We start from the raw sequence: 352,271 nt of genomic DNA on the forward strand, positions 1-352,271 counted from the left end.
AATCCTGAGACTCCGATTCGTGCATCTTCAATAACTGTCCCACTTATTGTTACATCTCCAGTATTAGTTACTTTAAAGCTATAGGTGATCGTCTCGCCTACTTGTGCAAAGGTATCCGTGTTCTCATCATTGAATACACCTGTCTTGATAAGACCGATAGCCCCTTCATAAGGAAGTTCTGTTACCGTATCATCATCTTCTAAATTACTGTTGTCATCCGATGTATCCGTTACATCTTCACCCTCTGGATCTTTACCAGTAGCAAGAGCGCTGTTGCTGACAAAACCAGCATCGATATCTTCCTGAGTGATTGTATACTCTGCACTGGCTAATCCACTTGCTCCAGGAGCTAACGGATCTGTATCCAAGGTTAATCCTGAGACTCCGATTCGTGCATCTTCAATAACTGTCCCACTTATTGTTACATCTCCAGTATTGGTTACTTTAAAGCTATAGGTGATCGTCTCGCCTACTTGTGCAAAGGTATCCGTGTTCTCATCATTGAATACACCTGTCTTGATAAGACCGATAGCCCCTTCATAAGGAAGTTCTGTTACCGTATCATCATCTTCTAAATTACTGTTGTCATCCGATGTATCCGTTACATCTTCACCCTCTGGATCTTTACCAGTAGCAAGAGCGCTGTTGCTGACAAAACCAGCATCGATATCTTCCTGAGTGATTGTATACTCTGCACTGGCTAATCCACTTGCTCCAGGAGCTAACGGATCTGTATCCAAGGTTAATCCTGAGACTCCGATTCGTGCATCATCGATCACTGTACCTGTAATCCTTACATTACCCATGTTGGTAACCGTGAACTCATAGATGATCGTTTCGCCTACCTGAGCTAACTTATCTCCATTTTCATCATTGAAAGTTCCTATCTTAATAAGACCAATCCTTCCTCCGCAATTAGAACTATTCTTATCCAATACCGCAGGAGTATTTTCCTGAGGAGATCCCGCTATAGTAGGAACACCATCTGCATCAACACCAGCGGGTGTATTTGCTAAGTTAAAATCCGTCGTTAAATCATTTTCATTAAATGAGCCAGCCGCCTCAATCGCATCGTAACATCCATCATTATCTGAGTCGGTGTCTTTAGAATCCACCATACCATCTCCGTCTGTATCTCTATACGTTTCGGTAAGGACTCCAAAAATAAATCCATGAGGATCACGCCCTTTAAACTCCATTTCAAAACTCGCAGCATCCCTGGAAACATAAAAGAACGTATACCCGTTACTTCTAGTAGAATACGGCGGACTGGTAGAAATAGTATTACCTATTTGATTTTTTTCAGGAGGGTTCTGCCCACTAAAATCACTATATAATCCCGTTGCATAGACATCCACATTACCAATTACTCGTAACGGAACACTTGAAATATCAACTCCAAATTCTCCTCCCTGCGATTGATATTCATACCCTCCAAGACCAGCTATACCAATAATATAAGTATACTCTTCCGTAGGGTCATTAGATAAGTCCTGTGCCGCTACACCATAATCAATTTTTATCTTTCGCTCATAGGCTCCCCGAGGAACCCCTCTGAGATCTAAGTATTTAGTAGCAAACTCAACATCTCCTCCATTTATATTTATAGTACTATTAGAAACTGGTGGCGGCTGATAAATTCTCCATTGTTGCTCATCTCTACTTGAGGTGGTAGGCTTAAAGCCTTCAACCATACTTAAAGTAACTCCTCCACTTGGCAAACTCTTACTTCCATTGGGCTGTAATGGAAAAACACCAACCCCTTTTCTATTTAAATCATCTACAGTTTGTTGACTCGGGTTAGCAAGCACAGCTGTTGATGCATTACCTTCATCCGCATCCAAGATACCATCATTATCGTCATCATCATCACAATTATCTGGAATCCCATCATTATCTGTATCAAGGCCCGAGCAATATTCTTCGCAAGATCGCGGATCAACAGTTACAACAACCGGCAGGTGATTACCTGACAATGAGCAGCTATCACCAACAGAAGTAGAACTTAATGTATTTTTTGTATTTGAATTTAAAACACCACGATAATTAGCCTTGACCTGTATATTAAAGGAAGAACCCGCAAAAGCACAGTCATCTGCTACTTTCAACCTAAAACCGATTGAAAATTTATCACTAGTGTCTTTTACTAAGTTATCAACAACACTAAAAGTAACCGTACGATTACCGCTATTATAGTTTGAAGTCACTCCAGAAGGAAGGTTATCCGCACTTAAATATTGAACGCCAGCAGGCAATTCATACTGTAAATTAAGATCTCGCACATCATCATTACCTGTATTCTTAACCTCAAAAGAAACTCCGAATTCCTGATTGGTAAAAACTGTAGGAGCATCACCCAGACTAGTTGTAAGCAACAGAGGATCGAGCTCAGGCTCATACACCTCAACTGCCAATCCTAGTAAATACAGACTATAGAATTCCTGATTAGAAGTCAATCTAAATACAGCTCTAGTCTGATTATTCTTCAAAATTGAATTCCCTGAATTATTCAAAGTAAAAACACCAGCATCAAAACCCAAAGTATTGGTACTCGCAGGTGTTCTATCTAAAACATCCTGACCGTATCTCGTAATTCTACTATTAAAAAAATTATCAGAAGGTCTAAGAGGTGTACTAATATTTGAATAATTCCCAGAAGCAGTTCGCACCTGCAGGCGATCCCCTGTTAGACCACGATCCCCTTCGAGAGCTCCAAAAATAACATCTGCATTAACAGCTCCACTAGGAACCGTTCTAAATCCATCTATCGCAATATCATAATTATTCTGACCTGAAGAACTCGTAACATTTGCAAATCCGTCAAAAAGAGTGATATTCCTAGCAGGTAAATCCACATCTTCATAAACGACAACAATTTGCCAACCAGCAGAAGACCCAATTCTAGTATTAGAGCCGTGAGCAATTATAGTTCCCTCCTTAGCTTCTACATTTGCCACAGTGTAAGTACCCGAATAATTTGAACCAAGAGCCTGAACCGCAGCAGTAATATCTTTTACACAAGCGTAAGGATCATAAGAAAAATGCTCATCTCGCCCCCTGTACAAAACCTCATCTGCTGTATAGGTAGTATAATTACTTTGTCCAGGAAGCTTAAGCTTTACATTATTATAATTCCAATTAGGTTGGTTATCAGAAGTTCCCCCACGATATTCAATCTCTTTATCTCCTGCGGTCCAATACAAATAAACTTTTTTTACGACAGTACAAGAATTAGAGCTAAGCAAAGCAAGATCTGCACTACTTGAATTAAAAGTAGTTGCATCAGAATCAATATCTACATAAACCTCGTTATCATAATCCTGATTGTCATTCGGCCCGTTATAGGCCCCCTTACTATCACGAGACAACATATTATTCCCTATAGTAGTAAAATTACCGCGCAAAGTCTCTGAAAAACGCACATCAAATTGATTTTTCAACTGCGCATTTGCGGTAAAAATTCCACTAAAAACAAATAACCCTAAAAGGGAGAGAGTAATTTTTAATTTCATAAGATGACTATTTGGAAGTGCTTGCGCCGGGATTAAGTTGTTTTATAACAATGGAAGACACGTTGTCTTTAGATGACGATTCAGCCTTTGCTCGTATTTCAATACAATCCCAAGAACTCTTTGTCATATCTGATTTTATCGTCCTCACTAAAAATTTTATAGTTTGGTTTGCTAAAACTTCAACAGAATTAATAGAATCCCCTTCGAAATTCAAAATTTCAAACTTGACAACATCCTTTTTTAAAGCAGAACCATCACAAGAGATAATTGCACCAGACAATTCATAAACTTGAGAATCTCGTGATCCATTTTTGAGCTCTACAAAATAATCTACCTTTTTAGACGTTATGATATCATCAGAATTTTTATAAAAAGAAAGTTCTGAACCAGTTGAAAGGTCTTGGGTTTTTTGACCGTGCTCAACTTGGCCAAAAACACAGGTCTGAATCAAAAGAAAAGAAAAAAGAAGAAAACTCTTCAAGTAAAAATTTTTCATTGGGGTAATCGTTTTTGAAATTGGTTGACACATTTTCGATATCAAAATTGATTATCGACGTAGTTATACTTATTAAATTACATGCTAAAAATGACAAGAGTCTGCCTACCTAAAGAAGAGCCCATCTTTGATCATAATTAAACACACCTAATTATTCTAAAATAATATTTCAAGATTATTAGGCGTCTGAACGTACTTAAGTTGGGTGGGACAAATATATTAATCGATTAACTCTTAATTTATTGACTTAAAGTTTTTTAGATTAAAAACAAAATAAACCGTAAAAAGGTCTTTTAAAGACATTCTTAAACCATACTCTACAAGTAAAATCCTACAATTAATCGAATTAGTAGTTTCACAAACTTTAAATAAAGCAAAAAAATACTTTTCAAAATGACTCAATAATATCTTTTCAAGTAAAGCTTCGGAAACATTTAAACAACTAGGTTATAAGGCTCTTTACTAAAATATACTCACCCATATTTGTCTAGAAATACGCTAACAAAAAACAAACTACAAATGGTATATTTGCCGTCTTAAATTTTATGTATGAGTATCAAAAAGGAAATTGCGCGTAGACGTACTTTCGGTATCATTTCACACCCGGATGCAGGTAAAACAACCCTTACTGAAAAGCTTTTATTATTTGGTGGCGCTATTCAAGAAGCAGGCGCAGTAAAATCTAATAAGATTAAAAAAGGAGCAACGAGTGATTTTATGGAGATTGAGCGTCAACGCGGAATTTCGGTTGCAACGTCTGTTCTTGCATTTGAATATAACGGCACCAAAATTAATATCCTTGACACTCCGGGACATAAAGATTTTGCTGAAGATACATTCAGAACACTTACTGCAGTAGATAGCGTTATTGTCGTTATCGACGTTGCTAAAGGTGTCGAAGAACAAACCGAAAAACTCGTTAAAGTATGTAGGATGCGTAAAATTCCTATGATAGTTTTCGTCAATAAATTAGATCGGGAAGGAAAAGATGCTTTTGAACTACTTGATGAGATTGAACAAAAACTAGATTTAACAGTTACCCCTTTAAGTTTCCCTATTGGAATGGGATATGATTTCAAAGGAATCTATAATATTTGGGAGAAAAATGTAAACCTTTTTAGTGGTGATAGCCGCAAAAATATCGAAGAAACCATTGAGATTGAAGACCTCAATTCCAGCGATTTAGACCAATTAATAGGAACTAAATCTGCGGAAACCTTAAGGGAAGAACTTGAATTAGTAACAGGGGTTTATCCTGACTTCAACCAAGAAGCCTATTCAAAGGCCGAGCAACAGCCGGTATTTTTTGGCTCTGCATTGAATAATTTTGGAGTACGCGAGTTATTAGATTGCTTTATTAGTATTGCTCCTCCTCCCCGACCTAAAGAAAGCGAGGAACGAATTGTTAAGCCTGATGAAAAGGACTTTAGTGGTTTTGTTTTTAAAATTCACGCCAATATGGACCCTAAACACCGAGATAGACTGGCTTTTGTTAAGATTGTTTCCGGAGTTTTTGAACGTAATACGCCATATTTACACGTTAGAAATGGTAAGAAATTAAAGTTTTCCAGTCCTAATGCATTTTTCGCAGAGCGGAAAGAAATCGTAGATATCTCCTATCCCGGTGATATAGTAGGCTTACACGATACCGGAAACTTTAAAATTGGAGACACCCTTACACAAGGAGAAGAAATACATTATAAAGGAATTCCTGCATTTTCACCCGAACACTTTAGATACATTAATAATGCAGACCCTATGAAATCCAAGCAATTAGAAAAAGGGATTGATCAGTTAATGGACGAAGGTGTTGCTCAGTTATTTACATTAGAACTTAATGGCAGAAAAGTAATTGGCACTGTTGGAGCCTTACAATATGAAGTAATTCAATATCGATTAGAACATGAATACGGGGCAAAATGTACCTACGAACCATTAAGTGTTTATAAAGCTTGTTGGGTAGAACCTAAAGATCCTAAGAGCGAGGAATTCAAAGAATTCCTGAGGGTCAAACAACGTTTTATGGCTAAAGATAAAAGAGGCCAATTAGTATACCTGGCAGATTCCCAATTTACATTACAAATGACGCAACAAAAATATCCTAATGTTAAGCTTCATTTTGTTTCAGAGTTTAAATAACTCAATAAAAAGACTTTTAAAGCCACTATAGCATTAATCCCTTACTACTTGTTTAAAAAACAAAAAAAGCCCTTTAAAACAAAGATAAGAGCATTGAAAAATCAGTTGGTATTTTGATAATCTATAGAAAACCTACAACCCATAATATTTTATGATATAAAAAAACCTTGAAGTCAACTTCAAGGTTTTTTTGTTTAAGCTTGACCTGTTGGTCCAAAATTTAGAGGAATAGGATGTTTCTCATAATCCTTAATTTCTCCGTGTGCTTTTTCAAATCGTTTTACGTTTTCTTGTAAAGCCTTAGCTAAACGTTTAGCGTGCTGTGGTGTTAAAATTATACGCGACTTGACTTTACTCTTAGGTGTACCGGGCATAATATTTATAAAATCAACCACAAATTCTGAAACTGAATGGTTTATTATAGCAAGATTAGAATACTGCCCTTGAGCTGTAGCCTCATCAAGCTCTATATTTAATTGACCATTTTGGTTCTTTTCATCTTCAGCCATATCAGTAAATATTGGGTATAAAAAAACAGCTTCATTTCTGAAGCTGTTTTATATATAATAAATTAATTAAAGTTTACTTCTTCTCGAGCTGCATTGAGTTCTTCAAGTTCTTGCTTGCTACCTACGATGATTTTATCATATCGACGCAGACCAGTACCAGCAGGAATTCTATGTCCTACAATAACATTCTCTTTAAGACCTTCTAAACTATCTACTTTACCGCTTACAGCTGCTTCGTTAAGCACCTTAGTAGTTTCCTGGAAGGAAGCCGCAGAGATAAATGATTTTGTCTGAAGCGAAGCTCTTGTAATACCTTGAAGAACCGGTGTTGCAGTAGCTGCAACTACGTCTCTTGCTGTTGCAAGGTTTTTATCTTCTCTTCTTAGTATAGAGTTCTCATCACGTAAATCACGAGGTGAAATAATCTGACCAGGTTTAAGGGTCGCAGAATCACCAGCATCTTCAATAACTTTCATTCCGAAAATTGCATCATTTTCTGTAATAAAGTCATCTTTGTGAACTAGTTGATTCTCTAAGAAAATAGTATCACCCGGATCCTGAATGCGCACTTTACGCATCATTTGGCGAACAACTACTTCAAAGTGCTTATCGTTAATTTTTACACCTTGTAAACGGTAAACTTCCTGAACTTCGTTTACCAAGTATTGCTGAACAGCGGCAGGTCCTTTAATTGAAAGAATATCCTCCGGAGTAACAGAACCATCAGATAATGGCATACCTGCTCTGACAAAGTCATTCTCCTGAACTAAAATCTGGTTAGACAACTTAACTAAGTACTTCTTAACCTCTCCTAATTTAGACTCAACAATAATCTCGCGGTTACCACGCTTAATTTTACCGAAAGAAACAACACCATCAATCTCACTTACAACAGCAGGATTAGAAGGATTACGTGCTTCAAACAATTCCGTTACTCGTGGAAGACCCCCTGTAATATCACCAGCCTTAGAAGACTTACGTGGTATTTTTACAAGAATCTTACCTATCTTGATTTTTTCCTCATCATCAACCATCAAGTGAGCTCCTACCGGTAAGTTATAAGAACGAATAACTTCATCCTTTTTACCCATTATATGTAATGTAGGAATCATTCGTTTGTTACGAGATTCAGAGATTACTTTTTCCTGGAAACCAGTTTGCTCATCTGTTTCAACCTGATAAGTAACACCTTGTTCTATATTTTCGTATTTGATCTTACCTGCAAATTCAGATATAATCACACCATTAAATGGATCCCAAGAACATACTGTATCACCTTTAGTTACTTTATCGCCATCCTTCATAAACAACTGAGAACCGTAAGGAATGTTATTAGTACTTAATAAAATTCCAGTCTTTGCATCTACGATTTTAGCTTCAGAAGTACGAGAAATAACTATCTCTGAGATAGAACCATCTGGTGCTTCTCCTTGAACAGTTTTAAGATCCTCAATCTCCAGACGACCATCAAATTTAGAAACAACTTTGTTTTCTTCAGAAATGTTACCTGCAATACCCCCTACGTGGAATGTACGCAATGTAAGCTGTGTACCAGGCTCACCAATTGACTGAGCAGCAACAACACCTACAGCTTCACCCATTTGAACCATTTTATTGGTTGCCAGGTTACGACCATAACATTTAGAACATATACCTTTAGGGGCTTCACACGTTAATGGTGAACGAACTTCAACACTTTCAATAGGAGCTTTAGTAATTTCTGCAGCTAATTCTTCAGAAATTTCTTCACCAGCCTTAACAATAATCTCACTGTCTAATGGGTTGATTACATCATTCAATGCAATACGACCTATTATACGTGCTTCTAAAGTTTCAACAATCTCTTCGTTTTTCTTTAACGCAGAAACTTCAACACCTCTTAAGGTATCGCAATCTTCACTGTTTACAATCACATCCTGAGAAACATCAACAAGACGACGTGTTAAGTAACCAGCATCTGCAGTTTTAAGAGCCGTATCCGCAAGACCTTTACGAGCACCGTGCGTAGAGATAAAGTATTCAAGAATTGAAAGACCTTCCTTAAAGTTAGAAAGAATCGGGTTTTCAATAATCGCTCCACCTCCATCATTAGATTTCTTAGGCTTAGCCATCAATCCACGCATACCGGTCAACTGACGAATCTGTTCTTTAGATCCACGAGCACCAGAATCAAGCATCATAAACACGGAGTTAAATCCTTGTTGATCCTCACGAATATTCTTCATAGAAAGCTCCGTAAGTGATGCGTTAGTTGATGTCCAAACATCAATAACTTGGTTATAACGCTCTGAGTTAGTAATAAGACCCATATTATAGCTAGACATAATTCCGTCTACCTGAGTATTTGCCTCATCAATCATATCGTATTTCTCAGCAGGAATAATAATATCCCCTAATGAGAAAGACAATCCACCTCTAAATGCGAATGTATATCCAAGTGTTTTAATACTGTCAAGGAACTCAGCAGTACGAGGAACACTCGTTAATTTTAAAATTCTAGCAATTACATCACGTAAAGACTTTTTAGTCAATACTTCGTTGATATAACCTGCTTCTTCAGGAACACTTTCGTTAAATAAAACACGCCCTACTGTAGTATCAATAATCTGATAAACTAATTCACCAGCTTCATTGAAATCTTTAGTACGTATCTTTATCATTGCGTTAATGTTCACACGCTTCTGGTTGTGAGCAATAACAACTTCTTCTGCACTATAAAAGGTAATTCCTTCACCCTGTATAGGATGTTCTGGAGTACTCTTACGCGCTTTAGTCATATAATAAAGACCCAATACCATATCCTGAGAAGGTACTGTAACTGGAGCACCATTTGCAGGGTTAAGAATATTGTTAGAAGCAAGCATTAACATCTGAGCCTCCAAGATAGCTTCTGGCCCTAATGGCAAATGAACCGCCATCTGGTCACCATCAAAATCGGCGTTAAATGCTGTACATACTAACGGGTGTAACTGTATCGCCTTACCTTCAATAAGTTTTGGCTGGAAAGCCTGAATACCTAATCGGTGAAGCGTAGGAGCACGGTTTAGCAATACTGGGTGTCCTTTAAGAACGTTCTCCAAAATATCCCAAACTACAGGCTCTTTTTTATCTATAATCTTTTTAGCTGACTTTACTGTTTTTACAATTCCACGTTCTATCAATTTTCTGATAACAAATGGCTTGTAAAGCTCTGCAGCCATATCCTTAGGAAGACCACATTCGTAAAGTTTTAATTCTGGTCCAACAACAATTACCGAACGCGCAGAATAATCAACACGCTTACCAAGTAAGTTTTGACGGAAACGACCTTGCTTACCTTTTAATGAATCAGAAAGTGATTTTAAAGGTCTGTTAGAGTCTGTTTTTACTGCTGAAGATTTACGTGTGTTATCAAATAATGAATCAACAGCTTCTTGAAGCATACGTTTTTCATTACGTAAAATAACCTCTGGAGCTTTGATTTCCATCAAACGCTTCAAACGGTTATTACGTATAATAACACGACGGTATAAGTCATTTAAATCTGAAGTCGCAAAACGACCACCATCAAGAGGAACAAGAGGACGTAATTCTGGCGGAATAACCGGAACTACTTTCATTATCATCCACTCTGGTAAATTTTCGCGATTCTTATTAGCATCACGTAAAGATTCTACCACTTGAAGACGCTTTAGTGCTTCAGTTTTACGTTGTTTTGAAGTCTCATTATTTGCTTTATGACGTAAGTCATAAGACAACTCATTAAGATCAATACGTCTTAATAATTCAATAAGACATTCTGCACCCATTTTAGCGATAAACTTGTTAGGATCGCTATCTTCCAGATACATATTTTCTTGTGGAATAGACTCCAGAACATTCAGATATTCTTCCTCAGTAAGAAAGTCCATCTTCTTCAATTCATCTCCTTCTTCGTTCTTAGCTATACCAGGCTGAATAACTACATAGCGCTCATAATAGATAATCATATCTAATTTCTTAGATGGAAGACCTAAAAGATACCCTATTTTATTTGGCAAACTTCTAAAGTACCAGATGTGTGCCACAGGAACAACCAGGTTGATGTGACCCACACGATCTCTACGCACTTTTTTCTCAGTAACTTCTACACCACAACGGTCACAAACAATACCCTTGTAACGTATACGCTTATATTTACCACAAGCACACTCATAATCCTTTACAGGACCAAAGATACGCTCACAGAACAAACCATCACGCTCAGGTTTGTGCGTACGGTAGTTTATAGTTTCTGGTTTTAACACCTCTCCGCGCGATTCAGCCAAAATCGCTTCAGGAGATGCAAGACCAATAGAGATTTTATCAAATCTCTTTACTGCATTCTTATCATTATCTCTTGCCATAATACCTTATGTCGAAAATTATTCTTTTTTAACTTCTGTGATACTGTAAAATAAGGTTACGCTTCCGCAGAAGCGCAACCCATTAGTATCTATTCTTCTAGACGAATGTCTAGTCCAAGTCCTTTAAGCTCGTGCATCAATACGTTGAATGATTCTGGTAAACCTGGCTCTGGCATTGGCTCACCTTTTACGATACTTTCGTATGTTTTAGCTCTACCAATAACATCATCAGACTTCACAGTTAAGATTTCACGAAGAGTAGCTGAAGCTCCATAAGCCTCAAGTGCCCAAACCTCCATCTCACCAAAACGCTGACCACCGAACTGTGCTTTACCTCCTAATGGCTGTTGTGTAATTAATGAGTAAGGCCCTATTGAACGAGCGTGCATCTTATCATCAACCATATGTCCAAGTTTAAGCATATAGATCACACCAACAGTTGCAGGCTGATCAAAACGATCACCAGTACCACCATCGTAAAGATAGGTGTGCCCAAATCGTGGAATACCTGCTTCATCTGTAAGCTCATTAATCTGATCTAAAGTAGCACCATCAAAAATTGGAGTTGCATACTTACGACCTAATTTCTGACCAGCCCATCCAAGAACAGTCTCATAAATCTGACCAATGTTCATACGAGAAGGCACACCAAGTGGATTCAATACAATATCAACAGGAGTTCCGTCTTCTAAGAAAGGCATATCTTCTTGACGAACGATACGCGCAACAATACCTTTGTTACCGTGACGACCCGCCATTTTATCACCTACTTTCAGTTTACGTTTTTTAGCAACATAAACTTTTGCAAGCTTGATGATACCAGCAGGAAGTTCATCCCCTACCGAGATTGTAAACTTCTCACGACGTAAATTACCTTGAAGATCGTTCTCTTTGATTCTGTAATTGTGCAACAGATCTGCGATCATTACATTAGTTGCATCATCAGTCGCCCAAGTGCCTTGGTTTAAATGTGTATAATCTTCAACAGCATTAAGCATTTTTAGCGTAAACTTCTTACCTTTTGGAAGAACTTCTTCACCTAAATCATTCTTAACACCCTGAGCAGTTTTACCATTAACTAATTGAAATAATTTATCAACTAATACTGCTTTAAGATCATCAAATTTTTGATCGTATTCTGCTTCTAATGCAGAGATATCTTCTTTATCTTTTGCGCGTTTGCGCTTATCTTTAATTGCACGAGCAAAAAGTTTCTTCTGAATAACAACTCCTCTTAAAGATGGAGAAGCTTTTAAAGAAGCATCTTTTACATCACCTGCTTTATCACCAAAAATTGCGCGAAGTAATTTTTCTTCCGGAGTAGGATCAGACTCTCCTTTTGGAGTAATCTTACCAATTAATATATCGCCAGGTTTTACTTCTGCACCAATACGGATCATACCGTTTTCATCAAGGTCTTTTGTAGCCTCTTCAGAAACGTTAGGAATATCATTGGTTAATTCTTCATTACCCAATTTAGTATCACGAACATCTAATGAATATTCATCTACGTGAATAGACGTAAAGATATCGTCACGAACAACTTTTTCAGAAATCACGATCGCATCCTCAAAATTATACCCTTTCCAAGGCATAAAGGCTACTTTCATATTTCTACCCAAAGCCAGCTCCCCAGCTTCAGTTGCATAACCCTGACAAAGAACCTGACCTTTCTTAACGCGATCACCTCTTCTTACAATAGGCTTCAGGTTAATAGAAGTACTTTGGTTTGTCTTACGGAATTTAATTAATTGATAGGTTTTGCTATCCCCATCAAAACTCACCATACGTTCTTCATCGGTACGGTCATATTTGATAGTAATTTCGTTAGCATCTACATATTCAACTTCACCATCACCTTCAGCATTAATCAATACACGAGAATCAGAAGCTACTTGACGCTCAAGACCTGTACCTACGATAGGTGCGTCTGCGCGTAAAAGAGGAACTGCCTGACGCATCATGTTAGACCCCATCAATGCACGGTTCGCGTCATCATGTTCTAAGAACGGAATCAAAGAAGCCGAAATAGATGCAATCTGGTTAGGAGAAACATCGGCATAATGAACTGTATTAGGCTCAACAACCGGGAAGTCACCTTCCATACGTGCAATTACACGTTCTTCTTGTATCTGACCAGAATCATCCATAGGGTTGTTTGCCTGAGCAATCAACATACCTTCTTCTTCCTCTGCACTCAAATATCTTGGTTCAGTCTCTAAGTCAATTTTTCCGTCAGTAACTTTGCGGTATGGAGTTTCAATGAAGCCCATATTGTTAACCTTAGCATATACTGCTAAAGAAGATATCAAACCAATGTTTGGACCCTCAGGAGTTTCAATAGGACAAAGACGACCATAATGTGTATAGTGGACATCTCGAACCTCAAAACCTGCACGCTCACGAGAAAGACCACCAGGTCCTAATGCCGAAAGACGACGCTTATGCGTAATCTCTGCAAGAGGATTGGTTTGATCCATAAACTGAGATAACTGGTTTGTACCAAAGAAGGAGTTGATCACAGACGAAAGTGTTTTCGCGTTAATCAAATCGATCGGAGTAAACACTTCGTTATCACGAACGTTCATACGCTCACGAATGGTACGAGCCATACGAGCAAGACCTACACCAAACTGAGTAGATAACTGCTCACCTACTGTACGTACACGACGGTTAGAAAGGTGATCAATATCATCAATCTCAGCTTTAGAGTTTATAAGCTCAATTAGATACTTAACAATAGTGATGATATCTTGTTTGGTAAGTACTTGCTTATCCATACCAATATCAAGACCTAATTTCTTGTTCATTCTATAACGACCAACTTCACCTAAGTTATAGCGTTGATCACTAAAGAATAACTTGTCAATAATACCACGAGCAGTCTCTTCATCTGGCGGCTCTGCATTACGCAATTGACGGTATATATGTTCTACAGCCTCTTTTTCTGAGTTTGTAGGATCTTTTTGAAGTGTATTATGAATGATCGCATAATCACCAAGTTGATTATCTTCTTTATGAAGTAAAATCGTCTTAGCGCCAGCTTCTAAAATTTCTTCTATATGTTCTTTTTCTAAAACGGTATCACGATCTAAAACAATCTCGTTACGTTCTATAGAAACAACCTCCCCAGTATCCTCATCTACGAAATCCTCATGCCAAGTATTTAATACACGAGCGGCTAATTTGCGACCTAAATATTTTTTAAGTCCGGTTTTTGAAACTTTAACCTCTTCTGCAAGGTCAAATATTTCTAATATATCCTTATCACGCTCAAAACCGATTGCACGGAACAGAGTAGTAACAGGTAATTTTTTCTTACGATCGATGTATGCATACATCACACTATTGATATCTGTAGCAAACTCAATCCACGAACCTTTAAAAGGAATTACACGTGCAGAATAAAGCTTGGTACCGTTAGCGTGAAAAGACTGACCAAAGAATACACCAGGAGAACGGTGTAACTGAGAAACAACAACACGTTCTGCACCGTTGATACAAAAAGTACCACTAGGTGTCATATAAGGAATAGTACCAAGATAAACATCTTGAACTATCGTTTCAAAATCTTCGTGCTCATCATCAGTACAGTATAATTTTAAACGGGCTTTTAAGGGTACACTATAAGTTAAGCCTCGCTCGATACACTCTTGAATAGAGTATCTAGGTGGATCTACAAAGTAGTCCAAGAATTCTAGTACAAAGTTGTTACGGGTATCCGTAATAGGGAAATTCTCTAGAAAGGTGTTGTAAAGTCCTTCATTTCCTCTTTCTTCAGACTTAGTCTCTAATTGAAAGAAATCTTGAAAGGATTTAATCTGTATATCCAAAAAGTCAGGATATTCAGGTCTGTTCTTTACCGATGAGAAATTCAGTCTTTCAGCTTGTTTTGCTTGCATCTTCAACGAACGGAATTTAATTAAAATAAATTGAGAACCTGATTTTTCAGGTTCTGAGATCTCTTAACATAAGAAATCTAAGGCAATAATAGTCGTAATAATTAAGAAAACCTTATATACGACAAATGGTTTAGGCCTATTTCGAATAAACGAACAGACCTAAACCCTTGTATTTATAGTAGTTAAGCTTACTTAAGCTCAACTTCAGCTCCAGCTTCTTCTAATTGAGATTTGATAGCCTCTGCTTCATCTTTAGCGATACCTTCTTTAATTGGGCTTGGCGCGTTATCAACAAGCTCCTTTGCATCTTTAAGACCAGCTCCAGTTAATTCTTTTACAAGTTTTACAACTGCAAGTTTAGAACCACCAGCGGCTTTAAGGATTACATCAAATTCAGTCTGCTCTTCAGCAGCGTCATCACCACCTCCAGCAGGACCAGCCACAGCTACAGCTGCTGCTGCAGGCTCGATACCATACTCATCTTTTAAAATAGTAGCTAACTCATTTACTTCTTTTACAGTTAAGTTAACTAGTTGTTCTGCGAAATCTTTTAAATCTGCCATTTTTCTATCGTTTTAAAAAAAAATTCTTTATTATAATTATTAAGTGCGTACTTTATTAACCTTCTCTTTCTTGAAGGGTTTTAACAAGGCCAGCGATTGTTGAACCTCCTGATTTAAGAGCGCTAATAACGTTCTTAGCAGGCGATTGAAGTAGACCAACGATCTCCCCAACAAGTTCTTCTTTCGACTTGATATCTACTAAAGCGTCTAATTGCTCGTCACCTATATAGATAGCCTCTTCAATAAACGCTCCTTTAAGCAAAGGCTTGTCAGATTTCTTACGAAATTCTTTAATCACCTTAGCTGGCGCGTTACCAGTCTCAGAAAGCATAATTGAAGTATTACCTTTTAAAGTAGCAGGTAATTCACCAAAATCTTTATCTGAGCTCTCCATTGCTTTTGCAAGCAATGTATTTTTAACCACGGCTAGTTTTACGTTTGCTTTAAAACATGCTCTTCTCAACCTAGAAGTAGTTTCTGCATTTAAACCAGAAATGTCTGCTAAATATATATGAGCACTATCAGCCAACTGCGCAGTCAAATCTTCTATTACTTGTGATTTTTCTTCTCTTGTCATAATTTAACTTTTACTGCTCAGCAAAACGTTTTGAATCTACTTCAACGCTAGGACTCATAGTACTAGACATAAAGATGCTTTTAATATAAACACCCTTAGATGCAGTAGGCTTCAATTTTACTAATGTGGTTATCAATTCTCTTGCATTAGCCGCAATTTTATCAGCATCAAAAGACGCTTTACCAATCGCTGCGTGTACAATACCTGTCTTATCAACTTTAAAGTCAATCTTACCAGCCTTAACATCAGATACAGCCTTTGCCACATCCATAGTTACAGTACCGGTTTTAGGGTTAGGCATCAAGCCACGAGGACCCAACACACGTCCTAAAGGACCTAACTTACCCATAACGCTTGGCATAGTGATGATCACATCAACATCTGTCCAACCGCCTTTGATTTTCTCTAAATACTCATCAAGACCTACAAAGTCAGCTCCCGCTTCTTTAGCTTCAGCTTCTTTATCTGGAGTTACCAGAGCAAGAACCTTCACATCTTTACCAGTTCCGTGAGGAAGTGTTACCACTCCACGAACCATTTGATTCGCTTTACGCGGATCTACATTAAGACGCACAGCCAAGTCAACAGAAGGATCAAAATTTACTTTGCTTACTTCTTTTATTAAAGCAGAAGCTTCAGCCAATGTATAGGTAGAACTTGTATCTACTTTAGCCCGTGCTTCTTTTTGCTTCTTTGTTACTTTTGCCATTTTAAATTGCTTTTTTGGATGTTAAAAAGGAGCCTGCCCTTTTACAGTTATTCCCATAGACCTTGCAGTTCCCGCAACCATTCTCATCGCACTTTCTACTGTAAACGCGTTAAGATCTGGCATTTTGTCTTCAGAGATAGCTCTAATTTGATCCCAAGTTACACTAGCAACTTTTTTACGGTTAGGCTCACCAGAACCTCCTTTGATCTTAGCTGCTTCCATTAATTGGATGGCAGCTGGTGGTGTTTTTACCACAAAGTCAAAAGACTTATCACCATAAACAGTAATAACTACAGGAAGTACTTTACCGGCTTTATCTTGAGTTCTAGCATTAAACTGCTTACAAAACTCCATAATATTAACTCCGGCAGCACCTAAAGCTGGTCCAACAGGTGGGGAAGGATTTGCTGCACCTCCCTTAACTTGCAACTTAACAACCTTACTTACTTCTTTTGCCATTTTTAAAAATTTAGTTTGATATGTTCTTTAGTGGAAGCAGAAGAACGATATCTAATATATGTGTAACACTTATACTTTCTCAACTTGCATATAACTCAACTCTAATGGAGTCTTTCTTCCAAAGATCTTAACCATCACCTCAAGCTTACGCTTTTCCTCATTGATGTTTTCAACAGTACCGTTAAAACCATTAAAAGGACCATCTATAACTTTCACCGTCTCTCCAAGAACAAAAGGTATCGCTACATTATCTGTTTTAACAGCTAATTCATCAACCTTACCTAACATCCTATTAACCTCTGATGTTCTAAGCGGCACAGGATCTCCTCCTTTTACCTCACCTAAAAAACCAATCACACCGTTTATAGACTTAATCATATGCGTTACTTCACCTCCAAGATTCGCATGAATCATGATATAACCCGGAAAGTAAACACGCTCTTTATTAATTTTTTTACCGTTGCGGATCTGAACAACCTTCTCAGTAGGAACAAGAACCTGCTCAATGTAATCTTCAAGATTAAAACGAGATATCTCTTGCTCGATATACCCCTTAACCTTGTTTTCTTGACCACTTACGGCCCTTACCACGTACCAGTCTTTATCTTTGGTATTGTTTGTTATAGCCATTGTGATTAATTTAAGCTCCTACCAGATTAAAATACGCCTTAATAGCTCTACTAAAAACAGTATCAACTCCCCAAATTGCTAATGAAAAAATGATAGTGAAAACCACTACAACAACAGTAAGACGTTGAGCTTCTGAAAGCGGAGTCCAAGTAACGTGATTTTTCAATTCGTTGTAAGACTCCTGAAGGTAATTAATTAATCCAGCCATATTATTTAACTCTATAAAAAGACACTTTGCCTTTTAAATTAAACCGCTAAGCAGCTTTATTATTGAAATCGAAGAAATTCGATCATTGCACGGGTTGAGAGGCTCGAACTCCCGACACCTGGTTTTGGAGACCAGTGCTCTACCAACTGAGCTAAACCCGTATAACAAGATATTCAAAAAAGAAAACCTTATTCTTTATTATAAAAATCAAGGCATTCGCTTACACGAACGCCTTAATTCTTTAAAACTTATAATTCGTGATTATTCAAGAATTTCAGTTACCTGTCCTGCACCTACTGTTCTACCACCTTCACGGATAGCAAAACGAAGACCTACATTCATTGCAATTGTCTGAATCAACTCAACAGTAATAGTCAAGTTATCTCCCGGCATAACCATTTCTACTCCATCAGGAAGAGATATGTTACCAGTTACGTCAGTTGTACGCACATAGAATTGCGGACGGTAGTTATTGTGGAATGGCGTGTGACGACCACCTTCTTCTTTCTTAAGGATATAAACCTCAGCTTTAAACTTAGAGTGAGGAGTTACAGAACCTGGCTTAGTAATAACCATACCGCGAGTGATCTGTGACTTTTCAATACCTCTCAATAAGATACCTACGTTATCTCCAGCTTCACCTCTATCTAGTATCTTACGGAACATCTCAACTCCAGTAATAGTAGAAGTAAGTTTTTCTGCCCCCATACCTATGATCTCAACAGGATCTCCAGTATTAGCAACACCAGTTTCAATACGACCAGTAGCAACAGTACCACGACCAGTAATAGAGAATACATCTTCAATAGGCATCAAGAAAGGCTTATCAACATCACGAGCAGGCAATTCAATCCAATTATCTACAGCATCCATAAGCTCCATAATCTTATCAACCCATTTTTGCTCACCATTCAATCCACCTAAAGCAGACCCCTGAACAACAGGACCATTGTCACCATCATACTCATAGAAACTAAGAAGATCTCTAACCTCCATCTCAACTAGCTCAAGAAGCTCCTCATCATCAACCATATCCACTTTATTCATGAATACAACAATACGAGGAATACCTACCTGACGACCAAGAAGGATATGCTCACGAGTTTGTGGCATAGGACCATCAGTTGCAGCAACAACAAGAATAGCACCATCCATTTGAGCAGCACCAGTTACCATGTTTTTTACGTAATCCGCGTGACCCGGACAGTCAACGTGCGCATAGTGACGGTTAGCCGTAGCATACTCTACGTGAGAAGTGTTAATAGTAATACCTCTTTCTTTTTCTTCAGGAGCGTTGTCAATAGAGTCAAAACTTCTTAATTCAGAAAGACCTGCGTTAGCAAGTACAGTAGTAATAGCAGCAGTTAAGGTAGTTTTACCGTGGTCAACGTGCCCTATAGTACCAATATTTAAGTGAGGTTTGGAACGATCAAATGTTGCCTTTGCCATGATTTAAATAATTTTAATCTTAGTTATTATTAGTGTTTAATTTTAAACTTACCTGACACGCCAGCTATATGGTTTTACTAAAACGCACAAAAAACTGAGCGCCATAGGCACCCGTTTAAGTAGCAGCGACTGCTATTGAGCCAACGACGGGATTTGAACCCGTGGCCTCTTCCTTACCAAGGAAACGCTCTACCCCTGAGCTACGTCGGCTTATAAATTTCCCATTCAAAACGACCGAAGTCTGAATTGCCCGGGCTGACCTACTCAGCTAAAGGGCTAACAAAAGTCATAAATGACTATAACCAAAGCCTATCAGGTTTGGTTTAAACAAATCGAAAAATCCGATTTTAAATACCCTCAACAAAGGAGGCTATTTAGAGCGGGAGACCGGGTTCGAACCGGCGACATTCAGCTTGGAAGGCTGACGCTCTACCAACTGAGCTACTCCCGCATTGCGGCGCCAAAATTAATAAAAATTTATTAATTAGCACAAATAAAAAAAATAATTGTGGGGAGAGCAGGATTCGAACCTGCGAAGTCTAATGACAACAGAGTTACAGTCTGTCCTCGTTGGCCGCTTGAGTATCTCCCCAATATTGGTATTATCAGTATTTCAAAAAACGCTTCGACTGCGCTCCACGCAAGCTCTAAAAACAATCTTTACTTCGATCTAAAAGAACTTTAAAAAGAGCCGATGGAGGGACTCGAACCCACGACCTGCTGATTACAAATCAGCTGCTCTAGCCAGCTGAGCTACATCGGCCTTTATCACTTTTCTAAGTGTAAAAAACTCCGCTATTTCTAACGGAGTGCAAATGTAGAATAAATTTATAATCCACAAAACTTTTTTTTATTTTTTTTCAGGCTGTAGCCCTAATTTTTTGTTTTCGCTTAACCAATAATCGCTCTAAAGATTGTGCACAGCTATCAGCTCCTTCCTCAAATGATTTTGCTTGTTTTTTCACTATCAATTCGTTACCTGGAACACTTAGCAAAATTTCGACGATTTTGTTCTGCCTAGTGCTTGTGTTTTCAACTTTTAAAAAAACATCTGCATAAATTACGTGATCATAAAATTGTTCAAGCTTATTCATCTTTTTCTGAATAAAATTAATCAGCTTTTGATCTGCTACAAAATGGGGTGTTTGCACATTTACTTTCATAGATCCACATATTAAAGGGTTACTAATTGGTTAAATTCTACTGTTATTTAGAATTTCTGGGGTGCGCTTTTTGGTAGACCCTTCCCAACTCTGCCATACTTGTATGCGTGTAAACCTGGGTAGCAGCTAAACTAGCGTGCCCTAATAATTCTTTAACAGCATTTAAATCTGCCCCATTATTAAGCAAATGAGTCGCAAAGGTATGCCGAAGCACATGCGGACTCGTTTTGATTTTTCGGGACACCTTACTAAAATAACGATTTATCGTTCGGTAAACAAACGTTTCATATAATTTAGCACCCTTATCTGTGAGCAATAAATTCTCTTCATTTTTATCAAAGCCTTTGTTTGAAAGCAATTCTTGATATCGTTTTATTCCATCTTCTAACCAACTGATCATAGGAATAATTCGCTCTTTGTTACGTTTTCCTAGTACTTTTATAGTGTGCGAATTAAAATCAACATCAGAAGTTTTTAAATCAATCAACTCACTTCGTCTTATTCCGGTAGCGTAAAACAACGACACAATCAGGAAATCACGAGATTCAGAAAATTCCTGAGCATTGGCTAAATTATTTATAACCGAATCTATTTCCTTATTAGAGAAAGGAACTTGTATCTCTTTTTTAATTTTTAAAGATTTATGTTTTGCTAACGGATTAACCTCTACACCTCCCGTTCTCTGCAAAAATTTAAAAAAAGCTTTCAGAGAAGCTATTTTTCTATTTATACTTCTATGTGTCAAACCAGAATCAGAAAGCGTGACAATCCAAGACCTCACATAGGTGTATTCTACTTCATTCGCAGATTCTACACCAAACTCAGCTTCAAGAAACTTAAAAAAAACTTCAAGATCATTTGTATATGCCAATAAAGTATGCTTACTGTAATTTTTCTCCAGCTCTAAATAGTCAACAAACGATTTGATCTGCATAATTTAGTTTTAAAGAAAGATACTCATTTCCCAAGTAAAAGCATAATGACACCACACTGAAACCACAGCCCAACCACACTTTACCACAAAATCTGTAGGCGAAAATGGTATGAATATGGGCTGACTTTTGACGCACCTATAAGCACCACTACCTTTTAAATAGCTTATTTACAACCACAGAGAATCACGAATAATTGTTTATAAGACACCTCCAGAATTCAATTTAATGAGTAATAAACCCAGCGCAACAATCACCTCGAAGCCTAATTATAAAACAAAAAAAAATCTGCTAAGATTACTCTTAGCAGATTTAATATTTTGAAAGAGGATTAGTCTCTCTGTTAATAATCCCTGGCAAGAACTAATCTCACCGACGGAATATTAAATATTCTCTTGATCGCGAAGCCCTTGAATATAAGATGCTTTCTGAATTTCTCTTCTACGTGAAACAGAAGGTTTTGTGAAAGCTTGACGATCACGCAGCTTACGCATTGTTCCCGTTCTATCAAATTTTCTTTTGAAACGCTTCAGCGCTCTATCGATATTTTCTCCGTCTTTTACTGGTATAATTAACATAGTGGTACCTCCTTTCTTTAAAATTCTTTTCAGTTTTCAGGCCGCAAAGATAGTTTAAACTTTAAAACTAACAAGCGGTTTTAAATTTAATTATTTCGCCGCAGGCTTATATTCTTTTTTATCTATTACCATCTTAGCAATAATCTCTTTTAAAATCTCAGACGTACCGCCACCTATCGGACCTAACCTACTATCTCTAAACATTCTCGCTAGCGGATAATCTTCCATATAGCCATACCCTCCTAACATCTGCAAGCATTTATAAATCACATCATCTGCGATTTTAGTTGCAAGCAATTTAGACATGCTAGCCTCCTTAACTACATAATCGCCACTATAAAGATTATTAGCAATTGCATAGTTAAATGACTTCACCATCTCCACTTCACTTGCCATCTCTGCCACAGTATGCCTCAATGCCTGAAATTTATCTAAGGTTTTGCCAAAAGCGATACGGTCTGACATATATCCTAATGTATACTCTAAAGCATACTCAGCACGTGCGTGTGCATTTACACCCATTATCAAACGCTCTAAAGCAAAATGCTGCATAATATAAGAGAAGCCTTTATCCTCTTCTCCCATTAGATTTTCAACAGGAATTTTCACATCAGAAAACGCTATCTCTCCCGTATCTGAAGCTCTCCAACCCAGTTTGTCTAATTTTGTAGCACTTATTCCTTCTGTATCTCTATCTATTACAAAAATACTCAGACCTTTATTTCCCTTCTCAGGAGTTGTCTTCGCAGCAACAATTAAATAATCTGAATATACCCCATTTGTAATAAAAGTTTTTGAACCATTTAAAATATAATGATCTCCCTTTAAAACAGCTGTACTACGCATTCCTGCAACATCAGAACCACCAAAGGGTTCTGTGATACATAAACAGCCTATTTTTTCACCAAGAATACTAGGCGTTAAATATTTTTCTTTAATCGCTGGTGAACCTTCAACTTTTAAATGCGTCATCGCTAAATAGGCATGTGCCCACATTGCAGCAGCAAAACCACCACTATTGATGCGTTGTAATTCTTCAAGAAAAATAACAGTGTAGAAAATATCAAGATCGAGCCCACCATATTCTTCAGGAGCGGCTAAACCAAAATAGCCCATCTCTCCCATCTTTGTCCAGATAAAGCGATCTATATTACCCGTCTGCTCCCATTTTTCAATATGTGGAACAACTTCCTTTTGCAAAAATTCTCTCAGACTTTCTCTAAAGAGCTGATGCTCTTCCGAAAAAAAAACATTATTCATCTAGTATACTTTAATTTAATATAAGGCAATCGGAAAGGAAGCTTTACAAGCCAAATATGCGTAATTCTCAGTAATGCCTTCTCCATTTTGGTTGGATGACAAATATAATTTAATTCGCTCTAATTTATAGGAGGTTATTCCGTCTATTTTGAGGAGCTCATCAAGATCATTAATTCCCTTATGCAGCAGACGGTAATCTATAATATCTCTTGCGCTTTCAAAAGTTATAAATGGAACTGTTGAGAGATCTGATGCATTAGCGGCATTCACGTCAATCAACTGTATGTCTGGTTTTGACTGAACCGTAAACTGATCTTTAATGGCGTACACCTGACTTTTTGAAGTACCATAAATGTCATAAAGCTGATTATCCTCAAGAAAACCTCCCAGTTTTTTCCTACAACTCAACAGGCGTTTTACAACAACCTCATCTAAATCTTTAATACCCATTAAAGATTTAAAATCTGCCTTATTTAAATCGCTTTTAGGTTTTTCTTCTGAGTATGAAAAACTAGTTTTTGAAGCTTTAGGTTTGGAATTTGTAACCCATTCCGGAAATTTAAAGTAGGGTGCGATTGTTTGTAATAAAGAATCTGAAACACCAGTTACTTTCTGAAAATCATCAGCAGAATTAATCTACTGATCCTTTTCACGAAAGCGTAATAACTTATCTATTTCAACCATACGCATTCCTAAAGTATAGCCTTTGTAATCAGTTATGAAATTAGGATTGAATGGATAGATTTTCGGCTGGGATTCCGCTAACATTAATTGCTTCAAATATCTGAAGCTCTTCATCTGTTAATGCTTCTGGTTTATAAAAAGCATTTGGAGTTATCCAAAATAGACTCCCAAACAAGCAATTAAAACCAGCACCAAAAGCAAAATCCCACTTCTTTGTCTGTTATCCAGAAAGAAATGGGATTTTAAATTCATAAGAGAATTATTTTGTTAAGAAGCTTCTTTAGTCTTTTTTGAATCTTTATCTATAACAGCATCCATTCGGCCAATTTTAATGGCATTAAGATATGCTTGTAATTCTTTTCTAACTTTAGGAGACAGTAATACCAAACCGATAATGTTAGGAAATACCATCGCAAAGATCATTGCATCTGAGAATGCGATAACTGCTCCTAAACTCGATGAAGCACCTACTATTATAAAGGCTAAAAATAATACTTTGTAAGTAATGTCCTGAACCCTTCCTTTTCCAAATAAATATTTCCATGATTGCAATCCGTAATAAGACCAAGAAATTGCAGTTGAAATTGCAAATAATACAACTGCAATAGTAAGAACAATAGAGAAGTATGGAATAGCCGAGTCAAATGCTACTGAAGTCAAATCCACTCCATTGATAGGTTCGTTAGTTGCATTAAGCATTACGTTACTTGCTGCATCGAGATTACCATATGTAAACAGGTTGTGCTTTGCGTTTGTGATAATAATAACAACGGCAGTCATTGTACAGATGATCACGGTATCTACAAAGGGACCAATTGAAGCCGTAAGGCCTTCACTAGCCGGGTAACGTGTTTTAACAGCAGAATGTGCAATTGCAGCAGAACCTACACCAGCCTCATTAGAAAACGCTGCTCTTTGAAAACCTACAATAAGAACTCCTACCACACCTCCAAAGGCTGCATTAGGGTTCATTGCGCCATCCCATATCTGACCTAAAGCAAAGCCCACCATATCTATATTAATAGCAATGATAATAAAACCTGCAAGAACGTATACAATAGCCATAAATGGCACCACTTTTTCGGTAAAAGAACCAATACGCTTTATACCACCTATAATCACCAACCCAATAATTGCAGCCATTATCAAACCTAGATACAATCCTGCGTTAGGATTATCCCAACCGGTCATTTGTATCAACTGTGACGAAGCCTGATTAGATTGAAACATATTTCCGCCACCAAAAGACCCCCCGATACAGAAAATAGCAAATACTACCGCAGTCACTTTACCAAGGCCTCCTAGCCCTTTTTCTTTTAAACCTTTAGAAAGGTAATACATAGGACCACCGTAGGTTCTACCATTTTCATCTATTTCACGATATTTTACACCTAACGTACACTCCACAAACTTTGAAGCCATACCTAAAAGCCCTGCTACGATCATCCATATCGTAGCTCCCGGACCACCCAGTGCAATTGCAACCGCAACACCAGCGATATTACCAAGACCTACCGTTGCAGAAAGAGATGCTGTTAAAGCCTGAAAATGTGTTACCTCACCTTGAACTTCGCCAGTAAGCTTAACAGTATCTTTTACTTTTCCATCTTCAACAGTGATTTCTTCATCTGCAGGCACATAATGATCTAAATCATCATATTTCCCCCAAGCTGTTTTAATACTATCTTTAAAGTATCTAAGGTTAACACCCTTAAAATAAATTGTAAAAAACAAAGCCCCTAAAAGCAAAATAAGAATTACGATAGGTAATTCTTTTCCGGCTATAACTATAGGATACATTATGGTGTCTACAATGGGCGTCGTATATTTTTCGAAAGCTGCATTTATAGATTCCCCCATGCTCATTTCTTCTTGAGCGAATGTCAGAAAGGGAAAAATTAGACAACAAATTGAAAAAATAATTTTCTTCATAAGAATATTTTTAAAATAAAATTTGGAGTAAAAAACCTTGAGGAAAATCCACAAAGCATTAAATAAAAAACAAATTACTTCAAAGCATCAAAATGCTATCGGGATGCTTTGAAGCCATAATCTCGATTTTTCGAGTAAAGCCAGCAAGATGCTAAAAAAATAGCCTTTTTCAAAGGTAAACCTCGTTAAAAAAGAAGAGAAAGTCTCTATTTACAAAGAATCATTCAACGAATCACTCAGCTTATTACTTAAAATTATTGTTTAGACACTATTGTGTAAGAATGCAAAAAAAGCCCTATTTGATACTAATCAAACAGGGCCTTAAAAATGGTAATTTTTATTAATCGAAATTAATTGATTGCCTCTTTTTTCAATTTAATTGCGGCGAGATATCTGTCTAACTGTTTCTTTACCACAGGAAATAAAAAGAATAATCCTACCATATTGGGAAAGATCATTGCAAAAACCATAGCATCAGAGAATGCCCAGATCGACCCCATATTTGCTGCAGCACCAATTACTACAAATATTAGAAATAAGACCTTATATACAAGATCAGCGGCCTTGCCTCTTCCGAAAAGAAATTTCCAGGACTGCAAACCATAGTACGACCAAGAGATCATGGTAGATACTGCAAATAAAACCACCGCTATTGTTAAAAATACATTTGAAAAAGGAATATACTCGTGAAAAGCTTTTGATGTAATACCAGCTCCTTCATAAGAAAGACCATCAATAATTACAGCTCCTGAGCCATCACCTCCGTATTCAAAGTAACCGCCAAAATTAAAAATAATGATAACTAGCGCAGTCATTGTACAAATCACTACCGTATCAATAAACGGCTCTAATAAAGCAACTAATCCCTCACTCGCAGAGTACTTCGTACGTACTGCTGAGTGTGCGATAGATGCAGAACCAGCTCCCGCTTCATTAGAAAATGCTGCTCTTTTAAAACCTACTAAGAGAACACCTATAAACCCACCTACACCTATTGCTGTAGGTTTGAAAGCCTCTTCCATTATTAGAGTAAAAGCATCATCTATCAATGTATAATTAGATCCCACGATATAAATACAAGCTCCTAAATACATAATTGCCATAAATGGAACTACTTTTTCAGTAACCTGTGCAATACGCTTGATCCCACCAATAACGATAATACCAACTAAAACCGCTATCACAACACCAATCCAGAAACCGGCACCTGCACTTTGCAGATTAAACAATTCTTTCAATACAATAGTTGCTTGATTACTCTGTGCGGCATTACCACCACCAAAAGAATTACCGATACAAAAAACAGCAAAAATCACTGCAGCTATTTTCCCTAAGGTCGCAAAGCCTTTTTCTTTTAATCCTTTAGTCAGGTAATACATTGGCCCACCATATACTGTACCATCTTCACCTATATCACGGTATTGAACTCCCAAGGTACATTCTACAAACTTGGTTGACATCCCCATCAGTCCACAAACAACCATCCAGAATGTTGCTCCAGGGCCTCCTAAAGCAATTGCAAGGGCTACACCCGCAATGTTACCGTTACCTACTGTGCCAGAAACTGCAGTTGCCAAAGCCTGAAAGTGGCTCATTTCTCCTGCAGAAGATTCATCTCTAATGGTATCAACAATATCCCCATCAATAGCTAAATCATCATCAAGCGTTTCTATATGCTGCTCAAGATCTACTTTGTTTAAATCAACCCCGTTTGCAATACCATTTTCACCATATAAAACCTGAGCACCATGATTTTCTATATCTTCATATTTACCACGTACTGTCTGAATTGCACGCCAGAAATATCTGAAGTTTGGAAAACCGAAACGAATAGTAAAGAAAAATGCACTAAAAACAAGAAGAATTAGCACGAAAGGAATTCCAAATACATTAAAGAAAATTATATTTGAAAAGAAATCTGAAATAGGCGCAAAAGCCTGATCAATTTTTTGATCTATTCCAACCTCAACCTCTTGAGCTGCAACCTGGAAAACCGAAAAAAAGATAAAAACGGAAGCGAATAGGTGTTTCATAAAAAAAGCAAAATCGTTAAATTAAAACTAGAATAAAGCGAAAAACGTTACATTATTTTCACCGCTTTCTTCGACAAGCTGTAAACATACTACTAAATCGCAAATTCTTTATGTAATTTTTCGATCTGTTCTGGTCTTCCTATTACAATGAGTATAGAATCTCTTTCGAGCATTAAAGAAGCTTCGGGATTGATGATATAATTTCCGTCAGGTGACTTATAGCCTATGATAGAACAACCCGTACGATTTCTTAGGTCAATATCTCGTATAGTACGACTCTCGTGATCAGGACAAACAGCATCATAATTTATTTGCTGAACATTTACCCGCCCACCGGTCGCTACCTGCAAATGATCTATAAACTCCAGCAAATCAGGCACAACAACCAGTGAAGCCATATGATCACCACCTATTTTATCTGGCATTATCACATTGTTTGCGCCAGCAAATTTTAGTTTTTGATACGTTGTCTCTTCAGAAGCTCTACTTATAATTTTCATTTTAGAATTAATTTGCCGTGCAGAAAGCACCACAAATAAATTATCAGAATCATTAGGCAATGCAGATATTAAAGTTGCAGCGCGCTCCACCCCTGCTTTTATAAGAACCTCATCTTCATTGGCATTACCGGTAACAAAATTTACTTCTTCAGATTGAAATTTATGTACCACCTCTTCATCCAACTCTATGATAACAAAAGGCTTGTGATAGGTCATTAACTTTTGTGCGGCCTGCTTACCATTACGGCCATAACCTACGATGATCACATGATTATTGAGTTTATCTATTTTCTTCTGCACGCTGCGCTGTTTTATAAGTTCAAAATTACTTCGGCTTAAAATATATTCTGTTATAATAGAGATCGCATAACCCAGAACGACCACACTTACCAAAATTAATATTACTGTAAAAATTTTTGCGGTATCGTTGAGGGGCTGCACTTCTCCAAATCCTACGGTGCTAATGGTAATCATAGTCATATAAACCGCATCGGTCCAAGTGTACTCTGCAAAAAATCGAAAACCGAAAACCCCCATTGCCAGCATACTTACAATAAGCAGTAAGGCAATATAAATTCGGTTTTTAAAAATGGTAAGCATAGTTTTTTACAAATCAAATACAGATGTACGTTTTGTATAAACCAAATCTTTAAGCTTAAGCCAGAAGGCTAAAACAAGATAAAAAGCAAATCCCAAACCTGCAGTAGCAAATGAAAGATAAATGAAGAACAAACGCACATTCTTAGCACGTATTCCCATTCGGTCTGCCAGTCGAGACGAAACGTAGAATCCGTTTCTTTCAAAAAAATGACGCAATTTATGCATAACAACTATTCTTATTTACAAAACGTATATCTGCTAAAATAAAGCCTTTGGTTGATTATATCGCTTCATTAAGCAAATAATTACGTATCTGACAATGCAAACATTGATTTTGATCACAATACATTTTTTTTAGCTGAATCAACGCCTGACTATGCAAGGCATCTTTCTTAGTTTCTCTCGATTTTGAAAAGCAATTCATTATGGAATTTTTCTCCTGCGGAAGGTTGAGCATTAATTTAACTAATTCTACTTCTATTAATTGACCCTGAGCTTTTGCGGTTGCAAACTTTATAGGTGTCAGAGTATTAATTATTAAGATATTTATAAATGCCGGAGTATTTATTTAGATCGCTTTTATGAATCTTGCCAAAGTAATACTGTGTTTCCCAATAGAAAGAAGTCTCTATTTTAAATAACTCTTGCACTTGGGCTCTCGTTTTTGCAGCTATAACTAAACTGAACAAATCAGTACGCTGCTCATAAAATTGAGCGAGTTGAGACAATCGAATAGTAGGAAAATTAGGCGGTCGCAATTTGTAGAACTGCACTTTTTGATTAATTCCAGTAACTAGCTGATACTTATGCTTATTGTATTCACATTCTTCCTTCCAGCTTCCAGGCTCTTGTTCTTCTGCTGTTTCCGACAATAATCCTGCAAGTCCTAGCAATACAATCTCCAATTGATCTTTTTGTAAACCTAATTTTCTTATGATTTTAAAATCTAAAACTGAAGCTAAAGCTTCAAAAGCATCGGCATTGATTACTGTACCAAAGTTACGGGCAAGCATTGCAAACAAAACTGCTTCCCAATTACCATTTTTGCTAGCGATCTATTTTTCGACCTGCAAAACCTTTTGCTCTAAGCGCTCAAAAAATCAGGAACTTCTTTAAATCTAGATTCACAATTGATAAAATTGTAGATCTTCGATTCTAGTAAATGTTGGTAATTATTCAGCAATTCATCATTCACCTTATCGGTGAGAATAAGCGTTGGGATTTGTGCGTCAACTTTATCAAAAACAGTACAATCATATTCCCAAACCACGTGCAGGATTACATTTTCGTAAGCAGGATCCTGCTGGTGATTATGTAGATACCAATCCGAACTTTTTATGCGAAATTCAACGTTACCCGCCCATAACTGATCATCAATTCCCACCTGAGCATTAAAAAAATCAGGGCCTGCAAGTTGATTATGCATACCTGTTTTTATGATCTGAAGTTTTTTACCACAAACTGTTTGAAGCTTTGAAGTTGAAGCTGCACCGTCAAATTTTCGGCAGTTCCAAAGATGATGTAAAAAGGCCTCTTTCATTAGCTTAAAGTTAAAGCAATTTTAGCATAACCTTAATAGCTTCAACGCTTAAGCCTCTGTAATTTTAAAAAAAATAAAAAACTATGAAAAATTCAATTCTAACTTTAGCATTTGCAACAACCCTAATTTTCACATCTTGTGTAGATCGAAAAACTTCAGATAATGGGGAGGTAGAGCTCAAATCACAGTCTGAACAAGTTACGCCAGAAGATATGTATCAAACCTCAGGAAAAGAAGATGCTGATAACCCTGAAGATCTTACAGAAATCAACAGCGCTAAAAAAGTAATCAATGATTATTTTGATGCATTAAGTCGCGGAGAAACTGCCGAAGCTTACCAAGAAATGTCTCAGACAAGTGATCGCGGTACATCTTCTGAATTTGCTGAAAAGCATTCAAATATTGAAACAGTAACCTTAAGTTTTACTGAAGATCCAAAAGTAACCTCTGGAGCAGAAGGTACCGATGTAAAAATGCCTCTTAGATATACTATTAAAACCAAACAGGGAAATACTGAAACCTACAACGGCTCTGTAATGGTCGTAAAAAAGAACAAAGAAGATGCTGACTATAAAATACAAGGCATGACTATGACGCGGGAAGACAGTTAATACATTAATCTATAAATCCTTTTTCGCGCATCCAGTTGTCGTTATACATTTTGCCAACATAGCGGCTGCCATGATCGTGAAAAAGGATTACTACAACATCACCTTCTTTAAAATGTTCTTTTAACTGCAGTAAACCTTTAATCGCTGCCCCTGCAGAATTACCTAAGAAAAAACCTTCTTCTTTTGCCAAACGCTGTGTATAGACTGCGGCATCTTTATCAGTTACTTTGGTAAAGCCATCAATGATTTTAAAATCTACATTTTTAGGTAAAATATCTTCTCCTATTCCTTCGGTTATGTATGGGTAAATTTCATTCTCATCAAAAATTCCGGTTTCGTGATATTTTTTAAATACCGAACCGTAAGTGTCTATCCCCCATATTTTGATATCGGGGTTTTTCATTTTTAAATACTTTCCCACACCAGATATTGTTCCTCCAGTGCCTACACCAGCTATAAAATGGGTTATTTTACCAGCTGTTTGTTCCCAAATTTCAGGTCCTGTGGATTCAAAATGTGCCTCAGCATTCGCGGGATTATCGTATTGATTCACATACCAAGAGTTTGGCGTTTCTTGTGCTAAGCGCTTCGAAGTACTATAATACGATTGGGGATCATCTGGCGCTACATCTGTGGGACAAACAACAACTTCGCATCCTACCGCTTTAAGAATGTCTATTTTTTCTTTGCTCTGCTTATCAGAAATTACACAAACCATTTTATAGCCTTTTACGATAGCGACGAGTGCGAGGCCCATACCTGTGTTTCCAGAAGTCCCTTCAATAATTGTTCCGCCAGGTTTTAGATCTCCAGAAGCTTCAGCGGCTTCAACCATTTTTAAAGCCATTCTATCTTTAACAGAATTACCCGGATTGAAGGTCTCATATTTCGCTAAAACCAAACACGGTAATTCTGCGGTAAGCTTATTTAGTTTTACGAGTGGAGTATTGCCTATTGTCTCTAAAATATTTTCGGCATAATGCATAAAAATGGGATTTTTAAGTAGGACTTGTTTTAAGTACTTTTTAACCAAAACGACCTTCTGTTATCTATTTTCAAAAAATAGATATTAAAAACGAAATTTTATACCGATTTAACAACATTTTGATTTTTCAACCTGAAATTCAGTAAAGAGTTTCTTCCCTATTTAGAACCAAGCTTTTGCTTTGATCTTGCACTGCCTCTTCTCACTTTAAGGATGTAATAAATAATAAAAGTATTTCCTATAATAGATGGCAAAATCCAAACCCACAATCCCGGTATTCTCATACCTGCAACTAAAAATGCAGTCACTGATGCGATATAGGCACCTGTAATCTTACCTATATGTTGTGTGAGCCACGCTGTTTTTGTACGAAAAGGATTTTTCAAAAATCGATAATCCTGAAAGCATAATGCTAGAGCCAAAATCCCAAAAAAGATAAAAAGGATTTTATTACCAAAAATCTCCAGCATCCCGCTTACAATCATCAGAACTGCAAGCACTGCCATACTAATGGTTAGGCTCCAGTCAGTTTTAGACACTTTAGCTTTTTTAGATTTAAAACGCAAAGTTCTATTTCCTACCAAAACCATATAAATGGTAAACAAACCGATTAAAAATAAGAAAGAATTATAATGCCCAGGCATACTTGCTACCGGTAAAGAAAGCCCGGAACTCACTAGCATTCCAATTGTAAAAAACTTACCTGATTTTCTGTGAATTTTGCTTCCTTTCTTAGCAACTAAACTCAACGTGCCCGAAAGAAGGCCTATACCGCCAAAGAATGCGTGAATATAAATAACGATGGTGATTGCTGTTTCCATAATTGAGTGGTTTGATTGTTCTCTTCAAAAATGAAAACATTTGAGGAAGCTAAATATTCAAACTAACCCAACTGTAAAATCTCAATACTCAACTGTAAAATGAAAAGGCTTTCTATTTACAGAAGCTCAAAACTTAATCAAACTTAATAGTCTTTACCGGAGAAATACGGGTAATAACATAAGAAGGTACCAATAACATTACCGCACATAAAAGAAAGGTACCCATATTGAGAAGTAAAATATAATACCAATCTATATAGACCGGAGCCTCGCTTACATAATAGGTTTCAGGATTGAGGGTAATGAACCCAAAATACTTTTGAAGAAACAACAACCCAAGACCTATGATATTTCCCCAAAATAAGCCCACGCCAACTAGATAAAGTGCATTGTACATAAATATCTTGCGAATACTCCAATTATTTGCCCCCAGCGCTTTTAGAACACCTACCATAGGTGTACGTTCTAAGATCAATACCAGAAGCGCAACGATCATATTGATACCGGCAACTATTATCATTACAACAATGATCAATGCGATGTTGAAATCAAACAAAGATAACCACTCAAAAATGCTGTAGTATTTCTGTGTAATGGTCATCGTATTTAAAAATGAATCTGTGTTCTGATAGATTTCCCTGCCTATTTCATCGAGGCGATCAAAATCATTTACAAACATCTCAAAAGCGCCCACCTGATCATCTTCCCAGTTATTTAGTTTTTGAATATGACGAATATCTGCAAACAAAAAACTCTCATCAAACTCCTGAAAACCGCTATTATAAATACCAACGATATCAAATCTTCGGTTTAAAAATCCTCCATCTTCTTTCAGAAAAAACACAATGACTTTATCGCCATTCTTAAAACCTAACCGGTTGGCTAGATATTGACTAACGAGTATTTCAGTATTTAATTTATTTTTATAATCCGGGATTCTTCCTTCTACGAGAAAATCTTCCATATAATCCCAGCGGTAATCGTCACCAACCCCTTTTACAATAATGCCCTCAAAATCTGTAGGAGTTCTAATCACACCGGCCTTAGTAGCAGTAACCTGCACGTGTGTAACTTCTGGCACCGCATCAAAATCAGGATAAAAAGGTTGATCTTTAGGAATAGGATTGAGCGTGATATCGCTATTATTTCCATCAAATTGAGAGACGATCACATCTCCATTAAAGGCAGAAACCTTTTCTTTTATCTTTTGCTGGAGCCCCACACCAGTAGCAATGGTAATCATCATCATAACCATCCCCAGAATAATGGCGATAATTGCGATTTTAATTATAGGTGTCGAAGCAGTACTTTTATACTTCTTAGCGCCAATTATGCGTTTAGCTGTAAAATATTCAAAATTCAATCGTCCTATGGCGTTTCGTTTGCTCAAAAGTACCCTTTTTTTAGTTTTTGTAATTGCTATTTCCTGCGGAAACCATTCCGGGAATAAAAATCAAATTCAAAACAAGTCAAGTAAAAACGCTAAACCTGGAGATTCAACTTCGGTTATAGAAAATAAAAGATTGGTCTTGGGAGCCAATCGTACCGAAGCATATTTACCACTTATAGCAGATAAACGCGTAGCGGTTGTAGGAAACCCGAGCTCACTTATCCTAAAAAAAGAATTGCCTAACGGCGAAAAGATATATGTACACTTAGTAGATTCTCTCTTAAGCTTGAATCAAAACCTGGTTAAAGTATTTTCTCCAGAACACGGTTTTAGAGGAAAAGCCGATGCCGGGGAAGCCGTTAAAGACGGTAAAGATCCTAAAACCGGACTACCAGTAATTTCTCTTTATGGAACTAATAAAAAACCAAAAACCGAACAATTAAAAGATGTTGACATTCTTGTTTTTGATATTCAAGATGTGGGTGTGCGTTTTTATACGTATATCGCCACACTACATTATGTGATGCAGGCTGCTGCTGAAGCTAATATACCTGTGGTTGTTTTAGATAGGCCTAACCCTAATGGAAGCTATGTTGATGGACCAGTGATGGAAGCTGCTCACACCAGTTTTCTGGGAATGCACGCCGGTGTTCCGCTTGTTCACGGAATGACACTAGGAGAATATGCACAGATGATGGCAAAAGAACACTGGTTGAAAACCGAAAAAACAGTGGGCCTTACCATTATCCCAATGAAAAACTATGTTCACGAAATGCAGTATTCGTTACCGGTACGCCCTTCTCCTAATTTACCAAATGATCAGGCTGTGATGCTTTATCCCAGTTTAGGACTTTGCGAAGGAACTACTCTAAATGCTGGTCGTGGTACCGAAATGCAATTTCAAATAATAGGCGCTCCTTATCTACCAAAGGAAACTTATAAATTGAATTATACGCCCGCTCCTAATTTTGGTTCTAAGAGCCCTAAGTTTAACGGCGAACTTTGTCACGGACTAGACCTAAGAACTGTAGACCCATTACATGAAGTTGACCTTACCTTTATCATAAATGCGTATCGTGATTATACTGAGAAAGAAGCCTTTTTTAATACAAAGAATTTTACGGCACATGCGGGTACCGCACAATTACAAAAACAAATTGAGGCCGGTGCTTCTATGGAAGAGATAAGAGCTAGCTGGCATTCAGCCACGCAAGACTTTCTAAAAATTCGATCAAAATATTTGCTTTACGACTAGATCGAGCTGTATTACTGCTTTTTTGGCAAATAGGAAACTTGAGCTACACTTTTAATTCACGATCAACCATTGATAACCGTACGACTAGAAAGTACAAAATCTCCGAAAACGTTGTTCTAAATTAAATTACCTCAAATAAGTATAAAATTAACTTTTTAAACGATTCAGTTTATTTAAATTTAACCTCCTACATTATAAACATTTAGCGCACAAAGCTGCCTTATTTTAAAATTCGATATAATGAAATCGTTTATTATACTAATTTTCGCCTTGTTTTTCACAAGTGCTTTTTATGGACAACGTTTATTTGGTACCGTAACAGATGCCAAAACTGATGAACCTATAGCCGGTGTTAATGTATTTATCAAATCAATTAAAAAAGGTGTAACCTCAAAAAATAACGGTATTTTCTATTTTGAACAGGCTCACGGTCTAACAAAACAAGACACTATACTTTTTAATATGGTAGGGTATCAAACACTTAAGCTAACACTTGAGCAATATGAGATGCTTGATAAAAAAGTAAAACTTGTTGAAGAGAACTTCACACGCAATCGTTCTAGTAACGCAACGGGTCGTATTATAACATTAGGTAAATCTAATAACAGCATAAAATAATAGTGTTAACTATAGTACTGAATGCTATTTTAAACATTCCTCAGTAAATTTAAGCCTCGGTCGTACCGAGGCTTTTCATTTAAATACATCTTATGAAAATCCAATTAACTAACGCTTTGCTCTTCTTTTTCTTAATCATTAGCTCATCACTAACTGCTCAGCAAAGTCAGGTATTACCCAAAGTAAATCCAGAAGAAGCAGGTATGAGTTCAAACCGTTTCGCTTATTTAGATAGCATTGCTATCGCAGCAATTAAAGATCAGCAAGTACCGGGTTTAGTAGCCTTAGTCGCGCGCAATGGCAAGATCGTATATCATAAAGCTTTTGGCACAGCCAATGCCAAAGGAGAACTTCTGGATTTCAATTCAATTTTTAGAATTGCTTCCCAAACCAAAGCCATTACTTCAACAGCGGTAATGATGTTATGGGAACGAGGAGAATTTCAGTTAGATGATCCTATTTCAAAATATATTCCTGAATTTGAAAACGAACAGGTTTTAGATTCCCTGCTACCTGACGGAACATACACTACTAAGCCTGCAACACGTCCTATAACGATTAGACACTTACTTACTCATACTTCAGGTTTGGGTTACGGCGAGATAGATGGAGACCCGCGTTTTAAACAAATATATAGCGATGCCGGAGTAACAGACCTCTTTACAACTGATGGAATACAAATTGAGGAAAGTGTAAAAAAAATTGCCAAATTACCATTGCATCATAATCCCGGTGAGAAATTCACCTATAGCGAAGGACTCGATGTTTTAGGATATTTTGTAGAAATCATATCGGGTAAACCGCTTGATAAATTCTTTAAGACAGAGATTTTTGAGCCGCTTAAAATGCAAAACACCTATTTCTATTTGCCAAAAGAAAAACGTGATCAGTTGGTTTCTGTACAAACCAAAAATGAGGGCAATTGGGTAGATTTCCCCACTACTTTTTACGATCCTGATTATCCTAAAAAAGGTAAAATGACTTTCTTTTCTGGTGGTGCTGGTTTATCAAGTACTCCAGTTGATTATGCACAGTTTTTGCAAATGTACCTTAATAAAGGCACACTCAACGGACATCGCTTGTTGAGCAGAACAACGGTAGATTTTATCCTGAGTAATCAGATAGGTGACATCTGGAAAGGTAAGGGATCGTATCACGGTTTAGCCTTTAGCGTAGTCGATGATTTGGGCGCTGCCAAAGGTGGGAAAGGAAGTCCCCGCACATTTGAGTGGGGTGGTTATTTCAACACTCAGTATTTCGCGGATCCTGAAGAAAACCTAATTGGTATTATTATGAAGCAGACTCAAAAAGTAAGCGGAGATGAAACCAGTTGGAAATTCAGAAATATTGTCTTTTCATCAATTGATGATTAATTCTATTTTTTCGCCTCTTTTTTTGATTACATGATAATAATTCAATTTATAAGGGTTAAATCCACGACTTCTTTCGATACGTTTAAATTTGATACCTAATTTTAGGCCATAACTAATAAAAGCACTCAAAAACATTCAAATGAGAAAAACGTTTTACTTTTTAACCCTTTGTGCGGGTTTAAGCACCAGTATTTTTGCTCAGGATCAAAAAGAAACTGTAGAAAAAATAGTTAAAGAAGCCACTGAAAATTCACAGCTAAAAGTATTAGCTCACGAACTTCTTGATGTTGTGGGACCGCGCCTCGTTGGCACACCAGAATTAAAAGAAGCCCACGATTGGGCAGTAGAAACCTATACCGATTGGGGGATTTCTGCAGAAAACCAGCAATGGGGCGTATGGAAAGGTTGGGATCGCGGTATCACGCATATAGACCTTGTAAACCCACGTAGCGTAAGTCTTGAAGGTATGCAACTAGCCTGGAGCCCTTCAACTTCTTCTAAAGGTGTTGAAGCAGAAGTGGTCATTCTGCCGGAAGCTAAAGACTCTTTAAGTTTTCAGAAAATGATCAATCAGGTTAAAGGTAAATTCGTTTTAGTATCTATGCCGCAGCCTACCGGTCGACCTGATGAAAATTGGGAAGAATGGGCAACACCAGAATCTTTTGAAAAGATGAAAAAAGATCGTGATGCACTTAATGATGCTTGGGATGCCCGAATAAAAGCTACGGGTTACTCATCTCGAGAATTACCTAAAATTTTAGAAGAAGCCGGTGCAGTAGGTATAATAACCAGCAACTGGTCTCGTGGTTTTGGCGTGAACAAAGTTTTCTCTGCGTATACCGAAGATATTCCGATGGTTGATATTGCTTTAGAAGATTATGGATTACTTTATCGTCTTGCTGAATATGGTGACAAGCCAAGCATAAAGGTTGTTGCTCAATCTAAAGATCTGGGTGAAGTACCTACATTTAATACCATAGCTCAAATTAAAGGAAGTGAAAAGCCTGACGAATATGTGATTCTTTCTGCTCATTTTGACTCTTGGGATGGTGCACAAGGTGCTACAGACAACGGTACAGGAACTTTAGTTATGATGGAAGCTATGCGCATTCTCAAAGAAGTTTATCCTAACCCAAAACGTACCATTCTAGTAGGTCACTGGAGTAGTGAGGAGCAAGGTCTTAATGGTTCTCGTGCATTTGTAAAAGACCATCCAGAAATTGTTGCAGGCGTTCAAGCTGTATTCAATCAAGATAATGGAACAGGTCGTGTTGCTAACATTTCTGGCAACGGATTCTTAAATGCATATGATTATTTAGGCAGTTGGTTAAATGCAGTACCTGATGAAGTAGCAGATATAGAAACGCATTTCCCGGGAGCTCCTGGTCGTGGGGGGTCTGACTATGCTTCTTTTGTAGCTGCCGGTGCTCCAGCATTTAACTTAAGTTCATTAAGCTGGAATTACTGGAACTATACGTGGCACACCAATCGCGATACTTACGACAAGATAGTTTGGGATGATTTACAAAACAACGCTATTCTAACTGCTGTTCTTGCTTATATGGCTAGTGAAGATGACGAAAAAACGTCTCGTGAACAAATTGTTTTACCGGTAAATAAAAGAACCGGAGAACAAATGACCTGGCCAGAACCTCGTGATGGTAACCGTCGCGGCGGACTGGATAATTAAATCTGAATTCTCAAAATTAATGCTATAAAATGCCCTGATTGAACTCAGGGCATTTGTTTATTTCAACTTAATACGTTCTTTCATTTTTTCTACAATATTATAAGCTGCAGGACAAATAGCAACATTCTTCAACGTAATATTTGTGATCTGCTGAAATTTCTTCCGGTCTGTATGTGGGAATTCTGCACAGGCTTTAGGCCGCACATCATAAATCATGCAGTAATTATCTGCTCCCAGAAAAGTGCATGGTACCTCTTGAAGTACATAATCGTTGTCTTCATCTATACGCAAATAGGTCTCAATAAACTGTGCATCTTTCATCCTAAAATGCTTTGCAATGCGGCTGACATCCCGGTCTGTAAATAAAGGTCCGGTTGTTTTACAACAATTAGCACATTTTAAACAATCTGTTTCTTCAAATTCTTCATCGTGTAATTCCTGCATCTGGTAATCCAGATCTTTAGGCGGTTTACGCTTCAGCTTTTTAAAATAGGCAGCATTCTCTTTATGCTTATCTTTGGCAAGATTAGGCAACTGCTCAATAAATTCATCCATAGCGCAAAAATACGCATTTAAATTCCCTTGATTTTATGACCAAAAGAGATTCTGAAAACCCTGATATTTTTGGTCAGGCATTACTCGATTTCTACACCGGTAATCACACCGAAGCTATTACAGTCATCTCGTCGCTTACCGAAGATGATGAGATACCAGTTCCTTATCTTTTTAGGGGTTTTGATGCTATGCCACTGGTTGAACAAGAAGCGTTAAGACTTGCCCAAGGAAAAACATTAGACATAGGCTCTTGTGCAGGAAGCCATAGTTTGTATTTACAAAATAAAGGTATCGACGTCACTGCTCTTGATGTTTCTAAAGGAGCAATTAACGTCTGCCATAATCGCGGGATATCAAAGACTATTGAATCTGATATTCTAAGCCATACCGAAAAGAATTACGATACTTTACTGCTTATGATGAATGGCAGCGGAATTTTTGAGACCTTAAAAAACACGCAAAACTATTTAAAGCATCTAAACAGTCTTTTAAAAACTGGTGGTCAAATTCTTATTGATTCTTCAGACATTGCGTTTATGTATGAGGAAGAAGATGGCAGTTACTGGCGTGATGCAAGCCGTGATTATTATGGCGAAGTAACGTTTAAAATTCAGTATAAAAATCAAACTTCTGAAGCTTTTGACTGGTTGTATATTGATTTTAAAACCCTAAAAACTGAAGCTGAAAAAGCGGGTTTTAGTTGTAAAAAAATTATTGAAGGGCCACATTACGACTACTTAGCTCAACTCATTAAACTATAATAAAACTAGAGTGCTTTAAAAACCGTATATAGTATTAAACTGCTTATCCTAAAAACATCATAAACTAAATACAACAAGACCCGAAAGGGAAACGTTTAGTTATTTTTGAAAACATTCAAATTATTTTTAATGACACTTAATAGAATTACCCCCTACATTACTCTTTTTTTTTCATTTTTAATACTTTCCTGTTCAAGCGACAGCGATTCTTCGGGAACTAACACTACTGACCCTACCTTAGCCAATAAGCAAGCTTTGGGCGCTTCAGCAAGAGATTTTTTAAGTGCTGAAGAATTCACCTCTATGAATGTTGAGATTGCATACGTAGATGGCTTTAGACCCTCTGATGCGACCTTAAGTAATTTGAGAGCATTTTTCTCTGCCCGTTTAAACAAACCTGACGGTATTACTTTTACCGAAACTGTGGTAGCTGCTTCTAAAGTAGGTTCTTTAAACCGCGATGAGTACACTAAGATAGAAGAAGATAATCGAACCGTTTTTAATGTTGGAGATGAACTTGGAGTTTGGGTTTTCTTTACCAATGAAAACTCAGAAAGCGATGAAGGAAACAGCCGTATTTTAGGTACTGCTTACCGTAATACTTCTTGTATTATTTTTGGCGAAACGCTTAGAGATTTTAGTAGTGGTTTCACAGGGCCAAGTCTTACCCAACTGGAAACTGTTACTACTGAGCACGAGTTTGGTCACCTTTTCGGGTTGGTAAATCTAGGTACTCCAATGGTACGCGATCACGAAGATGAAACCGCTGATGATGACGGAGAAGAAACTCCTAACAAGCATTGTGATCAAGAAAACTGCCTGATGTACTTTCAGACCGTAGCAGATGCAACAAGTACTACTATGAATGGCTTGCCTACTTTTGGAGAATTTTGTTTAGAAGACCTAAGAGCTAATGGTGGAAAATAGACTTAAGCAACCTGCTTAAAAAAACAAAAGCTTCGGGAAATCCCGAAGCTTTTTTAGTTTATAGAAAATCTTATACTAGTCTAAAACCAGATTTGTAGTAGCGATCATTTTACCACCATCAAAAATATTGATCTTATAAAGTCCTTTTGAGAAGTCTTCCCCTTTAGGTGCGATGTTTTCACAAATATCCAAAGCTGTTTTCTCGTAGTAAAATTTTGAAATTGCACTATAAGTAACACTAGTTACGCTGTCAATAGCAATAGTTTTATTTGCTCCTAAAATGTTGTTCTGAGGATCTAATACCTGGACGTATAATTCACGGTCTCCGGCATCGGCAATCCTGTTTTGTGGCACAGTATAACATGCTCTAATACGATCTACACGACGCGCTTTGTCATTTTCTACGAGTTTTCCACTGTTTCTTACAATTACGCCGGTACCTACTAATTTACTAGCAGACAAACTTGCTCCTAAAGCTACTTTTTCAGCCAATTCATCTTTTACCATATTAAGACTATCGCGTTTCATTTTAGAAACCTCTAATTCATAAGTAGTACTATCTACCTGCATAGCCAGCATCTTATTCATTCCTTTTAGGCTGTCGTTCTGAGCAAAAAGATATTCGCGTTCTTTTTTAAGCTTATAGACCTCATCACGATAACGACGTAAAACAGAAATGTTCGCATCCATTTTTTGAACAGAATCAATTAAAACCTGTATACGATCACGAGCCTGATTCAATTCTGTATCTTTAAGATTATTCTCTTCAATTACTGCGTCATATTTGGTGACCATTTGTTTAAGGTCATTAAGAACAAGTTCTTTTTCTTCGGTCAATTCTGCTTTTGTGTTCTTCTCTTGATTGTAAAGTTTAATTGCAAAAGCACCGGCTACAACAAGAAGAACGGCAAGTATTCCCGTAACTATCTTTATACCCGTATTTTTATTCTCATTTTCCATAAATAACTATTGTTTGATTAGCTTAGGCTTGTACCTATATTATATTTTAACGTTAATGCTCATTCAAAAGTGTGTAAAAGTGTAAAAACAGCTACTATAATTTACTGTTTTTTAACGAAAAAAAGGATTTACAACTGCTCTAAAAAAGCACCCAAACATACAAAAAAGACAAACACTGCATCTTTAATTTTTTATTAATAACTCAGCCAGAAAATCACATAACCGTATCTTTGAGGTATGAAAGAAAATCACAAACGTGCAGCTATACTTTTTGGAGTGCTTGCTGTAATTGCTATTCTCATTTTATTCATCAATGCAAGTTTTGGCAAAGGTCTTTTACTAGGGTTACTTCTTGCAGCTATCATTTATATCTTACGCAGCTTTTTACCCAAACGACAATAAGAACGTTCTAGATCATTTTGATCTGCTCTATTTTTATAAGATATCTAGTAATTCTTTAGCATTAGTTAATGCTCTAAACTTAGAATGATTGATTTCATCATCTACTTGCTCATGAGTCCACGTGGTATGAAACGGAATATGAAATGCATAACCACCCATCGCCAGTACCGGTATCACATCAGATTTTAAGGAGTTACCTATCATTAAAAATTCTTGCGGTTCTATATCAAGATGTTTAACCAGTTTTTTATACTGCGTTTCTTTCTTGTCTGAAACTATCTCTACGTGGTGAAAATAATCTATTAGTCCACTTTTGATGAGTTTACGCTCTTGATCAAGCAAGTCCCCTTTTGTAGCCACAACCAACTTATATTTTTTAGAAAGCTCTTCAAGAACTTCTTCAATATGTGGTAAAACCTCAACCGGTTCTGCAAGCATCTGTTTTCCTTTATCTAGAATGAATGCTGTTGTTTCGGCATTCATCTTATCTCCCATTAATCGATGTGCAGTTTCAAGCATAGAAAGCGTAAAGCCTTTTATCCCGTAACCATATGTATCAAGATTACGAATTTCGGTATCCAGAAGCATACGCACAATATCTTCTTCGTCCCCATAATCTAAAAGGTGTTTTGCAAATGCAATTTCTGCATCTCTAAAAAACGTTTCATTTACCCAAAGTGTATCATCGGCGTCAAAAGCGATGACTTTAATTGTATTTAAATCCAAATTCTCAAAATTAGAAGTTGCTTAAAAATACTTAAAAAATAAGACCTCACTGTTTAAACAGTGAGGTCTTATTTTTTAAGTAATACAGAAAGATTATTTCTTTTTTTTCATTTTATTGAGCCAAATCAAAGTTCCGGTTACTGGTAAACTGGTACCTATCAAACACGCCAAGAAGTAAATTAATTTAGAGAAAAAGCCAAAAACTTCTCCTGTATGTATTGGTTTTACTAAAGATGCCACTTGCACATTAAACGGCTTATCACTAAATTTTTCAACAGCAAGCACCTCTCCTGTTTTTGAAATGTAAGCCATATCAGAAGTAGAAGGTGACCACCCGTTAGCATTACGCTTTCTTATACTAAAGAAATCATTTCGTGATCCTGGTAAGCTTATTGAAATAGCTCCCGGATAATCAAAAATTGTGTCTGCAGTATTTAATAATTCAGAAAGAGTAATTGTTGCAGCCTCTGAGTTTTCTGTAATTTGAAATTCCGGAGAAGAACGATTAAATATTTTGGTTCCTATAAGGTTTCCTAAACCTTCTCTATACCCTTCAAAAGACCAACATAAACCGGTGATTCCCATAATAACGATAAAGATCAACGAGTAAAAACCAAGCGTGTTATGCAGATCGTGATTTACACGCTTCCAATTGGCTTTAGTTTTGATCTTAAAACCGCTTTTTACATTTTTCCACTTTACTTTCTTCGGAAACCATAAAACAAGACCAGTGATAGAAAGAATTAAAAAGATGCTTGTAGCTACACCTACAATTGGTCTACCTATTGCTGAATCTAAAAGTAACCAACGATGCATTTTGAAAAAGAAAAAACAAAAAGCATCTGCAGGATTTGCAGCAGGCTTTAAACTTTCACCGGTATATGGATTTACCATAAAACTTGTACCACGACGCTCTTTAGGATTATCTTTTATTGTAAAAACATAAGGCTCGTCTAAAGCTTCGGGGATGGTTATACTGGTTAGTACTCCACCATTCTCTGTTGTGATTTTTCCTTTTAAATCTGCTATACTTATTTTTTCGCCTTTTGGTTCTACAACTAATTCATCTGAAAACACATCTTTAATTTCTTTCTCAAAAGCCAAAATGGTTCCGCTAAGACAAACCAGAAACAAAATAATCCCACTGGCTAGTCCTAGCCAAAGATGCACATCATTAATAAATTTTCTAATGGTGTATTTTTTATTTTTCTTCATTTTTATAGATCAAGGTTTATCTAGATTTTTAATGCACACTCATTCACAAATAGCTGCAAATATAAAACGGAAAATGACTTTATGCTATTTAGACTTAATAAAAATTAAAATAATTTATTTTCGTAAATACGTGATGATCATATAAAGAAAAAGCCTCTTCAATATGAAAAGGCTTTTTATGCATAAATAGACTTAAGCGAAATACCTACCTAACTAGTTTCTTGTATTTAATACGTTTTGGCATCAAGTCACCACCAAGACGTTTCTTTTTATTTTCCTCATAATCAGAGAATCCACCTTCAAAGAAATAGACTTGACTATCGCCTTCAAAGGCTAAAATGTGTGTGCAAATTCTATCTAAGAACCAACGGTCGTGAGAAATAACAACAGCACAACCCGCGAAATTTTCAAGCCCTTCTTCTAGAGCACGCAGCGTGTTTACATCCAAGTCATTGGTTGGCTCATCAAGTAACAAAACGTTTCCTTCTTCTTTAAGCGTCATAGCGAGATGCAGACGGTTACGCTCACCGCCAGAAAGCATATTTACTTTTTTATTTTGCTCGCTTCCACTGAAATTAAAACGACTCAAATATGCTCTACTGTTTACCTGGCGACCACCCATCATAATCAACTCTTGCTTGTCGCTGAAGTTTTCCCAGATGGTTTTCTCAGGGTCAATATTACTATGAGACTGATCTACATATGCGATCTTAGCAGTATCACCTACTGTAAAATCACCTTTATCTGGTTCTATCTCGCCCATGATCATTTTAAAGATCGTGGTTTTACCAGCCCCGTTAGGACCTATAACACCTACAATACCTGCTTGAGGAAGCACAAAATTGAGATCTTCATATAATAACTTATCACCAAAAGCTTTACTTACACCATGAGCATCAATCACATTAGTACCCAAGCGTGGGCCATTAGGAATATAAATCTCTAATTTCTCGTCTGTTTGCTTCTGATCTTGAGATAAGAGTTTGTCGTAATTGCTCAAACGTGCTTTTTGCTTCGCTTGGCGACCTTTTGGAGCCATACGCACCCACTCTAATTCGCGTTCTAATGTTTTTTGACGTTTACTTGCTTGCTTTTGTTCCTGAGCCATACGCTTAGATTTCTGGTCTAACCAAGAAGAGTAATTTCCTTTCCAAGGGATACCTTCTCCTCGATCCAGTTCTAGAATCCAGCCTGCTACATTATCTAGAAAATAACGGTCGTGCGTTACTGCTATAACCGTTCCTTTGTATTGTGCCAGGTGATGCTCTAACCAGTGTACACTTTCTGCATCTAAGTGGTTAGTAGGCTCATCTAATAATAATACATCTGGCTCCTGCAAAAGCAAACGACATAGAGCTACCCTGCGACGCTCTCCTCCAGACAGCACTCCAATTTTCTGATCTGCCGGCGGAGTACGCAACGCATCCATTGCTACTTCTAATTTGTTATCTAATTCCCAAGCACCGCGCGCATCAATCTCATCTTGCAAGACAGCCTGACGGTTCATCAGCTTTTCCATCTTATCAGGGTCGCTGTAAACTTCTTCCAGACCAAATTGATCGTTTATGCTGTTGTACTCATCAAGAATAGCTACTGTATCAGCAGCTCCTTCTTTTACAATTTCCAATACCGTTTTCTCGTCATCTAATTGAGGCTCTTGCTCTAAATACCCAACAGAGAATTCCTTATCAGAAGTAACATCCCCTTGAAAGTTCTTGTCTATCCCTGCTATGATCTTAAGTAAGGTAGATTTACCAGAACCGTTAAGTCCCAAAATACCAATCTTTGCCCCATAGAAAAAACTCAAGTAAATATTCTTTAAAACAGGCGTATTAGCACCGGGATAGGTTTTACTCACCCCGGTCATTGAAAAAATTATCTTTTTATCGTCACTCATAATGTATTCAGTATTAAAAAATTGTTCTATAAAAACACCCAAAAGAACAGGTGAATCGTTTCAAATTAAGTTAAGAGAATTTATTGGCTATATCAAGCCCAGAAGCCTAAGAATAATTGCAAGCTGACCAGCATGATACGCATTATGTTCTATAACCAGCATTAGCTCGCGCAAAACACTTTGTTTGTCACCGTGCTTAACCACCTGTAGTAAGTCTGTTTTTTCATCTTCAATAAAAGCTATAAGAACGTTTCGATCTTCAAAAAAATCAGAAACTAAAGATTTCCATTCCTCTTTAGTTTCAGCCCTATTTTCTGTGGGCCAGTAATCTTTAGGCCAACTCGGTGTTACATAGGATTCGGCTAAGCAAAAATTCAATATATCTTTTTGGGCATAAACCATATGGTAAAAAACTTCATAAAAAGAATAAGGCAAACCCACAGGACGCTCTCCACTTTTCTTATAAGAAATATCTTCAAGAAGATCTTCTACATTTTTAAAAGCCTCCCCACCTTGAAGATGTCTTAAAAGCTGTTCTTTAAGTAATGTTTGTGTCATTAAACACGTCCTTTTAGTGCATTAAAAACCCAGGCGATTGCAAAAAAACCAATCCCTACTGAGGCAAAGCCCCAACCAGCGACTTCATTGTATCTAAATGCACCCAGAAATATAAGACCGAGTCCAACCACAATCATTATAAAAGTAGCCCAACCCAATACAGTATTTTTATTCATCATAGTTTTTATTTTTTTGCGTCTTGTAAAAGTTGTGAAGCTTTTACAACCAGGCTATCCGCTATATCTTTTTATATTCCTTTTCAAAAAAAGCATCAAAAAAGGATGCCGCCGCTATCCCTTACGCATCGAAGCATAGAGCACAAATATCGCATTTTTCATATAAATAGTAGCGTGTATTGATATAACGATTTCGTATTTTCGTTACCACACTATGCTCCGTTTTACTTATTCTGGTCTACTATCTATTTACATAAAGACCAGTTTTTAAGAGCGTTTAAATTTTATAGATGGATATCAAATTCAATAAAAACGAAGACCATAATAAGCTTCTTGTTTCAGACTTAAAAAGAAAATTTGCTCAGGTAAAACTGGGCGGAGGTGAAAAGCGTATCGCAAAACAACACGAAAAAGGCAAGCTTACTGCTAGGGAACGCATCGATTTTTTACTCGACAAACCCGAAAAAGCTATTGAAATTGCTGCGTTTGCCGGCGAAGGCATGTATGAAGAACACGGTGGCTGCCCAAGCGGTGGTGTTGTTGTTAAAATAGGGCACATTAGCGGAAAACAATGTATTGTAGTAGCTAACGATGCCACTGTAAAAGCAGGAGCCTGGTTTCCTATAACCGGAAAGAAAAACCTGCGCGCACAAGAATTGAGTATAGAAAACAAGCTTCCTATAATTTATCTAGTTGACAGTGCAGGTGTATATCTACCGATGCAAGATGAGATTTTCCCAGATAAGGAACATTTTGGCCGAATCTTTAGAAATAATGCGGTGATGAGTAGTATGGGAATCACACAGATCAGTGCAGTAATGGGTAGCTGTGTTGCCGGTGGCGCGTACCTGCCTATTATGAGTGATGAAGCGATGATAGTAGACAAAACCGGTAGTATTTTTCTGGCTGGTAGTTATTTAGTAAAAGCGGCAATTGGAGAAAGCGTTGACAACGAGACTTTAGGTGGTGCAACTACGCATTGTGAGATAAGCGGCGTCACAGATTATAAAGCGACTGATGATCGCGATGCTTTGACGCGAATAAAAAATATAATGGGGAAAATAGGTGATTTTGACAAAGCCGGTTTTAATCGTACTTCACCTGCTAAACCCAAAGAAAACCCTCAGGATATCTATGGAATTCTTCCTGCTAAACGCAGCGATCAATATGATATGACTGAAATCATCAAACGTCTGGTTGATGATTCTGAATTTGAAGAATACAAAAAAGGTTATGGTCAAACACTTATTACGGCTTATGCTCGTATAGATGGCTGGGCTGTGGGTATAATTGCTAATCAGCGAAAGATTGTAAAAACTAAAAAAGGGGAGATGCAGTTTGGCGGAGTGATCTACAGCGACAGTGCTGATAAGGCTACGCGTTTTATAGCCAACTGTAATCAGAAAAAAATTCCGTTAGTGTTTTTACAAGATGTTACCGGCTTTATGGTAGGTAGTAAAAGTGAGCACGGGGGTATTATAAAAGACGGAGCTAAAATGGTTAACGCTGTTAGTAATAGTGTAGTTCCTAAATTTACAATTGTGATAGGCAACTCATACGGTGCGGGCAACTATGCCATGTGTGGTAAAGCTTACGATCCGCGGTTGATTGTTGCCTGGCCATCAGCAGAATTGGCCGTGATGAGTGGTAACAGTGCCGCAAAAGTTTTGCTTCAAATAGAAACGGCTTCTTTAAAAAAGCAAGGAAAAGAAATCACTCCAGAAGTTGAAAAAGAACTTTATGACACTATCAAAGCGCGATACGATAAGCAGGTTTCTCCGTATTATGCTGCTTCTCGTATTTGGACTGATGCTGTTATAGATCCGCTTCAAACCCGTCACTGGATCTCAACAGGAATCGAAGCTGCTAACCATGCTCCTATCGAGAAAAAATTCAACCTTGGAATTATACAGGTTTAGTAGTTATGAAAAAAACTGGCTCAATTGCTGTAGCTATAATTTCATTCTTAATATTTGGAGGAATCAGCTATTACTTGGTATCTAAACTATTTAGACCTGATGTTCAAGAGAATCTAATTGAAGTTGCTCTTGAGCTCAATAAACAAGCTCCCATTCAAGTTGATGAAGAAACACGCCTGGATAGTGCAGCTGTTACCGGAGATAGAATCTTTGATTATTACTATACGCTCATATACCGTTCTGATATGGTGAATGAAGATACTATTGCTAAAAACATCAAACCAGGAATTATAGCTCAACTAAAGTCTAGTCAAGAGATGAGCTACTTTAAAGAAAATGACGTTACCCTAAATTATAATTATTATGGTTATGACGGAAAGCCTGCTGCCTCATTAAAGATTACACCAGATCTTTATAGAAATTAACTTATCTTCATCCCTTAACTACTCCCAACTCATATTATGTTTTCTGAAAAGAAACACTTAGACCAGACGCTCTATAACTTAGATTATTTTTTTGAATTGTCCCCAGATGTTATGTGTATTGCTGGCTACGATGGATATTTTAGAAAAGTAAATCCTGCTCTTGTCAAGACACTAGGCTATAGCGAAGAAGAATTATTTTCAAAACCCATTTCTGAATTCATTCACGAAGACGACAGGTCTCTTACAAGTAAAAAACGTAAGAACTTGCTTAACGTAAATGAATTAACACAATTTGAAAATAGATATGTTCATAAGAATGGTGGCGTTGTATGGTTTCACTGGTCTTCAATTACACTAAAAGATGAACAGATCATTTATGCAGTAGCGAAAGATATCACAATAAAGAAAAATATTGAACTTGAGCGAAACAACCTTCTGAAACAATTGAATGAAAGCAATAAGGATTTAAAGCATTTTAATTATTCAAGCTCACACGATTTGCGCTCGCCACTGAGCAATCTAGTCGCTCTTCATCAACTTATTGATGAATCTAAAATTAATGACCCAGAGGTATTAGAATACATAAAGCTACTCCGCCTTTCTACTGAAAACCTGCAAGAGGTTATATCCTCTTACCTTGATAGCTGGATAAAAAAAGACCGGCTCAATTTGGAATTAAGGCCTTTAAATTTTAAAGAAGTGTTAGCCACTACTCAAAACTCTATCAAGCAGCTTATCGAAAAAAACAATGCGATAGTTCAATATAATTTTGAGGCAGCTCCTACTGTTAGTTTTAATCTAAATTTTCTACAAAGTATTTTTCTCAACTTAATAACAAATAGTATAAAATATGCTAATCCAGGCGTTGATCCGGTAATACGTATATATTCTTCAAGGTCTGAAGGCAGCATAAAACTCATCTTTGAAGACAATGGCTCTGGTATAGATTTAAAGAGCGCGGGTGATAAAATTTTTAAAATTCATCAGCAGTTCCACGGAAATGAAGACAGCAAAGGAATAGGACTGTATCTGGTTTACAATCACATCACTAGCCTCGGAGGCAGCATTAAACTCGAAAGCAAATTAAATGAAGGAGTCAGATTTACCTTAACATTTAAAGATTAGGCATTTAACCCGATCCCTTCTTATTTACCTGTAAGTTCGATTTAAAAATCTGTGTTATATTCCCATTTAATTTAACTAAATCGGTTAAGCCTCTATAAAAGAATGCTAAAGAACTATTCTATCTTTGCATATTAATAGCAATTATAATTGCTATTATGATAAATGAAAACATATTTATATGCTTAAGAAGAGTCTGATTGCGTTAGCTATAGGAGGTTTTGGGATAGGGATGACTGAGTTTGTGATGATGGGGATTTTACCTGATGTTGCAAAAGACCTCAATATCACCATACCTCAAGCAGGTCATTTTATTTCTGCTTATGCTTTGGGTGTTGTCATTGGCGCTCCTATTTTGGTAGGTATTGCTGGGAATTATTCTCCCAAAAAAATCTTACTCTCTTTGATGATAGCATTTACGGTATTCAATTCTTTATCAGTATTTGCTTCTTCTTATGGTTTTATGCTTATATCCAGATTACTATCTGGTCTTCCGCACGGGGCATTCTTTGGGGTTGGTGCTGTAGTTGCCAGCAGATTAGTTCCTAAAGAAAAAGCGGCGAGTGCTGTTGCCATGATGTTTAGTGGTCTTACAATTGCTAATATAATAGGGATTCCACTAGGAACTTATGTGGGGCATAATATTTCTTGGCGCTATACTTTTATGATTGTGGTAGCTGTAGGTTTGATAACCGTTTTAGCTATTAAATTTTGGCTTCCGAAAATTGAAAAATCAGAACCTATACCTTTAAAACAGGCGCTTAAGATATTTAAACGCACTGAACTATGGCTGATCCTCGCAATAACAGCTGTAGGTACCGGTGGGTTTTTCGCGTGGTATAGCTACATAACCCCACTTTTAACAGATGTTAGTGGTTTTGATAGCGACATGGTTATTTTTATCCTGATGCTTGCGGGTCTGGGAATGACCTTTGGTAATATTTTAGGAGGAAAGTTAGCTGATAAATTTTCTCCTATTAAAGCCACTGCACTACTTTTGAGTATGATGAGTATTTGCCTGCTCACCATATTTGTAATCGCCCCTATACAATGGGCAATGTTACTAATGGTTTTTGTAACCGGTGCTTTTGCTTTTTCAACAGCACCCTCTATACAAATGCTAATGATTAAATCTGCGAAAGAATCTGAGATGTTAGCTTCATCAGTAAATCAAGCGGCATTTAATATTGCCAATGCCGTAGGTGCTTTTTTAGGTGGCTTACCTATTGCTGCAGGATATGGTTACACTTCTCCAGAGCTTGTAGGAGCTTCTCTAGCTTTTGGAGGTGTGATCCTCTCTATAAGTGTAATTGCATTACGTAAGAAAAGAGCAAAGCTCATTCTAGAGCAGGCTTAACTTTTTATTTAATCAACTAGAATGAGTTCTTCCTGACGCTTGTTAATGTATTCAAAGCCTTTAGGTCCCCAAAATCCATCTTCTTCAAGCATTATACGTATGTCTTTATTCCACTCAGGGATGTTTACCGTGGTGTTAAGTTCTATAGCATAAGCCGTATTCTCAAAGAGTTTATAATCTCCTGTACCCGGAACGCCTTCTTGAGAATCCCACATCCCAATTGTAGGACCGGCAGAATGCCCGTAAAGCCCTAATGGGTGCGTATAAATAGATGGACGCAAACCTTCTGACCTTGCTTCAGTTAGCGCCTCTTTTAAGATGGTGTTTCCGGTTTTTCCAGTTTCAAAATGAGAAGTAAATATATCTTGTACCTGATTACCTTTCGCGAAAGCATCAACTAAAAATTGTGGAGCTTGGGTTTCACCCTTTTTTAAAACATATGCGTGCTCTTGCACATCAGTATTCAGTCTTAAATATGTGATTCCGAAATCACAATGCAGCAAATCTCCCGGTAAAATTATCTGACCTTCATTATGATTTTTAAAAGCCGTGATATGACTTTCTAAAGGCTCGTCTGACCGCTGAATATCTATAGTAGGATGAAACCAGGTTTCAAGCCCCAGATCAGTCACCTTTTGCCTCATAAACCACACTACATCTTCTGTATTTGTTTTTCCCGGTGTTATTACTTTAGAACTGAAAGCCTCGTTTATGATGTCGTGAGTAACACCCACTAACTCTTCAAAAAGTTGCATCTCAACTGCGCTTCGCGTCTCTATCCAACCTACAGCAAGTGGTTCTGCGGAAACAACTCTAGATTTATAAGAAGCAGGTAAGACATTCATAAAAACATCATAATCAGTTTTAGAAATACCATCGGCAATGCCATAATCATCTGAATAATTCAGCGCTATCTTTTTAGGATTACGAACTTCAATAATCTTTAGCAAAGCCTGCCACTGATCAGGTTCTTCTTCTTTATTCCAAGCTGATGTGATATTGTCTCCAATATTGTAACGTGCCACGGCCAGTTTTTCTACTTTAAACTTATCAGAATCATAATTAAAAACCAGAATAGTACGTCTTCGTGCGTTTAACCATGTTGAAGGCAGCATGGTTTTAACAACAGGGTCTTCATTATATTCTCGGGTAATTAAAATCCACATATCTATACCAGTGCGATCCATAATATCCGGCAAGACGTGATCAAAGCGTTCCGCTAAAATCTTATCGATTAAAGACGCCCGATCGCGTTCGGGTAAAATCTGACTTTGTACAGAATGGATAGTTGTAATTAAGGCTAGAGAAAGTAGGAGAATATAACGCATGAATCAATTTTAAGTACACCCGAAATTACGCATTAACCCCTAATAAAAAAAGGTGCTCAGAGCACCTTTTAATTCAGAATTGATATGAAATCATTTAAGACTTTTATTTAGAGATCAACTTACACTTGATCAAGACCTTGAAAATAGATTCACAGTCAGGTTATTCATTGTCCCGTTTCTTTTTCCGTTTTCTAACTGCACTACTAGAAAAGTCCATTTCCATAAACTTAGTAAGTTCTTCTTCAGTAAGAATAGATCTCAAATCGGTTTTAAACTCTTCCTGCATACGCTCAAAATCTTTACGCAGAGTCTCTTGATCTTTAATCTTATCTTTCTGTAATGCCATCACTTCGTTATAGTAATCTTCAAGATAAGTACGCAGTACTTCAGTCTGAAACGGGTCTAGTTCAAATTCTGCTACATAATCTGGCAAACGCTCCTCTGCAATTTCTGCAGCTGTAGGCGGCTCCTCTGTGGGGCCTTGTGGAGTTTGACTTGCTCCCATTCTACTAGCTCCCATCCCCATACGACTGCGGCCATAACCACCATACCCACGCCCGTAACCATATTGAGCTGATAAAGATTGAATTGATAAAAGTGTAATTGCGATTATAGCTATGTAGCGCATAATTAAAATTTTAGCCAAAGATAATAAGTTTAAATCGAAAAGAAATGTTTATCTTCTTTGAGAATGTTTTAAGCACAAACTATGCCTAAATTTCTTCTTCAGCTGTAAGACTCTTCAAAATAGCACCTCGCTTCATTTTTCCGTTCGCTGTACGTATAAATTTAGGCGTACAATAAATACGTTTTGGAGTTTCATATTTACCCAAAACCTCAAAATTAAGTCTTGAAGCATCAAAACTATCGCACTCAATAACCAGGATTAAACGTTCACCCAATGCATCATCAGGCTCACTGCCTATTATAAAAGGGATATCTATCTGATGAGCTAATTTTTGCTCTATAGTTTCGGGATACAGTTTTATACCACCACTGTTTATCACATTATCTACACGACCAAGCCACAAAAATTTCTTGTAAGAAATCAAATCTACCAAGTCATTGGTAATTATAGGGTCTGTTGCTACCTTTGGAGCTTTTATCACCAGACAACCGCGCTCGTCTTTGCTTACAGTGACTTTGTTGAGTGTTTTAAAAGGTGTATCTGTATCTTTATTCTTTTTTGAATTGATACGTCTCACGGCGATATGGGTAACCGTTTCAGTCATCCCGTAAGTTTCATAAATCTTAGCCGAACTATCTTTTACCAGCTCCTTTAAGGTTTGAGAGAATGGACCACCCCCTATGATCAATTTGCCTAAAAGATGCAAGCGAGCAACACTGTTATCAAGCTGAAACGGGGTCATTGCCGAAAAATCATAACGCTTCAAAACCTGATCTAAAGGATTAGATTTAGGCGGGACCAAATCTAGCTTCCACCCTAATGTAACAGCTCTTACAAACATCATCTTACCAGCGATATAACGTGTAGGCAAGCAATGTAAAGCTGTAGAACCAGCTTCTAATTTGAATCTTCTCCCTGTTGCTTTTGCACTGTTTACCATGTGTCGTTTAAGCAACTTGATACTTTTTGGTGCGCCGGTAGAGCCCGAAGTATTCACCAAAACATAATCTTTATCGTTAAGCCAATCTAATATGAACTCACCCAATTCTTGCTCATAAAGCTCTCCTGTTTTCTGAATTTCAAGAGCAAACTCCTTTAAGCCAGAGACTTTTAGAGGCATTCCATTTAATTGAAATTCTGAGTGTACAGGATATTTAGACATCACTTTATGATTTAATCTGCAACCAAATTATCTTCAAGTTTTGTTGATTCTGGCTCTTTTACAGAACCGAATAATTTTTCTTTCCAGCCGGTCCATTTGTATTTATATGCTAAAATCCCTAAAAAGATAGGATAAATTATGAATACTGGCAACACATCCATTAAACCAGCCTTTGGATCTGAAATATCTGTAAAAATCGAATCTGTTTGAAATGCTGTCCAATCTGCGGTAACCAGTAATGCTGTAATTAAATTATTTGCGGCATGAAAGCCTAATGCTAATTCCATGCCATCATCCATCAAAGTCATTATACCTAACAGTAAACCGGTTCCAAAATAGAAGACCATTACGATATCTCCCATCGCACTTATCTCTGGATTGAAGTAATGCAGACCTCCAAAAATAAATGAAGTCATCACCAAAGGAAACCATCTGTTTTTTGCCAAAATCCCAAACCCTTGCATCAAATAACCCCTAAAAACCAATTCCTCAACACTAGTCTGGATAGGCACAAATAGAACTGCAATTACTACTAAAATTAAAAAGGGCACTAAATTAAAAGATACCAGCATATCTTCTGGAGCTAGAAAATAGCCTAAAAGTGTAGAACCTACAATATATAAGGTGATCATTATAAAGGCAAACCAAACTCGACCCCAATCAAATTTATTCCGAGAAGTAATGATGCCTTTTAATTTTTGTTTGTGAATATATTTCAGTACAAAAAATATTCCTCCTAGGGCAAAGACGAAGGTCAAGAGTACTAGAAATAAATTCAGGTTCTTATCAAGAAGCCCCATCATTGTACTTTGATCTAATCCACTGGTAGCACTAGTAAATGCTTCAGGATCGCCCTCGTTTTCAAACCATAATTTACCTAGCAAAGCAATAGTTAAAGGTATTTGACCAATTACTGAAGCTAGTATTATTACTACCGAACCTACTAAATACCTCCAGAATTCGTGTAATACTTTATAAGCTTGTTCTATAAACATAAATTAAAATTGAAAGCTCCAGTTTTGCTGTGCATTATACCACAACTCGCCGTGCTTAATTACCAGAGGGGAAGATACATTATTTGTGTACAATGCACCAGTACCGAGACCTTGCGGGATTTTTGTACTCTTTGAATGGGTATATTGTGCAATCGCATTGAGCCCAATGTTGCTTTCTAACGCAGAAGTAACCCACCAGCCTATCCCCTGCTCTTCAGCAATTTGTATCCAGGTATCACATCCGCGAAAACCTCCTACCAAACTGGGTTTTAAAATAATATACTGTGGCTTAACTGTTTGCAATAATTTTTTTTGTTTTGCATAACCAAAAACACCTATTAATTCTTCATCTAAAGCAATGGGTAACGGAGTTTGATTACAAAGTCTAGCCATTTCTTCTTCTTGGTGTTGTCTGATAGGCTGCTCTATTGAGTGAAGGTCTAAAGCAGCTAATCTTTTTAATTTCTGCAAAGCTTTATCAGGAGCAAAAGCGCCATTTGCATCAACGCGTAAGGTTATTTTTTCCTTAGGAAACTCTTTTCTAATGCCTTCTAACAACTTGATCTCGGCATCAAAATCTATTGCACCAATTTTCATTTTGATACAATCAAAACCGGTTTCTAACTTTTCATTGATCTGATCTTGCATAAACTGAGCTTCACCCATCCAAATCAAACCATTTATAGCAATCCCCTCATTTCCTTTTGTAAATTCTGAAGGAAAAAGCTCATATGTATTTTCTGCATTAAAAGACTTGAAAGCCATCTCGATCCCAAATTGGATACTAGGAAAACCCTCTAATTTATCATAGAGAACTTGCGCACCTAAATGGATATTTTCACAAACCCAACGAAGCGTTTCTTCGTAATCCGGCCGATCGTCAATACTAAGTCCGCGTAGAATTCCACATTCTCCAAAACCTATTTTACCTAATTCTTCAATTTTAATAAACCAGGTTTCTTTTTGTGTCAAAACGCCCCGCGAAGTTCCGCTGGGGCGTTTGAAGTCTAAAACATATTTTTTATAAGTTGCTTTCAAAAGCTATTATTTAAAGTTCTAATGAACCACCAATTTCCAGAAGGGTAAGTTCTTTTTCAACTGCAGAAAATGCTTTCTTAGCGCCTTCGTGATCGATCTCAATATAGCCAAACGTATCATAATGGCAACCTACAATCTTATTACATTCTATAAAATCACTGGCACGCACTGCATCTTTGATTCCCATTGTAAAATTATCTCCTATCGGTAAAATAGCCAGATCAAGATCAAAGTCTAATGGAATCAGTTTCATATCCATTGTCAATGCGGTGTCCCCAGCCATATAGATCGTTTTTCCATCCATACTGAATATAAAACCTCCGGGTTGCCCGCCATAGCTTCCGTCAGGAAAAGAACTGGTATGAATGGCGTTAACATATTTTACTTTCCCAAAATCAAACTCCCAGCTTCCGCCGTGGTTCATTGGGTGGGTTTCGATGCCTTTGTCAGCATAATGATTTGCGATCTCATAGTTACTTACAATTACAGCATCTGCTTGTTTGGCAATCGTTTCAGCATCTAGCGTATGGTCTTGATGCGCGTGTGTCAAGAATATATAATCTGGATTTAAAGATTTTATATCTATTTTATCTTTTGCAAGATCGTTCCCCGTAATAAATGGATCAGTAAGTATTGTTGCATTTTCAGTCTCAAAACCAAAACAATTCTGACCGTAATAAGTGATTTTCATAATTCTTTCTCTTTTTTTAATTGTCATTAAATTTCGACAAGGAAAGTCTTAAGAGAAAATCTTGCGCTATAAGTTTTCGTTAAAAAACTACTCAAAAAAGAAAGCCTACAGTAAAAAGCAGTGAAAAGAAAAAGGTAGATAATGCTACTTTTTTTAGCTCAGGATCCAACAACGCCGGACTTTCATTCTTAGCCACATAAACCAAGTGCTTGAATAAAGGGATAAAGACTAAAAAAGCAACAGCAGACCATTTATAAGTCTGCGTTATCTGAAAGAAAACCAAACTGGATGTAAATGCCCCTATAATTAAAAAATAATGATAGTATTTTACGTTTTTCGCCCCCAGCGCTACCGCTAAAGTATTCTTATTTGCTCGTGCATCACTTAAGCGATCTCGCATATTATTAAGGTTCAAAACCGCAATACTTAACAAACCTATAGTTATGGCAGGCAGCAAAACCACAGTTTTAAATTCTACAGCATAGAGATAATAGGTGCCCACAACAGAAACCAAACCAAAAAATATAAATACAAAAAAGTCGCCCAAACCTCTATACCCGTAAGCGCCTTTGCCTACGGTATATTTTATAGCTGCTAAAATTGCCAACAATCCCAGTACAAAGAACAAAACTGATTGTAAAAAATGTGTTGAGCCAAAAGCGGTATATATTAGAGCTATACTTATTAAAAGGGTCAGCATAGTTGTAAATGCCATTCCATTTTTTAATTGCTTAGCAGTAAGCAATCCACTCTGCATTGCTCGTGCAGGACCTATACGCTCGTGGTTATCTGTACCTTTAACTCCATCACCATAATCATTTGCAAAATTAGAAAGTATCTGAAAACCCAGAGTAGCTAACAGTGCGAGAATACAAATATCCCATCTAAAAACTCCAGCATTATAAGCCAAAGCACTTCCTACAATTATTCCGGAAATTGATAAAGGCAAGGTCCGTAAACGCGCAGCAGAAACCCACGCTTTAACTCGTGTCATAAGGTATTATTTAGCGTAAAAATAAGCTTATCTCTTCCGATAATAAAATTCTCTATTTGATTTTGCAGGCTGCCAAAAAAGAACGAAAGCGTTGTAGAGATACTGATTTTTACTAATTTCACGATCTGCAATTAGCTGTAAATCTATGAGAAATAACCATTTATACTTTTTAATTATTAGTTTTTTAGTCTTTGGATGTAAAAATGATTCTCAAACCGAAAATAAGATTATTTCAAAAACAACATCTGAAGCGCCATTTATATGGGATGCAGCAAACGTTTACTTCTTACTCACCGATAGATTTAATAATGGAGATCTCAACAATGATTTAAACTTTAAGCGCACAGAGAAAACCGGAACCCTGCGAGGTTTTGAAGGTGGTGATCTAAGCGGGATAACTCAAAAAATTAACGAGGGGTATTTTACAAAATTGGGTATTAATGCTATTTGGTTTACTCCCGTTGTAGAACAGATTCATGCATCTGTAGATGAAGGTACCGGTAATACTTATGCTTATCACGGATACTGGGCAAAAGACTGGACTGCATTAGACCCTAACTTTGGCACGTATAAAGATTTAGAAATCTTGGTGAAAACTGCGCATCAGCATGGCATTCGCCTAATTATGGATGTTGTTCTAAATCACACCGGCCCTGTAACCACACAAGACCCTTTCTGGGGCGAAAACTGGGCGCGACAAGCTCCTCAATGTTCTTATGAAGATTATGAATCTACAGTTCCCTGTACTTTAGTAGCTAACCTTCCAGATATTAAAACCGAAAGTAAAGAGACCGTTGAACTTCCAGATTTTTTAATCAAAAAGTGGAAGTCAGAAAATAGATATGAACAAGAGATCGAAGAACTTAATTTATTTTTCTCAGAAAATAAACTACCCAGAACACCGCAGAACTATATCATAAAATGGCTTACAGATTATATTAGAGACTTAGGTATAGACGCCTTTAGAGTTGATACTGTCAAACATGTAGATGAAACCAGCTGGTCTGTTTTGCGTGCTCAAGCTGATCTAGCATTCTTTAAATGGAAAAAAGAAAACAAGGAATTAGTTCTTGATGACAGTCCGTTTTATATGTTAGGTGAGGTTTATGGTTATGGTATTGCTGCAGGACGCACTTATAGTTTTGGAGATAGAGAAGTAGATTATTTCAGCAATGGTTTTGATAATCTGATCAATTTTCAATTTAAGTATGACGCACAAGGTGATTATGAAACCCTATTTTCTAAATATGATTCCATCATTCACAATACATTACAAGGAAAGAATGTACTCAACTATGTCACATCTCATGATGATGGAGAGCCTTTTGACAAAATGCGAAACAAACCTTTAGAAACCGGCACAAAATTGTTGCTAACGCCAGGACTATCTCAAGTTTATTATGGTGATGAAATCGCCAGAAATCTAAATATTCCTGACGCCAAAGGAGATGCTACTTTACGGGGCTTTATGCCTTGGAAGGATATGAATTCTACTGAAACGAAAACCATTCTCTCCCATTGGCAAAAGTTAGGAAGTTTTCGTAGAGATCACCCGGCAGTTGGTGCTGGAACACATAAAAATCTTCAGGAAAAACCTTATGTTTTTTCGAGGAAATTATCTAAAGGGAACATTGAAGATCTTGTAATCATTGGACTAGAACTTCCTTTAGGAGAAAAAGAAATCATCATAAACGGCCTTTTTCCAGAAGGCACTAAACTCAAAGACCGCTATTCTGATAAAGTAGGAACAGTGCGCAAAGATAAAATTGTATTAAATACGAACCAGACTATTTTATTACTTGAAAAATTATAAACTTATGTATAAATCAGTACTCTTAATGTTTATTCTTTTGGCAACTTACAGTTGTGCCGAATCAAAAAAAGATAATAATACGACAACAGAAACCACAAATATTGACAAAAAATGGTGGAAAGAAGCCATTGTTTACCAGATCTATCCAAGAAGTTTTCAAGATACTGATGGTGATGGTATTGGTGATTTAAAAGGAATCATTAATCGTTTGGATTATATAAAGAGCCTGGGAGTAACAGCTGTCTGGCTTAACCCTATTTACAGTTCACCAAATGATGATAACGGTTATGATGTGAGCGATTACCGGAATATTATGAGTGATTTTGGTACTATGGAAGACTTTGATAAAATGCTTTCAGAAATGCATGCCCGTGATATCAAACTTGTTATGGATATTGTTGTCAATCACAGTAGTGACGAGCACGAATGGTTTAAAGAAAGTCGAAGTTCTAGAGACAATCCCTATCGAGATTATTATCACTGGTGGCCGGCAGAAAAAGGAGAACCTCCGTATCGCTACAGCCTGTTTGATGCAGAAGGAAATGCTTGGAAATATGATGAGCAAACCGATTCATATTATTTGCATTATTTTTCGCAGAAACAACCCGATCTCAATTGGGAGAATCCTAAAGTGCGTCAAGAAGTAAATGATATTCTAAAATTTTGGGCAGAAAAAGGCGTTGATGGCTTTAGACTTGATGCTTTTCAATTTGCTGCAAAAGACACGACGTTCCCTAAATTCCCTGATGGATTTGAAAAGAATTTCATTCAATATTATGCGATGCAAGATGGTTTGCATAAGTATCTTAAAGAAATGAATAGCGAAGTTTTTAGTAACTACGATGTAATGACTGTTGCTGAAGGTGCAGGCAGAACTCTAGAGGAGGCGCACGAACTTGTAGATGCTGACCGAAATGAAATCAATATGGCTTATGCTTTTGACGCTGTAGATATCCCAAAAGCAGATGGGTATGATTTAGCTACTTTTAAAGAAACATTCTCAAAATGGGATAGTGCCTTTGCTAAAAAAGGATGGATTTCTATATTCTTATCAAACCACGATCAGGCGCGCATGGTAAGCAGATATGCAAACGACAGCCTCGCCTACCGTGCTCCTTCGGCAAAAATGTTGAATACTTTTATATTAAGTATGCGTGGAACACCCTATTGTTATTTTGGTGATGAATTGGGAATGACAAACAACCCCAAGCTCAAAAACATAGAAGATTATAAGGATATAGCTGCCATTAATGGCTTTAAGAAAGCAAAGACCAATAATGAAGATCTGGATGAATACATGCGTAATCTAAGATTTGGCTCTCGTGATCACGGCAGAACACCAATGCAATGGGATGCTTCTGAAAATGCTGGTTTTACCATAGGAACTCCCTGGTTACCGCTAAACCCAAATTACAAATCTGTAAATGTAAATGCAGAAGAGCAAAACGAAGAATCTGTACTGAATCACTTTAAGAAAATGACTGCGCTACGCACAAATAACGACGTGTTGGTTTATGGTGACTATAAGTTAATTCAAAAAGAACACAAGCAGATTTATGCATTTACCAGAACACTTGACAAAGATGAAGTGTTGATTTTGTTAAATTTTAGTAAGAATGAAGCTTCATTCGCTTTAGATAACCTGGCAGCGTATTCTGAAATTAAAATAAATAACTACCTTGAATTGGCGCACACGGAGTTAGAAATCACCCTAAAACCCTATCAGGCCGTTATTTTGGGAAAAGATTAAGCTAGCTTTAGTTATTATTTAATACCCCTAAAAATCACCCGCCAAGAAGCTTTTGTATCTTAATTTTTACTAATCAATACCAGCCTAGTGGATACCTCTTACTTCTTTAAAAATAACGACTTGATAATTGAGTCACTTATAGGGACCACTATAATCTTTGTTCTTATAGTGGTCTATACGCGTCTTTTTGGTCTTAAAAGCTTCAGTAAAATGACAGGGTTTGACTTTGTCATAACCGTTGCCATCGGTAGTATTTTAGGTATGACCATTAATTCAGGAAATCCTTCTATTCTATTAGGGGCAGCAATCCTTTTTATTTTATACGCACTCAATTATACAGTTACCTTATTGCGCTACAAATCTGAAAAAGCAGAAAATCTCATTGATAATGAACCTCTTATTCTGATGGAAAATGGTGAAGTGATTTGGGAGAACATGAAAGCCAGTAAAGTCACCGAAGCAGAACTTAAATCAAAACTACGAGAAGCAAACGTTATTAGACTGAAACAGGTCAAAGCCGTCATCCTTGAAACTACAGGAGAAATAAGTGTTTTGCATACCAATGATGAATCTATCGAGATTGAAGATTACATTATGGGTGACGTTATTAGAAAAAAATAAATCTCTTAATAAATGGAAATAGGTATTAAAAAATATCATCTGAGCGACTACTAAAATTGATACCGCTTGTTGTTCTAAATCACTAAACAATTCATTTAAATTAATCTTCAAACAAAAACAGGATCTCCAATAGGAAATCCCGTTATATTAGTCAAGATTAACTGCTGCGACAGACTAAATAATATAATTGGCAACACCCCCATCTACACGTAAAGCCGCACCATTTGTTGCAGCCGACAACGGACTAGCAACGTAAACTACCAAATTTGCTACTTCTTCGGTCTCCGCAAAACGCTGAATGAGCGACGTAGGTCTGCGCTCTTCAAAGAAATCCTCTATAACTGCATCAAGACTCGTGTCCTTTTTCTCTGCTTGCGCTTTTAAATCTTTTTCATTAGCTCTACTCATTGTAGGTCCTGGCAAGACACTGTTCACGGTCACATTGGTACCCTTGCTCAGTCTTGCAAGACCTCTTGAAATTGCAAGTTGGGCAGTTTTACTAAAACCATAATGCACCATTTCTGTGGGTATATTCAGTGCCGATTCGCTAGAAATAAATATGATTCTTCCTTCATTCTTTTGAAGCATCTTAGGAAAATAATGTCTCGCTAGACGCACGCCACTCATCACATTGACTTCGAACATTTCAAACCATTCATCATCTGTGATATCTGCAAAATCTACCTGATTGAAAATCCCTACATTGTTCACAAGAATATCAACATCGGATATTTCTTTCAATAAATGATCTATATGATCTTTCTGTGCAAAGTCTGCAACTATACCAGTGATCGAATCATTACCCGTTTCCTTTTTAAGCTCCTCAACAACTTTAGCGATATCATCTGCTTTTCTTCCATTGATAATAACCGCTGCTCCCTCTTGGGCTAAGCCTTTTGCGATAGCTTTTCCTATTCCTGCTGTAGAACCGGTAACTAGCGCTGATTTTCCTTTCAGTTGTAAATCCATTTCATTTTTTTTAGTTGTAATAATATATATCAAATTTACTAAACTGATTTTCAATAAAAATTTTAACGTCCTGCTAAAAAAACCCATAAATAATCTACAAACACTTTAAAAACAGCATTTTAAAATTATAATTTATGTGAAATTTTAGATTTTAAACTTAACATAGCTTAACAAATCGTGTTTTTTTTTAATAGTTCATAGGCAATTCTACCCTACAAATACGCCTAGTTTAGCAGTAACATTTAAAATCTAAAAAGATGAAACGATTAGTTGTATATACGAGTTCTGTATTATTAACGCTAGCTATTACAGCTTGTAATACCGATGCGAAAAAGCAGGATTTAGCGGAGACTAAAACTGAAGTAAAACTTGAAAAACCTCAACCACCAGAAGAAATTATTCCTGAAGGCTACGAACTGTATAAAAGTTCAAAATTATTAAATGACTGGAAAGTTAGCTTACTACACCCAGACCGAGCATCTGTTGATGCAACAGGAACTCAATTATCTATAAAATATTCAGGTGAAGACAACTCGTTTTACGGTGGCTTAACTGATGGATTTATTATGAGCATGACAATGATGAATAATGAAGATTCTGAAAAACATATAAATAATAATACTCCTGAGAAAATGGGTGATTATGATGTTTATAAATATCAGGCTCCTAACAGTATTGGTTCTGCACAAGTAGATCATTATTTAGTTAAAATAACGCCTGAAAATGATTCAGAAGCAGTCTATGCTGATTTTGCAACAGCGGTAAAAGGTAAATCAACAAGTGAATACGAGACGATGATAAAAGAGATTTTTAAATCTATGAAATGGTATAAAACCAGTGAATAATATTCAAATTGCATAATAAAAAGGCGCCGTAATTGGCGCCTTTTTTATTATACTCCTGTGCGGCTTATAATTCTGGTAGCATGCTATTTTTATATTCTGCTATAATTTCTTCAACAATTGCAGCTGCAGGTTTGATTTCTTTAATGATACCGGCAATCTGCCCTATTTCTAATTCACCTTCTTCCAAATCGCCTTCAAACATGCCTTTTTTTGCCCTCCTCTTTCCTAAAAGATTAACCAATTCGTCTTTAGAAGGATTCTTTCGATACAATTCTTTTACATCCTCATAAAATTTATTCTTGAGCAAACGCACGGGAGCCAATTCTTTCAACGTTAGTTCTGTAGCACCTTCTTGAGCTTCGAGAACTAAATTTTTATAAGCCATATGGCTACTGGCTTCGGGAGTTGCTACAAACCTGCTGCCTATCTGAACGCCATCTGCACCTAAAATCATTGCGGCTAGCATACCTTTTCCTGTTGCAATACCTCCTGCTGCGATTAGAGGGATTTCTAATTTTTCCTTAACCATTGGTATCAAAGTGAACGTAGTCGTCTCTTCTCGTCCATTATGTCCACCCGCTTCAAAACCTTCTGCAACCACTGCGTCTACACCAGCTTCTTGAGCTTTCAACGCAAACTTTACACTACTTACTACGTGAGCTACTTTAATACCGTGACCTTTCAAATGCGAGGTCCAGGTTTTAGGGTTTCCGGCACTGGTAAACACAATTTGCACATCTTCATCAATAATGATCTGCATGAGTTTATCAATATCAGAATACAGCAAAGGCACATTCACCCCAAAAGGTTTGTCTGTTGCTTTTTTACATTTCTGAATATGCTCTAGCAGAACATCAGGATACATAGAACCGGCACCTAAAAGACCTAAACCGCCAGCATTACTTACAGCACTTGCTAATTTCCAACCACTATTCCAGACCATTCCTGCCTGAATTAAGGGATATTTGATATCAAAAAGTGCTGTGATTCTATTCAAACTAAAAAATTATGAAATTACTCCTGAGCCCAGACATTCTGCGCCATCATACCAGGCAACAAACTGCCCTTCACTAATAGCCGATTGGGGTTCATCGAAAGAAACGTAAAGCCCCTCTTCTGTTTTGTGTAACAATGCTTTTTGTAAAGGTTGACGATAACGAATACGCGCTTCTACGTCGCGAACCTCTCCATTTTCTAAAGCCAGATCTTCACGAATATAATGCACCTCATCCTCCTGAACAAAAAGTGCATTTCGCAATAAACCAGGATGATTTTTACCCTGACCGGTATAAATCACATTCTCTTCCACGTCTGTATCAATAACAAAAAGTGGCTCTGGGGTACCACCAACAGCCAGACCTTTACGCTGTCCTTTTGTAAAGTAGTGTGCTCCCTGATGTTTGCCTACAACCTTTCCATCTTTGACACTATATTTTGGTTTTTTAGCAAGTGTAGCAACATCGCTTACAGCTATTGCAATACTATCATCAGTATCAGTCTGTAAAGCTTCTATTTTCTCTTGTGCTTTTTCAGCAGCTATTTCAACAATAACCCCTTCTTTAGGCTTCAGTTTTTGCTGAAGAAAGTCTGGTAATCGTACTTTTCCTATAAAACATAATCCTTGTGAATCTTTTTTTTCTGCAGTTACCAGGTCTTGGGCTTTAGCAATTTTACGAACCTCACTTTTTTGCAAATTCCCGATAGGAAATAAGGTTTTAGACAATTGCTCCTGAGAAAGCTGACATAAAAAATAAGACTGATCTTTATTAGCATCTGCTCCTGCTAGTAATTGGTAGACCGACTTGCCATTAACTTGGGTCTCCCCCTTTTGGCAATAATGACCGGTAGCTACATAGTCAGCCCCTAGCTCTAATGCGATTTTCATAAACACATCAAACTTGATCTCACGGTTACACAACACATCTGGATTAGGCGTACGTCCTTTCTCATATTCCCGAAACATATAATCTACAATACGCTCTTTATACTGCTCACTCAAATCTACAGTCTGAAACGGGATACCTAATTTTTCTGCAACAAGCATCGCATCGTTGCTATCATCAAGCCACGGGCATTCATCAGAAATGGTTACCGAATCATCGTGCCAGTTTTTCATAAACAGCCCAATCACGTTATAACCGGCTTCCTTAAGCAAATATGCAGAAACACTACTATCTACTCCGCCACTAAGACCTACCACTACGGTTTTCATATGCTATAATTTGAGTTTTAAGTCGGAAGACTTGTTGCAAAATTACGAAATTTAAAACCAGACTTCTCGCCAGTACATTTTTCAAAGTATAAGGACCAAAAACAAAAAAAAGCTTCAGCGTTTAGACTGAAGCTTTTTCAATTTTAGTCGGGACAAAAAAGTATTATTTATTCTTTTGTTGCTTTTCTGCTTGCTCCATCATTTCAGAAAATTTCTTAGAGAAACGATTTTGCTTTTTAGGTTTTGCCTTAGCAGTTGCAATTTTAGCATGAATTCTATCTTCATCCAAAATAAAGTTCTTTATCACAAGCATAATCCCTATAGTAATCAAGTTTGAAATGAAATAGTACAAGCTCAAACCACTCGCATAATTGTTGAAGAAAAACAACATCATTACAGGAGATAAGTACATCAGGAACTTCATATTTGGCATTCCCGGTTGTTGGGTTTGCTGCATATTTTGCCCGGTTGTCATCGTCATATAAATGAAGATTGCAATAGAAGCCAAAATAGGAAACAAACTAACGTGATCACCGTAAAACGGAATGTGGAATGGTAAATCAGCAATTTTATCATAACTCGATAAATCGTCTGCCCATAAAAAGCTTTTATGCCTTAGCGCAAATGCAGAAGGAAAAAAGGTAAATAAGGCGTAGAACACGGGTATCTGAAGCAAGCCGGGTAAACAACCACTCAGCGGACTCGCACCTGCCTTGCTGTAGACCTTCATGGTTTCCTGTTGCTTCTTCATTGGGTTATCTGCATACTTCTCGTTGATCTCATTGATTTCAGGTCTTAAAACCTTCATTTTAGCCTGAGACAAGTATTGCTTGTATTGTACTGGAGACAGTAACAATTTCATAGAGATCGTCAATAAAATAATAGCGATTCCGGCAGGGAAATACGTGATCAAGAAATTAAAAAACGGAATAATAACGTATTTGTTAATCACTCCAAATATACCCCAACCTAAAGGCATCGCTTCATCGATGTCTCGATCGTAGTTGTTTAAGATCTGATAATCTGTAGGACCATAATAGAAATCCATAGCATAATTAAGCTCGCCGTTCACAGGTTTTAAAGCCATTTTAGCTCCGTACTGCTTTGTGAATAACGTATCTACTTCCTCATCTTCCACCAGATTGTTAGACGTAAACGTCACTTTTTCAAAAGGCTGATCTGTCAATAATATAGAACTGAAGAAATGCTGTCTGAAGTTGAACCAATTCACATCGGTCTCGATCGCGTCGTCATCACCGTTTTGACTCAGCTTATCGTGATCGCCATCTTCATACTCGTAAGTTAAACGTGTATACCGGTTCTCATAACTGATGCTTTTTGCGTGGCGATACCCTTTAAGCTCCCAATCCAGATTTACAGGCTGAGAAGTGTTCATCACATTCTGAAGTCCGGTTGTTTTGATACCGAAGCCCATCATATAATCATCTGGCTTCAGCGTATAGCGATACTCTAAATATTCTGAATCTGAAACTTTTAATTTCATCGAAAGCACCTGATTCTCGCCTTCTTTAGATAAAGTAGGCTCAAAATACATGTTCTCACTGTTCAGCGTACGGTTATCAGAAGTACTAAAGTTTAAATTAAAACGCGTGTTTCCGTCTTTAATTAAATAAACAGGAACCGAATCATAGCTTTTAAAATTCTTCAAACGTGCTTCGGTAATAAAACCACCTTTGTTGCTCACTTTAAGCGCCAGAACTTCATTTTCAATTTCGGTTACGTCATCTGTAGCAGAAGGCAATGTTGCAGAATATGCAAAACTTCCCAGAGTAGATTTGTAACGTTCTAATGCCAAAGAGTCATCTTGAGGAACAGCAGTCTCTGCTTTTTCTGAAGGTTTTGCGGCAAGAGGCGAAGCCTTTGCAGCTTCAACCTGCTCTTGTTTAGCTTTCTCTGCGGCAAGCTCCTCTTCTGTAGGCTGATTTTGCCAAAGCATAAATAATAATATAGCTCCTATTAAAAGGAACCCTATCATTGACTGTTTGTCAAATTTCTTTTCTTCCATAATTATTGAGGCATCACTGCCTTATTACTGTATTTGTAACTGATTTTTGTGCTGTTTTTTCGCCTAGGCGAAAAAGTTATATGTGGGCTAGAGCAATAACAATCCCATAGATTAGTCATGTGCCACATTGGCGGAACTTTTTGATTGGCTGTATTTTACTGCAGCCTGGACGTAAGCCACAAATAACGGATGTGGATTCGCAACTGTACTTTTATATTCTGGGTGGTATTGCACACCTACAAACCAGGGATGACCTTCCATCTCCACGATTTCTACCAGTCCGGTTTTAGGGTTTGTACCTGTGATTTTAAGTCCGGCTTTTTCTAACTCTGCACGGTACTTGTCATTAAATTCATAACGGTGACGGTGACGCTCAGAAATAGTTTCAGAATCATAAACACCAGCCACTATACTACCGGGTTTGAGATCACAAGCCCAACTTCCTAAACGCATTGTGCCTCCCATATTCTTAAGATCTTTTTGATCTTCCATAAGGCTGATAACAGGAGCAGAAGTATCTGCCTGCATCTCGGTAGAATTTGCATCTTTAAGTCCGGCTACGTTGCGTGCAAATTCTATAACAGCCATTTGCATTCCTAAGCAAATCCCTAAAAACGGAATCTCATGCTCACGGGCGTATTGAACAGCTTTGATCTTTCCTTCAATACCTCGCTCTCCAAAACCGGGAGCAACCAGCAGACCGTCTAATTTTGAAATTTTATTGGTGATGATATCCTGAGAAATAAATTCAGAGTGTATAGGCTCTACACGAACTTTTACTTCATTCTCTGCACCTGCATGAATAAACGCTTCTAGAATAGATTTATAAGAGTCCTGAAGCTCTACATATTTTCCAATAAGGCCTATAGTAACTTCTGCCTTTGGATTTTTATGCCTGCGCAAAAACTCATTCCATCGTGTAAGTACGGGTTCAGTTTCTGCAGATAAATTTAATTTTGAAAGGGTAATGGTGTCCAAACCTTCTTCAAGCATCAGATTAGGGACATCGTAAATAGTAGAAGCATCTATAGATTGTATCACAGCTTCTTTACGAACGTTACAGAATAAAGCCAACTTCTCACGAAGATCATCGCTCAACTCGTGCTCTGTTCTACAAACCAGAATATCAGCTTTGATACCGCTTTCCATCAAGGTTTTTACAGAGTGCTGCGTAGGCTTTGTTTTTAACTCACCTGCAGCAGAAAGATAAGGTACCAAAGTTAAGTGTATAACCAGCGCATTCTCATCGCCTAACTCCCACTTCAATTGCCGTACCGATTCGATATAGGGTAAAGATTCAATATCACCTACGGTACCTCCTATTTCAGTAATAATAATATCATAATCACCGGTTTTACCCAGCTGTTTAATACGTTCTTTGATCTCGTTTGTAATATGTGGAACCACCTGTACGGTTTTTCCCAAAAACTCACCGCGACGTTCTTTTTCTATAACACTTTGGTAGATGCGACCGGTAGTCACGTTATTTGCCTGAGAGGTGTTTACATTTAAAAAACGCTCGTAATGCCCCAGATCCAAATCGGTTTCTGCTCCATCATCGGTAACATAACATTCTCCGTGCTCATAAGGGTTAAGTGTACCCGGGTCTACATTTATGTATGGGTCTAATTTTTGAATGGTTACACGGTATCCGCGTGCTTGTAACAATTTTGCCAGCGAAGCTGCGATTATACCTTTACCTAATGAAGAAGAAACCCCGCCCGTGACGAAGATGTACTTAGTATCTGCCATCTGTATCCTGATTATTTTTTAAGCTCTTTTTAACATGAAGAGCGCGTCTACGGGATGCAAAGGTAGGGATTTATTGGCGAACCTTTTAAGCTGAAAATGGTATTATTTTTAAGACTTTCTTTTGGGTTTAGGAGCCGGGTATTCACGCCTGATCTTAAAGATAAGTTCCTCTAAGCCATTGATTTTTATCTCGTGCATTTGCTCCATCATAAAACCCAGTTTTCCTTCAGGGAAGCCTTTTTGCTTAAACCAACCAAAATAATATTCGGGGATCTCAACCAGATAACGGTCTTTATACTTACCAAAAGGCATTTTATAATGCGCGAGCTCTACAAGACTTTCTGGATTCAAAATCAGACAATTTTTATTTTATACGAGGACAACAACCCTGCAATTCCTTCCTTACTAAAAACCGCACCGGCAATCTTATTTTTATCGGGATTTAAGGTGTAGTTTAATGCCGAAGAAAAATCAGTCTTTTGCAAATTTGTACTCTCAAAAGTCGCACCTGCAAGATCACATTCGCTTAAAAATACAGTACTCAGATTTGCCTCTGTAAAATCTGTTTTCTTAAACTGACATTGATGAAACTGAGACAAAGTCAAATCTAACTTATAAAAACTACTGAAATTAAGAATACAAGACTGGCAATTGATCTGAAACAGAAAATCTGAACATGCTTCAAAAGCAATACCCAGCATTTTACAGTCTATAAACTCACATTCTTGCAAAGCGGTCTGCGTCAATTTTACAGCGCTCAAGTCACAATTTTCAAAGGTGCAATTTGTAAAAGTCAACTTAGATAGATCTGCTTTTGCAAAAAGACAACTCTTAAAGATGCAATCTTCAAAATCTGCAATAATTGGGTTTATAACAAAGTCAACCCCTTCATAAACCTGATCAGTTAGCAACTCGTTCATAATTCTGTTTCTATTGAAGATTCTACAGAATTTTTATGGATCAATTTTCGGCTTAAATAATTAAAACGAATATATAACAACACCGCCGAAGCACTGAGCCCGGCTAACAAACCGTACCAAATTCCCTGACTCCCCATCTGATCTGCCTGACCAAAATACCAAGCTACTGGAAAGCCTACTAACCAATAAGCAATAAAGCAAATTCCCGTCGGGATATTAACATCTTGCAAGCCACGGAGTGCACCTAAAATAACCACTTGCAAACCATCACTAAGCTGAAAAAGGGCGGCAACAATGAGCAATTGAGCTGCCAACGCAATGACCTCAATATTATCTAAGTAGAACGTAGGTAGAATATCTTTGAGCAAAATAAAGCCTATTGCAAATACCGCCTCGATCAGAAAAACCTGTAAAAAGAGTGAAAATGCAATGCGGCGCATATTTTTATAATCAGATTTGCCTTTTTGATTTCCCACGCGAATGGTCGCAGTAACACCCAGCCCTACAGCTATCATAAAAGTCATTGCAGCGAGATTTAATGCAATTTGATTGGCTGCCTGAGCATTAGTCCCTAAAATTCCTGAAAGAAAAATACATGAAGTAAATAACGAAACTTCAAAAAGCATTTGCATAGCGGTAGGAAATCCCAGATCAAAAAGCTTCTTAAAAACAGGAAGTTGAAAAGCTTTGCGACGCGTCCAGATAAAATAAGGCTTGAATTTATTTTTTCGGCTTAGAATATAATAGAGCATCCACAGCATAAAAAACCGTGAAATGAGCGTTCCGTAAGCGGCACCTACTAATTCCAGTCTTGGAAAAATCCAAAAACCATAAATAAGAATAAAGTTGAAAAACACATTCACTACATTAGAAACCAATGTTGCATACATCGCATAGCGCGTGTTTGACAAACCGTCAGCAAACTGTTTGAATGCCTGAAAAACCATCAATGGAATCAACGAAAATGCAACAATATCCATATACGGAATTGCAAGTTCTACAACCTCAACCGGCTGATCGAGGTAATATAAGATAGGCTTAGCAAGAAGTAACAGAACAAAAAGTAAAATTCCGTTTAAAGCACACATCACGATACCGTGGTGAAAATAATTCCTTCCGGTTTGCACATCTCCTTTACCATCTGCTTCTGCGACTAATGGCGTAATTGCAAATGAAAAACCAATCCCTAGAGAAAGTGCAATAAAAATAAGACTGTTACCCAGTGAGACAGCTGCAAGTTGTGCAGGACCCAATCGCCCAACCATCAGGTTATCTGCAAGCGCAACCAGAATATGCCCCAGTTGGCCCAGCATTACCGGATAGGCGATCTTCAAATTTTGACGGAATTCTTTAGTATAATCAGCTAACAAAACAGCATTTTTTTAGGACTGCAAAAGTAATACTAAAGATTAAGACTCTTCTGATTTTAAAGGAAGCATTGCTCGTTAAGAATTTTGAATTTACAATGGCATTAACAGCGAATTTTTAGAGCGATGCCTAACTTTACCTTTCTTATGAAGTACATCGAAAATCTGGAACATAAAGACATCCCTCTAAGCATAGAAAAAGAAGCCAGAATTGCACTTTCGCACTACCCCCAGTTGGCTGATACTAATATCTCTTTAAAGTTCAAAAATGATATTAAGAAATCTACTATGCAGGCTCAGCCTGTTTTTAAATCACTTTTAAGACCTAGAAAAAAGCGTGATTATGTGATCTTTATAAGCAAAAAGGTAAAGATTGAAGATGAAGCATTTAAAATTACCGATATTCCTTCTGACGTACTAATTGGATGGATTGGTCATGAACTGGGTCACATTATGGATTACCGGGATCGCAGCAGCTTAGGCTTGATCTGGTTTGGATTAAAATACCTGTATTTCCCAAAATTTATTCGAGAAGCAGAACGTGCTGCAGATACCTTTGCTGTAGCCCACGGAATGGGAGAATATATTTTAAAGACTAAAGATTTTATTCTGAATCATGCACACATATCAGAAATCTATAAAGCCAGAATAAAAAGGCTTTACCTATCTCCAGAAGAGATTATGATACTTATTAATGAAAATAAAATACCCGAAGAAGAGCTAGAAAATTAAGCCTGCTCTTTTACAAATGCCTCCCACTCGGCAAACTTCTCTTCGTTCATTACTTTTTCCATTTTTACTTGTCCGCCTTTTTTCTTATTGGCGCCACTCCATTCGTAAAAAACATCAGGATTTACGGTGTTTACAAAAACACCTTTAAGCGCTTTACTACGAGCTACCGCATAATTTTTATTGGCATCTTGTAAGCTTTTATCTAAGGCGTCAGCCAGCTCTTCATTAGAAACTGAAGTTTCGGTCCCTAAATACCAATAGTGATAAAACTCATCGTCTTCCGGATTACGCTTTGCAGCAATAGTAAACTCAGGTATTTTGATATCAAACTTTTCTTCCAACTCCTGTACAGCGGCTTCCATTTTATTTACCGAGAGTTGAGAACCCACGGTGTTCAGGAAAAACTTAGTTCTACCCGTAATTTTTATTTCTGCTCTAGCTTTATCTGTAAAGGCAATCGTATCACCTATTAAATACCTCCACGATCCTGAAACCGTTGAAATGATCAAAATATAGTCTTGATCTTCTTCTACGTCAGCCAAACTAACCACCGGCGCATCTTGTACGATTGAGCCATCCTCATTAATATAGTCAGGATTCATCGGTACAAATTCAAAATAGATTCCGTTATCGGTAACCAGTTTCATAGACTGGGTTTCAGGTCTAGCCTGAAATGCAATGAAACCTTCTGAAGCCAGATAGGTATCAATTACAGTAATTGGTTTTCCTAGTAAAGCATTAAAGCTTTTTTCATAAGGCTGAAACGCCACCCCTCCTGAAGTATACACCTGAAGATTAGGCCAAATCTCATGAATATTCTTAAGATCATGGTGCTCAATGACTTTCTCTAGCATCAGCTCGATCCAGCTCGGAATTCCGCTTAAAGCACCAATATCCCATTCTTCAGCTTTCTCAGCAATATGTTGCACGCGTTCATCCCAATCTTCGATCTTCGCGATATCTTCACCCGGCTTGTAATACCCTCTAAACCAAAACGGAATATTACTAGCGCTTATCCCACTTATTTCACCTTCCTCGTGACCATTTCGCTTTGCGAGATCTGTAGAACTCCCCAGCATCATAATTTCTTTTTCAAAGAAATCAGACTCCAGATCAAAATGAGCCAATGCCCCTACTTGTTTAATACCGGCTGTACGAATGGCATCAACCATCTCGTCTGTTACAGGAATACGTTTACTGCTCTTGCCCGTGGTACCGCTACTTAACGCAAAATAATCTGGCGTTCCGGGCCACGTTACATCTACCTCGCCATCGTGTAATTTAGACCACCACTCTTCATTAAGACTGTTGTAATCGAAAAACGGAACTTCCTCTGCAAATGTTTTTGCTACATTCTCAGACTTTAAAATAGCATCAAAACCATAAAACTGACCAAACTGCGTATTCTTAGCTTTTTCAAGCAATTTTTTAAGTACTTCTTCTTGCTCTTCTAAAGGATTAGATTCAGGGATTACTTTATCTGATATATCTATAATACCTTTTATGAGTGCGCCTAAAATTGCCATAGTTTGGTTGTTAGTTCTGATTTCTATCAAAAATAAAAGACCTCGTGATAAAGAGGTCTTTACTTAGTAGAAGTTTAACAGCAAAACTTATTTCTTAAGCGGTTGTCGGTTTGGTATTGCGGGTTTCACTCCATAAGTATCAAATAAGTAAACCAGGCTAGTCATTGTTGCAGCGCCTAATTCTAATTCTCTTTTATTTACCGCATCAAAAGTATCATTACTCGCATGATGATGATCAAAATAACGCTGAGAATCAGGTCGTAATCCTGCAAGAACTGTACCTTCTTCTTTTAATGGACCAACATCTGCACCGCTACCTCCTAATTCAAAAAAGTGGATCAAATAGGGTTTGAATAATGGAATCCAGCTTTGTACCTGAGCAAAGTTTGCCGCGTCTGCATCAAAAGAAAAACCTCTAGGTGTAAAACCACCGGCATCACTTTCTAAAGCAAAAACGTGCTTCTCCCCTTCTTCTTTAGCTACCTTAGCATATTCAGTACCGCCGCGCAGACCGTTCTCTTCATTCATAAAAAGCACCACACGAATACTGTGTTTTGGCTTATAGTTAGCTGCTTTCATCAACCTTAAAACCTCCATACTTTGTACAACACCTGCTCCATCGTCATGGCTTCCGTCTCCCAAATCCCATGAATCTAAATGACCACCTACAACCATAAATTCATTAGGTTTCTCACTGCCCGTGATCTCGCCAATCACATTAAAAGAAGGCACATCTTCTTCATAGTTTTTACAGTTCATTTTTAAATAAAACTGAGTCTTCTCATCTTTTTTAAGCATTTTACTTAAAAGCGCTGCACCATTAGTACTGATAGCAGCTGCCGGGATTCGCTGCTCGTTTGGCAAATCACCATAAGACATCGCACCCGTGTGTGGCAGGTCATCCATTCTTAAATTCATAGATCGCACGATCACGCCTACCGCTCCATATTTTGCTGCTTCTTTAGCTCCAGAATAACGCTGATCCACGCAACCACCATAGGCATTAAACGTCTGAATAAGGTCTGCCTGCATGGGGCGGTTGTAAAAAACAATTTTACCTTTAATTCGATCTTCACCGTATTTAGCCAGATCATCCAGTCCTTGTACTTCGATTACTTCTGCAGTAATGCCAGAAGGTTTAGTTGCAATAGAACCTCCCAATGCGCAAACCGGCACATCTACTTTGGTGTCTACTCCTTCAATAAAAGCTTTTTCAGGAGCACCACGCTCCCATTTGGGAACCATTACAGGCTGCAACCATACTTTATCAAGGCCTATGCCCTCTAATTCTTCTTTAGCCCATTGTACAGCTTTTTCTGCTCCGGTGCTACCGCTTAGGCGTGGTCCAATTTCATTAGACAAAGCATCAAGCCACTCATAACTCTGACCGTCTAAAAGTGATAAATCATAAAAATTACGCAGTTGTACCGAGTCTTTTACAGTCTGTGCAGAAAGGAAGTTCAGACTTAATAAGGCTACGAGGAGTAGATAAATTCTTTTCAAAATTTGTTGTGTTTTTTAGATGAACTTTAAAATTAAGATTCTCTTACGGTATATGGTTTCATTAAACAAAAAAATCGCCTCAATTGAAGCGATTTTATGTTAAAGCTGAACTTATTTATTCCGTTCCCAGTTGCTTGCGGTACGCATCAAGGTTATGCTTTGTTTTCGCATCTAGCTCCGGCTCTATAATATCTTTATATTCCGAAAGTTTTTCGAGTAATATATTAGCTAAAATCAAACGCGCAGTAGGCTTATCATCTGCAGGGATAATATACCACGGGGCGTGAAATTTTGAAGTTTTATTAATGGCATCTTCATAGCATTTCTGATATTCATCCCAGAGTTCGCGTTCTTTTAAATCTGCTGCAGAAAACTTCCAGTTTTTATTGGGTTTATTGAGACGACGTAGTAACCTGTTCTTTTGCTCTTCTTTAGAGAGATGCAAGAAGAATTTAAAGATGATGGTCCCGTTTTCAGCAATGTGCTTTTCAAAATTATTGATCTGCTCAAAACGCTTTTCCCAGAATGCTTCATCAATATCTGAAACACTATCAATTCCCGGAATGTTTTCGTTCAAAACATATTCCGGATGTACCCGTGTCACCAAGACGTTCTCATAATGGGTACGGTTAAAAATACCAAACTTGCCCCGAGCTGGTAATGCAATATAATGACGCCATAAATAATCGTGGCCCAACTCTAAACTTGTAGGAACTTTAAAACTATGAACAACAACACCGCGAGCGTTGAAGTTTTTAAAAACCTCCCGAATCAAACTATCCTTCCCGGCAGTATCCATGCCTTGAATACAGATCAACGCGGCATATTTACCTTGCGCATACATGGCGTTTTGAATTTCTGCAATCTTTTTACTAACCGAATCCAGCTCTTTTTCAAGTTCTTTTTTCTTACCGAAATCCTGATGGGTTTCCTGGTCTTTTAACTGAATAGGTTGTGTAATTTGATAATCTGAAGCTTTCATAGTTGGTTATTTATGCGGTAATCGATATTAAAATTTTCAGAGGTTTTCATCAAACCTATTTACTGGCAAAAAGTTTTACATCTTCTTCAGAGACTTCACTTCCACCCAAAATAATTAAGCGCTCCACAACATTACGCAACTCTCTAATATTACCGGTCCAGTCGTATTCTTGTAATTTACTGATTGCCTTATCAGTGAAGTTTTTAACAGCAGTCCCTTGCTCTGTTGCTACCTTATTAGAAAAATGAGTTACTAGTAACGGAATATCGTCTCTACGATCATTTAATGCAGGAACAGGTATTAAAATCACAGCCAGGCGATGGTATAAATCTTCTCTAAATTTACCCTCTGCTATTTCTTTCTTAAGGTCTTTATTGGTTGCCGCTAAAACACGAACATCTACTTTAATATCTTTATCACTACCCACACGAGAAACTCTACTCTCCTGAAGTGCACGGAGCACTTTGGCTTGCGCCGAAAGACTCATATCGCCTATCTCATCTAGAAATATTGTTCCGCCATTAGCAGCTTCAAATTTACCGGCGCGATCTTTATTTGCCGAAGTAAAAGCGCCTTTCACATGACCAAAAAGCTCACTCTCTATCAATTCTGAAGGTATCGCAGCACAATTCACCTCAATCATAGGGCCTTTAGCGCGATCACTTTTCTCGTGAAGCCAATGCGCTACGAGTTCTTTCCCGGTTCCATTAGGCCCGGTAATGAGTACACGCGCTTCGGTGGGAGCTACTTTTTCTATAATATCTTTGATCTTGATAATGGCTTCGCTCTCACCAATCATCTCATACTGCTTACTGACCTTATTCTTGAGACGGGTATTTTCAACAACCAGATTCTTTCGGTCTAAAGCATTACGAACCGTGTTTAAAAGTCTGTTGAGATCCGGTGGTTTTGAAATATAATCAAAGGCGCCCAAACGCATCGTATTTACAGCGGTATCCAGATCTCCATGCCCTGAAATCATGACCATGGGTATTTCAGGCTTTATCTTTTTTGTAGCTTCCAGTACCTCTACGCCATCCATCTTTGGCATTTTAATATCACAGAGAACAAGATCATAATCATTGTCTTTAATTTTCTCCATCCCTGCCAGACCGTCCTCAGCTTCCTCTACCTGATATTCTTTACTTTCCTCTGTAAGAATTTTAGTTAAAACCCTGCGGATGGCCGCTTCATCTTCTATGATTAATATTTTTGACATCTCTAAAATTTAAATTTGACACCGGTTCTAAAATAAAACGTATTGTCGCTATTTATCGTGTAAATATCGTCCCGGTTATTATTACGCAATCTAAAGTCATTATTTATTGAATGTGTTGCGTATGCATAATATAGCAAATGCTTTGTGAAAAAATGCTCATATCCTAAACCACCCAGAATAATCGTCATCGAAATATTTTCTGCTGTTTGATCATTTATAGTCATGTTGTTCTGAATGTTAGCAAAAAAGTTATCAAGTGTAACAAAAGCTTGTAAAGCATCTTTATGATCATCGTTTAAATAATGCCGAATATTTGTTTTAGGTACACCGAGGGTATACGTCCAGTTGGGATGAAATTCCCGGTAATAATTAACTAACGGAAGCGGAAAGTTACGTCCCGGAGTAGTTGAATAATCAAGCCCAAAAATCCAGCGATATGGCTTTGTGGTAGAAGCATCTTTCATATCGTTTATTGCGTAGACCGAAGCCGTGTAAATCCAGTCATCACTAACCAAACTTCCGGCTAGATTTGAGTTTATACGTGCACCCGCTTTTACACCAAAACGCCAGTTTTCTTTAGCCTTCCACACATAACCCACGTAGCCAGAAATGCGGTGTAATGAACTTACATCTTGAATGTTGAATCCTGCAGGAACCGCATCCTTTATATCAATGTTTACATTTCGGTATTCAAACCCGGCAACGATTATTTTATTCAAGTCTTTATCCAACGGAATAGGCACCTGCAACAAGGCCCTAAAACGTCCAACCGCATTATCAGAATTACTAAAAGGGATATGCATATACTCTACCCGAGCGATATCTGTTGATTGTGCCTGAGCACTTAGTGCAAAAAGCACGGTAATACTAAAAATGAGTTTCTTGATCATATATATTTTAGGAGTCTGAAGAGTTTGTGCGGTAAAAATGTACATCTCGCTGTGGAAACGGAATTGTAATATTGTTTTTCCTGAATTCTTGATCTATTCGAAACCGAATTTCACTTTTAATTCTAGGGTCTGAGAAGCTATCGTTAATAAAGAAATAGACACCAAACATTAAAGCTGAATCACCAAAATCTTCAAAAAGCACCGTAGGTTTAGGAGTTTTGAGAACCCCATTTTGTTGACCTGCGCATTCTAATAAAATTTTACGAACCAAATTCGTATCGCTACCATAGGCTACGCCAACTTTTACCGTTTCTCGCGTTGTGCGATGGTTCTGGGTGTAGTTATAAACGATGTCACTTATGAAATGATGATTAGGCACAATGATTACTTTATCATCACGAGTAAGCGCTCTTGTAGTACGCAGCTTAATTTCAAATATGCGACCTACCTTACCATCAATTTCAACTACATCTCCTACAGACAAAGACTTATCAATCATTATAAAAATTCCGCCGATAATATCAGTAAAAAGATCTTGCAACGCCAGACCAAGACCTACGAACAATGCTGCCGATGCGGTGAGCAAAACAGTCACATCAATACCCGATGCGCTCAAGGTGATAACGACAACGATAACATAAACGATGTAACGTATGAATTTGAAAATACTCTTAAACTTGAGCTCATTCTCAAGATTCATTTTACGAGTAATCAAGCTTCGTATAAGCCTTAAGACCGCTGTTGCAACTATAAATGACAACACAACCAGTAACAAATGGCCTACCGTAAAATCTATAGGCGTATTACCTGTTTTAAAATGAATACCGAGCTCGAGAAAATCCTGTATGGTTCCCCATATATTTTCTTCGAGGACGTCCTTTACCTTTTCGGCACTTTCCTTAACGGTTTCTTTTACTTCGTCTTGAATCATCTTAGTACTTAATCCACTTTAAAATTTCTTTATAAGTAGGTTTTTTACCATACATTAAAATCCCCACCCTATATATTTTTGAACCAAACCAAACGGTAAAAATAAAACTAGCTACCAGTATACTTACCGATAAAGCGAGTTGCCACCACGGTACTCCAAAAGGAATACGCATCAACATAACAATAGGCGAGGTTAGCGGTATCATAGAAAATATTGTTGCTACAGAACCATCAGGATTCTCGATTACTGCAAAAAAGCCTACATAAATCGCCAACATTAACGGCATAATGATAGGAAGCATAAACTGTTGCGTATCGGTCTCACTATCTACTGCCGCACCTATTGCCGCATAAATAGAGCTATACAAGAAGTATCCTCCTATAAAATATATCAGGAAGAACCCGGCTAGTTTGAGCAAGGGTAAATTGAGAATATCAAGAACGATAAGTTCTATTTTATCAAGATCTGTAGTTGCCATATTACCCACAGGTGTATTGGGAGCTGTTGCATCTAAACCCAGATAAAGCGTCAAAAAAGTTAACAAACCTCCACCTATAATCAACCAGATCATAAACTGCGTGATACCAGCCAATGTCGTTCCCATAATTTTACCCATCATGAGTTTAAAAGGCTTCACTGATGAAATGATTACCTCAATAATCCGATTCGTTTTTTCTTCGATTACAGAGCGCATAACCATATTACTATAAATGATGATAAACATCATCAACAAATACCCGGCACCACCCCCAAAACCAGCTTTGATCCAGCTTGATATTTTTGAAGTTCGTTCTCCTTGAAAGTCCTCAATGTTTATTGAAACCAGGGTTTTTGCTTCATCAATTAAATCTAGATCGACTCCGCGATCCAGCAACTTTTCATTGGTGATTTTAGTCTGAATTTGTTCCTCTATACTTTCTAAGGTAGAAATCCCCGGAGCTTCGTTTCCGAAGAAAATTACCCCTGATGTATTTTTCTTTACGTTTTCAGGGATATAAAGTAATCCAAAATAGTTGTTCTTTTCAACCTCTGTTTTAGCCACTTCGAGTCCGGCAGGAGAGAGATCCAGATAGTCTATACTCTCTGTATTCTCAAACTCTTTATAAAACATTGCGCTTTCATCAACTACAACAATGGTTTGTTTCCCGGCTTGATTGAGCTGTGTCAAATAGGTAATAAGCATTATCATCCCCACTACAATCAACGGACTCAAAAAGGTCATGATTATAAATGAGCGATTACTTACCCGTGCTCTATATTCTCTTCTGATTATTAAACCTAAAGCTCCCATTAATTTGCGTTGATGGTTTGAATAAATATATCATTTACTGTAGGCACTACTTCAACAAAATGATTGATAGTCCCTTTTGCTGCTAAAAAGTTCAGCAACTCGTTAGGTTTTAAATCTTCAGGAATTTTAACTTGTATTTTGAGATCATTTTCATTAATAGTTTTAAAATGAGCTTCATGCATTTCCCAATTAGAAGGAATTGAATTTAAAACTTCAGTTTGTAAAAGCTGTAAACCTGATAAACTATCGTTTGCTGTTTCTAAACCTATTTCAAAAGTATTGGTGCGGTATGCCCGTTTGATATCTACCAAACGACCATCTAATATTTTATTGCTTTTATGCATTAGGGCAATGTGATCACACATTTGTTCAACAGATTCCATACGGTGTGTTGAAAAAAGTATGGTAGCTCCTTCTTCTCGTAACTTAAGAATTTCGTCTTTGATCAACGATGCATTAATTGGATCAAAACCACTGAAGGGTTCATCAAAAATTAAAAGCTTAGGCCTATGAAGCACCGTAACAATAAACTGTACTTTTTGCGCTTGACCCTTAGACAATTCCTGTATTTTTTTATTCCACCAACTCATCATACCTAAACGCTCAAACCAGTAGGTACTGCGTTCTTTTGCTTCTGCTTTAGTGAGTCCTTTTAGTCTAGCTAGATAAATCACCTGCTCCCCTACTTTCATAGACTTGTAAAGGCCGCGTTCTTCTGGCATATACCCTATATTGATAATATGCTTTTGATCAAGAGGTTCCCCATCTAAAAAAACCGTACCGGTATCTGGCATGGTAATCTGATTAATAATGCGAATCAATGTAGTTTTACCAGCACCGTTGGGACCTAGTAATCCAAAAATACTTCCTTTTGGGACAGTAATAGAAAGGTCATTGAGTGCGGTATAATTGCCGTATTTTTTATGAATATGGTCAGCGACTAAGAGGTCTGTCATAGAATGTAAATCACCTTGAGCAAGCCCATAAGGTATTATAATGAAACAACTTTTTAATTCGAGGCAAGCCCCGGAATATTTAAATCTCGATTATCGAGTGAAAATAAAAGCTAAAGATATGAAAAGCTTACAGCCTATAAGCCAGTTAAGAATTATTTAGTACCTAAACGAAACGCTAAAGTCCTAAAAAACAAAAACCCACCCTTAATTTGCATCAAGGATGGGAAAAAAATTGCTATGAAAAAGAAAAATATCACTAACTAGTGATTAGTGATATTCAAATATACACTTTTTTCTTAATATCATCTTAAAATCTAAGAAAACATGTCTTTAACCTTCTCGAAAAAAGACTTATCCTCTCGCTGTGGTTGCGGAGAGAAATGCTCATCATCAAGCATATTTTCAAAGAAAGTTTTTTGTTCTTTATTGAGGTTTTTAGGCGTCCACACATTCACGTGTACCAATAAATCTCCTTTACCATACCCGTTAATTGACGGAATACCTTTTCCGCGTAAACGTAATATCTTACCGCTTTGAGCTCCCTCTTCAATTTTGATTCGCACCTTACCGGTAACGGTATCAATCTCTTTACTTGTACCCAGAACTGCTTCAGGAATACTTATATATAAATCGTAATGTAAATTATCTCCTTCACGGCTTAATGTGTCATGCTGCGCTTCTTCAATCACCACGAGCAAGTCACCTGCAATACCATTATTACCTGGTGCTTCGTTACCTTTTCCGGTAACTTTTAACTGCATTCCGTCTACAACACCAGCCGGTATTTTGATGGAAACCGTTTCTTCTTCGGTCTTCATTCCTTGGGAATCTGCGTCTGCAGCTTTAGATTCTATAATCTGACCGCTACCGCCACATGCTGTACAAGGAGAAGCTGTTTGCATTCTACCTAAAATCGTATTCGTAACTCGAGTAACTTGACCACTACCACCACAAGTTGTACAGGTTTTATAAGTTGTACCGCTTGCTTGCTTTTTACGCTTTACTTTGATCTTTTTCTCTGCACCATTGGCAATTTCTTCTAAAGTAAGTTTTACACGTATACGTAAGTTACTTCCTTTGGTTCTTCGCTGACCGCCAAAGCCGCCACCGAAGCCTCCAAAACCGCCTCCGCCGCCACCAAAGGCGCTACCGAAAATATCACCAAACTGGCTAAAGATGTCGTCCATATTCATGCCGCCACCGCCGCCAAAGCCACCGCCTTCAAAGGCTTGATGACCGTATTGATCGTAACGCGCACGTTTATTTTCATCACCTAGTACTTCATATGCTTCTGCAGCTTTCTTAAAGAGTTCTTCAGCTTCAGAATCCCCCGGATTTTTATCTGGGTGATACTTGATCGCCTTCTTCCTATATGCCTTTTTTATCTCTGCAGCCGTTGCATTTTTGCTTAAGCCTAGTATGTCGTAATAATCTTCTTTCATCCCTGTCTCTGCTTCAATTTATTAGTAGTAACTCTTACTTCTTACTGCCCAACTACAACCTTTGGGTAGCGAATGATTTTTTCTCCCAACTGATATCCGTTCTCAACTACATCAACAATTTTACCTTTCAAGCTATCTTTAGGAGCCGGAATCTGTGTGATTGCCTCATGTAAGTCAGCATCAAAAGCGTCACCGGTTTTTACTTCCATTTGCTTTAAACCTTTTGCCTTAAGTGTCTCTCTCAACTTATTACTGATAAGCTCTACACCTTTTTGCAGGTTTTTGTCTTTTGCTTTTTGAATTTCTGTCATCGCTCTGTCAAAATCGTCCAGAACTGGCAGCATAGCCTGCATAACTTCCTGACCTGCGGTCTTAAACATTTCTACACGCTCTTTACTTGTGCGACGTTTATAGTTTTCAAATTCAGCAAAAAGACGTAAAAATTTATCTTTTTCCTTTTCTAAGTCAGCTTTATATTTAGCCAATTCATCTTCGCTATCTTCAATTTCAACAGCATCACTTTGTGACTCTGCATCAGCCTGTTGCACATCTTGCGCTTTATTTTCTTCGTTCTCGTGAAGGATCTCTTCTTTATTTTCTGAACTCATTGTATATCTTATTTGCTTTGCAATTGGCAAAAGTACTGCCATTGTTGTAAAAATGTCAAAATGTCACCAATATATTTTATAGTTTATTTAAGAGCAAATGTTATTGTTTCTTCTATTTTTGGACTCTCAATTAACACTAAAAAAGTATTTAAAATGAAAATTAAATTTTTAACGTTATTTACTATGGCTGCGCTACTTACAGCTGCAGTATCTTGTAAAAATGAAGCTAAGAATGAAACGGAAGCTGCAGATGCTGAAGCTGCTGCTGAAGTAACTGCTGAAGCTTCAAAATTTATGCTTGATAAAGAAGAATCAGAAATTAGCTGGGAGGGTGCAAAACCAACCGGTACTCATACAGGTACTTTAGGTCTTGAATCTGGAGTTGTTCGTCTTGAAGATGGCATGCTTAGTGGTAGTTTCCTAATCGATATGACTTCTATAGCTGTTACAGATCTTGAAGGAGATCAAAAAGCAAGTCTTGAAGATCACCTTAAAGGAACAGTTGAAGGTAAAGAAGGTGACTTTTTTAACGTAAATAAATATCCTACTGCTGCTTTTGAAATTACTGGAGTAACAGAAAAAGATGGTAAGAAAATAATGGCTGGTAACCTTACACTTAAGGAAACTAAGAAAAACATCGAGTTTCCTGTAACTTATGAAGTTGCTGGTAACACGTTAACTTTAAAATCTGAGCCATTTACAATAGACCGTACTAACTGGAATGTAAACTACGGTTCTAAATCTGTATTTGACAACTTAGGTGATAAATTCATCAACGATGAGATTGAATTAGAATTTACAATTGTTGCTAACCAACAAATGTAATCTCATTCAATAGTATTGAATTATAAAACCGGCTCAAGGCCGGTTTTTTTTTATGCATAAACTTTTACGGTTTTAATGACTCTACTAGCCTAAAAGATCTTTTAAAGCATTGTGTAAGTGCTTGTATTTAAAACTATAAATCGTTTCGGTCTTTTCTGAACTCACTTTCTGACTTTCCAAAACTACAGCAGCCATCTCACCTAGCAAAAGCTTTAAAGCAAACTCTGGAACATTGGGTAAGATCAAAGGCTTATCTAACAACGCAGCAACCTCTTTAGTCAACGTCTTATTGGTTACCGGATTTGGAGCTACTGCGTTATAAATCCCGTCGAGATTCTCTTCAATAACCGTTTTAAATATTCCTGCTAAATCTTCTAAATGAACCCACGATTGCCATTGCTTACCATCTCCCAACGGAGCGCCTACATATGTTTTTATTGGCTGTGCTAATTTTTCTAATGCACCACCCTCTTTTGCCAAAACAACACCCACACGCACTTTTGCAACTTTTAGCCCCAGTTCTTGAAACTGATCTGCTGCTTTTTCCCAAGCTTCAACAACAGTTCCTAAAAATCCTTTATTATAGGTCATAAAAGCTTCGGTATAAATAGTGGTTTTTGAAGAAGGATATGCACCTATAGCACTAGCAGAAACAAACTGTTTTACTTCGTTAGGCGTATTCTGTAACGTTTTAAAAAGAAGAGCTGCAGTATTTGTACGACTATCTAAAATGGTTTTCTTGTAGCTATCTGTCCAGCGTTCTGCAATGCTCGCACCTGCCAAGTGAATAACGCTGGTGACACCCTCTAAGCAAGCTGTATCAATCTCTCCGGTTTTGGCATTCCACACAAAACCATGATAGTTTGTTTTAGTCTCTACTTTCTCTGGACTTGTAGTTAAATAATTTACTGCAATCCCGGAGTCTAATAGTTGTTTACACAATTCTTGTCCCACTAGACCTGTGGCACCTGTAATTAAAATTCGCATCGCTTGTTTTTGCACTAAGTTAGCCACTAAGCGCTTAGTGATAGCCTATTTGATAGATGTTTAACAATGCTTTAATCTATAATGCGTTATTGTACTTTAGACTTAAATATGCTTATAGTAACTTGCAGTCTTTATTAGGTTATGTATTTATGAAAAATCTGATTTTAGCACTCACTACCGGACTTTTACTGGCGCTAGCCTGGCCTACTTATGGTTTTCCATTATTACTCTTTTGCTGCTTCGTTCCATTGCTTTGGGTAACACATAAATCCATTTTAAAACCGGTTAAAAAATCGGGACTTAAACTTTTCGGCCTTGCCTATTTAGCCTTTTTTATATTCAATATCATAACCACTTGGTGGCTGTATAATTCCACAGGATTTGGGATGTGGTTTGCTGTTTTGGCGAATTCCCTTTTAATGACATTTGTATGGATGTTCTATAGACGAGCTAGCAAACGTCTTTCTGTAAACTTAAGTCTGGTTTTTCTCATTTCACTATGGATGCTTTTTGAGTTTATGCATCTCAACTGGGAATTTTCCTGGCCCTGGCTCAATCTGGGTAATGGTTTTGCTACGTACACCGGCTGGATTCAATGGTATGAATTCACGGGGACTTTTGGCGGAACACTTTGGGTTTGGGTTGTTAATGCTTTAATTTTTAAAGGAGTTTTGGCTTTCGCCGAAACAAAAAATCAAAGAACGCTGTTTATAAAATTAGCATTTGCTGCCGGAGTAATTCTTATTCCTATTGGTGCTAGTCAACTTATTTATCACAACTATACAGAAACTCAAGATCCTGTTGAAGTTGTTTTGCTTCAGCCGAATATCGACCCCTATACTGAAAAATACAATACTACAAATGAGCGTATTGCAGATTTACTTTTTGAAGAAGCTTCTAAGAGTCTGACCGATTCAACAGATTTTTTAATCGCTCCCGAAACCGTATTGGCTGAAGGTGCCGGTGTAGATATTCGCAATTTTGAATACAGTGCCGAAAAGGAAAAAGCAAAAGATTTTTTAAATACTTATCCTGACTTAAACTATCTGGCGGGAATTCAATTTTACAGGTTGTATACCAACGAGGAAGATATTATATCTACAACAAACTACGTTGGTAAAGACCGGATTGGGAATCCGATTTGGGCAGACTTTTTCAACTCTGCTTTTTTACTAAATCAATCAGACACCTCACAGATTTACCACAAAAGTAAATTGGTCGTTGGAGTTGAAAACTTCCCGTATCAAAGTATTTTAAAACCGCTATTGGGTGATGTAATGATTGATCTGGGCGGTACGGTTTCGATGAAAACGACTCAAAAAAACAGAGTCGCATTTACAGGGACTGATGAAACTAAAGTTGCTCCTATTATTTGTTACGAGTCGGTTTACGGAGATTTTGTGACTGATTATGTTAAAGCTGGGGCAGAATTTTTAGCCATCATAACTAATGATGCGTGGTGGGGAGACACTCAAGGTCACAAACAACACCTCAACTACGCCAGACTGCGGGCTATAGAAAACCGAAGAAGTATCGCGCGTAGCGCAAACACGGGTATTTCGGCAATAATCAATCAGAAAGGAGAAATTGAGAAAGAATTGGGCTATGGCTTACGAGGAACCTTAAAAGGCAATGTAAATAAAAATAAGAAGCTTACCTTTTACAGCAAGCACGGCGATTATCTTGCTAAACTAGCCTTTGTTCCAGCAATTGGCCTTTTAATTTTTTTATTTTTCCGAAGAAAAAAGCCTTAGAAACTTACCTGAAAACTACTGACCGCGATAGTAAATTATCGTACTTATTGTTTTTAGTAAAATATTGAGATCGAGAAACACATTACGGTGCTTGATGTAGAACAAATCGTATTGTAATTTTTCTAAGGTATCATCTACAGATTCGGCATAGCGTCCGCGCACCTGAGCCCAACCTGTTAAACCAGGCTTCACAACGTGTCGTATTTCATAAAATGGGATCTTTTCTGAGAGCTCCTTTACAAAAACAGGACGCTCTGGACGAGGACCTATAAGGCTCATTTCCCCTTTTAAAACATTAATACATTGTGGAATTTCATCAACACGTGTGTTTCGAAGAAACTTACCAAAAGGGGTTATGCGCGTATCCTTTTTCTGAGCCCATTGAGCTCCACCAGATTCTGCATCAATCACCATCGTTCTAAACTTTATAATCTTAAAATGCTTTCCATTTTGACCGACACGTACCTGCGTATAAAACAGAGGCCCTCTATTTGCTATAAGATTTCCTAAAAGGATCAAAGGGAGTACAATAAGTGTCAAAAACAACACGAATGCCGCAAAAATCACATTAAAAAAACTACTGACAAATAAGTAAAACCGATTCTTATTACTGCGGCTAAATGGAAAATATTTATAAAAATCACGTTCTACATGCTGTACGGGGACCCGTTGCGTAATTTCTTCATAAACCTGAGTATATTCTCTAATAGGGAATCCTTGCTCTAAAAGTGTGATCAATTTATTATACAAATCAACTCCTACACCTTGTGATGGGCTCGCAACAACGATTTCTGAAACAGAATAACGCTTTATAGCTTTCAGTAAATTATCAACTTCAATAGCTCTTAATCTTCGATCAAAAGAATCTGGCTTTATATTATCTGTATTTACAAAACCTATCACTCGATAATTAGGATCTGCAACATGAAGGTTTTCTGCAATTAAATTGATATCAAAGCTATTTCCTACAACCAGTATTCGTTTATTGAATCGCGGTGCAGAAATAAGATTGATGTACGTATAGCGCCACAGCAACAACCCTACAACTAAAGAACCAAAGAAAAATAAGATTTGTAAGCGGTTCTGCGGTAACACTGGAGTAAAAAACGGAGTTAGCACAAAAAACAAAACGGTCATAGAAACCGTTAATAAGACATTTTTAAGTGTCGTCTGAAATGAAGCTGCTTTCTGCAGGTCATACATCTCAAAGATTGCGGCAAAAAGTGTGTAATACAGTATGAGAATAAATACCCATTTCCAGCTATTGGGTTTAAATTTCAAATACTCAAAATCAAAACCATTATAGACCAATGCAATCATCAAAAAGATGAATACAAGGTCAAATATACGCAGTAGTATTTTGCGCTCTGAGATTTCGAAGTGAATGTTCGGTATCCAAGACATTTAGGGCTGTTTGGGCATTCAAATATAACGTATTTTAAGTCAAAATGTTAGACCATTGCTCCTTAACAGTATTCCAGTCATAGCGTTTAGTATACTCTTGAGCGTTTTGCACTATATTCTGAGCTTTTTCTTTGTTATCAACTAAAGATATTATTGCTTTTACAAATTCGTCACAATCCCCATCAGCGACCAATAAACCGGTTTCCTCATTCTTGATTATATAGGGGACTCCTCCTACTCTTGTACTAACTACAGGCAGACCTAAAGCCATAGCTTCTAAAACGCTTACTGGTGTATTATCAATATGGGTAGTATTTATAAAAATAGCATAATCTGCAGCAAGATCTAGCCATTCTGTTTTTTCCTGTTTCCCTGTAAAAGTCACAGGTAAACCTTTTTTATGCGCATACATTTTACAAGCTTCTAAACTACCATCTTTATCAGGACCTACCATACACAATTGAGCGTCTGGATAGTTATCACGTAATTTTTCTAAAACTTCAAGAGCTAACATTGGATTGTAAATTGCAGCGAAAGAACGTACCCATAATAATTTAGGTTGAATATCTTTTCGAAATTTAAATCTATAATTATTAAGATCTAACATATTAGGAATTACCTCAATACCTGCGAAACCTTTATTCACAAAGTGATGGGCTAAATATGCTGAAGGAGCAACTAACCTATAGGCATTTTTAAATAAAAAATCTGAAGCTTTTTGACTTCTCTTTAAGCGTTTTGGTAAGTTACCACCATGTAATATGGGGATATAGTTTAACCGAAACGTTTTACATATATGAGCTGCAGCATAAGCAAACCAAAAATTCTGAGTGCTATACGTATCTATAAGCACATAATCTGTTTGCTTTCTATATCGAAGAATAAGCTGAACCATATCTAGTAAACGAATTGACTTCGACCGTTTAGAACTCGCGTAAAAAACAACAAATCCTAAAGCTTCTAATTTAGGTCCTAGTGTATCAATACCCGTTGGAGTAAATCCCTTACTGGCTAATTTGTTTCCGAGGTAGAGTATCTTTTTTTTCATCAACTATATTCAATAAAGCTAAAGCATACAGAAATGCCGGTGCCGCCACACGCATAGACGAGTGGTTAATCGTCAGAAACCAAAAGCCAAAAAAAGAATAAAACAGGTAGTTTCTTCGGTTTCCAATTCTATAAAACAAAGGTGTACAAAATAATATCAATAAAGCGATCAATCCAAAAACCCCATGTTCAGAAAGTAGTCTGCTTATTTCATTGTGTGAGGCAGCTAGGATATCTAATTTTTCTTCTCGGTATTCTTTGGTTTTACCCACTCCAATCCCCATTATGGGGTTATTTACAAAAAAGGTAAGTTCAGAAGTAATAAGTTCTTGTCTTCCGGTTGAAAGGTCTTCTTTAATACGACCTGCTGCATCTTTATTGGCATACCTCAAATCAATAAGTCCCATTGTTCTTACTGATGTAATCAACCATGTTATGGCTATTGCACTTCCTAAAATCACCATATAAAATGAAATAGAGTTTCGTTTTCTAGAGGAAACTCCCTGAAAGTACATCACGATAAAGGCTATAGTGATTAAACCAGCGGTAAAAATTCCTCCTCTGGAAAAGGTTACAATTCCCCGATAGGTTAAAAACATCAGTAGCCCTATATTTATAAAAAATATCAGCTTATTCTTCCCATTGACAAAAATCTGTATAACCAAGGCGAACATTCCGATTCCAAGGGCAGTAGCCACTTGATTGGGTCCATAACCTCCAGATAGTGCAAAATTAGATTGTGTACCGTTAAGCACATCGCGGGTGTCTGGCGTAAAAAAGAAAAGATAAACTCCCATTGCAATCACAGGCATCAATAAACACCAAACTATATTATGAAGTTGCTGGCGCGTTATACGCCGATCAAAACAATATAAAGCAGCTATACCTAAACAAAAAGGACCACTTAAATTAAATATTACTGCTTTACGCACATTAGTATCAAAATTGAGTGTTTCAGCTGCGTAAATCACTCCCGGAATAAGCAAGAGTAAATACAACCAATACGGAGCAGATTTACGGGAGGTTCCGCTGAAAAACAATCCCAACAGAATAAAACAAATAACCGAATACTTACCAGCTTCCCAGGGAATCAAACTTCCGCCCGTCATCCTAAAAAACACTTCTCCTGCAGCCGTGTATGCCGCTGCATATAAGGCCTGATTTTGCTTATTGCCACTTTGAAAAATCCACAACGTAAAGAAAACTATAGAACCTAAAAAATACATTAAGCCGAAAAATCGAAACAAATAAATCACAAAACCGATCGCAAGATGAAGTACGATAAATTGCAAGTATCTTTTATTATGGTTCTTAAATAATTTCAGCATACAAGGTTATTACGTGCTCAATAATTTCAGACTCCTCAAATTCACAAAGAACCTTTTCTCTAAAGCCTGCTGCATTAGCCCTGAATTCACTATCTGCAGAACTCGATTTCAAAATAGCTTCTGCAAGAGCCTCTTTATCTCCAGGAGGAATGATTTTGCCATAATGCCCTAATACTACTTTACACTGCCCCACGTCAGTTGCTACTGCATCAAGACCTGCCTGACCGTACTCCAAAAGGGCCAACGGTAAACCTTCAGAATCTGAAGATAGAACGCCTATATCAAAATGCGGTAAAATGGCGGACATTTTTAAATATGTCCCGTGATAAAAAAGATTTTTGCTGAAAGGTTCGGCTTCTATACGCTCAAAAAGTGAATCGGTATAAAGACTATCTGGTACCTGCCCAAAAAGGTGTAAGGTAAAAGCGGCGTCCTGTTCTAAAACCAGTTTAAAAGCATCTAGCAATAACTGGTGGTTTTTTTGTGGCCGTAAATTGGCAACACAAACAATGCGTTTACCTTTGGCTCCAAAAACTTCAAAATCTGAATCCTTGGGTAAAGCTTCCGCAATAAAATTTTTAATGTAGAAGGCATTCTCAACCTTCAATTTTTCTTTAGACCAATGAGCGAGTTTTTCATTGACTGCAAAAACAGCATCAAATCTTCTTTTAATCAGATTCAAAGCTTTAAAATTTAATCCTCTCGATTGAATACTTGCCCCATAGTGATTATGCCAAATAAGTTTGACTTTGGGCGTTACCAGCTTGACCAAAAAACCTATAAAATAGCTGCTTCCATGCGCCTGAATTACTTCAATCTGATGTTTTTTAATAAATCGCTTCAGTCGCCATACCGCTGCAAGATCCAGTCGACGCTTTCGCTCCAAATACAAATAAGGAATTTCCGGATCGATCAATGCTTTTAAAGCACCTTCTTTTCGCGTGACACAAAGGGCAGAAACAGCTATGCGTTTGTGCAGGGCATTCGCATAATTCACGGCCATACGTTCGGCGCCACCAATTTCTAAACTATCTATAAGTTGCAAGACGCGCACGCTATAAAAGGTTTTCTATTTCAGAATTAAAGCGTTCTAAATTATAGTTTCTGGACCAAATTGACGCTTCTGCAGCCATAGTTTTAAGCTTCGTTTTATCAAGCAAATGCTCCTGAAGTTTTTTAACATCGCTGTCTAAGTCCATTTGTAAAAGCACTCCGCGTTTTCCGGAATCCAGCATCCACGGCACGCATGAAACCGGAGTAGCGATAGGAATCGCACCCCACCACATGGCTTCAGCCACCACTTTTGGCCAGCCTTCACTTTTTGAGGGAAGCATCAAAAAATGACTCTTTTTGTAGGCTTCCATTACTGCTTCCGAAGGCTGATTCCCGTGCAAAAATAACTGGTGCTCCACCTTTAATTCCTTAGCCTTTTTATTTAAATGTTCACGCTCTGGGCCTTCCCCATACACGTGCAATTCTGAAGGAAAGCCTCGTTCAATTAATTCGGCTAGCAATTCTAAAGCATATACGGGTTGCTTACCGGATGAAAGGCTGCCTACAAAAAGAAAACGCAAGGGTAAATCGTACTTGCGCCTGGGGATTTCCGTCTTATCATTTTCACTATATGTGGCCGTAAAAAAAGCCTTGACATTCTTACTCTGCTCAGGCCAGTCGCCATAGACGAGGACCTGCATATTTTTGGTCAAAAAGGTATTGCTTAGTATCCATTTTTGAAAGCGATAGCTTCTGGGCTGTTTCGCTCGGGGTTTCCAGTTGCCGGCAAATTTTGCAGTTTTGGGTTTATGCGGAAAAAAAATCTGAACCAATGCACCCAGCAAGCCCACGTTTCCGGGACAACGCAAATGGATGTGATCAGCCTCTTGCATCGTTTTATAAATAATTTTTAAAACTGAAGGAAGCAGCCTCAGCGTTTTGAAAACAGATTTTAAACTGAGGATATCAAAATCCGGTAACGATTTAAATTGAAGATTCTTCGTGCTATAAGGCAAGTCAATTGCACCCGGTTTTTCTGAACTAAAAGTACCCACCATCAGAACTTCATCTACGTGCTGAAACCAAAGATTCATCTCCCGCACATAAGGCGCATAAGAATAATAATCGCCGTTCTTCTTAAAATGCTTGATATGGGTGATTACTGCAAATTTCACCCGTATTTAGGCTTGTTAAATAGTAAACTCCACCAACCCACGACCCTGCCGGTTGCTTCGTTAAACGCTCCTTTTTTGTCAGAAGCTGTCAGCACATTGCTATACCGGATCAAGGTTAGCACCAATGCTGTTGCATTCCATTTAAAACGGGCTATAAGACTGGGTTTGGGATATTTTACTCGCCATACGTACCAACCATTGCGGATGACCATTTTACCGTATTTGTAGAGATTGGGTCTTCCAGCAGGGTCATGATGATGCTCCAGACGAGCTGCAGTACATAACACGTTTTTCCCATAGTTTAGAGCACGCAGGCAATAGTCTGCGTCTTCATAAAGTCCGTATCCATCAAAATAAAGGCTAAATTTTTCGGCATCAATCACCTTGCGGCGAAAATTCATAGACATCCCAATTAATAAATCAACCTCATAATTTTTCCCAGTTAACGGATAGCCATAGGTTCTGCCATGTGAAAAATCCGGCATAATTCCCGGAAGATCTGGGGATTGTAAACCCAGTTTATTCCGCAGATAAAAACGCTGAGACTCCTTGCGCTCAAAGCCCTCCAACACATAGATTTTGTCCGTAGAAGTTTTGCGCTCGCTGGGTTTCCAGAGATTTTCATTAGTTGCCGCACCTCCTACACCCACAATATTAGGATCAGAATCAAATGCATCAAGAACCGCAGCAAAGTAACCGGGTTCTAAAACCACATCATCATCTAAAAAGCAAACGATCTTAGCTTTAGGATTTAATTTTTCAATACCAAAATTCCGCTGGCGGGTAAGCCCACGGTCTGCATCCTGCACTTGAAAATACCTGAGATTTTTAAGGTTTTGCCGCGAAAGGCTTTCGCGGGTTTTATTGTCCCGTGATCCGTCAATGATCAAAATCTCGTCCGGATAAATATGTTGCGTAGCCACTGAAGCTAAAAGTCTGTTTAATGATTCGGCACGCTGGTAGGTGCAAACTAAAAGTGAAAAAGGCGCGGAGACTAAACTATTCATATCGCTCTCCCCTCTGAATCAGACGCATTGCGTACCACTGAGATAAATTGTATTGCTTGAACTTTTTAAAAATACTAAACGCACGTTTAAGCATCTGCGATCTCTTAGCAAAATATAGCAAAAAGTATTTATATTTATATTCTTTCAGCTGCCTGGATGTAAAGTGTTTCATATTATAGTACATAATTGTAGGACTTGGCACAGGTTTTAGCCCCTTTACTGGCATCCCTAATTCCCAAGGTTTTTGTACTCTATTTTCATTGCTCCAAAAACGATAACCTCCTGCCGGTGGTTTTAAATGTAGGTTTACAGAAAAAGGATTGTACATTAGTACAGCTCCAGATTTTAAAAGCCGTAGGCCAAAATCGCTGTCTTCTCCATAGCCTCCATCAAAATTGATATCATTACCTCTTACTTTATTAATCCAATTGGTCCTCACACAACTATTTGCATTACTGAACTGGTGAGCAACTCCAGATTTCTGTTCTGAAAGGCCGTTTTCTAATAAATAGCTTTGTAAGTCACTTAAATCATTAGTATAGTGCGTTGCTCGAATATCCCTACCATTACATCCATCTGCATTATATGTTATTAAGAATCTAAGATGATTTTCAACAAAATCAGGAGGGATACGAATATCATCATCTCCAAAAATCACATAGTCTCCGTCACAATGCTGAAGTGCTTCATTTCTTGCCATGCAACTACCTTCAGAAATTTGCCAAATCACTAGAAAATTAAATGGTAATTCTAAATCATATAAAGATTCATCTCTATATTCTAAAGGTGTTGCGTCAACAACGATTACTTTTTTTGGTAAATAAGATTGGCAACTATAATCTTCAAGTAAACGCTTAGTATATTCTTGGCGAAACATTGTAGGAATAACCACGCATACATCCAAATCATCATCGATAGGATTTAAAGTTTTAAGTGGTAAAAAGCGTTTATTTTGAAAACTATTATTTCTTTTGACCCTAAAAAAGTTCCTAAATTCGTTGGGCCAATTCAATAATGGTTGTCGTATAAGCATATACTTGCTGTGAACCACATTAAAATGTTTTCGATAGAAAAGGTATCTATCATATGTAGAAACATTTACAGTATTCTCATTTTTCGGAAACAGATGTGATATATATAATGGCACACCCCCTAACTCTCTAAGCAAACAATATCCTATTTCTATACCTTTAATGAAATCACCCTGATATTCATTATCAAATCCTCCTATTAGATTCCAAGCCGATGCCCGAACAACAAACTCATTTGGGTTTACACGCCAGCTAATACATCTAGGTAAACTGTCGAAATCATTGATAAACCACCAAAAGGTGGCTGTTTGATAAACCAGCTCTGGAAAAGCATTCCTGAAACCCTGATCTAGACTTGAATGCCATAAGTGACCAGGGCCATCTGACAGATTATCAAGCATTTCTAAATTTGGATTACCTCTATAAAGTAATAACTCCCCTTTTTTAGTGATATATTCTCGCACTTGTTTAGCTTTAGGTTTTGAATATAAAAATCAAGCTTTTACTACATCTTTGTAAAACCCAAGATTCTGCTTAACCACAGTCTGGGTTGAAAATTTATCAATAACCTGATTACGGGCATTGACGCCCATTTGTTTTCTCAATGCTTCCGCATCGAGTAATTTTAGAACAGCATCGGCGTAATTTTCATGATTTTTGGGATCTACTGTATATCCGGTTTCGCCATCAATCATCACCTCATTTGCCCAACCGATATCAGAAGTTACCAAAGCTTTTTCCATCGCCATTGCTTCGATCCAGGTCATCGGAAGAGCCTCTGCAAAACTGGGCAATACGACTACGGCAGCTTTGGCAATTTCTTCCTGTACCGCATCATAAGCCAATAACCCTTTAAACTCTATATATCTATGAAACTCAGGCCTGACACTTTCGATAAAAAGTTCCTGAGTAGATCTGCCTGTAAATACGTCGTTGACATTATTACCGGCAAGAATAAGTCGTGCATCAGGATTCTGTTCAAAAATGAGATTACAGATTTTTGGGAGTTCCAAAACTCCTTTTTTACGGATTACGCTTCCATAATACAAAATACGATTCGGAATTTCAGATGCCTCAAGGGGTCTAAACCGTTCCACATCAATCGAGTTGGGTATAACCTGAATGTCTTTAATCAAATTAAAAATCTCTTTGGTCAACTTAGCCGCATAGGCACTTACTGAGAGTATATGATCAGCATTTTTTAGGGCCCGACGTTCAAACCACCGATTTTTAGGTTTTTGCTTTCGGTTCTCCAAATAACAAAAATAGCCGTCGCTTCCGTGTAATCTAATAATCAATGGACATTTAATATGCATCAATGCAATGATCCCAGTCCAATCTGGTGCCTCAAGCAGATCAATTTTATGCAGTAAGATCGCCCGGTTGATGTAACGCTGCAAAAACTTGCGGTGCAAATACCAGCCGGCAAATTTATACTTCCGCTTTGCGATGCTGTGAATTTGAACACCCTGATCTTCAAATTCCCTATCCTGTGCCTGACTGTACACAAAAACGGTTACGGTTTCCCCGGCCTGCACGAGACTTGCAGCCAGATTTTTAATACTGGTCCCAAGACCTCCGCTGCGATTAAAATCGGGGTGAGGATATTCAGGAGTTAAAAAAGCAATATGCATCAGTCCAGTAAATTTATATGTTCTGCGACCATACGGTCTAGAGAATATTCGTTTTCAATTAAAATCGAAGTGTCTTCAGTTATTTTGAGATCCCCGGCTACAATATCAGTTAAAATCAAAGAAAGCTTCATTTTATCTTTAGCTGAAAACAAAAATCCATTCACACCATCCCTAATAATCTCAGGATTGCCGCCAACAGTTGTGGTGATCACAGGAACATTTGCCGATAGACTTTCAAGAATTGAAAGACTGAAGCATTCCATATACGTAGGTTGAATCAGATACTCATAATCGGCTAGAATCTTCGGAATCTCTGAAGAGCTGCCTTTAAAAGTCAATAAATGATTAACCGCTTTGTCTTTGGCCTGCTGTTTAAGACCTTCTTCCAGCGGACCTTCACCGTAAACCGTTATTTCTAACTTATTTTGCAACTCAGGCTTTAGCATCGACAAGGCATCGATTAAATCCTGCAGTCCTTTAGATTCTCTCAGATGGGAAACCACGACAAACTGAACTTTGTCTTCCGGTTTCAGGTCGTGACTTTCTCTCTTTTTAAAGACAGAAGTATCAATCCCGTTGTAAATCACCCCGGTTTTGCGAGCCACTACTTTGCCCAGATCCTTTACAATATGCCGGGCCGTATAGCTACTCACCCCGACAAATCGATCGATAGCCTTATGATTTAAATAACCTTTAAGTCTATTTTTGAGCTGCTTTTTAATGGGAAAACCATTTAAAGGGCGCGGATTGTGATCTACTGCGATTACTGTTTTGATCATTCCAGCCTGTTTGGCTTTTTTATAAAATGGTGTGCAGAGTTCGGTGAAATGCGTAACCAGTGCGGTATATAGCTTGCCCTTTTCTTTAAGGTGTTTTAGAAAAAAAGCTTCAACACTCGAGTTTCCTTCCGCCGAAAACACATTAACATCCGTATAAAAATCCAACTCGTGCACATCCGGAAAAAACCAGTCAACGGCATATCCCTTAGCCTTTGCAGCCCGATCATAGGCTACAAAAAAACGATCCATCCCACCAATACGATCCGGACGTAATACATAATTACAAACTACCGCTAGCCTTTTGGTACTCATAAAATCGCTTTTAATGCTTCAACACAAGCCCTGGTTGTTTTTTCTAGGGGTTTACCCACTTGCATTGCGATAAGTTTTTTTCGGTTTTCCAGATCAAGTTCAGGATTTTCCAGGTAGGCGTTTACCGCGTTAAAAAGTTCGTCTTCGTTCTTTGCAATCTTCACCGCACCACTCTTAACCACATTGTCATAATGCTCATACTGCAAAAACCGTTGATCGTTGTAGAGTCCGTTATTCCCATTCCCAAAGGCCGTGTTGACAACCGGCTTCTCAAACAACATAAAATCAAGGCTCATAGTAGATAACATATTGACGTTGAGATCGCAAAATTTAAGAATTGCTTTAAGCATACTCAGATCCTCAAGATTAGGTACGCGTTGCGACCATGGCTCAGGGTGCCCCTCACGGGTAAGTTCCCATTTGGGGTGATTCCATTTGATTTCCGAATACTTCGCTTTAGTTTCTGCAAAGCGGCTCTCGTCTTCCGCAGGCGAGGTACGTACCAGGAGTTGGCAGGGTTCAATCGCTCCGTTGCGAATACCCTCGGCCAGGGTTGCGATCACCAAAGGATCGTTTGGTCCTATGGTTGCGTCGGCACAGCTGTAACACAGGATTTTTTTTTCGGAATTTAGGCCAAAAGTTGCATAAAACTCAGCCCTTGGAATGTCAAATTGAGGTAATACATAGGGTTCAAATTGCGGCGTACCTACTATGGAAACGGCTTCGGGTTTTGTAAAGGGATAAAACCGAAGCAACTCGTTTTTCATCAATTCACTCCAAACTAAAAAATAGTCAAAGCTTGCCGCCATCCTGCCCTTCGAGGCCAAATTATCCCACGAAAAGATAAAGGATGCAGTGGGTATTTTTAATTTTTTCGCCCAAAAAACCAACGTAGCAATAAATGGGGGACGCTGATGGGTAAAAAACAATAAATCGGGTTGGTGTTCCTGCACTAATTGCCCGTATTGTTTTACGACAGCATCATCAGCAAAGCTTTGTTCCTGAAAGTTCTCATACTTAAGAATGTTCTTTTCACTATGAAAAACCGAACTGACCGCATAAACTGCACGAACTAGCAGACCGTGCGGACTCCAGCTTTTAGCCTTATTCATCTCGTAATTATCTGCGATTCCCGGGTTGGTTTTATGCTTTTGAAGGTGCGCGACTTCTTTGAGTTTACGCCAGAACCAATTCTTCTTAGTCTCGGTAAAAACCGGAAGTTCAACAATCGTGAATTTCGCTGCATCCAGCTCAGGAAAAGCAGTATTGGGAAGTCCGGAAAAGATGACTATTTTATGAAAAGAGCGTGCCGCCTCATCAAGAAATGTACTTAATACGAAGTTGCGAAAACCAACACCATCTGTAATGACAATTCCTAGAGTTTTTGGGGATTCAGAATTCAAAATTGAAGATTTGGAGATTGGGGTTATTGAAAATGTAATTCTGCTTTTGTATTTTTATTTTTCAGGCTAAAGATCCCGGAATTGTTTCTGATGATCAATTTGCCAAAATGTTTTGGTTCTTAATGTTTCCAGAAATCCGCAGGCGGCTGTTTTAGCCGATTTTTTGCCTTTTGGTTTTACGTTTACTGCTTTCGCGGAAGCAATACCGGCGGAAATAGCTGCTTTTGTATTATCTACGTGAATGATGCTATCTGTTTTTAAATCGCGGTTTTCCTGGCGTCTGCCAACATTAACAGTGGGTATCCCTAAATAGGGTGCCTCGTGAATCCCAGCACTACTGTTTCCTATCAAAAAATCTGCGTTTTTGAGCAAGGTAATAAAATATTCAAACCGCAAGGACGGAAAAAGCCTGAATCTGGGATGGCCTTCAAATTGCTGATAAGCCTCTAAAATTGCCGAGGACCCGAGGTCATTATTGGGATAAATCACAATATAATCCTGATCATCTTCCAAAAGGGCTTCTGCAAAATCAGCTGCGTGAGCCGCTGTTTCCTGATGCGCGGTGGTCACCGAATGAAATAAGACTACTGCATAATTTTTAAAAGGAATATCGTAGTAGTCTTTTGCAGTTTTTAAAGGCGGAAGGCTATCACTAAATAAAACATCCAAATCAGCCGAGCCGATATTGAAAATACTGCTATCGAGTTCACCCATTTGCACCAGGCGTTTAGCTGCTGTTTCGTGAGAGACAAAATGAATGTGACTCAATTTACTAACCGAATGCCGAATGAGTTCGTCAACGGTCCCCGAAAGTTCGCCTCCTTCAATATGACCCACCAAAATATTATTTAAAGAACCCACAATCGCCCCTGCCAGGGCTTCAACCCGGTCGCCGTGAACGATAATCAAGTCCGGTTGAACAGTCTTTACATAGGTAGAAAAACCTTCAATGGTTTTAGCCAGGGTCAGATCCATCGTTGCCTCAGAGGTATGATTGGGAAAGCGATAAATATTTTGAAAACCGGCCTTTTCGATCTCAATAACGGTAAGACCATATTGCTCCAGCAAGTGCATGCCTGTAGCAAAAATACCATAATCAAAATCTGATGCATCGTTTAACGCTTGTATGAGGGATTTCAGTTTCCCAAAATCTGCCCGCGTACCGCTGAGGAAGGCTATTTTTCTCAAAGCAATTTTGATTTTACAAAGAACTTTTCCGGAAAGAAACGGTAGTTAGCGTAAGGCTCATTCAGCATTTCGACTTCCAAATTTGGATTAAAAATCACAGAACAACCACTTAAAATAGAGGCTGTTTTAATTAGTTTATTACACTCAGAAAGAATTAGACAATCAATTAAAGCCTCCCGATTGATTTCCCTTAGATTCTTTGAAGTTATATGAATTGGCTTCCCATTTTTAGATCGGTTAACCGAACGGGTTAGGATATACTCGTTTCCAAAATGAGCGGTCATATAATCGATAAAATTATAATCATCACTAGCTAAAAAAAATTGAGTGTTCTCAGAGTCATTTAATAATTTGGTATGCATAATCTCTTTTACCTGCTCATATGATACCGCAGGAGCTTCGCTTGTCTTGTCTGTACCCCTGTAATGCACTCCGATAATACGGTTCGTTTTAAAATGATCTGTAATATAGTTTTGCACAAATTCAATTACACCCGTATCGATTTCTAAATACTTTTTGACTAAATAATTAGCTCGATCCAAATTTAGACGTGAATTGTAATCCCAGGTTCTGGACAAACCTAAATCCTTAAAAGAGCGCATCGCAGCATAGCGCAGAAAAAAAAGTTTTTCACCCCCCTTTTTTAACTGTATTAATTCCGAAAAGCTCTTTGATCCTATTCTTTTGGAAGGGTTGGTTACGATCACATAAGGCTGAATCCCTTCAATATCACAATATTCAAGAATCTCAAGCAACCAAATAAAATTTGCACCAAATCCCATTTTAGAAAAAACCTCAACAGCAAACACCCCTTTAGATTTGCTTTCTAAAATGATTCTTTTATTGCGCTCTAGGCGAAGGTTAAAATAATAATCCATTCCTCGTTGATATGCAGAGTTTAGGAATAATTTTATGGAACTCATTGAATATCGCTCGCTCTCAATTGTTCATCTTCAGCAATTGCGCGTGTTGCTTTTTTCCCAAGAATATCTTCAAAATGTTCGGCCAATATCTCACCGGTTCCCGGCCGTTTTACCCATATGTTTTTTTCCGTAAAGACTTCTCCCTTTTCGATCGGAGCGATGGTACAAAGGGTTGCGAATGCAAAATCAATAGTTACCTGTTCTTCCTCTGCGGGAGCTTTTTCGCCCCCGCGCATCTGCCAGATTTCATTACTGGATTTTATGAGTTCGCTGCAGGCTTTCTCGTCCATACTGCAAACAATATCCGGCCCTGTGCGCCGCATATGATCTGTAAAATGACGTTCTAAAATGGAGGCGCCTAAAGCAATTGCACCCAGACAGGCATTGTTATTCAACGTATGATCTGATAAACCAAAAGGTACATCGGGAAATGCCTCGTGCACTTGAGTCATTGCACCGAGTCGGACTAAATGCGTAGGCGTAGGATATAAATTGGTAGTATGCAGCAAAGCGAAAGGTGTACCGGCGTCTTTAAAAATTTGAACTGCTTTAGAAATACTTTCAATGGTATTCATCCCTGTACTAAGGATAACCGGTTTGCCAAAGGCTGCAATGTGTTTTAGCAAGGGATAATTATTGCATTCTCCCGAACCGATTTTATAGGCCGCAACATTCATAGTCTGAAGCCGGTTTGCTGCAGCGCGGGAAAAAGGTGTGGAGATGAAAATCATTCCTTTTTCTTCCACATAGTTTTTTAAGGCAATTTCATCAACTTCATCAAGCGCGCAACGTTTCATAATCTCGTAGATAGAAATAGCTGCATTCCCGGGTATTACTTTTTTAGCAGCACCACTCATTTCATCTTCAACAATGTGTGTCTGGTGTTTGACGACCTCAACGCCGGCCCGATAAGCTGCATCAACCATCTCCTTAGCCACTTGAAGCGAACCTTCGTGATTGATGCCTATTTCGGCTATGACAAGTGGCGGATAATCCCGTCCTATTTTACGACTTTCGATTTGGATGTATGGGTTCAAGGTTTTGAATTTTTTAAGCAAAACTGATATGACTTTCAATTCAAAATTTATCAGGCCTTTTGATCAAAAGTTTTAAATGAATAATCAGTTTCTTGACTGTATAATATAAATCTGAAAATAGATTACTGAAAATTTTTAGACAAGATCCCAAAAACGACTTTATAGCATATTTGAGACTTATATCTTTATGCCAGAGTTGATAGGCTCCGATGAGTTCATTCTTATAACGAAAAAACTGCTGTTTCTTGGTGCGTTTAATATCATAACAAAAGATAGCAGGAGCTAGAACAATGTCATACCCGGCTTTCAAAACACGTACTGACCATTCCTTATCTTCAAATGTTGTAATATCAGACTTGAATTTATGTTTCTGCCAAACCTTTTTATTAAAAGCTGAACCACAAAATATAAGTCCTGATTTATTAGGATCTTTTTGGGAACTTACTCCATCAATATAATTGACGTAATCATTAGGATTATGAATACAGCGAACTCCAGCCAGATTTTGATTTTTCTCAAATTCAAGACTAATTAATGTAAAAAAATCGTGACTAACAGGATAAGCGTGTGCACTAAAAATAACAACAATAGGGAAGTTTGCCAGTTGTGCAGCTGTGTTCGCGCTTCCCCCGTAGCTAAACTTTTCAATAGTTTCAAATCGTACCTGGTATTTTTGAGCTATCTCACTACTCAAGTCTATAGAACAATTGTCTAATACTATTATCTCATTGATTTGATCAGAGTACCGTGAAGTAAGGTTTTTCAAAAGAAACTCGAGAGCCTGACTTTGATTTTTGTTACGGATAACTACGGAAATATCCAAGTGATTCTACTGCTTTTAGTTTAAGAAAAATTAAGGGGTATCTCTGTAATTATTATAGAAAAATTCAGCCTTTAGAAAATCAGCTTCCGTATCAATATCGATTTCCGCAAAAGGATGATCAATAAGTAATGGATAGTTGTTTTTCCCGAGAAGTTTACCCTGATTTAATATTTCAGTTTTGAAAATATAAAGCAAACCGTTCTCATAATATAACGGCTCCAAATCCTGACTACGCTGACCCATTTTATAATTGTAAGGTATAAATCGACCATCAGAAATAGTTCCCAGTTTATGTTTATTTCGGGAAACGGTCATTAGACTATCACAATCCCCCCATTCAAAAATCGCGATGGCTTCTTTAAGAAGACCTTTTGGTCTCAAAGGATTTGTAGGCTGTAACAAAATAACCGCATCGTATTTTTTTTGCAGTTGATCTACTGCGTGTTGCAAAGCTGTAATTACTGGCTCTTGGTGACCTGATAATGCATCGGGTCTGTTAATAACCTTAATGCCATTTTGATTAGCAAAGTCTAAAATAGCAGTATCGTTTGAGGTAATTATAACATCCTTAAAACCATTTTCTAAAGCATAAGTAATGCTATGCCCCACAAGTGGCTTTTCTCCCAATCGTCGCATATTTTTTCCAGGAAGTCTTTCCGAACCGGCTCGTGCTGGGATTAGAACTATATAGTTTTTGACAAATTTCAGATTTTAATCTTTTTCAGGATAGTTATTATTTATAAGAAAATTAGATTTCTCTGTATTAGCTCCTTTATAAATAAAAATCATGTTATGGTAAAAGTGCATACTGAGAATGTTTAAATCAAAATAGGATGGTTCTGATTTTGGATCTATGAATTCGGCGTAATTTAATCCATCTACTAATGATTTGAAATAGGTCATAATCGTAACTTCAGACGTATTTCGATCCAGGCAACCTCCAAATTTTGGCCAATAAGATGTTTGTACATCTTCGATAACATATATTCCTCCAGGATTCAGCTTTTCAAACAAAAAATTAAATGTCTCTATTACGTGCTCGTTTAGATGGCTTCCATCATCGATAATAATGTCTAAACTGCCTATTTCTTTGAGCATTCTATTTAAAAAAACAAAGTCAACCTGACTACCTTGATAAATTTTTATTCTCTTTTCCTCCAGATTGCTTTTATCATAAATATCAAGACCAAAAATACTCGCGTGCCGAAAGTATCTCTTCCACATCCTTAAAGACTCTCCTCCTTTATTGGGATTATTATACCCCCCTACTCCTATTTCTAAAAGTTTTAAATTTTCACTTCGAAATTTATGAAAATGCTGAGAGTAATGCTTAGTGTAGAAATGAGTTCCAAATTTGTCTGTCCCATAATATGAACCCAATCTGTCAAGATTTTTACTATTGAGATTAATTCTTAAAGAATTGTAATAAGACTTTACTTTGTATCTCCAAGCTTTGGGAATTTGAGTTTTAATTTTTTTTGGTACCATCGTTTTAAATTCTTGGTGCAGGTAGATCTCTCATTTTTTGCAATGTATCTAATTTTAAAACCTTCCTATATTTGGGTAATTCGAAAACAAAGAGGGTCGTGGCGATCCCTGCTTGAAAAAAATTAAAAAAAAATGTTCTATTCAATACAGCATATTTAGTGAAATTATGATGATAAAGTCTCCCTAGTTTATACAACCAGAAGCGAAAAGGATAATAGACCAAATAAAATTTTGAAGAATTTATCAATTGATTTTTAAATCGATATTGATTATGACCTTGTTTCTTTCTCGTTGAAAGGTTAACCCTATGTAAAACAACCAGATCTGAAGAAAATAAAATATCAAAACCGCAATCAAGCACCTCAACAGAAACACAAGATTCTTCTCCATATATCTTCATCCAGGTAGGGAAGCCATTCGTTTTGAAGTATACCTCTCTTTTAATTGCAAAACCACATCCAATAAATTCGCTACAGAGAAACTCTCCTCTAACTTTATTTTGAACTTCATTGTATACATTTAAGTCTCTTATCTCTCTAAATGCCAAAATCCCAACTTTTGGATTGGATTTAAACAATTTTTGCGCAGTACAAATGAAATCCTTCTCTACAGGATAAGCATCGTCATCAAACCCGAATATAATTGCTCCCTTTGTTCTTTTATATAACTTATTTCTTGCGGGAGAAGCTCCAATTGATTCTTGAAGAATTAACCATTGAAAGTCTGAGAATTTCTCGGCTAATAAATACGAATCATCACAACAACCGTCAAGACATATCAAAACTTCTGCTTGGTTTAAGTCAACGTTGAGATTTATCCACTGAAGTGTTTTATATAGTTCTGATTTTCGGTTTTTTGAAACAATGCATATTGAAGCTTCTAGCATTCTCAATGGTTTATACTTAATATTTGATTTTTTAAATGTTCAGGTTTAAAGTACTCGATTAAATTCGGTTTGTTTAATTTCAATTCAGATCCATTCAACCACATCTTATATAATTCACACAACTTTAAAAAAATTATATTAGCGTCGGACGGGTCTGCGTGAAATGAATAATCAACGCCTAACAGATTTAAAGTCTCGCTTTTTTTCGGTCCTATATGAAGAATAATTTTATCAACTTTAACCAGATTAGGAACTTTCGCTGGTAAAAACGGGCTAATTTCTGATTCAGCTTCCAAAACTAAATTTACTGAAACTAAATTTTCAATTAGTTTGACCACATCGTAATTCATATTTCCTGAATACCTGAATATAGTATTAAACTGTTTGCACAATTCAGTCAAGTAGGGCTCGTGAAAAGTACCCGGTCCAATTAATAAAAGATGCGCATCCTTTTCAGAAAGTTGATAATGTAATACAAATTTCTTCCAGGCCTCAATTAGTTTGTAGGGGTTTCTATGTTCGAGTAAATTACCAGCGTGAAGCACGGTAAATTTGCCTATTATTTTATTCAAGATATCCTCTGGAATAAAATTATCGGTCAAATTCATCTGGTCAATTTGGTGTGGAAAAACCAACCCATCTCGATGAAACCTAATATTATATTGTCCCATCCACTCTCGTAATAGAGCTGAAGGAAAAGAAAAGTATTTCGCCTTCATTGCCATTTCTTGAAAAAAAACTCTTTTCTTTCTGTCACCGGGCTCAACCCACCTATAAGGTCTCGGATAATAGGAAAAAGGGAAGGGGTCATGAATATTAGCAATCCACTTTGAGTGCCATCTATTTTGACTCAAGATTGCATAATGTGAACGGTAACTAGCCCCCTTACTTAGCGTTATCAGCCAGTTAAAATCTTCTGGATTCTCCTTACGTATCGTTCTTGCAATACTTTTAGTATCATTAAAAAAAGTAAAGGAAAAGCCGAATCTTCTTTCGAGAAATTTGGCGATTTCTATTCTAGTATACCTCTGCCAAAGCCGCTGAAATCTGCTTAGCAAAAAATAAAAGCTCCACCTATTCTCATTAATAAGAATACTTTCTGCTTTTTCAAAAAACACCTCTTTATGAGAATAATGATATACTTTCACCGAAAATCCACACTCCAATAATGCACAGATAAAGGCGTAGTTCGCTTTTCCGCCACTACTCAAATTTACGTCGACATCTTCGGCTAGGATCAACAATTTTTTCAACACATTAAAGCTTAAAGATCTTTATAATCAGGGAAAATAGGTATTTGCGAATAATAAACGGAATACTGGAATGTGAGGAAGTGAAAGACGCATTTAAAAAAGAACTTGAGAGTTTATAATCAACCTTAAATACTTCTTGAATTTGATCATTAACCAAAGTGTTTCCCATGTGGTAAGCATAAGTCTCTCTAGTTGAAAGCCTGTAATAGCCCTTTTTATCACTCAAAATGTCAATAAAATCCTCCTCAAGACCATTTTTAAATTTTAATTTAGGAAAACCTGTAGAATTTTTGAATATATCGCTCCTATATGTAGCTACAAAATGACCACAACCAATAATTGCGTCTGAGTCCGATAAATAATATTGGCGTTCTTTCCATGAATACTTCCTATTCCTCCTATCTAATAAGGCTTTATTGCCCATCCCATATAAATACATTTCAGAATCCTGGTCGGAAATAAATTTACCGTACTGTATTTTACCCTTAAAAAAATTATCTATAAACACTGCTGTATTGCAATAAAATGCTAACCCTGCAGAAGGCAAGGGCGCAACAACACCAGCCTTAGGGCATTTTGTGAATATATTAAAAACTCCCTCTTCCCAGCCTTTAAAGAAAAGCACATCAGCATCTGTTATAGTAATAAATGGCTCAGCTGCAGCACGCGCCTCTTGTAATACCGGAAACACCTTTCCCTTATTTTCATTAAATCGAACTATCTTGTCTATAGTGAAACGATTGATATCAATAAAGTCGGAAATTTCACTACAACAATTGTTATCAATAAGTGTAATCGCAGTTCTCAAGGGATTTACAGAGGCGATTAAATGCTTGAGAAATTTCTCAAAAACCTCAAACTGATTGCGATAATAGGCATCTTCAAGATTTGGTATATAAACAGGAACAACGACCCGATGAGTGAAAACCGGCAGCAACTCATTTTTAAACTTTTCAGGATTTACGCCCTTTCTCAAAGTTTAAGAATTTTTGAGAAGTTTAATACTTTGCTCATTTTAATATACATCCAAAGAGCAAAATATTTCGGCTTGAATATATTTTTTACTTGGCTAAAGTATTGGCTAAGTAAGTCGATAAAAAAAATATTATTCCTTCTTACTGCTATTTTCGTATATGACTTTAATATAAAAAATGGTGGCCTACTTTGTTTCAAAACAAGTTTCAGAAATTTCTTCTGAAATAATTTTTCAGATTCACCTTTGAGGTTAGGGTTACTATATAAGTTTGAGGTAATAGCCTGATCATGTTTCCTATACCAACATAAAATCTGCTCAATTAACTGATACTTCAGAGACTCCTTTAAAAATATCCTGAGATAAAATTCCCGTTCCTCTGCGTAAAATAAAAGAGTATCAAAGCGATATTTTTTCAAAACTTCAAACTTCCAAATAGGTCCTAGTGAATTTAAATGTATTTGATTTAGATAAAAAGATCTTAGAAGGTTATCTGTTTTAATCGAGTAGCTAGGATCAAAAGCCTTCTTTAAATTGAACTGGATTTGAGTTACACCCCAAAATTTACGATACATGCATATAGTTATATCCAACTTCGGTTCTTCTATGAATGGTTCTATTTGTAACTCTAATTTTTGCGGATGCATGATATCATCATCATCAAAAAATTGAATAAACTCAGCATTTCTTTTCTCGGCTAAATCCAATCCATAATTCCGCGTAGCAGAAAGGCCTTGGCGATATTCCTTCGGTTTTTTAAAATAATGAAATCGATCGTCTGTTTCTATAAATTCATTAACAACAGCTTCTGTATCATCGGCTGAATTGTCATCTGTTATCAAGCATTCAAAATTATAATAGGTTTGATTTTGAATGGACTTCAAAGTTTCAACAATGAGATGAGCTCGGTTAAAAGTAGCTAAGAGGATAGTTATCTTAGGATGGATTCTAGATTTCACACTATAGATTTTAGCCAACTATTTTGATAAAAAAATTACAATTCTAAATGATGCTAAAAACTTAATAGTCATTCTAATTTATGTCACACATTAACTTAAGACTTTTTCTGTAACTAAATTTTCTTGAGAATAGCACTCTTGGCCATTTAAAAAGAATATATAACTTGTGAATAAACTTCACCTTTTCATAATTTCTTTTCCAAATCTGTCGAACAATCAAATAAAAATTTAATTGAACCTCGTCCCATTCTAGTGCTTTATTAGTCATAATTTTCTCTCTTAAGTCAAAAGAATAAAGCTCAAAGCTTTTTAATATCTGATATACATTATTTAATTCCCCTAAAAAAAGTGACTTTAAAAAAAGTGACAAAGAAGTATTATGTCTGACAAAATTCTTAAATAACTCTTCAACAGCAGTCGTATATTCCTCATTCACTAACAAGTCTGATTTTATTTTAGTTGAAAGACTTTCACCGTGATATCTATACTGATACAAAGATTCATTTATAAAGCCAATCTCAAATTTTTCAGAAACTCGCATCCAATAGTCGTAGTCCTCAATCAAAAAGAGATTTTCGTTGTACTTACCAATCTCTTCAAAAACAACTCTTCTATACATAAAAGATGCACCAATTGCATTGGAAAATATTAAAGAATTAAAATTGTAATTTTTATTATTATGCAATTTCTCTCCCTTATTAGATATAAAATCCTCTTTAGAATAAATAAATTTATAATGCCCTTTATCAAATTCTTTTAAAAACCTTTCAATAAAATTGACTTTTAATTTATTGTCATGAGAAGTCCAAGTTAAAAATTCACCTCTAGCCATGGAAAAACCTTTATTGAGTGTGTAAGGCAATTTTTTATTTTCTGGATTGCTATAAAATTGTATTCTACTATCTATTTCTAAGTATTTTTTTGCTATTTCAGGGCTTTTATCTGTCGAATCATCATCAATAATTATAAGCTCAAAATTAGGATTTGACTGATCTATTACGCTCTCAATGGCCTCATTGAGATGTTTTTGACCATTATACACCGGTAAAACAATAGAAACTCTTGGTATCAAATCAATATTTTATTAAAATTTCAGCGTTCATTAAAGGGTGCTCTAAGTTAATTAATGATATGGTTATCGTTCAAATAAAACCTAAATAACTCTATTTTTAAACCTTACACTCAAATACGAAAAAAACCATCTCGGACTTATCATAAATATTCTCTTCCACAATATTGCGGCTCCAAAATCAATCCTCAATTTTGAATTTTCAACATAGAATTTTAAAAAATTATATTTTTTACGATCAAGAGCTTTACCGAGAGAATGTAATTCGTAAAAGTTATTACAGTCAACTTTTAAAAGCAACTGATACCAGTTCAAAACTAAATGAAGCTCTTTAGTATCTATTGACCTGTAAGGCATTATGGCATTCATTATAATTTCTCTTTTGTAAACCTCGGTGTCATATTTGAAAACCTGAAACATGCGGTACATACTAGGTCTCATACGATCTTTTTGGATTGCCGACCTTATATTTGAAGTTTGGTTATTATGTACTCTGTAGTTTAATAACCTTTTAGACAAATTCATTAGTGGGTAATTTAAAGCAACCCTTGTGAACAGGTCATAGTCCTCTGCAGGTTCCATCGACGAGTCATAGCCATATTTGTTTAAAATATCTCTCCTACCCATTATGGTTGGATGTATTAGAGAGCTCCCAAATAATAAATTGATCTTTATCGCTTCATACGACTCTGGGAAATTAAATTTAAAATTTGCTCCTAATATATTAGCGTCTGTACCACAAATAGCAACTGATGGATTTTTTCTTAGAAAATTTACCTGAAGTTCAAAACGATTTGGCATTGAAATATCATCGGCATCCATTCTTGCTATAAAGTAGCCACGTGCAATGTTCAATCCTTGGTTCAAACTTTCAGTATATCCCGTATTTCTAGGCTTCAAAATTAGTTTAATGCGCTTATCTGTATAAGACTTTATAATATCAACACTAGAATCATTAGAACAGTCATCAATTATAATTAATTCAAAATTTGAATAAGTCTGTGCTAGAATACTATCAATACATTCCTTGATAAATTTTTCGGCGTTAAAAACGGGAAGTAAAACAGATATTAAACTTTCTTGCACCTCTTAATCTCTTTTTCTTATAAAATCATCTAGATCCTTTAGAAGATCAGAGGATACACTTCCATCAAATTTTCGAGCAAAAAAAGCCTCACTTGTAACTAATTTATCATAATCAGTAATATCCAACACGGCTGGATTACTATTATTTCTAGCATTCCAATCAATATGCCTAAGATTATTTTGTACTAATAGATTAGAATCAAAAAAATTACATAAAACTGTTTGAAAATAAATCTCCTCGCTACATAGGGTATACCGAAACCTTTTAAAAATTTTCGGTTTAGAACTCGTAAATCCAATTACAAATTCAGCTGCTTCTCGATTAAGACTCCACCAAGTTGAACCAGCATATATATTACTCATTTCAAAAGGTAGCTTCCTTCTAATACCATATTTTCTTTGTAATTGGAATAACCGATATAAAATTTTCCTTTGATATAAATTTTTATAATCTAAATAATCGTAAAAATTAAAAAATTCATAACGATCTAATCCATTATTCTTCCAACCTGTTAAACTTATATGTTGATAATCAAGAAATGAAGTCCCGCGATTATTCAAAAAGAAAATTTTAAAGCTGTCTATTTTTTTCATTGGATAATCTTGTCCACTTATTAAATGAAAATACCCAATTTTTGAATTTTTCAGCGCTTCTTCAAGTAAATGCATAATAGCCTTCAGGTGATTAAATCCTCCCCAATTAACCTGATACTTTCTACTAATAAGCTTAACATTTTTTGCGTTTAGAGTCTTTTTTAAATTCGCATTTCTAATATTAACCTTTCGGTCAAAATGTATATAGATCTCAAAGTCATCATCAAAGAAATCAATGATTTTTCTTAAGTGTTGCAAATCCTTATATGCAGTGATTAGAATCGCTTGAAGCATTTTAATATTTTCTTAATTTGTCTTGGGTATTTAAGCAGCCTATTACCCCAGCGATAATCAATAGAATTTAGGGATTTAATATATTTCCTTTCTTCAATCTCTATCAGCCTTAGTATAAAAGTTAAAAAATCTTCAAAGTGATTTTTATAATCTTCTTGATGTTTGTTAAAAATATATTGATAGAGTTTGGTCCTTTGTTGATTCGCTTTAGATGTTGTTGAACCTGATCGAATTCTATAGTTTAAAAAAACTTTTGGCAGTATTTCACAATTACCCCCACTTTTCAACAATCTTATGTAAAATTCCCAATCTTCCCAACCTTCACGCATATGCTCATCATATCCCCCTATTAGTTCCCAATCCACTTTTTTAAACAATGCGGTTCCCATTGCACAGTTGTAAAATAGAAAGTCTTTAAATACACCACCGCTTGGTTGATATATATCTATAAGCTTATTCTCAAGTATTCTGTTTGCGAATGAACAAACTAATTTGCATCCTGGTTCCCTAAGTAATGCTAATCCAGGCGTACAAAAATCCCCACTAAAGAAATCATCACTATCCAATACCAAAATATATTCACCTTTGGCCACATTTACACCAGCATTACGAGCCGCAGACTGTCCTAAATTTGGTTGGGTTAAAAGAAGGTCATAATAGCTATTTAACTCCAATATCCTTTTTCTTGATTCTGTACCAGACCCATCGTCAACTACTATGATTTCAATATTTCCACCAAGCTGTTGACGAGCAGAAACTAAACATTGCTCGATGTATTTACCCGTATTATAATAGGGTATAATTATCGATAGCTCAATCACAGGTTAACTCCTAATATATTTTACAACATTATACCCCTTTCCAAATAAGTAACCTGTAACAAGAGCCAAAGGATATACACCTGCCTTAAAAAAAGAATAATATCTAGCAAGGTAAGGAATACTTCTCCAAGTGTATTTGGGCCATTTTTTTGATAGTGTTAGTTTAAAACTCAATTGAATATATCCTGATAGAAACCAACGCTGTAATTCTGCAGTACTTAGATCCTCTACATACTCTAAGGCTGTAAATTTGTTTTCGGCTAATATTTGATCAATATTTCTTTTTAGTGTTGTATTAATCATGTTGGAATCGTGAATCCTTCGATATGTATTAACCTCTGGAAGCAATAGTCCGTTAAGTGTGAGCCCTAAAAGCTTTAGGTTATAATGGTATTCACTTGCATTATCTTCTATGCCTTCCTTAAACCTCAATTTTTCAGCAAGCTCTCTTTTAAGTAATAAATCGTCAGTAATCCAGGCTACTCTATACATAGCAAAATTTATCATATTCAGCTGTGAACTTCTACGATCGAACTCGTAAGGCTTGCCCCTAAATTCATTATTATAAAAGTTTATAGAATCTGACACCACAAAGTCCTTTTCATAGGCAAAAATTGCATTTCTACATAATTCTAAATGATCAGGAGTCATTAAGTCATCACTGTCAAAAAATTTAACAAGGCTTCCTGATGATTTAGAAAAACCGAAATTCCTACAGGAATTAGCACCTTTTATTTTGCTTTTGGGCCGGCGATATAATTTATACTTAGGTTTATCTTTTATAAATTTATTTATAAGGTCAATAGATTGATCTGTTGAGCCATCGTCAACCAGAATACACTCCCATGTAGTATAGGTTTGCTTATTTATTGAATTTAAAGTTTCAATTACATACGACTCCCTATTGTAGACTGGTATTATGATTGAAATCAACTCTTTCATTTAGAAAACCGGCTTGTTTAAAAATGCTTTAAAGTTCGCTTCCCAAATTTTTTTAATTCCTTCGCAGATAAATATTTTAAATGTATTCTTAGTAAGAACAACCACTCTCTATATGTCAATTGGCGGTTACCTCGTATAGTATTTTCTAACCTTCCTTTTAAAAGACTTATTTGATCTTTAGAGTACAGTTTAATATAGTTTGAAAGAAGGAATTTATAAAATAGTATCTTGACGTTAGACTTTCTCAATAAGTTGGTGTTTTGTCCGGTAATACTTTTATCTGAAATCCGAATTACTGCAAAACTATCATTAATAGTGTATATTGGTAACCCCTCAGAAAATTCTAACCATGCACGATCATCACTGCACCAAGCCAGGTCATAATTATAGAATCCAAATTTCATATAAGATGATCGTGTAAAAATATATTCTGAAAGAGAACTCCGTGTGTCATAAATACATTTGCGCCAAAACGCCTCTGTAGATAGCTCCCAGGATGGATGGGTGCAGAATTTAGAAAGTTTTCCAGATTGCTGATAGAGATCATAAGAAGCGAAGCGTACTACATTAGTTTTAACTTCAAATCTTGGTAAATGTTTATACCATTGCTCTATATAGTTGGAGCTGATGTAATCATCATCACCAAGTAACATAATCCAAGTCTCTTGTTTGCTCAGAGCTATACATCGATCCCAGTGCCTCGTCAGACTTGTGTTTCCTAAATTTCTTTCAAATTTATGATATGTAATTTCTAAGAGCTGCTGATACTTGGATAGTATGTGTACTGGTGAATTTTCAGAAGCGTCATCACCTATGTAAACTTTAAAATCAAGACAAGTTTGGTGTGCCAGACTTCTTATCGTCTCCTCAAAAAAATCAATTTTATAATAGGGTATTACAATTGCTAACATTTATTTGGAATGCCTATTCAATATTTTTCTTAGAGATATTAAGTTATTTTTGAAAAAGCAAGCCAATCTATATGTTCTTGAATTTAATACTCCAAAGTATCGATTTTGGAGAACAGTATATTCCTTGGAGATTTCTTGGATATGATTTTTGTATAATTTTAAACTTTTTTCTTTAGAAATCAGTTGCTCAACAATACCAATAGCTTTTATTTTTTCTAAACTCATGAGCCTAAAATTCTTTGTTAGGCTCATATCATGTTGTCTGTAATAAGCAAGAGGTTCATTAATAAAAATTGTTACGATACAAGATTTATATAAAAAGACCCATAAAGACCAGTCTTCTCTTGCCTTCAGTTCAGTTGGAAAACTATAACCAATAAGTACTTTCGATTTAATTAATGCACAGTGAATAGGTATCGAAAACTTTTCACCCCATTCAAATAAAATAGAATCCAAATTAAATTGATGTTCCCCAAGTACACAATATGGATTTTCCAGAGAATTAGTTGCTTCGTTAAAAAGAATGAAGTCTGATATTACAATGTCGACTTGAGGTTTTGAAAATTCTTTTATGGATTTTAAGAACTTTTCTTGATCTAAAAAGTCATCAGAATCTAGAAATTGTATGTATTCTCCTTTGGCTTGAGCCAAACCGGTGTTACGAGCAGAAGACAAACCCTTATTTTCCTGATATATATATTTGAAACGTTTGTCATTTTTAGTCCACTTTTTTGCAACCTCCTCCGTTAGATCTGCTGAACCGTCATTTATTATTATACATTCCCAATTAGAATAAGTTTGGTTTAGTACAGATGTCAGGCATTCTTCTAAAAACTCAGCTTGATTATAACAAGGAACAATGACAGAAATTAGGCCTTCCATATACTCTTAAATTTCTTTATAAATCTTTTGATTAGAAAATTCTTTATCTCCGATCTATTAATAATACCTTCATTATAAAGAAAACCGATAATATCGCCCTTATAATAATTCAAAAGCCTTTCTTTGAAAAAAGGCTTTAAGAGATTTTCTGAATAATTTGATTTATCACCTTTTTCAAGCCAACTTCCACTAAAATGGTGTACGGCATAATTTGGAACTGGATCTAAACAAAAATAGTATGAAGGGTATATTTGTATACCATCTTTTAATTCCTGAAACTCATTTTTTAGAGGATTAACATTGTACTTTTCAATTAAATAGTCCGAGACTATATGCGTATTAGTTCTAAAATCAAGTTTACCAAGATTTTCGTAATAAAGCTTTATATCTCTTGGCCAAATATGTCCTTTTTCAGCACCCCAAACAGCAGTAAACGGGAAACCTATATTTTCAAAACCTGAGAATGCTCTATGATTTAAAAAAATATCAAGCGAAGATTTCAATTCAACGTCAGTATCCAAATAAACACCTCCATATTCAGATAATGCAAAGCTCCTCACATAGTCTGAGAGAAATGCCCATTGCTTGTGTTTGTATGCCTGGCGACTAAATTCACAGATTGATATGTCAAAATTATCCTCATTCCACTCAATGAATTGATATTCTTTGAGATAAAATTTCCAAGTAGAAATACAAAAATTAATAAAATCTGATTTCTCCCCTCCTCCAAACCAACAATAATGAATAATTTTAGGTATCATTCAAGATGTCATTTTAAAATGATCACTTCAGGTAGAAGAGAAACAGATCCATTCCATTTTTTCTTAAAGTATTCACCTCTCCGAACATTATCATCCACTATATTAAATGAAATAGCATTTTCCAGTTGGAAATAAATATTTCCTTTAAAATCATTTGCAAAAAAATCAACTATGTAAAACCCGTTATTTAAAATATACTTATCCAGAACTATAGTCGCATTATGAAAACCTTTTTTAAGTTTAAAAAAATCCTCATTTTTATGATAGGTATTTAGAGCTACAACTAAACCACCAGACTCGTCATAAAGACATAAACAGAAAGCAAGTTCTTGGTGCTCCTTTAATAATTGAAACTCTATATTAAATTTTAAAATCTCCCCATTGTACAATTCTTGACTTTTAAGGCTATTGTTGAGAGCGATTTTAGCAATTTTTAACCATTTATAATTTGGCTTCTTGCTTGTTGACCTGTTATTCGGAATAGACAGATAACCTTCTACAACTTCGTGGATACTTCCTCGCAATTTAACCAGTCCATTTTCCAATAAAATCCCCCTACTACACAAACTCCGTACACTCGCCATATTATGACTCACAAACAACACCGTCCGGCCTTCCCCTTGAGAGATATCCTGCATCTTACCAATTGCCTTTTTCTGAAACTCTGCATCACCTACAGCAAGTACTTCATCCACAACAAGAATCTCGGGTTCTAAATGCGCAGCAACCGCAAAGGCCAAACGTACGGTCATCCCGCTACTGTAGCGTTTGGTGGGCGTATCGATATAGCGTTCACAACCGGAGAAGGCAATGATCTCGTCCAGCTTTCGGGTGATTTCCGCTTTTTGCATTCCAAGTATAGCACCGTTTAAATAGATATTCTCACGCCCGGTCAATTCATGATGAAAACCGGTACCTACTTCAAGCAGCGAAGCGATACGTCCCCGGCTTTTAATCACTCCGGTTGTAGGGGCTGTTACCCGTGACAGTATTTTTAACAAGGTAGATTTCCCCGCTCCATTCTTTCCTATAATTCCCAGAACTTCGCCTTGCTTTACCTCAAAGTTGATATCGCGTAACGCCCAAACATAATCTTCTGTTGACTTCTGACTTCGATCATTAACGGCACCTACTTTTAAAAAAGGGTCTTCCATGCCACGCAACTTTGCCCAATTACGCTTAAAATCATCTCGTAAGGTTCCTGACCCTACCGTACCAAGGCGATACTGTTTAGATATATTTTCGGCTTTAAGGATGATGTCACTCATTAAATAGTATCTATAAAATTCCTACCGGTACGGTTAAAAACGATCAACCCGATAAAGAATATCGCCAGACTAAGCAGTCCACAGTAGCCTAAAAGTCCCCAATTGAAGATGCCTTCCTGTAGGGTCATATACCGAAAAGCTTCTATTAAAATCGCAATGGGATTCAATTCGATCAACCAGGCATATTCTAAAAGCGTTTTACTGTTCTGCACTTCCGAAATGGGATACATCACTGCCGAAACATACATCAAAAGCGTAGTCGCAAAACCAATCAAAATCCGGAAATCACGGTATTTAGTAGTCAACGAACTGATCAACATACCTAAACCTAAACCCAAAATTGCCAAGACCCCCAGAACTACCGGAAATAACCACAATGTGATATCGGGTTGTAGTGCGTAGCCCTTCAACACAAAATACCCATAAAAACAAGCAAAGATCAACAACTGAATACTCAGTTTAAAAAGCGCAGAAATAGCCTGTGAAATTGGTGTGATTATACGAGGAAAATATACTTTAGCAAACAAACCGGCATTACTGGCAAAGGTATTGGAGGTGTTATTTAAACATTGTGCAAAATAACTCCACATGGTGATCCCAGCTAAATTGAACAAAAAGGGAGGTGCGCCTCCGGTATTGATACTTGCGATATTGTTAAAAACCAACGTGAAAATTATACCGGTAAATAAGGGTTGTATTAAATACCATAGTGGACCTAATATGGTTTGTTTATATGCAGAAATAATATCACGGCGAACAAAAAGCATCAGCAAATCTTTATACCTCCAGATCTCCTTAAAATCAATGGCAAGCAGAGGTTGCTTCGCATTGATTTCATATAGCCAATCTTCTTGCTCTTCCATTAATTATCTAATTGGTCGCCAAACCAGTTTTTAAATTTTATGATTTTACGATAGCCACGATTGAGTAGGCCTCCAGGTCTTGGTTGACGATAAGCCTCCCCATATTTACCATAAGCATAACCGTACTCATACCCATAACCGTAACCGTAGCCGAGCTTGCTTTTTGCACTAAAATAGTTCAGCACAAAGCTGATGTTTTGAACTTCCTTTTTCTTATACTTATCATTAATCAATCGCAGCATGCCTTTTTTGGTATAATGCTGGCGGATTACATATAAAGTTGCATCTACATAATCATCCAACTCCAAAGCATCGGAAACTAAACCAACCGGTGGTGTATCTAAGATGATGTAATCGTACTTTTTCTTCAACTCTTCCATGAAAACATCCATCTGATCACTCATCAGGAGTTCTGAAGGGTTAGGAGGAACAGCCCCGGCAAGAATCACGTCTAAATGTGGAATTTTAGTTTGTTGCGTAATTTCATCTAATGAACATTCACCGATTAAATAATTCACCACTCCGGCATCGTTAGGCAAATTAAAGTCTCCAAATATTTTAGGCTTCCGTAAATCAAGACCCACCAAAACGGTCTTGCGTTCGCTTAATGCAAACACACTGGCCAGGTTGATACTGCAAAACGTTTTTCCCTCTCCACTTACTGAAGAAGTGATTCGCACCGTTTTCGCGCCTTCAATATTTTGCTTTCTGTAAATAAACTGCAAACTGGATCTCAAACCCCGGAAAGACTCAGCGATTGCAGATCTTGGGTCTTCTATTACTAATAAATTACTTTTTGAAGTACTTTTCCCAATCGCCCCAAGCACAGGAATTGTTGAAAGTCTCTTAATTTCATTTGGATTTCCAATCTTCGTATCAAAAAAGAAAATTAAAAAAACAATAACTAGGGGCACAACCGTACCACCTACAACAGCCACAACATAACTCACTTCGGTATTAGGCCCTATCGCTCCGCCTCCGGTGTCCTTTGCTTCATCGATGATCACGATATCAGAAACATTTGCTGCTTTCACAATACCAGCCTGACTGCGCTTATCTAAAAAGACTCCATATGCCCCTTCTGTAAGATTGTATCTTCGTTGTATGCCAAATAACTGCTGTTGCTCTTGAGGAAGCTTGCGCATTTGTCCTTCTGTTGCAGCAATTTCGTTACGCACTTCCTGCAATTGACCGCGTAAAATTTGCTGGCTGGAAGCCATATTTTCAAAAAGCACGGCCTTAATCGCATTGATCCGGCGATCTAGATCTTTAAATGCAGGATTATTTGGTTTTGCAGTATATGCAAGACGGCGACGCTCTTCTGCCAACTCAATAATGCTTGAAACACTACTCGTCACGCTTCCTTCTCCTATACCGGTGATGGATGGAGCGGGAATATCTGTTCCGTAATCTTCTCGAGAACGTAAATACGTTTCTAAATCCTGATAATAGTTTAAACGCTGTTCGAGGTTTTGCTTTTGTGCATCCAATTCGGTCACTTTAGCGATTAAACTTTCCTCACTACTGCCAATTCCTATACTGCTGTTCTGATCCCGAAATTTATCGAGCTCTTCCTGCACATTTTTCATCTCAACAGATTTCACTGCGAGACTACTATCTATGAATTGTATGGTCTTGGTGGCAAAAAGATTTTTACGTTCTAATTGGGTTTCAGCCAAAATACGCACTGAAGCATTTAAATAATCTACCAAACGGGCTTTATTACTTCCGGTGAGGCTTAAGCTAAGTATACTAGAACCTGATGGGGTCTGATCAATACCAACCCCTTGATACCTCCCTACAACCTCGTTAAAAGAATTGAATTTTATAAAATATTCTTTTCCAGGTTGTGCTGGAACTCCAGAGGGATTCAATTTAAAATTAAAATAGGGCAAATTTACAGGATCTCCTAATGCATATTCCTTTTCAAAAGATGCTGCTGGCAACGGAATGGGCAGTTGCTCTTTGGTTGTATAGTTCTGAGCAGATCCTGATCCACCTTTAAAATCTATATGCAACGTGTAATGGGTATCATCGGTAAAAACAACTGTGATCATTTTTCCCAACAACTGAGATCGCTCGGTATTTACATCGACCACAAACGGAGTTTGACCATAAATATCTTCAAGATGATATGCTCCTTGCTGCAAATAATCTACATAATATTGTAATTCTTCTACAACGCGTTCATTATGACTGCGAGAGCGTAATAAAATGATTGCAGTTTGCACTTTATCAGTAGTACCGCCCCAATTAAACGTAAGACTGGTATTTGATGTAAAAAACGGGTTCTGATCATCTTTTACGGTGATCATAGTATTCATTCGATAGACCGTTTGCCGCCTTACATTTTTATAATGAGCAATATAATAAGCAACTCCAATACAGATTAAAAATAGCGGCCACCAACTGATGATCTTCAGCAGGAAACCTCTAAAATCGAAAAAATTCTGCAGATCTTTTATTTCAAACTCATCTTCCATCTAAAGTCGCGCGAATAATAAAATTGTTGTGGTTGCAAGAGTTAATATAGAAACCACAGTAGTTAAGGATTGTAAACCGGTCGTACCTAAACCTAATGATTTCTGTGGAAGCGGATTCACTAGGATCACATCATTGGGCTGAATATAATAATACGGGGAATTCAACGCTTCTATTTGGGTGAGATCTATATGATGAATTTTCTTTCCGCCGGGATATTGACGAATGATCAACACGTCCGTACGGTCCCCATATTCTGTAATATCACCACTATTTACTATGGCATCAAATAGTGAAAGCTGTTCTACCAGTTCTACTTTAACACCGGGTCCTCCTACCTCTCCACCTATTGTGTATTTAATTCCTGCAAGTTTAACGGTAACAAATATGTTTGCTTCTTCAGTGAAATAATCGTCTAATAATCTCTTTTCGATTAGGGCTCTTATCTCTTCCGTTGTATATCCTAATACGTGAATTTCTCCTAAGGTTGGCAAGCGTATAGCTCCGTGGCGGTCAACTGCAAAACCATCATAATAATAGCCTTCTCCCAAACTATTCCCTTCCGCTTCTGCCGTTTGTGGATTGAATAAAGCAACCAATTCCTGATCAAGAGCTTTAACCCGTATACTCAACACATCATTAGTTTGTACACGATATGGTGGCTGCTGCAAATTGACCTGAATTAAACTGTCTTGTGCGGACTGGGACTCTTGTAGATACGTAAGTTTTTTGGTTGAAATGCACGAACTCAAGGTAGACAGGAAGACTAGAATCGATAATCTGAGTACGACCGTAGCATGCAATAGCCTGAAAAAGACTTGAAAAAAGGAATAGCTCCGCTGACTTATGTCCCATAATGAAGGGAAAAGCAGCTTATTTGTAGGAATTTTCATATCAAGTTGGGGTTGCAACTACGACAAATATATCGTTTAACAATTAATTATGAAATAGAAAAGAGGCTAAACTTCAACGAAGTTAACCTCTTCAGTAAATTATTTTAATCAGAAATTGCAAACAGCTAGTTGGCTACTTCGCTGATAAATTTTATTCTATACAAACGCAATTCATCTTCGTCATAATCCCCGTCAAATTCATCAAGTGCCGCTTCTATTTTATCGGACTCAGCTTCAAGGAAATACTCATGAAGTTCTTCCTGTTGATCTTCGTCAAGAATATCTTCTATCCAGTAGTTTATATTCAATTTGGTGCCACTGTAAACAATAGCCTCCATCTCCTTTACAAAATCAGGCATTTCCAAACCTTTAGCTGATGCAATATCGTCTAACGGCAACTTTCGGTCAACATTCTGAATAATATACAACTTCAAGCCACTATTAGACCCCGTAGATTTTACAACAAGGTCGTCTGGCTTGAGAATATCATTTTCCTCAACATAGGCTGTTATTAGTTCTATAAACTCGCGTCCATACTTCTTGGCCTTACCTTCACCCACGCCAAATACATTTGCCATTTCTTCAATGGAAGTAGGATATTTTATCGCCATATCCTCTAAAGAAGGATCCTGAAAAACAATATAAGGCGGTACCCCTTTACGCTTACCTACCTTTTTACGTAGATCTTTTAGCATGGCTACCAACTTAGGGTCTGTACCTCCTCCGGGTTTTACTATACGCTCTGCAGGCGCATCGTTAGCCTCTTCAAAAGCATGATCTTCAGTCATCATAAAAGACTCAGGTTTAGAGACAAATTCTTTACCTTTTTTCGTCAATTTGATAACCCCATAAGTTTCTATATCTTTCTTCAAGTATCCTGCAACCAGAACCTGACGCAATAAAGCTTTCCAATAAGAAGGTTCTTTGCTTTTCCCTATTCCGAAATAAGAATCACTATCGGTTTTATGTGAGGAAATAATCGCGTTAGATTTACCAACAAGTGTAAAAACCAATTCTTTTCCTTTATAGATCTCGCCGGTTTTTCCAACTACTTCAAGAAGCTTTACGACATCTTCTTGAGCTTCGTGTTTTTTCTTAGGATTACGTACATTATCATCAAGGTCTCCACCTTCACCGGTCTCGTTATCAAACTCCTCCCCAAAATAATGCAAAATAAATTTCCGCCTCGACATTGAGGTTTCTGCATAAGCTACAACCTCTTGTAAGAGTGCGTGACCAATTTCTTGCTCGGCGACCGGTTTACCGCTCATAAATTTTTCGAGCTTCTCAATATCTTTATAAGAATAATAAGCAAGACAATGCCCTTCTCCGCCGTCTCTTCCGGCACGACCGGTTTCCTGGTAATAACTTTCTATACTCTTAGGGATATCGTGATGTATCACAAAGCGCACATCAGGTTTATCAATCCCCATTCCAAATGCAATGGTAGCCACCACCACATCAACATCTTCCATCAAAAACATGTCTTGATGCTTTACGCGTGTTTTGGCATCAAGCCCTGCGTGATACGGTACAGCCGAAACCCCGTTAACCTGTAAAACTTGAGCTAACTCTTCTACACGCTTTCTGCTCAAACAATAAATGATTCCGCTTTTACCCTGATTTTGCTTTACAAAACGAATGATATCCGCATCAACATTCTTAGTCTTAGGACGTATCTCATAGTACAGGTTAGGCCGGTTAAATGATGCTTTAAAAGAATTAGCTTCTGAAGTCATCCCCAGATTCTTCATAATATCTTCTTGCACCTTTGGGGTTGCGGTAGCTGTTACTGCGATGATAGGAATAGCATCTCCTATACGCTTTATGATTTGTCTCAGGTTGCGATATTCTGGTCTAAAATCGTGCCCCCATTCGCTAATGCAATGGGCTTCATCAATAGCAACAAAACTTATTTTTTGAGAGCGCAAAAACTCCACATGCTCCTCTTTGGTCAACGATTCCGGAGCTACATAAAGAAGCTTGGTTATTCCATTAGAAATATCTTCTTTAACCTGTTTTATCTCTCCCTTAGTAAGTGAAGAGTTGAGTACATGGGCAATACCATTTTCTTTAGAGATACCCCGTAGCGCATCAACCTGGTTTTTCATCAAGGCTATCAAAGGACTAACTACGATTGCAGTGCCTTCTTGTATCAATGCGGGTAATTGGTAGCAAAGCGATTTACCACCACCGGTAGGCATTATCACAAAAGTATGTTTTCCCTCAACAATGCTTTTTATAACATCTTCCTGTAAGCCCTTAAATTGACTAAAACCAAAATATTTTTTAAGGGACGCGTGTAAGTCTATTTCTTCTGAACTCATTAAAGCTTATTCAAATTTGCATACATTTGTATTCTAAATATAGTAAATTCTACAGCACTAACAAACGGCTTAATCTTATATCTTTTGAATACTTACAAGCAGATTTTAGACAGCGCCAAGCGAACCATCACTTTGGAGCAAGAAGCTGTTGCCAATCTCAACTCACTTATTGATCAAAACTTTGCTAAAGCTGTTTTATGCATTTATAACGCAAAAGGCCGGGTGATTATTTCCGGAGTTGGTAAAAGTGCAATTATAGCACAAAAAATAGTAGCTACTTTAAATTCAACCGGCACACCTTCCGTTTTTATGCACGCTGCGGATGCAATACACGGCGATCTAGGCACCATCCAAAAAGATGATGTGGTGGTTTGCCTCTCAAACAGCGGCAATACTGCTGAAATAAAAGTACTCATCCCACTTATAAAAAATCAAGAGAATACAGTCATTGCAATGACTTCTAATAAAGATTCTTTTTTAGCAAAAAATGCAGATGCTCTTATTCTGGCGTATGCCGAGAAAGAGGCGTGTCCACATAATTTAGCACCTACCACTAGCACAACAGTTCAACTGGTTATGGGAGACGCCTTAGCGCTGGCCTTATTAGATTTACGCGGATTTTCTAAAGAAGATTTTGCGAAATACCACCCAGGGGGAGCACTGGGCAAAAAAATGTATCTGCGTGTTAATGAATTGATCACACTTCACGACAAACCGGAAGTAAGTCCAGAAACACCCATAAAACAAGTTATTATCGAAATCTCTCAAAAAAGATTGGGGGTAACTGCGGTAACCGAAGATGGTAAAATTGTAGGTATCATAACAGACGGTGATATCAGACGCATGCTAGAGACTAATGATGTACTTTCAAATCTCACAGCAGCAAGCGTAATGAGTAAACAACCAAAAACAATAGACGTCAATGCAATGGCAACAGCTGCGCTAGATGTTTTAGAAAAAAATAGCATAACGCAACTCTTAGCAGTTGATAGTACTAATAATTATGCAGGTGTGGTACATTTGCACGATTTAATTAAAGAAGGAATTCTATAATGGCAAAAAGAAAACAAGTAAATCCGGACGAAATGTCCTTTTTAGATCATCTTGAAGAATTGAGATGGCATCTTATACGAGCAACTCTGGCAATCGTTATTGTTGGCGTTGTCGCTTTTATATTTAAAGACTTCATTTTTGACGATATTATATTTGCTCCGGCCAATGCAGATTTCGTATCCTATGACTTCTTATGCAGAATCGCTAATGTATTCGGTTCTGATAAGGGCTGTGTCAACGAAATGAATTTTACCATTCAGAACCGTACAATGGGTGGACAATTTAACGCTGCCATCTGGACTTCAATTATGGTGGGGGTTGTTGTTGCATTTCCTTATGTGATTTATGAATTCTGGAAATTCATCTCTCCAGGCCTATATGAGAAAGAGCGTAAAAACTCAAGAGGGTTTATCATTATATCTTCACTGCTGTTCTTCACAGGAGTACTTTTTGGTTACTACATCATCGCACCACTTTCTATAAACTTCTTAGCTAATTTCACTGTTGGTGATATGGTTAAAAATGAGTTTGACATTGGTTCTTATATTGGCTTAGTTCGTGCCAGTGCACTTGCAGCCGGCCTCATATTTGAGCTACCTATTATCATTTACTTTTTCACTAAAATTGGTTTGGTAACTCCAGAGTTTTTAAGAAAATACAGAAAATACGCTCTCATCATTGTGTTGGTTGTTTCTGCAGTAATTACCCCTCCGGATATCTCTACACAGGTAATCGTATCAATCCCAATCCTTATTTTATATGAGGTTAGTATTCTAATTTCTGGAGTAGTGGTACGGAGAGAAGCACGCGAACTAAAACGCACTCAGAAAGGCAAAAATTAAATCTCGGAAAACGAGAGACTACAATAACGATAATACCCCACAACTATGTCAGAAAAGACTTTAAATCAGGTTAAAGAATTCAACACGTATCGCGCTAAAATGAATGACAAAATTCTTGGCGATAAGAATAAGATCATCAATCGCATCTTCAACCTAGACACCAATGCTTTTGCTCCGGGAGCTTTAGATGTAAAGACTAAAGAACTTTTAGGTCTAGTAGCCTCTACCGTTTTACGCTGCGATGACTGTGTACGCTACCATTTGGAAAGCTGCTTTAAAGAAGGTATCACTAAAGAGCAAGTGATGGAAACCTTAAGCATCGGCACATTAATTGGTGGTACAATTGTAATCCCACACTTACGCCGCGCATACGAATACTGGGAAGTTTTAGAAGAAAGTGCCGCAGAATAATACTGGAGTCTAAAAATCAACGTTTTTTAAGTGTTGATGAATCTATAAAATGATCACATGAAACTACGAGCAGAAAATTTAATGAAATCCTATAAAGGCCGAAAGGTTGTAAAAGGAATCACTGTCGAAGTAGAACAAGGAGAAATTGTGGGGCTTTTGGGACCTAATGGTGCCGGAAAAACGACTTCATTTTATATGATCGTAGGTTTGATCAAGCCTAACGGAGGAACTATTTATCTGGATAATAAAGATATCACCAACTACCCGATGTACAAACGGGCTCAAAATGGTATTGGTTATCTGGCTCAAGAGGCTTCAGTTTTTAGAAAGTTAAGTATCGAAGAAAATATTCTCAGCGTGCTGCAAATGACTAAACTGAGTAAAAAAGAGCAATTGGCTAAAATGGAAGAACTCATTGATGAGTTTAGTCTGGGACACATTCGTAAAAGTCGCGGAGATTTACTTTCTGGTGGGGAGCGCCGCCGTACCGAAATTGCACGTGCGCTTGCCACAAATCCCAATTTTATTTTACTTGATGAACCTTTTGCCGGAGTTGACCCGGTTGCCGTAGAAGATATTCAGCGAATTGTAGCACAATTGAAGCAAAAAAACATCGGTATCCTCATTACCGATCACAACGTTCAGGAAACCTTAGCTATTACCGACCATACCTACTTAATGTTTGAAGGAAGCATTCTAAAACATGGTATCCCTGAAGAATTAGCTGCGGACGAGATGGTACGTAAAGTATATCTGGGACAAAACTTTGAGCTGCGTAAAAAGAAACTGTTTCAATAATTTTTAGTCAAAATACACAGGATTATCATCCTGTGCAATTTTAACCAACTTTACCAATTGTTCCTCAAGGATGCGGTCTGCAGATAATTCCGGGAGCTTATTCATATCAAACCAGTCTACACCTCCAATATCAAAATTGGGGTCAAAACTACCTTCCTGTATTTTACACAAAAAGCACAGTTTATACACATAATGGGTTTGCGGTGGATGCGGATAGTTACGCTTATCCAAAACTGCTAGCAAACGTATTACCTCAGCTTTAAAACCGGTTTCCTCTTCTATTTCTTTCAAAACATTTTCAGCAGGTGTTAAACCAACATCTGCCCAACCTCCGGGCAGGGTCCATTTATGATCTACGGTCTCCTGCACCAGCAAAACTTGATTTTGGTCATTCAGGATTAAACCACGGACGTCTACTTTTGCAGTTGGATAATCTTGCTCTGGAAGGAAGAAATCTTTTAATTGATCAACAGGTTTATCAGAAACAATACTCATCATTTCTAATGCCAGCGATCGTAATTCTTCATAACGCTCAGCATCATAATTCTCTTTATTGAAAACAAGACCCGCTTCTGCCAGTGACTTTACTTGCTTGATCTGATTGAGAAGATTTTCTGAAATATCCATTCACACTTAATTTTTGATTGTTTCTGAAGGTAGTATTTCTTCAACTTTTTCCTCAGGCTTAATACGCTTTTGAAGCAGTAAAATTTGCCCTAAGTGACTTGACTGATGTTCCATCACATGAAACCAGCCGTAAAAATTGGTCATTCCCGCTCCGGGAATTTCTTCCTGTAGCCAGGCATCATCACGCTTTGCGAGTTCTTTTTTAGTTTCAGCCCGCACTTCAGTATAAATATCTAAATAATAACCGACCTCGTGACCTTTAAATGCTTCTCTTCCACTAGCTCCCAAATCTAAAGCAGCGCCCCATTTTTCTTCTTCTTCTTTGTTGAAAAACCGACCTTCAAAAGTCATTACCTGATACAATTTTTCGGCAGCAGCCAAATGCATAATCAATGCACCTATGCTGTTTGCTTTTTCGTCCATCAAATAATCCAATTCATAAACGGAATGTTTTTGTACCGAACCTTCAACCCGCTCTTTCATCGCATCAAGCATACTGACCAAAACGCCCATCTGTGGCGTGTAGCCGTCTTCAGCAACAATTTCCATAGGTCGCGGTGGAGTTACGCCGCGGCCTTTTATTAAAATGGCCTGAGTACCTTCGGTGGAATCTTCCGTTACCTGAGGATCATATTCTTTAATTTTAAGTTGCTCTCCTTCCACGATACCACTACTCCAGCCGCTTAGCGGGTTTTCTATTGTACTCAGTTCAAAAGAGGCATTTTGAATAGGCGCTTCCACAAAATTCCCGTTTTCGTCTTGGATAAGCAGTTTAAGATCATCAAAATAGAAATCTCCATTTCGCATACACAACCCGCCAATACTTAAGGTTTTTGCTTCTTGATCAAATGATCCCTCAATGGTATACGCCTTCCAGTTTTCTGAAGTAGCCGGGCGATCCATCATATTATCAAAAAAACCGGTTTCTTTGTTTTTATTGTCTACGCGCGCCCACAATCCTGCTACGCCTTCGGGATCTTCTGTAATTACTTTAATTTTTCCGGTAAGCTTGAAGTTCACTTCCTTATCAGCCTGCACGTCAATAGTCTGAGTAAAAGAAGTCCAGCTTCTTGAAATTGCGTCTTGAGCACTGGCAGGAATCGAAATAGCCGTAAATAACAGAAAAAGGAGTCTGGTAGTTTTGAATTGCATGGTTGTTCAGGTTTTGGTTCCCATAATAGACCAGCAAACATGTTAAACGTTACAAAACCAGTCTTAAACCCGGTTTCTCGTCACTAGTGACAGCAGTACGTAAAGTATGATTATAAGCGGAATTGCCAGAAAAGTGAGCCAGAATAATAAAATTAAGGCAAGCAATAAAAACCCATAACGCACTTTATTTTCAGCAAATCCCCAGCTTTTAAATTTCAATGCAAAAAGCGGAATCTCAGCATTCAACATATAGCAACTCAAGGCTGTTAATCCCAACAAAAACCAGGTGTTTGTAATCAAATTTTCGGCAAGTTCAAAATCCTGAAATTGTACAATAAGCGGTAAACTCAAAATCAGCAACGCATTTGCCGGAGTCGGCAATCCTATAAAAGAAGTCGTTTGTCTGGTATCTATATTGAACTTAGCCAACCTAAATGCTGATGCCAGCGTAATCGCAAAGCCTAAAAACGGAATAAAAGAAATACTTTCCCAGGACATTCCGGCTTCTACCCAGCGTTCACCGGTATTCCAATGCTCCAGTTTATGCAGCATCTGAAACATCACCATTCCGGGCACTACCCCACTCGTCACAACATCTGCCAGCGAATCTAACTGCAGTCCGAGTTCCCCTTCCACTTTAAACATACGCGCAAAAAATCCATCAAAAAAATCAAAAAACACGCCGAAAACCACAGCATATGCCGCATAATCCAAATGACCGGTTGCTGCAAAAAAAGCTCCAAGCATTCCACAAAATAGGTTGGCCATCGTAAAGGCATTTGGGATATAGCTTTTTATATTCATCGTTTTTAAAATTTTATGGTGTTTCTCAAGACTTGTGCTTGGGGATAAAAATAGCGAAAAACATGTGGCCAAAAGCAACCTTAGCAATCTCCTAACGTTTTAAACAGAAAACCGACACTGCTCCCTGCTCTAAAAATAAAGTTTAAATTCTCAAGGTATTTAATCAACTTTACCCCAAAAACTTAACCGGTTGACACGAGTACTACTTTTACTATTTTTATCGCTAAGCGCTACAACCGTAACAGCACAAGCTGTGCGTAAATATTCTAATGAATTTTTAAATATTGGGGTTGACGCCGCTTCTTTAGCAATGGGTAATGCTGTAGTTGCAAGTACTAATGACGTGAATAGCGGCTACTGGAATCCTGCCGGACTCGTAAACTTGGAGGACAATCAACTTGCTCTTATGCACGCGAGTTATTTTGCCAATATTGCGCTTTACGATTATGCAGGTTTTGCAAAACCGCTAGACGACCGCAGTACGCTGGGTGTTTCGCTTATTCGTTTTGGAGTTGATGATATTTTAAATACAACCCAATTAATTGATGCTGACGGAAACATAGATTACAATCGCATCAGCCTTTTTTCTACTGCAGATTATGCATTTACAGTTTCATATGCCAGAGAATTGCCAGTACAAGGCTTGAATATTGGGGCTAATGCGAAAATTATACGCAGAATCATCGGTGATTTTGCTTCGAGTTGGGGTTTTGGGATTGACTTTGGAATTCAATATTCGAGTGGAAACTGGAATTTTGGTTTGATGGCGCGAGATATTACTACCTCTGTAAATACATGGGCAATTGACGAAGAAGCCTTTGCTACCATACGGGATGCTGTTGCAGGACAAAACCAAGAACTGCCCGAGACCTTAGAAATAACCATCCCAAAACTACAACTAGGCGTTTCCCGCAACTGGGAAATTCATTATGATTATACGATAAAAGCTGAAGTTGATTTGCTGATGCGTTTTACCCAAACCAATGACATTTTATCAAGTGCTTCTGTAAGCGCTACACCAGCAGCCGGATTTGAATTTGGGTATACCGGAATCGTCTTTTTAAGAGCCGGCGTTGGAAACTTTCAGGAAATCATGCAACTGGACGGAAGCAACCGAATCGGTTTTCAACCCAATATTGGTGTAGGCTTTCAATACAAAGGCATCCACATCGATTATGCCCTGACTGATATTGGCGACCAAAGTGCTGCAATCTACTCTAATATTTTCTCCTTAAAATTAGATTGGGAATTGTTTCGGTAGACTCGGTTTAATCTTTAAATACATTTCGACTGCGCTCAATGTGACAGCGAACTCAGAATAAGAAATCTATAACTTTTAATTCGCTTTTGTAGCTCTAAGCATTTCTCGTTTTCCGGGTGGACCGGGTAAACGTTCTACAGCAAAACCTACGGCCTGCATGGCACGACGCACACTGCCTTTAGCCGCATAGGTTACTAAAACTCCGTCTGCTTTTAAGGCTGCATGCATCTTCTCAAATATAGATTCGCCCCAAAGCTCGGGTTGAACACGAGCGCCAAAAGCATCAAAGTAAATCAGATTATGCTGATCCTTATCGGTAATCGTTTCAAAAATTTGCTGGCGTTTTATTAGCTGAAATTTTTTAGTGATTGTAGCAGCAACCTCCCAATCGGTTTGATGCATGCTGTTAAATACATCTTCGTAATTTTTAGCTTCTATAGCTTCCAGATAATTGAGTTGCTGTATTTCTTCCATAGAAACAGGATAAGCTTCGACTCCTTCATAGCTTATAACAAGTTGTTTGTTTTCAGCATGAATCAACGTAAGTAAGGCATTCAAACCCGTACCAAAACCTATTTCCAGAATATCGAGCTGAGAAGTTTCAGGATGCTTTTCGAGAAAAAAATCAAATCCCATTTTAAGAAATACGTGCCTCGCTTCCTGCACCGCGCCGTGCATAGAATGGTATTGCTCATTCCACTCAACTAACTGTATGGTAGTTGAGCCGTCACCTGTTCTTACGATTTTGCGCTCCAAATTACTCTTCGATTTTAACGCCACTTGCCGTAAAACCTAGCGTCTTTTTAGGAAGTGTAATCGCTGCTATTTCAGCTTCACTTTTACCTCCGTCTTCAGCATAATGCTGCTGTTCTTCTACAGAAGTCTCACTGATAAAAGCTTCGCCATGAACTACAACCTTTTTCTCAATTAGATCTTTTGGCACAAAAAAGCCATAATCTTTAAATTTAACCATCACAGGATCTGCAGCTCCAACATCTACGGTCATCCAGCAGCCTTTTGCCTGGCACACTTCTTCTACCGAACCTTCAAAAGTGACGTTAACAGTATCTCCCACTTTAAGATTCTTGTAGATATCACCTAATTCAAAAGCAGTAAGTGTTGTTTCATTCTTGAAGTCATCTCCAAAAACATTCAATGCAGAAGCGGTAGGTACTTCAGAAATAGTCGCAACCTCTTCCTGTTGCGAACCTGTTTCTTTACAGGAGATTATACTCAATCCTAATAGTGTAAAAATAAAAAACTGTTTCATAACGCTTAATTTTATAAATATCAGAGCAGCTTGTAAATTTAATCAATTCTTGAGGTTACATACTTTGAGAAAATGATAAATTTGTACTCATAAATTAGATAAAAATGACAGATACATTAAAAGTAACCAAGATTAGCAAATCTAAGATCGACCAGGTTGATTTTAGCAACCTTGCTTTTGGTACCGTCTTTACAGATCATATGTTTGTTTGTGAGTATAAAAACGGGGCTTGGCAAACTCCAGAAATTCTTCCTTATGGCCCGCTACAAATGGATCCTTCTGCTAAAGTCTTTCATTATGGTCAGGCTGTTTTTGAAGGAATGAAAGCTTACAAAGATGATAACGGAGACGTTTTTATGTTTCGCCCTGAAGAAAACTTCAACCGTATCAACAAATCAAGTGAGCGTCTTGCAATGCCTGCTTTTGACAAAGCGTATTTTTTTGACGGTCTAAACACACTTTTAAATCTTGACAAAGACTGGATCAAACCTGGAGAAAGCAACTCGCTTTACATTCGCCCGTTTGTGATTGCTACAGAGAATGGTGTTTCTGCCTCTCCTGCTACCGAATACAAATTCATCATCATTTGTGCACCTGCTCAGGCGTATTACAGCGGTGAAGTGCGCGTACTGTTTGCAGACCATTACAGCCGTTCTGCTGACGGTGGTGTAGGTTTTGCTAAAGCTGCTGGTAACTATGCGGCACAATTTTATCCCACTGAACTTGCAAAAGAAAAAGGATACAATCAAGTGGTATGGACAGATGCCAACACGCACGAATACCTTGAAGAAGCCGGAACGATGAACGTATTCTTTAGAGTTAACGACACCTTGTTGACTGCTCCTACTAACGATCGTATTCTTGACGGAATTACCCGTAAAAGTTTGATCGAATTAGCAAAAAGCCAAGGGATCAAAGTTGAAGTACGCCCGGTAAAAGTTTCAGAAATTGTAGAAGCTGCCGAAAACGGTTCTTTAAAAGAAATGTTTGGCGCAGGTACTGCCGCTGTAATCTCTCCTATTTCTGGGTTTACACATAAGGATAAACAATTTGACCTTCCTAAGCCGGAAGATGCTTATTCAACAAAACTTAAAAAACAATTAACCGAGTTACAGGCTAATCGCGCTGAAGATCCTTTCGGATGGCGTTATGAAGTACCTGTATTAGAGGTATAATTTTAAACTATTTCGAGGCAAGTATCGGGATATCGAGCCCTTCGGCCGTGCCCAATATAACAAAAGCATCTTGCATTAATTTGCAAGATGCTTTTTTAGTTTTCAGCAAGTCTACTTCAGGGTTTTGTGTTTGTATTCTTTAGACGTATTTTTGCACCTCATTTTTAAACCGAAGACATGCAAGACGGAATATATGCTAAGTTTCACACTTCAAAAGGTGAAATATTAGTAAAACTAGAACACGAGAAAACACCTGGAACGGTAGGTAACTTTGTTGCTTTAGCCGAAGGGAATCTTGAAAATTCAGCTAAAAAACAAGGAACACCTTATTACGACGGATTGAAATTTCACCGTGTGATTCCAGACTTTATGATTCAAGGGGGTTGCCCACAAGGCACCGGTACCGGAAACCCAGGATATCAGTTTGACGATGAGTTTGACGATAGCTTAAAGCATGATGCTCCAGGAAAACTTTCTATGGCAAACGCCGGTCCGGGAACAAACGGAAGTCAGTTTTTTATTACCCACACCGCTACGCCTTGGTTAGATGGTAAGCATACCGTTTTTGGAAGCGTAATTGAAGGGCAGGATATCGTTGATGCAATCGCACAGGGAGATCAGATTGAGACCCTTGAAATCATTCGTGAAGGAGAGGAAGCACAAAACTTTAATGCGGTTGAAGCTTTTAGAACATTTGAAGGTGCTCGTGAAAAACGCATTGCAGAAGAGCGTGCAAAAAAGGCAGAAGCTCTTAACAAACTAAGTGAAGGTTTTAAAGAAACTAAAAGCGGATTGCGCTACCAGATCATTCAAGAAGGTAACGGTAAAAAAGCAGAAACCGGCAAAACAGTTTCCGTACACTACAAAGGTCAGTTAGCTGACGGTACCGTTTTTGACTCTTCTTATAAAAGAAACCAGCCTTTGGATTTTCAGGTAGGTGTAGGTCAGGTAATCGCGGGTTGGGATGAAGGTATTGGCCTATTAAAAGTGGGTGACAAAGCGCGCTTTGTAATCCCTTCTGATTTAGGATACGGAAGTCGCGGTGCAGGCGGTGTGATTCCACCAGATGCGATTCTTGTATTTGATGTAGAATTAATGGATGTAAAATAAGGTTACACAAACCTATTGAAATACTAAAGCCACCTCTTCAGGTGGCTTTTTCTTATTTAGTATGTCTTCACTTTTAAACACTTAAGAGATTTGGTCGTCCGTATTCAATTTCTTATCTTAAAAATACAACCAATAAAACAAAAAATTATGGGAAAAGGAGATCAAAAAACCAAACGCGGAAAAATACATCGAGGTACTTACGGTAAGTTAAGATCTCGAAAAAATAAGAAAAGAGCCGCAACAACAGCTGATGTACCAACTAAGCAAACTGCTACCAAAACAAAAGAGGCCGGAAAAACGACCTCTGATAAAAGTTTAGCTGATAAAAAACCTTAATAGTTTAACGAACAAATACAAGTTCGTTTTTATCTAAATCAGAGTATTGCTCACTGAAGCCGTACCCGTCATAATCAAAGCCCTTGAGTTCTTCTATGGTCTTTACATCCTTATCTATAATGTATCGCACCATAGAACCTCGGGCTTTTTTAGCATAAAAAGAGATTATTTTAAGCTTTCCGTTTTTATAGTCTTTAAAAACCGGAGTAATTACAGGAACTTTTAATTGTTCAGGTTTAACCGATTTAAAATATTCGTTACTCGCTAGATTTAAAAACAACTCATCGTCTTTAAGCTCTGCATTTAAAGCTTCAGTAATCTTATCGTCCCAGAATTCATAAAGATCCTCTGTTCGACCCGATTTCAATTTCGTTCCCATTTCCAGGCGATAAGCTTGCATCAAGTCAAAGGGTTTTAAAACTCCGTACAAACCGGAAAGGATGCGCAGCGTATCTTCAAGCTTATCTAACTTTTCTGTCGGAATAGTGTAGGCGTCTAACCCCGTGTACACATCACCATTAAAAGCATAAACTGCTGGACGTGCATTTTGTTTTGTAAAGGGAGTAGAGAATTCTTTATAACGCTGATAATTGAGATCAGCCAATTTATCACTGATACTCATCAGCTCAGCAATCTCAGCTTTAGTCTTGCGCTCTAATTTTTTGTTTAACGTATCAGCCTCCTCTAAAAATTGAGGCTGTGTACTACGTGTAGTAGGTAATTTTGATTCAAAATCAAGTGATTTTGCCGGGGAAACTACTGCTTTCATTATAAATTTCTTTTCCCCAAAAATAAGCATTACAGCGCTGTTGAATCTGTTCTTTTAATAAGTTTTAGGAATAGCGCAATAGATAATTGGGTGGTAAAAATTAAACTCCAACAACTTTACGTTCATCACTTTCTATAAGTCCGTCACGCAGGCGAATCACACGATGTGCATGATCGGCGATATCTTCCTCGTGCGTTACTAAGATCACCGTATTTCCGGCAGCGTGAATGGCATCAAAAAGACTCATGATTTCTACCGAAGTCTTAGAGTCTAAGTTTCCGGTAGGTTCATCAGCAAGTATTATAGAGGGTTTATTAACCAAAGCGCGTCCTACAGCTACACGCTGACGCTGCCCCCCTGAAAGTTGATTGGGCTTATGATCCATGCGATCTGCAAGACCTACATCCTGCAACACTTCTTGTGCTCTGGCGTGACGCTCCGGTTTAGAATACCCGGCATACACCATGGGCAAGGCTACATTATCTAAAGCAGTCGTTCGCGGCAATAAATTAAAGGTCTGAAAAACAAAGCCGATTTCTTTATTACGCACCTCTGCAAGTTCGTCATCGGTCATTGAGCTTACATCACGAGAATTTAAAATATAAGTGCCCGAAGTAGGTGTATCTAAGCAACCCAAAAGGTTCATCAACGTAGACTTACCAGAACCCGAAGGCCCCATAATCGCTACATACTCCCCTTTATCAATCTGTAAATCTATCCCTTTTAAAACGTGTACAATTTCATTTCCAAGCGGGAAATCACGCTTAATATTTGTAATATCAATAAGGCTGCTCATAAACTGATCTCTAATTTAAATCAACACTAAAAGATAGTTGATTTTGAACAATGAGTAGCCAAAATACAGTTTGAGTTACATTTTTTAGAGCCTAATTTTAAAATGCTCCTTGGCTTGCTCTTGCCTAAAGAATACAAAACCCAACCAAAAACAATCTACCGTTACCTGCACCTGAGGATGCTGCTTAATCGTTTCCCAAGCCTCAGTCATAGAAGCAGACCAATATATATCATCAAAAACCCATACAGAATCATTTTGAGCAGTTGGTAATAGCTGTTCAAAATACTCCAGAGTTGCTATTTTACTGTGATTTCCGTCAAAATAAATTAGATCATATTCGTTTTGCTCTACCTGTAAAAGGGTTTCCCTAAAATCACCCTTGATAATTTCAACATTTGAAATATGAGATTGAACCAAGTGTTTTCGAGCTATTTCAGAAGTCTCAGGACAACCTTCTAAAGTAGTCAACTTTCCCGTTTTAGAAAGCGCTAAGGCTGATGTGGCTAGTCCGAGCGATGTACCTATCTCTAACATGGACTTCGGTTTAAAATAAGAAACTACCCGATAGAGCAATTGCATTCTTTTAAAGCTTGCTCCGGCGAATTGTGCAATGGCTTTAACCTTACGCTTATTGGATTTAAAAACTCGTGAACCTGCCCCAAAATCAGTCACCTCAATAACCTCATCACTCTTCAGTAATTCATTACGGTAATTTTGCAGAGGTAAATAATCCGTATAATTTTTACGATCGTAAAGACATTTTGTAACAAAAGAAAAAACAAAAGGTGAGTGAACACCATGCTGATTAGTAGCTGTTTTTAAGAACTTAAGATATGCTTTGATCAAATACCACATGGGTAATTAGCCTTCCTGTTTAGCACTCAGCTCAAACCAGCGTTCTGTGAATTCGTCTATTTTATCTTGAATCTCCTGAAGTTCAATAGAGCGTTTATTGATCTCTTCCCCAGACAAATCCGGATTTAAAAATTCGGATTCCTTTTGTTCTTTTTGCTTTTCCATTTTAGCAATATCACGCTCCAAACGGTTGTATTCTTTCTGCTCATTATAAGACAACGAACTCGCAGCGATTTTCCAATTTTCTTTATTAGTTTCCTTTTCTATGCTCGGTTTAGGGTCTTCGTCCTGAACAACAGCCGGTCCGGAATCATAAGCTCTAAAATCAGAATAATTTCCTGGGAAATCTTCCACAACTCCCTGACCTCTAAACACAAACAAGTGATCTACGATCTTATCCATAAAGTAACGGTCGTGAGAAACCACAATCAAACAGCCTGGGTAATCAAGCAGGAAACTCTCCAGAACATTTAACGTTACAATATCCAGATCGTTAGTCGGTTCATCCAGAATTAAAAAGTTAGGATTCTGAATCAACACCGTACATAAATACAAACGCTTACGCTCTCCCCCACTTAGCTTCTCGACAAAGTCATATTGTTTTTTTCGATCAAAAAGAAAACGCTCTAAAAGCTGACCTGCGGAAATCTGACGCCCTTTTTTCAATGGAATATAATCTCCAAATTCCTTAATGACTTCAATTACCTTTTGCCCGGGTTTGATCTGAATACCTTTCTGAGTATAATATCCAAATTGAATGGTTTCTCCAATCACAAGCTTTCCGGAATCCGGCGGCATTTTTTCTGTTAGGATATTGAGAAAGGTAGATTTACCTGTACCGTTTTTACCGATGATTCCAATACGGTCTGCACGCTGAAAATTATAATCAAATTTATCAAGAATCACGCGATCTTTAAACGACTTTGAAACCTTATGAAGCTCAACTATTTTACTCCCCAGACGTTCCATATTCAACTCTAGCTGAACCTCATGATCATTACGTCGTTTTGAAGCACGGTCTTTGATCTCTGCAAAATCGTCTATTCTTGATTTTGACTTGGTGGTACGTGCTTTAGGCTGGCGACGCATCCACTCTAATTCTTTTTTAAAAAGCTGCTTTGCTTTACCGGTTTCAGTCTCTTCGTTGGCAATTCGCGCATCTCTTTTCTCCAAATAATAAGCATAATTACCTTTATAACTGTATAGTTTTCCTTCTTCCAGCTCTATAATTTCGTTACAGACACGTTCTAAAAAATAGCGATCGTGTGTAACCATAAATAAGGTGAAATTCTCTTTAGCAAAAAACTGCTCTAACCACTCGATCATTTCAAGGTCAAGATGGTTAGTGGGCTCATCAAGAATCAACAGGTCGGGTTTACTCAGCAACATATTAGCAAGTGCCAAACGCTTTTTCTGACCACCGCTTAGTTTTTCAACTTTACGATCAAGATCATCAAGTTTCAGCTGAAATAGTATTTGCTTATACTGCGTCTCGAAATCCCACGCCTGAAATGCTTCCATCTGATCAAAAGCCTTCTGATACGCATCACCGTCACCCATATTCTCGAGCGCATGCTCATAAGCAGCAATGACTTTGAGTATCTCATTATCGCTGTCAAAAATGGTTTCTTCAACGGTAAGATTAGGATCCAGGTCGGGCTCCTGAGGGAGAAAAGCTATTTTAATTCCCTTGCGGAAAATCACTTGTCCGCTATCGGGATTTTCGGCACCGGCAAGAATATCAAGCATCGATGTTTTTCCGGTTCCGTTTTTAGCGACCAGCCCTATTTTTTGACCTTCATTAATACCAAAAGATAAATCTTCAAACAGAACCCTTTCGCCGAAGGCTTTAGAAATAGATTCTACAGAAACATAATTAATTGCGCTCATAGGCTGCGAATTTAGCCTTTAAAAACGGAGAAAAAAATCTTATTCTACCAGATTACTTATCAAGAATTTCTTTGATATTGGGTTTAAAATAAGAAGGCCCTTTAAGCACTTTACCGTCTTTGCGATAAATGGGTTTACCGTCTGCCCCTAGCTTACTCATATTACTACGTTGAATCTCGTCAAAAACCTCTTCTATTTTATATTGCATCCCATGTTCTAAAATCGTTCCGCATAAAATGTATAACATGTCACCCAGGGCATCTGCAACTTCGGTAAGATCATTGTTAGTGGCAGCTTCAAGATACTCTTCATTTTCTTCTTTCATCAGATTGAAGCGCAACAAATTCTTTTGCTCACCTAAATCTGCTTTGGGAGCTTCATTTATCCCAAGGCCAAATGCGTTATGGAATTCAGTTACTGCAGCTAATCGTTTTTTCATCGTATTTTTCTGTATTAAAGACTTAATTTTGAATAAAAATACATTAAAATGTTTACTACGGGTCAGTGGGTTTTTGCAGCAGTTTTCTTTATAGCTTTTGTGATCTTTATCTCAAGAAGTTACCGCAAAGACCGTAAACTTCACAAAAAAGAATATAAAGGATCTTTCTGGATCTTGATAGGCTTTCTCGTTTTTGTAGGGCTTTTATTTTTAATAAAAATTACTCTTAATAAATAATTGAATTCGCGCCAGCTTCTTTATAAGAATTTCTTATGGTATGCATTAAATTGTTAAATTAGCTCTTAAACCTGTTGCTAAATGAAAATATTAAAATACCTATTCTTCCTTTTGCTAATCGTTTTTATAGCAGGCGCTATCTATTTTGCCACAAAAGACGGTAGTTATGAAATTGAAGAATCAAAAATTATTAAAGCTCCTGTGAGCTTAGTTTTTGATAAGGTCAATGAATACAAAACTTGGGAAAAATGGGGCCCTTGGAAGGAAGAAGATCCTACAATGGTTTTCAATTATCCTGAAAACACAAGGGGTGAAGGCGCAAGTTATTCCTGGGATGGAAAAGAAACTGACGGCGCTATCAGGACCACATCCGTCATACCCAATCAGCGCATTGAGCAGGATATTACCTTTATAACACCTGGTGGCGAACGCACCGCAAACGTATACTGGCAGTTTGAAGAAGTTGAAGAAGGAACAAAAGTTACCTGGGGAATGCGCGGCGAACATCCATTAATGGATAAGGCCTATTTTACACTTAGCGGCTTTGACTTTGATGCCGAAATGAAAACCATGTATGAAAAAGGGTTGAGCAACTTGTCCAGAAGTGTTATAGAGGATATGGAAATTTTCTCGATAAGCGATGCTAAAATCACCCAATATAGCGGTGGATTCTATATGTACACCACGACCTCAACGTCTCTTGAAACTGCAGAAAATAAAGTAAAAGAATTAATCCCGCAGGTAAAACGCTTTATGAAAGGTAATAGCATTACCATTTCAGGCAAACCTTTAAGCATTTACAATGCTAAAGATGAAACCAATAATAGTGCGATTATTTCTAGCGGAATACCTACAACCTCTCGTATTGTTGTACCAGAAGACAGTTCTATTTTATGCGGGTTTATGCCTTCTTACACTGTAATAAAAACCACACTAACCGGAGACTTAAAAAACCTAAATGCTGCTTGGAAAAAAGCTGAGGCATTTAGGACTTCAAACAATTACCAACCAGCAGAAAACAGCAATCCTTTTGAGATTTATGTCATAGGAGCTGAAGACAATCCTAATCCGGCAGAATGGGTTACCGAACTATATTTACCCGTACAGGTAGAACAAATGACGCTCGAAAGTCTTTAAATTATTTTGAAATTTTTAAAAATGTAAAAGCTCGCTTCAAAAGTTTTGTAGTAGTTTTATACTAAGAAAAATACAATGAAAACCATTTACACATCATATCGCTCGCTAAAGGTCTTTAAGACCCCACCCGACTTGTTGTGTTATAACTCGTAAGAGTAGATATATTTTATAAAAACGCAAGTCTGGTAAATCACCAGACTTTTTTTATGCCTATACATCAATGAAAAAACTACTACAAACTTATCTTAATACTTTTAAAGGTTTATCCAGAGAAGTCTGGTGGCTTGCTTTAATTACTCTGGTCAACAGAGCCGGCGCGATGGTAATCCCATTCCTGTCGCTTTATCTAAGAGATGACCTGGGCTTTAGTTTAAGTAACGTGGGCTGGGTAATGACAAGCTTTGGTTTTGGATCTTTATTCGGTTCTTGGCTAGGTGGGATACTTTCAGATAAACTAGGTTACTACAAAACGATTTTAATAAGTTTACTTGCTACCGGAATTGGTTTTTTAGGTCTTCAGTTTATAAGCAGTTTCTGGGCGGTATGCTTAGGCTTTTTTGCCTTAATCGCTTTTGCCGATATGTCTAGACCTGCCTTTTTCGTTGCCTTGAGCGCTTACAGCAAGCCTGAGAATAAAACCCGCTCTTTAACGTTAATTCGTTTAGCAATAAACTTGGGATTTTCTGCAGGTCCTGCATTAGGTGGAATTATCATTGCCAGCATCGGCTATTATGGCCTTTTTTGGGCAGATGGGATTACGTGTATGTTAGCGGGAATTCTTTTAATACAGACATTAAATCCAAAGAAAGCGAAAGAAACCGATCAGGAAGAACGTATCGAAAATCCGTTATCGCCTTATAAAGACCGTCTTTATATACTTTTTCTTATTGCTCTGGCTTTGTTTGGGGTTGTATTTGTACAGTATTTTTCGACTGTTCCTGTTTTCTATAAAGAAGTTCGTTTTTTAACCGAATCTCAAATAGGGCTTTTACTAGGACTCAACGGCTTACTGATTTTTGTATTTGAAATGCCATTAATTGCATTTATGGAGCGTAAAGGATGGAATCAAATAGCAAATGTTATTAGTGGCTTTATCTTCACCGCATTGAGTTTCGGCTTTTTCTATTTAATGGGGTGGAATGGCTTTTTGGTCATCGGAATGATTGTTGTCACATTGGGTGAGATGATTGCTTTTCCCTTTGGCAATGCTTTTGCCTTACGTCGTGCTAAGCTAGGAAGACAAGGAGCTTATATGGGGTTATACAGCATGTCCTTTTCTTTGGCTCATATTTTTGGCCATAACAGCGGGATGCAACTCGTTAACGCTTTCGGTTATAACAAAACCTGGCTCGTAATGGTCGCAATCAGCTTAGCAGGTATTCTCTTGCTGCTCTATGTAAAAAAGAAAAGTCTAAAGATTAAAATTTAGATTTACCCAAATAGGTACTTATAAGCTCGTTGTAAATAGGCTTTATTTTTAGCAACTCGGTATTGGGAATTTCATAGAGTACATCGTAAGAAGTATAGCCTTGTTTCAGCAATTCTTCTAAGTAGAAATATGCAGTATTATAATCTTCATCTTGAGCAGAAAGATTGATAATGTCTAAATACGACTGATAATCATCAGTATGTAACATAGTCATTAGCACATTAGAAAAAATACGCTGATCGATAAGACCTACTCTATTTAAAGTAAGAAAGTCGTTTACCGTATAATCTAAATAACCCAGCATACGTTTTGCGACTTTCTGTTCTTTAGGTTTCAGGGAATTTTTAGCTGCTAGTTTAAAGTCATTGATTCTACTATCCCAATATCCTAAATTCTCAAAGTTAGCTAATGCGATGTCTTCTTCTAAAAAGTATGAGACATCATCCAGGAGCAAGACCTCTTCAAGATTACCTGATTTATTTTTCCGCTTTGCAGATTTATAAGCATCTGAACGTCTTAGCGAACGTTGCAAATCTCTTATAGGGCCTAGATCTACATTCCCCCTGTAATCACTTTTTATATCGGTAACCAAATCATAAGCAGTAAGATACTCTTCTTGTTCAATCAGATTTCTCGTGGTATTTAAATCAAACTTAGCATGTTTTTGCCAGATAGTGTCGGGCACCTCTAAATCAAGACGCTCAGCGTTGAGATGCGAAAGCCTGTTGATTAATGTTCCTAAAAATGCTGCGCTAGGCCAAGTATTCGTATCACTATATTCATATAAAGTATTATCACTATCAAAAGTGCGCATCATATCAAAATAATCTTCCATCTGATAGTAATTTGCAGAAGCTTCACCTACTACACCCATCACCGTATTTCTTTTAGATCGTTGCAAGTATTGATTGGCATAAAACACATCATCTACAAGAAGCAAATTTTTAGAACCGGTTATTATATAAGAAACAGCGCTAGCGACCTGAGCCCCACTTTTTAGTCCAGCCATATAGACCTCATTTTTATTTATGGCGACTTTTAAAAAAACATCTTTCATAATCTGCACAGCAATATTTGCATTTACATCAAGACTGTCTAAATCATTATACAACGGCTTATTGTTCGCAACAACTACAAAATCCTGACCATCTATACTTGAAACGAAAAGACGTGCCGCACGAGTACCTTCACCACTCGGATCAAAGACAAACAAAACTTTTTCAGGTCTATCTGTTGAATAATTTCTCGGTAAAAAAATTGAATAAGGAACATCGAGTGTATCGCTTGTAACTCTTGTCTCTGAAACAAGACCTCTTAATAAAGTTTCTTGACAAAATACCAGTGAAGAAGTAAGCAACAAAACGAACAATATAACTTTTTGCATAGGTTTTTATAAAAAATACTACAATAATTGTGCTACAATTTAGGCAATAAAAAAACTGCTTTGTATTAAAGCAGTTTTAAATATAAGGGTGAAAGAGTGTAATTTTTATGATTCTACACGTTGTGCGATTTGTTTAGGATTTTTCTTGAATAAGAATTTAGCAAACAATGAAACTACAAAAAGGTCTGCAGCTATTAGAAATATAATACGTGCTGCTTCTGTTGCCCAAAGATCAAAACCTCCAAAACCATATATTCCTGCTACAACTGCTATTATCAAAAAAGGAAGAGTAAATCGTTTCATCATAGTATTTTTTAAATTATTAACTGGTGTAAAAGTAGTCTGATAATCAGGGCTCTTATCCCAACAAAATCCTAATTACTATATTTTTAACGATAACAGTCTAAATATGTTAACGAGTTCAGAAAGTAAGCAGCTTTAAAGCAAACCAGTAAGGAATGAAAAGGAAACAGCTATGGACTTCAAGGCAAGGCTAGGAGCATTTAAATCTCGATTATCGAGTAAGATTTTAAAGCTTTTACGACTCAACTAAAGCACATGCGTAGTTGCTTAGATTACAGCTGCTATTTGTCATACAGTTTGTATCTTTACATCGCAAAAAAATTGGAATGAATACCGAAACCACTATAGCTCCTGTTCGCACCCCAAAACCTAAATGGTTGCGGGTTAAATTACCAACAGGAAAAAAATATACCGAATTAAGAAGTCTTGTAGATAAGTATGATTTACATACTATTTGTACTTCAGGAAGCTGCCCCAATATGGGAGAATGCTGGAGCGAGGGTACGGCTACATTTATGATCTTAGGAAATGTTTGCACCCGTTCTTGTGGATTTTGTGGCGTAAAGACGGGAAGACCCGACACTTTAGACTGGGAAGAACCTGAGAAAGTGGCGCGGTCTATTAAATTAATGGGGATTAAACATGCAGTAGTTACATCTGTAGATCGTGATGATCTTAAAGATATGGGTTCAATTATGTGGGCTGAAACGGTAAAAGCTATCAGACGTATGAATCCTGAAACTACACTTGAAACGCTTATTCCAGATTTTCAGGGAAATGAGCGCAATATAGATCGCATCGTTGAGGTTTCTCCAGAAGTGGTTTCTCACAATATGGAAACCGTTAAGCGTCTTACCCGCGAAGTGCGTATTCAAGCGCAATATGAGCGCAGTTTAAGTGTTTTAAAATATCTGAAACAGCAAGGCATCAGAAGAACAAAATCTGGAATTATGCTGGGTCTTGGCGAAACAGAAGAAGAAGTTCTTCAAACCATGCGTGACTTGAGAGATGCTGATGTAGATGTGGTAACCATAGGTCAATATCTACAACCTTCTAAAAAGCATTTGGAAGTTAAGCAGTTTATCACGCCAGATCAGTTTAAAAAATATGAGGTATTAGGCTTAGAAATGGGCTTCCGTCACGTTGAAAGCAGCGCATTGGTACGCTCCTCATACAAGGCTCAGAAACACATCAACTAGCACTTAATAAAATGGCTAAAATCAAAATCGGCATAAACGGTTTTGGACGCATAGGCAGAAGACTTTTTCGTCTTTTAGCTGAGCATCCTTCTATTGAAGTTGTAGCTGTTAATGACAAAGCAGATGGTGCAACTCTCGCACACCTTCTTAAATACGATAGTATACATGGTATTTTTAATGCCGAAGTAAATTTTGCAGAAGGTTTCTTAATCCTAAATAATTCCCGCATTAAATTGTATCAGGAAAGTGAGCCCCAAAACATCCCATGGAGTGATCACAAATTAGATCTTGTAGTTGAAGCGACAGGTAAATTCAAGACTTTTGATTCTTTAAAAGGGCATTTAGCCGCAGGAGCTTCAAAAGTTATTTTGAGTGTTCCTCCTGCAGATGATCGCATTAAAACCATTGTTATGGGTGTTAATGAAGATTTGATAACGGGTGATGAGCAAATCATTTCTAACGCGAGTTGCACCACTAATAATGCAGCTCCAATGATAAAAGTGGTTAAAGATCTCTGCGGAATTAAACAAGCCTATATTACTACCGTGCACTCCTATACCACAGACCAAAGCTTGCACGATCAACCACATCCTGACCTCAGAAGAGCTCGTGCTGCCGGTCAATCTATCGTACCCACTACAACGGGTGCTGCAAAAGCCTTAACTAAAATATTCCCAGATCTTGGTGATGTCATAGGAGGCTGTGGCATACGTGTACCAGTCCCTAATGGATCTCTTACTGATGTTACACTAAATGTAGAACGTGAAACTACAATTGAAGAAATCAACAATGCTTTTCAAAAAGCTTCAGAGGGATCTTTAAAAGGAATTCTTCAATATACTACCGTTCCTTTAGTTTCTATAGATATTGTAGGAAATGAACATTCGTGTATCGTTGACGGTCAAATGACTTCAGTGATCGGTAACTTGGTGAAACTCATAGGGTGGTATGATAATGAGACCGGTTACTCTTCAAGACTTATTGATCTTATTCTAAAAATATCTTAAATATTTCAATAGTTTTTTATCGTTATTTCAGCAAAGTGGCTATATTAGTAATTCAATGAAAACAATAATGCCGCTCGACAGAAAACTACTTGTCGTCTTTTTGCTTTTTTTTTCAGTCCTTGGTTTCAGTCAGAAATCAAGAAGAACTGAAAATGCACAAAATATGAAAATTGATTCATTGCTATTGAAGGGAGCTATGGCAATGGATCAAGCAAACTTTGATGAGGCGGTTAATAAATTTAAAGAAGCAGAATCTTTATCTCAGAAATCACAAAATAGCAGCAGCTTAGCCATCAGTAATCAGCTGTTGGGTAAAATTTATTTTGAACGCGGTGAAATTGAATTTGCAGGAAACTACATTTTAAATGCAATAAAGATTCACCAACAACTTCAAGAACTCAATAATCTTGGTCAAGACTATTTAATCTATAGTCAGATTCTCATAAAAACAGGGAATAGCGAAAATGCACTGCCCTTTCTTGAAAACGCAGAACTCATATTTTCAAATACAAGGGATGACGATTCCAGAACCTTACTTGCAACGACATATCTATACGAAGGGAACATATTACAAGAGCTTAGAAACGATCAGGAAGCATTGCTCAAGTATCAAGAAGCACTTTCTATTCTTCAAAAAGTCAAAACTAAAAACTACTATTTACTAGGACGGGTAAATCTGCAAGAAGGTCGGGTTAATTATAATCTAAATCAGTTTACAAAAAGTTTAGAGTTTGCAAACTATGCATATGATATAAGCCTTAGCAATAACCTCCCACAACTTGAAGTTGATGCCTTGGCTCTCCTGAGCAAGATCTATAATAAAATCCAAGATTATGAGAAGGCATACAACAATCTGGCTCTTTACAATCAGAAAAAACAAATCTACTTTGGTGAGCCCAATTCTGAAACTAAAAATGCCACCATTAGAAACGCGTTACTGTCAAGTATTAATCCTAGGGATTTTGACCCGGGCAAACGTGTACAAGCTAATAAAATAACAACGGTTCTTATAATTGCGCTCTTTACAATCCTTTGTTTATTAGCACTTTCCCTTTACAAAAACAACAACCTGAGAGCAAAAGCAAACGAGTTACTTCAAGCTAAAAATGCCGAATTAGTTATTGCTAAAGAAAATGCTGAAAAAGCTTCTGTTGTAAAAGCTCAATTCTTATCTACCATCACGCACGAGTTGCGTACTCCTATGTACGCCGTTACCGGACTTACCCATTTATTATTGAGTGAAAATCCTACTGAAGAACAAAAGAAACATCTTGACTCTCTTAAGTTTTCTGGAGAATATTTACTCTCACTCATCAATAACATACTCGACCTTAACAAGCTGGAAGCAGATAAAGTTGAAGTAGAACAGGCAACTTTCAACCTTCGTAAACGCGTAGATGATGTGCTATTTGCTTTAGAACGTTCTGCTGAAGAAAAAGGCAACAAACTGAATCTAGAATACGATAATGAAATTCCTGAGCAGATCATTGGAGATCCACTTATGATTTCTCAAATTCTTATAAACCTTATCGGAAACGGAAACAAATTCACCCGTGATGGCAATATATTTATAAGAATCAAACAATTAAGCCGCAACGAAACTCAAACCTACTTGCATTTTGAAGTAGAAGATACCGGCGAGGGAATTAGCAAGAAGAAGCAAAAAGATATCTTTCAGAATTTCACACAAGGCTCTGTACAGATCAATAGAAAGTTTGGAGGTACCGGGCTGGGACTATCTATTGTTAAGCGCCTTCTTACGTTGCAGAAAAGTAATATTGAACTGGAAAGCACCCTGGGAAAAGGGTCTAAATTCTTTTTTGACATTAAATACGGATTGGCAAAATCTAAAAATAACGAACCCGAAGAACGCGTGTACGAAATTGATTATGATGCCCTAAAAGGCAGAAAACTCCTGGTTGTTGAAGACAATAAGATCAACCAGATGATTACTCGTAAAATTCTTGAGAAAAACGAGATGGAATGCGAAGTAGCAGACAATGGTGAGATCGCGATAGAAAAAGTTCGTTTTGAGAATTTTGATCTGGTACTAATGGATATTCACATGCCCGGAATAAGCGGCATTGAAGCTACTCAAAAGATTAGAGAATTCAATAAAGATGTGCCTATTCTCGCACTAACAGCGGTAACAATCGATGAAAATATAGATGATTTTTATCTGGCAGGCTTTAACGATATTATCCCAAAACCATATAAGGTTGAAGAATTCTTCTTTAAGATACACAACGCTCTTAAGCGTAAAAACGTAATTCTTTAGACTTCTTTAGACTTCACAAAATCTTTGATTTTCTCATCAAAATCAGCTTGCTCATAGAGTAACTTAAAAGAAATTGGAATATAGTACAATGCTGCTTTTTTCAACTTCCCACGAAGACGCACGTAATCTTTCTCTGTAGTAATTATTATATTTTGCTGATCTAAATCCGCCAATTCAGCATCTGTAAAATTATGATGATCACCGAATTCAATATGGGTATACTTGACCTCTTTCTGATTGAGATAATCTAAAAATGGTTTGGGTTTTGCAATCCCGGTAACTACGGCCACTTCTTTCTCAAGCAATGTATTAAAAGATACTACTCCTGATTCTCTTCGCAAAGAATCGTAGGCTATTGCTGCAAAAAAGACCGGAGCTTCAGAATACGCTTTAATTCTATGTTTAATCTGCTGTTGCTGATCAAGGCTTAATTCCTCAGGACATTTAGTTACCACAATAATATCTGCCCGATCTGCACCAGCTCTTGATTCGCGTAAGTTTCCGGCAGGTAAAATCAAGTCTTTATAAAAAAGATCATTATAAGCGGTAAGCATAATCAACAATCCGGGTTTTACCTTTCTATGCTGAAAAACATCGTCTAAAACAATGACTTCTGGCTTAATACTTTTACTTCGTAAATTCAACACTCCTTCTACCCTACTTTCACAAACTGCGACTTGAACAGCTTTAAACTTTCGGGCAAATTGCAAAGGTTCATCACCCACTTCAGAAGCTAAAGAATCTGGTGTTACATCATAATATCCTTTTGTTACTCTTCCGTAGCCTCTACTTAAGGTTGCCAGCTTATGCGTATCCTTAAGTAAATTCAGAACATACTCGGTCATAGGCGATTTCCCGGTTCCTCCTACAGAAAGATTTCCTATTCCTATAACCGGGAAGTCATATTCCTGAGAATCAAAAATCTTCGTATTAAAAAAATAATTACGCAGACGTGTGACACCGTCATAGGGCACCGAAAAAGGCCAGAGTATTTTACGCAATTTTTTCACAGCACCGAAGGTATAATTTTTAGACTAAAGACCCACACGCAGAGTTTCAGACTAATGACTAAATAATAGCTCCTAATTTATTTCGGCTTTGCCTGATCAAGAATACTGGAACTTATAAAAAGGGGTGGTAAGACACGAGGCTTTAGTTAACTTTACAGCCTTAAAATTAATTTGTTTATGATCATTAAAGATATCATTTCAGCTCTCGAAGAGTTTGCCCCACTCGCTTATGCAGAAGATTTTGACAACGTAGGTTTACTTGTAGGAAGCAAAAGCACTGAAGTTAGCGGTGTCTTAGTGACACTCGACACGCTCGAAAACACAATTGATGAAGCTATTGCCAAAAACTGCAATCTGATCGTGAGTTTTCATCCCATAGTTTTTAGCGGACTCAAAAAAATTACGGGTAAAAATTATGTGGAGCGCGTAATACTTAAAGCCATTAAAAATGATATCGCGATCTATGCGATTCATACCGCTTTAGATAATATGCCGCACGGTGTAAGCAAAGGGATGTGTGATGCTTTGAATCTGGAAAACAGAAAAATTTTAATCCCTAGATCAAACGCAATAAAAAAACTAATTACTTATGTACCTAAAAATGAAGTCATCTCCGTACGAGAAGCTTTGTTTAAAGCCGGCGCAGGTAACATAGGAAACTATGAGCAATGCAGTTTTAGCACTAAAGGCAAAGGCACATTTAGGGGTAACGAAGAAAGCAACCCCACAATTGGTAATCGCCTGGAATTACATACAGAAAAAGAAGTTCAGCTTCATATTACGTTTGAAGCGCGTTTAGAATCAGCTGTTTTAAAAGCACTCTTCAACGCACATTCTTATGAGGAAGTCGCTTATGAAATCACAACCTTAGATAATCAGAATCAAAATATTGGGATGGGTATGATAGGCGAATTAACCACTCCTCTAGAAGAATTAGATTTCCTGAATGTGGTTAAAAAAGCTTTTAATGCAAAAGGGATTAGACATTCTGCTTTATGCAACAAGTCTGTTAAAAAAGTTGCTGTTTTAGGCGGAAGCGGGAGTTTTGCAATTAATGCTGCGCTTAGAGCCGGTGCCGATGCATTTATTACCGCAGACCTTAAATACCATCAGTTTTATCAAGCTGAAGATCAATTGATTCTTGCAGATATTGGCCACTATGAGAGTGAGCAATTCACAAAAAATATTTTGACCGACTTTCTTACGAAAAAATTTACTAATTTCGCAGTCGTTTTATCAGACGAAAACACCAATCCTATTAAGTATTTATAATATGGCAAAAAAGACCGAAGCAACTGTAGAAGAGAAACTCAGAGCATTATATGATTTGCAGCTGATACACTCTCGTGTTGATACCATACGCAACGTGCGTGGTGAGCTTCCTTTAGAAGTAGAAGATCTTGAAGATGAAGTTGCAGGATTAAATACCCGACTTGAAAAATTAGGAGGTGAGCTTAGCTTGATCGACGATCAGATAAAAGCTAAGAAAATTCTTATTGAAGACGCAAAAGCCGCTATCAAGAAATATACTGAGCAGCAAAAAAATGTGCGTAACAACAGAGAATACAACTCACTAAGTAAAGAAATCGAATTTCAGGAATTAGAAATTCAACTTGCTGAAAAGAACATCAGAGAATTTCGTGCTCAAATAGAGCAGAAAAACGAAGTTATCAATACTACTAAAGAACGTGTAGAAGAGCGCAAAAAGCACTTGAAACATAAGAAAGAAGAACTTGATGAGATCTTAGCAGAAACCGAAAAAGAAGAGCAAGCGCTTCTTGCAAAAGGAGAAAGCTACGAAGATCAAATCGATGAGCGCCTTGTTAAAGCCTACAAGCGTATTCGTTCTAACGTGCGTAACGGTCTTGCTGTTGTTGCAATAGAGCGTGGAGCTTCAGGAGGTTCTTTCTTCACAATCCCACCACAGGTTCAAGTTGAGATTGCCGGTCGTAAAAAGATCATCACAGATGAGCATAGTGGCCGTATTTTAGTTGACGAAGAGTTGGCTAAAGAAGAACAACAAAAAATGGAATCGATTTTCTCTAAGATCTAAGAAAGCCGTTTTTCGATATACAAAAGCTCCGTATCACGGAGCTTTTTTTTATACCCTATTTTTAGAGTTTAACAGGGTATTAGCAGAGCTGTACTGGTGATTCTCCTATATTAGTATCAAACTCAAACCTATGAGACTTTGCTCCCTTCTTATGCTTACTTTATTTATAACTACAAGTTGTAAAAACCCCGGCCCTTCTGCCGAAGACCAGAGAATGGCTCAATTAGAACCCGTACAAACCGAAGCCGTAGATGGCTACGAGAGAGCTTATTTTGCAAGCGGCTGCTTCTGGTGCGTAGAAGCTGTATTTGAAAGCGTAAAAGGGGTTAAAGAAGCTGTAAGCGGATATTCTGGAGGAACTCAAAGCAACCCAACTTACAAACAAGTGAGTTATGGCCAGACCAATCACGCCGAAGCCGTAGAAGTTTTTTACGATCCTAAAGTCGTTAGCTTTAGAAATTTGGTTCTGGTATTTTTTTGGCTCACAAGATCCAACGACCCTAAACCGCCAGGGCCCTGACCGCGGGCGCCAATACCGTTCTATTGCTTTTTATCAGAATGACGATCAGAAAAAAATCATAGAAGATATTATCTCCGAACTTAACGACACGGTTTATGACGGCGCAATTGTCACTCAGGTTTTACCCTTTCAAAAATTCTGGGAGGCGGAAGGCTACCATCAGAATTACGAGAAAAATCATCCTAACGATCCTTATATTCAGGGTGTATCACTACCCAGACTCAATCGGTTTAAAAAACAATTTCCAGAACTTTTAAAAGACAACGCACACTAATGAGAACTATCACCAATTTAGCTCTGTTTTTATTTGCCCTATCCTCTAACGCCCAAGAAGATTTTTTAAAGTATAAGTGGCGTAATCGCATCTTGGTCTTTTCTACTGCCAGCTTAGATAACGAAACTTTTACTGCACAGTGGGAAAAGTTTAAAAGTTCTCAGAAAAAGCTAGAAGATCGTAACATGCTGCTTTTTGTTTTAGCAAAAGGGCGTATTTATGACAAAGAATTAAAGGTGATGCATCACTATCATATCGCTCCACTGCGAAAGAAATATCAAATCCCACAGACTTTTAATGGAATAACCCTAATAGGAAAGGATGGTCTGGTTAAGCTTCAAAAACAGTTTGTAATAGAGCCTCAGCTTATTTTTGAAACTATAGATCAGATGCCGATGAGACAGCGTGAAATGCGTGAAAATCTCGACGATTAGTGCTTTCTCGCTTTCAATTCAAATAATAGAGGATACAACTTATTCTGCAATTCATAACCCGCTTCAGTCTCTTGCAGATCTGGTAAGATATTATAAGGCGAAGCATCATGCTCCTTTAGATATTCAATTCTTAAGCCTGCTTCGGCTAATGCTGATACTACAGCTCCCAAGCCGTGATTCCACGTATATTCTTTTGTTGTTATAGCTGAATCTTTTTCGGCATAGGTCCCAGTATTTTCTTCGTATATGAGTTCTTCTTGCATATAACCGTATCTCATTTCAGGTGGATTTTCTCGATAATCCCACATCCAAACGATTGGATGAAATTCTACGATATAAAATACGCCTCCGGGCTTTAAACAATTTTTAATCATTTTTGCCCAAGGTTTTAGATCTGGCAACCAACCTAGCACGCCATAACTTGTAAATACAATATCATAAGTTTGAGTGACTAATTCTGCAGTGTCTAAAACATTTCCGCAGATAAACTGAGCGTCAAAATTCAATTCAGCACTTAATTTCTTTGCAGTTTCAATAGCCACATCAGAAATATCTATACCGGTACAAATAGCTCCTCTTCTGCTCCAACTCAAAGTATCCTGACCAAAATGACACTGCAAATGCAATAAGGATTTCCCCTCAACATCAGGCAACGCATTCAACTCATAAGAATTCAAGCTGCTTTTACCGTTTTTAAAAGCTTCAACAGCGTAGAAGTCACTTGTAAGATGCGGTTTAACCTTTCGATTCCAAGTCTCCTTATTGATCTCGAAATAATCGTTCACTTCCATTTTACAAAACGTTTAACACCTAATCACGTCAGGCTAAAGTATTTTAATGGACAAAATAAGCAATATTAACCTACATCAAGCATAGTCTCTATCTCGATGTATACTTTTATAAAAAAGAAAATTACTATTACTATGAAAACTAATCAAGCATTATTGCAATCCTTTAAACTAGGAGATATTACATTAAAAAATCGTCTTGTTATGGCTCCTATGACCAGAAGTCGTGCAGAAAATTCTGAGAATGCTCCTACTGAAATGCATGTGGAATACTACACACAACGCGCCGGAGCCGGACTCATTATCACTGAAGGCTCACAGGTTTCTAAACGAGCAGTAGGATATATTCACACAGCTGGTATTCATTCTAAAACTCAAGTTGAAGGATGGAAAAAAGTAGTGGATGCTGTTCACAAAGAAGATGGGAAGATATTTATTCAGCTTTGGCACGTGGGACGCATATCGCATCCTGACTTCCATAATGGGGAAAAACCATTAGCTCCAAGTGCTGTAAACCCAAATGCAAAATCTTATACCCCAGAAGGTTTTAAAGACACGGTAGAACCTAAAGCGATGACGCTGCAGGAGATTGAAGAAACCCAACAAGAGTTTGTGAACGCAGCAAAAAATGCAGTTGAAGCAGGCTTTGATGGAGTAGAAATTCACAGTTCTAATGGCTATTTATTCCATCAGTTTTTTAATAAAAATGCAAATACCCGTACTGATGCGTATGGAGGAACTATTGAAAACCGCGTTCGCTTTTTCTTTGAAACTTTAGATAAAGTAAAAGAAGTTATACCTCAAAATAAAATTGGAGTTCGTCTGAACCCTTCATTAAATGATGTTTTTGGGATTAAAGCAACAGAAGAAACCATCCCAACCTTTGATCACATTATTGAACGTCTTAATAATTATGATTTAGCATACTTACACCTTTCAGAACCGTTTACTGATGTAAGCGAAATTGATTTTCTTGAAACAGAAATCGCAAAAAGATATCGCCCTAGATATAAAGGCAACTTGATGATCAATTCAGGCTTTACTCAAGAAACCGGTAATGCAGTTATTGAAGCCGGCAACGCCGACCTTGTAGCTTTCGGGAAGTTATATATCTCTAATCCCGATCTTGCCGAACGCTTTGCTATAAATGCTCCTACTGCAGAATGGGACGAGGATACGTTTTATACACAAGGCAAAAAAGGATACACCGATTACCCTACCTATCAGCAAGAAAAACAGAAAGTTGAATAGGCTAAAATTTTGTTATTTTGTTTAATCTTAACAATAGTCGAGTTGAACAAACTGTAATTTAGGGGTAAGTTATACTTACCCTTTTTTATGAGACATTATACTGATAAGGAAATAGAAGAATTACCATCCAGATATCGCGCACACTTTATAAACAGCTGCACGGGATTTAAATCTGCAAACTTGCTTGGTTCGGTCTCTAAAGACGGCATCAGTAATGTAGCAATTTTTAGTTCGGTAACACATTTAGGGAGTAACCCTCCACTTTTGGGTTTTGTGCTACGCCCAACTTCTGTTGAGCGCAATACCTATGATAACTTAGTAAAATCTGGCGTTTTCACAGTAAATCACGTGAATCAAAATTTCATAAAAGAAGCACATAAAACTTCAGCTAAATACGAAGGGAATGTTTCAGAATTTGACAAGACCCTTTTAACTGAAGAATTTTTAGATGATTTTAAAGCTCCATACGTAAAGCAAAGCCGTATAAAAATGGGGTGTGAATTTGTCAATGAATATTTTATCAAAGAAAATGATTGTAATTTTATAATAGGCAAGATCAAGCATATTTATGTAGACGATCACATACAGGCAGATGATGGTTGGCTAAACCTTGAGCGTGCTCAGACGGTTTGCATAGATGGCCTTGATGGGTATGCCCTCCCTCAAATATTGAATCGTTTTACCTATGCAAAGCCAAATGAGGCTGTGCATTCAATTAGAGATCTTGGCTCATAAAAAAGTAAATCTTCCTCAAAAAATATGCTTAACCTGTGAAAAGCCTTTTACCTGGCGAAAGAAATGGGAAAAGAAATGGCAAGACGTAACCTACTGTAGCGAGCGCTGCAGACGTAATAAAAAGACTTTATAAATGAATTTAGTTTGGTTTAGAAATGATTTAAGAACCCAAGACAATCATAGTTTAAATCAGGCATTAGTAGATGCTAAAAATGTTCTGGCGGTTTATTGTTTTGACCCGAAACAGTTTAAAAAAAATCGTTTTGGATTTAAAAAAACAGAACGATTTAGAGCGCGATTTTTAATCGAAACCATTCAAGAATTAAAAGATAATCTGGCGGAATTAAACATTCCGCTTTTTGTATTTTGTAATCAGCCTGAAAAAATACTCCCGCAATTCATAAGCGATCAAAACATAAAAAAAGTCTTTCTTCAAAAAGAATGGACATTTGAGGAAAAAAAAGTTTCAGATTCGGTTAAAAAGCTCTCCAATCCTGATATTGAATTCACAGAAACATTTGATCAGTTTTTAATTCATCCGGAAGATCTTCCGTATGATAGCTTTGCTGCTATTCCTCAGGTTTTTACGCAGTGGCGTAAAAAGTGTGAAAAACAAGCAAGCATCAGAGGTCTCGTAAAACCCAGAAAATTTTCCGAAGAAAATCTAATCGACACACAGACTACAATTCCAACACTTACTGACCTAGGGCTTGAAGAGTTTAAACAAGATGACCGCTCTGCTTTTCCATTTAAAGGTGGAGAAAATCAGGCATTACAAAGAATTAAATCGTATTTCTGGGATTCTAAAAAACTACAGGTTTATAAAAAAACCCGTAACGGACTTCTGGGTAACGATTACAGCTCTAAGCTTTCGGCTTGGCTGGCAAATGGGAGTTTATCCCCACGAACCGTCTATTGGCTGGTAAAAGAATTTGAGAAAAATCAGGTGAAAAATGAAAGCACCTATTGGTTGATTTTTGAACTTTTCTGGCGTGATTATTTTAAATACATTTCTCTAAAACACGGAGCTAAAATCTTTTATCTAGGGGGGATTCTAGACAAAAAATACGATTGGAAACAAGATGAAGAATCGCGTAAAGCTTGGATAAACGGCACTACAAAATATGATTTTGTAAATGCAAATATGCAAGAAATCGCAGCTACAGGTTGGATGAGCAACCGCGGCAGACAAAATGTGGCGAGTTTTTGGTCTAAAGAATTACAGCAAGATTGGCGCGTAGGCGCAGCCTATTTTGAGAGTATGCTCATAGATTATGATGTACACAGCAATTACGGCAATTGGATGTATAATAGCGGTGTAGGTAATGATCCACGAGATCGTAAATTCAATATAAAAAGTCAGGCGGAACGCTATGACGGCGACGGGAAATACCGCAGAGTCTGGCTTCAAAAATCATTGTTTGATTAAACTATTACCTGTGAAAAAACTCCGTTTAATTCTTGGCGATCAGCTCAATCACAAACATTCTTGGTTTGATGAGACTGACAAGGAAGTGATTTATTTTATAGCTGAAATGCGTCAGGAAACAGATTATGTCGTACATCATATTCAAAAAGTGATCGCCTTTTTTGAAGCTATGCGAAATTTTGCAGATTGGTTAGAAGAACGGGGGCATTTTGTGATTTATTACGACTTGAGTCATCCCGATAACAAACACGAATTATCTAAAAATCTGAATCAATTAATCAAAGCGCATCAAGTAGATAAATTTGAATATCAGCTCCCTGATGAGTTTCGGTTAGATCAACAACTCAAAGAGTTTTGCAAAACGTCAAACATTAAAACTGAAGCACACGACACAGAACATTTTCTAACCAGTCGCTCTGATCTGGAGAGCTTTTTTAAAGGAAAGAAAACCTATACGATGGAATATTTCTACCGCGATATGCGTAAGAAATATTCCATCATGATGTTAACAGAAAAAGATCCTGAAGGTGGTAAATGGAACTTTGACCAGAGTAATCGCAAAAAATGGAACGGCAAACCCGAGATTCCACACGAACGCGGTTTTAGAAAAGATGTTTCAAATACGCTAAAACGCATAAAAGATGCAGGCATAAAAACGATGGGAGCGGTTGATGAAATTTCATTCAACTGGCCTACTTCGCGAACAGACTCTTTGAGCGTGCTCAACTATTTCTGTGAAAATTTATTGGTTCATTTTGGTGACTATCAAGATGCGATGGACCCTGATCAGGTGTATTTGTTTCACAGCAGATTGAGTTTTGCGATGAACAGTAAAATGCTGCATCCCCTCGAAGTCATTAAAAAAGTAATTGAATACTGGCGTGAAAATAAAAACCAGATAGACATCAGTCAGGTTGAAGGCTTTGTGCGTCAAATATTAGGTTGGCGCGAATATATGCGCGGGATGTATTGGATGAAAATGCCCGAATACCGAACTACCAATAAGCTAGAAAACCACAATAAACTACCTGATTTTTATTGGACAGGAGAGACAAAAATGAACTGTCTGCATCACGCTATTAAACAAAGTTTAGATCACGCATATGCACATCACATACAGCGGTTGATGGTTACCGGGAATTATGCACTGCTTACACAAACAAACCCTGATGAAGTTGATGAGTGGTATTTGGGCATTTACATAGATGCAATAGAATGGGTTGAAATAACCAATACCCGTGGTATGAGTCAATTTGCAGATGGTGGTCTCGTAGCTACAAAACCCTATGTTTCCAGTGGAAGCTACATCAACAAAATGAGTAATTATTGCAAATCTTGTGAGTATAGCGTTTCTAAAAAAACAGGTGATAATGCGTGCCCTTTCAACAGTTTATATTGGAATTTCTTGTTTGAAAAGCGAGAACATTTTAAAAATAACCAGCGCATGAATATGATGATGAATCTTTTAAATAAAAAAGACCCTGACGATTTAGAAAAACTTGTTAATCGCGCTCAGGAAATCATAAAGAATCCACAAAACTTCTAACCGACGCGTTAATTCACTGTTAATCAAAATTCAAGTTACTTACTATCTTACTACATTTAAATCACTAACCAATATCATTATTATTATGAAAGATATTATTTGGCTTATTGTAGTGATTCTATTAATCGGTTGGCTCGTGGGGTATTTTGGCTTCGCTGAGTCTGTAGGAAGTTTAATCCACATCCTGCTTGTACTTGCTGTAATTGCAATTCTCTACAAATTAGCTACAGGTCGCCGACTATAACAACCAAAAATTACTAACCTTTAAAAACTTGAATTATGAAACGTATTTTTTTATTCTTATTCCTAGCTGGAATTATGGGCACAACTTTACAAAGTTGTCGGGAATCAACCGGAGATAAAATTGAGGACGCAGCAGATGACATTGGTGATGCTGCAGAAGATGCTGTAGATTAATCACTACTGCATTTACAAGCTGAAAGCCGTACTTTTTAAGTAGGGCTTTTTTTATTGCCAATCGTTTAACAACTTAACGTTAACAAGGGTTAAACCCTTTCTCTAATCCTTAATTGATGGTTAACTTTAAACTAAAACAAATAATATGAGCACCACAACTTTAAATAAACCAATTACAAACCTTCAAGGAACTTGGGAACTTTCTAACGGTCATAAAATGCCTTATCTGGGGCTAGGCGTCTGGAAGGCAGAGGACGGTGAAGAAGTGATACATGCTGTAAAATGGGCACTTGAGGCCGGTTACAGACATATAGATACCGCAAAAGCTTATGAAAATGAGGAAGGCGTAGGAAAAGGGATCAAAAAAAGTGGTATTCCCAGAGAGGAATTATTCTTAACCAGTAAATTATGGAACAGCGATCAAGGTTATGAAAGTACATTAGAAGCTTTTGACAAAACCCTAAAACGTCTGGATACTGATTACTTAGACCTATACCTCATTCACTGGCCGGTAGAAGGTAAATACAAAGACACTTGGAGAGCTCTGGAAAAACTCTATAAAGACGGAAAGATCAAAGCTATTGGAGTAAGTAATTTTTTAGAGCATCAGCTTAGAGATTTAATGCAAGATGCAGAGATTAACCCCATGGTAGATCAGTTAGAATTTCATCCGTGGTTAGTACAAAAAGACCTGCAAGATTTCTGTGCAACTCACAATATTCAATACGAAGCCTGGTCTCCGCTTATGCAAGGAAAAGCTTTCAAAAATGAAACTTTGAAACAATTGGGTGAAAAGTATAGCAAATCACCAGCGCATATTGTTTTGAGATGGGATTTACAAAATGGCGTTGTGACTATACCAAAATCCACTTCAAAAGATCACATAATCAGCAATGCTGAAATATTTGATTTTGAATTGAGCGATGAAGATATGCAAACCATAAACGCATTAGATAAACACGAGCGTATAGGTCCTGACCCTGATAATTTTGACTTTTAAAAGAGCCTGAATTATAATCTATTAATAAACCCGCTTAACAGCGGGTTTATTGGTTTATATAAATTTCTGATTTTACAAAATGGGGCTTTAAATGACCATTGCGGCATAATTTCAGCTTAAATTCTTCTCGTAGCCTAAAGAGTCTTTGTAGTTTTGCCGGCAAATTGATTTTAGAGTTATGTGGAATTTAGAAGGTAAAACAGCATTAATTACAGGAGGGACTAAAGGAATAGGTCGTGCAACAGTTTTAGAATTTGCAAAACTGGGTGCTAAAGTAATCTTTACCGCACGTGACGGTAATGCTGTCACAGCATTTCAGCAGGAATTGGGAGAAGCAGGCTATATCGCTTCAGGAATGGCAGGTGATGTAACTTCTGAAGATGATCAGGATAATCTAACCGATTTTGTTTTTCAGCGCTCTGGTTCTTTAGATATTCTCGTCAACAATGCCGGAACAAATATTCGCAAAGAAGCGGCACACTACGAACCTGAAGAATATCAAAAAATTCTGGACACCAATCTTATTGCTCCTTTTGAATTGACCCGTAAATTTTTCGCTTTGCTTAAAAGATCTGGTAAAGCTTCTGTTATCAATGTGGCTTCCGTTGCTGCAAGTCAGGATGTAAAAAGCGGCGCGCCTTATGCGATGGCAAAAGCCGGACTTTTACAACAAACCCGAAGTTTAGCTTCTGAGTGGGCTGAAAAAAATATTCGAGTTAATGCAGTTTCCCCCTGGTATACCGAAACACCACTTGTAAAACCAGTTATGGAGCAGGAAGAGCGTTATGCTAAAATCATAGAACGTACGCCACTTAAACGCTTTGCACAACCGGAAGAATTAGCAAGCACAATCGCATTTTTAGCAATGGATAAAGCTTCATACATAACCGGTCAAAACCTGATTGTAGATGGTGGTTTAAGTGCAAATGCTCTCTAACCCGAATTAAATTTTATACCGAATTATTTGTAGCCCTGTGCCTGCAAATCAAAAAGCTCTGCATACAATTTAGAGTTCTGCATCAATTCGTCATGGGTTCCCAATTCTAAAATTTTACCAGCTTTAAGAACCAGAATACGATCGGCCATACGCACCGTACTGAAGCGATGCGAAATAATGATGCTGGTTTTGCCTTTGGTAAGATCTATAAAACGTTCAAAAACTTCATATTCTGCCTTTGCATCTAATGCAGATGTAGGTTCGTCAAGAACCATAACCATTGCATCTTTCATATACGCACGAGCTAAAGCCACTTTTTGCCACTGTCCTCCAGAAAGTTCCTGCCCGTTTTTAAAGCGTTTTCCCAGTTGGGTATCATAGCCTTCCTGTAAATCACCTATCACTTCATTAGCCAGACTCAACTGTGCTGCATTTGTAATGCGCTTATCATCCTGTACAGCGGCGATGTCACCCACCGCAATATTTTCGCGCAGCGTGAATTCATATCTGAAGAAATCCTGAAAAATAACGCCAAACATCTTTTGAAAATCAGCTTTATTGTACTGATTGATGTTGACACCATCCAGTAAAATAGCGCCTTGTGTAGGTTCATAAAATCGAAGCATCAATTTGATCAGGGTGGTTTTACCGGCACCATTCTGACCTACAAAAGCCATTTTCTCTCCGGCTTTCAAAGTAAAACTCACCCCTTTCAATACTTCATGATCGCTTCCGGGGTATGCAAAATGAACGTCTTTCAGCTCAAAACCGGTATGAATTACTTCAGGAAGTGGCAGAAATTCCCGGTTTTCATCAGGTATTTCAAGATCTATAAAGTCAAAATAATCTTTAAGGTATAGAGCACTTTGTGTAATTCTTGTAAAGTTTGTAAAAAAGGTTTGCAAACTATTCCTTAGACGGTTAAAAGAAGCCGAAAGAAACGTCAATTCACCTATAGTAATCTCACCATCTAATACACTTTTAATTATTACCAGATAAGCCGCATAATAACAAACCACGCCCAGCACATTAAAAATAGCACTGTAGATACTGCGTTTTACGGTTAACTTTTTATTGATGTGGTAATACCGCTCGCTTAAGGTCTTAAAACGCTTGGCAATAAAATCTGTGAGACCAAAGAGTTTGATCTCTTTAGCAGTCTTATCATTTGCACCTATATATCTTAGGTAATCCAGTTCACGACGCTCTGTAGTCCAACTGCGAGATAATGAATATTGTTGCCCGCTAAACCGAATCTCATTGATAAAAAGCGGGATGATACTCAAGGCTAACAATACGATGAGCAGTGGCTGAAAGTAAATGAGACCCGCGATTAAGGTACTTATAGATATTAAACTTTGCGCCTGTGCCAGCGACATACTCATCAGACCTACACGGCCTTGAGTTTGTTGTCGCGCACGCTCTAATTTATCGTAAAACTCGGAGTCCTCCAGCTGACTCATATCTATTTTGCTGGTTTTACGAATCATCGTTTCTGAAGAAATAATGTTGTATTTATCACCAAGAAGACCGTCTGTGATTGCAATAACTCGGTTTATAATATCAGCAAAAACGGTAATAGCAAACTCGAGCAAGACGTAATTCCATAATTGACCATAGTCTGCCTGAGGAGCTGCCACTTCAGCTATAATTTCATCAATAATGAGTTTTCCTACCCATAAAATAACTACCGGCGAAAATGCATTCACCAGCCTGCATACCAAGTTAATGGTAAACAGCAACGGACTAACGCTCCATATTTCTTTAAAAAATCGAGGAATATAACGCAGCGCCTGAAACGAAGCACGTACGTTTGTTTTTTTAGTATCTGAGATACTTTCTAAACTTCTTGGCATAGAGCAAAGATACAGCGAAGCGCTTTGGGTAAACGCTAAAAGATCTGCTAAATTCTATTACAATGTACAATCACAATATGCATCATTACCCTTACCTAACCGGTATGTCAAAGTAATACCTACAAAAGTATACCAGTCATTATTAGAAAAATCGGGTAATTTATTGGGAGCTAACTGTGCATGATCGGGATGACTCCCATCAAGATTGTCTGTCATTGTATAGCGCGGAGAAAGTTCAAGACCTAACATAAAATTACTCCCAACGAAAGTTTTAAAACCTAAACCAAAAGGAACCACCATACGCGTTCTGGTTCCATATTTTTCTGCTAATACATCTTCAAAACCAGCAGAAATGGGATAATATAATTCGTCATTATAAACAGCTCCTAAACCTGCATGAATATAAACAGCTATCGGATTTTGAGCATTCTTAAAAAATGAGAACGGCACATACTCAAAACCTAAAGAAGCTTCAATACTTGTATTTTCAAAAGAATAGTATAAAGAGTTATTGCGCCCATTACCTCGATATCCATCGGCTGCATCCCGGTCGTTATCATAAAGCGTAAAAAAAGTCACAGTTCCTCTGAGACTTAGCTTTTCGTTAAAATTCATCTTCCCTATTAAACCTAAAGTAGCTCTATTAGGGGCCACAAATTTCTTTTCTCCTAGTTCTCCATAATAATTGACACCACCTAAATAGAGACCGAGATCATAAGTTTTCTTTTGTGCTTTTAACGTGTTTACAGTAATAATTGTTATTAGAATTACAAATACCTTAGCTTTCATCAGTAGAGTTTTAAAGTGGGCGTACTTGACTTACAATAAGATTTGGGGTTGTATTGTATATTTATAAAACTTAAAAAAGTTTATAATAGTATTCTTACATTTCAAAACATTACTATTTTTAGTTTTAAAGCTATAACAAATTACTTAAATGTCTAACACAGGGTTAATTATAGAAGAGAGAAGCAGAGATATAGGAGATTTTCTGGTAGGAAGACTGCTGCCTTTTAGAAAAAAAAGAATGGTAGGACCTTTTATCTTTATAGATCATATGGGACCTGATCAACTAGGACCGAATGATTATATGGATGTGGATCAGCATCCACACATAGGGCTTTCAACGTTAACCTATCTGCTAGAAGGCGAACTCATACACGAAGACAGCATCGGCACCTATCAACGTATCAAGCCGGGTTCTGTCAACTGGATGGTTGCCGGTAAAGGCGTTACCCATACAGAGCGTACTCCTAATGATTTTAGAAACGGAAATACGTTTACAATGCACGGTTACCAGATTTGGGTTGCACTGCCTAAAATGCTGGAATTTACAGAACCTGCTTTTCACCATATTGACGCTGAAGTATTACCGCAATGGAGAGAGAATAATGCTCACTACAAACTCATAGCCGGTAAGGGTTATGGTAAAATAAGCCCCGTACCGGTTCACTCCGATTTATTTATGATCGAAATTATTGCTGAAGAAGACCACAAACTCGACATTGAAGACAATTTGTTTGGAGAAGTGGGAGTTACTATCGTTTCAGGAGCTGTTGAAGCCTGTGGCGAAATTATCAAAGAAGGCAATATGCTGGTTAGTAAAACCAATGAAGTATGCAAGCTTAAAATTTTAAAAGGCGCTCACATTTTTCTTTTCGGCGGAAAACCTTTTGAAGAAGAACGCCACATTTACTGGAATTTTGTTGCAACTTCTAAAGCACGCTTAGAAGAAGCCAAAACACAATGGAAAAATCATGAGTTTCCTAAAGTTGAAGGTGATGACACCTATGTACCGCTACCTTCTTAAGCTTTTGAAGCCTGAATTTTATAGGACTTACGTTTATTCAAGTAAAACAGCACTAAAATTAAACTGCACAGCGCACTACAAAACAAGATGTATAATAAGGGAGCGACACTTTCAGTGACGAGTTGAGCTACAAGAATACTTGCCAAAGAACCAAATATCATGCCTATACTACCTACCAATGCAGAAGCGCTACCCGCTTGTTTGGTAAAGGGATCTAAAGAAAGTGCCGTAACATTAGGGTTTTGAAAACCTACTAGAAACAACATCACGAACAAAAAGGGATAAACTACCCAAAACTGTAGCGCAAGAAAGCTAATAGCAATACCGCCGGTCGTGAGTACAGACAACGCCAAACAGGTCGCGACTGTTATTTGCAATAATGAAAAACGCTTCAATGCGAGGCGATTAATCTGACTCCCTAAAATAAGTCCTAAAGCATTACTCCCAAAAACCCATCCAAATTGCTGCTCGCTCAGACCAAAAAATTCAATAAAAATAAAAGGAGCACTACTTACATAACTCAACAAACAAGCCATTGTAAAACCTCTGGTCATGGCAAAAATGAAAAATTCTCTATTCTTTAAAATGGAAATATATTCTGTAACGATTTTTACGGGTCTTAAACTCGTAGTGCGGTTAGGAGCTGCACTTTCAGGCAGAATATACGTAATTAACAACAACATTAGAATTGCAAAACCAGCCAGAATGTAGAAAACAGCCTGCCAATCAAAAGCGCCTATAACCAAGCCACCTACAGTGGGAGCTATAATAGGTGCAACTCCCATGATAAGCATTAAAGTAGAAAGCACATCTGCAACCTGTTTCTTTTCAAACAGGTCCCGCACAATAGCTTTTGAAGCCACCATCCCTGCACAACCACCCAATGCCATAAAAAACCGGGCACCTATCAAAACGTTCAAATTCCAGCTAAAAGCACATAAAAGCGCTGTAACAGTATAGAGCATTAACCCGCCAATTAGTGGCCTGCGTCTCCCAAAACGATCCATCAAAGGACCGTAGGCTAGTTGCCCCAAAGCAATACCTATAAGGTAACTTGTTAAGGTTAGACCTACTTTACTAATATCTACACCAAAATCATCTGCTACATTTCCGAAGCCGGGTAAATACATATCTATAGAAAATGGACCTATAGCTATGAGGGTTCCTAAAATGAGTACTATGAGATTGCGGGAAGAAGTTGTAAAACGTTTTGCCATATTTTATTCCTAAAATGCAAAATTAGCCTTTGTTATAGAGAAACTAGGACACTAACATGTTATTAAAATTGTAAATCAAAGACAGACTTTCCTAAGACAACGATGTAGTTTTGAGAGCTAAAAAAAGGGAGCTTAAAGCTCCCTTTTTTATTATTTTCTAAATTCGATTAAACGAGTTTTCTGAAAAATTTTTCGAATTACGTTCTAAAGGAGGTGATGAAGAAGTCACATCTTCTAGCACAAGATATTCGTCACTTTCTTTAAATTTCTCCAGAAGTTCATAATTGACGTGGATAGGAATATGCAAACCAGGATATTTCAAAGCATACATATCTCCTTTTCTACCTACTAACTCTAACTTAATTGGTGTTTCCATAAACAAAAGGTTTAATTAATAGTTTAAAAGATTCTGAGCAAAAAAAATGCCACCAAACCAAAACAAAATATCAAGCCTCTTCTATACTGCCAATTTTTCAGATAAAATTTAAATTATAATTGCATAGGAACTTCCATTAGAAGAACAGATGCATCTTCTGAAGCTTTTAATTTTATAGAATCGGTATTTAAAACCCCCAGACCGTCTCTTCGCTCCAAGACATGATTTCCGGCTGTAATGCTTCCTTCTAAAACAAAAACATAGAGCCCGTTACCCTTCTTATTAAAAGTATACTCCAGCTCTTTGCCAGCTTCTAAATCAGTAAGATTAAACCAGGCATCCTGATAAACCCATACTCCTTCATCCTTCTTATTTGGAGAAAGCACTTGTTGCAATTTGTTTTTTCGGTCTGCTTTATTAAGCGTTATCTGGTCATAGCGCGGCTCAACGTTTTGTTTATTAGGAATAACCCAGATCTGAAGAAATTTCACTTCTTCATCTTTATTCTTATTATACTCAGAATGTTGTACTCCGGTACCGGCACTCATCACCTGGATATCACCTTCTTTAATAACCGTAGTATTTCCCATGCTGTCTTTGTGCTCCAAATCACCGGAAAGCGGTATCGAAATGATTTCCATATTTTGATGCGGATGTGTACCAAAACCCATCCCGCCACTAACCTGATCGTCGTTCAAAACGCGTAAAACACCAAAGTTCATACGCTCAGGATTGTAATAATTAGCAAAACTAAAACTGTGTTTACTGTGTAACCATCCGTGGTTTGCATCACCGCGGGTATCTGCTTTATGAAGTATTGTTTGCATATCTTTTTATTTAAAAAAACAGAATTTTATAATTCTTAAAAGCCTGTTTATTTTCACGGGAGTAGTCGTTAGAAGCGTCTTTAAATTACGGAATGTGTAGAGTTGGTGTAGCGTTAAATTTAAAATAAGCGACCTTATACAAAACATGCTAACTAAAAGCTTTGTACTTTTAATACTCAAAAACTCTTTTTAAATGAAAAAAACGCTACTCACCTTACTTGCGCTGATGGCACTTGTGGCATGTAAAAATGAATCAAAAACAGAAACTATAGAATCATCTGTAGAACCCGTTAAACTTGACCGCACTTCCGAGGAGGAGATCGCTTATAAGATCGCTCAGGCAACTGGTATCGAAAATTGGGATGATGTAGCTGAAGTACAATTCACATTTAATGTAGATCGTGGTGACAGTCATTTTGCCCGCAGTTGGAAATGGAATCCAAAATCTGATGACGTTACAATGATGAGTGAGCAAGATACAGTTGCTTATAACCGTAAAAACGTAGACAGCCTTGCTATGAATGCTGATAAGGGATTTATAAATGATTCCTTCTGGCTACTGGCTCCTATGCATTTAGTCTGGGATGAAGGAACAGTGCTTACGGTTCAAGATACCGCTACTGCGCCTATGAGCGAACAAAAAATGAGTAAGATCACGTTGACATATGATGGCGATGGTGGATATACGCCGGGTGATGCTTATGACTTTTTCTACGATGATGATTACAGAGTAAAAGAATGGATTTACCGCCGCGGAAACGTTTCTGAATATTCTATGGTAACAACCTGGGAAGGATATGAGGATTATAATGGAATAGAGATCGCTTCTGACCACAAAGCTCCTGAAGACGCTGTGCATTTATACTTTACAGACATCGTAGTAAAAACAGAAGAAGACTAGATTTCTTTTTTTTTCAGAATACAAAGCTCATCTCATTGATGGGCTTTTTTTAGTTTCGTTTTAAACCTAAAGCAATGATACCCGCGATGAGTGTAAAGCTCAACAGGGCTATAAAACTTCCTTTTAAACTGAACGTTTCTGCTAAAAAACCTAAAAAAACAGGACCTAACAGTAAGCCTACAAAACCGGTTCCTGCTATAAAACTGATACCTTCTGAAGCTTGTATACCTTTTAAATTTCCGCTGTATCGAAATAGTTCAGGAACCACGATAGACAACCCAATTCCTACAAGTCCAAATCCTGCTAACACGATCATTGTTGTTTCGGTTAAAACCAATCCAAAACCTAAGGTCGCCACAAAACATCCCACAATCATAATAAAACGTGAACCAAATCGTGCGCTTATTGCATCACCAAAAAAGCGACCCAGCGCCATGGTTCCATTAAAAATTGTATATCCTAAACCCACCAGAGTTGCGGCCGCAAGGGATACTTTTTCCAGGTATAATGCGCTCCAGTCAACGATTGCTCCTTCTGCTGCCATCACCAGGAATCCAATCAAAGCCAAACCAATAAGCGGTCTTAAATTGCGTAACTTCAGACTGCCTTCGCTTTCTGCTTCTGTGGTTTTTAGATGCAAATAATTACTGCACAAAATCAGGTTGGCAAAAATCAATAGCAAACTTACGCTAGCCATATGCTGCCAAGGGATCGCCAAATACGGAATCAGCAGGCTTCCTATTCCTGCACCTAACATTCCGCCTAAACTGAAAAAGCCATGAGAAACAGACATAAAATGAACCTCATCGCGTTTTTCTATTTCGGTAACTAAGGTATTTATCGTGACATCAAGTAATCCTGAAAATAAGCCCACCACAAAAAGACTGGCGCATAAAAAAAAATAAGTTTCTACTAAAAATGGACCTAAAAAAACACTACAAAATCCCAGTATAGCGATAAGTGCTGTTTTCCCCACACCTAAAAACTGAATGATTTTGGGTACAAAGGGAATCATACTCAAGGTTCCTAAAGCCATAAAAAACACGGCAAACCCAAGTTCTCCTTCACTAATTGCCAGTTTTGATGTGATCTCTGGTATATAAATCGCCCAGGTCCCAAAAATAATATTGAGCGTGGCGAATAAAAAAACCGGAGTAAAGTAGCGCAAATCGCTAAAGACTAAACGTAGAGCTTTCATGAACTATAGGAGTTATCAACTGCCAAATTACCAAAAATCTGCGTTTAATAGCATATAACAATCCACATATAAACAAACGCTTGATTTGATCACTGAAACCTTAGCGCTAAGTTTGCCTCACGCTTAACGATGTGTTATTTTTACAAACTATGCTAGAAACAGAAAAAAAACACTATCAAAACACCTTAAGCTTTGCTAAACAAGCCGATGCAGCAGATCCTTTAGCACGCTTTCGCGAAAAGTTTAACCTTCCTAAGGACGAAAACGGTAACAACCTCATTTATTTATGCGGAAACTCTCTAGGCTTACAACCTAAAAAAGCTAGAGAATATGTTGCTGAAGAACTCAACAATTGGGCAGAGTTAGCCGTAGAAGGGCATTTTAAAGCTAAAACTCCGTGGACGACGTATCACGAAATTCTTGCTAAACCTATGGCAGATATCGTAGGCGCAAAACCTGGTGAAGTGGTCATTATGAATACCCTTTCTACAAATCTGCATTTGATGATGGTTTCATTTTACAGACCTACTGCAAAACGTCATAAAATAGTGATAGAAAGTGATGCATTTCCTTCAGACAGTTATGCTGTTAAATCTCAGATTAAAGAGAAAGGTTACAATCCTGATGATTCTCTAGTGTTGTGGAAACCCAGACCGGGAGAAGATCTCTGCCGTTTTGATGATCTTGAAGCTTTGATGCAACAACATGGCGAGGAAATTGCGCTGGTGATGATCGGTAATTCTAACTACTATACCGGGCAAAAATATCCTATAAAAGAAATAACACAATTAGGTCATCAATACGGTTGTAAAGTAGGTTTTGATCTGGCGCACGGCGTAGGTAATATAGATGCAGATTTGCACGATAACGGTCCTGATTTTGCCGTGTGGTGCACGTATAAGTATTTAAACAGTGGCCCGGGAGCACTAGGGGGTTGTTTTGTACACGAGCGTCATGCCAACAATAATGACATTCCACGTTTTACAGGCTGGTGGGGACACAAAATGGAAAGCCGATTTAATATGCGTGTAGACTTTGATCCTATTGAAGGTGCAGAAGGCTGGCAGCTTAGTAACCCGCCAATCCTTTCTATGGCTCCTATACGTGCTTCGCTTGAAATTTTTGAAGAAGCAGGTTTTAAAAACATTCGTACTAAGTCTAAAAATATTACCGGATATCTCGAATACTTAATCAATGATCTCAATGACCACCGCATTACTATATTGACACCGACAAATCCCGATGAGCGCGGATGCCAACTTTCAATTCAAGTAAAAAATGCAGATCGCAGTATGCACGATGGTTTTATGCAAGCCGGTATTATTTGTGACTGGCGCGAGCCAGATGTTATCCGCGTAGCTCCTGCCCCACTGTATAACAGCTATGAAGATGTATATGAAATGATTCAACGGCTGAAAGAGCTTTTAGCCAAAAAATAAATGGAGTTTCAACTACCAACTAACAAACCACTTTTGAAAAATAAAGAACATATTTTAATCATAGGCGCCGGCCTCTGCGGATCTTTACTCGCCTTACGTATGGCGCAACGCGGCTATAAAGTAACCTTAATAGAAAAACGCCCGGATCTACGCAAGGAAATAGTAGACTCTGGTCGCTCAATAAATCTGGCATTTTCAGACCGTGGTATGAAAGGGCTGCGTCTTGCCGGTCTCGAAGAAAAAGTGTTACCGCTTTGTATTCCTATGAACGGCCGCATGATTCACAACACAGAGGGCGAACTTTTCATGAGTCCGTATAGTGGTAGAAATGAGTACATCAATTCTATTTCTCGGGAGGACCTCAACATTATGCTGCTTGATGAGTGTGATAAAATGCCTGAAATTACCATGCTCTTTAATCAGAAGTGTACCGGTGTTGCTTTAGAAACCGGTGAAGCTACTTTTGAAGATTATAAGACCCAGCAAACCACAACCTATAAAGCTGATGTGGTGATGGGTGCTGACGGTGTAGGCTCTGCACTTCGCAAAAGCATGCTTGATCATCGCAAGTTCTTATTCAGTTACGGGCAAGACTTTTTAACCCATGGTTATAAAGAATTATCGTTCCCCCCCGGAGCTGATGGGGGATTTTTAGTAGATAAAAATGCATTACACATCTGGCCTCGCGGAAAAGATATGATGATCGCATTGCCTAATCTCGACGGAAGTTTTACCGTGACTTTATTTTTATCCTGGGAAGAAGGTAAAGACAGTTTTGAAAGCCTGAATACAGATGCTGCAGTCCTTGACTATTTTCAAAGGGAGTTCCCTGATGCATTAAAATTGATGCCAGATCTGCTGAAAGAATTTAAAGAGAATCCTACTTCCCCATTAGGGACCATAAAATGCTCGCCCTGGCATGCCTACGGTAAAGTATTACTGCTTGGTGATGCTGCGCACGGGATTGTTCCCTTTTACGGGCAGGGGATGAATTCTGCTTTTGAAGATATTCACGTTTTAGACAAATACCTAAACAAGTACGAGGGCGATTGGAAAGCTGTTTTTAAAGCGTATCAAAACGAGCGTAAGGAAGATACGGACGCTATTGCAGATCTTGCAGTTGATAACTTCCACGAAATGAAAGCGCACACCGCACGTCCTATTTTTCAGGAAAAACGAAAACTGGAAACTGCCTTTGAAGAAGCTTTCCCTAAAGAATATTTTTCTAAATATGCTTTGGTCACTTTTAGAGAAGACTTGAGGTATTCTGAAGCGATGCGCCGCGGTCGCGTGCAAGATAAAGCGATTCTCAATCTCATTCACGACGGTAAGTTTACCGACAGTATGAGTCTGCACGACAAGCTTGATCTGGTTAAACAAGAAACCCGAAAAATGCTTCACGACGATGAAGTTGTTGAAGGCCTAGAAGAAGAATAACGATGCATTTTATTTCTGAAGAACTTGATGATTATGCAGTAGCTCATTCTGCTAAAGAACCTGAATTACTGCAAAAATTGACTCGCGAAACCTATCAAAAAGTGGTACAGCCGCGTATGCTAAGTGGTCATTACCAAGGGCGTATTTTAAGTATGATCGCAAAACTAGTTAACCCTAAGATCATTCTTGAAATAGGCACCTACACCGGCTATTCGGCGTTATGCCTTGCAGAAGGTTTACAACCTGATGGTATTTTACATACGATTGATGTTAATGAAGAACTTATAGACTTTCAGAAAAAATATTTTGATGCTTCTGCTTACGCGAAAAATATACAACAACATCTGGGGCCCGCACTTGAGATCATTCCGCAACTTGAAGGAGATTTTGACCTCGTCTTTATAGATGCAGATAAGCCCAACTATCCGGCTTATTTTGAGCTGATCATAGATCGTTTAAAGCCCGGCGGACTCATTTTATCAGATAATGTTTTATGGAGTGGAAAAGTAGTAGAGCCCTTAGACCCTAAAGATAATTCTACAAAAGCGCTTTTAGAATACAACAAAATCCTGGCTGAAGATGAGCGTCTGGAAACCGTATTGCTGGCTATAAGAGACGGACTTACGGTAAGTCGAAAAAAAATCCCGTCTTGATGGAAGACGGGATTAATAATTAACACTTAGTATAAATACAATTCTTTAAAAAAGACTATTCTCTATAACAGAAAATATCTTTTTTAGTGAAGAAATCATAGGTTATAATTTCAGGTATAAGATATTACTAAATTCTTATATCTACAGTATAGAACTAAGAAAAAAATGATCAATTTTTATAAAAAGCCGCAAAAACTTCTAACTTCTTAATTATCCTAGAATTTACGCTTCACCGGTCCGGTAATATCTTCAATATTCTTTTTTGCCTCATCGATCTCGCGCTTCATATCTTTTGCTATATCCGTATTGATACCCTGCTTATCTGCACTCTTGGTGATTTCAGTCTTGATATCTTCTGTAGCATTTTTAAGGGTACGCATACCCTTACCTAAACCTCTGGCAATGTCAGGCACTTTATCTGCTCCAAATACCATTACGATAATAAAAACAATAAAGCCAATCTCTCCGCCGCTAATAAAAAGTGGTATACTCATAATACTACAAATATATGTGGAAAAATGAAAAGCCGGTGAATCTTCACCGGCTTTTTAATGGTAATTAACTCTTAAAAAAAATTAATCTTCTGTACCCTCTTTAAAGCTGTCAAATTCGCTTTCCTCTTCTGCTTTTGGCCAGCTGTTATTGCTCACATCTACATCTGCAGTCTCAAGGTCTGGATCTAGCATCACGCCTACCAGTTCTTTATCAGTTGCAAGAACCTTAGTTACTTCAGCATCATTCTTACGCCACACTTGTACAGGGTAAGTTACTTTTTCTTTAGTACCGTCTGCATAGCTATACTCAACGATGATAGGCATGGGTATACCACCCGGCTTGTTGAATTTAACTGCATAGAAATGCTTAGGCGTCTTTAATTTTGCACGCTCTGCAGGTGTAAAATTATCCATCATAAACTCCTGTAAGTTTGGAGCATTTTCTATCATAGACTTCCCTTTCATTGCAGGGTCGTAGTCTTCACCACCCTCTTCTACTACATAAACTGCATCAACAGCACTAGGATCTACACCATAACGAGCTAACATCTCTTTACCAGCAGCTGTAGGGTTACTCGTTAAGTAGTATGATTTTACTTCGCTAACGCCCATATCTACATTTTCTGTAGTATAGAACCAGCCTCTCCAATACCAGTCAAGATCTACTGCAGATGCATCTTCCATCGTGCGGAAGAAATCTTCTGGGGTTGGGTGTTTAAACATCCAGCGTTGTGCGTATGTCTTAAACGAATAATCAAATAAGTCACGCCCCATAACCGTCTCTCTAAGAATGTTTAAAGCTGTCGCCGGTTTTCCGTATGCGTTATTACCCAGTTGATAAACATTTTCAGGGTTAGACATAATAGGAGAAATAAAATTTTGATCTCCTGCCATGTAACCTGTGATCTTAGAAGGCTCTCCACGACGTGAAGGATATTTTGAATTAGGAGCAATAGCTTCTGGATAATTCTCACCAAAATCCTGCTCAGCTACATATTGTACAAATGTGTTGATTCCTTCGTCCATCCATCCCCACTGACGCTCATCAGAGTTTACGATCATTGGGAAAAAGTTATGTCCTACTTCGTGAATGATCACACTGATCATTCCAAATTTAGTGCGATCACTATAGGTCCCATCTTCGTTAGGGCGCCCATAGTTCCAACAGATCATCGGGTATTCCATACCCTGATTCTTTCCGTGTACAGAGATCGCTTTAGGATACGGATAGTCAAATGTCATTCTAGAATATGATTCTAAAGTCTGCACCACAGCTTTAGTAGAATATTCTTCCCAAAGCGGGTTTCCTTCTTTAGGATAAATAGAAATCGCCATCACATCTCCTTTTGGAAATTTTACAGCTTGTGCATCCATAATATATTTACGAGAAGATGTAAATGCAAAGTCACGTACATTCTCTGCATGAAGTTTCCAGGTTTTCTTTTTTGTACTGTGTCCTTTTTCAATTTGCTCAGCTTCTGCCTGAGTTCTGATGATCACCGGCTTGTCATAGCTCTTCTGAGCTTGCTCCCAGCGCTTCAGCTCTTCTTTACTGTAAACGTCTTTACGATTAACCAAGTTACCGGTACCGTCTAATAAGTGATCTGCAGGTACTGTGATCTCCACATCATAATCCCCAAAAGGAAGTGCGAACTCACCGTTACCCCAGAACTGATAGTTTTGCCAGCCTTCTACATCATTATACACACACATTCTTGGGAAGAATTGTGCAATTACATAGTTCTTGTTTCCGTCAGGAAAGCTTTCGTACCCAGAACGTGCCCGGTCTACGGTATGCTCAGGGATGTTATAATTCCAGCGGATGCTGAATTCAAACTCATCACCAGGCTCTAAAGCTTCCGGCATTTCTACACGCATCATCGTGAAGTTTATCATATGAGGTAATTCTTTACCATCTTTAGAAACTTCAGTGATATTGAATCCCCCATCAAAAGGATCTGTCATATAGCTTGAAACCACAGAACCCGGCTGAATGACCGGTGCCATCCCACTGCCGTCTTTTTCCAATGCAGGTGAATCTTTTTTACGAATGTTTTGATCCAATTGCACCCATAAATACTCCAATTTATCCGGAGAATTGTTATGGTAGGTGATGGTTTCATAACCACTGATGGTTTGATTCTCATCGTTCAATTCTATTTTGATTTCGTAGTCTGCTTCGTTTTGATAATAAGCAGGACCAGGAGCTCCTGATGCAGTACGATACTGGTTAGGGGTTGCAAACTCATTATAAAGCTGTCTAAACTTATTGGTGTTTACATGACCCGGTTGCTTTTCTTCTTGTGCCGGCTCTTCTTGCGCAAAACTTGTTGCTCCAACCAGAAGTAACACAGTGAAAAGCGTGTACTTGAGTTTTTTCATAAATGTTATAATCTATATTAAGTGCTTGTGAATGCTATAAAAGTAAAGATTAACCTAATCTTAGTAAATTATTCAGAAAAGTTTAACACTGCTTTATCATTCTCCCGGGTCAGTAAAAAGCTTTTTTTCTCAGAACCAGCCTTTACGTGTACCACGTTTTTTTGCTCAGGAAAGAGGTCTGTTAGCAAGGTGTTTTCAATCTCTATACGCTTAAGGTTTTGAATATCGGTTACTTCAAAAAAGCAAACCACATAATCTATCTCATCCTTATGACCTATGTAGTGTAATGGCTGTTTCTCTCCATTAATACGTACTATAAATTTACCCTCAAAATACGTTTTGATATACCCATCCAATTTTTTTTGATCGTAAGAAGCATCTACCTTTATGGACTTGTCGTATCGCTCTTGAAACACTTTTTCTAAATCATCATAAAAGACTCGGGTTACCATTTTTAGCGCATGATCTGTAGCATCATAATCTGCCTGCGTAACGCTAAAATAATATTTGTGGAGACCGGCTGCCATTAACGGAACTGCGACAACCAACAGAAGAATTAGTTTTTTCATAAGGCTTGTAAAAATACAGATTCTGATTTGCTTTTTGTCATTTTAATCAAAATGCGTTCCAAAGTGTTATTGCTTTTTTTCAATACGTACGCCCTCATCTTTTTTATGTTCTAAATAAGCGGGAGCCTCCTGGAGTAGTAATTCCATCAAAGAAAGAGGATTTTCACTAGCTGCAACAGCTAGATTTGCTGTATTATCCATATACACATAATGCACAAAGTCGTCAATAAAACGTGCCGGGATTTCCAACTGTTTGATATAGGTGCTATCTGCTACCAGATTACGGGCTTCCTGCACTTTGATTTCCATATTAGAAACTTTTACAATCTTTTTGAGATATGCTGTACGCCCACTTATCGCATTAATCACAGCATCTACAGGGATAATTCCGCCACCGCTATGGGTGGCCGTATATAACTTCCGCTCTTCTGAAGTAAGAACGGGACCGGTATAAACAGGCAAACCTGCTTCGGCAGGATCGAAAGGTTTTTCCAGTTTAGGCTTATTCATATCATCCCCGAGCCTTCCACTGAGCGCTACATCGCTAATATTCACATCTGCAAGCTCCGTAACTTCAGTTTCTAACGCTATTTCTATATACTTTCGGGAATAAATCGCAGGAGTAATGACTAACTCTTTATGTTTGAACTGTAATGCCGAAATATAAAGCGTGTCGTTAACACGTACAGGAATCGCAAAGTTTCCACTTTCTGAGGTGATGGTCCCTTTCTGAAGCGTTAAATTGAGAATATGTAGATACTCGTGCTCTATAGAGTCGTTGACAATTCTACCTTCAAGCATGACTGCTTCTTGGGCCTTTAGCCCCAAAGAACAACTCAAAAAAAGGATCCCAAAAAAACCGAATAGTTTTGCCACGTGCGTCAGATTAACAATTCCTCTTAAATACGCACTAAAGATAAGATAGTTGCAAACTACTTTTTAATTTTCGCTTTGAATGGCTTTAAATTCTTCGCGTTTGTTAATCAAAAATTGGATCAGATTCAGCTCGTTACCTTGTTCCAGCATCTCCTTGTTGAGTCCGTTTGCAGCTACATAATCCATATACAACCCTATTTTTCCTTTTTCAATATTCAAATTCTTCTGAAAAAATTCGTTAGAATACATTACTGCTAATTCATCTTCTGCAGTTTCGTTCAGGTCACCTTCCGTCTTATCTTTTTTATCAAAGATCGCTTTAAAGATATTCACAAAATTGAGGCCGTATCGCCATCTTTGATCGTCTAGCGCCACATTGTCTACTTCTGAGTAACGGTCTGGCTTGTTATCTTCTGCGCTCAACTGGGTAGCAGTTAATGAGACTTGGTCATCTATGGTTTGCACACGGTTTACATCTGCAACAATGTCTCCGGTCAGATCATAAGGCGTTACAATAATCTCACTCAATTCATTAACCGTTTCTCTCAAAGTAATATTGATTTGTTTTGAGTTTACAATCCCCTGATCTACCAATACCGTAATCGGTGCAAATTGTAGGGATTGAATGACGAGTTCATCATTACGAGCCACCGCGATATCAAAAGTCCCTTCTTCTGAAGTTATAGTACCCCGTTGTGCGGTTATATTGTAGACTACAATACCTCCCGGGCCATCACCCGACGGCACAATGATCTGACCATCTACCATAACACGAGCTAACTTTTGACTGGTTACTGTAAATGACAGAAATAAAACAAGGCATAGGCTGGTAATAACTTTCATAATAGAGCGATTTTTTGGTACTATGAAGTAACAACAAGATTTTGAAATTTCAGGGTAAAACCGGCGTAAACTTTTGTTAAATGCCTTTTAAGTATGTCTATAATTTTAACTTTGAAAGACCTAAACCTCATTCATTTTGAAAAACCTCATCCTTGCCAGCACATCTACTGTTCACGGCGGTTCGTACTTAGAGTATCTCAAACCGCAATTGGACCTGCATTTCAAAGCCGTTGAACGACTTATATTTATACCCTATGCGAGACCGGGTGGCATTTCTCACGAATTATATACATCAAATGCTCAAAAGTTTTTCAATAGTTTGGATATTGAAGTCGTAGGATTACACAGTTTTAAAGACCCAATAAAAGCTCTAGAACATGCTGAAGGCGTTTTCGCTGGTGGGGGTAACACTTTTTTACTGGTTAAGCAATTGTATGAAAACAAAATCATTGCTCCACTTCGAGATCGTCTGTATCAAGACATGCCTTATTTAGGAACCAGTGCGGGTACCAATATTGCCGGAGTAAGTATGCAGAATACAAACGACATGCCTATTGTTTACCCTCCTAGTTTTAAAACTTTAGGTGCTGTACCCTTTAATATCAATGCGCATTATCTAGACCCTGATCCCAACAGTAAACATATGGGAGAAACGCGTGAAACACGTATTAAGGAATTTCATCACTTTAACAATGTACCCGTTATAGGGCTTCGCGAGGGCAGCTGGATAGAAGTCAAGCAACGCACCTATATCTTACGCGGTCCCCACAGTGCTCGTATTTTTGAAGCTACAAAATTACCATACGAACTCCCTACAGATTCTGAAATTACCGTAAGCTAGAGTTTCTTCAAAAAATGATAGCCCTTGATCACATAATCTTCATTCAGGTAGAACTTGTGACTGGGAAAATTATGCACGTAACTGTTGAGTTCTGAAGTCTCACAGCCTTGCTCCCGGGCATAGGTGTAAATCCACTTAAAAACCTGCTTCCCCAGACCTTTTCCGCGGTGTTCTGCTTTGATAAACACGTGATCTACTTCACAGGTTTTTCCAGCATAATGCCGTATTGCGAACCACAAGCCAAAAACTCCTGCAAGTTCGTCGTCTTTATAAATTCCGTAACACTGGTAGCGGTGTTCAAACATATCGGCGAAACGTTCTTTAAGCAGTGATTCTTCCACACGGTATTCCATCAATTCCTGCACCAGTGGTAAAAACATGTTAATGTCTTCTTTAAACAAGCGACGGACATTAATTTTGGACATAATTGGCTATTTTTAAAAGTAAATCACCTTGGGCCAAGCCCATAGGTATTAAAATAAGACAGTTCTTGAATTCGAGGAAAGCCTCGGATCAGTTAACTCTCGATTATCGAGAAAAGAAACAAAAGTAATGGATTATACGATTCAACATAGAGAAAATGACAAACGCGGTATGTTCTGGATAGAAGGTGAGAACGGAAAAATCTCAGAACTCACCTATACCGTTAAAGATGATTCTACAATTATTGTAGATCACACCGAAACTAAAATGGAATTTGAACATCAGGGTTTTGCCAGTAAAATTCTGGATCACGCTGTACAATGGGCACGTTCCAAAGCGATCAAAATAGAACCTTTGTGTCCTTTTGCAGAAGTAAAATTTGACGAAAACCCAGAGTACGCAGACGTACGTGCTTAGCAACTCATCGCTTTCAGTTTTGAATACCAACACCTACACCATTAAAGAGATCAATGCGTCAGATACTTACGCAGTAAGACATCCTGTTTTGCGTAAGGGCCGCCCGTTTGAAACCTGTGCAATGCCCGGTGACACTGATGAAGACACCGTTCACCTGGGATTGTTTGATGCTCAAAAACTCATTGGCGTGGTCACCTTTATGAATGTGGCTAAACCGCAGTTTACCGGTAGACAATATCAGCTGCGCGGGATGGCGGTTTTAGAGGATTATCAAGGGCAACGCCTGGGTAATGTTCTGGTAGAGGCGGGAGAAAAACTCTTGAAAGCTAAAGGCATAGAAACCCTATGGTGCAACGCCCGTATTAAAGCGCTTAACTTTTACCTCAGAAAAGGGTTTGAGATCAGTGGAGACCCTTTTGAAATTGAACCCATAGGCACGCATTACTTACTGTTTAAAACCCTTTGATGAAACGCAGAACCTTTATACAAAACACCGCTCTAGCAACCGCAGCCCTTAGTACATTTCCGCAGTGGGCAACTGCACAGGAAACTTTAGATAAAGACCAACTTTTAGGTAAAGGGAACCCAAAACTTGTGGAGCAAAATGGATACCGATTACGCCCACAGGTCGCAGCGGCTTTTGATAAAATGACTGCCGCGGCACAACAAGACGGCATTGGGATTCAGGTGGTATCAAGCTATAGAGATTATGCCCATCAAAATCGCATCTGGGAACGCAAGTTTAAAAGCTATACCGGTAACGGAATGCGGGATCTAGAAGCCATAAAAAAGATCATAGAATACAGCACGATTCCAGGAACTTCACGCCATCACTGGGCAACAGACCTCGATATTATTCAGTCTGGGACCGGGGTAACCAGCAATGTATTGGATCCTGATAAATTTCACGGCACAGGACCTTTTTGCGAACTTAAAGCCTGGTTGGATAAACACGCAGAATCCTTCGGATTCTATGAAGTATACACCAACGATTATGGTCGAAAAGGCTTCAATTATGAACCCTGGCATTTTAGCTATGCGCCCCTTTCCGTAGGCTATTTGCAACAGTATACCAGGTTGGATATTGCTCAAATCCTTCAGCAAGAAAAACTCTTGGGAAGCGATGCTTTTACTGCAGCATTCATCAATCAGTATAAAACAGAAAATATACTGGACATCAATCCGTCACTTTTAGACTAATCCCTACAACCATCAATTATGAAACTAGGCGGAAGAGCGCTCAAGCTATTTTTAGGCATTGCCATTGTCGCTTTTGGATTGATTCGCTATTGCGGCAGTCAGGAAGAAAACCCATATACCGGTCGAACGCAGGCCATAAGTCTTTCTACAGAAGAAGAAATTGCAATAGGCCTGCAAAATGCGCCTATTATGGCAGATCAACATGGCGGAATGCACCCGGATCAGCAACTGCAGGATTTTGTAGCTCAAGTAGGTAAAAAACTGGTAGATCATACCATCGCTCAGGAAACGCCCTATCAGTATGAATTTCATTTGCTGCGCGATCCAAAAACCGTAAATGCCTTTGCGCTTCCCGGCGGACAAATTTTTATCACCTATGCGTTAATGGAACTTTTAGAAAACGAAGATCAACTTGCTGGGGTCTTGGGTCACGAGATCGGCCACGTGGTAGGGCGGCATGCTGCAGAACGTATTGCGCAGAGCGAACTCGCCAATACCGTGGCAACCGGAGCAGAAGTAGGCGCAGACGCCGGAATGCTCGCCAGTCAGCTGGGACAAACCTTATTGCTCAAAAACGGACGTGGTGACGAACTGGAAAGTGATGATCTCGGCGTCAAGTTTATGCTGGAAGCGGGGTATAACCCTGAAGCGATGATTGAAGTCATGCAAATACTCAAAGCTGCCAGCGGCGGCCAGCGCGTACCCGAATTTCAAAGCTCGCATCCAGACCCCGAAAACCGTATTCAAAAAATAAAAGAAGCTATTGAGAAGTATCGTTCTAATTAATTATTCGTTGTCGTTAATTCAAAAACATAGACTCCTCCCTAAGCCTTCTTTAAAGTAAAATCATTATTTTGCTAGCATTTAAATCGGCCAACAGGAAAGATCTCGTAAAATTTGAAATGAAGGCTTATTTTAACAGGAACATCTCAAACGCTATCGTGATTGCTCCTCAATCTTTTAGCCTTTGGTCATAAGAGTGATTATCTTTGTAGAACAACTAGAGAAAAACCATGAATAAGAAAGTAATTTTAATGATCCTCGATGGATGGGGATTTGCACCTAATAAAGAAGTTTCTGCCGTAGATCAGGCCAATACCCCCTTCATTGATTCACTCTATAACAAATACCCACACGCACAGTTGCTAACCCACGGAGGCAATGTAGGTTTACCTGATGGCCAAATGGGAAACAGCGAAGTGGGTCATATGAATCTGGGTGCCGGTCGTATCGTATATCAGGATTTTGCTAAAATCAATAAAGCGCTTTACGACAATACACTTAAAGATCAAAAAGAGCTTAAAGATGCCTTTGCATATGCGAAAGCAAACAAAAAACCCATACACTTATTGGGTCTGGTTTCAGATGGTGGGGTTCACGCCCACATTAACCATGCTAAAGGCTTAATTGAAGCTGCAAATCAGGCAGGCGTTGCAGAGGTTTACATCCATGCATTTACAGATGGTCGTGATGTAGATCCACAAAGCGGTGCTGGTTTTATTGAAGATTTAAACGATTATGCAGCTAACAACGGAGCCAAATTGGCCAGTATTACCGGTCGCTATTTTGCTATGGACCGCGATACCCGCTGGGAGCGTGTGAAGAAAGCCTATGACGCTGCTGTACATGGGATAGGTACCAAAACCACAGATCCGGTAAGCGTGATCAAAGCTTCGTACAAAGAGGGCGTGACCGATGAGTTTCTAGAACCTATTGTAGTTACTGAAAATAACCAACCCGTTGCAACAATAAAAGACGGTGATGTGGTATTGTTCTTCAACTACCGTACCGACCGCGGGCGTGAATTGACGCGTATGTTATCTCAGGAAGATTTCCACGAACAAAACACGCATAAGCTGGACTTGTATTACGTCACGATGACCAACTACGATCAGACGTTTAAAAACATCCACATTATTTTTGATAAAGACAACCTGACCAATACTTTGGGTGAGGTGGTTTCTAAAGCGGGTAAAAAACAAATCCGTATTGCAGAAACTGAAAAATATCCACACGTTACCTTTTTCTTTTCAGGAGGTCGTGAGCAACCTTTTGAAGGAGAGACCCGTTTGATTGCAAAATCTCCGGATGTTGCAACGTACGATCTGCAGCCGGAAATGAGCGCTTATGAAGTGCGGGACAAAATTGTTGCCGAACTGAAAAAAGAAGAGGCAGACTTTGTATGCCTCAATTTTGCAAACCCGGATATGGTGGGGCATACCGGTATTCTGGAAGCCGCAGTAAAAGCTTGTGAAGCCGTAGATGCCTGTGCCAAAGACGTGATCGAAACCGGAATCGAACACGGTTACAGCAGCATTGTGATCGCCGATCACGGAAACTGTGAAACCATGGCAAACGAAGACGGTTCGCCAAACACAGCACACACCATCAACCCGGTACCCATTATTGTGGTAGATAACGACATCACAACTGTAAAAGATGGGATCTTAGGGGATGTGGCTCCAACCATCTTAGATATGCTAGGTGTAGATAAGCCGGCAGAAATGGATCAGAAAAGTCTGGTTAGCTAAAAAACAAAAGCTATGAACATGTACAAACTACCTCTGATTGCTTTGGCACTATGTGCTCTGGTAAGCTGTAAATCAAAAAGTACAGCGACTGCAACCCCCAAAGCTCCGGAAGCTCCTGTTGTTGCTGAAGCTCCTGAAAAACCGGAAGCTCCGGCAGTACAACAACCTCAAATGCTAACCGGAAAGACCGAACGTCAGGAGTTACAAACCGGAACTTTTGGCGAATGGTTTAATCCCTTCTACGCCTCGTACCGGGTTGACGAAGATCTTGTGAAGGAGCTTAAGCCTTTGCTCAAAGATGTAGACATCACCCTGTTTATGGGCACTTGGTGTGGCGACAGCAAACGGGAGACCCCACGTATCTACAAAATATTTGATGCGGTTGACAAAAGTGATGAGATAAAATTAATCACTGTAGACCGTAGCAAGAGCACGCCGCAAGGTCTGGAAGAAGGCAAAGACATCAAACGCGTCCCCACGCTTATTTTCAGCAAAGACGGGAAAGAACTGGGGCGTATTGTTGAGTACCCTATCGACAGTTTGGAAGCCGATATGCTCAAGATTCTAAAAGGCGAACCTTACCAACACGCCTACGCAGATTAAAGTCCGTGCCGGACAACCAAAGATCTAAAAGCGACGACTCTCTACGAGTTGTCGCTTTTTTTATAGGTTTTAAGGAATACCCTAAAACCCTCTAAATGGAAAGAACTACATTTAGCCTGATTAAAGAGGTTAACGATCTGTGTACAACCGCTTGCAAACATTTAAATATAATAGATATAACAAAACTTGTTGTGTTATCCGTAAGTTGTGGTGCATTTAAGATGTACATATTTACAAGAAATAAAGAGTTGAACTTTTCAAAGGAAAACATTGAGTCATTAACCAAAAGTGTGACTGAATTAAAGGACGTTTTGATCAAAATTGGAACAAGTGGAATTACTACATTATACTGGACATAGATATGCAATGTAGCACAGGTTTGTGAAGACTTAGATATATTACCTGCTGTTCTTTACCGTTGGCGTAAAGAGCAAAAGAATTATGGCAAGAATAGTTTTCCTGGTCGGGGTAATCCTAAAATGACTGATGAACAAAAAGAGATAGCTCGTTTAAAGAAACAGCTTAAAGAAGCCGAATTAGAACGTGATATCTTAAAAAAGGCGATTGGCATCTTTTAGTTCATTGTTTGTTATTTGATATAAAGGTATTCATGAATGCTTTGCATTTCCGCGAGCGACAAGAAAAATATAGGTTCATAAAACAGCATCGTGAAATTTCCTGTTGAGAAGATGTGCACTATGTTAGCAGTAAGTAAAAGTGGTTATTACCACCGGTTGAAATCTGGTCCCAGCACCCTTTGGAAAGAAAATCAGAAGCTCTCTTCATTAATCAAAGGTATATTTGAAGACAGTCACCAGAGCTATGGAGCTCCTAGAATAAAAGCTGAATTGAAAGCTTTAGGTTTTAAGGTGTCAAAGCCACGGGTATCCCGTATGATAAAGGCAAACTACTTATATGTCAAGAGAAAGCAAAAGTTTAAAACAACCACCAATAGTAACCATAAATATCCCATAGCACCAAACTTGTTGGACCAATGCTTTAATGTAGCAGGGCTAATCAAGTATAGGTAAGCGATATTACTTATGTTCAGACCAAACAAGGTTGGAGTTACACAGTGATCATTGATCTATTTAAGAGAAAAGTTATAGGATGGGCTTTAAGTGATACCCTAAATACCGAAGATACTGTTATAAAAGCCTGGCAAATGGCTATTAAAAATACCACACTCACACAACCTTTGATATTCCATTCAGACCAAGGTATTCAGTATGCCAGCCAAAGATTTACTAATCTACTTAAAAGCTATAATGGCCTGCTAACAATCTATGAGTCGGAAAGGAAACTATTGGGACAATGCCGTGGCGGAATCCTTTTTTAAATCTCTAAAAGTAGAGCGGGTATATTGGCATAAGTACAAGCTTAGATCACAGGCATAGTTATCTATCTATCTTTCAGTGGACAGAAACCTGGTACAATACCAGAAGAAGACATTCTTATTTAGGAAACAGAACCATTAAAGAATTTGAAATAGATAGGTGTAATCAAGAACTAGCAGCATAGTCACTCAACTTAAAGTCCAGTTTTTTGTTGCAAGTCCAGCTAATATTTTTTACTCTTTGGAGACTTTAGTTGAACTGTTTGATTGGTACTATTTGAAAAACAGACTTGGAATAAAAAGATTTAGATTATTCTTTTTTATTTCGGGCACATTTTTGAGCTGTCTCTATACTTTTTGGTCTTTTATGGCATATTTTTTATGGTCAGTATGGTAATCAAACTAGATACAAAATCCGCAACCATTGTCCAAGCCTCTAATTCTCAAAAAAGGCTCCGATTCAAACCTCCCAAAGCCTCGGGATTATTCCGCCCTTGGTTTTTTTATGTAACTTTGTTTCTTGAGAGTCTGAAAAGATACTAGAAGGCAATACGAAAAACTGCTATCCCTATTATAGAAGCCTGAGTCCGTAAGCCAAAAACGGCCTTACGTATTTCCAAAAAAGGAAAAATCACCCTTTACTTTCAACCTGTAACACGTTTTTAAAATAATCTGACAATACGAGTTCGCGCGGTTCGCGATCTGGAGCAAATTCCCTGATGCTTTAAAAAAGTTTTAGGACTCTGGATCTTTTATACCGGCAATGCATACGTATTAAAAAAGACCGAGTAACCGCCTATGCCTACCGTATTACCACAATCCCTTCAGCAAGATATTCACACCATCACGCAGATTAGCGCCGTGCCATCTATCTTAAATATCATTTGCCAAACCACCGGAATGCGTTTTGCCGCAGTAGCCCGCGTTACCGATGAGCGGTGGATTACCTGTATGTCTAAAGACGAAATTGAATTCGGGCTTCAAACCGGCGATGAGTTAGTCCTCGAAACCACCATTTGCAACGAAATCAGGCAAAATGCGCTTCCCGTTATTATTGAAGAGGTGACTAAAAGTGATACCTTTCGCGATCACCCTACCCCGGCACAATACGGGTTTCAGAGTTATATTTCCTTTCCAATCTTTCGGAAAAACGGTGAATTCTTCGGTACCCTTTGCGCCATTGACCCCAAACCCGCCAAACTCGATACCAAAGAGGTGCGCGATTTATTTGAACTCTACACCCAGCTGATTTCTTTTCATATTGATGCCCTTGAAGAACTAAACCAATCCAATCAAAATCTGCAAAAAGAGCGAACGATTGGCGAGTTACGCGAAACCTTTATCGCTGTTTTGGGCCACGATTTAAGAAATCCTGTAGGCACCACCCGTATGTGTGCAGACATCCTGCTTAAAATGGATCTTCCTGAACTTGCCAACCGCCAGGCCAGTACCCTAAAAGCAACGTCCTACCGTATGCAGGGACTTATTGACAACCTGCTTGATTTTGCCAAAGGGCATCTGGGCGAAGGCATCAGGCTTGAACTTTCAAACAATAAGCAGGCGCTCAAAAAATTGATCCTGCAGGTTTGTAAAGAAATTGCAACTGTTGAGCAAGAGCACGAGATCACGACCCAAATTCAGTTAAAAGAAGAGTTTGAATGCGACATCAACCGGGTGGGTCAGCTGCTGTCTAACCTGTTAAGCAATGCCGTCAAACACGGCGCCCCAGGCAAACCCATACGCATGGCTGCCCTTGCAGAAGACGGATGTTTTAACCTAACCGTTTCTAACTTTGGCCCTCAAATTCCGCCTGCTAAAAAAGCAGAGTTGTTTAAACCCTTTTTTACGACCAATGCCACCAACAACAAGTCGGGATTAGGCCTGGGACTCTATATCTGCTCTGAAATAGCCAGAGCCCATAACGGAACCATGCAGGTAGAATCAACAGCGGAACAGACCGAGTTTACATTCAGTATGCCCATCAAAGCGCAGAAAAAAAATCTGTCAGCGGACTAATTAGATTTTAAATTCCGGAAAGATTACCCGTATCTTTAATCGGAATACCTGTACCCACCAAAACCAAAATCAGTATGAAAGATGATAAACTCGCGGTCTTAATAGATGCAGATAATGTGCCTTATGCTAACATCAGAGAGATGCTGGTTGAGATTGCCAAATACGGCAACCCCACGATCAAACGAATTTATGCCGACTGGACCAAGCCCAGCCTTTCGGGCTGGAAGAACGTCTTGCTCGAAAACGCCATCACACCCATACAACAATACAGTTATACGCAGGGGAAGAACTCAAGCGACAGCGCCCTGATCATCGATGCGATGGATCTGCTGTATGCCAAAAAAGTAAGCGGCTTTTGCATCGTCTCCAGTGACAGCGACTTTACTAGGCTGGCCACACGCCTGCGGGAAGCCGGTATGTTTGTAATGGGTTTTGGCGAAAAGAAAACCCCTAAGCCCTTTATTACTGCCTGCGATAAGTTTATTTATATTGAAATTCTTAAAAAACAAGCACCCGCACCTGAAAGTAGTAGTACCAAAAGCAAGCAAAAAACCAAATCAGAGAGTTCAAGCGTCAATAAAATTGATAAAGAACTCACCACCCTGATACGGGAAAGCATCGATGAGATTTCAGATGAAAACGGCTGGGCATTTCTGGGTACTTTGGGCAGCTACATCATCAAGAAAAAAACAGACTTCGACCCTCGAAATTATGGTTTCCCCAAACTCTTTCCGTTGATTAAACACCTCAACACCTTTGAGATTTCCGAAAAAGAAACCGGGGATAATAACATCAGGCATATTTATGTCAAGAATAAATAAGTTCTAAAGCATCAAATCAACTTAGCAGATTTACGAGCTCTGAAAGCAATAACGGGCTAACGAGAAGTAATAAACATCCTATTGTAACTGCGCTTAATCAAATCCGAAGGGTTAAACGGATTTCCCTCCCTCGGTTCAGAATAGCCAGGGGAGAGCGTTAAAAAAAGGTCTGGTAGACCTTTTTAGCGAATGAGCCAGGCGGCGCATAGGCTTTAAGATCGCATCATTTCTTGGCATGCTCTACTTTACTTTTAAAAAAATAAATGTAGCGACGCCGAGCTGACAAGGCGGTTTTCGCCTTTAAGGAGAAAAATACCTAAGCAAGGGGCTCTTTTCTTTTCTGCATCCGACAACTGCAAGGAGCCAAATGCGCTGTTACAAGAGCTCCTTTAAGTCTTCAAACGACGTAGGAGTCGCTTGAGCTAAAGAAAATGAACAGAATATGCTATAGAAACTCGAAATACCCAACTTCCCTCAGGCCCAGACCATTTAGCCTGAACAGGCTTTAATAAACACCTATGAAAATCAAGCAGAAGCACACAGCTTTTAAGGGAAAATTTTAAAGTGGTATGATGCAGGTTAGTTTTAAGATGTTACAAGGCAAGCCTTATAAACATGCTTATGCCGACTAGGCACGAGCTGGACAAACAAAATTTAAAGCGACAGTTTATTAGAAACTGTCGCTTTTTTTAATGATCCCTGCCTTAGTTACTAAACGCTGTAAGCATTTGGTACTCGTCTAGTTTTCCCGAAGATTTATAATCTTCCTGTTTTACCATCCCTACGCCTTCTGCGATCCATATTTTGGTAGTGGTGTTTTTAGCAAAAAGCATCTTAGTATCCACATTTTGAGTAATCACCAAACACTCAAACGTACCTGCAGGGGTGGTTACCGATTCCCGGCCGATCACTTTGCGGTCTGTAGTATAAATATGGAAATTCATGTTTATAGCCCCGCTTTTTACTGCGATATCTGTTTTGATATCCGGCAGCCCCTGCCCTACTTCTAAATTGTTGGGCAGTTCAAAATCGGTTCCTGTGATTGCTACAGAAGCGTCTTTACCGTCTAACTGTTCCTGCATGGTTTCTTGAAGCATCTCATTAAGATCCATTGTGATCTTTCCTCCGCTACACAAAATATGAAAATTAGCATCTACAGTGGTTTTGTCTTTTTTAAGATTGGTAACCGTCGTATGCACCGTGGCTTTCAAAGGTATCCCGTCAGTCACCGCTACAATTTCATTCTTGGTAAGCGTTAAGGCATTGTTTTTTTTATCATAAGTAGTGACTTCATAGCGCACCCCTTTGTTTATAGGGTAATAGCTGCTGCAGCTTTCTTGTGCCATCCCTGTTGCGGTAACAAGAAGCACGAAGAGCAACGTAAGTTGTTTAAATAGTCTTGTTTTCATAATCTAGCGTTTGATTCTATACATTTAACATTCAATGTATTAAAAGTAAATGTATTCTTCTTCTTAAAACTAAAACTTGATATCAAAAAAAGTATACGTCTCAAAGGATTCTTAGAACTCCTACACCCGTGCGTTATTATTGGGTATTTTTGTTGGTGCCCTAGCACAGATACTTGATTCATCTAAAACAGAAGCCCAGGTGTTTACAATTGAAACGCATACCGCCCTTCCGCAAAAAACCCCTATACGTTTGCAAGAATACGGCGTGGGTATTTTTAAGAGCTTAGCGACCAAGTCGGCTTTAAAAAAAGTACTCAAAAAAAAGCAAATTACCGTTGATGGATCTTTAGCCTCCACAGCAACCTGGATAACAGGCGGAGAACGTATTGTTTTAACACGTCCTGAGTCTGAGACTCAACAAAAGAAACTCGTATTTCCAGTACATGTTTTATACGAAGATGACTATTTAGCGGTGATTCATAAGCCTGCCGGGATTTTAGTAAGCGGTAATCGTTTTAAAACCATCGCCAACGCCTTACTACAAAATTTAGAATACAGTCCGTTGAAGGATAAATGTAAACCCCAGCCGGTGCACCGCCTGGATTTTGCAACTACCGGCGCACTACTCGTGGGAAAAACCCGAAGCAGCATCCGGTTACTCAACAAACTCTTTGAAAATAAAGAGGTGACCAAAACTTATTATGCCGTAACTATAGGCAACATGCCTGCAAACGGAGCAATTAACCAACCCATAGATGATAAACCAGCCACATCTCTATTTCAGATTTGTGAGACCGTCGCATCGACACGTTTTGACCAACTCAATCTTGTGGAATTAAAACCCCTAACCGGACGCAGGCACCAACTGCGCAAACATCTTTCAGGTATGGGCAACCCCATATTAGGCGATCGGGATTACACGCCTGAAGCCTTGTTATTAAAAGGAAAAGGCATGTACCTGCACGCGTATTCCCTCAAATTTCAACATCCGTTTACAAATCAGGATCTGCTTATAAAAGATGAATTACCAGAAGGGTTTACAAAGTTGTTTAAGGACCACATACCGCTATTTTAAATTTAGAAGCTTGTCCCATAAACTTTCTTCGTAAATTTCAGAAAAACAATCTTATTCAAGTCGCATGATGCATCTCATTGTAGGCAATACTGGTTCCGGGAAAACCACTTATGCAAACCAGCTTAAAAGCAATACCAACGGCATTCTTTTTTCTATAGATACGTGGAACAACACGCTTTTTATTCCCGATAAAAAACCCAAACACAGCCTACACTGGTTTCTGGAACGTATTGAACGATCGGAAACTTTAATACTTGATCTTATACACCAGCTGGAGCAGGCCCATGTGGATAGTATTCTTGATCTGGGTTTTTCAAAAATTGCACACCGTCAGAAATTCAGGGATTTTGCTCAAAAAAACCAGTACAAGTATTCTATGCATTTTTTAGACGTCCCAAAAGCTATTCGTTATAAAAGGGTGATGCAACGCAATACCGAGCAGGGCGCTACTTTTGAATTTAAGGTGAGTGAAACAGATTTTGATTTTATGGAGAGCTGGTTTGAAAGACCCACGCAAGGCGAACTCGAGAATACGCGGATTATCACGAATTAGAAGCGGATTAAAATCTGGAGCCTGTAACCCCATATTCCGGATATCCTTTTACCCTCAACTTTTACAGCCCCAGTCTTCCGCGCAGCACATGCCGGGGGACTGGGGTATGAAAACTCCGTATTGATAATTCAGACGCATTTAGGTGCTCTACTTTTAGTAAGCACAACCTGCTTCTAGAAGGCCACACCTAGGATATTTTTTCTTTAAAACACCCCCGGATAGGTGCTAAACGCATAGTCTTTTTGTGTAGCATTTGCAAAAGTAGCCCAGGCGTGAAAACCGGCCTGACTATAGTGCGCAAACTTTATAAACAAAGTGAGTATTTTGCTCCGCTTTTCACTCGGTTTTGAACGAACTTGAGGCACTTCATAAGATTGTAGGCGATGTCGTATAGCTGCATACATTTTTTTAGTCTGTTTTAATCCAATTGTATTTACTTCTCTCAGCCTCATAATCCCGATAGCGGAGAGTTAAGCTTCCAAAAAAACAGGTGCTACCCTGCTTTGCCGTTTGCCTTTCATATACCGGCCTTAAGAACTTTCTAACGGGGCGATAGTATTTAGGCATTCTTAGTCAGAAAGCTTAACTTTCAACCCTAAGTATGGCATAGTGCTTAAACACAACATCCCCAGAATAAAAGTCTATGAAAAACAACCTCACCGATATGATGGGTTTAGATCTCTATCTCTCCCAGCTAACCGACAAAAAGTATCAAAAAACAAAAGCTGCTCTCAAAAGTGCCAGCACTACAGCTATGCCCTTACTCAGTTGGGATATGTGTATGCAAGGACGCAGTAAGCAGCTAGAGGCAGCTCGTAGGCGTATGGAGCGGGATTATATGTTTAAACAGGCGAAAAAATTCAACTGGAGAAATGACATCAAACAGGTGTTTTCTGAAACCGCTTACGAAGCTTTAATTCTTACGGATGCAAAACAACATATCCTTTGGGTAAATGATGGCTTTACAACAATGACCGGCTATTCAAAAGAATTTGCACTCCATAAGAAACCTACCTTTTTACAAGGCAAACTCACAACTGCCGATAGCAAAGAGAACATCCGTCAAAAACTAAAACTCCAGCAGCCTTTTCAAGAAGTCATCATCAATCATAAAAAAGACGGCGAACCTTATACGTGTGAAGTTAAGATCATTCCCTTATACGCTGAAAAAACCACACACTTTATTGCTTTTGAAAGACAAGTCAGCTCATGAATTTAGAACAGAAAATCGCAAAATCGCGTACTACCATTTTTAAAGCGGTGTTTCCAAACACCACCAATCATTACGACACGCTCTTTGGAGGTACCGCAATGCAACTGATGGATGAAACCGCTTTTATTACAGCCACTCGTTTCAGCCGGCAACAAATGGTAACGGTAAGCAGTGATAAAATAGATTTTAAAAAACCCATTCCTGCAGGTACAATTGTTGAACTGATAGGCTGTGTCACCCACGTGGGAAATACCAGTTTAAAAGTTGGTGTAGATATCTTTGTTGAAGAAATGTATACGGAGTCTCGAGAAAAAGCAGTCTCTGGTGAGTTCACCTTTGTAGCAGTTGACGAGAATAAAAAAGCCGTAAAAATTCTGTAAATCCTATCTGGAACCTAACCTCAAGTTATTCCAGCACGGGGTCGACTTTGAGGTCTATAGCAATTTGAGCAGAGGATAAGATATTATAAACGAACAAGCGCTATCTAAAAGGGGGTCCGGTCCTTATCAATATGAGATTTCAGAGCTCAACATTGCTCTAAATTGGATGCTGTCAAGCAATTCTAATTTCAATACTCCTTATTTCGAGATCATTCAAGACAAGCTCAAAAACCGGGAAGATCAGAACACTTCATCAACTGCTAATATTTACCAAATGCTACAGGCTGCCTAATAGGTTCTTTTTATCTTGGGCGCCATGCAAAAAGAGAATAAACAAAATACATCAGCACAGGGCTATGTAAGCGTAAAAGGTGCCCGTCAGAATAACCTGAAAAATGTTTCTGTAGAAATTCCCCGTAATGCACTCGTGGTGTTTACAGGGATCTCAGGTTCGGGAAAATCCTCACTGGCTTTTGGCACCTTATATGCCGAAGCTCAACGCCGCTATCTGGAATCGGTTTCTCCCTATGCCCGGCGTCTTTTTAATCAGATGCCTATTCCAGAAGTTGATGAGATCATAGGCCTTCCGCCCGCAGTGGCCTTACAGCAACAACGCAGTTCGGGTTCTACGCGTTCAACAGTAGGATCGGTAACTACGTTATCCAATTTGTTGCGTATGCTCTACTCCAGAGCGGGGGATTACCCTGCAGGTCAACCCCTACTTTATGCCGATTCGTTTTCAACCAACACACCAGAAGGGGCTTGCCCCGAGTGTCATGGATTGGGAAAAATATATACCGTAACCGAAAAAAGCCTTGTTCCAGACGATACCTTAACCATTCGAGAACGCGCAATAGCCGCCTGGCCCAAAGCCTGGCAAGGGAAAAACCTGAGAGATATTCTGGTTACACTGGGTTATGACGTAGATATTCCTTGGAAAGAGCTTCCACAAGAACAACGCGACTGGATACTTTTTACTGAAGAAACGCCCACCGTTCCGGTCTATCGCGACCGCAGTCCGCAAGAAGTTCAGGAAGCCCTAAAACGCAACGAGCAACCCAGTTATAAAGGTACGTATACGAGTGCTAAAAATTACATTTTGCACACGTATGCAAATTCGCCAAGTGAATCGATGAAAAAACGCGTTGCTCCATACATGATAGGCACTACCTGCCCTACCTGTAACGGCAAACGCTTGCGACCAGAATCTCTTTCGGTGACCTTCGCCGGTTATGATATTGCTGATATTTCAAGCATTCCGCTTCAAAGATTACACGCAATTTTTAGTCCTTATAGCGATGGCTCAGCTCCTGAGTTAAAAAAACTAAAGGCTACCAATCAAGAAAAAGCAATCGTCACACAACGCATTGCCGAAGATTTTGTGGGACGTATAGACGTACTATTAGATTTAGGTCTTGGTTATTTATCATTAGAACGAAGTACACCTACCCTATCACCGGGTGAACATCAGCGTTTACGGCTCGCTACGCAAGTGCGTAGTAATTTGTTTGGAGTGGTTTATGTGTTAGACGAACCTTCAGCGGGTTTGCACCCGGCAGATACAGAGGCATTACTCAGAACTTTAGCAATGTTGAAATCTGGAGGAAATTCCATTTTCGTAGTAGAACACGAGCTAGAAGTCATTCGTCAGGCCGATTGGCTGGTTGATGTAGGTCCCGATGCCGGAGCTGGCGGTGGTACGGTTTTATACAGTGGTCCACCGGAAGGTTTAAAAGACTGTATCGCGTCAAAAACGAGAACGCATCTGTTTAATGAGCTTCCGCATCACCAATCAAAACGACGTGAGGCTAAAGACTGGCTGACCCTTTCAGGCATTACCAGAAACAACCTCAACAAACTTGAAGTTTCATTTCCGTTAGGTGTGTTAACCAGTGTTACCGGCATTTCAGGTTCCGGTAAGAGTAGTCTGGTCAGTCAGGCTTTGGTTGACTTGATGAAAGAACATCTGGGCAACGCTACTGCTGAAGAAGAAACCGAAGATCTGCTACAAGAAGAAGTAAAAACTTTAGGTGGTCATATTTCCGCTGGAGCAGAACATTTAAAACGTATGGTTGTAGTAAATCAAAAACCCATAGGTAGAACGCCACGATCCAATCTAGCTACCTACACCGGTTTATTTGATACCGTAAGAAAGTTATTTGCTTCCACAGAATTAGCAAAATCCCGGAAATATAAAGCCGGTAGATTTTCATTTAACGTAGGCAAAGGACGCTGCCCCAATTGTGAAGGAGAAGGTGCTGTGATGGTAGAGCTTCTTTTTCTCCCCAGCGTTTATGCTCCTTGCCCCGTTTGTAACGGTACACGATATAATGATCAAACGTTAGAGATCACCTATAACGATAAAAATATTGCACAGGTTCTTGATATGACGGTATCGCAGGCTACTTCTTTTTTTGAAGAAGATCCCAGCGTAAGCAAACCGCTTAGGTTGTTAAAAGATGTTGGATTGGGTTACTTACGTCTGGGACAACCCGCCACCGAACTTTCGGGAGGAGAAGCGCAACGCATAAAACTCGCTAAAGAATTACAGCGTGGAAACAGGGGTAAGACATTGTATATTCTAGACGAACCCACAACAGGTTTACATCCTACCGATGTAGAAAAACTACAAACACAACTGAATAACCTGGTGGAAACTGGTAATACAGTTATTGTTGTTGAGCACGATATGCAGGTAATTGCGGCCAGCGACTGGGTTATTGATATAGGGCTGGGAGCCGGTGCTGAAGGCGGTAACATTGTAAGTGCAGGAACACCTGAAACTGTCGCAGCAAATAAGCAAAGTAAAACAGCTCCCTACTTAAAAAGAAGTTTAGCGGGAAAATAATCCAAAAATAAAAACATCAAAAAGCAGCGGGATTCCACTTAAAAAAAGAATTTTGTTGAGTACATTTATAAACCAATGCTCTTGTTATGCGCTATGTAACGTTCTTATTGATTTCGTTTTTTATTTTGACCGGATGCGGAGCTAGAAATGCTTTCAATGATCCTATCCCAGATCATAAAACCATAAAGCTAGACTCAAAGTATGTAAACGAAACACGCGTGATCAATATCTGGACGCCTTCAAAATACACTGAAGATGGTACTAAATTCCCAGTTTTATATATGCCAGACGGAGGTATAGATGAAGATTTTCCGCATATCGCAAATACACTAGCAAAGCTTATAAAAGAAAATAAGATTGCGCCCATCATACTCGTAGGAATTAAAAATACGCTGCGCGGAAGGGATCTAACCGGTGCCTCAACAGTAAAAGAGCACGAGAAATATGAAATCCCAATGGATGATGGCGCAAAAAACTTTAGAGCTTTTATTACCGAAGAGTTGATTCCTGAGATTGATGCAACCTACAGAACCACCTCAAAAAAGGGAATACTTGGAGAGTCACTCGCTGGGCTTTTTGTGATGGAAACCTTTTTTCTCGAACCAGAAACCTTTGACTTTTATATTGCGATAGATCCTTCTCTGTGGTGGAATGATAATGCGTTAGTATTCAATGCTGAAAGTTATTTCAAAACATTACCAAAACGAGAAACCAGACTTTGGTTCGCCGGCTCTGACGCTGTAGATATTTATGAATTTACAGAAGATCTTGAGGAAAAGCTTAAAACTATTCAACCTCCTAATTTATTGTGGAAGTACAGTCCGGAGCCTGCTAAGCACCACAACACCATTTTTAGAGCTGTTAAAGAAAAAGCCCTGATCTGGAGTTTAAGTGAGAGAGAATAATTCCATTTTGATTTTAAATCAGGAGTTTTTGATGGCTCCTACTGTTCTAATGTTTCAGCAACCCGCCGAACATTCTTAACCTCAAAAAAGCGCACCACTTTAGCTACAACCTGAAGCATCTTGCTTTTAGGATTCATGATCTTTTCGGCTAAAGTCGCTATAACTTTATCCCGGTCTTTGACCACATCATCTTTTTGAACAGCTGCTGCATATTCATTGGCAAACAACCATGCGCCGTCTCGGGCTAAATTTATGCTAAAAGAGACCAGTTTATCTTCTTTGCCTTTCCCAATCAGTTCGAGTAATTTAAATAACGGTGACACTTTTCCCATTGCCGCTTTTACATCGGCGACCATCGAAGCCAGCACCTCATTTATTTTATTAAAATCTTGCTCAAAATCAGCTAAAGCGTCATCCCCTGTGGTTTGTGCCGCGGCAATACCTAGATCTAGATTGATATGGGCATTTATTCCCAGCAAAAGATGTTGCATAATTAAAGCTTCAGAGATTTTAAAAGCATTTGACCAACTTTGAGTGGGCTGTTTTCCCGCCTTATACTGATGATAAGCTTCGATATACCGATTGGCAAATAGGATGTCAAGCTTTTCCATACGAGAATTATCATCAAATTCGTTGGCTTCTATTCCTACTTTAATACGTCTAGTAACTTTGTTGTACAAAACAGGAAAGAAAACCATACTACTGTTGTTCTGTTTTTCTACCGCTATAATTGCATCAAGGGCTGCGATCACCTCATCAATTGTTGTTGCTGCCATAAGTTGATTTAAAATTTAAGTTTTTTTGTGTTTTTTAAGACGAAATACCAAACGCAAAAAACTGATTTTCAAATATTTAAAAATACCCTTATTAACAATCTTTACTAAGAAATAAATGAAATAACTTAGAGCTACCAAATACTCCACTTATGAAAGTTGCCTTTTTCAGCACAAAAAAATACGATAAAGACTTTTTTGAACGAACTAACGAAAAGTTTGATCACGAACTTACTTTCTTTGAAACTGCGCTCAATGCACATACTGCATCATTAGCACAAGGTTATGAAGCGGTTTGCGTCTTTGTAAACGATGACCTCAACAAAAAAACGCTTGAGAAACTTGCTGGTTACGGCATTAAACTCATCGCTTTACGCTGTGCGGGTTTTAATAATGTAGATCTGGAAGCAGCAGCTGAAAATGATATAACCAGTGTTCGTGTTCCCGCCTATTCACCACAAGCGGTAGCAGAACATGCAGTAGCGCTGATTTTAACTTTAAACCGAAAAACGCACAAAGCCTACAACAGAGTGCGTGAGAATAATTTTTCATTAGATAAGCTTACCGGTTTTAATCTCTATGGAAAGACAGTTGGTGTTATCGGAACGGGCATTATCGGTATTTGCTTTGCTAAAATTATGCTGGGCTTTGGTTGTAAAGTCCTTGCTTTTGACATCAAACCTTCTGACGAACTGAAAGGTCTTGGTGTGAATTATGTAGCAATTGATGAGCTTTTAAAAGAAGCAAATATCATCTCGTTACATTGTCCGCTGAATGAACAAACGCATCATCTTATGGATGCTGATGCCTTTAATAAAATGAAAGATGGCGCGATGCTTATCAATACGGGACGTGGCGCTTTGATAGACACAACCGCAGTGGTTGAAGCCCTTAAAAAAGAAAAACTGGGCTATCTAGGTATTGATGTGTATGAACAGGAATCAGGATTATTTTTTAATGATCGTTCTGAAACAATAAATAAAGATGATGACTTTTTAAGGCTTATGTCTTTTCCGAATGTACTCATCACAGGACATCAGGGTTTTTTCACCAAAGAAGCTCTAGAGCAAATTGCACAGGTAACACTGCAAAACCTTAGTGATTTTGAGAACGGAAATGAATTAGAAAATGAGGTTACCGCATAGGTTTCCTATCTTGCTGTTTAAAATATCTTCATTAATTTGCTTGACATGCCCGTTTCTAATAAAACTCCATTAAAGTCAAAACTACATGTGCGTAACCGCAACCGCGAGCCCTATGATCTGGAAGCTTTATTAAAGGTAAAACCAAAATTAAAAGCTCATTTAAAGGAGAACAAATACGGTACGACTTCGGTAGATTTTGCGAATCCTGAAGCGGTAAAATTGCTCAATCAGGCGTTGCTTGATTGTTACTACGGAATTTCAAAATGGGAATTTCCAGACGCTAATTTATGTCCGCCTATTCCCGGACGGGCAGATTATTTGCACTATATCGCTGATTTACTAGCTGAAAACACAAACGGAAAGATTCCGCAGGGAAAAGAAGTTAGAGGCTTGGATATTGGTACCGGAGCCAGTTTGATTTATCCCATTCTGGGCGTTGTAGAATACGACTGGGATTTTGTGGCGAGTGATATTGACCAGAGATCTTTAGCTTCCGCAGCAAAAATTATAACAACAAATGAAGCTCTTCAGCATAAAATTGAATTGCGTTTACAAAAAGAAACTGGCTCTATTTTTAAAGGCATCATTCAGCCAGAAGACAAACTAGATTTCACCATGTGTAACCCGCCTTTTCACGCCTCGCGAAATGCTGCAGTAAAAGGTACACGTAGAAAAGTAAAAAACCTATCGGGTACTGCTTCTAGCACACCAAACTTAAACTTTGGAGGTATAGGTAACGAACTCATCACTGCCGGCGGAGAGCCTAAATTCATCAAAACGATGATTAGGGAAAGTACCGCATTTGCGAACAACTGCCTCTGGTTTACCACGCTCGTTTCTAAACAAGAAAACCTAAAAGATATTTATAAACATCTCAAAAGAGCGTCAGCAAAACAAGTAAAAACAATACCTATGGGAACCGGCAACAAAGTAAGCCGTATTGTGGCTTGGTCATTTCAGAGCAACGGGTAGTCCTTTAAAAACGGTTCTTATTATAACAAATTCATTAGATCTGTATGAAATACCATACTTCAACTGTTTTTAAAAATGTAAACCGTAATTTCACCTCCTCAAAAGTTCTTTACTTTATTTTTTCATCTAACGGAATAGGTTACACATAACGTGCATTAATAGGGAATCTGGTGCAAATCCAGAGCTGTCGCGCAACTGTAAGTAACATACACAAAGCTTTACCCGTAGTAATCCACTGTCTTTATAATCAGGATGGGAAGGATGGTAAACGCTGTTATAAGTCAGGAGACCTGCCTGTTCCGCTAGGGCTTTGCTTTCGCGATCTGAAGCTTGTAGTCTGGTTTGATGCTCCTTTTTTTTTATAGGATAGGTATATCCTGTCCTAAAATTACTGCATCAAAACGCCCTTTCTTCTTCTCATCTTTTAGCAAAGCCGAAATACGGCAACGAACTTTTAAATCAAATTTTTTAATTTAAAAGTTATTCAAATGCAAACGCACATTCTGGGCTATCCGCGAATTGGTAGTCAACGTGAGCTCAAAAAAGCCTGTGAGCAGTATTGGTCAGGCAAGATCAATCTTGATGATTTACATCAAGTGGGGTCAGCGATTAGACAAAGTAACTGGAAGCTTCAACAGAAAGCCGGCATCGATTTGATCCCGTCTAACGATTTTTCGTTTTACGATCAGGTATTGGATATGTCGCTTACCTTCAACGCAATTCCAGACCGGTATCAAGAGCTGATTTCTAAAAAAGAAATCGCAAAACAAGATCTATACTTTGCGATGGCCCGTGGTTATCAGCAAGACGACCTTGACATCACCGCGATGGAAATGACCAAATGGTTTGATACCAATTACCATTACATCGTTCCTGAATTCAAAAAAGATCAGGAGTTCAAACTCTTTTCAAATAAAGCTTTAGATGAGTTTTCAGAAGCTAAAAAAGCTGGGATTCTAACAAAACCTGTTCTGCTTGGACCTATCACCTATTTATTGCTGGGTAAAGAAAAAGAAGCTGGTTTCAACCGTTTAGATCTTATTGATAAGTTATTGCCCGTGTATATTGAGGTTCTTAAAAAGCTTCAGGATGCCGGTGCAGCTTGGGTACAATTAGATGAACCCTTTCTCGCTCTTGACTTAACTGCTAAAGAAAAAGAAGTCTACAAGAAGGTATATAACGAAATTAAAAAGCAATTGCCAGAGTTGAAAATTCTTCTGGCTACGTATTTTGAGGGATTGAAAGAAAATCTTGATCTCGCTGTTTCCCTTCCCGTTTGTGCATTGCATATTGACTTGGTTCGCGCACCTCAACAATTACAAGAAGTATTAGATAAAACTCCAAATGATTTAACCCTCTCTTTAGGTATTATTGATGGCAGAAACATCTGGAAAAACGATTATCAAGATTCGGTAGCTTTTATACGGAAAGCGCTTAAAAGCAAAACTTCTAATCGAATTATGATTGCTCCAAGTTGCTCCCTGTTACACGTGCCTTGTGATCTCGATCTAGAAACCAATGAAACCGTTTTGACTCCTGAAATTAAAAACTGGTTGGCTTTTGCAAAACAAAAGCTTGAAGAACTAGCGACCCTTAAAGCTATTAGTGAGGAAGATGATGTCAACGCTGTTGCTACTATGGAAAAGCTTCACGTAAATCTTGACGCCTTAAAAAGCAAAAAAGAATCGCAACGCATTCATAAGCCTGAAGTCAAGCAACGTACTGCACGTATAACAAAAAAAGACGCTCAGCGGAACAAGGCTTTTTCAGAGCGGAAATCAATACAGCATAAAGCACTTAAACTGCCGCTATTCCCTACTACAACAATAGGTTCTTTTCCGCAGACTAAAGAGGTTAGAAGCTGGCGTGCACAATTTAAAAAAGGAACTGTAAATGCTCTAGAGTATGAAAATCTACTTTTAGAAGAAACTGAGCAATGCATACGATGGCAAGAAGAAATTGATCTGGATGTTCTGGTTCACGGGGAATTTGAACGCAATGATATGGTAGAGTATTTTGGCGAACAACTCAATGGCTTTGTATTTACAAAAATGGGTTGGGTACAGAGCTATGGAAGCCGTTGCGTTAAACCTCCTATTATTTATGGAGATGTAGATCGCCCCGAAGCGATGACCGTAAAATGGAGTTCGTACGCCCAAGGTCTAACTTCAAAAATTGTAAAAGGGATGCTGACCGGACCGGTTACTATTTTACAATGGAGTTTTGTACGCAATGATCAGCCTCGTTCTGAAACCTGTAACCAAATTGCATTAGCGATTAGAGATGAAGTGCTTGATCTTGAAAAGGCGGGGATCAGAATTATACAAATTGATGAACCAGCGATTCGCGAAGGACTACCCCTTAGAAAAACAGAATGGCAGGCCTATTTAAAATGGGCAGTAAATGCATTTTGTATTTCGGCTGCCGGTGTAAGCGACCAGACTCAGATACACACGCATATGTGCTATTCTGAGTTTAATGACATCATTGAGCATATTGCTGCAATGGATGCTGATGTGATCACGATTGAATGTTCACGCTCTCAAATGGAATTGTTAGATGCTTTTGCAAAATTTGAGTATCCTAATGAGATAGGCCCTGGTGTTTATGACATTCACGCACCCCGTGTTCCATCGGTAAAAGAGATGGTTGCCTTGATGGAAAAAGCAAAACTGGTAATCCCGGAAAAACAGTTATGGGTAAACCCTGATTGTGGTTTAAAAACCCGCCATTGGGAAGAAACGCGTAAAGCTTTAGAGGCAATGGTAGAAGCTGCTAAAACGCTACGCGTAGCATCAGAAAAAGAACGTTTAGTGACTCTTTAAACATAACTGTTTAAGTACGCTACCTCGAAGGCAATCCCAGGAGGCATTTGTTAGAAACAAATTTTCAGTTTCATGGCAATCCTCTGAGGTTTTAAACCCTTTGGTGATGCCAATAAAAAAAGGCGACCTCATAAGGTCGCCTTTTCTACTATAATTAACTTGAATTACGCTTTTAGATCAAAACGGTCTAAGTTCATCACTTTAGTCCAGCTCTTCACAAAGTGCTTTACAAAACGCTCACCAGAATCCGCTAATGCATACGATTCTGCTAAAGCTCTCAATTCTGAATTGGAACCAAAGATTAGATCAACACGGGTACCGGTCCATTTTTTCTCACCGGTATTGCGGTCACTACCTTCAAACAGGTTATCATCTTCTGAAATTGATTTCCAAGTTGTGTTCATATCTAAAAGATTCACAAAGAAATCATTAGTCAATGTTTCTGGCTTATCCGTAAATACACCGTTGTGAGATTTATCAAAATTAGTATTCAATACACGCAGACCACCTACAAGCACAGTCATTTCTGGAGGAGTAAGCGTCAACAGCTGAGCACGATCTATTAAGAATTCTTCAGCTTTAATACTGAAAACATCTTTTAGGTAATTTCTAAAACCATCAGCAACCGGTTCTAAGGCATCAAATGCAGAAGCATCTGTTTGCTCCTCAAGGGCGTCTGTGCGACCAGGAGTGAACGGCACTTCGATATTATGGCCTGCATTTTGAGCTGCTTTCTCTACAGCTGCGCTACCTGCCAGAACAATAAGATCTGCAATTGATACTTTCTTATTTCCGCCTTGCGAATCATTGAAAGACTTCTGAATCCCTTCTAAGGTGTTCAATACTGCGTCTAATTGCTCCGGATTATTTACATCCCAAGTTCTTTGTGGTGCAAAACGTACACGCGCTCCGTTTGCTCCTCCTCGTTTATCAGAACCTCTAAAAGTAGAAGCTGAAGCCCAAGCCACAGAAACCAATTCTGATATTGAATGACCTGCGTTAAGAATTGTATTTTTTAATTGTGCAATATCTACTTCTGAAACCAATTCATAATCTACCGCTGGAATAGGATCTTGCCAGATTAAATCTTCCTGAGGAACTTCGGGTCCTAAATAACATGCTTTAGGTCCCATATCACGATGCGTCAATTTAAACCAGGCACGAGAATAAGCATCTGCAAATTCTTCCGGGTTTTCCATAAAATGTCTTGATATCTTCTCGTAAGCAGGATCAAAACGTAAAGACAAATCTGTGGTCAACATAAAAGGTGCGTGCTTCACTTCAGGTCTGTGCGCATCTGGTACAGTACCCGCACCTGCATCCCCCTTAGGTTTCCATTGGTGAGCACCCGCCGGACTTTTAGTTAATTCCCACTCGTAACCGAATAAGTTTTCAAAATATTTATTGCTCCATTGTGTTGGAGTATCTGTCCACGCTCCTTCTAATCCACTGGTGATGGTATCTGCTCCTTTACCAGAGCCAAAGTTATTTTTCCATCCCATTCCCATAGCTTCAATACCGGCTGCTGCAGGTTCTGCTTCTACATACTCTTCAGGATCTGCCGCACCGTGGGTTTTACCAAAGGTATGTCCCCCTGCAATCAAAGCTACAGTCTCATAATCGTTCATCGCCATACGCCCAAAAGTCTCACGGATAAAATGCGCTGATTCAACAGGGTCTGGATTTGCATTATGACCTTCAGGATTCACATAGATCAATCCCATATGCGCAGCGCCTAAAGCTTTTTCTAATTCACCACCTTCATAACGTTCTTTATTGCCTAACCATTCGGTTTCTGCTCCCCAATAAACTTCTTCTGGTTCCCATACATCTTTACGACCTCCGGCAAAACCATACATCTTAAGCCCCATAGATTCATGGGCACAGTTACCGGCTAGAACCAGTAAATCTGCCCAAGAAAGTTGGTTACCGTATTTCTTTTTAATTGGCCATAATAATAGCCTTGCTTTATCTAGATTGGCGTTATCTGGCCAGCTATTAAGCGGAGCGAAACGTTGTTGACCACTACAAGCACCACCTCTACCGTCGTGTATACGATAAGTACCGGCTGCGTGCCACGCCATACGGATAAAGAAAGGCCCGTAATGCCCGTAATCTGCAGGCCACCAGTCCTGACTGTTAGTCATCACATCATACAAATCTTGTTTTACGGCAGCAAGATCTAATGATTTAAATGCTTCAGCATAGTCAAAATCTTCATCCATAGGATCTACTAAAGATGAGTTTTGCTTAAGTATATTTAAGTTCAACTGGTTTGGCCACCAATCTCTATTTGTAGTTCCCTGACCCGTGATATGGTTCATTTCCCCATTAAGAAAAGGACATTTTGCTGATTCATTTACGTCCCAAACTTTTCCGTCTGTTCCGTGATCTTTGCTATTTTGATTTTCCATAAATATGTGTTTATTAGATGTAAATTCTGAAGTAAAGAAATACAATATTTAAAACAAGATTTAATAGTTTTGATTTATAGTTTTTATAAATCAATAAGGTTTACTTATTTAAAACGATTGAATTCTTTAATTTCCCTCAATTTACTGAATTTCAAGGAAATTTTGTGAAGACTTAAATTGAATTTATTGTTATATTAAGTTTAGAATTTCAGTAACTTTTATGCTCCTAAAAATCTTTTATTATGAAAAACAAGATTTTGCTTATCATAAGTATTCTTTTCGGATTGATGTTTATTAATAGCGGATTGAATAAATTTTTCAACTATATGCCTATGCCAGAAGACATGAGTCCAGAAATGCTAGAAATTTTCAGTGCATTTACAACCATTGCCTGGCTTATGCCACTTATAGCAGTCGTCGAGGTTTTAGGTGGAATACTTGTAATGTTTAAACAAACCCGTGCTTTAGGGGCTGTTATGCTCTTCCCTATTTTAATAGGTATACTATTAATTCATATTTTAAATGAACCCAGCGGCTTAGTGATCGCTTTACTATTTTTTGGGATAGACATCTGGTTTCTTTTTGAAAGTAGAGATAAACTAAAGCCATTATTCAATAAATAGTTTTTTGTGATGTGCTAACTTGCTGCTTATTCAACTGCTTTGTCTATGCATCCTAATGAGGAAATTCTAGAGACTTTTTATAGTTCTTTTAAAAATCACGATCCGCAAGCAATGACTGCTTGCTATTCTAAAAACATCATTTTTGAAGATCCTGTTTTTGGTAGCATTCGCGGTGAACGGGCCATAGCAATGTGGTTTATGCTCAACGAGCGTGGTGGTGATGGTCTTAAAATTGAATACAGCGAGATACAAGCCAACGATTATAACGGGAGTGCAAAGTGGACGGCTACTTATTTATATGGGCCGCAAAAAAGAAGAGTAGTTAATCACGTTGTGGGAACCTTCAGTTTTCAAAATGGAAAGATCGTACAACACACGGATCACTTTGACCTTTATAAATGGAGCAGACAAGCTTTAGGGTTTAAAGGCTTACTTCTAGGCTGGACGAAGTTCATGAAATTGAAAATTCAGCAACAAACCAGTAAAGCGCTTTCTAATTATTTGCATAAAATGAAATCCTTTCAGGAAGAAGCTTAGGTCAGTCCTGCCTTTGCTTGAAAAGCACCAGGAGAAAGTTTATTCATTCGTTTAAAAACTCTATTAAAATAGGATCTACTTTCAAAACCGCATTCTAAATAAACATTTTTTATTTTACGCTTTGGATCTTGTAATAAGCTCACCGCAAGTTTAATTCGCTCGGTATTGATAAAATCTACAGGAGATATCCCTAATTCATTTTTAAAGACTCTGTAAAAATTAGACTCACTCATACAGGCTTTTTTACTTAAAAACGCTACAGAAAGAGATTCGTTTAAATGCGCTCTGATGTATTGAATTATAAAAGCCAGTCTATTATCACTACTCAATTTAAGAGCTTTGTCGGTGTAAATTTTTCGGTTATTAGTTTGTAAAATACGCACAATCAACTCCTGAAGCATATTGTCTACAAAAAAATCTTTAGAAGGGTGGTTTTCTGTAAAAAGATACAGCAAACGCTGTAATATTTGAAAAATCCCAGCATCATTGGTAAAATGAAAATTGTAATCCATCAAGCTCCATTCTCTACCTTCATCTTTACTCATATTCTCATTCATCAAGGTCAGTACATTCTTGATTTTTTCTTCTGCAATAGCCATTGCTAAACATCTGGTAGGATTGCGCTCTTGAGCATCCGGGAAATCTATACACATCAATTCATCTGCAGGAAGTATCAATGATTCACCCGGTAAAAAATCGAAGCTATTATGATCCCTCAGGTGCATGATTTTTTTACCATGAAGCATACTCGCCAAAACCGGTTTATCAAATTGAAGCAACACCCGTTCCGCTTGCTGATGCGTCTCAAATACATGCATCGCTGCATTATTTAAGGTATATGAAGTCTGATTTTCTACCAGATTTTCAAGTTTTCGGTTTTTATAAAAAGATTCGGGCAATTGCATGATCAAATTGTACTATTCTTAAACAAGACTCCTTTCTGTATTAAATATACAATTTATCAAACCTAAAATTAACAAATCATCAAATTTTGAGAGAATTGTACACTTTTTTGATAGAATAGGTCAACCTATCAGATAATGAGTTACTTAACTTTAAATCACTTAAAAATGCACCCTGCATTTTTCTATATAAAAACCTCAGTAATTCAACGTATAATTTCTTAAAAACAAACCTTATGAGTGATGTAAAAACTGCTTCCGTAAACGTTATAGAGAAGCCAAAATTTAAAGATCAATATGAAAATTTTATAGGTGGAAAATGGACTTCCCCTATAAAAGGACAGTATTTTGAGAATGTGTCTCCTGTGGACGGAGCCAACTTTACTAAGATTCCTCGTTCAACAGCCGAAGATATTGAGAAAGCAATAGACGCCGCTTGGGCTGCCGCCCCGGAATGGAACAACTCAGCAGCAGCGTACCGCAGTAATTTATTATTAAAGATTGCTGATGTGATGGAACAAAATCTAGAAGCGCTTGCACGCGCTGAAACCTGGGATAACGGTAAGGCAATACGTGAAACGATGGCTGCCGATTTACCACTGGCTGTAGATCATTTTAGATACTTTGCCGGTGTTATTAGAGCAGAAGAAGGCTCGGTTAGTGAATTAGATAGCAACACGGTCTGTCTCAACGTTACAGAACCACTGGGTGTTGTAGGGCAGATAATCCCTTGGAATTTCCCAATACTTATGGCAACCTGGAAACTCGCGCCTGCTCTTGCCGCCGGTAATTGTGTTGTTCTTAAACCTGCGGAGCAAACCCCAGTAGGCATCCTAATTTTAATGGAGTTGATTGAAGATATCTTACCCGCAGGTGTACTCAATATCGTAAACGGTTTTGGTGCCGAAGCCGGTAAGCCTCTCGCCTCTAGTTCTCGTATTAACAAAATTGCATTTACCGGAGAGACCACGACCGGTCAGCTAATTATGCAATATGCTTCAAAAAACATAACTCCTGTAACCCTAGAACTGGGTGGCAAATCACCTAATGTTTTCTTTGAAAGTGTAATGGATGCAGATGATGAGTTTTTTGACAAATGCCTAGAAGGGGCAACCATGTTCGCTTTAAATCAAGGTGAAGTTTGTACATGTCCCTCACGACTGTTAGTACAAGAAAGTATTTTTGATGCTTTTGTAGAACGCGTAGTAGAGCGTACCAAAGCTATAAAACTAGGTCACCCTTTGAGTCCCGATACGATGATGGGAGCTCAGGCTTCTAATGATCAATATGAGAAAATATTGAACTACATCAACATTGGTAAAGAAGAAGGAGCCGAGGTACTTTGCGGTGGTGGTGCTGCCTACAATGAGGGCCTTGAAGGCGGTTATTATATACAACCTACTATCTTGAAGGGGAACAATAAGATGCGTGTCTTTCAAGAAGAAATTTTTGGACCTGTTTTATGCGTGACTTCTTTTAAAGATGAAGCTGATGCCATAGAAGTTGCAAACGACACACTTTACGGTTTAGGAGCAGGAGTATGGACGCGTGATACCCATCAGGCATACCAAATCTCTAGAGCTATAAAAGCAGGACGTATTTGGGTAAATAATTATCATAATTACCCTGCTCACGCACCCTTTGGAGGCTATAAGAAGTCTGGTATTGGTCGTGAAAATCACAAAATGATGTTAGCTCACTACCGTCACACTAAGAACATGTTAATCTCTTACGACAAAAAAGCAATGGGCTTTTTCTAATAAAATAAAGTTTATGACAGAACGTGTTGAAGTAACAGAAGCAGCTAAACAGATTATAGATCAACTGCGGGAAGAACATGGCGAATTGATGTTTCATCAAAGCGGTGGTTGTTGCGATGGCTCATCTCCTATGTGTTTTCCCAAGGGAGATCTTATGATCAATGAGACAGATGTTTATCTGGGGACTATACACGGGTGTGATTTTTTTATGTCTAAAGACCAATTTGAATATTGGAAACACACCCAACTCACTGTCGATATTACTTCAGGTCGCGGATCTAGTTTCTCTTTAGAAATACCATTGGGGATTCGGTTTGTAATCAAATCTAGGTTGTATAGTGAAGAAGAAGCAAAAGACCTCAGCCCAACCCGTAGCGGTGAAAACTAAATAAAATTGAACTGCAAAAAGCCTCCCGACGGGAGGCTTTTATTTTATCAATAATGCTTTGTATTATCCTACTCGCAAACCATTTTTAACAGGCATATCTGGGTTTAGAAGCGTTACTTCCCCACCCTCTACAGCGCCCAGCAAAAGACATTCGCTCATAAAGTTTGCAATCTGTTTTTTAGGAAAATTCACAACCGCAATAACTTGTTTTCCCACCAGATCTGTACGCTCATATTTTTTTGTTATCTGAGCTGAAGTTTTTAAAACTCCAATTGCTTCTCCAAAATCTATTTGCAACTGGAATGCGGGTTTTCTGGCTTCAGGAAAATCACTTACGGTCATAATGGTCCCAACACGCATTTCTACGCGTTCAAATTCAGACCAACTTAAATCATTTGCCATTAATGCTCTATTCTAAGCTTTTCGATCATTTCTTTTGAGATCTGACCGCTATACGCTCCATAAGCATCCACTAGCAATCCTTTTTCTCCGCTGTGGGTATTGATCACGTATAAAACACTATTATCTCCGGGATCGGTCATTCCTTCAAAACGCATCGCATCTTCTACTTCAATCTGACCTGCAGTCCAGGTCTTTTTATGCGCTTTAGATTCGACACCATCATCTACTAAATTAAAATCTGTATCGTATCCTTTACTCTGTAAATCTTCAATCGCTTTTGATAGCGAACTATATGTATTTTTCATAATATCTTGGATTTTGATTAAAGTTACGAAGGCTTTAAACCGAGCCCAAAGATTTAAAACAACTTTAGTATTTGTAACACTTAACAGCTTTTACCGACCTATCTTGTAGTTTATACAGAAGATTTAAAACTATGGCAAGAACTTCATCAAATATGCTACAACTGGGCACTAGCGCTCCTTTTTTTTCATTGCTCAACCCACTTACTAACAAGCACGTCACGTTGACCGAAGCTGCCGGAGAACGTGGTACCGTTATCATGTTCCTATGCAATCATTGCCCTTTTGTAAAACACGTGAATGATGAGATCGTGCGCATCGCAAATGATTACAGAGTTCTGGGGTTTGGTTTTATCGCAATAAGCAGCAATGATGTGGAGAACTATCCAGAAGACAGTCCTTGGTTGATGCGTGACAATGCCCGTAAGTATAATTACTCTTTTCCCTATTTATATGATGAAAGCCAGCAGGTTGCTAAAGATTACGATGCAGCGTGTACTCCTGATTTTTACCTATTTGATGCCGAATTGAAACTCATATATCGCGGTCAGCTTGATGATTCTAGACCGGGAAATGGTATTCCCGTAAATGGAAGAGATTTACGCGAAGCTCTTGATAATGTATTTAATAACAGAAAACAAAACGAACTACAAAAACCCAGTTTAGGCTGCGGTATCAAGTGGAAACCTGAAAACTAAAAGGTTTATGTTTGACCACATTCATCCTTACGCGCCCTTTAATCTTAAAGAAGCTACAAAACTTATTGTAGGTACCTTACCTCCACCTCGATTTACAACTGGCGAATTACTTCCTGAAGATGTAGACTTTTGCTACGGAAGCAAAAACGGAATGCTCTGGCCTATTTTAGATAACATTTTTGATCTTAATCTGGTCTATGAGAATACTGCCCAAGCCATTGACCAAAGATGCCACTTTTTGAAAAGAAATAAAATTGGCGTTTGTGACATTGTAGCTTCGGCAAAGCGAAATAAAATAGATGCTTCAGATCTGGGAATGCAGGAAGTAGTGCTACGCGATCTCATCACATATTTAAGAACACATATACAGATAGATACTTTAATCTTTACGGGCGGAAATAGCAAGAACGGCCCTGAGTATTTTTTTCGTCGTCAGGCTAAAGAAAATCAACTCAAATTAGATGTTGTTTCCAGTAAGGTACCGCGTATTCATCAATTTAAACTAGATGGCAGAACTGTAAAAACGGTCTCACTCACCGCTCCTTCCGGGGCAGCTAACAGAGCCATTGGCAGTATGAAGCAATACAAAGATCAAAAATTAAAAAATCCGCAGTTTAATACTTTTGATTTCCGAATTCAGCAATACCGTGAATTCTTTGAGAAGTCTTAAAGAATCAACATCTCCAAACTTGTATTAATTCTTAATTTTAGCTTTCTCAATATTCTATTCTAATGAAAATATCCCTACTCAGCTTAGTTACAATTTTAGTTTTGGCTTGCGCCGAAAAGCCAAAACCGGAAGATTTTGACCTCACAACTCCATTTGAGAAAGGAGATGGCAACCAAACACCAACCTATCAAGAAGTGATGGATTATTATGCTGATCTCGACGAAGCTTATGTAGCTATTAAAACCTATGAAATAGGTTCTACAGACAGTGGCAAACCACTTACTCTTGTAACTTTTAATACGGATCGAACTTTTGATTCTGAATTTTCCGACGCAAAAGATGTGACACGAATTCTCATCAACAACGGTATTCATCCTGGAGAATCCGATGGAATAGACGCTACAATGATGCTGATGCGAGATCTGGCAAATGGTACTATTGACGCTCCTGAAAAAACCTGGATCGGTGCAATCGCAATTTACAATACGGGCGGTTCCCTAAGCCGAAATACCGGCACACGTGCCAATCAAAACGGTCCAGAAGAATACGGTTTTAGAGGAAATGCTCAGAATTATGATCTCAATCGGGATTTTGTAAAAGCAGACACCCGCAATGCACGAACCTTTGCAGACATCTACCACATGATTGATCCTGATGTGCTGATAGATAATCACGTAAGTAATGGTGCAGATTATCAATATGTGCTCACACATTTATTTACACAACACAATAAATTAGGCGGCAAACCCGGCGCGTATTTACACGAAGAATTGCAACCCCAATTAGAGAAAGATTTAGCTGAAAAAGACTGGCCGATCACACCATATGTGAATGTATTTAACCAAGTTCCGGAAATTGGTTTTTCACAATTTATGGACTATCCCCGGTACTCTACAGGTTACAGCACCTTGTGGAATACATTTGGAATGATGGTAGAAACACATATGCTCAAACCTTATAAACAACGTGTTGAAGGCACCTACGAATTGATGAAATCTATGCTAAGCATCGTTGAGAAAGATGGCGCTAAAATGCAACACCTCAGAAGAGAACAAGATTCTTTGTACAAAAGCGGTTCTTTAATTGGAAAAAACTACGCATTACATTTTGACATTGACAGCAGTAAAACAACAACGCTCGCTTTTTTAGGATATGAAGGCGTACAACAAACCAGTTCTGTTACCGGCATGCCACGTTTAAAGTACAACAGAGACAAACCTTTTGAAAAAGAAGTTACCTATTACAACTATATGAAGCCTGTTAAGGAAGTAAGCATCCCCCGTGCTTATATTATTCCACAAGGCTGGCATCAAGTAATTGAGCGTTTGAAGGAAAATGAAATTCATTTTGAACGTTTTAAAAAAGACAGTATTCTAACTGCTGAAATTTATCACATTGCCGATTATCAGACGCGATCTCAACCTTATGAAGGTCATTACCTGCATTCCAACACAAAAGTAACAACCACAAGAAAAGAAGTTGCTGTACGTGCCGGGGATTATCTTGTAGAAACAAACCAGTCTGGCTTGCGCTACATTATTGAAATGTTAGAGCCCTCTGGCATAGATTCCTTTTTTAACTGGAATTACTTTGATACCATTTTGCAACAAAAAGAACATTTCTCACCATATGTCTGGGAAGACCGCGCTAAGGAATTGTTAGACTCTGATCAAAAGTTGAAAGCGGCATTTGAAGCTAAAAAGCAAGATGACACATCATTTGCTAAAAACTGGTATGCGCAACTGGAGTGGATCTATGAGCATTCTTCAAACTACGAAGAAGCTTATCTACGCTACCCGATCTTTCGGATTACTAATTAAATATTCTTTAGGGAATAACAACTTGATGTTCTCGTAAGATTTAGTCAGCGCCTTTTGAGATTTTTCAAAATTCTTCCAACGAACTTTTTTAATACCTTCAGAAGGCTGTGGTGCTAAAGCTCCCTCATAATCTGAAGTCATCTTATACCAGTAAGTCTCTTTAAGTTTAAACTTTCCGCCTCGTTTAAAAATGTGATATGTAATCGTTATAAGATCACCTAGCACCAGATTTTGGCAACCTGTCTCTTCACTTACCTCACGTATGGCACATTCTTCAATGGTTTCATTTTTTTCCAATTTTCCTTTTGGCAAATCCCATTTTCCATTGCGCTTGATAAAAAGAATTTCAGAATGCTTGTTAAAAACCATTCCACCACCGGCGATAACTACAGGAAGTTTTTTCTTCAAAAACTTGAGTAATTTACTGGCTTTAGGATGATAGAGATTGATGTGCGTGAGTTGACCACGATTCACCTGTTTAATAATGCTTTTTATTTTTGCACGTTTTATAGGAATGGATGTGTAATTTTCTCCAATATACTTTTCAGTTGAAAGTATTATCGGCACATCATTTACAAAAACTTTATACATTTGTACCATGATCTTAAAAAAGGAAACAGCTAAAAAAACAGCTGAGTTGTTATTGCAAATTAATGCAATTAAATTACAACCACAAAACCCCTTCACGTGGGCCAGCGGGTGGAAATCACCTATTTATTGCGATAACCGCATTACTTTGTCGTATCCGCACATACGCAACTACTTACGAGAAAACATTGCTAACCAAATAGAACAGCTTTATGGAAAGCCAGACGTGATCGCAGGTGTTGCAACAGGCGCCATAGGTATAGGCATGCTGGTTGCAGACTTCTTAAACCTGCCTTTTATCTATATTAGGCCAGAGGCGAAAAAGCACGGACGACAAAATCAAATCGAAGGAAAATTAGAGCCTGGTCAATCTGTTGTTGTCGTTGAAGATCTTATCAGTACCGGCAAGAGTAGTCTTATGGCTGTGGAAGCATTAAAAGCCGCTGAAGCCAATGTAAAAGGGATGCTGGCTATTTTTACCTATGGTTTTGATATTTCTAAAACCAATTTTGAAGAATATGGTATAGACTTGCACACACTAAGCGACTATGAACATCTTTTAGAGCAAGCTTCAGACACACGATATATTTCAGAAAAAGAACGCTTAACCTTGCAGACCTGGCGTCTTTCTCCAGACACCTGGGAAGCTGCAGCCTCAGAATAAATACTTAACGCTTAATTTCAAATTTTTACAGACTACTAAACCTATGTATATAGAAAGCCCTAAGAAAACCATTGATAAAAGTCCTGAAACAATTTTCAACTTTCTTATTGATGTGAATAATTACAAACAATTGATGCCAGACAGCATTAGTAAATTTGAAATTTTAAGCGACAAACGTTTCCTTTTTGCCCTAAAAGGAATGCCGGATATTGTTTTAGAATTAAAAAATAGCGTGCCTTTTAATAAAGTAGTTTTAGGTGCTGCGAGTGAAAAATTACCTTTTACACTAACTGCAAACATTAAAGAACTTACTGAAAAAAGCAGCGAGGCATATTTTGAATTTGAAGGTGAATTTAACGCGATGATGTCTATGATGATCAAAGGACCTATCACAAAATTCATTCAAACGCTCACCGAGAACTTGCAAAAAATCTAATAGAGCAGTTTAAGTTCTTTGAGGTCAAACTCTTTGTAAAGCTCATCTTCCAGTTGTAAGATGAGCTTTCCTGTTTTTGATACTTCGGTTATGATACCGGTGAAAAGTTCTCCGGTATTGGATTTAAAAGTTGAAGCTTTTCCTTTTCTAAAAAGTTTGTCTTCATATTCAGTTTTGAGCGTTTCAAATGCACCTTGCGTGAGAAATGCGACGTATTTGTAAAACTTGATTATGAGAAACTCTAAAACTTCTTCTAGGTCAAAAATCTTTCCGGTTTCTAAAGCTAGCGAAGTTGCACGTGGTGCATGTTTAAATACTTTCTGATTGATGTTGAGCCCAACACCAATTATGACAGCATAAAGACCGTTACGTATCACACTTTCTATAAGTATACCGCAAATTTTAGATTTACCTGCCAATATGTCGTTTGGCCATTTAACAGATATATTCTCAACTCCAAACTCTTCTAAAACCTCATAAATAGCAAGCGAAGTTGCCATTGTAATGTAAAAAGATTTACCCACCGGCAAACCTTTTACACGCTTAAACACACTAAACGTAAGGTTTTTACCCGACTCTGACTCCCACGAAGCACCACGTTGTCCTCTACCCGCTCTTTGGTCTAAAGTCCAGACCAGAACATCACTTTCTGAGTCGAACTCTTTTGTATAGGCTCTTAAGTACGAATTTGTAGAAGTTGTGGCATTAAGTTTGACTACTTTCATGCTGTAAATAGAATGGCTTAAATGTTATCACAAGAAACACTATGAAACAAAATTGTAATAACTTTGCCAGACTAAAAAAGATTTAATGGCAAAAAAAGAAGTAAGTACAGATCAACTAATTACAACTATTCTAGAAGGGATTGAAGAAGTGAAGGGTCAAAACATTGATTTATTAGACCTTAGGGAGATAGAGAACATGGTTTGTGACTACTTTATCGTATGCAATGGTACTTCTAATACGCAGGTTACTGCCATTGTAAATTCAATTCAAAAAACCGTAAGCAAAAAACTTAAAGATAAGCCCTGGCACGTAGAAGGCACGCAAAATGCTGAATGGGTGCTGATGGATTACGTACACGTTGTGGTACACGTTTTTCAAAAGCATATCAGGGAATATTATGACATTGAAAGCCTTTGGGGAGATGCCAAAGTAACATCAATTGAATCAAATTATTAAAAAAAATCAATGGCAGACAAATCAAAAAAGCCCGCTCCTAATAAGCCTAAATTTAGCGCTTGGTGGATTTACACCGCGATAATACTTGTATTCTTAGCTCTTAATATTTTCAGCAGTGGCTCCGATCATGGAAATCCAAAAGAGATTTTACAGGATCAGCTAATTTCGGTTATTAAAGATGGTGATGTAAAAAGAATAGACATAAGTACTACTCCTAGTAAACGTGTCGCTTATATCTACCTAACAGATGATGCAAAAAACAAAGAAAAGCACACGAAGCCTGCAGATAATGGCATGAACCTTTTTAGTAGTAGTGGTGGTGCTGACTATGAATATCGCTACGGAACCCTTGAAAATTTTGAGAATTCCCTAGCAGCTTTGAAGGTTGATAATGATTTCAAAACTAAAAATTTACCACCTGATAACACTTGGGCCAGCGATCTCTTCACTATGCTACTGCCCATTGCTATCATTATTGGTATTTGGATCTTTATAATGCGCAGAATGTCTTCTGGTGGTGCTGGTGGTGCTGGCGGTCAGATTTTCAATATAGGGAAATCTAAAGCAAAACTTTTTGATGAAAAAACCGATGTCAAAACATCGTTTAAAGATGTTGCTGGGCTTGAAGGAGCTAAAGAAGAAGTACAAGAGATTGTAGATTTCTTAAAGAATCCTGAAAAATACACAAATCTTGGAGGTAAAATCCCAAAAGGAGCATTACTCGTAGGACCTCCGGGAACTGGTAAAACTTTACTCGCAAAAGCAGTTGCCGGTGAAGCTAAAGTCCCATTCTTTTCGCTTTCTGGTTCTGACTTTGTAGAGATGTTTGTAGGTGTAGGTGCTTCGCGGGTACGTGACCTTTTTAAACAAGCAAAAGAAAAATCTCCTGCTATTATTTTTATTGATGAGATTGATGCAATAGGTAGAGCTCGTGGTAAAGCTAATTTTAGTGGATCTAACGATGAACGTGAAAATACATTAAACCAACTTCTAACAGAGATGGATGGTTTTGGAACAAACACTAATGTTATCGTTATTGCTGCTACCAACCGTGCAGATGTTTTAGATACTGCACTGATGCGCGCCGGTCGTTTTGACCGTCAGATTTATGTAGACCTTCCTGACGTTAGAGAACGTAAAGAGATTTTTGAAGTTCACTTGCGTCCACTTAAAAAAGTGGCTGAAGAGTTAGATACAGAGTTTATGGCTAAACAAACACCTGGATTCTCTGGTGCAGATATAGCCAATGTGTGTAATGAGGCTGCTCTTATCGCTGCACGGCAAGGCAAATCAGCCGTTGGTCGTCAAGACTTTTTAGATGCGGTAGATCGTATAGTAGGAGGACTAGAAAAGAAAAATAAAATCATCACTCCAGACGAGAAAAAAGCAATTGCTTTTCACGAAGCTGGTCACGCCACTGTTAGTTGGATGCTTGAACACGCTGCACCTTTAGTAAAGGTCACGATTGTTCCTCGTGGTCGTTCATTAGGAGCTGCTTGGTATTTACCAGAAGAGCGATTAATTGTACGCCCTGAACAGATGCTTGACGAGATGTGTGCTGCTATGGGTGGTCGTGCTGCCGAAAAAGTAACCTTTGATAAAATCTCTACAGGAGCCCTTAGTGACTTAGAAAAAGTGACTAAACAAGCGCGAATGATGGTAACTACTTATGGTTTAAACGATGAGATCGGTAACTTAACTTATTACGATTCTTCAGGGCAGAATGAGTATAACTTCAGTAAGCCTTACAGTGAAAAAACTGCAGAACTTATTGATAAAGAAATTTCAAAGATTATTGAAGAGCAATATCAACGTGCTATTCAAATCCTAGAAGACAATAAAGATAAATTGAATGAACTTGCAGAAGTTCTTCTAGATAAAGAGGTGATTTTCAAAGATAACTTAGAAAAAATATTTGGAAAACGCCCTTTTGACAAAAACATCGAAGCTGAAACTAAGAATCTTCCTGTAAGCGAAAGTTAGAATCTTAGCATTTGCAATCAATATAAAATCTTAACTTGACACGTTGTTGAGTTAAGATTTTTTATATTTGATAGAATCCTAAATTTAGACGAATATCCACTCATTTATGAGTATCTTAAAAAAGCTTTTTAAGCAGAAAATTTCGCCAAGCGCAGACAAACCCGAAGGTTCTACTAAAGAACGAGGTAAATATATGCCTGATGTCACCGCTCCGGCAGATGAACGCTTTACTAAACATTTCATCCTCAATGGCGGTAAATTTTTGTACTGTGTCGATATGGATGAAGTTCATGAAAGTTTTGACAACATCCTTCTTGAAAACGATTGGTACGAGCAAGACGTCTATTGTCTTGATGACAAATTAGAAGATCTTTTTAAAGGCTATAATTTAAAATTTGGCAGAGAAAAAGAGGCAAAGTTCTTTTTATCAACTTGTGAAAATCTAATTGCAGATGATGGCAGTCTCTTAATCTCTTCAAATCAAATCAAAGAGAAAAAATTAAAAGAGCTTCCTCAGAACTTAGTAATATTTGCAACAACAAGTCAAATTGTAAACAGTATTGGCGAAGGTTTAAGAGGCATTAAAAAGAAAAACACAGGACAAATACCTACAAACATCACCACGATTAAAAATTTTGAACCTAAAGAAGGGGCAAAAGATTTTATGAGCTATGGCAGTAGTGCAAAAAATCTTTATTTATTACTACTAGAAGATTTGTAGTATGCGCGAAATTACCGTAAGAGCACTTTCCGGCTTTTTATATGTTGTCATCTTATTGTTTTCCATTTTCTATTCAGAGAAATGGTATATCCTGTTGTTCTTACTCTTCGGTATTATCACCTTGCGTGAATTCTTAAGACTCATTGGTTTTCAGTTTTGGTACACTTATTTGATACTGGTCTCTTTTATTCTGTTTTTCAGTTATTACAAAGTTTCAAAAGTTGCAACACTAGTTCTTTTAGGGCTAACTGTAGCTACCGGAATATATTTAATGAAAAATCTTTTCAGCGAAAAACTTAGAAAATACCGGAAACTTCAAAAGTTACACATTACCATATTTTATATCATTGCCAGCTTTGTATTTTTAACCTTACTCCCTTCACACGGCGATGATTTTTCTCCATATACCGTTGCTGGTTTATTTATCCTAATATGGACAAACGATACTTTTGCTTTTATTGTAGGTAAAAGTTTTGGACGCCATAAATTATTTCCGAGTATTTCTCCTAAAAAAACAATTGAAGGCTTTTTTGGAGGGCTCGTTTTTGCTTGTATTGCCAGTTATTTTATTCATAAATTTACAGACAGCCTTAACTTCAATATCTGGCTATCGCTTGCGGTAGTAATGAGCACACTAGGGACTTTTGGTGATTTAATAGAATCTAAACTAAAACGTGAGGCCGGCGTTAAAGACAGTGGAACCCTGATGCCAGGGCACGGCGGATTATATGATCGATTAGATAGTATTTTGTTTGCTAGTCCATTTATTTATTTGGTTTTAATAGTATTTGAATATGTTTCATAAAGAAGGTTATACCATAATTATCATAACACTACTTATTGTAGCTGTGGGATTTATAGCGACACAAACCTGGGTATCTCCAGTTTGGTTGCAATATATATGTTATGGTGCTTTAGCCGTACTACTCATACTCATACTTCAGTTTTTCAGAAATCCTACCCGAACTGCAAATGGTACTATTGATGAGATTATTGCCCCTGTTGATGGTAAAGTTGTAGTTATTGAAGAAGTGTACGAACGTGAATATTTTAAAGAAAATCGTTTACAGGTTTCAATCTTTATGTCTCCCATAAATGTTCACGTAACAAGATACCCGGCGACAGGCGAAGTAGTTTACAGCAAATACCACCCGGGCAAATATCTTGTTGCCTGGCATCCTAAAGCTTCTGAAGAAAACGAGCGCACCACTGTTGTTGTTAGAACTACAAGCTTTGGAGATATATTATACCGCCAAATTGCAGGAGCAATGGCTAAACGCATTGTAAATTATGCTAAAAAAGGTGACAATGCTGTTCAGGGAGAGGACAGTGGATTTATAAAATTTGGTTCCCGAGTTGACTTATATTTACCTGTAGGCACTCCTATTGCAGTTAAACTCAACCAGAAAGTTAAAGGTGCAGAAAGCATCATCGCCACCTTAAAGTAACCGCTAGTTTTGAATAAAGAAGAATTAGAAAGAGCGTTTCAGGATGCTGCCAGAAAAGCAAGTGAAACCAAAACGGTTTTACCTCCAGACATTCAGTTGTTGCTTTATGCTCATTACAAACAAGGTAATCAAAAAAGCAAATTAATACCGGTAGAGAATATTAAAGAAAATGATCTGCGTAGTGCTTTTAAATACAACGCTCTTATTCAGATAAAAGGTCTTTCTGCTACAGAAGCAAAAAAGGAATACATCAGACTTGTAGACCAATATATTCCTGATTAGGTCAAAAACAAAAAACCCTGAGTTAAGACTCAGGGTTTTTTAATTATATACTATTTCAAAATATTATTTTAAAGCTGCCAGTCGTTTCTCAAGTGCATCTATTTTTGCCTGAGCATCAGCTTGTTTCTGCTTTTCTATAGCAACCACTTGCTCTGGAGCGTTGTTTACAAAACGCTCATTAGAAAGCTTTTTAGAAACTGAATTCATGAAGCCTTTTGTATATTCTAATTCTTCAGTGATTTTTGCGATTTCAGCATCTACATCTATCGCTCCAGTCAACGGAATAAAGTATTCGTTAGCCTTTACCCTAAAGGAAAGCGCTCCATCTTTACTAGCCTCTGTTGCTTCAATCTTAGATAGATTACACAACTTAATAATGATGTCATCGTAACGTTCTGAAAAGCCTTCCGTATTCATTACAAACAGCTCAAGCTCATCTTTAAAAGAAATATTCTTCTCTTTTCTAATCGCTCTAACTCCAGTAATTACTTGAGTTGCCAGTTCAAAATCTGCTAAAATTTCGGCATTTCCAGTTTCAATTTTAGGCCATTGATTAATAATCAACGCCTCTTCTGGAGTACGATCTGTTATATTTTGCCAAATTTCTTCCGAAGCAAAAGGAGTAAATGGATGTAGGATACGCAGGTTATTTTCTAAAGCTTCAATAACCGCATCATAAGTTTTCTTATCAATGGGTTTGCCGTATTCAGGTTTGACAACCTCAAGTAACCAACTACAGAAATCATCCCAAACCAACTTATATGTGGCCATCAGCGCGTCGCTAATACGATACTTACTGAAATGATCTTCAATCTCTACTCCAGCCTGTTTGAAACGTTCTGTATACCACTCTAAACCTTTAATGCTGGCTTGAGGCTGTTCTATAGTAGCGTCTACTTCCCACCCTTTAATAAGTCTAAAAGCATTCCAGATTTTATTCACAAAGCCTTTACCCTGCTTACAGAGGTCTTCATCAAACAACAAGTCATTTCCGGCAGCAGCACTTAATAGTAAACCAACACGCACACCATCTGCACCATAATCATCAATAAGTTTCATCGCATCTGGCGAATTTCCTAGAGACTTAGACATTTTACGGCGGTCTGCATCACGAACCAATCCGGTCAAATACACATTTGTAAATGGCTTTTCACCGGTATACTCATACCCTGCCATAATCATACGCGCAACCCAGAAAAATAAAATATCTGGTCCCGTAACGAGGTCATTAGTCGGATAGTAGTATTTAAAATCTTCGTTATCAGGGTTTACAACTCCGTCAAAGACACTCATAGGCCACAACCAAGAAGAAAACCACGTATCCAGCGCATCTTCATCCTGACGTAAATCAGCATCGGTTAAGCTATCGTTTCCGGTTTTCGCCTTCGCGGAAGCTAAAGCCTCTTCTCTGTTTTTAGCAACAACAAAATCTTCTTTACCATTACCGTAATAATAAGCCGGTATCTGCTGCCCCCACCATAATTGACGTGAAATATTCCAGTCTCTGATGTTTTCCATCCAGTGACGATAGGTATTGTCAAATTTCTTCGGAAATAAATTCACTTCTTCCGTCTCGAGAACCGCTTTAATAGCCGGCTCTGCAAGATCTTTCATCTTCAAAAACCACTGATCAGAAAGCTTTGGCTCAATTACAGCTTTTGTTCGTTCTGAAGTTCCTACTTTATTGGTATGTGTTTCAGTTTTTACTAAAGCACCAGAATCTTTAAGTTCTTTTACAATTTCGTCACGAACAACAAAACGGTCTTTACCCGAATAGTGTAACCCGTATTCGTTTAAAGAAGCATCATCATTGAAGATATCAATTACATCAAGACCGTGCTTATCTCCCAACATTTTATCGTTCTCGTCGTGAGCCGGAGTAACTTTTAAACAACCAGTACCAAACTCTAAGTCAACATATTCATCTTCAATAATAGGTACACTACGGTTAACAATAGGTACAATTGCTTTTTTTCCTCGTAAATGAGCAAAACGCGCATCATTAGGATTGATGCAAATAGCAGTATCTCCAAAAATAGTTTCAGGTCTCGTCGTTGCGATGGTTAGTACCTCATCACTATCTTCTAATTTATAATTTAAATAATATAAATATCCCTGACGCTCCTCGTGAATAACCTCCTCATCAGAAAGTGTTGTTTGAGCTTCAGGATCCCAGTTTACCATACGATGGCCACGGTAAATAAGTCCTTTATTATATAAGTCAATAAAGCATTGAATAACACTGGCTGACATGGTGTCATCCATCGTAAAACGCAAACGCTCCCAGTCGCAAGAAGCTCCTAATTTCTTAAGTTGATCAAGAATAGTCCCGCCGTATTTATCGGTCCATTCCCAAGCATGCTTTAAGAATTCTTCACGAGTAAGGTCACTTTTATTGATTCCTTCAGCCTTCAATTTTGCAACAACTTTAGCTTCAGTCGCAATAGACGCGTGATCTGTACCAGGAACCCAGCAAGCATTAAGGCCTTTTAAACGCGCACGACGTATTAAAACATCTTGAATGGTATTATTCAGCATATGCCCCATATGTAAAATACCCGTCACGTTAGGGGGTGGTATTACAATGGTATACGGCTCTTTATCATTAGGTTCTGAATGAAAATAATTATGTTCCATCCAGTAGTCGTACCACTTTTGCTCAACGTCTTTTGAGCTGTATTTTGAAGCTAATGCCATTCTTGGTCTAATTTTTGTCTATAAGAGTGCAAAAGTACTTATATACTAAGGATTTTAAAAAGAACCGAAGCATTAAAAAAACAACTTTTAAGCAAGCAATTAAGATTAAAAAACAAGGCTCAACCATAATAATGAGCTACATTTTTGCACAAACATCAGAATAGGCTTACTTTTATGCTTCATTAACACTTAGAATTATGAAAAAAATCGTTTTAATACTTGCTGTAGGTCTAATGACTTTAGGTTTACAAGCTCAAGAAAAGAAAGCTGCGATTACTTTCGAGACAGACGTTATTGATTATGGCGAAGTTGCTCATGGAGGCGATGGTACCCGTGAATTTAAATTCACAAATACAGGTGACGCACCTTTGGTAATCTCTAAAGCGTATTCAACGTGCGGTTGTACGGTACCAAGCCCACCTAAAGATCCAATTGCTCCAGGTGAAAGCGACGTGATTAAAGTAAAATATGACACCAATCGTTCACCGGGTCCAATACGTAAAACCATAACGGTTTATACTAATGCTTCTGCTGAACCCTATACGTTAAAGATTAAAGGTACTTTACTACCTGCATCTAACTAAGGAAACTTATTAGACTTAAAATTTAAAGCGACCAATTTGGTCGCTTTTTTTTTAGTGCATCAATTATTTTAAGAACTAGTTCTAGTGTCTTTTAATGAGGCCCCTCAAGCAATTTCCTCAATTTCAGTTTGCAAGTAAAAACATATCCTTTTCGATCTACTTTAAGACGTAAAATTTCTCCTTCATCCCTGTAGAAGTATTTTGTAATATCATTTAAATCAAGTTTTGTTACATCTCTTCCATTCAACTTAATAATTCGATCGCCAACGTTCAACCCCGCCTCAGCACCTGGAGAATTTTCTCTTATAGCCGCTATCTCATAATTAGGTTTTAATTGTAACTGCGGAAATTCGATCGTATGAGTAGCCAAAAACACCGTTTTACCAGAGCTAAGAGAATAATCGTTTGTTGTAGATGTTTTTTGAATTCGGTAATCTAAACCTGCTACCAGCTCAAAACCCGTGTGTTCAACAACAAGCCCACTTCGGTTATACCGAAACGGGTTGTCAAAATACTTATTCTTCTTAAGTTTTAGCGTCTTAGAATCATAATCTAGATAGACCGTAAATCTGCGTAAAACCTCAGAACCTAAACTTCCGTTTCTGTAGGACACTCCATTAAGATACTCTAACGAACTTGAGTCAGGATACGCGACATTCACGTGGTTTAATGCAAAATCACCTAACTTTAATTCTTTTATGCGAGATCTGCTACCCAAAACTTCTCCGTTAAGTCCCAATCCTAAATGATCTTTGAATGAGTTTTTAGAAACCTCTATCCCATCGTGGGTTTCTTCAAAAAGCCACAACGCATCACCACTACCAGAGTCTAATAATAGTTTAGCCCTAAGTTCTTGGTTATTGTCAACCAAATTCAAGTCAACATAAGGCTTTCCCTCTTTTAATTCAAAAGGAATTGTCACACAAGAACGACACTTTTTTTTCTTAAAAACTTCCGGCAGATAAAGTTTGACTAATGCTTTGTCGTAGCGCATTTCGACACCCAAATCTTTTAATAAACTATAACCTATAATCCCATGAACCGGAAATCCCAATCGTGGAGAAAAATTTTGACTGCTATCCGGTATATAATAAACCGTCTGATTTATCGCTGCAGCACTACCTATATTGATAATATTATGGGTTGACTTTATAGCTTTTGAAGGTTTTCCATCCCCAGCACCACGAAGCCAAACTGTAGATTTATTATTCAACTCAAGTTGATAATCAGCATCTACACCAAAGAGAATAGTAGACCGTACACCGGTGTCTAAAAGAAAAGATAGCTCAAGCCCGTTGACCTGAACAGGAATAATCATAAGGTTATTGACGACTTTAGCTTTTATTTTTATACTTTTTTCACCCTCAGGCAAAAGAAAACGGCCTTGTCCGGAAACATCAGAAGATGACAATAAACCAACCAATACCGATAAAAAATAAAAAATACGCATAATCAGACCTCATATACTATGAATTTAGCATTTTTAAACTAATTACACTAATTCATTCTTAAAATTATTTTCTCACTAATAATTCGCAACTTTGCAACCTAAATAAATCGACTCATGCCGCAATTATCACAAAAAGGGCTAATGATGCCCCAGTCTCCTATTCGCAAGCTAGTACCCTATGCAGAAGCTGCAGAAGCAAGAGGCATTACTATACATCAATTAAACATTGGTCAGCCGGATATTAAAACACCTCAAACAGCATTAGATGCTGTTAAAAAAGCTGATATAGAAGTACTTTCATACAGCCACTCTGCAGGTTTTTTAAGCTATCGCGAAAAGTTAGCTGCTTATTATGGAAAACAGGGAATCGCTATTGAGCCTTCAGATATTATTATTTCTACTGGTGGTTCTGAGGCATTGATGTTTGCTATGGGCAGTGTCACAGATCCGGGTGATGAGATTATTATCCCTGAACCATTTTATGCCAATTATAATGGTTTTGCTACTGCTTCAGGAGTTACTGTAAAGCCGGTAATTTCTTCTTTTGAAAGTGGTTTTGCATTACCTCCAATTTCTGAGTTTGAAAAACAAATTACTTCAAAAACTAAAGCAATTATCATTTGTAATCCGGGGAATCCTACCGGTTACTTATACAGCAAAGACGAGTTAGATCAACTTTCTGAATTGGTTAAAAAGCACGACCTGTTTTTAATTGCAGATGAAGTTTACAGAGAGTTTGCTTATGATGGTTTACAACACAATTCAGTGTTGAATCAACGAGAGATTGATGAGCATACGATTATGATTGATTCAGTTTCTAAACGCTTTTCTATGTGTGGCGCCCGTATAGGTTGTATCGTGAGTCGCAATAAAGAGTTAATGGCTACAGCTATGAAATTTGCTCAGGCACGTTTGAGCCCGCCAACTCTGGCTCAGATCGCTAGTGAAGCTGCTCTTGACACGCCACAATCTTACTTTGATGAAGTTATTTCTGAATATGTAGATCGTAGAGACACGCTTGTCGCAGGTCTTGAAGCTATCCCAGGCGTAAGCGTTGCAAAACCAAAAGGCGCCTTTTATTGCATTGCAGAATTACCAGTTAAGAATTCTGATGATTTTGCACAATGGCTTTTAGAATCTTTTGAGCACAACAAGAAAACAATTATGGTTGCTCCTGCTGCTGGTTTTTATTCTACTCCGGGAGAAGGCCTTAACCAAGTGCGTATCGCATATGTTCTAAAAAAAGAAGATCTCATTGAGGCTGTAGCCTTACTAAAAGAAGCTCTTAGTCTTTATAAAGATTAATGAATTTACAGCACAACGTTTCCCTTAAAGATTACAATACTTTTGGCATTTCAGCAAAGGCTGAATCTTTTGTATCTGTAACTACAGAAGACGAACTGAAAGAAGCCTTAAGCAGCACTATTGATTCAACTCCATTTATCTTAGGTGGAGGAAGCAATATGCTGCTTAAAACAGATCTCTCTGGTCTCATTATTCATATTGCCTTAAAAGGAATTGAGGTTTTTGATGAAAATGCAGATTATATCTGGCTCAAAGTTGCCGCCGGTGAAAACTGGCATGAGTTTGTAATGCATTGTGTAAACCTAGGATATGGCGGAGTAGAAAATCTAGCCTTAATCCCCGGGAACGTAGGCACTTCACCCGTGCAAAACATAGGTGCTTATGGCATAGAGCTTAAAGATACTTTTTTTAGTTGCACTGCGATTCACCGTGAAACATTAGCTAAAAAAACATTTTCGCTAAGTGCATGTAAATTTGGTTATCGGGATTCTATCTTTAAAAATGAGGCTAAAGATGCTTATATAATTACATCAGTTACGTTTAAACTGAGTAAAACAAACCATAAGCTACATACGGAGTACGGTGCTATTCAAGATATTTTAAAAGAGCAAGCAATTACAAATCCCGGCATTAAAGATATAGCAGAAGCTGTGATCGCAATCCGGTCTTCAAAATTACCAGACCCAGCTGTTCTAGGCAATAGTGGGAGTTTTTTTAAGAATCCGGTTATTTCTAAAACTGAATTTTTAAAGCTTCAGCAAACACATCCTGAAATTCCATTTTATACAGTAAATGATGAGTTTATAAAAGTTCCTGCAGGATGGCTCATCGAGCAAGCCGGTTTTAAAGGGAAACGTTTTGGTGATGCCGGTGTACACTGTAAGCAAGCACTTGTTCTGGTGAATTATGACAACGCCACCGGAGCAGAAATCTGGGATTTGGCTATTCGTATTCAGCAAGAAGTACAGCAGCTTTTTAATATAACCATTCAGCCTGAAGTAAATATTATAGAAGACAGGACAATCTGATCATTTATTTTAAAAGTAAACTACCTCGGGGGACAGCAAGAGGTAGTTGTTAGAAACATTTGTTCTCAATTTTGAGGCAAAGCTCAGAGCATTAAAGCCTTTAGAGCTGCCAATAAAAAATCCGCTCAATGCAATATTCAGCGGATTTTTTTATTTTAAGAGAGTAGTTTATTTAGCTAGCAAAACACGATCAACTTCGTGAATGATCCCGTTTGAAGCATCAATGTTACCTAAAACAATCTGAGTTTTTCTTCCTTTACCATCTTTAATAACGATCTGATCTCCATCACGCATAATGGTCAATTCATCACCTTTAACAGTTGTTAAAGTCGCCTTACCGTTACCTTCATCAATAGCCTTACCTAAGTCTTCAGAACGCATAATCCCTGGAACAACGTGGTATTGAAGCACACCAACTAACATATCTTTATTTTCAGGCTTGGTTAAATCTTCTAGCATGCCTTTCTTTAATTCAGAAAAAGCGTGATCTGTAGGAGCAAAAACTGTGTATTCTCCTTCAGCCATTAGCATTTCAGATAAACCTGCTGCATTTAATGCTATTACCAACGTATCTAACTCATCAGTAGCCATGGCTTTAGAAGCAATACTGTTAGATCTTGCTTCCTCTTTCATTTGCTCTTCTTTCATTTGAGCATCTTTCATCTCCTGCTCCGCTTTATTAGCTTCTGCCATTTCAGTTTCCTGAGCTTCTAATTTTATCTGTTCTTCTTTCTTTTTATCATCATTACAAGAGACTAGCATCAAAGCTCCCATAACAACTGCAAAACTCAATTTACACCTATTCATAACTAATTGTTTTAATGGTTATTAAAGAGCTAATGTATGAATATTAACAACTGGTATAACTTCTTACTTATTAATCTTTAGTTAAACAGTGTTATAAAAATTAACGTATTACGACTACTTGTAAACTTTGGGCTAACCTGCTCATTTTGTATCTTTGTATTAGAATTAAACGTTATGAAACTACTTCTTATCACCCTTGTCCTTTTAGGTCTTGCTTTTGCAGGAATTGCCATAAAAATTTGGGCAAAAAAAGACGGCAAATTTGCCGGTACTTGCGCAAGTCAGAACCCATACCTCAATAAGTCGGGAGAAGCTTGTGGTATGTGTGGCAAAATGCCTGACGAAATAGGCGATTGCTCTACAGAAAAAGCCTCTTAATCACTTCATAATTGATTGCGTTCTTCCCGCTCCTGTTTTACTGTTTCATAGTTATAACATTTATAAACTGCGGGTTTTACACATACATTTCCAGATTTAGTTTTTCAACTCGTTCGCAATGCAGAACAAAAAAAGATGCAGGAATTTCTGTTTTAGTTTGTGCTCAAAATGAAGAGAAGAATCTTCTCACACTAATACCAAAGCTTCTCGCACAAGATTATCGGCAATTTGAGATCATCTTGATCAATGATCACTCTGAAGATGATACTTTGCAAGTTATGCAAGATTTTGCAACACAGAATTCTTTGATCACAATAATTGATCTTAAAACCAAAACCGGAAAAAAATTCGGAATTACTAAGGGTATTCTACATGCTCAATATGAGCATCTGCTTTTCACTGATGCCGATTGTATTCCTCAATCAAAGCATTGGATTTCAGAAATGACCGCTCAGTTTTCTAATGAAAAGCAAATTATCTTAGGATATAGCGGCTATTCTAAAATTGCAAATTCTTGGCTCAATAAAGTGATTCGATTTGAGACTCTTTTAACGGCTATGCAATATTTCGGCTATGCAGAAAACAAAAACCCCTATATGGGAGTGGGAAGAAATTTAGCCTATACGAAAACACTATTCAAAAAGAGTAAAGGGTTTGAAAGTCACGCGCATCTCAAACCTGGTGATGACGATCTTTTTGTAAATCAAAATGCTACAAAAACCAATGTTGCAGTTTGTATAACTTTAGAATCTTTTACTCGTTCTGAACCTAAGAAAAACTGGAATGCTTGGTTTATTCAAAAGAGAAGGCATACTGGCGTTGCTCATCATTATAGATCTAAACATCAGCTTCAACTTGGTGCTTTCTATGCCAGTCAGTTTTTATTTTTTCTCCTATTTGTTTCTTTAGTTGCTATCAATCAACAATTGATACTGATTCTTTCAATATTTATGATCCGAGAAATAATGGTCTGGCTCATCACGTCAAAAGCCGCAATAAAACTTCAGGAAAAAGAGTTAATCCCTTATATACTCATATTAGAACCGTTTTTAGTGAGTATACAAATGCTTATCTTTATAACTAATATCCTGATAAAACCACGCCGTTGGAACTGAATCAAGAAATAATAGACCGTAAAATACTCGAAGCTAAATCCGGGAGTCAGAGTGCTTATAATTATTTATTAAATGCACACTGGAATATGGTTTACCGTTTTCAACTAGAGCGCACTAAAGATGATTTTAAAGCCGAAGAAATCACTATTCAGACGTTTTCTAAAGCCTTTAATCAATTGCATACTTACGACAACAAATACCGTTTCAGCACCTGGTTAGTAACCATTTCAAAAAACCTACACATAGATTTCTTACGGAAAGAAAACAGTCAGCGACAACTTTTAAGCAAAGAAGATAAACTCAATAAAGTTGTTGATGAAAATCCTACTCCAGAAGATGCTTTGATTACCGAACAAAATCTTTCTGAATTACTTGCTCATATTAAAAAGCTAAAGCCACATTATCAAGAAATGATAAATTTACGCTACTTTCAGGAAATGAGTTATAAGGAAATGGCGCAAACTCTTGATGAACCCATGAGCAATGTAAAAGTTAAACTATTGCGTGCACGCCGCTTACTTTCTGATCTCATCGAAAAAGATCAATAACAAAGTCTTCTATTTTGAGTATTCTATGAAGCATTTTTTAAGACAACTGGGGCCGGGTTTGCTGTTTGCAGGTGCTGCAATTGGCGTCTCACATTTAGTACAATCTACCCGAGCAGGTGCAGATTATGGTTTTGGACTTATCTGGGCATTGGTGCTTATTCATATAATTAAATATCCTTTCTTTCAATTTGGGCCGCGTTATGCAGCAGCAACAGGTAAGAGTTTACTTGACGGCTATAAGAAATTAGGCAAAATCGTTTTGGTGATTTATTTCATCATCAACCTGTTGACTATGTTCACCATTCAAACTGCGGTCACAATAGTTACCGCAGGTATTGCCACCTATATTTTTGGCATAGATTGGAATATCACAACGTGGAGCTTACTCATTACCGGAGTCTGCACCATCATCCTTCTTTTAGGTAGATACAATCTGCTTGATAACCTGATGAAGTTTATCGTCATCACGCTAACCATAAGTACAATTATAGCGGTAAGTATCGCTGGTTTTGAACCTCATCAGGAAGTTGATTTTTCTCAAATATTACCATCAGATGCGCTGGGCGTTGCTTTTTTAATTGCTTTTATGGGTTGGATGCCAGCACCATTAGATATTTCAATCTGGCATTCTTTATGGTCATTAGAAAAAGCCAAGACCGGTAAACTGTCGCGCAAATCAGCAATTTTTGACTTTAATATTGGATATATTGGTACTATATCTGTGGGAATATGTTTTGTTGCTTTAGGAGCTCTTGTGATGCACAAGACTGGTCAAACATTTAGCGCTAACGGAGTGACATTTGCAAAGAACCTGATCGATATGTACACCATAAATCTTGGTGACTGGGCTTTTTACCTCATTGGTATTGCTGCATTAACAACCATGTTTAGCACAACACTTACCACACTTGATGCTTCACCCAGAGCGATGTCAAGAACAATCGATTTAATTTTTGAAAAACCTGTAAAAAATGGCTATTCCGTATGGATGGTTATTTTAATACTGGGAACAGGAGGTATCTTACTATTTCTTACTAATGAAATGGGAATCTTGGTTCAAGTTGCCACTGTTCTTTCCTTTTTAACAGCACCTTTTTTTGCAATTGCAAATTATTATGCGATTAGTTCAAAAGAAGTCCCTGAAGCCGATAGGCCGAGTAAAGGCTTAAAAATATTCAGTTTACTGAGTATTGTATTGCTCATCGCATTTAGCATTTGGTATGTAAGTACGCTATTTTAAATTACTTTTTACGGTCAAAGCTACGGGTTCTTATGGGAGCATTTTCAATTACAGTGGAAAGCACAATATGCGTTTTGGTTTCGCCGTAAGTAATAAGCTTATCAATAAACTCTTCGAGATGAAACTGATCAAAGAGAACCACTTCCATAAAGATATTTTCATTACCTGTAATGCGGTAACAATTGAGCACTTCGCTAAAATCGTGTACTTTTTCTAAAAATGGTTTCAACCTTCCCATAAATGCGCGCAAAGTAATTATAGCTTTAAGTTGATGACCAGATTCAATATGAGAGATTTCGGCCTTATAACCTATAAGCACACCGGCGTCTTCCATTTTTCTAATGCGTTCTGCAACTGCCGGTGAAGTTATACCTACTTCGCGCCCTATTGCACTAACACTCATACGTGCATTACGCTGTAATATTTGCAGAATTTTCCAGTTTGTAGAATCTATATGCATATTTAAATAAAATATCTTTTTTTCTTTAAAATTTAAAGTAAATATATTCTTTTACTTTAAAACTTATATATACATGTTGTTGATTCCTGCTAATTTTGAGTCACTATAAAAAGAATGAGTTATACACCCAGAAATACACGACTTTATAACCAGGCAATTGAGATCCTGAAGCTTTCACGCTCAGTTTCAAACTATTTGGTTTACGATCTTGCCCATTTACAAAATAATGGCAATGAGAATCCGTTTGTGTACTTTACCGGTGACATTGTACGCCAATCAGACTCCTTAGCCCCCGAAATTCTAAAAGCAGAAAGTCAGGTTTTTCAAGACGACCGCTTGAAACATGCAGAATCTTTAGATAGATTAACAACCAGCCTGTACCGCACGTGTGAACGTCTAGAACGCGCAGAGAGCAACGGCAAAGATTTTGTGCGCATTTTGAGACGGGAAGTGCGCAAATTCAGACGTCTGCAACATAAATGGATGATGACGCTTTAAATCTGTTATTGCATTTAGAAATATTAGTAGTATTTTAAATCAATACCTTTCACCCCTATAAAAGGTTAATGATTTAAAGCTTATTCTCCATGACACCTGACGATGATTTAAATGCTAAAAATGACTATCACAATAGCGCCCTTTTTAAAAAAGCTTCAGAAATTTTAAAATTAGCAAACCGAATTGCTGAGATTGCTTCTTCTTACGAGATTGAGAGTTCAGAAGAGAATGAACAAGAAATTTTAAGAAGTCAGGCTCTTTTTATTAGAGAAGATGCTTCAATTATTCCTGCAAAAATTGCCGGTGCGTGGAACTGCGATCTTTATGATATTAAGATGGAAAAAGCTACCATTATTCGCAAATGTGCTCGTGATCTTGCTACACACATGACAGGCTTAGAAATGTATGGTTTTAAAGAAACGGAATATCTTGACCTGCTACGTGACGAGATTGAACACTTTAGAATCTTATTTGCCGAATGGGTAGCAACCTTTGACCCATGGAATTATATTATAGATCGCTGGGGATTATTCAATCCTCCGGGAATTAACTATGATGATCCAGATTCAGATGATGACCTTCCTTTTGATCCAGATGATCTGGACTTTGAAGACTAAGTTTTAAAGAAACTATTATTTAGATCATCATCGTGTTATCTTACAGGTCTTGCTATACACTCTCAATTTCCCACACCGTTCTGCTTACATATTTCTTCTATACTGACCACCCACTTCAAAAAGAGCGTTTGTGATTTGACCCAATGAACATACCTTAGTTGCTTCCATGAGTTTTTCAAACATGTTCTCGTTGCTTATTGCTGCTTCCTGAACGGCATTAAGAGCAGCTTCTGCTGTATCTTCATAGGCTTTGTGCAGATTTTGAAGGGTTTGAATCTGAGCTTGTTTTTCTTCTTCTGTAGCACGGATTACTTCCATGGGCTTTACGGTTGGAGAGCCTTTACTACTTAAAAAGGTATTTACACCAATGATTGGGAAATCACCATTATGTTTTAGTGTCTCGTAATACAAACTCTCTTCCTGAATCTTACTGCGCTGATACATGGTTTCCATAGCTCCTAAAACACCACCACGTTCGGTAATGCGATCAAACTCCTGCAAGACGGCTTCTTCTACCAGATCAGTTAATTCTTCAATAATAAATGCGCCTTGAATGGGATTCTCATTTTTGGTCAACCCTAATTCCTTATTGATTATCAACTGAATCGCCATGGCACGCCTAACGCTTTCTTCTGTAGGCGTAGTGATCGCTTCATCATACGCATTGGTATGTAACGAATTACAATTATCATAAATTGCATACAAGGCTTGAAGCGTGGTACGTATGTCATTAAAATCTATTTCTTGCGCGTGTAACGAACGCCCGGATGTCTGTATGTGATACTTCAACATTTGCGCTCGCGGATTCGCTCCGTATTTATGCTTTAAAGCTTTTGCCCAAATTTTACGGGCCACACGACCAATAACTGCATACTCAGGATCTACTCCATTGCTGAAGAAAAACGAGAGGTTAGGACCAAACTTATTGATATCCATACCGCGACTGAGATAGTACTCCACATAGGTAAATCCATTTGCCAGCGTAAAAGCCAATTGTGTGATAGGATTAGCTCCTGCTTCAGCAATATGATATCCTGAAATAGAAACCGAATAGAAATTTCGGATTTGTTTCTCAATAAAATATTCTTGCACATCACCCATCAATCTCAAGGCGAATTCCGTAGAAAATATACATGTGTTTTGTGCCTGATCTTCCTTTAAAATATCAGCTTGTACTGTACCCCTTACCTGCTGTATCGTTTCAGCTTTAATTTTTTCGTAAACGTTCTCTGGCAAAACCTGATCTCCGGTAACACCTAACAACATCAAACCAAGACCATTATTTCCTTCAGGTAACTCTCCATGATATACAGGGCGATCCAGACCGTTTTTCTTATAAATAGCCTGAATGGTTTTTTCAACCTCCTCTTCTAGTTTATGCTCTTGAATATATTTCTCACAAGCCTGATCAATCGCTGCGTTCATAAAAAAGCCCAACAGCATAGGTGCAGGCCCATTTATGGTCATACTTACCGAGGTCATTGGGTTCGCAAGATCAAAACCAGAATATAATTTTTTCGCATCATCTAAACAACAAATTGAAACTCCCGCATTACCTATTTTACCGTAAATATCCGGGCGGTGATCAGGATCATTCCCGTAAAGAGTTACGCTATCAAACGCAGTAGAAAGACGTTTTGCAGGTAAACCCATACTCACATAATGAAAACGTCTGTTAGTTCGTTCTGGCCCACCTTCTCCTGCAAACATGCGTGTAGGGTCTTCACCAGTACGCTTAAAGGGATACAATCCCGCAGCATACGGGAATTCTCCCGGAACATTTTCTTGCAAAACCCACTTTAATATGTCACCCCAGGCTTGATATTTTGGTAAAGCCACTTTCGGTATTTGTGAATGTGAAAGCGATTCTGAATGGGTATCAATCTTAATTTCTTTATCGCGTACCTTAAAGGCGTAAACTGGCTGCGTATACTTATTGACTTTTTCAGACCAACCTGTAATCACCTCCCAATTATAAGGGTCAAGATCCATTTTAAGTTTATCAAATGCTGCCAAAAGTAATTTTGCTAAATCTCCATCTTGCAAATCCTGACTTATAACTAATCCCGTTTTATCAAGTTGTGGCATTTCACCGATTACCGTATCAATAGTTTTAAAAATGCCGTAAAGCTTTTGTGCTACCTCAGCTTGTTGGTAAGATGTCTGATCATAACTTCGATTGGTCTCAGCAATTTCAGAAAGATACCGTGTACGCGCCGGTGGAATTACAAATATCTTTTCAGACATTTCATCACTGATCTCGAACGAACTCTTCAAATCGGTTTCTGTTTTTTCAACCAATTCATCCATTATCGCTTTATACAGTTGGTTCATCCCGGGATCATTAAACTGCGAAGCAATAGTACCAAAAATAGGCAACTCACCCTGCGGCGTATCCCACAGCTGATGATTGCGCATATATTGTTTTTTCACATCCCTCAACGCATCCTGAGCGCCACGTTTATCAAACTTATTGATCGAAACCAGATCAGCAAAATCAAGCATATCGATTTTCTCAAGCTGGGTAGCCGCTCCAAACTCTGGCGTCATTACATAAAGAGAAACATCACTATGATCTAAAATCTCCGTATCGCTTTGACCAATACCACTCGTTTCTAAAATAATTAGATCGTATTCCGCGGCTTTAAGCACCTCTACCGCTTCTTGCACATGTTTAGAAAGCGCCAGATTACTCTGTCTCGTTGCCAAAGAGCGCATATATACACGAGGGGAATTGATGGCATTCATACGGATACGATCACCTAAAAGTGCACCACCCGTTTTTCTCTTAGAAGGATCTACAGAAACAATACCTAAAGTTTTTTTTGGAAAATCATTTAAAAAACGACGCACAAGTTCATCTACCAATGAAGACTTCCCGGCACCTCCGGTACCCGTAATTCCGAGAACAGGGGTGTGGTTTGATTCATTTTCAGCATTAAATAGCTTTAAAAAAGTATCGTGATTATTTTCGGCAGCAGAAATCAGACGTGCAATTGTATTTACCTCTTTAGCTTTTAACTGCTTGGAAATTTCAGTTTTTAGTTGAGGAGCTGGTGTTTTATAATCAGCTTGCTTTACCAGATCGTTTATCATTCCCTGTAAACCCATTTCTCGTCCATCATCTGGCGCATAAATTCGGGTTATACCGTAATTCATCAGTTCTTCGATCTCTTCCGGCAGGATCACTCCACCTCCACCACCAAAAATCTTAATATGTCCCGCTCCCTTGTCCTGAAGCAAATCATACATATATTTAAAATATTCGGTATGACCACCTTGATACGAAGTCATCGCAATTGCCTGTACATCCTCTTGAATTGCAGTATTCACAACCTCCTCTACACTACGATCGTGCCCTAAATGTATAACCTCAACACCTGTAGACTGAATGATACGTCGCATAATATTTATAGCTGCATCGTGGCCATCAAAAAGTGAAGCTGCAGTTACAATACGGACTTTGTGATTAGGAATATAGGGTTCGATTTGATTCATTCGTAAATTTTTACTTTTTAAAGAGCTCTAAATTAAATAATAATCAACAAACACTTAATTATTTTGTGTTATTAATATTATAATTTGAAACATAATTTTCTAGATTAGCTTGATGAAACACTACTGTTCTATGTGTACAAATTTCAAATCAGCCTTTTAAATTATGCAGAAAATTACGCTTTTAATTAATTGCCCCGATCGTAAGGGAATCGTGACCACCATCACACAATTTATATTAGAAAAACAAGGCAATATTGTCTATCTAGATCAGCACGTAGACAGACAAGAAAGTACTTTTTTTATGCGTATTGAGACTGAATTTGATCAGCCGGAATTTAGTATTTCAAGTTTTGAAAAAAAATTTGCGGAGCGTTTTGAAACAGATTATCAACTCACCTATCAATTATTTGATGCGTTACACAAGCCTAGATTGGCTTTATTTGTTTCCAAATACGACCACTGCTTGTATGATTTATTAGGCCGAAACGCTTCTGGAGAATTACAGGTTGAAATCCCATTGATCATCAGCAATCACCCTGACCTAGAAATCGTTGCAAAACGATTTGACATTCCGTTTAAATACATTCCGGTAACTAAAGGTACAAAGGCTGAAGCTGAAGCTGAACAGATAAAAACAATCAAAGAACATAACATTGATCTGATCATTCTAGCTCGCTATATGCAAATCATTTCTGATGATTTTGTATCGAAATTCAAGCATCAGATTATAAATATTCACCACTCTTTTCTTCCGGCATTTATTGGAGCAAAACCCTATCACGCAGCTTTTGAACGCGGTGTAAAAATCATAGGAGCAACCAGCCACTATGTTACGGCAGATCTAGATGAAGGACCTATTATTGAACAAGAAATCGTACGCGTTTCACATGTTCATTCGGTACAAGACTTTATTTTAAAAGGTCGTGATCTGGAGAAAGTAGTACTTGCTAGAGCCATAAAAGCACACATAGAGCACAAAGTGCTTGTTTTTGGTAATAAAACCGTGATTTTCTCTTAAGTCTCATTTCTTAAATACTTTAGAATAGCTTAACTTAACTCAGTAATGCCTTAAGGTACACTTACAAATTAAATCCATGAAAAAAGTAATTGCATTCCTATCTCTTATAATTTTAACCAGTTGTGCCGAATTACAATCTGTAGTCGACAGTTTACCCAATCAAGTAGGCGTAGACAACACAACCATTGCAAGCGGTCTGCGACAAGCATTAGATTTTGGTATTGATAAACAAGTAACTAAACTTACTCAGGAAAATGGTTTTTATGGAAACTCTTTAGTAAAAATTGTACTCCCTGAAGAATTACAGAAAGTTGATCAAACGTTACGCAGCGTTGGTCTAAGCAGTCTGGCTGACGAAGGACTGAAGGTTTTAAATCGCGCTGCTGAAGACGCTGTAGGCGAAGCTACACCTATATTTGTAGACGCTGTAAAAGGGATAACTTTTACGGATGCCAAAAATATTTTATTAGGAAACGATTCAGCTGCTACTTCTTATTTAGAGAATAAAACCAATACCGCTTTATATGCTAAATTTAATCCGGTTATTAAGCAGTCATTCAGTAAGGTAGGAGCAGATAAAATCTGGAGTAATTTGATTACAAAATACAATGCGCTGCCTCTTACCAATGATGTAAATCCTGACCTTACTGATTATGTCACCAAAGAGGCTCTGAAAGGTGTTTATACTATGATTGCCGTAGAAGAAAAAGATATCAGAACAAATATTGCTTCCCGCACAACCACTCTTCTAAAAAAGGTTTTTGCGCTTCAAGATTAAAACTACATTATGTCAAAAAAGCTTAAAATAGTAGTCGCAGGACCTATTCCCAGAGATACTATCTCCACTTACGAAAACGATATAATTATGCGTTACGGCTGTGTAACGCATCCGGTCATTGCATTATCTAAACTTTTGGATACTGAAGGAACTGTAGTACCGGTCACTAATATGCATAAAAAAGATACAGCAGGAATTACTAAAGAATTTGAAGATTTTAAAAATGTAGACTTAAGCGGTATTAACACCAAAGAAGATAGCGGTACCGTGATTCTTTTGGATTTTAAAGATCAAAACAATCGGGAAGAGAAGCAACTGGCATGTATGAATCCAATACGTCCCAAACACATTAAAAAACATCTGGACGCAGATGCCTTTGTCTTTGTGCCCATAACCGATTTTGAAATCAGTCTGAGCACTTTAAAACATATTAAAAAACACAGCAAAGGCCTTATCATATTTGATGCGCATGGTGCGACTACAGCTATGGATGTTAAAGGTCACAGACACCGAAAATTTTGGATTGATCGTGATGAATGGCTACCCTATATTGATGTCCTTAAAATGAATCTTGAAGAATCGCAGTGCATGGCTTTTGCGAATGAATACGAGCACGAGATCCCTTCAATTTATGACGAAAATGCTACAGAACATCTTGATGAACTGGCTGCTCACGTTCTCAAAAAAGGTGTGTCTTACTTCTATGTTACAATGGATTCCCGTGGATGTGTTTTATATCATGTAGAAAATAACACGATTAAAAAAGACTGGATCAGCTCAGTAAAAGTGGATAAAGTAGTTGATACAACAGGATGTGGAGACAGTTTTGCCGGTGGTCTCGCTTATGGTTTTGCTAAATACCAAGATCCAGTAAAAGCTGGACAATTTGCTAATATTCTAGGAGCAAGACGCACACAAGGAAAAACCTGGGACGTATTTAAAAATGCAGAAGAAACAGAGGCCATTAGAAAGATGAATTATAATTAATCCATTTCAGCTAACAACTCCTCAAAGTAATCAAATGCTTTAAGAAGTCTACTCCCATACCAACTAAAATACTCACCGTCCACGCAAAAGATTTTTGCACCTGTAAACTGCTGAAATTCTGAAATATGTTTTTCTGTAAACGGAAAAGGTTCTGATGATAATAGTATTAATTCAGCATCTTTTAAATCAATTCTATTGATTTCAGGGTATCTGCTTTTTTTATCCTCAAAGATGTTTTTAAACTGTAATTCCTTTAAAAGCACATTGATAAAATTAGCTCCTCCGGCAACCATCACCGGATTATTCCAAATCAAATAAGCTACCTTATTTACAGGTCTTGCCGAAACTTTTTTCTTAAAAGCGCGGCGTCTTTTTGACACTTGTTCAATGAGATTCTGAGTTGATTTTTCAATCTGAAAAACTTCCCCTAGGTCGATAAGAAATGTATAAAAATCTTCAAAAGTATTGATGTCAGACACATAAACCGGGGCTATTTCCTGACAAGATGCTACTATTTCAGGAGTATTCTCTTCTTTATTACAAAGAATAAAGTCTGGCTTTAACTGTTTGATTTTCTCTAAATGAATCGATTTTGTTCCGCCTACAATTTTCTTTTTTTCCCGAATATTTTTAGGATGCACGCAAAACTTAGTAACCCCAACAATATTGTCACTTAGCTCTAAATCTACCAGAAGTTCTGTAAGACTAGGTACCAAACAAACTATACGTGAAGGCCTCTTTTGAATGGAAATAACACGACCCAGTTGATCTCTCATAGATCAAAGCTAAAGGTTTAATTCAATTGCTTAAGGTGCACAGCCATTTGTCGCTGTAACTTTTCAGCTTCAGCAGCAGCAGCTTCGGCAAAATCCTTTTCTGCAGAAGCATATATAATTCCTCTTGAAGAGTTAATTAGCAAACCCGCAGTTTCAGTAGCTCCATACTTAAAGACGTCATCCATACTTCCACCTTGCGCACCTACTCCAGGTACGAGTAAGAATGCTTTCGGTATTATCTGGCGTATTTCAGCTAAATATTCAGCCTTTGTAGCCCCAACTACATACATAAGTCGCTCGCTGTTTTCCCAAGATTTTGAAGTTTCCAGTACTTTTTTATACAATTCGGCTGCTCCTACTTTTTGAGTTTGAAAATCAAAAGCTCCTGGATTCGAAGTCAGTGCCAGCATTATTGTAAATTTCCCTTCAAAAGCTAGAAAAGGCTCAATAGAATCTTTACCCATATATGGTGCTGTGGTTACAGAATCAAAGCCTAAATCTTCAAAAAAAGCTTTAGCATATCTGCTAGAAGTATTCCCGATATCTCCACGCTTTGCATCTGCGATCGTAAAAATATCAGGGTGATTATCATTCAGATAATTTATCGTCTTTTTTAGAGACTGCCACCCTTTTATACCATATGCTTCGTAAAAAGCTGTGTTGGGTTTATATGCAACAGTAACGTGATGTGTTGCATCTATTATCGCCTTATTGAAAGCAAAAATAGGATCTTCCTCTAGTAGCAAGTGTTGAGGTACTTTTTCTAAATCAGTATCCAGACCCACACACAGTACAGATTGCTTTTTTTTAATTTGTTCAAAAAGGATATTGGCGTCCACGTAGAAATATTTTTTTTGAAGTTTAGATCGTATCTCCTCCTTCAGCTAGTTTTTCGGTATTACTTACTAATTGCAATTCATCAATTATCCGCTGAATATCTCCATCTATAATATTTGACAAATCGTATAAGGTAAGATTGATACGGTGATCGGTAACACGTCCCTGAGGGTAATTATACGTGCGTATTTTTGCACTACGGTCACCACTTGTTACCATAGACCCACGCTTAGCAGCATCTTCTTCTTGCTTTTTGGCAAGCTCCATATCGTAAAGACGAGAGCGCAATACTTTAAACGCCTTTTCTTTATTCTTATGCTGCGATTTCTGATCCTGACATTGTGCTACAAGTCCGGTTGGTTCGTGTGTTAAACGCACCGCTGAATACGTAGTGTTTACCGACTGACCACCTGGACCAGATGAACAGAAATAATCTATACGTACATCTTTAGGATCTATTTCTACATCAAACTCTTCTGCTTCCGGAAAAACCATGACTGTTGCTGCACTGGTATGCACACGACCTTGGGTTTCGGTTTGTGGAACACGCTGAACCCGATGCACTCCTGCTTCAAAACGTAAAGTACCATAAACATCATCTCCGGTTACCTCAACTTGAATTTCTTTATAACCGCCGCTGGTTCCCTCGCTATAATCTATAGTGCTGGTTTTCCAACCTTTACTCTCGCAGTATTTCATGTACATTCTATACAGATCTCCTGCAAAAATACTCGCTTCATCACCACCAGTTCCTGCTCGTATTTCCATGACGGCGTTCTTAGCATCTTCAGGATCCTTAGGAACCAGCATAAATCTGATTTTCTCCTCAAGCGCCGGTAAAGCTTCTTTAGATTCTTCAAGCTGCAGTTTTGCCATCTCCGTCATTTCCGGATCGCTACCATCTGCGATGATCTCTTCAGCCTCATTTACTTGCTGTGTATATTGAATATATTTCTCACGCTCATCCATAAGAGCACGTAAATCTTTGTATTCTTTATTGAGCTCTACATAACGCTTCTGATCTGTTATTATATCGGGTTGAATAATAAGATCGCTTACTTCGTCAAAGCGCTGTTTTATAAAGTTTAATCGTTCTAGCATGTGAATTTTTAATTGCTTGCGAATTTACACAAAAATAAGGGTTTATTGAGCTATTTAACCCAATGTATAACATGCAGCAAAAGAAAATTCACAAATATTAATGCTAACCATAACCTACTCTTAGGTATTTTCATATTGATCCCCATCCTGCGCTATCGCAAAATTCATGAGCACTAACAAACCAGCAAAATAAAATATCCGAGTAATCAAAAAAAAACAAATAGTTTTCCAGATAAATTCCTAGATAAGCGGCAATATCAGAAATGGCAAATGAAAATACAGCAAAAGAAAAGAGCAACGCTCGCAAACTTCCCAACCGATAATAGTAATAGATAGCAAGCAGAAGTGAGAAAACAATACTTATCCCCAAAAAATAGTAATAGTAAATTAAACTACGCTCATGATCTTGTATAGCTAAAACAGACTCCAGACTATACAGCATTCCGAAACATGCTAAAACCACAAAGCCTGTAATTGCAAAAGAGGGTGTCATTAGTTTAAAACGCAAAAGATTTTTAAGCTGCCTAAAAAACAAAGAGAAGTAAGCTATACCGCCACAAATAAAAAATCCTAAGGAAATAAGACTATCTTCATAAAATATAGCTGCAATATCTCTTAACCAAAAAGCAATAAGTGCTAGCATCAATACCTTACTTTGTTTGGGAAAAGAAAACACAAAGAAGCCTATTAATAAAGTGGAACCCACAAATCTTAACATTCTCGAAATGAAAGTAGGAAAAAAGAGTACTGCCAAACAATTAACAATAACAAGACCCAATCCAATCGCAAAAAGCATTTGAAATCGTTCTAAATCTTTATTTTGAATGCCTTTCATACTGCTCTAATTTTAAAAGAAACAGAAAAGTTGGGTATCCTAAAGAACCGTAAAATTTTACAAACTAAAATCGAGAATTATTTTCTCGTAATTTCTAAGAAAATAATCGTTTAAAAAATGGTTTTTTGTGTCGTTCAAAAGGAGTCTTTAAGTATTTTGATATCTTCCTGCTCTCTACGTAATCCTTCGGTATCTATTGCAAAACTCATAAGGAATCCCAAGCTCAAAGCGTAAAAAAAACGATCTACATACCACAATTCATCAAACTCGTTATAATAAGCTAAGCACGCACTGATATCTGCTAATATGAACCCAAAGACCATAAGTGCAAAATACAGAGAGCGGTTACTGTTCAGGACAAAATTGTAATAAAAAGCACATGAAACAAGTACTATTAGCGATGATCCCAAAAAATAAAAAAGAGGAAGCTCTAATAAATCCTGCATCTGTCCCTCAACAAATCCAGATAGGATATATAATATAAGGATATTTCCTGATGTAAGCAATGCCGCAAATAGAAGAGATAATTTTTTAAAACCCGAAAGTCTAACAAAAGGAATGCGCTCTACACAGAATAAAGTATAACTCAAACCTGCAAAAAAAAAATACAGTTCTGTGCCCCAATCACTTTCAAAAAAGATGTGCGCAAAATCTCTACATACTAATAAAAACAAAGCCAAAGTGACCCATAAATTTTGGTTTTTAACCAAGTAGAAGTAAACCAATATAAATGAAAATGTTGACCCAAATCTTACAATACGCATAACGTGCAAATCGTAGAAATAAACCGAAATTAGATTTACAAGTAAGACTAGAAAAACCAGCGTAAAAATACCCTTGCCTCCATTGATGTTAAAAAACTTCAAAATCTTTTTTAAATAGATTAGCAATAATATCGACAAGATATATTTTTCCTTGTTAATTATACCTAAATGAACAAAAAACCCACAATTGAATTAAAGTGGATTTAATGAGTTATCCGGGAGAGATTCTATATATCTACTCACTCAGATTGCGATTCTCGACATTCTCTTCGAAAGAAAGCTAACAATTTTTCTTTATAGATTAGAACAAGCTTTAAAGCAATCTTAAATTAGCTCACCGTGTTGCTCATTAAAGTTGACAACGAAAATCTGTTTACAAGCAAAATACCTGATAATTAGAATTTAAAATAAAGCTAGACCTCTCAACACCAAAAAAATAAAGAAGGCTCAAACTATTCTGAAATACTTCTTCTAAGTACTCTTTAGGTTTTATTTATTCTTTTCGTGAAATTCTATGATTCGCGATACCATTCAACATTTATTTACAATCAGTAACCGGAGTGAAACTTAGATAAGTTATGTAAAAAAGTGAGAGAATAGGATCTGAGCTCATTGTAAACAATCACTTTTATTGGATTTTTTCAGACCTAAACAGGTAAGTACAGGATACTATACCCAAGTTGGGGTTTTAATATTGTGAGGATCGCCATAATAACTAAAACGTTTTACTTATATTTCAAGTAGTTTTAAACTATTCTTCCCAACTAAACGATCAGTTGATAAGTTGTATGTGATATAAACGATACTCGTTTATAGAGATGAATGACATAGAAAAAGAAAGAAATAGTGGTACTGATATAGATTCCGATTCGAGTTTCGTGTCTAAATGGAACACTAATAACTATAAGTTTGGTTTAGTGTGCAGTATAAGCTTTACGCTGAGATATGTTGCTCTTAAAGAACATGAAGTTCCTGTAGAAATCTATTTATATGCTTAAGGCGGTTACGTTTTGGTGTTGATAATAAAACTGCACAAAAACAGTGGACCAAACCATGTGTTAAATGGATTTTCGATGAAAAATGGAATAAATAGTCTCATAAAAACGTAAAAGCTAAATCATTAAATACAATGCATAAATACTTAAAATTAACCGTTTGCTTTCTTACACTCCTTTGTGTCATTGGGTGTAAAACCAAGGCTGAGGATCCTGATTCTCAAACTATTTTAAATGAAGAGGCCAATAAACCCAAGATTGTAAACATTATAAACTTTATTCGCGACATCGAACCTCGTGATGAGGCAATAACCAAAGAGGTTCTTTTTGAAACCACAAAATCTCAGGTTGAAATCATGCGCAAATACGATTTAGGCGGCACTTTTCTCTTGCAGTATGATGCCTTGATAGATGATCCCTACCAGGAACTTTTAAAAGGTTTACCTGTAGACTCTTTTGAGATTGGAGCATGGTGGGAAATCCCACAACCCCTTGTTGAAAAAGCGGGTTTGGAATGGCGAGGACGTTTCCCTTGGGATTGGCATCCTGATGTAGGCTTTTCTACGGGCTACACTCCAAAAGAAAGAGAGCAACTAGTTGATGTTTATATGGAGGATTTTAAAAAGATTTTTGGGTATTATCCAAAATCTGTGGCTTCATGGTTTATCGATGCACATACACTGAATTATATGTATGAGAAGTATGGCATTATAGCTTCTGCAAACTGTAAGGATCAATATGGTACAGACGGGTACACCCTTTGGGGTGGTTATTGGAATCAGGCGTATTATCCCAGTAAACTCAATTCGTATATGCCCGCTCAAAATGCCGAAAATCAAATCCCCGTCCCCATATTTAGGATGCTGGGCAGTGACCCTATCTACCAGTACGATACAGGGCTTGAGCACGACAGACAAGGGGTTATCTCTATGGAGCCTGTATACCCCAGATCTGGAGGAAGTGAACCATGGGTAGACTGGTACATGAAAAATTTTGTGGATGGTGAATCTATGCAGTATGCCTATGTTCAGGTAGGACAGGAAAATTCCTTTATCTGGAAAGATGTAAAACAGGGTTTCGAATACCAGATGCCACTTTTTGCCAAACTAAGGGATCAGGGGAAAATCAAGGTTGAAACACTTGCCAAAACAGGGGCCTGGTTTAAAGAAAACTTTAAAGTCACTCCAGCGACTTCTGTTACCGTAAATACGGATTATGAGGATGGAAATAAAAAGACCCTTTGGTTTAACAGTAAAAACTATCGCGTAAATCTACTTTGGGAGGACAATACGCTACGATTTAGGGATATTCATTTGTTTGATGAAAGCATTCAGTCAAGTTATCTGGAAAACAAACTAGAATCTAATCAGGCATTATTCTTTACACAGCCTTTTGTGGATGGTTACCTATGGAGCACCGCTCAAAAATTGGCTGGACTTCGGTTTAATCAGGAAAAAAATGGCAAGATCATTTCGTTAGAAGGAGAAGATCCAATCATTACAAACCCACAAGAAGGTAAATTAGAAGTCCTCTGGCCTCTTCAAGATGACAACGGAACTATCAAAATGGAAATTGATGAAGATCAAACTCAGATTACACTTGAGGGAGGAAAATCTCTAGAGTGGTTCTTAGAGTTGACTGTTGCCAAAACCGATGATCTACCATTTCAAAGTATTGAAGACGATAAAATAGAATCTTTAAGTCAGGGAAAGACCTATACTATATCTACTTTAAAAGGAAAATTTTCAAAGCCTGTAGCTGATGAAGTATTTAGAATCTATCCCGAGGATAACAGTATAAAGCTGAATTTTAAACAGTAAGTATACGCATCGTCGTTTAGCTGTTAAATAGAACTAAACAGTTTATCATTTTTAGGAGTTGCAACTTCTAAACCTAATTTTAATATAAAATAATGCCGAAAATAGATAAGTTATTCGTTGCTTTATTAATTGCCTTTCTACCCTTAACTTCTTTTTGTAAGAAGCAACCTTTAGTTTCATTACAGTGCGAATACCTGTCTAATCCTTTAGGAATAGACCTGGAAAAGCCAAGGCTTATGTGGCAAATTAATTCAAAAAAGCCGCAGCAACAACAAGCCTATAGAATCGTAGTAGCTGGTTCACTTGAAAAATTAAATACAGATTCTGCACTGGTTTGGGATTCCGGGAAGATAAAAGCTGATGATCAAATCGTATACTATGATGGTGCAGCATTAATGGCTCATAAGCGCTATTATTGGAAAGTACAAATCTGGACAACCCAGGGAAAAATAGTTTCACAACCTACCTGGTTTGAAACTGCAAAAATGACTTCCTCAGACTGGAAGGCTTCCTGGATAACAGATACTCATGAGAAAGAATTTGAGCCTTCCCCTCGTTTTAGAAAAGTATTTAATACCCAAAAACCCATTGCAGAAGCACGTTGTTACATAAGTGGTCTGGGGTATTACCAACTGTATCTGAATGGTGAAATTATAGGTAAAAGCTCATTAAATCCCGGGTTTACCGATTACAGTAAAAGAATTTTATACAATACCTATGATGTGACGGAAGCACTTCAAAAGGGAGCTAATTGTATAGCAGTACAACTAGGTAATGGTTGGTTTAATGAGCAAACGCCAACTGTTTGGAATTTTCATTTAGCCCCCTGGCGAGCACGCCCACAGTTACTCTGCGAAGTATTGATAACCTATTCAGATGGTGAACAGGAAGTAATAAAAAGTGATGTTTCCTGGAAAACCAATATAGGACCGGTACGCTTTGATAACATCCATGTGGGAACAACCTATGATGCCCTCTTAGAACAGCAAGGGTGGAATACTGTAAATTTTAAGGAGTCATGGAAAGAATCAACCCTGGCAAACGCTCCTGCTAGTTTAATAGAGAGTCAAAAAATGCCGCTTATTGCTGAAACAGACAGATATGCTCCAGTTTCGGTAATCAAAATTAATGATACGTGTTACGTATATGATATGGGAATCAATACTGCTGGTATTACAGAAGTTAGGATTAAAGGTCAAAAAGGAACCCGCGTGATGGTACGCCACGCAGAGATGCTGGACTCTAGTGGAAATATCGACCAACGAAATATCAATATGCATTTAAGACCCCGAAATGAACGTGAAATTATACAGTCTGACGTTTATATCCTAAAAGGAGAAGGAGAAGAAGTCTTTAAGCCTGATTTTACCTATCACGGTTTTCAATATGTGGAAATTACAAGCGATCATCCTATTCCACAGGAAAATATTCATCTGCAAGGAATAAAAATGCATAGCGATGTAGATGAAATAGGCAGCTTTACATCATCTAGTGAATTGCTGAACAAAATACTCGCTATTTGTAAAAATTCGTATTTAAGTAACCTCTATAGCCTGCCTACAGATTGTCCTACCCGTGAAAAAAATGGTTGGATGGCCGATGGCTTTATGGTTCAGGAAGCTGGTATGCTTAATTATGATTCCAATACTATTTATGCGAAATGGGTCAAGGATATGGTAGATGCTCAACAGGATACGGGTAATATGCCAGGTATCGTTCCTACTTCACATGAATGGAATTCCGATTGGGCAGGACCTATTTGGGATGCCGCCATTTTTATAGTTCCCATGAACCTCTATGACTACTATGAAGATAAAGAGAGTGTCAGGAATATATATGCAACTGCACAGAAGTATCTAAATTATTTGGAAACTGAAGAAAATGAGAAAGGATTGCTAAGCTCCGGACTGGGAGACTGGCTGTATTATAAAGCTGAAACTTCTACCGATTTCATGGTTACTGCATACTACTATTGGGATAATATACTAATGGCAAGAATGGCTCATATTTTAGAAAAGAATGCCGATGAAGCTAAATATCTAAAAAAAGCAGAAGACTTAAAACAAATCATCAATAATGAGTTTTTTGATGAAGGAAAAATGGCATACGCTAATGAAACCCAATTGTCTTATGCGCTGCCGCTTTATATGAATATAGTACCCAGAAAATATGAAAGTCAGTTAGCCGAGAATCTAAACAAGAAGATAACAGATAATGATTACTATCTTGATTATGGGTTTATAGGCAGTCTCATAGTTCCGGAAGTGTTATCAAATTATGGTTATGCCGAGACAGTATTTAAAATGGTGACACAGGAAAATATGCCGTCATGGGGAAATTGGGTTCTTAAAGAAGATGCGACCAGTTTATATGAAACCTGGGATATCAATCGCAATATAGGTGATGCATCACGCAATCACCCATCAATGGGAGCAATAGCAGCCTGGATGTATAAAACCTTAGCCGGAATTACCAAAGCTGAAAAGACTCCTGCTTTTAAAGAGATTCATATTCAACCCGCATTCATTCCTCAATTGGAGTTTGTTAAAGCCAGTTACAAATCGCAATATGGCCTTATTATTTCTGAGTGGAAACGCACAGGTAAAAAAATTAAGTTTAAAGTTACCATTCCGGCGAGTTGTAGTGCTAAAATTGTATTACCTAAGGAGACAAAAACAGTAAATGGAGGATCGTATACGTTTACATTAAATACAGTTGATTTGGAATGATGTGGAAGTATAGTATATAAGGCATTAAGACCTGAAACAAAATCTAAAGGTTTAGTTGTAATCCTATAGTCTTATTGGCGAAAATGACCTATTTCAACTACTTTAACGCTAACATTTCCCTTACGATTTTTTAAAAGTTTAGATGAAATTCGGTTAGTCATTAGAATGGAGTATTATGAAATCTTAAATTCACTGGTGCTCCAAGATTAGCTCGTAAATTGCAAATTGGATACTCTTTACCTTTTAACCTAATATCTAAGAAAGTTACACCACTAAAAAAGAAATTTAAATAGTATGTTCCTAATATCCTCTCTTGACAGAAAACTGCTTATAATATGTGGTTTAGCATTGATTTTCAAAAGTTACTCGCAAAAATTAAGTGAAGATCTGATTTATAATCTTAAAAATGAAGATGGGAAAGCGATAGGCAACAATGCTATTTCAAGCAACAATGCTACTCTTAATTTATCAAATGTAACTGCCCAAAATCAAAATCTAGCCTGGCAAATAACTAAAAATGCAAATGGTACCTATACCTTTATAAATCCGTTTACCGGGAAAGGTCTTGACAATGGCAATAAAGCAGATGGCTCAGGTAACAATGTAATACAATGGGATGGTGATCCCAATAATCGCAACCAGCAATGGAATTTAATACGTCAGAAAAAGAATTATTATTACCTACAACATGCTATAAGCAAAATGTATCTCGCCCAATCACCGAATGGAACAAATGCTCCCCTTATGCAACTCCCGGGCGTCAAACAAGTATGGAAAATAGAGCCTACCAAACTTAAGGCACCACCGATAAGAGGAGAAAACGAATGGGAAAATGAAACTATTTTCGCAATCAATAAAGAACCTGGGCACACGACCTATATCCCCTACCCTAGTGAAGAAAGTGCCCGCAGTGATGAAGCCTTCAACAAACCCTGGTTAGAATCAAAGTCAGTCTTTTACAAAAGCTTAAATGGCAACTGGAAGTTTAAATGGGTTAAACAACCCTCAGAACGACCTTTGAACTTTCAAAAACAAAGCGCAGATCTTACCGCTTGGGATGAGATTAAAGTTCCATCTTGCTGGGAAATGAGTGGATACGGAACGCCTATTTACACCAACATCACTTATCCCTTTAAAAATCAGCCTCCTTTTATAAAAGCTCAAGAGGGTTATACAAATGAGAAAGAGCCCAATCCCGTAGGCTCTTACAAAAGGACTTTTGACCTTCCTGAATCCTGGACCGATAATGAAATCTTTATACATTTTGATGGCGTTTATAGTGGTTTTTTCATTTGGATCAATGGAAAAAAAGTAGGCTACAGTCAGGGAGCAAACAATGTTTCAGAATTTAATATCACTCCTTACCTTAAAAAAGGAACTAACGATGTTTCGGTACAGGTATTCAGATGGACAGACGGAAGCTATCTTGAAGATCAGGATATGTTTCGCCTTAGCGGCATTCATAAAGAGGTATACCTCTATGCTACACCAAAAACACATATACGAGATTTTAAAACCACAACCCATTTTGATAATGAGCAACTTACCGATGTCCGAGTTGAAATACTTACCAAAATAATAAATGCTACAAGAAGGGACATTGACAACTACACGCTTGAAGCTAAAATTCTGGATCCTATAGGTAATGAAATTGCAGCAGAAACCCTGCTGTTAAAGAGTAAAAAAGAAAATTCAGAATCAGCAGCAGCGCTTCAAATACAAATAAGCAATCCAAAACTTTGGTCTGCAGAGCAACCTCATTTGTATAGCATCTTATTAAGCCTTAGGGACGATAAGGGACAAACACTTGAAGTTATTCCTTCCAAACTAGGTGTACGCAAAGTTGAAATAAAAGAAAATAGGGTTTTTATAAATAACGAACAGGTATTTTTTAAAGGGGTTAACCGCCATGAAACCCATCCTGAATACGGTAGGACTGTCCCACTGGAAACAATTATAAAAGACATTGTTTTGATGAAACAAAACAATATAAATACAATACGCACCAGCCACTACCCCAACCAACCCAAAACATACGCGCTTTTTGATTACTATGGCTTGTACACGATGGATGAAGCCGATATTGAAAATCACGGCAACTACACAATTGGCGATAAAAAATCTTGGCTACCGGCATATCAAGATCGGGTTACACGCATGATAGAGCGCGATAAAAATCATCCTTCGGTGATTTTCTGGTCTATGGGAAATGAAGGCGGAGGTGGTAAAAACTTTGACTCCATTGCTAACCTCACCAGAAAATTAGACGCTTCCAGACCGGTTCATTATGAAGGTCGAAATTCTTCAGCAGATATGGACTCTAATATGTATCCCAGCCTGGAATACATGGAAGAAATGGATAAGAGCAAACAGGGTAAACCTTACTTCTTGTGTGAATATGCACATGCCATGGGCAATGCCGTTGGCAACCTCTACGAATATTGGGACTATATTGAAAATAAATCAAACCGCATGATAGGCGGCTGTATCTGGGACTGGGTAGATCAGGGGATCAATAAACCCGGTGGACTTAAAGATGCCTACTATTATGGAGGGGATTTTGGTGATACACCAAATGATCGTGACTTCTGTGATAATGGCCTTATTAAACCAGACCGAAGTACCACAGCTAAATTAAAAGAAGTAAAAAAAGTATATCAATACATTAAATTTAAACCTCTTGATCTTAAAAAAGGGCTTATTGAAATTACCAACAAGTATGACTTTACCAATCTTGATGAATTCCGCATTAGATGGGAGCTTATGGCAGACGGAATAGTAAAGGAAAAAGGTGATTTACCGCCTCTTTCTTTGGCTCCAAATCAATCCACTTCACTAACTGTCCCCTTTAAATCGGAATTGGGTTCTGATAAGGAATACTTTATCAATCTCTATTTTGAGTTGAACGAAAATACAATTTGGGCTCAGGAAGGACACGAGGTTGCAAAAGAACAATTTCAGGTCACCGAGCGACAAAGCTCAGAGTTAAATTCGAGTACATCTGCAACGCTAAGCACTTCTAAGAATCAAGATGATCTAATTGTAAGTGGGAATTCTTTTACACTAAAAATAAACACCAAAACAGGAATCCTGAAGTCTTTAAAATATGCTTCTGAAGAACTTATTTATGCTGAAGAAGGACTAAAGTTAAACTGGTACCGAAGTATCAATAACGACCAGTATGCAGATTCCAAATTCTACCCAACCCAAAATAAATTGAAGTCTTTTGAATATGGACTAAGTCCAGATGCCACCAGCCTAACTATCACAAGTAATATGATCGCTCTTATTTCTAATGAAGACAAGACTGAAATTCCCTACACCGTTGCCTATACCATTTTAAGTGACGGAAAATTAAAAATCGAAGCTAGATTTGTTAGTCCGCCAAAAGATCAGGTAATTCACCGTCTAGGCCTTAAGATGCAGGTAAATCCAGAGTTTGATGAGGTTGACTGGTATGGGCGCGGACCTTTTGAAAATTATTCAGACCGTAAAACCGGGGCTTTTGTGGGTACGTACCAAAGTAATATCAGCGAGCTATCACCAGAAGGTTATTTAAAACCACAGAGTATGGGCAATAGAGAAGATATACGTTGGTTGAGTCTTAAAAATGCTGAGGGTAACGGATTTAAAATCACAACAAATGACTCGTTATCGTTTAGTGCTCTTAATTACGAAGATGCAGAGCTCTGGAAAACCAAACACAACTCAGAGCTTCCGCAAATTTTCAAAACTCAAACCTTTTTAAACCTCGATCGTATTCAGGAAGGAGTAGGTAATGCCAGTTGTGGACCTAAAACACTAGAAAAATACCGCATTGAGCCCGATACAGAATATAACTATTCACTTATACTAGAACCGCTGAAGTAAATCCTAACATTATTATTACTTGGTGACAGACAGTATAAATCCCTGAAAAATGCCTTTAGGACTTATAAATGTAGCAGCTCTCCGCCATTGCTTACAACCTCAAAAAACACCTCAAATTCACTCAAAAAAGTGTGAAAAGTGGAGCAGGGATGCTCGGCTTGTTTATGAAACTTCAGAAAGCATTCAAGAAAGCCTATAGATAGGTTTTAACGAGCTTATTTATTGCTGATTTAGCAGCTAGTCTCAAAATAAAAAAACCTTTAGAAGCGGTTTAACGGAATGTAATTTCTATTAAATTACAGGCTTGCAGCGGTTACCGGCTTGTATCAATACTAAATATATAAATATCCCTAACACTAATGGGATATCAATACTTTTTGTTACGGATATATATTGAGGTTTAGTAAGACTCGATTCAATAGAATACCATTTGATCAAAATTGACACGCATTACTTTAGGGCTTAGATCAGAACCTAGTAAGATTACAGATCTATTCACCTACTGATTGAGCACTGCCTTCCTCAACTTCTGGAAATTTACGAGCACGCAAAAGTGTAGTGCTACTACACTGCTACCACAGTGCAACCACACTTTACCACGCTTTTAGCGGTTCAATATGGTATAAAGGTAGTTTTATCTCGGTATAGTCCAGAAGCATCTTAGAACGAGGCAACCCTAAAGCAGGTATCTGAAATGTATGTATTACCTGCTAACCTCTTTCGTTATTAATTGAGATTAAAAGCTAGCGGAAGAACTGATAACATAAGAGTTTTAATTCGTGTTTCTATTCGTTTTCCTTGATACAGCAAAAGAATAGAAGGCTTATTGTATGCTATAGACTTTAATTGAGGTAGTAACCTTCTTTTTTTAAAAAGAAGGTTACGAATGGATCGGAAAAATAGAATATGAAGCTAAAAAGCAGGAATAAAACTGCTAATAGAGTAATAATACCTTTTAAAACCAGAGGAGGCGTACACCCCTAAGGCGAGGCTAAGATCACTTACTAAATGCTACGGAGCCTTTAACGACACGGCATCGACTTTTGATAAAAACATCAGCTAAAAACCGAGAAAAAACCTACAAAGCAGTTAAGTAGAATTTCTGTTCAGTAAGTAGAGATAGATAATTTATCTTCGTCAATAATTATTGAGACTAGGCTAAAAATGTATACTTATATGTATTCTTAGCAATAGCCTAAAGCTATAAATCAAGACAATAGCGCAATTGGCTTAAGAACCTAAAAATGAGGACTCCAAATAAATTAATCTTTTTGAACTGCCCTTTTGAGTCTGTATTGAAAAATATACCAACTCAAGAAGATGAAAATTAACCACCCTAAGGTGATATAAATAATAGCCGAAAGAGCTACGTGATACTTCTCAATAAGAGCTACATACATATACCCCAAGAGCATACCATATATAGCCCAATTTATAAACCTCCATGTTCCCATAATGGGTTGATTGCTTTTTTTCTTTTTAAGGCTCTTGCGTTTGTAGGTAATCCATATTCCGCTGAGAATTAGAGATGATATTCCACATCCAAAAATAAACCAGATACACTTGGTTAACAGCCCTCCCCAATACCCAAAATGTAACGGGTCTACACTATCATTAATCCACATTGCAGTACTGATTTCTGATGCTTTCTGAGCAGAAATAACAGCCTGCGTTTGAGGGTCTATATAAACCCGGTTTGCACGTTGACGTACAAGAGGTACTGTACTGTTGCCTACTATACCCAACACATCACCAGACTTTTGAGGTACATACAAATTGCCAGCAACCAATCCTGGTATTGTTTCCTCAGCCATTGCTACCGCGTTATCATAATCTATAGCATAGGTAAGATTAACAGGAGCCTCTGGCTCGTCAGTGCTGGTTATTTGAGGGGGCTTGGGATTAACCTGTTCTCCAATCCCGGCTATATTGGCACGTTCAATAAAGTACCAAATTCCGGTAATGGAAAATAAAAGGCTAAATGGGATAGACCATAAACCTACCAGTCTATGCATACTTCTAAAAAATACCAATGCTCCTTTCCCTGTTTGCAGCTCAAAGAGTTTATGCCACCATTTTTTATAAAAGCAAAGCGCGGTAATTAGTGATATAATCAACATAAACCCAAAAAACAAGACTACGAAATTTCCTATTTGAAATGGAATAAACAGGTAATAATGCAGATCCCTAAAAAAGCGCTGAATAGTCAACGCCGACTCTCCCTGAATTTCACCTGTGTATCTGTTTGCAAAGACGTAGCTCAAATTATCATCTTCAATCTTATAGATAATATCACATAAGTACCTTTCAGGGGGGCGCATCCACAATTGAATTTTGGCATCGGGATATAGTTCTCTAAAGTTGGAAACAATTAAATTTCTGGAGGCTAATTCCTTTTGTGGTGTCGCCCGCATCGTAGGGTTGAACAGCCAGTCCATCTCATGGCTTAGCGTAGCGAGCGTTCCCGAAAAGCAAACAATAAAAAAGAGAATACTTAAGCGGATACCAATCCAGCTATGAATATTAAAAAAAAGCTTTTTAGTTAATTTCATATATTAGAACGTATAGCCCACACTGAGTAAATAATTCCGGGGCGTTCCGGGATATAAACGCGTATAACTATAGCCACCTACCCAATGGGTTTTATCAAAAATATTATTGACTAAAAAGCGGATATTGAATTTATCTACTTTATACGAAACACCTGCATCTGCTACCACGTATGAAGGAAGCTGTAAAGTAGCCTCCCTTGTGTTTCGCTTACCAACAAAATTGCTACCTAAGGTAATACCGATACCTTTTAAGTTTTTTCCGGTAAAGGTGTATTTCCCAAAAATACCCCCCTGGTGTAGCGGTGCATTTTCTTTACGCATCCCTATCTCTTCCGGGTTATCACTTTCAGTTATCCTTGCATCGTTATAGGCATAGTTTGCAGTAAGGCTCAGGTTAGGTAAAATACGACCGTTAATATCCAGTTCGATTCCTTTTGATTGTTCCTGACCCCTCTGTATTAGTAAATCGGGGTTGATCGCGTCATTAGCATTCACAAGGATATTGTTATTTTCTATAAAATAGACCGCAAGATTTGCTGCTAAGCGCTTATTAAAAAACTCCCCTTTTGCTCCGGTTTCAACCATATAGGCGGTAACTGGATCAAAGGGACCTCCCGCTTGTGGATTATTTAATGCAGCTACACCCTGAGGCTGAAAGCTCTCGGTATAGGTTCCATACAGATTAATAGCAGGAGTTGCTTCATAGACCAGACCAACACGGGGCAGGAATTTATGCTGGGTGGTAGTTTCTTCATCAGGCTGATCAAAATTGGATATATCATTATAGTATTCCTGTCTTCCCCCTAACAAAAGCTGAAATTTATTCCACTTAATCTGGTCCTGAATATAGATCCCATAAGAATAATATTTAGTAGGGTCTGAAGGGGAATTAATAAATATATAATCACTTAATCGAGCTACATTGTAGGTCGGGTTTTGCAAATCAAAATGCGGAACATTAGGCACAGGGTTCCCATTTTCATCTCTTAAAAAGTTAGCAAAATCAGCTGCGCTCGAAGATGCACCGCCACCTTGTAATAAATAGCCTCTAGCAAAAGACTGCGCATTTCCTACGGGCTGTTTTTGTTCGTTATAATCAAATCCGGCAACCAGTTTGTGTTCTAAGGCTCCGGTAGCTGCTTTATAAACAAAGTAGGAAGATAAGTTGTCAGCTATAGTCTGTCCCTTTCGGGTTATCACTTGCATTCCCATCAAAGTTGGAATCGGATCTCCATTGGCATCTAAAGCGAATTGATTAGAGGTACGATGTTCCTCCAAATCTTCTTGAGCGACGTATTTTATATACGAAGCATTAAAAGAAAGATTATCTGTAAACTGATGGTTTAAAGAAAGTGTAGAATAGACTACATCTGTTTTATGAAAATCACTGGTTTGACCAATTGCAAAAGAAACCGGTGTTGAATAGATATCACTTCCTGAAGTAGCTCCAAAAATAGGTTGTCCCCGATCTAACTTACCGTCAAATTTTGTAATGACCAGATCAAAGTTGATACGGGTTTTTTCCGTAGGTAAGAAGGAAATAGAAGGTGCAATTACATAAGACTTTTTCTCTTGAAGATTTCTAAAGGAGTCTGAGTTTTCATAAGCTAGATTGAGTCGATAAAGCAATGTTTTCTTCTCATTGATAGGCCCTGTAAAATCTGCTGTAGTACGCAGAGTATTATAACTACCCAGCGTGAAGTTTATCGCTTTGCGATCTTGTGCAAGTGGTTTTTTAGTAACCCGGTTCATCACACCTCCGGGAATAGAGTTTCCGAACATAGCAGAAGCAGGTCCTTTAATCACTTCAACCCGTTCAATATTGGCTAAAAGAGGCTCCGGACCAAATAAACCAACAACGCGCAATCCGTTAATATAGGTTTCACCAGAACGAAATCCTCTAAAGGTAAAATCGTCGTAATACGAATACATATTGACCCCACTGACGTTTTTGATGATATCATTAACGCGGTATGCCTGCTGATCAGCAAAAACTTCCTTGGTGACATAACTTACTGCCTGTGGAATATCTTTTATGGCTGTAGCCGTTTTGGTAGCAGCAAAAGTCAGGTTGTTTTTATAAGATTTCTCGCTTCTTCCGGTTATTTCAACTTCCTGTAACTGCTCGCTTGAAGGAGTCAAGGTGAAATTAATTTTTAATTCTTGTTGCTCATTTATGGATACTTTCTTTTGCTGAGGTTCAAAACCTAAAAAACTCACTTTAAGAATGTATTCCCCAGGGGAAACCTTTGAAAAACTGTAATTACCATCGTAATCCACAGTAGTTCCTAAATTTTCAGATAGCATAACATTTGCTCCGAAAAGAGGAACTCCGTCCGGATCAACTACTTTACCGCGCAGCATAGTAGCTTGAGCTGACACTAAGGTTATGTTGAATAGTACTAATAGATATAAAAATGTATAAGTCTTCATTAGTTGTTAATTTGAAGCTGCAAACATAAATACTTTTATTTAGACTTAATACAAATAACGTGTTTAATTATTGAATAAATTTTTAAAATTGCCTGTATCTAAGTCAGCGTAATCCCTTTATAATAGGATAGAGTTCAAAATATTTGAATGTCTCACTTTTACTATATTGGAGTGTTTTGGTGAAATTATTGTAATAAGAAAAGTATAAAAACAGTGAAACCCCCTGTAAAACAGGAGGTTTCTTTCTAAAGTAGTGACCCCGGAGGGAAGCTGTATCTTTATTAAAAGCCTAGAACATTAAGTCTCTAAGCGGTTTTCAATTCTCGCGCTCGTAGAATTGCTACCCTATATTTTGATGCTATTTGACTGACATTCATTACAAATATAAAACTCTTGACAATTCTTTTAAAGGATACAGGTAATATTTTTAAAACTAATAAATTTTAACACCGATTATTATTTATTCTGTAGACTGCTTTTTAGTTTTAAAAAGAATAAATTATTTTAAATAAAAAAACATTATTTAAAATTGTTATTAAGTGTTCTTATTTTCACACAATGTGAAAATAATGATGAAATTCAGGGTTTTTCTAATTATGAAAATGTTACTGATGAACTTAATACAGAATTCAATTTAGAGAATTTCAATAATGATTATATCAAAAAAAATTTAGAAGTTAATTGGTCCGAGTCGATTATCCTTAAAGAAGACAGTATAAATATAAACTACCTTTATCAGACAAATATATTTTCTAATTTACATGCTCCAAAAACTGATTTCAGAATTTTTTACACATATAACATTCTAGAAATTAAAGATAAGAAAGACTTAACTTCTACTTTTAAAATTGTAAAGCTTTTGACAGATGGATACTCCACTACAACTAGAAAAGACCTTAATTTAAAAAAATTAAATAACTTCTCAGGTACCGTCATATCATATAATCTAAAAGGGGAAACCCTTAGTCTTAAAGGATACAAAAATGGCATACTCAAATCTGAATTAAAGGATTCTCCATATTCCAATACCCAAACTAAAAACGTGCCCCCTCTGGCCGAAGGATGTTATCTGACTCAGCGAATTGAATTATACAAAGATTATTACAGACCTCTTTTAGGAGGGACAATTGCAGGTAGACCAAGTGAATGGCAGTACACCCATACCACTTACGAAGGGTCCAATTATCAACAATTCTGGGTAAGTGATTGTTACTCATCTGGCAATTATCCTTCTCTCCATGAACATAGAAACACTAGTTCCGGTGGCCACGGTGGCTCAAATCCTGGTAATTTAAATAATAATGCAAATTGTAGTGATGAAATAATATTTGACCCAGAAAGAACTTCTACATTCCTTAATAACGATAAAGTTAATTGCACATATGAACGTTTATTAGATACTAATACTCTAGGAACAATACTTACAGATTTTTTTGGAGATGATGCTCAATATAACTTGACTTTTGATATTGTTTCTGATCTACCTTGTTCTAACACAGATGCAGTTGGTTGTACTTATGGAAACTCTAACTCTCCAAACATTAATATTGATATTGATTTAGAATATATAAATAACAATAAAACAGCAACAATTTTGATAGCACAAACCTTAATTCATGAGGCAATACATGCAAATCTCTATGCAGCTGTTAAAAAGTACAATAACGGCCAAGAACCTTTAGACTCTAGTTTTGAGGCTCTATATGAAAGTTACCGTACTATGAATAATTGGCAACACGAATATATGGCAGACCATTATACGTCAATTATAGCTCAAGCTTTACGTGAGGTTCATGGTTCTTTAAATGACCAACAATTATTTGACTGGTATAATGATAACTCAGAATGGAGTTGGGATAATTTTTATGAAACCTTATCTTATATTGGATTGCAGAACACAATTAATGGATCAATATATTATGCAGCTAATGAGTCAGAAATCAGCTTTTATCAAAATGGAGCCGAAACATTTTCAACTAAAAGCCCTAATTGTGATGAATAAATTCATATCAGCTTTTATAATATTTTATGCTGCCACTACTTTTGCTCAAACAAAAGATACTATTTATATAAAAATAAATAAAAAATTTGAAGAAGTAGATATTATAGATTTTACCGATAAAGTACAAGCTGGATCACCCAAGGAGAAATTAAATAAATCTGTAACCTATAGCATTGAGCAAATGGAAAAAGATAGTTGGTCTGACACTAAGTTTAATTTTACCCACGCAAATTATTCATCAAAAGCATATGAAAATTTCGGAGGTAAAGCTCCTCTCATACTTAAAAAGCCAAAATCTTATTTATGTGACAAGAAAGAACTTGACATCAATTTTTTTAGAACCACTCCCTATCTGCAAATTTGTAAAACATTTGAGGCAGAAAATAGTCACCAGCAAGATGTTATTATTTTTATGATAGATGAAGATGAGATTAAAAATGATTCAATCATATTGCGTGAAGTGACTTTTTCTAGACCTACTAAACAATAAATTCAAAAAAACTTTTTAGAGACTACGGCAATGTGAGCCTTCTATTTTTAATTGGATTTTATCAAACGGTATTCTAAAAACGTAGATGAGGTTAAGTACACTTTAAGCATTCCATCAGATTCTCTATGTCCAACCTGAAGGCTTAATGACATTCCCCCGGCCAATCTAAACGATTCCAATTCTTGAAGTTGAATAAGCGTATTATGAGCATCCCAAAGCAAAGCAGAAACTGTATTTATGTAAAGTTTTATACATTATATTATCAGGTTATATCTTTTTATATTTTCTTCAAAAGAAGGTAAATGACTCGTTTTGATGGATTGAACAATCTTTGAAATAGTCTGTTTACCATAGAATTTGATAAGCTCCTCAATTTCCAGCTGATTACCCCGTTCCAAAACCCGCTTAATAACAGCGCGTTTATTTCTATACCAATCAATTTTATCCAATTTGGTATCCCAAAAAAGAACCTTTCTGAAATGCTTTAAATTCGGAGTTTGCATAGGTTTTAATTCTAAAGCCTGCTGCACATCATAACTGGACTGTAATACCACTTTGGTCTTGAACTTGGATGTGAATTTTTTTCGTGTCATAATACAGTAAATTTAAAGTTATTTTGGAACTTAACTTACTGTCATGTTTTTTGGGGGATGCTCATTTATTGTTTTTATGTTTTTCGACTTTTTTAAATATTCACGATAATCATATTTATGAACCCTTCAATAATGCTGCATTCGGAAAATGAAATATTAAGTCAGCAGAATCAAGCGAACGTAATCCCTTTTTCTGGGATCGGGTTCAAGACTTTTGAATGAACCGCTTTTTCCGTAATGGAGCCTTTCGCGGAATTCAGGGGAATGGGGTGAATGAGACCACTTAAAATAAATATAACTAATTGATTTTCTAAACATAAGAATCCTTAATTTTAAGATTAAGACTAAGTTTATTTAAAATTTTTATCAATCCTTAAAAATAAAAGATGGGAAAATTTGAAATTAAAAAAAGATCAAATGATGAATTTCAATTCAATTTGAAAGCTACAAATGGTCAAGTAATTTTAACTAGTGAAGGGTATTCTTCCAAATCTGGATGCTTAAATGGTGTTGATTCTGTAAAAACTAATGCGCCTTATGATAGCAGATACGAAAGGAAAATATCTGCTAATGGAAAGCACTTCTTTAATTTAAAATCTACTAATGGTCAAGTAATTGGGACTAGTGAGATGTACGAGAATAATTCAGGTAGAGAAAATGGCATTGAATCTGTAAAGAGTAATGCTCCAAATGCTTCGATTGAAGATCAAACTTAAATGATTAGCCCAACTTCAAATGAAGTTGGGCTCTAATATATATCAACCTTGAACTTATGCCTTTTTTTTCAATTAAACAAAGATCATTTAAATATGATCGATAGCACTAAATTGAGAATCATCACCTAATAATCTTCCAATTATTATTTCCCTTCTTAAGATTTTCCTTTTTTGAATTCAAAACCTCCTGTAATTTACTCATATCTTCCTCAACCTTTTTATCCAATACACGCGCATAAATCTGCGTGGTTGCAATTTTTGTATGTCCCAGAAGTTTAGATACCGTCTCTATAGGCATCCCATTACTTAGCGTAACCGTAGTGGCAAAGGTATGACGTGCCATATGAAAGGTCAGGTTCTTGGTAAGTCCACAGGCTTCAGCAATTTCTTTTAGATACAGATTAGCACGCTCATTGGTTATAGGTGGAAATAAAGTACCTGAAACTTCAGTCAACGGATGATCTTCATACTTTTTAATAAGATCTAAAGCAGGAGGCATTAAAGGTACCTTTACACGGGTGTTTGTTTTTTGGCGGTTGGTTACTATCCACTTTTTAGAATCGTCACCCTGCCAAATATTCTTAGACGTTAAGTTTATAAGGTCGGTATAACTAATTCCGGTATAGCAACTAAACAGGAAGAGATCCCGAACGCGTTCTAGACGCTCAATGGCAAATTCGTAGTTCGCCACATTGGCTAATTCATTCTCCGAAAGAAATTCCCGGTCTGTTTTTTCGAAGGTTGTTTTCCAGCGTCTAAATGGATCCTTATCCAGCCACTCTAAATGATAAGCGAGTCGTATCATTTTGCGCAGCCGTTGAATGTGTTTCATCACCGTATTATGGCTCATCGCTCTGGGATGTCCTTCCCGGGTAGTACTGAAATAAAAAGCTCTCAAAATCGCATATAAACTTATAATTCAATCGGGAAAGATAAATATCCTTAAGCTTGATTGTTTTAAGGAATTTCAGAACGTAGCCCTCCGTAATTTGAAAATTTTGAATGGTGCCTTTGGCAAGTGTCCCATTAATTTTTTGGCTGTGATACTTCATTAAATGAATAAGCGTTTTGGTGCTTTTTTCATCACCCATAAAATAATCTTTGACCATCTAAGCCGTCAGCTGTTTATCTGCTGCTTTCAGCTCCATATAACTCTGATATAATTGGGATTTGGCCAGATCAAAATATTGATTCAATTGCTTAGCCATTAATGAATTCCCAAGAACCCGTTTAGTTTCGGTATCCCAAAGTTCCCGGGGTACTTTTCGCTTCAGACATATACTGAGTCGTTTTTGATCCATTGTGATTCGCGCGTAGATAAGCGTTTCATCATCTTTTGTTTTACGGGTATCAGCCCAAAACTGAATAGAGAATGTTTTTGTGGTTCGCATAACCTTTGATTTAAATTAAACTTGATTGTTACGAAAGTCAAATCCAATCTTATCAAAATACAAGAGAATCCCCGTTTTACAGGCGATAAACAACTGTTACCGTTTATGTTTTACGCTACCAGATTGCTACCATTTAAGCTGAAATCACTTCAAATTAAATGATATCCTAAAAACTTGAAAACCACGTATTTAATAAAAATACGTGGTTTTTATGTCCGTTTATTTGGACGTGCTGTGACCCCGGAGGGATTCAAACCCCCAACCCTCAGAGCCGAAATCTGATGCGCTATTCAGTTGCGCCACGGAGCCCTTTTCAGTTTTACAACAGGACTGAAAACCTGTCTATTTTGCTTAAAACTAAGCTAATTTCTTTTTAACTATTGTAGAAATGGTTTTACCATCTGCTTTACCTGCTAGTTCGCCAGAGGCCATTCCCATCACTTTCCCCATATCTTGCATTCCGCTTGCACCGGTCTTTTCGATAATGGCAACTACAACTTTTTCTATCTCTTCTTCACTGAGTTGCTCTGGTAAAAATTGCTCTATTACAGACGCCTGAGCCAACTCTTCCTCAGCCATTTCTTCACGACCTTGTTCTTGATAAATTACAGCGCTATCTTTGCGTTGCTTTACCAATTTCTGAAGCAATTTTATCTCATCATCTTCAGACAACTCTGCTGCAGCTCCACTTTCGGTTTGAGCAGTCAAAATAGCAGATTTTACTGCTCGTAAAGATGCTAAGGCATTTTGATCTTTTGCCTTCATTGCAGCTTTCATAGCCGTCATAACCTCTGTCTGTAAACTCATGACCTTATTGATTTTTTCGGAGAGCGAATATAGCCAAAATAAGCTTTTAACGCCACATATTTAATCAAAATAAAAGCTCAGAATTTTTTATAACAAATCTAAATCTATCCAAAAAAAAAGAAAGGCCGATAGTTCTCACCACCGGCCTATCTACGTCTGATTTTTACTAACTAATCGACATTATCGTGTAAGAATGAATTGTTTCTACGCAATTGTATCTCATCATTTTCATCTGTACTCAATGAAGTGCGAGAGATATTACCCTTCGCATTTGGATTTTCATCTAGATTTACTCCCATACGTTTATAAGCAGGCTGCTTTTCTATCTCGTCTATACGCGACTGATTGTTATGAAATTTGTAGTTAAACTCCTTCATCATACGTCTGCGCTCTGCAGCACGTTCTGTAAGCAATTGAGAAATTGGCGTATTCATAGGATTCTCATCCTCTTCACTCACACCTGTTTCTTCCTTTTTAACGGGTCCTACAACCTTATGCTCAAAAGCAATTTCTTCTTCTTTCACTTTAGGTTGAGGTTGTGCTTTCTGTACCGGTTTAGCAGTATTTAAATGATCTTCCATTTCCATGTAATCATCCAGACTGTAGCGCTTTTCTCCTTTTTCATTCACTTCGGTAACCGAAACAATTTCAACAGGATTATTCACCTCTATCTCGTTGATATCATCATCTAAACTGTAAACGACTTCTTCCTCTTCAGATTTTTCAATTGGTTTCTTTTGCTGAAACTCTTTCTTTTCTGACTTTTCTGGGGTTGAATCATTTAAGGGAAGATCAAAAGACAATGTAAATTGTTCTTCTTCCTCCTGATCAAAAAGATTTATTTGTGGCTCATCTGCAGGATCTTCTACACTTACAATTTTGAAGTCATCTTCCTCTACATAAGTGTCTTCTACGTCTTCATAGCTGGTATAATCAAGAACTTCCTCATAAACCACCTGAAGATTCCTAATAAGATCTGTAGTAGGTATAAGATTCATCTGATTTTTTTTCACTTCAGCTTGCTGCTTTTTTGCTTCGGGCTTCGGTTTATTTACCATCAGATCCATGGGATCATCACTATCGTCTAGTGTATGTACAATAGGCTTAACTTCAGGTTCAGATTCTTCCTTTTTTGGAGCAGTGTCAAAGTTCAATTTTCCACCAGTACTTTTGGGAGAAAGATCGTGCTGCGCACGTTGCTCGTCTTCAAGTGTATGGATAATCTTTTTTGTTTCGGTATTAACGATCTCATTTTGCTGCTCTACATTAAAACCCGTAGCAATAATGGTTACCGAGATCGCATCGCCTAAGCTTTCTTCTTCACCTACACCCATAATGATGTTAGCACTATGACCGGCTTCATCCTGGATGTGATCGTTGATCTCTCCTATTTCATCAATTGTAATTTCTTCGGTTCCCGAAACGATAAGCAACAATACGTTCTTGGCTCCTGTAATTTTATTATCATTTAATAATGGAGAGTCTAGTGCTTTTCTAATGGCATCCTGAGCACGACTGCCACCGCTTGCATTAGCACTACCCATAATTGCAGTACCGCTATTACTTAAAACTGTTTTCGCATCTCTAAGGTCAATGTTTTGCGTGTAGTGATGCGTTATAACTTCTGCAATACCTCTAGATGCAGTTGCAAGTACCTCGTCTGCTTTGCTAAAACCTGCTTTAAAACCAAGATTACCATATACCTCACGTAGTTTATTGTTGTTGATTACAATAAGCGAATCTACATGAGAACGCAATCTTTCTACACCAAGCTGAGCCTGCTCGTTACGCATTTTACCTTCAAACTGAAACGGGATTGTCACAATACCTACGGTAAGCACATCCATTTCTTTTGACATTTTAGCAATCACAGGTGCAGCTCCCGTACCGGTACCTCCACCCATCCCGGCAGTGATAAAAACCATTTTAGTGTTGGTGCCCAACATCTGTTTGATGTCTTCTGAGCTTTCTATAGCGGCCTTCTCTCCCACTTCTGGATTTGCTCCTGCTCCAAGTCCTTCTGTCAAGCTCACACCCAACTGAATACGTATAGGTACAGGACTGTTTTCTAATGCTTGTGAATCTGTATTGCAGACCACAAAGTCCACACCTTTAATTCCTTGGCTAAACATATGATTGATGGCATTGCTACCACCACCGCCTACGCCAATTACCTTAATTACGTTGCTCTGATTTTTTGGTAAATCAAACGAGATGTTTTCAAAATCTGTGTTGCTCATAATATTTCGTTTTACCGGTTTTTGCTATTGGTTTTCTTTTTCAATTTCAGAGATAAAAATCAGATCTTCATCTCGTCGGTTCTTCTTTTTTTAATCTATTCTGCGTTGTCTAAAAAGTCTTTGAACTTTTCTGCCCAAGTATCAAAAATGCTTTTACGCACTTTTTTCTCTTTAGGCCGATCGGTTTCCTGCTCCTCATCAGAAGTTATCTCTGGTTCTGGTGCAGGTTCTTCTTCTACAATTGCCGTGTCTTGCTGCGCTTCTGGTTCGTCAGGACGGTGCTCCAGACTATTCATCACGAGACCTACCGCAGTCGCGTACAGCGGACTTGTAGTTTCTGAATCACTGTCTCCTGCTAAATGCTCATTAGGATATCCTATACGCGTATCCATCCCGGTGATGTATTCTACCAGTTGCTTAAGATGTTTCAATTGTGACCCACCTCCCGTTAGCACAATACCGGCAATTAATTTCTTTTTCTGCTCCTCATGACCATAATTTTTGATCTCGAGATAAACCTGTTCAACGATCTCAACGACCCGTGCGTGAATGATCTTTGAAAGGTTTTTTAAGGTTATTTCTTTAGGCTCTCTACCCCGTAATCCCGGTATCGAAACTATTTCATTATCCTTGTTTTCTCCAGGCCAGGCAGAACCGAATTTTATTTTAAGGAGTTCTGCTTGTTTCTCAATAATGCTACACCCTTCTTTGATATCTTCAGTAATCACATTACCTCCAAAAGGAATCACAGCTGTATGTCTAATGATTCCATCTTTAAAAATAGCGAGATCTGTAGTCCCCCCTCCAATATCAATCAAAGCGACACCCGCCTCTTTTTCCTCCTGACTTAAAACGGCATTAGCAGAAGCTAAAGGTTCTAAGGTTATCTTATCAAGATTAAGACCTGCGCTTTTTACACAACGACCTATATTTCTAATACTGCTCACCTGCCCTACCACTACGTGGAAATTCGCTTCAAGACGGCCACCATACATTCCTATAGGCTGTGTGATTTCGGCTTGACCATCTACTTTATACTCCTGTGGAAGTACGTGTATAATCTCTTCACCCGGAAGCATCACCAGTTTATGAACCTGATTACAAAGCATGTCTATGTCTTTAGGACCTATAACCTGATCTGCATCTGCCCGTGTGATGTAATCGCTATGTTGCAAACTGCGTATGTGCTGACCAGCAATACCTACAACAACATCTTCAATCTTCATTCCCGAAACACTTTCTGCTTCTTGTACCGCCTGCTGTATAGATTGTATGGTCTGGGTAATATTATTTACCACCCCCCTGTGCACTCCAAGACTTTTAGATTTTCCGATACCCAGAATCTCTAATTTATGGTACTCGTTGTAGCGCCCTATCATGGCAACAATTTTGGTTGTACCAATGTCAAGTCCTACTGCTATGTCTTTCTGCTCCATAACTTAAATTTTTGTCCCTACAACCTGACCATCAAATCGTAAATCAACGATTTTGTATGCCGAGAGACTATTGTCTTTAATCGCTTTCTGGTAGAAGGCTTTGTAGTTTGCAAACTTGCTTTGCAGATCTTTAACCTTACCTAATCTGATTTTATAGTTTAAAACCCGTGGAGTTAAACTGTAATCACCAGTTTTATTTCTTGAAATCCCCACCACTTGTTTTGCAAGCAACGGGTCTTGTTGTATATAATTTAAAAGTGGGTATACCTCATCAATCTGGTCGTTCTGCAAACCATCTATAATAGGCACCCGTGCTGAATAATTAGAAGACAAAGGCATTGCAGCTCCCTGCTCATCTATATAAAAAGGTTTTTGAGCCTGTACCCGCGCAAGAGGTTTTCTTTGTTTTACTGTTGCTCCTACGACTCCATCTAGCGTGAGGTAAACATCTGCATCAGCGATCATCGCATGAGAATCTAACAGCTCTTCAAGCTTATTCAAATCTAGAATTTCTTTAACCTGTCCCTCGAGGGCTTTCTCATTTTGTATCAACAATTTATCAACCGTTTCAGCGGTTATAAAAAGGTTTGCACCCGCCTCAAAATGCACGGATACATCTTTTACAGTTCGTTGTGCATTACGCCGATGCGAAAAAGCAACTAAAAGCAAAGTCACCAAGACTAAACCAATCATTCTTATGTAAAACCAATTGATCTTCATCGCTTCAGATTTTTGGTTATTTTTAAAATCTCTTCTCCAATATCTCCTGCACCCATCATCACTTTTATGCTCGCCTTTGAAGCCTCCATTTTTTCTTGCAATGCTGCTTTTGTCACGACTTCTTTTCGCGTAAGCGGAATCAAGCCCAACAACTTTTGAGACGTTATCCCATCAATAGGTTCTTCTCTAGCCGGATAAATATCGAGTAACAACAACTCATCAAACTGCGCTAAACTCGCTGCAAAATCCTGCATAAAATCTCGTGTCCTACTATACAAATGGGGCTGAAAGACAGCTAACACTCGCTTGTTAGGATACATCTCACGCACCGCACTATGCACCGCATCAATCTCTGTGGGATGGTGCGCATAATCATCAATTAAAACCTCGTCGTCTGTCTTAATTCTATAGGTAAATCTGCGATTAACCCCCTTAAATGCGAATAGTGCTTTGGCAAGCTTATCGGCAGGGCAGCCGTAATGTAAAGCCATTGCCAAAGCGGTAATCGCATTAGACAAATTATGTCTACCCGGCAGGTTAAGCACTAAATCTTTAAGCAGCCCATCAGGATGTTTTAAATCAAAATGATAAGCGCCATTTTCTATTTTTATAGTTAAAGCTGCATACACAGCGTCATCTTCTAAGCCTATTGTTATTCCATCTAGCGGTAAACCGTTTTTTACAAACAGCACTCCGTCTTCTTGCACTTGAGCAGCAAAATCCCGAAAACTTTGTTGTAAAGCTTCGGCATCTCCATAAATATCCAGGTGATCAGCATCCATAGAAGTGATCGCTGCTATATTAGGAAACAGCTGCATAAAGGAGCGATCAAACTCATCTGCCTCAACCACTACAATCTCTTCTCCTTGCTGAATCAAATTACTCTGGTAATTCTCTGCAATACCGCCTAAAAATGCAGTAACCGGTAAATCACACGAAGCCATAAGGTGTCCCAGCATGGCACTCGTTGTGGTCTTACCGTGAGTCCCGGCAACAGCCAAACAGTATTTCTGCTGCGTTAACCAACCCAAAACTTCTGCGCGCTTTTTAACCAAAAAACCTTCGGCTAAATAATACTGATATGCACTGTGATTTTTAGGCACTGCAGGCGTATAAACCACCAGTGTATTTTCTTTATTTTTATAGGTTGAAGGAACATCTTCAATTGAATCCCGGAACGAAATATCAATTCCTAAATCAGTTAAACCTTCAGTAATCGTTGAGGCTGTTTTATCATAACCCGAAACCTGCTTGCCTGCCGCGTAAAAATACCGCGCCAGTGCACTCATCCCAATACCGCCAATGCCGATAAAGTAAATATGTGATATGTTGTTTAGGTTATTCAAGGTATTACTTCAATAATTTTTCTACTTCGTTCACAATTTGTTGCGTTGCCTGAGGTAATGCTATTTTTTTAAAATTGGTTCCTAAAATTGCTTGCCGCTCTTCATCTTCAACCAACTCTTTAAAGATCTCCTCAAATCGATTTTCTAATTCCTTCTCCTTTAAAAGTATCGCCGCATCTTTTTCTACGATAGCTTCTGCATTTTTGGTCTGATGATCTTCTGCTACATTAGGAGACGGAATAAAAATCACCGGCTTTCCTACTAATGCTAACTCAGATACAGAACCTGCACCTGCTCTACTGATGATAATATCTGCAGCAGCATAGGCTAAACTCATCGTATCTATATACGGTAAAACCTGTACGTCTTCGGTTTTACTGTGCGTTTTGTATTCCTCAAAATACAATTGACCACTTTGCCAGATAACCTGTACGTTTTGATCTAAGATAAATTGTAATTCGCGGTCTATTAATTTATTTATCGCTCGTGCCCCAAGACTTCCGCCCAGAATCAAAAGTGTTTTCTTTTGAGGCTTTAAACCATATTTAGTCAAGCCTTCTTCCCGGTTCTGATCAATAAAAATCAAATCCTGTCGCACGGGATTTCCGGTTTTTATAATTTTTTCCTGCGGAAAGAATTGTTGCATCCCATCGTAAGCCACACAAATCTTTTGCACTTTTTTAGCCAACAGTTTATTGGTTATTCCTGCAAAACTATTCTGCTCCTGAATCAATGCCGGTACGTTATAACGGGTCGCCATTTCCAATAAAGGTCCGCTTGCAAAACCACCAGTTCCTATAACAACGTCAGGTTTAAAACGACGAATGATCGTAGCTGATTTAAACAGGCTGCTGATCAACTTAAACGGAAACATCAAATTAGACCAGGTCAACTTCCGTTGAATCCCGGCTATCCAAAGTCCTTCAATTTTATAGCCCGCTTTAGGAACTTTCTCCATCTCCATACGATCTTGCGAACCCACAAAAAGAAATTCCGCTTGCGGATATTTTTCTTTGAGTGCATCTGCAATCGCAATCGCCGGGTAAATATGTCCCCCGGTTCCGCCGCCTGATAGTATGAATTTGTAATTCTTCAAATTGCTTTATATAAATTCTATTAAATCGCTTCGCTTAAAATATCAAGCGGGTTCATCTCTTCTTCCTCCTTCGCTTTTACTTCTTCTCGTTTGACACTTACGCTCAACACAATTCCTATCGCCAAACATGTCATCCAGATTGAAGTTCCCCCACTACTTACCAATGGTAAGGTTTGTCCTGTCACCGGAAATAGCTCTACAGCAACAGCCATATTGATCAATGCCTGAAAAATGATGGGCAACCCAACACCGATGGCTGCCAACTTTCCGAAAACAGTAGTTGCTTTATTAGCGACAACGAGTATTCTAAACAATAAAAGCAAGTACATCAGTAATAGCATCAGCCCGCCTATCAATCCCCATTCTTCCACAATGATTGCATAAATAAAATCTGAAGAGGATTGTGGCAAGAAGTTTTTCTGAACACTCTTACCGGGACCCAATCCTGTTAAACCCCCTGTAGCAATTGCTATTTTTGCTTTTTCGATCTGATAATCACCTTCACTGTCCTCGTCATCCGCAAAACTATCTATACGACTCATCCAGGTATCCACACGGTTTGGAAACACTCCCGGAAATGCTTTTGCTGCGAGCACAAACAGTGTGAGCGCCAGTAGACCGGTCGCAACGATAATCCCTATATATTTTAATGGATACCCCCCCATAAAAACCAGTGTCAAAACCATTACAAAAATGATCGCAGTGGTTGAAAAGTTGGCAGGAAGTATCAAGCCCAGAATCAAAGCTACAGGCACCCAAAGCGGAAGAATACTTTCTTTAAAGGTTATCGTTTTATCTTTAATTTTTGTCAGATAGCGCGCGATATAAATCATCAACACTACAGAAGCTAACGTAGAGGTCTGAAACGTGATTCCCACAAACGGAACTTTGATCCATCTACTCGCGTTAGCGCCATCAATAGTCGTCCCTTGCGCCATTGTGATTAAAAGCAAAATGAACACAATAGGGATTCCTATTATAGACAAGCCTTTAAAATAATGTGCAGGTACTTTATGCACCCCATAAATGATTGCAAAACCTAATACCAAATGCATAAAATGGCGCACCAAAAAAGGAAGCGTATCCCCATTACCGTATAAGTAGGCAAGATTACTACTCGCACTAAAAACCGGCAAAAACGAGAACAAAGCTAAAAAGGCAGTAATCGCCCAGATCGCCCGATCTCCTTTTAATGTGGTAAATATGTTTTTGGTCTTACTCAACTAATTGATCTTTATAAATTGCGAACTGCTTCTTTAAACTGACGGCCACGATCTTCATAATTTTCAAAAAGATCAAAACTCGCACAGGCTGGTGACAACAAAACATTATCTCCCTTTCCCGTAAGTTTGTAGGCGATTTTAACCGCTTCAGACATAGATTGTGTTTCAACTATGGTCTCTACCATTCCTGAAAAATGATGCATCAACTTTGCGTTATCTACACCCAGACAAATGATCGCTTTTACTTTTTCATTTACTAAGGGAAATAAGTCTTTATAGTCATTTCCTTTATCAACACCCCCTACAATCCAAACTGTAGGAGCGTTCATACTATCTAGCGCATAAAAAGTTGCGTTTACATTTGTGGCCTTAGAATCGTTGATATAAGACACGTTATTGATCTTCAAGACCTGCTCTAAGCGGTGTTCAACACCCTGGAAGCCTTCTAAAGATTCTCTAATCGTCGCCTTACGAATACTAAGCAACTTAGAAGCTGTTGAGGCTGCCATCGCATTCTTAGTGTTGTGAGCTCCTTTAATCGCCAAATTTTTTGTTGACATCGTCATCGTTGTATCGTCAGTTATTATATTAATTTCTTCTTGAGCGTAATACGCTCCTTTGTTTAGTTTTTGTGAAATTGAAAAAGGCATCAATTGTGACCGTACCGGATGCTGCTCTAACCACTCTGTAATCACAGCATCGTCTGCATCATAAATGAGGTAATCATCTTCGGTTTGATTTTCCGCTATGCGGAATTTAGACCGAATGTAATTCTCAAATTTGTACTCATAGCGATCTAAGTGATCTGGCGTAATATTGGTTAAAATCGCGATATGCGGCGCAAAACGCTCTATACCATCCAATTGAAAACTACTGATCTCTAACACGTAGTAATCCTGATCATCTACCGCTACCCACTTTGCAAAACTGTCACCTATATTTCCTGCAGCTACGCTTTTTAAACCCGCTTGCTTCAGCATATGCGCAACCAGCATCGTCGTCGTTGTTTTACCATTACTACCGGTAATCCCAACGAGTATAGCTTTTGTATATCGCGCTGCAAATTCAATCTCAGAAATCACAGAAACTCCTGCTTCTACCAACTTTTTTATGAGCGGTGCTTTATCAGGAATCCCCGGACTTTTCATCACAAGATCTGCATTGAGAATTTTAGCTTCGGTATGACCGCCATCTTCCCATTCAATTTCATAATCCTTAAGAACGTCGAGGTATTTTGATTTTATCTTCCCGAAATCAGAAACAAAAACTTCAAATCCCTTCTTTTTACCTAATATCGCGGTTCCTATTCCGCTCTCTCCACCGCCCAAAATCACCAGTCGCTTCATCTATCTTACCTTAAGCGTTACAATTGTGATAATGGCTAATAAGATTCCTATAATCCAAAATCGGGTTACGATCTTACTTTCGTGAATCCCCTTTTTCTGATAGTGGTGATGCAACGGCGACATTAGAAAAATACGTCTACCTTCACCGCTTTTTGCTTTTGTATACTTAAACCAACTCACCTGCAGCATTACTGAAAGGGTTTCCATAAAGAAAATTCCGCAGAGAATTGGGATTAATAATTCTTTGCGAATCGCAATTGCGATTACCGCGATAATTCCCCCAATAGTCAAACTCCCCGTATCACCCATAAATATTTGCGCCGGATAGGTGTTGTACCACAAGAAACCTACAAGCGCTCCAACAAATGCAGTAATAAATATTACCATCTCACCAGATCTTGGGATGTACATAACATCGAGGTAATCACTAAAAATGATGTTACCCGATACCCAGGCAAAAATCCCAAGTGTCAACACGATTATTGCTGAAGAACCCGCCGCGAGACCATCTATACCATCAGTCAGGTTTGCTCCGTTTGATACTGCTGTTACAATAAAAATCACAATAGGTATAAACAGCAACCAGGCATATTTCACATAATCATCTCCTAACCAACTTACTAAAATGGTGTAATCTATCTCGTTATTCTTTACAAAAGGAATGGTTGTGGTCAATGCCTTCTCTTCTTTGGAAAATTCTTTAACATTACTATCTAACAGCTGTTCTTGCTGCGGTGCTTTATTTGCCAACTCTTCTTTTACTGTCACTCCCGGGTGAAAAAAAATAGTCGCTCCCACAATGATCCCAAGCCCTACCTGACCAAATATTTTAAACTTGCCTTGCAAGCCTTCTTTGTTCTTCTTTCTGATTTTTAAAAAATCATCCATAAAGCCTATCGCACCCATCCAAAGTGTGGTTACAATGAGTAGGATCACATAAATATTCTCGAGCCTGGCGAGTAAAAAAACCGGTATTAAAGTCGCCAGAATAATGATCAAACCACCCATTGTAGGCGTTCCTGCTTTTTCTACCTGACCTTCAAGACCCAAGTCGCGTATCGATTCGCCCAACTGTTTCTTTTGTAGATATAGAATGATGCGTTTTCCCCAAATCGTAGAAATCGCTAAAGACATCAAGATCGCAATCGCCGCCCTAAAGGTGATAAAGCCAAATAAGCTAGCACCGGGGAAGTTGTAGGTACGTTCTAAATATTCAAAAAGGTAGTACAGCATCTAAATTTTTATTTTACGCCTCTGCGTTTTGCCTTATTTATTTAGCTCAATTAATAGTTCTTTTACGATCTTAAAATCATCAAAATCGGTACGTTCTCCTTTAACTTCCTGATAAGTCTCATGACCTTTACCGGCTATTAAGATGATGTCATTTTCTGATGCCATTTGGCAAGCGGTTTTTATCGCCTGCTTGCGCGAGGTAACAGAAAGGGTCTTTTTATAATCTAAAGGTTCAACACCTTTCTCTATTTCTTCTATAATCAATTCCGGATCTTCACTACGCGGATTATCACTCGTAAAAATCACTTTGGTACTCAAGGCCGCGGCGATCTTTCCCATTTTTGGACGTTTTGTACGATCCCGATCTCCTCCACACCCCACAACAGTAATGAGTTCTTCATTTTTTGTACGGATATCATTTATCGTCTCCAACACATTTTTTAAAGCGTCAGGAGTATGTGCATAGTCAACAATCGCGGTTATCTTTTTTGAAGAAATCAAATACTGAAAGCGGCCGCTCACACTTGTTAATTCTGACAAATACTGAAGCGCTTCAAGCTGTGTTAACCCCAGAAGTTCTGCTGCTGCATAAATAGCCAAAGCATTATAGGCGTTAAATGAACCTATAAGTTTCACCCAAACTTCCTGATCATTCACCTTCAGCAATAAACCAGTAAGTTGGTTTTCTAAAATTTGAGCACGGTAATCTGCAAAAGACTTTAAAGCATATGTGTACTTTTTAGCTTGTGTATTTTGCAACATTACCTGACCGTTACGGTCGTCACCATTAGTGAGCGCAAAAGCTGTTTTAGGCAGCTTATCAAAAAATGATTTTTTAACGTCTCTATATTCCACAAAAGTCTCGTGGTAATCCAGATGATCGTGACTCAGATTGGTAAAAATTCCACCTTCAAAATGCAAACCCTCTGTACGCTTCTGGTGAATACCGTGAGAACTCACTTCCATAAAACAATACTCCACTCCGGCTTCGTTCATTTTTGCCAGATACTTATTTATCGTTAACGAATCTGGCGTGGTATGCGTTGCCGGAAACTCTTCATCACCCACTAAGATTTTAACCGTAGAAAGCAACCCCGCTTTAAAACCTGCTTTTGTAAAAAGCTGGTGTAAAAGCGACGCAATGGTAGTCTTGCCATTAGTCCCAGTGATTCCTACTAACTTCAAATTCTCTGAAGGGTTCTCATAAAAATTAGAAGCCATCAAAGCCAGAGCTTGAGCTGTATCTGAAGTTTGTACATAAGTAATTCCGTTTACAAACTCTTTTGGCATTTGCTCACAAATGATAGCAATTGCACCTTGTGCTTCAGCCTTTTTTATATAATCATGACCATCACTTTGCGTACCGCGAATCGCTACAAAAACGTCGTTCAAACCCACTTTGCGCGAATCAAAATGTATCGCATTTACCGGCACACCGGGATTACCGGTCACCGACTCGAGCGTTACTTTGTACACTATGTCTTTTAATAAAATCACGACAGCTGTAAAATGATTTTTTGATTCTTACTTATCTTTTGCCCGGCCTGTAAGGATTGAGATTTCACTTTCCCATTTCCTTTAAATTCAACCTGAAGTCCTAAATTTTCTAATAAAGAAATCGCATCCATCCCAGACATTCCTCTAACATTAGGAATGGTTTTCTCGGAATTTTGAGCCTTTTCAAAATAGGTTTCAAAATCTTGTTCCACTGTTTCCGGGTTGGCTTCTGCAAGTTTTACTTCATCAATTACAGGAGTATCGCTATATATTTTCTGGGCTATTTTTCTAAATACCGGGCCTGCTACAGTTCCACCGTAATACCCAATTTTCTTATTCGGCTTATGAATTACCACAATGCAGGAATACTCTGGATTTTCGGCAGGAAAATAGCCTGCAAAAGATGCGATATATTTACCTTCCTCTTTCCAGTATTCTGTTTGACAGGTTCCTGTTTTGCCTGCCATTGAAAAATTCTTTGAGTAAATATTATTACCGGTACCACGTTCCACAACGTGTTTCATCATATCCTGAACTTTATCAATCGTCGTCTGCGAGCAAATCGCCGGATTGATCACCTCTTTCTCAAATTTTTCTATAGAGACATCCCATTTCTTGATCTCTTTTATAAAACGCGGCTTCACCATCTCTCCATCATTAGCAATAGCATTATAAAAGGTCAAGGTCTGTAAAGGCGTCAATGAAACACCGTACCCAAAAGCCATCCACGGCAAGGTTGTACCGTACCAGTTTGCATCACCGGGATATGGAAATCTGGGACTTCCTTCTCCTTTGATCTCTAAGCCCAGCTTATCATTGAGCCCCATATTATACAGCCGCTTCAAAAAACGCTTCGGATCATCTTTATACCCCTCATTTATCATTTTCGCGAAAGCGGTATTTGAAGAAAGCTCAAAAGCACGAGCCGCTGAGATCTTACCGTAACCTCCCCAGTGCGAATCATAAACCGTACGGTTGTAGAATCGCACGCGACCATTTTCGGTATCAATTATATCTGTCGTATCAACCACACGGTCTTCAAGCGCAGCAACCATCGCCATCAACTTAAAAGTGGAGCCCGGCTCAGCCGACTCGTAAACCGCATAATTTCTATCTTCATAATAACCGCCATCTTCAGTTCTACCGAGATTTGAAATCGCTTTAACTTCTCCAGACTTCGTATCCATCACCACCACACACCCATGATCTGCTTCAAATTTCTCCAAAGATTCTAATAAAGCGTGGTGCGCTATATCCTGAATATTTACATCTATAGTAGAAATAACATCATAACCATCTTGTGGCTCCACAATGTTATCGTCTCCGATAGGTTTCCACTGACCTTTAGCAATACGTTGCTTTAAACGATGCCCTTCTTTACCTCTTAAATAAGGCCCAAAAGCCCCTTCTAAACCAGCTTCGCTATATCTTCCGTATTCCGTTAATCTATCATAACCTATAGTACGCTCTGCGATTTTATCTAACGGATGTTCGCGTACGGTACGCTGTTCTGTTATAATCCCTCCTCTGTAAGGCCCCTTATTAAAGAGCGGTAACCTTTTAATTGCTAAATATTTTGAATATCCCAGATTACGCGCCAGAAGCAAGTAGCGATTCTTATTTACTCGGGCCTTACGTAAAACTTCAGTATAATGAGCTACCGGTTTTCCTAATTGCTCAGACAAGCCTTTTGCAAGCCCCTGAATATTCTCTTCAAAATCTGCTTGTTTTGGAGCTAAAGCATCAAAACGAACATCGTACTTAGGAACTGATGTTGCCAGTAAGCTGCCATCACCCGCATAAAGATTACCTCTGTTTGCCGGTATGGTAAACATGCGCTCTGTACGTGCCTCTGCAAGCTCTTTATACTTATCACCTTCTGCCAACTGAATGTTGCACAATTTAAACGCAACAAACAGGGCGAAGAGGAACATACCTCCTGCCACTAAATACATCCGGTTCAATATGTTCTTTTCGCTGGTAGCCATTTTGAACTTAAGGTGTTTTTGTTACTTTAATCTTCTTGGGCGGAGTAAGAGAAGGCCCCAACCCTTGTTGTGCAACCTGCTTAGTTACGACCGTTTCCATTTTGAGACGTCGCGCCTCCAGACGCGTATCTACAAATTCACTATGCAGCTCTTTAACCTCTGCATTCAATTGAGAGATTAAATGCACTTTTTTATCTGCACTGTGTGAACTCCCAATCATTATTATCGCCAAAAAAGACAGAAACAGAATCATACGCCAGTTCTTCATAGCGTCATCGCTAAAAAGAAACCTTCCTTTAAGTATGTTATAAATTCCTTCTTTCAAAGCCTGTTATAATTTCTTTGCGACACGCAGCTTCGCACTGCGCGCTCTGTTATTCATTTTTATTTCTTCTTTACCAGGAACTATAAGTCCGCCTACTTTCTTAAACGGCACACTAAAGTTTCCAAAAATGTCTTTCTCCGGCTCCCCTTCAAAAAGACCGTTGCGCATATAGCGCTTAACCAACCTATCTTCTAAAGAGTGATACGAGATCAAACTCAATCTTCCTCCAGGCTTGAGCATCTCTTCGGTTTGCTGTAAAAACTCTTTTAAAACCTCAAGCTCCTGATTCACTTCAATACGAATTGCCTGATAGATCTGAGCCAACAACTTGTGCTCTCGATTAGCCGGCAAAAAGGGCTTTAAAGCCACTTTTAAATCTTCTGTAGTCTCAATAGGATTTTCTTTACGAAGCGAAACCAAGGTTCTGGCTATTTTAGGCGCGCTCCTCAATTCCCCATATTGCAACAAGACCCTACTCAGATCTTCTTCGGCATACTCATTTACCACATTATACGCAGAAAGCTTATTCCCCTGATTCATACGCATGTCTAGCTTCGCCTCAAACCGGGTTGAAAAACCACGTTCTGCAACATCAAATTGATGCGACGAAACTCCAAAATCTCCTAATATTCCATCCACTTGCGCAGCGCCATAAAAACGCAAAAAGCGTTTCGCAAAGCGAAAATTTTCATTGATCAATGTAAATCGAGGATCATCAATCGCATTTTCTAGCGCATCCTTATCCTGATCAAAAGCAAACAACTTTCCGTTTTCACCAAGACGTCTTAAAATCTCTCTCGAGTGACCGCCACCACCAAAAGTGACATCCACATAAACACCATCTGACTTAATCGCCAGACCATCTACTGTTTCTTTTAACAATACCGGGCTATGATAATCCATCTGGCACGTCATTTTGATCACCCATCACCTCCTCTGCAAGCGCTGCAAAGTCTCCGTCGTTATCACTCACCGCTACTTCATAAGCTACGAGATCCCAGATCTCAATTATATTTCCTCCGGAAGTCAAAACGATATCTTTTACTATCGAAGCAAAAGCAAGCAAATCTTTTGGAATTAACAATCTTCCAGAAGCATCTGCTTCAATTAGCTTTACACCTGCAGTAAACCTGCGTATGAAATCCACATTTTTTTTATTGAAGCGATTGAGTCCATTAATTTTTTTCATCATCACATCCCACTCAGACATCGGCCACAATTCTAAACAAGAATTAAAGACCGATCGCTTTACAACAAACCCTTCCTGCAACTCTTTTGCAAGCTGTTTTTTTAACGCAGACGGCATCATGAGCCTGCCTTTGGCGTCAACTTTACACTCGTATGTCCCTATTAGGCTGAGCACGAATACAGTAGGTTTTAGATATTATAACTTCAAATATATAGAATTTATTACCACATTCTCCCACTTTATACCACTTTGTTGATAAGTCTTACCACTTGTTAATTATTGAGAAAACCTTAACATTGAGTTAGTAGCCTGTCTCAAAACCTCTTGTTAGCTTAGGCTGAATAAAGCTTGACAGACTAAAGCATTTTTAGATTTTCAATTTGCTCTAAATGTCTATATTTGTGGCAAAGCCTCTTGCCCACCAATAATTATGAAGCACCAATTAAAAACCGAGGGAAAGTTCACCTACTTAGAAGTTGGTGAGGGAACCCCTATAGTTATTCTTCACGGATTGATGGGTGGCCTGAGCAACTTTGATGAAGTCACAGACCATTTTTCGCAAAGGGGATATAAAATTGTAATTCCTGAGCTCCCTCTTTACTCAATGCCGCTTATTAAAACCGGCGTTAAAACATTTGCTAAATACCTTAACGACTTTATCAAGCTGAAAGGCTTTAAAGAAGTAATACTTTTAGGAAACTCGCTAGGCGGTCATATTGCCTTGTATCACACAAAACTTTATCCCGAAGTGATGAAAGCTTTAGTTATCACAGGAAGTTCTGGTTTATACGAGAGTGCAATGGGTGAGAGTTACCCTAAACGCGGTGATTATGAGTATATCAAAAAGAAAGCCGAAGACGTTTTTTACGATCCAGCTGTTGCAACTAAAGAAATTGTAGATGAAGTTTATGAAACGGTAAACGATCGCAATAAACTCATTAAAACACTTGCCATTGCCAAGAGCGCTATACGTCACAATATGGCACAAGACCTCCCCACGATGAAAACTTCAACGTGTATCATTTGGGGTCGAAACGACAATGTAACCCCTCCTGAAGTAGCCGAAGATTTCAACAAACTTTTACCCGATTCTGATTTGTTTTGGATTGACAAATGTGGTCACGCTGCGATGATGGAGCGCCCGCAAGAGTTTAATGAAATTCTTTCTGACTGGCTCAAATCACGTAACATATAACACCGTTTGTTATGCATATTAAATCTGCAGAATTTCTAGTTAGTAATTCTAATGTGGCCAAGTGCCCAAAAAATAAAATGCCCGAGTATGCTTTTATTGGGCGTTCTAACGTAGGGAAGTCTAGCTTAATCAATATGCTTACCGATCGTAAAAACCTTGCTAAAACTTCAGGGAGACCAGGAAAGACACAACTTATCAATCACTTTGTGATCAATCAAAATTGGTACTTGGTCGATTTACCAGGATACGGTTATGCACGCGTTTCTAAAAAGGTTAAAAAAGAATTTCAAAAATTTATCACGCAGTATTTTGAAGAACGCGAACAATTAGTTTCTGCATTTGTTCTTATAGATTGTCGGCATGAACCGCAGCCTATTGATAAAGAGTTTATGGAGTATTTAGGTGAGAAGCAAATTCCGTTTTCTATTATTTTTACCAAAACAGATAAACTGAAACCAAAAGCTCTGGAGCGCAATATTGAAAACTACAAGCAAGAATTGCTGGCAGGAGCATGGTTAGAAATGCCAAACTATTTTATAAGCAGTGCCTCTAACAGCACCGGAAAAGACGAGATTTTAAACTACATCAACCGGATCAATGAGCAACTTAAAGAACAGGAATCCTAGTTCTGATAATGCCTATTAGTTCCTGATCTGTTTTTAGCGTATCGAGCGCATCTACTGACAAGAACATTTCTAATTTTTTATTCTCTTCTTTCAATATAAATGGAAACTCATTAAAATTTTTAGAGTCTTCCGCGTAAGCTTTTCTAAACTCGTCAATATGATAGAATTTCATCTCGATGTGATTTTCTTCTCTAAATTTTTTCCAAACCTCACGTTCACGAAAAACTCCATAAGTTAAGTCACAAAGTTTACATGCATATGTTGACGGACTAACAATTTTATGCAGACTATCTAAGTACGCATTTAAGTTACCAGAATGCGCACTGTAAACAAAAATTAGCTTCTGCATATTTGCTTTAAATAGTTTACTTTTTTAATTCTAATTTTTCAGCAAAATAATCGCAGAAATCCATCATCGTTGCAGTCATCTTATCATCATCTGTAGCACGCTTAAATGTGTTTGCCATGCTTACCAAAGTCTGGTGAAAGAATACTTTCATCTCATCAACCGGCATATCTTTTGTCCACAGATCAATGCGAGCTGCTTCTTGTTTGTTGTGATCCCAAAGCGAAAGCATTAATGCTTTTGCAGGCTCGTGAGAAACACCACCATCTGGAGCGTTCCACGAGATTTTTTCAGGAACACGGTTCTCATCTAATTCTATACTTAATTCAATTTCAGTTTTCATCAACTGTATTTTTATTTACGGGGTTTATAATTGGCTTGCTTAAAAATCTCATCACTGGTTTTATCAGGCAGCATTTGCAAAGGTATGTTATTGCGTTGCATATAACTTTTTACAATTTGCCAGCCTATGTAACGGCCCAATTGCGGCGGACTATCATTATCAAAAGACAAATAGAATTTTGAAAAAGGTGCCGGATTGATAAATCTGCTTAACAACTTACTATCTGAATCAAAAAGCAATTCATTTTCTATAAAATATTTCCAGACATCAACTTCATTAGCAATTGCCCAGTCGTATTGTTCCGGAGTGTATCCTATTATTTCATTCTTATCTTTTAGCGTCAATAACCGCTCTATCATATAGAGTCGTTTTCCGTGGTAAATCATTTCATCAAGAAATCTGCGATTCCCTTTTCTTCTAACCCATTTAGACACAAAAACATCTGCTACATCAACATCAAGCTGTTCTTTTCTGAAATTTTGCGTGTAAAACCGTTGTATTCCATCATAAAAATGATGCTCAGGACCTAGATAATTATCCAACCCAATAATCAACAGACTATCTTTAAGAATCACCGGAGTACGGTAAGCGACATCAGAAGTAATCGTGATAACCTCTGGAATAGACGTTTTGGGATAATAATACTTGATATGTTTAAACAGGGTTTCCAGATCAGTTTGTTCTTCGGTAAAATCCGGGAAAGCTAGAGCAACCTCTTTATTCAATTCAAGTTGAATCGTATCTTTTATTTTTTCAGTCCAAAATTCACGCGTATATGTTTCCGGAAAAAGAAAAGGATAAGCACGAATCAAATCATCTAAACCTGAAGAATCTACCGCAGCGAATTTCTGATCAAATCGCGCTACTTTTAGATCTATAGGAATCTGAGAAATTTCTTCAGGTAATTTTGCATCCTCGTTACAGCCAGACATTAAAAATGCAAGAAGCCCTAAAAAAAAGCCAAATACACGAACTAACCCCACTCTACTCACGATTAACTTTTTAAATTTTAGTAAATTCACGATCATAAAATTGCGCCGCAAAGGTAGTATTTACAAACTATAAATTCTGTTTCTTATGCAAACCGAAAAAGTAATCGATCACATTGTAACCTGGTTAAAATCTTATGCTACAAACGCAAACATTAAAGGTTTTGTTGTAGGTGTTAGCGGCGGAATAGATAGCGCCACAACGTCTAGCCTTTGTGCTAAAACCGGTTTACGCGTCCTGTGCGTAGAAATGCCTATTCATCAACCGCAGAGTCACGTTACTCGTGCTCAGGACCATATCGCTCAATTAAAAAAGCGTTTTGCTAATGTTTCAGATGTACGCGTAGATCTTACGGAAACTTTTGAGACCTTTAAAGGAACTTTACCTGTTGCAGATGCAAATCCTACCTTAGAATTGAGTCTTGCCAATACACGTGCTAGACTACGCATGAGTACACTGTATTACTTTGCTGGCTTACACGGTTATCTTGTTGCTGGTACAGGTAATAAAGTAGAAGATTTTGGCGTAGGTTTTTATACAAAATATGGTGATGGCGGTGTAGATCTAAGCCCTATTGCAGATTTAATGAAAAGTGAAGTTTATGCTATCGCTAAAGAACTTGGCATTCCTGAAAGCATACAAGTTGCTAAACCCACAGATGGTCTTTGGGGTGATGACCGCAGCGATGAAGATCAAATTGGAGCAACCTACGATGAACTAGAATGGGCAATGCTTGAAGATGAGAAAGGTAAAACCGCAGCAGCCTTTGAAGGTCGCCAGCAGCAGGTATTTACAATTTACAAAAACTATAATAATGCCAACAAACACAAAATGGAGCCAATTCCTGTTTGCGAAATACCGGCAGAATTAAAATAAAATGTTCGTTTAACCTTTAAATTTATTGTTACAGCGAAAACCATTTGCAATTAGCATAAATCATATTAATTTAGAAAGCTAAAGACATTTAATCTCTATGATTACGATTACAATAGCAGATCACCATCCCATCGTTATAGATGGGTTAGCTCACCTCTTAAAAGACATTCAACACGAGATTATAGATGTTGTTACAGACGGAGATGGGCTCATCCCTTCTTTAGAACAGCAGGTGCCCGATCTTGTAGTCATGGAGATTGACATGCCTAATTTGCAAGGCCTTTCTGCCATCAAAGAATTACGCAGATTATTTGCCGGAATTAAAATCATGGTTTTCAGTACGCACCCTGAAGGGATGTATGCACTAAGTGCCATCAAAGCCGGAGCAATGGGTTATGTGGGGAAAACCGCAGATACTGATGTTGTTCTTAAAGCGATGCTACAGGTTGCCCGAGGCGGAATTTACCTCAACAACGACCTTGTTGAAATGCTTTCTAATTCTGATCCTTCTAAGAACAATTCTCTTGCTTATAAATACAAGAAACTTTCTACACGCGAGACCGAAGTACTCAACTTGCTTTCTTCTGGCAAGCGTAATAAGGATATTGCAGAGACATTAGACATTAATGAAAAGACGGTAAGTACTTACAAAACACGCTTACTTAAAAAACCAGATGCGAGTAGTCTTGCAGAATTGATTCAACAAGCGAGACTTTTACAGACTTCAGATCTTTAACGCATAAATGGCATAATCACCAGATTGCGCTTTTTTGCAATAAGAACCTCAAGCGTCTTATAATCTTTATACTCTTCCATAAATTCTTTAGCATTTTCAGGAAGCTCACCAGATTTTAGCTGCTCTCCAAATTCTGACATTTTACTTTGTATTAAAAAATGACGCAAGTTCAAAAGCGTTTGCACAGTTTCTAAGCCTGAATTGTCTTTTAAAGATTTTACATAAATCTCGTGCGTATCCCATTTGTGCAGGGTGTGTCTTTCGGGCTCAAAAGCTATAGAAGATATTTTACCCATTATCTCAGGCTCTAAACTCTGCCCCAGCTGATCTAATTTAATCTCGCCTTCTTCACGAGTTAAATGCTCAATTAAAACGGGGTAAATATTCTGAAAATCTTCATTAGCAAACTCCACTTCATCCTCCTGGAGATCTAAGTAGATTTTCTCATAGATGATAAGCTCCCGCTTGACTTCTTTTTCTACAAGGTTTCCATCTTCATCCTCTTCAATAATTAAATCTAAGAATTCTACAGGCTCCTTGCCAAAAGTAATCAACAGCTTAATGATGTTTTGCTCCAGTTCATATTGTCTGCGAAACTTAACTTTCTCCTCATTTTTTAGCGCAACCATTTCCCCGTTACCGCCAGCTTTCGGCTTCTCTTCTTTTACAACATCTTTTTTTCCTTTATTTCGTATTTGCGCCAGCGTATTAAAAAGAACATTTTCAGTGATGTCCATAATACGCGCACATTCTTGCACATAGATTTCCCGCTTAATAACATCAGGAATTTTAGCGATACTTTCTACCATATCACGCACAAGCCCTGCCTTTTTAACCGGATCACCTTGCGCTTCCTTTACCAATAGGGAAGCTTTATACTGAATAAAATCTTTAGCATTTTCTTTTAAGAAATCTTCAACTTCGGTTAAAGTATGCTTTCGCGAAAAGCTGTCAGGGTCTTCCCCTTCGGGAAAACTACATACCTTTACGTTCATTCCCTGTTCAAGAATCAAATCAATCCCGCGTATCGAAGCGCGTTGCCCGGCTGCATCCCCATCAAATAAAACAGTGATATTCGGCGTAAGACGGTTTATCAACCGTATCTGCTCTGGTGTAAGCGCAGTACCTGAAGAAGAAACCACATTCTCAATACCCAATTGATGCATCTGTATTACATCGGTATAACCTTCTACTAAAAAACAATTATCCTCCTTTGCAATAGCTTGTTTGGCATGATAAATCCCGTAAAGCACTTTAGATTTATGATAGATATCACTCTCCGGACTGTTTAAGTATTTTGCGGCCTTTTTCTCGTTAGTTAGGATTCGGCCTCCAAACCCCAAAACCCTTCCACTCATAGACTGAATGGGAAACATCACACGCCCTTTAAACCGGTCAAACTGCTTCTCTTCTTTTACGATAGAAAGTCCGGTTTTTTCCAAATACTCTAGCTTGTAACCTTTACGAATTGCCTCTGAAGTAAAGGCATCCCATGTGTCAGGAGAATACCCTAACTGAAATTTCTCTATGGTATCTTCAGAAAAATCACGCTCTTTAAAATAAGAAAGCCCAATGGCTTTTCCCTGTTCAGTATTTAGCAGCGTTTTATGAAAATAGTCTTTAGCAAACTCAGAAACCACATACATACTCTCCCGCTCATTCGCCTGCTCTTTCTGCTCGTCTGTCTGCTCGGTTTCTTCAACTTCTATATTGTACTTTTTTGCCAAATATTTTATGGCTTCAGGATACGTGAAATGCTCGTGCTCCATCAAAAAAGCAACCGCATTGCCTCCTTTTCCGCTTGAGAAATCTTTCCAAATCTGTTTTACCGGGGAAACCATAAAGCTGGGCGAGCGCTCATCTGTAAACGGACTCAAGCCTTTAAAGTTAGAGCCTGATTTTTTTAACTGCACAAAATCTCCAATAACCTCCTCTACCCGAGCGGTTTCAAAAACATTATCTATAGTGGTTTTAGAGATCAAATTAGTGCTGTTTGCTAAATATTAAAAAAGAATGCTTGCAAATTTACTACAATAAAAAAACCTGCACGAGATTAAGCGTGCAGGTCTTACATTTATGGTTAGCATATGCTACCCGCATTAATCCATATCAAAACGCAAGCCTACAGAAATGTTGCGTTGCTCTACGGGATTGTTTTTAAAGATGGTATTCAAATCATATTTCACATAAAGTGCAGTATCGCCAAAAGCTACATAACCACTCACACCATAAATGAAATTATTAGTATTAAAATTCTGTTTGAATTTATCCTTACGATCATCGCCATTTTCTTCATATTTCAGTTTTTGAATAGTCAATAAATTGAAGCCGGCATAACCACCCAATCCTATTTTAAACTGATTTCTTGTTGAGTATCTAAAATAGTTGTCACCGGTATGTTTTGTTGAAGGACCAAATTCAAAATGAACAGGAAAAACCAAATGGTCCATTCTAAATTTTGATTTATCCAAATTCAACGGAAACGTTTCTAGAACCGTCTGATCGCCCTGCTCAACCAAGTATTGGTTATCATCTAATTTTAACCCATTAAATTGAAAACTGAATCCATACTTCAATCGAAGAAAGTTAGAGTTTGTAAACACGCGGGTTTTCCAGGCCAGACCCAATTCAAAAAAGCGGCTGCCTCCTATTTTATAAGGTGAATCGTTAAGAGACTGTCCCTCAATTAAAGCATTATTAAAACCTATAGCCAACACGATATCTGAAGTTGTGCGGCGATCGTAAACCACTTCTCTTTTATCACTTCCCAAACTCAGCTTTTCATCACCTATAAAAATTCCAAAAAAAGAATCATCTTCAAAATCTTCATTACGCTCCAGAAGATCTATTTTGCTTTCTAAAATAGCCAATTTATCTTCTATATTTCTGGCGTGCTTTTTTGCAGCTTCTTTCTTTAAAACCGAAGCCTCTTCTGCAGTTAACTCCCCATTTTCTTGGCGCTTATTAATCGCTATAACCTCAATTTTTAATGCTTCTTTCTCGTCAAGAATTACCTGTTCTTTCTGGGCTTGTAATTCTAAAACAGTCTCTTGTTTTTTAGTGGTTTGAGCACTGATTTTTGCAGGTAATAAACTGATACCTGCAATTAATAATAGTAGTAACGTTCTCATAATTTTTGATTTAGTTTCAGGATATCGCTCTCCCCCCTGATGGCAGAGAGCAGTTTCCCAAAGATTGATGAATGAATGTTTATTTAATTATTGCGTGAAGCAACAGCTTCTCTAGCTTTTAGAAAGCCTTCTTTAAGCGCTTCAAAAACGCGGTCTCTAAAAGAGGGGTCCAGCTCTTCTTCAACCTCATACAGCAATGCTTCTGCACTTACTGCATTGCGCTCTTTATCAAATACTTTTTCTGAAATTATATCGCGCTGTGCATCACGCAACAGCTTATCTATTTCTGCGTCAGAATAGGCGGCACCAGCATTTTGTTGCTCTTGTACTTTTGCGATGATCGCATCTACTTCTGCATCTATTTTTTGTTGTACAGGAGCCTCTAAAGCTTCTTTTTCCGGTGAAGTTTCCGTGATAACAAGCGCTTCTTTTTGCTTAGCAGAAAGTTCAACTTTTGGATTGCTTTCGTTTTCGGCTGGTTTTTCTTGAACACGTACTACTTCTTCTCTAACCAACTCCTTATCAATAAGCTTATTTTGTTTCTGCTCTACCGGAAGATCTGTTTCAATTTTAATCTCTTCAACCGGTACTTCAACAACCTGAGGGTTCTGGTTTTGATCGACGCCGAAAAAGAATTTTCCGCTTAAAATCAGTAACCCTATAAAACTCGCTGCAAGCAATAACCAGCCGTAGTTCTTTTTACTTTTCCGCTTTGCGGAAGTATCCAGATCTTGCTCTATGCGTTCCCAGGCACCAGCCGATGGTTTGATCTCCCGCTGCTCCAGCCGTTCGCGCATATTCTCTTCAAATTTTATCGGCGCCATACTTATACGTATTTAATTCACTTAATTTCTGTTGAAGTAACTTTCTGGCTTTAAACAGTTGGCTTTTTGATGTACTCTCTGCGATTTCTAGCATTTTAGCAATTTCCTGATGTTTGTATCCTTCTATCGCATACATCACAAAGACTGCTCTATATCCTTCTGGCAATTGATCTATTAAAAGTTGAATGTGCTCAACTTCCAGATTGCTATCCTGCGGATTGTAAGCAGGATCATCACCCTGATTATCATAATCTGTGAAAATCATTTTTTGCTCTTTACGCAAATAGGAGATAGATTCATTAACCATTATGCGGCGTACCCAACCTTCAAAACTACCTTCGTCTCTAAAGCGATCCAGATTTTTAAATACTTTTAAAAACCCATTGCACATCGCTTCTTCGGCTTGCATGATATCTTTTAAATATCTTCTGCAAACACTTAACATTTTAGGTGAATGTAATTCATACAATCTTCGCTGCGCTTCCCGGTCTCCCTTTGCCGCCTTTTTAATAAGCTGTTTTTCGTTATTGAAGAATGTAATGACTTTCACAAAACCTGTTTTACAAAGTTGCTTTAATCTGATTTATTGTTTCCTGTTTTCAATCAAATTGAATTCGCTTTAAAACAAAAAATTAAATCAAACTGTTTTAAAAACTCACTTCATATATAAAGACGCAGCATTTTTTAAAATGGTTGCCTGGAAGAAAAATATTTTTTGAACTAAATTTTAGTTTGCTGTATTTCAGAATCTTAAAATTTATTTTTTTCGCTCAATCACATAATTCACCATCAAGACTAAAGCATCTTTATACTTAGATTCTGGGTATTTTTTGAGTAATTGAAGTGCTTCTTGCTGAAGTGCTTTCATTTTAGACACGGCATAATCCAACCCACCCGATTGCTTTACGTAATCGATTACTTCGTTTACACGCTTTTTGTCTTTATTGTGATTCTTAACCGAATTGATGAGCCACTTTCTCTGTTTGTCATTGCTGTTATTCACCGCGTAGATAAGCGGTAAAGTCATTTTTTGCTCTTTAATATCAATCCCGGTAGGCTTGCCAATTTTTTGAGAGCCGTAGTCAAAAAGATCGTCTTTAATTTGAAAAGCAAGACCTATAAGTTCACCAAATTTACGCATCGTCTCGATATCTTTCTTACCGGCATGCACCGCACAAGCACCCATAGCACAGCAAGCCGCAATAAGGGTTGCTGTTTTCTGCCGAATGATTTCAAAGTAAATTTCTTCGGTGATGTCAAGGTTTCTAGCTTTTTCAATTTGCAATAATTCCCCCTCACTCATTTCTCGCACAGCTACAGAAATTATCTGAAGCAAATCAAAATCTTCATTATCTATAGAAAGTAAAAGACCTTTAGACAATAAAAAATCACCTACGAGAACGGCGATTTTATTTTTCCAAAGTGCATTAAGACTAAAGAATCCACGCCTGCGGTAACTGTCGTCTACCACATCATCATGAACCAAAGTAGCGGTATGTATCAACTCAATTACAGATGCTCCTCTATAGGTACGGTCATTGAGGCGCTCATCTCCAAGCATTTTTGCAACGAGAAAGACAAACATCGGCCGCATCTGTTTCCCCTTGCGGTTCACAATATAATGCGTGATACGATTGAGAAGCGGAACTTTAGATTTCATTGAAAGCGAAAACTTCTGCTCAAAGAGTTCCATCTCGTGAGCAATAGGCTGCTTAATTTGTTCGGCTACTTTCAATTATTTATTGTTATTGCTATTATTATTTTTATTACAATTACCAGGTGCCGTATTTCTATATATTCTAGTTTAGAATCAAAATTCCTTTAAAAAAAAACTTACTTAAGCTTCCTTATTAGCTAACTGGCCGCAGGCGGCATCAATATCTTTTCCGCGAGAGCGACGCACGGTAACAGTAATACCACGATCTTCAAGCTTGGCTACATATCTGTTTATTGCCTCAGGGTCTGCCTGCTGAAACTGACCATCATCAATAGGATTGTATTCGATCAAATTCACCTTACTGGGTACCGCCAGACAAAAATCTATTAAGGCTTCGATATCTTTATCCTGATCATTTATACCTCGCCACACCACATATTCGTAGGTTATGCGCTTTTTAGTTTTGACATACCAATACTGCAATGCATCTTTCAATTCTTGAAGCGGCATCTGCTCATTAAACGGCATAATATCGGTACGCACATCATCTAGAGCTGAGTGTAAAGAAACCGCCAGATTGAATTTAACCTCATCATCTGCCATTTTCTTTATGATCTTGGGAACACCAGAAGTTGAAACCGTAATGCGCTTAGGAGACATCCCTAAACCATCAGGAGCGGTGATTTTTTCAATAGATTTAACTACATTATTGTAATTCATCAACGGCTCTCCCATTCCCATAAAAACGATATTAGAAAGCGGTCTGTTGTGATACAATCGACTTTGCTGATCTATCGCCACAACCTGATCAAAAATCTCATCAGGATTGAGATTACGCATGCGCTTTAAACGAGCAGTAGCACAAAATTTACAATTTAGACTACACCCTACCTGTGAAGAAACACAAGCTGTAGTTCTTGAAGAAGTCGGGATCAGAACAGATTCTACGGTAAGACCATCATGCAATTTCACTGCATTTTTAATTGTACCGTCATTACTACGCTGCATCTGATCAACCTTAATGTGATTGATCACAAAATGCTCATCCAGAAAGCTTCGGGTTTCTTTAGAGAGATTAGTCATGTCTTCAAAAGCGTGTGCGCCTTTACTCCATAACCACTCATAAACCTGGTTTCCTCGAAAAGCTTTTTCACCTTGAGCGACAAAGTAATCCCGTAACTCATCACGCGTAAGTGCCCGTATGTCTTTTTTAGTTTTTATCACGGTGCAAAGATACCAATTAGCAGCGTGTTAGCTATAACAGGTTTCCTAACTTTTAAGCATAAAAAATCCCCGGTAAAATTACCGAGGATTTTTTATAAGAATAGCTCTTTTAGATTAGATAATCAACATCGCATCACCGTAGCTGTAGAATTTATATTTCTCTTTCACTGCTTCTTCATATGCTTCTTTCATAAAATCGTGACCCGCAAAAGCAGACACCATCATCATCAAGGTTGACTTAGGCGTATGAAAGTTTGTTATCATACAATTTGCAATACTAAAATCATAAGGAGGGAAAATAAACTTATTAGTCCATCCACTGAATTCATTAAGTGTATGATTAGAACTTACCGAGCTTTCCAGTGCACGCATTACCGTAGTACCTACTGCACAAATTCTTCGGTTTTCTTTAATCGCATTGTTTATAGTAGCAGTTGCAGGAGCGTGAATATACGCCTCTTCACTGTCCATTTTATGCTTAGATAGGTCTTCTACCTCAACCGGGCTAAAAGTTCCCAAACCAACGTGAAGCGTTACTTCAGCAAAATTAAGACCTTTAATTTCCAGACGTTTTAGCAAATGCTTACTAAAGTGTAAACCTGCAGTAGGAGCAGCAACTGCACCTTCTTCTTTTGCAAAAATCGTTTGGTAACGCTCTGCATCTTCTGGTTCAACTTCTCTTTTGATGTATTTAGGAAGTGGTGTCTCACCTAGTTCTGTTAATTTATTTCTAAACTCCTGATACGAACCGTCGTAAAGAAAACGTAAGGTTCTACCACGAGATGTTGTGTTATCTATAACCTCAGCTACCAGACTCTCATCGTCACCAAAATACAACTTGTTACCAATACGTATTTTACGGGCCGGGTCTACAAGAACATCCCAAAGACGCGTTTCTGAATTTAATTCTCTTAATAAGAAAACTTCAATACGTGCTCCGGTTTTTTCTTTATTACCATAAAGACGCGCCGGAAAAACCTTAGTGTTATTCAACACCATCACATCATCTGCATCAAAATAATCAATAAGATCTTTAAATAGCTTGTGCTCGATGGTTTGGGTTTTGCGGTTAAGAACCATCAATCTGGCTTCATCCCGATTTTCTGCAGGGTATTCAGCAAGAAGCTCTTTTGGCAAATCAAAGTTAAATTGTGAAAGTTTCATTCCCATGGGACGTCTGTTTTTAGGTATTTAAAATAGCGTGCAAATATACAACCTCAGGGTAGGGGTTGTCAAGTAAAACAGCGTTTAATTTATAAAGCCGCTTCCACACTAAGAAACGGAAGGTTTAATAGGCCAATAACCGAACATTTTAGCTCAATCCCACCTATTGCAAATTGATTAAAGAACCGAATAGCAAGCACAAAAGATTTTTTTACCTTTCAGCACAAGTAGAGGAAAAATTGAACCCTTGGCTATCGCCCTGCGATTAAACCTCTTTGATCTTAAATCCCAGGGCTTTAAAATCACTCCAGAAATCAGGATATGATTTGTTTACCACTTCTGCATCTTCAAAAAGAATAGGTGCTCGCAAAGCGAAAGGTGCAAAAGCCATTGCCATGCGGTGGTCTTGATACGTTTTTATGGTGACTTCAGACTGAAAATTAGTCACTCCTTCCAAATGAAGACTTTTATCGGTTACTGAAATATTTGCTCCAAGTTTAGACAACTCTGCTTTTAAAGCTTCTAAACGATCTGTCTCTTTAATTTTTAAGGTATGTAAGCCGGTCAAATCACAAGCAATCCCCATCCCGTAACACGTAACCGCAATAGTCTGTGCAATATCCGGACTGTTTGCTAGATCAAACGCTACGCGTTGTGGTTTTGGTTTATTTTCTTTCTCAAGTAAAACTGCATTTTCTAAGAACGTGGTTTTAACTCCAAGCTTGGTGTATAATTCTGCCAATACGGAATCACCTTGCAAGCTGTTTTCTTTATAGCTTGATATCTTCAGCTTTGCAGTATCACATAGCGCAGCAAGACTGTAAAAATAAGAAGCACTACTCCAGTCTGACTCTACCGTCATTTCTGAAACTGTACTCTTTCCGGCAGGAGCAATTTTTATCAATTGACCTTCAAAGCTACTTTCGATCTCCAATTGCGTTAATAACGAACGTGTCATTTCGATATAAGGCACGGAAGTAATCTGACCCAAAAGTTTAATTTCTAAACCATTAGGCATAGAGGCTCCCACCATCATCAACGCAGAAATATATTGACTACTCACATTAGCGGCCAGCGATACTTTATTTTTCTCTAGTTTTTTTCCTTTAATGTGAAGCGGAGCATAACCTTCGTTTTTTAGATACGTGATGTCAGCTCCCAGATCGCGTAAGGCGTCAACCAGTAATTTTATAGGACGTTCCTGCATGCGCGAGCTTCCTGTGAGTATGGTTTCACGACCTTCAAAAGCTGCAAAATACGCAGTTAAAAAGCGCATTGCTGTACCGGCGTGATGTATATCTACTGTTTTCTCTTTTGAGGCTAGTGCTTTTTGCATCACCTCGCTATCATGACTGTTAGATAGGTTTTTTATTTTAAAATTTCCAAAAAGTGCCTGAAGCAATAATAATCTATTGCTTTCACTTTTTGAACCGGTAATCTTTATATCACCAGAAAGTTTGGGTTCTTTTTGTTCTAATCGTAGTATCAAAATAGTAGCTTATAGGTAGAAACCGTTATTGAAGTTTTTTGTTATTGTGGTGCCGATCGTGATCACGCTTAGTCTTTAAATCTAGCTTTTTATCAAAAGCCTCCTGAAGGTCGATTCCGGTTTGGTTGGCAAGGCATAAAACTACAAACAGTACATCTGCCAATTCCTCGCCAAGATCTTTGTTTTTATCGCTTTCTTTTTCGCTTTGCTCTCCATATCGGCGCGCAATAATACGGGCAACTTCACCTACTTCTTCGGTGAGTTGTGCCATATTGGTTAGTTCGTTAAAATAGCGAACGCCGTGTTCTTTTATCCAATGATCCACAGCTTGCTGCGCATTATCAATTTTCATAAACCTTAATCTTTGCTAAAGTGCTAAATTAAGGTAAAGCAGAAAATCTAAGTCGTGATTATGCTAAAAAAGGAAAGCTGTCTTTAAAATTAAATACTTTTTTTAAGAATCACTTTTTCGTTCTCTTTGTCTATACGTATTTTAAAGAATTCTTTTAACGTCTGATAATACTCGGCCGGCATAAAAGTACTATTCAGATTGAAGCGCGTCATAACCTGCAATATATTATTCTGTTCATGTATCGTATATAGAAAAATACCCATATCATCGGGCAACGCTATTTTTGTAGATTCAGGAAGGGAAGCTACTGCATACCCTGCAGGTAGCTCTATTGTAATAGTAGTATTATGCGTGAACGGATAATCAAAATCTATAGGTGAGATGCGCTCGTCCGACTTAAAAGGCGACTCTCTTTCCCTGAAGAACAATAACGGATTTAAGAAAATCTGTCCCGGAACCTGATCTACAGCCTGATCAATTTTAAACTGAAAAGATTCAACAATAGGTTTTTCGAGTTTGTTTAAATCTTTTAACTGATGCGCTGTAAGCTCATCAACACCAAAATAATCCAACCGTTTTTCACCCCAATCTTTCACATCATGAGTGCCTACGCTGTGTCGTATTTTAAGAGCTTCTAAACTAGAAAAACGTTGCTTGAGTTCACCTTCAAGACTACCATCTTCATTTAAAACAGCTTTTACGTACCTATCTATCTGGGGTTTTATAGTCTCAAATAGATCAATCTCCTGAGAAACTCCCTTTTTATTTACCATTCTTCCTTTCCAGTTGTAAACGCGTGTTGGTAAAATATTTGGAGCGCTCCACTTGTCTGTGGCATCAAGTAGAATCGTCTGCATTTCAGATCGAATACCTACGACTACATAATTGTAACCTTCTAAAGTAGGAAAAAGTGGTATTCCAAAACGTTTTGTACCCAATAATACAGGATTAGCCGAAACTCCACACTCCCTCAAAAGGGCAGTAAGCAACAGATTTATTTCTGAAACATTACCGCTTCCATTTTTGTAAGCTTTATCTATGCCTTCATCTGTATATTTTCCATAATCACCGTTCCAGGAAATTTTAGATTTAACAAAGCGCAGCGCTGCTTTAATTTGAGCATCCTGCGTTTTATTTGCTGCTAAAATCTCGGCCGCTGCTTCTTCAAGAAAACGAGTACTCTTGAGCTCACCACCAAAATCATCGTGTTTAAAAATTGTTCGTGCTACCTCTTCCCAAGTTGTAGAATATTCCCTTTTGTTATCATTAAAATTGGTGGAGATCAATTCATAAATTATGCTACGCCGGTAGTTGTCAGGGTTTATTATATAAACCTCTTCCTTGAGCGCGGGAACATCTTTTTGCTCATATTCTGCAACGAGTTCTTGATAATTGAAGTAATTACTTTGATTAAAATCACCATTAACTGTTATCCCTCCTCGTTGTACAGATTCTTTGGGCATTATATCAAAATAACCTTTTTTTACTCTGCGAAACTGAAACATTCCGGGAGTTCTGATTTTTGCATAATAATCAATTACCGGAATATCTTCCTGAAGGATAAGATCATCTATCTTATAGAATGGGGAAACCATTTTATAGCTCCATTCTACAACACTTCCCACTTGAGCAGCTGGCATTGTAAAGGCAGTCTCGTCCCATCTTTCTGATCTTTCGGTTTTAAAAATCGCATCCTTATCCAGTTTGCTCTTTTCTATTTGACCTGAATTGAAATTATAGGTAACTCCTTTAATATCATCTACTAATTCTTTGCCTGAATCACCTTTGTATAATCCTATTTTTTTAGTAGCATACTTTAAGCCTTCCTTATTGAGAATTTTTATGCGTTCTGTAACCTCTGTAACGATGATCCACCCGTCATCATTAGAATCATAATCAAAATATGTTTCTCTTACTTTGTTAAGATAAGCTGCCGGTGCTGTAGAATCCTTCGCATAAACATCTAAGGTAAGTTCTGCTTCTGATACATCTTCTAATTCATAATCCTGAGCGCTTAAAACAGTACAACTAAAAATGAAGTATACTATGCTAAAAAAGGTTACACGTAATGATTTCAAAATACTCTTAAATTTTAGATAGCACTATTTTCTCGCTCTGTTTAGAGACAATCATCTCATAGAATTTTTTTAAATCGAGATACAATTCTGCCGGAATTATAGAACTGTTTAATGAAAACTCCGTTGAAATATTAATACCCGTATTGCTTTGAGAAATCAAATATTTGAAAGAACCTAAATTATCTACCAGGCTCATCACGCCACTTTTTGGCAAACTTTCTACTGCATAACCTTCAGGAACTTTAATTTTAAGAATATATCGGTCTTTCCAAGGATACCTGAAATCTATAGGATGGTTACGCTCTTCAGATTTGAATGGATTTTCTGCTTGTGTGAGATAAAATAGCGGCGAAACGTAAAGTTTACCTGCCACCTCTTCTACTCCTCCATTGAGCATTTCAAAATCATAAGAAACTTCTACTGGCTCATAAACATTGTCTAAATTTTTCAATTCAAAATCATTTATTTCAACCCCTGTATGAATTTCCTCTAGATTTTCTAAATGTTCCTGCTCGGTTTTTCCTTTAAATTTTCTTCTATAGGACAATCCATAATGCCCGGTATATCTACTTTTCGCTGTACCAGTGGTCATCAAATCATCGCTAATTTCAAAATTAACCATGGTACTTTCAACAGCATGAGTGGTAGGGTATAAATCTACCCAGTCTGAAATCCCGTCTTTACGAATCACCCTTCCCTGCCAGTTGAGTAAGCCTTCTTCTAAAAGGTTTACAGCTCCCAGCTTATTAGTGGCATCCATCAATATGGTATTACCATCTATAGTAACTCCTGCAATAACATCGTTAAACCCATCACGGGTAGGGAAAATCGGTATGCCATTATCTCTGGTGCTTAAAATGACCGGGTTTGCGTCAAAACCGGCATACTGCAGCATACTCACCAGCAATAGATTTATATCCGCACTGTTTCCGGCTCCTGTTTTATACGCTTCTTTTACGCCTTGGTCTGCATAAATACCCAAAAAGTTATTCCAGGTCATACGCTGCTTCACAAATTCAAAAATGCGAACCACTTTATCTTCCGAAGAAACAGCTCCTTCTAACACAGCATCCACATCATCATCAAAAAAGCGTTGATTTTTTAATTGACCTCCAAAATTTTCTGAATCATAAATGGTTTTAGAAACGGCTTCCCAATTACTTGTGATTGTTTCAAAAGGCTCACCGGGATATTGTGTATACGAAAGCTCAAAGCTAACTGCCGAACGGAAATTATCTATATTAGAAGAAAACACTTCTTCTTTTAGGCTAGGTACATCACTCGCTTCAATTATATATTTTTTACGCTGAAAATCTATTGTCCTGTTTTGAACTGCTGCTCTTGTACCTCCTCTTAGCGAACCACCACTTGAAATTCCCGGCCTAACGGTATAATTAACCTTATCAGCAGTTGTAGTCTCATTAACATCAAGAGGTAAAAGTCCCTTTCTATGCATTTGATAGATTAACCACTCCGGGCTTGTAAACGTGATTGTGGCTTTATTTAAAGGAATCTCTTCTTGAAGTTTTACCTCATCAATAGTTGTAATAAATGGAGACATCACTTCATATTTAAATTCTATCACACAACCTTTTTGAAGGTTGGGTAACGTGAATTTTTCTATATCATAATACTTATTACGCTCTTCAGAAAAAATACCATCCTTGCGTAATTTAGTTTCTTCAATATCAGAACCTTCCAGTGTGTAGGTTACACCTCTTAAACCACTTATACTTTCTTCACTTGAAGAGCCTTGATAAAGTGCAACTTGTTGTGTCGCCCATTTAAATCCTTCTGGATTGTAAATTTTAATACGCTCATAAACTTCAGTTTTAAGAATGAACCCACTATTCTGTAAATAATCAAGATGGGAATATTGCTCCCGGTATAAAATTGCAGCGTCTGCTTCTGGATCAAGAGGATGTGCCTCTTCTTGCAATTCTTCTAAAGAAACTTTACCGAACCTAAAATCCTGAGCAAAGCAAATTGAACTCACTAACAAAAAAATGATACACGTACTTTTATGCATAAGCTTATATTTTTTCAATTAATAGTTTTTGATTGTCGTGCTTCACAATCGTTTTATACAAATCCCGGTATTTCTCGTAAGCTTCTACATCAAAATCCCCTTCATTAAATTTCAACATCCGCTTACAGATCAACTTGTTACCCTCAAGTTTATAAGACACTTGATACGTACCAAATTCTTCAGTATACTCAACAGTCTCAGGCAATGCATTTACTGCATAGCCTTCAGGGATTGTGATTTCGATATTTTGTTGTTCTATGGTTCCGCGAAGATTTACAAACCCGGTTTTTCTGTCTCTATATCGCGGTGGAATTGCATCGCGCGAAAGCGCAAAGGGATTTGCTCTAACGAGCATATTATCACTTACCGAAGTTGCATAGCCAGTTATATTACAGTTCAGTTTTTCATCATAAACCACATCAAGTCTGTTGTTATTCAGTTCAATATCTGAAACGGAAAGACTGTTAATACCACTCCATGTCTCGTAATAATAATCACTCAAATCTTTATCATCTTTGCGATCAAGATTCATTCGGTCTGCATAAAATATACCTTTAGCCTCTCGGGCTATTTCACCCGAAAGATTACCAGTCTCATCTAAAACCAGATTAGCATTAAGGATATCTGTATTATCTTCCTGATCGTATTTTGTAGTTTTTACGATCCTACCGCCATCTTCAGTAAGCAAAAGCACTTCTCTATCATCTGTAAACCTACCCATATAACCAAAAGGGGTTTCCTGACTGGTACATTCTAAAAACTTAATCTCATCGCCCAGCTGCACGCCAAGAATCGCGTGATTACCCTGCATAGCAACCACATCGGTCTCCAGAGATTCTTTACCCCGATCTCCATACAAAACTGTGTAATAGGATTTGACTCCAACTGCATTTAAAAGACTTTGTGTATAATTACTAAGCGCTTTACAATCGCCATAACTCAGGCGTTGTACATCAGAAGCCAGCATAGGTTTCCACCCACCGATCTCTACCTGCACACTTATATACCGCACTTTATCCTGAACAAATTGATATACCGCTCTGGCTTTTGTTTCATCATTAGGCAAGTCTTTAGTTAGCTCTTGAATCTCAGCAATAGCAGCAGCGTCTAGATCCTGAGTATCTTCAACCAACTTTTCATTCATCCATTTTCCAAAATCTTTCCAGTTACCCGCAATACCGGGGACTCCTGCCAGATAAAATCTATCAAAAAAGCACTTTACCCGTGGTACACGTTCATCAAGCCCTTTTGATCGGTATTCAAACGTAACCGGTTCAATATTTTTGGCTATCCAGGTTGTTTTACCGGGTGTTTCCTCTTTAGTAATACCAAATTTTTCTAGATTGGTTTCTTTAACATGCAGGGTATCTTCTGGATCATGAATGATGGTAAATTTAGAGTATTCGGTTCCGCTCGCATATCGTGAAACAGGCATCCAAGGCCATAAAAAAGCAGTGGTTTCACTAAGCGTTTCTGAATTAAACTGAATGGTAAATGGATACGATGTAGGTGTATAATCCAGGTAAAGAACTCTGCTATCTGCATATAAAGTTCCACCGGAAACGGCGCTAACATCTTTGAAGTCTCGTTTTTTGATTTTGTCCTTTTCTACGCCTGTACCCGTGTAAATAACCGCTTCGATATCTGAAACTTTAGAGTTGTTATCATAACCAGCGTAAGCTTTTACGTCAGACAAACCGGCTTTATTGTAAACCGTAACCAATCTCGAGATCGTAGTTCTCAATTTGCCTTTATCAGAAAGATCAAAGGTGATTTCTTCGTGACGCAAAACGCTGTCTGCGCCATCGGAAAGCTCAGGATCTACAGTAAGTGCAGAGAGCTCTAGTTGCTGACTATGAGTTAGTAAGGGAATAACAAATAGCAGGAATATTAATTTTCTTGCCATATATTTTAAAAAATGGCAAGATACTAAAATCTTAATATAATCTTAAATTATTCTCTGTTTTTGGAATCCATCATGATGGTAACAGGGCCATCATTCACTAAAGAAACCTTCATGTCAGCGCCAAAAACTCCCGTTTTGACTTGTTTTTTAAGTTTTTGAGAAAGTGTGCCTATAAATTTTTCATAGAGTGGAATTGCCACATTTGGTTTGGCTGCTTTTAAAAAAGAAGGGCGGTTTCCTTTTTTTGTAGAGGCATGTAGTGTGAACTGACTAATCAAAAGAATTTCTCCATCCTGATCTAAAATACTTTCGTTCATCAGCCCTTCTGAATCGCTAAAAACACGTAAACCACAAACTTTTGAAGTAAGCCATTCGATATCTTCCTGTGTATCTTCAGTTTCTATACCTAGGAGAATCATAAAGCCACGCCCTATCTTCCCTTTTATGACATTTTCTATCGTAACTGAAGCTTCACTTACTCGCTGAATAACTAGTCTCATAATAATTAATTAAGGCTGTTGATCATAAACATTTCTTCTATAATTTTCCTCGTCACCTTCAATAATCTGTTTGTAACTCTGATATCTGGACCAGTGCAATTCGTCATGTTCCAAGGCTTCTTTAACTGCACATTTAGGCTCCTCCAGATGTAAACAATTATTGAATTTACATTGATCTTTCAGCGCAAAAAATTCAGGGAAATAATTACCTAGTTCTTCTCGCTCGATGTCTACAACTCCAAAACCTTTTATTCCCGGTGTATCTATAATACGCGCATCAAAACTGAGGTCAAACATTTCTGCAAAAGTAGTCGTATGCTGCCCTTGCATATGCTGATCGCTAATCGCTTTTGTTTTTAGATCCAGAGTAGCCTCTATTGCATTTACGAGGGTAGATTTACCAACACCACTATGTCCCGAAAACATACTGGTTTTACCCAACATCAAGTCTTTTACCTGATCAACGTTTTTACCGGTTTTTGCCGAAACACCGATACACGTATAACCAATCTCGCGGTACATTTCTGCGAGATACTTCACTTCACCAAACTCTTCATCACTCAAGGTATCTACTTTATTAAAAAGTAAAATTGCCTCGATGTGATAGGCTTCACAAGTCACTAAAAAGCGATCTATAAAAGCAGTAAAAGTAGGGGGATTATTTAACGTGATAACCAGGAAACAGCGGTCTATATTAGCAGCAATAATATGTGTCTGTTTAGATAAGTTAACAGATTTACGAATGATGTAATTGTCACGCGGTTCAATATCTTTTATCACCCCGGTAACCGCATCGCCTGTTTGCTCCAGTTCAAAAATAACACGGTCACCTACGGCAACAGGATTTGTACTCTTAATACCCTGTATTCTAAAGCGTCCTTTAATTCGGCAGTCGTAAAATTCTCCTGATTCACTTTTAACGCTGTACCAGCTTCCGGTTGATTTGTAAACAGTTCCTTTCAAAAAATATTTTTACTAATTTAGATTGTAAAACTACTTTATTTTAGAGTAACCTTAATCTTTATCCTACAAAATCAGTCTTATGAAAAATTCTTTTTATTTATTTTTATTCTTAGTATCAGGAAGCGCTTCTCTTTTTTCGCAGGTTATGGAATATCAAACCGTAACTGTTATTGAATCTATTGTACCTAATGGCTTAGGTAGGTCAAGAATGATTTCTACTTTGGAAAGCAGAGATTATAAAGATTTTACTTCAACGCGCTCTGAAGAAGACGACTCCCGTAACACTTCAGACCGAAGCTCCATTAGGCTCAAGAATTTTGAAGAAACCAAATTGCTTAATTTTTTCAATATTGGAGGAATTCGTTTTCAGAACATTGCGGCTAATGATGCGGTAGTAACCTCTAAAATTAATGAAATGGCCGAGGAAGGTTGGGAACTTGCTTTTGTAAATAGTGGTGTTGAAAGCTATGGAGGCGATGGTGACGACAATGGCATTTATGTTACCCGATATATCTTCAGAAGACTAAAACAGCAAGAGTAACGTATTTAAAAACCAGTAGTATTGGATATAAAAAAGGCGCTCATTGAGCGCCTTTTTTATATCTCTAAAACTTATTTCTAAGCTTCTTCCATTCTAGAAATTTTCTTCTGATGGTTGATTGACTCCTGGTGGATTGCTTTAAACACACGCAAGATAAATTCTTCACTTAAGCTATGCTTTTCACCTTCAAGAATCATTGCTCCTAAAATTTCATTCCATCGCTTAGACTGAAGAATTGCAACGTTATTTTCAGTTTTAAGTTCACCTATAGTGTCGGCTATTTTCATACGCTTCCCTAAACTTTCAATAAGTTGATGATCTACCACATCGATCTGTGTACGCAGTGTATTCAATTTATTGTTGAATTCAGCCGCTGTACCTTCTTCTTTACGAATCTTAAGATCCTTCATAATCTGAACAAGTTGCGAAGGTGTAATTTGCTGCTTCGCATCACTCCAGGCATTGTCTGGATCGTAATGTGTTTCAACCATAATACCGTCGTAATTTAAATCAAGACCGGTCTGACATAGATCAAAAATGATATCACGACGTCCCGCAATATGTGATGGATCTAAAATTAATGGAAGATCTGGAAACTCGTTCTGAAGATCTACAGCAACTTGCCACTCTGGATTATTACGGTAACGAGTCTTCTCATACGTTGAGAATCCTCTGTGAATAACACCTAGATTTTTAACATCCTGAGTATAAAAACGCTCTACAGCTCCTAACCATAATGCTAAATCAGGGTTTACCGGATTTTTAATAAGAACTGTTTTATCTGTTCCTTTAAGAGCTTCTGCAATTTCCTGAATATTGAAAGGAGAAACTGTTGTACGGGCACCAATCCAAAGGATATCTACATCATGTTTTAAAGCAAGCTCTACGTGATTAGGGTTTGCAACCTCAGTAGTCGTAAGCATCCCAGTCTCTTCTTTAGCCTTCTGAAGCCACTTAAGACCTAATGCTCCTACACCTTCAAACATTCCCGGACGGGTACGTGGTTTCCAGATACCTGCTCTAAAAACAGTAGCATCTGTGTCTTTTAGCTCGTGAGCAATTTTCAATACTTGCTCTTCAGTTTCTGCGCTACAAGGACCTGCGATTACAAGCGGGTGATCTAAATTGAAAGCGTCTAACCAGTTTCTAAGTTCTTTCTTATTTTCCATATTCAACAAATTTACGGCAATTAACCGATTACGATAATCCTTTAAGTATTGATTTTATGTGATTTGTATTGTGCATCTCGTTAAAAACCTCCTCATAATCTTCTGCTTCAAGAACGTTTTTAAAATGCGTTAAATTATTTATGTACTCTGTTAAGCTCTCTAATACGTTAGCTTTATTCTCTTTAAATATTGGTGTCCACGTTGCAGGATTACTTTTTGCAAGACGCACTGTAGAGGCAAAACCACTACCCGCCATATCAAAAATATCTTTCTCGTTTTTCTCTTTCTCAATTACCGTTTTCCCCAGCATAAAGCTACTAATATGCGACAAATGAGATACATAAGCGATGTGTTTATCGTGAGAATGCGGATTCATATATCTAATCTGCATGGGTAATGCTTTAAATATCTGCATTGCTTTGTCTAATAAATCTTCTCGGGTTTGTTCTACCTCACATAGAATCATCGTTTTATCTTTAAACAAATTTTCAATCGCAGCAGATGGCCCGGAAAATTCAGTACCTGCAATGGGATGTGCTGCTAAAAACTGATTGCGTTTAGGGTGATTTCTTACTGCATCACAAACACTTCCCTTTGTTGAACCTACATCTACTACCAATGCATTTTCTGCAACTGCATCTAAAACTGCAGGTAAAAACAAATTTGCCTGATCTACAGGAATTGACAAAATCACAAGATCTGCCTGACTCAAGGCTTCAAAACGAGATGAGTGATCTATCACACCCAAACCTATCGCTTCATCAAGATGGTCTGCATTGCTATCAACACCATAGACTGTACTTCCTGGCAAAATGCGTTTTAAATCTCGTGAAAGCGAACCACCTATTAGCCCTATTCCTAAAATGAATATATTTTTAAAATCTTCCAATGGCTTCTTTGATTTTATCTTCGGTTACACACAGTGAAAAACGAATATATCCTGCTCCCTGAGAGCCAAAAATACTTCCCGGGGTTAAAAACACGCTTTTATTTAATAAAATATCATCTATAAATGCTTCTGCATCACCGGCGCCTTCGGGTAATTTTGCCCAGATAAACATTCCGGCTGCATTTTTATCATATGTACAACCCAGCAAATCAGCCAGCTTCCACATGTGTTCTCTTCTGTTTTTATAAACCTGATTGAGTTCATTAAACCATTCTTCGCCTTCTTTTAAAACAGCGGCAGCTCCTTTTTGAATTCCATAGAACATACCACTATCCATATTACTTTTTACAGTTAAAACGGTGTTTATGTATTCTGAAGAACCCACCAACATCCCCACTCTCCAGCCACTCATATTGAATGATTTGCTCAGAGAATTTAATTCTATAGCTACTTCTTTTGCTCCCGGAATACTTAAAATACTCTGCGGATTTTCATTTAAAATGAAACTATATGGGTTATCATTTACTAATAGTATTGAGTTTGCTTTCGCAAAAGCCACAAGGTCTTCAAAATCTTTTGTAGTAGCTTTTGCTCCCGTTGGCATGTGTGGGTAATTAACCCACATCAACTTCACCTTACTCAGGTCTTTTTTAGACAAAGCTTCATAATCTGGCATCCAGTTATTGGAAGCATCCAGATTGTAATAAACCGGCTCTGCTTCAACCAGACGTGTTACCGAAGTATATGTTGGGTAACCCGGATTAGGAATCAATACCTCATCATCAGGATTTAAAAAAGCCATACTGATATGCATGATTCCTTCTTTTGATCCCATTAAAGGCAGAATTTCGCTCTCAGCATCTAGACGCACACCATAACGCGCTTCATAAAAATCAGCCATTGCGTTAGTCAATTCTGGCAAACCTTTGTAACTCTGATACTGATGCGCAGGACCATCTACCAGAGACTTGGTCAATGCATCGATAACATGAGGTGGCGGCGGTAAATCTGGACTACCTATACCCATGTTGATTATAGGCTTACCTGCTGCTGCAAGTGCTCGCACTTCTTTTAGCTTTCGCGAAAAGTAGTACTCTGAGGTCTGGTTTAACCGCTTAGCCGATTCTATAATCATCCTTTTCTATTTTTATATTCACCCAAAACTTTAAATTCAAGCGCCATTATATTCAACAATTTTTTTGCTTTCTCGAAGTCTGTATAATTATCAAAAGTAACATCTACAAAAAACGAGTACTTCCACGGTGTCTCAATAACCGGTAAAGACTGAATCTTAGTAAGATTTAATCTACAATCACTCATTACATTGAGTACTGCTGCAAGACTTCCCCGTTTGTGGTCTGCCAGAAATTTAACCGAAGCTTTGTCTGGCACCTCTGCCTCTGTCCTTCCGTTTGTATTCAAAATAAAGAAACGTGTTGAATTCTCTTTAATAGTCTGAATATCTTCAGCGATAACATCTAAACCATAAATCTGTGCGGCTGTTATTCCGGCAATCGCACCTATCCCTTTAAGATTTCCATCGGCAATACGTTTTGCAGCCCCGGCAGTATCATCATCTTCAACCAGCCTGATATGCTCTTTATCTTTAAAAAATTCCTTACACTGTAACAAAGCCATAGGGTGAGACCATACTTCTTCAATATCTTCTAAGTGCTGCCCCGGTAAAACCATCAAATTTTGACTTATACCCAGATAGCGTTCCCCTTCAATATTAAGCTTGTGATTATCAATCAATGCATAGTTAGGGATTATGCTTCCTGCTATAGAATTTTCGATAGCCATTACTGCATCTGTCGCCTCGCCTTTTATCAGGCAGTTTACTAACTCTTGAAAACTACGGCACGCTATCACCTCCACGTCTTCAGCAAAAAAATCCTGAGCGACTTTATGGTGAAAAGAACCTTTAATTCCCTGTATGGCTACTTTATGTTTCAATTATCTTTAGTTCAGTTTATAACAAAAAAAATCCCGATTTTTTAAATCGGGACCCTATGATATTGTATTACTACACGATACTCTATAGCGGTCCCATCTCTCTCCAGAAGAAAAAGAAATAATAACGGTTAAAAAAGTAAGGTACGTAAGACATGTGATTCATTAATTATGCTGCTAAAGTACTTAAATAAATAAGAAGAATTTTAAAAGGGGTTGATTTTTACACATTTCAAAAAAAAAGGATGGATTATTTGAAGAAAACAAAATAGAACCTCGTATTTAAACTGCTTTGTTAGAAGATATTTTTCAAATAGCTTAATCTGGTGAGTTTATTTTTATATTGACCTAATTTTAAGGTTTTGAAAACAGCCGTCTCACTGCTATTTGTTTACTTTTAACTTTTAAAGTTTCCTTATTTTAAGCCAGTATGTCTATAACTGTAGAGGCCATAACCAAAATCTACGGTGCTCAGAAAGCACTTGACGATTTATCATTTTCGGTCAAAAAAGGTGAAATCACCGGTTTTTTAGGTCCTAATGGAGCTGGTAAAACCACGATGATGAAAATCTTAACCACCTATCTGAAACAATCATCAGGATCTGCTTTTATAGCTGGTTTTTCTACAGAAAATGAAGCTTTAGAGGTTCAAAAACGAGTGGGATATCTTGCAGAGAACAATCCGTTATACCCGGAAATGTACATTAAAGAATATCTTAAACTTCACGCTGATCTCAATCACACGTCAAAAGATCGCATAGCTGAAGTTATCTCTCTTACCGGCTTGCAACCCGAAGTAACTAAAAAGATCAAACAATTAAGCAAAGGCTACAAGCAACGTGTAGGCCTGGCTGCTGCGCTGATACACGATCCTGAAGTTCTAATTCTTGACGAACCCACAACGGGTCTTGACCCCAATCAACTGAAAGAAATACGCGGGCTCATTAAGACTATAGGCAAAACCAAAACCGTTTTGCTCTCTACACACATTATGCAAGAGGTTGAAGCTATTTGTGATCGAGTTATCATCATTAATAAAGGGAAGATTGTTGCAGACCGGCAACTAAAAGACCTTAAAGCCGGTAGTGAGCAAATCATAAAAGTAGAATTTGATTATCGTGTAGAGGAAGTAGCACTTAAAAATTTAACTCACGTTAATTACGTGAATAACACAGAAGGTTTTAGTTATGAAATCAGTTTTGATACGCAAAAAGATATGCGGCCCGCCCTGTTTGATTTTGCACATGATAACGGACTAAAAACACTCCAGCTTTCTCGTATAAATACTTCTTTAGAAGAACTTTTTCACCAACTCACCCGCTAAACTCACCCTAATGGTTTTATACGGATTCGCCTTATTTTTAATACTAATTGCGCTTTTACCACTTACTCAAGGAACTCACTGGATTATTAGAGGCTGGGATTTTATAAGAGTTCAAAGCTGTTTTCTTCAAGCCCTAGTTATTGCACTGTTGGCTATTTTTGAATTTCCGGTAAGTGAATGGCAGTACATTGTAGCTATTAGCCTGCTTGCAGCTTTTGCGTTTCAGCTTTATGTCATTTTTCCATATACTCATTTTTATCCCCTGCGCGATTCAAAACCAGACAATCCTGATTCTTTAAGACAAATAAGCCTATTAAGTTCTAATGTTTTACAAACCAATGAAGAATACGGTAAACTTATAGAGCAAGTCAACATACATACTCCAGATATTTTACTTGTTATGGAAACTGACAAGAACTGGGAAAACGGTTTAAAAGAATTAGAAAAAGAGTATCCTAATATCGTACGAGTTCCTTTAGATAATTTCTACGGAATGCATCTGTATAGCAAATATGAGTTGGCGGAAACTCAGGTTAATTATCTGGTAGAGAAAGATGTACCTTCCATTTTCACTAAAGTTTACTTCGGAAGCGATAAACCTCTGGAGCTAATTTGTGTTCATCCGGCACCTCCCAGCCCTACTGAAAATGAAACCTCAGAAGAACGCGATGCAGAACTTCTAATTGTAGGTAAAGCAGTACGTGAGTTAGACGCTGACCACCCTATTCTGGTGTGTGGCGACCTCAACGATGTGGTTTGGTCTCGGGTAAGTAGATTGTTTGCAAAAATCACCGGACTCATAGACCCCAGAATTGGCAGAGGTTTATTCCCCACCTTTCATGCAGACTACTGGTATTTACGTTTCCCTATAGATCATTTATTTCATTCAAAAAATATTGTGGTAGATCGTATGCTGCGACTTCCTAATATAGGCTCTGATCACTATCCTATGTTTTTCACGTTTTGGTTAGAAAACGGGGAAAAAGTTGAAAAACCAGAAATTGATTCTGAAATCGATGAGGAGGTTGAAGAGCGCATAGATGAAGGTCTGGAGCGCGCTGAGTAATGTTAAGATGAAATAACCCAGTAAGCCTCCAGTAAACTACCTCGGGGCAAGCCCATGAGGCATTCGTTAGAAACAAATTTTCAATTTCGAGGCAAGCCTCGGGGTATTAAACCCTTTGGCGGCGCCAATAAAAAAGCCTCCTTTCGGAGGCTTCAACTAGTCAGGTCTAATGTTCATAATAAACGAGTCCCTAAACCCAACCTGACATACTTTTAGCTTCATCAATGCTAAAATTTATACTTGTTCAAAAATAAACATATTTATTATTTTAAATAATGAATATTGAAAAAATAATTACTTAAAAGCATAAAAAAACCGTTAGTTTCCTAACGGTTTTTTTATGCTTTTACTTTTATCTAATCAAATTAGGTCATATAATTCTTACTATTTAGCCTTATTGACTCCAAGTTTTTTAATCACAGAACCTACTGTAAGCCCCTGCACAAGAATTGAAAAGATCACAATAATATAAGTAATTACTAAGAATAGTTCACGATGCATATCTTGAGTGAGACTAAGCGCTAACGCGATTGAAATTCCTCCTCGAAGGCCACCCCACGTCATGATAACATCAGTACGCGGTACAAAATTGAGATGTTTTTCAAAAAAGTTGATAGGGATTAATAATGAAATATATCTACAAATCAGCACGACTGGGATCGCAATTAAACCTGCAATAATCGCCGTCACTTCAAAGCTTATGATTAGCATTTCCATACCTATCAATACAAACAGGATCGTATTTAATAAGATATCTATGAGCTCCCAGAATTTATCTACATAAGTTTCGGTAAGTTCAGACATCGTGTGTTTACGTGCTGTATCGTTTCCTACTACAAGTCCTGCAGTTACCATTGCTAGCGGCGCAGACATATGAAGCTTTTGCGCTGCTACTGTGCCGCACATAACTGCCGCAAGTGTGATGATCACTTCAATATCATAATCATCTATAGACTTTAGCAATTTGTAAGTTAAATACCCTATTCCTAAACCCAATCCAATACCCCCTAAAACTTCAAGACCAAATAACTCTAAAATATCACCAGGAGTAACCGGATCTGACGATCCGGCTATTTTAAAAATGGTAAGAAATACCACGACACCGACTCCATCATTAAATAGAGATTCTCCTACTATTTTGGTTTCTAAATTTTTAGGTGCGCCTGCTTTTTTGAGAATTCCCAATACTGCTATTGGGTCTGTAGGTGAGATCAACGCTCCAAATAACAAACAATAAATAAAGTCAACCCCCAGTCCTAACACCATCAAAACATAATATAAAGCGCCACCAACAAGAAATGTTGAGGTTAAAACGCCTACTGTTGCAAATACGATTACCGGCCAGCGCTGCACTTTAAGTTGTTCAAAATTGGTGTGTAGTGCTCCTGCAAAAAGTAAAAAGCTCAACATACCGTCAAGCAATACTTTCTCAAAATCTATACTGCTAATAATTTCCTTTTCTGCCTCTAGCAAGGTATCATCATAATAGGCGATACCTAAAACTCCTAATGTAAACAGAAGCGTAATCAACATCAAACCTATGGTGTTAGGCAGCTTAAGAAAACGTACGTTTATATAACCAAAGATTGCGGCAAGCCCTACTAAAATTGCTGTGATTAGATAAAAATCCATAGATTTTTTTAGAGCTTATTGGTGTTTATTTCTATCCAATATCCATCTGGATCTGTAAGATATATTTGTCGTACACCATCAGGTCTTGTGTTTGTAGTACCGGTTTCTCCTGGCCAATTCTCAAAAGGAATATTTTTAGATTTCAAAAACTTCATAAAACCATCAAGATCATTAATATTCAAAGCTAAATGCACTCCTTTATGTGGCTTAAACGCTTCATCACTTTCTATCAAATGAATCTGAACGTTGTTGTCTAAAGCAAACCATCTGAATTTTGGTCCCAAACCTGCATTATCAATCTCAGGTAGCCCCAAAATATCACTGTAAAAAGCTGCGGCTTTATCTAAATCTTTAACCAAAAGGGCATCGTGATCTTTAGTAAGTTTAAAATCTTGCGCTGTCATCGTGTGTAAAAAGAATAAGTTAATTAGAAAAATATAGGCGATTTTCATGATATTGAGGTTCAATTACTATTAATATATTTCATGGATCATGTTTGCAATAAGAGCAGTCCAACCTGTTTGATGTGAAGCTCCTACTCCTCTACCCGTATCACCATGAAAATACTCATAAAACAAAACTAGGTCTTTAAAATGAGGATCTTTATAAATCTCCTTGTGCTGTGCGTTTATCGGTCGGTCTCCATTTTCGTCGGTATGAAAAAGGGTTAGCAGACGCTTCATCAAATCATTCCTGATGTCATTAAGACTCAAGATCTCTCCACTTCCCTTAGGGTACTCAACCTCAAGATCCTTACCGTAATAATCTCTAAATTCCTTAATTGCTGTAACAAACAGATAATTAAATGGCATCCACACAGGGCCTCTCCAGTTAGAATTTCCTCCAAACATAGAAGACTCAGATTCTGCCGGCTCGTACTTTATCTCATAATTAGATCCGTCAATATCTATTTTATAGGTTTTTTCATGAATTTTAGACAATGAACGCAAACCGTGCTCACTCAAAAATTCTTTCTCATCAAAAACTGCACTTAACATGATCTCAACACGCTCTTTAGGAACAAGAGCCAAGAGTAAATCTGAATCATCAGAAAATTCCTGAATAACCATATACTTCAGGTTTGCCATTCGGTATTTTCTAAACCAGTTGACACTGTATTTAAAATTAGGCAGACGATCTAAAGTCTCTCTCTTAATATGTAAAACAGCGATTAGAGACATGATCCCAACTATAGAACGCACTTTTATAGGCTGGAAGCTTCCGTCTTCAAAAACCAACTTGTCATAGAAGAAACCTTCTTCTTCATCCCAGGTCCCTTCATAATCTTCATTGAGTTTGTTTAAAGCTTCAGCAATAAAGATAAAGTGACCAAAAAACTTGGTTGCCATATCTTCATAGGAAGGGTCTACTAATGCTATTTTAATTGAAATCTCAAGCATATTCAGGCAATAAAGCGCCATCCAAGAGGTACCGTCTACTTGTTCTAATGTCGCGTTACCGGGAATACCACTACTGCGATCAAAAACTCCAATGTTATCAAGACCTAAAAAGCCACCCTGAAAAACATTATTCTGTCTGCGGTCTTCCTGATTTACCCACCAGTTGAAGTTGAGCGATAGTTTATTAAACATGCGCTTAAGAAAATCTATATCTTCTTTCCCGGCAGTATCCCGTTCTATCTTATAAATCTGTAGCGCTGCAAAAGCTTGTGTAGGCGGATTAACATCACTAAAGTTCCACTCGTAAGCAGGTATCTGACCGTTAGGAGCCATATACCATTCTTTAGTAAAAAGTAGCAACTGCTTTTTTGCAAACTCCGGATCTATATAAGCCATTGTAATGCAATGAAATGCACTATCCCAAGCAGCATACCACGGATATTCCCAAGAATCTGGCATCAGATGAATATCATGATTCCGCAAGGTTTTCCAGTTGCTGTTACGCCCGTGATAGCGTTCTTGCGGGGGTGTAGAAACTTTAGGATCTCCTTTAAGCCACTGTTCTACTTCGTAGTTGTAATATTGCTTAGACCATAATAAACCTGCAAAAGCCTGACGCTGAATTTCTTTAGCCTCCTCATCTTTTACTTGATTAACACCTTCATAAAAGTCTAAACACTCCTGAACTCGCTTTTCAAAAAGGGAATCAAATTCTAAACCAAATGCATCATCTTTTAAATCAGCATTAGTTAATCTTAGTTTGAAAACTACCGTTTCTCCAGCCTTGACATTGCGCTCATAATGCGGTGCAAACTTGGTTCCTTCCTGTTTCTTTTTTGCCAGACTGTAGTCGTTATTGACTACTGTTTTATGAAAGAAATCTTTTTTGTAAGGATGGTCGTTTGTTTGCAAATATAAACGCTCATCATTGGTTTCATTTTCGGTAAAAAGCTGGTGATCGGGCTTTTCAAAATATAAATTATAATCTCCCGTATACGGATGCTTTATGTGTACCGAAGGTGATTTGCCATTCTTATTCTTCATTATGGAAGGCTTAAAAGGCATATCTCTAATACTCCAGAAATTACGAATCCACAAGGTAGGTAAGACATGTAATTCTGCAGCCTTAGCGTTTCGGTTTGTTACTGAAATCTTAATGCAAATGTCATCAGGGCCTGCTTTTGCATATTCGGTAACAACGTCAAAATATTCATTGTTATCAAACAGACCGGTATCTAAAATCTCGTACTCATCATCCTTTCTGCTTCGACTTTGATTTTTAGTCACCAGGTCCCCATATGGATATTCATTTTGAGGGTACTTATAAAGGTGCTTCATATAAGAATGCGTAGGCGTATTCTCTAAATAATAATAGAGTTCCTTTACATCTTCACCGTGATTACCTTCTGGACCTGTTAGGCCAAACAAGCGCTCTTTTAATATAGAATCTTTCCCATTCCATAAAGCAAGGCCAAAGCACACGTTACAATAGCGATCTGTAAAACCTGCCAAACCATCTTCTCCCCATCTGTAGACCCTACTTCTCGCGTGATCGTGCGGAAAATAGCCCCAGGCATTACCGTTAGCGCTGTAATCTTCACGTACAGTACCCCACTGTCTTTCGCTTAAATAAGGACCCCAATGCAACCAGTCTTCATTACCTGAATAATGGGAATCTAATCTTTTTTGTTCTTCTGTATTTTTCCTAACCATTTGTTGTAAATCCTGGATAGCACGTCATCCCTCCGTCAACAAACAGAGTAGTGCCATTAATATATTCTGATTCATCTGATGCCAACCAGGCAGCCGTACTGCCTATGTCTTCTGGCACTCCTATACGTTTATACGGAATCAGCTTATTCAATTTATTGAGTGCACTTTCGGTTTCCCAGGCATCTCTATTAATATCTGTTTTTATCGCTCCCGGAGCAATGCTGTTACATCGTATTTTAAGAGGAGCATACTCCTGGCAAATACTTTCCATCAACATAACGATCGCTCCCTTTGAAGCTGCATAATTAGTATGTCCTGCCCACGGAATGATCTGATGTACAGAACTCATATGGATGATTTTGCCTAAAGATTTAGAGACATCCTTGCGCATACCACGGCGCATAAATTCGCGTATAGCTTCCCGCGCGCACAGAAACTGCCCGGTAAGATTGACATCTATAACCAGTTGCCAGTCTTTTAAAGTCATCTCATGAAGAGGTGCATCTTTTTGCAAGCCGCTATTGGCAACCAAAATATCTACGGTTCCAAATTTCTCTATTGTTTCTTTGAACATAGCCTGAACCTGATCTTCTTTACTAACATCGCATTGTATTACTATGGCCTCCCCACAGGTGCTATCTTTATTTATTTTATCTGCTACCTTATTTGCTTCTTCTTTTGAAGAGTTATAATTGACAACCACATTAGCACCATCTCTTCCTAAAGCAAGCGCTACGGCAGCACCTATACCCGAACTTGAACCAGTAACTATTGCGGTTTGACCTTTTAGACGTTCATTTGGTTTTTGCATAATTTGATATTTAATAAACTGACAGCTGTCAAAACTTCTAATTTACGTGATACGACAGACTTGCTCTCTGGTATTAACGTTATTTAATAGACTAAAGCTAACATTTAATAAGATGATAAATTATATTGCTATGACTTAAGTATTCACTAAAAGAAATAAAACAAAACTGGAAATACTATTATGTTTTAATCACCAACTGTTAAAGTAATTTATTAAATGAGGTGGTTACCTCTGACGGAAGCTTACCAAATTGCTCTTTGAAGATTTTTCTGAAATACTTAGGGCTGCTAAATCCTACTTCTGTCGCAGCCTGAGAAACACTGTACCCCTCTTCCCGCATCAACTGAGCTGCTTTATTCACTTTGATGATACGCACATAACTGTTAATATTTTCTCCGGTTAGTACGGTGATTTTTTTATACAGCGATGTTCTGCTCATTCCCATATTTTTTGTGAGTTTCGCGATGATTGAGCCCTCTGCATCCTTAAACTTCAAAACAGCCTTTTCAAAATCTGCCAAAAACTCCTTCTCTTTATCCAACACCCGGCTTTCACTTGTGCTTAAAGTGTTTTGATCGCTATTTTGATTAAAGTAAAGCTTTAGCATATTACGACTATCAAGAAGATTACGCACTCGCGCTCTTATCAACGCAGGTTCAAAAGGTTTAGTAAGGTAATCATCTGCTCCTTCCTTGTAGCCGCTTACCTTGACTGCTGTATTGTTTTTTGCCGAAAGCATAATAACAGGGATATGTGATGTTTCTTTATTGAGTTTTAGTTCATGACACATATCAATCCCGTCTTTTACAGGCATCATCACATCTGTGATAATTAGATCAGGTATAAATTTAGTGGCCATCTGAGCACCTTCTTCCCCGTTAACAGCATGAATCAGATCATATTCTTCACTTAAGATGTCATCTAATACTATAAGAATATCTTCATTATCTTCTACCAGCAAGATAAGTTCTCGCTGTTTTTCGCCATTCAATAAGGCTTTTTTAACGCGGGATGTTGGTTCAGAATGTGCAACAAATGGTTTCTCTATTTGCTCGTTTACAGTATCTGAATCTGAAGCTTTATCAATTTGTTCACGGGGCACTTCAGCAAGGTCAAAGGGCAACTCTAAAGTAAATGTACTCCCCTCCCCCTCTTTACTTTTTACCGTAAGCGTTCCTGCATGCAATTCTGCAAAACGTTTTGAAAGCGAAAGACCTATGCCCGAACCGCTGCGCTTGACCGAACTGTTAGAATGGTAAAACCAGTTAAAAATATGCTCAAATTCTTCTTCGTGAATACCTACTCCAGAATCAGAAACTGTAATGCTATAATTATCGGAATTTGCCTTTAAAATTACCGTGACCTCTCCTCCTTCTAAGGTATACTTCAGCGCGTTACTAATAAGATTATTTAAAATTATTTGAAGCTTATCAACATCATTAACAACCTGAAGCTCATCAAATTCAGTTTCAAATTGTAAATCAATTTTCTTAACATCTGCTGCATTTTTGTGAAGGCTCGTCCAGTACTTTAATGTATTCACCAGATCGTAGTGCTGGATGTATAGCTTACTAAGACCTTCTTCTGTTTTGCGAAAGTCCAACAACCTGTTTATAGATACGAGTAAATCTGAAGCATTTCTTTTGATCAGATCTATACGCGCGTGATGTCTCGAAGATTTAAGCTCACCTGCAAGAATATCCAGAGGTGCCAGAATCAGAGTTAAAGGTGTCTTAAGTTCATGAGAAAAACCGGAGAAAAAGCGCAGTCGCTCTTCATTAAAGTCATGTTCTAATTGACGTTGTTTCTTTTCAAAGACGAGCGAGTTTTTCAATTTAACGCGTTCAGAATAATAAATTGAAATTGCATAAATAAAAAGAATAGCAAGCAGCATATATAATATATATGCCGGCCAAGTTAGCCAAAAAGGTGGTGTAATAATAATGGGTAATTCTTTTTGAACCACATGTCCCGACTGTTCCATTGCCTTGATTATTAAATTGTATTTGCCTGCCGGAATATTTGTAAAATTAATACGATTGTTTGTACTTAAATCAACCCAGTTATCGTTGTAACCTTCTAGCCTATAAGAATACACTACATCCTGAGAAAATGGGTATTTGATTAAAGCAAAATCAATTGAAAACAAGTTCTCTTTATACGTGAGCTTCAGCGTCTCTATATCATTAAGCGTTTTTGACAGAATTGCATGTGCCCCACCAGGCTTTACTGCAACGCTTTCATTATTAATTTTTAAATCTTTAAATAAAATGCCGTACACGGTCCCCTCACCATATAAATTATCAGGATTAAAAACATTAAGCCCTTTATTACCCCCAAACCAGAGATTGCCTTTTTGATCACGTATTGCCGCACCTATATTAAATTCACCTTTCTGAATTGAACTTTGGTTTAGCAGATTAGATACCTCATTTGTTTTAAAATTATAAGAACTTAGACCATAGTTTGTACTTATCCATACCTCTTCTGAATTATAAGGAACTATACTATTGATGGTAGTATTGGGCAACCCATTTTGCTCGTTTATTACACTAAAGCTTTGATCTTTGATGTTAAATTTAACCAGACCGCCAAACCTACTACCCGCTAGAAGTTCATCGTCTGAAACCAACACAAGAGAGAAGAAAATATCTGAAGGTAATCCCTTAAGAATACGCGAGTCATATTTAGTAACTACTTTGATTACAGGATTATATTTCAAAATACCATCACTGTATGTTGCCATCCATAAATTACCCTTACTGTCTTCATCGATAGCTCTTACATCTAGCTTTCCTAAAATTTCAACATACTCAAAAATGTCATTTTTATCATCATACTTATAAAGACCTCCACGATTTGTTCCTACCCAAATTCTATGTTGCGAATCTTCAAAAATTGTACGCACATCATTACCATCTACCTGATCTCCTTGCAAATAATGACTCCAGATATCATTTTCCAGTTTATTAAGCCCCCCCTTGTAAGTACCAGCCCACAAACGCTTTTTTGAGTCCTCCAGAAGGGAAATTACATAATCATTACTAAGGCCTTTTTCTCCTTTGCCTGTAACCGCAAAAGGTGTTATTTTACCTGATTTTGCGTGGTACAGATCTATACCTCCACCATCAGTACCTATAAATACATTTCCTGTCTTGCTAGTTGCTAAAGAACCTATTCTCATATGACTAAGCAAGCCCCATACTGAAGATTCGCCATCTATAAGTTTAATGGGCTCTCCTTGTGGATTAACGAAGTTTAGTCCGTTACTGGTCCCAATCCACATATTACCTCCTCGATCTAATTTTAATGCTGAAACAGTTCGGTTATAAACACTGCTTCCGTCTTTACGCGGTAAAAACTGTGTTATCTCCGGAACTGCACTTTTATTCAGGAAGGAGTCTATCTTTAGGATGTTGAGCCCACCATTTCGCGTCCCAATCCACATACGCCCTTGATTGTCTTCTGCAAAACTTAAAATTTCGGTATCACTCAACGCATTAGGACCTCCTGTACCAAGAGTCCGAAAACTTCCGTCGGTTTTAAGTACAAAAAGACCGTTTTGGGAGCCTATCCACAGATTTCCTGCTTTGTCTAAATGTAAAGCACGCACTCCGGGCTGTTCATCCGCTAAACTTTGCTTATCAAACCATAATCGATTAACCGTATTCTTTTTTAAATCTATTCGGTTAAGCCCTTTTCGAAACGTCCCTACCCACAAGATAGAATCTCCCTGAGATAACAAGCTTGACACCTCATTATAGCTTAAAGAAGAAGGATCTTCTTTACGGTTCCTATACGATGCGATCATTTTATTATTCTCATCAAAAATGCGCACTCCCTCACTATAGTACCCTACAAAATATCCTCCCTTTTGACGCTTTGCCAGCGCACTTACATTGTCGGTTACATTATTTAAAAGATGAACATTTTGAAACGAATCTGTTTCATCATTATAAATATCTATACCCGCATCTGTGAGGATAAGCAAATCCTCAGAATCGGTATTTTTTAAACTTTCAATATAATTATTAAAGAGACTAGTACTATCTGCGGCACGGTGCCGGTAAATTTTAAAATCACTCCCATCATAGCGGTTAAGACCATCAATGGTTCCTATCCAAATAAAACCAAATTCATCCTGTTCAATGCTATTTATATAGCTGTTTGAGATACCACTTGAAAGATCAAAATTGTAAAATATAAGCTGATCATCAATAGACTCTGCAGGCTTTGTTAATGTCTGAGCAGGCATTACATAAAAACAAAAAACAAGAAGTATACTAAAGAAATACCGCATCAGTTAAGGTTTTTTTAACAATTATCAAATCTACAATCTTAAGAGCAATTCATTAATACATTCTTAAAAAAACACGTTTTAATTAAGCAAAAACCATTTTGTACCCTATAAAATGACACTGCCCACCCGTGTTTTAACATAAAATTGTCAGAAAATTGTACCAGCACGAAATCGATTACGTAGTGCACAACACATCTTAAAACAACTAAAACACGAATGTATGACTAATTATTATCTATTTAAAAAGTCGGCGGCGCTCTGCGGCTTGCTACTTTTTCTGTTTTCCATGCACCTGCAAGCTCAAGATAAACAAATATCAGGAGTCGTTACAGACATGAACAACACCCCTCTTCCCGGAGTTAGCGTTCTGGTCAAAGGAACTTCAAATGGAGTGGTTACCGGTTTTGATGGAGACTATGTTATAGCAGCCAGTCCAGATGCTACTTTAGTATTCTCATACGTTGGCTTTACCGAACAGGAAGTTTCCGTAGGTACTCAAACAACTATCCATATCAAATTACAGGAAAATATAGCCGAATTGAATGAAGTGGTTCTTGTAGGTTATGGGCAGAAGTCAAAAACTACACTGACCGGAGCAGTATCTACCGTAAAAGGAGAAGAACTCGTCAAGAGCCCGCAGCCTAACCTCTCTAATTCCTTCGCCGGAAGACTCTCTGGGGTTGTAGCAAATAACCGCTCTGGTGAACCTGGAGCAGATGGTGCTACTATACGCATTAGAGGTATTAGTACAACAGGTGATAACAATCCTCTTGTTGTAATTGATGGTATTCCCAATCGTTTAGGAGGACTTGATCGTCTTAATCCCAATGATGTTGAAAACATTACGGTTCTTAAAGATGCATCTGCTGCTATTTATGGTGCACAGGCGGCAAACGGTGTAATCCTCATAACCACCAAAAGAGGTAAAATGGGTAAACCTAGCTTTAGTATAACTGCTAACCAGGGATTTTCTACTCCCGCAAATCTTCCTAAACTAGCAGACTCACCAACTTATGCAACCATTCTCAATGAAATCAACTTCTACCGAAATCCAAGTGGTGGTATGAACCAAATCTACTCGAATGATGATATAGCGCTTTTTGCTACCGGAAGTGACCCTGATAATTACCCCAACACCAGCTGGACAGATGCAGCCATAAGCGATTGGTCACTACAGGATAGTGAAAATGTATCCCTTAGAGGAGGCGGTGAGCATTTTAGATATTTTACCTCATTGGGTCGCACCAATCAAGATGGTATTTACAAAGACGGTATCAACAATTACAAGCAGGTAAACCTGCGGGCAAACCTTGACGTTGATGTAACATCAAACCTAACCTTAGGAGTGGATTTAAACTACCGCAAAGAAGATCGTATATTTCCCACACGTAGTGCGGGAGATATCTTTAGAGCGATTTATAGAACCTATCCTACTATTCCGGCTCGTTATTCTAATGGTTTACCTTCCGCAGGGGTAGAACAAGGGCAGAATCCTATCATTATACCTACCGGAATACCGGGAACTGATGTGCAACCTACTACGGTTTTAAACTCGACGTTGACTTTAGACTATAAACTTCCTATAGAAGGTTTATCTATTAAAGGTTTCTATTCTGAAGACCGCAGCTTTGCTGCTCGCAAGCGTTTTGCCATACCTTTTACTGTTTATCAGATCGACAACTCAACCAGCCCGGCAACTTTTAATGAAGTGATCGCAGGCCCTGATTCCCGAACTCCTGAATTACTTCAGGCTCAGGATAACAGACAACTTCAGACGGCAAACATACGCCTCAACTTTGAGCGTAGTTTTGACCTGCATCACATCAATTCGTTCATAGCTTATGAACAGCAAGAAAGTAACCGTAGCGTTTTTGAAGCCTTCCGAAGTGGTTTTATATCTGCTGAAATTCCAGAATTTAATTTGGGTGGTGGTGAACCGGAGCAAAGCAGCAATAGTGGCTATAGCCAGCGCTTTACACGTCGTAACTACTTTAGCCGAATCTCTTATGATTATGACCAAAAATACTTAGCGGAAGTACAGGCCAGATACGACGGCTCTTCACGCTTTGCTGAAGGAAATCGTTACGGATTCTTCCCCAGTATCTCCCTAGGCTGGAGAATTTCGGCAGAGGATTGGTTTAATTCTGATGCTGTCAGGAATCTTAAGGTTAAAGCTTCTTACGGTTTGCTGGGTAATGATAGAATCGATCCATTTCAGTATTTAAACACCTACGCGTTACGTCCTACTGACTTTGTAGATCCCAATGGGACACCACTTCCTATTTTTATCATCAATCAGCTGGCAAACCCAGGGATCACCTGGGAAACGGCCAAAAAGCTTGATATAGGTGTAAGCGCAGACTTATTTGACAACTTCAGTATAGAGCTTGATTACTTCCACGAAGTACGTAGCGACTTGTTAACTGCACGAAGCGGCTCACTACCTTTTGTTTCAGGTATTGTTAATGAATTTGATCTTGACGCAATTATTCCGCAGGAAAATATTGGTGAAGTAAAAAACAGAGGTTTTGAAGCAATCGTTGGGTATAACCAAACCTGGGGAGAATTCAGCTTCTTTGCAGATGCTAACTTTACTTTCAATAAAAATGAAGTTGTTTTCTTAGACGATCCACAGGGTATACCTGACTATCAACTTTCAAAAGGCAAACCACTAGGCTCAGGTCTTTTATACGATGCTATAGGCATTTTTAGAACTCAGGAAGATCTTGATAATAATGTAACCTTACCCGGTCAACAACTGGGAGATCTAATCTACCGTGACGTTGATGGCGACGGGGAGATTACCGAATTAGACCGCGTACGTCAGGAATTGACTAATGTACCTCAAATCGTTTATGGTTTAACTTTAGGTGTAAATTATAAGAGTTTTGATCTGAGTATGCTGTGGCAGGGTCAGGCGCGTTCTGTACAGTACGTTGCGCCAGAGTCTGGAGAAGTAGGCAACTTTTTTAGCACTTGGGCAGACAACCGCTGGAGCCCCAACAACCCTGACGGAAGCTACCCTCGTGTAGATGTGCGTACTTCTTCAAGTATAAACGAGGGCTTATTTAGAAATAACTTTTGGCTGGTGAACACTTCCTTTTTAAGGCTTAAAAACCTGGAGTTGGGCTACAGCTTGCCTCAAAGCAGCCTTTCATTTCTAGGCATTTCTTCGGCAAGAGTTTATGCCAGTGGTTATAATCTGGTAACCTTCACCGAGTCTAAAGATGTAGATCCTGAAGGGGACAGCACCAGCGGTCAATTCTACCCACAATTAAAAACATATAACCTAGGTATTAACGTAAACTTTTAAGAGATGAAGAAAATAATAATGATGTTAGCTTTAGGTGGCCTCAGTTTGGTCAATCTAAGCTGTGAAAAAGACCTTCTCGATGTAGAAAGTACCAGTTTAACAGATCAGGCCGTTTGGGCAGACTCCAATCTTGCTGAAGCTTTTGTGAGAGGTTTATATACAGGCGTACGCATTGCTGATAAAGAGCCTGGTCATAACGGTGGAGATACTCCGGCAGGTTTTGGCCGTGGTTTTCACTGGGCGATGTGGGCTTCGGTTTCTGATGAAGCGATTTATAGTAATGATGATGCAACTTACCTCGTTCAGCGCGGTCAAATGAGCCCAAGTAACTATGGGTTTATGAGTACTACCTGGGGAAGAAGTTTTAGAAACATTCGCGAGGTAAATCTGGCACTCTCTAAAATTGATACTGATGAATCTCCTTTTGATGCCGAAACTAAAAACCTGCTGATTGGAGAATTACACTTTATTCGTGCTTTTCGCTACTTTGAGTTATTAAGAGGTTTTGGTGAGGTCCCGTTGATGGGTAACGAGGTTTATGATCTCAATAGTGATTTTGAAGCGCTTTATGATCGCAAAAGTAAAGATGAGGTTGTTTCCTATATCACTCAGGAACTTGAGGCTGCCATTGATATGCTACCGCCTTCAAACGGTGCACGTGCTACCGATGCTGCTGCGATGGCATTAAAGTCAAGAGTGTTGCTATATGCTGCCAGCCCGCTATTTACTGATGACACAAACGATCCTGCTAAATGGGTCGCTGCAGCTCAAGCTGCTCAGGATGTGATGGATCTTAACCGTTTTAGCCTGGTGACTAATCTGGATACTGATCCTTCAGAAAACTTTAGAAAACTATTTGTAACCCGTACCATGACGAGTGAGGATATTTTTATGCGCTTTTATATGCCTGCAAGCACTAGTGGAGGCCGTGCAATTCCTATTGAGCGTATGAATGGACCTAACGGTTCTGGCGGATGGGGTGGTAACTGCCCAACACAGAATCTGGTAGATGATTTTGAGATGATAGATGGTTCCGATATCGAAGACGCAGGGTCTGGTTACAATCCTCAAAATCCGTATGTAAATCGTGATCCTCGTTTTTATGCAACTGTAGTGTATAACGGTTCAATCTTAAGGGATCGTGCTTATGAGTCTTTTGTACCCAATGGCAAAGACAGCCCCGAAGGTAATGAACCCTGGAACACCTCTCCAACCGGGTACCTGATGCGTAAATTTATTCAGGAAGATATTACGTTAAACGACTGGAACAATATGGGAGCTTCTCCATGGAGGTATTTTAGATATGCCGAAATTTTATTGAACTATGCAGAAGCGCAAAACGAAGCGGCAGGACCAGACCAATCGGTTTACGATGCCGTTAATGCAGTACGCCAGCGTGCAGGAATGCCTGTTCTAAGCGGCTTATCTAAAGACCAAATGCGTGAAGCACTACGTAGCGAGCGTCGGGTTGAATTGGCCTACGAAGAGCATCGCTATTATGATGTACGCCGATGGATGATTGCTATGGATGTAGAAAACGAACCAGCAAATTCTATAGAAATCACAAAAGCCTCAAATGGTGACCTAACCTATGAGAAAGGTATCGCACTTGACGGTAAAAAGTTTGAAGAAAAGCACTATTGGTTCCCAATACCATTAAGCGACATAACTGCTTCCGGCGGCAAGCTTAAGCAAAATCCCGGATATTAATTTTTGAATTAAGTTTTTCAATGAAGGGAAGAAGGTAAACGCTTTCTTCCCTTTTTAATATAAAGTGAAATGAACAAAGCACTAAAATTAAAAAAAACGCTTCTACTGTCGCTGCTCAGTATCTTTTTAACTGGTACCAAAGCATTGTCTCAGGAAGGAGGCAAACAACTCTTTAATGATGGGTGGGAATTTCATAAAGGAGACCTTGACCTTTCAGAAAACGAACAGGATCGTGTTGCATGGCGTGACGTTAGCATTCCTCACGATTGGAGTATTGAAGGCCCTTTTGACGGAAAATGGGCAAGTGGTACCGGTTTTTTACCCGGAGGAATCGCCTGGTACCGTAAATCTTTTGATATAGCTGACTTTAGTGACTCTATAAACTACCAACTCTATTTTGACGGCGTTTACAAAAACAGTGATGTATGGATTAACGGAACCTGGATTGGCAGAAGACCCAATGGCTTCATTCCTTTTTATTATGATTTAACACCGTATTTAAAAGCTAAAAATAACGAGATTTGGGTGCGCGTAGATCATAAAGATTATGCAGACTCCCGCTTTTACACCGGTTCGGGAATATACCGAAATGTGTATTTGATCACTAAAAATGCAATACAATTTGATACCTGGGGCATAGTTTTTCAAACACCACAGGTGAGTAAAGAAAAAGCAGAAATATTGGTTTCTACATCGTTTACAAATTCTTCTGCTAAAAGTGAAAATGCCCATTTAAGATTGCGTCTTCAAGATCCTTCAGGAGCAAGTATATATACCGAAGAGGTTTCTGTCGTTACAAATCCTGAAGCCAGTACTACCCAACAATTAAGCTTTAACATTGCCGACCCCAAACTCTGGTCCCCGGAGCATCCTGAGCTTTATACACTACATTTAGAATTACTTCAGAATACCAATCTTCAGGATAGCTATACGCAAAAAGTAGGTATTCGTACATTTAACTTTGATCCAAATACTGGTTTCACACTAAACGGTAAAAACATGTTGCTAAAAGGCGTTTGTATTCATCACGATGCAGGGGCTTTGGGTGCAGCCGTACCTAAAGGAGTATGGGCAGAGCGGTTACAAACGCTTAAAAATTTGGGCTGTAATGCGATACGCATGAGCCATTATCCGCATCAGGATTATTTGTATGACCTGTGTGATGAGATGGGCTTTCTGGTTCAGGACGAAGCTTTTGACGAGTGGGCGCGTGGCAAAAACAAATGGATTGAAGGCTGGAATGTAGGCACTCCCGGCAATGACGGTGCGCATGTCTCTTTTGCGGAATGGGGAAAACGAGATGTACAGGATATGATTAAACGCAATCGCAATCACCCTTCAATTATCATGTGGAGTATTGGTAATGAGATTGATTATCCAAATGATCCTTATACGCATCCCGTTTTAGATACCGGTCGTAATCCTCAGATTTTTGGTCGCGGCTTTAAACCGGGTAATCCGGCGGCAGAAGGTATGGGAGTCCTCTCAAAAGAACTTGTCGCTGCAGCAAAAGCAATAGACACCACAAGACCTGTTACAGCTGCTTTGGCGGGAGTTCCTATGTCAAATGAGACTTCTTATCCCGGCACATTAGACCTGGTGGGTTACAACTATCAGGAATACCGGTATGAAGAAGATCACAAAAAATATCCTGATCGGATAATTTATGGAAGTGAAAATGGCGATGCCTATGCTGCCTGGAAAGCGGTTACAGACAATCCCTATATCGCATCCCAGTTTATATGGACTGCTTTTGATTTTATAGGTGAAGCCAGGCCCTGGCCTAAGCGTGGTAGTGAGGCGGGAATTCTGGATCTGGCAGGAAAACCAAAACCTGACTTCTTTTTCAGACAAAGTTTATGGAGTGAAAAACCTATGGTATATATAGGTATGACCAATTCTGAAGAAGACGCAAAAAGAAGAAGAAATATAACTACTGAATGGTCAGGAAAAGCTGGCGAAGAAAGATATGTTATTTTTTATAGCAATGCCGAGGAAGTGGAATTAGTTCTTAACGGAAAGTCTTTAGGCAAGAAAAAAGTTATTTATGCTGATGATGCTATGCCCTATTTTAAAGTTCCTTATACAACAGGTAAGCTGGAAGCAAATGCCTATGACAAGGGGGAAAAAGTTGCCAGCGCCAGTTTAGCAACTCCATCTTCTATAAAAAAACTGCAGCTTTCTGAAGCGGAAATTCCTTCAGTCATTAAAGATGCTTCGGTTTTAATTCTTGATTTTGAGCTGGTAGACAAAAATGGAAATCTAGTGCAAACGGAAGATCAGGAGGTCAATTTTCAGCTTGACAATTCGTTGATTCTTCTGGGCGTTGAAAATGCAGATCAGGGCAGTCACACCCCGTTCAAGTCCACACTGCATAAAACGTATAACGGTAAGTTGAGAGCTTATTTTAAAAAAACCGGAGAAAGTGGAAATCTTTTAATTGAGCCGATAAATAAAGATTTAAAATCAACAACTTTTAAAGTTGAATAATTTCAGCTATGCTATAATTTAAATCTGAAAGAGCCTACAAATACTGTAGGCTTTTTTCTTATTTTAAAAACTTGCAATTTGATCCAGACCAATTTCGTTTACAGGTGCTTCCATAATTTTTTTTACGATCTCATGCAATTCCGGAATCACTGAGCTGGCCAAGGGGGTAAGACTATTAAACAATACCGTGATACCTAAATCTTCATCAGGGAATAATGCAATTTCATTTCTAAAATCACTTACACTTCCTCCGTGGTGTATCATAGTACTTTGATCTCCAGTCTCTGCATCAACAAATTCGTGTACGCGCCATCCGTACGCGTATGAAGATCTCAAATGCCCTTTCCAACGTTGATAATATTTATGCGCATCAGGAATTTCAACCTGAGGCTTAAACACTCTTGCTATACTTTCTGAATCTAAAACACGCTCGTTATGGCCTAATAAAAAACGCATCCATTTCCCCATATCATCTGCACTTGCATTTATTCCTCCTGCTGCAACTGCATTAAAATACTTTTTATTAACCGGCAGGCGATTCCATCCCGTACGGGTACTTTTATGCGGGAAAGCATAGTTGTTAGTTTTGATCAAGGCTTCATAATCTGTAGAAGCCGTACTCATTTTCAAGGGTGTAAAAATCTTATTCTGAAGCAATTGCTGAATGGTTTGCCCGGTTGCCGTGTGCATCATTTCCCCGCTTAATGCAAACATGGCATTTTGATAACTGTACATGTTACCCGGCTTTGCTATCGTATTAATTATATTAAATCTTGAAGCAATTTCCGGAAGCTTTATACCGTCTTCAACAAGATTAGTATAACAATGATAAGGCACACCCGTTGTATGAGAAAGCACATTTGATAAAGTCAGCTTTTCTGCATTCAGTTTACTTTTTAATTGGAACTGCGGCACCAGGTCTACCAATTTATTATCCCAATTCAAAGCGCCATCTTTAACTTCTATTCCTGCTAGAATGCCGGTAAAACCCTTAGACAAAGATCCTAATCTAAAAACAGTTCCTGAATCAACCCTGTCATTTTTAAAAACATTACGCTTACCAAAGCCTTCTTTCAGAAGAATAGAATCTCCCTGAACGATACTTACGCCTGCTCCAATGATCAACCCCTTATTAATTGCATTTTCAAAATACGCAGCGATCTCTTTTGCCAGAGCAGCCTTTCTGCTTCTATAAATATAGCTTGCTTCTTTTTGAGCCTGAATTTTTATCGGATTAACAAATTCAATTGCATGAGTCTTTTTTGATTGGGTCTCTTGAGAATCTGGAGATGATAGTGCAAAAAAAGAAATGAGTACTAGAAAAGTACCTAAAACAAGAGGCTTACGAATAATCATTGAATATTGGGGTTTGATCTAAATTGGCTAAAAACTTCTATTTGTAAGCCAATATTAACGTTTAAAGATAAAAATTATTTTAACAAAGTTTTTAGTTTTAGCCTTAAAATATGAATTTGATAGTACTAATCAATACACAATTGACCGAATTACAAGCTAGAAAAATGAATCGAAACTAAAAATTCTCTATTGTATATGTGTTGTCAGCTGAGTAAAGTTCTTTTCATTTTAATGAGTGTGGTGACTAGTTTGGTAATAATCTATCAAAACTGATTAGCTTTTAATTAACCGGAACGTGTTCAGCAATTTATATTTACAAATAGCCTGATAGGAATTATTTGGCACCGCCAAAGGGTCTAATAGCCCGAGGTAGTTTACTTTTTCAGGTGTTTTTGCTAATCCTTATGTTTTTAAAATATCCGATTCTTATGAAAACCTCTATAATAAGGTCTCTATCAATTATAATCATCTCCGCTTTATTTTGCAAATCACCAACTTATGCGCAAAGCGGAGACCAGATCCTAGACGGTATAGGAGAAACCGGTTTGATCGCTCGCTATATTTTTGACGGAACCACAAAAGACTGGTCACGCAACAACTTACACGCTACACTTCAAAACAATTCTGAAACTTATGCCGCTGACGAAAAGTTCAAAAATGTTTTAAGCTTATCTAACGGCTCGTATTTATCCCTTCCGGAAGCAACATTAAATGGTATTGAATCCTTAAGTATAACCACGTGGATTTATTTAAACTCTACTGAAAACAATCCCTATTTATTTGATTTTGGTTCTCGTGAAGATTCGCATTTTTTCGCCACACCTAAGGCAAAGCAAACAGATGGCTTTGAAGCTGCTTTAACTAAAAACGGCACAACTGTTTCAGAAACCACAATCGCTTCTCTAGAATCAAAAAAGTGGGTGCATCTTGCTGTAGTAATAGATTTTCCTTCACAAAGCTTCAACACGTATTTGGATGGTGAGTTAGCTGCTACAAAAAAAGCTTCAGATTTAGATTTAAGCACCATTTTCAACGCTGATTCTAATAAACTTTTAATCGGTAACTCACTATCTGCTAAAGGGACCTCCTTAGATGCACTTCTGCATGACTTTAGGATTTATCGCATTCCGCTAAGTAAAACTCAAGTTGCCCGCATTTATCAGAATTCCTCTAAAACCGGAGAAACTGTGGTCAATGAACGTGCTGAGCCCGAAGACAACCTTCCTGTTTTTGAAGATACCATCCCCCAACTTTACAATCGCTATTTAACAGCTGTTTCTGATGTTATTGTTGAAACGGTTGTTGGTCAGCTTCCACGCTTACCCAGATTTGTAGAAGGCAGCTATAAGCTTCCGGTTGGAGCTCCTCAAGTACGTGTGCTCTGGCCGGCTCCTGAAGATAACAGCAGTGTTTTAAAACCCGGCACCTATACCATTACCGGGCGAGTTTCAGGAACTGATTTTAAACCTACAGCTACGGTAATTGTAAAAGATACCGATGCACATGACACACCCAATCGCACTCTGGAACCCTTTCAGCTGAATGAAGTTTCTCTTGATGCAAATGCTCTGGGAAAGGATTCAAAATTTATTGAGAACCGCGATAAGTTTATCAATACACTTGCTGAAACCAATCCGGATTCTTTTCTGTATATGTTCAGAAATGCTTTTGGGCAAGAGCAACCTGACGGTGCAGAACCGCTTGGTGTCTGGGACACTCAGGAAACGAAATTGAGAGGTCACGCAACCGGACATTATTTAACTGCAATTGCACAGGCTTACTCGAGCACTACTTATGATAAAAAGCTACACCAGAAGTTTGAGAATACTATGAATTATATGGTAAACACCTTATACGATCTTTCTCAGCTTTCCGGCAAAGCCAAAAGTACAGGTGCGGATTTTGTTTCAGACCCTTCTGCTGTGCCTATGGGACCGGGCAAATCTTCTTATGATTCTGATTTGAGCGAAACCGGTATCAGAACCGATTACTGGAACTGGGGCTCAGGCTACATCAGCGCATACCCACCAGATCAATTTATAATGCTTGAAAACGGAGCGAAATATGGTGGACAAGAAGACAGAGTTTGGGCGCCGTATTACACGTTGCATAAAATTTTAGCCGGATTGATCGACGTCTATGAAGTAAGCGGAAATGAAAAAGCACTTGAAGTTGCAGAAGGAATGGCTGAGTGGGTTCACACACGATTAAGCAAGCTGCCTACGGAAACCTTAATCACGATGTGGAATACCTATATCGCCGGTGAATTTGGCGGCATTAATGAATCACTAGCGCATCTGTATCGCATTACCGGCAAACCGGAATATTTAAAGACTGCTCAATTATTTGACAACATTAAAGTTTTCTACGGGGATGCTGAGCATGCTCACGGACTCGCAAAAAATGTAGACACCTATCGCGGTTTGCACGCCAATCAACATATCCCGCAAATTGTGGGAGCTCTTGAGCTGTACCGTAATTCTGAATCTCCGGAATATTATCACATTGCCGATAACTTCTGGTACAAGACCAAAAACGATTATATGTACAGCATCGGCGGTGTAGCGGGAGCGAGAAATCCAGCGAATGCTGAATGCTTTGTGGCACAACCGGCTACGCTTTATGAAAACGGTTTATCTGCCGGTGGACAAAATGAAACCTGCGGAACCTATAATATGCTTAAGCTAACCCGCGGACTTTTCTTTTACAAGCAGCAACCGGAATTGATGGATTATTATGAACGGGCCTTATACAATCAGATTCTGGCTTCAGTGGCAGAAGACAGTCCGGCGAACACCTATCACATCCCCTTAAGACCGGGATCCAAAAAGCAGTTTAGCAATGCTGATATGAGTGGCTTTACCTGCTGTAACGGCACTGCATTAGAAAGCAGCACCAAACTTCAAAATTCAATCTACTTTAAAAGTGTCGATAATAAAGCACTGTTTGTAAATCTCTTTGTGCCTTCAACCTTAAACTGGACGGAAAAAGATATTATAATCAAGCAGGAAACGGCATTTCCACACAAAGATCATAGTACATTCACTATTGAAGGAAAAGGGAAATTCAGTCTCAACATTAGAATACCCGGTTGGGCTAAAAACGGAGTCGAACTTAAAATTAACGGAAAGATTCAGAATACCTCTATTGAGCCCGACACCTATTTAAACGTAGAGCGCAAGTGGAAAAATGGCGATACTGTCGAACTCAAAATGCCTTTTAGTTTTCATCTGGATCCGATTATGGATCAGGAAAACATTGCCAGTTTATTCTACGGTCCGGTATTATTAGCAGCTCAGGAATCTGAACCGCGTACAGATTTTAGAAAGATTACGCTAGACGCTTCTGATCTCGGAAAAACCATCAGCGGAAATCCTGAAAAGTTAGAATTCAAAATTGATGGAGTTGTATACAAGCCTTTTTACGAGACGTATGACCGGCACTCTGTTTATCTGGACGTAACGTTAAATTAACCCGTCTAAACCAGGAAGAAGCATCTTGATTGCTTGCGCTAAGCAACCAACACAAATAGAAAAACCGCTAATCTAAGTTTAGCGGTTTTTTTGTTGATCTCTCTTAGTTTCTAAAGATAGATCAATATTTTTTAATCGTATTAGTCTTATGAACTTCCCTCTCTCCTCGTTTAGTATACACCCTATCATCATATACTAATTTTATTCAATTTTAAATGGAACGTTATTTTTATTTTTTTCTAAATAATTAAATACAAACTCTTGCAAATTCTTATCTGTTTCCATTGAAGAAAAGACATAATTTTTGATTATTTCTAAGTCATTTTCTGTTGCTGAAATAAACTTTAAATACTGGTAAAGACTACTCATGAACTTCGGAACATCCTTACTGTCATCTATGACTCTATTATAAATAGTATCAAACAAAACAGCCTCCAATATTGTATAATCTTTTTTTGACTTTTTATCTATTCCATTTATTCCACGACAAACTCTAATTTGATAATCTTCGGTATTAGGGGAAATTTGAATTAAAAAAAATCTTGATGCAATATCCATTACTTCTTTTATGGTAAATCTTATGTTAGTGGAATCAAGTAACGCCAATCTCTTAAAATTAATATAAAACTTATCTTTTTTTTAAATTTTCATAAAAAAGCAATTTTACTTTTGATGTATCAGGGTAATAATACTTTAGTGTATCTCTACCTGTAGTATTTCCTAGAATATATGAAAATCTGCTTCGATGATTGTTAATGAAATTCCCTAAACTATCGTTCGGATCTAAGATTATTGGATCTATATAAGTGTTAATTTTATTATTAAGCTCATAACTCTCAGTTTCAAATGAAAAGTATTTCTCAGGCTTTAAATTAATTTCATTTTTTTTTTAATGATTGACAATGAATAAAACTGAAAAAGATGATTAGCATTATTTTTTTCATTATTTGTAGGTGTAAATTTGGTTCTTCTTATACTCTTTGAATTTAAGTATTTTTATATTTCCAGGCAGTTCGGTTTGATAGGAATCTTACATTAAGGAAGGTAAACACCATAGGACTAAAACAAGCCAACAAGTGCATGCAGCTCTCCGCCATTGCCTACAACCTCAAAAAATACCTCAAGTTCACGCAAAAACGAGTGGAAAGTGGAGCAGGAATGCTCGGCTTGTATTTTAGACTCAAAACAGGCCTAAAAAAGGCATTTAAATCAATGCTAATACTCTTTAACTTCCAGTTTTTACCCACGGTCTAATACTAGAAAACCGCTCATCCCGATAGCTATCGGGACGGTTTAAATAAGGGAGATTTTATAAGAATTAGAGGCTTGTGCAACGGCTACCAGTGTTAGCAACTGGCTTTATTGTTTCTATTCTCGGTTATCATTTTTAAGCAATTGCTTCATATGTGCAATAGCATACTCCAAAACATCTTCTTTCTCATTAACATATACATCTGGTGAAATACCATATGGATCAATAGGGTTTTCTTTTATATCGGGCGCGCGGTAGGAGGTAGGGAAGAATGCTGTGAAACAGCCCAGGTCTAAAGGAAAGCCATTAAAACCATCTACAACGCCAGCCGTATTTTGCCCGTAGACTACTACTTTGTCACTTTGATTCACACGATATACAAAGGTTTCACCAGAGCTATATACTTCTTCGTCGGTTAATACGATAACCTTTTTAGGGCCTTTGTAAATAGTATCTGCTGTAAAGGTCCAGGTTCCCGTTCCCTTAAAATAAGCGGTACCTTTATTTTTTATAAACATCTCATATTCCTCTTTTTCTTGTTCTGCATATTCTTCAACAGTTAAATCATTAGAGGCTGCAAATGCATTGATTAGATATTCAGTGTTATCCTCACTCAGCCAAAAACCATTGGACGGTAAGGTGATAGGACCCGTCAAAAGGTAAGGAAGAACAGGAAAATACGTGGCATCGTTTCCACCAGTATTTCCGCGTATATCAACCACCATAAAATCAGATTCTACAATCCTATCGTGGTTTGCTTTCATGATGCTATCTACATGACTTGGTTCTACCGAATAAAAATGGGGTAATCTTAGATACGGTATCTCATCGATGTAACTCAGATGAAATTCATCGTATTTGCGTTCTATCTCACTGGGCTGTTTCTTGTTTTCAACCTCAGGCCACAGTTTCCCCCATTCGCCTATCTCTTTGATATTGAGCACGCCGATACTCATTTGATCTCCGGAAGTTTTCTGAACGCTGTGATCACCCATCATATAGTTTATTTCATATGAGGTGCCAAAATTTGAATACAGTTCAAATTTAACCTGGCCTTTCTTCCAATTGGGATTACTACTTTCTAGCACTACGCCCACAAAATCGCGTTTTGTTTCACCGGTGTTTAGATTTGGTGTGATCGCCACCGTATAGCTGCCTCTTTTCCAAATTCCTAAGAGTGGATTCTGATCGTATGCATTTTTTTTATAATCTTCTTTGAATTGATTTTCATTTATCTCTAGTTGTTCGATGGAAGTTTCCGGGGTTGGGGTATCAGAAGCTATAATAAACGTATGTCCATCTCTAAAGAATTCAAGATATTGCTCGAGTACCGTTTGACACGTAGCTAAATCAGTTGTTTGAATTGCTTTGTCCCTAATAATTTCTTTATGGGCGTTATATAAGGCTCTGTTGTCGTCTGTAACCTTGTAGATAAATAGCGAATAATTTTTCTCATATGCGTCTGTAGCCTTGTCAAACGCTTCAATACACTGGCAATCCTGCGCTTGTAGAGAATAAATTCCGCCTAAAGCAAAGAAGGCAGTGAGTACCGATTTTAAAATTGTTTTCATTCTTGTAGTTGATTTTCTATATAATTGCTTGCATTTATCTCGTTGCCAACTTGTTACAGCAGCACTAAATATATAAATATCCCCGCAGAATTTTCGGGATATCATCACTTTTTGACGATGATATCCGTTGAGTCCTGATAGGACTTGATGCTGTAATGATAAGATACTGTACAATCAAAACTGACTCCCCTCGCAGATTACCTAGCCGCTACCCTATTTCAAATTTATTTACTTCCATTTTTAGTATTGCTTTCCTCAATAGCTTCTGGCAGTTAACGTGCAGGCAAAGTCGGAGTGCTACCACACTCCTACAACACTGCAACCACATTGTAACCACATTGTAACCACACTTTTTGTGGTTGAATACGGTAGCAAAGTGGTTATAAGTTAGTAGCGCCCAGACTAATCTCAGAACGATACGCTCAGTAGACCGGGAGTAAAATAGAAGTATGCGAAAAATCGCTTTAGGTATTGGGATAGCACACTTATTATTAAGGCTTTATCGCAGTATTCCGGAGGGCAAACCGCTATGCTTAGATACCTACCTATTTCATAACAAACTCATAAATTCAGCTTTTGAAAACAGGTTTTCATACACGCTGATGCTTTATCCTGGGCTTCGTCTGGGGTATGCACGGGAGTTGTGTCGTATTTACTCTGTATTTTGGGGATAAGTGGCATTGTTTAACCAGAACAGCTGGCACATCACTCCGAAATAACCATGCCATTTAAAACAGCTTATCATATTGAGTATTTTAGAAAGTGTGTTTCTTGAAAAGGTAGCATTGCATCCGTAACTAGTTGATGAGCCTCAGCCTTGTACCTCCCATAGCGTTAGCATACCGTTACCCTGCCTTTGCTATGCAGTATCCCCGGGTGAAACGCGGGTGAACCTCGGGTGAACTACGGGTGAACCTTGGGTGAATGGAGCTCTGGGAATGTTTAAAATGGAATAATGGCAGCACGGAGTACTCGCTGCAGGTAGTATGGCAAGCTAGTCTTTAGAGAGCTAATTTATAGAAAAAAAAGCCTTTCCGTATCCTAGGCTGTGCGGTTAAGATAAATACGTCTTAGCTTAGCTCTGCTAATATAAGGCATTTTTAAGGCCTTGTCAAGAGGTATAGCCTATACGGATCATTAGACTTTGCTGAGCAGCGTTTACTCAACCCCTGCATGCTTTGCTGAGACTTAGGGTTCTCCCTTATAAAGGGGAGCAGGCTGTACCGACGCATAGCACACTACCGGAACAAACGCCGGGGAACACGTGCGATACTTTAGCGACATCTTCCAACTTGGCATACTCTAGGGTTTCGCTTTGTTCGATATGGGATACACGCTGCAGGCTGATGCCCAATTTGTATACCAGAATACCCCCACGAGGCATTCGTTAGAAACAAAACCCAGATTTTGGACTTGATCCCAATTTTTCAATTTCGAGGCAAAAATCCTTTGGCATTGTCAATAAAAAAAGGCTTCACATTTCTGTGAAGCCTTTGTGGGCAATGAGGGATTCGAACCCCCGACCCCCTCGGTGTAAACGAGGTGCTCTGAACCAACTGAGCTAATTGCCCTTCTCGTTAGCGGATGCAAATATAAACCAATATTTAAGACTGCAAAACACTTTCTTGAAAAAGATTAAATTATTTCTGCGACTACAAAAGTACTACCTCCTATAAATATCAGATCCTCAGTATTTGCGGCTGCTTTTGCAGCCTCAAAAGCTTCTGAAATTTTTTTAAATTTTTTTCCTTTGAGATTAAAAGCAGCTGCTTTTTGCTGCAATTCATCAGAATTTAGCCCTCGAGGAACATCCGGTTTGCTGAAGTAATAAATAGCATGTTTAGGAAATAACGGAAGAACACTATTTAAATCTTTATCAGAAACTACTCCTAAGACTATATGAAGCTCTTTATAGTGTTCTTCTGCAAGCTGACTCATCACATAAGTAAGTCCTTCTTTATTGTGCCCGGTATCGCAAACTATTTTAGGATTACGCTCCTGAATAACTTGCCACCGCCCCAGAAGTCCGGTATTTGTAATTACGTTTTTGATTCCGTTGATCAGCGATTCTTTTGAAATACTAACTGCTGTACGTTCATTTAAAACTGCAACCGCTCTCTGAACCGTTTTTTTATTTTTAAACTGATAGCTTCCTTTTAACTCACTTTCTAATTCAGGATAGTCAAAATCTGAAGCATAACTTATTTTAGCTTCTACCGCTTTTGCTTTAGCATCAAAAACAGAAGTAGTTTGATGCTGACGTTCCCCTATTACAATGGGAATATTTGCCTTTATGATTCCTGCTTTTTCTTCAGCAATTGCTTCAAGCGAGTCTCCTAAAATCGCTGTATGATCGAGACCGATATTGGTGATAACCGAAAGAATTGGCGTAATAATATTTGTAGAGTCTAATCTTCCACCAAGACCAACTTCGATCACAGCAATATCAACTTTTTGCTCTTTAAAGTATTGAAAAGCCATACCTACGGTCAGCTCAAAAAAAGAAAGCTGATTTTGCTCTATAAAAGCCTTCTGCTGCTCGATAAATTGAATAACGAAGGATTCGTCTGCGAGACGCCCATCTATGCGTATACGCTCTCTAAAGTCTTTTAGGTGCGGAGAAGTGTGCAATCCTGTTTTATAACCTTGCTCCTGCAAAACCGAAGCCAGCATATGACTGGTAGAGCCTTTGCCATTTGTACCACCTACGTGAATGGCTTTATAAGTCGTTTGAGGATTCCCCAAGCGATCACAAAGTAAAATGATATTGTCTAGATTTTTTTTGAATGCCGAAGCGCCCTGTCGCTGAAACATAGGCAAACGTTCAAACATCCAATGCAGCGTTTGCTGATAGGTCATTATTCTGAAAGACTAAACTTGTACACTATTTTACCTATCTGACGCGAAGGTGCATCCGTATCCGGGTTAAATTTTGTTGCCAGCGCAGCTGCCTTTGCCGGGTCAAGTAAACACCGGCTGTTATTTGTAGTACCACGTACTCCAGGCGTCGCTTTGATTACATTCCCATTACGATCTACTTCGATGCTTACTACCACAATACCGGCTTCATTGCAATCTTGCACACGCTTAGGCTTGCTGAGTGCTTTACGGCCGCCTAACTGATAATTACCATCACCATCAAGACCTTTACCATTACCGTAATAACTTGATGCGTTAGGATCACCATCAGGATCACCTTTATCCCCGGCTTGATTATCATTCCCTTCCCCACCGGTTGCAGTTCCGTTGCTTTTAGGTCCGTTTAAAATGCTTGATAACGCATCTGTGGTAGACTTGTCTGGCTTAGGATCTGGTTTCTTAGCTTCTACAGGTTTTGTAGTCGCTTTTTTAGGCTGCTCAGTTACGGGTTTTTTAACTTCCTTTTTAGGTTCATTTTTAATAACAGGTGCTTCTTCTACTTCTTGCGTCACCACTTCTTCTTTCACTTCGGAAGTTTTCTCTACCTGAGGTTCTGGAGTTGTGTTACGGGGAGCAGATTGCACAGCTGCTTGTGGCTGAATGTTACCTGAACCTATATCTGAAGTACCAAAATTAATAGCAATACCACTCTCTGGAGGTGGATCAAGATAGTTTAATCCGGCAAAAAATAAGATCACCAGCAACAAGGCATACAGAATGCTTGTTACCGTGAACGATTTTCGTTTATGTTTAGTGTCTAAAAAGCTCAAGACCGAATTATTGTTAAATGTATATATTCTCGTATTTCAAAAACCAAACCACTTTAAATACTGCGCTAAGGATTGAAGCGGCATCCCCCAATTGCCATTGGGGATATAGCTGAAAGCCTGACGGCGATAACCGGAGCGCCCCAATACTAATTAGGCCTTACAGCCAATACGATTTTGTATTTATTACGGTTAGCGATATCCATCACGGTAACAGCTTCTTCGATAGGCACACCTTCTTCTGCCCGTAAAATAATGGTAGGATCTTCAACACCTCTTAGTTCGCTGGTAATAAACGCCTCCAGATTATTTGAGGTCACCCGTTCTTTATTCACATAGATATCGAGGTCTTTAGTAATACTCACCGAAAGGTTTTGTTGATTACTGGTTTTCCCTTTTGCTTTGGGCAGAATAAGATCTAGCGCATCTGGAGTGATAGCCGGCGAAGTCAGCAAAAAGAAAACCAGTAACAGAAACACGATGTCTGTCATGGAACTCATACTGAATTCTGGACTTACTTTATTTCTTCCGCGTAAGTTCATCTTAAGCCGGTTCGTTTAATAAATCTAGAAAGTCTACCGCAGTCGCTTCCATCTGGTGCACCACTTTATCGGTACGCACCACGAGGTGGTTATAACCTATATAGGCTACAATACCTACTATAAGACCCGCTACTGTCGTGGTCATCGCTGTATAAATACCTTCGGCAAGATTACCCATCTCAGCCTGACCACTACTGGTCGCCAACTGATGAAAGGCCAAAACCATACCTATAACCGTACCCAGGAAACCAATCATAGGACCAGCACCAGCAATAGTTGCCAATACACTTACATTTTTTTCAAGACGATAAACTTCTAATCGACCGGAGTTCTCAATCGCCGTGTTGATGTCTTCTAACGGACTACCAATACGACTGATTCCTTTTGCTGTAAGTCTTGAAACCGGACTATTTTGTTGCGCACAGAGCATTTTTGCTCCTTCTAAGTTTCCGTTAGCAACGTGATCCTTGATTTGGTTCATAAAATTACTATCCATATTAGAAGCTGCTTTAATCGCAAAAAGGCGTTCAAAGTATATGTAAATCGCCACAAAAAGAAGTACAAAAAGTATTACAATTATGATTTGCCCGGGCAAACCGCCACTCATCAAAAGATCAAAAAGTGAAAGTGTCTTCTCTACCGGTTCTTCTTCGGCAGCAAGAGAAGGAAGTGTTTCTGAACCTTCCTGCAACAAGAGTGTAAGCATAGTCTGTTTAAATTAGTTATGTGATAAACGTGCAAAGTTGTTTTAAATTATATACAACCTTGCACGTTTTAGTTTTTTATAATACAAAATATACTCCCAGTAACCCTACACCTCCTAAAACCAGGGTATATGGTAAAGCCATTTTCACCATTTTACCGTAAGAAAGATTGATTAAAGGAGCTAGCGAAGAAGTTAGTAAGAATAAAAATGCAGCCTGCCCATTAGGTGTTGCAACACTTGGAAGGTTAGTACCTGTATTAATTGCTACCGCCAGGTGATTGAATTGCTCCCGGGTAATATCACCCGCATCAAATGCTACCTGAACTTCGTTAATATATACTGTAGCCACAAAAACATTATCACTAATCATAGATAGAATACCGTTTGCTAAATAGAACATAGAAGGTTGTGTATCTACCGGAAGCGTCAATACATAATCAATGATAGGTGTAAATAAATGCTGGTCATGAATCATTGCCACAATCACAAAGAAAACAACTAATAATGCTGTAAACGGAAGTGCTTCTTCAAAAGCTTTACCTAAACTGTGCTCATCTGTAATACCCATAAATGCAGTTTGAACTACAATTAAGAATAAACCGATAAACCCTACCGGCGCTAAGTGCAATGCTAAACTTAAAATTAAAAGAATTGCTGAAATACCTTGAATCCAAAGACCGAAAGTTTCTTTCTTTGTCCTTTTCTCATCAACCTCTTTAGTATAGTTTTCGATAATGGTACGAGCCACTTCTGGTAATTTATCTCCAAAACCAAAAAGCTTGGTTTTTTCAAGAATGAAGGTGGTCAAAAGACCGCATACTAAAACAGGCATTGTTATGTAAGCCATACGCTGGAAAAATTCAATAAAATCCCAACCCATTTTCTCGCCAATCAATAAGTTTTGAGGCTCACCTACCAAGGTACAAACACCACCGAGAGCAGTACCTACAACCCCATGCATAATCAAACTACGTAAAAAACCTCTAAACTGCTCTAGTGTTTCACCACTTAAAGCCTTGCGATCGGGCACTTTATCAGCATCATAATCTGCATCTTCCATCGAGTGTATTTTATGATATACGCCGTAGAAACCTACAGAAACACTTATCAGTACAGCAGTTACGGTTAATGCATCAAGAAAAGCTGATAGGATCGCTGCTAGAAAAACAAACAGCATAGAAAGCGCAACCTTAGATTTGATTTTGGTAAATACTTTAGAGAAGATATACATCAGCATAGGCTTCATAAAATAAATACCAGCCACCATAAACACCAAAAGCAATACTACTTCAAGGTTTTGATCTACTTCTTCATAAGCAGCTTCAGGACTTGTAAGTCCTAAAATAAGCGCTTCTAAGGCCAGAATACCTCCAGATTGCAACGGATAACATTTTAAAGCCATAGCTAAAGTGAAAATAAATTCACCAATAAAGATCCAGGCTGTAATCATAGGACCTAAAAGATAATATGCGAACACATTAAAAAATAAGAAAGCTATCATCGCTAACTTGAACCAGCGAGGGCTACTACCCAAAAAATATTTTAACATTTGTATTTGTTTGTTGGTTAATTTTTCATTCTAAAGTTACACCAGCTGTTGCAATGCTATTTCAAAAGCTGTTTTACTGATGTTATTTTTACTGCTATTATGATTGTATGTATTCTGAATAGCATTTTTGATGGTTTGAGAAGTATCGTTAAAAATAGCTTCATCAGTCATCTGTACCCGTCGCTCCATAAAATAAGCAAAAACGCGAGCCATACCGCAATTTGATATAAAATCTGGAATTACCGAAACACGTTCGTCAGTATGTTCCATAATAGGACCGAAGAAAATTTCCTTATCAGCAAAAGGAACATTTGCCCCACACGAAATCACTTCGAGCCCGGCTGTTATCATGGTATCTATTTGTGCCTGAGTCACCAATCTTGAAGCCGCACATGGTGCAAAAATCTCCGTTTTGATTTCCCAGATCTTTTTATTCACTTCTTCAAACGGAATTAGATTAGACGCTACTAAGGTATTTCCCTTTTTAGTCAAGAACAAATCTTTTATTTCTTCAAAAGAAAAACCTTCTTCGTTGATCAATCCTCCGGCTGCATCAATAATTCCTACAATTTTAGCACCTTGTTGCGCTAAGTAATACGCAGCTGCCGCACCTACATTACCAAAACCCTGAATAACAGCTCGTTTTCCAGTTATACTTCCTCCATAAATATCATAAAAATGACGTGCAGCTTCTGCAACACCATAACCGGTGATCATATCTGCAACCGTATATTTTCTGGAAACATCTGGAGAATACGCTGTGTTTTCTAAAACTTTGATCACACCTTGACGCAACTGTCCAATGCGGTTTATCTTATCTGCCTCAGTAGGTCTGAAGTGGCCGTTAAACACCCCTTCTTGTGGATGCCAAACACCGCTTTCTTCTGTAATGGGAATAACTTCGTGAATCTCATCTACATTGAGATCTCCTCCCGTTCCATAATAACTTTTAAGCAAAGGAGACACTGCGGCATACCAGCGTTCTAAAACGCCTTTTTTACGGGGATCAGCAGGATCAAAGTTGATTCCGCTTTTTGCTCCACCAATTGCAGGGCCCGAAACTGTAAACTTTACTTCCATGGTTTTCGCCAGCGAAAGTACCTCATTACGATCTAGTCCTTTTCGCATACGAGTACCACCTCCGGCAGCACCACCTCTCAACGAATTGATTACCGTCCAGCCTTCTGCTTCGGTCTCGGGATCATTCCAGTGAAATACAATTTCAGGTTCTTTAGTTTCGTAACGGTTTAATAAATCTTTCATGAATTTATTTAGAGGGTTGACAAATATAACGACTTAGGCGGTTTTCCCTATCGTTTTCGTATTAATTTAAGGTGAACATACTATACCTGCGCAATGATTTTTTGAAGCGCCTGTAACAGAATTCAATACATTTATAGAGTTGCGTAAACGCAAAACACCCATAAAAGCAAAAATTAAAGCTTCTTTAAATTCGATGGTTTTTGCATCGGGTATTTCAAGCTTAATTTGAGACAAGTGCTGCGTGCGTTTTATTAAATAGTTATTGTAAGCTCCGCCACCAGTTACTAAAACGCGATTTTCACGCTTCCCATTTGCAAGCAAATTTATATTAGCAGCCAACTGTACAGCCATATGCTCAGTAAAAGTCGCAATCTTATTTTCAGTAGTAGCTTTAGATTGATTGAGTATAGGAAAAATTTCACGTTTTACCCACTCTAGCCCCAAGGATTTTGGAAAAGACTCTTTGTAAAATCCCAAATTATTAAGCTCATTGAGCAATGAGCCATCAACAGCTCCAGAAGCTGCTATAGCTCCATCTTTATCAAAATCAAAACCCAATTGACGCGTCAAGTGATTCAACACAATATTAGTTGGGCAAATATCATAAGCGATGCGTTTGTCATTTTGCTCAAAAGAAATATTAGCAAAACCACCTATATTCAAACAGGCTTTAAAATCTTCAAACAGCAACCTATCTCCTATAGGAACCAGTGGGGCTCCTTGCCCGCCAAGAGCAACATCTTCAATCCTAAAATCAAAAACAACTAAAATTTTACAACTCTTTGCCAGTTCAGATCTGTTCCCTATCTGGTAGGTTACCCCCTGATCTGGACGATGCAATATGGTATGACCGTGAGATGCAATCGCATCAATTTTTAATGGGTTTCGGTCTCGAAAAGTAGTGATCGTCTTAGCGAGATATGCTGTATACTCAATATCCAGTGATTTTAACTCTTCCGGAGATAAATCTACCGCATCTTGCAAACGAACTACCCAGGCTTCAGGGTAAGGAATAGTCTCACAAACCAGCAACTCGTAACTCCATCCTGCTTCTCTTTTAAAACGCACATAAGCAAGGTCTAGTCCATCTAGAGAAGTGCCGCTCATCACGCCTAAAACAGTATAAGAAGTACTATGCATATATGTTTAAATTATGATAATCCTTAAATTTTTGCGTGAAAACTATTAAATATTTAAATTTCAGCATATTTATTATTACTTTTTGAATTTTCAATAAAATAATTGATTTATTTTGCAAAGTATTATGCAAGCATAGTAAAATAGTATCTTTAAGATGCTGTTCCAATATCCAAACCTGACCACTGGGTGAAAGGTATTAAGAAAACGATATATTTTTAATCTAAAACTGAAATTAGATATGGATTTTAGCCTGAGTGAAGAACACATTATGATACGTGATGCAGCTCGTGAATTTGCACAAACCGAATTGCTTCCGGGAGTTATAGAACGTGATGAAAAACAACATTTCCCAAAAGAATTGATTCAAAAAATGGGAGATATGGGCTTTCTGGGAATGATGGCTCCTACAGAATTTGGCGGAGGCGGAATGGACAGCATCTCTTATGTGCTGGTGATGGAAGAACTGAGCAAAGTTGACGCTTCTGCATCTGTTATCGTTTCGGTAAATAACAGTCTTGTGAATTATGGCCTGGCTGCTTATGGAAATCAGGCTCAAAAAGAAAAATACTTATCAAAATTGACTACCGGTGAAAAACTAGGTGCTTTTTGCTTAAGTGAGCCCGAAGCTGGAAGCGACGCTACTTCTCAAAAAACCACCGCAATCGATAAAGGAGACCATTATATTTTAAACGGAACCAAAAACTGGATCACCAATGGTAGCTCTGCAGACTATTACCTCGTGATTGCTCAAACCGATAAAGAAAAGAAACACCATGGCATAAATGCATTTATCGTAGAGAAAGGATGGGAAGGTTTTGAAATAGGGCCTAAAGAACAAAAATTAGGCATACGAGGTAGTGACACGCATTCTTTAATCTTTAATGACGTAAAAGTACCTAAAGAAAATCGCATCGGCGAAGATGGATTCGGGTTTAAGTTTGCTATGAAAACACTTAGTGGCGGGCGCATAGGTATTGCGGCACAAGCACTAGGTATTGCCGCAGGTGCTTTTGAACTAGCTAAAGATTACTCTAAAGTGCGTAAAGCTTTTGGCACCGAGATTTGTAACCATCAGGCAATCGCATTCAAACTAGCAGATATGGATGTCGAAATTGAAGCAGCACGTCATCTGGTTATGAAAGCCGCCTGGGATAAAGACCAAGGACATAATTATGATATCTCGAGTTCTAGAGCCAAACTCTACGCATCAAAAGTAGCTATGGATGTTACTGTTGAAGCGGTACAAGTTCATGGTGGTAACGGTTTTGTAAAAGAATACCACGTAGAGCGTTTGATGCGTGATGCTAAGATCACACAGATCTATGAAGGAACTTCAGAGATTCAAAAAATTGTTATCTCGAGAGGATTGCTAGACAACTAAAAGTCTCATTTTTAAATAAATAAAGTGCCAATTTCAAGAAGAAACTGGTGCTTTCTTTATTATAAATCATCTCTTATAACGAATAACTTAGAAGAAAATGAAAATCAGGAAATAGGAAAAAATCATCTGCGTTTTGATCTTTTAAATCATAAGCAACTCCTACTCCTGCTGCCAGTTCAAAACTAAAGCCATTCCAGATTTCTCTGCGCATACCTGCATTACCAGCAAGTGCGAGTGACGAAATAATATCTTCTTTATGATCATTCCCTATTGTAAACCAATCGGGTTGATAGGTGGTTTTCAAACTCACATAATCTGCAGAATTATTGGAGGTATTTCTACCTTTTTCAGCTCTGCGTTTCATGCTGTGATACCAGCGTGGTTCGATCTCAATTTCCGGGATAAGCATATACAAATAATTGTAATCTGTCACATAGCCTTGTGTGTAACCACCGGTAAGACCTACCTGACTCCTAAGCACAACCTCATCAGAAAGTTTTGCTTCATTAGTTAACCAAAGACCAAATAACGTTCCTTGTAAACTCCATAGAGAGTGCTCTACTGATGCTGTAGCCGGAATTTCTTCTTGTGCAAAACTTTGAAATTGCGCACAGACAATTGTAAATACGAGTAGTAATTTTTTCATAATAATGAATTGGGGTTTTAAGAATTCAAAATTAATATTTCAAAAAGGAACGTCAATATTTTTTTCGAAAAATACAAGTATAAAAAAAGCCCTTCGATGAAAGGCTTTTAAAAATTCTTTCTAAAAAACTATCGCGCAAAATACACGTAAATACCTATAACAATAAGACATATAACCGCCCCTACTTGTTTTACATATTTAAAAGGTTCTATAGAAACCTGCTTGGTATATTCTAATACAAATGGCTCTTTTCTAGGATAAAATTTACCAATAATTAACATGATAGCAATGTTTAAGACAAACAAGATCGCCATAATATGCAAATAGTGAGGATAAGCCTCTGCCTCAACCATTCTTAATGCCTCAACATCTGTTATCCCACTCGCCTTAGCTGTATCTAATGCATCATTAATAAACTTAGGCTTCAATAAAAATTGACTTACTATATACATTAACGAACCTAAAATGATACCAATTTTTGCTGCTATAGCCGGTACACGTTTAGTTAAATACCCAACAACAATAATTGTAAAAATTGGAATACTGTAAATACCGTTGATCTCTTGCAAGTAACTGAATAAACTCCCTGCATTTGCAATTAAGGGAGCAATAAACATTGCTGCAAGTGCCAGACATACTCCAAAGATTTTACCGTATTTAACTACAGTACGCTCTGAAGCATCTTTATTGATGTGTTCTTTATAAATATCTATACCAAATAAGGTCACCGAACTATTAAGAACGCTATTAAAAGAACTCAGGATCGCACCAAACAATACTGCTGCAAAGAAGCCCATTAAAGGTTTTGGCAAAACAGCTCTTACTAATTCGGGGTAAGCCAAATCACTACTGGCTAAACCACCTTCAAAATAATAGAACGCAATCATACCGGGCAATACTAAAATCACCGGACCTAATATCTTTAGAAATGCAGCTAACAAAAGTCCTTTTTGACCTTCTGCAAGACTCTTTGCTCCTAGACCGCGCTGAATGATTTGCTGGTTTGTTCCCCAGTAAAATAATTGCACAAGCATCATTCCTGTAAAAATTGTAGAGAAGGGTACTTCTTGACCTGGCTCTCCAGTAGAATCAAAACGTTCGGGATTTGCATCAACAAGTACTTTTAATCCATCTAAAACACCACCATCTCCAATAGCCATTAAACCAAAAACAGGAATTAACACCCCTCCAATGATCAGCCCTATTGCATTGATACTGTCTGACACAGCTACAGCTTTAAGTCCTCCAAAAACCGCGTAAATAGAGCCTATTATTCCTATTCCCCAAATACAGATTACTAGCGCAGTAGTATCAGAAACGCCTAGTAATTCAGGTACGTCAAACATACCACTAATCGCAACAGATCCTGAATATAAAATCACAGGTAATAACACCACGACATACCCTGTGAGAAACAATCCGGAAGTTATTGTTTTTGTAGCCTTATCAAATCGTTTAGACAAAAACTGCGGCACCGTTGTAAGCCCACCCTTTAAATAACGTGGTAATAGAAAAACAGCTGTTACTACTATAGAAAGTGCAGCTAAGGTTTCCCATGCCATCACGGATAAACCATCTTTATAGGCACTTCCGTTGAGCCCTACTATTTGCTCTGTAGACAGATTGGTAAGAAGCATTGAACCCGCTATTACACCAAAGGTTAAACTTCGTCCTCCTAAAAAATAACCATCAGAGGTTGATTCATCAGATTTTCTAACCGACCACCAGGATATGAGAGCCACGAGAATTGTAAATGCTAAAAAGGATATTAATGCCATAATCTAAAATAGTATAAAAACAACCTCAACGCAACCGTTGTAGTAAGTAATTCTGAGGTTATAAATTTTTCAGGCGCTAAAGTAATGTAATTATCGTGTTTTGCTCACTGAATTTTATGTAAAAACTAGTACTAGTACTAAAAAAAACCTGTGATTTTAGCAAAAAATAGATTTTACACCCGTGTTTTTACAAATGTTTCAAAAACATTGTTGAAAATGTGTTTCACAAAGAATAGCACTGGCCGCAAAACAACTTACGCTTTTAATGCAAACTTTCTACTACCTAAAAAATTAAAGAAATATTTATTATCTTATAAACGTAAAAATTACATTTAATATTATATATGTATCTTTACAAAAATTCCTATGAGGCAACTCGTAGACTTTAAAGCTCGGTAATCGAGTATAGTATAGTTAACTTAAACCAAACGGTATTTTGGCAAATCAAATCACACTCGCTCAATCTCCTGAGCAACTTGCTCAACTGGGCCATTTTAATGCTGAAGTCATTATAAATTCTCCCGGAAGAGTAAACCTCATCGGGGAACATACAGATTACAACAACGGCTTTGTTATGCCTACGGCAATAGACAAAACCATCCAGTTTCATTTAAAGAAAAACGGTAAAGCATCACATTGTAGCGTCAGCAGTTTAAACTACGGTAGTTTTTTTGAGTTTGATTTAGCTGTTGAAGATCGTAATGAAGCAGAATGGACCAAATACATTGTAGGTGTTACTGAAGAAATAAAAAAACTAGGCCACAAACTTGAAGGTTTTGACTGTATGATGCTGAGCAATCTACCTATGGGAGCAGGGATCAGTTCATCTGCAGCACTAGAATGTGGTTTAGCTAGAGGCTTGAGTGAATTATTTGACCTCAACTTGAGCAATCTGGAGATCGTTAAGCTTTCTCAAATGGCAGAGCATAATTATGTAGGCACTAAATGTGGAATAATGGATCAATTCGCATCGGTTATGAGCGAAGAAAACCATGTGATTAAATTAGATTGTAAAAGCTTGGAATATGACTTACTCCCTTTTGCCATTGAGCCTTATAAACTTTTATTACTGAATACTAATGTTTCTCACAGTCTATCTACCAGCGAGTATAATGTGCGTAGACAAGAGTGTGAAACCGGTGTGTCTTTATTGCAAAAATGGTATCCGGAAGTTCAGTCTTTACGAGATGTAAATCTAAAACAGCTTGAAGCTCATAAAGCAGATTTTGATCCTGTAGTTTACAACAGATGCTCTTATGTAATTGAAGAAAATGAGCGTGTAAATAAAGCCGCAAAAGCCTTAAAAGCTGAAGACCTGGAAACCTTTGGTAAATTGATGTACGCCTCTCACGAGGGACTTCAGCATAAATATGAAGTGAGTTGCAAAGAATTAGATTTCTTAACCAAATTTTCTAAAGATCACGAGGGCATTTTAGGATGCAGAATGATGGGCGGTGGTTTTGGGGGCTGTACGATTAATTTAATTCATCAGGATGCTGCAGAAGATTATATAGAAGCTGCAAAAAAAGCTTACTTTAAAGAATTTAACCGCAACCTTACCGCTTTTACAGCAATGCCAGCAAATGGTGGGGAACGCTTACACTAATAAAAATAAAAATCCATGGTAGATTTTAATGATAATTCGCACAGACGTTATAACATATTAACCGGAGAATGGGTTTTAGTTTCTCCACATAGAACCAAGCGCCCGTGGCAGGGTAAAGAAGAAGACGTGGTTGTAGAAGAGCGCCCGTCTTATGACCCTAGCTGTTATTTATGTCCGGGAAATGAGCGTGCCGGCGGGCACACAAACGAAAACTACAAAGAGCCCTGGTCTTTTGTAAATGATTTTGCTGCTCTCAAAAACGATGTTCCTCAAGCAAAATTTAAATCCGGACTATTAAAAGCCGAGTCTGAAAGTGGAATTTGTAAAGTAGTTTGTTTTTCTCCAGACCATTCGCTTACGCTTCCGGTTATGGAAGTTTCTGATATTGAAAAAGTAATCGCTTTGTGGCAACATGAGTTTAGAGAACTGGGCAAAAAAACCGACATCAATCACGTTCAAATCTTTGAAAATAAAGGAGCGACGATGGGTTGTAGCAATCCGCACCCACATGGACAAATCTGGGCACAACGCACCATTCCGCAGGAAGTTTCAAAAAAGAACAAACAACTGCGTGAGTATTGGAACAATAATAAATCAAGCTTACTTGGTGATTATATCAATGAAGAATTAGAATTGAAAGAACGCATCATTGTTGAAACTGAGTTTTTTGTTGCGCTAGTCCCCTATTGGGCAGTATGGCCGTATGAAGTAATGATCGCACCTAAAAAGCAACACCGTACTATTTTAACGCTTTCAGCCGAAGAACGTCTGGACTACGCTAAGATCATTAAAGCAGTAACCATAAAATACGATAACCTGTTTAAGATCTCTTTCCCATATAGCTCAGGAATTCATCAGGCTCCCACAGATGGTCAGGACTGGGATTCTTGGCATTTTCATATGTCATTTTACCCGCCATTGCTGCGCTCAGCAACGGTAAAGAAATTTATGGTGGGCTATGAAATGTTTGCAACTCCACAAAGAGATATTACTGCTGAGATGGCTGCGAAAACTTTACGTAATTTAGCAGACGAACATTACACGAAAAAATAAAATGGCTACTAAAACCACTCTTAAGGGTATTGCCGAACACTTAAACCTCTCTATATCTACAGTTTCTAAAGCACTCGCAGATAGCCAGGAGATAAGTGACTCGACAAAATTATTGGTAAAAACTGCAGCTAGACAACTCAAGTACCGGCCTAATGCAATGGCACGCGGTTTAAAGAGTAGCCGCACCAATACTCTTGGAGTTGTTATACCTAATATCATGCATAATTTCTTTGCTAAGGTTATTGTGGGTATGGAAGAAGAAGCAACAAAAAACGGCTACAGTCTGGTGACGTGTATTTCTAATGAGTCTTTAGAAAAGGAAAAGCAAAGCCTCCATATGCTGAGTGATGTTTCGGTTGATGCGATTATTATAAGCCTTACTTCTGAAACTCAGGAAACCAATGAAATAGAGCATCTTAAAGATATTCTACACTATGACATTCCATTAGTCATGTTTGATCGTGCAAATAGCGATTTGGCTTGTGATAGTGTGGTCATCAATGATTACAAAGGAGCTTATGATGCTACAGCTTATTTGTTAAAAACAGGATGTAGAAACATTGCATTTCTTTCTACGCTTAACAACACTTCCGTAGGCAACAAACGCTTATCTGGATATCAAGCCGCATTGAGCGATTACGACAATACGCTAGTTCCAAAAGTAGTATACACTAAGCTGACAAGCCTAGAAAATGATCTGGGTACTTTTATCGATAATAATAATATCGACGGACTCATAACTACAGACGAGTCTAGTGCTATTTATTCGATGAACACACTTCGAATTAAAGGAAAACAAGTTCCTGAAGATGTAAGTGTCATTGGTTTTACAGATGGAAATCTAGCGCGTAATTATTTCCCGTCAGTAACTACTGTTAAACAACAAGCTGAAATTATGGGTAAAAAAGCAGTGCAAATTGCATTGAAAAACCTCAACAACAAAGAACAGCACGAACCTGTACAAGAAGTTATTGAGACTGAATTAGTAATTAGAAACAGTACCAAAACAATTTAGATTCAATACTATTCTTCTAAAAAAATAAGAAGAGGCCGTCTAAAAACATTTAGGCGGTCTTTTTGTTTTTTTGCTGTAGCTATTTTTTTTGGTTTTGCGGATCGGGTAGGATTGTTAATCGTTAATAATTAAAAGCTTTTGG

The 352,271-nt window shown here is 38.0% G+C and carries 314 protein-coding genes, 7 tRNA genes, 2 pseudogenes and 1 riboswitch; of the genes and pseudogenes, 120 read left to right on the forward strand and 203 right to left on the reverse strand.

Annotated elements, in window-relative coordinates; all coding sequences use genetic code 11:
• Together DSM02_RS05120 and DSM02_RS05125 are read right to left on the reverse strand one after the other, a co-directional pair.
• Positions 1 to 3,512, reverse strand: a 3,512-nt coding sequence (locus DSM02_RS05120; RefSeq protein ID WP_449405351.1) for a COG1361 family protein, incomplete at its 3' end; no start/stop codon positions are given.
• A 7-nt stretch (positions 3,513 to 3,519) separates the two neighbouring features.
• On the reverse strand, positions 3,520 to 4,008 hold the full coding sequence (locus DSM02_RS05125) for a hypothetical protein (RefSeq protein ID WP_128764642.1): 489 nt from the start codon (positions 4,006 to 4,008) through the stop codon (positions 3,520 to 3,522).
• A 549-nt stretch (positions 4,009 to 4,557) separates the two neighbouring features.
• Here DSM02_RS05125 and DSM02_RS05130 point away from each other — a divergent pair.
• The gene (locus tag DSM02_RS05130; protein ID WP_128764643.1) at positions 4,558 to 6,147 is read left to right on the forward strand and encodes a peptide chain release factor 3; all 1,590 of its coding nucleotides are present in this window, start codon (positions 4,558 to 4,560) and stop codon (positions 6,145 to 6,147) included.
• Positions 6,148 to 6,341: 194 nt separating this feature from the next.
• On the opposite strand, the gene DSM02_RS05135 is transcribed toward DSM02_RS05130, so the two are convergent.
• The 27 genes from DSM02_RS05135 to DSM02_RS20670 all read right to left on the reverse strand — a co-directional run bounded on the left by DSM02_RS05135 (position 6,342) and on the right by DSM02_RS20670 (position 30,739).
• Complete coding sequence (locus DSM02_RS05135; protein WP_073099625.1) at positions 6,342 to 6,656, reverse strand: DUF3467 domain-containing protein; 315 nt, start codon at positions 6,654 to 6,656, stop codon at positions 6,342 to 6,344.
• Positions 6,657 to 6,718: 62 nt separating this feature from the next.
• Positions 6,719 to 11,020, reverse strand: coding sequence for a DNA-directed RNA polymerase subunit beta' (gene rpoC / locus DSM02_RS05140; RefSeq protein ID WP_128764644.1), 4,302 nt, complete (start codon positions 11,018 to 11,020; stop codon positions 6,719 to 6,721).
• Positions 11,021 to 11,109: 89 nt separating this feature from the next.
• Positions 11,110 to 14,922, reverse strand: coding sequence for a DNA-directed RNA polymerase subunit beta (gene rpoB / locus DSM02_RS05145; RefSeq protein ID WP_128764645.1), 3,813 nt, complete (start codon positions 14,920 to 14,922; stop codon positions 11,110 to 11,112).
• 188 nt (positions 14,923 to 15,110) lie between these two features.
• A complete protein-coding gene (gene rplL, locus DSM02_RS05150; RefSeq protein ID WP_128764646.1) occupies positions 15,111 to 15,485 on the reverse strand; it encodes a 50S ribosomal protein L7/L12 in 375 nt (124 codons plus the stop codon).
• Positions 15,486 to 15,540: 55 nt separating this feature from the next.
• Positions 15,541 to 16,062 (reverse strand): 50S ribosomal protein L10, encoded by a 522-nt coding sequence (rplJ, locus tag DSM02_RS05155; RefSeq protein WP_128764647.1) that lies wholly within the window; start codon positions 16,060 to 16,062, stop codon positions 15,541 to 15,543.
• Between the two features lie 10 nt (positions 16,063 to 16,072).
• Complete coding sequence (gene rplA / locus DSM02_RS05160) at positions 16,073 to 16,771, reverse strand: 50S ribosomal protein L1 (protein WP_128764648.1); 699 nt, start codon at positions 16,769 to 16,771, stop codon at positions 16,073 to 16,075.
• Between the two features lie 21 nt (positions 16,772 to 16,792).
• Positions 16,793 to 17,230 carry a 50S ribosomal protein L11 gene (gene rplK, locus DSM02_RS05165; RefSeq protein WP_009781168.1) on the reverse strand — a complete coding sequence of 146 codons (438 nt, stop codon included), beginning with the start codon at positions 17,228 to 17,230 and terminating at the stop codon, positions 16,793 to 16,795.
• A 69-nt stretch (positions 17,231 to 17,299) separates the two neighbouring features.
• Entirely contained in the window at positions 17,300 to 17,860 is a 561-nt protein-coding gene (gene nusG, locus DSM02_RS05170; protein ID WP_128762398.1) for a transcription termination/antitermination protein NusG, read from the reverse strand.
• 10 nt (positions 17,861 to 17,870) lie between these two features.
• A complete protein-coding gene (secE, locus tag DSM02_RS05175) occupies positions 17,871 to 18,068 on the reverse strand; it encodes a preprotein translocase subunit SecE (protein ID WP_128762399.1) in 198 nt (65 codons plus the stop codon).
• A gap of 88 nt (positions 18,069 to 18,156) precedes the next feature.
• Positions 18,157 to 18,229, reverse strand: a tRNA-Trp gene (locus DSM02_RS05180).
• 100 nt (positions 18,230 to 18,329) lie between these two features.
• Positions 18,330 to 19,517, reverse strand: coding sequence for an elongation factor Tu (gene tuf, locus DSM02_RS05185; RefSeq protein WP_128762400.1), 1,188 nt, complete (start codon positions 19,515 to 19,517; stop codon positions 18,330 to 18,332).
• 138 nt (positions 19,518 to 19,655) lie between these two features.
• Positions 19,656 to 19,727: transfer RNA gene (locus tag DSM02_RS05190), tRNA-Thr, on the reverse strand.
• Positions 19,728 to 19,895: 168 nt separating this feature from the next.
• Positions 19,896 to 19,968: transfer RNA gene (locus DSM02_RS05195), tRNA-Gly, on the reverse strand.
• A gap of 58 nt (positions 19,969 to 20,026) precedes the next feature.
• Positions 20,027 to 20,109, reverse strand: a tRNA-Tyr gene (locus DSM02_RS05200).
• A gap of 97 nt (positions 20,110 to 20,206) precedes the next feature.
• Positions 20,207 to 20,280, reverse strand: a tRNA-Thr gene (locus DSM02_RS05205).
• Positions 20,281 to 20,377: 97 nt separating this feature from the next.
• A complete protein-coding gene (gene hpf, locus DSM02_RS05210; protein ID WP_128762401.1) occupies positions 20,378 to 20,680 on the reverse strand; it encodes a ribosome hibernation-promoting factor, HPF/YfiA family in 303 nt (100 codons plus the stop codon).
• A gap of 43 nt (positions 20,681 to 20,723) precedes the next feature.
• The gene (locus DSM02_RS05215; RefSeq protein WP_128764649.1) at positions 20,724 to 21,614 is read right to left on the reverse strand and encodes a tyrosine-type recombinase/integrase; all 891 of its coding nucleotides are present in this window, start codon (positions 21,612 to 21,614) and stop codon (positions 20,724 to 20,726) included.
• A gap of 381 nt (positions 21,615 to 21,995) precedes the next feature.
• Positions 21,996 to 22,190 carry a 30S ribosomal protein S21 gene (gene rpsU / locus DSM02_RS05220; protein WP_028377788.1) on the reverse strand — a complete coding sequence of 65 codons (195 nt, stop codon included), beginning with the start codon at positions 22,188 to 22,190 and terminating at the stop codon, positions 21,996 to 21,998.
• A 90-nt stretch (positions 22,191 to 22,280) separates the two neighbouring features.
• Positions 22,281 to 23,450 carry an acyl-CoA dehydrogenase family protein gene (locus DSM02_RS05225; RefSeq protein WP_128764650.1) on the reverse strand — a complete coding sequence of 390 codons (1,170 nt, stop codon included), beginning with the start codon at positions 23,448 to 23,450 and terminating at the stop codon, positions 22,281 to 22,283.
• Between the two features lie 15 nt (positions 23,451 to 23,465).
• Entirely contained in the window at positions 23,466 to 23,900 is a 435-nt protein-coding gene (locus DSM02_RS05230) for a ComEA family DNA-binding protein (RefSeq protein WP_128764651.1), read from the reverse strand.
• Positions 23,901 to 24,086: 186 nt separating this feature from the next.
• Positions 24,087 to 24,248: a hypothetical protein gene (locus tag DSM02_RS20315; RefSeq protein ID WP_164918237.1), complete on the reverse strand. Its 162-nt coding sequence runs from the start codon at positions 24,246 to 24,248 to the stop codon at positions 24,087 to 24,089.
• Between the two features lie 153 nt (positions 24,249 to 24,401).
• A complete protein-coding gene (locus DSM02_RS05235; protein ID WP_128764652.1) occupies positions 24,402 to 26,066 on the reverse strand; it encodes an alanine/glycine:cation symporter family protein in 1,665 nt (554 codons plus the stop codon).
• Positions 26,067 to 26,416: 350 nt separating this feature from the next.
• Positions 26,417 to 28,099 (reverse strand): alanine/glycine:cation symporter family protein, encoded by a 1,683-nt coding sequence (locus DSM02_RS05240; protein ID WP_128764653.1) that lies wholly within the window; start codon positions 28,097 to 28,099, stop codon positions 26,417 to 26,419.
• 92 nt (positions 28,100 to 28,191) lie between these two features.
• Positions 28,192 to 29,199 carry a potassium channel family protein gene (locus DSM02_RS05245; RefSeq protein WP_164918238.1) on the reverse strand — a complete coding sequence of 336 codons (1,008 nt, stop codon included), beginning with the start codon at positions 29,197 to 29,199 and terminating at the stop codon, positions 28,192 to 28,194.
• Between the two features lie 6 nt (positions 29,200 to 29,205).
• The gene (locus DSM02_RS05250; protein ID WP_128762407.1) at positions 29,206 to 29,424 is read right to left on the reverse strand and encodes a PspC domain-containing protein; all 219 of its coding nucleotides are present in this window, start codon (positions 29,422 to 29,424) and stop codon (positions 29,206 to 29,208) included.
• A gap of 305 nt (positions 29,425 to 29,729) precedes the next feature.
• Positions 29,730 to 30,254: a DUF2851 family protein gene (locus tag DSM02_RS20665; RefSeq protein WP_262707840.1), complete on the reverse strand. Its 525-nt coding sequence runs from the start codon at positions 30,252 to 30,254 to the stop codon at positions 29,730 to 29,732.
• Between the two features lie 29 nt (positions 30,255 to 30,283).
• On the reverse strand, positions 30,284 to 30,739 hold the full coding sequence (locus DSM02_RS20670) for a DUF2851 family protein (protein WP_128764655.1): 456 nt from the start codon (positions 30,737 to 30,739) through the stop codon (positions 30,284 to 30,286).
• 83 nt (positions 30,740 to 30,822) lie between these two features.
• Here DSM02_RS20670 and DSM02_RS05265 point away from each other — a divergent pair, with 83 nt between their 5' ends.
• Positions 30,823 to 31,350 (forward strand): hypothetical protein, encoded by a 528-nt coding sequence (locus tag DSM02_RS05265; protein WP_128764656.1) that lies wholly within the window; start codon positions 30,823 to 30,825, stop codon positions 31,348 to 31,350.
• 4 nt (positions 31,351 to 31,354) lie between these two features.
• On the opposite strand, the gene DSM02_RS05270 is transcribed toward DSM02_RS05265, so the two are convergent.
• The 3 genes from DSM02_RS05270 to DSM02_RS05280 form a co-directional block, all read right to left on the reverse strand.
• Positions 31,355 to 32,335, reverse strand: a complete 981-nt coding sequence (locus DSM02_RS05270) for a PLP-dependent cysteine synthase family protein (protein WP_128764657.1) — start codon at positions 32,333 to 32,335, stop codon at positions 31,355 to 31,357.
• A gap of 158 nt (positions 32,336 to 32,493) precedes the next feature.
• Positions 32,494 to 33,156: a DUF2306 domain-containing protein gene (locus DSM02_RS05275; protein ID WP_128764658.1), complete on the reverse strand. Its 663-nt coding sequence runs from the start codon at positions 33,154 to 33,156 to the stop codon at positions 32,494 to 32,496.
• Between the two features lie 133 nt (positions 33,157 to 33,289).
• Positions 33,290 to 34,519, reverse strand: coding sequence for an ABC transporter permease (locus DSM02_RS05280; RefSeq protein ID WP_128764659.1), 1,230 nt, complete (start codon positions 34,517 to 34,519; stop codon positions 33,290 to 33,292).
• A gap of 7 nt (positions 34,520 to 34,526) precedes the next feature.
• Here DSM02_RS05280 and DSM02_RS05285 point away from each other — a divergent pair, with 7 nt between their 5' ends.
• From DSM02_RS05285 to DSM02_RS05300, 4 genes are all read left to right on the forward strand, one after another.
• Positions 34,527 to 35,801 (forward strand): exo-beta-N-acetylmuramidase NamZ family protein, encoded by a 1,275-nt coding sequence (locus DSM02_RS05285; protein ID WP_240673982.1) that lies wholly within the window; start codon positions 34,527 to 34,529, stop codon positions 35,799 to 35,801.
• A gap of 240 nt (positions 35,802 to 36,041) precedes the next feature.
• Positions 36,042 to 36,419 carry a carboxypeptidase-like regulatory domain-containing protein gene (locus tag DSM02_RS05290; RefSeq protein WP_128764661.1) on the forward strand — a complete coding sequence of 126 codons (378 nt, stop codon included), beginning with the start codon at positions 36,042 to 36,044 and terminating at the stop codon, positions 36,417 to 36,419.
• 92 nt (positions 36,420 to 36,511) lie between these two features.
• A complete protein-coding gene (locus tag DSM02_RS05295; protein WP_128764662.1) occupies positions 36,512 to 37,792 on the forward strand; it encodes a serine hydrolase domain-containing protein in 1,281 nt (426 codons plus the stop codon).
• A 139-nt stretch (positions 37,793 to 37,931) separates the two neighbouring features.
• Entirely contained in the window at positions 37,932 to 39,482 is a 1,551-nt protein-coding gene (locus tag DSM02_RS05300; protein WP_128764663.1) for a M20/M25/M40 family metallo-hydrolase, read from the forward strand.
• A 57-nt stretch (positions 39,483 to 39,539) separates the two neighbouring features.
• Here the strand turns inward: DSM02_RS05300 and DSM02_RS05305 are convergent, their stop codons facing one another.
• A complete protein-coding gene (locus DSM02_RS05305) occupies positions 39,540 to 40,037 on the reverse strand; it encodes a YkgJ family cysteine cluster protein (protein WP_128764664.1) in 498 nt (165 codons plus the stop codon).
• A gap of 35 nt (positions 40,038 to 40,072) precedes the next feature.
• Here DSM02_RS05305 and DSM02_RS05310 point away from each other — a divergent pair, with 35 nt between their 5' ends.
• Both DSM02_RS05310 and DSM02_RS05315 read left to right on the forward strand, forming a co-directional pair.
• The gene (locus tag DSM02_RS05310; RefSeq protein WP_128762418.1) at positions 40,073 to 40,798 is read left to right on the forward strand and encodes a class I SAM-dependent methyltransferase; all 726 of its coding nucleotides are present in this window, start codon (positions 40,073 to 40,075) and stop codon (positions 40,796 to 40,798) included.
• Between the two features lie 129 nt (positions 40,799 to 40,927).
• Positions 40,928 to 41,725 carry a membrane metalloprotease gene (locus tag DSM02_RS05315; protein ID WP_128764665.1) on the forward strand — a complete coding sequence of 266 codons (798 nt, stop codon included), beginning with the start codon at positions 40,928 to 40,930 and terminating at the stop codon, positions 41,723 to 41,725.
• Positions 41,726 to 41,800: 75 nt separating this feature from the next.
• Here DSM02_RS05315 and DSM02_RS05320 read toward each other — a convergent pair whose 3' ends face one another.
• The gene (locus DSM02_RS05320) at positions 41,801 to 42,685 is read right to left on the reverse strand and encodes a hypothetical protein (RefSeq protein ID WP_128764666.1); all 885 of its coding nucleotides are present in this window, start codon (positions 42,683 to 42,685) and stop codon (positions 41,801 to 41,803) included.
• A 237-nt stretch (positions 42,686 to 42,922) separates the two neighbouring features.
• Here DSM02_RS05320 and DSM02_RS20320 point away from each other — a divergent pair, with 237 nt between their 5' ends.
• On the forward strand, positions 42,923 to 43,087 hold the full coding sequence (locus DSM02_RS20320; protein WP_161567104.1) for a hypothetical protein: 165 nt from the start codon (positions 42,923 to 42,925) through the stop codon (positions 43,085 to 43,087).
• Positions 43,088 to 43,120: 33 nt separating this feature from the next.
• Here the strand turns inward: DSM02_RS20320 and DSM02_RS05325 are convergent, their stop codons facing one another.
• The 5 genes from DSM02_RS05325 to DSM02_RS05345 all read right to left on the reverse strand — a co-directional run bounded on the left by DSM02_RS05325 (position 43,121) and on the right by DSM02_RS05345 (position 47,659).
• Positions 43,121 to 43,813: an HAD family hydrolase gene (locus DSM02_RS05325; protein WP_128764667.1), complete on the reverse strand. Its 693-nt coding sequence runs from the start codon at positions 43,811 to 43,813 to the stop codon at positions 43,121 to 43,123.
• 93 nt (positions 43,814 to 43,906) lie between these two features.
• On the reverse strand, positions 43,907 to 45,028 hold the full coding sequence (locus tag DSM02_RS05330) for a PepSY-associated TM helix domain-containing protein (protein ID WP_128764668.1): 1,122 nt from the start codon (positions 45,026 to 45,028) through the stop codon (positions 43,907 to 43,909).
• 205 nt (positions 45,029 to 45,233) lie between these two features.
• Positions 45,234 to 46,925 carry an energy-dependent translational throttle protein EttA gene (gene ettA / locus DSM02_RS05335; protein WP_128764669.1) on the reverse strand — a complete coding sequence of 564 codons (1,692 nt, stop codon included), beginning with the start codon at positions 46,923 to 46,925 and terminating at the stop codon, positions 45,234 to 45,236.
• A gap of 87 nt (positions 46,926 to 47,012) precedes the next feature.
• Positions 47,013 to 47,483, reverse strand: a complete 471-nt coding sequence (locus DSM02_RS05340) for a DinB family protein (protein ID WP_128762424.1) — start codon at positions 47,481 to 47,483, stop codon at positions 47,013 to 47,015.
• A complete protein-coding gene (locus DSM02_RS05345) occupies positions 47,483 to 47,659 on the reverse strand; it encodes a CAL67264 family membrane protein (protein ID WP_236638925.1) in 177 nt (58 codons plus the stop codon). Before DSM02_RS05345 ends, DSM02_RS05340 begins: the two co-directional genes overlap by 1 nt.
• A 290-nt stretch (positions 47,660 to 47,949) precedes the next feature.
• On the opposite strand from DSM02_RS05345, the gene DSM02_RS05350 reads away from it, so the two are divergent.
• From DSM02_RS05350 to DSM02_RS05365, 4 genes are all read left to right on the forward strand, one after another.
• Complete coding sequence (locus DSM02_RS05350; RefSeq protein ID WP_128764670.1) at positions 47,950 to 49,578, forward strand: acyl-CoA carboxylase subunit beta; 1,629 nt, start codon at positions 47,950 to 47,952, stop codon at positions 49,576 to 49,578.
• A 5-nt stretch (positions 49,579 to 49,583) separates the two neighbouring features.
• Positions 49,584 to 50,003, forward strand: coding sequence for a hypothetical protein (locus DSM02_RS05355; protein WP_128764671.1), 420 nt, complete (start codon positions 49,584 to 49,586; stop codon positions 50,001 to 50,003).
• 36 nt (positions 50,004 to 50,039) lie between these two features.
• Entirely contained in the window at positions 50,040 to 51,128 is a 1,089-nt protein-coding gene (locus tag DSM02_RS05360) for a sensor histidine kinase (RefSeq protein WP_128764672.1), read from the forward strand.
• 178 nt (positions 51,129 to 51,306) lie between these two features.
• Positions 51,307 to 52,482 (forward strand): MFS transporter, encoded by a 1,176-nt coding sequence (locus DSM02_RS05365; protein ID WP_128764673.1) that lies wholly within the window; start codon positions 51,307 to 51,309, stop codon positions 52,480 to 52,482.
• An 8-nt stretch (positions 52,483 to 52,490) separates the two neighbouring features.
• Here the strand turns inward: DSM02_RS05365 and DSM02_RS05370 are convergent, their stop codons facing one another.
• The 7 genes from DSM02_RS05370 to DSM02_RS05400 all read right to left on the reverse strand — a co-directional run bounded on the left by DSM02_RS05370 (position 52,491) and on the right by DSM02_RS05400 (position 59,318).
• Positions 52,491 to 53,810, reverse strand: coding sequence for a M24 family metallopeptidase (locus DSM02_RS05370; protein WP_128764674.1), 1,320 nt, complete (start codon positions 53,808 to 53,810; stop codon positions 52,491 to 52,493).
• 160 nt (positions 53,811 to 53,970) lie between these two features.
• Positions 53,971 to 54,438 carry a hypothetical protein gene (locus DSM02_RS05375; RefSeq protein WP_128764675.1) on the reverse strand — a complete coding sequence of 156 codons (468 nt, stop codon included), beginning with the start codon at positions 54,436 to 54,438 and terminating at the stop codon, positions 53,971 to 53,973.
• An 85-nt stretch (positions 54,439 to 54,523) separates the two neighbouring features.
• A complete protein-coding gene (locus DSM02_RS05380) occupies positions 54,524 to 55,600 on the reverse strand; it encodes an AMP-binding protein (RefSeq protein WP_128764676.1) in 1,077 nt (358 codons plus the stop codon).
• A gap of 11 nt (positions 55,601 to 55,611) precedes the next feature.
• Entirely contained in the window at positions 55,612 to 56,595 is a 984-nt protein-coding gene (locus tag DSM02_RS05385) for a CPBP family intramembrane glutamic endopeptidase (RefSeq protein ID WP_128764677.1), read from the reverse strand.
• Between the two features lie 3 nt (positions 56,596 to 56,598).
• Positions 56,599 to 57,633 carry an o-succinylbenzoate synthase gene (gene menC, locus DSM02_RS05390; protein ID WP_128764678.1) on the reverse strand — a complete coding sequence of 345 codons (1,035 nt, stop codon included), beginning with the start codon at positions 57,631 to 57,633 and terminating at the stop codon, positions 56,599 to 56,601.
• A gap of 10 nt (positions 57,634 to 57,643) precedes the next feature.
• Positions 57,644 to 58,324: a metal-dependent hydrolase gene (locus tag DSM02_RS05395; RefSeq protein WP_128764679.1), complete on the reverse strand. Its 681-nt coding sequence runs from the start codon at positions 58,322 to 58,324 to the stop codon at positions 57,644 to 57,646.
• Between the two features lie 91 nt (positions 58,325 to 58,415).
• Positions 58,416 to 59,318, reverse strand: coding sequence for a 1,4-dihydroxy-2-naphthoate polyprenyltransferase (locus DSM02_RS05400; protein ID WP_128764680.1), 903 nt, complete (start codon positions 59,316 to 59,318; stop codon positions 58,416 to 58,418).
• Positions 59,319 to 59,463: 145 nt separating this feature from the next.
• Between DSM02_RS05400 and DSM02_RS05405 the strand changes: the two genes are divergently transcribed.
• The 3 genes from DSM02_RS05405 (at position 59,464) to DSM02_RS05415 (ending at position 63,502) form a co-directional block, all read left to right on the forward strand.
• The gene (locus DSM02_RS05405; RefSeq protein WP_128764681.1) at positions 59,464 to 61,131 is read left to right on the forward strand and encodes an alpha-amylase family glycosyl hydrolase; all 1,668 of its coding nucleotides are present in this window, start codon (positions 59,464 to 59,466) and stop codon (positions 61,129 to 61,131) included.
• A 4-nt stretch (positions 61,132 to 61,135) separates the two neighbouring features.
• Complete coding sequence (locus DSM02_RS05410; protein ID WP_128764682.1) at positions 61,136 to 62,881, forward strand: glycoside hydrolase family 13 protein; 1,746 nt, start codon at positions 61,136 to 61,138, stop codon at positions 62,879 to 62,881.
• 87 nt (positions 62,882 to 62,968) lie between these two features.
• Complete coding sequence (locus tag DSM02_RS05415) at positions 62,969 to 63,502, forward strand: DUF421 domain-containing protein (RefSeq protein WP_128762439.1); 534 nt, start codon at positions 62,969 to 62,971, stop codon at positions 63,500 to 63,502.
• Between the two features lie 174 nt (positions 63,503 to 63,676).
• Here the strand turns inward: DSM02_RS05415 and DSM02_RS05420 are convergent, their stop codons facing one another.
• On the reverse strand, positions 63,677 to 64,471 hold the full coding sequence (locus DSM02_RS05420; protein WP_128764683.1) for an SDR family NAD(P)-dependent oxidoreductase: 795 nt from the start codon (positions 64,469 to 64,471) through the stop codon (positions 63,677 to 63,679).
• Positions 64,472 to 64,728: 257 nt separating this feature from the next.
• On the opposite strand from DSM02_RS05420, the gene DSM02_RS05425 reads away from it, so the two are divergent.
• A complete protein-coding gene (locus tag DSM02_RS05425) occupies positions 64,729 to 65,316 on the forward strand; it encodes a hypothetical protein (RefSeq protein WP_128764684.1) in 588 nt (195 codons plus the stop codon).
• A 64-nt stretch (positions 65,317 to 65,380) separates the two neighbouring features.
• Here the strand turns inward: DSM02_RS05425 and DSM02_RS05430 are convergent, their stop codons facing one another.
• From DSM02_RS05430 to DSM02_RS05460, 7 genes are all read right to left on the reverse strand, one after another.
• Complete coding sequence (locus DSM02_RS05430) at positions 65,381 to 66,313, reverse strand: NAD(P)H-dependent flavin oxidoreductase (RefSeq protein ID WP_128764685.1); 933 nt, start codon at positions 66,311 to 66,313, stop codon at positions 65,381 to 65,383.
• A gap of 9 nt (positions 66,314 to 66,322) precedes the next feature.
• Complete coding sequence (gene mnmA, locus DSM02_RS05435) at positions 66,323 to 67,528, reverse strand: tRNA 2-thiouridine(34) synthase MnmA (RefSeq protein ID WP_128764686.1); 1,206 nt, start codon at positions 67,526 to 67,528, stop codon at positions 66,323 to 66,325.
• Positions 67,529 to 67,691: 163 nt separating this feature from the next.
• Positions 67,692 to 69,554, reverse strand: a complete 1,863-nt coding sequence (gene yidC / locus DSM02_RS05440) for a membrane protein insertase YidC (protein ID WP_128764687.1) — start codon at positions 69,552 to 69,554, stop codon at positions 67,692 to 67,694.
• A 111-nt stretch (positions 69,555 to 69,665) separates the two neighbouring features.
• Complete coding sequence (locus DSM02_RS05445; protein WP_128762445.1) at positions 69,666 to 71,306, reverse strand: CTP synthase; 1,641 nt, start codon at positions 71,304 to 71,306, stop codon at positions 69,666 to 69,668.
• Positions 71,307 to 71,414: 108 nt separating this feature from the next.
• Positions 71,415 to 71,657 carry a DUF3820 family protein gene (locus tag DSM02_RS05450; RefSeq protein ID WP_128762446.1) on the reverse strand — a complete coding sequence of 81 codons (243 nt, stop codon included), beginning with the start codon at positions 71,655 to 71,657 and terminating at the stop codon, positions 71,415 to 71,417.
• Positions 71,658 to 71,659: 2 nt separating this feature from the next.
• On the reverse strand, positions 71,660 to 72,226 hold the full coding sequence (locus DSM02_RS05455) for a pentapeptide repeat-containing protein (protein ID WP_128764688.1): 567 nt from the start codon (positions 72,224 to 72,226) through the stop codon (positions 71,660 to 71,662).
• On the reverse strand, positions 72,223 to 73,539 hold the full coding sequence (locus DSM02_RS05460; RefSeq protein ID WP_128762559.1) for an MATE family efflux transporter: 1,317 nt from the start codon (positions 73,537 to 73,539) through the stop codon (positions 72,223 to 72,225). The genes DSM02_RS05455 and DSM02_RS05460 overlap by 4 nt, the downstream gene beginning before the upstream one ends.
• A gap of 201 nt (positions 73,540 to 73,740) precedes the next feature.
• On the opposite strand from DSM02_RS05460, the gene DSM02_RS05465 reads away from it, so the two are divergent.
• Entirely contained in the window at positions 73,741 to 74,325 is a 585-nt protein-coding gene (locus DSM02_RS05465; RefSeq protein ID WP_128764689.1) for a hypothetical protein, read from the forward strand.
• On the opposite strand, the gene DSM02_RS05470 is transcribed toward DSM02_RS05465, so the two are convergent.
• From DSM02_RS05470 to DSM02_RS05515, 10 genes are all read right to left on the reverse strand, one after another.
• Complete coding sequence (locus DSM02_RS05470) at positions 74,322 to 75,851, reverse strand: GH3 family domain-containing protein (protein WP_128764690.1); 1,530 nt, start codon at positions 75,849 to 75,851, stop codon at positions 74,322 to 74,324. The genes DSM02_RS05465 and DSM02_RS05470 overlap by 4 nt on opposite strands.
• Positions 75,852 to 75,938: 87 nt before the next feature.
• Complete coding sequence (locus DSM02_RS05475) at positions 75,939 to 77,354, reverse strand: M20/M25/M40 family metallo-hydrolase (protein WP_128764691.1); 1,416 nt, start codon at positions 77,352 to 77,354, stop codon at positions 75,939 to 75,941.
• Positions 77,355 to 77,469: 115 nt separating this feature from the next.
• Entirely contained in the window at positions 77,470 to 78,336 is an 867-nt protein-coding gene (locus tag DSM02_RS05480) for a PPK2 family polyphosphate kinase (protein WP_128764692.1), read from the reverse strand.
• Between the two features lie 55 nt (positions 78,337 to 78,391).
• The gene (locus DSM02_RS05485; protein ID WP_128764693.1) at positions 78,392 to 79,555 is read right to left on the reverse strand and encodes a sigma-54-dependent transcriptional regulator; all 1,164 of its coding nucleotides are present in this window, start codon (positions 79,553 to 79,555) and stop codon (positions 78,392 to 78,394) included.
• Between the two features lie 2 nt (positions 79,556 to 79,557).
• Entirely contained in the window at positions 79,558 to 80,445 is an 888-nt protein-coding gene (locus DSM02_RS05490) for a hypothetical protein (RefSeq protein WP_128764694.1), read from the reverse strand.
• A gap of 7 nt (positions 80,446 to 80,452) precedes the next feature.
• Positions 80,453 to 81,376: a mechanosensitive ion channel family protein gene (locus DSM02_RS05495; RefSeq protein WP_128764695.1), complete on the reverse strand. Its 924-nt coding sequence runs from the start codon at positions 81,374 to 81,376 to the stop codon at positions 80,453 to 80,455.
• A 1-nt stretch (position 81,377) separates the two neighbouring features.
• Entirely contained in the window at positions 81,378 to 82,667 is a 1,290-nt protein-coding gene (locus tag DSM02_RS05500) for an ABC transporter permease (RefSeq protein WP_128764696.1), read from the reverse strand.
• A complete protein-coding gene (locus tag DSM02_RS05505) occupies positions 82,667 to 83,623 on the reverse strand; it encodes an ABC transporter ATP-binding protein (protein WP_128762456.1) in 957 nt (318 codons plus the stop codon). Before DSM02_RS05505 ends, DSM02_RS05500 begins: the two co-directional genes overlap by 1 nt.
• A 314-nt stretch (positions 83,624 to 83,937) precedes the next feature.
• Positions 83,938 to 85,065 (reverse strand): molecular chaperone DnaJ, encoded by a 1,128-nt coding sequence (gene dnaJ, locus DSM02_RS05510; protein WP_128764697.1) that lies wholly within the window; start codon positions 85,063 to 85,065, stop codon positions 83,938 to 83,940.
• A 41-nt stretch (positions 85,066 to 85,106) separates the two neighbouring features.
• Positions 85,107 to 85,673, reverse strand: coding sequence for a nucleotide exchange factor GrpE (locus DSM02_RS05515; protein WP_128762458.1), 567 nt, complete (start codon positions 85,671 to 85,673; stop codon positions 85,107 to 85,109).
• Positions 85,674 to 85,826: 153 nt separating this feature from the next.
• Between DSM02_RS05515 and DSM02_RS05520 the strand changes: the two genes are divergently transcribed.
• Complete coding sequence (locus DSM02_RS05520) at positions 85,827 to 86,498, forward strand: YceI family protein (RefSeq protein WP_128764698.1); 672 nt, start codon at positions 85,827 to 85,829, stop codon at positions 86,496 to 86,498.
• Positions 86,499 to 86,582: 84 nt separating this feature from the next.
• Here DSM02_RS05520 and DSM02_RS05525 read toward each other — a convergent pair whose 3' ends face one another.
• Positions 86,583 to 87,485, reverse strand: coding sequence for a TIGR01777 family oxidoreductase (locus DSM02_RS05525; RefSeq protein WP_128764699.1), 903 nt, complete (start codon positions 87,483 to 87,485; stop codon positions 86,583 to 86,585).
• Positions 87,486 to 87,634: 149 nt separating this feature from the next.
• Here DSM02_RS05525 and lnt point away from each other — a divergent pair, with 149 nt between their 5' ends.
• Positions 87,635 to 89,239 (forward strand): apolipoprotein N-acyltransferase, encoded by a 1,605-nt coding sequence (gene lnt / locus DSM02_RS05530; protein WP_128764700.1) that lies wholly within the window; start codon positions 87,635 to 87,637, stop codon positions 89,237 to 89,239.
• 15 nt (positions 89,240 to 89,254) lie between these two features.
• Here the strand turns inward: lnt and DSM02_RS05535 are convergent, their stop codons facing one another.
• The 33 genes from DSM02_RS05535 to DSM02_RS05695 all read right to left on the reverse strand — a co-directional run bounded on the left by DSM02_RS05535 (position 89,255) and on the right by DSM02_RS05695 (position 126,074).
• Positions 89,255 to 90,643, reverse strand: a complete 1,389-nt coding sequence (locus tag DSM02_RS05535) for a sugar transferase (RefSeq protein ID WP_128764701.1) — start codon at positions 90,641 to 90,643, stop codon at positions 89,255 to 89,257.
• 34 nt (positions 90,644 to 90,677) lie between these two features.
• Positions 90,678 to 91,691: a glycosyltransferase family 4 protein gene (locus tag DSM02_RS05540; protein WP_128764702.1), complete on the reverse strand. Its 1,014-nt coding sequence runs from the start codon at positions 91,689 to 91,691 to the stop codon at positions 90,678 to 90,680.
• Complete coding sequence (locus DSM02_RS05545; protein ID WP_128764703.1) at positions 91,648 to 93,018, reverse strand: O-antigen ligase family protein; 1,371 nt, start codon at positions 93,016 to 93,018, stop codon at positions 91,648 to 91,650. Before DSM02_RS05545 ends, DSM02_RS05540 begins: the two co-directional genes overlap by 44 nt.
• Positions 93,002 to 94,072, reverse strand: a complete 1,071-nt coding sequence (locus tag DSM02_RS05550; protein WP_128764704.1) for a glycosyltransferase — start codon at positions 94,070 to 94,072, stop codon at positions 93,002 to 93,004. Before DSM02_RS05550 ends, DSM02_RS05545 begins: the two co-directional genes overlap by 17 nt.
• Position 94,073: 1 nt before the next feature.
• Entirely contained in the window at positions 94,074 to 95,186 is a 1,113-nt protein-coding gene (locus tag DSM02_RS05555) for a glycosyltransferase family 4 protein (protein ID WP_128764705.1), read from the reverse strand.
• Entirely contained in the window at positions 95,183 to 96,193 is a 1,011-nt protein-coding gene (locus DSM02_RS05560; RefSeq protein WP_128764706.1) for a glycosyltransferase family 2 protein, read from the reverse strand. The genes DSM02_RS05555 and DSM02_RS05560 overlap by 4 nt, the downstream gene beginning before the upstream one ends.
• Positions 96,186 to 97,688 carry a glycosyltransferase family 2 protein gene (locus DSM02_RS05565; protein ID WP_128764707.1) on the reverse strand — a complete coding sequence of 501 codons (1,503 nt, stop codon included), beginning with the start codon at positions 97,686 to 97,688 and terminating at the stop codon, positions 96,186 to 96,188. The genes DSM02_RS05560 and DSM02_RS05565 overlap by 8 nt, the downstream gene beginning before the upstream one ends.
• A gap of 30 nt (positions 97,689 to 97,718) precedes the next feature.
• The gene (locus tag DSM02_RS05570; RefSeq protein ID WP_128764708.1) at positions 97,719 to 98,858 is read right to left on the reverse strand and encodes a glycosyltransferase family 4 protein; all 1,140 of its coding nucleotides are present in this window, start codon (positions 98,856 to 98,858) and stop codon (positions 97,719 to 97,721) included.
• Entirely contained in the window at positions 98,858 to 99,949 is a 1,092-nt protein-coding gene (locus DSM02_RS05575; protein ID WP_128764709.1) for a glycosyltransferase family 4 protein, read from the reverse strand. Before DSM02_RS05575 ends, DSM02_RS05570 begins: the two co-directional genes overlap by 1 nt.
• Positions 99,946 to 101,352, reverse strand: a complete 1,407-nt coding sequence (locus DSM02_RS05580) for a glycosyltransferase family protein (protein ID WP_128764710.1) — start codon at positions 101,350 to 101,352, stop codon at positions 99,946 to 99,948. The genes DSM02_RS05575 and DSM02_RS05580 overlap by 4 nt, the downstream gene beginning before the upstream one ends.
• Positions 101,353 to 101,418: 66 nt before the next feature.
• A complete protein-coding gene (gene neuC, locus DSM02_RS05585) occupies positions 101,419 to 102,540 on the reverse strand; it encodes a UDP-N-acetylglucosamine 2-epimerase (protein ID WP_128764711.1) in 1,122 nt (373 codons plus the stop codon).
• Entirely contained in the window at positions 102,537 to 103,418 is an 882-nt protein-coding gene (locus DSM02_RS05590) for an O-fucosyltransferase family protein (protein ID WP_128764712.1), read from the reverse strand. The genes neuC and DSM02_RS05590 overlap by 4 nt, the downstream gene beginning before the upstream one ends.
• Before the next feature lie 41 nt (positions 103,419 to 103,459).
• Positions 103,460 to 104,500: an N-acetylneuraminate synthase gene (gene neuB / locus DSM02_RS05595; RefSeq protein WP_128764713.1), complete on the reverse strand. Its 1,041-nt coding sequence runs from the start codon at positions 104,498 to 104,500 to the stop codon at positions 103,460 to 103,462.
• A 40-nt stretch (positions 104,501 to 104,540) separates the two neighbouring features.
• Positions 104,541 to 105,323 (reverse strand): glycosyltransferase family 2 protein, encoded by a 783-nt coding sequence (locus DSM02_RS05600; protein WP_128764714.1) that lies wholly within the window; start codon positions 105,321 to 105,323, stop codon positions 104,541 to 104,543.
• A gap of 30 nt (positions 105,324 to 105,353) precedes the next feature.
• A complete protein-coding gene (locus DSM02_RS05605; RefSeq protein ID WP_128764715.1) occupies positions 105,354 to 106,031 on the reverse strand; it encodes an acylneuraminate cytidylyltransferase family protein in 678 nt (225 codons plus the stop codon).
• A gap of 3 nt (positions 106,032 to 106,034) precedes the next feature.
• Complete coding sequence (locus tag DSM02_RS05610) at positions 106,035 to 106,811, reverse strand: class I SAM-dependent methyltransferase (RefSeq protein WP_128764716.1); 777 nt, start codon at positions 106,809 to 106,811, stop codon at positions 106,035 to 106,037.
• Positions 106,812 to 106,815: 4 nt separating this feature from the next.
• Complete coding sequence (locus DSM02_RS05615) at positions 106,816 to 107,697, reverse strand: glycosyltransferase family 2 protein (protein WP_128764717.1); 882 nt, start codon at positions 107,695 to 107,697, stop codon at positions 106,816 to 106,818.
• Between the two features lie 2 nt (positions 107,698 to 107,699).
• Positions 107,700 to 108,950, reverse strand: a complete 1,251-nt coding sequence (locus DSM02_RS05620; protein ID WP_128764718.1) for a glycosyltransferase family 1 protein — start codon at positions 108,948 to 108,950, stop codon at positions 107,700 to 107,702.
• A 4-nt stretch (positions 108,951 to 108,954) separates the two neighbouring features.
• Entirely contained in the window at positions 108,955 to 109,926 is a 972-nt protein-coding gene (locus DSM02_RS05625) for a glycosyltransferase family A protein (protein ID WP_128764719.1), read from the reverse strand.
• Positions 109,923 to 110,882, reverse strand: coding sequence for a glycosyltransferase family 2 protein (locus DSM02_RS05630; protein WP_164918239.1), 960 nt, complete (start codon positions 110,880 to 110,882; stop codon positions 109,923 to 109,925). The genes DSM02_RS05625 and DSM02_RS05630 overlap by 4 nt, the downstream gene beginning before the upstream one ends.
• 73 nt (positions 110,883 to 110,955) lie before the next feature.
• Positions 110,956 to 111,954, reverse strand: coding sequence for a glycosyltransferase family 2 protein (locus DSM02_RS05635; RefSeq protein ID WP_164918240.1), 999 nt, complete (start codon positions 111,952 to 111,954; stop codon positions 110,956 to 110,958).
• An 81-nt stretch (positions 111,955 to 112,035) separates the two neighbouring features.
• Positions 112,036 to 113,037 carry a glycosyltransferase family 2 protein gene (locus tag DSM02_RS05640; protein ID WP_128764722.1) on the reverse strand — a complete coding sequence of 334 codons (1,002 nt, stop codon included), beginning with the start codon at positions 113,035 to 113,037 and terminating at the stop codon, positions 112,036 to 112,038.
• A gap of 3 nt (positions 113,038 to 113,040) precedes the next feature.
• A complete protein-coding gene (locus tag DSM02_RS05645; RefSeq protein WP_128764723.1) occupies positions 113,041 to 113,925 on the reverse strand; it encodes a beta-1,6-N-acetylglucosaminyltransferase in 885 nt (294 codons plus the stop codon).
• A complete protein-coding gene (locus DSM02_RS05650; RefSeq protein WP_128764724.1) occupies positions 113,907 to 114,746 on the reverse strand; it encodes a glycosyltransferase family 2 protein in 840 nt (279 codons plus the stop codon). Before DSM02_RS05650 ends, DSM02_RS05645 begins: the two co-directional genes overlap by 19 nt.
• 3 nt (positions 114,747 to 114,749) lie before the next feature.
• Positions 114,750 to 115,688: a glycosyltransferase family 2 protein gene (locus tag DSM02_RS05655; protein ID WP_128764725.1), complete on the reverse strand. Its 939-nt coding sequence runs from the start codon at positions 115,686 to 115,688 to the stop codon at positions 114,750 to 114,752.
• Positions 115,689 to 115,705: 17 nt separating this feature from the next.
• Positions 115,706 to 116,599 carry a glycosyltransferase family 2 protein gene (locus DSM02_RS05660; RefSeq protein ID WP_128764726.1) on the reverse strand — a complete coding sequence of 298 codons (894 nt, stop codon included), beginning with the start codon at positions 116,597 to 116,599 and terminating at the stop codon, positions 115,706 to 115,708.
• Positions 116,600 to 117,481, reverse strand: coding sequence for a glycosyltransferase family 2 protein (locus DSM02_RS05665; RefSeq protein ID WP_128764727.1), 882 nt, complete (start codon positions 117,479 to 117,481; stop codon positions 116,600 to 116,602).
• Positions 117,469 to 118,242 carry a glycosyltransferase family 32 protein gene (locus DSM02_RS05670; RefSeq protein WP_128764728.1) on the reverse strand — a complete coding sequence of 258 codons (774 nt, stop codon included), beginning with the start codon at positions 118,240 to 118,242 and terminating at the stop codon, positions 117,469 to 117,471. The genes DSM02_RS05665 and DSM02_RS05670 overlap by 13 nt, the downstream gene beginning before the upstream one ends.
• Positions 118,243 to 118,250: 8 nt before the next feature.
• Positions 118,251 to 119,510 carry an ABC transporter ATP-binding protein gene (locus DSM02_RS05675; protein WP_128764729.1) on the reverse strand — a complete coding sequence of 420 codons (1,260 nt, stop codon included), beginning with the start codon at positions 119,508 to 119,510 and terminating at the stop codon, positions 118,251 to 118,253.
• Entirely contained in the window at positions 119,510 to 120,373 is an 864-nt protein-coding gene (locus DSM02_RS05680; RefSeq protein WP_128764730.1) for an ABC transporter permease, read from the reverse strand. The genes DSM02_RS05675 and DSM02_RS05680 overlap by 1 nt, the downstream gene beginning before the upstream one ends.
• On the reverse strand, positions 120,373 to 122,856 hold the full coding sequence (locus DSM02_RS05685) for an exopolysaccharide transport family protein (RefSeq protein WP_128764731.1): 2,484 nt from the start codon (positions 122,854 to 122,856) through the stop codon (positions 120,373 to 120,375). Before DSM02_RS05685 ends, DSM02_RS05680 begins: the two co-directional genes overlap by 1 nt.
• Complete coding sequence (locus DSM02_RS05690; RefSeq protein WP_128764732.1) at positions 122,857 to 123,747, reverse strand: polysaccharide biosynthesis/export family protein; 891 nt, start codon at positions 123,745 to 123,747, stop codon at positions 122,857 to 122,859.
• Between the two features lie 125 nt (positions 123,748 to 123,872).
• Positions 123,873 to 126,074 carry a RecQ family ATP-dependent DNA helicase gene (locus tag DSM02_RS05695; protein ID WP_128762492.1) on the reverse strand — a complete coding sequence of 734 codons (2,202 nt, stop codon included), beginning with the start codon at positions 126,072 to 126,074 and terminating at the stop codon, positions 123,873 to 123,875.
• 84 nt (positions 126,075 to 126,158) lie between these two features.
• Between DSM02_RS05695 and DSM02_RS05700 the strand changes: the two genes are divergently transcribed.
• The 4 genes from DSM02_RS05700 to lptB are packed head-to-tail and all read left to right on the forward strand — an operon-like array spanning position 126,159 to position 129,178.
• A complete protein-coding gene (locus DSM02_RS05700; protein ID WP_128764733.1) occupies positions 126,159 to 127,127 on the forward strand; it encodes a KpsF/GutQ family sugar-phosphate isomerase in 969 nt (322 codons plus the stop codon).
• Positions 127,127 to 127,969, forward strand: a complete 843-nt coding sequence (gene tatC, locus DSM02_RS05705; protein ID WP_128764734.1) for a twin-arginine translocase subunit TatC — start codon at positions 127,127 to 127,129, stop codon at positions 127,967 to 127,969. The genes DSM02_RS05700 and tatC overlap by 1 nt, the downstream gene beginning before the upstream one ends.
• A 45-nt stretch (positions 127,970 to 128,014) precedes the next feature.
• On the forward strand, positions 128,015 to 128,380 hold the full coding sequence (locus tag DSM02_RS05710) for a carboxymuconolactone decarboxylase family protein (protein WP_128764735.1): 366 nt from the start codon (positions 128,015 to 128,017) through the stop codon (positions 128,378 to 128,380).
• A gap of 57 nt (positions 128,381 to 128,437) precedes the next feature.
• Positions 128,438 to 129,178 carry an LPS export ABC transporter ATP-binding protein gene (lptB, locus tag DSM02_RS05715; protein ID WP_128764736.1) on the forward strand — a complete coding sequence of 247 codons (741 nt, stop codon included), beginning with the start codon at positions 128,438 to 128,440 and terminating at the stop codon, positions 129,176 to 129,178.
• Between the two features lie 3 nt (positions 129,179 to 129,181).
• Here lptB and DSM02_RS05720 read toward each other — a convergent pair whose 3' ends face one another.
• The 3 genes from DSM02_RS05720 to DSM02_RS05730 all read right to left on the reverse strand — a co-directional run bounded on the left by DSM02_RS05720 (position 129,182) and on the right by DSM02_RS05730 (position 131,761).
• Positions 129,182 to 129,805, reverse strand: coding sequence for an NUDIX hydrolase (locus DSM02_RS05720; protein ID WP_128764737.1), 624 nt, complete (start codon positions 129,803 to 129,805; stop codon positions 129,182 to 129,184).
• Positions 129,806 to 129,811: 6 nt separating this feature from the next.
• Positions 129,812 to 130,957, reverse strand: a complete 1,146-nt coding sequence (locus DSM02_RS05725) for a DinB family protein (RefSeq protein ID WP_128764738.1) — start codon at positions 130,955 to 130,957, stop codon at positions 129,812 to 129,814.
• A gap of 63 nt (positions 130,958 to 131,020) precedes the next feature.
• Positions 131,021 to 131,761 (reverse strand): CDP-alcohol phosphatidyltransferase family protein, encoded by a 741-nt coding sequence (locus DSM02_RS05730; protein WP_128764739.1) that lies wholly within the window; start codon positions 131,759 to 131,761, stop codon positions 131,021 to 131,023.
• A 190-nt stretch (positions 131,762 to 131,951) separates the two neighbouring features.
• Here DSM02_RS05730 and DSM02_RS05735 point away from each other — a divergent pair, with 190 nt between their 5' ends.
• On the forward strand, positions 131,952 to 133,022 hold the full coding sequence (locus DSM02_RS05735) for a putative type IX sorting system protein PorV2 (RefSeq protein WP_128764740.1): 1,071 nt from the start codon (positions 131,952 to 131,954) through the stop codon (positions 133,020 to 133,022).
• Between the two features lie 75 nt (positions 133,023 to 133,097).
• On the opposite strand, the gene mnmD is transcribed toward DSM02_RS05735, so the two are convergent.
• Together mnmD and DSM02_RS05745 are read right to left on the reverse strand one after the other, a co-directional pair.
• The gene (gene mnmD, locus DSM02_RS05740) at positions 133,098 to 133,778 is read right to left on the reverse strand and encodes a tRNA (5-methylaminomethyl-2-thiouridine)(34)-methyltransferase MnmD (RefSeq protein ID WP_128764741.1); all 681 of its coding nucleotides are present in this window, start codon (positions 133,776 to 133,778) and stop codon (positions 133,098 to 133,100) included.
• A gap of 1 nt (position 133,779) precedes the next feature.
• Positions 133,780 to 134,292, reverse strand: coding sequence for a DUF4920 domain-containing protein (locus DSM02_RS05745; protein WP_128764742.1), 513 nt, complete (start codon positions 134,290 to 134,292; stop codon positions 133,780 to 133,782).
• A 104-nt stretch (positions 134,293 to 134,396) separates the two neighbouring features.
• Here DSM02_RS05745 and DSM02_RS05750 point away from each other — a divergent pair, with 104 nt between their 5' ends.
• The 3 genes from DSM02_RS05750 to DSM02_RS20715 all read left to right on the forward strand — a co-directional run bounded on the left by DSM02_RS05750 (position 134,397) and on the right by DSM02_RS20715 (position 136,913).
• Positions 134,397 to 135,467 (forward strand): branched-chain amino acid aminotransferase, encoded by a 1,071-nt coding sequence (locus tag DSM02_RS05750; RefSeq protein ID WP_128764743.1) that lies wholly within the window; start codon positions 134,397 to 134,399, stop codon positions 135,465 to 135,467.
• Positions 135,468 to 135,644: 177 nt separating this feature from the next.
• Positions 135,645 to 136,577: a peptidylprolyl isomerase gene (locus DSM02_RS05755; RefSeq protein ID WP_128764744.1), complete on the forward strand. Its 933-nt coding sequence runs from the start codon at positions 135,645 to 135,647 to the stop codon at positions 136,575 to 136,577.
• Positions 136,578 to 136,724: 147 nt separating this feature from the next.
• On the forward strand, positions 136,725 to 136,913 hold the full coding sequence (locus tag DSM02_RS20715; protein ID WP_128762507.1) for a 30S ribosomal protein THX: 189 nt from the start codon (positions 136,725 to 136,727) through the stop codon (positions 136,911 to 136,913).
• 4 nt (positions 136,914 to 136,917) lie between these two features.
• On the opposite strand, the gene yaaA is transcribed toward DSM02_RS20715, so the two are convergent.
• The 5 genes from yaaA to DSM02_RS05785 all read right to left on the reverse strand — a co-directional run bounded on the left by yaaA (position 136,918) and on the right by DSM02_RS05785 (position 141,662).
• The gene (gene yaaA, locus DSM02_RS05765) at positions 136,918 to 137,682 is read right to left on the reverse strand and encodes a peroxide stress protein YaaA (protein ID WP_128764745.1); all 765 of its coding nucleotides are present in this window, start codon (positions 137,680 to 137,682) and stop codon (positions 136,918 to 136,920) included.
• A 100-nt stretch (positions 137,683 to 137,782) separates the two neighbouring features.
• A complete protein-coding gene (locus tag DSM02_RS05770; RefSeq protein WP_128762509.1) occupies positions 137,783 to 138,478 on the reverse strand; it encodes an ABC transporter ATP-binding protein in 696 nt (231 codons plus the stop codon).
• Between the two features lie 84 nt (positions 138,479 to 138,562).
• A complete protein-coding gene (locus tag DSM02_RS05775) occupies positions 138,563 to 139,333 on the reverse strand; it encodes an O-methyltransferase (protein ID WP_128764746.1) in 771 nt (256 codons plus the stop codon).
• 6 nt (positions 139,334 to 139,339) lie between these two features.
• On the reverse strand, positions 139,340 to 141,214 hold the full coding sequence (locus DSM02_RS05780; RefSeq protein ID WP_128764889.1) for an ABC-F family ATP-binding cassette domain-containing protein: 1,875 nt from the start codon (positions 141,212 to 141,214) through the stop codon (positions 139,340 to 139,342).
• 61 nt (positions 141,215 to 141,275) lie between these two features.
• Positions 141,276 to 141,662, reverse strand: coding sequence for a pyrophosphohydrolase domain-containing protein (locus DSM02_RS05785; protein ID WP_128764747.1), 387 nt, complete (start codon positions 141,660 to 141,662; stop codon positions 141,276 to 141,278).
• A 318-nt stretch (positions 141,663 to 141,980) separates the two neighbouring features.
• Between DSM02_RS05785 and DSM02_RS05795 the strand changes: the two genes are divergently transcribed.
• Both DSM02_RS05795 and DSM02_RS05800 read left to right on the forward strand, forming a co-directional pair.
• Positions 141,981 to 143,036, forward strand: coding sequence for an SRPBCC family protein (locus DSM02_RS05795; RefSeq protein WP_128764748.1), 1,056 nt, complete (start codon positions 141,981 to 141,983; stop codon positions 143,034 to 143,036).
• 220 nt (positions 143,037 to 143,256) lie between these two features.
• The gene (locus DSM02_RS05800; protein ID WP_128764749.1) at positions 143,257 to 144,465 is read left to right on the forward strand and encodes an MDR family MFS transporter; all 1,209 of its coding nucleotides are present in this window, start codon (positions 143,257 to 143,259) and stop codon (positions 144,463 to 144,465) included.
• Here the strand turns inward: DSM02_RS05800 and DSM02_RS05805 are convergent.
• Both DSM02_RS05805 and DSM02_RS05810 read right to left on the reverse strand, forming a co-directional pair.
• Positions 144,455 to 145,849 carry a hypothetical protein gene (locus DSM02_RS05805; protein ID WP_128764750.1) on the reverse strand — a complete coding sequence of 465 codons (1,395 nt, stop codon included), beginning with the start codon at positions 145,847 to 145,849 and terminating at the stop codon, positions 144,455 to 144,457. The two genes, DSM02_RS05800 and DSM02_RS05805, sit on opposite strands and share 11 nt — an antisense overlap.
• Positions 145,850 to 145,954: 105 nt before the next feature.
• The gene (locus tag DSM02_RS05810; RefSeq protein WP_240673984.1) at positions 145,955 to 146,155 is read right to left on the reverse strand and encodes a DUF1328 domain-containing protein; all 201 of its coding nucleotides are present in this window, start codon (positions 146,153 to 146,155) and stop codon (positions 145,955 to 145,957) included.
• A gap of 323 nt (positions 146,156 to 146,478) precedes the next feature.
• On the opposite strand from DSM02_RS05810, the gene lipA reads away from it, so the two are divergent.
• From lipA to DSM02_RS05825, 3 genes are all read left to right on the forward strand, one after another.
• A complete protein-coding gene (gene lipA, locus DSM02_RS05815; protein WP_128762517.1) occupies positions 146,479 to 147,351 on the forward strand; it encodes a lipoyl synthase in 873 nt (290 codons plus the stop codon).
• A gap of 11 nt (positions 147,352 to 147,362) precedes the next feature.
• Positions 147,363 to 148,358, forward strand: coding sequence for a type I glyceraldehyde-3-phosphate dehydrogenase (gene gap / locus DSM02_RS05820; protein ID WP_128762518.1), 996 nt, complete (start codon positions 147,363 to 147,365; stop codon positions 148,356 to 148,358).
• A 163-nt stretch (positions 148,359 to 148,521) separates the two neighbouring features.
• Positions 148,522 to 150,636 carry a response regulator gene (locus tag DSM02_RS05825; RefSeq protein WP_240673985.1) on the forward strand — a complete coding sequence of 705 codons (2,115 nt, stop codon included), beginning with the start codon at positions 148,522 to 148,524 and terminating at the stop codon, positions 150,634 to 150,636.
• Here the strand turns inward: DSM02_RS05825 and lpxK are convergent.
• Entirely contained in the window at positions 150,633 to 151,646 is a 1,014-nt protein-coding gene (gene lpxK, locus DSM02_RS05830; RefSeq protein ID WP_240673986.1) for a tetraacyldisaccharide 4'-kinase, read from the reverse strand. The two genes, DSM02_RS05825 and lpxK, sit on opposite strands and share 4 nt — an antisense overlap.
• Before the next feature lie 177 nt (positions 151,647 to 151,823).
• Between lpxK and DSM02_RS05835 the strand changes: the two genes are divergently transcribed.
• The 4 genes and pseudogenes from DSM02_RS05835 (at position 151,824) to DSM02_RS05850 (ending at position 154,927) form a co-directional block, all read left to right on the forward strand.
• Positions 151,824 to 152,918, forward strand: a complete 1,095-nt coding sequence (locus DSM02_RS05835; RefSeq protein ID WP_128764751.1) for a Nif3-like dinuclear metal center hexameric protein — start codon at positions 151,824 to 151,826, stop codon at positions 152,916 to 152,918.
• A 1-nt stretch (position 152,919) separates the two neighbouring features.
• Positions 152,920 to 153,699: a zinc ribbon domain-containing protein gene (locus DSM02_RS05840; protein ID WP_128762520.1), complete on the forward strand. Its 780-nt coding sequence runs from the start codon at positions 152,920 to 152,922 to the stop codon at positions 153,697 to 153,699.
• A 214-nt stretch (positions 153,700 to 153,913) separates the two neighbouring features.
• A pseudogene (msrA, locus tag DSM02_RS05845) lies at positions 153,914 to 154,493 on the forward strand (peptide-methionine (S)-S-oxide reductase MsrA).
• A complete protein-coding gene (locus DSM02_RS05850) occupies positions 154,493 to 154,927 on the forward strand; it encodes a DUF4174 domain-containing protein (protein WP_128764752.1) in 435 nt (144 codons plus the stop codon). The pseudogene msrA and the gene DSM02_RS05850 overlap by 1 nt, the downstream one beginning before the upstream one ends.
• On the opposite strand, the gene DSM02_RS05855 is transcribed toward DSM02_RS05850, so the two are convergent.
• Complete coding sequence (locus tag DSM02_RS05855) at positions 154,924 to 155,718, reverse strand: class I SAM-dependent methyltransferase (RefSeq protein WP_128764753.1); 795 nt, start codon at positions 155,716 to 155,718, stop codon at positions 154,924 to 154,926. The genes DSM02_RS05850 and DSM02_RS05855 overlap by 4 nt on opposite strands.
• Positions 155,719 to 155,850: 132 nt before the next feature.
• Between DSM02_RS05855 and DSM02_RS05860 the strand changes: the two genes are divergently transcribed.
• The 9 genes from DSM02_RS05860 (at position 155,851) to DSM02_RS05895 (ending at position 163,030) form a co-directional block, all read left to right on the forward strand.
• A complete protein-coding gene (locus DSM02_RS05860; RefSeq protein ID WP_128764754.1) occupies positions 155,851 to 156,966 on the forward strand; it encodes an alkene reductase in 1,116 nt (371 codons plus the stop codon).
• A gap of 87 nt (positions 156,967 to 157,053) precedes the next feature.
• Positions 157,054 to 157,701, forward strand: coding sequence for a flavin reductase family protein (locus tag DSM02_RS05865; RefSeq protein WP_128764755.1), 648 nt, complete (start codon positions 157,054 to 157,056; stop codon positions 157,699 to 157,701).
• On the forward strand, positions 157,664 to 157,834 hold the full coding sequence (locus DSM02_RS05870) for a DUF2256 domain-containing protein (RefSeq protein WP_205875098.1): 171 nt from the start codon (positions 157,664 to 157,666) through the stop codon (positions 157,832 to 157,834). Before DSM02_RS05865 ends, DSM02_RS05870 begins: the two co-directional genes overlap by 38 nt.
• Entirely contained in the window at positions 157,835 to 159,130 is a 1,296-nt protein-coding gene (locus DSM02_RS05875; protein ID WP_128764757.1) for a DASH family cryptochrome, read from the forward strand.
• Positions 159,131 to 159,140: 10 nt separating this feature from the next.
• Positions 159,141 to 160,676, forward strand: a complete 1,536-nt coding sequence (locus tag DSM02_RS05880) for a cryptochrome/photolyase family protein (RefSeq protein WP_240673987.1) — start codon at positions 159,141 to 159,143, stop codon at positions 160,674 to 160,676.
• An 85-nt stretch (positions 160,677 to 160,761) separates the two neighbouring features.
• Positions 160,762 to 160,920, forward strand: a complete 159-nt coding sequence (locus tag DSM02_RS05885; RefSeq protein ID WP_128762529.1) for a lmo0937 family membrane protein — start codon at positions 160,762 to 160,764, stop codon at positions 160,918 to 160,920.
• A gap of 35 nt (positions 160,921 to 160,955) precedes the next feature.
• Entirely contained in the window at positions 160,956 to 161,093 is a 138-nt protein-coding gene (locus tag DSM02_RS20325; protein ID WP_164918241.1) for a hypothetical protein, read from the forward strand.
• 145 nt (positions 161,094 to 161,238) lie between these two features.
• Positions 161,239 to 162,093, forward strand: coding sequence for an aldo/keto reductase (locus tag DSM02_RS05890; protein ID WP_128764759.1), 855 nt, complete (start codon positions 161,239 to 161,241; stop codon positions 162,091 to 162,093).
• 178 nt (positions 162,094 to 162,271) lie between these two features.
• Positions 162,272 to 163,030 (forward strand): SDR family oxidoreductase, encoded by a 759-nt coding sequence (locus tag DSM02_RS05895; RefSeq protein ID WP_128762531.1) that lies wholly within the window; start codon positions 162,272 to 162,274, stop codon positions 163,028 to 163,030.
• 23 nt (positions 163,031 to 163,053) lie between these two features.
• Here the strand turns inward: DSM02_RS05895 and DSM02_RS05900 are convergent, their stop codons facing one another.
• Both DSM02_RS05900 and porG read right to left on the reverse strand, forming a co-directional pair.
• Positions 163,054 to 164,886: an ABC transporter ATP-binding protein gene (locus DSM02_RS05900; protein ID WP_128764760.1), complete on the reverse strand. Its 1,833-nt coding sequence runs from the start codon at positions 164,884 to 164,886 to the stop codon at positions 163,054 to 163,056.
• Positions 164,887 to 164,943: 57 nt separating this feature from the next.
• Positions 164,944 to 165,675, reverse strand: a complete 732-nt coding sequence (gene porG / locus DSM02_RS05905; protein ID WP_128764761.1) for a type IX secretion system protein PorG — start codon at positions 165,673 to 165,675, stop codon at positions 164,944 to 164,946.
• 148 nt (positions 165,676 to 165,823) lie between these two features.
• On the opposite strand from porG, the gene DSM02_RS05910 reads away from it, so the two are divergent.
• A complete protein-coding gene (locus DSM02_RS05910; protein WP_128764762.1) occupies positions 165,824 to 166,696 on the forward strand; it encodes a pirin family protein in 873 nt (290 codons plus the stop codon).
• On the opposite strand, the gene DSM02_RS05915 is transcribed toward DSM02_RS05910, so the two are convergent.
• The 3 genes from DSM02_RS05915 to DSM02_RS05925 all read right to left on the reverse strand — a co-directional run bounded on the left by DSM02_RS05915 (position 166,693) and on the right by DSM02_RS05925 (position 169,116).
• Positions 166,693 to 167,913 (reverse strand): multidrug effflux MFS transporter, encoded by a 1,221-nt coding sequence (locus tag DSM02_RS05915; protein ID WP_128764763.1) that lies wholly within the window; start codon positions 167,911 to 167,913, stop codon positions 166,693 to 166,695. The genes DSM02_RS05910 and DSM02_RS05915 overlap by 4 nt on opposite strands.
• 157 nt (positions 167,914 to 168,070) lie before the next feature.
• On the reverse strand, positions 168,071 to 168,289 hold the full coding sequence (locus tag DSM02_RS05920) for a hypothetical protein (RefSeq protein ID WP_128764764.1): 219 nt from the start codon (positions 168,287 to 168,289) through the stop codon (positions 168,071 to 168,073).
• 113 nt (positions 168,290 to 168,402) lie between these two features.
• Positions 168,403 to 169,116 (reverse strand): pirin family protein, encoded by a 714-nt coding sequence (locus tag DSM02_RS05925; RefSeq protein WP_128764765.1) that lies wholly within the window; start codon positions 169,114 to 169,116, stop codon positions 168,403 to 168,405.
• 193 nt (positions 169,117 to 169,309) lie between these two features.
• On the opposite strand from DSM02_RS05925, the gene DSM02_RS05930 reads away from it, so the two are divergent.
• A complete protein-coding gene (locus DSM02_RS05930) occupies positions 169,310 to 170,017 on the forward strand; it encodes a hypothetical protein (RefSeq protein WP_128764766.1) in 708 nt (235 codons plus the stop codon).
• A 49-nt stretch (positions 170,018 to 170,066) separates the two neighbouring features.
• Here the strand turns inward: DSM02_RS05930 and DSM02_RS05935 are convergent, their stop codons facing one another.
• On the reverse strand, positions 170,067 to 171,215 hold the full coding sequence (locus DSM02_RS05935) for an MFS transporter (RefSeq protein WP_128764767.1): 1,149 nt from the start codon (positions 171,213 to 171,215) through the stop codon (positions 170,067 to 170,069).
• A 149-nt stretch (positions 171,216 to 171,364) separates the two neighbouring features.
• Here DSM02_RS05935 and kynU point away from each other — a divergent pair, with 149 nt between their 5' ends.
• Genes kynU through DSM02_RS05950 form a run of 3 tightly spaced genes read left to right on the forward strand, consistent with a single transcriptional unit; the run spans position 171,365 to position 174,744 of the window.
• Positions 171,365 to 172,654 carry a kynureninase gene (gene kynU / locus DSM02_RS05940; protein ID WP_128764768.1) on the forward strand — a complete coding sequence of 430 codons (1,290 nt, stop codon included), beginning with the start codon at positions 171,365 to 171,367 and terminating at the stop codon, positions 172,652 to 172,654.
• Between the two features lie 33 nt (positions 172,655 to 172,687).
• Positions 172,688 to 174,091, forward strand: coding sequence for an FAD-dependent oxidoreductase (locus DSM02_RS05945; RefSeq protein WP_240673988.1), 1,404 nt, complete (start codon positions 172,688 to 172,690; stop codon positions 174,089 to 174,091).
• Positions 174,092 to 174,093: 2 nt separating this feature from the next.
• Positions 174,094 to 174,744: an O-methyltransferase gene (locus DSM02_RS05950; RefSeq protein WP_128764770.1), complete on the forward strand. Its 651-nt coding sequence runs from the start codon at positions 174,094 to 174,096 to the stop codon at positions 174,742 to 174,744.
• Between the two features lie 215 nt (positions 174,745 to 174,959).
• Here the strand turns inward: DSM02_RS05950 and DSM02_RS05955 are convergent, their stop codons facing one another.
• From DSM02_RS05955 to DSM02_RS05975, 5 genes are all read right to left on the reverse strand, one after another.
• The gene (locus tag DSM02_RS05955) at positions 174,960 to 175,238 is read right to left on the reverse strand and encodes a Sec-independent protein translocase subunit TatA/TatB (protein WP_128762543.1); all 279 of its coding nucleotides are present in this window, start codon (positions 175,236 to 175,238) and stop codon (positions 174,960 to 174,962) included.
• Positions 175,239 to 175,319: 81 nt separating this feature from the next.
• A complete protein-coding gene (locus DSM02_RS05960) occupies positions 175,320 to 177,620 on the reverse strand; it encodes a M1 family metallopeptidase (protein WP_128764771.1) in 2,301 nt (766 codons plus the stop codon).
• Positions 177,621 to 177,688: 68 nt separating this feature from the next.
• Positions 177,689 to 178,189 carry a DUF6702 family protein gene (locus tag DSM02_RS05965; RefSeq protein ID WP_128764772.1) on the reverse strand — a complete coding sequence of 167 codons (501 nt, stop codon included), beginning with the start codon at positions 178,187 to 178,189 and terminating at the stop codon, positions 177,689 to 177,691.
• A 66-nt stretch (positions 178,190 to 178,255) separates the two neighbouring features.
• Positions 178,256 to 179,065: a hypothetical protein gene (locus tag DSM02_RS05970; RefSeq protein WP_128764773.1), complete on the reverse strand. Its 810-nt coding sequence runs from the start codon at positions 179,063 to 179,065 to the stop codon at positions 178,256 to 178,258.
• Between the two features lie 63 nt (positions 179,066 to 179,128).
• The gene (locus DSM02_RS05975; protein ID WP_128764774.1) at positions 179,129 to 179,908 is read right to left on the reverse strand and encodes a peptidase associated/transthyretin-like domain-containing protein; all 780 of its coding nucleotides are present in this window, start codon (positions 179,906 to 179,908) and stop codon (positions 179,129 to 179,131) included.
• Between the two features lie 136 nt (positions 179,909 to 180,044).
• Here DSM02_RS05975 and pepE point away from each other — a divergent pair, with 136 nt between their 5' ends.
• Complete coding sequence (pepE, locus tag DSM02_RS05980) at positions 180,045 to 180,749, forward strand: dipeptidase PepE (RefSeq protein WP_128764775.1); 705 nt, start codon at positions 180,045 to 180,047, stop codon at positions 180,747 to 180,749.
• Here the strand turns inward: pepE and DSM02_RS05985 are convergent.
• Complete coding sequence (locus tag DSM02_RS05985; RefSeq protein ID WP_128762550.1) at positions 180,746 to 181,174, reverse strand: GNAT family N-acetyltransferase; 429 nt, start codon at positions 181,172 to 181,174, stop codon at positions 180,746 to 180,748. The two genes, pepE and DSM02_RS05985, sit on opposite strands and share 4 nt — an antisense overlap.
• A gap of 127 nt (positions 181,175 to 181,301) precedes the next feature.
• Between DSM02_RS05985 and DSM02_RS05990 the strand changes: the two genes are divergently transcribed.
• The 10 genes and pseudogenes from DSM02_RS05990 (at position 181,302) to DSM02_RS06035 (ending at position 190,096) form a co-directional block, all read left to right on the forward strand.
• The gene (locus tag DSM02_RS05990) at positions 181,302 to 181,589 is read left to right on the forward strand and encodes a GNAT family N-acetyltransferase (protein WP_128762551.1); all 288 of its coding nucleotides are present in this window, start codon (positions 181,302 to 181,304) and stop codon (positions 181,587 to 181,589) included.
• Positions 181,552 to 182,055 carry a GNAT family N-acetyltransferase gene (locus tag DSM02_RS05995; protein ID WP_240673989.1) on the forward strand — a complete coding sequence of 168 codons (504 nt, stop codon included), beginning with the start codon at positions 181,552 to 181,554 and terminating at the stop codon, positions 182,053 to 182,055. Before DSM02_RS05990 ends, DSM02_RS05995 begins: the two co-directional genes overlap by 38 nt.
• Entirely contained in the window at positions 182,055 to 182,789 is a 735-nt protein-coding gene (locus tag DSM02_RS06000; protein ID WP_164918242.1) for a M15 family metallopeptidase, read from the forward strand. The genes DSM02_RS05995 and DSM02_RS06000 overlap by 1 nt, the downstream gene beginning before the upstream one ends.
• 18 nt (positions 182,790 to 182,807) lie before the next feature.
• On the forward strand, positions 182,808 to 183,575 hold the full coding sequence (locus tag DSM02_RS06005; protein WP_128764777.1) for a M48 family metalloprotease: 768 nt from the start codon (positions 182,808 to 182,810) through the stop codon (positions 183,573 to 183,575).
• A gap of 227 nt (positions 183,576 to 183,802) precedes the next feature.
• Positions 183,803 to 185,320: a 2,3-bisphosphoglycerate-independent phosphoglycerate mutase gene (gene gpmI, locus DSM02_RS06010; RefSeq protein WP_128764778.1), complete on the forward strand. Its 1,518-nt coding sequence runs from the start codon at positions 183,803 to 183,805 to the stop codon at positions 185,318 to 185,320.
• Positions 185,321 to 185,338: 18 nt separating this feature from the next.
• A complete protein-coding gene (locus DSM02_RS06015) occupies positions 185,339 to 185,923 on the forward strand; it encodes a thioredoxin family protein (RefSeq protein ID WP_240673990.1) in 585 nt (194 codons plus the stop codon).
• A 95-nt stretch (positions 185,924 to 186,018) separates the two neighbouring features.
• Positions 186,019 to 186,282, forward strand: coding sequence for a hypothetical protein (locus DSM02_RS06020; protein ID WP_128764780.1), 264 nt, complete (start codon positions 186,019 to 186,021; stop codon positions 186,280 to 186,282).
• Between the two features lie 6 nt (positions 186,283 to 186,288).
• A pseudogene (locus tag DSM02_RS06025) lies at positions 186,289 to 187,444 on the forward strand (IS3 family transposase); the annotation flags it as partial.
• 613 nt (positions 187,445 to 188,057) lie between these two features.
• Positions 188,058 to 189,275 (forward strand): GAF domain-containing sensor histidine kinase, encoded by a 1,218-nt coding sequence (locus DSM02_RS06030; protein ID WP_128764781.1) that lies wholly within the window; start codon positions 188,058 to 188,060, stop codon positions 189,273 to 189,275.
• 74 nt (positions 189,276 to 189,349) lie between these two features.
• Entirely contained in the window at positions 189,350 to 190,096 is a 747-nt protein-coding gene (locus DSM02_RS06035; protein ID WP_205875100.1) for an NYN domain-containing protein, read from the forward strand.
• 704 nt (positions 190,097 to 190,800) lie between these two features.
• Here the strand turns inward: DSM02_RS06035 and DSM02_RS06040 are convergent.
• The gene (locus DSM02_RS06040; RefSeq protein WP_128764783.1) at positions 190,801 to 191,505 is read right to left on the reverse strand and encodes a TapB family protein; all 705 of its coding nucleotides are present in this window, start codon (positions 191,503 to 191,505) and stop codon (positions 190,801 to 190,803) included.
• 199 nt (positions 191,506 to 191,704) lie between these two features.
• On the opposite strand from DSM02_RS06040, the gene DSM02_RS06045 reads away from it, so the two are divergent.
• On the forward strand, positions 191,705 to 192,580 hold the full coding sequence (locus tag DSM02_RS06045; protein WP_164918243.1) for an RluA family pseudouridine synthase: 876 nt from the start codon (positions 191,705 to 191,707) through the stop codon (positions 192,578 to 192,580).
• Between the two features lie 64 nt (positions 192,581 to 192,644).
• Positions 192,645 to 193,133: an AAA family ATPase gene (locus DSM02_RS06050; RefSeq protein ID WP_128761343.1), complete on the forward strand. Its 489-nt coding sequence runs from the start codon at positions 192,645 to 192,647 to the stop codon at positions 193,131 to 193,133.
• 203 nt (positions 193,134 to 193,336) lie between these two features.
• On the opposite strand, the gene DSM02_RS20330 is transcribed toward DSM02_RS06050, so the two are convergent.
• Complete coding sequence (locus DSM02_RS20330; RefSeq protein WP_164918244.1) at positions 193,337 to 193,537, reverse strand: hypothetical protein; 201 nt, start codon at positions 193,535 to 193,537, stop codon at positions 193,337 to 193,339.
• 239 nt (positions 193,538 to 193,776) lie between these two features.
• Here DSM02_RS20330 and DSM02_RS06060 point away from each other — a divergent pair, with 239 nt between their 5' ends.
• The 4 genes from DSM02_RS06060 to DSM02_RS06075 all read left to right on the forward strand — a co-directional run bounded on the left by DSM02_RS06060 (position 193,777) and on the right by DSM02_RS06075 (position 198,479).
• On the forward strand, positions 193,777 to 194,346 hold the full coding sequence (locus DSM02_RS06060; protein WP_128764784.1) for a PAS domain-containing protein: 570 nt from the start codon (positions 193,777 to 193,779) through the stop codon (positions 194,344 to 194,346).
• A complete protein-coding gene (locus DSM02_RS06065) occupies positions 194,343 to 194,726 on the forward strand; it encodes an acyl-CoA thioesterase (protein ID WP_128761346.1) in 384 nt (127 codons plus the stop codon). Before DSM02_RS06060 ends, DSM02_RS06065 begins: the two co-directional genes overlap by 4 nt.
• Positions 194,727 to 195,042: 316 nt before the next feature.
• Positions 195,043 to 197,574, forward strand: coding sequence for an excinuclease ABC subunit UvrA (uvrA, locus tag DSM02_RS06070; protein WP_128764785.1), 2,532 nt, complete (start codon positions 195,043 to 195,045; stop codon positions 197,572 to 197,574).
• 86 nt (positions 197,575 to 197,660) lie between these two features.
• Positions 197,661 to 198,479, forward strand: coding sequence for an alpha/beta hydrolase (locus DSM02_RS06075; RefSeq protein WP_128764786.1), 819 nt, complete (start codon positions 197,661 to 197,663; stop codon positions 198,477 to 198,479).
• Positions 198,480 to 198,517: 38 nt separating this feature from the next.
• On the opposite strand, the gene DSM02_RS06080 is transcribed toward DSM02_RS06075, so the two are convergent.
• Positions 198,518 to 199,255 (reverse strand): DUF5995 family protein, encoded by a 738-nt coding sequence (locus DSM02_RS06080; protein ID WP_128764787.1) that lies wholly within the window; start codon positions 199,253 to 199,255, stop codon positions 198,518 to 198,520.
• Positions 199,256 to 199,404: 149 nt separating this feature from the next.
• Here DSM02_RS06080 and DSM02_RS06085 point away from each other — a divergent pair, with 149 nt between their 5' ends.
• The 3 genes from DSM02_RS06085 (at position 199,405) to metE (ending at position 204,194) form a co-directional block, all read left to right on the forward strand.
• Positions 199,405 to 200,397, forward strand: coding sequence for a 2-hydroxyacid dehydrogenase (locus DSM02_RS06085; protein WP_128764788.1), 993 nt, complete (start codon positions 199,405 to 199,407; stop codon positions 200,395 to 200,397).
• Between the two features lie 45 nt (positions 200,398 to 200,442).
• Complete coding sequence (gene rlmF / locus DSM02_RS06090) at positions 200,443 to 201,369, forward strand: 23S rRNA (adenine(1618)-N(6))-methyltransferase RlmF (RefSeq protein ID WP_128764789.1); 927 nt, start codon at positions 200,443 to 200,445, stop codon at positions 201,367 to 201,369.
• A 119-nt stretch (positions 201,370 to 201,488) separates the two neighbouring features.
• Positions 201,489 to 201,681, forward strand: a riboswitch (cobalamin riboswitch).
• Between the two features lie 176 nt (positions 201,682 to 201,857).
• Positions 201,858 to 204,194, forward strand: a complete 2,337-nt coding sequence (gene metE / locus DSM02_RS06095; RefSeq protein ID WP_128764790.1) for a 5-methyltetrahydropteroyltriglutamate--homocysteine S-methyltransferase — start codon at positions 201,858 to 201,860, stop codon at positions 204,192 to 204,194.
• 164 nt (positions 204,195 to 204,358) lie between these two features.
• On the opposite strand, the gene katG is transcribed toward metE, so the two are convergent.
• Positions 204,359 to 206,608, reverse strand: coding sequence for a catalase/peroxidase HPI (gene katG / locus DSM02_RS06100; RefSeq protein ID WP_128764791.1), 2,250 nt, complete (start codon positions 206,606 to 206,608; stop codon positions 204,359 to 204,361).
• 242 nt (positions 206,609 to 206,850) lie between these two features.
• Here katG and DSM02_RS06105 point away from each other — a divergent pair, with 242 nt between their 5' ends.
• Complete coding sequence (locus DSM02_RS06105) at positions 206,851 to 207,231, forward strand: DoxX family membrane protein (protein ID WP_128764792.1); 381 nt, start codon at positions 206,851 to 206,853, stop codon at positions 207,229 to 207,231.
• Positions 207,232 to 207,276: 45 nt separating this feature from the next.
• Positions 207,277 to 207,768 (forward strand): nuclear transport factor 2 family protein, encoded by a 492-nt coding sequence (locus DSM02_RS06110; protein ID WP_128764793.1) that lies wholly within the window; start codon positions 207,277 to 207,279, stop codon positions 207,766 to 207,768.
• Here the strand turns inward: DSM02_RS06110 and DSM02_RS06115 are convergent.
• Positions 207,765 to 208,673 (reverse strand): AraC family transcriptional regulator, encoded by a 909-nt coding sequence (locus DSM02_RS06115; protein ID WP_128761355.1) that lies wholly within the window; start codon positions 208,671 to 208,673, stop codon positions 207,765 to 207,767. The two genes, DSM02_RS06110 and DSM02_RS06115, sit on opposite strands and share 4 nt — an antisense overlap.
• A 233-nt stretch (positions 208,674 to 208,906) precedes the next feature.
• Here DSM02_RS06115 and DSM02_RS06120 point away from each other — a divergent pair, with 233 nt between their 5' ends.
• Entirely contained in the window at positions 208,907 to 210,430 is a 1,524-nt protein-coding gene (locus DSM02_RS06120; protein ID WP_128764794.1) for an aldehyde dehydrogenase family protein, read from the forward strand.
• A 13-nt stretch (positions 210,431 to 210,443) separates the two neighbouring features.
• Entirely contained in the window at positions 210,444 to 210,818 is a 375-nt protein-coding gene (locus DSM02_RS06125) for a DUF779 domain-containing protein (protein ID WP_128764795.1), read from the forward strand.
• Between the two features lie 63 nt (positions 210,819 to 210,881).
• On the opposite strand, the gene DSM02_RS06130 is transcribed toward DSM02_RS06125, so the two are convergent.
• Entirely contained in the window at positions 210,882 to 211,220 is a 339-nt protein-coding gene (locus tag DSM02_RS06130; protein WP_128761358.1) for a tRNA-binding protein, read from the reverse strand.
• Positions 211,220 to 211,525 (reverse strand): phosphoribosylpyrophosphate synthetase, encoded by a 306-nt coding sequence (locus DSM02_RS06135; protein WP_128761359.1) that lies wholly within the window; start codon positions 211,523 to 211,525, stop codon positions 211,220 to 211,222. Before DSM02_RS06135 ends, DSM02_RS06130 begins: the two co-directional genes overlap by 1 nt.
• A 131-nt stretch (positions 211,526 to 211,656) precedes the next feature.
• Here DSM02_RS06135 and DSM02_RS06140 point away from each other — a divergent pair, with 131 nt between their 5' ends.
• The 3 genes from DSM02_RS06140 to DSM02_RS06150 all read left to right on the forward strand — a co-directional run bounded on the left by DSM02_RS06140 (position 211,657) and on the right by DSM02_RS06150 (position 214,710).
• Positions 211,657 to 212,220 (forward strand): thioredoxin family protein, encoded by a 564-nt coding sequence (locus DSM02_RS06140; RefSeq protein ID WP_128763002.1) that lies wholly within the window; start codon positions 211,657 to 211,659, stop codon positions 212,218 to 212,220.
• A 7-nt stretch (positions 212,221 to 212,227) separates the two neighbouring features.
• Positions 212,228 to 212,890: a uracil-DNA glycosylase family protein gene (locus tag DSM02_RS06145; protein ID WP_128761361.1), complete on the forward strand. Its 663-nt coding sequence runs from the start codon at positions 212,228 to 212,230 to the stop codon at positions 212,888 to 212,890.
• A gap of 62 nt (positions 212,891 to 212,952) precedes the next feature.
• Positions 212,953 to 214,710, forward strand: coding sequence for a M14 family metallopeptidase (locus DSM02_RS06150; protein WP_128764796.1), 1,758 nt, complete (start codon positions 212,953 to 212,955; stop codon positions 214,708 to 214,710).
• Here DSM02_RS06150 and DSM02_RS06155 read toward each other — a convergent pair.
• Positions 214,678 to 215,301 (reverse strand): NUDIX hydrolase, encoded by a 624-nt coding sequence (locus tag DSM02_RS06155; RefSeq protein WP_164918245.1) that lies wholly within the window; start codon positions 215,299 to 215,301, stop codon positions 214,678 to 214,680. The two genes, DSM02_RS06150 and DSM02_RS06155, sit on opposite strands and share 33 nt — an antisense overlap.
• Positions 215,302 to 215,308: 7 nt before the next feature.
• Between DSM02_RS06155 and pyrE the strand changes: the two genes are divergently transcribed.
• Both pyrE and DSM02_RS06165 read left to right on the forward strand, forming a co-directional pair.
• Positions 215,309 to 215,962 (forward strand): orotate phosphoribosyltransferase, encoded by a 654-nt coding sequence (gene pyrE, locus DSM02_RS06160; protein WP_128761364.1) that lies wholly within the window; start codon positions 215,309 to 215,311, stop codon positions 215,960 to 215,962.
• Between the two features lie 43 nt (positions 215,963 to 216,005).
• Positions 216,006 to 216,398, forward strand: a complete 393-nt coding sequence (locus DSM02_RS06165) for an SRPBCC family protein (protein ID WP_128761365.1) — start codon at positions 216,006 to 216,008, stop codon at positions 216,396 to 216,398.
• Here DSM02_RS06165 and DSM02_RS06170 read toward each other — a convergent pair.
• Positions 216,395 to 217,123, reverse strand: a complete 729-nt coding sequence (locus tag DSM02_RS06170; RefSeq protein ID WP_128764798.1) for a biotin--[acetyl-CoA-carboxylase] ligase — start codon at positions 217,121 to 217,123, stop codon at positions 216,395 to 216,397. The two genes, DSM02_RS06165 and DSM02_RS06170, sit on opposite strands and share 4 nt — an antisense overlap.
• Positions 217,124 to 217,208: 85 nt before the next feature.
• Here DSM02_RS06170 and rsfS point away from each other — a divergent pair, with 85 nt between their 5' ends.
• The 6 genes from rsfS (at position 217,209) to DSM02_RS06200 (ending at position 222,014) form a co-directional block, all read left to right on the forward strand.
• The gene (gene rsfS, locus DSM02_RS06175; protein ID WP_073100547.1) at positions 217,209 to 217,580 is read left to right on the forward strand and encodes a ribosome silencing factor; all 372 of its coding nucleotides are present in this window, start codon (positions 217,209 to 217,211) and stop codon (positions 217,578 to 217,580) included.
• Positions 217,581 to 217,589: 9 nt separating this feature from the next.
• Entirely contained in the window at positions 217,590 to 219,563 is a 1,974-nt protein-coding gene (gene ftsH, locus DSM02_RS06180; RefSeq protein ID WP_128764799.1) for an ATP-dependent zinc metalloprotease FtsH, read from the forward strand.
• 106 nt (positions 219,564 to 219,669) lie between these two features.
• Positions 219,670 to 220,284: an LUD domain-containing protein gene (locus DSM02_RS06185; RefSeq protein ID WP_128764800.1), complete on the forward strand. Its 615-nt coding sequence runs from the start codon at positions 219,670 to 219,672 to the stop codon at positions 220,282 to 220,284.
• A gap of 1 nt (position 220,285) precedes the next feature.
• The gene (locus DSM02_RS06190; protein ID WP_128764801.1) at positions 220,286 to 221,089 is read left to right on the forward strand and encodes a phosphatidate cytidylyltransferase; all 804 of its coding nucleotides are present in this window, start codon (positions 220,286 to 220,288) and stop codon (positions 221,087 to 221,089) included.
• A complete protein-coding gene (locus tag DSM02_RS06195) occupies positions 221,079 to 221,732 on the forward strand; it encodes a phosphatidylserine decarboxylase family protein (protein ID WP_128764802.1) in 654 nt (217 codons plus the stop codon). Before DSM02_RS06190 ends, DSM02_RS06195 begins: the two co-directional genes overlap by 11 nt.
• A gap of 9 nt (positions 221,733 to 221,741) precedes the next feature.
• Positions 221,742 to 222,014 carry an acyl-CoA-binding protein gene (locus DSM02_RS06200; RefSeq protein ID WP_128764803.1) on the forward strand — a complete coding sequence of 91 codons (273 nt, stop codon included), beginning with the start codon at positions 221,742 to 221,744 and terminating at the stop codon, positions 222,012 to 222,014.
• 63 nt (positions 222,015 to 222,077) lie between these two features.
• Here the strand turns inward: DSM02_RS06200 and DSM02_RS06205 are convergent, their stop codons facing one another.
• Positions 222,078 to 224,711: a valine--tRNA ligase gene (locus DSM02_RS06205; RefSeq protein ID WP_128764804.1), complete on the reverse strand. Its 2,634-nt coding sequence runs from the start codon at positions 224,709 to 224,711 to the stop codon at positions 222,078 to 222,080.
• Positions 224,712 to 224,908: 197 nt separating this feature from the next.
• On the opposite strand from DSM02_RS06205, the gene DSM02_RS06210 reads away from it, so the two are divergent.
• A complete protein-coding gene (locus tag DSM02_RS06210; protein WP_128761373.1) occupies positions 224,909 to 225,295 on the forward strand; it encodes a DUF1573 domain-containing protein in 387 nt (128 codons plus the stop codon).
• 91 nt (positions 225,296 to 225,386) lie between these two features.
• On the opposite strand, the gene DSM02_RS06215 is transcribed toward DSM02_RS06210, so the two are convergent.
• The gene (locus tag DSM02_RS06215; protein WP_128764805.1) at positions 225,387 to 226,745 is read right to left on the reverse strand and encodes an aspartyl protease family protein; all 1,359 of its coding nucleotides are present in this window, start codon (positions 226,743 to 226,745) and stop codon (positions 225,387 to 225,389) included.
• Between the two features lie 114 nt (positions 226,746 to 226,859).
• Between DSM02_RS06215 and DSM02_RS06220 the strand changes: the two genes are divergently transcribed.
• Positions 226,860 to 228,050: a pyridoxal phosphate-dependent aminotransferase gene (locus DSM02_RS06220; RefSeq protein WP_128764806.1), complete on the forward strand. Its 1,191-nt coding sequence runs from the start codon at positions 226,860 to 226,862 to the stop codon at positions 228,048 to 228,050.
• Entirely contained in the window at positions 228,050 to 229,078 is a 1,029-nt protein-coding gene (gene murB / locus DSM02_RS06225) for a UDP-N-acetylmuramate dehydrogenase (RefSeq protein ID WP_128764807.1), read from the forward strand. Before DSM02_RS06220 ends, murB begins: the two co-directional genes overlap by 1 nt.
• 168 nt (positions 229,079 to 229,246) lie before the next feature.
• Here the strand turns inward: murB and DSM02_RS06230 are convergent, their stop codons facing one another.
• The gene (locus DSM02_RS06230) at positions 229,247 to 229,885 is read right to left on the reverse strand and encodes a fasciclin domain-containing protein (RefSeq protein WP_128764808.1); all 639 of its coding nucleotides are present in this window, start codon (positions 229,883 to 229,885) and stop codon (positions 229,247 to 229,249) included.
• A gap of 174 nt (positions 229,886 to 230,059) precedes the next feature.
• Between DSM02_RS06230 and DSM02_RS06235 the strand changes: the two genes are divergently transcribed.
• Genes DSM02_RS06235 through DSM02_RS06250 form a run of 4 tightly spaced genes read left to right on the forward strand, consistent with a single transcriptional unit; the run spans position 230,060 to position 233,166 of the window.
• On the forward strand, positions 230,060 to 230,263 hold the full coding sequence (locus DSM02_RS06235) for a membrane or secreted protein (RefSeq protein ID WP_073100535.1): 204 nt from the start codon (positions 230,060 to 230,062) through the stop codon (positions 230,261 to 230,263).
• A gap of 11 nt (positions 230,264 to 230,274) precedes the next feature.
• Entirely contained in the window at positions 230,275 to 231,378 is a 1,104-nt protein-coding gene (locus DSM02_RS06240; RefSeq protein WP_240673991.1) for a glycosyltransferase, read from the forward strand.
• Positions 231,369 to 231,926 (forward strand): RNA polymerase sigma factor, encoded by a 558-nt coding sequence (locus tag DSM02_RS06245; RefSeq protein WP_128761378.1) that lies wholly within the window; start codon positions 231,369 to 231,371, stop codon positions 231,924 to 231,926. Before DSM02_RS06240 ends, DSM02_RS06245 begins: the two co-directional genes overlap by 10 nt.
• A 25-nt stretch (positions 231,927 to 231,951) precedes the next feature.
• On the forward strand, positions 231,952 to 233,166 hold the full coding sequence (locus tag DSM02_RS06250) for an Nramp family divalent metal transporter (RefSeq protein WP_128764809.1): 1,215 nt from the start codon (positions 231,952 to 231,954) through the stop codon (positions 233,164 to 233,166).
• Position 233,167: 1 nt separating this feature from the next.
• Here the strand turns inward: DSM02_RS06250 and DSM02_RS06255 are convergent, their stop codons facing one another.
• Positions 233,168 to 233,626: an Lrp/AsnC family transcriptional regulator gene (locus DSM02_RS06255; protein WP_128761380.1), complete on the reverse strand. Its 459-nt coding sequence runs from the start codon at positions 233,624 to 233,626 to the stop codon at positions 233,168 to 233,170.
• Positions 233,627 to 233,740: 114 nt separating this feature from the next.
• Here DSM02_RS06255 and DSM02_RS06260 point away from each other — a divergent pair, with 114 nt between their 5' ends.
• Both DSM02_RS06260 and DSM02_RS06265 read left to right on the forward strand, forming a co-directional pair.
• Positions 233,741 to 234,124 (forward strand): hypothetical protein, encoded by a 384-nt coding sequence (locus DSM02_RS06260; RefSeq protein ID WP_128761381.1) that lies wholly within the window; start codon positions 233,741 to 233,743, stop codon positions 234,122 to 234,124.
• Between the two features lie 89 nt (positions 234,125 to 234,213).
• A complete protein-coding gene (locus tag DSM02_RS06265) occupies positions 234,214 to 234,741 on the forward strand; it encodes a hypothetical protein (protein ID WP_128764810.1) in 528 nt (175 codons plus the stop codon).
• Positions 234,742 to 234,825: 84 nt separating this feature from the next.
• Here DSM02_RS06265 and DSM02_RS06270 read toward each other — a convergent pair whose 3' ends face one another.
• Complete coding sequence (locus tag DSM02_RS06270; protein WP_128764811.1) at positions 234,826 to 238,239, reverse strand: methylmalonyl-CoA mutase family protein; 3,414 nt, start codon at positions 238,237 to 238,239, stop codon at positions 234,826 to 234,828.
• 163 nt (positions 238,240 to 238,402) lie between these two features.
• Here DSM02_RS06270 and purU point away from each other — a divergent pair, with 163 nt between their 5' ends.
• The 3 genes from purU to DSM02_RS06285 all read left to right on the forward strand — a co-directional run bounded on the left by purU (position 238,403) and on the right by DSM02_RS06285 (position 241,022).
• Positions 238,403 to 239,257 (forward strand): formyltetrahydrofolate deformylase, encoded by an 855-nt coding sequence (gene purU, locus DSM02_RS06275; protein ID WP_128764812.1) that lies wholly within the window; start codon positions 238,403 to 238,405, stop codon positions 239,255 to 239,257.
• A gap of 76 nt (positions 239,258 to 239,333) precedes the next feature.
• Positions 239,334 to 240,035, forward strand: coding sequence for a DUF4197 domain-containing protein (locus DSM02_RS06280; protein WP_128761385.1), 702 nt, complete (start codon positions 239,334 to 239,336; stop codon positions 240,033 to 240,035).
• Positions 240,036 to 240,044: 9 nt separating this feature from the next.
• A complete protein-coding gene (locus DSM02_RS06285) occupies positions 240,045 to 241,022 on the forward strand; it encodes a carbohydrate kinase family protein (RefSeq protein WP_128764813.1) in 978 nt (325 codons plus the stop codon).
• Here DSM02_RS06285 and DSM02_RS06290 read toward each other — a convergent pair.
• The 5 genes from DSM02_RS06290 to DSM02_RS06310 all read right to left on the reverse strand — a co-directional run bounded on the left by DSM02_RS06290 (position 241,019) and on the right by DSM02_RS06310 (position 245,437).
• Positions 241,019 to 241,798: an ABC transporter substrate-binding protein gene (locus tag DSM02_RS06290; RefSeq protein ID WP_128764814.1), complete on the reverse strand. Its 780-nt coding sequence runs from the start codon at positions 241,796 to 241,798 to the stop codon at positions 241,019 to 241,021. The two genes, DSM02_RS06285 and DSM02_RS06290, sit on opposite strands and share 4 nt — an antisense overlap.
• A gap of 17 nt (positions 241,799 to 241,815) precedes the next feature.
• Positions 241,816 to 242,637, reverse strand: a complete 822-nt coding sequence (pyrF, locus tag DSM02_RS06295; RefSeq protein WP_128764815.1) for an orotidine-5'-phosphate decarboxylase — start codon at positions 242,635 to 242,637, stop codon at positions 241,816 to 241,818.
• Positions 242,638 to 242,659: 22 nt separating this feature from the next.
• Positions 242,660 to 243,736: a peptide chain release factor 1 gene (prfA, locus tag DSM02_RS06300; RefSeq protein ID WP_128761389.1), complete on the reverse strand. Its 1,077-nt coding sequence runs from the start codon at positions 243,734 to 243,736 to the stop codon at positions 242,660 to 242,662.
• A 130-nt stretch (positions 243,737 to 243,866) separates the two neighbouring features.
• Complete coding sequence (locus DSM02_RS06305; protein WP_128764816.1) at positions 243,867 to 244,571, reverse strand: hypothetical protein; 705 nt, start codon at positions 244,569 to 244,571, stop codon at positions 243,867 to 243,869.
• 134 nt (positions 244,572 to 244,705) lie between these two features.
• Positions 244,706 to 245,437: a hypothetical protein gene (locus DSM02_RS06310; protein ID WP_128764817.1), complete on the reverse strand. Its 732-nt coding sequence runs from the start codon at positions 245,435 to 245,437 to the stop codon at positions 244,706 to 244,708.
• Between the two features lie 1,027 nt (positions 245,438 to 246,464).
• Between DSM02_RS06310 and DSM02_RS06315 the strand changes: the two genes are divergently transcribed.
• The 3 genes from DSM02_RS06315 (at position 246,465) to DSM02_RS06325 (ending at position 254,749) form a co-directional block, all read left to right on the forward strand.
• A complete protein-coding gene (locus tag DSM02_RS06315) occupies positions 246,465 to 248,150 on the forward strand; it encodes a hypothetical protein (RefSeq protein ID WP_128764818.1) in 1,686 nt (561 codons plus the stop codon).
• A gap of 92 nt (positions 248,151 to 248,242) precedes the next feature.
• Positions 248,243 to 250,879 carry an alpha-L-rhamnosidase gene (locus DSM02_RS06320; RefSeq protein WP_449405352.1) on the forward strand — a complete coding sequence of 879 codons (2,637 nt, stop codon included), beginning with the start codon at positions 248,243 to 248,245 and terminating at the stop codon, positions 250,877 to 250,879.
• A gap of 294 nt (positions 250,880 to 251,173) precedes the next feature.
• Positions 251,174 to 254,749 (forward strand): glycoside hydrolase family 2 TIM barrel-domain containing protein, encoded by a 3,576-nt coding sequence (locus DSM02_RS06325; RefSeq protein WP_240673992.1) that lies wholly within the window; start codon positions 251,174 to 251,176, stop codon positions 254,747 to 254,749.
• A gap of 1,262 nt (positions 254,750 to 256,011) precedes the next feature.
• On the opposite strand, the gene DSM02_RS06330 is transcribed toward DSM02_RS06325, so the two are convergent.
• Together DSM02_RS06330 and DSM02_RS06335 are read right to left on the reverse strand one after the other, a co-directional pair.
• Positions 256,012 to 257,301, reverse strand: a complete 1,290-nt coding sequence (locus DSM02_RS06330; protein ID WP_128764820.1) for a PepSY-associated TM helix domain-containing protein — start codon at positions 257,299 to 257,301, stop codon at positions 256,012 to 256,014.
• Positions 257,302 to 257,304: 3 nt separating this feature from the next.
• A complete protein-coding gene (locus tag DSM02_RS06335; RefSeq protein WP_128764821.1) occupies positions 257,305 to 259,734 on the reverse strand; it encodes a TonB-dependent receptor in 2,430 nt (809 codons plus the stop codon).
• A gap of 529 nt (positions 259,735 to 260,263) precedes the next feature.
• Between DSM02_RS06335 and DSM02_RS06340 the strand changes: the two genes are divergently transcribed.
• Both DSM02_RS06340 and DSM02_RS06345 read left to right on the forward strand, forming a co-directional pair.
• A complete protein-coding gene (locus tag DSM02_RS06340) occupies positions 260,264 to 261,736 on the forward strand; it encodes a hypothetical protein (RefSeq protein ID WP_128764822.1) in 1,473 nt (490 codons plus the stop codon).
• Positions 261,729 to 262,226, forward strand: coding sequence for a hypothetical protein (locus DSM02_RS06345; protein ID WP_128764823.1), 498 nt, complete (start codon positions 261,729 to 261,731; stop codon positions 262,224 to 262,226). The genes DSM02_RS06340 and DSM02_RS06345 overlap by 8 nt, the downstream gene beginning before the upstream one ends.
• A 254-nt stretch (positions 262,227 to 262,480) precedes the next feature.
• Here the strand turns inward: DSM02_RS06345 and DSM02_RS06350 are convergent, their stop codons facing one another.
• Complete coding sequence (locus DSM02_RS06350; protein ID WP_128764824.1) at positions 262,481 to 262,819, reverse strand: DUF6922 domain-containing protein; 339 nt, start codon at positions 262,817 to 262,819, stop codon at positions 262,481 to 262,483.
• Between the two features lie 386 nt (positions 262,820 to 263,205).
• Here DSM02_RS06350 and DSM02_RS06355 point away from each other — a divergent pair, with 386 nt between their 5' ends.
• Positions 263,206 to 263,535, forward strand: a complete 330-nt coding sequence (locus DSM02_RS06355) for a YegP family protein (protein ID WP_128764825.1) — start codon at positions 263,206 to 263,208, stop codon at positions 263,533 to 263,535.
• A 121-nt stretch (positions 263,536 to 263,656) separates the two neighbouring features.
• Here DSM02_RS06355 and DSM02_RS20560 read toward each other — a convergent pair whose 3' ends face one another.
• The 18 genes from DSM02_RS20560 to DSM02_RS06435 form a co-directional block, all read right to left on the reverse strand.
• On the reverse strand, positions 263,657 to 264,433 hold the full coding sequence (locus DSM02_RS20560) for a site-specific integrase (protein ID WP_262707839.1): 777 nt from the start codon (positions 264,431 to 264,433) through the stop codon (positions 263,657 to 263,659).
• On the reverse strand, positions 264,375 to 264,644 hold the full coding sequence (locus DSM02_RS20565; RefSeq protein ID WP_317128228.1) for a phage integrase SAM-like domain-containing protein: 270 nt from the start codon (positions 264,642 to 264,644) through the stop codon (positions 264,375 to 264,377). Before DSM02_RS20565 ends, DSM02_RS20560 begins: the two co-directional genes overlap by 59 nt.
• Positions 264,645 to 264,926 (reverse strand): Arm DNA-binding domain-containing protein, encoded by a 282-nt coding sequence (locus DSM02_RS20570; RefSeq protein ID WP_240673993.1) that lies wholly within the window; start codon positions 264,924 to 264,926, stop codon positions 264,645 to 264,647.
• A gap of 235 nt (positions 264,927 to 265,161) precedes the next feature.
• A tRNA-Arg gene (locus DSM02_RS06365) sits at positions 265,162 to 265,235 on the reverse strand.
• 48 nt (positions 265,236 to 265,283) lie between these two features.
• The gene (locus DSM02_RS06370; protein ID WP_128764826.1) at positions 265,284 to 265,733 is read right to left on the reverse strand and encodes a GatB/YqeY domain-containing protein; all 450 of its coding nucleotides are present in this window, start codon (positions 265,731 to 265,733) and stop codon (positions 265,284 to 265,286) included.
• Positions 265,734 to 265,903: 170 nt separating this feature from the next.
• The gene (gene ftsZ / locus DSM02_RS06375; RefSeq protein WP_128764827.1) at positions 265,904 to 267,973 is read right to left on the reverse strand and encodes a cell division protein FtsZ; all 2,070 of its coding nucleotides are present in this window, start codon (positions 267,971 to 267,973) and stop codon (positions 265,904 to 265,906) included.
• A gap of 95 nt (positions 267,974 to 268,068) precedes the next feature.
• Positions 268,069 to 269,409, reverse strand: coding sequence for a cell division protein FtsA (gene ftsA / locus DSM02_RS06380; protein ID WP_128764828.1), 1,341 nt, complete (start codon positions 269,407 to 269,409; stop codon positions 268,069 to 268,071).
• A gap of 3 nt (positions 269,410 to 269,412) precedes the next feature.
• Complete coding sequence (locus tag DSM02_RS06385; protein ID WP_128764829.1) at positions 269,413 to 270,129, reverse strand: cell division protein FtsQ/DivIB; 717 nt, start codon at positions 270,127 to 270,129, stop codon at positions 269,413 to 269,415.
• On the reverse strand, positions 270,126 to 271,475 hold the full coding sequence (gene murC / locus DSM02_RS06390; protein ID WP_128764830.1) for a UDP-N-acetylmuramate--L-alanine ligase: 1,350 nt from the start codon (positions 271,473 to 271,475) through the stop codon (positions 270,126 to 270,128). Before murC ends, DSM02_RS06385 begins: the two co-directional genes overlap by 4 nt.
• Positions 271,476 to 271,479: 4 nt before the next feature.
• Positions 271,480 to 272,571, reverse strand: coding sequence for an undecaprenyldiphospho-muramoylpentapeptide beta-N-acetylglucosaminyltransferase (murG, locus tag DSM02_RS06395; RefSeq protein ID WP_128764831.1), 1,092 nt, complete (start codon positions 272,569 to 272,571; stop codon positions 271,480 to 271,482).
• A 20-nt stretch (positions 272,572 to 272,591) separates the two neighbouring features.
• Positions 272,592 to 273,794 carry an FtsW/RodA/SpoVE family cell cycle protein gene (locus tag DSM02_RS06400; RefSeq protein WP_128764832.1) on the reverse strand — a complete coding sequence of 401 codons (1,203 nt, stop codon included), beginning with the start codon at positions 273,792 to 273,794 and terminating at the stop codon, positions 272,592 to 272,594.
• A gap of 11 nt (positions 273,795 to 273,805) precedes the next feature.
• On the reverse strand, positions 273,806 to 275,140 hold the full coding sequence (murD, locus tag DSM02_RS06405; protein ID WP_128764833.1) for a UDP-N-acetylmuramoyl-L-alanine--D-glutamate ligase: 1,335 nt from the start codon (positions 275,138 to 275,140) through the stop codon (positions 273,806 to 273,808).
• The gene (mraY, locus tag DSM02_RS06410) at positions 275,141 to 276,373 is read right to left on the reverse strand and encodes a phospho-N-acetylmuramoyl-pentapeptide-transferase (protein WP_128764834.1); all 1,233 of its coding nucleotides are present in this window, start codon (positions 276,371 to 276,373) and stop codon (positions 275,141 to 275,143) included.
• Between the two features lie 33 nt (positions 276,374 to 276,406).
• Positions 276,407 to 277,870: a UDP-N-acetylmuramoyl-L-alanyl-D-glutamate--2,6-diaminopimelate ligase gene (locus DSM02_RS06415; RefSeq protein ID WP_128764835.1), complete on the reverse strand. Its 1,464-nt coding sequence runs from the start codon at positions 277,868 to 277,870 to the stop codon at positions 276,407 to 276,409.
• On the reverse strand, positions 277,867 to 279,858 hold the full coding sequence (locus DSM02_RS06420) for a penicillin-binding protein (protein ID WP_128764836.1): 1,992 nt from the start codon (positions 279,856 to 279,858) through the stop codon (positions 277,867 to 277,869). The genes DSM02_RS06415 and DSM02_RS06420 overlap by 4 nt, the downstream gene beginning before the upstream one ends.
• A 7-nt stretch (positions 279,859 to 279,865) precedes the next feature.
• Positions 279,866 to 280,183 (reverse strand): FtsL-like putative cell division protein, encoded by a 318-nt coding sequence (locus tag DSM02_RS06425; RefSeq protein WP_128764837.1) that lies wholly within the window; start codon positions 280,181 to 280,183, stop codon positions 279,866 to 279,868.
• A gap of 6 nt (positions 280,184 to 280,189) precedes the next feature.
• On the reverse strand, positions 280,190 to 281,086 hold the full coding sequence (gene rsmH, locus DSM02_RS06430) for a 16S rRNA (cytosine(1402)-N(4))-methyltransferase RsmH (RefSeq protein ID WP_128764838.1): 897 nt from the start codon (positions 281,084 to 281,086) through the stop codon (positions 280,190 to 280,192).
• Positions 281,073 to 281,546, reverse strand: coding sequence for a division/cell wall cluster transcriptional repressor MraZ (locus DSM02_RS06435; protein WP_128761425.1), 474 nt, complete (start codon positions 281,544 to 281,546; stop codon positions 281,073 to 281,075). The genes rsmH and DSM02_RS06435 overlap by 14 nt, the downstream gene beginning before the upstream one ends.
• 256 nt (positions 281,547 to 281,802) lie before the next feature.
• Between DSM02_RS06435 and DSM02_RS06440 the strand changes: the two genes are divergently transcribed.
• Both DSM02_RS06440 and yihA read left to right on the forward strand, forming a co-directional pair.
• Positions 281,803 to 282,567, forward strand: coding sequence for an alpha/beta fold hydrolase (locus DSM02_RS06440; RefSeq protein WP_128764839.1), 765 nt, complete (start codon positions 281,803 to 281,805; stop codon positions 282,565 to 282,567).
• A gap of 11 nt (positions 282,568 to 282,578) precedes the next feature.
• Positions 282,579 to 283,193, forward strand: coding sequence for a ribosome biogenesis GTP-binding protein YihA/YsxC (gene yihA / locus DSM02_RS06445; RefSeq protein ID WP_128764840.1), 615 nt, complete (start codon positions 282,579 to 282,581; stop codon positions 283,191 to 283,193).
• Here the strand turns inward: yihA and DSM02_RS06450 are convergent.
• From DSM02_RS06450 to gldB, 3 genes are read right to left on the reverse strand one after another with little or no spacing between them, the layout of a single operon-like run.
• On the reverse strand, positions 283,174 to 283,542 hold the full coding sequence (locus DSM02_RS06450; protein ID WP_128764841.1) for a GTPase: 369 nt from the start codon (positions 283,540 to 283,542) through the stop codon (positions 283,174 to 283,176). The two genes, yihA and DSM02_RS06450, sit on opposite strands and share 20 nt — an antisense overlap.
• A gap of 16 nt (positions 283,543 to 283,558) precedes the next feature.
• On the reverse strand, positions 283,559 to 283,882 hold the full coding sequence (gldC, locus tag DSM02_RS06455) for a gliding motility protein GldC (protein WP_073098694.1): 324 nt from the start codon (positions 283,880 to 283,882) through the stop codon (positions 283,559 to 283,561).
• An 11-nt stretch (positions 283,883 to 283,893) separates the two neighbouring features.
• Positions 283,894 to 284,904, reverse strand: a complete 1,011-nt coding sequence (gene gldB / locus DSM02_RS06460; protein WP_449405353.1) for a gliding motility lipoprotein GldB — start codon at positions 284,902 to 284,904, stop codon at positions 283,894 to 283,896.
• Between the two features lie 55 nt (positions 284,905 to 284,959).
• Here gldB and nadE point away from each other — a divergent pair, with 55 nt between their 5' ends.
• Together nadE and DSM02_RS06470 are read left to right on the forward strand one after the other, a co-directional pair.
• Positions 284,960 to 285,748, forward strand: a complete 789-nt coding sequence (gene nadE, locus DSM02_RS06465) for an NAD(+) synthase (RefSeq protein WP_128764842.1) — start codon at positions 284,960 to 284,962, stop codon at positions 285,746 to 285,748.
• A gap of 97 nt (positions 285,749 to 285,845) precedes the next feature.
• A complete protein-coding gene (locus DSM02_RS06470; RefSeq protein ID WP_128764843.1) occupies positions 285,846 to 286,484 on the forward strand; it encodes a response regulator in 639 nt (212 codons plus the stop codon).
• Here DSM02_RS06470 and dnaG read toward each other — a convergent pair.
• The 14 genes from dnaG to rsgA form a co-directional block, all read right to left on the reverse strand.
• On the reverse strand, positions 286,481 to 288,466 hold the full coding sequence (gene dnaG, locus DSM02_RS06475) for a DNA primase (protein ID WP_128764844.1): 1,986 nt from the start codon (positions 288,464 to 288,466) through the stop codon (positions 286,481 to 286,483). The two genes, DSM02_RS06470 and dnaG, sit on opposite strands and share 4 nt — an antisense overlap.
• Before the next feature lie 117 nt (positions 288,467 to 288,583).
• On the reverse strand, positions 288,584 to 289,615 hold the full coding sequence (locus tag DSM02_RS06480) for a hypothetical protein (protein ID WP_128764845.1): 1,032 nt from the start codon (positions 289,613 to 289,615) through the stop codon (positions 288,584 to 288,586).
• 83 nt (positions 289,616 to 289,698) lie between these two features.
• Positions 289,699 to 290,439 (reverse strand): hypothetical protein, encoded by a 741-nt coding sequence (locus DSM02_RS06485; RefSeq protein ID WP_128764846.1) that lies wholly within the window; start codon positions 290,437 to 290,439, stop codon positions 289,699 to 289,701.
• The gene (locus DSM02_RS06490) at positions 290,420 to 290,989 is read right to left on the reverse strand and encodes an RNA polymerase sigma factor (RefSeq protein WP_128764847.1); all 570 of its coding nucleotides are present in this window, start codon (positions 290,987 to 290,989) and stop codon (positions 290,420 to 290,422) included. The genes DSM02_RS06485 and DSM02_RS06490 overlap by 20 nt, the downstream gene beginning before the upstream one ends.
• Before the next feature lie 207 nt (positions 290,990 to 291,196).
• Entirely contained in the window at positions 291,197 to 292,174 is a 978-nt protein-coding gene (locus DSM02_RS06495; RefSeq protein ID WP_128764848.1) for a polyprenyl synthetase family protein, read from the reverse strand.
• 102 nt (positions 292,175 to 292,276) lie between these two features.
• Complete coding sequence (rlmN, locus tag DSM02_RS06500) at positions 292,277 to 293,320, reverse strand: 23S rRNA (adenine(2503)-C(2))-methyltransferase RlmN (RefSeq protein ID WP_128764849.1); 1,044 nt, start codon at positions 293,318 to 293,320, stop codon at positions 292,277 to 292,279.
• Between the two features lie 114 nt (positions 293,321 to 293,434).
• Positions 293,435 to 294,484, reverse strand: a complete 1,050-nt coding sequence (gene queA, locus DSM02_RS06505; RefSeq protein WP_128764850.1) for a tRNA preQ1(34) S-adenosylmethionine ribosyltransferase-isomerase QueA — start codon at positions 294,482 to 294,484, stop codon at positions 293,435 to 293,437.
• Positions 294,485 to 294,749: 265 nt separating this feature from the next.
• On the reverse strand, positions 294,750 to 295,973 hold the full coding sequence (locus DSM02_RS06510) for a 3-phosphoshikimate 1-carboxyvinyltransferase (protein WP_128764851.1): 1,224 nt from the start codon (positions 295,971 to 295,973) through the stop codon (positions 294,750 to 294,752).
• Positions 295,974 to 295,998: 25 nt separating this feature from the next.
• The gene (locus DSM02_RS06515) at positions 295,999 to 296,325 is read right to left on the reverse strand and encodes a nucleotide pyrophosphohydrolase (RefSeq protein ID WP_128761441.1); all 327 of its coding nucleotides are present in this window, start codon (positions 296,323 to 296,325) and stop codon (positions 295,999 to 296,001) included.
• Between the two features lie 89 nt (positions 296,326 to 296,414).
• Positions 296,415 to 298,403: a transglutaminase domain-containing protein gene (locus DSM02_RS06520; protein WP_164918246.1), complete on the reverse strand. Its 1,989-nt coding sequence runs from the start codon at positions 298,401 to 298,403 to the stop codon at positions 296,415 to 296,417.
• Positions 298,404 to 298,410: 7 nt separating this feature from the next.
• Positions 298,411 to 300,432 carry a DUF3857 domain-containing protein gene (locus tag DSM02_RS06525; RefSeq protein ID WP_128764853.1) on the reverse strand — a complete coding sequence of 674 codons (2,022 nt, stop codon included), beginning with the start codon at positions 300,430 to 300,432 and terminating at the stop codon, positions 298,411 to 298,413.
• 4 nt (positions 300,433 to 300,436) lie between these two features.
• Complete coding sequence (locus DSM02_RS06530) at positions 300,437 to 302,338, reverse strand: DUF3857 domain-containing protein (protein WP_128764854.1); 1,902 nt, start codon at positions 302,336 to 302,338, stop codon at positions 300,437 to 300,439.
• 47 nt (positions 302,339 to 302,385) lie between these two features.
• A complete protein-coding gene (dtd, locus tag DSM02_RS06535) occupies positions 302,386 to 302,838 on the reverse strand; it encodes a D-aminoacyl-tRNA deacylase (protein ID WP_128764855.1) in 453 nt (150 codons plus the stop codon).
• Between the two features lie 9 nt (positions 302,839 to 302,847).
• The gene (rsgA, locus tag DSM02_RS06540; protein ID WP_128764856.1) at positions 302,848 to 303,801 is read right to left on the reverse strand and encodes a ribosome small subunit-dependent GTPase A; all 954 of its coding nucleotides are present in this window, start codon (positions 303,799 to 303,801) and stop codon (positions 302,848 to 302,850) included.
• A gap of 79 nt (positions 303,802 to 303,880) precedes the next feature.
• Between rsgA and DSM02_RS06545 the strand changes: the two genes are divergently transcribed.
• Entirely contained in the window at positions 303,881 to 304,342 is a 462-nt protein-coding gene (locus DSM02_RS06545; RefSeq protein WP_128764857.1) for a hypothetical protein, read from the forward strand.
• Between the two features lie 77 nt (positions 304,343 to 304,419).
• On the opposite strand, the gene DSM02_RS06550 is transcribed toward DSM02_RS06545, so the two are convergent.
• Genes DSM02_RS06550 through DSM02_RS06565 form a run of 4 tightly spaced genes read right to left on the reverse strand, consistent with a single transcriptional unit; the run spans position 304,420 to position 308,356 of the window.
• Positions 304,420 to 305,511 carry a bifunctional 3-deoxy-7-phosphoheptulonate synthase/chorismate mutase type II gene (locus DSM02_RS06550; RefSeq protein WP_128764858.1) on the reverse strand — a complete coding sequence of 364 codons (1,092 nt, stop codon included), beginning with the start codon at positions 305,509 to 305,511 and terminating at the stop codon, positions 304,420 to 304,422.
• Between the two features lie 28 nt (positions 305,512 to 305,539).
• Positions 305,540 to 306,400: a prephenate dehydrogenase gene (locus DSM02_RS06555; RefSeq protein WP_128764859.1), complete on the reverse strand. Its 861-nt coding sequence runs from the start codon at positions 306,398 to 306,400 to the stop codon at positions 305,540 to 305,542.
• The gene (locus tag DSM02_RS06560; protein ID WP_128764860.1) at positions 306,387 to 307,535 is read right to left on the reverse strand and encodes a pyridoxal phosphate-dependent aminotransferase; all 1,149 of its coding nucleotides are present in this window, start codon (positions 307,533 to 307,535) and stop codon (positions 306,387 to 306,389) included. Before DSM02_RS06560 ends, DSM02_RS06555 begins: the two co-directional genes overlap by 14 nt.
• Entirely contained in the window at positions 307,532 to 308,356 is an 825-nt protein-coding gene (locus DSM02_RS06565) for a prephenate dehydratase (RefSeq protein ID WP_128764861.1), read from the reverse strand. The genes DSM02_RS06560 and DSM02_RS06565 overlap by 4 nt, the downstream gene beginning before the upstream one ends.
• A gap of 427 nt (positions 308,357 to 308,783) precedes the next feature.
• Here DSM02_RS06565 and gldA point away from each other — a divergent pair, with 427 nt between their 5' ends.
• Positions 308,784 to 309,677, forward strand: a complete 894-nt coding sequence (gene gldA, locus DSM02_RS06570; RefSeq protein ID WP_128764862.1) for a gliding motility-associated ABC transporter ATP-binding subunit GldA — start codon at positions 308,784 to 308,786, stop codon at positions 309,675 to 309,677.
• Between the two features lie 10 nt (positions 309,678 to 309,687).
• Entirely contained in the window at positions 309,688 to 310,743 is a 1,056-nt protein-coding gene (locus DSM02_RS06575) for an endonuclease/exonuclease/phosphatase family protein (protein WP_128764863.1), read from the forward strand.
• Positions 310,744 to 311,127: 384 nt separating this feature from the next.
• Here the strand turns inward: DSM02_RS06575 and DSM02_RS06580 are convergent, their stop codons facing one another.
• The 5 genes from DSM02_RS06580 to DSM02_RS06600 form a co-directional block, all read right to left on the reverse strand.
• The gene (locus DSM02_RS06580; protein WP_128764864.1) at positions 311,128 to 312,375 is read right to left on the reverse strand and encodes a cation:proton antiporter; all 1,248 of its coding nucleotides are present in this window, start codon (positions 312,373 to 312,375) and stop codon (positions 311,128 to 311,130) included.
• An 8-nt stretch (positions 312,376 to 312,383) separates the two neighbouring features.
• Entirely contained in the window at positions 312,384 to 312,827 is a 444-nt protein-coding gene (locus DSM02_RS06585; protein WP_128764865.1) for a VOC family protein, read from the reverse strand.
• A 21-nt stretch (positions 312,828 to 312,848) separates the two neighbouring features.
• The gene (locus DSM02_RS06590; RefSeq protein WP_128764866.1) at positions 312,849 to 315,488 is read right to left on the reverse strand and encodes an MGH1-like glycoside hydrolase domain-containing protein; all 2,640 of its coding nucleotides are present in this window, start codon (positions 315,486 to 315,488) and stop codon (positions 312,849 to 312,851) included.
• Positions 315,481 to 316,299: an SDR family oxidoreductase gene (locus DSM02_RS06595; RefSeq protein WP_128764867.1), complete on the reverse strand. Its 819-nt coding sequence runs from the start codon at positions 316,297 to 316,299 to the stop codon at positions 315,481 to 315,483. The genes DSM02_RS06590 and DSM02_RS06595 overlap by 8 nt, the downstream gene beginning before the upstream one ends.
• A 199-nt stretch (positions 316,300 to 316,498) precedes the next feature.
• On the reverse strand, positions 316,499 to 320,599 hold the full coding sequence (locus DSM02_RS06600) for a hybrid sensor histidine kinase/response regulator transcription factor (protein WP_128764868.1): 4,101 nt from the start codon (positions 320,597 to 320,599) through the stop codon (positions 316,499 to 316,501).
• 220 nt (positions 320,600 to 320,819) lie between these two features.
• Here DSM02_RS06600 and DSM02_RS06605 point away from each other — a divergent pair, with 220 nt between their 5' ends.
• The 3 genes from DSM02_RS06605 (at position 320,820) to DSM02_RS06615 (ending at position 328,112) form a co-directional block, all read left to right on the forward strand.
• Complete coding sequence (locus tag DSM02_RS06605; RefSeq protein ID WP_128764869.1) at positions 320,820 to 323,912, forward strand: SusC/RagA family TonB-linked outer membrane protein; 3,093 nt, start codon at positions 320,820 to 320,822, stop codon at positions 323,910 to 323,912.
• A gap of 3 nt (positions 323,913 to 323,915) precedes the next feature.
• The gene (locus DSM02_RS06610) at positions 323,916 to 325,622 is read left to right on the forward strand and encodes a RagB/SusD family nutrient uptake outer membrane protein (protein ID WP_128764870.1); all 1,707 of its coding nucleotides are present in this window, start codon (positions 323,916 to 323,918) and stop codon (positions 325,620 to 325,622) included.
• A 69-nt stretch (positions 325,623 to 325,691) separates the two neighbouring features.
• On the forward strand, positions 325,692 to 328,112 hold the full coding sequence (locus DSM02_RS06615) for a glycoside hydrolase family 2 TIM barrel-domain containing protein (protein WP_128764871.1): 2,421 nt from the start codon (positions 325,692 to 325,694) through the stop codon (positions 328,110 to 328,112).
• A gap of 63 nt (positions 328,113 to 328,175) precedes the next feature.
• Here the strand turns inward: DSM02_RS06615 and DSM02_RS06620 are convergent, their stop codons facing one another.
• Entirely contained in the window at positions 328,176 to 329,468 is a 1,293-nt protein-coding gene (locus tag DSM02_RS06620) for a serine hydrolase domain-containing protein (protein ID WP_128764872.1), read from the reverse strand.
• Positions 329,469 to 329,896: 428 nt separating this feature from the next.
• On the opposite strand from DSM02_RS06620, the gene DSM02_RS06625 reads away from it, so the two are divergent.
• Positions 329,897 to 332,941 (forward strand): beta-L-arabinofuranosidase domain-containing protein, encoded by a 3,045-nt coding sequence (locus DSM02_RS06625; protein ID WP_128764873.1) that lies wholly within the window; start codon positions 329,897 to 329,899, stop codon positions 332,939 to 332,941.
• Between the two features lie 201 nt (positions 332,942 to 333,142).
• Here the strand turns inward: DSM02_RS06625 and DSM02_RS06630 are convergent, their stop codons facing one another.
• On the reverse strand, positions 333,143 to 333,547 hold the full coding sequence (locus tag DSM02_RS06630; protein WP_128764874.1) for a hypothetical protein: 405 nt from the start codon (positions 333,545 to 333,547) through the stop codon (positions 333,143 to 333,145).
• A 762-nt stretch (positions 333,548 to 334,309) separates the two neighbouring features.
• Entirely contained in the window at positions 334,310 to 335,764 is a 1,455-nt protein-coding gene (locus DSM02_RS06640; RefSeq protein WP_128764875.1) for a S41 family peptidase, read from the reverse strand.
• Positions 335,765 to 336,213: 449 nt separating this feature from the next.
• Between DSM02_RS06640 and DSM02_RS06645 the strand changes: the two genes are divergently transcribed.
• A complete protein-coding gene (locus DSM02_RS06645; RefSeq protein WP_128764876.1) occupies positions 336,214 to 336,438 on the forward strand; it encodes a hypothetical protein in 225 nt (74 codons plus the stop codon).
• 822 nt (positions 336,439 to 337,260) lie between these two features.
• Here the strand turns inward: DSM02_RS06645 and DSM02_RS06655 are convergent.
• The 8 genes from DSM02_RS06655 to DSM02_RS06690 form a co-directional block, all read right to left on the reverse strand.
• Positions 337,261 to 337,335, reverse strand: a tRNA-Val gene (locus DSM02_RS06655).
• 64 nt (positions 337,336 to 337,399) lie between these two features.
• Entirely contained in the window at positions 337,400 to 338,623 is a 1,224-nt protein-coding gene (locus DSM02_RS06660) for a bifunctional folylpolyglutamate synthase/dihydrofolate synthase (RefSeq protein ID WP_128764877.1), read from the reverse strand.
• Positions 338,623 to 339,453, reverse strand: a complete 831-nt coding sequence (locus tag DSM02_RS06665) for an energy transducer TonB (protein WP_128764878.1) — start codon at positions 339,451 to 339,453, stop codon at positions 338,623 to 338,625. Before DSM02_RS06665 ends, DSM02_RS06660 begins: the two co-directional genes overlap by 1 nt.
• Positions 339,454 to 339,599: 146 nt before the next feature.
• Positions 339,600 to 339,992 carry an ExbD/TolR family protein gene (locus tag DSM02_RS06670; protein WP_128764879.1) on the reverse strand — a complete coding sequence of 131 codons (393 nt, stop codon included), beginning with the start codon at positions 339,990 to 339,992 and terminating at the stop codon, positions 339,600 to 339,602.
• A 1-nt stretch (position 339,993) separates the two neighbouring features.
• Positions 339,994 to 340,698 (reverse strand): MotA/TolQ/ExbB proton channel family protein, encoded by a 705-nt coding sequence (locus DSM02_RS06675; protein WP_128764880.1) that lies wholly within the window; start codon positions 340,696 to 340,698, stop codon positions 339,994 to 339,996.
• A gap of 76 nt (positions 340,699 to 340,774) precedes the next feature.
• Positions 340,775 to 342,247, reverse strand: a complete 1,473-nt coding sequence (gene nhaB, locus DSM02_RS06680) for a sodium/proton antiporter NhaB (RefSeq protein WP_128764881.1) — start codon at positions 342,245 to 342,247, stop codon at positions 340,775 to 340,777.
• A 36-nt stretch (positions 342,248 to 342,283) separates the two neighbouring features.
• On the reverse strand, positions 342,284 to 343,510 hold the full coding sequence (locus DSM02_RS06685; RefSeq protein ID WP_128761465.1) for a Glu/Leu/Phe/Val dehydrogenase dimerization domain-containing protein: 1,227 nt from the start codon (positions 343,508 to 343,510) through the stop codon (positions 342,284 to 342,286).
• A gap of 66 nt (positions 343,511 to 343,576) precedes the next feature.
• A complete protein-coding gene (locus DSM02_RS06690; protein WP_128764882.1) occupies positions 343,577 to 344,650 on the reverse strand; it encodes an anhydro-N-acetylmuramic acid kinase in 1,074 nt (357 codons plus the stop codon).
• Between the two features lie 238 nt (positions 344,651 to 344,888).
• Between DSM02_RS06690 and DSM02_RS06695 the strand changes: the two genes are divergently transcribed.
• On the forward strand, positions 344,889 to 346,031 hold the full coding sequence (locus DSM02_RS06695; RefSeq protein ID WP_128764883.1) for an acyl-CoA dehydrogenase: 1,143 nt from the start codon (positions 344,889 to 344,891) through the stop codon (positions 346,029 to 346,031).
• 73 nt (positions 346,032 to 346,104) lie between these two features.
• Here DSM02_RS06695 and DSM02_RS06700 read toward each other — a convergent pair whose 3' ends face one another.
• Complete coding sequence (locus DSM02_RS06700; RefSeq protein WP_128764884.1) at positions 346,105 to 346,677, reverse strand: hypothetical protein; 573 nt, start codon at positions 346,675 to 346,677, stop codon at positions 346,105 to 346,107.
• A 128-nt stretch (positions 346,678 to 346,805) separates the two neighbouring features.
• Complete coding sequence (locus DSM02_RS06705; RefSeq protein WP_128764885.1) at positions 346,806 to 348,455, reverse strand: solute:sodium symporter family transporter; 1,650 nt, start codon at positions 348,453 to 348,455, stop codon at positions 346,806 to 346,808.
• 436 nt (positions 348,456 to 348,891) lie between these two features.
• On the opposite strand from DSM02_RS06705, the gene galK reads away from it, so the two are divergent.
• From galK to DSM02_RS06720, 3 genes are read left to right on the forward strand one after another with little or no spacing between them, the layout of a single operon-like run.
• On the forward strand, positions 348,892 to 350,061 hold the full coding sequence (gene galK, locus DSM02_RS06710) for a galactokinase (protein WP_240673994.1): 1,170 nt from the start codon (positions 348,892 to 348,894) through the stop codon (positions 350,059 to 350,061).
• Positions 350,062 to 350,076: 15 nt separating this feature from the next.
• Complete coding sequence (locus DSM02_RS06715) at positions 350,077 to 351,114, forward strand: UDP-glucose--hexose-1-phosphate uridylyltransferase (RefSeq protein ID WP_128764886.1); 1,038 nt, start codon at positions 350,077 to 350,079, stop codon at positions 351,112 to 351,114.
• Between the two features lies 1 nt (position 351,115).
• On the forward strand, positions 351,116 to 352,129 hold the full coding sequence (locus tag DSM02_RS06720; RefSeq protein WP_128764887.1) for a LacI family DNA-binding transcriptional regulator: 1,014 nt from the start codon (positions 351,116 to 351,118) through the stop codon (positions 352,127 to 352,129).
• Positions 352,130 to 352,271: the final 142 nt, after the last annotated feature.

Source organism: Leeuwenhoekiella polynyae, assembly GCF_004104075.1.
Classification (GTDB): domain Bacteria; phylum Bacteroidota; class Bacteroidia; order Flavobacteriales; family Flavobacteriaceae; genus Leeuwenhoekiella; species Leeuwenhoekiella polynyae.

Excerpts from the sequence above, each read along its gene's own strand:
- DSM02_RS05125 (WP_128764642.1), bottom strand. The coding sequence starts at position 4,008 with ATGAAAAATTTTTACTTGAAGAGTTTTCTTCTTTTTTCTTTTCTTTTG.
- DSM02_RS05130 (WP_128764643.1), top strand. The coding sequence starts at position 4,558 with ATGAGTATCAAAAAGGAAATTGCGCGTAGACGTACTTTCGGTATCATT.
- DSM02_RS05135 (WP_073099625.1), bottom strand. The coding sequence starts at position 6,656 with ATGGCTGAAGATGAAAAGAACCAAAATGGTCAATTAAATATAGAGCTT.
- rpoC (WP_128764644.1), bottom strand. The coding sequence starts at position 11,020 with ATGGCAAGAGATAATGATAAGAATGCAGTAAAGAGATTTGATAAAATC.
- rpoB (WP_128764645.1), bottom strand. The coding sequence starts at position 14,922 with ATGCAAGCAAAACAAGCTGAAAGACTGAATTTCTCATCGGTAAAGAAC.
- rplL (WP_128764646.1), bottom strand. The coding sequence starts at position 15,485 with ATGGCAGATTTAAAAGATTTCGCAGAACAACTAGTTAACTTAACTGTA.
- rplJ (WP_128764647.1), bottom strand. The coding sequence starts at position 16,062 with ATGACAAGAGAAGAAAAATCACAAGTAATAGAAGATTTGACTGCGCAG.
- rplA (WP_128764648.1), bottom strand. The coding sequence starts at position 16,771 with ATGGCAAAAGTAACAAAGAAGCAAAAAGAAGCACGGGCTAAAGTAGAT.
- rplK (WP_009781168.1), bottom strand. The coding sequence starts at position 17,230 with ATGGCAAAAGAAGTAAGTAAGGTTGTTAAGTTGCAAGTTAAGGGAGGT.
- nusG (WP_128762398.1), bottom strand. The coding sequence starts at position 17,860 with ATGGCTATAACAAACAATACCAAAGATAAAGACTGGTACGTGGTAAGG.
- secE (WP_128762399.1), bottom strand. The coding sequence starts at position 18,068 with ATGGCTGGATTAATTAATTACCTTCAGGAGTCTTACAACGAATTGAAA.
- tuf (WP_128762400.1), bottom strand. The coding sequence starts at position 19,517 with ATGGCAAAGGCAACATTTGATCGTTCCAAACCTCACTTAAATATTGGT.
- hpf (WP_128762401.1), bottom strand. The coding sequence starts at position 20,680 with ATGAAAGTAAATGTGCAAACACCCCATTTTGTAGCAGATCAAAAGCTG.
- DSM02_RS05215 (WP_128764649.1), bottom strand. The coding sequence starts at position 21,614 with ATGCAGATCAAATCGTTTGTTGACTATTTAGAGCTGGAGAAAAATTAC.
- rpsU (WP_028377788.1), bottom strand. The coding sequence starts at position 22,190 with ATGTTAATTATACCAGTAAAAGACGGAGAAAATATCGATAGAGCGCTG.
- DSM02_RS05225 (WP_128764650.1), bottom strand. The coding sequence starts at position 23,450 with ATGAATAATGTTTTTTTTTCGGAAGAGCATCAGCTCTTTAGAGAAAGT.
- DSM02_RS05230 (WP_128764651.1), bottom strand. The coding sequence starts at position 23,900 with ATGGGTATTAAAGATTTAGATGAGGTTGTTGTAAAACGCCTGTTGAGT.
- DSM02_RS20315 (WP_164918237.1), bottom strand. The coding sequence starts at position 24,248 with ATGAAGAGCTTCAGATATTTGAAGCAATTAATGTTAGCGGAATCCCAG.
- DSM02_RS05235 (WP_128764652.1), bottom strand. The coding sequence starts at position 26,066 with ATGAAGAAAATTATTTTTTCAATTTGTTGTCTAATTTTTCCCTTTCTG.
- DSM02_RS05240 (WP_128764653.1), bottom strand. The coding sequence starts at position 28,099 with ATGAAACACCTATTCGCTTCCGTTTTTATCTTTTTTTCGGTTTTCCAG.
- DSM02_RS05245 (WP_164918238.1), bottom strand. The coding sequence starts at position 29,199 with ATGCTTACCATTTTTAAAAACCGAATTTATATTGCCTTACTGCTTATT.
- DSM02_RS05250 (WP_128762407.1), bottom strand. The coding sequence starts at position 29,424 with ATGCATAAATTGCGTCATTTTTTTGAAAGAAACGGATTCTACGTTTCG.
- DSM02_RS20670 (WP_128764655.1), bottom strand. The coding sequence starts at position 30,739 with ATGAAAGAGGCCTTTTTACATCATCTTTGGAACTGCCGAAAATTTGAC.
- DSM02_RS05265 (WP_128764656.1), top strand. The coding sequence starts at position 30,823 with ATGAAAAATTCAATTCTAACTTTAGCATTTGCAACAACCCTAATTTTC.
- DSM02_RS05270 (WP_128764657.1), bottom strand. The coding sequence starts at position 32,335 with ATGCATTATGCCGAAAATATTTTAGAGACAATAGGCAATACTCCACTC.
- DSM02_RS05275 (WP_128764658.1), bottom strand. The coding sequence starts at position 33,156 with ATGGAAACAGCAATCACCATCGTTATTTATATTCACGCATTCTTTGGC.
- DSM02_RS05285 (WP_240673982.1), top strand. The coding sequence starts at position 34,527 with ATGGCGTTTCGTTTGCTCAAAAGTACCCTTTTTTTAGTTTTTGTAATT.
- DSM02_RS05290 (WP_128764661.1), top strand. The coding sequence starts at position 36,042 with ATGAAATCGTTTATTATACTAATTTTCGCCTTGTTTTTCACAAGTGCT.
- DSM02_RS05295 (WP_128764662.1), top strand. The coding sequence starts at position 36,512 with ATGAAAATCCAATTAACTAACGCTTTGCTCTTCTTTTTCTTAATCATT.
- DSM02_RS05300 (WP_128764663.1), top strand. The coding sequence starts at position 37,932 with ATGAGAAAAACGTTTTACTTTTTAACCCTTTGTGCGGGTTTAAGCACC.
- DSM02_RS05305 (WP_128764664.1), bottom strand. The coding sequence starts at position 40,037 with ATGGATGAATTTATTGAGCAGTTGCCTAATCTTGCCAAAGATAAGCAT.
- DSM02_RS05310 (WP_128762418.1), top strand. The coding sequence starts at position 40,073 with ATGACCAAAAGAGATTCTGAAAACCCTGATATTTTTGGTCAGGCATTA.
- DSM02_RS05315 (WP_128764665.1), top strand. The coding sequence starts at position 40,928 with ATGACACTTAATAGAATTACCCCCTACATTACTCTTTTTTTTTCATTT.
- DSM02_RS05320 (WP_128764666.1), bottom strand. The coding sequence starts at position 42,685 with ATGGAAAATGAGAATAAAAATACGGGTATAAAGATAGTTACGGGAATA.
- DSM02_RS20320 (WP_161567104.1), top strand. The coding sequence starts at position 42,923 with ATGAAAGAAAATCACAAACGTGCAGCTATACTTTTTGGAGTGCTTGCT.
- DSM02_RS05330 (WP_128764668.1), bottom strand. The coding sequence starts at position 45,028 with ATGAAGAAAAATAAAAAATACACCATTAGAAAATTTATTAATGATGTG.
- ettA (WP_128764669.1), bottom strand. The coding sequence starts at position 46,925 with ATGAGTGACGATAAAAAGATAATTTTTTCAATGACCGGGGTGAGTAAA.
- DSM02_RS05340 (WP_128762424.1), bottom strand. The coding sequence starts at position 47,483 with ATGACACAAACATTACTTAAAGAACAGCTTTTAAGACATCTTCAAGGT.
- DSM02_RS05345 (WP_236638925.1), bottom strand. The coding sequence starts at position 47,659 with ATGAATAAAAATACTGTATTGGGTTGGGCTACTTTTATAATGATTGTG.
- DSM02_RS05350 (WP_128764670.1), top strand. The coding sequence starts at position 47,950 with ATGGATATCAAATTCAATAAAAACGAAGACCATAATAAGCTTCTTGTT.
- DSM02_RS05355 (WP_128764671.1), top strand. The coding sequence starts at position 49,584 with ATGAAAAAAACTGGCTCAATTGCTGTAGCTATAATTTCATTCTTAATA.
- DSM02_RS05360 (WP_128764672.1), top strand. The coding sequence starts at position 50,040 with ATGTTTTCTGAAAAGAAACACTTAGACCAGACGCTCTATAACTTAGAT.
- DSM02_RS05365 (WP_128764673.1), top strand. The coding sequence starts at position 51,307 with ATGCTTAAGAAGAGTCTGATTGCGTTAGCTATAGGAGGTTTTGGGATA.
- DSM02_RS05370 (WP_128764674.1), bottom strand. The coding sequence starts at position 53,810 with ATGCGTTATATTCTCCTACTTTCTCTAGCCTTAATTACAACTATCCAT.
- DSM02_RS05375 (WP_128764675.1), bottom strand. The coding sequence starts at position 54,438 with ATGCGCTACATAGCTATAATCGCAATTACACTTTTATCAATTCAATCT.
- DSM02_RS05380 (WP_128764676.1), bottom strand. The coding sequence starts at position 55,600 with ATGTCTAAATATCCTGTACACTCAGAATTTCAATTAAATGGAATGCCT.
- DSM02_RS05385 (WP_128764677.1), bottom strand. The coding sequence starts at position 56,595 with ATGTTTATAGAACAAGCTTATAAAGTATTACACGAATTCTGGAGGTAT.
- DSM02_RS05395 (WP_128764679.1), bottom strand. The coding sequence starts at position 58,324 with ATGAAAATCACTTATTACGGTCAGAATTGTTTTGGTTTTGAGACTGAA.
- DSM02_RS05400 (WP_128764680.1), bottom strand. The coding sequence starts at position 59,318 with ATGACACGAGTTAAAGCGTGGGTTTCTGCTGCGCGTTTACGGACCTTG.
- DSM02_RS05405 (WP_128764681.1), top strand. The coding sequence starts at position 59,464 with ATGAGAAATAACCATTTATACTTTTTAATTATTAGTTTTTTAGTCTTT.
- DSM02_RS05410 (WP_128764682.1), top strand. The coding sequence starts at position 61,136 with ATGTATAAATCAGTACTCTTAATGTTTATTCTTTTGGCAACTTACAGT.
- DSM02_RS05420 (WP_128764683.1), bottom strand. The coding sequence starts at position 64,471 with ATGGATTTACAACTGAAAGGAAAATCAGCGCTAGTTACCGGTTCTACA.
- DSM02_RS05425 (WP_128764684.1), top strand. The coding sequence starts at position 64,729 with ATGAAACGATTAGTTGTATATACGAGTTCTGTATTATTAACGCTAGCT.
- mnmA (WP_128764686.1), bottom strand. The coding sequence starts at position 67,528 with ATGAAAACCGTAGTGGTAGGTCTTAGTGGCGGAGTAGATAGTAGTGTT.
- yidC (WP_128764687.1), bottom strand. The coding sequence starts at position 69,554 with ATGGAAGAAAAGAAATTTGACAAACAGTCAATGATAGGGTTCCTTTTA.
- DSM02_RS05445 (WP_128762445.1), bottom strand. The coding sequence starts at position 71,306 with ATGGCAGATACTAAGTACATCTTCGTCACGGGCGGGGTTTCTTCTTCA.
- DSM02_RS05455 (WP_128764688.1), bottom strand. The coding sequence starts at position 72,226 with ATGAACGAGTTGCTAACTGATCAGGTTTATGAAGGGGTTGACTTTGTT.
- DSM02_RS05460 (WP_128762559.1), bottom strand. The coding sequence starts at position 73,539 with ATGCTGGGCCAACTGGGGCATATTCTGGTTGCGCTTGCAGATAACCTG.
- DSM02_RS05465 (WP_128764689.1), top strand. The coding sequence starts at position 73,741 with ATGAAGTACATCGAAAATCTGGAACATAAAGACATCCCTCTAAGCATA.
- DSM02_RS05470 (WP_128764690.1), bottom strand. The coding sequence starts at position 75,851 with ATGGCAATTTTAGGCGCACTCATAAAAGGTATTATAGATATATCAGAT.
- DSM02_RS05480 (WP_128764692.1), bottom strand. The coding sequence starts at position 78,336 with ATGAAAGCTTCAGATTATCAAATTACACAACCTATTCAGTTAAAAGAC.
- DSM02_RS05485 (WP_128764693.1), bottom strand. The coding sequence starts at position 79,555 with ATGTCAAAAATATTAATCATAGAAGATGAAGCGGCCATCCGCAGGGTT.
- DSM02_RS05490 (WP_128764694.1), bottom strand. The coding sequence starts at position 80,445 with ATGATCAAGAAACTCATTTTTAGTATTACCGTGCTTTTTGCACTAAGT.
- DSM02_RS05495 (WP_128764695.1), bottom strand. The coding sequence starts at position 81,376 with ATGATTCAAGACGAAGTAAAAGAAACCGTTAAGGAAAGTGCCGAAAAG.
- DSM02_RS05500 (WP_128764696.1), bottom strand. The coding sequence starts at position 82,667 with ATGGGAGCTTTAGGTTTAATAATCAGAAGAGAATATAGAGCACGGGTA.
- DSM02_RS05505 (WP_128762456.1), bottom strand. The coding sequence starts at position 83,623 with ATGACAGACCTCTTAGTCGCTGACCATATTCATAAAAAATACGGCAAT.
- dnaJ (WP_128764697.1), bottom strand. The coding sequence starts at position 85,065 with ATGAAAGAAGATTATTACGACATACTAGGCTTAAGCAAAAATGCAACG.
- DSM02_RS05515 (WP_128762458.1), bottom strand. The coding sequence starts at position 85,673 with ATGAGTTCAGAAAATAAAGAAGAGATCCTTCACGAGAACGAAGAAAAT.
- DSM02_RS05520 (WP_128764698.1), top strand. The coding sequence starts at position 85,827 with ATGAAAATTAAATTTTTAACGTTATTTACTATGGCTGCGCTACTTACA.
- DSM02_RS05525 (WP_128764699.1), bottom strand. The coding sequence starts at position 87,485 with ATGCGAATTTTAATTACAGGTGCCACAGGTCTAGTGGGACAAGAATTG.
- lnt (WP_128764700.1), top strand. The coding sequence starts at position 87,635 with ATGAAAAATCTGATTTTAGCACTCACTACCGGACTTTTACTGGCGCTA.
- DSM02_RS05535 (WP_128764701.1), bottom strand. The coding sequence starts at position 90,643 with ATGTCTTGGATACCGAACATTCACTTCGAAATCTCAGAGCGCAAAATA.
- DSM02_RS05540 (WP_128764702.1), bottom strand. The coding sequence starts at position 91,691 with ATGAAAAAAAAGATACTCTACCTCGGAAACAAATTAGCCAGTAAGGGA.
- DSM02_RS05545 (WP_128764703.1), bottom strand. The coding sequence starts at position 93,018 with ATGCTGAAATTATTTAAGAACCATAATAAAAGATACTTGCAATTTATC.
- DSM02_RS05560 (WP_128764706.1), bottom strand. The coding sequence starts at position 96,193 with ATGAATAGTTTAGTCTCCGCGCCTTTTTCACTTTTAGTTTGCACCTAC.
- DSM02_RS05570 (WP_128764708.1), bottom strand. The coding sequence starts at position 98,858 with ATGCATATTGCTTTTTTAACTCCTGAATATCCTCACCCCGATTTTAAT.
- DSM02_RS05575 (WP_128764709.1), bottom strand. The coding sequence starts at position 99,949 with ATGAGTACCAAAAGGCTAGCGGTAGTTTGTAATTATGTATTACGTCCG.
- DSM02_RS05590 (WP_128764712.1), bottom strand. The coding sequence starts at position 103,418 with ATGGATTATTATTTTAACCTTCGCCTAGAGCGCAATAAAAGAATCATT.
- DSM02_RS05610 (WP_128764716.1), bottom strand. The coding sequence starts at position 106,811 with ATGGTACCAAAAAAAATTAAAACTCAAATTCCCAAAGCTTGGAGATAC.
- DSM02_RS05615 (WP_128764717.1), bottom strand. The coding sequence starts at position 107,697 with ATGCTAGAAGCTTCAATATGCATTGTTTCAAAAAACCGAAAATCAGAA.
- DSM02_RS05645 (WP_128764723.1), bottom strand. The coding sequence starts at position 113,925 with ATGCTTCAAGCGATTCTAATCACTGCATATAAGGATTTGCAACACTTA.
- DSM02_RS05655 (WP_128764725.1), bottom strand. The coding sequence starts at position 115,688 with ATGAAAGAGTTGATTTCAATCATAATACCAGTCTACAATAGGGAGTCG.
- DSM02_RS05660 (WP_128764726.1), bottom strand. The coding sequence starts at position 116,599 with ATGTTAGCAATTGTAATACCCTATTATAAAATTGATTTTTTTGAGGAG.
- DSM02_RS05665 (WP_128764727.1), bottom strand. The coding sequence starts at position 117,481 with ATGGAAGGCCTAATTTCTGTCATTGTTCCTTGTTATAATCAAGCTGAG.
- DSM02_RS05670 (WP_128764728.1), bottom strand. The coding sequence starts at position 118,242 with ATGATACCTAAAATTATTCATTATTGTTGGTTTGGAGGAGGGGAGAAA.
- DSM02_RS05675 (WP_128764729.1), bottom strand. The coding sequence starts at position 119,510 with ATGAGTGACATCATCCTTAAAGCCGAAAATATATCTAAACAGTATCGC.
- DSM02_RS05680 (WP_128764730.1), bottom strand. The coding sequence starts at position 120,373 with ATGGAAGAGCAAGAAGATTGGCTATATGAAATCAATGCGAAGCAACCT.
- DSM02_RS05685 (WP_128764731.1), bottom strand. The coding sequence starts at position 122,856 with ATGGAAGATGAGTTTGAAATAAAAGATCTGCAGAATTTTTTCGATTTT.
- DSM02_RS05690 (WP_128764732.1), bottom strand. The coding sequence starts at position 123,747 with ATGAAAATTCCTACAAATAAGCTGCTTTTCCCTTCATTATGGGACATA.
- DSM02_RS05695 (WP_128762492.1), bottom strand. The coding sequence starts at position 126,074 with ATGAGTTCAGAAGAAATAGACTTACACGCGTCCCTTAAAAAATATTTT.
- tatC (WP_128764734.1), top strand. The coding sequence starts at position 127,127 with ATGGCAAAAAGAAAACAAGTAAATCCGGACGAAATGTCCTTTTTAGAT.
- DSM02_RS05710 (WP_128764735.1), top strand. The coding sequence starts at position 128,015 with ATGTCAGAAAAGACTTTAAATCAGGTTAAAGAATTCAACACGTATCGC.
- lptB (WP_128764736.1), top strand. The coding sequence starts at position 128,438 with ATGAAACTACGAGCAGAAAATTTAATGAAATCCTATAAAGGCCGAAAG.
- DSM02_RS05720 (WP_128764737.1), bottom strand. The coding sequence starts at position 129,805 with ATGGATATTTCAGAAAATCTTCTCAATCAGATCAAGCAAGTAAAGTCA.
- DSM02_RS05725 (WP_128764738.1), bottom strand. The coding sequence starts at position 130,957 with ATGCAATTCAAAACTACCAGACTCCTTTTTCTGTTATTTACGGCTATT.
- DSM02_RS05730 (WP_128764739.1), bottom strand. The coding sequence starts at position 131,761 with ATGAATATAAAAAGCTATATCCCAAATGCCTTTACGATGGCCAACCTA.
- DSM02_RS05745 (WP_128764742.1), bottom strand. The coding sequence starts at position 134,292 with ATGAAACAGTTTTTTATTTTTACACTATTAGGATTGAGTATAATCTCC.
- DSM02_RS05750 (WP_128764743.1), top strand. The coding sequence starts at position 134,397 with ATGACAGATACATTAAAAGTAACCAAGATTAGCAAATCTAAGATCGAC.
- DSM02_RS05755 (WP_128764744.1), top strand. The coding sequence starts at position 135,645 with ATGCAAGACGGAATATATGCTAAGTTTCACACTTCAAAAGGTGAAATA.
- DSM02_RS20715 (WP_128762507.1), top strand. The coding sequence starts at position 136,725 with ATGGGAAAAGGAGATCAAAAAACCAAACGCGGAAAAATACATCGAGGT.
- yaaA (WP_128764745.1), bottom strand. The coding sequence starts at position 137,682 with ATGAAAGCAGTAGTTTCCCCGGCAAAATCACTTGATTTTGAATCAAAA.
- DSM02_RS05770 (WP_128762509.1), bottom strand. The coding sequence starts at position 138,478 with ATGAGCAGCCTTATTGATATTACAAATATTAAGCGTGATTTCCCGCTT.
- DSM02_RS05775 (WP_128764746.1), bottom strand. The coding sequence starts at position 139,333 with ATGTGGTATTTGATCAAAGCATATCTTAAGTTCTTAAAAACAGCTACT.
- DSM02_RS05785 (WP_128764747.1), bottom strand. The coding sequence starts at position 141,662 with ATGAAAAAACGATTAGCTGCAGTAACTGAATTCCATAACGCATTTGGC.
- DSM02_RS05795 (WP_128764748.1), top strand. The coding sequence starts at position 141,981 with ATGAAAATATTAAAATACCTATTCTTCCTTTTGCTAATCGTTTTTATA.
- DSM02_RS05800 (WP_128764749.1), top strand. The coding sequence starts at position 143,257 with ATGAAAAAACTACTACAAACTTATCTTAATACTTTTAAAGGTTTATCC.
- DSM02_RS05805 (WP_128764750.1), bottom strand. The coding sequence starts at position 145,849 with ATGCAAAAAGTTATATTGTTCGTTTTGTTGCTTACTTCTTCACTGGTA.
- DSM02_RS05810 (WP_240673984.1), bottom strand. The coding sequence starts at position 146,155 with ATGATGAAACGATTTACTCTTCCTTTTTTGATAATAGCAGTTGTAGCA.
- lipA (WP_128762517.1), top strand. The coding sequence starts at position 146,479 with ATGAATACCGAAACCACTATAGCTCCTGTTCGCACCCCAAAACCTAAA.
- gap (WP_128762518.1), top strand. The coding sequence starts at position 147,363 with ATGGCTAAAATCAAAATCGGCATAAACGGTTTTGGACGCATAGGCAGA.
- DSM02_RS05825 (WP_240673985.1), top strand. The coding sequence starts at position 148,522 with ATGAAAATTGATTCATTGCTATTGAAGGGAGCTATGGCAATGGATCAA.
- DSM02_RS05835 (WP_128764751.1), top strand. The coding sequence starts at position 151,824 with ATGATCATTAAAGATATCATTTCAGCTCTCGAAGAGTTTGCCCCACTC.
- DSM02_RS05840 (WP_128762520.1), top strand. The coding sequence starts at position 152,920 with ATGGCAAAAAAGACCGAAGCAACTGTAGAAGAGAAACTCAGAGCATTA.
- DSM02_RS05850 (WP_128764752.1), top strand. The coding sequence starts at position 154,493 with ATGAGAACTATCACCAATTTAGCTCTGTTTTTATTTGCCCTATCCTCT.
- DSM02_RS05855 (WP_128764753.1), bottom strand. The coding sequence starts at position 155,718 with ATGGAAGTGAACGATTATTTCGAGATCAATAAGGAGACTTGGAATCGA.
- DSM02_RS05860 (WP_128764754.1), top strand. The coding sequence starts at position 155,851 with ATGAAAACTAATCAAGCATTATTGCAATCCTTTAAACTAGGAGATATT.
- DSM02_RS05865 (WP_128764755.1), top strand. The coding sequence starts at position 157,054 with ATGAGACATTATACTGATAAGGAAATAGAAGAATTACCATCCAGATAT.
- DSM02_RS05870 (WP_205875098.1), top strand. The coding sequence starts at position 157,664 with ATGAGGCTGTGCATTCAATTAGAGATCTTGGCTCATAAAAAAGTAAAT.
- DSM02_RS05875 (WP_128764757.1), top strand. The coding sequence starts at position 157,835 with ATGAATTTAGTTTGGTTTAGAAATGATTTAAGAACCCAAGACAATCAT.
- DSM02_RS05885 (WP_128762529.1), top strand. The coding sequence starts at position 160,762 with ATGAAAGATATTATTTGGCTTATTGTAGTGATTCTATTAATCGGTTGG.
- DSM02_RS20325 (WP_164918241.1), top strand. The coding sequence starts at position 160,956 with ATGAAACGTATTTTTTTATTCTTATTCCTAGCTGGAATTATGGGCACA.
- DSM02_RS05890 (WP_128764759.1), top strand. The coding sequence starts at position 161,239 with ATGAGCACCACAACTTTAAATAAACCAATTACAAACCTTCAAGGAACT.
- DSM02_RS05895 (WP_128762531.1), top strand. The coding sequence starts at position 162,272 with ATGTGGAATTTAGAAGGTAAAACAGCATTAATTACAGGAGGGACTAAA.
- DSM02_RS05900 (WP_128764760.1), bottom strand. The coding sequence starts at position 164,886 with ATGCCAAGAAGTTTAGAAAGTATCTCAGATACTAAAAAAACAAACGTA.
- porG (WP_128764761.1), bottom strand. The coding sequence starts at position 165,675 with ATGAAAGCTAAGGTATTTGTAATTCTAATAACAATTATTACTGTAAAC.
- DSM02_RS05910 (WP_128764762.1), top strand. The coding sequence starts at position 165,824 with ATGTCTAACACAGGGTTAATTATAGAAGAGAGAAGCAGAGATATAGGA.
- DSM02_RS05915 (WP_128764763.1), bottom strand. The coding sequence starts at position 167,913 with ATGGCAAAACGTTTTACAACTTCTTCCCGCAATCTCATAGTACTCATT.
- DSM02_RS05920 (WP_128764764.1), bottom strand. The coding sequence starts at position 168,289 with ATGGAAACACCAATTAAGTTAGAGTTAGTAGGTAGAAAAGGAGATATG.
- DSM02_RS05925 (WP_128764765.1), bottom strand. The coding sequence starts at position 169,116 with ATGCAAACAATACTTCATAAAGCAGATACCCGCGGTGATGCAAACCAC.
- DSM02_RS05930 (WP_128764766.1), top strand. The coding sequence starts at position 169,310 with ATGAAAAAAACGCTACTCACCTTACTTGCGCTGATGGCACTTGTGGCA.
- DSM02_RS05935 (WP_128764767.1), bottom strand. The coding sequence starts at position 171,215 with ATGAAAGCTCTACGTTTAGTCTTTAGCGATTTGCGCTACTTTACTCCG.
- kynU (WP_128764768.1), top strand. The coding sequence starts at position 171,365 with ATGCTAGAAACAGAAAAAAAACACTATCAAAACACCTTAAGCTTTGCT.
- DSM02_RS05950 (WP_128764770.1), top strand. The coding sequence starts at position 174,094 with ATGCATTTTATTTCTGAAGAACTTGATGATTATGCAGTAGCTCATTCT.
- DSM02_RS05955 (WP_128762543.1), bottom strand. The coding sequence starts at position 175,238 with ATGAGTATACCACTTTTTATTAGCGGCGGAGAGATTGGCTTTATTGTT.
- DSM02_RS05960 (WP_128764771.1), bottom strand. The coding sequence starts at position 177,620 with ATGAAAAAACTCAAGTACACGCTTTTCACTGTGTTACTTCTGGTTGGA.
- DSM02_RS05965 (WP_128764772.1), bottom strand. The coding sequence starts at position 178,189 with ATGAAAAAACTAATTCTTCTGTTGGTTGTCGCAGTTCCGTTAATGGCA.
- DSM02_RS05975 (WP_128764774.1), bottom strand. The coding sequence starts at position 179,908 with ATGAAAGTTATTACCAGCCTATGCCTTGTTTTATTTCTGTCATTTACA.
- DSM02_RS05985 (WP_128762550.1), bottom strand. The coding sequence starts at position 181,174 with ATGTCCAAAATTAATGTCCGTCGCTTGTTTAAAGAAGACATTAACATG.
- DSM02_RS05990 (WP_128762551.1), top strand. The coding sequence starts at position 181,302 with ATGGATTATACGATTCAACATAGAGAAAATGACAAACGCGGTATGTTC.
- DSM02_RS06000 (WP_164918242.1), top strand. The coding sequence starts at position 182,055 with ATGAAACGCAGAACCTTTATACAAAACACCGCTCTAGCAACCGCAGCC.
- DSM02_RS06005 (WP_128764777.1), top strand. The coding sequence starts at position 182,808 with ATGAAACTAGGCGGAAGAGCGCTCAAGCTATTTTTAGGCATTGCCATT.
- gpmI (WP_128764778.1), top strand. The coding sequence starts at position 183,803 with ATGAATAAGAAAGTAATTTTAATGATCCTCGATGGATGGGGATTTGCA.
- DSM02_RS06015 (WP_240673990.1), top strand. The coding sequence starts at position 185,339 with ATGTACAAACTACCTCTGATTGCTTTGGCACTATGTGCTCTGGTAAGC.
- DSM02_RS06020 (WP_128764780.1), top strand. The coding sequence starts at position 186,019 with ATGGAAAGAACTACATTTAGCCTGATTAAAGAGGTTAACGATCTGTGT.
- DSM02_RS06030 (WP_128764781.1), top strand. The coding sequence starts at position 188,058 with ATGCCTACCGTATTACCACAATCCCTTCAGCAAGATATTCACACCATC.
- DSM02_RS06035 (WP_205875100.1), top strand. The coding sequence starts at position 189,350 with ATGAAAGATGATAAACTCGCGGTCTTAATAGATGCAGATAATGTGCCT.
- DSM02_RS06040 (WP_128764783.1), bottom strand. The coding sequence starts at position 191,505 with ATGAAAACAAGACTATTTAAACAACTTACGTTGCTCTTCGTGCTTCTT.
- DSM02_RS06050 (WP_128761343.1), top strand. The coding sequence starts at position 192,645 with ATGATGCATCTCATTGTAGGCAATACTGGTTCCGGGAAAACCACTTAT.
- DSM02_RS20330 (WP_164918244.1), bottom strand. The coding sequence starts at position 193,537 with ATGTATGCAGCTATACGACATCGCCTACAATCTTATGAAGTGCCTCAA.
- DSM02_RS06060 (WP_128764784.1), top strand. The coding sequence starts at position 193,777 with ATGAAAAACAACCTCACCGATATGATGGGTTTAGATCTCTATCTCTCC.
- DSM02_RS06065 (WP_128761346.1), top strand. The coding sequence starts at position 194,343 with ATGAATTTAGAACAGAAAATCGCAAAATCGCGTACTACCATTTTTAAA.
- uvrA (WP_128764785.1), top strand. The coding sequence starts at position 195,043 with ATGCAAAAAGAGAATAAACAAAATACATCAGCACAGGGCTATGTAAGC.
- DSM02_RS06075 (WP_128764786.1), top strand. The coding sequence starts at position 197,661 with ATGCGCTATGTAACGTTCTTATTGATTTCGTTTTTTATTTTGACCGGA.
- DSM02_RS06080 (WP_128764787.1), bottom strand. The coding sequence starts at position 199,255 with ATGGCAGCAACAACAATTGATGAGGTGATCGCAGCCCTTGATGCAATT.
- DSM02_RS06085 (WP_128764788.1), top strand. The coding sequence starts at position 199,405 with ATGAAAGTTGCCTTTTTCAGCACAAAAAAATACGATAAAGACTTTTTT.
- rlmF (WP_128764789.1), top strand. The coding sequence starts at position 200,443 with ATGCCCGTTTCTAATAAAACTCCATTAAAGTCAAAACTACATGTGCGT.
- metE (WP_128764790.1), top strand. The coding sequence starts at position 201,858 with ATGCAAACGCACATTCTGGGCTATCCGCGAATTGGTAGTCAACGTGAG.
- katG (WP_128764791.1), bottom strand. The coding sequence starts at position 206,608 with ATGGAAAATCAAAATAGCAAAGATCACGGAACAGACGGAAAAGTTTGG.
- DSM02_RS06105 (WP_128764792.1), top strand. The coding sequence starts at position 206,851 with ATGAAAAACAAGATTTTGCTTATCATAAGTATTCTTTTCGGATTGATG.
- DSM02_RS06110 (WP_128764793.1), top strand. The coding sequence starts at position 207,277 with ATGCATCCTAATGAGGAAATTCTAGAGACTTTTTATAGTTCTTTTAAA.
- DSM02_RS06115 (WP_128761355.1), bottom strand. The coding sequence starts at position 208,673 with ATGCAATTGCCCGAATCTTTTTATAAAAACCGAAAACTTGAAAATCTG.
- DSM02_RS06120 (WP_128764794.1), top strand. The coding sequence starts at position 208,907 with ATGAGTGATGTAAAAACTGCTTCCGTAAACGTTATAGAGAAGCCAAAA.
- DSM02_RS06125 (WP_128764795.1), top strand. The coding sequence starts at position 210,444 with ATGACAGAACGTGTTGAAGTAACAGAAGCAGCTAAACAGATTATAGAT.
- DSM02_RS06130 (WP_128761358.1), bottom strand. The coding sequence starts at position 211,220 with ATGGCAAATGATTTAAGTTGGTCTGAATTTGAACGCGTAGAAATGCGT.
- DSM02_RS06135 (WP_128761359.1), bottom strand. The coding sequence starts at position 211,525 with ATGAAAAATACATATAGTTCGCTATCAAAAGCGATTGAAGATTTACAG.
- DSM02_RS06140 (WP_128763002.1), top strand. The coding sequence starts at position 211,657 with ATGGCAAGAACTTCATCAAATATGCTACAACTGGGCACTAGCGCTCCT.
- DSM02_RS06145 (WP_128761361.1), top strand. The coding sequence starts at position 212,228 with ATGTTTGACCACATTCATCCTTACGCGCCCTTTAATCTTAAAGAAGCT.
- DSM02_RS06150 (WP_128764796.1), top strand. The coding sequence starts at position 212,953 with ATGAAAATATCCCTACTCAGCTTAGTTACAATTTTAGTTTTGGCTTGC.
- DSM02_RS06155 (WP_164918245.1), bottom strand. The coding sequence starts at position 215,301 with ATGTATAAAGTTTTTGTAAATGATGTGCCGATAATACTTTCAACTGAA.
- pyrE (WP_128761364.1), top strand. The coding sequence starts at position 215,309 with ATGATCTTAAAAAAGGAAACAGCTAAAAAAACAGCTGAGTTGTTATTG.
- DSM02_RS06165 (WP_128761365.1), top strand. The coding sequence starts at position 216,006 with ATGTATATAGAAAGCCCTAAGAAAACCATTGATAAAAGTCCTGAAACA.
- DSM02_RS06170 (WP_128764798.1), bottom strand. The coding sequence starts at position 217,123 with ATGAAAGTAGTCAAACTTAATGCCACAACTTCTACAAATTCGTACTTA.
- rsfS (WP_073100547.1), top strand. The coding sequence starts at position 217,209 with ATGGCAAAAAAAGAAGTAAGTACAGATCAACTAATTACAACTATTCTA.
- ftsH (WP_128764799.1), top strand. The coding sequence starts at position 217,590 with ATGGCAGACAAATCAAAAAAGCCCGCTCCTAATAAGCCTAAATTTAGC.
- DSM02_RS06185 (WP_128764800.1), top strand. The coding sequence starts at position 219,670 with ATGAGTATCTTAAAAAAGCTTTTTAAGCAGAAAATTTCGCCAAGCGCA.
- DSM02_RS06190 (WP_128764801.1), top strand. The coding sequence starts at position 220,286 with ATGCGCGAAATTACCGTAAGAGCACTTTCCGGCTTTTTATATGTTGTC.
- DSM02_RS06195 (WP_128764802.1), top strand. The coding sequence starts at position 221,079 with ATGTTTCATAAAGAAGGTTATACCATAATTATCATAACACTACTTATT.
- DSM02_RS06205 (WP_128764804.1), bottom strand. The coding sequence starts at position 224,711 with ATGGCATTAGCTTCAAAATACAGCTCAAAAGACGTTGAGCAAAAGTGG.
- DSM02_RS06210 (WP_128761373.1), top strand. The coding sequence starts at position 224,909 with ATGAAAAAAATCGTTTTAATACTTGCTGTAGGTCTAATGACTTTAGGT.
- DSM02_RS06215 (WP_128764805.1), bottom strand. The coding sequence starts at position 226,745 with ATGCGTATTTTTTATTTTTTATCGGTATTGGTTGGTTTATTGTCATCT.
- DSM02_RS06220 (WP_128764806.1), top strand. The coding sequence starts at position 226,860 with ATGCCGCAATTATCACAAAAAGGGCTAATGATGCCCCAGTCTCCTATT.
- murB (WP_128764807.1), top strand. The coding sequence starts at position 228,050 with ATGAATTTACAGCACAACGTTTCCCTTAAAGATTACAATACTTTTGGC.
- DSM02_RS06230 (WP_128764808.1), bottom strand. The coding sequence starts at position 229,885 with ATGAATAGGTGTAAATTGAGTTTTGCAGTTGTTATGGGAGCTTTGATG.
- DSM02_RS06235 (WP_073100535.1), top strand. The coding sequence starts at position 230,060 with ATGAAACTACTTCTTATCACCCTTGTCCTTTTAGGTCTTGCTTTTGCA.
- DSM02_RS06250 (WP_128764809.1), top strand. The coding sequence starts at position 231,952 with ATGAAGCATTTTTTAAGACAACTGGGGCCGGGTTTGCTGTTTGCAGGT.
- DSM02_RS06255 (WP_128761380.1), bottom strand. The coding sequence starts at position 233,626 with ATGCATATAGATTCTACAAACTGGAAAATTCTGCAAATATTACAGCGT.
- DSM02_RS06260 (WP_128761381.1), top strand. The coding sequence starts at position 233,741 with ATGAGTTATACACCCAGAAATACACGACTTTATAACCAGGCAATTGAG.
- DSM02_RS06265 (WP_128764810.1), top strand. The coding sequence starts at position 234,214 with ATGACACCTGACGATGATTTAAATGCTAAAAATGACTATCACAATAGC.
- DSM02_RS06270 (WP_128764811.1), bottom strand. The coding sequence starts at position 238,239 with ATGAATCAAATCGAACCCTATATTCCTAATCACAAAGTCCGTATTGTA.
- purU (WP_128764812.1), top strand. The coding sequence starts at position 238,403 with ATGCAGAAAATTACGCTTTTAATTAATTGCCCCGATCGTAAGGGAATC.
- DSM02_RS06280 (WP_128761385.1), top strand. The coding sequence starts at position 239,334 with ATGAAAAAAGTAATTGCATTCCTATCTCTTATAATTTTAACCAGTTGT.
- DSM02_RS06285 (WP_128764813.1), top strand. The coding sequence starts at position 240,045 with ATGTCAAAAAAGCTTAAAATAGTAGTCGCAGGACCTATTCCCAGAGAT.
- DSM02_RS06290 (WP_128764814.1), bottom strand. The coding sequence starts at position 241,798 with ATGAGAGATCAACTGGGTCGTGTTATTTCCATTCAAAAGAGGCCTTCA.
- prfA (WP_128761389.1), bottom strand. The coding sequence starts at position 243,736 with ATGCTAGAACGATTAAACTTTATAAAACAGCGCTTTGACGAAGTAAGC.
- DSM02_RS06305 (WP_128764816.1), bottom strand. The coding sequence starts at position 244,571 with ATGAAAGGCATTCAAAATAAAGATTTAGAACGATTTCAAATGCTTTTT.
- DSM02_RS06315 (WP_128764818.1), top strand. The coding sequence starts at position 246,465 with ATGCATAAATACTTAAAATTAACCGTTTGCTTTCTTACACTCCTTTGT.
- DSM02_RS06320 (WP_449405352.1), top strand. The coding sequence starts at position 248,243 with ATGCCGAAAATAGATAAGTTATTCGTTGCTTTATTAATTGCCTTTCTA.
- DSM02_RS06325 (WP_240673992.1), top strand. The coding sequence starts at position 251,174 with ATGTTCCTAATATCCTCTCTTGACAGAAAACTGCTTATAATATGTGGT.
- DSM02_RS06330 (WP_128764820.1), bottom strand. The coding sequence starts at position 257,301 with ATGAAATTAACTAAAAAGCTTTTTTTTAATATTCATAGCTGGATTGGT.
- DSM02_RS06335 (WP_128764821.1), bottom strand. The coding sequence starts at position 259,734 with ATGAAGACTTATACATTTTTATATCTATTAGTACTATTCAACATAACC.
- DSM02_RS06345 (WP_128764823.1), top strand. The coding sequence starts at position 261,729 with ATGAATAAATTCATATCAGCTTTTATAATATTTTATGCTGCCACTACT.
- DSM02_RS06350 (WP_128764824.1), bottom strand. The coding sequence starts at position 262,819 with ATGACACGAAAAAAATTCACATCCAAGTTCAAGACCAAAGTGGTATTA.
- DSM02_RS06355 (WP_128764825.1), top strand. The coding sequence starts at position 263,206 with ATGGGAAAATTTGAAATTAAAAAAAGATCAAATGATGAATTTCAATTC.
- DSM02_RS20565 (WP_317128228.1), bottom strand. The coding sequence starts at position 264,644 with ATGGTCAAAGATTATTTTATGGGTGATGAAAAAAGCACCAAAACGCTT.
- DSM02_RS20570 (WP_240673993.1), bottom strand. The coding sequence starts at position 264,926 with ATGCGAACCACAAAAACATTCTCTATTCAGTTTTGGGCTGATACCCGT.
- DSM02_RS06370 (WP_128764826.1), bottom strand. The coding sequence starts at position 265,733 with ATGAGTTTACAGACAGAGGTTATGACGGCTATGAAAGCTGCAATGAAG.
- ftsZ (WP_128764827.1), bottom strand. The coding sequence starts at position 267,973 with ATGAGCAACACAGATTTTGAAAACATCTCGTTTGATTTACCAAAAAAT.
- ftsA (WP_128764828.1), bottom strand. The coding sequence starts at position 269,409 with ATGGAGCAGAAAGACATAGCAGTAGGACTTGACATTGGTACAACCAAA.
- DSM02_RS06385 (WP_128764829.1), bottom strand. The coding sequence starts at position 270,129 with ATGAAGATCAATTGGTTTTACATAAGAATGATTGGTTTAGTCTTGGTG.
- murD (WP_128764833.1), bottom strand. The coding sequence starts at position 275,140 with ATGAAGCGACTGGTGATTTTGGGCGGTGGAGAGAGCGGAATAGGAACC.
- mraY (WP_128764834.1), bottom strand. The coding sequence starts at position 276,373 with ATGCTGTACTACCTTTTTGAATATTTAGAACGTACCTACAACTTCCCC.
- DSM02_RS06420 (WP_128764836.1), bottom strand. The coding sequence starts at position 279,858 with ATGGCTACCAGCGAAAAGAACATATTGAACCGGATGTATTTAGTGGCA.
- rsmH (WP_128764838.1), bottom strand. The coding sequence starts at position 281,086 with ATGGATTATCATAGCCCGGTATTGTTAAAAGAAACAGTAGATGGTCTG.
- DSM02_RS06440 (WP_128764839.1), top strand. The coding sequence starts at position 281,803 with ATGAAGCACCAATTAAAAACCGAGGGAAAGTTCACCTACTTAGAAGTT.
- yihA (WP_128764840.1), top strand. The coding sequence starts at position 282,579 with ATGCATATTAAATCTGCAGAATTTCTAGTTAGTAATTCTAATGTGGCC.
- DSM02_RS06450 (WP_128764841.1), bottom strand. The coding sequence starts at position 283,542 with ATGCAGAAGCTAATTTTTGTTTACAGTGCGCATTCTGGTAACTTAAAT.
- gldC (WP_073098694.1), bottom strand. The coding sequence starts at position 283,882 with ATGAAAACTGAAATTGAATTAAGTATAGAATTAGATGAGAACCGTGTT.
- nadE (WP_128764842.1), top strand. The coding sequence starts at position 284,960 with ATGCAAACCGAAAAAGTAATCGATCACATTGTAACCTGGTTAAAATCT.
- DSM02_RS06470 (WP_128764843.1), top strand. The coding sequence starts at position 285,846 with ATGATTACGATTACAATAGCAGATCACCATCCCATCGTTATAGATGGG.
- DSM02_RS06480 (WP_128764845.1), bottom strand. The coding sequence starts at position 289,615 with ATGAGAACGTTACTACTATTATTAATTGCAGGTATCAGTTTATTACCT.
- DSM02_RS06485 (WP_128764846.1), bottom strand. The coding sequence starts at position 290,439 with ATGGCGCCGATAAAATTTGAAGAGAATATGCGCGAACGGCTGGAGCAG.
- queA (WP_128764850.1), bottom strand. The coding sequence starts at position 294,484 with ATGAAACTTTCACAATTTAACTTTGATTTGCCAAAAGAGCTTCTTGCT.
- DSM02_RS06515 (WP_128761441.1), bottom strand. The coding sequence starts at position 296,325 with ATGAAAATTGATAATGCGCAGCAAGCTGTGGATCATTGGATAAAAGAA.
- DSM02_RS06525 (WP_128764853.1), bottom strand. The coding sequence starts at position 300,432 with ATGCATAAAAGTACGTGTATCATTTTTTTGTTAGTGAGTTCAATTTGC.
- DSM02_RS06530 (WP_128764854.1), bottom strand. The coding sequence starts at position 302,338 with ATGGCAAGAAAATTAATATTCCTGCTATTTGTTATTCCCTTACTAACT.
- dtd (WP_128764855.1), bottom strand. The coding sequence starts at position 302,838 with ATGAGACTAGTTATTCAGCGAGTAAGTGAAGCTTCAGTTACGATAGAA.
- DSM02_RS06545 (WP_128764857.1), top strand. The coding sequence starts at position 303,881 with ATGAAAAATTCTTTTTATTTATTTTTATTCTTAGTATCAGGAAGCGCT.
- DSM02_RS06550 (WP_128764858.1), bottom strand. The coding sequence starts at position 305,511 with ATGGAAAATAAGAAAGAACTTAGAAACTGGTTAGACGCTTTCAATTTA.
- DSM02_RS06560 (WP_128764860.1), bottom strand. The coding sequence starts at position 307,535 with ATGATTATAGAATCGGCTAAGCGGTTAAACCAGACCTCAGAGTACTAC.
- gldA (WP_128764862.1), top strand. The coding sequence starts at position 308,784 with ATGTCTATAACTGTAGAGGCCATAACCAAAATCTACGGTGCTCAGAAA.
- DSM02_RS06575 (WP_128764863.1), top strand. The coding sequence starts at position 309,688 with ATGGTTTTATACGGATTCGCCTTATTTTTAATACTAATTGCGCTTTTA.
- DSM02_RS06580 (WP_128764864.1), bottom strand. The coding sequence starts at position 312,375 with ATGGATTTTTATCTAATCACAGCAATTTTAGTAGGGCTTGCCGCAATC.
- DSM02_RS06585 (WP_128764865.1), bottom strand. The coding sequence starts at position 312,827 with ATGAAAATCGCCTATATTTTTCTAATTAACTTATTCTTTTTACACACG.
- DSM02_RS06590 (WP_128764866.1), bottom strand. The coding sequence starts at position 315,488 with ATGGTTAGGAAAAATACAGAAGAACAAAAAAGATTAGATTCCCATTAT.
- DSM02_RS06595 (WP_128764867.1), bottom strand. The coding sequence starts at position 316,299 with ATGCAAAAACCAAATGAACGTCTAAAAGGTCAAACCGCAATAGTTACT.
- DSM02_RS06600 (WP_128764868.1), bottom strand. The coding sequence starts at position 320,599 with ATGCGGTATTTCTTTAGTATACTTCTTGTTTTTTGTTTTTATGTAATG.
- DSM02_RS06605 (WP_128764869.1), top strand. The coding sequence starts at position 320,820 with ATGACTAATTATTATCTATTTAAAAAGTCGGCGGCGCTCTGCGGCTTG.
- DSM02_RS06610 (WP_128764870.1), top strand. The coding sequence starts at position 323,916 with ATGAAGAAAATAATAATGATGTTAGCTTTAGGTGGCCTCAGTTTGGTC.
- DSM02_RS06615 (WP_128764871.1), top strand. The coding sequence starts at position 325,692 with ATGAACAAAGCACTAAAATTAAAAAAAACGCTTCTACTGTCGCTGCTC.
- DSM02_RS06620 (WP_128764872.1), bottom strand. The coding sequence starts at position 329,468 with ATGATTATTCGTAAGCCTCTTGTTTTAGGTACTTTTCTAGTACTCATT.
- DSM02_RS06625 (WP_128764873.1), top strand. The coding sequence starts at position 329,897 with ATGAAAACCTCTATAATAAGGTCTCTATCAATTATAATCATCTCCGCT.
- DSM02_RS06640 (WP_128764875.1), bottom strand. The coding sequence starts at position 335,764 with ATGAAAACAATTTTAAAATCGGTACTCACTGCCTTCTTTGCTTTAGGC.
- DSM02_RS06645 (WP_128764876.1), top strand. The coding sequence starts at position 336,214 with ATGCGAAAAATCGCTTTAGGTATTGGGATAGCACACTTATTATTAAGG.
- DSM02_RS06660 (WP_128764877.1), bottom strand. The coding sequence starts at position 338,623 with ATGACCTATCAGCAAACGCTGCATTGGATGTTTGAACGTTTGCCTATG.
- DSM02_RS06670 (WP_128764879.1), bottom strand. The coding sequence starts at position 339,992 with ATGAACTTACGCGGAAGAAATAAAGTAAGTCCAGAATTCAGTATGAGT.
- DSM02_RS06675 (WP_128764880.1), bottom strand. The coding sequence starts at position 340,698 with ATGCTTACACTCTTGTTGCAGGAAGGTTCAGAAACACTTCCTTCTCTT.
- nhaB (WP_128764881.1), bottom strand. The coding sequence starts at position 342,247 with ATGTTAAAATATTTTTTGGGTAGTAGCCCTCGCTGGTTCAAGTTAGCG.
- DSM02_RS06685 (WP_128761465.1), bottom strand. The coding sequence starts at position 343,510 with ATGAAAGATTTATTAAACCGTTACGAAACTAAAGAACCTGAAATTGTA.
- DSM02_RS06690 (WP_128764882.1), bottom strand. The coding sequence starts at position 344,650 with ATGCATAGTACTTCTTATACTGTTTTAGGCGTGATGAGCGGCACTTCT.
- DSM02_RS06695 (WP_128764883.1), top strand. The coding sequence starts at position 344,889 with ATGGATTTTAGCCTGAGTGAAGAACACATTATGATACGTGATGCAGCT.
- DSM02_RS06700 (WP_128764884.1), bottom strand. The coding sequence starts at position 346,677 with ATGAAAAAATTACTACTCGTATTTACAATTGTCTGTGCGCAATTTCAA.
- DSM02_RS06705 (WP_128764885.1), bottom strand. The coding sequence starts at position 348,455 with ATGGCATTAATATCCTTTTTAGCATTTACAATTCTCGTGGCTCTCATA.
- DSM02_RS06715 (WP_128764886.1), top strand. The coding sequence starts at position 350,077 with ATGGTAGATTTTAATGATAATTCGCACAGACGTTATAACATATTAACC.
- DSM02_RS06720 (WP_128764887.1), top strand. The coding sequence starts at position 351,116 with ATGGCTACTAAAACCACTCTTAAGGGTATTGCCGAACACTTAAACCTC.